We start from the raw sequence: 459,454 nt of genomic DNA on the forward strand, positions 1-459,454 counted from the left end.
TGACCGTGGCCAGCCTTGATGAGTTCGTGCAACGCGAAAAGTTCACGGGTTCCCGCGAACACTCGGCGGAGGAGGTGGCCGCGGTGCGTCAGATGCGTGCGGAGTTGCGCACCATCTGGACGGCTGATGAGGACACGGCCGTGGCCATGGTCAACTCGTTGCTGGACCGTGCCCGCGCCTTGCCACAACTGCTCAAGCACGACGAGTGGGACTGGCACCTACACGCAACGGCACCCGCAGCACCCCTGGCCCAACGCATGGGGGTGGAGGCCGCCATGGCCCTAGTGGACGTGATCCGAGCCAAGGAACTGGACCGGCTGAAGGTGTGTGCCGCCGACGACTGCCGTGCGGTGCTGATAGATCTCTCCAAGAACCGCTCGCGGCGGTATTGCGACACCGGCAACTGCGGCAACCGGGCCCACGTGGCCGCGTACAGGCGTCGTCAATCAGCCAAGAAGTAACTCGAACGGGCAGTAGTTGTTGATGTTGGACGCCAACATCAACAACTACTGCCCGTTCGAATTCGAGGAAAAGCTACTTCATGGTTCCTGCGGAAACCGACCCCTGCAGCTGGCGTTGGAAGATGACGTACACGATCAGCACCGGCACCACCACGATGATGGCGGCCGCGAACAGCGCACCGAAGTCCACCGCGTACCCCATCTGGCCGGCGAAAGCCGCGATTCCCTGAGAGAGCACCCAGTTTTCATTCTTGGTATTGATGGCGACGGGAATCAGGTATTGGTTCCACAGCCCTAGGAAGTTGAAGATAAGTACCGAGGCGAGCCCGGGCCTGGCCATCGGCAACATGACCTGGAAGAACGTGCGCCACTCACCGGCACCATCAATTTGTGCCGCTTCCGCAATCTCACTCGGGAGCGCCTTGAAGAAGGAGAACAGGAAGAACACCGTGAACGGCAGCGCGAACGCCACGTAGACAATGATCAGACCGGGCAAGGTATTGAGCAACCCCATGTTTTTCAGTATGAAGAACAAGGGCACGATGGCCAAGAAGACAGGGAAAGTCAGGCCCGCGAGCATCAAGTAGTAGATGGTGCGGGAACCGGGGAATACGTAGCGGGCTAGGACGTAGGCACACATGGCACCCAGCACCATGACAATCACCAGCGCGCAACCGACCACGATCACAGTGTTCAGGAAGTAGTTGCCAATGCCGGCTGTGTTCCAAGCATTGATGTAATTTTGGAACTGCCAGACATCGGGGAAGGAGAATGGCGAAGCAAAGATCTCCTTGGTGGTCTTGAACGACGACAGCAACGTCCAGGCCAAAGGAATCAGAACCAGCAGGGACCACAAGGCCAGCATGGTGTGGGAGACACCGGCGACAACCTTGTCAGCCTTGGCCTCTTGAGGCTTGCGCTCCACATGCCCAAGGGCATTTGATGATTTCTTTGAGAGTTTAAGTGACATTAGTTGGACACATCCTTGCTGCCGCCGGTGAGACGATTCACCAGGAAGACGAGCGCCGAGAAAATCAAAGTGATGACGGCCAGGACAACGCCCATGGCACACGCCAGGCCGAACTGGCTCTTGGAGAACGCCGTGGTGAACAGCTTCTGCGCCATGACTAGGGTTGTATTGTCCGGGCCACCCGTGGAGTTAAGGACTGACATGTAGACAAACGCGTCCAGGGCCAAGATGCCCATGTATACGTAGGCGGTCTGGATGTTGTCACGAATCAGCGGAATGGTGATGGTGATGGCCGTGCGGAAACGGCCGGCACCGTCAATGCGTGCGGCTTCAAAGGTCTCGGCGGGGATACCCTTGATGGCTGCGATAAACAAGATCATGTAGAAGCCCACGAAGCCCCAGACGATGACGACCATGGAGGCGACCATGGCGGTGCGCGGATCACCCAGCCATGGGAAGTCCTTGAACCCGTCAAAGCCCAAACCCGCTAGGAGTCCGTTAAGCAACCCGGAGCTGGGATCGTAGATCTGCGCCCAAATGATGCCGATGACGACGGCGGGGATGACGTAGGGGAAGAAGGAGACGATCCGGTAGAACCCCGCGCCCTTTAGGCCCTTGATTTGACCCCGGCTACTGCCACCAATGGTCACCAGTGTGGCAAGTATCAGGCTCAATATGACCGTGATGACGGGCAGGAAGATGGCCAGGATGATGCTGTTGCGGACCGAGATCATGAAGATGTCATCGTTGAAGAGCTTGACATAGTTATCGAAGCCAATAAACGGCATGTTGTTGTCGAAGCCGCTCCAGCTGGTCATCGAGTAGTACACCGCCTGGACAAACGGCGAAATCACGAAGACCAGATAGATCACCAACGGCAGTCCCAAAAAGACTGCCATGAAGCTGACCTTATCGAATGTCAGTTTTTTCCGGCGCCGCCGGGCAGCGGCTGGAACGCCGCTGCCCGACTGCACATGGTTTGCTACTTGAGTCACTTCACTTCAATCTTTTTAACTGTGCTGTCATTCGCGACCTTGTCGGTAATGGCCTGCAGCGCCTTGGTTAGGCCCGCAGTGTCGAGCTCACCGGCGAGGAAGGAGTTCCACGGCACCAGCATGTCCGGGTTCATGCCGTACAGGTCGATGAAGTTCCAAGTGAAAGCTTCCTTTCCGGCCTTGTCTAGCATTGCCGTCTGGGAAACTAGTGCTGTGGAGCCAAAGCCGTCAGCCGGGACAGTGCCCTTGACAACTGTCGGGGCCAGCTTGGTCTTGGCGAAGTTGGTGGCAGCCTCTTTGGAGAGCATGATGCGCAGCAATTCCTTGCCCGCGGCAGCATTTGCACCCTTGGAGGGGACGATGAACGGCTCGCCAGCGGCGGACCGCACAATGTATTGGGCGATCTTAGGGCTGCTCGTGACAACAGGAATAGGCGCGCCGGTCATCTTGAAGTCGGCCTTGGTCTGGTCCTTCATTTCGTTTTCAATCCAAGAACCAGACGGGTACAGCAGGGCGTCCTGGTTGTTGGACCACTGCGCCTGGGCAGCCGTGAACTTGGTACCGGAGCCGCCGGGCTTCATGTAGCCCGCCTTGATGATCTTCTCCAGTGCACCGAAGACGGACTGCACGGCCGGCTGTGACCAGGAGTCGGGTTTGAGATTTTCCAGGGAGATGCGCACCGCGTCGCCACCTTCCTTGATGGCCGACTCGATGGCCATGGTTTGGTAGTACGTGGCAGCTTCCTTGCCCCAGAGGAAGAGGTACTTGCCCTGCTCCTTGGCCTTGGCGCCAAGCGCCAGCGCCTCGTCCCACGTGGTGGGAACCTTCCAGCCGTTGGCGTCAAAAAGGCTCTGGGAGTACCACATGGCGTAGACGGTCAGCACGTAGTTGATGGCGGCAACCTTGTCGCCAAAGGTGCCCGGCGCCAACACGCCGTCGTACAGGGTGTCGGCGATCTTCTTACCCTCGAGGTTGTTCGCCTCGGTGACGGATTTGAGATCCTCAAGCTGGTCAAGGATGGCGGCAAAGCCGATGGACTTGGCACCGGAGTTGTCGATGAGGTCAGGCGGGTTGCCACCGACAAAGCGAGGCTGCAGTTCCTGTGCAATGTCCGTAGAGGGGCTGATCTTGACGGTGACGTCGGGGAAGTTCTTGCTAAAGATGGCACCGGCGAAGTCGACGTAGTCAATTCCGTAGCCACCCTTGAAGATGACAGCGTCAAGGGCGCCGGTCTTGGCCACACCGAACGGGTTGGTGGCGGTGACTTCCCCGCCGGCTGCGGAGCTTGCTGAGGTTCCGGAGCCGCCTGCGCAGGAAGCGAGGGCTCCGCCCATGGGGACGAGCACGGCGGTGGCCAGAGCGCCGCGGAGGAATCCACGACGCTGCAGCGGCTTGTTCTGAATACTCATTATAGGTACTGCCTTCCGTTGATGGTACGAACGCTTGTAAAGGAACTGCTTTGTACTTTTTGTACACTTACTGCATTTCACTGCAATTCATGTGGCTTTCCTCACGCGCTGTAGCGATCTTCTTCTACGTAGCTGTTGGAATCACGCCTCACGCCTGAGCCGGCCAGCATATTGGCCCACCAAAGCGGTATTGTGTTCGTCCCCGCCCGGGATGTTTGCTGAAATGTAGATGGGCGGTTTCTTCCCCGCACGGACCAGGCATTGGACGGTTTCAATCGTCAACAGCTGCGCTATGTACGCCGCTGTGATCGAAGAGACCGCACCAACTCCTCCTCCGCCGGAAACTTCTAGGGTCGTATCGCCATAAGGCGCCCTGTTATCGATAACAATATCGGCAATCTCACTGAGACGCATCCCACTTGGGTGCTTTGTTTCGACAGCATTTGTGTGCTCGAGGCTCGTGACGGCAATGACTTTGTGCCCGCGCGCCTTGGCAATAAGCGCCAAACCAACGATCGAGCCGTTGACACCGGAATTTGAGGCGATGAGAAATATGTCGCGAGGATCCACCAACGAGAGCTCGAACAGCTCCTGCGCGATGCCGGTTTCGCGTTCCAGTACCGAACCCTCCAGCGAGTCCAGCGCGGACACCTCCCGCATCCCGTGCAGCACCAGATCCCGCAAGGCGATCTTGCTGGTGGGGATCAGTCCGCCTGCCCGGCCGGCGATCTCCATGGCAAAGGCTTCGGAGTGCCCGGTCCCGAACGCTTGGATGACGCCACCGTTGTTCAAGGAGTCGGCTAAAGCGCCGGCTGCCTCATCGAGTCCGCCGCCGGCAGCCCATTGGGTCAAGGCGTCCAGGCGGGTGGAAACCTCCAGGCTGAAGGCAATGATGGAGTCAGACATTTTTGCGGCCCCTTCCGTCGTTGCGGGGCGGGCGCCGATTGCCCAATTCCAACCGTGCCGCCCGGGTTGGGCGGCGGTGCGGGGAAACGGCCATGGCCGAAGCCGCCAGTTTGGAAGTGGTCTGGGTAAAGTTCACTTGGGCCACCAGAAGGTAGAGCAAGTCAAGAACCAGCAATTGCACGTGCTTGGCAGAAAGGTCATCCGGCTGCAGGAACTGCTCATGCACGGAGGTGATGATGGCGGCGTCGGCACCTTCGGCAAGCGGTGACCCCGGGTTGTTGCTCAGCGCTACCGTCAGAGCCCCAGCCTCGCCAGCTTCGCGCAGCATCTGGATGGTCTCCTCGGTGCGCCCGGTGTTGGAGATACCGATGGCCACAGAGTTTGAGTCCTGAATGGCAGCGCTTGTGAGTCCCGCATGGACCTCTGACCAGTGATGAGCGTTGACGCCGATGCGGTACAGGCGCGACTGCATTTCCTTCGCCATGACCGCACTGCCGCCGATGCCGTAGATATCCACATGAGTGCTCATGGCAATACGGCGGGCGATCCTATTCATGAGGGACAGGTCCATGACGGCGGCCGTCTCTTCAAGCGAGCGTGTGTGGGCGTTGACAAGGGTGCTGAGTACATCACGGGCGGAATCATCTGGTCCGAATGCGCGGCCTATGTCCGCCTTCCACGACTCACGGGCGTCGCTGCGGCCCATGTCGGAGGCGATGCTCACCCGGAACGGCACATATCCGGCGTAGCCAAGCAATCGGCAAAAACGGGTGACAGTGGCCGGGGAAGTCTTGGTTTGCTCGGCAAGTTCCATGATGGAGAATTCCAGGGGGGCCTGCGGATGTTCTAAAAGAAACGTCCCGATCTTGGCCATCGCCGTTGGCATATCAGGTAGTTTTGCCTGAATGCGGTTCACGACGCCAGCAGCGCTCACTGCTACGGGGGATGGCGCGAACGATGACATGTGAAAATCCGTTTCTTTTAATTGGCTACACAATGAAAACTATTATCATCCCCGATGTAAGTCAAGTCACACTCACGACACAGAATGATAACGATGCGAAATTACCTTGCGATTGACGCTGGCGGAACTTCCACGCGAGCAGTGCTTTTGACCTCGTCCGGGCGGTGTCTGGGATACGGCACCGCGGGCGGCGGGAACCCCGTTTCCAGGGGTTTTGAGGGTGCCATGGAGGCGCTTTTGAACGCGTCGAAGATTGCCCTTGGTTCTACCTTGCAACCGTTCACCACGGTGACCGTCGGCATGGCGGGCGCTTCCCTTGATTTACCGGCAGATTTGTTTCAGCAGCGGTTCCGGGTGCTGGGTCTCACAGGAAAGGTGATGATTGAATCTGATTTATTGGCAGCTTTTTATTCCGGAAACTATCAAGATGATGGTTATGTGTTGATAGCCGGTACGGGAGCTGTGGCGGCTCGCGTCGTCGGTGGCCAGCTCAGTGCCGTGGCCGATGGGACCGGCTGGCTCCTTGGCGACAACGGCTCTGGTTTTTGGCTTGGCCATGAAGTCATCCGTGCCGTTGCGGCGGCCCTGGATGGCCGGGGAGTGCCCACTTCCCTGACCGAACTGGTACTGACGGACCTGGGGATCAGCCAGGATGTGACCTCCCGAACCCAAGGGCGCATCAGCGCGCAGCAACAGCTGATAGTCAAGACCTATGAGCTGCGCCCTATTGAACTTTCGCGCTTTGCGCCATTGGTCTTTGCTGTGCCGCAAGACGCCGTTGCACGGGAGATCATCGCCCGCTGCGCAGCCGCCCTGGCGCAGACCCTGGCTGCGGTGGTGGAGGCGTCCGTGTCAGGTCCGCTCATCTTTGGTGGCAGCGTCCTCACCAAGGGAGGCGCCGTGGGGGCGGCCGTGCGTGAGCGGCTGGGGCGGGCGGGGATATCCACTGGGCCCATCAGCAACCCGTTAGAATCGGAGCCGACTTTAGTTGCCGACGGTGTGGTGGGTGCGGCAGTTCTTGCTCTCAAACGCAATGGTGAAACAGTGGACGCGGCCGTGTTTGAGCGCATAACAACGAGCCTGGCAACACTGCGCAACAACTGATTCAGGCTAGGTGGAGATTCTCAGCCCGCGGTGGGATCACCGTCGTCGCTCTGATTGTCATGTCCCTGATTGTCCGCCTTATGGGCCTCGGCAGCGTCCTTTTTGGCGTCCGCCAAACGGTCCGAGGACTTACGGTTCACCCCTGACCCTTCGCTGAGGTAAGCGGGGTTTTCCTTATGTCCCATGACGAGCAAGGAGGCGATGAGCAGTGTGGCAATGAAGGCGATGCCAAAGGCGATGCCACCTAGGTCCCAGCGCAGCCCGTGCATGGTGCCGCCGGCCGAAACCACCAGCGTGACAAGGCCCGCCACTGCCCCCAGTGCGAAGGAAAAGCTCAGGGGGAACTTGATGGAGTTGCCCGAGTTCGGGTTCTTGGACTCTTCATTGCCCACTGTTTGGTCCTTTGCTTGATTGTCACTGGCGCCACGAAATTCTACGGTCAGTAGAATTCTTCAACCCAGTTTACTTTTCTTTTGTCGTCCGGGAATCATGGCGCACTGTGAGGGCTGACAACAGCCACAACGCCCCGCTCATCAACGCCCCGCCACCACTGACGCCCAGGAGCGCATGCGGTCCTGCGGCGATGAAGAACGGAAGCAGCAAACCGGTGCCGATACCCAGAACACCGGAGATCAGCCAGTCGCTGCGCAGGGAGGACTTGACGGAAGAATCCTTGTTGCGGTGGTGCAGTGCCGCAAAGATTTCCGCGGCGCCCATGAGCGCCAGCGCCACGCCGCCCAGCCAGGCCGCCACGACGGTGCTTACGGCAATGAAGACAACCACCCCGCTTACGGCCAGGACACCCGCGGCACCGAGTAGTACCAGCCTTTTCACGTCGTCGCGAGGCAATGCCAGCCGCCGCACAAACCAGTAGTGCGATGCCGCCAGGACCAGGAGGTACCAGGCGAAGTTCAGGCACAGCCCCAAGGTGCTCGGGGTGCCCCAAAACACGGTGATGATGCCAAAGAGCAGCGTGATCATCGAGCGGAAGAGCACCGGCTGCCACAAGGGGGCTGTGACGGTTCTTGTGCTGGTGGCGTTGGCGTTGGCGTCTTGGGGTGCGGCTGTTTGACTCACCCTTCAAGTCTAGCCGGGCCCCGCACCGTCGCGGACCCCGGGGATGCCTACGCGCATCCAGCGTCCGGTGCGGGCACGCAATCCCAGTGTCAGTGCGCGTGCCGCCATGTAGCCCAGGCTAAAGGCAGCCCATAACCACGCGAGTGCCGCCGGGCTGTCCCCCACGGAGGAATCATCGATCCAGAACAGCAGCGGGAGGTACACCGCCAGGTTTGCGAGCCCGGCCAGCGCCAGGTACCGGACGTCGCCGGCGCCGATGAGGACGCCGTCGAGCACAAACACATAGCCAGCCAGCGGCTGACCTATCGCCATGACCAGCAGCGCCGCGCCGAGCGCTTGGTGCACACCCACGTCGTTGGTGAAAATCCAGCCCACTCCACCGGCCACCGCCCACAGGCCCAGGCCGGTCAGCACACCGAAGCCCAGGCCCCAGCTAGTCATGGTCCGGGTCAAAAGCCTCACACTTGCAACATTTCCTGCGCCTAGTTCCTTGCCAATAAGTGCTTGGGCCGCGATGGCCAAGGCATCGAGAGCGAAGGCGAGGAAGGTGAAAAGCGTCATGGCGAGTTGGTGTGCGGCCAGGTTGACGGGGCCCTGGGCCGTGACCACCAGCACGGTGGCCAGGATGGCAACCCGCAGGGAAAGGGTGCGGATCATCAGCCAACTGCCCACGCGGGAGACTGTGCGGATGCCAGCCCAGTCAGGGCGCAGGCCCACTCCTTCGGCACGGGAGGCCCGGACCACGATCACCAGGTAGACCGCGGCCATGCCCCACTGGGCCAGGACGGTGCCAAGTGCGGCCCCGGCCACCGACATCCCCAGCCCGTACACCAGCGCGAAATTCAGCACGATGTTAACGGTAAAACCGGCGCCTGCAACAGCCAGCGGTGTGCGCGTGTCCTGCAAACCGCGCAACACGCCCATGGCCGCAAGCACCAACAGCATGGCGGGGATCCCGGCAAGGCTGACCATCAGATATTCGTGGGCGAAGCCAAGCACGTCACCGCCGGCGCCCATGGCCGAGAGCAGCGGGCCGGCGCTGAGCCACCCGGCCGCAAGCAGCACCAGACCAAGGCCCAGGGCCAGCCACAGCCCGTCCCGGCCCACGGCCAGCGCTTCGGCACGGCGTCCAGCTCCCAGCAGCCGTGCCACGGCCGGGGTGGTGGAATACGCCAGGAACACCATGAGCCCCACCACTGTCTGCAGCACCGTCGCGGCAAGGCCCACGCCGGCCAGCTGCACTACGCCAAGATGGCCCACAATGGCCGAATCCGCCAGCAGAAACAACGGCTCGGCGATGAGCGCACCAAATGCCGGCACGGCAAGGTGGAGGATCTGCCGGGACGTTGAGCGTCGCGGCGAGGTTTCAGGCATGGCTCCACAGTATCGGCCCACTGTTGGTCACCAGCGCGGCCATGACCGCTCCCAGGCCCACCAGCACTTGCTGGACAGCTGCCCGCTCCAGCGCCTCGGGGCGGGTCAGGACGTCGATGTAGCGGCCCAATGCCGGCTCCCGCAGCGGGATGCACACCAGTCGCGGGAAGTGCTCTGCGCTGACCGTGTACCGTGGCATCAAGGAAATACAGCGTCCGCTCTCCACCACCGAGGCCGCCACGAAGAACTCGTTGATGCGGTGGGCTACGTCCACCTCCTCCCCTGCCAGTGTGCCGATCATTTCAATGGCGCCCTCCAGCGGGAAGCCCTCCCGCACGGAAACCCACCGTTCGCCGCGCAGATCTACCGGGCCCAACGAAGCCCGTCCGGCCAGCCTATGCCCGGCGCCTACGGCAATGTCGAGAGGCTCAAAGGCCAAAGTGGTGACGGCCACGGTGTCGGGCCAGGCAGGGCTATTGGGCAAACGGTGGCCGATGACCACGTCGTAGTCGGCCGTCAGTGCAACAAACTCGTCCTGGGCCACATCCTGGTCATACAGGCGTAAGGAGGTGCCGGCGTCGTCCGCCAGCCGTGCCTCCAACGGGCCAAAGAACGCTAGCCCTGCACTGTGGAAGGCGGCCACTCTGACGGGTTCGCCCACGCTGTCCTTGAAGGAGTCCACGGCGGCGTCCGCCCGTGCCAGCGCCACTTCAACCTCTACGGTGGCCCGGCACAGCGCCAGCCCTGCCGGGGTCAGCGCTGTGCGGCGGCCCAATTTGTAGGTCAGGGGCGTGCCAGCCTTGCGTTGGAGTGCCGAGAGCTGTTGGGACACGGACGACGCCGTGACGTGCAGTGCCAGCGCGGCCGCGGCAATGCTTCCCCTCGCCTGCACCTCGCGCAGTGCCCTCAACTGACCGATTTCCATAAGTTCAAACTAATGCATCACGTACATAAATAACAGCTAGTAATAACGGGATCCGGCCATCATCATTGAACTGTGACTAATTTGCGAACCCGCTTCGGCGTTGACATCGCCCTGCTTGCCGTTGCCGTGGTGTGGGGCGGCAGCTATTTGGTGGCGAAAGAGCTCACCACCACCGCGTCGGTGCCGGCCGTGCTGGGATGGCGGTTCCTGGTGGCATCGTTGGCGCTATCGGTGCTGTGGGCCTGGCGGGTTCGCCGGTTCCCGGGGCGGGCTGAACTGATGGTCGGTGTGGTGCTGGGGCTTACGCAGGCCGCCGTGTTGTTCTTGGAGACCTTTGGTGTGGCATTGACAAGTGCCAGCAATGCCGGGCTGCTCATCGCCTTGACCGTCATCTTCACGCCATTGCTGGACGCCGTAGCGGCCCGGCGCTGGCTGCCGCGCAGCTTCTTTGTGGCCGCCGCGGTGTGTGTTGTGGGTGTGGCACTACTGGTTTCCGGCGACGGATTCCGGGCACCCAACGCCGGGGACCTGCTTATGCTCGCCGCCGCGGGCGTCCGCTCCGGCCACGTGACCCTGCTGGGATCGTTGACGCGAAACAAACCCTTCAGTTCCATCACCGTGACGCTCATCCAGTCCGCGTTGTGCGCCGTATGGGGAATCGCGGCCGACCCGCTGGGGATGGTCCGTGCCGCGGGCGCGTTTGGCCCGTCCGGCTGGCTGGGCGTACTCTACCTGGGGCTGGCTGCCAGCGTGTTCGCGTTCCTGGTTCAGCTGTGGGCCGTACGGCGCACCTCGGCCTCCCGCGCCAGCCTGCTCATGGGGACCGAACCTGTGTGGGCCGTTATGGTCGGGGTGTTCTTTGCCGGCGAGGTGCTTGGTTGGCTTGGCGCCCTGGGCGCCCTGCTGATTGTGGCGGGCTGCTACGCCGGGCAGCGGATCGAGGCGAGGTTCCGGGCACGGTTGGCACCTGACCCCGTCCCGCAACCTGGCCCCGCGCCCGTGCACGAGCCCGGCGTCGAGCCCGTGCACGCGCCCTAGATTTGCCGCGCCCTAGTAGCTGTCGCCGCCTCCGCCGTCGTTGGCCATGTTGGCGAAACGTGAATAGTGGCCCTGGAATCCGACCGTAATGGTCTTGGTGGGACCGTTACGGTGCTTGGCCACAATCACGTCAGCCTCACCGGCACGGGCCGACTCCTTGTCGTACATGTCCTCGCGGTGGAGCAAGATGACCATGTCGGCGTCCTGCTCGATCGATCCGGATTCACGCAGGTCGGAGACCATCGGCTTCTTGTCTGTGCGCTGCTCGGATCCACGGTTCAGCTGTGACAAGGCCACCACAGGAACCTGCAACTCCTTGGCCAAGAGTTTCAGGGCACGGGAGAATTCGGAAACTTCCTGCTGTCGCGACTCCACCTTCTTGCCGGAGGACATCAGCTGCAAGTAGTCAAGGATGACAAGTTTGAGGTTGTGCTGCTGCTTCAGGCGCCGGCACTTGGCACGGATCTCCATCAAGGACATGTTGGGGGAATCATCAATGAACAGCGGGGCGTCATTCATCTTGCCCATGGTGGTGGCGATTTTTGACCATTGGTCGTCCTTGACAGTTCCCTTGCGGAGGTCCTGCAAGCTGATAGTGGCCTCGGCGGAGAGCAGGCGCATGGCCAGCTCGTTCCGGCCCATTTCCAGGGAAAAGACAACGGTTGCCATATTGTGTGTGATGGCGGCGGATCTGGCCCAGTCAAGTGCGAACGTTGAATTATGCGTAGGAATGAAAGAGCGTCCAGCCAGATACAGATGGCTGCTGTGGGCGATTTGGATGCACCTCACCGGCACAGAGTCAACAGCGCGTACCGATTTGATGAAGCGCTGGTTACGCTTGGGCGTGGCCCGAGCGTCCGGTTCCTTGTGCAACAGTTGCTTACGGGTCAGCCCAAAGACAACATCGTTGGTAGCGAATGTGATCGTGTAACAGGTCGAGGACTGCTCAGTGTGCCCGTTAACCCGCTTTTGAGACCATCCGGTCCGGTAACCGAGGCTATGGATGAGTTCCCGTGCGCCCTGGGCCAATGCCAGGCTCGTGACAGCAAACTGGACACAGCCGCTTGAGGTGACCGTGCCTTTGGTGTCCAGCAGGCCAGCCAGAACGTCCCGCCTCTGGGCAACACTTGCCCGGAGGTAAGCATCAGGAATGTGCTTGTTGCCCAGGAGTGAGTTGGAGCGCAGAACTGCTTGGAGCGAGCCATGATCCGTATCGTTCAGTTGGTAACCCTCAGCGGAGATGCGCATGAAGACTTCGTCATCGGCATTCCTCACCCGTGCCGAAGCGGACGCGCCGTCACTGAGCCAGGCCCCGAGCATGTAGGGCCCAATGGGCAGGTCGGCCACAGGGAGATCCAACGCGGCCGCATTCCGGACGGAATGGTTTAGCCGGTCGTCCTGTGTGTTGCACCGCAGGGTATCGGCGATTTGGGCGGTGGTTCGCACCTCCGCCATGATTTGTGGGTGGTCACCAGCTTGCGCCGACTTCTGAGATGACCGGGTGTCAGTGAGCCACTGGTGCTCGGCGTCGGCAATCAGAATGCTGCCGTCATCAAAAGTCACCTCAAAACAGGGCCTCTCGAGCATGACCTCGGTGGCGGCAACCACTGTGGTGGGTGTGCCGTCGGCGGCCAGGACGGCGTCGCCAACGTTTACCTCCCCCATGGTCGTCCAACCAGTAGGGGTAGGGAGCGCCGTGTCAAGGGCGAGCGCCTTGCCAACGGCCGGCCTGGCGGCGATGACAATCATCTGGCCGGGGTGCAAACCGTTGGTCAGCTCATCAAATTCGTAGAATCCTGTGGGCACCCCCGTCATGCCTTCGCCCTTGTGGCCGGATGCCTCGATTTCATCCACGGTGGACTCCATGACGTCCTTGAGGATGACATAGTCCTCGGTGGTCCGGCGCTCGGCGACAGCAAAAATCTCAGCCTGGGCGGCGTTGACGACGTCCTCAACCTCACCGTCCTGGGCGTACCCCATCTGGACGATCTTGGTGCCGGCCGTGACCAGTCGGCGCAATACGGCACGTTCGGCCACGATCTCGGCGTAGAACCCGGCGTTGGCCGCCGTGGGAACTGACTGTATGAGTTGGTGAAGGTAGGCCGCCCCGCCAACCTTGGCGATTTCACCGCGCTTGGTCAGTTCATCGGCCACCGTGACGGCGTCGGCTGGTTCGCCACGGCCGTATAGGTCCAAGATGGCCTCGTAGACGCTTTCATGGGACGGACGGTAGAAGTCGTTTCCGCGCAAGACTTCCACCACGTCGGCAATGGCGTCTTTGGAGAGCATCATGCCGCCCAAGACGCTTTGCTCGGCTACAAGGTCCTGCGGGGGTGTCCGGGCAAAGTCCGGCTCCCTGGAGGATCCAGACTTGTCCATTGCTGGAGCACTCATGTTGTGGTGCCTTCTTTCGCACTGCGGCTCTGGCACTCTACGAAACCGTGTCGATTCCGTCAGAGTGCTCCTTCCCTTTCTGGCAGGCGCCACTGACAGTATTGCCGTTCGCAAAGGGGATCTTTTGCAACGTTAGACGTTCTGTGGACAACTGCCAACCCCGCCATCCACACCTCCTGTGGATAACTTGTGCATAAAGCGCCATGGCTTGTGCACAGGATGGGGACAAGTATGTGGATAAGCCTTGATATTCGTCACTATCAGGCCCCTGACCTGCACAAACACTGTCAACGCCCTGTGGAGAAAAACTAATTCAGAGCGCGTCGCGGCCCTCCACCCGCCCATTGACATCCCCCATAATCGGCTATAGGCGTGTCGATATCCACAGACTTATGCCCGCCTGTGAATGATGCGCCTCCCGTGCAGGCCGCTGAACTGCGCATATGCATCCACCGGCATGTTCGGCGCCGGCAACCAACCGCCATTCTGGTGCGCACCAGAATGGCGTCTTGACATGGGGACAGCAGTGCATGCCCACAAAACATCGCCGAGCAACGTAGATGTCCACGATTTTTAGGCGACGCTTAACGCCAGCGATTTGTGCAGCGCGAGCTGATCCGTGTGGGCCACAAGCACCTGACCACCACGGATGCGCAGTCCACGCAAGCAGTCCCCGCAATCTGGCAAAAGCTAGTTAAAGCCGAGAGGCCCGGCCCCCGTAAACGGGAACCGGGCTTCTCGTGAAGCGGTTTACAGGCTACTTGCCTGCAACCACGTTCAAGGTGACAACAGCGGTGACGTCTTCGTACAGACGCACGTTTGCCTTGAACGTGCCAACCGACTTGATGTGGGTGGGCAGTTCAATCTTGCGCTTGTCGATGTTGCCGAGACCGGCAGCAGCAACAGCCTTTGCAACATCGTCAGTCTTGACGGTGCCGAAGAGGCGTCCGGTCTCGCCGGCCTTGACGGTCAGCTTGACCGGCTTGGCGGAGAGAGCAGCAGCCTGGGCCTGAGCAGCTTCGATGGAAGCGTGCTCGTGGGCGGCGCGGGCAGCCTTGATCAACTCAACCTGCTTCTCGCCACCCTTGGACCAGGTGAGGGCGAAACCGCGCGGCAGAAGATAGTTACGTGCGTAACCGTTCTTCACCTCGACGATGTCACCTGAGGTACCGAGACCGGTAACTTCGTGGGTCAAAATGAGCTTTGCCATGTTTATTTATCTCCCTTAACCGCGGCCAGCGCCGGAGTAGGGCAGCAATGCAACTTCGCGGGCATTCTTGATTGCCTGGGCGATTTTGCGCTGCTCCTGAACCGTGACACCCGTGACACGACGTGCACGGATTTTTCCACGGTCAGAGATGAATTTGCGCAGCAATGCTACGTCCTTGTAGTCGATGACGGTGATGTCAGCGGCCTTCAAGGGATTGGACTTTGGTTTGGGCTTACGGAGTTCAGCCTTAGCCATCGTGGAGCTCCTTAGTATTCGTGGAGCCCGTGGATATTAATCCGCGGGATGGTGTGCGTGCGGCGGTTGCCGCACAGTTTTTTGTAGAGAGCTTTTAGAAGGGAGGCTCGGAGTTATCCGGGCCCGCACCCCAACCGGATGATCCGCCACCGGGCGTGGCCCAGGGATCGGATGCCGGGGCAGCTTGCTGCTGCTGGCCACCATTGCCGCCGAAGTTTCCTCCGCCGGAACTGGAGCCAAAGCCGCCTTGGCCTCCGCCAGCGTTGCCGCCACCGAAGTTACCGCCCTGGCCGCCGTTGCCGCCACCGAAGTTACCGCCACCCTGACCGCCGGAGCGCTGGGTGCGGTTGACTTTGGCATTGGCGTAGCGCAGCGAGGGGCCGATCTCGTCGACCTCAAGCTCCATGACGGTGCGCTTTTCGCCTTCTTTGGTGTCGTAGGTCCGCGACTTCAGCCGGCCCGAAACGATCACGCGGGTACCCTTTGTCAGGGACTCGGCAACGTTCTCGGCCGCTTCACGCCAGATCGACGCGCGGAGGAACAGCGTTTCGCCGTCCTTCCACTCGTTTGACTGACGGTCTAAGGTCCGCGGAGTCGACGCAATGGTGAAGTTCGCTACTGCTGAACCGCTCGGGGTAAACCGAAGTTCCGGGTCACTGGTGAGATTACCAATGACCGTGATAGTGGTTTCGCCTGCCATCTGCTCCTGCTTCCTGCTTGGGTGTTTTCCTACGGGAGAAAAAGTAAAAAGAAGTGGACCGAAATTACTCGGCTACTACTTTCTGCTCTTCCGGACGGGTGATCTTGGTGCGCAAGATAGTCTCATTGAGGCTCAACTGGCGGTCAAGTTCCTGAGCGGTAGCAGGAGCAGCAGTGAAGTTCACTACGGCGTAGATACCTTCAGCCTTCTTCTGGATCTCGTACGCCAGACGGCGACGGCCCCAGATGTCAACCTTTTCGATGGTTCCACCATCGTTGGTGATGACATTAAGGAACTTCTGAAGCGACGACTCTACGGTACGCTCATCGACATCGGGGTCGATGATTACCATCAATTCGTAAGGACGCATATGTGAACCCACCTCCTCTGGGCTAGGCGGTTACGGTCTTTCCGTAACAGGAGGTTCATTTGCGGTGTCCATGGACTGGCGCAACACACTCAGGGAGTGGTCGCGGTGCCAGCACAGACTTATCTATCTTACAGGACGTACGACGCCGGGCGCTCACCCTGTGCGGAACTCTCACCACACGCGTCGCTTTCCCTCATACCCGCGGGTTCCCCGCACACCTGTTGCTGGCCAACGGCAGGTGTGCGGGGAACCCGCGGGTATGCCGCAACGCTAGATGATGACGTTCAGCGCCGCCTCGTTGCAGGAGGCCTCCGTCATGGCAATTTGGGAGGTGTGCAGGAAGTTCTCGTTCTCCAGGCCCCTGTCGTAGAGGGAATGCTCGCCGTCTTTCGTGGCATGCCACAGGTATACGGCGGCCCCGGCCAGCGGCATGCAGCCTTTGCTGTTATGAGGCGATGTTTTGTCGGACCACGCCGGAGGCCGCCAACACATCAGGGCCGTTGGAGCCTTCGGCGGGGTAGAGTCCGGCCGTTTCCTCCTGTGTGTCGGTGCCATTGGCCGCGCATTCGGCACTGGCCCGGGTGAGTCCTGTGGTCGCTACCGAGGTTCTCGCCGTAGCACTGGGCGTGGCCGCCGCCGTCGACGGACTGGCCGTGGTGGTGGGGCTGGCGGCGGGTCAACAGCGTGCCAGGGTCAAATTCAATCCCGCGGTCATGGTCAGGGTGAGGTGTCTTTGTTCTACGGGCCACTTCCCTAGTGCCCCATAAGAGTGGGCTGTGTACCGCCTGTACGGATTTTAGGGATTGCCCGGTGCCGCCCCCGCAGAGAATGACAGCACCGGGCGCGTCGCAACCACCAAGGATGCAACCGTGGGATGATCACATCCATGGAAAGCACACGCTCCCGACGAGCCCGGCACCGCCGGCTCCGCATGGTCTCGATGATCGTGGGAGGCGTTCTGGGAGTGGTGTTTGCCGGAGTTCTTGGTGCCTGGTTCTATGCCCCGGCGGTGGGGTGGAGCGTTGCGGCACTCATCTACAACCTGTCTGTCTGGCGGACCATCGCGCCCATGGACAATATCCGCACGTCCCGCCACGCTAAGGAAGAGGACCCTGGCCGGAGCACCTCGGACCTGCTGATCCTGTTGGCGGCGTTGGGCTCACTTGCCGCCGTGGTGGTTGTCATGATCGGCAGCCAACACGTGAACGGCGTGGGAAAGTTCCTGCTCGCCCTTCTGGCCCTGACATGTACGGCCATGTCGTGGCTGCTTGTCCACACCCTTTTCACCCTGCGCTACGCCGAGATCTACTACACCGACGAGGCAGGCGGCATCGACTTCAACCAGGACGAACTCCCCCAGTACACGGACATTGCCTACATGGCCTTCAGTATCGGCATGACCTACCAGGTCTCCGACACCAACATCACCACGCGGGAGATGCGCTCGGCCGCCCTGCGCCACAGCCTGCTCGCGTTCGTGTTCGGCACGGGCATCCTGGCCACCACCATCAACGTGGTGGTGAGTCTGGTCGCCTAGCACCAAGGGCTCACACGGCGGTGCCGAAGAACGTCTGCACAATGCGTGCCAGGTGGAAGGGGTCATCCACGCCGCACAGCTCCCGCGCCGAATGCATCGACAGCAGCGGTGTCCCTACATCGACGGTCCGGATGCCCAGCCGTGTGGCCGTCAGCGGGCCTATCGTGGAGCCGCAGGGAACATCGTTGTTGGAGACAAACTCCTGGTACGGCGCACCCGTCTCATGGCACAGATTAGCCCAGATAGCAGCCCCCGTCCCGTCCGTGGCATAGCGCTGGTTCGCGTTGATCTTCAGCAGCGGGCCCCCGTTGAGCACGGGCAGGTTCGCCGGGTCGTGGCGGTCGGAATAGTTCGGGTGCACGGCGTGGCCGGCGTCCGCTGACACGCAGAAGGAGTTGGCGAAGGCACGACGCCGTTCACTCACTGTGGCGCCCAAGCCGTCGGATACCCGGGTCAAGATGTCTTCAAGGATTGGCCCGCACGCCCCGGAGCGCGACCCCGAACCGATCTCCTCATGGTCAAAGGCTGCCAGGACCGGAATGACCGGGCTACCGGTGTCGGCTTTCTCGAGCAGGGCCACGAGTCCGGCGTGCACGGAGGTCAGGTTGTCCATCCGGCCGGCCGCAAAAAACTCATTGCCGGCACCAAACACCTGGCCCGACTGGGTGTCGGCCACCACTATGTCGTAGCCGCCAATGGTGGTTGCGTCCACCCCTGCCCGATCGGCCAAAAGCCCCAGCAGGTCTTCCTTCCCTGGATGGCCCTGGCCCCAGACCGGGTTCATCTGCGCCTGCTTGCCCAGTTTCAGGCCATCGTTGGCGGCCCTGTCAAGGTGGATGGCCAGCTGGGGGAAACGCAGCAGCGGCCCGGTGGCCACCAGCGATTGTGTGCCATCGAGGTCCACCAGGCGGCCGGCGAATTGCAGCTCCCGGTCTAGCCAGGAGTTCAGCAGCGGCCCGCCGTACACTTCAACGCCGGCCTGCAACCAGCCGAACCTGCCGGTGGTGGGCTTGGGCTTGAGCTTGAAGGAGGGGGAGTCCGTATGGGCGCCTAAAATGTTGAACCCCGTGGTGGCGCTTGCCGATTCCGGCGTGATCCACGCGATGATGGCCCCGTCGCGGATCACAAAGTGCTTGCCGTGCGCCGGCCATTCCTGCGTTTCCAACAGCTGGGTGAAGCCTGCCGCGCTGAGCCGGCGGCCGGCCTCGTGGGCGGCGTGGAAACTCGACGGGGAAGCGTCGATGAAGTCACGGAGATCCAGGATGTGCTCAACAGAAGTCATACCCCGATTCAACCATCATCGCCGGGTTCCCGCTGGCGGTGCAGTCAGTAGTCGGGGTTGCTGGGCGTGACCAGGCCAGTTTCGTAGGCGTAAACCACCACCTGAACACGGTCGCGAAGGTGCAGTTTCGTCAGGATCCGTCGCACATGTGTCTTGACCGTCGCCTCGGAAAGAAACAGTTGGTGGGCGATTTCGGCATTGGAAAGCCCCTGCGAGATGGCCTGCGCCACCTGAAGCTCCCGCGGTGTCAGGTCCTCAAGCAGCGGGTCGCGCGGCACGGCTGGCCGCAGCGGCTGGGAACGGACAAAGTTCTCCAGCAACAGTTGTGTGATGCGGGGCGCAACCACGGCGTCACCGCTGGCCACCACGCGCACGGCGCTGACCAGCTCCTCCGGTGCCACGTCCTTGAGCATGAACGCGCTGGCCCCGGCCTGGAGCCCGGCCAGGGCGTATTCATCCAGGTCGAAGGTGGTCAGGATGATGACCCTGGCCTCGGAGGCGGAGGCGCTGATCCTGCCGGTGGCTTCAATCCCGTCCATCAGCGGCATTCGCACGTCCATGAGGACCACATCCGGTTTCAGGCGTTCGACGGCGGCCAGGGCCTCGATCCCGTTGGCGGACTCCCCCACCACGGTGAGGTCGTCCTCGCCTTCCAGGATCAGTCTGAACCCCATGCGCAGCAACGGCTGGTCATCCACGAGCAGAACCTTGATGTTTTCCTCGGTCAAAATACTCTCCCCCGGGTGCTCATTCATTGGACTTACAGTCATTGGTTCATTCACGCCCCGCGGCCGGGTGCAACATTACATTGACCGTCCACCCACCGTGGGTGCCGGGCCCGGCGTCGACAGTTCCGGCATAAATTCCAGCACGCTCCCGCATGCCCATAATCCCCTGCCCCGAGCCCATCGACGCCTCCGTCCCTTGTGCCGGATCAATGGTGCCGTGCCCGTCGTCGGAGATCCGCACGGTCACCACACCGTGGTCCGGATCGTGGCCGATAACCACCTGCACACGGGACACCGCCGTCGCATAGCGCAGCACATTGGTCAGCGATTCCTGCACAATCCTGTAGATGGTCAGGGCCAGCGTAGGATCCGGGGGTAGCAGCGGCCCCGAATGGGTGACCACCAGCGGCAACCCCGCCTGTCGGAATCCCTCCATCAGCGCGCTCAGGTCCGTGTGGTCAGGCTGCGGTGCACGCGAATCGTCCTGGCCGTTGTCCTCACGCAACACCCCCAGCACCCGCCGCATGTCAGCCAGCGCCGTCCGCCCAGTCTGCGAGAGCCGGCCCAGAACCTCCACGGCCTTGTGCGGATCGCGCTTGACCACGACGGCGGCGCCGTCGGCCAGGGCCACCATCACGGTGAGCGAGTGGGCCACCACGTCGTGCATCTCCCTAGCGATCCTGTTCCGTTCGGCAACGGAAGCCAACTGTGCGTTGCGTATGGCCCACTGCCGCAGTTCCGCCTCATGCTCACGGCCGCGGCGTACCGACGCGCCAATCCCGACGGCGATCACATTGGATAGCAGTATGACGATGGCCGTGATGATGGAGGTTTCACCGGCGGTGGGCCCGTAGGTGCTGAGCAATTCCTCGGGGAACTGGTAAAAGAGCAGGGTGTAGGCGAGCAAGGGAATCGAGGCGATGGCGCCCACGACGAAGCTGAAGACTGTCCCGTACCGAACGCCCACCGCGTAGAGGGCAAACCACAGACCAGTGCCAATGTTGCTGGCGGTAGGGACCAGGGCAATGTTGATGATTTCAAAGACAGCGATGACGGCTAGGACGGCCAGCGGCCTGTCGCGGCGAAACATGAGCACACCGGCGGATGCCAGGACCAGCACGGTGTGCGATGCGAAATTGGTCTCGGGATCGGAACTGAGCAAGGTCCCTGAGGCGACCACCAGATAGGCCAGCACCACCGCCACGTCCATGAGACGGGGATGGTGATAGAAATAGTTTCTGAGAACGCCGCGGCGGCGGGCCGAAAATTCATCGGCCCGCCGCCCGGCGGAGGGTATTTCGGCGGGGTCCGCGGCCGTTCGTTCCGCGGCCCCCGCCTGATCATGGGTGCGCATCAGTGCGAGCCTAGAAGGCGCCGTCGTGCACGGGCCCACAGACGCTCTTAGACGTCACGGGTCTTGAGGGAGATGATGGCAGGGACGGCAAGGACAACGATCCAGCCAAGGAAGATCATGCCGCCGGCGAAGGGGCTGATGAATGCCGCCTTGTCACCGATCTCGAGCATGCGCCCACCGGCCACGCTGGGCGTGTACTGGCCCACGTACTTCCAGAAGTCTCCCGGGACCAGGCCAAGGAGCTGGGTGGCGATTTCCAAAAGGAAAAACAGTCCAACCAAGACGATGATGCCGCCGGCGGAGCTTCGGATCAACGTGCCCAGGGAAAGTCCGGCCACAGCCACACCTGCCACATACACGCCGCCCATGAGGATGCTGTAGAGCACACCGTCCATGTGCAATGACATGGTGATCCCGTAGTTGCTCATGATCGGGATGGAGATCAAAAACGTCACAAGCGCTGCCACCAGTGTCAGCATGTAGGAGACAACCACCAACACAATGGCCTTGGCAAAGAACACGGGTAGCCGCTTGGGAACCGCTGTCAAAGTGGAACGGATCATGCCGGTGCCAAATTCTGAGGAGATCAGCAAAACGGCCAAGGCACCCAGGATCAGCACCCCCAATTGGATTCCGGCGATGGGGGTGCCGTAGATGTTCAGCCCTTCAGCGTTGCCGGCTGCAATGGCCTGATCGATTGTCATCTTCGGCGCACTGCTGGGATCGGCACCAGGCACAACGCGCCCGGAATTACCGAATTCCATCATCGAATCGATGATGGTGCCGCGCAGCCATGCGGCCATGGTCCCCACACCCACCACCGCCAGGAAGGAAAAGGCCAGCAGGAGCTGAGTGGAACGCAGGGAACGGAACTTGATCCATTCGCTGCGCAAAACGCCGGTGAAGGACAACCCGGTTCCGCTGCTGGCAGCGGGAGGTGCGGGGATCGTCGTCGTGCTCATCTTCAGTGTCCCTTCGTGGCAGCCGACGCTGCGGCGTCGGCTGCAGCTGGCGAATCTTCGGTGAATTCTTGCGATTGGTACTCCACCGAATCCTTGGTGAGGTCGAAGTACGCTTCTTCCAAGGAGTTGGACAGCGGCGTCAGCTCGTACACCAGGACCTGGTTCTCCATGGCTAGTGCGCCGATCTGGCGCGAATCCAGGCCGGTCACCTCCAGGGTTTCATTTTCGGGGCATTCCACAGTGACCCCGGCGCCGGCGAGCAGCGCGCTCAGGCGCGTCACCTCACTGGTGCGGATTCGGGTCTTTTTTTGTTGGCCGCCGGCCAAGATGGTGGCGATGGGGGCGTCGGCGATGATCTTTCCCCGACCAATCACAATCAAGTGGTCCGCGGTTTGTGCCATCTCGCTCATGAGGTGCGAGGACAGGAAAATTGTCTTGCCCTGCCCGGCCAGGTGTTTGGCCAGGTTTCGCACCCAGAGCACACCCTCCGGGTCCAGTCCGTTGACCGGCTCGTCAAGGATCAGGGTCTGGGGGTCGCCCAGCAGGGCCGAGGCGATACCCAGGCGTTGCCCCATGCCCAGGGAGAAGCCGCCAGCCTTCTTCTTGGCGACGGCGGCCAGCCCGGTCATGTCGATGACCTCGTTGACGCGCTTGGTGGGGATGTTGTGTGTAGCGGCCATGGCCAGCAGGTGGTTGTAGGCGCTGCGAGAGGTATGCACGGCCTTCGCATCCAGCAGGGCGCCCACCTGGTGGAGGGGATCCTTGTGGTCAGCGTAGCGTTTGCCGTTCACAGTGACTGTGCCTGCCGTGGGCTTGTCCAGCCCGACAATCATGCGCATGGTGGTCGACTTGCCAGCACCGTTGGGCCCCAAGAAGCCTGTGACCAGCCCGGGGTTGACGGTGAACGTGACACCTCCGACAGCTATCTTGGCACCGTAGTGCTTGGCCAGGTTTACTGCCTCAATCATGGGAGATCCTCGTGTGATGGTTCTGCGGCTGCGTCTACTTTTAACTACCGTACGCAAAACTCGCGTGGTTTTCTTCCATCTCAGGGATGAATCAGGGCCTTTTAGGGGTCGTCCCTTTGGATGACGGGTTGGCCGGCGGCAGTGCGCGCCTACTCGTAAGATAGGCGGATGAACACCCTCGTCAGGCCACACAGGATCTCCCAGCGCACCCTGTGGGCCGTTTCACTTCCGGCGCTGGCTGTCCTGCTCGCTGGGGCCCTCACGGTGCGACTCTCCCACAACGTCCCCATCTTCCAGGGCCTGGACAACAGTTGGTACCAGCTCATGCTCGCCTCGCGGACGCCGGGGCTCACTTTGGCGAACCGGTTGTTGGACTTCCTAGGCAACGCCGGGATGGTCATCTACAGTGTGCTGCTGTTCCTGGTGTTGCTGTTCCGGCACCGGCGCCTGGCGTTCTTTACCGCCGGGGCCAATCTCGGGGCACTGGGCCTGACCCATCTGATTAAGTTTCTGGTGGCCAGGCCCCGCCCCCTGGACCGTCTTGTCAGCGTTGACTCCGGTTCATACCCTTCCGGGCATGTCAGTGCCACGGTGGCCGCTATGGTGGCAACGGCCATCGTCCTGGGGAAACTGTGGATGTGGATCAGCGGTGCCATTCTCAGTGTCGCCATGATGTACAGCCGAACCTATCTGGGCGCCCACTGGCTCTCCGACACCTTTGCCGGGGCAATTCTGGGCGTGGGTGTCACCTTGTTGCTGTGGGCTGCGGTGCAGGATAAATGCCTTCAGCGGTATGCAGTTTTGCGCTAGCGGGACGCGTCCGACACCCAGGGGCGTGGTGGCGGTGCACCGGGCCCGGAGGTTCGTCCGGGCCCGGATTGTTACAGCCGTCAGGCCTTGTCGCCGTAGCGGTAGAACCCTTCGCCCGTGGCGACGCCCATCTTGCCCTTGTCGATGTAGTTTTCCTTCATCCATACGGCAATCTCGCGGTCCTTCGCGGTCCCGTGGGAGAGGATGTTGTAGGCGGTGGACAGGCCTACGACGTCGTAGATCTGGAACGGTCCCATCGGGGCCCCGGTGCCGATCCGCCATACCTTGTCCACGTCTTCGGGGCTCGCGTAACCGAACGCAGCCAGTTCGGCGGCTGCGTTGAGGAACGGCACCAGCAGAGAGTTCAGGACATAGCCGGCCTTTTCCTTGTGTACCTCAATGGGCACCATCCCGATGTTGGCGGCGAAGCTCACCACGGCTTGGAACACCTGCGGATCGGTGTCAGCGGTGCCCATGACCTCGGCGGTGTTGAACTTCCAGACTTGGTTGGCGAAGTGGAGGGCAAGGAATTTTTCCGGCCGTCCGGTGAAGTCCTTCATATCGCTTGGCAGGAGGGTTGAGGAGTTGCTGGCAAAGATGGTCTTTTCGGGGGCCAGGACGGCCAGTTGCTCGTAGGTGGCGCGTTTGATGTCCAGGACCTCGGGGATGGCTTCGATGACCAGGTCCGCATCCTTGACTGCGTCGGCGAGGTCTGCGGAGCAGGTGATGCGGGCCAGCGCTTCGGCTGCCTTGGCTTCAGTGCCCCCCGGTACTTCCTTTGCATAGATGCCGGCCAGCCCGGATAGGCGCTGTTGTGCCTTCTCAAGGATTTCCTCGCTGATGTCATAGACCGTGACGGCAAACCCGTGGAATGCGGTCTGGAACGCGATTTGTGAGCCCAATACTCCACTGCCCAGGACGGTCACGTTCTGAATGTCAATGCTCATTTTTGTCTTCTTCCATTTTTTATGGTTTGGGCAGTACCTGCACCCAACGGTTCGGCCGCAGATGGCGCGGCCACGCTCAGGGCTAGAAACCCTTGAACAATCTGCGCAATTTGTTCGTACAGGTCCGTGCCCGGATCACTGCCCGGATGGGCTCCCGTGGCTGGCTGAACGAGCGTCAGGTGGAGGACGGCGAATACGCTGCGGGCAGCACGGTCCGCGGCTACCTGGTACGCGTCCCCCTGTTGCAACGATGCCAGTAAAATGCCAGCGATGTGGCCCTCAAGGTTGGAGACCAAGGACAGGCCCTCTGCCCTGTGTATATGCTCCGGAGCCCCAAAGAGGAGTTCGCGCTGGTAGATGGCCATGTTGGGCGCATTGCGTGAAGCGGCAGTGACAATCGGCCCGATAAGTGCGCAGACCTGTGCGAGCGGGCTGGCGGCGCTTCCCACCTCGCGGCACCCCTGCTCAATGGCGCGGCGGAATTCGGCATTGAAGACCATCAGAAGCAGCTGGCCTTTTGTTGGTGCGTACCGGAACAAAGTCCCTGTGGCGACGTCCGCACGGTCCGAGATTTCCTGGGTCGTAGCGCCGTCGAAGCCACGCTCGTCAAACAGGGCGGCAGCTGCAGCGAGAATCCGGGACCGCTTCTGGAGCATATTCCGCTCGCGACGGCCCATCTTGGCGGCCGACCCTGCGGCTGCTTCAGACGGCTCCACCGCAGGTGCCAGCACTTGGTCCTGCCCGGGAACCGGGCTGTGGGTTCGTGGCACTGCCACCGCCTCCTAAGTGAGTGTGTTCATTAATGAGTCTACTCATTAAAAGCTAATGCACAAGGGAACGCTCTGCAGGATTGTCAGACGGAGTTCACAAGTTGTGAATGCAAGTAGTAATATTCGGGGCAAGAGTAGTGGCCTCACCGTGGTCAGGTGGCTGTGGCGCCCAGGTGTTCACTGGCGGGCAGCGGCCGCGCCGCTGGGACTGTCAGGATTGAGGCCACAATGGCGACGGCGATAGCCAGCAGCGCCCAACGGATGGTGATGTGGTCCCCGAGGAAGCCAAGCAACGGCGGGCCAGCCAGGAACGCCACGTAACCGATGGTGGAGACCACCGAAACCCTGGCGGCAGCACGGGCGGGATCATCAGCGGCGGCGGACATGCCCATCGGGAAGCCCATGGCCGCGCCGGCACCCCAGAGCACCGCGCCCAGCCCGGCCACCACCATGTTGGGGGCAAGGACAAAGAGGATCAACCCTGCAAGGGCGGCGCCGAGGCTGAAGTACAGCACGGGCACCCGTCCATAGCTGTCAATGAAGCTCCCGCCAAAGAACCTGAACAGGGTCATGGAGGCCACGAACACGGCAAACATGACGGCCCCGGCGGCTTCCGTGGCACCCAGCCCGTCCACGGTGGCTTTGGCAATCCAGTCGTTCGCTGCGCCTTCCGTCAGCGCGGCACCCAGAACCACCAGCCCCACCAGCAAGGTTCGCTTTTCGGTCCACGCACTGCGGCTCTTGGCAAGGCTAGCTTGGGGGCCCTGCTTGCGAGCCTGCGCCGCTGGGGCTTCGGGCAGGAACAAGCGTGGCACAAACAGCATCGCCGCGCTGACTAAGACAACAATGGCGCCCAAGTGCAAGGACATGCTCACATTCACGGCCGACAGTCCGGCGCCCACCAGGGCGCCAATGAGCGCACCACCGCTGAAGCCGGCATGAAATTGCGGCATGATGGTCCTGCCCAAGTGGCGTTCCACGGCGGCACCCTCAATGTTCTGGGCAACATCCCAGAGGCCGATGCCCACACCAAAGAAGACCAGCCCCAGCGCCGTCAACGGAACCGACGCCTGGGCCAAGGCGATCGAGACGAGCAGCCCGCCCGCGGCGGCGGTGAAACCGCCCGTCCGCACCGTCCTCGACGTGCCGATCCTAGCCACCACGGAACCTGCCAGGGGCAGTGCCACCACCGATCCGACCGCGATGGTCAGCAAAAGCATGCCCATCTCGCCGGCACTGAGGTCCAGAATCCGGGTGACGGCCGGGATGCGGGCCGCCCAGCTGGCAAACACAAACCCGTTGATGGCGAAAATGGCGAAGGTGGCAATGGCCGCACGGCTGACCGTTTGCTGGTTCATGGCGGGAGGCTCTTCACTGATGGAGGGAGCGAGAATGTTAGGTCCACTCTAACGGCGGCCGCTCGCCCGTGTACCTCCATGACTTTCTCGCCGAGGTAGACGGAGCGTGGCGAGTCCGCCGTTTCGCAGCGTCCTCCTCGGCAGCTTTCCGTCTGTCTCAGCAAAGGCTAGGTTGCCTCAGAACAGCTACCGGGCGCGTTCGACCCGTTTTTCATCCCACACCGGTTCCTCGGACTCGTAAACCTTGCCATCGGAGCCGAACACCAGGAACCTGTCAAAGGAGCGGGCAAACCAGCGGTCGTGCGTGACGGCAAGGACGGTGCCCTCGAAGGAATCGATGGCCTTCTCCAACGCCTCGGCGGAGTGCAGGTCGAGGTTGTCGGTCGGCTCATCGAGCAGCAACAACGTGGCGCCGGAGAGTTCCAGGAGCAGAATCTGAAACCGTGCCTGCTGTCCACCGGAGAGGGAATCGTATTTTTGCTCCGAGCTGGAGGCGAGGCCGTACCGGTCCAGCACGCTGGCGGCGGCTTCGCGGCCCAACCCGGAGCGGTGCTCATCCCCACGGTGCAGGATATCCAGCAAGGTGCGGGTCAAAAGATCGGGACGCGCGTGGGTCTGGGCGAAGAAGCCCGGACGGATCCGGGCACCCAGCTTCGCCGATCCTTCGTGTGGAACGGGGGCTATTTCGACGTCGGACACCGGCTCATGCTCTTTGTCCGGGTCTGAGCCGCCCGCCGCCAAAAGACGGAGAAAATGCGATTTTCCGGAGCCGTTGGAGCCCAAGACGCCCACCCGGTCGCCAAACCAAATCTCGGTGGTGAACGGCTTCATGAGCCCGGTGAGTTCCAGCTTGGTGGCCACCACCGCGCGCTTGGCTGTGCGCCCGCCCTTCAAACGCATCTTCACGTTTTGTTCGATGGGCAGCGCCTCCGGCGGGCCTTTTTCCAGGAATTGCGCCAGGCGGGACTGGGCAGCCTGGTAACGGTTCGCCATATCGGAGCGGAACGCGGCCTTGGTCTTGTACATGATGACAAGTTCCTTAAGCTTGACGTGCTCCTCGTCCCAGCGCTTGCGCAACTCCTCAAAACGAGCGTTGCGGTCCTCACGGGCCTTCACATAGGACTCAAAGCCGCCACCGTGCGTCCAGCTGGAGGCGCCGTTGATGCCCGGCTCCAAGGTGACGATCCTGTCCGCGGCATTGGCCAGCAGCTCACGGTCGTGGCTGACGAACAGCACCGACTTGTCCGAGGCAGCCATCTTGGCCTCGAGCCAACGCTTTCCCGGCACGTCAAGGTAGTTATCCGGCTCATCGAGCAGCAGCAGCTCGTCCGGGCCGGAGAACAGCGCCTCCAGGACCAGGCGCTTTTGCTCGCCCCCGCTCAACGTCGCGGCCTTGCGGTACTGGGCCGTGTAAAAGTCCATACCCATGGCCGCCATGGTGACTTCGTCCCAGGTGGTTTCCATCTCGTAGCCGCCCACGTCACCCCAGTCGGCAATGGCTTGGGCGTAGGCCATCTGGCTCGGTTCGTCATCGCGCTCTAGCATGGCAAGTTCCGCGGTGTCAACCGCATTGCCGGCGGCTGCAATGGTCGCAGAAGACACGGACAACAGCAGGTCGCGCACGGTGCTCTCATCGCGCACCTGGCCCACAAACTGGCGCATCACGCCCATACTGCCCGAACGCGAAACAGCACCCTCATCGGCCTTGATATCCTGGCAGATGATGCGCAGAAGGGTCGTCTTGCCGGTGCCGTTGGGCCCGATCAAGGCTGTCTTGGTGCCGTCGGAGACGCGGAAGTTCACCCCGTTCAGCAGCTGCCGGCCGTCGGAGAGAAAATAGTCAATGTTTGCAACGTCAATATGTCCCACACCGTAATTCTGCCATCCTCTGCGCTCTCTGCCGAACGGTCGACGGCGACCCCCCGTGAACACAGCAGGTGGGTGGGCCCGCGTCTGTGAGGGGCCCGTTGCGAGCTTGCGTGTAACGCGAGCAGGTGGGGAAAACCCCACCCCACACTCACCGGCTGGCATGATGGTGCCAGGACTCCGCCGCGGCAAGGATTGATACATGACCCACACAGTTGCACCCATTGCGCCGAAGTCCTGGCTGATCACCCGCCCAGCCACCTGGCGCCAGATCGGAAGCGATCTGGCCTATATCCTGCCCGGGTTCTTTGTTTCACTTGCCTCGTTCACGGCACTTGTCACCTTGTTCACGCTGGGAATCTCCACACTTGTCATCTGGGTGGGCCTTCCCGTCCTGGTGGCGTGCCTGGCCGCAGCCCGCTGGTTTGCCGACGTCAACCGGGCGGCGCTCCGGCGCTGGGCCGGGGACATCCCTCCTGTCCACTAAAGGCAGCCACACAAATATTCCATTAGCGGAATGTTCAAGAACCTCGCGGATCCGCAGCTGTGGAAGGACTTCATCCACGGTGTCCTAGTCTCCTTCGCCTACCGCACAGCGTCCTTCAGCATTTCGCTCTCTATCCTGGCTGCGGCGTTTGGCGGCGTCACGCAATGGTTCTGGATGAGGTTCCTGCCCGCAGACAACACGACCCTGGCCGAACTCATTGGGCTGGACACCTTCCTTGGAGTCAGCCCAAACACGGCCGAGTCCATCTTCGGACTGGTCTACGGCGTCGTACTTCTGGTTCTTCTGCCCTTCATCACCCGCGGCCTCGCCGTCGCCGATGCCGCAACCTCCCGCGCTCTGCTCACCAACGAAAACGCCGCCCTGCGTGCCCGAAGCGCGGAGCTGGCCGCCAGCCGCGCCCAGGTGGTCTCGGAGGAAGCCAGCACACTTCGCAAAATTGAGAGGGACCTGCACGACGGCCCGCAGCAGCGCCTCATCCGCCTGCAAATGGATGTTGAGGCTGCACAGCGGCACCTGGTGAAAAACCCTGCGGCCGCACGCGAGCTGATGGACGGCGCCTTGGAGCAAAGCCGCGAGGCCCTGGCCGAGTTGCGTCAGCTGTCCCGGGGAATCGCTCCTCCCCTGCTTGCCGACCGGGGCCTGCGCGCCGCCACGGAGTCGCTGGCGGCAAGGTCAACAGTCCCCGTCGTGGTCACCGGGAACCTTGGACACGGTCACCGGATCGCTGAGGGCGCAGAGAATGCCGCCTACTTTGTTCTCTCGGAAGGGCTGGCCAACATCTCCAAGCATTCGGGGGCCACCAGCGCGTCAATCATGGTCCAGACAAGTCCCGGCGAGCTGTTCATTGAAGTGCTCGACGACGGCCGCGGCGGCGCCCACCTCGGCAAGGGCCACGGGCTGTCAGGTTTGCTGGACAGGCTCGCCGGGGTCGACGGCTCCTTGGAAATTACCAGTCCGAACGGTGGACCCACCGCCCTGCGCGTGAACATCCCGCTGTAGTGCATGACCTTCGGGCACCCGCGCCCTGGGCTCATGCGCCCGCCCAGCCGCGCACCGGGCGCTACGCTGGGTCCATGCGCGTCGTATTGGCTGAAGATTCTGTATTGCTCCGTGAGGGCCTTGTCCGCCTGCTGGAAGAAACTGGCGCGCAGGTGTGTGCGGCTGTTGGCGACGGACCCTCGCTAATGGCGGCGGTGGCCCACCATGTTCCTGACCTGCTCATCACCGACGTGCGCATGCCGCCGTCGCACCGGGATGAAGGGCTCAAGGGCGCTCTTGAAGTCCGCCGACGGTTCCCGTCCATCGCGGTTCTGGTGCTCTCCCAATATGTGGAGCTGAGCTACGCCACGGAATTGCTGGCTGGGGCCACTGCCGGGGGTGGCGTTGGCTACTTGTTGAAGGACAGGGTGGCTCGCTTTGAGGATTTCACCGACGCCATCGAGCGAGTGTCGGCGGGCTCCACCGTTATTGATCCCGAGGTGGTCAGCGCACTGCTGGCCAAGCGCAGCGTCGCTGACCCGGTCGACTCCCTCAGCCCCCGCGAGTCCGAGGTCCTGGCGCTGATGGCCCAGGGGCTGACCAACGCTGGTGTTGCCAAGACGCTGGTGGTCAGCGGTGGTGCCGTAGAAAAGCACATCAGTTCCATCTTTACCAAGCTTGGGCTGCACCCGAGCGGGGACGATCACCGCCGTGTCTTGGCCGTTCTAAGCTACCTGCAGTACCGTACGTCCTAGCCGCCAAGCAGCAACCTCACGGGGCTGGCGAGGATGTTGCCGTGGAACTCGCACTCCCGGGACCTGCCGTATCCGTCACGGTAGAAGTCTGGACCGGGGCTGTTGGATCCGGCACTGGTTCCGGCGTTGCCGGAGTGCTCGGGCTCGGCGACGGCGTCGGGCTGGGCGACGGCGTCGGCGTTGCCGGAGTGCTCGGCGTCGGGCTCGGCGTCGGGCTCGGGCTGGGCGACGGCGTTGCCGGAGTGCTCGGCGTCGGGCTCGGGCTCGGGCTGGGGGTTGCGCTGGTGGACTCCTTGGCGCCGGCTTCGTCGGCCGCAGCCTTGTCTTTCGCCGCCTGCTCATCCAGGGCCGCAAAACCTGGCATGGTGAAGTAGCTGGATGAGTTGCTGGTTGCTGACGGGGCATGCAAAATAGTGCCAACGGACGGGTTGAGGGCACTGATCATCAGGCCGTTGCCAATATAGATGCCTATGTGTGCCCAGTGGTTGGGTCCGTCAGGGTTTTGAACCACCAGGTCGCCGGGTTGGGGATTGTTGGTTTCAACCATGGGCCGCCATTGTTCCGTGCGCGGTAAACCAACCCCTGCCTGGGCGTAAGCCCACTGGACAAAACCCGAGCAGTCCCAACCATTCGCAAAACTCGTGCCGCCCCAAACGTAGTCGTGTCCCAGACCCTCATAGGCCGCTTCAAGGATGGCTTTGCGCACCTTTGAAATCAGGTCCGCGGAAAATTCCGGAATGTCACCGCGCATGGCGGTAACTGAACGTCCCAGGTGGGGAGTGTCGCCGTGGGGATCGGTCAGGTCAATGATCTGCGGGGGCGCTGGCTTGGTCGCGGATATCCCCAGGTTGGCGAACGAGATTCTCAAGCCCTGGCCAGATGCTGTCAGGGGGACAAAACCGGCGGGAACGGCAGGAGCGCTGCCTGAAATTAACGTGCCCTTATGTGCGGCTGCAGCGGTGTCAGCAACAGAGGTGCCCGCATAGCCGGCACCGACAAAGCCCCCGGAGGCCAGCAATGTGCAGGCAATAGCAAGACTCAGTTGGTAGTTACGCTGATTGCCTTGCGAAGTCGACACTAAGAGATCATCCGGCTTTCTTGCACTCGGTAGGACGAGCATACGCCGCGATCTGAGAATCGAACAGGGGTTCCTGGCAGCGGCGATGACCGGCTGGCAATCACCCGCCCGTGCGAATAATCCGCCGTTGGCTGGCCACGGCAATCGCCGCCGTCCGGTTGTCCACCCCCAACTTGTCGTAGATGTGTACCAAGTGGGTTTTGACGGTGGCTTCGGAGATGAAGAGCTGCTTGGAGATCGCCTTGTTGCTCATGCCGGTGGCCAGCAACTCCAGGAGTTCCACTTCCCGGGCGGAAAGCACGGGGGCCGGGTTGCGGATTCGCCCCAGAAGTCGGGCCGCAACTTCCGGCGCCAAGGCCGTTTGGCCGGCTGCGGCCGACTGGACGGCGGCGCGAATCTGCTCCGGCGGGGCGTCTTTGAGCATATACCCACTGGCCCCGGCTTCCACGGCCGCCAAAATATCGGCGTCGGTGTCATAGGTAGTCAGGATCAACACCGGTGGTGGTGACGGCATCGCCTTGATGGCCTTCGTAGCAGTGACGCCATCCATTCCGGCCCCCATCTGCAGGTCCATGAGCACCACATCCAGCGGCGCCCCCAACGTATGCAGCCGCTGAATTTCTTTCAGGGCTGCGCCCCCCTCGGGCGCCTCGGCCACCACCGTGAATCCCTCGAATTCGCTGAGCATGGCGCGCAGGCCGGCCCGCACCACCGGGTGGTCGTCCACAAGCAAGATCCGTATTTCCTTCATGCCGTGCCCCCTTTTTCATCAGTCATCTGACCTCCCAATGGAAGCCTAACCGCCACCACTGTCCCTTCGCCCGGGGCCGATTCAATCTCCAGGGTGCCGTTTTGGGCACTGACCCGCTCAGCCAGGGACTTCAGTCCAAACCCGCTCCCGTCAGATCTGGTGGCCACAGCGTTCGCCAGCGATTCAGGGTCAAATCCCCGACCGTCGTCGTATACGTCAAGGGCCACCTCCGTGCCCAGATACGCCAGGCTGACGACGGCGACACCCGCCTTTGCGTGCAGCCAGACATTCGCCAGGCTCGCCTGCGCGGCACGCAGCAAGGTGACATGGTAGGGCTGCGGCAGTTCGGCAGGTTCCCCGTCAAGACGGAAAGTACACACAAGGTTCACCCCCCGGGCGGCCGCCTCCAACTGTGTCTTTTCGCAGAGGCGGCGCAAGCTTTCCACTAGCGAGGTTCCCGCCAACGCCGGAGGAGTCAGCCCCCGCACAAAGTTCCGGGCCTCGGCCAGATTCTCCGACGACGTTGCCTCAATCATCACGATGGACTCCTTGGTGGAGTCCATATCCCCCGATTCCAAGGATCGCACCGCTGCCCGGGCCACCAAAATGATGGAGGAAAAACCCTGGGCGAGGGTGTCGTGGATTTCGCGGGCAAGGCGTGCCCGCTCAGCCAAAACGCCTGCCTCGTGTTGGGTGGCGGCCAGCTCGGTGCGGGTACGGCGCAGCTCGTCGGCGGCCCTGCGCTGATTCTCGCCTTCCACATAAAGCAGCCTGTACGCCTTGGAGGTGACGATGGCAAAGGCCACCCCAAAGACCGGGCCAAGGACCACCGGCAACGGCGGCACGGCGGCACCGGTGGCCAACCACTGTGCCACGATCACCCCGGCCGTCATGATCACAACGGCGACGATGCCAGCCCAGCGCGGCAGTAGGTGCAGGTGCAAAAAGAACAAGGGGAACACCATCCAGGAAAATTCCACCGACCACACCATGAGCACCGCCCATAGCGCTGTCACCAGGGCCAGCCACACATACGCATAGCGGAGCGGATCCTTGACCAGGGCGCCCGTGGAGAAGCGCTTTTCCGCCACGGTTCCCAGCAGATACACCACGGCCAGCACCAGGGCGAGGGCCAGGAACACGTAGCGGCCACCGCGATCAAGGTGGCTGGTTAGCACTCGGGTTATGGCCACGGCCAACAAAATGGCAAAACCAACGTGCAACGTCACCCGCAAAAATCGCAAGATGGCGTCACTGGTCACTGGCGGGGCATCCACGGCAGGCATCTCACAATCCTAGGCGCAGCGCCCGCATGCGCCTATCAACCAAAAGGTTGATCGAGCAATCAACCCTTGATCCCCCTCGGATCATCCATCCCTGCGATGGAAGCGGAGGGGTTCAAGGGGAAAGTAGAAGTAAGGCAAGTAGACCTGCCCCCCAGGGCCATATGAAAGAAGTTCGCACATGTTTCTCGCAATCCGAGACATCCGCTTTGCCAAGGGCCGTTTTGCCCTGATGGGTGCCGTCGTGGCGCTGATCAGCCTTTTGTTGGTGATGCTTTCGGGCCTGACTGCCGGGCTGGGCAACCAGTCGACCTCAGCCATCGCTGACTTGGGCAAAAGCGTGTCATCACCGGCCAGCCAGCTGGTCTTTGGAGCACCCGGCTCCAACGATCCCAAGGTGTCCTTCACCGAAAGCCAGGTCACCCAGAAGCAGACCGACACCTGGGCCGCAACGCCCGGCGTTGCCTCGGCCGTGCCGTTGGGTGTCAGCCAGACCCGTTTCCAGGGTGCAGGCGATACCAAGGGCACCACCAATGTTGCCGTGTTCGGCGTTGGTGCCGGCGGCGAGGCTGCCGGCATCACGCCGTCGCCCGTCACGGACGGGACTGTGGTCATTGGCGAAACTGTTGCCAAGGACCTCAAACTGGCGGTGGGCGACGCCGTCACCATGGGCGGCACCACCTTGAAGATCAGTGCCGTGGTGGCCGATCAGTGGTACTCCCACTCCTCAGTGGTCTGGACCACACTGCCCACCTGGACCGCGATGTCTCACCTCAGTGATCCGTTGCAGGTGGCCACGGTGGTTGCCGTGACGTACGACGCCGGAGTAAACGTTGACGCCGACGCCGCCAATGCTGCGGCTGGCACCGTAAGCACCACCCGCAGCGGTTCCTTTGCCGGTTTGGGCGGCTACAAGAGCGAAAACGGTTCGTTGATGATGATGCAGGCGTTCTTGTATGGGATCTCCGCGCTGGTGATCGTCGCCTTCTTGACCGTATGGACGGTCCAGCGCACCCGTGACATCGCCGTGCTGAAGGCCATGGGCGCTTCCTCCTCCTACTTACTCAAGGATGCTTTGACGCAGGCAGCCATCGTGCTGCTGGCCGGCGCCGTCTCCGGTGGCCTGGTGGGCGTGATTGGCGGCTTCTTCGCCGCTCAGGCCGCCCCGTTCCTGGTCACCCCGGCAACCACCATCTTGCCGGTGGTAGGCATTGTGGCCCTGGGCCTGGCTGGCGCCGCCCTGGCAGTCCGCAAGGTCACCCGCGTCGACGCCCTGATTGCCCTCGGCGGCAACTAGCCAGCGTAGGTCGAGCCTGGCGAGACCACCACCCTAGCCCCTTTTTGCTTCTGAATCTAAGGAAACCCCATGTCTGCACAGAATTCCTCTCCATCCCTCAGCCTTCTCAACGTCACCCTCGATTACCCTGATGGCGAGGGGACCATCACGGCACTGGACGCCGTGAACATGAACGTGCACGCCGGTGAAATCATCTCCTTGATTGGCCCGTCAGGATCGGGCAAGTCGAGCCTGCTCGCCGTTGCCGCCACGCTGGTCAAACCGACCAGTGGACTGATCTTCATCGATGGAATTGACACGCAAGGGCTCGGTGACAAGGAGCTGACTGCCCTGCGTCGCGACAAGGTGGGCATCATTTTCCAGCAGCCAAACCTGCTTGCTTCCCTCACGGCGGCCGAGCAGCTGATCATCAGCGATCACCTGCGCGGAAAGTCCTTGCGCGCTGCTGAAGCCAGGGCAGCCGAGCTGCTCGACGTCGTCGGGCTGGCCGACTGCGCCAAGAAGCGCCCCCACCAGCTTTCCGGTGGCCAGCGCCAGCGTGTCAACATCGCCCGGGCCTTGATGGGTGACCCCAAGGTGTTGCTGGTGGATGAGCCGACGGCGGCGCTGGACCACGAGCGCAGCGAGTCGATCGTGCGACTGCTGCGCAAGGTCACTGACGAGTTCTCCGTAGCCACTGTCATGGTCACCCACGACACCGAATTCGTGCCGCTGACCGATGCTGTCGCCACCATGCGCGACGGCGTGATGACGGCGGCTGTTCCCGCTATGCAATAACATGGGGGAAACCTCATTCTTGAGTCACTTGAAACGGAGCCACCTTCTCATGAAACGCGTCCTCGCCCTTGCTGGCAGCCTTCTCCTTGCCCTGACCATCTCCTCCTGTGGCGCTGCATCAGGTCCTGTCGGTACTTGGGGCGACGGCTACAACACTGACAAGCAGCCCTACTTGGAGATGGCCCTAGCCGCCGAGCAGGACAACGACCAGGCCGGTTATGTCACGGGCAGTGATGGGTGTAACCGGATCCAGGGGCAGTGGATGATGGCTGGCGGCGAGCTCACGTTCCCGCAGTTTGGGTCCACCCAGATGGCCTGTGAAGGCGTCGACACGTGGCTGTCCAAGGCCAAGGGTGCAACCCTGAGCGGGGATACCTTGACCATCACCGACGCCAACGGCGCAGTGATCGGCAAGCTGGATCGCCGAAACTAAATCACACGTCCAAGTCTCCGTTGAGGGGGCAGATCACCCCCGCACAGCGGGCGGTGATCTGCCCCCTCAACGGAGGGTGATCTGCCCCCTCAACGGTTTTAGCGGGTGTCGTCTCGTTCGCCACCCGCTACCCGCCACTGTTGGTGCCGCCAGGATCCTGGCGTTCGGCGGGCCAGAGTATCTCAACCCAGGACTTTGCCGTCGCCGTACTCGACGAGCCGGAAGGGCCCCGGCAGCTGCGGGAACGCTACACAGTGGCCAACTAGGAGGAGGCAGGTCCAAGGTGCGGGGCTGGCAGGCCAAAAGTGTGGCGCAAGGCAGACCGAGCCGCGAACCAGCCACCCATGCCATGCACGGCGGGGCCCGGAGGTGTCGCCGCGGAACCTAGATAAAGCCCCGGGGCAGGTGTCCGCCAGGGCTCCCGGGCTACCACGGGACGCTTGATTAATTGTTCCAGGGTCACTGCGCCGGAGCTGATGTCCCCGTCAATGTAGTTGGGGTTGTGCATGCCAACGTCTTCCGCCGTAGAAGTGTGAGTCTCCAGGATCAGCTCCCTGAATCCCGGAGCAAAGCGCTCCACCTGCGCGATGACCGCCTTGCTCCTGTCCCGGGTGGAGCCCGCCGGGACATGGGTGTAGGCCCAGAGTGTGTGCTGCCCGGCCGGTGCCCGGCTGGAATCCAGCACGCCCGGTTGCGAGGCCAGGACGTAGGGGGCCTCGGGATACCCGCCCGCGAGGACCTGGTTTTCCGCTTGGGCGATGGCCTCGCGGGACCCGCCAAGGTGCACGGTGGGGGCTCGGCGCAGCTCTTTATGGGTCCATGGCACCGGCCCGGACAGGGCAAAGTCAACCTTGCACACTCCGGCCCCGTACTTGAAGGATTCCAGTTTGCGTATATAACGATCCGGCAATTCATCCGTGCCGAGCCGGGCCAGGGCACGTGGGGTCAGGTCGCAAATGATGGCGCGGGCCCCGGTTTCGGCACGTAGTGCGGCAATGCTGGTGACAGGTGAATCCAGCACAATGGCGCCTCCGTGCTCCATCAGGTCCGCCGCCATGGCTTCCGCAATGGCCTGCGAACCGCCTCGGGGAACCGGCCAGCCGCCGCCATGCGCCAGGGCCCCCAGCAGGAGTCCGGCCCCTGAGGCGGCCACGCTTGGCAGCCGAGTAATGGCGTGGGCGGCAACGCCGGTAAGCATGGCCGGGGCCATCTGCTCGCGGAAGCGGAGTTTCCACGCCGGTGTGCCCTGTTCCAAGGCGCGCAGTCCGTAACTGACAGCGGCCAGCGGGTCCCGCGGGAACCTGACAAGGTTGTTTTGGGTGAAGTCGATGACACCGTCGATCCGGTCCAGCAACGGTTCCATCAGGGAACGCCAGGCACGTCCGTCCACGCCCAGGGCCTCCACTGTGTGGTCGAGGTCGCGGTAGGCGATCCCGGCCCTACCGCCGTCGAGCGGGTGGCCGTAGGAAATTTCAGGCACCAGCAGCTCAATGCGGTCAGCAAGCCCAAAAGCACGGAAGAACGGCGAGGCCAGTGCCATGGGATGCACGGCCGAACAAACGTCATGCCGGAATCCGGGCAGCGTCAGTTCGGCGGTGCGCGTGCCACCCCCTGCGCTGCCCGCCGCCTCGTGGACCACCACGGACAAACCGGCTCTCGCCATGGTCAGCGCTGCCGCCAAACCATTGGGTCCCGAACCCACCACCGCCACGTCAACCATGCGTGGGCTGTTCCCGTGTGGACTCCGTGGCGGCGTCCACGATCGTGGTCCCGTGGCTTGGCCGCAGCGCGCCAAGCTGGGGATCGTCCACACCGGCGCGTCGGATCACATCATGTTCCGGGTGCAGCATGTCCCGAATCGTCAGGCCAATGATGGTGCAGGTGGCGATGGCGCTGAGCGCCGCCGCCAAGATGAAGTAGGGCGTGTCAATGGCGTGTGTATCGGCAATATTGCCCAAGTGCTTGCTTTGAAACAGCATCAACGCAATGAAGTGTGTCACGAGCGCCGCCTGCCACAGCAACACCGCGCGCCAACGTGGCAATGCCAAAGCAAGCAAGGGCAGCAGCCAGATGGCGTCCCCCGGCTGCGAGAATTTCCCAACAACCATCAAGCCCGCCACCGCCACCACGGCCAGTGAGGCTACCCGCGGCCGGCGCGGCGTGTAAAGCCCCAACACCACCACGGCCAGCACCAACAACACCACAAGGATCCCGGCCAGAGCATTCACGGCATCCAGGGTCATGGGCGGCACGCCGATGCGGCCGGCAATCAAGTTGTAGCCGCCATAGAGGGAGGAATCCGTGGGGGGCTCAGCCATGATCTGTGCCAGGTAACCACCCCATGCAGACGGATTGATAATCAGGATCGGGGTGAGGACCAGCAGCCATGCAATGCCCGCTGCGAGGAGCGCTTCAACTGCTGGCAGTATGGTTCGGGTCCGGACGCCAAGGACCACCAGGACCAGCAGGATCAGCAGCGCGTACGGTGCCACCATGGCCGCAAACCCCAGGAATAGCCCGGCCACAATGGTACGACGCCGGGCAAAGGAGTAAATGCCTAGGCTCACCAACCCGGCAGCCCAGAAGTCCCAACTGACATAGGCGGTCAGCAGGAGCAACGGACTGGCGGCCACTAACGCCGCATCCCACGGACGCCGGGCGGCAGTTCTTGCCACCACCACAACGGTGAGGATCCATACAGCGGCAATCAATGCCGCGTTGATGTCAAAGAAGGCCAACTGCTGAAGTGTCTGTGCACCCACCGCGCGGGCCATCCAGGCTGTGACGCCGGCAATCATGCCCGTCAGAGGGGGGTAGTCAAAGGTGGAGCCGGGGCTGAAGAAGGGGAAGAGTGTGCCGAGTTTGTTCTCTGCCAGGGAGTTGGGGAATACTGACCAGCACACGGTGGAGTACTGATCAGGGGTGGTCCAGCCGGTTTGGCGGCAATGGAACTTGGCCATCACGGCAATGATCCCCGAAACGGCGGCCATCAGAATCAGTACCCGTTCCACCGAGAAGAACCCTGGATCAGTTCGCCCAGGGGCGGTCCGCCAGCCCAAGGGGCCGCCAATGGGTTCGGTCATGGTCCGCAGCAACGGATCGCTGCGCGACGGCACAACAATTTGGTGCCTGTGGTGGTGCCTCGAGGCAACTGACTCCCGCATGTTACGAGCCTACCGGCTGATCCCGGCACTCCATGGATTGGGTCCGATAACTGACACCCGGGCGGTCGCCTTCAGTGTGCAGGCGAAAATGAAACAGCCCGCGCTGTGCAGCGCGGGCAGTTCACCGTTGGCGGTGGCACCTGCAGTGGGGACACCGTGTTGGGGGCCTGGGTTCTGTGAATGAGTAATGATCATCCTCTGGCCTCCTTTCGCATTGACTTTCACGTTGGACAAGGAGGATTTAGCGAATGTTGAACAGATCGACTCGCATGATTTGCTCCTGTGTCCGGCTCCGCATCTCATCGAACTTCTGCTGGTTCACCGGCGCGAAGAACACCCTTCTCAGTGACGTCGCCCTGACCGGCCAGGATGATTCTGATTTCACTTTTTCACCCCCTTCCATTCTATTGAAAATTGATAAACTTTTCCTATTTTTGGCGCGACAAATAAGGCCATTGTTTCCCTGCGGATTTGGAGCATTATGAGAGCACAAAAAGGCGCGAGTGATTTTGTGCATAGGTGTCTGGGCTACCGAAGAGTCGGCACAAATTCCGTGCCGAACTGATGATTACTTCGAGATTGCCTTAGCTGACAGGCGTGGCGATGGACAATAACCTTGTGCGGTTATGATGCCTTGCCGACGTGCCAAGCGGAGGCCTGACGGATCTCGTTGACTCTGGACTTGATAGCTGTAAACATCATGGCCTCCCTTCGGTTTGCACGCGAACATCCCGAGGGAATTCATCGGGACTAATTAATAACGTACAGCATGAATTGGGTTGTTGACCAGTTCAACGAAAATATTAATTGACATTTATTGAATCGGGAGACAATGAGGGCCGTTCCCCAAGGTTGGGAACGGCCCTCATTGTCGTTGCCGCTGGCATCTGGAACCTGCCGCGCCAATTGTCTTTTACAGTCCCCACTGCTCCACTGCCGGTGTCTTCTTGTCCCAGCCGAGCATGCAAACCTTTGCCGTGCCCAGCAGGAAGTGACGTCCCTGGCTGGCTTCCAGGCCCAGCCAACGTGCGGTCAGGATGCGCAGGAAGTGCCCGTGTGCCACCAGAAGCACGTTGGCGGCCATGCTGCCGTCGGGCTGGGGTGCGCGAACCCGTGCCACGATGGCGTCGGCACGTGCGGCCACCTGCTCCAGCGTTTCCCCGTTCGGCACGCCGTCGTCCCAGATCAAGTAACCGGGGTTGTTGTCCCGCACGTCGGCGCTGTTGATGCCTTCATAGTCGCCGTAGTCCCACTCCACCGCGTTGGGTTCCACCTGGGCTTCGGGATAGCCTGCCAGTTCTGCGGTCCGGCGTGCGCGTTGTAGGGGTGAGGTGAGTGCCAGGTCAAAGGTTGTGCCGAACAGGGCAGCACGCGCGGACCGGGCCTGTTCCTCACCCAGCTCCGTCAGCGGCAGGTCAGTCAGCCCCGTGTACTGGCCACTTCGAGACCATTCAGTTTCGCCATGGCGCAGCAGCCACAAATGCGGGCCCCCGGGAACAGGAATGTGGGTCAGCGGTGTTGAGCCTGCGAGTGCGTGGTTCATATGGTGGTCCTATTCGTCGGCTGCATCTTTCGGGCGTGTTCGATTAATATTCTTGCACTGCCGCATCCTCGCCAGCCTCCGGCGCGGGCACGGACTCGGGCTGCTGCGACCACCACTGGCGCAGTGCGGCCTCAGCCGCCGCCGCATCGAGCGGGCCTTGTTCCATGCGCTGTTCGAGCATGTACTTGTAGGCACGGCCTACCACCGGACCAGGTGACAGGTTCAGCATAGCCATAATGGCCTGGCCGTCAAGATCGGGGCGGATCGAGTCAAGCTCTTCCCGCTCCGCTAATGACGCGATGCGCGCCTCAAGGTCGTCATAGGCAAAGGACAGCCTGTCGGCCTTGCGCTGGTTGCGGGTGGTGACGTCGGAGCGGGTCAGCAGGTGCAGGCGCTCCAGGAGGGGCCCGGCGTCGGTCACGTAGCGGCGCACGGCCGAGTCGCTCCACCCGGCCTCCCCGTAGCCGTAGAAGCGCATGTGCAGTTCCACCAGGCGAGAGACCGCCTTGATGGAATCGTTGTCGAACCTCAGGGCCTTCATCCGTTTGGCTGTGAGCTTCGCCCCGGCCAGGTCGTGGTGGCGGAAACTCACGGCCCCGCCCGGTTCAAAACGGCGGGTCTTGGGCTTGCCGACGTCGTGCATCAGCGCGGCAAATCGCAGCACAAAGTCGGGGCCGGGCACCGGGCCATCCGGGCCACTCTCCAACTGCGCAGCCTGCTCTAGGACTTGCAAGGAGTGCTGGTAGACGTCTTTGTGTCGGTGGTGTTCGTCGGTTTCCAACTGCAAGGCTGGTACCTCCGGCAGCACCAACTCGGCCAGCCCGGTCTCCACCAGAATGTCGATGCCGGCGCGGGGGTGGGCGCCGCAGATCAGTTTCACCAACTCGTCACGGACCCGTTCGGCGGAGATGATGCTGATGCGCTCGGCCATGTCGGTCATGGCGGCGCGGACGTCGGGGTGGACGTCAAAGCCCAGTTGTGAGGCGAAACGGGCTGCACGCATCATGCGCAGCGGGTCGTCCGAGAATGACTGCTGCGGGGTGCCGGGGGTCCGCAGCAGACCCGCGGCGAGGTCCACGGCCCCGCCGTATGGGTCCACCAGCTCCAGGCTGGGCAGCCGCAGGGCCATGGCGTTGACACTGAAATCACGGCGCTGCAGATCGTCCTCGAGTGAGGCCCCGAAGGCAACCTCGGGCTTGCGCGACTCAGGATCGTAGGCTTCGGCCCTGTACGTGGTCACCTCAATGAGGAGCACGTCCAAGTTGTGGTTGCGCTTGCGGAAGCCGATGGTGCCAAAGGCGCGGCCCATCTCCCAATGCGAGTCCGCCCATTTTTTCCCAACACTGAGAATCTCATCCGGGGTGGCATTGGTGGTGAAGTCCAGGTCGGGGGAAATTCTGCCGAGGTAGAGGTCACGCACAGGGCCGCCCACCAGGGACAGCTCATAACCAGCGTCGGCAAAGAGTTGCCCCAATTCAAGGACTATCGGGTCTAAATTCGAGGTATCTGGCACCATTTCCATAGTCCCTTAAGGATGCCAGACTTTTTTGCGCACCCGCCTCCACCACTGTCCAGCTGTCTGACGCCGCCAACAAACAGCTCATCCGACCTGTCATCATCTGCTACCAAAGATAGCTAGAGTGGACTCCATGGTCCACCCTGTACCGCGCGCGCCGAAGAGGAGTCCACTGCCATCGTCAGTGGGCAGCACCACAGCGCCCGTGGTACAAACCACCCCTAGTCAGCTACCCACGGTGGAGGAAATCTCCGCCGGCGGCGTTGTGGTGGAAATGCGCGACGGCGAGCTGCAGGTTGCAATCATTGCCCGCATCAACCGCGGTGGTCGCCTGGAGTGGTGCCTACCCAAGGGCCACCCGGAGGGCGTGGAGACATACGCCGAAGCCGCCGTGCGGGAAATCGAGGAAGAGACCGGCATCGCCGGGGCCATCTTGGCGCCCTTGGGCAGCATCGACTACTGGTTCACTGTCAGCGGCCACCGCGTCCACAAAACCGTGCATCACTTCTTGCTGCGCGCCACCGGCGGATTCTTGACCATTGAAAATGATCCCGACCACGAGGCAGTGGACGTTGCCTGGATTCCCATCACCGAGCTGGGACGCAAACTGTCCTTCCCCAATGAGCGCCGCATCACCGATCTAGCCAAAGATCTGTTGCCGGAGTACTTATAGTCCGCAAGGGCCTTCAGCCGGGGATCAGGATTGCAGTGAGATGATGGGGAACGATATGTCTAATGAACCAAGGGCGCGAATCCCCGCCAAACCCGACTTCCCGCCGTCGTACACCTCTTCGCTGGTGTCCTCCGGCGAACCGCTAACCGCATCCCCACCCACCGGTGCGCTGCCCGCGGTGGCCGCCGCGCAGACGCAGGCGCAGACAGTACGCTCCAGCGCCAGCATGGCTGTTGGCACGCTGGTATCGCGCATTCTGGGGTTCGTCAAGGCCATTGTGCTGGGCATCGCGGTGGCCGGGACCACCGCGGGCAATATCTTTGAGAGCTCCAACTACCTGCCAAACCTGATCTTCATGCTGGTGGCCGGTGGCGTCTTCAATGCCGTTTTGATTCCGCAGATCGTCAAGGCGAGCAAACAGCCGGACAGGGGCACAGATTTCATTTCCCGGCTGTTGACGCTGGGAATTGTGGGCCTGTTCACCCTGACAGCCCTGGTGGTAATACTGGTGACCCCCATCACCTCGCTGACCACCGCCTATTCGGGCAAAGACCTGGAGCTGGCCATCACTTTCGGGCTGTTCCTGCTTCCCCAAATCTTCTTTTATGGGCTGTACTCGCTGCTGGGGCAGGTACTCAACGCTCACAACGCTTTCAAGGCCTACGCTTGGGCCCCCGTACTGAACAACGTGGTGGCCATTGCGGGGCTGCTCATGTTCATTGCGGTGGCGGGCAGTTCCGCCACCACCGAGCATACGGTGGACAACTGGACGTCCGGACAAAGCTGGATTTTGGCGGGGACGGCGACACTGGGCATCGTGGTCCAGTCGGTGATTCTGCTGGTTCCCGTCCACCGCCTGGGCCTGAAGCTGCGCCCACGCTTTGACTGGCGAGACACAGGCTTAGGTGCCACCGCCAGGATCGCCGGTTGGGTGATGGGCACCATGGTCATTGGCAACCTGAGCTTCATAGTTATCTTGCGCATCGCCACCATCCCCATTGCCAGCATGACCGGCGGCGGTGCCGACGCGGACTCCGTCATTCCCGGCCCCTATGCACTCAACCGCGCCGTTGAGTTGTACATCATGCCGCACTCCATCATCGCGCTGTCGATCGCCACCGTCATGTTCACGGCCATGGCCCGGGCTGCCGCCGCGCATGACTTTTCCAAGCTTCGCTCCTCACTGTCCGGGGCCTTGCGCACCACGGGTGTGGCCACGGTGTTTGCCGGTGTCGCCCTGTTAGTACTATCGGGCCCCTTCGGCATGCTCTTTGGCGGCAACAAGGAATTTGCCGGACGGCAGATCGCAATCGTGCTGGCCATCCTGGCTATCGGGGCGCCCTTTTATAGCATCAACTTCATTTTGAACCGCGTGTTTTATGCGCAGGAAAACGCCAAAACACCCTTTCTTATCCAGTGCATCATGGTGGTCATCGGTTTGGGGACCGCCTTGCTGGCCGCGCTTCTGCCACCGCCGCTGATCATTTACGGGATCGCTGCCAGTTACACCATCAGCAACCTTTTGGGGCCCCTGGTCAGTCACCTGTTCTTGCGCGCAAGGTTGGGCGACTATGGCGGCGGATTGATCTTGCGCGCCCACATGCGCTTCCTGGCGGCGGCCCTGGTATCCGGGCTGGTGGGCGAGCTGGCCCTGAGTTTCTTTGGCGGTTCCGATCCCGGCGGATTCATGTGGCATTCCATCACGGCTGCCGCGGCGACACTCGCCGTGGTGGGGACGGTCATGGCCGTGGTTTACGTGATCATGCTGAAGGTTTTGCGTGTGCGCGAACTTGACGACATCACCGCCCCACTGCTTTCAAAAGTGAGGTCACGGCTTTCACGCAGTAAGTAGCCCATCACCGTTTCACTCGTGCAGTTCAGTGTAAACTCCTGTTTCTTCAGCTGCGTCCTATAGAATCATTGAGATTATGGCTGAGTTCATTGGTTTCAGTATCAGCCATCCCAAAAGTTACAAGGAGGACTTGGTGCCACAAGCAATCGACGTGGGCTCCATCCTTGGTGGCCGCTACAAAGTGACCGGCCGAATCCTGGCCTCCGCCGAGGACGACATCATTTTGGACGGCCTCGACCAGGTTCTAAACCGACCGGTCAGTATACTCGTTTCTGCTGTGGAAAACTCGGGAAATCTAACCCAAAGTGCGCGTGAAGTTGCCACTGGTGAACGCATGTCCGCCGTGTCCATTTTGGATCTGGGCACCCAGGACGGATCCACCTATCTGATCGCGTCCAGAACTTCCCCGGCAGACCTCCTCGACCTGGTGGTTCCCACCGAGCTCGCGGACGAAGACGTCTACCGCGAACCATTTTTCACCGACACCTTGGGCACAGAAATCTTCGGCTCGGCGCGTGACGACGCACCCAAGGGTGGGCCCTACGTCTACGAGGACAACACCCCCCTGACACCGGCACACCAGTACCCTGCCGTCCTTCCCATGCCGGCGACCCCGCCGCCAGCAGCCCTCCCCGCGGCCACCGCAGCCCACGCAGCGACCCCGGCAGCCGCCGTCGTGCCACCCAAGGACGCCGCCCCAAAGGTGACCTTGTGGAGCGAGGACGACTACGGCTTCATCAATGACGACCACAACGCCGCAACCAGCCAGGGACGTAAGGGTGGCACATTTCCCGCCGAGGTCCTCGCGGCTAGCGGCGACTTTGACCCTGCCGAAGACTTCGACGAGGACGACGAAAATGCCCCGCGGACCGGAGGCCGCTGGCTCACGGGCATCATCGTCGCGGTTTTGGTGGTGGGCGCCCTGGTGTTTGCCGTCTCACACATTGGCTCGCTGATAAACGGCGGAAACCTCGCCGGTGACACCAGCCCAGCCACCCAATCCCAGTCTCAGACCACCGCTGGCGCGGAAACCTCCAGCGTTCCACCGGTGGCCCCCGTGGTGCCCCCTGTCGTTGTTGGCACCACCGACGTCACCACCTATGTTGCCGGGGCTGCACGTTATGGCGATCAATTCATCCCGCGCCTAAAGGATGCTACCGACGGCAACAAGGGCACATACTGGCCCACCGTTGAATTCTCCAACGACTCCTTCGCCGGTGTCACTGACAGCATCGACCTTGCCATTGAATTGCAAGCCGAAGCCACCATTGACTCGGTGACCATTAACCAAATTGGCGGTTCCGGTGGGCAATTCAACGTCCTCACCAACAGCGCACCTTCGCTTGATGGTGCCACGAAGATTGGCAGCGGCTCCTTTAGTGCACCTGACTTCACCTTGAAAGCAGCCCCGGGAGTGAAGGCCAAATACGTGATTATCAGCTTCACGCAATTGCCTAAGCTGCAACCTTTTGTGACCTACCCCTACGGTATGAAGATCGCGGAAATCAGTATCAAGTAGCCGCAGCCGCCCCCTTATGCGGCTCAGTGGCCTTGTTACCGGTCTGCACGGAATAACCTGATCCACAATTGGGTTATGAACTAACGAATACCCACGGCCATGGCTGCCTTGGTTGAAACGATGAAGGAAGAGGAACACTTACCCGTGACCACGCAAGCTACCCCCGCCAGCGATGTCCGCGACGTTATCATCGTCGGCTCCGGCCCCGCGGGCTACACGGCCGCCATCTACACCGCCCGGGCAGACCTCAAGCCGCTCATGATCGCCGGGTCCGTCACAGCTGGTGGCGAATTGATGAACACCACTGATGTGGAGAACTACCCAGGTTTCCCCGACGGCATCATGGGTCCGGACCTGATGGAGAACTTCGGCAAGCAGGCCGAGCGTTTCGGCACCGAGGTCATGTACGACGACGTTGCTTCCCTTTCGCTTTCGGGTGCGGTCAAGACCGTAACCTTGGCAGACGGCCAGGAGTTCAAGGCACGCACCGTCATCATCTCCACAGGCTCCGCCTACCGCGAGCTTGGCGTTGAGGGCGAGAAGCGCCTGGTTGGCCACGGCGTAAGCTCGTGCGCCACCTGCGACGGTTTCTTCTTCAAGGGCCACAACATCGCCGTCATAGGCGGCGGAGACTCCGCCATGGAGGAGGCCATCTTCCTGACCAAGTTCGCCGAGTCAGTCACCGTCGTGCATCGCCGCGACACGTTACGCGCCTCCAAAATTATGGCCACCCGCGCACTGAACCACCCCAAGATCAAGTTTGTGTGGAATTCCGAGGTGGTGGGAATTGACGGTGACGCCAAGGTGACGGGTATCCGCCTGAACAACCTGGTCACGGGCGAGAAGAGTGATCTTACCGTCACCGGCGTTTTCGTTGCCATCGGCAACGATCCCCGCGTTGACTTGGTCAAGGATGTCTTGGATCTGACGGACGCTGGGACCATTGCAGTCTCGGCTCGCTCTTCCAAAACCTCTATCCCTGGCGTATTCGCCGCCGGCGACGTCATTGACCCCACGTATCGCCAGGCCATCACCGCGTCCGGTTCAGGCTGTGTTGCTGCACTGGATGTGGAGCACTATCTCGCCGAGCTGGATTCCTAAGAGAAAGTAGTCTGAGAATGAGCAATGCAAAAAATACTACCGATGCCACCTTCGCCGACGACGTCCTCAATGCGGAAATGCCCGTCATTGTCGACTTCTGGGCAGAGTGGTGCGGTCCTTGCCGTAAAATCGGTCCCATCCTTGACGAGATCTCTGTTGAGTACGCCGACAAGGTCCAGGTCATCAAGGTCGACGTTGATGCCAACCCGGCCATTTCAGCCAAGTATGGAATCACCTCCATTCCGGCCGTATACCTCTTCCAAGGTGGCGAGGTCAAGAGCACAGTCATTGGTGCCCGACCCAAGCAATACATTGAAAAAGAGTTTGCCGAGTACTTGAAGTAATTATTGCCTGATAGTTAAATGGGTGTGGGCCGGACGATATCCGGCCCACACCCATTTGGGCCAATCCGTCCAGTTCTCCCAGATTGATCCTAAGCACCAAAAGTGGAGGCCTGGCCCGGTGGTCCAGCCGGTCGAGGCCCGTGTTTCACGTGGAACATGAAACCGTCCTAGGAGAGCGTCTTCGCCATTGTGATAGAAGTTGGCAGGTAGCCCAGAGAATCATAGAGGGTCCGGGCCACCGTATTGAACCCGAATACGTGCAGCCCGAGTTCCTTCCCGCCGCGACGCTTCGCTTCCGCCTCGGCCAGCAGCATGGCCGCCCTTCCGAAACCCTGGCCCCGGTGTTGGGAATGGACGCCGATGTCCCACACCCACCAGGCACCGTCCCGGGCCGTCGATTCCGGACCTATCCACAGGAACCCCACAACCTCACCATCAGCGACAAGCTCATTGACCAGATGCCCTTCCGCGGGTTCACCGTCAGGGAAATACTTGGCATTGTCTGCCGCAGAATTCGCGCGGGCCAGTTCCGCAGATTCGCCCGATCTCATCCGGTCCTGTGCATAGTCCTCCAAGCACCACAGGAGCCAGTCCTGAAGTTGCTCGGCTGTCATCGGGCGAAGGCTAAGAGTCATGGATGTAAGTCTTCCACAATCACCGTTCAGAGTCTTAGGATCCACCTACTTCAACTCCATGGCCAGAACGGCAAACACAGCCTGGGACCCGCCAGAGCGATTCGACGGCCACGAACCGTTCCAGCGACTCGAACCCCGGCGCGTACTACCTCAGTACCCTGGACCTTTTGTGGGCTGCATTTTGCTCCCGCAGCCTGGCCACCTGATCGGGTTCAGTGTAGTCGGGTCCGCAGATCATGCGCAGCTACTCCCGTCCGCGGACCTTGAGTCCGGGCTGGATCAGCCGATTGCCGTCGGGGGTGAGTTTTGCAAATGGTTTGACCAACATCCCCTCCCCTCCGGCAGCTGTAAGGTCCAGCCACCGTTGTGTTCCCCTTTCAAGCGCCGCTGGCTCGCTCAGGTCGACGCTCAAGGATTGTGTCCTGCGGATCCGCTTCGGTTCAGCCCCTCCCAGTCGATCCAGAACCTTGAGGTGCCAGGGATGATCACTTCCGGTGTTTGTTCGCCCCCTTCCGATGCCTGAGTCTGGAAAGGGGCCAGCTGGACACTATCTAGGCCATTGGAGGGCGCACTGTACCGTCGATACGCGGCCACATAGTCTTCGGCATCCCGCGTCAGCACGACCACGGTCAGGAACCCCATGTGCTTCTCCTCGCAGATGACGTGCTCCACCCCTTCGGCCCGGTAGGCGGCATACGCTTCCCCGGGATGCTCCAAATATCCGACTTCCTTCGTTGCCCCCGCAGGGCTCATGGTTGGTGTCAGGTATGGCATCCACCGCGGATCTGCCCCCGACCTGCTCATGACATCCTCAACCTTGAGCATGCCGGGTGCCCGTTCCTGCACCGTGGGCTTTGTCGCGGCCACTGGTTTCATCAGGGCAAACCAGACTCTTTCTGCCGGTACCACCACCACTTCCCGTGCCGGATAGCGAAGGGCCGTCAGCTTGCGTCCAAAGACGACGCCCGTGTCAAGACACATGCCCCGTTACCTTTTTAGTAGCCCCTTAAAGAGTAAGAATTGGGGTTGTTGGCCTGTCGGTCCCGGCAGGATTAAATCCCCCCGTCATTGATGATCAGGGGGGTGTTGCCGCCGGGATCCGATAGGCGCCAGTGGATCGCTAATGGGGGCCGGACCAGCACAGCGAACCACCGTGTAGGTCAGCCGTAACGAAAGATGTCGAGCCTTGCCGCCGCAGGACAAGCCAACGAAGGTTTCACAGGACACTATTTCTGGGAGGTTTGCGTTGATCAAGAACCATGACGAAGTCGATATCTTCATTGGTGTTGATGTGGGCAAAAGCAATCACCACGCGGTCGCTATCGACCGAAAAGGCAAGAAACTCCTCGACCGGGCCCTGCACCAGGACGAGGCCAAACTCCGTGCCATCATCAAGTCCGTAGGAGGCAAGGGCGCGGTGTTGCTGGTCGTGGATCAGCCTTTGACCATTGCTGCGCTGCGGGTCGCTGTGGCCCAGGCTGAGGGAATCTTGGTTGGCTATATTCCGGGTTTGGCGATGCGTCGCATCGCGGACCTGCATCCCTGAGAAGCCAAGAACGATGCCCAGGATGCGGCCATTATTGCTGAAGCAGCCCGGTCTCTGCCGCATACGCTGCGTTCGATTGTCCTCGCCGATGAACAAGCCGCTGAACACTCCATTCTGTGCGGTTTTGACGACGATCTGGCCAAGCAGGCCCCCGCGACCTCGAACCGGATCCGAGGCCTACTGACTCAAGTTCACCCAGCCCTGGAACGTGTCATCGGCACGCACCTGAATCACCCTGCCATGGCCGAGTTACTGATCAAATACCCAACCCCGGAAAAGCTGCGCAAGGCCGGGCAACCCCCCGTGGCGACACTGCTCGCCAAGTACGCGCCACGAGCAGGAAACCGTTGGGCCGCCGATGTTTTTTCGCCTTGGGCGAGCAGACCGTCGTCGTCGCCGGAACCGGTGCTGCAGGCATTGTTCTGCCCCTACTCGCCGCAATGCTCAAGCAACTGCGCACCGCTAGGGATGAGCTCCTGACCCAGGTTGAAGCGCTCGTGGAGGCCCACCCTCTTCACCTCGTCCTGACCTCCATGCCCGCGGTCGGCGTCAGGACAAAAGCACGCATCATCACCGAGGTTTCGGTCAAGGAATTCCAGACTGCCGGCCACCTCGCTTCCTACGCCGGGCTGGCACCGGTGACCTGGCGATCGGGCACTTCGATCCGTGGCGACCACCTCTCCAAGAAGGGCAATAAGTCCCTGAAGCGGGCGTTCTTCCTCTCCGCGTTCGCGGCACTGAAAGACCCACTCTCCCGGGCCTACTACGACAGGAAACGAGCCGAGGGAAAACGCCACAACCAAGCCCTAATCGCCCTCGCCCGACGCCGCTGCGACGTGCTCTTCGCGATGCTCCCCAACGGCGCCCTCTACGACGTCCCGACCACCAAAATTACATAACCACTCAAAGAAAGCAGCTACCGGACACACCCCGGCAGCCACTACTCCATGCCCAAAAATACCTCGACAATATTTTTGAAGAAGAACCGCCAAAACCCTTGACGAAAAACATAGGGCCACCCCTTACCCATTCCGCCTCCAGGTGGGCGAATGTCCATAGAGAACTGTTGCCTTTCCCCTGTAGTCTTCGGCCCACGGTAGCCGCACCGGCAGGCCGTAACCCATAGTGACCTTCTTCACCTTCAACGCACATACCAGCTTGTCCTCATGGTCTCCGGGCACGGCGTATGCGTGTGCGTGTGCGTTGCCGCCCAGGCCCGTCACCAGCCGCAGTACGCCGGGACTGTCCAGGCCGCGATCCACCAGGTCACCAACAAATGTGGCCCTGCATCCCATCGGGTGCGACGCGTCCACGGCTCGCACCCGACAATGGTGTAGCGAGAGTGTCCAGCAAGCTGGAACGGTCCCCCAGGCAGCCGTGGACGTCCCCAATCATGCCAAACGGACCGGTAGCTGCAGTGAAGTCGTTGAGAAGCGGTTCCCGTCTGAATCTGTCCTCCGCAATCTCTGACTCACTGATGATGACGTGGATTTTTTTGGAATCCCTCCCTGCGCAGGGACTTGAGCGAGCGCCGTAGTCGGTCCAGTTGCCGGCGACTGACACGCTCATCCAGCCGCCTGTCTACCCTCTGGCCGTTCCGCGCCAGGCCAGCCTTACAGGTAGGTCGAGCACCACGGCGACAGTGAGCACATCATGGTCCCGTGCCAGTTTGACCAGGGCCCGCCTGGCATCAGCTTGCGCGTTGGTGGTGTCTATGTACCCGCTCCGCTCGCCCCCACAAGCACTAGGAGGCAAAACTTCGGGATGCCAAGTTCCGCCAAAGTTAGATCCACCTGAAAGTTGCAAGTTCGGTGGTTTTCACCCACGGGCCGAAATGCCACTGTGCATCCGTAGCCGCTCAAAGCGGTGGTCTGGATGTTGCATGGCACCGGCGGGCAACTGCGGGTACAACGGGTTGCATTCCACGTTGGGGGTGGTGATAATGACAGCTCCCGGTCTGGCGTGCCCAAAGATATTGCCCAGCAGAACCGGCAAACGCTAGGGTTCTAGGTGTTCGATCACTTCCATCAGGACCACCGCTTTGTTTCCGGCTCTCCTAGCGTCAATGTAGGTAGCTGAGCTGTGGATCAGGCGTAGCCGTTCGCGTTGGCGGTCACCAGGCTCGTCCATGCGCAGCGTCTCCGCTGCCCGGAATTGGCTCTGTCGGATACGTCAGCGCCAATGATCTCCGTGAACCGGGGCTCAGCTACCAGCCGCTGCGTGAGTGTTCCGTCCCCGCAGCCAAGATCCACCACGCGTTAGCCCTGTACATCATGCTGTCCCGCCATAACCCTCTCCGCACACAGTCTGTGGAACGGGGCGGGAATCTTCCCGCAAACCTCTGTGGGGCGGGAGGTATGTCACCAGTGGCCTGCCCCTTCCGGATCGTTCCTGCCCGGTTGAGCAGTTGGGAGGCGACCTCGACCATCCCCCGCTGGTGGGCCAGATACTTGTTCATGAGAATTTCTCCGTCTGGGTACCCTCCCAGCCATCCTTAACCGGCCCTCAGTAACTTGCCGACTTCGTCGTCGCCAACCCAATAGTGTTTGGAATCGTCCATGACCGGAAGAAGTCCATAGATTTGGCGCACCGCATCTTGCAGGCGCAGCTTAGCGGCAAGTTCAACTTTGAAGTAGCTATATTCATCCAGTCCGGGAACGCTGGATCAAGGCGATGCCCTGATACCACGCGCCCGCCGAGCGGAGCAAAGAGCCGCGTGGCCATCTCCTCGCCTCCCTTGACCGGGACGGGTTTCGACCTGGCGGTCAGATCCATGGCCGACACCGCGAGATCAGGCCGCTTTTCACACCACTCGTTCATGGCCGTGCGAGACAGCTGCCCCGGGGCCACCGCCGCCATGGAGGATGACGTTAAGGTCGGTCGTTCACATATTCGTCCAGGGAGGCAGCATCAGCTTTCTGACTCCGGGGTAGAACACATGGACCTGCCAGACGCTTGCCTCAATTGTCTGGACCGTGGCCGGGTGCTTCCGGAGCAGGTACCCAAGGTCCGTCGCGTCGGGCCATGTGTAGGTCTTGGTCACGAGCAATGAGTCCCCCAAGGCCGAATACTCCTCCGTTGCGCCAACCCTAACTCTATCCCCGGCTGGTGGCAGTCCCCCCAGCGACGCCAGCATTCAGGTAATCAGGTGCGCACCTCATGATGTGGGAAATGCTCGCGAAAACTCGTTCCACGGCCGTGTGCCTGGTTGCTATGGACCCCATGATAATGTTCGATCCCCAGACCTCCCTGGGCTTTCGTGCTCACTGGTGCTGAAGCGTGTATGACAGGCTTCGCCGGTATCCAAAAATGCGGCGCCACGGTTTCGCAGGATGCTGACAATTTCTGGTGGTCTTCTTGTTTCACGTGAAACAGCATCCAGCAGTTTGGTCCGGCGTTGCGCTCAAGGATTTGCGCCATGCAGCTTCACGACCTGCATCCCCATGCCACATTCGACGGTCTCGGCGACGCATGGTGGTCAGTTGAACCAGATGACCATGTCTGCTCCCTACACATGAGCGATCGACTGCCGCTGGCTCAATGCATCAGTAGATTCTCCAATGTCAATAGTGATTCGCGCGCTTTGACCTCGTTAGGGGCGGGGCGCGGCTGACAAGAGCACTCACGACGTGGTTGCGGACGCCTGCGGCCTGCTCTAGTCTGCTAGTCATCCTACTTCCGGCGCCGACCAGAGCCTATGCCCTAATGATCTGGCATCTTCATCCGCGACAGCGTCCTCCCCGAACTCACGTCCACAGGCCACGGGTACTTCCTGCCGGGTCTGGGCATTAGTCCTTCTGCGGTCTTTGAATCCCGAGGACTCGGCGGTATGAGCTAGCCGGGTGCATGGGTTGAATTGCCGAAGGTCCTCTCATTCCCAACCGAGTCCTCTGCCAAGGGCAGTGAAAAGCATGACTGGGCTTATCGAATGTCGCCCGCCGCCGCCGGAAGCTGTTCTGCGGGAAGTACGCATCGGCTGCTTGTCCACTATTCGACCCGAGAGTGCCCTTGCACAATTTCCTTACCGCAAGCCGGTAGTCAACCTTCTTGTATGAGAAATTTTCACTTGCGCCTGCGTCGGATTCACGCCGCTGATGAACGAACGCTCCAGCTCGCCGCAGCTTTCCGGCCGATGTGGGTGCTGCATAGGCGGGCTACCGCGGAACCTACTTCTTGGCCCGGGAGCATAAATTAATGCATCACGCCACGCCCCAGAGGCTTCCTGCAATCGTGAATATTCGGTTGCAGGCGGACTAGGAGCGCGAAGGCAGGTATTCGCATGGACTCCGGGTGAGGTCCGGACTCCTGCACCCACCAGGTCCGGTAGTGCGCCCATGGACTGTATCTGGTTCTGAAATACCTATATGTCCAGCGGTGACGTAGGCATCTACGTGCTGGTATGAGGGTCAGTCGATAGATGTTCTCCGCGCACGGTTTAGCGGCGTTGTTTCACGTGAAACGTAGTATGGTAGCCGTCACTCATCCGTAGAAGCCGAAAAAAGGAGCTGGGGTCCAGTTGCCCCTGCAAGCCACGAGTTGATCTCGAGTGGGGTCCGGGCTCCCTGCACGTCCAGTAGGCCATGAGGGGGCCCCTGATCCCGCTATGGCTATGGCTATGGCTATGACTATGACTATGACCCACTCTGAACTCACCGTGTGGCGCTCCCGGTGCTGGCGTGCCCGTCATTTAGTGTGCTCGACGAAAGGTATCACCTCCCAACAATATTTTCCGTAAAAAGATGTTCGGAGAGTCCAAATTCTCGCCACGGATTGAGCTTCACGCAATCCGGAACGTAGGCGTCACCGCGACTACTGCCCCGTATTTCTGGGTAACAGTACCAACATAGCCTCTGCCGAACTATTGCTGGGAAAAGTTCGCCCCTAGGTCCCCAGCCCGCCGGCTGGTCATAGGCGAGTGACTGTCATCATTCCGCCGAGGCACGACGGGCCACGCGTCGCAGCTGTGGGCCCGGAGCTGCTTAACGGATAAATGCTGGTCTCTAGTAACGATTCCCCTCAGTCATTCATCCACCGACTTTCCGAGAACTATCTGGTGACTCCCCGTGCGTAATCGTCACTCGATGGCCCGGCGGTCAAGGGCCTGGCGCTCTGCCATAGCCAACCTGTTCAGAATCATGAATGACCAATCCACCAAGATGTTTCACGTGAAACCCGATTCTGTACGAGGAAAAGAATAATGTTGTCGAAATCAGGGAAACGGCCGCAGAATTGCCCCGAACTTCGTATCGCCCTTCACAATATTTTTTTGTTTAGAATCGCTCTCAGAGAATCAAACAGAATCAATTTGGTCAGCAGAAAAGGTCGTGTTGTTTCACGTGAAACAACACGACCCTTCGGCGAAAGGACTTCTAGTTGGAACCGGGGGCGAGGACATCCATGATCCGGTTCAGGTCCTCAACAGAGGCAAACTCAATGCTCACCTTGCCCTTTCGCGCGCCCAGAGAAATCTTAACATTCGTGTCAAGGCGATCAGACAAGGAGCTGGCCAGAAAGTCAAGGCGCTCATGCCGGGGGCTCGGTTTGGTACTCCGGTCCTTCTGCGCATCAGCCGGGACCTGGTAAAGCTGAACCGCCTCTTCCGTTGCCCGCACGGACATTCCCTCGGAAACGATCTTTTGTGCCAAAAGCTCCATGGCGTCAGTCCCAGGCAAGCCCAATAGCGCCCTAGCGTGACCTGCCGAGAGTACCCCCGCAGCCACCCGACGCTGAACCACAGGCGGCAACTTCAGCAGTCGAAGCGTGTTGGAGACCTGGGGCCTGGAGCGCCCAATCTTGTCTGCCAGCTGCTCGTGTGTGGTTCCGAAGTCCTCAAGGAGCTGTTGGTATGCTGCAGCCTCCTCCAAGGGATTCAGTTGGCTACGATGAAGGTTTTCAAGCAGTGCATCACGGAGTAGATTGTCATCGCTTGTTTCGCGAACGATAACGGGAATGGTTTCCAGGCCGGCGGCTTGGGACGCACGCCAACGGCGTTCACCCATGACCAATTCATAGGGCTGGTCACCCTTTTCAGTCGACTTGCGGACTACAATCGGCTGGAGAATGCCGATTTCCTTGACGGAATGTACCAGTTCTGCCATGTCGTCTTCATCGAAGACCGTCCTAGGCTGCTTTCGGTTGGGGTGGATTTCCCCTACGGGCAGCTCCATGAACCGTGCACCGGGAACCTCTACAAGCTCAATCGCAGCCGGCTCAGGGACTTTTTTAGTCTCCCGCGCAGTGCCTGCAGTTTTCCGGCCTTTGGGTTCCGGAAAGAAGAGATCTACTGGACGGGTCGGCTGTGATGAGGAACCCGAATCATCCGAGGATGAATTGGGTATCAAAGCACCTAAGCCGCGACCAAGGCCTCTACGCTTTTCGGTCATTGACATGTCCTCCATTGAATGAGCCCCTCAAAGTGCGAGCCAGATGAAATTCTTAGTTTGGGTGGAATCCAGGATGGCATTCCCATACTTGCATTCTAGCGTTCAGCCAGTTCCGCTGCGGCTTCCAAGTAGGACAACGCGCCGGTGGACGAAGGATCGTAAGTCATGACCGTTTGTTGGTAACTGGGAGCCTCCGAGATCCGCACTGAGCGCGGAATCAGGGCCTTCAGAACCTGCTTAGGGAAATGTTCCCGCACGTCCGCAGCTACATGGGCGGCCAGATTTGTGCGTCCGTCGTACATCGTCAACAGAATCGTCGACACCACCAAGTCAGAGTTGAGATGCTTTTGGATCATTTCAATGTTTTTCAACAATTGACTCAGACCCTCCAGTGCGTAGTACTCGCACTGAATGGGAATCATCACCTCGTTGGCAGCGACGAAGGCGTTGACAGTCAACAGTCCTAGGCTCGGAGGGCAGTCGATAAAGATGAAATCAAGGCGCTGTTCCCCATTTTCCTCACGATACTTCGTGTACTGATCGATGGCCCGCCGCAAGCGCTGCTCCCGAGCGACGAGGGAAACCAGCTCAATCTCGGCTCCAGCCAAATGAATGGTTGCCGGTGCACAATACAGGTTGTCAATGTCAGGACACAAAGCCACCACATCGGACATGGCAAAATCATTGATCAGGACATCGTAAATGCTGTCGATCTCGGCATGGTGCGGGACACCCAGTGCCGTTGAAGCATTGCCCTGGGGGTCAATATCAATAACGAGCACCTGAAGACCAGCTGATGCCAACGCGGCTGCGATATTAACAGTAGTGGTGGTCTTGCCAACGCCACCCTTTTGATTCGCCACTGTGAGGATACGGGTTCGCTTCGGACGAGGCAGTTTCCGGCCAAGGAGTCGCTCTCGCCGCTTTGTTTCGCTAACCAATTGGCTCGCTATGGGACTGCTGTCATCAAAGTCGTTGTCGAATGCCGAAATTCCACCAGGGTTTGTTTCACGTGAAACAAGATCTCCGTCCGAAGACTCAACCGTTTTAAGTTGATTTTTCAGTCGCGTCGCAACCTGCGTCCCGTTCCCGACTGAAGGTGAATCAGATCGTGCCGACCCCAACGACATAAACGGTGGGATCCGTTGCGAAGCTGCTTCGCTGTTGGTCACGCTGACACTCTCACTTTCATTTGGCTGTGTATGCCAGTCACTAGCCTACCGGTTCTCTTACACGGCATCGAGGATCAGCGCCGGGCTACCTTGATACGCACTACAGTGGTTGGTTCTTCCAGGATGTCGGCGCCTGCAAGTACTACCTCTGTCTGGACGCCACCGAGCTTTTTGATGGTTTTCGCAGCTTTGGTGACCTCCTCGCCAGCGCTACGCCCCTTGATGGCCAGCAGCACGCCCTTCCCGCCAAGTAAGGGGATGGTCAACTGTGCCAGGCTGTCCAATGCGGACACGGCCCTTGCTGTGACAACAGTGCATTCGACCTTGCCAATGGCCGCCTCGGCCCGGGCGCGGAGGATCCCCACATTGCCAAGACCAAGATCCATGACAACCTCTTCAAGCCAGGTCACTCGACGTTCAAGGGGTTCGATGAGAGTCACATACAGGTCAGGGCGGGCAATGGCCAGGCACAGCCCGGGTAGCCCAGCGCCACTGCCAACATCGGCGACTTTAGCTCCGTCGGCTATCAACTCAGCGACGACGGCACAGTTCAGGACGTGACGGCTCCACAGGCGAGGAACCTCGCGTGGACCAATCAACCCACGCTCAATCCCCGATGTGGCCAAGTGCTCCACATACCGTTTAGCCAGGTCTCGACGATCACCAAAAATCCGCTCAGCGGCAATGGCTTCTTCGACAGTTAGCTCTACCACAACAAGTGTCCCCTCGCGAGCGGTCCCGCCCACTTGCCTCATGGCACGCGAGCGGGACCGTCAATTTTGACTCTAATTTTTACGTTATGAAGCGGTGACGACGATGTGGCGGCTGGCGCCTTCGCCTTCAGATTCTGATTCCAAGCCAAGTTCGGCAATGGTGTCGTGAACAATCTTGCGTTCGTAGGCGCCCATGGGCTCCAATGCTACGGACACGCTGCCAGCTTTGATCGCAGCAGCTGCGTCCTTGGCAATCTGAGCTAGCTCGACGTTGCGCCGATCGCGGTAGCCATCGATGTCCAGGACCAAACGGGAGCGGTTCTCGGTTGCCGACAGTACACTCAGACGGGTCAGTTCTTGGAGTGCATCCAAAACTTCACCGTCCTGGCCTACCAGTGCTTTCAATGAAACGACTTCTTCATCGGCGACGATGGAAATGTAAGTGCGCCCATTGCGCACCTCGATATCAATGTCACCATCGATATCGGCGATGTCCAACAGTTCTTCCAGATAATCCGCAGCGATATCGCCCTCTTCTTCGAGGCGGTTTGCACCTGAGGCGTCGTCCTGGTCAACCAGAACCGGATCAACGTTGTCCTGCTCGGCACCAGCCCGGACAGCATTGTCCTGGTCAACAGTTTGTTCGGGAACAATCCCAGTTTCAGCAGGCATTATTTCTTCTTCCTGTTTTTACGTTGTGGCTGGCTCCGTTGGCGCTTGGCCTCAGGAATCTCTTCGATCTCTTCTTCGACCTTCTTCTTCGAAACTCCCAACAGCGGCAAACCCTTGGCTTCGCGACGTTTCTGGTATTCCTTGTAGGCGGGTGATCCTGGGGTGGGCATGCGGCGGATGACGAAGAACTGCTGACCCATGGTCCAAATGTTGGTTGTGGTCCAGTAGATCAAGACACCGATGGGGAAGTTCACGCCACCAATACCGAAGACCAGCGGCAGCACATAGAGCATCATCTTCTGCTGCTTCATGAAGGGACCCTGCATGGCTTCTTCAGACATGTTCTTGGACATGATCTGCTTCTGCGTGATGAACTGCGACGCTATCATCGCAATAATCATGACAATGGAGAGCACCACAACGGATACGTTGAGGTCACCACCTTGCAGTTGCGGCAGGAATGCCGCCGAGAGGGGAGCACCGAAAAGGGTTGCTTCATCAAACTGAGCAACCTGGGCGTGGCTCATGGCTCCAATGCCTATGCCGCTGCCATTTGCCTTGGCAACGCCGGAGAGAACCTGGAACAAGGAGAAGAAGAAAGGCATCTGGATCAGCATTGGCAGGCAGGCGGAGAACGGGTTGGTGCCGTGCTCCTTGTACAGGGCCATCTGCTCCTGCCCCATCGCCTGGCGGGAGAGCTGATCTGTTTTGCCCTTGTATTTAGCCTGCAGCTTCTTCATATCCGGCTGCAGTGCCTGCATGCCACGCTGGGCTTTGATCTGTTTGACGAAAACCGGAATCAACGCGGCGCGGATCACCAACACCAGACCGATGATGGACAACGTCCAGGCAAGGCCTGAGGCAGCATCCATCCCCAAGAAGGTCAGCCCGTCATGGAACGTCACCATGATCCATGACACTAGCCATTTGAAAGGGAACAGAATTGTATCGAAGAAGCCCATATTTCTTTATCTATCTCCTGAAGCCGCCGGGCGACTTTGTGTATCCGCCTGAGCTGCCAGAAAGAAGTCTGGGTGGTTCAGTTGGACAATGAACGGAACCTTGGAGGGATCATCCCAGTTGACATGTGCCGGCGCCGGGACCGGATCGATGCCGCCGGAATTCCAAGGATGGCAACGCACAATGCGACGTGCCGCATACCAGCTGCCTTTTACTGCACCGTGGACGGTGACGGCCTCCAGGGCATATGCCGAACAGGACGGAAAAAACCGGCACACCTGACCATAAATGGGTGAGATGAATCGCCGGTACAGTTTCAAGACAACTATCAGAATATTTTGCGGAAGATGCCACAAGAACCGTCCGACGACGGTCGGGCGGCTCAAAGCGCGACTCTCAAGCTTCGCTTGGGTCACGTTCATCATCTCCTTTCGACACAGCGGCCTTCATAACTGCCAGTGCTGGGGTGTCCCGTTGGCGATTTCCCGCCGACGGTTCCGCCACCTCCACCCGTATACGGGGGGAAACCTTGGAAAAAGCTCGTTGGTAGTCGTTGACAAGTTCGCCCCAAGTGGCGCCGGCTGCAGCGGGCAGGGCCCTAACTACAACATTGACACCATATGGATGGCTGCGAATTGTCTCGACAACTATTTCACGCAGTCTTCTCTTAACGAGATTGCGCGTCACAGCGTTCCCAACAGTCTTCGCCACAATGAACCCAACCTGGCTGGGGTCATCCGGAGAAGTGGACACCACATATAACACTAAGTTCCGGCGTCCATGTCGGACGCCGGAACGTACAGTATGTGAGAAGTCAGCGGAGGTCCGCATTCTATTTCTGGTGGCTAGCACCCTGCGATCAACTGCTACTTCTGTAAGGCTCGACGTATCGTCAAGCAGTTATTGGTTTAGGCCGACAGTTCGATGCGACCCTTGCCACGGCGTGCGGCCAAAATGGCACGACCGGCGCGGGTACGCATACGGAGGCGGAAGCCGTGCTTCTTGGCACGACGGCGGTTGTTCGGCTGAAAAGTCCGCTTGCTCACGGTAGTTACTCCAAGACAATCAAAGATGCGCCTTGCCCGAAGCTAACAAGGAAGAAAGGGGCCGACGCTAAGTATATGGATGCCTGCTTTTCACCTCTTGATAACAAGAGGTATGCGCAAGAGCGCAAAGTAGACACATGGGACTTCACAACGTTAGGTCATGGCGGCCCGCCGAGTCAAACTGCGGTAGTCCGGAATCAGGCCCCCGCAGGGGAAAATACCAACGATCCTCCCTCCCCACTGCCCATCGGTCCTGTGCATGGAATAGTGGATAAGCCGTGGATAAACTGTGTCCCAAGGCATCAAATCGGCACTCATCTGTGACATTTATCCACAAGCCAATTTCCTCGCTATCTTCTGGCGTTTTGATCCTTTAGGCTAGGCCAGTAGCAAGTTATCCACGGGTTGTGAATAACTCTGTGGATGGCGGATGTTGATACATCCTTCCCACATTCGGGCAACGCCTTGAAATGTAAGGCAAGTCACGCGCAGAAGAGCGCGCAAATACGAGATTCCGGTTCGACTACGATCGCCGGAGTAAAGGGGAGAAGTCGATGGGCACTGAGGGGATCAATACCGAGGAGATCAACGATGTTGGTAGTTCCTGGCGCAGAGTCATCCGAATTTTGGAACAGGACGAACGAGTCTCTCCACGGCAGCGAGGTTTTGTTGTCCTCACTCAGCCACAGGGCCTCATTGGCAACACGCTTTTGGTTGCTGTACCCAACGAACTGACGCGTGAGGTTCTGCAAACCCAGCTCAATACTGCTCTGGTTGAAGCTCTCAGACAGGTATTTCCGGCGGAAATCAGCTGCGCATTCAGCGTCAACGCCGATCTAGTCCCCACCCGCAAGGAAGAAGTTGCAGCTCCAGAACAGGTTCCGGTGCGTGCTGACCGCAATGACCGCGTTGAACGCATAGAACGTTCGGAACGAATCGACATTGCTTCCAAACCGTCACCGATGCTGCCCAGTACGTCCCAAGAATTTGGTCGGTTGAATCCAAAGTATGTTTTTGACTCCTTTGTCATCGGGTCCTCGAACCGCTTTGCCCATGCAGCGGCAGTAGCCGTTGCCGAGGCGCCGGCCAAGGCTTATAACCCGTTGTTCATCTACGGCGACTCCGGTTTGGGAAAAACACATCTGCTGCACGCCATTGGCCACTATGCGCGCCGACTCTACAACGGAATCCGGGTTCGCTACGTGAACTCCGAAGAGTTCACCAACGATTTCATCAACTCCATTCGTGACGATGAGGGGGCCAGCTTCAAGCAGCTCTACCGCAATGTAGACATCCTCCTCATTGATGACATCCAGTTCCTAGCCAACAAAGATGCCACCCAGGAAGAGTTCTTCCACACCTTCAACGCCTTGCACAACCACAACAAGCAGGTAGTCATCACCTCAGATCTGCCTCCCAAAAGGTTGCAAGGATTTGAGGAACGCATGAGATCACGTTTTGAGTGGGGCTTGCTCACCGATGTGCAGCCACCCGAGCTGGAAACCCGCATCGCCATCTTGCGAAAGAAGGCGATCGGTGAGGGTCTATCAGCGCCGGACGATGCCCTTGAATACATTGCCTCAAAGATCTCAACGAACATCCGTGAACTTGAAGGTGCTTTGATCAGGGTCACCGCCTTCGCAAGCTTGAACCGGCAGCCGGTGGATGTGGGCCTGGCCGAGATGGTTTTGAAGGACCTGATCACCGACGACGGCGCCCAAGAGATCACTTCAACGGCGATCCTTGGACAAACGGCAGCGTACTTCAACATCTCCTTGGAAGAGTTGTGCAGCAAGTCACGCACCCGAACCCTGGTCACTGCGCGGCAAATTGCCATGTATCTGTGCCGGGAGCTGACCGACATGTCACTGCCCAAGATCGGGCAGGAATTTGGTGGCAGGGACCACACCACGGTCATGCACGCGGACCGGAAAATCAGAGAACTTATGGCTGAACGGCGCGCCATCTACAACCAGGTGACCGAGCTGACCAACAAGATCAAGCAGCAACAGCGAGAAGGATAAGCCGCGCAGCGGGTAAAAAAATTTGCTAATTAACAGGTGTGGATAAGTCTGTGGATACTTAAGTGCACAACCCACCTTCGCCTGCGGATAACTACACACTAGTATGTGGATCGCCAAAATGCCTCAAAAAGTTCTCCACCGCTCCCCACAGCCCAATGCGCGACAGCCTCACATATTGTGCACAGGGCAGATCGGCGGGATCACGCGAACGACACCGGTTATCCACAGTATCCACAGGACTTATTAACACTACGAATCCCAATAAATCTGCATTTCAAACAACATTTTCTTCTACACCGATTCCCGTCCCTTCCAAGCGAATGACAATGTTCGAATCGCCGTCGCAAAGGGCTAAGCTGTCTCAAAGCATGTAATTCCACAACGAATCAATGAGCCCTGTCTTAGCTTCAAAAGCTCCGCCAGGCGACAAACACTTTTCGCACGATGAAAGGCGGCACCCTTCCGTGAAGTTCCGAGTCGAACGAGATGTTCTGACCGAAGCAGTCAGCTGGGCCGCACGCTCCTTGTCGCCCCGACCTCCAGTGCCTGTCCTTTCAGGCCTTTTGCTCAAAGCCGAAGCCGGCACACTCAGCCTGGCCAGCTTTGACTACGAGATTTCTGCACGCCTGCAAATCCCGGCTGACATCACCGAAGAGGGCACCATCCTGGTTTCGGGAAGGTTGCTGGCGGATATTTGCCGCAGCCTTCCCTCAGCGCCGGTTGACATCGAAACCGATGGCTCCAAAGTCACGTTGACCTGCCGCAGCAGCCGTTTCCACCTGGCCACCATGCCTGTTAACGACTACCCGGAACTGCCGGCCCTGCCGGATGTGAGCGGGACCGTCGACGGCGAAGCCTTCGCCCAGGCAGTTGCCCAGGTCATCATTGCTTCCAGCAAAGATGACACCTTGCCCATTCTCACAGGCGTAAAAATGGAAATCGAAGGTGACCTGATAACGCTTCTTGCCACGGACAGGTACCGTCTGGCCCTGCGGGAAATCAGGTGGAACCCCACGTCTCCAGGCATCTCCACAGGTGCTTTGGTAAAAGCAAAAACCTTGAGCGAAGTGGCCAAGACTCTAGGTGGTTCCGGGAACATCAACATCGCCTTGTCAGAAAACAGCGAACTGATTGGATTTGAGAGCGGCGGGCGCCGCACAACCTCACTCCTGGTGGATGGCGATTATCCCAAAATTCGTTCCTTGTTCCCGGACAACACACCCATCTACGCCACCGTGGAAACTCACGCACTGGCGGAGGCTGTACGCCGCGTTTCCCTCGTAGCGGAGCGAAATACACCAGTAAGGTTGATGTTCACCGACGGTCAACTCACCCTTGATGCAGGAACGGGTGAAGACGCCCAGGCCTCTGAGAACCTCGAAGCGACACTGGTTGGCGAAGAAATCACTGTCGCGTTCAACCCGCACTATCTCAGCGAGGGTTTGAACGCGTTTGACAGCAAATATGTCAGGTTTTCCTTCACCTCAGCACCAAAACCGGCCATGTTGACGGCCCAGGACGACCTCAATGGCGAGAATCGTGATGATTACCGCTACTTGGTTATGCCAGTAAGGCTTCCCAACCAGTAACGTTAATGCCAGATGGTGAACATAACTCAAGAAAAGAGAACCGCCGTGCACATCGGACTTGTCGGACTTGGAAAAATGGGCTTCAATATGCGGGAACGCCTTCGCGCAGCCAACATTGAAGTCACCGGTTTTGACAGCAATCCTGATGTTAGCGACGTTACTTCTCTCGCGGAACTTGTTTCATCACTGCAGGCACCTCGGCTGATCTGGGTCATGGTTCCCTCCGGGGACATCACCAACTCCGTGATCACCGAGCTTTCAGAACACTTGGACGCAGGAGATCTGATCATTGACGGCGGAAATTCGCGGTTCACTGAGGATCAAAAGCACGGTGCTTTGCTGGCTGAGAAGAACATTGGTTTCATGGATGTAGGGGTCTCAGGCGGGGTGTGGGGCCTGAAAAATGGTTACGGACTGATGGCTGGCGGGTCAACTGAAAATGTCGCTTGGGCCATGCCGATTCTGGATGTTTTGCGTCCTGAGGGAGACCGCGCAGACAGCTTTGTCCATGTGGGAGACATCGGTGCCGGGCACTACGCAAAAATGGTGCACAACGGTATCGAGTATGGACTGATGCAGGCGTACGCCGAAGGGTATGAGCTGCTGGCCAAAAAGGACATTATTGAGGATTTGCCAGGCGTATTCCGGGCTTGGCAAAAGGGGACTGTGGTTCGTTCCTGGCTCCTGGATTTGATGGTCAAGGCCTTGGATGAGGATCCGGGCCTGGAATCCATAGACGACTATGTCGAGGATTCAGGTGAAGGCCGTTGGACGGTGGAAGAAGCCATAGCCAACGCTGTCCCTGCCCCTGCCATCACGGCCGCACTGTTCGCACGTTTCTCCTCCCGCGAAGACAACTCCCCTGCCATGAAAATGGTGTCGGCTTTGCGACACCAGTTCGGCGGACACGCCACCAAACCCTCCGGTTCCTAACCCAAAATTCCTCCACGAAGAAGAAAAGTCGGCAGTAAAAGTGTTTCTTGAGCATCTTTCCCTCACCGACTTCCGCAGTTATCAACAGGTCGATCTGGCGCTCTCCCCTGGGGTGACGGTTCTGGTGGGGTCCAATGGTTTGGGTAAGACCAACCTGGTGGAGGCCATCGGCTATTTGTCCACACTTTCCTCCCACCGAGTCAGCTCGGATGCACCGCTGCTGCGGTTTGGTGCCGACCGGGCCTTGGTGCGTGCCCAACTTGTGAGGGGCGTTCAAAAAGTGATGGTGGAAGTTGAAATTAACGCCTCCCGCGCAAATAGGGCCCGAATCAATCGGGCCAATCCCGTCCGGGCCAGGGATGTTTTGGGGATCTGCCGCAGTGTCCTTTTTGCCCCCGAAGATCTGGCCCTCGTTAAAGGTGATCCCTCCAGTCGGCGTCGTTTTTTGGATGATTTGTTAGTGGTGATGCTGCCTAAACATGCCGCTACGCGCTCGGACTATGACAAGGTACTCAGGCAGCGAAACGCCTTGTTGAAGTCGGCCCGGGCCCAGCATTTTTCCAGGAACGGTGTCAGTGAGGGGCATCTCGCCACGTTGGATGTGTGGGACGCGCATCTGGCCGCGGCGGCGGCCCTTCTGCTGTCTGCCAGGTTAGAGCTGCTGAACCGTTTGCGACCCCATATGGCTGAGGCTTATGCCCAGCTGACAGATGGATCGAAACTTCTCCGGGCAATTTATCGCAGCAGCATAGATGATGATCCAGTGAAGGCAACGGATGCGTACGACGCCGTTCCTTCAGAGAAGCAGGAGGCCCCCTTTGCGCTCGAGAGCCGGGAACCGGCGGACCTTTCGCTGTGCAGCGTGGAAGAACTGAAGGAGAAGTTCATTCTCGCTTTGCAGTCGTCGCGAACTCGCGAGTTGGAGCGTGGCATGTCCTTGGTGGGGCCACACCGGGATGAAGTGGAATTGTTGTTGGGCGTGGCACCGGCACGAGGCTACGCCTCACATGGTGAGTCCTGGTCGGTTGCCTTGGCCTTGCGTCTGGCATCGTTTTATGTGCTCAGCGAAGACACTCACATCGCCAACAACCAACCCATCTTGATCCTCGACGACGTATTTGCGGAGTTGGATTCCCAGCGGCGGCGCAAATTGGCGCTGATGGTCCGCAACGCCGAACAAGTACTGGTTACAGCCGCCGTGGGTGAAGACATTCCCCCTGAGCTCTCCGGCGCTCAGGTACAGGTCATTCCAGGTGGTGTGGTTGCCAATGGTGGGTGAGAAGCCAGTGGGTGAGGCCGGAAACCACGACACCACGGGTCGTAAGAGTCGCCGCGCAGCGGCGGCTGTGGACCATGTCACCGAGGTGGATGCCCCCCAAGCGGCCTTGAACAGAATGCGAACCATAGCCAAGAGCCGTGGCGAACTACGGATTCCCCGCAGCAGATTGGGGGAAAAGTCCACCCCCAGGGGAAAACGAGTTCCTTTTTTGGATGTCAAGGACGGCGGGCGGGACCCCTTAGGACTGGGTAATGTGGTGAGTCGACTGGTATCGGACCGGGGATGGAGTTCACCACTGGCAGTGGGATCTGTCATGGCACAGTGGGACACCTTGGTGGGTGCTGACATATCAGCCCACTGTCAACCGGAAAGTTTTGAAGTCACCACCTTGCATGTGCGTTGTGATTCCACCAGTTGGGCAACCCAGCTGCGGCTGCTTTCTTCGTCCCTGCTAGCTAAGTTTGATGCGGAACTCGGTGCAGGCGTCGTGACCAAGATATTAGTCTTGGGACCCACTGCCCCAAGCTGGCGCAAGGGCTTCCGCAATGTCAAGGGTCGCGGGCCTAGGGACACATACGGATGAGAAGTACGGGTACCTGAAAGAAATTGCCACCGCCGCTGCAGGGCGATTGAAACCCCTCTCGGCGTACATCCCCTCAGCAGGTGAGGGACGATTGCCTTCTAAGCGGCTTTTCTCGCGTCTCAGAGCAGGTTCAGGCGGAGTTTCGGGCTGCCGCAAGGTAGAATCAGGAGTAGGATCGTCTCCCCGCGGCGTCACGGCACGTTTCGTCGTCACCTCGGGTAGCGGTAATCAACAGCCTTCCAAGGATGAGCAAGATGCGCGGGACTTACGGTATCCGTGGCAAATCCTGTCGGTGGCAATCGAGAGAACTATAAAGGGGTCGAACGCGCCTGTGACTACGAATAATCCAGAGAACCCGGGGAATGCGATAATTCCTGAGCAAGACAGCTCGGATTCCGGCGCGATCAGTGCGGACCTCGTCCTCCCGGCTGCTAAAATCCCGGCCAATGAGAGCCACTACGACGCCAGTGATATCACGGTGCTGGAAGGCCTCGAGGCTGTCCGGAAACGTCCAGGGATGTACATCGGTTCCACTGGCCCCCGCGGTTTGCATCACTTGGTCTATGAAGTGGTGGACAACTCCGTTGATGAAGCTCTCGCCGGATACTGTGATCACATTGAGATCACGTTGACAGCCGAAGGCGGTGTCAGGGTGGTTGACAATGGCCGTGGCATTCCAGTGGATATTCACCCAACGGAGGGCAAGCCAACCGTTGAGGTTGTTATGACTATTTTGCACGCCGGCGGAAAATTCGGCGGCAGTGGCTACGCCGTGTCCGGTGGTTTGCATGGTGTCGGCATTTCCGTGGTGAATGCGCTCTCCCGCCGTGTTGACACCGAGATTCGCCGTCAGGGATCCGTGTGGCGGATGAAGTTTGCCGACGGAGGCAAGCCGCAAGGTACTTTGGTCAAGGGTGAAGACACCACCGATACCGGCACCACGCAGACGTTCTATCCGGACCCCGAAATTTTTGAGTCCGTCGAGTTTGATTTTGAAACACTCCGTGCCAGGTTCCAGCAGATGGCCTTCCTGAACAAGGGCTTGAAGATCACTCTCACCGATGATCGTGTGGTCGAGCCAGTAACGGATGAAGACCCGGATCTTGACGCCATTCCTGAAGGAAAAGACGTAGTCACCGGTAAGCGTGAAGTAATTTACCAGTATATGGACGGCCTCCTTGACTACGTCAAGCACCTGAATTCGTCCAAGAAGTATGAGCCTGTTCATGAGGATGTCATCGCCTTTGAAACAGAAGATACCACTCGCAACATGGCGGTAGAACTTGCTCTGCAGTGGACCACGTCTTTCTCCGAAAGTGTTCACACCTACGCAAACACCATCAACACGCATGAAGGCGGAACCCACGAAGAGGGATTCCGTGCCGCCATGACGTCGCTGATCAACCGCTACGCGCGCGAGAAAAACATCATCAAGGAAAAAGATGACAATCTCACGGGGGATGACATCCGAGAAGGCCTCACGGCCGTCATTTCCGTGAAGCTGACCAACCCTCAGTTTGAGGGGCAGACCAAGACCAAATTGGGCAACTCCGAGGTCAAGGGATTCGTTCAGCGCGTTGTCACCGATGGTTTGGGGGACTGGCTGGAACGTAATCCTGGACCTGCCCGCGACGTGATTCGCAAGTCCATTCAGGCTTCCCAAGCACGCCTGGCAGCACGCAAGGCGCGCGAAAATACCCGACGCAAGGGGCTGCTGGAATCCGGGGGCATGCCCGGAAAGCTCAAAGATTGCCAGTCCAAGGATCCGGCACTGTCGGAGATTTACATTGTGGAGGGTGACTCTGCAGGCGGCTCCGCCGTCCGTGGGCGCAACCCAACCACGCAGGCCATCTTGCCTCTGCGAGGGAAAATCCTCAATGTGGAGCGCGCCCGCCTTGACCGGGCCCTGGGAAATGCCGAAGTTCAGGCCATGATCACGGCATTCGGGGCAGGCATTGGCGAGGACTTCGACGTGGAGAAGGCCCGTTACCACAAAATTGTGTTGATGGCTGATGCTGATGTTGACGGCCAGCACATCACCACCTTGTTGCTGACCTTGCTGTTCCGCTACATGCGTCCGTTGATTGAAAATGGATATGTGTATTTGGCCCAGCCGCCGTTGTACCGGATTAAGTGGTCGAATGCGCCGCACGACTACGTCTACAGCGACAAGGAACGTGATGCTGCGTTGGCCTCGGGAGCAGCCGCGGGCCGGCGTATCCCTAAGGACAATGGCATCCAGCGCTACAAGGGTCTCGGAGAGATGGACTACTCGGAATTGTGGGATACCACCATGGACCCTGCACACCGCACCTTGCTTCAAGTAACCATGGACGACGCCGCCGAAGTCGACCAAGTTTTCTCCATCCTGATGGGTGAAGACGTTGAATCACGACGTAACTTCATTCAGCAAAACGCCAAGGATGTCAGGTTCCTCGACATCTAGCTAGGGCAAGACTTAGCCCACTAGTTATAGAACTTGTCAGACATATATTGCGAATGGAATACACAAGATTATGAGCGACGAAACACCTCAGAATCCCTCAGAACCGACCGTGGATGCCGCGGGAAATGACGTTCTTGAAGGAAATGTAATGCATGACAAGGTTGAGCGAATTGATCTCCAGGAGGAGATGAAGCGCTCTTATCTCGACTACGCCATGGCTGTCATCGTGGGGCGCGCCCTCCCTGACGTCCGGGACGGGCTCAAACCTGTGCACCGCCGGGTACTTTACGCCATGTTCGACGGAGGCTACCGCCCGGAGCGCTCGTTTAATAAGTGTGCGCGCGTTGTAGGTGAGGTTATGGGCCAATACCACCCGCACGGCGACAGTTCCATCTACGATGCTCTGGTGCGCCTAATTCAGGATTGGACCATGCGGTACCCCCTTGCGCTGGGGCAGGGCAACTTTGGCTCACCGGGCAACGACGGCGCTGCTGCACCGCGTTATACCGAAACTAAAATGGCACCCCTTGCCATGGAAATGGTCAGGGACATCGACGAGGAAACCGTCGATTTTCAGGACAACTATGACGGCAAGAACCAAGAGCCCACCATTTTGCCTGCAAGGTTCCCGAACCTTTTGGTCAACGGATCCTCAGGTATCGCCGTGGGAATGGCCACTAATATTCCCCCGCACAACCTCCGCGAAGTGGCTGAAGGAGTCCAATGGTACCTGGCTAACCCCACCGTTGGGCGTGAAGAACTCCTTGATGCCTTGATCGAACGCGTCAAGGGTCCTGATTTCCCCACCGGTGCACAAATTCTTGGACGCAAGGGAATTGAAGATGCCTACCGCACCGGCCGTGGATCCATCACCATGCGCGCGGTGGTCAACGTTGAGGAAATTCAGGGTCGTACCTGTCTGGTAGTTACCGAACTGCCGTTCCAAGCGAACCCTGACAACCTCGCCATCAAGATCGCCGATCTGGTCAAGGACGGCAAAATTTCCGGTATTGCCGACCTTCGCGACGAGACCTCGGGCCGCACGGGCCAGCGCCTTGTCGTCGTACTCAAGCGCGACGCGGTGGCGAAGGTTGTTTTGAACAACCTGTACAAGCACACCCAACTGCAGGAAAACTTCAGTGCCAATATGTTGGCCATCGTTGACGGTGTCCCGCGTACACTTCCGTTGGATGCGTTTATTCGCCACTGGGTAACCCATCAGATGGACGTTATTGTCCGCCGCACCAGGTTCCGCCTGCGCAAGGCAGAAGAAGAAGCTCACATTCAGCGGGCACTGTTGAAGGCACTGGATGCCCTTGACGAAGTCATTGCCTTGATCCGACGTTCTTCCACCACTGAGGAAGCACGCGACGGCTTGATTGCGTTGCTGGAGATCGACGAAATCCAAGCCAAGGCCATCTTGGACATGCAGTTGCGTCGTTTGGCTGCCTTGGAACACCAGAAGATCACGGACCGCCACAACGTGCTGGAAACCATGATCACCGAATTCAACCGGATTCTGGCCGACCCCGAAATTCAGCGTGGCATTGTCAGTGATGAACTGGCCGAAATCACGGCCCGTTTTGGTGATGACCGCCGTACCGAGATCATGATGGGCTACGACCCCAACATGAGCATGGAAGATCTCATTCCTGAAGAGGAAATGGTCGTTACCATCACCCGCGGTGGCTACGTCAAGCGCACACGTAGCGACAACTACCGCACGCAACACCGCGGCGGCAAGGGTGTCAAGGGTGCGTCGTTGCGCGGCGACGACGTCGTGGAGCACTTCTTTGTGACCACCACACACCACTGGCTTCTGTTCTTCACGAACCTGGGCCGGGTATACCGGGCCAAGGCCTACGAGCTAGCCGAGGCCGGGCGTGACGCCAAGGGCCAGCACGTAGCCAACTTGCTAGCTTTCCAGCCGGATGAGAAAATCGCCCAAGTCATGGATCTCAAGGACTACCAGCAGTCTCCGTTCTTGATTTTGGCAACTAAAAACGGGTTGGTGAAGAAAACCCGGCTGGAGGACTATGACACCAACCGCTCCGCCGGTGTTATCGCCATCAATCTACGCGACGGGGACGAGTTGGTCTCCGCGCAGCTCGTTTCCGAAACTGATGATCTGTTGCTTGTCTCCCGTAAGGGCCAGTCAATCCGGTTCACCGCAACAAATGAGGCGTTGCGACCCATGGGCCGGGCCACCTCAGGTGTTACGGGTATGAAGTTCCGTGACTATGACGAATTGTTGTCGGCCAACGTGGTGACCGAGGATTCCTTTGTCTTCATTGTGACCGAGGGTGGCTACGCCAAGCGCACAGCGGTAGATGAATACCGCTTGCAGGGCCGGGGTGGCTTGGGAATCAAGGTCGCCAAGCTTGTAGAAGACAGAGGTGACCTGGTTGGAGCCTTGATCGTGCAAGAAGACGATGAGGTTCTGGTGGTCATGAGCGGTGGCAAGATCGTGCGCTCCGACGTCTCCGAGGTTCCCGCAAAGGGCCGCGATACGATGGGCGTCATCTTTGCCAAGCCGGACAAAAATGACCGCATTATCGAGGTGGCACGCAACAGTGAACGCGGACTCGAACAAGACGACGAACTGGGCGAGGATGACGAATCGCTAGCTGCTGCCGAAGGCACTGAATCAATTGCCGACAGCAACCCCGAAGCGAACGTTCAGCTTGATGAAGTACCGTTAAGCGACCCTGACGCAACAAATGGAGGTACCGATTGAGCACGAATAACCCAAATCAGCGGCCGGGTACCGCCCCTAGGGTAAGTGCCCCGGCCCGTCCACCACAGCGCCCAGGTGCCGCCCCAAGTTCACCGGCGGCCGCTGCGGCCAAGCGTCCTGCCCAGGGCCAGTCTGCGCCTGCTGCGGCCAAGCGTCCGGTTCCAACGCGTCCACCCTTGGTCAAGCCGGCACCTAAGGCCAAGGCCCGCCGGGCACGCCTATTGGTGAGCAAAGTTGAACCGTGGTCAGTGCTTAAGATGGCCTTCCTGCTCTCGGTCGCTTTGGGCATCATCACAGTGGTTGCCTCCATCGTGTTGTGGTCAGTGCTGGATGTCATTGGACTGTTCGACAAGGTCAACTCGCTCATGACGGATATCCAAGGTTCTGAAGGCGGTGCGGCCTTTGACATCATGAGCTTTGCCTCGCTGGGCCAGGTGGCGTCTTACGCAACGATCATCGCCGTCGTCAATGTTGTGCTTTTGACCACATTGTCAATGCTGTCGGCGGTGCTCTACAACATCTCGGCCACCTTGGTTGGTGGCATCGGTGTGACACTTACCGACGATTAGAGACGGCCAAAATTCCGCGAATCGGCGGGTTCAATCATTGACTGGACCCGCCGATTTGTGACTTTGGGAAGGTGTGAGGTAAAGTTTTGTCTCGGCCCGGTGAGGGTTGATGAGGGCGCATAGCTCAGGCGGTTAGAGCGCTTCGCTGATAACGAAGAGGTCCCAGGTTCAAGTCCTGGTGCGCCCACGGAACCAGAAGGTTCTTATCGAAGGTAAGGTGTGCAGTGAAGAAGTTGTTGATCTTGATCGCAGCTCTGAGTGCAGGAATCTTTGTAAATAAGAAGCTTCAGGAATCCAAACTTGCGAAGGCAAGCTGGAGCAAGGCGACAGATACTGTCAAATAGCTTCGGAATTACTGAACCACCCTATGGGGGCATGGCGCAATTGGTAGCGCACCTGCTTTGCAAGCAGGGGGTTCGGGGTTCGAGTCCCCGTGCCTCCACCATAGGAATCACCCCAGTCCCTTGGACTGGGGTGAAGTTCTTTAAGTGAGTTCCCGCGCATAGTTCCTTCGAACACGGCGCCGTCACCTAATGTTGAACGGTGATAGTGATCCTGGCCGTAATAGGCATCCTAGGTGTTTCAGCGTCCGGGCCCATCATGGCCGCGACGGCCGCATCCGCACTGACCATCGCTTTTTGGCGCAACGCCATCGGTGCCTCGGTCATGGGAACGCATGTTTTGATCTCCAACAGGGCGGCCCTGAAAAATCTGACCCGCACCGAACTGAAGTTCTCAGCCATCGCGGCGGCAGCGCTGGCTCTGCACTTCGCATGTTTCGTCACTTCCTTGAAGCTGACGAGCGTTGCTGCCGCCACCGCCCTGGTTTGTCTTCAGGCAGCTTGGATAGCACTTTTCCAGTGGGTCCGTGGCCGGCGCCCACACAGGAGCATCATGTTGGGCCTTGCTGTCGCGCTGACCGGCGTCGTCGTCATAACAGGCTTTGACATGGGGGTGTCCCCGGAAGCGCTACTGGGTGACGCACTGGCCTTGGCCGGAGGCGCCCTTGCGGCCGTCTACACCCTGGCTGGCTCTAAGGCCCGCAAGAGCATGTCAACAACCTTGTACTCAAGCATTTGCTACGGCATCGCCTCAGTCATCCTGCTCGCCATGTGTCTGTTCTTTGACCAACAACTGCTCAACCTACCGACTGAGGCGTGGTGGGGGATTCTGGGTGTCACCGTCGCGGCCCAAATTTTTGGACACACCATCTTCAATTATTTGCTCGCCACCATCTCGCCCCTGGTGGTTTCCATGATGATCTTGCTCGAAATCCCTGGAGCCGCAGTACTTGCCGCGATCTTCTTGCGCGAGCAACTGCCCGCAGGCACCTATAGTGGGCTGGCCCTGATCATTGCCGGGCTCGCCGTTGTGGTGCTGCACCAGGGCCGGGGCGGATTCAGGCCGGTAAAATCCGGGGACCAGCCCCACCTACCAGCCCAATAGTCCGACGGCACCATTTTCGCTCGCGCGATTTAGCGGGAACCTGGCCCACGTGCGCCAGCCCAACGGCTACCCAAGCCGCCACTAACGGTTGTGGGGCCCGGATCCACTGATCCGGGCCCCACAGTTGCTTCCCTGGCCTATGGCCCAACGGTTACTTGTTGGGGGCCTTCGGCTTGGGCTTGGCATCAGAGGCTGCATCGGCCACAGCGTCTTGAACAATGTTCTTGGCATCGCTGACGGTGTCCTTCACGGCGTCCGCGGCAGCGCCGACAGCATTAACGACTTCCTCCTGCACATGCTTGGCAGTGTCCTTCGCCGATGCGGCAACTTCCTCCACCTTGACTTTCGCAGTGTCAGCAAGGTCGTCGGCATCCTGTGCGACGGCGTCGTCCGCGGGAACCGGGGCAGGAACCGTAGGCGCGTTGGCAGCAGCCGGGGACGGTGCCACGGGAGCGGGTGTCTTCCACGGATCCGCAACCGGCTTGGAGGCCCTCCAGACAGCAACGCCAGCTGCAGATGCCGCAACAATGACACCAACCACAATCCAGCCCTTGCCGCCCTTCTTTTGGCTGCGTTTGAGTTCCGTCGCAGCCTTCTTGGCAGCGTCAGCGGCGGCCTTCCGAGCCTTGGCGACAGCTTTTTTGTTGCCCGTCACCTTGGTCACGACGACGTCGACGTGGTCAGCGGTTCGTGAGTTCTCCAGCGCGCTTCCAACGGCCTGGGCAGCGTCACCGAGCTTGGCGGAGAGAAGCGGTATGTACTCGCCCACCACCTTGTCTTTAGCATGCGTGATGGCGGGGCCAGCCTTGTCCAAGGCGTCCTGCACGTGCGGGGTGGTCTCGTCAAAGGCATCGGAGATCTTCGGAGCCAACTTTTCCAAGCCTTCCTGAATCTTCGGCGTGACGGCAGCAACGCCGTCGGCCGTGAATTGCGCTGCCTTGCGAATACTGTCCTGAACCACCGGAGAAGCGCTTTCAAAGCCCTTTTCAATCCGTGGTGCAACCCAGTCCCAGGCAGCCTCCACCCGGGGTGTTGTCCACTCCATGGCACTTTCTACACGGGGGCTTGCCCACTCAAGAGCGTTGTCAACTCCCGAGCTCAGGGACTCTTCCAGACCTTGGGTAAAGCGGTCTACTTTCTTCACGTTCATCCTCCAAGTATTGGCGACTTCCTTGCTCAGCCTACGTCCTTAGCTTAGGACACTGCCATCATTGCCAGTTCGCCCGGCGCGGAATCTTAGTACTCGTCCAGAAATTTTCCAGTTAGGCGTGGCAGAATAACGCCATGACTGCTATCCCAACCGCAAAAGCAACTATCAACACAAGCCTTGGCGACATTGAGGTTAACCTCTTCGGTAACCATGCGCCCAAGACCGTAGCCAACTTCGTTGGTCTTGCCACCGGTGAGATCGAGTGGACCAACCCGGCCACAGGTGAGAAGACCAGCGCCCCCTTGTACAACGGCACCATCTTCCACCGCATCATCAAAGACTTCATGATCCAGGGTGGAGATCCCCTAGGCCGTGGAACTGGCGGCCCGGGCTTCCAATTCGACGATGAAATCAGCCCCGACCTGAACTTCAACGATCCCTATAAGTTCGCCATGGCCAACGCTGGCCTCCAGGGCGGGCGCGGCACCAACGGCTCACAGTTCTTCATCACGACGGTGAACACCAGCTGGCTCCAGGGCAAGCACACCATCTTCGGCGACGTGACGAACGCAGATTCCAAGGCAGTGGTTGAAGCCATCCAGGCCGTTTCAACGGGCCCCGGCGACAAGCCACGTGAAGACGTTGTCATCAACTCCATCACGGTGGAGCAGCTCTAAATCTCCGTTTGAGACGGGCTCGGCCAACGGGGTCTCGACAGGTTCGGCCAACACTGGCCGGGCTCGTCGAGACCTTTTTCAATCACCCATAGGATTTATTCGATGAGTTCTGAGTTCCCCAGTGACAATGCCTCCGTCGGCGCGCCCGTTTGCCCCCGCCACCCAGACAGGGTCTCCTATGTGAGCTGTCAGCGTTGCGGCCGGCCAGCGTGCCCTGAGTGCCAGCGCAGCGCGGCTGTTGGAATTCAGTGCGTGGATTGTGTCAGGGAATCAGCCAGGGCCACACCGTCACGGCGAACCATTTTTGGCGGAGTTTTCCGGGCAGGCCGCCCAATGGTTACCATCACCATGATGGCCATCTGTGTTGCGATGTTTGTCCTGGATTGGGTAATTCCCAAAGACTTTATCTTTCAAACATTTGCCTATGCTCCGTTCTTGACCGAGTCGGAGCCGTGGCGCATGATCACCTCCGCATTCTTGCATTCAACTGACATCTTGCATATCGCGTTCAACATGTACGCACTTTGGATTTTGGGCAATGCACTTGAGCCAGCCTTTGGCAGGCTCCGGTTTACGGCCATCTACCTCATCAGCGCCCTTGCCGGTTCCGTAGGTGTGCTCCTGCTGTCGCCGATAGACACCCCCGTAGTGGGAGCTTCTGGCGCAGTCTTCGGGCTGTTTGGGGCATTGTTCGTTGTACAGAAGAAGCGTGGCGGCGATGTCCGTCAAATTGTTGTGCTGCTACTGATCAATGCAGCGCTGGGCTTCATCATCCCCAATATTTCATGGCAGGCACACCTTGGCGGCCTGATTGGTGGTGCCCTGTGTGCAGTTGTCATCGCCTTTGTGCCCCCGTCCCTCAAGGACAAACGCAACCTTGTCCAATGGGGTGGGATGGGCGCCGTCGTGCTGCTTCTTGTGGGCCTGACTATCTACAAGGTCTCCACGTTCCCCACGTTTATCATCGGCTGAGACCCGGTCCAGACGCTATGGCTTGATTTTCAGGTAGTCGCCGGCATAGTGGACCAAGGGTGACAGACCCGGGTGCCAGAGAACCTCTGTGCCCATGCTGAGGACCCTTCCCACAACGATCAAGTGTGTGGCTTCTTCGTGGACGCTGGTGGATTCCAGCTCAAAATAGGCCAGCCCACCATCCATCACGGCACTGTCCGTCACTGGCCCGCGCCGAAAAGGTATTTGGCTCAGTAGACCCTCCACAGGTGTGCCAGGACTTGCCAACCAGTCAGCCGTCCGTCGTTGGTCTGCGCTCAAAAGCGTCAGAGCCCACTTACCGGCACCCACCACTGCCTGGGCGATCCTGGATTCCGCATAGAGGCTGACCAAGAGTGTCGGAGGGTCATAGGACACTGAAAGAAACGCGCTCACAGTGGCGGCGTAGTCCCGGCCCTTCCACACAGTAGTGACGATCCCCACGCCTGCGGCCTGCTCGGCACTGAACCTGCGGTATTCATCGATGTCGTCCTGAGTCGGTGCCTGTGGGGAAAGTACGTGTGCTTGGAGGGTTTCGCTGGATTCCATGCCTTCATCGTCGCACGTTCGTACGGTTGTCCACAGGACTATCCACATCTGGGCATAACTTACAGGCATGTAGTTCTAGTAGTTTCAAATTCGTCGTACATCCAGTTGTCCACAAAGATATACACACTGGGTATAAGTTACACACATGTAATTCCACAGCTGTGGATTACTTTGAGCCGGTAAATTTGTATCGCCCACGCCGGGAATCACCAAAAGTTGTCCACTACTGTGGATAACTTTGTGAACAACTAGCTGAAGTGCCACTTTCGAAGACCGCCTGTGGATAGTTCGAATAAGTTGTCAACGGGCGTGGATAAGTTCGACACAGCTTGTGGAAAGATACCCACACTGTGGACAACTTTGGGGATAACGTGTGAACAAAGGTCTTCCAGGGTCCTGTAGGATCCCAAGCTATTTGACACTTAACCCAATTTCGTGACACCTGCGTGTCACTTGCTCCAATTTGGTGACACCGGGCAGATACTTGTGCCATGGCCGGTATCGCGGGTCACGACGTTCAGATTCAGTACCTCTCTTTCGACAGAGGCACGGTCAGAGTGCGGCTCGATGACGTTGATGCAGATGCTGTCATTCATGTAGGATCCCAAGCTATTTGACACTTAACCCAATTTCGTGACACCTGCGTGTCACTTGCTCCAATTTGGTGACACCGGGCAGATACTTGTGCCATGGCCGGTATCGCGGGTCACGACGTTCAGATTCAGTACCTCTCTTTCGACAGAGGCACGGTCAGAGTGCGGCTCGATGACGTTGATGCAGATGCTGTCATTCACGGGCTTCCCGTTAGAAAACCTCCCACTTATAAGGGCCAGAGGAATTATCCTGGCTTGTTTTGGTCGGCAACGACTGGTTCCTTTTTGATCTACGAAAGCCTGCTTGAGCTCGACTATCTGTGGTTGGCAGACTTCGATACACAGGTTGACTGGATGGCCACGCAACCGTTCGAGCTATCAGGGCACTTTGGCGGTCGGGATCATCGTCATGTTCCTGACGTCATGCTCCGTTCGAAGCGTGGGCGAATTCGCATCATCGATGTGAAGCCACAATCTCGTCTGGAAGATCCTGAAACTGTGGCCGTTTTTGGCTGGACCGGGGATGTCTGTGCGAGGCGTGGTTGGGACTACGAAGTGTGGTCGGGAGCGTCGGAGACCGTGCTCAGGAACATCAAGCTTTTGGCCTGTGGGCGACTTTCGATGCAGCTTGATCGACGGACAGCGCAGCAGGTGATCGAAGCATGTCCGGATCGGCTGGCTTTTGGTGCGGTCGTCAAGGTGGCGTGCACGTCGCAGGTTGGCGAGCTGGACGTGCGGCCGGTCATTCTTCATCTGCTGTGGCGGGGCATACTCACCGTTGATATGGAATCACCCATTACCGACGGATCACTCCTGAGCTTCAACGAAGGAGCACTCAGTGAGCTCAACCTTTGATGTGACAGTGGGGGCCTTGGTCTGGCTTGATGGCTCAATGTGGTCCGTGCACGAGATCTCGAACGGGTCTGTTTTAGTCGCACAGGAGCATCGGATCAGGCGTGTCGCCACTTCGGTTTTAGCGAGAGCGCATGCAGAGATGAGCCCTGTGGATCTATGGGGTGCCATAGACTCCGTGCCGCTTTCTCTCTCTCGCCTGTCACCATCGAAGCTCAAGAAGCTCAAGCTGGTTGAAATCTACCTCTTAGAAATCATCGAGGATGCTAATGACTCCACGACTCAGAAGGAGCGTATTCGGATCGTTGCCGAGCGAGAAGGGATTAGCTTTCGAACGGTTACACGGAGGCTGGCTGATTACCGAGCTGCGGGGCTAGCTGGCCTGGTGGATAGCTCATCCACGCGGAAGTACATCTCAAGCATTGATCCTCGTTGGGATCAAGCCTGCCTGAAGGTACTTTCGGAGCTCGTCTATGAATCCACGCCGACAAAAAAGGCCGTGCTGAGGCGCACACAGAACCTGCTTGATGCTCAATATGGTCCAGGAATTGTCGATATTCCTAGTGATTCTGCTGCAAGCCGGCGCCTCGATGAGTTGGCGAAGGGGCGGCAGGCGTTTGGTCAGGGGAAGGCACGGCGGTCGATTGCTGAGCGGCCGCAGGGGATGTATGGGCGGTTGCGGGCGCAGTATCCGGGTGAGTATGTGTTGATGGATTCCACGCCGTTGGATGTTTTCGCGTTGGAGGAGGGTACTGGGCGGTGGGTTTCGGTTGAGCTGACGGTAGCGATTGATTTGTTCAGCCGGTGCATTGTGGGGTTGCGGTTGGCGCCGATTTCTACGGATGCTCGCGATATTGCCGATGTGTTGTACCAGGTGGTCGCCCCGCCGGAGGAGGATTCTGAGGGGTTCCCGTATCACGGGGTCCTACGCAATTTGGTCATTGGTACTGGGGAGGATCATGCCCCGTTGGGGGCTGTTCCGGGGACGATTGTTGTTGATCATGGCAAGGCTTATCTCTCTGATCATGTGCGGGGTGCTTGCTTGCGGATCGGGATCAATATTCAGCCGGCCACACCGCATAAGCCAACGGATAAGCCTGCCGTTGAGCGGTTCTTCAGAACCTTGCGGCAGTCGTTCTTGGAGCATTTGCCGGGATATAAGGGCCCGGATGTTCACTCTCGTGGCGACAACGTGGAGAACAAGGCCGTCTACTATGTGACCGAGTTGGAAAACATGATCCGCCAGTGGGTCACGACGGTCTATCACCGGAGTTCCCATGCTGGACTGTGTATCCCTGAGGTGCCAGGTATTTTGCTGTCCCCGGTGGAGATGTTTGAAGCTGGGTTGGCTAAGACGGGGCATTTACGGTTGCCAGCTTCGGAGGATCTGGTTTTCGATTTTCTGGCTGTTCATTGGCGCTCGATCCAGCACTACGGGGTCGAAATCAAAGGTCAGCGTTATGACGCGACAGTGCTGAACAAGTACAGGAACCTGAAATCGAAGGAACGTGGGGCCAATGCTGGGAAGTGGCCGTTCTTTTACGACACCCATGATGTGAGGTACGTGTATTTCAAGGATCCTGATGAGCATCGTTGGCACCGTCTGGACTGGGAGCACACACCCATGTTGGATGCCCCGTTTTCCCAGAAGGCAGCGGAGTATGCACGCGAGGTGGCCAGGCGGGAGAACCGGCATGTGAATCCGGAACAGGCAGTCTTTGAACTGTTAGAGAAGTGGCGATCGAAGGAGATCCTTTCTCGCAGTGAAACGAATCTTTCCAAACGGCTCTCAGCTAAGAAACACCAGGGATTGCAGAATAAGTCCAAACCAGATGTGGATCCGGCCCTTGCAGAGGCTACCGCCGTTGACGAGGGCGAGGTGAAGCCGGTTACCAGGGCGTCGCGGAAAGTTCGGGATGAGAAGGCTGAGGAGCGTAATAGCCGGGTCTTTGACGTTTTCGCTGAGTACTACGAAGACCAGCCTGACAGGGAGTTGGAGGTCTTTGAATGAGCCAGAACCAATGGATTCGGTGGTTGCAGCGTAATGGTCCCCACCCGTACCGGCTGGGCAGTAAATCGGGCTGGTTCGCTTTTGTTGATGCTGTGAAGCGTGATCCTTTGGAGCGGTTGGATCTGCCGGCGCTGAGGGCCTTGGATGAGGAAGCGTTGGAGGATTACAACGAGTGTCGGATGGTGTGGAATTCCAATATCCCTACGGTGCGAACCCAGCAGCTTGAACACGCGTTTTCGTTGATGAATCAGGTGATGGCCTCGAATCGGCGTGATGGAGACAGACTCAAGGGCGGCGTTGCGATTGATTCTCCGCCGGGTTTGGGTAAGACCACGATTGCTGCCAGCTATGGGAAGAGTTTTCATCGTGCGCAGATTCGCCGTTATGGGCCGCGGACCACGGACGGTAGCCAGCGGATCCCGGTGGTGTTTGTTTCCTTGACGGCTAATAGCACGTTGAAGGCGTTGAACTCTCGCATCGTTGAGTTCTACGGTCACCCGGCCCTGAATAAGGTGACGGCAACGAAATTGACGTCTCTGGCGGTGGAGATGGTGGTGCGCTGTGAAACGGCAGTGATCATTGTTGATGATCTTCACTTTGTGGATTTCAACCACCGTACTGGAACGGAGATCAGCAACCATCTGAAGTGGTTGGCTAACGAACTGCCGGTGACGTTCATTTATACCGGGGTGGGGTTGGCGGAGAAGAGCTTCTTCAGTGAGGGGCTCTATGGAGAGTCCGCCGCTCTGGCTCAGACTGCCCGCCGAACCACGGTGTGCCCGATCCAACCCTTCTCACTCACAACTGATACCGGCTCCCAAGCCTGGACAGCAATGCTGCAGCTTTTGGAGAGCAGCCTGAATCTCGGTGCACCACGGGCGGGGATGCTCGTTGATCAGGCCGACCTGATCTTTGAGCGGACGCAGGGCCATATTGCCTCGCTGGCCTCACTAGTGGAGAGGTGTGCACAGTTGGCCATCGCCACGGGTGAAGAGAGTATTTCGGAGAAAATTCTGGCCATGGCTGTCACCGACAGCGCGGCAAGTAATGCCTACGCAGCCTCTTGATGACGACCATTCCCTGACCATCGTGGATCAGTCCGTATCTGTGTCTGATCCGGTGGGTGATTCCTTGTGGCCGCTGCAGCCCACAACCGTTCCGGGGGAAACTTTGCCGAGCTGGTTACGGGCCATGGCAAGGGTCTACCGGATCGACACCAAAACCATGGTCCACCTGTTGGGACTACCCATCAGGCGCCAAAACTATCGAACAATGCATAATGCAGCCCAACACTTCGCTCAGAATGTTGCAAATACCAGTGGATGCCGGATCGAGGAGTTTGAGCGGATGGCGGCCGGATGGCAACTGCCAGCACTGCAACGGTTTACCGCAGAAACCACAGCAACAATAGTCGCCGCCGTGAATGGCAGCTCATATTGTCCGCTGTGTTTGAAGGACAACGGCGGCCGGTGGGTGACTGACTGGCTCAACCCGCTCTACACGTACTGTCCCGAGCACGCTGTTCGTTTGGAGAAGCTGTGTCCGAACTGCCAATCCCGGCCGTTTCATGGCATTGACTGGCTGTGGGACAACAGAGATGGCTGGCAATGCTGCAAAACCAACGTAGCCACCCCTTATGGTGACGTTGTGAAGACCCGAGTGTGTGGCTTTGATCTTCGCCAGGCAGAACCCAGCGGGGACACGACGGCGGAGCGGCTCTTCGCCCAAGATCACTTGAAATGGGTCCTTGATTCAGTCCTGGTCGGCCACCAGGAAATTCCCATGTGCGGAACCCTCCTGAAACCTCGTGAGGCCTGCACACTGTTTCTGGGGCTGATTGCTCACGGCAAGGGGATCAAGACCAGTAAGTCTGGATATCAGGCAACTCCACGCACGCCCGAAGCAGTGGCGGAGGCATCCCGAATCCTGTGCGCGGATACTCAGCGTGAAGCCCAACTGGAATTGGCCGCTCTTGGCAGAAAGGCAAGCATTAGCCTGACTGTTCCCACCCTTGCGGGCAACTGGCTTCAGCTGAACACCGACACAATCAGTCCGGCCAAGACAGTCCCTGGACAGGCCGCTCGTGACGTCGAACGGAGTCCGTGGGAAGTGTGGGACCAAGAAGCGATGCTTCCACGTATCCATTTCCATGAACGGAACCTTCCCGCCGAGATCTGGCCCAGCGCCTTGGAAGGCATCCACAGCAAACATCTCTATACGACCAAGATCGCGATCTCAGTGGCATTGGTCCGAGCCATCCATCAGACAGATTGGTCCAGAGCGGCCAGCCGCTTGGGACTCCAATACAAAGACCACAGCAAGATCACCAGAAACGTCAGAAAGAACGATCTAGTTGGTGAAGTAAACCGCCAGGTCTACCGGATCAAGCCATTCCTCGAAGCACTCAACGACGACGAGCTCTTGATTGACTACGGCCGGCGCCGCAAGGAACTCCTCAACCCAGAACCACTGATGAAAACCCTCACCAAATATTGGCATGACAACGTTGGAACCAGCGCTGACCTTCCTGCTCTAACCTGCAGGTTCTGGGCTTTGTACACGGGCGGCGATATACGGTTCGTTCCCGCACTCTACAGCCGCATAGCCATGAGTCAGACGGAGACCGCGATGTGGATGAGCGACCAAGACTATCGACGAACCGTCCAGTACCACTTCAACCTCCTCGCCAAGGAAATCCTCCACAACCGCGGGATCAATGAACCCGTCATCTGGCGCCCACAAATCCGCAATGGCGATCATGCGGAATGACCTTCAGTCGGTACATTGACGGCAGGAGCGTTTATCTTGAACTATCCGCAATTATCAAGAATTCGAGATAAAGAAGGGGGCACCGCTGTCTCCATGTGGGTATCTGTCAACGTTGTCCCGTATGAGGAACGTTCACTGGGACGGGCCGGTCATAATTCGAAGGTTTGGTCGTTGCAGTTGATATTCATAGGGTGACTGCGCAGTGCATGGCGAACTCGACCACGGTGATTTGTTCCTAGCATTCGTGGCTGTTTGATTGCTTTCCTGCGGACCGTAAAGGCCGTTGCGCCGGGGTGGGTTGCCTCGCCGTGACCGCCCCGGTCATCAAACGCCACGAGTCATGATTCCCGTCGGGTTATGCTGTGCATGCATCCGAGATTTGGAAGATGCCTGTTGCGGCTTACGCCGATACTTGGGGGTTCGTATGGAATTGGATTGGGTCGACAAGTCACAGAAGTCCGGACGGCAGGCGATTCCTGTTGCACTTGCCGTGTTGGTAGGGTTCTGTGGGATCGGATTACCGCTCACAGATGCAATGTACGTGCCCGCCTTCATAGCCGCAATTGTTTTCGCCGTCGCGACTCCATTGACTTTGCTGGTGGCGGCGCCCAGAGGACTGTTTAAAAAGAACAGGGCATTTCGTTGGCTGTCCATTGTCTGCGCATTCTTTGCGGCATGTGTTTTTGTGACAAGTGGATTTTTGATGTCATACGGGAGCCCTGCGGGGGCAACTGCTGATATTGGTGGCTTTGGGATGTGGTTGCTGTCGACGATAGCTCTAGTGACAATCACCAGTTGTGCGGTCAGAGTTTGGCGAGTGGAGTATGCGCAAGTACCGACAACGTTGCGTAGCATTCAGCGGCAGGAGCGGCGGGAACGTCGGGCAAAACACAGCTAGATACTCAGGTGGTGCCAACCAGCTTCGGCATGGCTTTGGCCAGCCTATGAATCCGTCCGGAAGCGGAACGCTCTATGGGACGCCGGCGCGTTTGAGTCGTTCCGGTGCCTGACAGGTGAGCGCATCCAGTGCGACCGGTGGGGATTGGAAGAGACTTTCACCGCGGGCGTTATGCAGTGCAGGCCACAGGCTCGCGGCCCAGGCAACCTCTCGCTCTTCCTGGGTAAACTGCCTACTACGCGCCTGCTGGTAAGAGTCAATGAATTTCTCCGAGCTTTCGATGGTTGCCAGCGTGGGGATGGCGGTGCTGGCGAAGGCGCCGGATGCTGCACCGACAATAGCCGCTTCCGGGAGGGCGACGAGGCTGTCCCAGTCGTGGACCGCCCATGGGAGCTCCTCGTGCCAGCGAAGATTTTGACTCTCCCAGTCACCGTGCCCCACAACTAGGGGTAAAACTCCTTGTGCAAGTCGTTGCGATACGGAACGGGCAATAGCTTGCACGTGTTCAGGTACGAGGTCTTGGTCCATGCCTTCTACTATTGGATTTGGTGGCCACAGGCCGCCCGTTGGAGGATTCCAGTGCATCCACGGCGGCGGTGCGCCAAGCCCGGTTGGGGACTGCGATTCAAGAATCTCCATCAGGCCCGCCAAGAGTTTGGCAGACCGGGCGGCAAAGGAAACCTCTCCACCGGAGTGCATTTCACCGCCAGGCAGCCATGTCTCAGCACTGACCACTAAACCCGGTTCGAGGAACTCGGCTCCGGTCAATGGCCGGGCGCACGGGAAACCAGCATCCGCTGCAACGCTCTGAATTTGAAGGCATCGACTGATCCTGTCGGCGGAATCAGACCGGACTTTGACGGCAACAGTGCCTTGCTCGTCGGAGTCGTAACGGAACTGATGAGACATTTGACCGCCAGCTTCGGCATGCAACGATGTGAGGGAACCGTGGCCAAGCACGCGAAAACACCACGCCTCAACTTCAACGGACATTGATCTCGACACCACCGCTCGGTTCTACAAACAGGGACCCTGCGGCTAGTTCCACCATTGGCCATGACTCACTGGTGCGGCAGCATCCACCGTGCCGCATGCGGACCCCCCTTCACCGGACACTATAAGCGTTTGCCCATGCCCATGCCCGGGCCGCAGATTGGTGAATAGTCGAAACCTTGGCAGGTCCCAAAGTTCTTGCTATTGCTGGGCCGATCGCAGGGTGCCATCGTCCTGGTACAGCCAACGAGGTGTGTCGTCACTGATCACGTAAGAAGTGCCATCATTCAGCGGCGGCTGAAACTCTCCCATATCGTTCACCACGAGTGTCCGTCCAGATCGGACAATTGATGAGCCGGTCGCGAACATCAACTGACCAGAGTCCGCTACGTGGGGGAGGCCATCAATCCGACCTGTGACATCGAGGGTGCCGAAGACCTCCGCAGGGCCATTGAGCCGACCAGAAAGATGAACATGTGCGCCGCCTTCAACCGTTAGGCGTCCGTTCATTTGTCCAGAAAGATGTAGGTGTGCACCCGAACGGACAACACCGCCTCCGTTGGCTTGTCCACTGAAGTGCAGGTCATCGGTCACATCGAGAAGGGCGCTGAGCTGCCGTGTGTCATTCATACGTAGAGCATACGTGGCGCCAGGAGAATCCCCTTCTGATAGCCGTGCAGCCCTGTTTCTCTATCGGAATCACCGTGTTCACCTGTCCCGTAAGCCGGTCCTCCACCGGAGCGTGTGCAGACGACTCCGGAAATCTTCGAAACAACGTGGTTCCGCAGGTGTCACATTCGCGTATACCCCGCCCGACTTAATGCCCGGTGAGCACCCCTTATACGGGACAGTGTTTTGAGCGTCTCTGGTCGGCCGTAGGAAAGTGTCACGAAATTGAGAATTTCTGTGATCTGGGCCCAGGCGTCGTCGCAGGTCAGCGCGTTTCGCTGGTGACAGCCAGCTCGGGATCCTACACTGTTGTAGGTTCTCACGCCGACTGTCAGTGTTCTCAGATTCGTGTCACCAATCATTGGGTTGATTGTGAGCGTTAGTAAGATTGAGAATCCCCGGCGAGCCAAGCTCTGTGCGTCCCGTAGAGGGAAAGATGTTTGGGATACCTGAGCGTCGAGTTGGGCTGCGGTGCAGATTGCGCGTGCCTTACTTCATTTCTTCAACTCGCGCAGGAACTCGCGGAGGTCGTCGATGAGAAGTGAGGGTTCTTCGAGGGCGGCGAAGTGACCGCCGCGGTCTTCGATGTCCTTCCAGCGGACAATCGTGTTTGTTTGGCTCGATTGTGATCGAATGCCGACGTCGTGGGCGAATTGGATCGCCGCGGTGGGCACTCCGGAGTTTGTTGGTGTGGCGCCCCAAGAGCTTTGGGCGTAGCCGACGTAGGCGGATGAGCCTCCGCTGGAGGTGAACCAGTACAGGGACGCGTTCGCCAGGATCCAGTCACGTCCGAGGATCTGATCGGGCAGGGTCTCGAATGGCAGGGTCCAGGCATGGAACTTGTCCAGCATCCATGCCAACTGAGCAGCCGGTGAATCGGACAGGGCGACGCCGACGAGGCCGGGCCGGGTGGACTGGATGGCAATGTAGCCGTATTCCTCCTTAATGAACTTGCCGATGCGCGCCAGCCTGTCTTGGTCGAGCGGGCTCATTGCGGCGCGGGCGTCCTCGCCCATGTCGTCTGGGAAGCTGAGCGCTCCGTTGACCTGCACGCCGATCACGTGCTCGGGTGCGACGCGGGCAACTTCAGGGGAGATGGTGGCCCCAAGGTCGCCGCCCTGGACCGCGAAGCGATGGTAGCCGAGGCGGTCCATCAGTTCGACCCATGTCGCAGCGATGCGTGCCGTGTTCCAGCCAGCGCTGGACAGCGGGGTGGAGAACCCGAATCCCGGCAGTGAAGGGATGACCAGGTGCATGGCATCTGCCCTGTCGCCGCCGTGGGATTCCGGGTCGGTGAGCGGGCCGATGAGGTGAAGGAAGTCGAGGAACGAGCCGGGCCAGCCATGCGTGAGGAGCACCGGGGTCGCTTCCGGTACCGCAGAGCGAACGTGCGCAAAGTGGATTTGTTGGCCGTCGATGATTGTCGTGAACTGGGGGATCGTGTTCAGGCGCGCTTCGAAGGCACACCAATCGAAATCCTCCGCCCAGGCGGTGACGAGCCCGTGGAGGTATGCACTGGGGACGCCCGTGTCCCAATCATCGCCAGGCAGCGGCGCCGGAAATCGGGTAGATCGGAGTCGGGCGGCTAGATCCTCGAGCTCTGCTTGCGGGATGGCGATGAGGAAAGGAGTGATGGTGGTCTCGTCTGTAGTGGTCATGAGAACACTCTTACAGGCATAGCTGACAGCTTTTGTCCTCTTTCTGCGCGATGATGGATATATGTGGGATACCGCCGGACGACTGCTGAGACTGCTGGCGCTCCTACAACGACGATGCGACTGGAACGCCAATCAACTTGCTGAAGAGCTTGAAGTGACGCCACGCACTGTGCGGCGGGACATCGGCCGACTGCGCGATCTCGGCTACCCCGTCGCGGCCGTATTGGGTGCCGGCGGGGGTTATCAACTCGAGGTAGGGGCGACATTACCGCCCCTCATGTTCGACACCGACGAGGCCGTCGCCGTATTGGTCTCCCTCCGGGATACGGTGTCCCACTCGGACGCCGCAACGATCGAAGGCGCCCTAAGCGCATTCGACAAACTCCACAGAGTCATGCCTCCCCGATTACATCCCGTCGTTGACGCGTTCCTGGACCACACCAGCAGTCTGGACTTGGGGACAGGGATCGAAGCAACAACGAATCCGGTCAACATCACAACGCTCGTGCTCCTCGCGCGCGCCTGCCGCGAACGCCGAAAAATCGCATGTACCTACCGGCGCTACTCCGGCGAGACGGGAAACCGGCAGCTCGAACCGCTACATCTAGTGCACTCGATGAGCCACTGGTACCTCATCGCCTACAGTATCGAGGCGGACGGATGGCGCACCTTCCGCGTTGACCGGCTCAGCGGAGCAGAGATCACGAACAAACCCAGCTATCCGCGGGACCCTCCGGCTGCCAACCTGCACGAATATGTGACAGCTCAACTAGCAAAAGGCTGGCGGCAGGTCACCGGGACCGTTCGGGTACACGCCCCCAGCGACATCGTCGCCCCGTGGATCAAACCAACATGGGGGACGGTCGCCAAGGAAACTCCTGAAACGTGCATTGTGAACGCCGGCGCCGAAAGCTATACGGCAATGGCCAGATGGCTGCTGCTTATCGGCGCCCGCCTCACTGTTCTGGAACCAGCTGAACTCCGCGCCGCATTCACTGATCTCGCAGAAGACATCGCCCACATCGCCGCTGACGACCCAGCCTGGGAACGCGTCACATGACGAACGCTGATCGGACGCACATCGCGTCCCCGCTGTTGACCTCTTCTACACTTCGGTGAACGCCAAGACGTAACGCAGACACTCTCCTGGATGCAGTGTCAGGATTAAGTCTTGGTCGAAAACGTGGAGGGGTTCGTAACCGACGACTCTTGCTTTTTCACTGTCAACAATTTCAGGCTCGGAGGAAAGGGTCTGACCGATTTTTTGGATGATACTTGTCCCAATTTCGTGTCACCAGCCCGGTGTGTTCATCGACTCGGGCACGCGCTCCGTGATTGCTGCGATCTGATTGTGGCGATGGCATGATGGATCGATGAATCCTGTATCAGATGAACACTTGGACTCCGTATTGATAGGTGGTCGCGAGGAGCGCCCAATCGTCATCATGGAATACGACGCTGACTGGCCTTCTCGATTTGATGCCCTTGCATTGACCCTCAAGGTAGCCATTGCGGATGTCGCCCTGTCGGTCGAGCACATTGGATCGACGTCGGTCCCAGGTTTGGCAGCCAAGCCGATTATCGATATTTTGGTGACGGTTGAAGACGTTGCGAATGAAGATTCCTACTTAGGCAAGCTTGAAGCTGCGGGTTTCGTGCTCCGTGTTCGGGAAGCCGGCCACCGCATGATGAGAACCCCGCAGAAAGATGTTCACGTTCACGTGTTCTCTGCTGGTTCCCCTGAAATTTCCAACTATCTGGACATACGTGATTGGCTTCGCGTGGACGACAAGGACCGCTCCCTCTACGCAATGACGAAGAGGAATCTTGCGCAGCAAAGGTGGGCGGACATGAACTACTACGCGGAAGCGAAGACGGCTGTCATCTCGGAGATTCTCGCCCGCGCCCGCTTGTGGCGCGAAGGTAGGAAAGTGACAGGAAATTGAGAATTTTTTCGAAGATCTGAAGTTCAGCATCATTGAAGGTCAGCACGGGTTGCCGATGACATGTACGGCGCCCCGGTCCCCTTGCCGCATCCGAGACGGGGCAACGCTTGGGGACGCAGAGTGTTTGAAACCTTGGTGGCGCACATCCGAAGCGCGGCCCCAGAGACTCTTTACATCATTCTGATGGCCGATCCTCCGTGCAGACGATTGCCTGAGCAGGCCAGATTCGCCCCATTCCATCCTTCACGCAGCATGGAATTGGCCTAGATGGGATCCTGATAGGGCACAGGAGCCTCGTAGACGAGCCGACGGGTTCAATCACCACTTGCTGGCGTCAGGCTGGAAACGCTGGATCGAGAGAGAAACGCAGAGATCTGAATTGAACCTGGAAAACAATCCGGAAGGGCCCGATGAATATGAGGCCAGGGACGTCCCGAAATTGTTTGCAACTGCGCCACAGGAGCTTGGCTCATCAAGTGAACGGTGACAATTCATCGTCTGGCTGGCCGGCAGGGATCCTTCAAGTGCGGAATCCACATTGAGTCCTTGGCGAATCGGACCCTCCACTGCGGATGGGAGGACAATGACGGCCAAAGCTAGGAACGCGCAGTGCCCTGTTCTAGCACTGCGGACCGGGCTAGACTAAAAAGGACACCCAACACAGGTATCGGCCGCCACACGGGCAGCTGGAAACACGGTATGGAAAGTGGGACCGAACGATGTCCGGACAACATGCAAGCGACCAACCAGCCGACAAAAAAGGCAGCAAGCCCAGCGCCAGTGAACAACCAGAGGACCGCGGACGGTATGTCGAGGGGTCCTATGGAAAGGCGGGCGTTGAACCTGGTCACGTGGCGGGTTCCGAAGAGGGCAGCTACGTCGAGGGCGACTACGGAGACGCAGGAACTGAGGATGCAAAGTCAGACGGTGCCGCGGGACGGATGGTGGAGGCTGATTACGGCACTGCCGGCGAAGTCCCGGGACATGCTGAAAACGACCCGAAAGGTGAGTACATCACCGGGGACTACGGGGATGCCGAGAGCGCGCATCCAGAAAGTTAGAGCGAAGGAGCCCTTAGCTGCGCCACCGGGTGGTCATCATGAAACCGGACAGGGCAATGCCAAAACCAATACCAATATTCCAGTTTTTGATATCAGGGATGGGGAATTTGCCGTCCGAAATATAGTAGGTGATGATCCAAAAAAGGCCCAGCAGCATCAAGGTAACCATGACAGGCAGGAACCATGGTGCGTTGGGTTTCTGCGCCTTCGAAGACGGTGTCATCGCCGGGCCCTTGGTGGGACGGCGGCGCGATTTTGACTCAGGCACGTAGAGCTCCTTGGCTTCTCGAACGGCGCAATGGCTGTTGATGGTGCGGAAAGACAGCAATTCACAACCGGTGATACTGCCGGGTGAATTATTCCAGCGTAGTGAACTGCCGGTATTGTTGAGTGTAATTCTAGCTGTAAATAGAACAGCCGTGGATTGCACGGACTCCCCCGACGCACTGAAGGAGAATCTCTCGCGTGGTCAGATCGCACGAGCACGTTGATTCGGCAGTGGGTGTAGATGATTTGATCTCCGGAAACAGTGCTGTCAGGACGCGAATGGCCGGACGACGGCGCCGCGAAAAGGCCCAACGCCCCAAACAGGGTTTGTGGCGGACCTTGATACAAGTCATTGGTGAACTGCTGATTACCTGTGGCGTTATTTTGCTGCTTTTTGTGGTGTGGGAACTGTGGTGGACCAACATCGATGCCAACAATGCCCAGCAGCGGGCCGTCTCACAATTCGCCCAGGACTTTCAGGGCCCCCTGATCCCCCAGCCACCGGGCACGCCGGCGGACTTTGGCTCCCCGGTGGTTATGGACGCGCCAACCGCAGACGGAACTGTCTTCGGTGTGGTTTACATTCCTCGCTTTGGATCGAGCTACAGCCGCCCCCTCGTTGAAGGCACTACACAGGCACAGCTGGACACCCTCGGTCTTGGCCGTTACGGGGCGACGTCCATGCCAGGGGCCGTGGGCAACTTTGCCGTTGCCGGGCACAGGCAAACCCACGGGGCCGTACTGGACTCGATCCACACCTTGGTTCCGGGGGACAAGATTTATGTCCAAACCAAAGACGGCTACTACACCTACGTGTTCCGCAACAACCAGATTGTGATGCCCAGCCAGGGGAACGTGCTGTTGCCGGTCCCCACGCAAAAGGGCGCTGAGCCCGTAGAACGGTTCATGACCATGACAAGCTGCAATCCACGATTTGGCGCCGAGGAACGCATAATCGCCTACTCGGTGATGGACTCCTGGCAGCCGGCCAGTGCCGGTCCACCCGCGGCCATTGCCGCCCAAGTTGCCGCAAACGCGAAAGGCTAATCATGTACGGATGGGTATTCCGCCACCTTCCTGGACCATTGTGGTTCCGCATTCTCACCTCTCTGCTGTTCCTGACCGCAGCCGTCATAGTCCTTATGCAGTTTGTTTTCCCCTGGCTCTCACAATTTAACCCGCTCACTGATTCCACGATTGGTGGTAGTTCCTAATCATGAACACACGCATTTTGGTGATTGATAATTACGACAGTTTTGTCTACACCTTGGTGGGCTACCTTCAGCAACTAGGCGCCCAGACCACAGTTGTCAGGAACGACGACGTGACCTTGGCTGAAGCTGTGGAGCTTGCCGACGCGCGGGACGGTGTGTTGATTTCTCCCGGGCCGGGTACCCCCGCCGAAGCCGGAATCTGCATCGACCTGATCAAGTGGTGCGGTGCGAATGCTAAACCCATGTTCGGTGTATGTCTGGGCCACCAGGCCCTCGCTGAAGCCTACGGTGGGGTGGTGACCCATGCGGAGCAGCTCATGCATGGAAAGACCAGCGAAGTTTTCCACCAAGGCAGCAATGTCTTCTCAGGGCTGTCCAGTCCCGTCACAGCCACCCGCTACCACTCGCTGGCCGCGGTGCGAGAAACCATTCCCGAGACGTTGGAAATTACAGCTGAAACGGCCGACGGCGTCATCATGGGCTTGGCGCACAAGACCGCACCATTGTGCGGAGTCCAGTTCCACCCAGAGTCGGTCCTGACCCACGGTGGATACCAGATGGTGGGCAATTGGTTGGAATCGGTGGGGTTGGCGGGAGCCTGTGCGCAAGGAGCCAGACTGAGTCCCCTCATTAGCAGCTGAGACTTGGTACAACACAAAGGAACCACCCCCTTTGGGGGTGGTTCCTTTGAGCTGGTTTCAGCCCTTTGGTGCTGGCGATTTGCTGGGAGCCTTTGAAGTGGGTGTTGGTGTGGGCGTTGGTTCAGGTGGTGGCGGTTCGGGCGCCTTCGCCAACGTGACGGTGATAGTGGTTCTTTGCGGTACTGATGTGCCCGCCGGCTCCGACTGCCCCGTCACCATGCCAGGTGCCACTGCGGAGTTTACGGATTCCACGAAGACCACCTGGAGGAACGGCGATGCATTCTTGAGCGCGTCCTGCACCGCCTGCCGGACTTGCGAAGGATCCGTCGTCAAGTCAAAGAGGGACGGGACGGGAACTTGTCCGGTCGAGATTTTCAAGGTGACCTCGGTTCCCACAGCAACGCTCTGTCCAGGCGGTGGATCGGTGGTGACGACGAGCCCAGATTGAATCTGTGGGTCATCGACTCGCAGATTCGGCTTGAACTTCAAGTCCAGGGCGCTCAGCATAGACCTGACCTCAGACTCGGTCCGACCGGGAAGATCGGCAGGGATCGTCACTTCGGATGAGCCCTTGGAAACCACCACTGCAACCGCGGAGTGTTCGTTGACAAGTGTAAGTGCCGCGGGATCGGTGCGGATTACATTCCCCGAGGGCACTGTGTTTGAGAATTCAGTGCTCAGGACGGGATCAAGCCCCAGGTCCTCGAGTTTGGTCACGGCAGCAGCTTGACTCAGGCCCGCCAGCGAAGGAATGCTGTGCTGTATTGGTGGTGCGGGCTTGGCGTTGACAAGGTTGTAAGCGATGATGCCGCCACCGGCCAGTATGATCGCCAGGAAGATAAAAAGCGTTGTTATCCAGGCCTGACGCCGGCGTTTGACAGCAAGCCCGGGTTCCTTAGAAACCTCCGGGTCAAGGTCGCCGTCGTGGTCGGTTGTCAACGCTCCCCCGGCGAGAACTTTCGCCATGGCACGGGTGGAGGGCCCGTCGTCGTACAGTTCGTGAACAGGGACCTTGGCGACAGACACGGCCGCGGCGGGCACCGTGGCCAAGAGATCCGTTGCGAGCGAAACAGCAGGTGCCGCCAGGGTCACCCCGGTCCGGGCCGCCCGCAAGGCACGGCGGAAGGAAGCGGCATCCTGGAAACGGTCCTGGCGGGTCTTTTGCAAGGCGCGCAGCAGAACGCTGTCCAGCGCAGGAGAAATCATGGGATTGAACGTGCTGGGTGCTGGCGGCACCTCGCGTACGTGCTGGTAGGCCACAGAAACGGGAGACTCTCCCGTGAAGGGCGGCCGGCCGGCCAACATTTCATAGAACAAGCATGCGGCCGAGTACAGGTCGCTGCGGGCGTCAACGGTTTCCCCGCGTGCCTGCTCAGGCGAGAGGTACTGGGCGGTACCCATCACTGTCTGGGTCTGCGTCATGGTGGCCGCGGAATCTGAAATGGTGCGGGCTATGCCAAAGTCCATGACCTTGACGGCCCCCAGATGGCCGTCAGAGTCCTCCGTAACCATAACATTGGCAGGCTTGATGTCCCGGTGCACAATGCCGGAGCGGTGACTGTACTCAAGCGCTGAGAGCACACCTAAGGTGAAATCGATGGCCTGGTCAATGCTGATGGCATTGGCCCTGACGAGATCGCGCAGTGTTTTGCCCCGCACGTATTCCATCACGATGTACGGCAACGTGGAGCCATCTTGCAACGGATCACCTGTGGAGTGCTCGCCGGTGTCGTACACCGCAACGATGGAGGGGTGATTGAGGCCGGCAACCGCTTGGGCCTCCCGCTTGAAGCGGGCTTGAAGCTGTGAATCCCGTGCGACGTCGCCGCGCAGGACCTTGATGGCTACAATTCGGCCCAAGAGGGTATCCGTGGCCTGATAGACGTCGGCCATGCCGCCGCGGCCCAACAATCCACCTACCTCATACCGTCCATTGAGGACGCGCGGAACACTCATGTGAGTCGGTGTCCTTTCATTCTGGTGCGAAGTTGAGTTGATGCTGGGCTGGGGCGGGGTGGAAAGAAACTACGGTGCCTTGGGAGCTGGCCCGGTGGAAACGTAGTAGCTTACGACTGATCCCTTCGGGGCCTGTGTGCCGGCAGTGGGGTTGGTACGAATGACCACTCCCTTCTCGACGGACTCGGAAGTTTCATCCACCCGGGCAGGGATGAAACCGGCGGCGACCAGGGCAGCGTCATAGGTATTGCCCTGCTGGCCTGCTGATGATGGCACAGTCGCCACGGCAGGCGGCGTTGTGGGCTGGGGACCCTTTGAAACGGTGACCGTTACAGGAGTCCCCACGGGAACCGTCCCAACGGGACTGACCTCGATGACCCTACCCTCCGCGACTGTGGGGCTGTATGCATCGACACGCGATACCAACAATCCGTTGTCGCTGAGCAACCCCTCGACGAAGGCATAGGTTTGTCCGTTGACCTGGTTGGGGTTGATCGTGAAGGTGGAAGGTGCCGATGACGTCGTCGGAGTTTGTGACTGGGTGGGCGTCTGCGACGGCGTGGTTTCCGTGGGTGTGGAACTTTGCGACGTTGTGACCGACTTGGTGACGGACGGGGCTGGCTTGGAATCAAAGACGCCCCAGCTTTGCAGCAACAGCGCACCCAGAGCAAAGACCAACAGGGCAATCAGGGCGACGAGAGGCCACGTCCATGGGCTGCGGCCTCGCTTGGCGGGTTCGTCAGGAGGGCCCTCCACTATGTCTTCATCGAGGTCATCCTCCTGTCCCCAGGCCCGCTCGGCGCTGAGGGCCTCGGCGCGTGTGCGTGACTCGGCAGAATACCCGCCCACGACTGCATCACTCACGGTAGGCAGTGCGGTGGTGTTTGGCTCGGATATATTGCCCACCACCGACGTGGGGGCGGTGGCGTTGATATCCACGGGAGCCGTGATGGGACCCGTGCTCGATTCAAACAACAGCATGCCCGGAACTGCGACGTGGGCGGTCTTGATATCGCCTGCACGGATTGCTTCCGCAGCTTCGGCAAGCTTCAGGGCATTCGCAGGCCGGTTGGCCGGGTCCTTGGCCAGCATCGACATCAACAAAGCACGCACAGGTGTGGGCAAGGTGTCAGGCAGCGGCGGCGGAGCATCATTGACCTGGGCCAGTGCAATGGCAATCTGTGACTCCCCGGAGAACGGCCGGTGGCCGGTGATGCACTCATAACCAATAACACCCAAGGCATATATGTCCGAGGAGCCGGTGGCGAGCTGGCCAGTGGCCTGCTCGGGTGCAAGGTACTGGGCCGTACCCATCACCTGGCCGGTCTGGGTTAGGGGCACTTGGTCAGCCAGGCGCGCAATGCCAAAGTCGGTGATTTTGACCCTGCCCTCGGGCGTGATCAGCAAGTTGCCGGGCTTGACGTCCCGGTGTACCAAGCCCTGGGCGTGTGCGACTGACAGGGCCCGTGCCGTCTGCGCGATCATGGACAGCGTCCAGTCGGCGGAGAGGACGTGCTCTCGCTCAATCAGGGTCGACAGCGGCTCGCCTGGAACGAGTTCCATCACCAGATAGGCGGAACCGTCCTCCTCACCATAGTCAAAGACGTTGGCGATGCCCACGTGGTTCAGTAGTGCCGTGTGCTTGGCCTCGGCACGGAAGCGTGCCCGGAAACCGGGATCGCCCGTGTATTCGTCCTTGAGAATCTTGATGGCTACGATACGGCCCAGGACCAGGTCCTGTGCCTTCCATACTTCACCCATGCCGCCGATCGCGATGCGTGAGGTGAGTTGGTATCTGCCGCCTAAGGTGATTCCTGAAGTAGGCCTCACTTGTTCAACACCGCCTTGAAGAGTTTGCTTGCGTTGGGACTTGTCAATTGTGCTCCGGTGGCCACATCGACCTTGGGCATAACGATCGACACCACCACCTGGGGGTCATTCGCGGGTGCGAATCCAGTAAACCATGAGTTATTCAAACCATCTCCAAGCTCTGCGGTTCCCGTTTTGCCGGCAACTTTTACACCGGGGATGCCCGCCTGTGAGGCGATGCCGTTGTCCACAACGCTGACCATCCAATCCTTTATTTGGGCGGCGATCTCCGGTGTGGTGGATTGCCGCAATTCTTCGGGGACCAAACTGGATACCGTTTTCAGATCTGGTGTCCGCACAGTCTGCACCATGTTGGGCTGCATTTGCTTGCCACCATTGGCAATGGCGGCCGTCATCATCGCGATCTGCAACGGTGAGGACAGAACGTTGAGCTGGCCAATGGCGCTTTGAGCCAAGGCGTCGTCGCTTAGCGGTCCCTTGCCTCCCGGGAATCGGCTGGTTACAACCTTGTCAGGGATTTTCGTGGAGTTGTCATTGAATCCGAACTTTTCCGCCTGCGCAGTAATGGCATCCTGCCCCAGATCCAGCGCGATACTGGCAAATGGTGTGTTACATGAGTTTTCCAGCGCAAACGTGAAGGTGGCTTCGGTCTGGGTGTAGCACTTGCCGTAGGCGTAATTCGGCAGAGCATAGCTGATGCCGGGGAAGGACATTTTGGCCGGATTGGGCAGCACGCTGTCCTTGTTGTACTTGCCGGATTCCAGGGCTGCTGCCGTGTCAATGAGCTTGAAGACCGATCCTGGCGCGTAGAGCTTCGTATAGGCCGAGGAACCGTAGAGATTGATGCCAGGAATCTGGCTCAATTCAGCTTGGGCCGCCCTTACCGAGCCTTCGTCATGGCTGGCCAACAAGTTGGTGTCGTAGGAGGGCTTGGAAACCATGGCAATAATGGCCCCAGTTTTCGGGTTCATGACCACGATCGAGCCAGCAACGCCGTCCGGGATCATGTCGTAGGCCATCTTCTGGATGTCCTTGTCAATGGTCAGTTCCACGGAGTAACCCTGGGGGACGGCACCGGTGAATGCCTGTGAAATCCGTTCAAAAAATGCGTCATTTGAGGTTCCGGCCAGTTCATCCTTCATGGCGAACTCAAGGCCGTACTGGCCCGCATACTTGCTGAAGAAACCAGTCAGCCCGGCATACAACAGAGGATCGTTGTATTTTCGTTGGTACTTGCAGTCCGTGTCCGTGGGTACTGATTCAGCAATTGGCTGCCCGTCAACCAGGATGGGACCGCGGTTGCTGCAAAATGTTTTCAGCAGCTGCCGCTGATTGTTGGGGTTCGCGTTGAGTGAATCTGCAGCGAAGAACTGCACGTACGAAATTGAGCCAAAAAGGAGTGCAAACAACGCGATGGCAACTATCCAGGAATTACGGATGGCCTGATTCATAGTGTGGGCACCTCCTTTTGCTGTTCATTCATGGAATTCGGAGAGAGATCCAAGGGCCGCCGGGCAGCGTCCGAGATTCGCAGGATCAGTGCCACAATGATCCAGTTGGCAAGCAAGGACGAGCCGCCGGCGGCGAGGAAGGGTGTGGTGAGGCCGGTGAGCGGAATGAGGCGGGTGACGCCCCCGATGATCACGAAGCACTGGAGTGCAAAGGAAAAGGCTAGTCCCACGGCTAAAAGCTTGCCGAAGGCATCACGCGTGCCAAGCGCTGCGCGGAATCCGCGGGCTACCAGCAGCGCGTAGAGGCAGAGCACAGCGAACAAGCCCACCAGGCCCAGTTCCTCGCCGATAGCTGCAATGATCATGTCGCTATTGGCGAGCGGCACTATCTCAGGGGAGCCCTGCCCGAACCCGGTGCCGAGCAATCCCCCGTTGGCCATGCCAAAGAGACCCTGAACCACTTGGAAGCTGTCGCCCCCAATGTATTCGGGATTGAAAGCGTAGAGCCATCCGTCGATGCGTCGGTTTACGTGCGGAAAGATCTGGTACGCCGCAAAGCCACCCACGACCATCAGGGCCAGCCCGATGAGGATCCAGCTGATACGGCTGGTGGCCACATAGATCATGACCATGAACAGGCCAAAGAACAGCACTGACGAGCCAAGATCGCGCTGAAAGACCAGAACGCCCACACTTGCCAGCCAGGCAACGATCATGGGGGCAAGATCGCGGGTTCGTGGAAGCTGCAACGGCCCAATCTTCTTGCCGGCCAGCAAGATTAGATCCCGATTAGATGAAAGATAACCCGCGAAGAATATAGCAAGAGTGATCTTGGCGATTTCGCCGGGCTGGAAGGTAAACGGTCCCAACCTAATCCAGACTGTGGCTCCGTTGACGTCGCCTGCGGAGATGCCAGGAATCAAGGGGAGCAGGAGTAGGATCACCGAGGCCAGCAAGGAGATGTAGGTGTAGCGGCGCAGGATTCGATGGTCCTTGAGAATCCAAATCACGGCGATCGCGGCTGCCACGGCCAGTGTTGTCCACAGCCACTGGCGGGGTCCAGCCGAGTCGCCCTTGGTGATGTCCAGGCGATGGATGACCGCGAGCCCGATTCCGTTCAAGGCAACCACAACGGGTAATATGACCGGATCGGCATATTTTGCTCGAAAGCGCAATGTGATGTGAACGGCCAATGACAAGACCGTCAGTACTGTCGACTGTGTGTAAAAGTCGTTGTCAAAGGTGCGTCCGAGGTTCAAGTTGACCAGCGCATTGGCCATGATGCCCACAGCCAGGGCCAGAAGCAAAAGGAGTAGCTCAGTATTGCGGCGCGGTTTGGCAACTGTTGCGAGCTGGCTCATCGGCCACCTCCGGGTGTGCATGTTGGTGTGGCCGACGGAGCATTCGTTGTCGGCGGCGGCGAAGCGGTGGCAGCCACAGCAGGGCTGGGTGGAACCGCGGATTCGGATGGGGGAGCCGAGGAGGTACCCGAAGGTGCAGTCGCCGAGTCGCTGGGCTCACATGGTGGCATGCTGGAACCGGTGCCAAGCTGCAGGTCGCTGATAATTTGCTCGGCACCACTCAATGATGATGTTGGCATTGTCTGTTTCACCAACTGTTGTGAATAGTTCGGCAACGATGAAACGGTGACACCGGTTTCGCGCTGCAAGGAGGAGAGGGAGATGGGACCAAGGTTCTGGGAGACTCCCTTAAAAATAGCAACGTTGCCATTGGATACGCCAACATAGTACTGCGTCTGGGTCCAGGCGTACGCGACCCAGCCAGCGGCAACTATGGAGATGACAACTAGGGCGCCCACAATGGCCACCACCAACGGACGGAAGCGTACTCGCGGAAGAGACACCTCGTTTTCCTCGAGGACCGCTGCCGCGTCGGCCGGTTTGTGCGTCAGGAGCTGGGCTGCGCGCACGGTGGATGCGGCGCGGGCAAGCTGCGGGATCTTTCCTTCCTCGTTCGCCGTCAGTGCTGCGCCCACCAGTTCATGAGGGCGTAATGACAGTTCGTGGCGGACCGCGGCTGCCCGTATGTGTGCGTCCAACTCGCCCGGGGCATCATCCTCCGTCTGCGGGCGAGAGCCTTCCACAATCATTCGGTCGGCGCCCTGGCCGTCGGATGGCTCTGTGACGGAGGGTTTCGTGCCTGTGTCTGCATCTGTGCTGGTGTCGGTGACCGGAACGACGTCGGCAGCAGGCACCTTCTGCGACGGCGCCCGACCCGCGTCGACAGTCTCCTTGTGCCCTTCTTGGTTCCGGGAGGAAAGAAGGGAGAGCTCCTGATCGTCCGGTTCCAAATCATCAGCGCGTGTACTATCTCCGGAGTGAATTTGGGTAGAAACCGTTTCCAGTGCTGCGGTGGATGTGTCATCTGGGGTGGATTCGACGACGTCAAAAACCACCACCGTGACATTGTCAGGTGATCCGGCGGCAAGCGTCAGCTCAATGAGTGTGTCCGCCGCTGTTGCCAGGTTCTTGGTGTGCCGAACGACTTCTTCGATCATCTCGTGGCGGACAAAATTTAGTCCGTCCGAGCACAGTAGCCAGCGTTCACCTATCTCGGTGTCAAAATACGTCAAATCCAGTTCAGGGGAAGCGTCGACGTCGCCCAGGACGCGCATGAGTACGTTTTTGTGAGGGTGGACCTCGGCCTCTGCCTCGGTCATCCGACCCTCATCAATCATCCGCTGCACGAACGTGTGGTCGGTGCTCATCTGGGCGAAGACGCCGTCCTTGAGACGATAAGCGCGCGAATCACCGATGTGCGCATAGGCTAGCCGATCCCCGGATAGCAACAGGGCTGTCACGGTGGTACCCATGCCCGCCAGCTTGGGATCTACATGAACCAGCTCGGACAAAAGTGAGTTGGCGCTCTGGATTTCATCGGCCAGGTGGGTGCCGGCGTCGTCCTTGTATCCGTCATGGTCAAGGTGGATCAGATCAAGCACCGTTGATGCGCTAGCCACATCTCCACCGGCATGACCGCCCATGCCGTCGGCAACAACTGCCAGATACTGGCCAACGTAGGCAGAATCGTCATTCTTTGCTCGGACGAGGCCGACATTTGATCTCGCTGCGTAGCGGAGAATCAAGGGGTGTTCGGGCATACTTAGGCCCTCAATTCGATAACCGTTTTACCGATCCGAACCGGAACACCAAGTTCCACGGGCAATGCACGAGTTAGTTGGGTGCCGCCAAGATATGTGCCGTTCGTGGAACCGAGGTCTTCGATGAACCAGCGGGTTCCTTGTGGAAACAAACGCGCGTGACGTCCTGAAGCATAGTCGTCCTCAAGCACCAGGGTGGCCTCCTGTGCCCTGCCCAGCAAAATGGGGGTTCCCGTAAGTTCTAATGTGGTGCCGCTGAGGGGGCCCTCGGTGACAACGAGTTGGCGGGCCGCCGCTTTGGCGGGGGGAGCCGCCTGAACAAGTTCCGGATGTTTGCGGGCTTGGCGCGCGGTGGGGGCGCCAACTTTGGCTTTCTGGCCAATTACGAGGTCACGGCGCATGGCGGCAACAACGCTGAACACCATGACCCATATCAGGATCAGGAAGCCGAAGCGCAAAATAGTGACGGTCAGGCTGAGATCGTTCATGGGCGGGACCCGTTTCTTGCCGGCAAAATGCGGAAAGTGATTTGAGTGCGGCCCATGGTGATGGTGGAGCCATCAGTGAGTGAGGCACTGCCGTTGACACGGTGTCCGTCGACATAGCTGCCGTTGGTGGAGCCAAGGTCGACGGCGGTACTCACGCCTTCCCTTGTTCGGATCTCGAGATGCTTGCGGGAGACTCCCGTGTCATCGATGAGGATGTCCGCCTCTGAGGAACGGCCCAAGATGATGGAGCTGGAGTTCAGGGAATACCGCTGCCCATCGATATCCAGGACTGGTTGCCCGTCTACGGGGCTGGAGGCTGGAGGCTGGCGTTTGTAAACAGGGGCTGGTGGCTGTCCGGGCGCACGGCCGGGGGCGGCGGGCGGCCTGACGGGGCTATGGGAGGGCTGCTGCGTTCCGGCGTTGAGCCGGGCGGCAGAGTTTTCCTTCTCGGTGGCGGAGGCGATCTCAAATTGGCCCGCACGGAGTTCGCCCTGGTGGTTGAAGGCCACACGGACAGGGCCCTGAAGCACATACCCTTGGCTGCGCGCATGGTTAATGACCACATCGCACAGTTCCTCGGCAAGAGTGACGCCCCATGAGCGGGCGCGTTCAAAGTCTGAGTCGCCAAGTTGAATATTGAAAACGTTGGGCGCCAAGGTGCGTCCGGCATCCAATGTCATCGCCTTGTCATCGAGCTCGCGTCGCAGCGCACTGGCCATCTCAACCGGCTGCAAAGACTTGGACCCGCGGGAGAAGGCGCCACGAACTGCCTTTTCAATGCCCTTTTCAACGTTGTCAAACAATCCCATAAGTTCTCCTCTCACTGGCTTCTGCTCTCTGCACTGGCCGCTGTGCATGCGCGCCGCAATGCTCACTAAACGTGGTGCCCGCACCCTTAGTCGCTGACCTATAACAAGCTAGGGGCTGACCTAAAACCAGCGTTATCTGTTAGCTGCCCGGCCCGCGGGCAACACTCCACTTGGTCGATACTACTGGGCAAGACTTGGAATAACCTCACTGCGACAAGGAATTGGGGCGGATTTCATACCCAAGTAGGGGGTCACTCCCAAGGCAAAAAGTAACATGGCAACCGCGTGTTCCCGGCCCAGTACAGCCAAATTGGGTAGCCTCAAAGGTGCTCCGGGCCAACCGCCGGAAGGGCCGTTTAGGTAATTCGGCAAAGTGTCCTATATGCTTGATCTCGCTGTTCCACTGATTTTTGAAAGAGAAAAAGTGGACTGTTCGAAAACGCGCGAGTGGCGGAACGGCAGACGCGCTGGCTTCAGGTGCCAGTGTCCGAAAGGGCGTGGGGGTTCAAATCCCCCCTCGCGCACGTTTTTGAATACCCCGGCGGAACCATGGTTCCGCCGGGGTATTTTGTTTTTACCACCGTGTTTCCGCGGCTTCAGCTCCCTTCCAGATGAGTCTTGGCCACTGGTCGGCTCCTGCGATGAAGGCGTCAGTGATGGTCAAATGGCGTCCTGGCGCAAATACAATTTTTGCGAACTTCGGACTGTTAATAGGCTCCGCTTTATTAAAGGACCCGGCGAGGACAAGAAATTACATGTATGCACCCAAGCTGGCGGCGGTGTCAAGCCGTCTTAGCAACATCGTCGTTGAGTAGCTTGGTGAATACTTCTCGTGGTGTGAGGAATCCCAGGACGGCGCGGGGCCGGTCGTTGAGCTCATCAGCGATGGAGTCCAGGTAGGGCTGATGACTGGTCAGCTCGATGCCCTTGGGCAGGTACTCCCTGATCAGCCCATTGGTGTTCTCGTTCGATGGCCTCTCCCACGGCGAGTGGGGATGTGCGAAATAGACGGGAAGGTCCGTGGCCAGTGTCAGTTGTGCGTGGCGGGCCATCTCGGTGCCTTGATCCCACGTCAGGGAACCACGCATCAGGGCCGGCAGGTCATTGACCCGGTTGATCAGCACGTCGGCGAGGCCGTCGGCCTTCTTGCCTTCAGGCAGGCCCAGCATGATCAAGAACCTGCTGTGCCTCTCGACCAGGGTTGCGATAGCACTCTTGCCGCCCTTGCCGACCACCAAGTCCCCTTCCCACGCACCTGGAACACGGCGATCTGCTGCTTCCTCTGGACGGTCGTCGATGCTGACCATGCCAATGATCCGTCCACCTGTGCGTTCACCCAGCGGCTTCACTGATTTTCGTTTGGTGCGCTTGGATTGCAGCAGGATTCCGGACTTGGCAAGCTCGCCCTTGGGCAGGGCGTAGATCCAGCGGTAGATCGCCTCGTGGGAGACGGTGCGGCCTTCGGCGTCGGGTGATTTCGTCATGGTCTCAACGCTGTCGTCTGTGGCTTCCAAACGCAAACGACCGGCGATCTGCCGCGGCGTCCTAGACCTGGCCAGATCAGCCTTCACCCGGGCGGCAAGGACCGGATCCGTCTCGATCTTCCGTGCCTGCGGCCGGCTACGCCGACGCTCAGCAGCACAGTCCGCACTCACCGGACGATACCCGCGGGTCTTCGTCGAATTCCTGTGGCGTTCCCGCCAAATGATCGTGTGGTCACGGCCAAGATCCGCACCGATCTGACGATCAGACTTGCCAGCCAGAATGCCTACGGCGATGTCCGCCCGATCCGAAAACGACAATCGCCTACGCCCCACCAGCAACTCCTCTACTCAACCAACTTGTTGCTTCGACGGTATGACACCGCCGGCGACTCCTTCAGTCTCACCAACTGGGCGGAGCGCAGAGAGTAAAAGCGCAGAGAGTAAACAAGAACAGCTCGGAAACTAAAGGCCCGCGAAGATTCAACCACTCTGGCAGGACGCCAATTAGGGTGGAAGCATGAAGAACTACTTGATACGCATTGGCGTTCAGCTAGGCCCTCCGCGGTGGCGTTCATCCTCGCAGCGCTCATCCTGCCAGGGTTCCATCTACGGTTCGCAGGTTTCCTGACCGCGGTGATTGTCTTCACCATCGCGCAAAGCCTTGCGACAGGCATCGTTGGGAGGATGGCTGAGAAGCACATTCCTGCCATTAGCGCTGCTGCCTCCCTCATCTCCACCTTCCTTGCCTTGCTGATTGCCAACAGCTTTGGAGGGGGTACCTCGATTCGTACGTTCGTGGCATGGGTGCTGGCGACCGTAATTGTGTGGGCTGTAACGGCTGCGGGCGCCGCCTTCCTTCCCCGACTCCGACTCAAGAGGGCGGCACAGTAGACACAGGTAAACGGGTGTTGGCTGGTTTGCTTTGTGGTTGAAAGGTGTGTATTGTTTTTCGAGTTGCCTTGGTTGTTTGGGGCAGGGATTCGTAGGGTTTTGGACTGTTTTTTGGTTCTTGATCTGTGGGTTTGTTGGGTTTGTTCGTTGTTTAGCGGATTTGCTTTATGGATTCTTTGCGGGTAAGCTTGAAAAGTTGCTCCGGCACTGATCGTCATGGTTCTTCTGCTTGTTTGCAGGGTTTTTGTGGGGTGTTGGCTGGGTGTGGTTGTTGTTTGAGAACTCAATAGTGTGCCAAGTTTTATTGATACCAATTTATTGTATTGAATTGGTTATTTGACTGTTTGTTGCCGCCCCTGTGGTGACGGCAGTCTTTAGCTGGTTTCGAATTTAGTGCACATGGCTGTAACCTTTTTCCGGTTTGGTTGTGTGTGTCTGTTTGTTTTATTAACGGAGAGTTTGATCCTGGCTCAGGATGAACGCTGGCGGCGTGCTTAACACATGCAAGTCGAACGATGAACCTCACTTGTGGGGGGATTAGTGGCGAACGGGTGAGTAACACGTGAGTAACCTGCCCTTAACTCTGGGATAAGCCTGGGAAACTGGGTCTAATACTGGATATTGACTTTTCCTCGCATGGGGTTTTGTTGAAAGCTTTAGTGGTTTTGGATGGACTCGCGGCCTATCAGCTTGTTGGTGAGGTAATGGCTCACCAAGGCGACGACGGGTAGCCGGCCTGAGAGGGTGACCGGCCACACTGGGACTGAGACACGGCCCAGACTCCTACGGGAGGCAGCAGTGGGGAATATTGCACAATGGGCGAAAGCCTGATGCAGCGACGCCGCGTGAGGGATGACGGCCTTCGGGTTGTAAACCTCTTTCAGTAGGGAACAAGGCTACACGTTGTGTGGTTGAGGGTACTTGCAGAAGAAGCACCGGCTAACTACGTGCCAGCAGCCGCGGTAATACGTAGGGTGCAAGCGTTATCCGGAATTATTGGGCGTAAAGAGCTCGTAGGCGGTTTGTCGCGTCTGCCGTGAAAGTCCGGGGCTCAACCCCGGATCTGCGGTGGGTACGGGCAGACTAGAGTGATGTAGGGGAGACTGGAATTCCTGGTGTAGCGGTGAAATGCGCAGATATCAGGAGGAACACCGATGGCGAAGGCAGGTCTCTGGGCATTAACTGACGCTGAGGAGCGAAAGCATGGGGAGCGAACAGGATTAGATACCCTGGTAGTCCATGCCGTAAACGTTGGGCACTAGGTGTGGGGGACATTCCACGTTTTCCGCGCCGTAGCTAACGCATTAAGTGCCCCGCCTGGGGAGTACGGCCGCAAGGCTAAAACTCAAAGGAATTGACGGGGGCCCGCACAAGCGGCGGAGCATGCGGATTAATTCGATGCAACGCGAAGAACCTTACCAAGGCTTGACATGAACTGGAAACGCTTGGAAACAAGTGCCCCGCTTGCGGTCGGTTTACAGGTGGTGCATGGTTGTCGTCAGCTCGTGTCGTGAGATGTTGGGTTAAGTCCCGCAACGAGCGCAACCCTCGTTCTATGTTGCCAGCACGTTATGGTGGGGACTCATAGGAGACTGCCGGGGTCAACTCGGAGGAAGGTGAGGACGACGTCAAATCATCATGCCCCTTATGTCTTGGGCTTCACGCATGCTACAATGGCCGGTACAATGGGTTGCGATACTGTGAGGTTGAGCTAATCCCAAAAAGCCGGTCTCAGTTCGGATTGGGGTCTGCAACTCGACCCCATGAAGTCGGAGTCGCTAGTAATCGCAGATCAGCAACGCTGCGGTGAATACGTTCCCGGGCCTTGTACACACCGCCCGTCAAGTCACGAAAGTTGGTAACACCCGAAGCCGGTGGCCTAACCCCCTTGTGGGGAGGGAGCTGTCGAAGGTGGGACTGGCGATTGGGACTAAGTCGTAACAAGGTAGCCGTACCGGAAGGTGCGGCTGGATCACCTCCTTTCTAAGGAGCACCGAGTGCCACGAGGTAGCCCGCATGGGTTGTGTTGGTGGTATGAGGAGTAAAGACTTACTGCGAGAACGTTTGTTTCTCGGTAGGTTGCTCAAGGGTGGAATATCAATAAAGTAGCTGATGATCGGCAATTGGTGACCTGGTTCTAGTACAACGATTCCTTCGGGGATGGTGGGGAAAGAGCTGTATGGGTTGGTAGTTGCGTGGGTTGTTATGTGTTTGGCACACTGTTGGGTCCTGAGGCAACAACGATTCCTTCGCTCCTGTTTGGGGGTGGGGGGTGTTGTTTTGTTTCTGGTTTCCCGCACACAACCAACCGCTAGGCGGTGCTGGTTTGCGTGACTGCTCTTTGGGGGTGGTTCGTGATCGGTGTCTTGGTGGGATGGTGTGTGGTGGGGTTGTTGTTTGAGAACTACATAGTGAACGCGAGCATCTTTATAAAGAAGCAATTTCTTTGAGATAATTGAACCTGGATCTGATGCTGTTACATCCTTTGGGGTGTGGTGGTGTTGGTTTTCATGGTTCTCTCGATAATATGTAAGTGTTTTTTGACTATTTTGTGTGGTCAAGTTTTTAAGGGCACACGGTGGATGCCTTGGCATTAGGAGCCGAAGAAGGACGTAGGAATCTGCGATAAGCCTCGGGGAGTTGATAACCGAACTTTGATCCGAGGGTGTCCGAATGGGGGAACCCCGTTACCCGTCGTAAGGCGAGGTGATGACCTGCACCTGAATATATAGGGTGTGTGGAGGGAACGTGGGGAAGTGAAACATCTCAGTACCCACAGGAAGAGAAAACAATAGTGATTCCGTTAGTAGTGGCGAGCGAACGCGGAACAGGCTAAACCGTGCCATGTGTGATAGCCGGCGGGCGTTGCATGGTCGGGGTTGAGGGACTCACCGTTACGAATCTGCCGGTTCGTTGAGGGGAATGGTGCATGTATAGGTGAACGGTTTTGAATGGCCGACCGTAGAGGGTGAGAGTCCCGTAACTGAAATGCAGTGCACTCCCTGGAGAGTATCCCAAGTAGCACGGGGCCCGAGAAATCCCGTGTGAATCTGTCAGGACCACCTGATAAGCCTAAATACTACCTAATGACCGATAGCGGACAAGTACCGTGAGGGAAAGGTGAAAAGTACCCCGGGAGGGGAGTGAAATAGTACCTGAAACCGTGTGCTTACAATCCGTTAGAGCCACCGAGCCCACTTGTGGGTTGTTGTTGTGGTGATGGCGTGCCTTTTGAAGAATGAGCCTGCGAGTTAGTGTTACGTCGCGAGGTTAACCCGTGTGGGGAAGCCGTAGCGAAAGCGAGTCTGAATAGGGCGTTGCAGTGGCGTGATCTAGACCCGAAGCGAAGTGATCTACCCATGGCCAGGTTGAAGCGTGTGTAAGAGCGCGTGGAGGACCGAACCCACTTCAGTTGAAAATGGAGGGGATGAGCTGTGGGTAGGGGTGAAAGGCCAATCAAACTTCGTGATAGCTGGTTCTCCCCGAAATGCATTTAGGTGCAGCGTTACGTGTTTCTTACTGGAGGTAGAGCTACTGGATGGCTAATGGGCCCTACAAGGTTACTGACGTCAGCCAAACTCCGAATGCCGGTAAGTGAGAGCGTAGCAGTGAGACTGTGGGGGATAAGCTTCATAGTCGAGAGGGAAACAGCCCAGACCACCAACTAAGGCCCCTAAGCGTGTGCTAAGTGGGAAAGGATGTGGGATTGCTTAGACAACCAGGAGGTTGGCTTAGAAGCAGCCATCCTTAAAAGAGTGCGTAATAGCTCACTGGTCAAGTGATTCCGCGCCGACAATGTAGCGGGGCTCAAGTACACCGCCGAAGTTGTGGATTTCAAACAGTACCCAAGCAGATCAGGACTTGTCTTGTACCTGTTCAGGGGTTTGGAGTGGTAGGGGAGCGTCGTGTGGGCATTGAAGCCGCAGTGTGAACTAGCGGTGGAGCCCACACGAGTGAGAATGCAGGCATGAGTAGCGAAAGACGGGTGAGAAACCCGTCCGCCGAATGATCAAGGGTTCCAGGGTCAAGCTAATCTGCCCTGGGTAAGTCGGGACCTAAGGCGAGGCCGACAGGCGTAGTCGATGGACAACGGGTTGATATTCCCGTACCGGTGAAGAACCGCCCATATTGAACTGATGATACTAACCACCCAATCTTTTTAGTGAGTGCCTTCGGGCCAGGCTAGAAGGGGAGCGTGGGACCTGAATCAGGGAGGTAAACGTATTAACAGGTGTGACGCAGGAAGGTAGCCGAGCCGGGCGATGGTAGTCCCGGTCTAAGGATGTAGGGAACGTGATAGGCAAATCCGTCACGTAGTCTTCAATGACACTCTTGAGATCTGATGGGACCCCCCTTAGGGGGAATTCGGTGATCCTATGCTGCCTAGAAAAGCATCGACGTGAGGTTCCAACTGCCCGTACCCCAAACCGACACAGGTGATCAGGTAGAGAATACTAAGGCGATCGAGAGAATTATGGTTAAGGAACTCGGCAAAATGCCCCCGTAACTTCGGGAGAAGGGGGGCCTGCCTCGTGAAGGACACTAGCTGTCCGTGAGCGGGTGTGGGCCGCAGAGACCAGGGGGAAGCGACTGTTTACTAAAAACACAGGTCCGTGCGAAGTCGCAAGACGATGTATACGGACTGACTCCTGCCCGGTGCTGGAAGGTTAAGAGGACCGGTTAGCACGTAAGTGCGAAGCTGAGAATTTAAGCCCCAGTAAACGGCGGTGGTAACTATAACCATCCTAAGGTAGCGAAATTCCTTGTCGGGTAAGTTCCGACCTGCACGAATGGAGTAACGACTTCCCCGCTGTCTCAACCATAAACTCGGCGAAATTGCAGTACGAGTAAAGATGCTCGTTACGCGCAGCAGGACGGAAAGACCCCGAGACCTTTACTATAGTTTGGTATTGGTGTTCGGAGTGGCTTGTGTAGGATAGGTGGGAGACTGTGAAGTTCCAACGCTAGTTGGAATGGAGTCATCGTTGAAATACCACTCTGGTCACTTTGGACATCTAACTTCGGCCCGTAATCCGGGTCAGGGACAGTGCCTGATGGGTAGTTTAACTGGGGCGGTTGCCTCCTAAAGAGTAACGGAGGCGCCCAAAGGTTCCCTCAGCCTGGTTGGCAATCAGGTTTCGAGTGTAAGTGCACAAGGGAGCTTGACTGTGAGAGGGACACCTCGAGCAGGGACGAAAGTCGGGACTAGTGATCCGGCGGCACATTGTGGAATGGCCGTCGCTCAACGGATAAAAGGTACCTCGGGGATAACAGGCTGATCTTGCCCAAGAGTCCATATCGACGGCATGGTTTGGCACCTCGATGTCGGCTCGTCGCATCCTGGGGCTGGAGTAGGTCCCAAGGGTTGGGCTGTTCGCCCATTAAAGCGGTACGCGAGCTGGGTTTAGAACGTCGTGAGACAGTTCGGTCCCTATCCGCTGCGCGCGCAGGAAATTTGAGAAGGGCTGTCCTTAGTACGAGAGGACCGGGACGGACGAACCTCTGGTGTGTCAGTTGTACTGCCAAGTGCATCGCTGATTAGCTACGTTCGGATGGGATAACCGCTGAAAGCATCTAAGCGGGAAGCTCGCTTCGAGATGAGATTTCCATACACGATAAGTGTGAGAGGCCCCCAGCTAGACCACTGGGTTGATAGGCCGGACGTGGAAGCGAGGACTAAAGACTCGTGAAGCTGACCGGTACTAATAGGCCGATAACTTACACCACACAAACACTCCCATACAGGGTGCGAATAAATCAAAAGCTATTCACACCCCACAAGAGTAACAAAGCATGCTCGCGTTCACTATGTGGTTCCCAAACAACAAACCCAACGTTCGTTGTTAACACGGGAACAAAACAACACAAGAAACCCTTGTGACTAACCCCACCACCAGTGCGGGCACATCACAACCAGGAATCTTGTATAATAGAATAACTGATTGATCCACACAACACCCAACAAACCACCCAACCAGATACCTGGTCCTGGGAATAAAGTTACGGTGGTCATAGCGTGGGGGAAACGCCCGGTCCCATTCCGAACCCGGAAGCTAAGACCCACAGCGCCGATGGTACTGCATTCGACAGGATGTGGGAGAGTAGGACACCGCCGGACAAACAGTAAAAAGGTCGAGGCCCCACACCACACGGTGCGGGGCCTCCCTCATTTAACCAACCACCACCACCAACCACCACCAACCAACCACCACCAACCACGACCAGCCTCCCCACCAAGAAGCCACACCCCTTTAAACACCCCCACAACCAGAAACCCCAAACAACTAGAAACCCCAAACAACTACAGACCCCAAGACAGCCACACCAAGACGGTTGGCGCTGATGGGTGGCCTTGACGAGGTGGTGGTACGGTGCGGGGTGAAGGACGTGGCCGGCGGCGTCCGGATTCCGTCATCGCGGGCCTGCGAAGATTTGTTGTGCCTGGCGGTCGCAGGGATCCCAGAAGTCGCCTTCGCGTTACGGTTGATGCTATTGCGGCTCTTCGTGGTTGGTGGGGGTTTGAGTTCTTGATTTAGCTCTATGCAAAGGGCCCGTGGCCCTGCTGGGATGAGTGTTATCTACGCATTCAACCTGAAGAGGACCACGAGCCTTGAACGAGCCTACCTTCATGGCAGCCGACGCTGCCACTACTCTTTTCAATCTGCCTGACTACCGCGTCATCTCGACGACAAGCACGGCTGATGGTTGCCGCCAGGTCATGGTGGAAAGCGAACAGCCACCTGGGTGTCCTAGCTGTGGTGTGGTCGCTTCACGGCGGAAGGAACGTCGCTTCCAGCGGATCCGCGACATCGAGATCGGCGGCAAGATTGAGGTGTTGTGGCGAAAGTACCGTTGGTACTGCCAAGAACTAGAGTGCCAGAGGCTCTCTTTTTTATCGACGACCCAAGTCCCTGCTAGGGCGCGCTCGACGGGTAGGCTCAGGGATCATTTGGTGGATGCGGTGATTCGCTCTGGCCGGGCCATGTCAGAAACCGCTGCAGGGTTCGCGTTGTCGTGGTGGATGGTCAGGGCAGCAGTGAGTGAAGCCTGCATACTCAAGCTCCCGAACGTCGATGCACTGAGGCCAAGAATGTTGGGTATTAATGAGCACCGCTTCCGGTCTGTGCGCTACTTCAAAGACCCAGCCGCCAAGGCCTGTGCGCCCGTATCCTAAATTGAGACAGTGTTTAGGAGAATTTGTTTCATGTCTAGTCGTCGTAAGTTCAGTCCGGAGTTCAAGGCCGAGGCTGTTGAGTTGGTGATTTCCTCGGGCCGTCCGATCGTGCAGGTGGCGAAGGAAATCGGCATCAGTGATGGATCGCTGGGGAACTGGGTGAGGGAGTGGAAGGAAGAGCATCCCGAGGCCGGTTCCAAGGATCCTGGCCCGGTGGAATGGGCGAAGTACAAGGCGTTGCAGGCCGAGAATGCAGAGCTGAAGCGGGAGATCGAATTTCTGGGAAAAGTCAGTGCCTTCTTCGCCGCGAAGCAACGATAGACGACTATTATGCGTTTATTTGGCAGGAGAAGGCACACTACAAGATTGACTGGATGTGCCAGCAATTGAAGGTTCCCAGGTCTTCGTATTACCGCTGGACCAAGCCGCAGGAACCGACCCCGACCCAGTTGCGCAAAGAGCAGCTGACCAAGGACGTGTGCCGGGTATACAAGCGGGAGAAGGGCATGGCCGGGAGGGACCAGATCACCACGATCCTGGGCCACGAGGGCATCCCGGTGGCCGCCGCAACGGTCGGGACGATCATGAACAAGCAGGGCATGCGGGCGGTTCGTATGCAGGCGTGGAAGAAAACCACTGTCGTTGACCCGGCAGCCCGTACCGAACACATCAAGAACCACATGCTCGATGCCGACGGCAAGCGGGACTTCACGTCCACGGTGCCGGGAACGAAGCTGGTCGGGGACATCACGTACCTGAAAACAGACTCAGGCTGGCTGTATCTGGCCACCGTCATCGATCTGGCAACCCGGATGGTCGTGGGCTGGGCGATGGCCTCGCACATGCGCACAGAGCTGATCATTGACGCCCTCAAAATGGCCCGGGATCACGGCCGGCTGCACCCGGACGGAGCTATTTTCAATAGCGACCGGGGAAGCCAGTACACCTCCGGCGACTTCCAGAAATGGTGTGCCGGGAACAAGGTCACGCAGTCGATGGGCGAGGTCGGGGTGTGCTGGGACAACGCGGTCGCCGAGTCGTTCTTCTCGCACTTGAAGACAGAGATGTACCACCACCACAATTTTCCGAATCACATGGCGGCACGGACCGCGGTCATGGAATACATAGAGTCCTGGTACAACCGGCGCCGGCCCCATGCCTACAACCAGGGCCTGCCACCGGCACGTGCCTTAGCGGAATACGAAGTTCAGATCGAACAAGCAGCAGCGTAAGAAGAAAAATCAATCAAACTGTCTCAGAAACTTGACGGGCGCACTGGACGCGCTTTGAACCGTGGATGAGTACCATCGTGGATCTTGATACCGGTCAAGTCCTTGGTGTTGTTGATGGTCGTGACCACACCGGTATTGGTGCGTGGCTGATCCAACGCCCCTTGGAAGGGCGCCTAGGAATTCACGTTGTAGCAATTGATCCCTCGGCGGCGTTTCGGAAGGCGTTGCGGATGTGGCTGCCCCGCACAGCTGTCTCGGTCGAGCACTTCCACCTTGTCTCCCTAGCGGATCAAGCCCTGACCGAGGTCCGTCAACAACTCTCCCATCCGGTGCATGGCCGACGAGGACGGTCAGCGGCTCCGGCCTGGGGGCATCGGATGCTGCTCCTACGAGCGGGTGAGACCCTCTCAGAGAATGCCCGGGCACGGTTGGAGAACGTCTTCGCCACGGACGATCCGAGACGGGACACTCAAAGCAGCGTGGGAAGTGAAAGAACAAGTCAGGACGCTGCTGCGAACCGGTTCCTTAGAAGACGCCGAGCTGGCCAAAGACCGCCTCGAAGAGTTGGTGCAAGCATCGAAGCAACCGGAGACGACCAGGCTTTGGCGGACCATTTGCCGGTGGTGGAAAGAAATCGAGGTCCTCATCGTCACCGGCGCTACCACCGGAAAAGTCGAAGCGAACAACACCTGTATCAAGCACATCAAACGCGCGGCACGTGGCTACCGCAACCCCAACAACTACACATCAGTTATTCTCTTGAGAAGTGCCGCCCGAACGACGGCATGACACTCACCCGGGAATCCGAATCCCCACGAACCACCAAGAGCCACTATTGCCCGTAGCAGTAGCAGTAGCAGTAGCAGTAGCAGTAGCAGCTGCGGCGGTGGTCGGCGGGGGGAGACTTCCTGGATGTGTGCTGGCGTGTTTGGGGCTCCCAGCTGGTTGTGTCGTATGTTGCCATGGGTTCACGTGGCCGTGTTGCTCTGCCAGGGGCGCCGGCCCGTCTTGGGGCCCGTGTGCGGGTATTTTGACAGAGAAGGTGGGGGCGATCGGTGTGGCTGCCGGGGAGGGTGTTGGCTGGTTTGCTTTGTGGTTGAAAGGTGTGTATTGTTTTTCGAGTTGCCTTGGTTGTTTGGGGCAGGGATTCGTAGGGTTTTGGACTGTTTTTGGGTTCTTGATCTGTGGGTTTGTTGGGTTTGTTCGTTGTTTAGCGGATTTGCTTTATGGATTCTTTGCGGGTAAGCTTGAAAAGTTGCTCCGGCACTGATCGTCATGGTTCTTCTGCTTGTTTGCAGGGTTTTTGTGGGGTGTTGGCTGGGTGTGGTTGTTGTTTGAGAACTCAATAGTGTGCCAAGTTTTATTGATACCAATTTATTGTATTGAATTGGTTATTTGACTGTTTGTTGCCGCCCCTGTGGTGACGGCAGTCTTTAGCTGGTTTCGAATTTAGTGCACATGGCTGTAACCTTTTTCCGGTTTGGTTGTGTGTGTCTGTTTGTTTTATTAACGGAGAGTTTGATCCTGGCTCAGGATGAACGCTGGCGGCGTGCTTAACACATGCAAGTCGAACGATGAACCTCACTTGTGGGGGATTAGTGGCGAACGGGTGAGTAACACGTGAGTAACCTGCCCTTAACTCTGGGATAAGCCTGGGAAACTGGGTCTAATACTGGATATTGACTTTTCCTCGCATGGGGTTTTGTTGAAAGCTTTAGTGGTTTTGGATGGACTCGCGGCCTATCAGCTTGTTGGTGAGGTAATGGCTCACCAAGGCGACGACGGGTAGCCGGCCTGAGAGGGTGACCGGCCACACTGGGACTGAGACACGGCCCAGACTCCTACGGGAGGCAGCAGTGGGGAATATTGCACAATGGGCGAAAGCCTGATGCAGCGACGCCGCGTGAGGGATGACGGCCTTCGGGTTGTAAACCTCTTTCAGTAGGGAACAAGGCTACACGTTGTGTGGTTGAGGGTACTTGCAGAAGAAGCACCGGCTAACTACGTGCCAGCAGCCGCGGTAATACGTAGGGTGCAAGCGTTATCCGGAATTATTGGGCGTAAAGAGCTCGTAGGCGGTTTGTCGCGTCTGCCGTGAAAGTCCGGGGCTCAACCCCGGATCTGCGGTGGGTACGGGCAGACTAGAGTGATGTAGGGGAGACTGGAATTCCTGGTGTAGCGGTGAAATGCGCAGATATCAGGAGGAACACCGATGGCGAAGGCAGGTCTCTGGGCATTAACTGACGCTGAGGAGCGAAAGCATGGGGAGCGAACAGGATTAGATACCCTGGTAGTCCATGCCGTAAACGTTGGGCACTAGGTGTGGGGGACATTCCACGTTTTCCGCGCCGTAGCTAACGCATTAAGTGCCCCGCCTGGGGAGTACGGCCGCAAGGCTAAAACTCAAAGGAATTGACGGGGGCCCGCACAAGCGGCGGAGCATGCGGATTAATTCGATGCAACGCGAAGAACCTTACCAAGGCTTGACATGAACTGGAAACGCTTGGAAACAAGTGCCCCGCTTGCGGTCGGTTTACAGGTGGTGCATGGTTGTCGTCAGCTCGTGTCGTGAGATGTTGGGTTAAGTCCCGCAACGAGCGCAACCCTCGTTCTATGTTGCCAGCACGTTATGGTGGGGACTCATAGGAGACTGCCGGGGTCAACTCGGAGGAAGGTGAGGACGACGTCAAATCATCATGCCCCTTATGTCTTGGGCTTCACGCATGCTACAATGGCCGGTACAATGGGTTGCGATACTGTGAGGTGGAGCTAATCCCAAAAAGCCGGTCTCAGTTCGGATTGGGGTCTGCAACTCGACCCCATGAAGTCGGAGTCGCTAGTAATCGCAGATCAGCAACGCTGCGGTGAATACGTTCCCGGGCCTTGTACACACCGCCCGTCAAGTCACGAAAGTTGGTAACACCCGAAGCCGGTGGCCTAACCCCCTTGTGGGGAGGGAGCTGTCGAAGGTGGGACTGGCGATTGGGACTAAGTCGTAACAAGGTAGCCGTACCGGAAGGTGCGGCTGGATCACCTCCTTTCTAAGGAGCACCGAGTGCCACGAGGTAGCCCGCATGGGTTGTGTTGGTGGTATGAGGAGTAAAGACTTACTGCGAGAACGTTTGTTTCTCGGTAGGTTGCTCAAGGGTGGAATATCAATAAAGTAGCTGATGATCGGCAATTGGTGACCTGGTTCTAGTACAACGATTCCTTCGGGGATGGTGGGGAAAGAGCTGTATGGGTTGGTAGTTGCGTGGGTTGTTATGTGTTTGGCACACTGTTGGGTCCTGAGGCAACAACGATTCCTTCGCTCCTGTTTGGGGGTGGGGGGTGTTGTTTTGTTTCTGGTTTCCCGCACACAACCAACCGCTAGGCGGTGCTGGTTTGCGTGACTGCTCTTTGGGGGTGGTTCGTGATCGGTGTCTTGGTGGGATGGTGTGTGGTGGGGTTGTTGTTTGAGAACTACATAGTGAACGCGAGCATCTTTATAAAGAAGCAATTTCTTTGAGATAATTGAACCTGGATCTGATGCTGTTACATCCTTTGGGGTGTGGTGGTGTTGGTTTTCATGGTTCTCTCGATAATATGTAAGTGTTTTTTGACTATTTTGTGTGGTCAAGTTTTTAAGGGCACACGGTGGATGCCTTGGCATTAGGAGCCGAAGAAGGACGTAGGAATCTGCGATAAGCCTCGGGGAGTTGATAACCGAACTTTGATCCGAGGGTGTCCGAATGGGGGAACCCCGTTACCCGTCGTAAGGCGAGGTGATGACCTGCACCTGAATATATAGGGTGTGTGGAGGGAACGTGGGGAAGTGAAACATCTCAGTACCCACAGGAAGAGAAAACAATAGTGATTCCGTTAGTAGTGGCGAGCGAACGCGGAACAGGCTAAACCGTGCCATGTGTGATAGCCGGCGGGCGTTGCATGGTCGGGGTTGAGGGACTCACCGTTACGAATCTGCCGGTTCGTTGAGGGGAATGGTGCATGTATAGGTGAACGGTTTTGAATGGCCGACCGTAGAGGGTGAGAGTCCCGTAACTGAAATGCAGTGCACTCCCTGGAGAGTATCCCAAGTAGCACGGGGCCCGAGAAATCCCGTGTGAATCTGTCAGGACCACCTGATAAGCCTAAATACTACCTAATGACCGATAGCGGACAAGTACCGTGAGGGAAAGGTGAAAAGTACCCCGGGAGGGGAGTGAAATAGTACCTGAAACCGTGTGCTTACAATCCGTTAGAGCCACCGAGCCCACTTGTGGGTTGTTGTTGTGGTGATGGCGTGCCTTTTGAAGAATGAGCCTGCGAGTTAGTGTTACGTCGCGAGGTTAACCCGTGTGGGGAAGCCGTAGCGAAAGCGAGTCTGAATAGGGCGTTGCAGTGGCGTGATCTAGACCCGAAGCGAAGTGATCTACCCATGGCCAGGTTGAAGCGTGTGTAAGAGCGCGTGGAGGACCGAACCCACTTCAGTTGAAAATGGAGGGGATGAGCTGTGGGTAGGGGTGAAAGGCCAATCAAACTTCGTGATAGCTGGTTCTCCCCGAAATGCATTTAGGTGCAGCGTTACGTGTTTCTTACTGGAGGTAGAGCTACTGGATGGCTAATGGGCCCTACAAGGTTACTGACGTCAGCCAAACTCCGAATGCCGGTAAGTGAGAGCGTAGCAGTGAGACTGTGGGGGATAAGCTTCATAGTCGAGAGGGAAACAGCCCAGACCACCAACTAAGGCCCCTAAGCGTGTGCTAAGTGGGAAAGGATGTGGGATTGCTTAGACAACCAGGAGGTTGGCTTAGAAGCAGCCATCCTTAAAAGAGTGCGTAATAGCTCACTGGTCAAGTGATTCCGCGCCGACAATGTAGCGGGGCTCAAGTACACCGCCGAAGTTGTGGATTTCAAACAGTACCCAAGCAGATCAGGACTTGTCTTGTACCTGTTCAGGGGTTTGGAGTGGTAGGGGAGCGTCGTGTGGGCATTGAAGCCGCAGTGTGAACTAGCGGTGGAGCCCACACGAGTGAGAATGCAGGCATGAGTAGCGAAAGACGGGTGAGAAACCCGTCCGCCGAATGATCAAGGGTTCCAGGGTCAAGCTAATCTGCCCTGGGTAAGTCGGGACCTAAGGCGAGGCCGACAGGCGTAGTCGATGGACAACGGGTTGATATTCCCGTACCGGTGAAGAACCGCCCATATTGAACTGATGATACTAACCACCCAATCTTTTTAGTGAGTGCCTTCGGGCCAGGCTAGAAGGGGAGCGTGGGACCTGAATCAGGGAGGTAAACGTATTAACAGGTGTGACGCAGGAAGGTAGCCGAGCCGGGCGATGGTAGTCCCGGTCTAAGGATGTAGGGAACGTGATAGGCAAATCCGTCACGTAGTCTTCAATGACACTCTTGAGATCTGATGGGACCCCCCTTAGGGGGAATTCGGTGATCCTATGCTGCCTAGAAAAGCATCGACGTGAGGTTCCAACTGCCCGTACCCCAAACCGACACAGGTGATCAGGTAGAGAATACTAAGGCGATCGAGAGAATTATGGTTAAGGAACTCGGCAAAATGCCCCCGTAACTTCGGGAGAAGGGGGGCCTGCCTCGTGAAGGACACTAGCTGTCCGTGAGCGGGTGTGGGCCGCAGAGACCAGGGGGAAGCGACTGTTTACTAAAAACACAGGTCCGTGCGAAGTCGCAAGACGATGTATACGGACTGACTCCTGCCCGGTGCTGGAAGGTTAAGAGGACCGGTTAGCACGTAAGTGCGAAGCTGAGAATTTAAGCCCCAGTAAACGGCGGTGGTAACTATAACCATCCTAAGGTAGCGAAATTCCTTGTCGGGTAAGTTCCGACCTGCACGAATGGAGTAACGACTTCCCCGCTGTCTCAACCATAAACTCGGCGAAATTGCAGTACGAGTAAAGATGCTCGTTACGCGCAGCAGGACGGAAAGACCCCGAGACCTTTACTATAGTTTGGTATTGGTGTTCGGAGTGGCTTGTGTAGGATAGGTGGGAGACTGTGAAGTTCCAACGCTAGTTGGAATGGAGTCATCGTTGAAATACCACTCTGGTCACTTTGGACATCTAACTTCGGCCCGTAATCCGGGTCAGGGACAGTGCCTGATGGGTAGTTTAACTGGGGCGGTTGCCTCCTAAAGAGTAACGGAGGCGCCCAAAGGTTCCCTCAGCCTGGTTGGCAATCAGGTTTCGAGTGTAAGTGCACAAGGGAGCTTGACTGTGAGAGGGACACCTCGAGCAGGGACGAAAGTCGGGACTAGTGATCCGGCGGCACATTGTGGAATGGCCGTCGCTCAACGGATAAAAGGTACCTCGGGGATAACAGGCTGATCTTGCCCAAGAGTCCATATCGACGGCATGGTTTGGCACCTCGATGTCGGCTCGTCGCATCCTGGGGCTGGAGTAGGTCCCAAGGGTTGGGCTGTTCGCCCATTAAAGCGGTACGCGAGCTGGGTTTAGAACGTCGTGAGACAGTTCGGTCCCTATCCGCTGCGCGCGCAGGAAATTTGAGAAGGGCTGTCCTTAGTACGAGAGGACCGGGACGGACGAACCTCTGGTGTGTCAGTTGTACTGCCAAGTGCATCGCTGATTAGCTACGTTCGGATGGGATAACCGCTGAAAGCATCTAAGCGGGAAGCTCGCTTCGAGATGAGATTTCCATACACGATAAGTGTGAGAGGCCCCCAGCTAGACCACTGGGTTGATAGGCCGGACGTGGAAGCGAGGACTAAAGACTCGTGAAGCTGACCGGTACTAATAGGCCGATAACTTACACCACACAAACACTCCCATACAGGGTGCGAATAAATCAAAAGCTATTCACACCCCACAAGAGTAACAAAGCATGCTCGCGTTCACTATGTGGTTCCCAAACAACAAACCCAACGTTCGTTGTTAACACGGGAACAAAACAACACAAGAAACCCTTGTGACTAACCCCACCACCAGTGCGGGCACATCACAACCAGGAATCTTGTATAATAGAATAACTGATTGATCCACACAACACCCAACAAACCACCCAACCAGATACCTGGTCCTGGGAATAAAGTTACGGTGGTCATAGCGTGGGGGAAACGCCCGGTCCCATTCCGAACCCGGAAGCTAAGACCCACAGCGCCGATGGTACTGCATTCGACAGGATGTGGGAGAGTAGGACACCGCCGGACAAACAGTAAAAAGGTCGAGGCCCCACACCACACGGTGCGGGGCCTCCCTCATTTAACCAACCACCACCACCAACCACCACCAACCAACCACCACCAACCACGACCAGCCTCCCCACCAAGAGGCCACACCCCTTTAAACACCCCCACAACCAGAAACCCCAAACAACTAGAAACCCCAAACAACTACAGACCCCAAGACAGCCACACCAAGACGGTTGGCGCTGATGGGTGGCCTTGACGAGGTGGTGCTAGCGCAAAATGATGGCGGTGGCAGTGGCAGGGGAACGTCCTGTGGAGACAAAACCTGAGACGTTGGCTTGCGGGTGCTTGATAATATCGGTGACCGAGCCAAGGTGCTTGGAAAGGTCAACCTTGTCCTCGGGGGCGGCCAGGAGCAGTTGGAAACCAAACTCCTGCAAGGCGTTGATTCCGGCACCGGCGTACTCAGAGTTGGCTTGAATGAAGGCCTCGTCGATCATCACGGTTCCGTAGGTGCTGTATCCCTGGGTGTCGATCCCAAGTTGGTAGGCCAACGCGGCACCCATGATGAAAGAGGTGAAGCGTTGGCCTTCCCCTCCCGACAGGGTGCCCGGCTCCAAGCCAAGCTCCACCTCACCGTTGGGGCGGTGTTCATTGCAGCTGATGGTCACATGCTGGCGGACATCCAATACGGTGTCCGCCCAGTGCTGGCGTGAAGTGTCGCTGAGGGCATCTACCAGACGCTCCAACTGCAGGTAGCTGCTGGCGATGGTTTCCTCGCTGGCCGTCGTATAAGCGTTGCCTAGGGCCTCTTTGAGCTCGGTGCGGAAGCTGCGGGCCTCATCGGGGATGGCTGTCTTAACCTCAAGCCGTAGCCGGCTGCCCTTTTCAAAGGGCACGTCCTCCAAAATCTGGTTCAGGGGCAGGATACGCTCTTCAATCCCACGGCGTTCCTCCTCCAAAAGCTGCAGCAAGTCTGAGAAACGCTCATAGGAGCGGTTGTTGAAGTACTCACGGAATTCGACTTGCCGCTGCGGGAGCCCATCAGCCAGGATGCGCTCATGCAGTGCCTCGTAGGCCTCTACGGCCTCCGCGCCCGTGCCGTGGCTAGCGCTGACCACGGGCCCGAACTCGCGGGCAAAGGCCCGGAACGTCTCGCTGAGTGCTGCTTCCGTGCGGAATACCCGTTCCTTGACAGTGGCCAGGCGTTCGCCCAGATCAACTGTTGCTGTAGTGAATACCTTCTCCAGCTCATCCAACGATGTGGGCCAGGTGTCAAGGAGGTAGGGGTCGAATTCACTGCGGGCCCAGTCGGCTGCCGGATTCTGTGCTGCCTCCCCGGACAGCCGCTCCCCTGAGGAATGTGCCGTGGTGAGTTCGGAGTCTATGCGGGACAGATCGTGTTGCAGGATTGCCAGTTTTCCGACACAGGCCTCCAGCTCGGCCTTCGCGGCAGTCAGAGACGCACGGATCTGTGCCAACGTGGCGCTGCTCTCGATGGTGGCTTGCAAGGATGCCTGCAAGGAGGTCAAGGCCGCTGAGAGGGAACCACTATCAAGTTCCTCAAAGGGGCGCTGATCCCTAGAAACCCGAAGCAAGGCTTCAAGGCGGCCCGTCAGAGCATCCTTGGCGTGGCTGCGCTGGTCCGCAAGAGCTGTGGCGCTTTGGTAGGCAGCGGCCAGTTCTGCGGCTTGTGCCTCCAACTGCGCAATCTTCTCCACATTGTTGAAACCGAGCAAGTAGTCGCTGGGGCTGACTGACCGGGTGTCGCGCTCATAGGTGGCGGCGTTGACCTTCAACGTGCCAGCCATGGAGATGGCCCTATTGTGAGCGTGAAGTTCGCTATCGCTTTCCACGCAGCGGAAGCCGAAGTCGCGGGTAATTTTCGCGCGGAGCCAGTCGCCGGCGTCGGAAGTCTGGAATTCCAGTTTGGTGACCAGGTCGTGGGGCCCAGCACTTTGGGCCGGAATATGGGTTCCGATGTTGATCCAGCGCAGCTTGCCATGGTCGTCGAGGGAGTTGATGGCGCCCGTGACAGCCTTGATATCCTCATCGCGTACCAGCAGTGTGGTGGCCAGCGAACGCAGGACCTTCTCCGTTGCGGGACGCCAAGAGCTGTGTTCACTGGCGATGTCCACCAATTCGCCGGCGAACGGCATCAGTGCCGGATCCAGCCCGGTCGTGGCGCAGATGGCGCGGCGGGCTGCGGCGTTGCGTCCATCGATGTTACTGCCGCGTCGCTGGTACGAGGCGATCTCCGCACGTAGTTTCTTCTCGTCCACCTTCGTGTTGATACTGGCCGCCACGGCCTCGTACTCGCGAGTGCGGGCGGCCTCGGTCTCTGCCTGCTGGTGCTCGACGCCGTCCGCTGCCTCCAAGCGTGCCGCTGCGAGTCCCTGGGCGCTCCAGTTGTAGTCCAGACCGGCCGCATCGAGTTCATCGCGTACCGACGTCTCGCGCCGCAGGCGCTCCTCCAGCTCACGTTTGGCAGTACGAATGTCCTTCTCTAGGCCGTCGATGGCCCGGCCCCCATGGTTGGCGTGGTGCTCCTCCAGCGACGACAACGACTCAGAAAGCGTTTCCTTGGCCGCGGTCGCAGCCTCGATCTGCATGGCTTTTTCGGCATGTTGCCCAGCCAGGGACACAGCCTTTGCGGCCAAGAGTTCAGCCTGGAACTGCTGGCGCAACAAGGGTAGTTGAACATTTTTTAGCTCAGCTGTACGGGCGTGGTTTGCCTTGAATTCGCGCAGTTTTCTGTGAAGTTCCGGGACAGGAGCCAATGCGTCACGCTGGCCGCGGGCGTCCTGCAATTGGCGGTAAATCCCGCGCAGGTGACTAAAATCCTCCACTGCTGATTTGGCTGCTGCGAGGGTGCCGGGAATGTCCAACACCTCGTAGCGGAAGAACCTATTGACTCCCTTGTCCAGGCCCTTGCCATTTTGCAGGGTGCGCAACAAACTAAACGCCTTGTCATTGTCGATGCCCAGCCGGCGGCGGAAACGTTCGGCAAAAGTCCTGTGCACGTCGAACGCCTCAGCGCCGGGCAGCGCCGCATGGAGCGAGGACGGTGAGAAGCGGCGGCTGCCATGGTTTTCCAGCGCTTCGGTATCCAAGGGCTTGTCGTGGATGATGTAGTGTTTCCCCACCTGACCCTCCAATCCGTTGGCTGGAAGGTCAAAGAGTGCGGCAATGCTCACCTGTCGGCCCAGACCGTCCTCAAACACCAAGGCGGTGGCCGACCAGGTGGCACTCGGGCGTTGGTATACGGTGCCCTCGGCATTTTTGATCTTTCGTCCACGCATGTAGCTGAAGGTGGTGCGGCGGTCTTTGCGGTTGGACGCCTCGTGCGCGGACTCGTTGAGTCGCGGTGCCGCGTAAAAGATGTGTTGGATGCCGTCAAAAAGGGTGGATTTTCCCACGCCCGGGTGGCCGGTGAGTAAGGTGCCGGCCCTGTCGACATACATGGAGTGCCGGCCGTGGAAGGTGCCCCAGTTGATGATTTGGATCTGGCTGAGCCGGTACTGGCCGGGGTTGAGTTCTTCGCCGATCGGCAAGGTCACTGCAATGCTCATTTAGAGGTTCTCCTCAGGGGCTGTGGCAGCGACGTCGTGGCCGGTTCCCAGCTCAAGTGTGTCGTCGTCGGGGCTGCTGTCCAACGCCGCCAGATAGGCAGGAATTTGCTCGATCGAATCAAAGGGCAAGGCCAATGCTAGGGCGTTGCTGACCCGGTATTCGCCTCCCAGCTCGGTGGGGAGCAGTAACTTCAACGCCAGCAATCGCGCCAGCGAGGAATCGGTTTGTTCATCCAAACGTTTGTCATCCACTGCTCCGGGTTGGCGGTGTTCGGCCAGGAGTTCCCGGGCACCCGAGCGGGTGATGGTGACATCGTTGCCAGTGCTGGCGTGGCGGTCCAACAACACGCGCAGACGTAATGCCAGCAGCGTTTCCTCCCGCCGCAGGGGTTTGCGTGCAACGATCGGCTGGGTGTGGACGGCCTCGATTTCCGCCGGTGTCAACATGGCAATCTTGCGGTCGGCATCGATGGTGAGCAACAAGAAGATCTCGGATAGATACTGCTGTAACGAGGCGCGGTGGGTTTGGATGGTTGTCCACAAGTGGGCGTCGACTGTGCCGTCAATATAGGGCCCACGCAGCAGCCGGACTAGTGCCTGGCGGATTTCCAGCGGGAACGCACCGGTGTCCCCGGTAAACAAGGCCCTTTCGGCACGGTACGCGTCGGTGCCGCCAGACAGTGATGGTTCTGGCACGCCGTCGTATGTGTCTGGCTCGGGGAAGTGGGTCATGGCGCGGTGTCCTTCGTGAACGTGATCAGTGGAACAAGGGCGGTGCGTTCCGTGCCGTCGATTTGGGTGAAGCGGAGGGTCTGGGTGTGCTCCGGGTCAACCGACTCATCGGCGCCACGGGCGGCCAGAATCAGGCCCCTGATGGTGTTGATGTGGCGCAGTTCCGGCGGGAGTTCGGCGTACACCTCGCTGAGCGTGGCCGTGCCCTTGCGGGTGGCGCGGGTGCGGGCGACAGCTGCGTGCACAGCTGCCATGTCGGCTTGTGGGGTGACGGGGGTGCGGTGGATGTCGGCGCCGCTCAGGGTTGGTGGTGCCGCTAGCCTGGGCGGTGGAATGTGATCGTCAGGGTCGAAGATGCCCAATCCTGCCAGTGTTTCCAAGGCGGGGGCGAACAGCAGCGGGGCGACAACGGGTGTGCGAGGACGCAGCGCTGCCGCCGCCACGGCTTGTTCGGCGGCGTGGATAGCCTTGCGCAACAAGATGGAGTCCTTGAACTCATCAGAGCTGACGTAGCTGTGCAGGCTCTCGGACAGCCGGCCATAAATGGTGTGAACGTCGGCTGCCTGGCGGCGCATCTCCTTGACCAGTGTGGCGAAGTTGGCCCGCTCCTCACTGCTGAGTTGTTCGGTGAAGTCGCGTTCGAGGACCTCGTTGACGGACTGACGGAAGCGGGCCTGCTGCGCGGGGTCGTTCAAGAACTCGGTGAAACCCTGGAAGGTCTCGCCCTCGGCGGTGTTGCGCAGCGCTTTGTCGCCCTCAAGCACCTGACCCACTGCCACGCCCTTCGTCACGGAGGACTCCATGATTTCCTGACGGATAGTGTGCAGCATCTGCTCGACGCCGTCGCGCATGCGTTTGAAATCGGCGGGCAGGCTGGCTGCAAGGTCAAGGACGCTCCGGGTTGCGGCGACCGCTGAGTCGTCGGACAGGACGGCAGGGTTGTGCCCGGACTTCAGTGCCTCGATTTCGCTGCGCCGCGCGGCAATTTCGGCCTCCAGCGCGGAGATCCGACTCTCGGGGTTGGGGTCTGTCTGGAACGAAAGCGTCTCAATGCTTGTCAGCAAGGTGTTCAGTCGTGAACTGTTCAGGTTGGTGCGCTCCACCGTGAACGTCTCAAGGAATGCCAGCACCCGGGCCGTGGCGGCCGTGGGCTCATACATGAACCGGCCATCGACCATGGGGCGTGCCAAGAACTGGCTGCGAACCCACGAATCGGCGTAGTTGGAGGCCTGCCAGGCGTCGTTCAGGCTCAGGTTTTCATACCGGAGCTCCTTCATGAAGGCTGCCAGATCGGCGTGAAACTCCTCCAGCGCGACCCGCTGCCGGGAAGGGGTGAACTCTGTCCGCAGGAAGGCCACAGTCCACGGTGCGGACTGCATCAGCTTCCAGGCGGGTGAGTGCCGCAACTGTTTTTGCGCACGCCACTGGTCAACGGCATTGTCAGTGGGGCGCATGGATGACTTTCTTAAACTGGGCAGGGCCAAAACGGGAAATTTGGTGGTTTTCCCATTTTAAGGCATAGCAGGGGAGCCGGGCACCGTAGCCTGCTTTGGCTAACGGCTACAGAGCCCGATGAACGCGCCCAGCTCGGCCATGCCCGCCGGTTTGGACGGCATAAAGTTCGTCAACTCGGGAGAACGGATGATGACTGCCCGCCACTGGCCGCGGGAGATGGCCACATTGATGCGGTTGCGGTTCAGCAAGAACTCCATCCCACGAGGCGCCCCGGAAGGATCGGCGCACGCCATGCTCACGATCACCACGGGCGCCTCCTGGCCCTGGAACTTGTCCACTGTGCCGACACGAACCTCCGCAAGCCCTGCCTCATCCAGAACTCCCCGCACCAGGTGAACTTGGGCGTTGTACGCGGCAACGACCAGGAAATCCGCCTGGCCCAACGGTCGCGGCAACTCATCTTGGCCCGGTGTCCAACCCAGCCCAAGATGTTCCCGGATCTGGCGGACAATCTCCGCTGCCTCCTCGGGGGAGGACTGCACATTGTCCCGATCGCTCCCGGCGGACTGTGGTACCCGGACCGCTTCCACACCGGCGGGCTTGCCTTCCAAATGGCGCCGGGAAGCCGCCGGCGCAGATTCGAGTTTGCCCTCGTAGCTGAGCCGCGACACAGCACCGCACAGTTCGGGGTGCATGCGCCACGAGTCAGCCAAGAAGTAGCCCTTGTCCTCGGGCAGTGTTGCGTGGCCCCTCGATAGCCAACCCAACGCTGACTCGTCCACAGGAACCGGGTGCGATCCCTGCGTGACCTGCGGCAATTGCTGGGGGTCACCCAGCAACAACAGCCGCTTGGCTGACTGCGCCACGGCCAGCGTGTTGGCCAGCGAGTATTGCCCGGCCTCGTCAATGACCAGTAAATCCAGCGAACCGGCCGGCACGTTCGAGCCCGTCATGGTCCAGGCTGTTCCGCCAATCAGCGCACCTTCGGGACCATTAAGCAGACCGGCAAATTGTTTGTCATCGGTGATCGTCCACGGCACGTCATGAGGTGTGGCGAGTTTCTTGGCAACCCGTTTCGGATCGACGCCGGCCTTTTCGACGGCGGCGCGCAGCATGTTCTCCACCACGGCATGCGACTGGCCCACCACGCCAATTTTCCAGCCCCGTGCCATTAGTTTGGCAATGACATGGGAGCCGACATGGGTCTTGCCGGTGCCGGGCGGTCCCTGCACCGCAAGGTAGGAATAGTCCAGATCCAGCACTGCGTCCGTGATGGCGCCAATGTAGTCGGCTTGGAGGTTACCTTCGCTGTCATGATTGACGACGACGGCCGGCAGGCTTGTGCCGATGGCCAACCGGGGCGTGGCCCGGAGCAGAATCTCCAAGCCCGGGTGCCGGGGCAGATGCGGCAGATTGCTGCCCACAGTGTTCGCCAACGCAGCCAGCGCCGCCCGGATGCTGGCTGTTGGCACCGGTTTGTTGGGTGTCAATGCCATGGGCAGCTGGGTATAGGCAGGCACCTTGGTGGTGGACTTTTCACTCACGAGGAGAGTTGTGAGTTCCGGCGTGGTTGGCTCGGAAGCGTCCTCGAGAACAGTGATATTGAACAAGCCGTCGCGTTTTCCAGGATCGGTAAAGTTCTCGCCCATGCCTTCCGGAAGGGGGGCGTCAAACATCCCAAACCACTGGGTTCCGGGCCGGAAGTCGGACCCCTCAGTTGCTACCCCTGTCAGCCGGAGCGTGCGGGTCTCGGTTCTGGCCCGAGTCGTGGCTTTGGCCCAGTCCTCAAGCACCTCGGCGTACTGAATGTGAAGGATGTTGCGTTCCTCCGGCCAGGACTGTGCTGGGGTGTCGAGCCTGTCAAAGTGTCCCCACCAGAACTGCTTGTCCTCACGCTGGTGATAGCTGGCGGCGGCAGCCACCATCTCGATAGCGGTCTCGTCCGCGGAGAACTTGCGGTCCTTTTGCCCGCGTAGGTTATCAATGAATGCCTGAAGCTTAAGCTCGTCCTCAGTGCGCTCGTACGTGTTTTCCGCCGGCTCGGTGCCCTCCAGCTTTTGTTGTTTGCCACTGCCCTGCGTCCACTCCCCAACCACGGTTGCGGCACCGATCTCAAGCAGCCAGTCCCGCAGGCGCAAGGTGGAAAGGCAGTCGTACTCGTTGTAGGCGGAAATTGACGCTAACGTCTCCCGCGCCTTGGTGGCGCTGCCCGCATCCCCGGCCAGTCCGGCGTCGTGCGCGGCGCAGTAGTCAGCATAAGCAACCACGGAGGCGCCGGCATTCGTCACATCCCCCACACGTCCGGTGGGCATGTAAAACGGCTCCAGCTTCTTGATCGAGTACGAGGCCTCGGAGATGCGCACCGACTGCCGGACGGTGTCCAGCAGGTCCACGAGGAGCCCGGAACGTAGCCAGCTGTCCACAATGTCCTCACCCACGCCGTGGAACACCGACAGGTTGCGCAGGGCAGACTTCTCGTAGGGTGCGTAATGGTAGACGTGCATGTCGGGGTGTTCGGCCCGGCGTTTTTCCACGTAGGCCAGGAAGCCCAGGAAAGCGGCACGTTCCTCCACGAGGGAATGCGCCCAAAAAGGGATGAACACTTCCTTGGTGCCGGAAGCCGCGCCGGGAATGGGGGCCTCAATGGACCCGAAAAGGTACTCGATACCCCACTTTTCCGTCACCGGATCCTGCCAGAGGGGATCACCCTCAAAGTCGAAAAAGATGTCGCCGTCGCTGGGCGCGGGCAGGCGGCTGACGCTGTCCCGCAGCACCTTATAGCTCACCTGGTGCGTGTCGGGTTCTTCGCCGGCCACGGCCGTGCCGTCCACCGCATCCTTGCCCAGTTGCATGCGGGCCTGGTCGCGCAGCCTCGCCAACGGGCCACTCGCCGTTGCCGTTGGCATGGTGGCGAGGTCCTCGACTGTGGCGATGCCCTGCGCCAAAAGTTTGCGGCGCACGGATCCGCTCATGCCATTGACCAGTAACAGGTCCTGGTTCAGGTGGATCTGCTCGGTGCAGTAGTCGCAGCGGCCGCAATAGCGCACGCCCTCCTGCATCCACGTGATCTGTTCCGGTTGGGCGCGGTGCCCGGCTGTCATGGCCAGAAAATTCTCCCGGCGCTCGCGAAAGACGGGCAGCAGATCCGGCATGGGATGCTCACTCAAGCTGCGGTCGCCCAGCATCAGCGTGGTCACCGGGGCGACGGCGATGCCGTATTTCCCCAGCTGGTCCCCGTACGCGGCCAGCTGCAACAGGGCGCTGACCCGGGCGTGGCGGGCCAGTTTGGTGTCCCACACGGCGTACGAACCGTCCGGCTCCTTGACCAGAAAATCCGCGAAGCCCAGGAGGGAACCGTCAAAGAAGGTGGCCTGGAAGACGACGTCGGCCCCGGCCCGCAACGCCGCCAAGGTCTCTTCCCGCTTGGCCTCAAGTCCAGCCCAGGTGAGCGGGCCCCGGCCCACTGCTTTGACACCCCGGCCCGTGACAGGATCCCACGTCCCGTGTTGGGTAACGAGCTCCGCCAGGATCTTGTGTTCAAAGGCGTCCCCCAGTTTAGAGGCCCGCTGGAGCATGGCGTCCTCGGGGAAGTCTGGCTTGTCTGCCCTGCCCAGCTTCGTATCCAGGATTCGCAGGCTCTTGTATTGGCACTCGCTGGCAACCACCAAATCGGAGGCGGAAAAGATCAGCGGCGCGTCGCCACCTGCGGGGGAGTCAAGCAAAAACATGTCGTGCCTTCCAGCGGGAGGTTGCAGTCACTTGAATCTAGCAAGGGCCACAGACATTTTTGTGGTTCACCCGGCCCACCGGACAACCGCTGCAGTGGCATGATAGGAGTGCAGACCCGAATTTCGACACGTTCAAACCCACGGAGTTCTCATGCCCACGTTCAGCTACACCACGGCCCTTCCCTTTCCACGGGCTGAGGTTTTCGGATGGTTTACCCGGCCCGGCGCCCTGGTCAGGCTTACGCCGTCGTTCTTTGGAAAGGTCCTGGCGGAGCCCAGCCACGGCATCAACCCGGGCTCGACGGCGGCCATTGGGGTGGGTGCGCCCGGCGGGCTGGGCATGTGGCTGGGTGCAGCGGCGGGCACAGTCGCCGGCATGCTTCCGCAGGCACTGGCGGGCCTGCGGTCCCTCCGGCCCGAACTGCGGTGGGATGCCCTCCACACGGAGCTGCTGCCCGGGGAACAGTTCACCGACGTGATGACCAACGGGCCGCTGACCAGCTGGACGCACCAGCACACCTTCGCCGACGGGCGCGTCCAAGGAAGTACGCTCATGACTGACACCGTCAGTTACGAGCTGCCCTCCGTGGCCGCGGGGCACTGGGCGCGGCAGCAATTTGAGGCCGAACTGACCCGAATGTTTGCCTTCCGTGAAAGGCAGCTCCTGGGGGACCTGGCTTTCCATGCGGCCCACGCAGAGAACGGCGGGGAGCCTGGCACCATCGCCGTGACGGGGGCCTCCGGGCTGGTGGGCACGCAGTTGTGTGCCCTGCTGGAAGGGGGTGGGCACACTGTTGTGAAGCTGGTGCGCCGGGCGCCGCGCAGTGGCTCGGAAATATTTTGGGACCCCGCCGCCGGGACGTTGGATGCGGCTTCGCTGGCCGGCTGCGACACAGTGGTCCACCTTGCCGGACACACGATTGGCGGCCGGTTCACCACACAGACCAAGGACGCCATCTATCGCAGCCGCGTCTTGGGTACCCGGCTGCTGGCTGAAAAGCTGGCGTTGCTGGCCGACGACGGACGGCACAGGGCCTTAGTTTCCGGCTCAGCCGTGGGCTACTACGGGGCGTCACCGCACGGCGCCGCCGGGAGCCGCGGAAATTCCCAGGCCCTGCTTGAGTCCGATCCCGCGGGCACGGACTTTTTAGCACAAGTGAGCAGCGACTGGGAGGCGGCGTGCCGCCCCGCGGCCGACGCGGGCCTACGGGTGGCCAATATCCGTACGGGAATAGTGCTTTCTGCCGCCGGAGGCGTCCTGCAACGGCTGCTTCCCCTCTACCTGGCCGGTGTGGGTGGGCCCCTGGGCAGGGAGCAGTGGCAGAGCTGGATCGGCATTGACGACATTGCCGGGATCTTTGCCCACGCGGCACTGACCCCCGCCGTGGAGGGGCCGGTCAATGCCGTGGCCCCGCACCCGGTTACTGCCGAACAGTTCGCCCACACTTTGGGGGCCGTGCTGCACCGGCCCGCGCGCGTGAAGGTGCCTGCCTTGGGTCCTACCCTGCTGTTGGGGAAGCAAGGTGCCGCCGAGCTGGCCTTAGCTAGTCAAAGGGTGTCCTGCGCCAAGGTGGTGGCCAGCGGCTACGAGTTCAGGCATGAGTCACTTGAAACGGCCCTGCGGCACATTCTGGGCGCTTGACGGCTACTTTATGCACCACACTGGGCGCGAGCCCTGCGCACGTGGACAAGATGCGCCGAACCAGCAGCAGGTCCGGAGCACAAAGAAAGTAGACCGCCCGGATCAGGTCGCGGGGTCCTGGTGTGGGGCGGCAAGGTGCGCGGCATCTTGCGCCGCCCTGAACGCCCGCACGGCCAGGTACACGATGGGGACCAGCACTACCAGCGCAACAATGTTGACCCAGCGGAAACCGCCGATGGCCAGCACCGGACCGGCCACGGCCGCCATGCCTGCGGCGCCAAAGTTCATCATCATGTCGCTGGCGCCCTGCAACGGCACTCGAATCTCCTGAGGGGCTGAGGCGCTGAGCAGTGACGAGCCGCCGATCAGGCAGGCGGACCAACCCAGGCCCAAGGTGGTGAGCGCGATCGACATGAACAAGGGGTCGCTGCTGTCCGAGACCACCGCGCCGAGGATGATCGCTGCCAGGAAGATGGCACAACCGGTCAGGACCACCCGCAGCGCGCCGATCTTGTCCACGAGCCAGCCAAACACTGGGCTTGCCGCGTACATCCCCACAATGTGCAAGCTGATCACCACGCCGATGATCTCCAGCGAATGCCCGTGCGCGTTCATGGACACCGGCGTCATCACCATGACGCCCACCATGATCATGTGCCCGCCGGTCACCGCGGCCAGCGCCGCCAGCGCGAGCGGGTTCCGTACAGCAATGCGCAGCGCGGCCCAGGCTCCGTGCCCCTTGACCTTTTTGGGCGCCTGGGGAGGGACGGCGACGGCACCGGGCTCACCGGCGTCGTCCTTCTCCGCCGGGGCTGGCTTCTTGGGTGCGCCCAGGAAGAAAGTGGAGATCACCAGCGCGGCCGTGAGGAATGCGACGAGGGAGAAGATGAACGGGCCCGAGAGTGGCACCAGCTCGAGTTGTACACCCAGCAGGCGGCCGGGTTCGGAGAGGTTGGGACCAGCCACCGAACCGATGGTGGTGGCCCAGATGACGATCGCCATGGCCCGGCCGGCCTTTTCCGGGGCCACGCCATCCACCGCCGCGTACCGGGCCTGAAGACCCGATGCACTGGCGGCGCCAAAGAACAGCATGCCCACCGCCATCAACCAGAACTGGCCAAGGCTCGCGGAGAGCAGGACCAGCACCGCGCCGAGAGCGCCCAGCGCAAACCCGGTGCTCAACGCCCAGCGGCGCCCCGCACGGACGGCGAGGTTGGCCAGCGGCACGGCCACCAGCCCGGCACCCAAGGTGGAGGCTGTCTGCACAAAACCGGAGGCCGCCGTCGTACCGGCCAATTGAGCGGCCAGAATCCCGCCCACAGAGATGCCCGACGCCACGCCCACACCCGAGAGCAGCTGGCCAATCACCAGCACCAACTGATTCCGGCGGTGGCGTGAATGCTCGGCTGAGGGCTCGTGGGTTTGCAGGGCTACGGGGATGCTCATGGTCTCCTTGCGGCGAAGGCGGAGCCGCGGATGGGGCTGGGGGCGTTGTGGTTTGGTTTAATCACAGCCATAGACCAGTGTGACAGAAGAGCGGCACGCCGTGACAGAGACGTCCAAAACCAACCAGACCAGTACGGAGTAAATTTTTTGCCGCCATCATGGCCGGTGAATTGCGGGCCGGGCCCCTAGGAAAGGGCCTTGGCCGCCGCAGTGACGACGGCAGTAGTCAGCAGGTCCAACGCCGTCGACTGGATCTTCCAACGCTGCCAATACAGCCCAATGCTGGAGATGTGGCCTGGCATCAACTCCACTAGGTCACCGGAGCTCAGCCCGGCGCGGCAATGAACCGCCGGCATGAGCCCCCAACCCAGCCCCAGCTGGACGGCCGCAGAGAATTGAATGGTGTCGGGGATGTAGTGCTGCGGTCCCGTGAGCGGTGAGGCGCTCACTTCCGTGAAGAAGTTGCTTTGCAGCGTGTCGCTGCGGTCGAACTGCACAGCCGGTGCAGTGGCCAAAAGCTCGGGGGAGAATCCTCCCGGGAACCAACGGCGCATGAAGGCAGTCGATGCAACGGGGCGGTAGTTCATGGCCCCAAGTGGAACCGAGGTGCACCCCTGCACGGGATCGGGTGTGGCGGTGACCGCCGCCATGGCCTCGCCGGAGCGCAGCAGGCCGGCCGAATGCTGTTCGTCCTCGCGCAGGACCTCAAACCTTAGCCCGGCGTCAGGGGGGACCAGCGCCAGTGCCGCCATGAACCAGGTGGCCAGAGAATCGGCGTTGACCGCTACGGCAATGGCGGTCCCGGTTGTTCCGCTCAGCCCCAGCTCCGCCGCGGCATCGGCCTGAAGTTGGCGCTGCTGCCTGGCCAGCTTGTGCACTACGACGCCTGCGGTAGTTGCGGCAACCGGGGTGGTGCGTTGCAACAGGACCTGGCCGGCGGCCTGCTCCATGGCCTTGATCCGCTGGGAAACCGCCGATCCGGTGACATGCAATTGCTGAGCGGCTGCGTCGAAGGTGCCGCATTCAAGCACGGCCAGAAAGGTGCGAAGCTGGTCGGTCTGAAAAGTCATCATTAGCATCCCTTAGGCATCTGAAAAATCATTAGCTGTACTGGCCATCGCCATTTTAGTAGCTTCAATACTTGTGACACCACTGGAAATCCTCTCGACCACAGCCACCGGCCTCGGTGCCGGGCTGGCGCTCATCATCGCCATCGGCGCCCAAAACGCGTTTGTGCTGCGCCAGGGACTTCGCGGCGAACATGTGGGGCTGGTGGTGCTGGTGTGCATGCTCAGCGATATAGTCCTGATTGCCGCAGGCATCTTCGGCATTGGTGAGGTGGTGCAGGCCGTGCCCGCAGTGGTGGTGGTCATCCGACTGGCGGGAGCGGCCTTCCTGCTCAGCTACGCGGCTCTGGCGACCAAACGGGCTTTCCGCCCGGGGGCCCTGAATGCCAGTGCGCAGCAGGGATCACTGAACCGCAAGGTGGTCCTGGCGACTGTGCTGACACTGACCTGGCTGAACCCACACGTGTACCTGGACACCGTGCTGTTGCTGGGTACCCTGGCCAACCAACACGGCGATCTGCGCTGGTGGTTTGGTGCCGGCGCGGCGATGGGAAGCGTCATCTGGTTCAGTGCCCTGGGATTCGGGGCCAAGCTCCTGCGGCCAGTGTTCGCCAAGCCCGGTGCGTGGCGGGTGTTGGACGGGCTGATCGCCGTGGTGATGGTTGTTCTCGGCGTGAAAATGGCGCTTGGAATCTAGAGGAAGTCCATCTCCACCCGCAGGAACGCCTCCGCGGAAGCGATCGAAGCGGCAAAGGCCTCCTCCTCCGTGGGCGAGGTCCGCGGGGTGCGTGTGAACCACTCGTGGCTGTTCATACGCACCTTGCTGAACCCGGAGTCGGGAGGGGCATAGAACACGGCAAAACGTTGCACCGGCCATTCGGGGCCCGTCTCAATGGCCACCAGCAACGCTGCGTTGAGTGCTGGATTGAACCATTGGGCTATGGGGCGGCGGCGGTCGTGGTCGAAGAGACCCGCGGCATACCGCGACGCGGATTGCGGCCCCATCTCGGCACACAGCCGCTCCCACCACAACGGCAGAATCTCGCTGTCGTGGCGAATCCATAGAGCCGGAATCACGGGTTGCTCATCGTGTGCGCCCATATTTCAATACTAGCGATGAGTTGCTTTTCATGTCACTGCTATTCACACCCCACACCATCCCCGTCGCCGTCGAACTTGGACTGGAATCCCGGCTGGCCGGCCCGGATGGGGGCGGCGCCTGCCGCTCGGACGGCGGCACAGTTCTTGTAGAAGACCTCAGCGCCGGGAGCGGGAACATGGGCTGGCACGAGGGCCGGTGCGGGTGCCACGGGCGGGGCTGCGGTTTCTGCGGCGGGGGCGCCCGCACTGGTGGGCACCCCAACGTCCGCGCAGCTACTCAGAACCGTGGCCATGGCGTCGTGCTCGGCCGCGGTGACCCACAAGCTGTAGGTGGCCTTGACGGATATTTGCCGGGCCACATAGTCGCAGCGGTACGATTTATTCGGCGGCAACCAAGTGGCGGCGTCGCCGTCGCTCTTTTGCTGGTTGGCAGGACCGTCGACCGCCAACAGGTTCAGCGGATCGTTGGCAAACGCGGTGCGCTGTTGCACGGTGAGCTGCTGGGCGCCCTTCTGCCAGGCGTCGCTGAGCGCCACAACATGGTCAATTTGCACGGCGGAGCTGGTGTCTGCCCCACGCACGAAGGATATGGTGGCGGCCGTGTAGGGGTCTGCCAGCACGCCGGTGAGAACAGTGCACTCCCACGTGCCCGGCTTGAACGTCTTGGCACTGAGATCCCGGTTCAGCATGTCATTGCGCGTATCGCAGCCGTTCTTGTCCACATCCGCCCACGCCTGGCCAAATTCCGTGCGGGCGTATCCGGTCTTCGGTGCCCGGCCCTTGACGGGGAGTGTGGCCAGGACATCCAGGGCCTTGGCGGCGAACTCCGGCTCGGTGTTGCCGGCCAAGTCCGCGCCGCCGGCATCGGGCGCGTGATCGCCGTCCATGGGGGTGGGGTCATCCTGTGCGGGGGAGGCCGCCGCTGTCTCGGTCGTCATGGACGAGGCCGGGGCGCCCGCAGGTGCTGACACGCCACCGCACGCCGTGGTCACCAGCAAAACGGTGGCAAGCACCGTGCCCATGATGAAATCGGTGGCCCGGAGGGGTTCGGTGGTACGAATCTTGCTCACGGCAGCGCTCTTTCGTGGCCAGCTGCGCGGAGCGCAGAAATGAGGGGGGTGAGAGGCAACCTTATCCCGTGGACCGGGTGGGGGTCTCGACGAGCTGGACCACAGGGGGCCGTCAACGTGGCAGAAGTGCCAGGATGCTCCCCAAGATTTCCTCCCCGGCCAGGACACCACGCACGGAGGTGAGGTGAAGATGCGCGGCCAGGTAGCCGGCGTCGTGCATCTCGCCATGCAGGGGACGGAAGGCAATGTCGGCGTTGGCCAGCATGTCCTGATCCAGGAGCGAGTCGCCGGCAGCAATGACGGTGCCAGCGCCCGTGCGGCGAACCACCTCGGCCAGGGCGTCGGTCTTGTTGACGGGCACCGGCACGCAATACAGTTTCCGCCCCTGCACGGACACTGTCCAACCGGTGGCGGCACACATGGCCCTCAAGTCCGCCAGGAACGCCTCGGGCATGGCTGCCCGGTCGACGACGGCGTAGGCGAAGAGGTCCTCGGCCCGGCGCAAACGCAGGATCCAACCGGCAAAGTCGGTGTTGGAAAGATACGCCTCAATGGTCTCCAGGGGGGTGCACTCTGCCGCGATCCGCTCCGTCAGGTGACCGTGCCAATGAGGGTCGCGCACGCCGTGGTGCACCAGCACCCCGCCATTTGAGGTGATGGCGTATTCGGGTACGGGGCCGGGAAGCTGCACGCGATCGTACTGGGCCTGCGTGCGCGTGGTGACGGGGACAAATGTCGAGGACGCCATGACGCCAAGCAGGAGGCTCTCGGCCGTGCGGGTCATGTAGGAGAGGGGCGCGCCGTCGTAAACCTCGGCCACCACCATGGGAGGGGCATCCTTGTCCTCACCGTCGAGCCACAGCGCATTTTTGGAGTAGATCAGCGTCCTGTCGAGATCGCATGCCACCACCACCGGTCCGGTGAGTGCGGCCGCTTCAATGACGGGCGTTTCAAGAATTTGGGCCTCACGCATGGTGCACCGCCTTGCCATCGGCGCCCACGGCGCTCTTGTCGAACAGTGGATTGATCAGCCCGACGCAGCTGTACGGCAGCCCCGGCACCTCTTCCACCGGCACGCCGCGTTGTTGCGCCAGCAGCAGCACGTGGGCCACATCAGCCCGGGCGCCAGGGTTCACCAGCACCTTCCAGGGCACCCGGCGCAGCAGTACACGGGTGGTCTCGCCCACGCCGGGCTTGACCAGGTTCACGTTGTTGATGCCGTACTCGGAGCTGATGGCTTCAACTGCCTGCCAGCCCACCCAGCTGGGCGTCCTGTCCGCGTCCGCCACGTCCGCAAGCTCCGCCGCAACGGCGCCGCGCACGCCGGAGAACTGGGACGAGATGGCGTCCAAGAAATCGCCGGAGACGTCGCTGGGCGCCAATTCGGCATAGAACTTGGCCCCGTGGAAATCGTTCGGGCCAATGTGCTCGGTGTTGAAGACGGTGCGCGAGACAAGTCCGGAAACTGTGGAGTTCAGGCAGGCGGACGGGATCAGGTAGTCCTGGCGCGTGCCGTAGAGCTCGACGCAGTGGCCGGGATCGGCCAGCACGGCAAGATCGGCGGGGAAGCGCACGCCGTCGCTGGCTTCAAAGGAATCAAGGGCTGCGGCAAGCTCCTTTGAAATGGCGCCCTTGCCCGTCCAGCCGTCAACAAACAGGATCCGGGCCGGGTCAAAGTTTGCCGCCAAATACCGCAGCGCCGTTTGGTCAAGGCCCACGCCGCGCACAATGCTCATGGTGAAATGTGGGGCGTCGATCCCGTGGACTGCCTGCGCCCAGCGGCGCATCAGAATCCCGATGGGCGTACCAGCCCTGGCCAGGGACACCAACACCGGGCTGTTGTTCCTGGCGGCCAGAGCCAGCTCCGTCACCACGCCTACCGCTGTGGCAATGCGCCCGCCCGATCGCTGAACCGCGTCCTGGTACAGTGCTTGGTATTCGGGGCTGGGGGTGTATTCCACCGGCAGAGATTCGGCATAGTTCGCCGCACCGGACTGGATGGCGTGTTCGCGTTCCGCGGTGGGCGCCTCCAGAGTCAAATGGCTCAAATCCTTCAACAACCACGTGACCTCATCCGGGGCGTAGGAGCCAAACTCCGGCCCGGTCAAGGGGACGGGAAGTGGTGCCGGGCTCATGGGATTTCCTCTGCGCTGGGTTGGGGTGTGGGGTAATCTGCTGGCAGGAGCACGACGACGACGTGATCGGCCGCCGCCTGCAGCGCAGGTGCCAGCCCCGGGAGGTCAGGGGCCGTGCCGCGCATGACGGCGTCGGTGTCCGTTCCTGGTTCCGGGAACACCACGATGGTTCCCGGGCGCCTGCCGGTGCCCGTGAGATTGTAGGCAAACCGGATCCCGGGCCCGTCGGCCGTCAGGTCGTGGCTGGCAAAGGTGAGTGCCCCGGCAATGGCGTAATCGTCCCTGTCGATCGGGACGATGGGGGAGCGGGTGGTGGTGGAGAACCGTACTCCGGCGTCCGGGCGCAGGGTGTCCAGTTCGGCAGCGATGGCCAACGGCACGAACATGTTCTCCTCGGTTCCCACCACAACCACCGGGCCATGCGTTCCTCGCTGGCGCAGATGGTCGGACACGGCACCGGCCACGGTGGCAACGGTTTCCTGCGGTGGCGGGGCAGCATTGCCAAAGCGGTCGCTGCGGATGGGGATAATGTCCGCCGCTGTGAATTCCAGCAGTGACAGGTGACCGGACCGTGCTGTTTGCGCGGCAGGGGCAGAGTCCTGCGGCAGAGAGTCGATCAGCTCCGCGGCCCTGTCCAGGATGTCGCTGCCTAGTTCTATGGAGCCGGTCCCCAGGGCCACCACTGAAATCCGGCAGTCCAGCTCCGCGGCTAGGGCGTCAAAGCGCTCGCGGTCCGGTGCCGAGCGCAGGTCGATCAGCGCGGCCACCACATAGGTGGAGTGCGGCACCAGGGCGTGCAACTCGCGGATGGTGTTGATGACCGTGGAGCCGGTGCTGAGTTCGTCATCGACCAGGATGACCGGGCCGTTTCCGTCCAGCCAGTGCGGGTCCGTTGGCACCAAACGGTGGGAGGTGGCGTGCGAATGACCCTCCTGAAACCCGGCAGCCTGGGCAAGCCCCGGGGTGGCGTGCCGGGTCGAGTGTATGTAGTAGGCGCCCAGGGCGTTGGCCACGAGCCGGCCAAGACCCGTTGCAGTTTCGGCGTAGCCAATCACGACCGCCTCCGGCACGGGGGTGCGTAGTCCCGCCACCAGCGGGGTCAGGGCGCCAAGGGCGTCGGGCCGTAGACCCGCTAAGGTGCCCGGTGTCAGCAGTGCCGCGAGCTGCGCTGCTGCCTGTTGCAGGGGAGGGTAGTCCCCCAGCGGCGGTGTGGTGGTGCTCGGGGACTGCCCTGCGCCGGCCAGTGCCTGCGCCACGAGGGCGCCCAGCAATTCCCCGGCGGCAATAACCAAGGCGGGTTCGGTGGGGATGTGCTTGGCCAAGACCTGCGACACCAGCAAGTGGGCGCGCTTGGGGTTTCGGCGCAGGGCCAGACCTACCAGGTCCGCCACGGCCACGGTGCTCGCCGGATCGGAGTGGATGCGGACATCAAGGCCGGAGGCGAGAAAGCCGCCGCTCCACGGCGCAGAAGGGCGCCCGCTCATGCCATGCTCGCTTCGAGGAGGTCCACAAAGGTGACGTCATCGGCCGCCACACCAAAGGCCTGAGCCCGCAGCAAGATACGTTGCGCCCAGGCCTGGTGAGGTTTCATCTCGTTCATCTTGTTGCGGTACGGGGATGCGGCGGCGCCCCCGCCCACGTTCCCGGCAATTACCGTCGCGTCAAGAAATTCCTCGTGGCTGACAACGCTCATGGCGTGTACTAGGGCAACGTGGGTGGGGTGGATGACTGTTTTGCCCAGCAGGCCGTTGGCCAGGTCCAGCTCGATCTCGCGGATCAACGTGTCCAGGTTCGCCGTCATGATCCTGGTGCGTAGTTCCCGTTCCGACGCGCCCATGAACGGGGTCAGGCGCAGCTGCGGGCGCAGCACCCGTTCGGTGTTGGCATAGTGCTCCCAGACGGGTCCGGAGATCACGAAGCCGCTGTCGGGGCGGCCCAGGACATTGACAATATCGCCAATGACGGTGGCCACCACGTTGACGTCGTAAATGGTCAGATCGCGGGAGCGGCGCAGGCCAAAGGCGCTGGACATGTCGGTGGCGCCGATCCGCACCGACAGGATATCCTCACGGTTGGCGCTCAGGAGTTCATGGATGTGTGTCAGGGCCGCGGCCCGGGTTTCCAGGTGGATGACGGCCGGCGATTCCAGGATGGGCATGATCCGCAGGTGGCGGCCCGGTGCATGGCCCGCCACGCGGCGCCCATCCAGGCCCTGCTCGGCCTGCGCCGTGTGCAGTGCCTCGAGGAAAGTCGCTCCCGTCCCTGTTTCGTTGTCGAACTTGGGGATCACAAAACCGGTCAGTACCGCCAGGCTGGCCCCGGCCCGGCGGGAGAGGGCCAGCAGCTGGTCGGCGGTGCGCACGCGCACAAACAGCATGGGCAGGTCCCCGTCGTGTTCAGCCAGACGAGCCAGCGCCGCAATCACATTGCCCTCGGCTGCCGGCACATCGGCGTCGGGGATGGAGTCTTCAAGGCACAGCACCATGGACGCGCAGCCCAGATCGCGTTGTCGCAGCACATCCTTGACCAGGTCTGCGCGGTTCGCCGGCGTGTACAAGGTGCCACCCAGGGCAACTGCCAGCAGCCCCGGATCGCTGTCGGCAGTGAGCTCTTGCGGGGCCCGGAAAAACAGCCGGGTCAGCTGGGAGGGTGTCAGGTACCGGAAGTGTCGCATGTGCCCTTTCGCACTATTTTTGAGGAACTCAGGTGCCGTGCTGTGGTGAGTACGGAAGGCGGCCTTACTAGCGGCGATAAGAGGAGGTCGGTGCCTTGTGTGTCATAGTGAAGTCAAACTCCTGCCAGATCTGCTGGTCGGTCCAACTATGCGGAACCGGTTCGGCTCGCAGCTCCAGCACATTGCCGATGCGCAGGGCCAGCATCAGGATCTGGGTGCCGTCGGCTGGCGGGGGCAGTGCCACCTGCGCCCCGCTGAAGATTTGCACGCCCATGGGGTGGGTGCCGCGGTTGATGAAAATGGCCCGGCGCAGCTGGCGGATGTGGCGCAGCGTCACCAAGGCATTTTTGCCATCGTAGCCCGCCAGGGGCCGGTTTCCCGTGGTCATCAGGGGGCTCCCGGCGGTATGGCCGTCGACGTCGGCGCCCCCTGTCACGCGCCGGACGCTCTCCCACGCCATGGCGGTGCTGCCGCTGACCACCATGGTGCCCACCGCCGATTCCAGCGCCGTCAGCCGCAGCACCCGCTCCTTCAGGTTCAGTTCAAAAATATCCCGGATGCCCGGGGCCGCAAACAGCAGCGCCACTTCATGGTCCATGACCTGGGCAGCCTCGCGCAGTGCCGCGAGTTTGAGTGCCCGCGGGCTGGTGGAAGACGCCGGGGCGTTCCGTCCCAGCACCAGCCCACCGGAACGCTGGGGTGCTGCTTGCGGGGTGGGCATCGCCGGGGAGTGGACGGGCGGTAGTGCCGCCGGGCGGCTAAGATTCAACCCCCCGGAAAACGGTGGCACCTTGGCGCTCTGGGGCACGGCGGGAGCCGGCGCTGTACGCCCGGGCTTGATCCGGCGTCGCAAATACGGCAGATCGGTGCGGGGGGAGGAGGTGTTGACCATGGCTTAGAGGCTGATTCCGAAGTCCTTGGCCACGCCGGCCAGGCCGGTGGTGTAGCCCTGACCCAAGGCGCGGAACTTCCATTCGGTGCGGTGTCTGTAGAGCTCGCCGAAGATCAGGGCCGTGACGGAGTCCATGTTGGTGGCGGGGATCTCGAAGCGCAGAATTTCCCGGTTCTCGGCCGTGGAGAGGCGGATATGGGAATTACGCACCGCAGCAAAGGTACCCTTGCCACGCACATCCGGGTCGACGTAGACAAAGAACACGATCTTGGCGATGTCCTCCGGGACCCGTGAGAGGTCAACGTCAATCTGTTCCTGGTCTTCCTCACCGGCGAAGGTGACCGAGGCGTCGGCGCTGACCAGCTGGTTGAAAAACACCAGGTGGTCGTTGGAGGCGGCCACGCCGTTGGCGTCGCACATGACCGCGAAGGGCACCAGTTCAGCGCTTGGGCCGTGGCTGGGGATCGATTCCCAGCCCAGGCCCACCACCACATGGTCCAGTCCGGGGTTTTCAACTGTCAGGGCCGCGTTAGCCCCGGCTACTAGTGTTGCCACGACTGGCCTTCCAAACGCAATGGGTCCCTTTCAACGGGTACATGGGGTGCAGGGCGGTGCTCAAGTTGCAAGGCGGCGTCTTGGCCGGCAAACTTATCTGCCAAGAAACGCCCGTGGGTGGAGAGCTCCTCGACGGCGCCGATGCGGATCTGGTTGAGCAGATCCGCCAGCGTCTGCTCCAAGGTTGCCAATTGTTCGGCAAACATGAAGGTCGCCTTGGATTCCTCGTCGTGGTGCGCCGGGGGCAGGGCCAGGTAGGCCTGCAACGGGGTGGGCACGTAGGAGCAGATCATGGCGTTGAGCAACACACGCTGCTCGGTGGAACAGCCGCGGATGCTGATGTCGGCCACGGCCTCGCGCATCAGGTCACCCAAATGGCGCAGCTGTGAGGTCAACAGCGGTGGCAGGTGGCTGCCGGAGCGTCGCACGGCAGCGCGGAGCGCATCCACTGCTGCACCCATTTCGGCGATCTCCGCCGCCACCGGGTCTAACGCGACGGCGGGCGGCACCTGGGGTGCCTGCCCGCCTCCGAAGAGACCACCTACAAAACGGCCAATCATGTGCTTACCTTTGCTTCGTTGAAAGTACTTCCTAGGCTACTCCCGCTCGGACTGGCGTGAGCGCTCAAGGTACGGCTTGGCCTTGGCCAGCCCGTCCTCCAGCGCGTGCACTGTGCCTTCCATGTTCTTGGCCGCGGTGGCGCGGAACGTGTCGATTGCATCCATGGTGGCAAAGACGTTGTCGAAAGCCTTCTGCAAGGTCTCGACGCTGACGCCGGAGCTGGAAGCCTGCTGGTGGATGCGGACAGTTTGGTCCTTCAACATTTCACTGGTCTTCAAGATCATGTTGTTGGTGGTGGTATTGATGGCGTCGATCTGATCCAGCACCATCTTCTGGTTCGCCAGCGCTTGGGCCACAATGACTGCGGTGCGCAGGGCCGAAATGGTGGTGGTGCGGGCGCGGTCCACGCCCTTGATCAGCTCGACGTTGTTCTTGCGGATCAGGTCCATGGCCAGGTAGCCCTGTACGGACACGGCCAGCTGGGTCAGGATGTCCTGGTGGCGCTGGCGGATCGGGAATAGCACGTCGGCTTCAAGCTTCTGCGCCTGCTCGATCTGCCCGGAGGCGCGGGTTGCATCAATCTTCTCCACGCAGGCGGCGTCCAGAGCCTTGGCGAACACGGCGTACTCGCTCAGGCTCTGCATGGTCTCCCAGAGCTTGACCTTTTCGCCGGCCAGCGAGGCATTGTCCTTGAGGAGTTCGTCCTGGCCGGCCATGAGCGACTTGATGATGGCGTCAAGCTGAGTCTGTGCGGACTCGTACTTCTGGAAGTACTTGGCCATCTTGTTGCCGCCCGGGATGAAACCAAGGATTTTGCGGCCAACACTGAGGTCGGCGTTGTTGGGGGTCAGGTCCTCTACGGTGGTGCGCAGGTCATTGAGGGTGCCGGCAACCTGGGCCTGGGCACCGTTGCCGCTCTTCTTTGCCCCCGCCATGGACGTGGTGGAGCGCTCCAACATACGACTGGACGCGTCCGAGGACGAGGTCATTTCGGTGCCAGCCAGCTTGGAGATGCCGTCCACCTTTTCGGTGAACTCCGGGCTGCGGGCATCAAAGTTGGCAATCTCGGCGATGTATTCCTGCGCCTGGCGGTTGATCTCCACCTGGCGCTCGGCCGGGACCGGAACCATGCCCGGGGCCTGCTCCGGCTCAACGATACCGGGGGCGTCGGGGGCCTTCAGGACCAGTGAGGTTTCGGCTTCGGTGGGAGGAGTCAGCGGAGAGGTCATGTGTTTATCCAGATTCGTTAGCGGTGGATACCGTGCGGTGATGGTGGGGAGGAATTGGGGACTAGCCCAGTGGGACGCCGAAGTCAGTGGCGATTCCTGCCAGCCCGGTGGCGTAGCCCTGGCCGACGGCCTTGAACTTCCATTCGGCGCCGTTGCGGTAAATCTCGGCGAACAGCATGGACGTTTCCGGGGCCGCGTCCTCGCTCAAGTCGAAGCGCACGATCTCGGTGTCGTTACTGGCGTTGACTACACGGCAGTATGCGCCGCGGACCTGACCAAAGTTCTGTCGGCGTTCCTCGGCCTTGTCGATCGAGACGACGATGACAACACGGTCGACGTCGGCAGCGATCTTGGTGAGGTCGATGGCGATTTGTTCGTCGTCACCGGCGCCTTCACCCGAGCGATTGTCACCCTTGTGGACCACTGAGCCGTCCTTGGCTGAGGGCTGGTTGTAGAAGATGAAGTCGTCGCCGGAACGGACCTTGCCGTTTGTACCCAGCAGCAAGGCCGAGGCATCCAGGTCGAAGGCCTCGCCTGTTGTGGTGCGCGGATCCCAGCCCAAACCAACCAGCGCCTGTGCAAGGCCTGGATCGGTTTTGGTCAGTGAGAGGTTATTACCTTTTTCAAGCGTCAATCCAGCCATGAAGTCTTATCCTTCGTTTCGATTGTTCTCAAGCGTACCCGCGACGAGTTCGCGGCGGGAGGGGGGAACTAGTCCAGGGCAATCCCAAAATCGGTGGCGATACCGTGCAGGCCGGCGGCGTACCCCTGACCCACGGCGCGGAACTTCCATTCGGCGCCACTTCGGTAGATCTCCGCAAAGATCATGGTGGTTTCCGACGCGGCGTCCTCGGAGAGGTCGTAGCGGACAATTTCGGTGTCGGTGTCCTGGTTGACCACACGGCAGAACGCGTCGCGGACCTGGCCGAAGTTTTGGCGGCGGGCATCTGCCTGGTCGATGGAAACCACAATGATGACCCGGTCGATGTCGGCCGAGACCGCATTGAGGTTGATCAGGATCTGCTCGTCGTCGCCGTCGCCCTCGCCGGTACGGTTATCGCCCTGATGGACTACCGAACCGTCCTTGGCCTCAAGCTGGTTGTAAAAGATGAAGTCGTCATTGGAACGGACCTTGCCGTTCTTGCCAATCAGGAGTGCGGAAGCATCCAGATCGAAGGCTTCCCCGCTGGTGGTGCGGGGGTCCCACCCTAACCCGATCATGGCCTTGCTCAAACCGGGATCGGCCTTGGTCAGGGAAAGGTTGCTGCCTTTGGACAGTGTCAAAGATGCCATGGTGTTGTACTCCTTCGCTGGTTGCTGATGTTCGGGGAACAGTTAGAGGGCGTTGGCGGCCGGGGCTACTAGGTCCATGGCGGTGCGGCCGTTGGCGCGCTCCCCAATGGCCTTGAATGACCAACCGGAACCCTCACGGGACACCTTGGCCATGATCATGGCGGTGTGGGTGCCTGCGTCGGTAAGCTGGAAACGGGCCACCTCAGGCGAACCGGCGGTGGAATCGTCCACCAGGCGGCAGAAGGCGTTTTCCACTTGATCGAACGTCTGGCGGCTGTAGCTGCTGATGACAAACACAATCTGCTCCACGGCCGGGGAGACCTTGCCCAGGTCAACGTGGATCACCTCGTCGTCACCGTCGCCCTCACCTGTCAGGTTGTCTCCGGCGTGCTGAGCGGATCCGTCCTTACTTGCGAGCTGGTTGAAGAACACCACGTCCAGGGCCTTGCCGTCCTTGCCAAAGAAGATGGCTGAGGCGTCAAGGTCGATGTCGGCGGCTTTCTTCATGCCGAACAGTCCGCGCTTGACGGGGGCTGCGGTGTCCCAGCCCAACCCCATGCGCACCCGGGTGAGGGCGGCGCCGTCGGTCTTCTTCAGTGAAAGTGCTTGGCCCTTTTGCAAGCTAAGTCCCATAATGAATTACTCCTCTAGAAAAATTGCTCGAATTTAGTTGGAAAGATGGTGTTCTTTAGCCGTTTCTTCAACGGCTTTCTTCTTATTGCGCAGAAGCGAGGAGCCGAATGAGGCTCCAATGAAAACGACACCGATGACGCCGGTGATTACTTCGTTGATTTCTACACTAATGGTGAGCAGCAAAATAATGGAAAGGGCGCCAATGGCCCAGTGCGCACCGTGGTCAAGGTATTCGAACTCGTCAAGGGTTCCTTCACGGACCAGGAAGACCGTCAGCGAACGCACGAAGATGGCACCAATCAAGCCCAGGCCCAGGGCGATCAGGATGGGGTCCGAGGTGATGGCAAAGGCGCCAATGACGCCGTCGAAGGAGAAAGACGCGTCAATGACTTCCAGATAAAGGAAGAGCATAAACGCTGCCTTTCCCACTGCCGCCCCCACACCTTTACTCGACTTCTTAGGTTTCTGATCCTCGTCCGCGCCAGGGATTGTGAAAAGATCGCCCAAGCCATTGACCAGCAGATAGGTGACCATGCCCAAAATACCGGCAATCAAAACGTCAGCTTCCTTGCCGGGACGGACCATGGAGGCGGAGACCACCAGCAGGATCAGGCCAATCGACAAGGAGGCCCCGTGCAATCTGCCGATGAATGCCAGCGGCTTCTCCAAGAAGCTGATCCAGCGAAGTTCACGTTCCTCAAACATGAAGTCAAGGAACAGCATCAGTAGAAAAATCCCGCCAAAGGCGGCTATTTGGGGGTGTGCCTCATGGAGCAGGTAGGCGTAGGAACCGGGCTCGTGGATGCCGCCCTTCTCCAAGGCAAGCGAAACGGCCTGAACCGGGTTCAGGTTTGCCGTGACGCCCACTATCAACAGTGGGAAGGCAATACGCATGCCCAGGACGGCGATCAGAATGCCGACCGTGAGGAAGATTGTCTGCCAAAAGGCGCTCAACTTTTCCAGAATGCGGGCGTTGACCACGGCGTTGTCAAAGCTGAGGCTGATTTCGAGCGCACCGAGGATGGCGCAGAGTATGAGAGCTTCAACGCCGCCGTAGAAGAACGCGACCATGAGCGCCACGGCAGTGATCGCGAACGACCACCCAAATGTCTTCATGAACACGCGGCGACTAGCTCCTCGAGAGTGCCCGGTCTTGGACGGGCGGGTTTTGTAGCGGGCTTCGTTGCCAGCCGATCGACCCTACGGTCCAAAGACTGTGAAGCTTTTATCAATTATCTCCGCTTGGCCGCCTAATTCCTAATGGATTGGCGGAAACAGAGCTGGGAAAACCCTGATGATTTGCCGCAGGTATGGGGTGGGTCAGCCGCAGACTGGCGACCATGGCCAGTGGACTGCATCCCGGCTGCGGGCGCTGAATCGGTGGGCGGCAGATGCTGTGGAAGCCGGGCTGATGGTCCCCTGCCAGGAAGGCTTGGAGCGGATCGCAGCGGCTAAGGTCGCCGAGCACGTTGGCCTTAAACCGCCGGTGGTCCTTGCCTGGGCGGCAACCTTGAATTGGTTGATGGGCCAGGCTGCATTTGGTGTCGCGGAGCCACACCTTCAACTCCCTGACAACCTCTGGGTTCCTGCTGGAATGGACCTGGTCGTTGAAGACCTGGACAAGCCAGCGAAGGTGCCGGCACTGAAAGAGGCGCAGACACCGGCGTCGAGCAAGCTGCCCAACTGGGAGTCCGCTGCCCGGGAACAGGTGCTCCAGGCCATCACGCGTTACACGAAGCCGCTGCACGAACTCAAGGCTCGTGACGCTAATGAAGGTGATACCCGCCTGGTTGTCACCGACATCCTCTGTGAGGGCCTGGACTATGACAAGTTCAGGGACCTGACCACCGAATACATGGTTCGGCAGGACTTTTGCCAACTATGGCGTGCGGATCGATAAGCAACTGGTGGCCTTCATTGAGGTGAAACGGATCAGCCAGAAACTCAACGAGCGGCACCTGCGGCAAGTGCAGATGTACTCGGTCAATGAGGGCATTGAATGGATGGTCCTCACCAACGGTGCCGTGTGGCAGGCCCATCACCTCACGGGCGGGCTGCCTGTGATTGTCAACATGGCCTTCGAGATTGACCTGCTGGGCCCGGCGCCGCTGGAGGAGAAAGCGGAGCTGATGTTCCTGATCCACCGCGAGGCGCTGAAACGCCGGCGCATCGACGAATTGTGGAAGCACAGTGCTGCCACCGAGCCCAAGGCCCTGTTGGAGCTCATTCTCTCCGACACCATGCTGGAACAGATTCGCAAGGAAGTGAAGCGACGTACGGGCATTACCACCACGCCCGAGGCTCTGGGTGAGGTCATTCGCACCGAGATCGTGGACCCGAAACTCCTGGCCAAGGTCTATAAGTCCTCTCGGTAAGTCCTCAAGGAAAGCAACGGAGGTGGACCGGCCATAGACTGGCGACCATGACGAGCGCGCTGATCACCTTGCCCAAAGCCGAGCTGCACTTGCACATTGAAGGCACACTGGAACCGGAACTGATCCTGGAACTGGCGGCCCGCAACGGCATCACCTTGCCCTTCCCCACGCTGGGGGAGCTACGGGAACAGTACGAATTTGCCGACCTTCAGTCCTTCTTGAACCTGTACTACGCCAACATGGCCGTCCTGGTCACGGCCGAAGACTTTGCCGACATGACCCGTGCCTATCTGAGCCGAGCCAAGGATTCCGGCGTGCGGCACGCCGAAATCATGTTTGACCCGCAGGCGCACCTGTTCCGCGGTGTTGAACTGGCGACGGCGGTCACCGGCATAGCGGAGGCGCTCGCCTCCAGCGAGGCAGAGTTTGGCATCAGCACCGGGCTGATCGCTGCATTCCTGCGCGATGCGCCCGAAGCCTCCGCCTTGGAAGTCTTGGAAGAATTGCTGGCGATGGGCGCGCCCATCATCGGCATTGGCCTTGACTCCGCAGAAGTGGGGAATCCGCCGTCGAAGTTTGTCCGCCTATATAAACGTGCACGCGCCGCCGGCCTGCGCCTGGTGGCCCACGCAGGCGAGGAAGGCCCGGCCAGCTATGTGTGGGACGCGCTGGATCTGCTCGGAGCGCAGCGGATCGACCATGGCATTCGCAGTGTTGAGGACGCCGTGCTGGTCAAGCGGCTGGCCAAGGAGCAGATTCCGTTGACGGTGTGCCCGCTCTCCAATGTGCGTCTGCGTGCCGTGGACACGCTGGCCGCGCACCCCGTGGTGCACATGCTCGCCACGGGGCTGAATGTGTGTATCAATTCCGATGACCCTGCCTACTTTGGTGGCTACCTGGGCAGCAATTTTCAGGCCCTGGTGGCAGAGTTTGACTTCGATGCCGACACTTTGGCGACGTTGGCGGGGAACTCCATCCGCTCCTCCTTTGCCACGCCTGCGCGTAAGTCGGAGTTGCTGGCCGAACTTGCCGTATGGCGGGCCCACCAAGACTGAGCCACTCGCCAGAACGGGGCCAACCCGCGAGAACGGTGGGTCTAGGTCCCGTTCTCGCGGGTTGGCCCCGTTCTCGCCCCTTACGCCCGGGCGAACAGGACCCCGGCGGCATTCATGGCCGGGCCGGCCTGCTCAGCCAGCAGGAACGCGCCGAGCCCGCACATGATGATGCCGCTGGCCAGGCTGATCCCCCGCGCCGCATTGGGACGGGAACGCAGGAGTTTGCGTGAACCGGCGGCGACCACCGTATAGATGATCGCCGCCGAGGCCACGAATGACATTCCCAGGATGGCCGACTGCAGCGGCACTGGGAACTCGGCATGCGGGCGGATGAACTGCGGCGTCAGGGCCAGGAACAGCAGCATGCCCTTGGGGTTGATGCTGCTAACCCCAAAACCGTTCAGGAACGCGCCGAGGGGAGATCCGGCGTCGCCCGTGGAGCCGGAGGCGTCAGTGGTGAAGCCGGCGCCGCGCCACGACTTCACTGTTGAGACGCCCAGCCACAACAGGTACAAAGCGCCGGCCACCGTCAGCCACAACAGCAGGGCAGGTACGGCGGCCATGAGTGCGGCGATTCCGGCGGCGAGCAAGATGGTGTGCAGCACGTACCCGCTGCACAGTCCTGCAATGGCCGGTGCGAAGCTGCGTTCGCGCAATCCAGCCGATATGGAATAGGCCCAGTCCGGCCCCGGCGTGCAGGTCAAGGTGACGGCGACGATGAGGAATCCGATGAGTGCCTGCGGATCCATGATGCTCCTGAAATGGAAGTGATGATGCAAGCAAGCTTAGGGAAATTGTTGCCACAAGTGCTTACTATTTACTGCTCCAAACGGGTCGATTGAGATAGAATCAGTAAGTGATTGATGTCATTGACAGAGAAATTTTGCGCAGGCTCCAAAGCGATGGGCGGATGACTGCCACGGCGCTCGCCGCCGAGGTGGGTCTGACGGTGGCCCCGTGTCACCGCCGCATGAAGGATTTGGAGACCGACGGCGTGATTAGCGGCTACCGGGCGGTTATTGACCCGGCGAAGGTGGGCCTGGGCTTTGAGGCGATCGTGTTCGTTACGCTCTCCCAGGTGGACCGGGCCACCTTGGATAAGTTCGAGGCCATGGTCAAGGCCACCGTGCACATCACCAGCGCCCAGCGGCTCTTCGGAGACCCCGACTACATTTTGAAAGTTGTGGCCGAGGATCTCTCTGCCTACCAACAGTTCTTCGACAATGAGCTGACCGTCCTTCCCGGCGTGCAACGCGTCAGCTCCACCCTGGTCATGAAGAATCTCAAGGGAGAATCGGGACTGCCGCTGTAATCTCCGCGCTAATCGGTGTGGTCAGTCCACATGCGTCACTTTTTGCCCTACAGTGGGATTCATGAAAATTGCACTCTTCGCCACGTGCATCGTGGACGCCATGTATCCGCGCACGGCACGCGCCACGGTCACCATCTTGGAGCGGCTGGGGCACGAGGTCATCTTCCCGGCCGGGCAGGCTTGCTGCGGTCAGATGCACGTGAACTCCGGATATTTCAAGGAGGCCCTGCCCGTGGTGGCGAACCATGTGGCGGCCTTTGATACCGATGACTACGACGTCGCCGTGGCACCTTCGGGCTCCTGCGTCGCCAGTGTGAAGCACCAGCATGAACTGGTGGCACGGCGCTGCGGCGACGCCGCGCTGGAAGCTCGGGCCGCCGTCGTCGGCGCCAAGACCTACGAACTCTCCCAACTCCTCACCGACGTCCTGGGTGTCACCAACGCGGCGGAGCAGCTGGGCTCGTACTTCCCGCACAAAGTCACCTACCACCCCAGCTGCCATGGCATGCGACTGCTCAAGCTGGGGGACAGGCAGCTAAACCTGCTCTCGAGCGTGGCAGGCATCGAGATGGTGGAGCTGCCCGAGGCGGAGCAGTGCTGCGGCTTTGGCGGCACCTTCTCCATGAAGAACGCCGACGTCTCCAGTGCCATGAACGCCGATAAGGCAGCGAACATCTGCGGCACCGGCGCCGAACTGTGCTCGGGCGGCGACGCCAGCTGCCTGCTGCACATTGGCGGCGGGCTGTCCCGGCAAGGCAGCCACGTGGGCACCTTGCACTTCGCGGAGATCCTGGCCTGCACACTAGATCGCCCGGCGACCGTCCTGGGCGAGGTCCAGCTGGCAGGGGGCAAGCGATGAGCAACACGTTCCTGGGCATGCCCTCGCTTCCGGTTTTTGGCAGCGGCAACCTCAACGCCACCGAACCATTTCCGAAGGCTGCGCGCCGGGAACTGGCCAACACGCAGCTGCGCGCGAACCTGGGACACGCTACCGCCACCATCAGGGACAAGCGCCTGAAAGTGGTGGCTGAGCTTCCCGACTGGGAGGACATGCGCGATTCCGGCAGTGCCATCAAGGACGCCACCATGGCAAACCTTCCGGCCCTGCTGGAGCAGTTTGAGGCCAACTTCACGGTCCGCGGCGGCGTCATCCACTGGGCCCGTGACGCGCAGGAAGCCAACGAGATTGTCACGGCCCTGATCCAAGCAACGGGTGAAAGCGAAGTGGTCAAGGTCAAGTCCATGGCCACCCAGGAGATCGGCCTGAACGAATACCTTCAGGAACAAGGGATCGCTGCGTATGAAACGGATCTGGCCGAGCTCATTGTGCAACTCGACCACGACAAGCCCAGCCACATCCTGGTCCCCGCCATCCACAAGAACCGCAGCCAGATCCGGGAGATCTTCCTGCGTGAGATGGTCGACGTCGACCCCGGCCTCAGTGATGACCCGGCACGGCTGGCGGAGGCCGCCCGCAAGCACTTGCGCAAGAAGTTCCTCTCCGCCAAGGTGGCCGTCTCCGGCGCCAACTTTGGCTTGGCGGAGACCGGCACGCTGACGGTGGTGGAATCCGAGGGCAACGGACGCATGTGCCTGACCCTCCCAGAAACCCTCATCACCGTCATGGGCATCGAGAAGCTGCTGCCGTCCTTCACGGATCTGGAGGTGTTCATGCAACTGCTCCCGCGTTCCTCCACGGGCGAGCGGATGAACCCTTACACCTCCCTGTGGACCGGTGTCACCCCAGGAGACGGCCCGCAAAACGTGCACCTAGTCATGCTCGATAACGGGCGCACCGCAGCCCTCGCCGATAAGATGGGCCGCACGGCGCTGAACTGTATCCGCTGCTCCGCCTGCATGAACGTGTGCCCGGTCTACGAGCGCACCGGCGGCCACGCCTACGGCTCCACTTACCCGGGCCCCATCGGGGCGATCTTGTCACCGCTCATGACGGGCATCACGAGCGAAGAGAACAACTCGCTGCCCTACGCCTCGTCGTTGTGTGGTGCCTGCTACGACGCCTGCCCCGTGAAAATCAACATCCCCGAAGTTCTGGTCCACCTGCGCGGCGAGGACGTCGACTCCACACGGGGCAAGGTCAAGGTGCCCACCCAGATGGACCTGATGATGAAGGGTGCCCAGTGGGCGTTTTCCTCCGGCTCGCACCTGAACCTGCTGGAAAAGGGCCTGCCGCTGGGCAAGCTCGTGGCCGGCCGGAACAAGGTCATCAAGAAACTGCCCGGGATCGCCGCCGGCTGGACCCAATCCCGAGACATTCCCGCCCCGCCCAGCCAGTCATTCCGCCAGTGGTGGGCCAAGGAACACAAGCCAGGTAGCGCTGTCGGCCCCGGCACCACCACCGAAGGGGAACAGGCATGAGCGCCCGCGACGAGGTAATGAACCGGATCAAATCCGCCCTGCGGGACGCCCCCGTGGCGCCCGAGATCCCACGCAACTACCGCAGAGATTCGCACATGGGCGCGGGCCAGCGACTGGACCTGCTGGTGGACAGGCTGGTTGACTACAAGGCCAATGTGTTCGTGGTGCCGGCCGCGGACGCTTCCGCCAAGCTCGCGGAACTGCTGGCGGGATCTTCCTCCATCGTGGTCCCGCATGGACTGCCGGAGTCCTGGCTTGCCGCCGTGAAGAACGACGCCGGGACCGTGAGACTCCAGGTTGACTCGCCTGAGCGTCGCCTCACGGTGGAGGAGTTGGACGCCGTGGATGCGGTGGTGACGGCGGCCGCCGTCGCGGTGGCAGAGACGGGGACCATCATGCTCGACGGCAGCCCGTCGCAAGGTCGGCGCGTCATCTCCCTCGTTCCCGACAGACACATCTGCCTGTTGCTGGCGCAGGACATCGTGGAGGTGCTACCCGAGGCAATTGCGCGTCTGGAGCCCACCTCGCCGCAAACGTGGATCAGCGGCCCCAGCGCCACGAGCGACATTGAGCTGGAACGGGTCGAGGGCGTCCACGGCCCGCGCACCCTGGACGTGGTGATCCTGAACTGATGGCGAGCCCGGTGATTGAGCTTGCCGAAATCACCAGCAACCCAGGCTCTACCGGCGGGGTCTCGACAGGCCCGACCGGCGGTGGAATCATGGCACCCATGAGGTCTGCAGAGTTGTTCAGTGACGCATTTGGCCGGATTGATGACATCGTGCCCCGGGTCCTGAAAGGACTGGACGCGCAGGCGCTGAACTGGCGCCCCTTTGGGAGCGGCAATTCCATCGCCTGGCTGGTGTGGCACCTGTGCCGCGCCCAGGATGAGCAGCTGGCTGCTGTTGCCGGAGCGGAGTCCGTGTGGAAAGCTGGCGGATATGCCGCACGGTTTGGCTTGGCCCTGGATCCTTCGGACACCGGCTACGGACACAACTCCGAACAGGTCTCCGCAGTGCATTTTGACTCCACCGAGCTGCTTCTCGAATATCACCACGGCGTTCTGGCGCAAAGTCTCGAGTATGTCCGGGGGCTTCAGGACACCGATCTGGACAGGATTGTGGACCACCACTGGGACCCGGTCGTCACACTCGGCGTGCGCCTGGTCAGCATCCTCGACGACTGCGTCCAGCACGGCGGGCAGGCCGCGTACGTCAAGGGCCTGCACGTGGGCTGAAAGCCAGACGGGAGGCCGTTGTGGTGATCCGCCGCCGGCCGGCCAGAGGCGAATCACCACAACGGCCCCCCGGCCCCCCGGGCGCCCGGGGGCGTGTGCACCTACACCCGGACTGCCTCCCGGGCCACCGGCGTCGTCTCGGGTACCGATGCCCGGCCCGGGACAAAGGCGGCCAGGAGTCCGGCGAGGGCTGCGGCCCCGACGGCGATGGCGAAAGTGACCCGGAAAGCATCGAACGTGGGGACGGAGACCGGACCCACGGGCATGGTCATCGACGCCAGGACGACGCTGAGGACCGCGGCCGAGGTGGAGGTGCCGATGGCGCGCATCAGGGAGTTCAAGCCGTTTGCCGCGCCAGTTTCGGTGATTGGCACGGCGCCCATGATGAGTGCGGGCATGGCGGCAAAAGCGAGACCAATGCCGGCGCTGATCACCATCGAGGACAGCATGACCTGCCACACCTGTGCGTTCAAGAACAAGACCAGAACATAGCCGGCACAGATGACAATGGCGCCGGTGATGAGTGTGGTTTTGGGTCCCTTGCGGGCCGAGAGTCTGGCTGAGACCGGAGAGAGGGCCATCATGACTAGGCCGCCCGGGGCCAGGGCCAGCCCCGTCATGAGCATCGACTGGCCCAATCCGTAGCCCGTGGCTGACGGGGCCATGAGCAGCTGTGGGAACACCAGCGACATTCCGTACATGGCGAAGCCGATCATGATCGAGGCCATGTTGGTGAACAGAACCTGCGGCCGTACCGAAACCCGCAGGTCCACGAGGGGGGCGGTGATGCGCAGTTCGTAGGCGCCCCACGCCAGCAGGGTGATGATGGAGAAGCCGAAGAGGCCGATGGTGGACAGGCTTCCCCAGCCCCAGTCGCTGCCCTTGGTGATCGGGATCAGCAGTGCCGATAGTCCAACGGCCAGTCCCAGGGCGCCAGCGAGGTCGAACTTGGCGGGCGTGCGAACCGTGGATTCGGGCAGGACTAACCAGACTAGGGCCAGGCAGGCTGCGCCCAAGGCGGCTGCCGCCCAAAACAGCATGTGCCAATCGGAGCTTTGTGCGATGAAAGCGGCCAGCGGCAAGCCGACAGCGCCGCCGACACCCATGGTTGCGCTCATCGTGGCGACGGCCGCCCCGACCCTTTGGGGCGGCAAAAGATCACGCATGATGCTGATGCCCAGCGGGATGGCGCCCATGGCCAGCCCCTGAAGAGCGCGGCCGGTGACCATGATGGCCAGGGAATCCGTCAGGGCGCAGAGCACCGAGCCCATCACCATGGCCAGAAGGCTGATGATGAGGATCCGGCGCTTGCCGAACATGTCACCGAGGCGCCCGCCAATGGGGGTTACCACTGCACCGGCGAGCAGGGTTGCCGTGATGGCCCAGGAGGCGTTGGCGGAGGTGGTGTTGAGCATGGTGGGCAGGCCCGGGATGAGTGGAATGATCAGCGTTTGCATGAGCGAGACAACGATCCCGCAAAATGCCAGTGTGGCGACGACGACCTGGGGTGCTGGGTTGCGGTGGGGATTGATAATGCTGGGCACTGGGCTCCTGTTTGTCTAACAACGACTTGAATATGTATGATGCAATCAATATGTATTGTACATAAAGATGCGGGTGGAAATACGTGCTACACGAAAATTCTGTGCTGGAGCGGATGGAATACGAGCTCATGCTCTTCTCCCGGTACTACCTCCGGCCGCAACACGGCGCAGAAGGCCTACTGGATAGATCCGCCTTCGTCTTGTTGAGCCGGCTGGAAAATGTGCCCCCCATGACGTTGAAGGAGCTTGCTGCGACGCTGCGCCTGGACGGCTCCACGGTGCACAGGCAGGTGGCGGCGCTGCTGCGCCCGGAACTGCTGGCGTACGCAGCCCACAACGGCGGTGAACTCGCCCGGCGCGTCACGCCGACGGCAGCCGGACGGGCAGCCTTGGAGCAGACCAGAGACACCTATGCCCAAGGCATTGACCGGGTCATCTTTGAGTGGTCTGCGGCCAAGCGTGCACAGTTTGTAGGGCTTCTCCAAGACTTCAACCAAAGCGTTGAGGAACTCGAAGGAAGTCCCTGGCCGCGCAGCTAGCGTGCACCCGGAGGGTGCCAGTGTGAGGCCTCTTACATATTCTTCGTTCCACGCCTAGACTGACGGCACCCCAGTGTCCGCCTTGGAGCGCTTGCGCTCCGGCAGCATCGGCTGTCCTACACCGCAGATGATGGGGTTGTTTTCTTGTTGCACTGGAAGGTGCCAGTAGGCGCCTTCTGAACTAACTGGGAAGGAATCACATCCATGTCAGGAAATAAGGCCGTTGCCTACAAGGGACCCGGAGTCGTCGAGGTCATCGACATCGACTACCCGACGTTTGAACTGAAGGACGGGCCGGGCGTCAACCCGGCCAATGTGGGGCGAAAAGTGCCCCATGGCGTCATCTTGCGCACCGTCGCCACCAACATCTGCGGATCCGATCAGCACATGGTGCGAGGACGCACCACAGCGCCGTCGGACCTGGTCCTGGGCCATGAGATCACCGGTGAGGTTGTTGAGGTTGGACCCGATGTTGAATTCATCAAGGTGGGGGACATCTGCTCGGTGCCCTTCAACATCTCCTGTGGCCGTTGCCGCAATTGCAAGGAACGCAAAACCGGCATCTGCCTGAACGTCAACCCGGACAGGCCAGGCAGCGCCTACGGGTACGTTGACATGGGTGGCTGGGTTGGTGGCCAGGCCGAATACGTCCTGGTGCCCTACGCGGATTGGAATTTGCTGAAATTCCCCGACAGGGACCAGGCGCTGGAGAAGATGCTGGATTTGACCATGCTCTCGGACATCTTCCCCACCGGCTTCCATGGCGCAGTGACGGCCGGGGTCACGGTTGGTTCCACCGTCTACATTGCAGGTGCCGGCCCGGTGGGCCTGGCAGCCGCGACCAGCGCACACCTGCTGGGCGCCGCCGTCGTGATTGTCGGAGACATGAACGCCGAACGTCTGGCAGCGGCCCGCGCGTTTGGTTGCGAAACCATCGACCTTTCCGAGGGTGAGCCGGGCGGGCAGATTGAGCAGCTGCTCGGTGTTCCCGAGGTCGACTGCGCTGTCGATGCCGTAGGTTTCGAGGCGAAGGGGCACGGCCACGGTGCCGGGGAGGCGCCAGCAACGGTGCTGAACTCGCTCATGGACATCACGGCCGCCGGCGGTGCCTTGGGCATTCCCGGCCTGTACGTCACCGGGGATCCGGGCGGCATCGATGCGGCCGCACAGAAGGGCGCCTTGAGCTTGAGCCTGGGCACCGGCTGGGCCAAGTCGCTGTCCTTCACCACCGGGCAGTGCCCCGTGATGAAGTACAACCGTGGCTTGATGATGGCGATCCTGCACGACAAGGTCTCCATCGCCAAAAACGTCAACGCCAAGGCGATCTCCTTGCTCGATGCCCCGCGCGGTTATGCGGAGTTCGACGCCGGTGCGGCTACGAAGTATGTGCTGAACCCCAACGGCTACCTGGGCTAGCCACCGGGTCTCGACGGGCTCGACCACCGGTGGTCGAGCCCGTCGAGACCCGGGCCTATCCCGCTGGTGTCAGGGGCGCCCGTAGCGGCCAATCGCCGGTTTCGAGGATGACCTGGGCGCAGGATCCGCTTTGGCTGTTTAGTAACAGCGGCGCAGCCAGGTTCACGGTGCTTTGTACCCCCGGGTTCACCACCACCAGTACCGTCACGCCAGCGGCATCGGTCCCGATGGAGGACAGCTCGGTGTCGTCCAGCTGGGGTGTGTAATGAGGCAGATGCGTGGCGGCGTCCACGAGGTACAGGCGTGCGCTGCCATCGTTGGCCGTGAGCGAAAAAAGCCCCGTGGCATCTGCAATGGCCGCCAGTGTGAACTTCACCGCTGGTTCCAGGCCCGGCGGCGGTGCCACAAAGAGCAGTTGTGCTGGAACCGGCAACTCCACAACGCTCATCGCAGGAAGTCCATCAGCGTTGGCTGGAGCACCTTGGCCGTGACGCTCAGGGCGGCCTGGTAGGCCAGCTCCTGGGTTTTGACATCGAGAATGGCCCGGCCCAAATCTAGGTCCTCAATACTTGAGCGTTGATTTTCCAGGTCCACGGCGGTGTTGACGTTGGTTGCTTGCGCCCGCAGCAACTGGGCGTGGCGGGTGCCCAGCTCGGCGCGTCCGTCAATGGCCCTGTTGACGGCCGTGTCCATGGCACCTAGCTGCCCTGCTACGTCGCCGCCAGGGGCGCGCAGTGCATCAGCAATCTTGGAAAGTAGCTCAAACACCGGATCTCCGTCGGTAGTGCCAAAAATCGCGGCGCCGTCGGCGTCTACACGAACGGCTGCGCCGGAACTGATGCGGCGTTCAACTGTGCTGTCTGGATTGCCCGTGTAGGCGAGCGGATCGCCCGTGTACGCGACACCCTGGTTGGTGTTGCCAGCGAAGATGCTTCGGCCCAAATATTGGGTGTTGGCTTGGGTGAGGAGTTCGGCCCGGATGGACTCAAGCTCGGTGGCGATGGCCTCGCGCCCAGCCTGGGTGGTGGCACCGTTGGACCCTTGCAGGACAAGGTCCTTAGCCTTCTGCAGCAAAGTGGTGACACCGGCCATGGCGCTGTCGGCGGCGGCAAGCCAGTTGGTGCCGTCGGCAATATTGCGGGCATACTGTGCCGAGGCCGCTTGCTGTGCTCGGACTGCCAGGGAGTCAGCTGCCGCCGCCGGGTTGTCGGAGATGTTGGGGAATTTTTTCAGATCCAGTGCAGACTGCTGGGCCTGCGCCAGCTTGGCTGAGCTGGACTCCAGATTCCTGTGGGCTGCCGCGGCCATGGTTTGCATGGTGACTCGTCCCATCATGGTCAGCGTCCCACCCTTCCTGTCTGGTTGATAAGGACGTCCAGCGCCTCGTCAATGGCTGTCATGACCCGGCTGGCTGCCTGGTAGGCGTGCTGGTAGGAGAGCAAGTTCACGTTCTCTTCGTCAATATCCACCGAAGCATTGGATTGCTGGGCTGCCATGGCATTGGTGAGTGAGGTCCCGGCAGCCACGTCCTGTTGCAGGGCGACGCGCACGGCAGTGCCCGTGGTCAGGACGGTCTCGGTCCACTTGGCATCCGGCGAATCCTTGGCCAAGCCGATCCTGGAGATCTCATCCGCCATGGAGCCGTCCAAGGCGTTGTTTGCACTGCCTGAGGTGGCAATGTCCGCAGCACTCTTGGCCAGCACCGTCAGACTCAGGGCGGCCCGGGGCCCGGCGGTAATAGCGAAAAACGGGTCGCCCAGGGTCCCGTCCGCCTTGAACGCTTTGGTGTGGAGGGTGTTGACCTGGTTGGCCAGGGACTCCGCCAGCCGGTCGTATTCGGCGGCTGTCTCGGCAATCACACCGCCGGTTTTTTGGTCGTTGGCCCGGCCGAGGACGGACAGGGTGCCGGCCAACTGGCCGCCGTCGAGGTCCACGGCCATGCCAGGGCGGCGTTCCCACTCGAGCTGGACGCTGCCCGGGCCCGACATGGTGGTGGGGCCGCCAACCTTGAGCGTGTTCACTTGTTTGCCGGAAACCAGGACGTTGCCGCCCACCAGAATCTCGTTCCCACCATTGGGCAGCTCACGCACGGTGCCACCGGTCAGCTGTGAAAGCTTGGCGGTCAAGGTGTTGCGCTGGTCGATCAGTTCGTTGCCGGGGTGACCGGTGGCTGCTGTGGCACGTATCTGGTCGTTGAGGGAGGCTACCTGCGCCGCGGTGGCGTTCACTTCCTGCACCAGCATGTCCGCCCGGCCCCGCGTCTGCGACCACTGGGTGTCCAGGGCCCGGTATCCCTCGGCAATGTTCTGGGCCAAGGAGTTGGCGTTCCCCAACAAGTTGGCCGTGGCAGCGATGTCGCCCGCATGGTTGGAGATGTCACCCCATGCGGCCCAAAAGCTTTGCAGCTGGCCGGAGATGGCCCCGGTGCCTGGCTCTTTCATGCGGTCTTGGATGTCAGTCAGCGCATCAACACGGGCGTTGGTGTAGCCGGCGCTGGAGAATGCAGTCCGCACACGTGCGTCAAGGAAAGTGTCCCCCAGCCGGGAAATGCCGCTGACACCAACGCCCTGCCCGGGCTTGAGGCCCACGTTGAACAATGAACCAGTGGCAGGCATGCCGATGGCGGAAAGTTCGGCGCGCTGGCGGGTGTAGCCGGAAGTGTTCACGTTGGTCAGATTTTGGCCCACGACGTTCAGCCCGGTCCTGGCGGCGTTCAAGCCGGACAAGGCCGTGTTCAGGCCACTAAAAGTACTCACAATATCCTCAACAATTTAGACGCTTTTATCCAAGAACCGCGTGCCCGGCTCCGTGCTGGTGTTCCCCAGATGGTCATAAGTTCGCGCATCCGCGGCCACGGCGGCCATGGTCTCCTGCGCGGAACGCAGTCCTTCCCGCAGAAATTGCAAATTGGTGTCGCGCAAGGTGCGAACCTGCTCCACCTGCGCCGTCATCGCGGCAAAGTGGGAGCCAAGGATCTCTGCCCACGGCCCCGCACCACCCGCAGCGCTGAGGTCTTGCAAACTGGCATCCTCCGGCAGGCCCCACTGAAGGGCGACGGCGGCGGCGATCGCGATGCGCTCAAGCGAGGCGGCGCGCAGGCGTGTCATCACATGTTCAACTTCCCGCGTTGCGTGATCCAGCCAGCGGGACTTGCCTGACGCCAACACAAGATGTTCTTCCTCGAGCTTAAAAACTAAAAGGTCCAGTAATTCTCGTTCGCGCCACAACGCGGCGCTCAATTCCTGAGGGCCCATGAGTAGGTCCTTTCACTGGGCCGACGGGGTTTCAAATTCTACTATCGGCATGGACGGCTGATCCGTAATGTGTCAAGTTTCCATTGTCCCAGCTAAGGGGGTATTGGCACAGTCACGGCCCATGGGTGGACTGTACATAGTACAAATGTTGCCAATTTGATATACGTAATTACTTATAAGGACTACTTAGATTGCGCTTTTTCACCTAAGGTGACAGAGTCACCTGCTTCAGTCGCGGGTGAAACACACTGGGGGGTGTCCATATCGACTATTGAAGTCATGTGTTGGCAAGGGGGGCTTTACCGTTGAATCGCGAAGAACGCGACTATCTCGTTGTGCAAAATTTACCTCTCGTGGGGTACTTGGTCTCAGAAATTTGCATGCGTGCCAGTCATTTGTCCCGCCCCGACCTTGCGCAGGTGGGGGCCGTGGCGCTCATCCAGTGCGCGGAGTCTTTTGATGCCAGCCTGGGTGTGCCTTTTGGCGCCTATGCCCGACGCCGGATCAAGGGTGCGTTCGCTGACGAGTTGCGCCGTGAAGATTGGGCTACCCGAGGTGCCCGCTCCCGTATGAGCGAGCTTGCCCTGATGCAAGAAACCCTCTCCGGCGCCCTGGGCCGGGTGCCTTCCACCGACGAGCTGGCCGGGGCGCTCGGTGTTGAGCGTGCAGCGGTTGAGGCCTCGCAACTGGACGCGGCCCGAAGCGTCACGCCACTGACCGACGTGATCACCGATCTGGTGGCAGCCACCTCACAAACGCCCGAGGAGTTAGTGCTCCAAAATGAGCACGAGGCGTTCCTGGGGGAGGCTGTAGCCGCATTGCCGCAGCGAATGCAGTACATCGTGGAGCAAATCTACTACCGGGACAGAACAGTGAAGGAACTGGCAGAAGAGCTTGGCTCAAGCCATTCGGCCGTGTCCCAGCAGCGAGCCGAAGCCATGCGCCTCCTGCGTGACGGCATTGAGCGGCACTATCTGGCCACCGCGGATGCCCGCTCACAACCGCACGCCCGGATCGCTGCGTCCCGCCGCGAAGATTATCTTGCGGATCTGGGGTCAAGGACGCTGGGTGGGGCCACCCGCCTACTAGGCCAGGCGGCCTTTGGTGGCACGGCAAAGTCTGTGCTGGCCCTGGGCTGAGCTACCGGTTTTAGGCGATATTTATGCGGTGGGAAATATTTCTTGCCACCAAGTTGCTAACCGGCGGGGGTGTAGTGCCGACAGTGGGGTTTAGCTGCCCATGGATGGGCGGCGGTTCACTACCCACTTTTCACGGAGGACTTACTCATGGGCATGCAAGTCAACACCAACATCGCGGCGAACAACGCGTACCGCAACCTCAGCAACACCCAGAACGACCTTTCCAAGTCGCTGGAGAAGCTTTCCAGCGGTTTGCGCATCAACCGTGCAGCCGACGACGCCGCCGGCTTGGCCATCTCCGAGGGCTTGAAGGCCCAGGTCAATGGCAACACCGTTGCTGCCCGCAATGCCCAGGACGGCATCTCGGTCATCCAGACCGCTGAAGGCGCCCTGACCGAAGTTCACACCATCCTGCAGCGCATGCGCGACCTGGGTGTCCAGGCTGGCAACGATTCCAACAACGTTGATTCACGCAAGGCCATCACCACCGAGGCTGCGGCGCTGACAGCGGAGCTGACCCGTATCTCCACGGCCACCAATTTCAATGGCATCAAGCTCCTTGACTCCACGGCAGGCACCGCAGGTGTCATGTCCTTCCAGGTAGGCGCAGGAGCCGGAGCTGACAACCAGATCAAGGTTGACCTGACAGGGGCAAACGTTGCCACCGTTGCCACGGCTGCTGGCGCCCTGCTGTTCGATTCCGCGACAAACGCAGCCGCGGCTGTCACAGGCCTAGACGCGCAGATCACGGCCGTATCGTCGGCCCGTGCGGATCTTGGTGCATCGCAGAACCGTATGGAGTCAGCCGGCCGCTCGCTGGCAGTCTCCAAGGAAAACCTGTCCGCAGCTGCTTCACGCATCACGGATACCGACATGGCAGAGGAAATGGTCAAGTTCACCCGCGCGAACATCCTCTCCCAGGCAGGCACGGCCATGCTGGCCCAGGCCAACCAGTCCAACCAGGGCGTCCTGAAGCTCTTGGGCTAAACCGAAACACCACGCCGGACACTAAACCCGCCGGCACCCGACTGCGGGCGGCCGTGACAGCCTGAAATGACTGTCACGGCCGCCCACGGTGCAGTCACGGCATGAGGCTCCGGGCCGCAACACGGACCACACAAAAGTTACCGCCGGACAGGACAACTGCCGGTAGAGACGCGGAGAGGATATCCCCATGGGCATGGGAATCGACGGATTAACCTCAGGGCTGGACACCACAGCCATCATCAACGCGTTGATGGGTGCCGAAGCCATCCCGCAGACGTTGATGAAGAAGACCGTCGCCAACGACACTTACCTCCTCACCGCGCTGCAGGCACTTAACACCAAATTTGCCAGCCTGTTCACACAGGCAGCGGCGTTGGCGAAGCCGGACGGCCTGGCCATGTACCAGGCCAGCTCTTCATCGCCGGCCATCACCGTCACAGCTGCCGCCGGTGCCCGGCCCATCGCCCTGGATGTGAACGTCACCCAATTGGCGCAAGCCCACGCAGTGGTCACCGCCCCGCAAACCGCCTGGCCCACCAGCCCCGCAGTGCTCACCTTCGTCAAGACCGACGGCACCAAGGTGGAGGTGAACGCTGACTCCGACTCACTGGATGCGATCGCCTTCGCCGTCAACAAGTCCGACGCGGGCGTCTCCGCCGTCAAGGTGGCCTCCGGCACTGACGCCTCCGGAGCCGCGCTTTACCGGCTGCAATTCACCGCCACGGAGACAGGTGCTGCCGGTGCGTTCAAGGTCTATCAGGGCAGTGCTGCCGAGGTCGACGCCGGCACGGCCCCATCCCTGACGGCTGCCCCGGGTGCCGCCGTGCTGCGCACTGGCCAGGACGCCCAAGTCACGTTGTGGGCAGGTACTGCCGCAGAACAAACAATTTCCTCGAAATCCAACACCTTCACGGCGATTTCCCCCGGAATCGACATCACCGTCAACCAGCTGACCACCACCCCCGCCGTGGTAAGCGTCATCCGCGACACCGCACAGGTCACCGCCGCGGCGAAGGACCTGACGGCCAACGTCAACATTATCCTCGGCTCCATCTTCACCCAGTCCACCGTTTCGGGTGGCGGGGCTGCGGGAAGTGCTGTCACCTCCGGCCTGTTCACCAGCAACAGCACCACGGCGGCAGCCAAGGACAGGCTCTTCACCGCCGTCGTGTCCCCGGTCAACGGAAAGTCACTTTCCACCATCGGGATCAACTCCACGAAAAACGGTGACCTGGTCTTTGATGAGAAGGTGTTCGCCGCGGCCTACGCGAAGGAACCGGCCCTGGTGGAAAGCACGCTGGCTGCCATCTCCCAACGGGTGGCCGACGCGGCCAAGGCCGTCTCGGATCCCCGCGATGGCACGCTGTCCCAGAGCGTCAAAGGCAAGCAGACTGTCATCAACGACCTCAACGCCCAAATTCTCAAGTGGGATGACAGGCTGGCCCAGCGCCGCGGTGCACTGCAGTCCATCTACACGAATCTGGAAGTCCAATTGGGCAAGATGCAGTCACAACAAAACTGGCTGACCTCGCAAATCGGTTCCCTTGATGCCGGAAGCAGCAAAAAGTAAGTGAATACCATCCCCCACGCCAACCGTTCACTGAACGCGTACCAGCGTGAAGCTGTTATGTCGGCGTCTCCTGCACGCCTGCTGGTGATGCTCTATGACAGGCTCTTGCTTGACCTGGCCAGGGCCCAGACGGCCCAGCAAAGCGAATCCTGGGAGGTGGCACGGGAGAACCTGCTGCACGCCCAGGACATCATTGGAGAACTGGCGGGATCCCTTAACGTGGACGCGTGGGATGGGGCACAGAACCTGCTTGGCATTTACAACTACACGGGCACAGCCCTGATGAACGCCAACATCTACCGCAATGTAGAACTGACCCGCGAATGCATCACCATCCTTGAGCCGCTGCGCCAGTCCTGGCACGATGCCGCCGCGCAACCGCTGGCATCCGCACCGATCGGCCACTTGGGGACGCTGGCGTGAACGCCTGGCAAGCCTGGGAACGCGCACTGGAGCAATTGCAGCGCGACGCCCACCACGCTATCGAGCAGGCAACGAGCCGCACTTTCGCGGACGCGGCAGGCGGCGCCCACCTGGCGTGGAGCCCGCCGGAGAGCCTTGGCGAGCTGCCTGCCGGGCTTGCCGCCCGGGCCACGGCGTTGCTGGCCTTGCAAGAGCGGGCGGCGACGCTGATCGCTGCCTCCCGCACCGACGTCGAACAGGAAATCCACGCGCTCACCGTGACACGCACGCCGGTCAGGTCCGTGTACGTGGACGTCACCGGATAAGTACCGGCCGGCGTCGGCGGATCAGTTGCCGCTAGCCCCTTACGAAACCACGCACCTTGCCGATAAGTATGTAGGAGCACGGATTGCTCACCCCTTAGGCCATGGATAGGCCCCGTTTTTACGTACGTCAAGGAAGAGCACAGTGCTGGATTCCGTGGTCACCGTAGCGCTGACGAGTGCGCTGAACTCGTTGTCGGAACGTCAAAGGGCGATCGCCAACAACATCGCCAACATCAACACTCCTGGCTACACGGCCAAGCGCGTCATGTTTGAAGACGCCCTGGCCGCCTCAGTGAAGGCAGGCGACGGCGACGTGAAGGCCACCACCTTGCGCTCGCTTGAACCGACACAGCTCAACGGAAACAACGTGAACCTGGACACCGAAACACTCTCCAACGTTGAGACCACCCTGCGCTACCAATTCGCTGCCCAGGCAGTCAACGGCGAGTTCACATCCATGCGCACAGCGTTGAAGACGCAGTAATGGCCGACGCAATTGGCATTGCCTCCACGGCGCTGACCGTCCACCGGAAATGGTTGGACGCGGTCTCGGACAACCTGGCCAACATCAACACCGCCACCCCCACCAGCGGCGAAGCGTTCCGGGCCCGCTACGTGGTGGCCCAGGCCGGCGAAGGGAACTCCGGGGTGTACGTCGCCGGCGCAGCGTTTGGCGATGCTGAAGGCCGGATGGTGTACGAACCGGACCACCCGCTGGCCGATGAACAAGGCTACGTGCGGTACCCGGACATCGACCTGGGTTCGCAGATGAGTTCACTGATCATGGCCCAGCGCGGCTACCAAGCCAATGCCGGTGTTGTAGACCGGGCGAAGACCATGTACGAAGCAGGACTCCAGATTGGAAAATAGCCCATGAGTTTCGCCCCCATCGCCGGAGTCCAGGCGACGACGCCCACAGCTTTTTTGCCCGCCACGGAAGCCTCCGCCGGTGCCACGAACGGGAACGGGTTCGGGCTGGCCTTGACGGGTGCCCTGGACAATGCGCAGGCGCTGTCCAGCGAATCGAAAACCCTCGCCGTCCAGGCAGTGACAGGGAACCTCGATGACATCCACAACGCCACCATCGCCTCAACCCGCGCCCAGGTGACCTTGGAGCTGGTTGCCACGGTGCGCAACAAGGGCGTCGACGCATTTAACGAGATTATGAGGATGCAGGCCTGATGCCTCCCGTCATCACCAAGTTCATGGGCCGGGCCTCCGGGACCCTCAAGGGTTTCAGCATGGCCCAGCGCACCCTTGCCGTCATTGGTATTGCCGTGCTGGTGCTGGGCACGGTGGCCCTGGCGTCTTGGCTGAGCAAACCTACGTACTCCCCCCTGTTCTCTGGGGTTGCCGCGGCAGACGCCAGCGCCATTGTGGCCCAGCTCAAGACGGACAACGTCCCCTACCAGCTGAGCAACGGCGGCTCCACCATCTTGGTGCCCGACGCCAACGTCTATGAGGAACGGCTCAAGTCCGCCTCTGCCGGCCTGCCCGCCGCCACCACGGGCGGCTACTCCCTCCTGGACACCATGGGGGTGACGTCCTCGGAATTCCAGCAGAATGTCACTTACAAGCGGGCCATGGAAGGTGAACTGGCCAAGACCATCATGGCCATGAAGGGCGTGCAAAACGCCTCAGTGAAACTGGCCATACCGGAAAAGACCGTTTTCACCTCCACCAAATCCGATCCCACGGCCTCGGTTTTTGTTGAAACCGGCGGTTCGGCTGCCATGTCAGCGGGCCAGATCGAAGCAGTGGTGCACCTTGTCTCCTCCGCCGTGGACGGGCTGACCCCGGCCAACGTGTCGGTGGTGGACGCGAAGGGCACTGTTTTGTCGGCCGCCGGCAGTGCCGCAGCAGGCGGGGCTGACAAGCAGCGGACGGAGTATGAAAACCGGGTGGGTGCGGCCGTCCAGTCCATGCTTGACCGGGTGGTGGGGCCGGGAAAATCCACTGTCTCGCTGACAGCTGCGATGGATGAATCCTCCTCCCAGGTCCTCAAGGAGTCCTTCGTGGCCCCGGAGGGTGCCCCCGCCCTGAACGAGTCCTCTGAATCCATCAAGTCCACCTCCGGCACGGGTGCCGGGGCGGGCGTCCTTGGTCCGGATAACATTGCAGTCCCCAACGGGGCGGCGACCGGGGGTAACTCCGAGTCCACAAACGTGACCAAGAACAATGCCGTGGACAAGACCACCGCCAACACCAGTATCCCGGCCGGGACCTTGCAAAAGCAGTCGCTGGCGGTTGCCGTGGACACCGATGCTGCCAAGGCCGTGGACGCTGCCACGCTCACTGACATGGTGGTTGCCGCGGCAGGAATTGACCGTGCCCGGGGTGACGTGGTGACGCTTAAGGTCATGCCGTTCTCCACGGCAACAGCCGATGAAGCCAAATCGGCGCTGGATGCCGCCAAGGCCGACGCGAATGCTGCGGCCACGGCCAAGACCTGGCAGACCATCCTCTACGCCGCGCTGGCGGTCCTGCTGCTCCTGCTGATCCTGGTCCTGTACGCCCGCAAAAATCGGCGCCAGGTGCGTGAACTGGTTGATTTGGGTGAGCGGACCGAAACGGCGAACCAGCTGAATGCCCTGTCCATGGTGAACGGGCTGGAGACGACGGCGCTGCCGAGAATCCCGGAGCCCGTGGCACTTCCCGCCGTGGAAAACACCGACACCGACACCAAACGTGCCTCCATTAATGCCCTGGCCCTGGCGGATCCTGGCAAGGCTGCGGTATTGATGCGCACGCTCATGGATGATGGGCGGCAGGCATGAGGGACACGCTGGTACTTACCGGAGCACAAAAAGTGGCTGCCATCTTGATGCAACTCTCCCCCCAGGGTGCGGCAGCAGTCATGGGCCACCTCAACGACGAAGAGGCTGAGACTGTGGCCTCGGAAATCGTGCGCATGCGCCGTGTCCAGCCGGAGGTGGCCGACGCCGTCATTGAGGAAATTCACGAGCTTGCCATCAGCGGGCGCACCACGGCGACCGGTGGCAGGGAGTTTGCCGCTGGCTTGCTGGAAGCCTCCTTTGGCAGCGAACGGGCAGCGGGATTCATGGAACGACTGGCCACCGACATGGCCGGGAAACGGTTTGAGTTCCTCGACGACGCCGGCCCCACTCAGGTGGTCTCCTTGCTGGAAGGTGAGCTGCCGCAAACCATCGCGCTGGTGTTGGCCCATTTGGGTTCGCAAAGCGCGTCGGCGGCCCTCTCGGCCATGCCGGCAGCCATCCGGGCGGAGGTTGCACAGGCCATCGCCACCATGGGCCCGGCCCATCCAGACGCCGTGGATATTGTGGCGGAAACCCTCAAGCAACGCGCCGTGGCCATGGTGGCACCCCGCGGCAGGCGTGCAGCCATTGGCGGCGTGCAGCCGTTGGTGGAGATCATCAACCGCGCCGACAGCGCCACCGAAAAGGCGCTCATGGAGGATCTGGACGCCCGGGACCCGGGCCTCGCGGCAGAACTGCGCTCGAAAATGCTCTCCCTGGCTGATTTGGTCAGATTCGCCAACCACGACATCCAAAAGGTACTCCGCGGCATTGACCCCACCACGTTGGCCAAGGCCATGCAGGGCATGCCCGCCCCCGTTGAGGAGGCCGTCCGGGCTAACATCTCCGAGCGCAACCGTGAACTGTTGGAATCCGAGATCGAGATCCTAGGGCAGGTCCGTGCCGTTGACGTGGAACTTGCGCAGTCGGAGATTGTACGTGCCATCAGGGCATTGTTTGCGGCCGGAGAGATCACGGTCCTAGAGGACGAGGCCACCCGTGGCCACTAACTCCACGGCCACCGCCGCGACCCCTTTGGTCTTCCCTGCCGTACACGGCCCCTCAGGGGCGGCCGTGCGCCAGGAGCGCCAGCGTGGGTACACCGAGGGCCATACCGCCGGGTACACGGCCGGAATGCGCCGGGCCACCGAGGAAGCGGGGCGCCTGCAGCTGCTCCAAAACAGTGAACATGTGGCCCTGCTTGCGGAGTTGCGCGCCGCCAACGCAGCAAAAATCGCGGCCCTGACCGTGTGCACAGAGTCAGTCGCAGCCACAGCGACCCCCGTGCTTGCCGACGTTGAACAAACCCTCTTTGATGCCGCGCTGGCACTGGCTCAGGCAATTCTGGGACAGGAACTGAACGACGCAGGAACCTCCTCCCGTGCGGCACTCACCCGAGCACTGGCCGGGGGAGGGGACGTACCGCCGCTGCGGGTGCGGATGAATCCGCATGACGTGGTGGCATTACAAAGCCAGCCCGACGGGTTGGTGGCGGGCGGGATTGACATTGTCGGCGACCCCGCCATGGCGCCCGGGGATGCCGTCGCGGACTTTCCCGACGGTTTCCTGGACGCCAGCATCGCGTCCGCGCTGGAACGTGCCCGCCAAGCGCTGCAGGAGTCGCGGACGTGACCGGGAACAGCCGCGGTGGCGCTCCCGCGATTTTTGCCCACCCACGGTCCCTGACAGGCCAGGGGGCGGGGCGTTTCGCCGCTGCCTTGCGTGCTGCGGCACCGCAGCGTGTGGGAGTGGTTTCCTCAGTGGTGGGGCTCAGCGCTGAAGTGCGCGGTTTGCGCTGCGCCGTAGGGGACCTGGTGTGCCTGAGCGGGCGGACACCCGGTGCCCGGCCTATCGACGCCGAGGTTGTCGCCGTGGGGTGGGACACCGTTAAGATCATGCCGCTGGGCCCCCTGGCCGGGCTGGCCCAAGGCGATTTGGTCCATGCCAAGACCGATCCGGTGCTGGTCCCCACAGGCCGGGGCCTGCTGGGCCGGGTGTTGGACGGGCTGGGCCGCCCCATCGACGGCTTGGGACCCCTGCCGGCCAACATTGGCGTGCCCGTGGCCAACTCGGCACCGAACTCAATGGAACGTGCACGCATCAGCACCCCCCTGAGCACCGGCGTGCGTGTCATGGATACGCTGACAACGGTTGGGCGGGGGCAGCGGATGGGCTTGTTTGCCGGTTCAGGTGTGGGCAAGTCGTCGCTGCTGTCCATGATTGCCCGCGGCACCGAAGCCGACGTCTCGGTGATCGCTTTGGTGGGCGAGCGCGGGCGCGAGGTGCGTGAATTCCTCGAAGACGACCTGGGTCCTGAAGGCCTGGCCCGATCCATTGTGGTGGTGGCCACCAGCGACGAGCCGGCACTTGTCAGGCTGCGGGCAGCATTCACGGCTACCCGGATCGCCGAGTCCTTCCGCGACGCCGGCGCCGACGTCATGTTGATGATGGACTCGCTCACCCGCGTGGCCATGGCCCAGCGTGAAATCGGGCTCTCCGTAGGCGAGCCGCCGGCGACACGCGGCTACCCGCCGTCGACCTTTTCGGTCCTGGCCCGGCTGCTGGAACGCGCCGGCACGGACAAGATCGGCTCGGTCACCGGCATGTACACGGTCCTGGTGGACGGCGATGACCACAATGAGCCCATTGCGGATGCCGTGCGCTCGATCCTGGACGGGCACATTGTGCTGGATCGAAAGCTGGCCGTCGCCGGCCACTTTCCCTCCATTGACGCCCTCGCGTCCATCTCCCGGGTGGCCTCGAAGGTGTGCACTGCGGAGCAGAAGCACGACGCCGCAACCTTGCGCCGGGTCATGGCGGCCCGCCGGGCGGCGCAGGACTTGATAGACGTGGGCGCGTATCAAGGCGGCTCAAACCCGTTGGTGGATGCCGCGCTGGCCCACTCAGGCGCCATAGACGGGTTCCTGCAGCAAAACCTTGACCACCAGGTGCCCGGCGAGCTGGCATGGAACGATCTGCACTCACTCGTCACCTCGTTTGGAGGGCTTCAATGACCAAGGCATTCAGGCTGGGCGGCTTGCTGCGCTACCGCCGGCTGCAAGAAGACCAAGCCTCCGCAGGCCTGGCCCGCGCCAACGCCACCCGCCGCACCCATGCCCAGCGCATGGCGGCCGTCCGGGGTGAACTCTCCGACAGCGATGCCGACGTCAGCTCAGCAACCGCACTTAAAGCCGCCGCTGCGTCGCGGGCCGCGTCCCGGAGCCTGTTGCTGGAGCTACAGACGCTCGGTGCCGTCATTGACGCCGATGCGCACTGTGCGCAGGCGGCCCTGGTCAAGGCGAAAATGGCTGCCAGTGCGCTGGAAAAACTCTCGGAGAAACATGACAAGGACTGTGAGGATGCCGCATTGGTTGATGAACAAAAGTTCCTGGATGAGCTGGCCCTCACCCGCCGGGCAGGCCGGGCATGACCGCCGTGGGTGCAGGCACTTTGCTTGCTGCCGTGGCCCCTGCCCGCCGTGCGAGCGGAGGCGACCACGGCCAGGAGAGGACAGGCTTTTCCGACAGCCTGCAGGGCGCGGTTGACGCGGGCCTCGGTGACGGGGGTGCCGTGCAGCAAGCGCCGGCAGCAGCCGACCCTGGACTCTTCGGAGCAGAAGGAAGTCACGCGCACGGCGCCGAGCAGCTAGCGTCGTGGCCCGTAAACCACGCCATCCCGACAGGGCTGACGGGAATTGCTGCTCCGTTCACCACCGTGACCGGAACACCTGACGCCGCGCTGAGCGCCGAAGCGTCAGATAATGCTGCGCTTGTCGCTGCAACGGCTGTAGGAGCGATCAGCGACGCAGGGCCGGCGACTCCGGCTGCTCCGGCTGCGGCCACTGATGCAGCAAAAGCACCTGCAGCTGCTGTGGCGAATGCGCCGGTAGCGGCCGCACCCATATCAGCCGCAGGACCCGCAGCAGTCCCTGGCAGCACTGTCCCTGGCGCCGACGTGGCCAGCCCGGACTCAACCAGCCCTAGCCCAACCGGCACCGTCTTGACCAGTGCAGCCTTGACCAGTGCAGCCTTGACCAGTGCAGCCTTGACCAGTGCAGTGCCGAATGGGGCGCCGGGAGCAGCCGGGCCAGCGCCCGGAGCAGCATCTGCGCCGGCGACAGCCAGCCCACCCGTCCAGGTGGTGCCGGCAGATGGTGAAGCGTCCACCGGTGCCACGCAGGTGGAGGGTTCGGATCCAGTGCCGCGCGACGGCGTCGTACCTCCCAAAACGGCGGACGGTGCAGCAGGCCAGCTTGGCACCACCACCAACCCCGCCGTGGTGGCACCCAGCCCGGCGGGCGTGCCCACACCGCCCCAGCAGGTACCGCCAACAGCTGCCGCGGCGGTTGTGAACCAGCCGGGACATCCGCCCCTGGCCGAGCAGTTGAGCCGGCCCATCTTTGCGCTGGCCACGGGACAAAATGGCGGCCAGATCATGACGGTGCAGGTGGTGCCGGATTCGCTGGGGCCGGTGACGGTGCGGGCGCACATGGCCGCAGACGGCATCCGGATTGAACTCCTCGCCGCAACAGACCTCGGCAGAGACGGCCTGCGGCTGATCATGGCAGACCTCAAACGAGATCTGTCCGGGCAGGGGATCACGTCCTCGCTGAGCCTGAACCCGGAGCTGGGGGGTGGGGCCGGAGGATCCGGGCAAGCCTTCCGGGGCAATGCCGGCGCTCCCACCGGCACCTGGAACCAGGGGTCCGGAGCCGAAACGGCAGGTGAGGCGCCGCCGTCGTCCGCACCGGCCAACAGGACTTTAAGTACCATCTCACTGGACATCACGGTCTAGACAGGAGCGCCACCATCACCATCGACCCCCTCGCCGGGCCCCCCAGGGCAAACGGTATCTATAGCAACACTCCTGCACGGGCACCGAAACAGGAGATGGACTCGGAAGTGTTCATGAACTTGTTGGTGGCTCAGCTGCGCAACCAGGACCCGTCCTCACCCATGGACACGAACCAGATGATCAGCCAAACCACCCAGTTAGCCACCATGGAAAAGCTCACCAGCATGGACAAGGTCGCCATCGAGAACTTCTCGCTGCAGATGCGCATGTCGGCGGCCGCGTTGATTGGACAGACCGTCTCGTGGCTGGACAAGGACGGTACCACCACCAAGAGTGGCGTTGCCGAATCCGTCTCCTTCGCCTCCGGTGTTCCCGTGGTGAAGGTGGGCGAGATGAACATTCCCCTGGACCAAATTTCCGGCGTCACAGCACCTCAAATTAATATTCCCCAACCGGCATAGAAGGGCTCCACCATGCTTCGCTCACTGTATTCAGGTATTTCCGGCCTCCGCGCCCACCAGACCATGCTTGATGTCACCGGCAACAACATTGCCAACGTCAACACGGCCGGGTTCAAGGGTTCCTCGGTGCAGTTCCAGGACACCCTTTCCCAGATTTCCCGCCCGGGCTCGCCCGCGCAGGAACGCACCGGCGGAACGAACGCCGCCCAAGTGGGCCTGGGCGTCCAGGTGTCGGCCATCTCCACCAACTTCTCCCAGGGCTCGGCCCAGGCCACCGGCCGGGCCACGGACATGATGATCTCCGGAGACGGCTTCTTCATCACCTCCAAGGGCGGCCAGCAGTCCTACGCCCGCGCCGGAGCCTTTGACTTTGACTCCCGCGGCCGCTTGGTTTCCCCCGACGGGGCGCTGCTTCAGGGGTGGGTTGCCAACAACGGCGCGGTCAGCACCGGTGGCGCGCTGGGTGATATCCGCATCTCCAAGGACATGGTGGCGCCCCCTAAAGCCAGCACCAATGCCGTTCTTGGCGGCAATCTGCCCGCCGATGCCAAGGACGGCATCATGGTGGTTCGTGATGTGCAGGTCTACGACGCCACGGGTGCAGCACGCCAGCTGTCCATGACCTTCACCAAGACAGCCGCAGGCTGGAATGCTGATGCCGCCGATGACAAGGGCGCCACCACCGCCACCTTGGCGTTGACCTTTGTTGACGGCAAGCTCACCAGCGGCAGCACCCTGGGGCCGGTGGGCGGTGTCACAGTGGACTTGAGCGCGCTGACAGGCAATGCCGGGGACACCACCGCCGCCGTGAAAAGCCAGGACGGCAACGCCGCAGGAACCCTGGAATCCTTCAGCATGGGCACCGACGGAACGTTGACAGGAACCTTCTCCAACGGCGAAAACATGGTGATTGGGCAGGTTGCCCTGGCCAACTTCACCAACCCAGGGGGCCTGGAAAAAATTGGTTCCTCCAGCTACCGGGCAACGGCATCCTCCGGTGCAGCAACCATAGGCATCGGCGGGCGGGGCGGGCTGGGCGAGCTCACCAGCGGATACATAGAAATGTCCAACGTTGACCTGTCCCAGGAATTCACCAACCTGATTGTTGCTCAGCGTGGTTTCCAGGCCAACGCTCGCATCATCACCACCTCCGATGAGGTCCTGCAGGAACTGACGCAGCTCAAACGCTAGCCGGCCCCCACCCCACCACTCCTAACGGATGGGGTGGGGTGGTCGACAGTGAGTGGCAGTACGTGGTTGACACCATGCGAACTGCGAAAAAGGATGCGTCGATGATAGTAGTGACCCGCCTTGACGGCCGGCACTTTGCGGTGAATCCGGACCTGATTGAACGCATCTTCGAGTCCCCTGACACAACCCTCGTCATGGCCGACGGGGCGCGGTTCATTGTCACCGAAGCCATGGTGGAGGTCATTGAAAAGATTGCCCACTTCCGTGCCCGCGTCATCTCCATCGCCTACAACGACGATGACGAGGGCGCCACAACGCGCACGTCACCACGCCTGAGCATCATTCATCCCACCGGGCCAGCCGGTGGCGCAACCACGGGCGGGCACTGACACATGGATCCGGCAACAATTATCGGCCTAGTGATCGCTTTCGGGTCACTGGTGGCAATGATCAATCTCGAAGGGTCAACGGTAAGCAGCGTTATCCTGATCCCGCCGATGCTCCTAGTGTTCGTCGGCACCATCGCCGTGGGCATGGCAGGGTCCACGTTCAAGGATTTCATCTTCTCGTTCAAATCCCTGCCCAGGGCCTTCCTGTCCAAGCCTGCCTCGCCGGGGGGCAGTATTGACACAGTGGTCCAACTGGCCGACAAGGCGCGCCGCCAGGGACTGCTTTCCTTGGAGGAAGACGCGGCCAACACCAAGGACGAGTTCCTGCGCGACGCCCTGCAGAACATTGCCGACGGCACCGACGGCGACGAGCTTCGGGACATGCTCGACGACGCCATTGATACCAAGATTAAATCCGATGGTATCGCCTCCAAGTTCTTTGCGACACTGGGCGGCTATGCCCCCACCGTGGGCATCATCGGAACGGTTGTTTCCCTGACCCATGTGCTGGAGAACCTCTCAGACCCCGCCACGCTGGGCCCCATGATTGCCAGCGCCTTCGTCGCCACCCTGTGGGGCCTGCTCTCAGCAAACTTCATCTGGCTGCCTATCGGTTCGCGACTGGCCCGGCTCTCCGAGCTGGAGGTGGAACGGATGACCTTGGTGATGGAGGGAGTCCTGGCCGTCCAGGCCGGTTCCCAGCCCACACTGCTGCGTGAACGGCTCCTGGCGATGGTGCCCAAACACCACAGGGTACCGCAGAAGAAGTCGAGCAAGAACGTCAATATCGATCCCGACGAGCAGATGAAGTCGGCCGCGTGAGTAGTGGTAGGGGACGGGGCCGAAAACGCCGGGGAGCGCCCGCCCAGTCCCACCCCGATGAACGGTGGATGGCCTCCTATATGGACATGGTCACCGTGCTGATGTGCATGTTCATAGTGCTCTTTGCCATGTCCTCGGTGGACAATGAAAAGTTTGTCCAACTCCGGGACTCCCTGGCCACCGGCTTTGGCCAAGTGGACGTTGGCAAGATCGACACGGCAAAAGGGGTGGTTGTTGCTCCGGTCGACGTCGGCAAGGAAGGCACCATGACGCAGGACTACATGTCCTTGGCGTTGGCCGAGGTAGACAAGCTGAGCGCCCTGCGGGAGGACATGCACACGCGGCTGACAAGCGCCGGGCTGGACGGCAACGTTCAATTCGACATTGACCAGCGCGGGCTGAGCGTGAAACTCATGGGCTCGCAGACGTTCTTCTTCCCTGACAGCCCGACTCTGTCAGAGACCGCGGTAAAGGTCCTCACGACCGTGGCGCCGGTACTGGAAAGCGCCCACCTGGAACTATCCGTTGAGGGGCATGCTGCCAACGCCATCACCAACTATCCTTCGGTGTGGGAGCTCTCCTCCGAACGCGCCGTCGGGGTTCTGCGTTTCTTGGTGGAGCAGTGCCGTATCCCTGCGGGGAGCATCGGGGCCGTGGGCTATGGTTCGGCACGCCAGGTCAACGACGACTCCACGGAGGCGCTGCGGGAACTCAATAGACGGGTGGACATCGTGGTGCTCTCTAGCCAGAGTGAGGGAGTTCGGGAGCTAATTCCTGAAGCGTTGAAAGAAAAAGCTGCGCATCCCTAACGAGGGGGCTCTGGGTGCCGATAGTGCCATGAGTGCCAGCCTTCCAACATAACCCCGCCGCTACTGCAGCCGCGATGGGGCGTGCCGTGGAACTTTATGATTTCTCCCGGCCGGCCACCCTGGTCAGGGAGCACGCCCGCAGGCTCGAAGGGGTGTTCGAAACTTTTGCCCGACAATGGGCAACGCAGCTGACGTCGCGTCTGCGGATCAACTCGACTGTCACCTCAGGCAACGTCACCACGATGACGTACAACGACTATGCCGGTTCCCTCCCCGAAGAGACACTCATGGTGCTCGTTGCGCTGGACGGGCATGAAGCCAGGGGTGTGATGCAGTTCCCCGTGAACGCCGCCCTGTCCTGGGTGTCACGCATGCTCGGAAGCACCGGCACCCAGGCGCCGAGCTTCCGTAAACTGACTGAGATTGAGCAGGCGCTCATCCGACGGCTGGCAGAAGACGCTCTGGAAGACCTGGGGTATTCATTTGGCCCGCTGTTAAGCGCGCGGATGCGGGTGACGGGCATGCATTTCAATTCCCGCACCGCCCAGGCCACGGCCACCGACACGTCGATGGTGGTTGCCCCGTTCACAGTGCGCAGCGGCGCGGAGGAGTGGCAGGCCACAGTGGCACTGCCCGCGCAGCTTGTGCTGTCCCAACTGGTCGAGCAGGATCCTGCCGGTGACACGGGCGCTGCAGCATTGTTGCTGCGAGGCCAAGTGTCCCAAGTGCCGGTTGAGGTGGCGGTGGAGCTGGTAGCCACCCCAGTGACAGCCACAGCGATCTTGCACCTGGCAGTCGGGGATGTCTTAGCGATCCCGCACCCGGTCGGGAAGCCTTTTAGCGTGACACTGAACGGGAAAGCGGTGGCCCGCGCGGTGGGGGTCGCCCACGGTTCTCGGCAGGGCGCACAAATAGTTTCAATTGAGGAGAACGTTTCGTGACAACCACGCTGACACAACAGGCCATCGCCGCGGACGCCTTGGCGGCTTTGCTGCCCGCATCCACGCCTCTGGAAGCCACCCCGTGGCCAGTTACGGCCGGTGAGATCCCTGCCTCCGGCATGTCAACACTGAGCGTTGACTACCTTGGTGCGGTCTCCGCCGAACTAGCCATCACCCTGCCGTCCTCCAGCGAGAGGGCAATTCGGGAGGCGGGGGGCCCGGGGGCCATCTCCGCTGCGGACATCCTGCGCCCGGCGCTGGAAGCCGCGGCACAAACTCTTGGCTCAGGGGTTCTCGGCGATGTTGGAGAAGGCGCCTCCGCCGCACTTTTCAGTGACCCTGAAACAAACGTCTTCCGCCTGACGGAGCCCGGAAACTCGGTGGCTTTTGCCTGGTTCGCGATCCGCCTTCGCAGCAACGGGACGCGTCCGGCCACCGCCGCGGCGACGGTCAGTGCCCAGAACATGGGTCGCATCCATGATGTGGAAATGGCACTGTCGGTGGTCATTGGCCACACCCGGATGACCGTGGCCAACGTCCTGGGTCTTGAACCGGGCGACGTGGTGGACCTGGACAGGGCCGCAGGTGCCCCCGCAGACATCCTACTCAATGGGCGGCTGATAGGACACGGCGAAATTGTTGTTGTGGACCAGGAGTATGGCATCCGTGTCACCAAGATTCTGGATGCAGCGGAGACGGTCGGCTAAGTGGACACCTTCCTGCTTGTCCTGCGGGTGGGGCTTGCCCTGGCAGTGGTGATGCTGCTGTTGTGGATGGCCCAAAAACGGTTTGCCAAGGGAAATAACGGCGCCGCCGGTGTGCAGCTGGAGGTGGTCAGCCGGCGCAATGTGGGCCAAAAAGCCTCGGTGGTGATGGTTGACGCCGACGGCCAACGGTTCCTTCTCGGCGTGACCGAGCACAACGTCAACGTCCTGCACAGCGCTCCCGCGCCCGTTCCCGAACCGGTGTTTTCCCACGCACTCAACCAAGCAGGAACGTTCGACGGGCTGGTGGCGCCCAGCAGTGACAAGCGCCCCCGCTCAGACCCCAACGCTCTTTCCGGCTCAATCTTGTCCCCCAAAACCTGGCAGCAGGCATGGGATGCGGTGCGCAAGGGCATTAGTCCGTGAGCTACGATTCGGTAACCCTGCGACGCTGGGGCCGTGCGGCACTGATGCTCGGGCTGCTGCTGGGTGCCTTGGTGGCGTTCCAACTGCTCTTTACCTCATCAGCGCAGGCACTCACGGTGATGGCACCGGGGGACCCTGTGCAGCCGACACCGCCGACACCGCCCACCGATGCCGGTACCGGCGGAATAAACCTTTCCATCAACGGGCTCAACGGCGAACCCAGCTCGGCAATCGTGACGCTGATCGCCATCACCTTGTTGTCGGTGGCGCCGGCCCTGCTGTTGATGATGACCTCTTTCACCAAGATCTTCGTGGTCCTGGCGATGACACGGAACGCTTTGGGCCTTCCCTCGATCCCGCCCAACCAGGTTTTGGCCGGGCTGGCGCTCTTCTTGTCCTTGTTCATCATGTCTCCGGTGCTGATGGAGATCAACAACACCGCCATCCAGCCCTATCTCAACGGCAGCCTGGACGTCAGCGGCGCCTTCAACGTGGCCGGCGGTCCGCTGCGCCACTTCATGCTGCCCCAGACCCGCGAAGAAGACATTGCGCTGATGACCCGGTCGGCAGGTCGGGAGAACCCGGAAAGCCCTGACGCAGTACCCATGCTGACACTAATTCCGGCGTTTATGATCTCCGAACTGCGCAGTGCCTTCATCATCGGTTTCGTCATTTTTGTTCCCTTCCTGATCATCGACATCGTTGTGGCCTCCGCCCTGATGTCCATGGGCATGATGATGCTCCCGCCGGTGATGATCTCCTTGCCGTTCAAGATCTTGTTGTTTGTCCTGGTTGACGGCTGGGGCTTGATCATCACAGCCCTAGTACAAAGTTATGGCGGTGTCACGTGAATACCTCAGAGGTCTTGAACATCGCCGTCCAGGCCCTGTGGGTCGCGGCGAAACTCTGTGCCCCCATCTTGTTGACGGCCCTGGTGATTGGCTTTGCCATCTCCTTGCTGCAATCCATCACCCAGGTTCAGGAAGCAACACTGTCCTTTGTTCCCAAGGCGGTTGGCGTTGCGCTGGCACTGCTGATTTCAGGGCATTGGATGATCACCGAGATCGTCACGTTCACTCATGACCTCTTCGATAAGATCCCCATCCTTCTGAGGGGTTGAGCGGTGAACATTCCCATCGAGCTGGGATGGTTGGAGGCAACCATGCTGGCCGCAGTGCGGATGACGGCGTTCATCGTCATTGCGCCACCGTTTTCCTACAACGCCATCCCGTTGCGAATCAAGGGCATGCTGGCGTTGGGCCTGGCCCTGGCCATGTCGGCTCGCCTGCCAGCCACGGGGGCTGTGAGCGAGACCGGCACCTTCCTTGTGGCCCTGATATTGGAAATGGTCACCGGTGCAGCGCTGGGCTTTTTGGTCTACCTGGTCTTCGCGGCGGTCCAGACAGCGGGCGCCATGATCGACACTTTTGGCGGCTTTGCCATGGCGCAGGCCTTCGACCCACAATCCATGGTCAACGGCGCCCAATTCACCAAACTCTTCCAGATGACTGCGCTGGCGCTGTTGTTCGCCTCGGACGGCTACCAGCTGATCATTGGCGGACTGGTCCGCTCCTTTGACGCCATCCCCGTAGGTGCCGGGTTTGACCTGGCACATCCGGCCCAAGTCATCGCCACGGCCACTACGGGGATGTTCCTGGCTGCGGTGCAAATCGCCGGGCCGCTGCTGGTGGTGTTGTTTCTGGCCGACGCCGGACTGGGCCTGCTGACGAGGGTGGCTCCGGCGCTCAACGCCTTCGCCATGGGCTTTCCCTTAAAGATCATGCTCACACTTGCCCTGGGGGGCATGCTCGTACTGGGTCTTGGCCATGTGGTTCCTGGCATGGTTGACACGGTCCTGAACTATTTGGCGAAGGCAGGCGCACGTGGCTGATCCAACAGGGGAGAGAACCGAAAAGGCCACCGACAAGCGGATGAAGGAGGTCCGGGAAAAGGGTCAACTGACCCGATCCCAGGACTTGACGGCCTGGGTGGGCGTGGGCGCGGCAGTGGTGATGTTCCCGGGGGTAATTGCACGTACCGTCGACGCGTTGGCCGACCAGATGTTCACGGCAGTGGCCATAACAGCGCACCCGGACCCCAAGCTCGCCCTCCAAGCCCTGGAAGCGGGGTTGGGCGCGCTGGCAGGCATCCTAGGCCCCATGCTCTTGATCGTGGCGGCGGCCGTGATCGCCGCGGCGGCCATCCAGGGCGGCATCCGGTTTAAGAAGTTCGCCCCCAAATTTGAGCAGTTCGATCTGTTAAAAGGGCTCAAGAACGTGGTGGGCACCCAGGCACTGTGGAACGGGGTGAAGGCCCTGCTGAAAACCGCAGTGGTGGGCTTGGTCCTCTACGCTGTCATCCAGGGCATGGTCCCGGTCCTGCTCCAGGCTGGGGGCCTGCAAATATCGGATCTGTTGGCGGCTGCAGGGCGCGGCGTCATTTCTCTGGTCCAGTTTGCCGTGGCCGCCGGCATGCTGCTGGCCGTGGCGGACGTGTTTGTCATCGCCCGGCGCAACCGCAAGAAAACCCGCATGACCAAAAAAGAGGTCACCGATGAACACAAGTCAAGTGACGGCGATCCCATGATCAAGTCAGCCCGGCGGCAACGCCAGCTCGCCATGGCCCGCAACCGCATGATGAGCGCGGTGGGGACGGCCGACGTCGTCCTCATCAACCCCACGCATGTGGCGGTGGCGCTGCGGTACGAGCCGGGGAAGTCGGCGCCCCGTGTGGTGGCCAAGGGTGCGGACAGGGTGGCCACCCGTATCCGGGCCGAGGCCGAGGCCAAGAAGGTGCCCCTGGTCAAGGACATCCCACTGGCTAGGGCGCTCCACGGCTCCTGCGAGCTGGGCGCCGAAATCCCCGTGGAGCTGTACAACCAGGTGGCGGCGGTGCTTGCGTTCGTGATGGCCCTGAAGAAACGCGGGGCCACGGCGGGCACCCACCAGATCCTGCCCGCCGGTTCTTCCGTCCCTGCCTCCTTGATCCCCAAGCCCTTGATCGCCACGACCGAAGGAATACCCGCGTGAACCGCAACGTCTCGAAGCTGGCCATTCCCATGGGGGTGGTGGGAATTGTGCTGCTCCTGGTGGTCCCCATTCCGGCCATGCTGCTGGACATCCTGATTATCATCAACATCGTCTTCGCCCTGCTGGTGTTGATGAACAGCATGTTCGTGAAGAAGCCGCTGGACTTCTCGGTGTTTCCGTCCTTGCTGCTCGTGGCCACGTTGTTCCGGCTTGGCCTGAACGTTGCCTCCACCCGCCTGGTGCTGGGGCACGCCCATGCCGGTCAGGTGATTCAGGCGTTTGGTGAGGTGACGGTTGGCGGGAACCTGATCATTGGCGGGGTGATCTTTTTGATCCTGGTTGTCATCCAGTTTGTGGTGGTGACCAAGGGTGCCGAACGTGTGGCCGAGGTGGGTGCCCGTTTCACGCTTGACGCCATGCCAGGCAAGCAGATGGCCATTGACGCAGACTTGAACGCCGGGTTGATCACCGATGTCGAGGCCAAGGAACGGCGCGTGGAGGTCTCGGCGGAAGCCGATTTCTACGGTGCCATGGACGGCGCCTCCAAGTTCGTCAAGGGTGACGCCATTGTGGGGATCATCATTATCATCATCAACCTGGTGGGTGGTATCGGGATCGGGATGCTCCAACGTGGCATGGACTTTGCCGACGCCGTGAACACCTACTCCCTGCTGTCGGTTGGTGACGGCTTGGTGTCCCAGATCCCGGCCCTGTTGATGGCCGTGGCCACCGGCATGATCGTCACCCGCGCCAACGCCTCCTCCGACATGGGCACGACGGCGGCGCAGCAGCTGACGCAGTCACGCCCGGCCATGATGGTGGCCGGGACCGCAGCCATCATCATGGCGGTCATCCCCGGCATGCCGGCATTCTTCTTCCTGGCCGTGGGAGCCTTGCTGCTGTTCCTGGGGCAAAGGGTGAAAGCGGCGCAGACAGCGGCAGCCAAGGCCGCAACCCTTGAGGCGATCTCGGCCGCGCCGCAGACTGAAACCACCGACGACATCATGGCGGCGATGCGGGTGCAGCCACTGGAAATCCAGCTTTCCACCGACCTGGTGGACCTGGTATCCGGTTCTGCCGACGATCTACTGGCACGCATCAGGGCCTTGCGGCACAAGGTGGCCATGGAAATGGGTGTGGTGGTGCCCCCGGTTCGCACCCGCGACCACGTTGAACTGCCGGAGGCCACGTATGTGATCAGGATTGCCGGCGTGGAGGCAGGACGCGGCAACGCCCCGGCCGGAAGGGTCCTGGCGCTCGGTGACCAGCTTGCCGGGCTTCCTGGCACCCCCACAGTGGAACCGGTGTTTGGGCTGGCCGGAAAGTGGATCCCGGCGGAGATGCGGCACAGTGCCGAAATGTCCGGTGCCACAGTGATCGACAGGGTCTCCGTGGTCATCACACACCTCTCAGCGATTGTCACGGCAAACGCCGCACGCCTGCTCAGCCGTGAAGACGTGCGGGTCTTGACCGAGGGGGTCAAGGAAGTATCGCCGTCGATCGTTGAGGAATTGATCCCCGGGATACTCTCCCTCGGCGAGGTGCAGCGCGTGTTGCAGGGACTGCTGGGTGAGCAGGTGCCCATCAACGACCTTCCCCGCATTTACGAGTCCCTGTCGCTGCAGGCGAAAAAGAGCACCGACCCCGAGGGCCTGATCGAGGCTGCCCGCTCGGCCCTGGGGCCTGTTATCGCCGACAAATATATTGAAGGCGGCTCGCTGGCTGTGCTGATGATTGACCCCGGCCTGGAACAATCCTTGCTGGAAGGCCTGCGCCCCTCGGAGCTGGGCTCGCAGATAGTGCTTGACCCGTCCCGGCTCGAGGCGTTCCTGACCTCCGTGACCGAAACCAACTCTCTCGCCGAACAAGCCGGCCGCAATGCCGTCCTGGTGTGCGCCCCGGCGCTTCGGCCGGCCATTTGGCGGCTCGTGTCCGGGCGTATAAAGGGGCTTCCGGTGGTGTCCTACACAGAGGCGACAGCAGGAAACCCCACCATAGACACGGTGGGGGTGGTGCGCGTTGTCCAGTCAATTTCAGCTTAGGGGCCACAGCATGGAAAGCCTGCGCTGGCAGTTGTTCGAGAGCTACGGCGCCAGAGCCCGCATCATCCGAGCCGAACGTATCCAAACGGGGGGCCTATTTGGCATCGGCGCCACCACGTCCTATGAGGTGACCGTCCAGGTAGACGGCGGAAAGTCACCGAAAGCTGACCCACCCACCCGCAGGGGAACTGCCCGCAACCGGGCGTCCCGCGGCAGGGAAACGCTACGAAGTGGTTTGGCCCATCTCTTGGCCGACGCCGACGACGGCGATCGCGCAATCGCATCCACACCCACCCTGGTCTCCACCCAGAAACCGGACTTTGACCTGGTGCTTGAAAGGGTGAGCGAAACCATGGGCGCCGCGCCTGCTGCCGGTGCAACACCGGCCACGGCCATGGAGCCCGCGCCGGTCGTGGAACCGGGCGACCGTGCCGTGGAACAGGGGGACCTGGCCGGCGTTCCGGCCTTATCGGGACGGGCAGGAGACCTGGTGGTCCTGGTGGGCGTCCGCGACCACCCACTACTCACGGCCTGGACCATGGCCCAGTCCCTTCCTGACGGGGCCGTCATTCGGACGGCAGGGGACCACCGTCAAGAAGGTGTGGACCACCTCATTATTGACGGAAACGAGATCACGAAGGTTCAGGCGTTGGCCGCCATTGAGGGCAAGCCACTGCTGGTCGCCTTTAGTGTTGGGCAGCGCCGCTCCTCCAACGCGGCCATCCTGTCCTCAGTGCGGGCCGATCAGTTGTGGCTGGTAGTGGATGCTACCCACAAGGCGGCTGATACGCAGGACTGGGTCCGGCAGGCGTCTTGGTTCTCCGTTCCCACCGCTGTGGCCGTGTTGGGTTCCACGCAGACCACCACCCCGGAAACCGTCAACGAGCTGGGTTACCCCGTGGGCTGGGTTGACGGCTACCCGGCAACAGCGCCCCTGCTCTAAGATTGAGCCGATCAGCACATCCATGGAAGGAAAATCATGCTGGTATTGACACGCAAGATTGGCGAGAAGATCGTCATAGGCAACAACATCACCATCACCATTCTTGACGGCGGGCGCGGTGACGGTGTCCGCATCGGCATCGACGCGCCCCGGGATGTGAGCATCCATCGCAGCGAAGTGGTGGAAGCCGTCTCAACGAGCAACTTGGAAGCCGTCCAGGCGGCGGATGCGACGGATCAAGGTGACGCCACGCCCGAACAGCTCATCATTGCGGCGCTGGGATTGGGGCCCAGCTAAAGTCCATGCAGGAATCGGTGCCCACCGTGAAAGTGGTGTTGGCGCCGCCCACGTCCCCGCGGCGCTATTTTTCCCAGGGAGCCTTGAGCGGGAAGTACTTTTGCAAAAAGTCTGTGACGCGGGCCAGACGTTCCTCAGGGCCTACTTCCGGGGAACTGCCGTCATTGAGGCACAGGAAGTCGGCATTGCGCTTGAGCAGGATCCGTTCCAGTGACGCCAGCCCTTTCTCAGTGGTCGTGTCGACGTAAACGCCTTTGCCGTTCGCGTGCATGACGGCCCGGCCAGTGAATAAAGCGTAGTAATGGTAGAGCGAATTTGTCACGGAAATGTTTGTTGCCGCGCGGAACCGGCTGGCTGCCGTGGCGGCAAACTCCGCCGGGAAGGTGGCCTCCAGTTCTCTCATGACCGATTTGCGGAAAGGTGCTGCGGAGTGCTCCAAATGGCGCGTTGTGAAGCGGCCAAAATTGTCCCAGAGCAGACGCCTGTTCACCCGCGCCGAATTCTCAAAACCGCTCCTTTCCGCCGAGCCCTCGCCCAGACCGATCCGGTTGGGCGAGAGCATGAACCGGGTGATGCCGCCGGGAGAGAAAAACATGGCCGGTGCGAGCGGCCTGCCGAAGAACATGTCGTCATTGGAATATAGATAGTGTTCTGCCAGGCCGGGGATGTGGTGCAGTTGGGATTCCACCGACATGGAATTGTGTGTCGGCAGGACCGATGGATCGGTGAAGTGCTCGGTGCTGCGGACCAGACGGACGCGGGGGTGGTCTGCCAGCCATTGCGGTGCGGGGGAGTCCGTGGCGATGAAGATCTGGCGAATCCAGGGAGCGAACATATATATAGAGCGAAGGGCATATTTCAGCTCATCAATTTGTCTGAACCGCGACTCGTGGCGGTCGCCCTCACCCAGGACGGCGCCGACCTCCTGCTCCCGGCGGGCGCGCTGGTATTCCGGGGAGCTGCCATCCACCCAGCTGAACACAATATCCACCGGGAAGTGGATGTCAAAGGCGTGCTCAGCAAACATGTCCTCGATGGTGGGCCACGTCAGTCCGTGTAGTTCCACCGTTCCGCGCCGTGCCTCGGCGGATGCGATGCTGCGCCGGGTGAGGGAGTTTTCAACCGGGAGCGAGATCTGGCCGTTCTTGAACGTCCATAACTCAAGCTGAACCCCTGTTGCGCCGCCATAGTAGAGCCCGCCCCCCGGTTCCAGGCGGGGCCTGAAAAGTCGCAGGATGCGGGTCTTCTTGGCGGCGGCCAGCTCGCCGTCGGCCACCAGCACCGTCGGCTTCTTCTTCATGTCAATGCTGCGGGCATAAAACGGTTCGGTAGCAAAGGCGCGGACCAGCGCATTCTTCAGGGCATGCCTGTAGGCGTGGTCAATGGCCAGCACGGGGCGTTCGTCATTGCCGCGCACCAGCAAATACGGGATGGCGTACGTGTCCAGGGCGACACGGACAGCGAGCAGGTCCGCCACCATGGCTTGCTGGTGGGTCAGCGTTTCATTGACAAGCGCCAGCCGCGCCTTGTGGACGACGACGTCGCCCCGTTCCAGAAGTCGGGTCGCCGCGGGCGAGTGAAGAGAGGGCAATGCTGGCTCCTGTCGCTGGCGTGCTGGCGTGCAGGCTCGTGTGCCAGCAACTCCTGCGAGCTTACCGCGCAGGGACCTGGCCAAGCCGGAACAGTGCGTTGGGGTCGTACTTGCCTGCCAGCTCGGTCAACCTGTCCAGCACCTGTGGCGTATAGCTGGAGGTGAATCCTTCCGGCCCCTGAGCCGCGGAGAAATTCGGTAAGGTTCCGCCGAATTGCCACGCGTTCATGGCCGTGTGCAGCCCCGTGGCGTGCTCGGCGACGGCGGGCAACTCCGGCGGCGCGGCCACGCCCACCGTGTGCATACCAAACGCGGCGTCGCGGTGGCACAGGGCGCTGGCCACGTCCGGCTCCTGGGACAGGGCACCGCCAAGCTGCCTGATTTCCACAGCCAGTTGTGGCGAACCGGTTCCGGGCCCTGCCGCCTGCAGGAGTGCCTCGACGGTGTCGGTGGAAAAGTCCGTCAACAAGGCAGACCTCTCCGTGGCGGGGAGCGGATCCTCCGGGTCCGAATGCACCATGCCGATCATGGACGAGGGCATCATCGCAACGGCGTCGATCAGTGGCACCCCGGCCGAGCGCATCGGCGCCAGCCAACGGGCGCCGTCGTCCTCGCTGCCGGTAAACACAAATCGGAGCGCTACGGTGAACTTTCCGGCCAGCGGCTCGGGAACACCGGGCATGGGAGGAAGCTGCATGAGCGCCAGCGACGTGGTGGCTTCCGCCGGCAGCGTGGGACACCACTGGGCCCAGGCCCTCGTCACGGCGTCGACGTGGCCCGTGTCAAAGAAGAGCGCACCAGCATAAATGTACGGCAGCTGGAGAAGATCGAACTCGGTGGCGGTGATAATGCCCAGCGATGACTTTCCGCCGCGCAGACCCCAAAAGAGCTCTGGTTCGCTCTCCGCCGTGACGCGTCGGAGGCGGCCGTCGCCGGTGACCGCGTCAAAGGCACGCACCCTATCCGACGCCGCACCAAAGGTCCGCACCATCGGCCCTATCCCACCGCCGCTGGTGTAGCCTGCCACGCTGACATTGGGCGCTAAACCACACAGTCCTGCCAATCCGTGGGCTGCGGTGGCGGCCAGCACGGTTTTCCAGGTGACGCCCGCGCCGGTGCGGGCCCAGCCTTCCGGGTTGATGGTGCATTCTTCAAGTGCCCGGGTATGGATCAGCAGCGCGCCGTCGTGGTCGCTGGCTATGCCATGACCGGTGGCTTGGACGGCAACGAGGAGCCCGTTCGCGGCCGCGAAAAGCACAGCTTCCGCAACGTCCTGGGCCGTTGAAACCGCGACGACGGCTGCCGGGCTGGTGCGGACGGCAACGTTCCACGGTGTGGCCAGCTCAGCAAAGCCGGGTTCGCCCGGCTCGAAAACGCTGCCGCTCACGTGGCGGCGTAAGGTCTCCAAAGGAACGGGCGAGGACGCAGATCTGCTGGGGGGTGTCCATGAAACTCTCCGTAAAGGTGGTGCCAGGCCTGACAGGGGATGAGGCTGAGAGCGAGTTGATAGTAAGCGTGGCACAAACTATGGAACCGGACCAGAGAACGCAGCAGGAATTTCTTGTACGGCCCGGAGGGGGCAGTTACTGCCGGCGACGCCGGAAGAAAAGTGCCACGGCGATCCCTGCCAGCCAGAAATCCTTTGCCATGGCCGTGCCCGCCGGTGTAGGTAGGATTCCATCCTCCTTGGTCATGCCGGGGGACTTTAGATACGTTGCCACGAGCCCTCCGGAAAACATGCCCAGAACCAGTCCGGCCAGTCGGGTGGGAACGAAGGGAAGCAGGATCAGGGTCCCTATCCCGATCTCGGACGCGCTCAAAAGCTTGCCGAATTTGTCTGGCTCCAACGTCCCCGCCGGGGGGATGACACGGGCGGCTGCGGCTTGAAGTCCGGCAGCGTGCTCCTGCTCCAGATGTAGTTTGCCGATCCCCGAGTTGAGAATGAAGGCCCCCGAAACCAGCCGAAGTGCCGCGTTGCCAATACTGAAACCCATGATGTATCCCTTCTTCTGCGAACACGTAGCGTAAGACTTCAGCCTAGGGTTCTGGCCTCCCGGTGGCTAGTGTCCTCTTCCGCAGTCAACTGAAATTCTGCAAGGAAGTGTACAAGAGAATCAACGGGCACAAATTGAGCCAAACGGATCAAGTTGACGCCAAAAGGTCATGCTTGGCAAAAGATACTACCGAGAAGGTGCCGCATGGGGAACCCTCGGGAGGGTAGAAGACCTCCCGTCTGGGAGTAGACCAAAGGAGATATCATGCAAGCAAGAGCATTGCTGGTAACCGGGGTGGTCGTAGCGGCCATGTTGGTTCCAGTAACGGCGGCGTCGGCCGTCGATGACGTCAACACCAACAAATTGCGCAAGTCGGTAACCGTGAGCGGAATCCTTGCGCACGAACGCGTACTTCAGCGCATTGCCAACAACAATGGCGGAACACGAGCCTCGGGGACTCCCGGCTATGCGGCGTCCGCCGACTACGTCAAGAAGCAGCTAAAAGTGGCCGGCTACAAGGTCACCGAGCAGACGTTCGAGTTCCCGTTCTACCAAGAAGTCACCCCGGCGACGCTAAGTCAGCTCTCGCCGACGCCAACTCCCTACGAGAGTGCATCCTTGCAGTACTCAGGCAGTGGATCCGTGACTGGCACAGTGGTTCCCACCACCAACGTCGTGATTCCCGCAACCCAGACACCCAGTTCGGCGTCCGGGTGCGCAGTGGCGGACTTTGTCCCCGCTTCCGCCACTGCCCCACAGGTGGCACTCATTCAGCGCGGCACCTGCAACTTTGCCGACAAGGTCGCCAACGCCATCGCGGCCGGGTATGACGCGGCAGTGATCTTCAACGAGGGCAACCCGGGGCGGACGGAGCTTCTTAGCGGTGTCACGCTCGGCGGCCCGGTGTCCATACCCGTGGTGGGCGTCAGCTACGCGGACGGAGAGGCGTTGTACGCCGCAACACTTCTCGGCCCGGTGAGCGTTGCCGTCGGCACCGACATCATCAATGAAACGCGCACCACCACAAACATCATCGCAGATTCGCCGAAAGGTAACCCCGAGAAGGCAATGGTGGTCGGTGCTCACTTGGATTCCGTGCTCGAAGGGCCAGGGATCAACGACAACGGCAGCGGCACGAGCGTGATTCTCGAGACCGCCATCCAGATGCAGAACCTGAAAATCAAGCCGCGCCAGCAAGTGCGTTTCGCCTTCTGGGGCGCCGAAGAGACTGGTTTGCTGGGCTCCACTCACTATGTGAACAGCCTCAGTGACGGGCAGCTCTCCACTATCTATGCCAACCTGAATTTCGACATGCTCGGATCGCCCAACTACGTGCGATTCGTCTATGACGGTGATGGCTCCGCCGATCCCAACGGTCTGGCAGGCCCTCCAGGATCAGCCCAGATTGAATCGGTCTTCAATGACTACTTCGCAGCGCAGGGACTGGCGAGTGCTCCGACGGCGTTCGACGGACGCTCGGACTACGGGCCCTTTATCGCCGCGGGCATCCCGGCTGGTGGGCTTTTCAGTGGAGCCGAAGGTCTCAAAACCGCCGAGGAGGCACTCAACCATGGGGGAACTGCTGGTGCTCCCTACGATGCGTGCTATCACCAGGAGTGCGACAACGCAAGCAATCTGAGCACGGCAGCGTTGAACGAGCTCGGTGACGCTGCGGCACACGCCGTGATGACCCTGGCCACCAGTAAGTCCGGGTTCTTCGAGGACGGCAGCAGGAGGGCTTCGCGCCCCGAAATCTCCGTGGACGACTTCGTTTACTGGGGTAGCGGACTCATCCGCTGACCAATGCCATGGATCCGGTCTGTCACTGCCTTGGCGGACCGGATCCATGCTGGATGTCCGGGCAGGATCCCCACGCGCAAGCTTTTGCCCTTAAACAAGTGTTGTAGCCAGTCCGGCGATCAAGGCCGCAAGCCCGAGTGAAAATGCCGCATCTGCATCGTTAAGCTGCCCGGCGTTGCTTCGATGGGCGACGGCGGAGCTGAACGCGGGTGCCGTTGCTCCGAGTTCACCGGGGGCAAAGATGTCGCTTGGGGCGTTGACGTCGTAGGCCGAGCCGAAAATGAAGGACTCCAACGCCACTATGGCGTCGATAATGCGTGCACTGCGCCAACCCGCCCGCAGGAACCCTTCCGTCACGGCCTCATACATGAGGAGGGTCTGGGGCGCATTCGTCACAGGCAGCAGGGCAATAACGGGTATCAATGGCAGGTGCGAGGAAAAGACGTCCCGGTAGGAGTGCGCCCATTTACTCACTGCCTGATCCCATGGCTGGTCTAGGAACGCCGAAACATCCACGCGGGCCATGAGCGAGTCCTCTACCAGCCGGAGCAATTCCTGCTTGGAGCGTACATGGTTGTACAAGGCGGACGGGGCAACATTCAACGATTTGGCCAGCTTTGACATGGTTAACGCCTTGTAGCCGTCACGGCTCACTAGCTTCAGTGCCGCCCGGGTGATTTGGGCAGGGCCAAGCAAGGCCAGCGGTGGCCGGCCAGCCCGGCGTCGTCCTGCCTTAGCCTTTGCGGCTTTCACCGGCACTGCCTTCAATGGCACTAAACCCTGACTCACGGCACCCTTCCTTGGTACGTTGCACGCTGGCCGGCGAAAATATTCCGGCTCCTGTCTTTACCAAACGAGTGGCGTCCGTTACAGTCTATTCTAAATGAACGTCATTCATTTAGTGAACCAGATCACCGTGAGGTTCACAAGAGAGGGAAATATGCACAACATCGAGCGCGACGTCGTCATTATCGGCGCCGGACCATCAGGGATGACAGCAGCCCACGAGCTCAAGAAATCCGGCCTCAGCGTCGCCGTCATCGAGGCCCGCGACAGGGTAGGCGGGCGCACCTGGTCTGACACCATCGACGGCGCATGGCTGGAAATCGGTGGCCAGTGGGTCTCCCCGGACCAGACGGCACTCATTGGTCTGCTTGATGAACTGGGCCTGGACACGTATTCGCGCTACCGCGACGGCGAGAGCATCTATGTGGCCCCCGACGGCACCCGCACCCGCTACACCGGCGAAATGTTCCCGGTCTCGGCGGAAACCGAAGCGGCCATGAACAAGCTGATCGACACCCTCGACGCGCTCGCAGCCCAGATGGACCCGGAAAAGCCATGGGAGCACCCGGCGGCCCGCGAACTGGACATCATCTCCTTCCACCACTGGCTGCGCACCCAGTCCACCGACGAGGAGGCCTGCAACAACATCGGCCTGTTCATCGCCGGCGGCATGCTCACCAAGCCGGCCCACGCCTTCTCCGCCTTGCAGGCAGTGTTCATGGCTTCCTCGGCAGGATCCTTCAGCAACCTGGTGGATGACAACTTCATCCTCGACAAGCGCGTGATTGGCGGCATGCAGGGCGTGTCGCTGAAACTGGCCGAAAAGTTGGGCGCCGATGTCATCCTCAATTCCCCCGCCCGCACCGTCCGTTGGAGCGAGGTCGACGGGGACTACCGTGTCACGGTGGTCAGTGACAACGCCACCGTCACCGCCAAGCGCGTGGTCATGGCCGTCCCGCCAAACCTTTACAGCCGGGTCTCCTTCGACCCGCCACTGCCGCGCCGCCAGCACCAGATGCACCAGCACCAGTCCCTGGGCCTGGTCATTAAGGTCCACGCCGTCTACGAGACCCCGTTCTGGCGCAAGGATGGCTTGTCCGGCACCGGCTTCAGCGCATCCTCACTGGTCCAGGAGGTCTACGACAACACCAACCACGAGGATCCCCGCGGCACGTTGGTGGGCTTTGTCTCCGACGAAAAGGCCGACTACGCCTTCACCCTCACCGCCGAACAGCGCAAAAAGGAAATCACCGCGTCCTTGGCGCAATTCCTGGGGGCCGAAGCGGCCGAGCCGGTGGTCTACTACGAATCCGACTGGGGCTCGGAGGAATGGACCCGCGGTGCGTACGCATCCAGCTACGACCTGGGTGGCCTGCACCGCTACGGCCCGGATCAGCTCACCCCCGTGGGCCCCATCCACTGGTCGTGTTCTGACCTCGCAGCCGAGGGCTACCAGCACGTTGACGGGGCAGTGCGCATGGGCCAGTTCACCGCGGCAAAGTTGCTCGCAGAACTGAAGTAACCCTGGTGGCCGAGCCTGCCGAGCCCCCGGACTCGGCCACCGTTCAACATTTAGTGACAACGACGTCCTAGGAGGACCCTTATGCGTTATGTAGTGGGATATACGGCCAACGCCCGTGGCGGCGATGCCGTCAATTTGGCAGTGGCTTTGGCGCGCAGACAGGGTGCTTCATTGGACCTGGTTATGGTGATGCCCCAGGATTCGCCCTACAACGGCATTTACCCGCCGGTGGCTGGTTTTGAGAGCATTCTGGAACGGCAGGTCTCACAGTGGCTCGATGAGGGCCTGGCCCTGATCCCGGACGATGTTAGTGCGACGGCGCACATTCACCGGGGCGATTCCGAGGCTGAGGCGCTCATTGAGGCGGCCGTTGAGCTGGGGGCGGCGCTCCTTATCATCGGGGCCAGCAGCACCGGCTTGTTCAAGCGATTCTCCATCGGTTCGGTGGCCAGCGCCTTGTTGCACGCTTCCACGCTGCCGGTGGTCCTAGCACCGTCGGGATACAGCCGCACCGAACCCATCACTCGTTTGACGTGTGCTGTGGGAACGCGGGCGGGCGCCGAGGATGTGCTGCGCACCGGTATTGCCATGGCCAGGCGCCGGTCGCTGCCGTTGCGCGTGGTTTCCCTGGTGGCCGAGGGCGCCGACGACGCCGAGGTCACAGTTGCGCAGGCCACCACCCATCTGCGCGAAGTTGCCGAGGTCAGCCAGGGCGTGGACGTGAGTGCCCTGGACAAGCTCGAGATCGACGTCGTGGTGGGGCGCGGACGCAGCATTGAAGAGGCCGTTGACCACCTCGACTGGGACGACGGGGAAATCCTGCTCATCGGGTCCAGCCGACTGGCGCAAAACAACTCCATTTTCCTCGGCGCCACAGCAAACAGGATATTGCGTGCCTTGCCGGTCCCCATGATCGTGGTGCCGCGCAATTACGTCCTCCAGTCCCAGGAACTTTTCCACACGACCCAGGTCCCCCTTGTTGAGACCGCGGCACCAACTGAGGTGAACAAATGACTACGTCCGAGACAGTGAGAAACGCCGCCGGTGATCATGGCCTGAGCGAAAAGGGTCTGAAAGCCGGATCGGTGGGGCTAATTGGCGCCGTCGTCATCGGTATCTCCTGCATCGCCCCCGCCTACACGCTTACGGCGGCGCTGGGGCCCACCGTCTCCGAAGTCGGCGTGCACCTGCCAGCCATCTTCCTGGTCGGATTCATCCCGATGCTGCTGGTGGCCCTGGGGTACCGCGAGCTGAACAACGCCATGCCCGACGCCGGCACCTCCTTCACCTGGGCCACACGCGCCTTTGGTCCGTGGATGGGCTGGATGGGTGGCTGGGGCCTGATCGCCGCGACTATCATTGTGCTCTCCAACTTGGCAGCGGTCGCCGTCGACTTCTTTTACCTGATGCTGGCGCAGATCTTCTCCAACCCCGAGCTGGCGGACCTGACCACGGTGCTGCCGCTGAACATCGCCACGACCTTGGTGTTCATTGCCGGGGCCTGCTGGATTTCCTATCGCGGCATGGAAACCACCAAGTCATTCCAGTACATCCTGGTGGCATTCCAGCTGCTGGTGCTGGGCTGGTTTGCAATCGCCGCCTTCGCCCATGTGTCCAATGGGACGGCCTTTGACGCCACCACCATCCAGGCCGACTGGTTTAACCCGTTCGCCGTCGAATCCTTCTCCCAGTTCGCCGCGGGCGTGTCCTTGTCGATCTTCATCTTCTGGGGCTGGGATGTGACCTTGACGATGAACGAGGAAACGAAGAACCCGAAAAAGACGCCCGGGCGCGCAGCCACCGTCACTGTTGTGGTGATTGTGATCATCTACATGGTGGTCTCGCTGGCCACGCTGTCCTTTGCCGGTATTGGCACCACCGGTTTGGGGGCCGGGAACCCGGAGAACCAGGGCAGCATCTTCGCCGTGCTGGCCGGTCCCGTCATGGGACCGTTCGCGATCCTGATGTCGCTGGCCATCCTGAGCTCGTCGGCGGCATCGTTGCAGTCAACGTTTGTCTCCCCGGCCCGGACGCTGCTGTCCATGGGCCACTACCAGGCCTTGCCGAAGAGCTTCAGCAAGATCAGCCCCACCCACAAGTCCCCGAGCTACGCCACAATCGCCGCAGCCATTGCCGCTGCAGCGTTCTACGTGATCACCCGGGTCCTGTCCGAGAACGCCCTGTGGGACACCATCACGGCCCTAGGCATGATGATCTGCTTCTACTACGGCATCACGGCGTTGGCGTGTGTTTGGTACTTCCGGGCGCAGGCATTCCACGGGGTGCGGGACTTCCTGTTCAAGTTCCTGGCCCCGCTGGTGGGTGGCGTGATTTTGCTGGTCATGTTCTTCAAGACCGCCTATGACTCCATGGACCCGGACTATGGCTCGGGATCGAACATTGCTGGGCTTGGCCTGGTCTTCATCCTGGGTGCCGGGGTGATCCTGCTCGGGGCCGTGTTGATGTTCGTCATGTACTGGCGTCACCCGGAGTTCTTCAAGGGCAAGGTGCTCAGCCGCGCCAGCCAGCCCTACAATCCCTGACCCAGCAAACATGGCCGATCCGGACCCGGTCCAAGAGGAAATGACACCGATCCCGCTTTCTGATCCCGGAATTCCGGGATCAGAAAGCGGGATCGGTGTCATTTTTGCAAGGGCTGTCTTGTGGAATCAGCCAGTGCTTAGCTCTTGGGGCGGCGCGCGGCTTCCCGTTCCTTGGCCAGCTTGGCCTCGGCGCGGGCCTTGGCGTGAACGGTGCGTTCCTCAACCAGCCACGCGGGGGGAGCCTGCAACAGCTCGGTGATCTGCGCCGTCGTCAGCGCCTCGGTGACGTCGGAACGGTTCAAACCGCCAATGGAGATATTCAGTTTCTGGGCAATGACGGCGCGGGGGTGCGGGCCATTGCGGCGCAGATCGGCCAGCCACTCCGGGGGAGTCTCCTGCAAAACCTTGAATTCCTCCCGGCTAAGCGCGTTTTCCTGGAACTCTGCGGGGGCTGCGGGCAGGTAAATGCCCAGCTTCTTGGCCGCGGTGGCAGACTTCATGGCTTGGGGGGACGGTCTAAGGCTCATCCCTCAAGGATACCGGTGATGGCGGGGTGCGTTAGGGTAAATAGGTGTCTGAACCCCGTGAACTTACAGTGACCTTTATCCCGGGCGTGACTCCCGGAAAGTGGATCCACCGCTGGGAGGACCGGATGCGGCAGGTTCCTTTGGTGGTGAACCCCGTTTCCGAAGCCCACCAGCTCGACGCCGTGCGCGCCGGGGAATCGGATTTGGCCTTTGTGCGCCTGCCCGTGGACAAGGCCGGGTTGAACGTGATTCCGCTGTACACGGAACTTTCCGTGGTGGTGGCCCCCAAGGACCACCCCATCGCCGCCTTTGAGGAAATTGACGTCGCCGAACTTGCCGACGAATACCTGCTGGCCAACCCCGACGACTTCCCCGCATGGCGTGATATTTCCACGCAGGTCAAGGACGGGACGCTTAAGCCGCTGCCGCCCATGGCGTCTGTGGAGGAAGCGCTGGACCTGGTGGAAGCCGGGCTGGGCATCGTGATCCTGCCCATGTCCGTGGCCCGCCACTTCAACCGCAAGGCACTGCGCGCCCGCGTGGTCACGGGTGTGCCGGAATCCGGGATTGGCCTCGCCTGGCTGTTCTCCGAGACGCCGCTGCCGGACGACTTTGACGCCGTCATCGAGGAATTCATTGGCGTGGTCCGCGGACGTGGCAAGAACAGTTCTCGCCAGCCGTCGGTACAGGCTAAACAGGACGCCGCACCAAAGAAGGGCGCCAAGGCCCCGGCCAAAGGAGGGGCTCCGGCGCGCGGTGGTGCCGCCAAGGGCAAGGGCGGCGCCAGCAAGGGTGGCGGAGCAAACCTTCGTGGCGGTGGCCGCCCCGGTGGCAAGGGCCGTTCGCAAAAACGCGGCCGCTGAGACTTCCGCCCACGCTGTCAGGGGCCGGGCGCGTCCTCTTGCGGCTCAGTGAGTGACTCCCGCGCCGCAACAGTTGCCGCTGTCATCTCCGCCAGGAAACGCTGCACCACGGCTAGTTCCTCGGGCAAATAATGCTTCAGTGGCTCGCTCATCGCGATGGCCAGCGGGGAAAAGAGTTGGCGCCCCACAGTGCGGGCGTGATCGGTCATGGCGAGCTGGATCTTGCGGCGGTCCGTTTCGCTGCGCTTTCTGTTGACGTGCCCCGTTTTCTCAAGGCGGTCAACCAGTGCCGTGGTGGCCGGTGAACTCAGGTTCAAGGCATCCCCGAGTTTGCCCGGGGTCATGGCGTTGTCGGCCAGATCGGGGCGAATGAGAAATCCCAAGGCATTCAGATCGGTCCTGTGCAGACCGTGCAAATACGCCGCACGTTCCACATACCTATCCGATTCCAAAGAAAATTCCCGCATGGACACCAAGAGCTGACCGTAGGGATTGCTTGCTTTCATACTCTCTATCTTCCGCCATGTTGGGACACAAAGAGCCAGAAAGAAAACTCCACTATCGAATCTCTCCATCATCGAAGTAATATGATGGCATGGATCTTATGAATTGGAAGCCCAAACGTTGGCTCAGAATTTTCCTTCCTGCTGTGTTGATCATCATCTGGCTGGCAGTTGCCGGCTTGGGAGGACCTACGTTTGGCAAGATCTCCGACGTCTCGACCAATGACCAGGCCGCCTTTTTGCCCGCAAGTGCGCAGTCGACAGCTGTTCAGGACTGGCAGTCCAAGTTTGTGGACAGCACCAGCATTCCAGCAGTAGTGGTGCTGACATCCCCGCAGGCCCTGACGCAGGAGCAGCTAGCTGAAGTTGCGGGACTCTTTGAGAAACTTGGTGCCGTCGGTGGCGTGCAAAAGCCAGTGGCGCCCCAGACAACCACCATCGCCGGGCCCATCCCCTCCAGCGACAAACTGGCGGTCGAGTTCCTGGTCCCCGTCGCCGACGTGGGCAACGTCAAGACCGTTGTGGGTGAGTTGCGGGCGGTGATTGCCGCCAATCTGCCCGCCGGCATGAGCTCGTATGTGACGGGCCCTGCCGGGCTGACCGCTGACCTGGTTAGCGCCTTTTCTGGAATAGATGGCATCCTCTTGCTGGTGGCGCTGCTGGCAGTGTTTGTGATTTTGCTGGTGGTGTACCGGTCCGTGGTGCTGCCGATCTTGGTATTGCTGACCTCCGTGGTGGCCTTGTGCGGGGCAATAGTGGTGGTCTACTACCTGGCCAAAGGGGACGTCATCAAGCTCAATGGCCAAAGTCAGGGCATCCTGTCCATCCTGGTGATTGGCGCAGCCACCGACTACTCGCTGCTGTTGGTGGCCCGGTTCCGTGAGTCCCTTCATGAGGTGCAATCGAAGTGGACCGCTCTGGGCCGGGCGTTCAAGGGCGCCTGGGAGCCCATCGTCGCATCGGGCGGGACAGTCATCTTGGCCCTGCTATGCCTGCTGTTCTCCGACCTGAATTCCAACCGCAGCCTGGGTCCCATCGCCGCCATCGGCATTTTCTTCTCCCTGCTGGCCGCATTGACGTTCTTGCCCGCATTGCTTCTCGCGTTCGGCCGTGGAGCTTTCTGGCCATTTCTACCCAAAGTTGGGCACCAGCACAAGCACAAGCACACCAGCCCGGTCACCGTCGACGGTTTAGCTGCCACCTCCGAGGGCGACGTCGCCCGTGGACTGGCAGGAATTGGTGGTCTCTGGCGCCGGGTTGGCCTGTTGATTGCCCGCAGGCCCCGGGCGACCTGGGTCCTGACGCTGGTCCTGTTACTCGCAGCCGGAACAGGAATCTTCCAATTGCAGGCCAACGGCGTCTCTCAAACACAGGTCATCCTTGGGCCGAGCAACGCCGTGGACGGACAGAAGGCGCTGGCCGCGCATTTTGATGCCGGCAGCGGAAGCCCTGTGGTGATCATCGCGGACCAAGGCAAGCAGGCCCAGGTGGCGGACGCCGTCGGAAAGGTCAAGGGCATTGCCGCCGTCAATGTCTACACAGGTGGCGGCCGGCCGGATGCCGCTGCGGCGCCGGTGGTCAGGGACGGGCGCGTGCTGATCAACGCAACGCTGGCTGACCAGGCCGATTCCGACGCGGCCGAGCAGGTAGTGCAGGATTTGCGCGCGCAACTGCCCGCCGTCGATTCCGGTGTGCTTGTGGGCGGCGTCAGTGCCATTGCCCTTGATACCAATGTCACCGCTCAGCGCGACCTGGTGAAGATTGTCCCGCTGGTGCTGGTGGTGATCTTGCTGGTCCTGATGCTCTTGCTGCGCTCGATCGTGGCACCGCTGGTCCTAATCGGCTCGGTGGTGCTCTCCTATGGCGCCGCCATGGGTATTTCGGCGATTGTTTTCAACCATGTATTCGGCTTCCCCGGAGCGGATGCCACGGTGCCCCTATTTGGCTTTGTTTTCCTCGTGGCTCTCGGCGTGGATTACAACATTTTCCTTATGACCCGTGTGCGCGAGGAAGCCAAGATTATGGGGACCCGGGCCGGCGTGCTGCGTGGTCTTGGCAAAACCGGCAGCGTGATTACCTCGGCAGGTGTGGTGCTGGCGGCTACCTTTGCGGCACTGGGGGTTATTCCGCTGCTATTTTTGGCTCAACTGGCCTTCATCGTTGCCTTCGGCGTGCTGCTGGACACCGTGGCGGTGCGTTCGCTGCTGGTCCCGGCGCTCTCCTACGATATCGGCCGGCACCTGTGGTGGCCCTCCCAACTGGGCCGTGAGCGGAAGGAAGTGGAATCATAGTGGCATGAGCTCCTATGACGCTGTCACCACCAGTTCCATGCCTATGCCGACGGCGGAGAACCCCCGGGTTCCCCGTCTGGCAAACGTTCCGGCGTTTACCGAGTACATGAGCAAGGGGTGGGATTCCCCCGACCGGACCCCGCCCGTGGTTGCCGGTGCGGCTGCTGCAGCGGGGGCGCACCGCGCACGGATCTCAGAGGTCTTCCGCGGCCAGACCCTAATTGTTGGCGCAGGCACCGCGCCGGTGCGCAGCCATGACACCTACTATGACTTCCGCCCGGATTCGGACTTTTACTGGCTGAGCGGTGCCGCCATCGACGGGGCCGTCCTGGTCATGACGCCGTCTGCTTCCGGCCATGACGCCACTTTGTACATCCCGGCACCGTTCTACGCTGACAACCCCGAATTCTTCACCAACGCCGCCCACGGTGAAATGTGGGTGGGTGCCGCGCCCGATTTCCCCGACTGGGCAGCCGCGCTCTCCCTCGTGGTCAAGCCCCTGGGCGAGCTCGACGGCGGTGTGATCGCCGCGATGCGGGCAGGCTCCGCCACGCTGGGTGCCGGCAAGTTGCCCGCGGGGCTGGTTTCGCGCCACGGGATCGACGCCGGCATCGCCCTGGGCCGCGAGCTGTCCACGCTGCGCATGGTGAAGGACGATTGGGAGATCGCCCAGCTCCGCGAGGCCGTGGACCACACGATCGACGGCTTTGCAGCCGTGGTCCGCGAGGTTCCCACCGCCATCAGGAAGGGTGGTGAACGCTGGCTGCAGGGCACCTTTGACCGGCATGCCAGGACCTACGGAAACGGCGTTGGCTACGCCACCATTGTGGGCAGCGGCAAGCATGCCCCCACCCTCCACTGGGTGCGCTGCGACGGCCCGGTCCTCGAGGACAAGGTCCTGTTACTGGACATGGGCGTGGAGACGAGAAGTTTTTACACCGCCGATGTGACCCGTACCTTCCCCGGGTCGGGCACCTTCAGCCCCATCCAGCGCCAGGTGCACGACCTGGTGGAGAAGTCCCACAGGGCGGGCCTGGCCCAGGTGGGCCCGGGCAAGTTTTTTGCCGATTTTCATGAGGCCTGCATGGAGGTCATCGCCAACGGCTTGAATGACTGGGGCCTGCTTCCTGTCTCCGTCGACGAGGCGCTGTCCCCGAATGGCCAGCACCACCGCCGCTACCTCGTGTGCGGGGTGGGCCACCACCTGGGTCTGGACTGCCACGACTGCGGCCAGTCCAGCTACGAAAGCTACCAGGGCGCCCCCATGGTGCCCGGCATGGTCCTCACCGTGGAGCCGGGCCTGTACTTTCACGATAACGATCTCACGGTGCCTCCGGAATTGCGCGGCATCGGCGTGCGTCTCGAGGACGACATCGTGGTGACGGCCACCGGATCGGACGTCATCTCCGACGCGCTGCCCTTGGACGCGTCCGGCATTGAGGCCTGGATGAAGATGGCCATCGCGAGGTAGGGGCTCGGTATTCACGGCGAAGGAAGTAAATGTTTCGCTAGGGTCTCGATTGGCACCGGCGGGGGAAATACTGTTGACAGGCCCACCGTGACATGTCATATTTTACTGACATACGAAGTGTGACCTATCTGACAGCGGTTGATGCAAAAGGTTCCCCACGGTGCGTTGCGTATTGCTATTTGTCACGTCAAAGGAGATGCAGGCAATGAAACTTCGAATTCCCAAAGTAGTGACCATCGCCGCGGTTGCGGCAACCATTCTGGCCACCACGGGGTGCGGCGGTATTCTGGGCGGCAACGACACCAAGACCTCCGATTCCGGCCCCATCAAGATCGCGGCCGTCATCCCGCTCTCCGGCTCCAGTGCCCCCACCGGCGTGTACATGAAGAACGGCATGCAGATGGCAGTTGATGAGATCAACGCCAAGGGCGGCGTGCTTGGCCGCCAGCTCCAGTTCGACGCCGAAGATGAGGCCTGTGATCCCACCCAGGCCGCGGCAGCCGCCAACAAGGCCGTGTCCAACGGTGCCGTGATCTCCGTGGGCGGCTACTGCTCCGGTGCCACCTTGCCGACCCTGCCCATCTTCTCGAAGGCCAACATTCCCATGATCATCCCGGCAGCTAACTCGCAGGAGCTGGTGAACCAGAAACTGCCCAACGTGTTCCTGATCAACGGCACCGGCACCCAGCAAGCCGCGGCGGCCGTAAAGTTCATGATCAAAGATGGCGTGAAGAGCGTGGCCCTTGTTGATGACAACACCAGCTATTCCAAGGACATCGCCGCCCAGACCAAGAAGGACCTGGAGGCCGACGGCGGAGTGAAGGTTGCGCTGGCCACCTCGGTTACGGCTGGGGAAAGCGACTACTCCTCGGTGGTCCACGACATCATGGGCGCCAACCCGGACATGCTGTACTGGACCGGCTATTACCAAGAAGGCGGGCTGATCATCAACCAGCTGAAGGCTGCCGGATACAAGGGCAAGATAATGGTGGCTGACGGCAGTGTTGACGCCTCCCTGATCGAGATTTCCGGAGGCACCAACGCTGACGGCGTGTTTGCCACCATGACCCAGACACCGGACACCATCAAGGGTGCCGAGACCTGGATCGCCGACTACACCAAGAAGTTCGGCAGCGCCCCCGGACCGTACTCAACCCAGTCCTACGACGCTGTTCGCGTGGCAGCCGAGGCCATCACCAAGGCAGGCAGCACCGACGGCACCAAGGTCATTGCGGCACTGGAGGGCATTGACGGTTTCCAGCTGTTCTCGGGCCCGTTGAAGTTCACGCCGGAACACACACTCACCAACGGCGGCTTCCAGATCCTGGTGGTCAAGGGCGGGAAGTTTGTGCTCCAAGACACCCTGAGCTGAGGCAAGTCTCGCCCCACGCCCCGTCTCGCGCGGCGTGGGACCGGCGCTTCAGGCTTGGCAGCTGGCGGGCCCGTGCCCGCCAGCCGAGCCTTTCTTTAGCAATCTGTACGACTCTTGAGTCAAGGCGGGACGGCATGACACAGCTAATCTGGAACGGCCTCTTTGTGGGTTCGTTTTACGCACTGATCGCCTTGGGCTATTCCATGGTTTATGGCATCATCAAACTCCTCAACTTCGCCCATGGTGACATTTACATGCTGGGCGCCTTCATCGGCTTCGCCACCCTAAGCTCCTTCGGGGTCATCCCGGCGTCCATGTCCATCACAGCACTGCTGATAGTGCTGCTGCTGACCATGATCATCACCGGCGGCATAGGCGTCGGCATTGAACGCCTGGCCTACCGGCCACTGCGCAACTCGCCGCGACTCGCGGTCCTGATCACCGCCGTCGGCGCCTCCTTCACCCTGGAATATGGTGTGAGCGCCATCGCCGGGCCCAACCCCAAGGTGTTCCCGGTACGCCTGCAAGGCGAGACCTTCGACGTCCTGGGCGCACGGATCTCGGCCCCCCAGATCGTGCTCATGGCCATAGCCATCCTGCTCATGCTGGGGCTGAACTCCTACATCCAGCGCACCTCCATGGGGCGGGCCATGCGCGCCATTGCCCTGGATTCCAAGGGATCGCTGCTGATGGGTATCAACGTCAACAAGGTCATCACCTGGACCTTCTTCATCGGCTCCGCGCTTGCCGGGGCGGCCGGTGTCATGGCGGGGGCCTACTACGGCAAGATCGACTTCCTTATGGGCTTCATCATTGGCCTGAAGGCCTTCACGGCCGCCGTCATTGGCGGCATCGGAAACATCAAGGGCGCCATGCTGGGCGGGTTGCTGCTGGGTCTGCTTGAAGCGTTTGGCTCACAGTGGCTCGGCGGGGAATGGCGGGATGTCTTCACCTTTGCCGTACTCATCGCGTTCCTGACGTTGAAACCAACAGGTCTGCTGGGCGAACGTGTAACGGAGCGTGTTTAGAAATGAGCGAGAACGTAGATACTTCCACGGCCCCGCGCCGGATCGGCAAGCCGGCAAGCCGATTCTCGGCCCTGTTTGAAAGCAAGCAACTGGGCTGGGCCGCTTTCGGCATCGCCGTGGTCTTCCCGTTCATCCTGGCCAGCAACTACGCCATGAACATTGCCACCACCGCAGTGATCTTTGTGTTGCTGGCCTCCGGGTTGAACATTGTGGTGGGCTACTGCGGCCTCCTGGACCTGGGCTATATCGCCTTCATGGCGGTGGGGGCATATACCGCCGGCATCGTGTCCAAGGCGTGGGAGCTACCCATCCTCTTCACCATCCCGGCCGTGCTGGTCATGACCATCCTGGCCGGACTCATCATCGGCGCCCCCACACTGCGGCTGCGCAGTGACTATCTGGCCATCGTGACCCTCGGCTTTGGGGAGATCATCCGGCTGACGGCCAACAACCTGACCATCACCGGTGGTCCCTCCGGAATCTATGGCATTCCCGGCATACACCTGTTCGGCATGAACCTCTCCAACCCCGTGCCGTTCTACTACTTTTGCGTGGTGTTCGTCAGCCTGTTGGTCCTGGGCTCCGCGCGCCTGGGCAAATCCCGGCTGGGACGCGCGTGGCGTTTTGTCCGTGAGGACGAGGACGCCGCCGAGGCCATGGGCATCCACACCTACAAGGTGAAGCTGGCGGCCTACATCTTTGGTGCCATTTGGGGAGGACTTGGAGGCATGCTCTTTGCCGCACATCTCTCGGCGATCTCACCACAGAGTTTCGTGTTCTTGCAGTCCGCACTTGTGCTGATGGCCGTGGTTCTGGGCGGCATGGGCAACACCCGCGGCGTGGTGGTGGGAGCGGTTGTCATCTCGCTGCTGCCGGAGTTCCTGCGAGACATGGGCAACCTGCGGTACGTGATCTTTGGCGTCGTACTGATCCTGGTCATGGTGCTGCGGCCCCAAGGGTTCTGGCCTGCCCGTGCCTTTGAAGTGGAAAAGAGCGACGACGAAGAAGGGCCAGGCGGCGGCACCAAAGGCACCCGCCGGGACCGCCGGAAAACCGCGTCAGCAAACTCGGCGACAGGAGAAAACGCATGAGCCCGCTGCTGGAAGTCAAAGATCTACAGATCGCCTTTGGCGGGGTGAAAGCCGTCAACGGGCTCTCCTTCACCGCGGACGCAGGCGAGATCGTCTCGGTGATTGGACCCAACGGGGCGGGGAAGACCAGCGCCTTCAACTGCATCACCGGCTTCTACAAGCCCGTCAGCGGCACCGTCAAGGTCGACGGGCAGGACATCACGGGCAAGCGCCCTGCGGTCATCGCAGCAACGGGAGTCACCCGCACCTTCCAAAACCTGCGCCTGTTTCCGGATCTGACAGTGCTGGACAATGTGCGCGGTGGCATGCACCTCTACGGTGGCCAGAACTTTGTCGACGCATTATTCCACACCCCCCGCTACCGCAAGAGTGAGGCGTTCTACACCGAGGAGGCACACCGCTGGCTGGACTTTGTGGGCTACAAGGGCGGGCGGGGCATCCCCGTGAGAAACCTGGCTTACGGCCAGCAACGGCAGGTGGAGATGGCGCGGGCCATGGCGCGCAAGGCCAAACTTGTGCTGCTGGATGAGCCAGGTGCCGGGCTGAACCACTCGGAGAAACGTGATCTGCTGGAACTGTGCCGCAAGATCCGGGACCTGGGGGCCGCCGTCGTGCTGATTGAGCATGACATGAGCGTTGTCATGGAAGTCAGCGAACGGGTGGTGGTGATGAACTTTGGCAAGGAGATCGCCGACGGCACGCCGGCCCAGGTGAAGATCAACCCGGCCGTCATCGAGGCGTATCTGGGCAAGGACGACGACGCTGAGCCGCCAACGCGCAGCGCCACCTCCGTGGAGGATGCCGAAGCGGCGGCAAACGCCGCAGCCAATGCGCAGTTCGAGGGAGGCGAATCCTGATGTCAATGCTCGAATTTGACAACGTGGAGGTGTATTACGGCAAGATCCAGGCGCTGCGCGGCATCAGCGTCCGTGTTGAAGAGGGCGAGATCGTGGCCTTGCTGGGCAACAACGGGGCGGGGAAAACCACCACGCTTTCGGCTGCGTCGGCCATCGTGAAGACACACTCCGGGCGAATCAGTTTTGCCGGTACCGACATCACCCGCGCCAAGCCGTGGGACGTGGTGGGCGACGGCCTGATCCACGTGCCGGAGGGGCGGCGGATCTTCTCCACCCTTTCGGTCCTGGAAAACCTGCAACTGGGCGGGTATTTGGTCAAGGACAAGGCGGCGGTGGCCAAGCGGCTCAAGGACGTCTTCGAGCTGTTGCCCTTGCTGGCGCAACGAAGGAGCCAGCAGGGCGGCACTCTCTCAGGCGGCGAGCAGCAGATGCTGGCCATTGGCCGGGCCCTGATTGCCGGGCCCAAGATGCTCATGCTCGACGAGCCGTCCATGGGGTTGGCACCGCTGATCGTGGCCCAGGTCATGCAAGTCATCAAGGAAGTCAACGCCAATGGCACCACCGTGTTGCTCGTGGAGCAGAATGCGCGGGCGGCGCTGAAGATCACCAGCCGCGGCTACGTCATCGAAAACGGTCTCACCACCATGACAGGCACCGGGCCCGAGCTCTTGGCGGATTCACGCATTGTTGAGGCGTATCTTGGCGCTTGACCCCGGGCAGATGAAGGGTCTGCGCATGAAGGCGGCGCAGTGGAAAATTTCAACCGTTGACTACCACACGGCGGGGGAGCCGTTCCGGATAGTGCCGGCACTGCCGTTTCCCATCGAGGGGGACACGGTGCTGGCCCGACGGCAGAACGCCATGGAGGGCCCCGCCGACACCCTGCGCCAGATGCTGGTCAACGAGCCGCGCGGACACGCAGACATGTACGGCGGCTTCATTGTCCCGCCCAACGATTCAGGGGCCCACTTGGGGGTGTTGTTTTGGCACAAGGACGGGTTTTCCACGGCGTGCGGCCACGGCACCATCGCCCTAGGTGCCTGGGCTGTGCGCAGCGGCATGGTACCGGCCCCCGACGACGGCGACACCGACGTGGTCATCGACGTCCCGTCGGGCCGGGTGAAGGCACGGGTGCACACCGAGGACGGACGCATCACCGCGGTGGCGTTCCGCAATGTGCCCTCATTCGTGGCGGTGCGGAACGTGGAAGTTACTACACCGGATTTCGGCACCCTGCGCATTGACGTGTTGTGGGGCGGGGCGCTGTACGCGTCACTGCCGGCGCGGGCGGCAGGGCTGGATATCACGCCGTCGAACCTCAACCGGCTCATTGAGGCTGGGCGGCAAATCAAGGCGGCGCTGGCCGGGCACCCTGCCGCGCAGCACCCCACGGAGACTCGTTTGGACGGCATTTACGGAACCATTTTTCATGAGGATGTTCACGCGGGCGGCGGGCTGGTGCACACCGGGGACCTGGCCCAGCGCAACGTCACGATCTTTGCCGACGGGCAAGTTGACCGCTCACCGTGCGGTTCCGGGACCGCCGCCCGAGTGGCTTCCCTAGCTGCCTCTGGACAGCTCGCGGATGGGCAGGTGCTGGATCACTTCTCCATCATTGACTCCCACTTCACGGCCACGGTGGCGCAGGCCAGTGACGCTGGGGTGATAGTCGATGTCACCTCCAACGCCTTTCCCGTGGGCGAAAGTACCTTCACTCTGGCGGACGACGACGAACTGGGCCTGGGATTCGTGCTGCGGTGAGTGGGGCCCGCGCCTGAGGCCTGTCACGGTTTGTCTCGGAGAGCGTGGGGGATTCGCTGTGGCGGCGTGAAAGCTGGGAAGATTGAGCCATGAGCGATCCGAGTTACACCATTCCTGGCCTGTATGTGAGCGATTTTCGTGTGAGCGTGCCATTGGACTGGTTTGATGAGAGCAACGCCACCACCATTTCGGTTTTCGCGCGCGAGCTTGTTGACCCGGCGCGGCGCCATGAGAAGCTCCCTGTCATGGTCTTCTTGCAGGGCGGCCCCGGAGGTAAGGCCCCGCGTCCCCTGGGCGCCACGGGCTGGATTGGCCAGGCGCTGAAGACCCACCGCGTGGTGCTCCTTGACCAGCGCGGCACGGGCCGCAGCACCCGGGTGGACGCCCGGACCATGGGGCAATTCCCCGACGCGGGAGCGGGTGCGGACTATCTCTCGCATTTCCGGGCCGACTCGATAGTGGCCGACGCCGAACACATCCGAAAGACCCGTTTTGGTGGCCAGCGCTGGTCAACTCTGGGGCAAAGCTATGGCGGCTTCCTGACCCTGACGTACCTTTCACGTGCCCCCGAAGCGCTCACTGCCTGCTATGTGACCGGCGGCCTGGCGAGCGTGCGGCCCGACGCCTCCGAGGTCTACAGGCGCACCTTCCCGCGCACGGCAGCGAAGAACCGCCAGTTTTACGCCCGCTACCCGAAGGATGAGGTCCTGGTTGCCCGCTTGGCCGACCACCTTGGTGCCAATGATGTCAGGCTGCCCGACGGCGACAGGCTCACGGTCCGCCGCCTGCAGACCCTGGGCATCGACTTTGGCATGAAGCCGGGGTTTGAGCGCATGCACTGGCTCCTTGACGAGGCCTTCAGCGACGACGGCGAACACCTCACCGATGGATTCCTGGCCGAGGTGCTGGCCCGCACCTGCTTTGCCGGCAACCCGCTTTTTGCGGCACTGCAGGAGAGTATCTACTCCCACGGTTCCAATGGCCCCACAGCTTGGGCGGCCCAGCGCGAGCTGGCGAACCACCCGGAATTTGCCGACACGGCCCGGCCTCTGATGTTCACCGGGGAGATGATGTTCCCTTGGATGTTTGAGGAGATCCGGCTGTTGCGTCCCTTTGCTGGTGCCGTCAATGAGTTGGCCAGCCGCGAGACGAGCACGCAGCTCTATGACCTGGACAGGCTTGCCGCCAACCAAGTGCCGCTTGCCGCAGCCGTCTATTATGACGACATGTATGTCGACTCCGGACTCCAGCTGGACACCGCTGCAGCGGTGGGGAACGTGCACGCCTGGGTCACGAACGAATTTGAACACGATGGCATTGGCAACGACAAGGTTTTCGCCTACCTGCGCAACACCCTTCACGAGCTGGGCGGGGGAATTGCGTAGTGGACGACACGTCAAGCGGTAGGTCCGCCGCCCAGCACCATGTGGCCCCTGGCCCGATTTCCTTGAAGCCGTCACGGCAGAACCACTCGGGTGCGCATGCGTAGTCCGTGGCGGAACCTCTCGCTCGCCGGCACCCTCAAGGCCGGCGTCTCACCGATGCCGGCCTGGGTGTCCTTTGCCATTGCCTTGATCGTCACAGTGTCGGCCGTCGATGACGTACGGCTGTTCTTTGTGAAATATCAGGACGGGAACTTTCCCTGGTGGATGCTGGCAGGAACAGTAAGCTACTGGGCGCTGTGGATGGCTCTAGCCTTCAGGCCCCACCTTGCCGTCATTCCACTTTTGGCGTTGCTGGTAACCATGTATCCCAACACTCAACCCAGTGGTGGATTACTGCTAATTTTCGCGGCGTTGCCCATTGCCGCGTATCGCGTGTCCACCCGCTCTCTCATTGCCATGGTGGGAGGGTTTCTAGCTTGGCAGCTCGCCTGGGTACTTGGTGTTTCGGATCTGACCCCAGCAGCGCTGTGGGGTTACATTCCATTTACTTTGTTGCTTGTTGCTCCCGGACTCGTTGTGAAACTTCTGCGGAAAAGGGCGATCCAGGCCGAGGTGGCACAAAAGGCGGCCGAAGAAACTGCCGCACGGGCAGCCCTCGAGCAGCGCACGGAGCTTGCCAGGGAGCTTCATGACGTGGTCACCCACGGGCTGACGATGATTGCCGTCCAGGCAAATCTTGGCAAGATCGCTAAGGACGGACCGGCAAAGGAGCAGTCCCTGGACGAGGTTGGGATCATGGCCAGAAACTCCCTCGATGACCTGCGCCGCCTCCTGCGCGCCATGCGCACTGAAGACCTCCCCGCTGTGCCACGGCAGTCCGGGGTGATTGCTGTCCCTACGAGTCCGGCGACCATCGATTTAGCGCTCAGTGTTGCCGAAACCCAAAAGCGGCTCAACAGTCTGGGGGTCCTCACCCTGGTCAAGACGTCCGGGGACCTAGGCCGCACCCCCAACGGACTCCGGTCCACCGTGCTGCGGATCCTGCAGGAAAGCGCCACCAATATTGCCAAGCACACAGGACACAGCAGCGAATGCCACATTTCCCTGGACGTGCAAGAGGATCAGCTTGAACTGGTGGTGCGCAATCGTATGACGCCCGGCAAGCCGCGCCTGCCCGTTTCCGGTACCGGCTTGGTGGGGCTGCGCGAACGGGCCACCCGGTTGGGTGGGACCCTTGAAACTGGCCCGGTGGAGGGCTGGTGGAGCGTCCGAGCCGTACTGCCGTTCCAGGGGCCCCAAAAACTACACTAAGGAATCTTGCCAAAGAGCTTCCAAGGTTGGGCCAAATGGACAATTATAGCCGAATCGCGGCGTTTTTCATGGTCCAATCGGGTTGACGTACCGTTGATGCATTGCCAAGGGAAGCGGAGCAAACGTAGCTTCATAAGTATGAGGGTGAGGCATGCTCCCGTCCGGTCCGGTCGTCAGAGCGTGCTCCCAGTAGCTCAAGGAGAACATCATGAATGCAAAACGCTCAAGCGGCATCTGGCCCGACGGCACCAGCGCCACACCCGCACGCTGAGAGCCGGTGTCCGGGGTTCCCCGGTCCGGATGTCAACAGTGTGTGAAGCGCTTACGTAGAATGTGAGCATGAATGTGAGCGCGGAAACCGCAGAGGCACTCGACGCCGAGACCATTGAAGTGGTCATTGTCGATGACGAAAAATTTGTTCGGGGCGCCTTGCGGACATATCTATCCCAAACGTCAGACGTGGTGGTGGTGGGCGAAGGCGAGAACGGCCTCGATGCCATCCGCTTGGTGCGCGAGCTTCATCCGCAGGTCATCCTGATAGACATTCAAATGCCCGGCATGGATGGCATAACCGCCATCGGGCACCTCGTGGAGGAATTTCCGGAGATCCGGATCCTGGTGGTCACCGGCCACGTTGAGGATGGGCACCTGAAGTCCGCGCTGATGGCAGGCGCCAGCGGCTATGTGGTCAAGGACGCGGAGCCGGAAAGAATCATTGCAGCCGTCCGGGAAGTACATGCCGGGGAATGCCCCATCGACCCGGCCGTCACCCACCTGCTGGTCGCCGACGTCCGCAAGAGCCGCCCCGCCAAATCGGAGCACCCGGAGATTGAACTCTCGGAACGGGAGGAAGGTGTGCTGAAACTTCTTTGCGAAGGCAAGAGCAACAGCGAAATCGCCTCGGCCCTCTACCTTTCCGAATCCACCGTCAAGTACCACCTGGTCCGTTTGGGCCGGAAGTTCTCAGCCAGGGACCGCCTGCAGCTTGTCATTTCTGCGCTGCGTTCGGGCGCTGTCGCCTAAGGGAAAGACACTAATCCCAGGGCTAGTGGAGAAGACTATCCAAAAGGACAGGTGAACAAAGGTGCTTTAGCCGTATCCGGGTAGGGTTCAGGGACCTATGCTAAGGAACGTCCCTGCTCCGGCGGCTGTGACCGCCCACCGTGAAAGGCTCTTCCATGAAAACTCGCATCACTTCCTTGAGTATTGCAGCTATCCTCACCGCCGGCTTGGTCATGGCACCCGGCGTGGCCATGGCAGCCACTACCACGACTCCTGTTGCTTCCACTTCCGCAAGCAATTCGCTCATGATGGGCGGCGTGGCCTCCACTTACGGCATGTGGTTTATTCCTTGCGACCTTGGCTTCGTGAAGTGGTGCTAACACTGGGTTGAGACCTGCGTAAAATAGGCAACAAAAACGCTGGTGGAATGTGACATTGCACTGCTAGGGTGGGTGTGTAATAGGATGGTGGCGGTGTTGCCAGTGCCCAAGGGGCGGCAGCAAAAACCGCTGTCCCCGGGCAACTGACCCTTTGTAAGGGGAGCACCATGACAAGCCGCACCCACCCTTGGCAGGGCATCCACGTTGCCACCGCCCTTCCGTTCAACGACGACGGTAGCGTCGACCATCTCGGTTTTGGCAACCATGTGGCGTGGCTGGCAGCCAATGGCTGCGACGGCGTGTGCCCCAACGGCTCCCTGGGGGAGTACCAGACCTTGACCCCGGAGGAACGGGCCAAGGTGGTGGAAACCGCAGTGGCCGCCTCTCCCGAAGGCTTCACCGTCATGCCCGGTGTTGCGGCCTATGGTGCCGACGAATCCCGCCGCTGGGCCGAACAAGCCCGTGACGCAGGCGCAGCTTCTGTCCTGGCACTGCCGCCGAACACCTTCAAGGCAGATGAGGAAACGGTGGTTGCACACTACCGTGAGGTGGCGAAGGCCGGCTTGCCCGTAGTCGCCTACAACAACCCGTACGACACCAAGGTGGACTTGTCTGCGGCCCTGCTGGCACGCCTGCACGCCGAGGGCCTGATTGTGGCCGTAAAGGAATTCACCGGTGACGTGCGCCGCGCCTACGAGATTGCCGAGCTGGCCCCCGAATTGGACCTGCTGGTTGGCTCCGACGACGTCCTGCTGGAACTCGGCATCGCAGGCGCCGTGGGTTGGATTGCCGGCTATCCCAATGCGATCCCGCAAAGCACGGTGAGACTGTACGAGCTGGTCACCAGCGGCAAGGCAGAAGACATCACCACAGCACTTCCCATCTACCGTGATCTGCACTCCCTGCTGCGTTGGGATTCCAAGACCGAGTTTGTCCAGGCGATCAAGCTCTCAATGGACATTGCCGGGCGCAAGGGCGGCGCCTGCCGCCAGCCGCGCAGCCCGCTCCCTGCGGATACGGCAGCCCGCATCACCGCCGACACCGAGGCCGTGCTGGCCAAGGGCTACAGGTAAAGGGCGCGCCATGCGATCCAAGAGGGTTTTTCACGCCGTCGACTCCCACACGGAGGGCATGCCCACGCGCGTCATCATCGGCGGGATGGGCACCATCCCCGGCGCCACCATGGCTGAACGGCGCCAATGGTTTATCGAGAACAGCGACGACGTGCGGACCTTGCTGATGTGCGAACCTCGTGGGCACGCCTCCATGAGCGGGGCCATCCTGCAACCACCCACCCGCCCCGACGCCGACTACGGCGTGCTGTTCATTGAAGTCTCCGGACTGCTGCCCATGTGCGGCCACGGCACCATCGGCGTGGCCACGGTGCTGGTGGAAACCGGCATGGTGCCCGTGGTGGAACCAGTGACCACCATCCGGCTCGACACTCCTGCCGGGCTAGTCGTGGCCGAGGTGGCGGTGGAAAACGGTGCGGCCAAGAAGGTGACTATCCGCAATGTGCCATCGTTCTCGCTGGCCCTGGACCAAACCGTGGAAGTCGATGGTTTTGGTGAGGTTCACTATGACATGGCCTTCGGCGGCAACTTTTACGCCGTCGTCGAACTCTCCGAACTGGGCCTGCCGTTTGAGCGTGCGGCGAAGGACCGCCTGCTCGACGCCGGTCTGAAGATCATGGACGCCATCAACAACCACAACTCCCCGGTGCACCCGGAACGGGCCGACATCAACGGCTGTCACCATGTGTATCTCAAGGCTCCCGGCTCCACGGCCAAGCATTCACGCCACGCCATGGCCATCTACCCCGGATGGTTTGACAGGTCCCCGTGCGGCACCGGGACCAGCGCCCGGATGGCACAATTGCACGCACGCGGGGAACTGGCCCTGAACGCCGACTTTGTGAACGAAAGCTACATTGGCACTCAGTTCATCGGCCGGCTGGTGGAAGAAACCACCGTGGGCGGGCTACCTGCCGTGGTGCCGACCATCAGCGGACGCGCCTGGATCACCGGCACGGCCCAGTACCATCTGGACCCGGATGACCCCTTCCCTGCAGGGTTCGCGCTGTGAATGAGCTGACGCTGACCGACGTCGAGCAGGACATGCTCGACGGCGGGCGCGGTCCCGGGGTGGCCATGGCCATGCGCATGGTGGTGGCGCTGGCACGCGTGCTCGGCGCGCAGCAACTGCTTCCCATCACCAACGCGCACATTGACAGCTGCCTCTACCACGGCCAGGCCGGGCTCGACTTCGCCCAGAAACTGGCCGATCTTGGTGCAACCGTGTCCGTGCCCACCACGCTGAACACCAGCTCCCTGGACCTGTTGCACCCCGGACTCGTCAGGTTGCCGCCCGAGGACGCCGTGCCCGCCCGTGCGCTCATGGACGCCTACCGTGCCCTGGGTGCCCGCGCCACGTGGACGTGCGCCCCCTACCAAAGCACGGAGCGGCCAGCGTTCGGGGAGGACATAGCGTGGGCTGAGTCGAACGCCATCGTCTTTGCCAACTCGGTTCTGGGTGCCCGCACCGAACGCTATGGCGACTTCATCGACATCTGCGCCGCCATCACCGGCCGCGTCCCGCACGCGGGCCTGCACCTGCCCGAGCGCCGTAACCCCACCGTGGAGTTGGACTGTTCGGCGCTGTCCTTGGCCATGCTGGGGCACGAGGCCGTGTGGGCGGCGTTGGGGGATGTGGTGGGGCGGCAGTCAGGTACCGGGATTCCCCTGCTGACGGGGATCGACCCCTCAGTGGTGGACGAAGACAAACTCAAAGCACTGGGGGCCACGGCAGCCTCCTCCGGGGGTGTGGCTCTGTTCCATGTGGCGGGCGTGACCCCCGAGGCGCGCTCAGCCGGCAACGATCCTGCCTGGACCGGCTTGCCGACGGTGGCCATTACCGCCGAGATGTTGCGTGGTGCCCGTGACGAACTTTCCAGTGGCGCCGACTTTTCCCTTCCGCTGGACGCTGTGGCCCTGGGAACCCCGCACTTTTCGCTGCGGGAATTTGAAAAACTCGCCGTGGCACTGGAAGGCACAGTCCCATTCCATCCAGGGTGCACGGTGTGGATCAACACCTCCCGGGAAGTGCTGGCCCAGGCGCAGGAGGCCGGCTTCGTCCAGGCAGCACAGGATCGTGGCGCCAAAATCGTCGTCGACACCTGCACTTACATCACACCCATCCTGAGACCGGAGGAGCGAACCGTCATGACGCCGTCGGGCAAATGGGCCTGGTATGCGCCAATGAATATTGGTGTGGACGTGGTGTTTGGCACCCTGCATGAATGCCTGTCCTCCGCCCGTACCGGAAAGGTGGTCCGCGATGAGCGCCAATGGAGCTGAACGTGCCCTGTCCGGAACAACGCTGTGTGCCGGGGAGGCGTCCGGGACGTTGCTGGTGCTGGCCGAGCCGCTGTCTTTCTGGGGTGGCACCGACCGGAAAACCGGCATGATCATTGACACCCACCACCCGCAGCATGGCATCTCGATGGCGGGGTGCGTGCTGCTGATGGACGCCTCACGGGGTTCCAGTTCCTCCTCCTCGGTGCTGGCCGAACAGCTCCGCGCCGGTGTGGGGCCGGCGGCGATCCTGCTCACGGCCCGTGACGCCATCGTGGCCCTGGGTGCCTTGGCGGCCGCCGAGCTTTATGACACGCATATGCCAATTGTGTTGCTCGACGCCGCTGCGGCCACCGCGCTGCGCCGCAATGCTGAGCTGGGCGATTATAGTGCGGGTGTACTAAAATCATTCGCGCGCCATATTTCGGTGCGTGCCGATGCGGACGGGCGTGCCGACGTTGTGCTGGCTTACCCCACTGATCACACCCACTGATCACACTCACTGACAAAGGATCGCCATGACCCTGCCTTACATTGACGCTGCAGCCCTGACTGCCTTGCTGCCCCCGGCTGTTGCGGTTGCCGCACTCGAGGAGGCCTTGCAGGCAGGCCTGGATCCCGAACTTGACTCGCCCAGGATATTCGCGCCGCTGGATGCCGGTGAGTTCTTGCTTATGCCGGCGCAGTCGGCGAAGTATGCCGGCGTCAAGGTGGCCACCGTGGCGCCGGGCAATCCCGCCAAGGGTCATCCAAAGATTCAAGGTACCTACCTTTTGCTCGACAAGGGCACCTTGACGCCACTGGCAGTCATGGACGGGGCTGAGCTCACACTGATTCGAACGCCCGCCGTGACAACCTTGGCGCTGAAGCACCTCTTGGCATTGCGAGGTGCGCAGTCAGCCGGAACCGCTGTGGTCTTTGGATCCTCGCTGCAAGCCGATCGCCACATTGCCGCGCTGCAGGAGGTCTGCGGCATTGACTCGCTGATCATCGTCGGACGAAGCCCCGAGACTGCCGCAGCCTTGGCAAAGAAGTGGGCCGAGCGGGGACTGACTGCCCGCGTCGGCGACGTTTCGGACGTGGCCGTTGCGGACGTTGTGGTGTGTGCCAGCTCGTCGGCCACCCCACTTTTTAATGGTGAGCTCGTGGCTGCCCATGCGGTGGTGGCCGCGATTGGTTCCCATGGTCTGGACGCGCGGGAGATTGACCCTGAGCTGGCACGGCGGGCCGAGGTGGTGGTGGAAGGACGTGGCTCCGCGCTGCGTGAGGCCGGCGATTTGATTCCAGCCCGATCCGCTGAACAGTGGCAGGAGCGGGGGTTGGCGACTCTCTCGGACCTGGTCAATGGACGGTTCGCCCCGGAGCCTAACAAGCCGTTGTTGTATACGGGAGTGGGAATGTCCTGGGAGGACATCGTCGCCGCCGGACGGGCGTTTGAGCTGTTTGCGGCAACAGCTCTTCCGATCGACTAAAATACCATATTGTAGTGGGACGCCTGTTCCGCACTTAGTGTTCTAACGGGGGTTGGAGGCGTCATGAGTTCACTTGAACTATCTCATTTGACCGTGGTCAAGAAGAACGTCAGCCTGCGTGAAACCGTGACGCTGGCCCTGCGTGCCGCCGTCATTTCCGGGGAGATGAAGCCAGGGGAAGTCTACTCCGCGCCCACTCTGGGTAAACGCTTCGGGGTCTCACCAACGCCGGTCCGCGAAGCCATGCTTGACCTGGTCAAGGAAGGCCTGGTTGTCTCCTTGCCCAACAAGGGCTTTCGCGTCACCGAAGTCTCCGACGACGACCTGGATGAGATCACGGCCCTGCGCCTGTTGATAGAGCCTCCCACTGTTCGGCTGGTGACACCGCTGATTGACGACGCCGGGCTGGCCAGGTTGCGTGAGATGGCGGCTGCGATCGTGAACTTTGCCGGGGAGGGCGATCTGATCGCCTATACCGAGGCCGACCGCCAATTCCATATTGCCGTGCTTGAGTACAGCGGCAACAAACGCCTGCTGTCCTTGATCTCCGAACTGCGCTCACACACCCGCCTGCTGGGGCTGGCACCGCTGGCCGCCTCAGGCAAGCTGCGCGAGATGGCCGTAGAGCACATTGAATTGGTGGACTTGATGGCTGCAGGAAAAGCCGATGAAGCACAGGAACTGATGACGCAGCACATCGGCCACGTCCGGGGGGAATGGGCGCAACACTAACCGGCGGATCTCGACGGGCTCGATCAACGGTGGTTGAGCTTGTCGAGACCCCTATTGCCCCGTTGTAATATGTGACATACTACTGATTATGGATCTTCCCCGATTCGCAGACGTTGTGGTCATTGGTGCCGGTGCCGTGGGTGCCGCGTGCGCATATTTTGCCGCGCAGGCAGGGCTTGGCGTGGCTGTTGTTGACCGCAGCTCTATTGCCGGCGGTACTTCAAGCGCCTGCGAAGGCAACATTCTTCTCTCGGACAAGGAAGCTGGCCCGGAGCTCGCACTCGCCCAATATTCCCAAGGATTGTGGCGCGGTGAGCTTGCCGAGTTTGGCCACCTGTGGGAGTTTGAGTCCAAGGGTGGTCTGGTGGTCTCCGCCAGGCCCGGGACCCAAGCCAACTTGACGCTGTTGGCGGCCCGGCAGCGCGATGCCGGGATCGACGTCGAACTGGTGGACACCGCGGGCCTCACGGACTACGAGCCACATTTGGCCAGCGGGATGGCTGGTGGCGCTTTTTACGCCCAGGACGCCCAGGTCCAGCCCATGCTCGCTGCCGCGCACCTGCTCCGTCTGGCCCGCGGACTGGGCGCCACCGTCCACACCAACACGCGCGTCACAGCTTTTCTGCGCCACGGTGACCACGTCACGGGCGTGGTCACCAGCAAGGGAACCATCGCGGCCGCGGCCGTTGTCAACGCGGCCGGTACGTGGGGCGCGGCCCTTGCCGGGCTGGCCCACGTCAGCGTCCCGGTGTTGCCGCGCAAGGGCTACGTCATGGTGACTGAGCCGCTCCCGGAACTAGTGCGGCACAAGGTGTATGCGGCCGAGTACGTGGACAATGTGGCAAGTTCCGACGCCGGCCTGCAAACCTCCCCCGTCGTCGAGGGGACCCGCGGGGGAACCATCCTGATTGGCTCGAGCCGCGAACGCATTGGCTTTGACAAGTCCGTCAACCCGCTGGTCCTGGCCGAGATGGCAGGCAAGGCCATTGCCCTCTTCCCCTTCCTGGCGGACGTTTTGGCGCTCCGCAGCTACTCGGGCTTCCGCCCCTACTGCCCGGACCACCTGCCCGTCATCGGCCCCGATCCCCGGGCACCCGGGCTGTGGCACGCTTGCGGGCATGAAGGTGCCGGGATCGGGCTCTCGGTGGGCACGGGCGCGCTGATAGCTGCCTCGCTGACGGGGTCCGCCCCGGCCCTGGACCTGGTCCCTTTTGCCCCGGAACGTTTTGACTCCCTGCGACAGGAGGCCCATGCCTGAGATCCAGCTTTCACTTGACGGAGCGCCCCTGACGGCCCGCCCCGGCCAAACAGTGGGCGCAGCCCTCAGTGATGCGGGCATCACTTCGTGGCGGACAACACGCAACGCGCGGCGTCCCCGGGGCTTGTTTTGTGGCATCGGTGTCTGCTTCGATTGCCTTTTGACGGTCGACGGCGCCCCCAACCAGCGCGCCTGCCTCACCCCTGCGCGGGACGGCATGGCCCTGGACACCGGATGTGCGCAACAGGCAGCATCCTCGCAAGATGGTTCGCAAGATGGTTCGCAAGATGGTTCGCAAGACGATGCGCGTGACGGGGGAGCGGCATGAACTTTGACGTGGCAGTGGTGGGGGCCGGCCCGGCGGGGTTGGCGGCGGCAGTCCACGCCGCAGATTCGGGGCTTTCGGTGGTCCTGATCGACGCAGGCACGCAACCGGGCGGGCAGTTTTGGCGTCATCCCGATGAGGCGGCCGCCGAAGACCCCGTTGAGGGGGCACATCACCACGACTGGAAGCGGTTCGTAGACCTTCGGGCACGCCTGTACGCCCACGAGGCTACTGGCATCATCACGTATTTGCGTAACACCCAGGTGTGGCTCATTGAGCACGGCACCGCAACAACAGTCCTGCGCCTGACGCCCACAGTGGCGGTGGACGGCCACGGCCCCGGGCTGGCCACCCCGGGAATGGTCGCCGCACGCCACGTGATCCTGTGCCCCGGCGGTTATGACAGGCAACTTCCGGTTCCGGGCTGGGACCTGCCCGGCGTCATGGCAGCTGGCGGTGTCCAGGCGCTTCTGAAGGGCAACCGTTCGGCGGCAGGAAGCGTCGCCGTCGTCGGTGGGACAGGGCCATTCCTGCTCCCTGTGGCCACCGGTCTTGCCTCAGCGGGTGTGAAGGTGGCCGCGATTTGTGAGGCCAACAGCCCCACCGGCTGGTTGAAGAATCTGCGCGGTGCCGTCCAGGCGCCCGGGAAAGTGCCTGAGGGGGTGGAATATGCCGCGGTTCTGGCCAGGCACCGGATTCCCTACCGCGTACGTACCGCCATCACCGCGATCCACGGCACCGACAAAGTGGCGGCGGTGACCATCGCCAAACTGGCGGCCGACGGTTCCGTGCTGCCCGGGACCGGCCGGCGCGTGCCGTGCGACCTCGTGGCGCTGGGCTGGGGCTTCACGGCCCAGCTGGAACTGGTGCTCGCAGCTGGCGCGGAGACCGCCGTCGACGTGGACGGCTCTCTGATCGCCGTGGTCGACGAACGCTTGCGGAGCACGGCCTCGGGCGTGAGTGTTGCGGGCGAGGCCACCGGGGTGGGCGGGGCAGCCATGGCCGTGGTGGAAGGCGAATTGGCCGCCCTATGCGTCGCTGCCGAGGACGGGCTGGCCAGCGCCGGCAGTGCAGCCGTGGGTGCGCGGATTGCTACCCTGCAGCGCAAGCGTGTCAGGTTGCGAGCGTTCGCCGTGGCGATGCACCGCGCCAATCCCGTCCCCGCCCGCTGGCAAGAATGGCTGACGGAGGACACCGTGGTGTGCCGCTGCGAGGAAGTGACGTACGGGGCCCTGTGTAACGCCCATACGGAGCTCGGCGCGCAGGACGCCCGCAGCATGAAATCCTTGGCCCGCCCCGGCATGGGATGGTGCCAGGGGCGTGTGTGCGGCTATGCCACAGCGTCCATTGCGGGCCACTTTGCCGGGCGTCCGACGTCGGCCGATGACTTGCGCTCCATGGCGAAGCGAACGCTCGCCGCACCCGTGACCTTGGGCCAGCTCGCCGCCCTGACCCCCAATATCCTCAGCAACCCCGACGAAGGACTGTGACCATGACCGTGCTCCCCAATACCTCCACCACCGCCAGCGAGCTTGAAGGCATGCTGGCCGCCGCAGAGACCGCCGCCACCGACTGGGCGCAGCGCCCGGCAGCCGGGCGGGCGGACGCCCTTGTGGCGGTCGCCGAGGCACTTGACGCCGCCGCGGACCAGCTGGTTCCCGTGGCGCAGGAGGAGACCAACCTGCCCCCTGCCCGGCTGAACGGGGAGCTGAAGCGGACCACGTTCCAGTTGCGGCTCTTCGCCGAAATGCTCCTGGACGGCGGCTACCTGGACGCCCGCATCGACCATGGCGACCCCGCCTGGCCCATGGGCGCCCGCCCCGACATCCGCCGGGTCCTTGAGCCGCTGGGACCTGTTGTGGTGTTTGCTGCCAGCAACTTCCCCTTTGCCTTCAGTGTCATGGGCGGTGACACGTGTTCGGCGCTCGCCGCCGGGTGCTCCGTTGTTGTCAAGGTGCACTCCGGGCACCCACGGCTGTCGGCCGCCGTCGGGCGAATTGCCGGTGAGGCCCTGCGTGGGGCAGGCGCCCCCGACGGCTTGCTGGCGCTGGTCTACGGCACCCAGGCCGGCCGGGACGCGCTGCTTGATCCGCGGATCAAGGCCGGCGCGTTTACGGGGTCGATCTCCGGTGGCCGGGCCCTGTTTGACCTAGCAAATTCGCGTCCCGAACCGATCCCGTTTTACGGGGAATTGGGCAGTGTGAACCCCGTGTTTGTCACGGAGGCCGCAGCCGCCGCCCGTGGTTCGGAGATCGTTTCCGAGTTTGTGGGGTCCTACACCCTGGGCGCAGGCCAGTTCTGCACCAAGCCGGGCATTTTGTTGGTGCCGGAGGCATCCTCGATGGTTCAGGAACTTTCCGCGACGGACCGCCCGGCGCCGGCCAAGCTGCTCAACGAGCGGATCCAGTCCGGCTACACCAGCTCGCTTGAGGGGTTGTTGAAGCACGACGCCGTGGACTCCCTGGGCGGGACCGAGGACATTCTGGCGTTCCCGCCCGCCCCGGCCCTGAACATCACCACGGCCTCGGCCCTTTTGGCCGATCCCGAGGGCCTGATCACCGAGTGCTTTGGCCCGTCGGCGCTGGTTGCCACCTACCAGTCCGAGGAGGAACTGCTCGCCGTGGCACGCGTCCTCGACGGCCAGCTGACAGCCACCATCCAGGGCGAGGACACGGACGCCGTGGCGCCCGAGCTGGTGCGTGTACTGGCCGGGAAGGCCGGACGGGTGCTCTGGAACCAGTGGCCCACAGGGGTTTCGGTCACGTACGCCCAGCAGCACGGCGGACCATACCCGGCCACCACGGCACCCACGTCCACCTCGGTGGGTACCGCGAGTATCTCCCGCTTCCTGCGCCCGGTGGCGTACCAGGGCCTGCCGGCGCACCTGCTGCCCGGCGCCCTGCGCGATGAGAACCCGTTGGGCGTCCCCCAACGTGTGAACGGTGCACTCTCTATCTGAGCCGGTCAACCCCGTCTACCAGGCGCCGGGCTGGTTTTTCGTAGGCGACGTCAACGAGGCCTATGGCCGCCGGCGGCCATAGGCCTCGAATTCGCCGAGAAAATGCTGGCCAAGCGCGAGGATCTCGACAGGCTCGATCACCGGGCGCTTCGATCACCGGAGCCTCAATCGCCGCGGGTTAGAAGCCGGAGGCCTTGCGGTAGCGCTGCATCTGCTGGTGGCGGCGCTGCAGGCTGTCGCGGCGGGGGGTTTGCTCCAGGGCGGGGTCCTCGGCCGTGAGGTCGATGTGCCGTTGACCAAACTGCCACAGCAGCAGGTCATCGAGGAGCCTGTCGGGGCCGGGCGAGTACCTGTGGTCCAGCGCCTTACGCACATTGGAGATGATGGCCGGCTGCAACAGGGCGGCCAGGTCGATGGTTTTGGTGAGCCCGTGCGCGGCCACCAGCTCCGCAGCCCAGCCCCAGTCGTCGTCGGCCTTCCTGTCAACGTGCGGCAGAAGTGTCTGCCACACAGCCTTGATCCTGTTCGGCGTCAGGGAAACCTTGCCCTCGCCGTCGGCGTCCCAAAAACTTGTGACGGTCTCATACCTGTCGTGTAGCTCAGAAAATGCCTGCTCCACGGTTTCCAGCATGGCTGCCGTGGCGGTGAACTGCCTGTCAAAGAAGGGGCTCCAGGCGCGGGGGTCCTGGGCCTTGAAACGGATGTCGTGCTCAATCTCGCTCCAGGCGTGCGCAAAGACGGTGCGAATCTGCAACTCAAACATGTAACTGCCATTAGCTTTTGCTTCGGGGTCCAGCACCTCCTGGTAGGCGCGCACAACGTCGTTTTGGATGCTGCGCAGGATCAGGTGCCGGCTGGAATAGCCGTAGGTTCCCGATTCGATGGAGCCGATGTCCTTTTCCCGATCGCCGCGGCAGTCGAAAATGTTCCGGCGTCGCTTGATCAGGTTCGCCGCCTGCGCGTTCTCGCCGGGCAGGGTGGTGATGACACGCACACCCACCATGTCGGTCAGGTTGCGCAGCGGCTCCGGAAATTGCAGGGCCGGCGGCGCATCAGGCTCCGGGGCCACCATGCGTGAGGCCTTTTCCCGGAAGGACTCGACGGTCTTGGTGCGGCTGGTGACAAAGAGCGGCTTGTCCTCCGCGTCGTCCATGACCTCGCGGACCAGCGACTCCATCTCCGCAGTGATCCGTTCCAGCTTCGGCCGGGCGCGTTCGAACGCGGCGACGGAGGCAAGGACGGATGGACGCAACGAATCGTCGAGGCGCTCCCAATGGCTACTCATGGTCTCGAGCCTAAACGCCACGGCCCTGCCTGCGCCAGCGACGCACCCAACCGTCGCCTAGTGTTCTTTTTGTGGGTCCGTCTTTGGATGGACGTAGGCTGTTGCCATGCTGACGGTAATCGGTGAGACATTGATCGACGAAGTGGTGCGCCCAGGCCAGGCGGCGCTCCCGCATGTGGGTGGAAGCCCCATGAACGTGGCGGTGGGGCTGGCGCGGTTGGGGCACCCCGTGCAGTTCCTTGGCCGATTTGGCCGCGACGCCTACGGCGACATGGTGGCCGGGCACCTGCGCGAGAATGACGTGCTGGTCCCGGTGGCCCCCGACGCGCACCCCACCTCCATCGCCCGTGCGGTGCTGGATGAGGACGGCGCTGCCAGCTACGAATTTTCGCTCCTCTGGGAGCTGCCCAAGGTTGCCCCAACCGCCGACGGTGCCCCGAACTTCATGCTCGCCGCCACCACGGTGCTGCACACCGGGTCCATCGCCACCATGCTGGCACCGGGAGCGGATCAGGTGTTTGCGGCCGTGCTCCAAGCCCACCCGGCGGCCACCATCAGCTACGACCCCAACTGCCGACCCAGCATCATCACCGATGCGGGCTACGCCCGGAAGCAGGCGGAAAAATTCGTCAAGCTGGCCGACGTCGTCAAGGCCTCCGACGAGGATCTCGCCTGGCTGTACCCGGGAGTTGACGTGCTGGAGTCGGCCCGCACCTGGCTGGCTTCCGGCGGAGAGGAAGGCCCCGCCGTCGTGGTGGTCACCCGGGGCGCGGACGGGCCGTGGGCGGTCTGCGCCGCTGGGGAAGCCCACTGCGCCGTGCCGCCCACCAAGGTGGTGGACACCGTGGGGGCAGGGGATTCGTTCATGGCCGCCCTGTTGTCGGCCGTGGTTGAGCGCGAACTTGACGGCGCCCAACGCCGCACCGCACTCCGCGCCATCAGCTGCGAACAGCTGGAAGAACTGCTCCGCTACGCCGCCCGCGCGGCCGCCATCACCGTTTCCCGGGCCGGCGCCAATCCGCCCACCCGCGCCGAACTATTGAAAGGCTGAGACCATGTACGACTACGATCCTTATGCATTCCTCACCCCTGTCCCGAGCTTCACGCTCACCAGCACCTCCCTGGCCGACGGCACCACCATGCCGATTGCGCAGCTCAACGCCGGAGGCCATCGGGGCGGGCTGGACCTTTCCCCGCAACTGTCGTGGCAGGGCTTCCCGGCCGGCACTCACAGTTTTGCCGTCACCATGTTTGACCCCGACGCGCCCACCGCATCCGGTTTTTGGCATTGGGCGGTGGCCAATGTCCCGGTGTCGGTGACGGACCTGGCTGAAGGTGCCGGCGATGCCCGCGACTCCGCCGGCCTGCCCTCCGGTGCGCTGACCTTGAAGAACGACGGCGGATACCCCGGATACATGGGCGCGGCCCCTCCCGCAGGGCACGGGCCGCATAGGTACATGGTGGTGGTGCACGCCGTGGACGTTCACACCCTGGAGCTGCCCTCAGGGGCGACGCCCGCCGTCCTGGGCTTCAACCTCCACTTCCACACCCTGGCCCGCGCCCGCCTGACGGGTATCTTCGAGGTGTAGCCCTTTTATGCGCCGCGGCCGTGGTGGGCATGGCGCACAACAGAACAGTTCAGCGAAGTTCGATAGCCTTGGGTATGCGCTTAATTGCTAGTGACATTGACGGAACCATTCTGGGCCACGACGGCACCATCACTCAGCGGACCATTGAAGCGTTCGCGGCCGCGGCGGAAGCCGGGGTTGAGATCGTGTTCGTCACGGGCCGCCCGCCACGCTGGCTTGACCCGATCCGGGAACAGATCGGCCACACAGGCACCGTAATCTGCTCTAATGGTGCCGCCACCTACAGCCTGGAAACAGAATCGGTGGTCTCCTCCCACGTGCTGTCCTGGGACACAGTGACAGCGGTCAAGCAGCGTGTTGAATCGCTTGCCCCGCACTCACACTTCGCGCTGGAGTCACTGACAGGCCTGCACGTCGAGGAAGGCTTCCTGACGCCGAACCGGGTCTCCGACGCTGAGCACTACGCGCCGGTGGCCCTGACCCCGGACATGGCCGACGGCGGTATTGTGAAAATGTTGGCGGTCCTGCACACAGGCAACGCCGACGAATTCCTGCATCTGGTGCGCCCAGCCATCGGCAAGCTGATAGCAGTGACGCATTCGGCACCCGAGCTGGCCCTATTGGAAATGGGCCCCGTGGGTGTCAACAAGGCCGTCACGCTCGCCGAATATGCCGCAACTAAGGGCATCGGCGCCGCGGACGTGGTGGCCTTCGGCGATATGCCTAACGACATTGAAATGCTCGGCTGGGCCGGGGCCGGCTATGCCATGGCGAGTGGGCACCCCTCCGCCTTGGCTGCAGCCCGGTTGACGGCGCCGCGCTTCGAGGACGACGGCGTGGCCCAAGTGATCGAGGCCCGCCTGGCCGCGCTCCACCTGGCCTAGGCGGCGGCCGTGAAGGTACCCAAGCCGTATCTGGAGTCGCCGGAGCCGCTGGCCATCGCGCACCGCGGATTCTCCTTAGCCGGGCTGGAGAACTCGCTGGTTGCGTTCCAGGCGGCGCTCGCGCAGGGCTATCAATACGTTGAAACCGACATCAACACCACCGCCGACGGTGTGACCCTGGTGTTCCATGACCCCTCCTTGGAGAGGGCCACGGACCAGCGCGGGCTGATAGCGGAACTACCATACGCCGTCGTCCGTAACTCACTGATCGGCGGGCAGGAGCCCATCCCCACGCTGCGCGAATTCTTTGCGGCCCTGCCCGACGCCCGGTTCAACATCGACGTCAAGGACGCGGGCTCGGTGGCCACGCTGGCGGAACTCATTGAGGAACTGGGCCTGCACGAGAGGGTCTGTGTGGCGTCGTTCTCGGATAAGCGCAGGCGCCAGGTGCTGGCGAAGCTGAGCAAGCCGGTGGCGAGCTCGCCGGGGCTGAACCTGACGGTGGCCTATGTGCTGCTGGGACCCTGGCTGCCGGCGCGGCTGATGCGTGCCCTCCTTCGGGACGTGGACGTGCTGCAGATTCCACGCAATTTTGGGAGGCTGAAGCTGGTGTCGCGGCGTTCCGTGGCTCGCGCCCACCGGCTGGGGCTGAAACTGCACGTTTGGACCATCAACGATCCGGCGCAGATGAACGAACTCTTTGACCTGGGTGTGGACGGCGTCATGACCGACAGGGCCGATCTGCTGGCCGGGGTCATGCGGGCGCGCGGCTACTGGCCCACGCCGTAACATGGGCCGCGGACTGGCAGGATAGAAGCATGCGAATTTTGATTGCACCGGACAAGTTCAAGGGCACCCTGACCGGCGTCCAGGCAGCCGCCGCCATGAGTGAGGGGGCCCTGCGTGTCTACCCCGAGGCTGTTGTGACGATGCTGCCCGTGGCCGACGGCGGTGAAGGCACCTTGGAGGCGGCCGTCGCGGCAGGCTTTACGGAACGGTTCAACACAGTGGTGGGGCCCATCATCAAGCCCGCCGGTGCCGTGTGGGGGATCCACCGGCAGACTCGCGTGGCCGTCATTGAGACGGCGCAGGCCAGCGGCTACCTGCTGTGCGAGCCCACGGTGGAAAACTCGTTGCGCGCCCATTCCTACGGATCCGGCCAGCTGATTGTTGCCGCCTTGGAGGCCGGCGCCACCGAAATCATCGTCGGCCTGGGCGGATCGGCCATGACCGACGCCGGATCCGGCGCCCTGCGCGCACTGGGCCTGAAATTACTGGACGGCCAGGGGCACCTGGTGCCGCTGGGTGGCGGATCCCTGCTCGATGTGGCCGCGATCGACGCCTCCGGCCTGGACCCGCGCCTGGCCGGCGTGAAAATCCGGATGGCCGTGGACGTGGACAACCCGCTGTACGGCTACAACGGCGCAGCCCATGTCTTCTCCGCCCAAAAGGGTGCCGACGACGACGCTGTCCAAAAGCTCGACGCCGGGCTTCGCCACCTTGCCTCGCTGGTCAGGGAAGCCACCGGCGTGGACGTCGACGTTGCCGGAGCCGGCGCTGCCGGAGGGTTCCCAGCCTTGTTCCTGGCTTACGCCGGCGCCACCATTGAGCGTGGCTTTGACCTGGTGGCCGAGATGATCGGCTTGGACGAGGCCTTGGCTGACACAGATCTGGTCATTACCGGCGAAGGGTCCATGGATGAGCAGTCACTGTCTGGGAAGGCGCCCATCGGCGTGGCCGACGCCGCCCACGCGAGGGGACTACCCGTCGTCGTGGTGGCCGGACGGATCACCGTGACACCGCAGGAACTGGCCAAACATGGCGTGGTGGCAGCCGTCAGTGCCACGGATGTGGCCGGATCGCCCGAGGCCGCCCTGGCCGACGCCGCCCGCTACACGATCCGCGCCACCTCGGAGGCCCTCAACGGCATCTAGCCCCGAACTGCCAGCGGAACAAGTCGACGAGGGATTGCCGGTGTCCACGGCCAGGCTATCCGAGACCTAGTGTGCTGCGGGTTCGGCTTCGACTTCCACTTCCAGCGGGTCGGTGGCGGTGCCGCGCCACTTCGCCAGGGCGTTCATGCCGTGGTAGATGATCAGTGCTGCGGCGGTGCCCAGGGCGATGCCGGCGAACTGCAGGTTGCCGATGGTCCAGGTGAAGTCGGCGACGCCGATGATCAGGGCGACGGCGGCAGTGGTCAGGTTGATGTTGTTGGAGAAGTTGACCTTGTTCTGGACCCAGATGCGCACACCCAGGACGCCGATCATGCCGTACAGCAGCGTGGCAGCGCCACCCAGCACGCCCACGGGAACGGTGGCAATCAATTCGCCGAATTTGGGCGAGAAGCTCAGCAGCAGCGCAGCCACACCGGCAACAAAGTAGGCGGCGGTGGAGTACACCTTGGTGGCAGCCATCACGCCGATGTTTTCGGCATAGGTGGTGGTGCCGGAACCGCCACCGAAGCCTGCCAGGGTGGTGGCCACGCCGTCGGCGATCAAGGCGCGTCCGGCGTACGGGTCAAGGTTCTCGCCGGTCATCAGGGCCACGGATTTTACGTGGCCAATGTTCTCGGCCACCAGCACCAGCACCACGGGGATGAACAGGCCCAGGACGGCAAAGTGGAAAGTGGGTGTCTGGAAGTGGGGGAGCCCTATCCAGCCGGCCTCGTGGATCTTGGAAAAGTCCACTTCGCTGCGCAGGACCGCCACAAGGTAGCCGAGCACCACGCCCACCAGAATGGCCAGACGTCCCAGGATTCCGCGGAACAAGACACTGACCAAAATGATGACACCGAGGGTGATCACCGCGGTCACGGGAGCCAACTTGAAATTGTTCCACGCGGACGGGGCCAGGTTCAGGCCGATCAACGCCACAATGGTGCCGGTGACCGGTGCAGGCATGAGCCGGTTGATCCAGGAGGCGCCAAACTTTTGCACCACCATGCCAATGACGGCCAGTGTCACACCGGCTACCACCACCCCGCCCAAGGCGCCGGACACGCCAAACTGCTGCTGTGACGCCATGATCGGGGCAATGAAGGCAAAGCTGGAACCGAGGTAGCTGGGCACGCGGCCGCGCGTCAGGATCAGGAAGAAGATGGTGCCGATGCCGGAGAAGAACAATGTTGTGGCCGGCGGCATGCCAGTGATCAGGGGGACCAGGAAGGTGGCGCCGAACATGGCGACCACGTGCTGCAGGCCAATGCCGATGGTGCGCGGCCAGCTCAAGCGCTCGTCCGGCGACACCACTTGTCCTGGCGCAATGGTCTTACCGTCTCCGTGAACGCTCCATTTTGTGCCCAACAAACTCATAGTGTGCCTTTCCGCTCTCGTGCCATCATCGGCTGCTCTCCGCGCAGCAGCGCGTGACCACCGATAAGAATAGCGGCAATTGGGGCCGCTGGCCGCGCAGAATCCTTTTTGCACAGTGTTCTTCTCAAGAGGGCGCCGCGGCCACCATGGCCGCTAGGATCGCAGTAGGGGCGGTCATTTCCCAGCGAACTGCCCCGCTTTCTTTGACTCAGAGAAGGAGCACCGTATGTGTCGACTTTTTGGGCTGCATGCCGGCGTGGACCCCGTCAAGGCGACGTTTTGGCTCCTGGCGGCACCGGACAGCCTGTCAGTGCAAAGCAGGCGTGAACCCGATGGCACCGGGATAGGGGTGTTTAACGAAGATGGCGCACCGGTGGTGTTCAAGCAGGCGCTGGCCGCCTACGACGACGCGGCTTTCGCCACCGAGGCGCGTGAACTGAAAAGCAACACCTTCGTGGCCCACGTCCGGTATGCCACCACTGGCGCCCACACCGAGGCGAACACGCATCCCTTTGAGCAGGACGGCCGGCTCTTCGCCCACAACGGGGCCTTGGGGGAATTGGAGAAGCTCGATGCCAGGCTGGCCGAGCTGGGTGGCGCGGACCTTGTCCTGGGCCAGACGGACAGTGAACGGATGTTCTCCTTGATCACCGTGGAAACCAGGCGCTGCGGCGGCGATCTGCAGGCGGGAATTGCCGCGGCACTGGGCTGGATTGCCGAGAACCTTCCCGTCTACAGCCTGAATTTGATCATCGCCACGGCGAGTGAGCTGTGGGCGCTGCGGTACCCGGAAACACACGAGCTCTACGTCCTGGAGCGGGCGCCCGGCGGGTATTGGCGAGGCCAGCCGCTGAAGGCCGACAGCGCCAGGATCAACGCACACAGCCAGGCCCTGGACAGCCAAAGCGCCGTTGTCATCGCCACCGAACCCATGGACGAGGACCCCGGCTGGCGGCTTATGGAACCCGGAGAGCTGCTCCGTGTTTGCGCCGGCCTCCGCCCGCAAATAAGTCGGCCGTTGTCACAGGATCCGGTGCGGCCCCTGGTGTTGCCTGACGCGGGGCCGGCAGCAGCGTCCGGGCTTTAGACCTGCTGGGGGTGATGGTCGGGGTTCACCTGCAGTACGACGCCGAGGAGGTCGTTGAGTGCGTGCGCCAAGGCCGGATGTGCTAGTTCATACCGGGACCGGCGGCCCTCCGGCACGGCAACTGCCAGCCCGCATTCGCGCAAGCAGGAGAGGTGATTGGAGATGCTTTGTCGGGAAACGTTGAACTTTTCGGCCAGATCGGCGGGGTAGGCGGGGGCGCTGGCCAGTTCCATGAGGATTTGCGCCCGGGTGGGGTCCGAGATGGCGTAGCCAAAACGGGCCAGCACTGCCGCGTTGCTAATGGGCTTCATTCTCAATATAATACATGATTTGCTGGATTCATCAAACGATGTACTATTGAGTCATGTCAGGACATGATCACTCACACGGCCATTCGCACGCCGGAGCACCAGGGGAAAGTCATCAGGGTCGTATTTCCCTAGCCTTGGGAATCACTGTGGCCGTCTTTGTCTTCCAAGTCATCGGCTCCATTCTTACCGGTTCGCTGGCGCTGCTCTTTGACTCCGCCCATGTACTCACCGACGCCGGCGGGCTGGCCATGGCACTGTTGGCGGCGCGGCTGATGATCCGGCCGCCCACCAGCAAACGCACCTGGGGGTTCGCCCGGGCGGAAGTCCTGGCCGCCACGGCGCAAGCGGCAGTGCTGCTCGCCGTCGGACTTATTGTCCTGGTTGAAGGCGTGCAGAGGCTCTTCAACCCCACCGAGATCGCCTCGAACCAGATGATCATCTTTGGTGCCATCGGCCTGCTGGGCAACGTCATCTCCATGTTTGTCCTGATGGGCGGGCGCAGCAAGAACTTCAATATGCGCGCGGCGTTCCTGGAGGTTGTCAACGACGCCCTCGGCTCCGTGGCGGTCATTCTGGCGGCCGTGGTGATTTCGCTGACCGGCTGGATGCAGGCAGACGCCGTGGTGGCCATGCTCATTGGAGCCCTGATCCTGCCGCGTACCTTGAAGCTGCTGCTGGAGACCATCCACGTCCTGCTGGAATCGACGCCGTCGGGCCTGGACCTTGACGAGGTCCGCAAGCACATCCTGGCCCTTGACCACGTGCGCAGCTTACACGACCTCCACGCCAGCCAGATTGCCACGGGCCTGCCCGTGCTGTCGGCCCACGTGGTGGTGGCCGACGAGTGCTTTTACGACGGCCACGCACCGCAGATGCTCGACGCCCTCCAAACATGCGTCGCCGGGCACTTCCAGGTCAGCATCGAGCACTCCACCTTCCAATTGGAGCCAACCGGCCACGCCAAGCACGAGCTGGGCAGCCACAACTAACGCAGGCGTCCAGCGCTTTCGCCGGTCCCGGGCCGGATTGGAGCCGGTTAGGAGATGACGCCGTCGACGAGGGCCTTCGCCTCGGCCTGGACCTGGGCGAGGTGATCTGCGCCTTTGAAAGACTCGGCGTAGATCTTGTACACGTCCTCGGTGCCGGAGGGGCGGGCCGCGAACCAGGCGTTCTCCGTGGTGACCTTCAGCCCGCCAATGGCGGCGCCGTTACCGGGGGCCTGCGTCAGCTTGGCGGTGATGGGCTCGCCAGCCAACACGGTGGCGGTGACGTCGGCCGCTGAGAGCTTACCCAGCGCGGTTTTTTGCTCGCGGGTGGCGGCCGCGTCGATGCGGGCGTACGACGGCGCCCCAAAGCGGGCGGTCAGCTCACCGTAGTGGGCCGAGGGGGACTTCCCGGTGACGGCCGTGATTTCGGAGGCCAGCAGGGCCAGCAGGATGCCGTCCTTGTCGGTGGTCCAGACGGAGCCGTCCTTCTTCACGAAGGAGGCACCTGCCGATTCCTCCCCACCAAACACGCCCTCGCCGGAGAGCAGCCCGGGGACAAACCACTTGAAGCCGACGGGCACCTCAACGAGCTGGCGGCCAAGGTCGGCAGCAACCCGGTCGATGATGGAGGAGGACACCAGCGTCTTGCCGACGCTGGCGGTTGCGGGCCACTGTGAACGGTGCGTGTAGAGGTACTGGATGGCCACGGCCAGGTAGTGGTTGGGGTTCATCAGCCCCGCATCTGGGGTGACGATGCCGTGGCGGTCGGCGTCGGCGTCGTTGCCGGTGGCAATGTCGTAGGGGGCACCAGCCGAGAGCTTGTTGATCAACGACGCCATAGCGAAGGGAGAGGAGCAGTCCATGCGGATCTTCTCATCCCAGTCCAGGGTCATGAAGGACCACTGCGGGTCCACCGTGGGGTTGACCACCGTCAGGTCCAGGTTGTGGCGTTCGCCAATCTCGCCCCAGTAGTCCACCGACGCGCCACCCATGGGATCGGCGCCGATGCGGACTCCTGCCGCACGGATGGCGTCAAGGTCCAGCACCGACGGGAGATCGTCAACATAGCTGGAAAGGAAATCGAACTTTCCCGTCGTGGCGGCGTGAAGCGCCTGTGCCAAGGGCATGCGGCGGACCCCGCGGAGCCCGCTTTCCAGCAGTTCGTTGGCCCGGTTGGCGATCCAACCGGTCGCGTCGGAGTCCGCCGGGCCACCGTGCGGGGGGTTGTACTTGAAGCCGCCGTCGCCGGGCGGATTGTGTGACGGGGTCACCACAATGCCGTCTGCCAGCCCGTCCGTGCGGCCCTTGTTGTGCGTGAGGATGGCGTGCGAGAGCGCCGGTGTGGGCGTGTAACCATGCCGGGCGTCGATGAGAACCTCGACGCCGTTGCCGGCCAACACTTCCAGGGCAGTGTTTTGTGCTGGCTCACTCAGGGCGTGGGTGTCCTTGCCCATAAACAGTGGGCCGGTGATGCCCTGGCCGTTGCGGTACTCCACGATGGCCTGGGTGATGGCGGCGATATGAGCGTCATTAAAGGAAGACTTTAAGGATGTGCCCCGGTGCCCGGATGTGCCAAAGGCCACGCGCTGGCCCAGATCACTAAGATCCGGTTGAAAGTCGTAGTAGGCGTCCAACAGTGCAGTCAGGTCGACGAGGTCTTGGGGAAGGGCAACAGTGCCCGCGCGGCTAGCCATGCCACCAGCATGACAGAGGGGCACGGTTGCGCGCACTGTTTTATCACAGTGTGGACGTTTTGGCGGTGGATGAATGCCGCAAGGTTCGAATGCTCGACTACGATGGAAGCCAAGTTTCCCGCAACCATTTGGACACTCCCGTGGAGGGTCATAACCTGCGCACCGCGCAGCACGCGTTAGGAGTCGACTATGTCGAACCAGCCAGAGCAACAACCGTATCCAGGCATGCCTCAGGACTACACCCCGCCCGGCTACATGACAGCTCCCGGGCCGCCATTTGCCGCGCCCACGTACTACCAGGGCGGACTCGGCTATGTGGATAACACCAGCGGTCCCCGCAGCCTGAGCCTGGCCAGCATGATCATCGGGCTATCATCGCTTTTTGTTGTGGGCTGGTTCATCGTCCCGCAGATTATCGGCATCATCCTGGGGCACATTGGCCTGAGCAAGGAAAGCCCCCAAGGCAAGCCGTTCTCCATCACGGGCCTGGTCACCAACTACCTGGCGCTCCTGGTCTACGGCGGCCTCTACTTTTTCTTCATCGTCGTCTTCGCAGCCTTGGGCGCCGACTCCTCTAGCCCTTCCTCGCAGACCTACACCTGGCTGCAGTCCGGCCTGTAGGCAACGTCGCAACCGGGGCGTTAGCGAACGGCGGCACCTTCCCTGACGCAGAAGCGAAAGGGAAGATGCCGCCGTCGTGCGTTGAGAAGCAGCCTTACATGATGCCGGCCATCAGCTTCTTGATGGGCTTCTGGACCAGCAGCAACAGCACACCGAAAGCAATCGAGACCAGGCCGACCACCAGGAAGTACGGGGTCTCATTGGCGGGGTTGTACCAGCCCGCCAAAACACCCGACATGGCCGTGCCCAGGGACACGGACAGGAAGAACAAGGCAACCATCTGGGTCTGGAACGCGGCCGGGGCCAGCTTCGTAGCCAGCGACAGGCCAACCGGGGAGAGCAGCAGCTCGGCGACCGTGAACAGCAGCAAGATCAAGACCATGGCCATCAGCGGAACCGAAACCATGCCGGCGAACGGGATGAAGGTCAGGTATGCCAAGCCCATGACCATCAGGGCGACGGCGAACTTGACGGGGGTGCCGGGCTGGCGGTCACCCCACTTGGTCCACAGCGCGGCAAACACACCGGCCAGGATGATGATGAAGATCGGGTTGATCGAGCTGACCCAGCTCGGCGGCATTTCCCAGCCGAACACCACGCGGTCAAGACGCTTGTCGGCGTACAGTGCCACCACGGTGAACTGCTGCTGGAAAAGCGACCAGAACACGGCGCTGGCCAGGAACAACGGCATGAACGAGTACACGCGACTGCGCTCCACCGTGCTCAGGGACTTGTTGGCAAGGATAACGGCGAAGTAGGCGATCGTGGCCAGGATGACAACGGCGACGATGATCCACTTCAGGTTCTCTGCCGTGATCAGCTTCAGGGCAACGGCCGCAACAATCACGGCGACGGCGGCGGCGGCCAACAGGCCAACCTTGAGATAATCTGCCTTCGGCAGAGGATTGGCGACGTGCTGTGCGGTGGCCGGCAGGTTCTTGCGGGTCAAGGAGTACTGGGTCAAGCCCAACGCCATGCCGACTGCGGCGGCGGCAAAGCCAATGTGGAAGCCATAAGTGACCTGCAGCCAGCCGGTGGCCAGCGGGCCGATGAGCCCACCGATGTTGATGCCCATGTAGAAGATGGAGAAGCCGGCGTCGCGGCGGTTGTCGTCCTTGGCGTACAAGGACCCCACCAGGGAAGTGGCATTGGCCTTCAAACCGCCGGAGCCGACACCGATCAGGATCAAGCCGACGGTCAGGCCGATCGCACCGGGCAGGAAGGCCAGGGACAGATGCCCGGCCATGATCAAGATGGCGCTATAGAACAGGACACGCTCGGAGCCCATGAGTCGGTCGGCAACCCAGGCACCCAAAATGGTGGAGAGGTATACGCCGCCGCCGTAGGCGCCGACGATCCCAAGGGCGGTGCCCTCGTCAATGCCGAGACCGCCTTGGGTGACCGTGTAGTACATGTAGTACGCAAGGATGCCCTGCATGCCATAGAAGGAGAACCGTTCCCACAGCTCCACGCTGAAGAGGTTGAGCAGCATTTTCGGCTGGCCAAAGAACGATGTATCGAGGGGTTTTTGCTCGGCCGCAATTGTGCTGGACTGGCTGTCTTTTGAACTCACGTGATCAATTTTCGCATTATGACGGCCGTACGTCACATTTGCCGGTTGGGTCGGGCACTGGTGCCGGGCCCAACCGGCGCTACCCTTAACGGAAGTACATCTTGATTTGTAGGAGAAAATAGCATGTCAGACATCATGAACGTCACCGTTTCCGAACTTGCCGAGGACGCCGTAATTCTGGATGTTCGGGAAGATTACGAGTGGGAGGCCGGGCATATTGCCGGGGCTTTGCACATCCCGTTGGAGCAGTTGCCGGCTCGACTCGAGGAACTGGACCCCGACGTGGACGTTAACGTCATCTGCCGCACCGGTGGACGCTCCTTCCGGGCCGCCACGTGGTTGAGTGAAAACGGCTACTCCGCGTTCAACGTCATTGGCGGCATGGGGGCCTGGTTTGAGGCGGAGAAGCCTATGACGAATGAGAACGGCGAAACCCCGCGCGTCCTCTAAAACCAGCCGTCCCTACCCCTAGACAGGTCCCCATGACTTCCGCGCCCGGCCCTTCCTCCCTGCCCTACACCTTCCTTGGGCCGGAGGGGACATTTACTGAGTCCGCGCTTTTGCAGGTTCCGGGGGCGGGCGCAGCCAAGCGGGTTCCCTCAAGCAATGCTGCTTCCGCACTGGCGATGGTGCGCTCGGGCCAGGCGTTTGCTGCCATGCTGCCAATTGAAAACTCCATTGAGGGCGGGGTGCCAGCCACCTTGGACGCCATTTCAGCCGGCACCCAATTGCGGATCCTGCACGAAGTGGTGGTGCCGGTCAGTTTTGTCCTGGTGGCGCGGGCCGGCGTAGCGCTCGCGGACATCACGGCCGTGGGCACGCATCCGCATGCGTGGGCGCAAACCCGTGACTGGTTTGGCGAACACCTGCCCCATGCTATCCATGTTCCAGCGAATTCGACGGCGGCTGCGGCCCATGAGCTGCTAGCTGGTGGGAGTGCCTTCCAGGGCGCAGTGTGCGCCCCGTTGGTTGCCGAGCAGACGGGGCTGACCATCCTGGCCGCCGGCATTGAGGACAATGTGGGGGCCGTAACCCGCTTTGTGCTGGTGGGCCTGCCGGGAACGTTGCCAGAACCTACGGGTGCGGACAAGACGACACTTGCCATTCCGCTGCCCAAGGACCATCCGGGCGCCCTGATGGCCATCCTGGAACAATTCGCCAGCCGCGGCGTCAACCTGAGCAGGATCGAATCCCGGCCCACCGGCAAGTACCTTGGCCACTATGTTTTTAGTGTGGACGTGGACGGTCACATCCATGACGCCCGCGTCGCCGATGCCCTGCGGGGGCTGCACCGGGTCAGCCCGGACATGCTCTTTTTGGGTTCCTACCCGCGCGCGGACAAGCAGCCGCCACTGATCCGCGCCTATAACTCCGATACGGCCTTTGCCGAGTCCGGCCTTTGGGTTGACGGGTTGCTTGGCCTAGGACCCGTCTGAGTCCAGCCGGTGGGAAGGCAGTCGCCACGATTCTTGGAACCGGGATCCTATGGTTCTTCTTTGCGGGGCTCCGGACGCCTATGCTGTGACTATCCGCAAGATACGGCGTGCTGCAAACAGTGTGGGCAGTACTTAGAAACCGGGTGAGTCAGAGATGGAACGGCAAGGATCCAAGGACAGCAGCGACGAAGGCACCATCGTCAACCCGCACCATGACGAGGGCCGTGACACATCGGTGGGGGACGAAGGTGACGAGGCCAACGAACTCCGCTTTGACGAAGAGCAACGCCTGATCAACGAGCAATCCCTGCGCCCGGAAACGGACTGATCGAAACGGACTGAGCACCAACGCTTAAAACGCCAACGTTAAAGCGCCGGGTGGTTGGGCGCGGCCACCCGCACCAGAACAGCTTTCGGCTCAACACTGATCTTGACCACAGTGGCGGCCCCCGAAGGGTCTCCATCCACCTGCGTCTCCACGGGCAGCACGGTGCGGATTACCAGTTTTTGTGACCGGTAGAAGTCGATGACGGGCAAGCGGTTATTGTGTTGAAACACCACTTTCCCGGCCATTGCAATCCAACCAAGTGCACTGCGGGGGCTCACCACCACCACGTCCAGGACGCCGTCGTCAATGAGCGCGTCGGGGACAAAATCGATCCCTCCGGGCAGCAGCCCGCAATTGGCGAACAGCACTGAACGGACCTTGCGCTGCTGGGCGGGCTGGTCGTCCATGACGATGCTGATCTTCTTCCGCCGCCCTATCATGTGCCGCAGTCCGGCCTCGCTATAAGCCAGCCAGCCCACTGAATCCTTCAGCTTGGCTTTGGTGTCATTCATGATCTCGGCGTCCAAGCCGAGCCCGGCAATCACCATGAAGGACTGCTTGGACACGGACCCGGTGATCTCGTCCTCGAGCTCCATCAGCCCGGCGTCGATGTGGCGCTGATGCCCAAACAAGGCAATTTCGACGTTCGCGGCGATGTCGGTGACGTCCAGTTCCAGGTTCCGTGCCAGCAGATTGCCGGTGCCCAGCGGAATGATCGCCACCGGCACCTCGGTGTGGCGCAGGATCTGGGCCACGGCGCGTACTGTGCCGTCACCGCCGCCCACAACTACGACGTCGGCCCTGACCTCAAGCGCACGCGTCGCCATGGCGAAACCCGGGTCCTCCGCCGTGGTCGCCAGGAATGTTGGCTCCGGCCAACCAGCCAGCGACGTGGAACGCAGCAACAAGGTTTTGGCCGCGTCAACCCCATTTTTGGTTGGGTTGTAAATGAAAACAACCTTCTGCGCGGCCACGTGGATCTTGTGTGGGGAGTCGGCCACAGCACTGCGTGTATGTTTTTGGGCGAGCTTGCGAACACCCAGCCAACTGAATCCGACAGCGAGCAGGAAAACGATCACAATGATGGCGATAAGGGCTTGAGTTGGCATGATTCTCTAACCATACCGGTGGAGACACTTTTGATTGGTTAGGCTTAGGGAGTGATCGATGTAAGAGACCTCTGCGAAAATCCAGAAAAATACCGCGCCAGCCAAAGTGCTCGCGGGGCCCAACCCTCGGTGGTGGACGCCGTCATTGCCGCTGACGCCGCCAGGAAATCCGCCATTAGCTCCTTTGAAGCGTTGCGTGCGGCACAAAACGCCTTCGGCAAGAAGGTGGCGCAGGCCAAGGGCGAGCAGAAACAGGCACTGCTGGCCGAGGTGAAGGAGCTTGCCGCGCAGGTGAAGGCTGCCTCCGCGGCCTCCGATGCCGCCAGCGCCGAACAGGACGCCCTGGTTCGTAGCATGCCCAACTTGATCTCCGACGGCGTCCCGGCAGGCGGCGAGGACGACTACATTGTGCTCAAGACCGTAGGCACACCCCGAGAATTCCCCCACTTCACCCCGAAGGACCACCTGGAAATCGGTGAACTGATCGGTGCCATCGACATGGAGCGTGGCGCCAAGGTCTCAGGTTCACGCTTTTACTTCCTCAAGGGCGTTGGCGCCCGCCTGGAAATGGCGCTGCTCCAGCTGGCCATGGACCAGGCCATCGAGGCCGGCTTCACCCCCATGATCACCCCCACCCTGGTGCTGCCCGAAACCATGGCCGGTACGGGCTTTGATGTGGAGCATGACGCCGAGATTTACCGTTTGGCCGACGACGACCTGTACCTGGTGGGCACCTCCGAGGTGGCCCTGGCCGGCTACCACGGCAACGAAATCATCAACGTCAACGAGCCCGTCCGCTACGCCGGCTGGTCCTCCTGCTACCGCCGCGAGGCCGGTTCGCACGGCAAGGACACCCGCGGGATCATCCGCGTCCACCAGTTCAACAAAGTAGAAATGTTTGTTTACACCAGCGTTGAAAAGGCTACCGAAGAGCACCAACGACTGCTGGCGTGGGAAGAGGAAATGCTCGCCAAGGTGGAGCTGCCGTACCGTGTCATCGACACTGCCGCCGGCGACCTGGGCGTCTCGGCCGCCCGCAAGTTCGACTGCGAGGCCTGGGTTCCCACGCAAGATGCCTACCGCGAGCTGACCTCCACCTCCAACTGCACCAGCTACCAGGCCCGCCGCCTGAACATTCGCGAGCGGATGACCAACGATGACGGCACCAAGGCTGGCACCCGTTCGGTGGCCACCCTTAATGGGACCTTGGCCACCACCCGCTGGATTGTGGCCATCCTGGAGCACCACCAGAACGCCGACGGCTCGGTCAATGTTCCCGTGGCGTTGCGCAAGTATCTGGGTGGCATGGAAGTGTTCCCCGTCCTGTAATTTCCGCTGCGCCAAGTGAACGCCGGGTAAATACACAGACTGTGCACACAACTGTGAATATTTACTTGGCGTTCATGGTTTTAACAGCCAGAATTTGTGGTGGTCCTAGACCAATCTGTTTGACTGGAGACATGACAATGACAGTAAATAATGCAATTCCCGGCATCGATGACCGGATAAGCGAAAAAACCAACTACCTGGTGGCTTTGGATGTGGACGGAACCCTGGTGGACCACGACGGCCTCATGACCGACGGTGTCCGCCACAGCGCCCGGGCCGTCCTCGAGGCCGGTCACGAGGTCATTATTGCCACGGGCCGATCCGTCGGCGCAGTGCTTCCGGTCCTGACACAAATTGGGATGATGCGCGGCTACGCCGTGTGCTCCAACGGCGGCGTGACACTGCGACTTGATCCAGCCCTCGAGCTTGGATATGAGGTCATCGACCGCGTGACGTTCAGCCCCAGGATCGCCTTGACCACCTTGCGTGAGAAAGTCCCCGGCGCCCGTTTCGCTGTGGAAGACGCCAGCGGCAACTTCCTCTCCACCTCCCGCTTCCAGGACGCCAGCTTCGGCATCGAGGCCCGCGGCGTGGACTTCCACCACCTGCTCGACGTTGAGGCCGTCAGGGTTGTGGTGAACAGTGCCGAAGCCAGCACCGACGAGTTCGCCCGCGCCATTGCCCAGGCCGGGCTCCACGGTGTCACCTACGCCGTCGGCTGGAGCGCGTGGCTGGACATTGCCGCCGCTGGAGTCACCAAGGCCACGGCGCTGGAGAAATTGCGCGCGCAGTTGGGCATCCACCAGTCCCTGACGGTGGCTGTGGGTGATGGCAGCAACGACATCGACATGCTCCGCTGGGCGGGCCGTGGCGTGGCCATGGGCCAGGCGGAGCAGGATGTGAAGTCCGTTGCCAATGAGATCACCGGCTCCGTGTACGACGACGGAGCTGCCGCCGTCCTACGTGGCCTGCTGTAGTCCCCACTTCCCGGCGTTATACCGCGTCCTGTCGTGTAAAAAAGCCGTCACGTAGGTAGAAGAAGAAGACGGACGATCGGTGACCTACCGAGGTGGCCGGCACGGCGGCCGACCAGTCCGCAAACATTCTCAAGAGCCACATCAAGCTAGCGTCCGAGCAATTCGTGGAATCTGGGATGAGCAAGTCGGACACCGAAGCCATGTTCGCACAGATCGCCGACCTGGTCGCTGATTCATCGTATTGGAGACTGCAGAGCCGGGGGCTCGCCGTGTTCGTTGGGCCCGGCTTCCATCTGGCGGTGCGGATCCCACTCGAAGTGAGCGAGTTCGCATTGGTCGCCGACCATTTCCAGGTTCTGCCCTTGGTCCCCATCTTGGAGAGCGATGGCAAGTGCTACTGGGAACGATCCCCGAGTCTTTCGATGCGGTGATCGGTGAGCTTCCCGAACAATGACTGCAGGCTCGCGCAATCGGTGGCGGGGAAGCGGCCTTCTGCGGTCAGGGTGGGTCTGGTGAGACGGAGACCATGCTCACCGAGAAGTTCGTTCACGCCGTTGGTCAGGCAGTCGGAAATGAACTCGGAACCGCTCGGTCACAACCACTCTTTCTCGCCTCTGTTGCGCAGTACCTGCCGATCTTTCGCGACGCCACCCCTATCCCGCACTCCATGGCCAAGTAATCGCGGGAAATCCTGAATATAGACTGCCGGATGAGTTGCGTTCGGCAGCTTGGAAGTTGTTGCATGAGAGCGATGCAGCTCGCGATTCTGCAGAGCGTGAGCGCGCCCTATCATTGGTTCACAATGGCAAGGGCGGGTTGGATGCTGCTGAAATCGCGCGGGCAGCGGAAGAAGGTCGAGTCGATTCCCTGTACCTGCCACGTGAAACGAAACGGCTGACTTCATCAACCGTGCGTGAGTTGGCGAACCGAGCTGTCCTCTCGACCGTGCGAACATCCGGCACCTTGCGAACGCTGGGCGAATGGGACCGTGACGACGAGATAATCGCCAGCCTGCGGCACTGAGAAGGAGCCGGGAAAACTCTCGGAACGCGTGCCGCCACCCACTTCGTGGCCTTCCTGTGGTGGCGCACGATGCGTCACAGGACCACGATGCCGAAAACCGCGGTGAGGGCCACTCCCGCCACATAGAGGATGGAACCCACGGATGCGGCTTCCTGCTGGGAGCCGAGCGGGATGAAGCCAAAGCGGAGGTCTGACATGGTGGTTCCGGTCAGGATAAGGGCCAGGAACGAGGTGATGCCGCTCATCGAATCCCACAGTGCGTGCAGCAGTGACATCACAACGCAGGTGAGGATAATGCTGAAGCGGAAGCGATAGCGATTGTGGCCGCGGGCGACGGCGAATAGGGCAGCGCCGAAGATGGCCGTCCACATGATATGGCCCACGGGCGGCAGGATGGCACGCAAGGTCACCGCGGTGACCCAAACCGTGAGTCCCCAGAGCACAAGGCCCCTCAGGAAAGCTTTCCACCACCACCGTGCTTCTTGTGGTGGGCCGTGGGCACCGGCTCGTCAGCCAGGATACTCATTGTTGATGCTCCCGTCGTTCCGGGCCCGGTTCCGTGGCGGCCGTTATTGACTCAGGCGTGGCCCCGGTACAGGGCGTTCGTCGCTGCCTTATCAATACTGACATGGTGTTTGCGCACGATTTCGGAGCCTCCGCCATTAATGGCGTCCAGCAGTGCGTTGAGCGGGATCAATGGAAAGAGGACTGTTCGCAAGAACATGAGCCACCCGTTGCGCCAGAACCCGGGCCTGGCGCCGTCCCGGAGCTTCACCAAACGGGTTCCGGCGATCAGTGTGCCCAAGGTGTTGCCGCCGGCGCAGCAGAAGCCGTAGATCCAAGGAACTAGGAACCACACCACGATGCCCAAAAAGATGCCGGCCCCAATGCTGCCGGTGTCTTTAGCAGAACTGGCTGCAACGGCAAGGACGGGAACAAGAACCAATGCGAAGTCCACCGCCCAGGCGGCAATGATTCGGCTGTCTTTTGCACGCACCCCCCAGCTTCCGTTGAGAAACGGGGCAGTGCGGTTTCCGCTCCAAGCCCCAATGCTGGACTGGACGGTTGGGATTGGCTGATGTTGCGCGGATTCAGTCACTGGAGCCCCTTTTCCACAAGTTCGGCAATGGCGTCGTGGGCCGTTGCTGCTGCCACGCATGTCAGGTCCACGTACACGGACTCTCCGTCCACACGGGAGGTCAGGGACACTAAGTGGTCCGGTTTTGAATACAGCGTGTAGTTGGCGAACGTGGCCTCATCCAGGCTCACGCCCGTGATGGAGGTGACGCCCAATGCGCCGTCAAGGACGGGGCCGGCATGCTGCTCGAAGTCATCCAGTGCGAAAGTGATGGCTTCCCCGTCGGCTGACTCCAGCTTGGCGGCGTTGGCCAGTTCCATGACGCGCGCGGGAAAATCGGACCGGGCAGCCAGCATGAAGGTGTGGGCGCCAGCCGCGTCAACGAGTTCTTCAAGAACCACATGGCCGTGAATGTAGCCATAGAACCATACCGGTCCCGTGTCCTTTTGCAGTTCGGCGGTAACGATTCGTTCGCCTGTTCGTCGCAGCGCCATGATGCCGGTGATTTCTTCGTTGGCGGCGAGTCCGCTTGGTTGCATGTCCTCGCCGGTTACCAGAGGGAAGGCCGCCCCGCTGGTCAAGAGGCTCCGCAGGGCCACGTTGCAGGCAAGTTCCTTTTGTTCGATGTGCTCATCCAGCCAGGGCAGGGCGGTCATCTGATCCCGGTTGAGGCCATCCAAGGCGACAAGGGCTTCATCGGTAAGGATGGGCAGTTGGACCTCGAGGTCTACAACGCGCGCCAAGACAGCTTGGGCGCAGTCATAGTCCCGCTGGGTCCACGTGATTTCGTGCTGTTCCATCATGCGAAAAGACCTCCGAGACTCTTGACGGGGTTGGAAAGGAAGTTCTTAGCACCGTTCACGGCGCCACCCACTACGTTACCAACCGAGGATGCGGCACTATCCCATGCCTTGCCGGCCTTTTCTCCAACCCATTTCCCGGCAGCCTTGCCCCAACTGCTGTCCGCAATCATGTTGCCAAGGGCCCAGCCGCCGGCAACAACACCTACACCGACAAGTACCGCGATCCCTACCGGATTGGCCACGGCACCAACTGCGATCAAGATGGAACCGGCTGCGCCGACAACGCCCAGCCCTCCTGCTATGCGGTCACCAACGCCACGCCACCCGTCATGGTCGGGGCTGACTATGTCGTGGATTCCACCAATAATTCCTACCGGAGCAAGGAGAGGCCCGGCAAACCGTCCGAAGGCACTTATCAACTTGCCGCTCTTGCCCAGGATCTCTCCGGCCGCCCCAAGCTTGCCGAACAGCCCGCCTTCAGACTGAAAAGTCTTGAACGCGTTGTAGGCGTTGCCGAACTGTTTCCACTGTTTGTTGGCGAGGAATTTGGCGTTGTCCTTGAGGTTTCCCATAAAGTTCTTCACGCCGAGACCAACACCCAGGGCCTTCGCGCCCAATCCGAGGTTGTCGAGGGTCTTGTCCCATACGCTGGGCCCCGAACCCGATCCGCCCGGCATACTTAGGCCAGTCGCCGAACTTGCGGTTTCCTGTTCTTGGGCGTTTTTGCGCAGCATGTTTGCTGCCTCTTGCAAGGACCGGGACGTGGCAGCAATCGTGGGGCGGTGTGAGGCGTTCCAGGTCTGCCGGAAACGGTCGGCGTCTGGGCCTTTCCAACCTCGGGGCTGATTCACCACACTTGAAAGGGTTTGGGCCTGCTGCAGCAACGCATGCGAGGCCTTGTCCATGGTCTTGGCGAAGTCCCGGAGATCTGCAATGTCAGAGCCTAAGAATCCGCCCATGGTGGTCCTTTCAAGAATGCGGTCCAGCCGGGGCTGGCGCCCTGCCAGCAGAGTGGAGGGGCCGTGAAGTCAACAGCCACCAGTCTATTCTCGGGTCTGGCGTGACCGCTATGGGCAGGACTATCCATGCCAGATATAAAGGTGTGGACCGCACTGTGCCGTCAAGCACCCGTCCCCGCTTTTCGCACCCGATGGAACGGGTGCGGAAAGCGGGGACGGGTGCTGGTGAAAGGTATGTCAGTGCTTAGTGGCCTCAAAACGCTTGATGGACGCTTCCAGCTCGGCTTCTGCAGCGGCACGGTCGGCCCAGCCCTCGGCCTTGACCCACTTGCCCGGCTCCAGGTCCTTGTAACGAGTGAAGAAGTGCTCGATCTCCTTGACCAGGTACTCGTCCACGTCGGAGATTTCCTGGATGTGATCGTAACGCTTGTCGTCAACAACACACAGAACCTTGGCGTCGCCACCGGACTCATCGGTCATGTTGAACACGGCGATGGGGCGGGCATCGACAACCACACCGGGGTGCAGATCGTAGTCCTGGAGCATGACCAAGGCGTCCAGGGGATCGCCGTCTTCGCCCAAGGTGTCATCGAAGAAGCCATAGTGCGTGGGGTACGTCATGGATGTGAACAAAACGCGGTCCAGGCGGACGCGGCCGGTCTCGTGGTCAACCTCGTATTTGACGCGTGATCCGCGGGGGATCTCAATGGTAACGTCGTGCTTCATCTGATGCTCCTCATGGGTGGGGCGCGCCGCCCGACAAGGCCTTGCGCGCAAAATCCGTCTAGTATGAGGATATAGGCGCATGTGTTGCGCTAAAAACCCACCCGCGTCATCCGTTGCGGGAGATGACCTGCCCCAGAGCGTTTAATCCGCCGGGCCCCGCCGCGTAAGGAACCACCAGCACTATGGGACGCACGTCGAAAGTTGTGACGAGCGGGTTGCTCATATTGGCCCTTGCCGCGGTCACTGTCCCTACCGGGATGCATCTGGCGCCGGCCCTGCTGCCCAAGGACCCGGCCGCAGTGGCCATCACGCCCGCAGCGCAGCTCCCACCGGCAACCCTGAGCGATCTGACCGGGATTTCCACGCTTCCCGGGAACGCGCCACTGCCCGATTCGACAGCGCTGACCGCATCCCTTGACAACGTGTTAAGTGCCGACGGCGTGGGCCAGTTCAGCGCCTCTGTCACGGATGCGGTGACGGGAACCTCCCTGTACTCGCGTGATGGCGGGGACCCCAGAATCCCGGCGTCGAACCTGAAATTGTTGACAGCCGCGGCGTCGCTGAAGTCACTGGGTGGCACCACCCGCATGACCACCTCCGTGATGCGCGGGGCAACCCCAAATTCTCTGGTCCTGCGCGCAGGCGGGGACGCCATGTTGAGTACCGGCGCCAGCGAACCGTCAGCAGTCATGGGCCACGCCGGCCTGGCCACCCTGGCCAAGGACACCGCCGGGGCTCTGGCCCATGACGGCGCCAGCGGTCCCGTCACTCTCAGCATTGACGACACCCTCTTCACCGGACCCGCCTTGAATCCGAAATGGGCCGAAGGCGATGTCGCAGCCGGTGAGATCGCCCCGATCTACCCCATGGCCCTGTACGCCGGACGGACGGGCCCTTCCGTGAAGACCGGACCGCGTCCGGAAGATTCCGCAGTGGCCGTGACAGAAGCTTTTGCCACCGCACTGGAGGCGGCAGGTGTTTCCACCACCGGTCAGATCGTCCGGGCCAAAGCGCCGGACGGCACCGCGTTGGCTTCCGTCAGTTCGGCGACAGTGGCCGAGCAGGTGCAATACTTCCTGGTGGAATCGGATAACTATGTTGCCGAGGTCCTGGCACGTCTAGTGGGTGCCAAAGAACAGCACGACGCCAGCAACGCAGGGGCCACAAAGGCCATCAAGGAAGTCCTGACGGGGTTGGGCCTGCCAATGGAGGGCATCGTCATGGCCGACAACTGCGGTTTGGCGGTGGGCAATTTGGTCAGCGCCCGGCAGTTGGTGCAAACGGTGGACCTGATGCTGAAGGCGTCCGGAACGGACGTGGGTCAGGGCCTGGTCGGCCTGCCGATCGCCGGGTTGAGCGGCACATTGGGGGCCCGCTTCTCCGAGGGTGCCGGCCTGGATGCGGCCGGGCTGGTCCGCGCCAAGACCGGGACGCTAAACGAGGTTTCAACCCTCTCCGGCTATGTGATCAACGCCCAGGGCCGGGTGCTGGCCTTTTCGATCATGGGCAATGGCCTATCCGCCGGTCCCGCCTCGGCAACCCCTATTCTTGACACGGCCGCCACCATCCTCGCCAAGAGCTGAAACGCGGACGGCGATGGCCGGGTTGTGGTGAGGGATACTGCCAGCAAAATATGATCTGATGGTCACTATGAGCCCGCAAAGCAGTGCCCCTGGCCCTTCAGTAACTCCGGTCAGCATGGTGAACTGGGAGCTGGCGGCGAAAACCGCAGCCGCACTTGCCCCGGCCGGACCGGCCCTGAGCGGGCGGGAAATTTCTAGTGCTGTGGAAAACTTGCGGCTCATGGCCGAGAAGTCAGTTCCTCATGTCCATGAGATCAGTAAACTTCAGGCGGCCCGGGACCTGCGGGACTCCGAGGTGCTGGTGGTCGACAGGGCGTCGTGGGCCAAGGCCAACACCCAAAGCTTTGCCGTCATGATGGACCCCGTCATGCGTGCCATTGCAGCCAAACAAGCCGAAAGCAACAAGGGCGCCAACAAGACTGCCAGTGCGGGAGCGGCCAACCTCAGCGCAACTGTTACTGGCGCGCAACTGGGCACTGCCCTGGCCTTCCTCTCCAGCAAGGTCTTGGGCCAGTACGACCCCTTCGCCGCACTGGCAGGCCCCACAGCCACGCCCGGGGGCCGGTTGCTTCTCGTGGCGCCAAACATCATCACGGTTGAACGCGATTTGAAGGTGGAACCTGCAGATTTCCGCCTCTGGGTGTGCCTGCACGAACAAACCCACAGGGTGCAATTTGCTGCCGCCCCGTGGCTGCGTCATCACATGCTCGCCGAGATAGAGAAGCTGGGTGGGCTGCTGGTGGGAGATTCCGAGAACCTTGGTGAACGCCTGTTGCAGGCCGCCAAGCAGATGGGCGCCAAAAAGGGCATCGCTTCAACAGAAAAGACCCCCAGCCGCGGCGGTGTGCTGGACTTGTTGCAAGACCCGGCCCAGAAGGCAGCACTCTCCCATGTCACAGCTGTCATGAGCCTGCTGGAGGGTCATGCCAATGTGGTCATGGACGGAGTTGATGCGCGGATTGTTCCCTCCGTGCGCACCATTCGCCAGCGCTTCAACAATCGCGGCAAGGATCGTGGCGTCCTGGAAAAGTTCATCCGAAACTTGCTGGGCCTGGATGCAAAGATGCGCCAATACAGCGATGGGGCAAAATTTGTGCGAGAAACAGTGTCCATGGTTGGCATGGACGGGTTCAACCAGGTGTGGACGCAAGAGCAGAACCTGCCCACGGAGCCGGAAATTCACCATGCCCGCTTGTGGGTCGAACGGATGGGCCTGTAACACGTGAGCGCTCAAATGCCAGCCCAGAATTTGCCTGCCCGGAACGCCCAGCAGCAACGCCCCCGAGGCCGGCTCGACCCGACGGTGGGCAAGGCCCGCACCATGGTGGGGGCGCTGCTGGGATTGACCACCACCGGCAAACACCGCCCTGTCCAGGACCCGCCTCTGGTATTGGTGGGGTGTAGCGGCGGCCCGGACTCGCTGGCTTTGGCGGCGGTAGCGGCGTTCTTTGCCAGCCGCGGCGAGATTCGTGTGGGGGCGGTGGTGGTTGACCACCAGATGCAGCCAGGTAGTGCCGAGGTCGCCGAAAACACGGCTGAGACGTTGCGTGCTTTGGGCTTGGACCCTGTTCAGGTGCGCACTGTGGAGTTGGCGCACGACGGCGTTGGCCCGGAAGCAGCCGCCCGCGCCGCCCGCTTTGCTGCCCTTGACGTGGCGGCTCGAGAGCTTGGCGCCCAAACAGTGTTGTTAGGTCACACCCTTGACGACCAGGCGGAATCGGTGCTGCTGGGCTTGGCCCGCGGCTCGGGAACCAAATCGTTGGCCGGAATGCGCCCGCGCCGCGGCCGCTATGCCCGACCGTTCCTGGGGCTTCGCCGCTCTGAGACATTGGCCATATGTGAGGCGCTGGACCTGGACCCATGGCACGACCCGGCCAACACGGACCAGGCGTATTTGCGGGTCCGTGTCCGGCACAATGTGTTGCCTTTTCTGAGTGCAGAACTTGGTCCGGGGATCACTGAGTCGTTGGCCCGGTCGGCGACGATCCTGGGCCACGACGCGGACTTCCTCGACGAATTGGCGCAGGCAGAATTTGATCGGATCGCCGAGATATGCCCCGGCACGCAAGCGCTTCCCGCTGAGGTGCGGCTGCCCGAGGATGCGCTGCGGCGCTTGGCTCCGGCCCTGAAGATGCGAGTGTTGGCGCGGGCCGTCGTCGTACTTGGCGGGTACCAGCCCAGTTATGAAAGGCTGGTTTCGGCGCAAGAATTATTAGAACGCAAGGGCTCCGCCGGGCCGGTGCAAATGGCGGGAAAAGTCAGTGCTTACCGAATTTCGCGGAGCCAAAGCGTTCCCCAAGACGGGCCGGGCTATGGGAAGCTTGTCCTTAGGCGCGGCGACACAGCGTTGCACCTGCACTAAATCAGCACCAGCGCAGTCAAAAAAACCTTCACAATCAGGAGTCATTGGTGGATTCACAAGACGTCCAATCCGACCTCAAGCACGTTCTTTACACCAAAGAACAAATCCAAACACGGGTGGCCGAGCTGGCTGCACAGATCGACGCGGACTATGAGGGCCGCGACGTCCTGCTGGTCGGCGTGCTCAAGGGTGCCGTCATGATCATGGCCGACCTTTCCCGCGCCCTGCACAGCCACGTCACCATGGACTGGATGGCGGTGTCCTCCTACGGGTCCGGCACGCAGTCCTCCGGCGTGGTGCGCATTCTGAAGGACCTGGAAACGGACCTTATGGGCAAGCATGTGCTCATCGTTGAGGACATCATCGACTCCGGCCTGACCCTCTCCTGGCTGAAGGCGAACCTGATCTCTCGAGGCCCTGCCTCGGTGGAAATCTGCACCTTGTTGCGCAAGCCGGCCGCCGCCAAGGTTGAGATCGACGTTAAGTACGTCGGTTATGAGATCCCCAGCGAATTCGTTGTCGGCTACGGCCTGGACTTTGCCGAGAGGTACCGCAACCTGGACTTCATCGGCACCCTGGCACCGCACATTTACGAATAAGCCCTAGCTGTTGAGCGCCCGCTCCCCGTGGTTTCGGCAGGGTCAACCAACAATGGTTGATCCAGCCGAAATCTGGGGGTGGGCGCATTTCCTTAGCTACCGCGCAGAAAACCGTTCCGCCCTCAGGGAACTATTTGCGGTTCCCGTGCGTGTTCTTCTAGGAACGGTGTAAAGCTAGTAGCGCGGACATGTGTCCGCGCAGGTGGCAGTGCCACGGATGTGATGTAAAAATATTGGTTGAGCGGGAGGGACGGGGCCTGGCCCCGAACACATGAAAGTCAAAAAACTCGTCAAGGGTCCATTCATCTGGATCATTGTGGTGGTTGTGCTCATTGGTGCGGCCTTGGCCACACTGGCCGGCGGCGGCCCAACCCAGATCCAAACCTCCGAGGGCTTGACCCTGCTCCAGGGCGACAAAGTGGCCTCCGCGAAGGTCTTCGGTTCCGAAGGCCGCGTCGACATGGTCCTGAAGGACGCTTACACGAGTGAATCCGGAACCAAGGCCGGCACGGACGTACAGTTTTACTATGGCGGCTACCGCGCCACCACCTTGCCGGACATTATCGACAACGCCAAGCTGAAGTCCTTTGACGACCAGCCGGCGTCGAACAACTTTTGGTCCAGCATGCTTTCACTGCTGATCCCGTTCGTGCTCATCGGGCTGATCTTCTGGTTCCTGTTCTCGCGCATGCAGGGCGGCGGCTCCAAGGTCATGCAATTTGGCAAATCCAAGGCCAAGCTCATCACCAAGGACCACCCGCAGGTCACCTTTGCTGATGTTGCCGGTGCCGACGAGGCCGTGGAAGAACTCCACGAGATCAAGGACTTCCTGCAGAACCCCGCCAAGTTCACCGCCGTGGGCGCCAAGATCCCCAAGGGCGTGCTGCTGTACGGCCCTCCGGGCACTGGCAAGACCTTGCTGGCCCGCGCCGTCGCCGGCGAGTCCGGCGTGCCGTTCTACTCCATCTCCGGTTCCGACTTCGTGGAGATGTTCGTCGGTGTGGGTGCTTCACGTGTCCGCGACCTCTTTGAACAGGCCAAGACTAACTCCCCGGCCATCATCTTCGTTGACGAGATCGACGCCGTTGGCCGCCACCGCGGCGCAGGCATCGGCGGCGGCAACGACGAACGCGAGCAGACCCTGAACCAGCTGCTGGTGGAAATGGACGGCTTCGACGTCAAGACGAACGTCATCTTGATTGCCGCCACCAACCGCCCGGACGTGCTGGACCCGGCGCTGCTGCGCCCTGGCCGCTTTGACCGCCAGATCCCCGTGGAGGCCCCCGACCGTTTGGGGCGCGAGCAAATCCTGCGGGTGCACGCCAAGGGCAAGCCCATGGCCCCCGGCGTCGACCTGAACGCCGTGGCGAAGAAGACGCCCGGCTACACGGGCGCCGACCTGGCCAACGTGCTTAACGAGGCTGCCCTGCTGACGGCCCGTTCCAACGCCCAGCTCATCGACGACCGGGCCCTGGACGAGTCCATTGACCGCGTCATGGCCGGCCCGCAGAAGCGCACCCGCGTCATGAAGGAGTTGGAACGCAAGATCACCGCGTACCACGAGGGCGGCCACGCCCTGGTGGCCGCGGCCATGCACAACACGGCACCCGTCACCAAGATCACCATCTTGCCCCGCGGCCGTGCACTCGGCTACACCATGGTGGTCCCCGAGGATGACAAATACTCGATCACTCGCAACGAACTGCTGGACCAGATGGCGTACGCCATGGGCGGGCGCGTCGCCGAGGAAATCGTTTTCCACGACCCCTCCACAGGCGCCTCGAACGACATTGAAAAGGCCACCGGGACTGCCCGGGCCATGGTCACCCAGTACGGCATGAGCGAGCGTATCGGCGCCGTTAAACTCGGCGCGGCAGGCGGCGAACCATTCCTTGGCGCCAGTGCCGGCCACGATAGGGACTATTCCGAATCGGTGGCGGCGATTGTCGATCAGGAAGTGCGCAAGCTGATCGAACAGGCCCACGACGACGCCTACGAGGTGCTCATTGAGAACCGCGACATCCTTGACCGTCTGGCCCTGGAATTGTTGGAACGCGAAACCTTGAACCAGAAGGAAATTGCTGAGATCTTCCACGATCTGCGCAAGCCGGCCGAGCGCAAGGTGTGGCTGTCCAAGGACACCCGCCCGGTTTCAGATGTGCCACCCGTGATCACGGCGAAGGAGCGTCGCGACGCCCTGGCTGCCGGTGCGGCGGCCCCGGAGACGGTGTCCCCCCGGGACCAGCTAGCCAGTGCGCACATCGACGGTGAAGTTGATGCGCCGTCCAACGCTCCGGGCATCGACCTGGGCAAGGACGACACCCCGCAACTGCCGGGACAGTAGTAATCGGCGATAGGATCACATCCGTGACTGATTACAACGAGGGACAAGAGTCCGTGCAGGGCGGCACCACCGGTGCCGCCCTGCCAGGCGACAAACACCCCGTGGACCTGCCTCGCATTGAGGCAGCTGTTCGGGAGATTCTGCTGGCCATCGGGGAGGACCCCGAACGCAGCGGCTTGCTGGAGACCCCCAAACGTGTGGCCAAAGCTTATGCGGAGGTGTTCTCCGGCATCCATCAAGACCCGGCGGGGATCTTGGGCACCACCTTTGACATTGCGCACCAGGAAATGGTGCTCGTGAAGGACATCCCGTTCTACTCCACCTGCGAACACCATTTGGTGCCGTTCCACGGCAGCGCCCATGTGGGCTACATCCCGGGCGCGGACGGCAGGGTTACCGGGCTGAGCAAATTGGCCCGTCTGGTGGACCTATTCGCCAAACGCCCACAAGTGCAAGAACGCCTGACCACCCAGATCGCCGACGCCCTCGTGGAACACCTCAAACCAGCAGGTGCAATCGTCGTCGTCGAATGTGAACACATGTGCATGTCCATGCGTGGCGTGCGTAAACCAGGGGCCAAGACCGTCACCAGTGCGGTGCGCGGTTCGCTTCATGAGCCCGCAACCCGGGCCGAAGCCATGAGCTTGATTCTCGGAAGGTAAGAAACACACAATGGATTCCCTCGCAGCCGCACCCGGAACCGGGCCGGCAACAACACCGCTGCCAGTTCTTCGGGCCAGGACCGCTTTCGCGTCGTATGCCAGCTTGCCCACCAACCGCGCCGTGGTCATGGGGATCTTGAACTGTACCCCCGATTCCTTCAGCGATGGGGGCGAGTACAACTCCGTCGACACCGCCATCGCGCACGGTCTGCGCATGTACTACGGCGGAGCTGACATCATTGACGTCGGTGGCGAGTCAACCCGCCCCGGCGCGCAAGAAGTTGACGAGTTGGAGGAACAGCGGCGCATCCTGCCGGTCATCCAGACACTGGCCAAGGCTGGCGCGCTGGTAAGTGTGGACACCCGCCACGCCTCCACCGCCGCCTTAGCGCTGGACGCAGGCGCCGGACTGATCAATGACGTTTCCGGCAACAATGTGCACCCCGACATGATCGCCTTGATCGCCGAACGTGAGGTCCCGTACGTGCTCATGCACAGTCGCGGGGACTCCCGCTCGATGGATTCACTGACCCAATACACTGACGTCGTGGACGACGTGGTGCGGGAACTGGGCGAACTCCGTGAGCGTTTTTACGCCGCCGGTGTCAAGCCGGAGCAGCTCATCCTGGACCCGGGTATCGGCTTCTCCAAGAACGCCGAGCAGAACTGGGAATTGCTGGCCAACCTTGATGCGGTGGTTTCTATGGGCAATAGGGTGCTGGTCGGCACCTCGCGCAAACGCTTCTTGGGCTCACTGCTCACCACGGCCGGCAAGGCTGCGGCGCCGAAGGAGCGTGACGACGCGACATCAGCGACCACCGCCCTTGCCGCGGCGCAAGGTATCTGGGGTGTTCGCGTGCACGACGTCGGCGCCAGCCTGGACGCTGCCAAGGTCGCCGCCCGCCAGTTGTTGGGAAAGCAAAATCGTTCAGCACGGTTGGCTGCCGCTGGCCAGGACACGCAGTGAACCCTGCTGACACCATCACCCTCTCCGGGATCACCGCCATTGGCTACCATGGCGTTTTTGACTTTGAAAAACGCGACGGCCAACCCTTTGTGGTGGACGCGGTGATGCACGCGGACCTCGGTGCGGCCGCTGCAACGGATGACCTGGCCAAGACAGCCCACTATGGAGACGTGGCAGACACCATCGTGGCGCTAATACGTGGCGACGCCCACGCCCTGATCGAGACCCTCGCGGTGCGCATCGCCGAGGCGATCCTGGCCGGATTCCCCGTCGTGTCCGCCGTCGAAGTGACGGTGCACAAGCCCAAGGCGCCCATCCAGGTGCCCTTTGGAGACGTGAGTATCAAGGTCTTCCGTAGCAGGGCCGCTGGGAGCGGTGCGTGAGCGCCACCCGCCCGCTCACGCGCGCCATCCTGGCCCTGGGCAGCAACCTCGGTGAGCGGCGTGGCACACTGTCGGCCGCCGTCGGCGATCTGGTGGACCGCCCGGAAGTCCGCCTGGTGGATGTTTCCCCTGTGGTCTCCACTACGGCTGTGGGAGGGCCGCCGGGACAGCCGGACTTTTTGAACATGGTCATTGCGGTGGACACCTCCTTTGACCCGTATGAACTTTTAGCGCATTGCCAGAGCGTTGAGTTGGCACATCATCGGGTTCGTGAGGTCCGCTGGGCGGCACGGACCCTGGATGTCGATGTCATCAGCTATGGGGACGTTGTCAGCGAAGACCCCGTGTTGACCCTGCCGCATCCGCGTGCAGCCCAGCGGGCCTTTGTGCTGTATCCGTGGGCGCTGATGGACCCGCAAGCAGTCCTTTCCGGTCACCTGGTCTCTGAACTGGCGGCCGCAGCACCGGATATGCGCGGGATCGTGCATGCGGAGCTTGTGTCCTTGGAACCGGAAGACCCGCAAGGCTAGGTCCTTGCTCCGACGCATCTAGACCATCGAATATCGCGGCGCCCGGTAGAAAAAACGGCTACGGTTGAGCCAGTAGTCCCAACGCATTTTGGTGAGGCAAAAACATGAAGAGCACAATGCGGACCATCCGGCCTGCATGGTTGATTGTGGTAACCGTCGTCCTGGCCGTGCTTGGTTGGGTTGGCACGGTGCTTTCCTCTCGCGCCAGCATGGCCTTGCCAGTTTTGCCCCTGAGCTCGCTGATCACCATGGGATTGATCGTGGTGGTGTGCTGGATCCTTGGGCTCAAGGTCCGCCGCTGGCGCGACGGGAAACGGGACAAGGAGCTGGACCCGTTGCTGGCAGCGCGGACAGTGGTCCTGGCCCAGGCCTGTGCGTACGCCGGCGCGGTTTTGTTCGGCTGGCATTTGGGCATCTTGTTGAACCAGGTTCCCACCATCTCGATGCGCGCTGACCTTGGTATCGTCTGGCAACTGTTGGCCATGATGGCTGGTGGCTTGTGCATGGTTGCCACGGGTGTTGTGGTGGAGCGGTTTTGCAAACTTCCCCCCGACGACACCGAGCTGGGTGCCGAGCCCAAGGAGAAGCGCGAAACGCATGGGAAGGAAGGGTATGCCTAAAACCATGAAAGGCACCGTCACTTCCATTGACCCCAGTGACGTGAGGTTTTTGCAGGTCTCTGACAAGCTCATTCCCGCCCGCCTCATTGAGCGCGGACTGGGCGGGCTGGTGTTCCTCGCCATTGGCGCGCTCCCGCTTGTCCTGCGGCTTACAGGGGTGTGGGGTACTTACCCGGCCTGGCTGGCCTGGGGCGTCCCTGCCGTGGTTTTGCTGATTGTGCTGTGGGTGCTGTTACTGGTGCCCCGCCAAGTGCGGGCCATTGGCTATGCCGAACGTAATGAGGACCTGCTGATCCGTCACGGCATCATGTTCCACCGCGTCATGGTGGTCCCCTATGGCCGGATGCAATACGTGGATGTCACCATGGGCCCGCTGGAACGCATGCTCGGCCTGAGCAGCATTCACCTGCACACGGCCTCGCCCGGCACCAATGCCATAATCTTTGGGCTGCCTGCCGCGGAGGCTTCCCGGCTGCGCGAGCAGCTTTCCGCCCGCGGTGAGGCGAAACTGGCCGGGCTGTGAGCGGGCAACAACCACACCCCCGGAAGACCGAGCACTTGGTAGAGGGGCGGTTTCACACCGACGGCGAGGAAACGTGGCACCGGGTCCACCCTGTCTCGCCCCTGGTTCGCAGCTGGGTCGCCATCGCGGCAGTGCTGTTCATCTTTGGCCGGAACACCCTCGATTCTCTGTTCACCACCGGGTCAAATGGTCCTGTTTTGAGCAACGCTCCCGCAGCGCTCATCCTCGCGGTAGTGGTTGTGGTGGTGGCGATTTTTGGTTTCAGCTTCTTCCTGTCTTGGCGCTTCACCCGCTACCAGGTCACCGACCAGCACGTCCACATCAACTCCGGGGTGATCTTCCGCCAGCAACGCCGTGCTCGGATAGACAGGGTCCAGGCGATCGACGTCGTGCAGCCCCTGCTGGCACGTGCATTCGGGCTCGCCGAGCTGAAATTTGATGTGGCCGACGGCGGGAAGTCGGCCATGAGACTGTCTTTCCTCAAACTGGATGAGGCCAAACGGTTGCGTGCGGCCATCCTGGCCCGGGCGTCAGGGGCCGTCATTGACCCCGACGCCCCGTCGACTGTTGCGGAGGCACCGGAGACAGCTATCTTGGCGCTCTCACCAGGACGGATTATCGGCTCGGTGATGTTCGGCAGCCTTACGGTTGCCACTGCCCTAACATTGGCTCCCATTGTTGCCCTGGCCATATGGTTCAAGGAAACCAGTCTCCTTTTCGCTGGCTTCCCGATCCTTCTTGGCTTTGTTGCCGCCTATTGGAAAGCCATCACCGGCGACTTTAACTTCAGGGTGGCGCTCTCACCCGACGGAGTTCGCCTGCATTATGGCATGTTGGAAACCCGGGCGCAAACTATCCCGCCCGGGCGGGTGCAGGCCGTTGGTATCAGCCAGGGCCCGCTGTGGCGGCCCTTTGGTTGGTACCGGGTCCATGTCAACGTGGCCGGTTACGGTCACGAGAACTCGGAGCACGGCTCACGGACAGTCCTGCTACCTGCCGGGACCATCGATGAAGTGATGGCCGTCCTTGGGCTGGTGTTCCCGGATCCCGGGGTTGAGAACCCCTTTGAGGTCTTTACCGCCGGTCTGCGCGGACCCGCCACGGAGCACGGCTTTGTCCACTCGCCACGGTCCGCGCGCTGGATCGACCCCCTCACGTGGAGGTACAACGCGTTCCGGGCCACCGAAACGGCGTTGTTGTGCCGCCACGGGATCATCTTCCGCCGCCTTCAGGTGGTCCCGCACGAGCGCACCCAATCCATCAGCCTGCGCCAGGGCCCCCTCATGGCAGTACTCGGGTTGGTCGATTTCGAGCTCCACTCCACAGTGGGCCCCATCCGGCCAGTGGTGCGCCACATGGCCCTGGCTAACGGCCGCCAACTTTTCGACGAACAAGCGGCCCGGGCCGCAACCGCCCGCCGCCTCCACTCGTCCGAGCGCTGGCTTGCCCCGGCGGTGGTCGAGCCCCCGGTGGTCGAGCTTATGCAGGCCCCTTATCCGAAGAACAACTTTCAGGAGCAACATCGTGGCGATTAAGCCTGGACGCCTCGGCGTTGGAATTATTGGTGCAGGGAAGGTCGGGGCCGTGTTGGGGGCCGCCTTGCGGGCGGCAGGGCACGCCGTCGTCGGCGTTTCAGCTGTTTCTCAGGCGTCACTGGACCGTGCCGAATTGCTGCTACCCGGAGTTCCGGTTCTAGAGATCCCGGACATAGTGGATCGCTCCGAGTTGGTATTGCTGGCGGTCCCTGACGACGCGCTGCCGGATCTGGTGGCCGGTCTGGCGAAAACTGGGGCCTGGCAAACGGGCCAGCTGGTGGCGCACACCTCCGGACGGTACGGCGTGTCTGTCCTGGCCCCTGTGAAGGCCGCCGGCGGTATTGTCTTGGCACTGCATCCTGCCATGACGTTCACCGGGATGAGCCTGGATCTGACCCGCCTGGTGGATTGCACGTTCGGCATCACAGCAGAAGCCGCCATGCTGCCCATCGCACAAGCGTTGGTGGTGGAGATGGGGGCCGAGCCGGTGGTCATCGCCGAGGCTGACCGTGTCCTCTACCATGCGGCCCTGGCCCATTCGGCCAACCACCTGGTCACTATCGTGGCGCAGGCCGCGCAGATCCTCGGTGACATCGGAGTGGAGTCACCCAACCAGGTTCTGGGCCCGCTGCTGCGGGCCGCCCTGGAAAACGCCCTGGCCGGGGGGGAATCGGCACTGACGGGTCCTGTGGCGCGTGGCGACGCCGGAACAGTGCAGGCCCACACCCAGGCGCTGCGCGAACATGCCTTGGATACTGGCTCCGCGGACATCGTGGAAGCTTATTTGGCACTGTCTGCGGCGACGGCGGCGCGTGCTGCACGGCGCGGAAAACTGTCCGCCGAGGCGTACCTGGGCATTCAGGCCGCCCTCTCCGAGGACGACGGCCACGCCGCAGATTCGCCCGAAAACTGAACCTGACAGCACGGAATCCGCGAACTGCCCAAATCCATAAGTAGAAAGTAGCGATTGAGCATGAGCATCACAGTGGTTTCTACCATTGCAGAACTGAAGGCCTTGAGCGCCGACTTGTTGGCTCGAGACGTACGGGGTGAGGCGTCTGGGCGCACCCCCGGCACGTTGGGATTGGTGCCCACCATGGGTGCCCTGCACAGAGGGCACGCGGAACTGGCCAAAACGGCGCTCGGAGAAAACGCTGTCGTGGTGGTAAGCGTGTTTGTCAATCCGTTGCAATTTGGTGACGCCACGGATTTGGCTCGTTACCCGCGCACCACCGAGGCGGACCTGGCGCTTCTTGACGAGGCCGGCGTGGACATCATGTTCGCCCCGTCGGCGCAGGAGATGTACCCGGGTGGTGAGCCTGGCGTTCGGGTCACGGCAGGAGAACTCGGCGAGCTGTATGAGGGTGCCTCAAGGCCCGGGCACTTTGACGGTGCCTTGACGGTGGTGGCGAAACTCTTGCACGTTGGCCGTCCGGACACGGGGCTTGCCCCCGCGGGCCAGGATGGCCGGCACGCCTACAGGGCGTATTTTGGCCAGAAGGACGCACAGCAGCTGGCCCTGGTGCGGCGCATGGTGGCTGACCTGAACTTTCCGGTGGACATTGTGGCCGTGCCTACCGTCCGTGACGAGGATGGCCTGGCCTTGTCCAGCCGCAACCGCTTCCTCTCGGGGGAGGAGCGCGACTCCGCCCTGGTGCTTTCCCGTGCGCTGCGCCTGCTGAAACGGCGTGCACTTGCGCACGAACCCCTCGACATCGCCTCCGTCGAGGCCCTGGTCCACAGTGCACCCGGGGTGGACCTGGACTATTTGGAAGTGGTGCATCCGCAGACACTGGCCGTCCGGGCCGAGAACTGCCAGGACACCCCTTTCACCGGCCAGGCGCTGGCACTCATCGCCGCAAAGGTGGGCCCGGTCAGGCTCATCGACAACCAGCCCCTGGGGTAGCCGCGACTTCGCAGTTCGCGCCCTAAAGATCGGCTTTAAGGGCTCGAGCTGCGAGGTCACGACTTTACAACTGCGCGGCCACCTGTGCAACGGAGGGGTATGCGGCCTGCGTGCCCCTCTTCGTGGCTGCCAGGGCGGCCGCGACGGATGCGTAGCGGGCGGCCTCAGCGAGTGTGTCGCCGGCGGCCAGACGTGCGGCCACGGCTCCGGTGAAGGCATCGCCAGCTCCCGTGGTGTCCACTGCGTCGACCTTGGTTGGTGCAATGCGGACTACGGGCTCGGCAAAGTTCGTGGAATCGAGCACCACCGAACCATGGGCGCCCAGTGTGAGCAGAACCTGCGACAGGCCGTGACGGGCAAATTCTTCAAGCACATCATGCCAGGCAATGGCCGGTGAGTCGCTGACGGGCAGCTGAAAACCGCCCAGGAACTGGGAACCCTCGTGCGCATTGACCAGCAGGACATCGGTCAAAAGCGCCAATGCGTCCGGAACCGGTGCGTACGGGGAGAGGTTCAACAACACGGTTGCTCCGGTGTCGTGCCCGGCCTGCGCGGCAGCCTGCACCGTGTCCAGCGGGACTTCCAGGCACAGGCAGACAACGCCGGCACCAGTGAACAGGGCCGGGACCATGGCGGCAGGGGAGAGTGTCCCGTTGGCGCCTGCGGAGATGATGATGGAGTTTTCGCCGCTGTCCTCCACGGAGATGACGGCAACACCCGTGGGCTCGGTAACGCGCCGGACGTGACTGACGTCAACCCCGGCCCCGCCGGTGGAGGCCACCAGCATGTCGCCGTTGGGGTCCTGGCCCACGGCACCGAGCAAGGTTACGTCCCCGCCGAGTCTGGCCGCAGCCACGGCCTGGTTGGCACTCTTGCCGCCGGGGTTTACAGCAAATCCGTGGCCGTGAAGGGTTTCCCCGGGCAGCGGAAGCCGATCACAATAGATGGTCAGGTCGGCGTTGAGTGAACCCGCTACCACAATGCGGGCCGCGGTCATGGTGCTACCTCCGCATCAACGGGCTTGGGCACCAGCAGCGAAGCGGCGAATGCTGCAGCCGTGATGGCCAGGGCCACGATGACCACCGTCAGGTAGGAGCCGTGCGCGCACAAGGGTGCTGTGGCCACCAAAATGGCCGGCAGCACCAGGAAGCTTAGTCCGGCACCTAGGTTGAAGGCGCCGGCGTTCATGCCGGGCAGGAAGCCGGGGTTGCCAGCGGGGGACAGGACCACGCCGAGGCCGTTGAGCATGATGTTCACGGTACCGGCATACATGATGCCCAGCAAGACCGTGCCGGCGATCATCCACGGCAGGCTGTGCAGACCCAGGAAGCCGATGATGGCGAGGGCGGCAATGCTGCCCAGCAAGCCGATCCGCAGCATCTTGGTGTAGCCGAGCACGGGGGCCAGGCGTCCGGTGATGGGGCCAAAGACCCAGCCAAGCAGAGCGTACGGGGTCAGGATGAGCAGGCTCATCTGGGTGGCGCCAATCCCGAAACCGGGGTCGGACGCCTGGACGAACGCCGGCACAATGCCGTTGATGACGGCGAAGATACCTGTCATGGTCAAGGTGGTGGTCAGCAGTGGGGCCCAGGTGGCGCGCTGGCGCAGGTGCACGGTTTCCACCATGGGGTGTGAGGAACGTTTTTCCACTGCCCAGAAAGCCATGAAGGCGGCGACGGCGACAACGGCCAGGGCCACGGATGTCACCAGCGGACCTGTCGTGATGCCGCCCACCAGCTTGGTGGCCTCGTTCAAGGCCGTCAGCAAGGCACCAACGGCGACGACGATGAAGAACACGCCCAGCCAGTCCATCCTGGTGCCCTCGCCGGGCCTGGATTCCCCGGCCAGGAACACGATCAGCAAGGTCGCGACGGCGGCAATGACAACCATGAGCCAGAAGATACTGCGGAAACCGAAGTGTTCGGCAAAGTAGCCGCCTACGAAGGAGTCAATGCCGGCAATGCCACCATTGACGGCGGTGATCAGGCCCATGAGTGCCCCGTACTTCTTGGGGTCTTTCACGGCGGAACGGAGCATGATCAGGGCAAGTGGAACCGTGGGTCCACTGACGCCCTGGATGATGCGGCCCACGAACAGCCACGTGATGTCAGGTGCCATGGCGGAGATGATGGAGCCGACGGCCATCATGACCATCATGCCGAGCAGGACCTTCTTGCGGCCCACGATGTCGCTCAGGCGCGGCAGGAACAGTGAGAAGACGGCGGCGGCCGTGAAGAACCAGGTCTGCGAGAGTCCAATTGCGGCCTGGCTGGCGTTGAGTTCCTCGCCCATGGTGACCAGGGCAGGGCTGAGCATGGAGGCATTGAGCTGGAAGGCCACGCAGGCCGCGAGCAGTGCAACCATCAAGGCAGTGATGTTACCGGGCTTGCTGAGTATCCCGGGCTTGGCAGTTGCGGTGCTCATGCGTCAACTTCGCCAATGCGGACGAGTGCGTCGGTGACCATGTTCCAGAACTTTGCGTGGTCCAGCGTCACGGCGACGGAGGTCTTGCAATCGGCGGGGGCGGGCGCACGGAAATCGGCCACTGTCATGCCGAGGGTCAGGGTGCCGGTGAGCTCAATGTCCACGGGCACCTTCTGGGTGGTCATGACGCTCGGGTCGATAACGTAGGCGACGGCGCAGGGGTCGTGGACCGGCGGGTAGTCGAAACCCTGGGCGTCCTTGTACGTCTTGGTGAAGAACTCCATGAGTTCCATGACAAACTTGGCCGGCTTGGTGCCGACTGCCTCGATCGCGGCCACAACGTCGGGGGTGGCGAGTGCCTGATGGGTGAGATCCAGGCCCACCATGACCACTTCCCACCCGGCGTTGAACACGATGTGAGCGGCTTCCGGGTCGATCTTGATGTTAAATTCGGCCACCGGGCTCCAGTTGCCCACGTGGTAGCCGCCACCCATGAGGACAACTTCCTTCACGCGTTGAACAATGCGCGGTTCCTTGCGAGCCGCCATGGCGATGTTGGTCAGCCCCGCGGTGGGGACCAAGGTGATGGTGCCCGGCTCGTGGGCCATGACCAGTTCAATGATGAGGTCGACGGCGTGGCGCCGGTCCAGCTCGATCGTGGACTTGGGCTGGGTCGGGCCATCCATGCCGCTTTCGCCGTGGATGTCGGGGGCGGTTTCAATGTTCCGCACCAGGGGCCGGTCGCAGCCGGCGGCAAACGGGACACCGGTGATGCCGGCGATGGTGCCGACAGCAAGGGCATTGCGGGTGACTTTTTCCAGTGTCTGGTTGCCCACCACTGTGGTGACGGCCAGGAGCTCGATGTTGGGGTTGCCATATGCCAGCAGCAGGGCCACGGCGTCGTCGTGGCCGGGGTCGCAATCCAGGATGATCTTCCGGGGTGCGGTGGCCGTCCCGGGCTTGTTGCCGGCGGGGTTGTTCAATGCCGTGTTCACTTTTTCTCCACGTCTTTGGGGGCCGAACTGAGTGGCCGGGGTGAGTACAGCCAAGTTTGGCATCCGTCCAAGCATTACGTCAAGCGCTTAACGTGACTTTCGTCAAGCGCTTGACCCATTGCGGCGGCGGTAATCCGTCCCGCACCCGCTACTATCGATGCATGCGCCCGGTCACAGATCCCCCTTATACCATCCCTGGTGCCGGCGTGGGACGCGCCACGGCTGCCATGGTCGCCGCCCGGGCAGGGGTCTCAACAGCTACGGTTTCCTTGGTAACGAACGGCAAGACGGCCGGGCGGGTGTCCGCGGAGAACATCGCTAAGGTCCAAGAAGCGGTGGCCGAGCTCGGATACGTGGTTGACGGCTTGGGCAGCTCCCTGGCCAAGGGCCGCAGCAACATTGTGATCCTGGTGGCCCCTGACGTCTCCAACCCGTTCTTCGCCAACGTCATTGCCGGTGTCCGCGAGGCTATCGGGGAAGCGTATCAACTGCTACTCTCGGTCACCGACGCAGGGCTAACACCATCGCCGGCCGATGTGCGGAACCTGCTCTCCCTACGCCCGGCAGGTCTGCTCGTGGATGCTCCCAGCGCCCAGTTCCTGGCCGAGTTGCCGTCCGCCGGACCCATGGTGCTGATGGATGCGGCAGGGGTCGCCAGCGACGCCCCGTCGGTGAACTTTGATGTGGCCCAAGGTGCCGGAATGTTGGCGGACCATCTGGCCTCGCTTGGCCACCGCACTGTCGCCTACATTGACAGCGTGACGGGCACCGAAACGTTCCGCGTTCGCAGGGAGGCCTTCTACCGTGGCGCCCGCGTCCACGGCATCAGTGTGGCGGCGGACGTGGCCACCACCATTGACATGGGCGCCAGTGCGCTTGCCTTTGCCCAGGCGTGGCCCGGCTGGGCAGCCCAAGGGGTCACCGCCGTCGTCTGCTGCACTGATACCCACGCCTATGGGGTGCTGCAGGAAGCACGCGTGGCCCGGTTGGGGGTGCCCCAACAATTGGCTGTGACAGGATTCGACGACCTTCCCTTTTCGCAGACTTCCAACCCGGGGCTCACCACAGTGCACCTGCCCGCCAACGAACTGGGACGGGCGGCCGGGCAGCAGCTGCTGCGGCTGCTGGCCGGGGAAACGATTCCGGTACCCGGGCTGATGCTTGAGAGCACATTGGTGGTCCGCGGCTCCACTGTTACCGCAAGCTAAAGAGTGATCAACGGGCCAAACCCGCACACCCAAAGCCGCCACGGAGGGTTCATTCAGATTCACCAACTAAACTATTTAACTGTGAGTGCAGAAAACAATGTGACCCCAGAGCCCAGTGACGCTTCCGAGCAGATGCGTGTCCGGATGGAAAAGCGTGCCAAGCTGCTGGAGCGAGGTGAACAGGCCTACCCGGTTGGTGTCGAGCGGACCCACACCCTTGAAGAAATCCGGGAAAAATACCCGGAACTGGAAGCTGATTCGGCCACGGGGGAAGCTGTGGGCGTCACCGGCCGCGTCGTGTTTGTGCGCAACACCGGCAAGCTGTGCTTCGCCACCTTGCAATCAGGTGCCGGCACCCGCCTGCAGGTCATGCTCTCGCTAGCCAATATCGGCGAGACATCACTGGCGGACTGGAAAGCGCTCGTGGACCTTGGTGACCACGTCTTTGTACGCGGTGAAGTCATCAGCTCCCGCCGCGGAGAGCTCTCCATCCTGGCCGACGCATGGCAAATGGCGTCGAAGGCGTTGCGCCCCCTGCCCGTACTGCACGCCGACCTCTCCGAGGAGATGCGGGTGCGCCAACGCTACGTTGACTTGATCGTTCGCGACGACGCCCGCGAGCAGGTGCGAACCCGCTCCGCCATTGTCAAGGCCATTCGCGACACCCTCCACGGCGAGGATTACATTGAGCTGGAAACCCCCATTTTGCAGCTCATGCACGGTGGAGCCGCAGCCCGGCCATTCCGAACACACCTGAACGCCTTTGACCAGCCAATGACATTGCGTATTGCCATTGAGCTATATCTCAAGCGTGCCGTGGTTGGCGGCATGGATAAAGTCTTCGAAGTGGGGCGCATATTCCGCAATGAGGGCGTTGACTCCACGCACAGCCCCGAATTCACGATGCTTGAGGCCTACGAGGCTTACGGTGACCAATTCACCATGGCAAAGACCATGCAGCGAATCATTTTGGCTGCCGCCGATGCCGTCGGCTCGCGCACCATTGAAACTGATCGAGGCCCCATTAGCCTCGACGGTGAATGGCCTTGGTTGCCTGTTTATCAGGGGCTAAGCGACATGGTTGGACAGGAAATCACCCCGGATACAACTGCCACCGAATTGCATGCCATCGCGGCAAAGCATGAGGTTAAAATTGACCCGGCCTGGGATAGCGAGAAATTGGTTGTTGAATTGTTTGGCGAAATTGTTGAGCCAACGCTGATCCAGCCCACCTTCGTTTGCGACTATCCGCCGTCAGCGCAGCCGTTGGCCCGGCAACACCGGAGCAAGCCCAATCTCATTGAAGCCTGGGACCTCGTCATTGACGGTCGGGAGACTGGCACCGCCTTCTCGGAGCTGATCGACCCTGTTATCCAGCGCGACCGCCTCACGCAGCAGTCCCTGGCCGCCGCGGCGGGCGATCCCGAGGCCATGCAGTTGGATGAAGATTTCCTGCGCGCCCTGGAATACGGGGCACCGCCCATGGGTGGGCTTGGATTGGGCGTGGACCGCTTGGTGATGCTCTTTACAGGTGTTGGAATCCGTGAGGCCATCCTCTTTCCTTTGATGAAACCCGAGTAGAAGCGGCGCGAATATGGAATATGTTGCAGTTATCCTCCCGTCTTTAGGTGTTGGAGTTCTTTTCTACTTCGCCATGAAGGCAATATTCAATGCCGATCGTTCAGAACGGGACGCGTTGGCGCAGGCCGAACGCGAGTCGGAAAGCAATGGCGAACTTCCGTCAAAGTAAGATCTCATAACTAATTCTTTGACTTGAGTGTTTTTTCGAACCATAATTTATGATGAAGCAAACGAGCTCCAATCAAATGTGAGGCGATTAATCCCCATGGCACAGAAGATTCATGTCACCCTAGTTGACGACATTGACCAGAGTCCCGCAGATGAAAACATCACATTCGGCCTGGATGGGATCAATTACGAGATTGACCTTTCCGCCGACCATGCTGCAGCATTGCGTGAGGCATTGGCGAAGTTCATTGCTGCAGGACGACGTGCAGGCGGCCGGGCGGTGCGCGGAAGGGGACCCGCCGCTCCGAAGGCCAAGAGCGATGTAAGCGAAATTCGCCAGTGGGCGAAGCAGAACGGTTACGAAGTTCACGAACGCGGCCGCATTCAAGCTGAAATTCGTGAAGCGTACTACGCGGCCCAGGGCTGAAAACGGCGTAAATAGCAGGCACTGAGACTAGTACGACGGCGAGATCACAGCATCAAGTGATCTCGCCGTCGTACTTAAACTCCAGGGAAGCGGGCAACAAGATATTTCCCCTGTGGCGAACAAGCCCCCATGATCGCCTCGCACTGCGTAGCATCAAAGTACGCAGTAAAAGGAGTGTGGCGAAATGTTTGAGCGATTTACTGATCGAGCCCGACGTGTTGTTGTGCTGGCCCAAGAAGAGGCCCGCATGCTCAACCACAATTACATTGGCACGGAGCACATTCTGCTCGGCCTCATCCATGAGGGTGAAGGTGTTGCCGCCAAGGCCCTGGAGTCCTTGAACATTTCGCTGGACGGTGTCCGTGAACAGGTCCAGGAGATTATTGGGCAGGGACAGCAGGCACCCAGCGGGCACATCCCGTTCACCCCGCGCGCCAAGAAGGTTCTTGAACTTTCTTTGCGTGAGGCCCTGCAACTGGGCCATAACTACATTGGTACCGAGCACATCCTGCTTGGGCTGATTCGTGAGGGTGAGGGCGTTGCCGCGCAGGTGCTGGTGAAGCTTGGAGCCGATCTGGGCCGTGTGCGCCAGCAGGTCATCCAGCTGCTCTCCGGCTACCAGGGCAAGGAGCCGGTTGCCAGTGGCGGCGGCCAGCCTGAAGGCCAGCCCGCTGGCTCAGTGGTCCTTGACCAGTTTGGTCGAAACCTGACCCAGGCTGCCCGGGAAAACAAGCTTGACCCTGTCATTGGGCGCGAGCATGAGATGGAACGCGTCATGCAAATCCTCTCGCGCCGCACCAAGAACAACCCTGTTCTGATCGGTGAACCCGGTGTGGGTAAGACCGCCGTCGTTGAGGGCCTGGCGCAAGCCATCGTCCGTGGAGACGTGCCGGAAACCATCAAGGACAAGCAGCTGTACACCCTTGACTTGGGTTCCCTAGTGGCAGGCTCGCGGTACCGAGGTGACTTCGAGGAGCGCCTGAAAAAGGTGCTCAAGGAAATCCGCACCCGTGGTGACATCATCTTGTTCATCGATGAGATTCACACGCTGGTGGGTGCCGGTGCCGCCGAAGGCGCCATCGACGCAGCCTCCATCCTTAAGCCGATGCTGGCCCGCGGCGAGCTACAGACCATCGGTGCCACCACCTTGGATGAGTACCGCAAGCACATTGAGAAGGACGCTGCACTTGAGCGCCGCTTCCAGCCGATCCAGGTGCCCGAACCCAGCGTTCCGCTGACCATTGAAATCCTCAAGGGTCTGCGTGACCGCTATGAGGCCCACCACCGCGTGTCCATCACCGACGGCGCCCTGACGGCGGCGGCCACCTTGGCCGACCGTTACATCAGCGACAGGTTCCTGCCTGACAAGGCTATCGACTTGATCGATGAGGCCGGTGCCCGCCTGCGTATCCGCCGCATGACCGCACCCCCAGAGCTCAAGGCGATGGACACCGAAATTGCGGCTGTGAAAAAGCGCAAGGAAGACGCCATCGACGCCCAAGACTTTGAGGGTGCCGCGGCCTTGCGCGATGACGAGCAGAAACTCATCACCGCCCGGGCAGAGAAGGAGCGCCTGTGGAAGTCCGGTGGACTCGATGACATCTCCGAGGTCGATGAGGATCTCATCGCCGAGGTTCTGGCTAACTCCACGGGCATCCCGGTGTTCAAGCTGACCGAAGCCGAGTCCACGCGTCTGCTGAAGATGGAAGACGAGCTGCACAGGCGCGTCATCGGCCAGAATGAGGCCATCAAATCCATCTCGCAGGCCATTCGCCGGACCCGTTCAGGACTCAAGGATCCCAAGCGCCCCGGTGGCTCGTTCATCTTCGCCGGTCCCACAGGCGTTGGTAAGACCGAGCTGGCCAAGGCTCTTGCCGAGTTCTTGTTCGGTGACGAAGACGCCCTGATCACCCTTGACATGTCCGAGTACTCGGAGAAGCACACGGTTTCACGACTGTTCGGTGCCCCTCCCGGCTACGTTGGCTACGAAGAGGGTGGGCAGCTGACCGAGAAGGTTCGGCGCCGTCCGTTCTCCGTGGTTTTGTTCGATGAGGTTGAAAAGGCGCACGCCGACTTGTTCAACTCCTTGCTGCAGATCCTCGAAGACGGCCGTTTGACTGACAGCCAGGGCCGGGTGGTTGACTTCAAGAACACCATCATCATCATGACCACCAACCTGGGTACCCGCGACATCTCCAAGTCAGTGGCCACGGGCTTCCAATCCGGTGGCGACACGCAAACCGGCTACAACCGGATGCGAGCTAGGGTCACCGAGGAGCTCAAGCAGCACTTCCGCCCCGAGTTCTTGAACCGTGTGGACGATGTTGTGGTGTTCCCGCAGCTGACCCAGGACGAGATCATCGAGATTGTCGACCTGATGGTTGCACGCTTGGAGAGCCGTTTGGCTGACAAGGGAATGGGCATCGAGCTCACCCCCGCGGCCAAGGTCCTGCTCGCCACACGTGGCTACGACCCGGCCATGGGTGCCCGGCCGCTGCGCCGCACCATCCAGCGTGAGATTGAGGATCACCTCTCCGAGAAGATCCTCTTCGGCGAACTCAAGGACGGCGACATCGTGGCGGTGGATGTTGAGGGCGAAGGCGACGAAGCGAAGTTCACCTTCGTGGGCACGGCCAAACCGCACATCCCGGACGCCATCGCGGCCTCCGCGTAGGAAACACATGGCCCAGTAGAGGGTCTCGACGGGCTCGACCACCGGTGGTCGAGCCCGTCGCACTTTAACCCCTGACTGCGTGCGCCCCTAGTCACGGCGGCCAGTGGCCCCTAGATTTGAGGCTGTGGGCAACCATGGAGAGCATGCTCAGAACCGTATTAGCGCTGATGTGCTCAAAACACGCCGGACGGCTCGACCGCGGCCGGGAAACCGAACGGACAATGTTCTTCAGCGACGCGGTCTTTGCCATCGCCATGACGTTGCTGGCCCTGGACCTGAGACTTTCGGATCTGCCTGCGGACATCACGGTGCGAGGGTTCGAGTCGGTACTCGTTGACCGGGTGCCGGCCCTAGCCGCCTTTGCCCTCAGCTTTGTTCTGGTGGGGTGGACCTGGATCAATCACCACCGCCGTTTCAACGCCATCGTCTCCTATGACAACAGGCTCCAGGTCATCAACTTGCTCATCTTGTTCTTCGTGGTGTTCTTGCCGGGGCCCACCACCATACTCTTTGCGGACGTGCCGTCCACGCCGTAGCCACCGGTCATTTATGCCCTGACCATCGCCGATCTGAACCTGAGTGTCGGCTGGCTGTGGAGGTACGCGCGAAAGGCCTCCCTTTTGGCGGACTGGGTGGATGAACCACTGTTCGGGCTTGTTGCAGGCGGGACTTTGCCCATCTGGGTGGTGTTCCTGGCCTCGATCCCCATAGCCTTCATCAATCCCACGTGGGCCATGTACTTTTGGATTCTACTGTGGCCGGTCTCAGCCATCCACGGCCGGTTGCGGATGCGAGGCTTTGTCCGGGCGGTGATGGCACGCCTTGAGGCCGAGGACCGGGCGTAGGGTCCTGACCCCGGCGTGTCTATAGACTGAAACCGTGACTTCAGCGCTAACAATCCGTCCCGCCCGCACCTCAGACGTCTATGCCATCAAGGACTTGGTGGCGCCCTTGGCACAGCAACGAATCTTGATCTCCAAAGAGTCGGTCACCTATTTTGAGGCGATACAGGAGTTCTTGATCGCCGAGCACGACGGCGAAACTGTTGGCTGTGGTGCCCTACACGTCATGTGGGAGGACCTGGCGGAGATCCGGACCCTGGCCAGCGCCGACGTCTGGCGCGGGCAGGGCGTGGGCCATGCGCTGGTGGAACGGCTGCTGGAGAAAGCCCGCGAACTGGGTGTGAGCCGCGTTTTTTGCTTGACGTTCGAGGTTGACTTCTTCACCCGCCACGGCTTTGAGGTCATGGCGGACCAGGGCGCCGTGGACCCCGCTGTCTACTCCGAGTTGCTGCGCTCCGCCGATGAAGGTGTGGCTGAGTTTCTAGACCTGGCGCGGGTCAAGCCGAACACGCTCGGTAACACCCGGATGATCCGCCAGCTCTAAGCGAATTGGCGGGAAATGGCCTATCAACCGCGAACGCGGCCGGGTAGTGTTCGTAAGGAAAGGCGAGGGGTGACCCCCGCCTCTATTTATCCGCTGTGCTATTTGGAGGGTTCCGTCATGAAAAAACTCATCAATGATCCCAAGTTAGTTGTTGACGAATCGATGGAAGGGTTCGGACTGGCGCATGCCAGTCATGTCACCATCCACCCCGATCCGCTTTTTGTCACCCGCAAGGGCGCCCCAAGGCCTGGCAAGGTTGGTTTGGTGTCCGGGGGAGGCAGCGGGCATGAGCCCCTCCACGCCGGCTATGTGGGCTTCGGCATGCTGGACGCAGCCGTCCCCGGCGCCGTGTTCACCTCACCAACCCCCGACGCGATCATTCCGGCCACACTCGCCGCGAACTCAGGGGCCGGCGTCGTGCACATTGTGAAAAACTACACCGGCGATGTGCTGAACTTTGAGACGGCAGCCGAGATGGCCGAGGCTGAAGGCGTTGAGGTTCGCACCGTTCTGGTCAACGACGATGTCGCCGTGGAGGATTCGCTCTACACGGCCGGTCGGCGCGGAGTTGCTGGCACGGTGTTGGTGGAAAAGATTGCCGGGGCCGCGGCCGAGCGCGGTGACGGGCTCGACGCCGTTGCAGCCATCGGCCAGCGCGTGAACGACAACGTGCGCAGCATGGGCGTTGCCTTGGCAGCCTGCACCGTCCCACACGCCGGCGTGCCAAGCTTTGAGCTGGGCGAAGACGAGATTGAAATTGGTATTGGGATCCATGGCGAACCGGGACGGCACCGCATCGCCATGGAGAACGCCGACGGCATTACCGACAGGCTGCTGGAGCCGATCCTGGCCGACCTCAAACCGGCGGCCGGGGACAAGGTCTTGCTGTTCGTGAACGGGATGGGAGGCACACCTGCCAGCGAACTGTACATTGTGTACCGGCACGCAGTGAAGGTTCTCCAAGCCGCGGGACTGGTGGTCGAACGATCCCTGGTAGGCAACTACATCACGGCGCTGGAAATGCAGGGCTGCTCCATCTCGGTGCTGCGCCTCGACGAGGAAATGACGGAGCTGTGGGACGCCCCCGTCAACACACCTGCCTTGCGATGGGGGATGTGAGCATGGGCCAAACACTCGATGCGTCCTGGGCGATTGACTGGTTGCGGCGCAGCGCGGCAGTCATCGCTGAGAACCGTATGATGCTCATTGAGCTCGACCGAAAAATCGGCGACGGTGACCACGGCGAAAACATGGACCGCGGCTTCCAAGCCATTTTGCTTAAGCTGGACGAGGGTGAACCGGAAACCCCCGGGGCTGTCTTCAAGCTGGCCGCGATGACCCTGATGTCCAAGGTCGGCGGCGCGGCCGGGCCCCTGTACGGCACTGCGTTCCTGCGCGCGGCCACAGCAGCCGGTGAGCAGCGCGGTCTGGACTCGGAGCTTCTGGCAGCAGCCCTGGCCGCAGCACGCGACGGGGTGGTGGCCCGCGGCAAGGCCGCGGTGGGTGAGAAGACCATGATTGATGCGTGGACACCTGCCGTTGACGCGGCTGCAGCCGCTGCCGCACGTGGGGCCGGACCCGCCGAACTCCTGGACGCGGCCGCATCGGCTGCCAGGGCCGGGGCGGTTTCCACCGAGCCCCTCATTGCCCGCAAGGGCCGGGCCAGCTACCTGGGGGAGCGTGCCATCGGGCACCGAGACCCAGGGGCTGAGTCATCGGCCCTGCTCTTGCGTGCCGCCGCTGAAGCCGCAGCCGCATCCCAGGCTTCCGGGATCGGCACATGAGCGTTGGGCTGGTTATCGTCTCGCACAGTGCCCAACTGGCGGCGGGGGTCGTGGAACTTGCGGCACAGATGGCAAAGGAGGTCACCTTAGTGGCCGCCGGCGGAATGGATGACGGCGGCATCGGGACGTCGCTGGAAAAAGTCATGGAGGCGCTGGAGCGGGCCGACACGGGCGACGGTGTGCTGGTGCTGACCGACCTCGGATCCGCCGTTATGACCGCAGAATCGGCGCTGGAGTTCCTTGGCAATCCGGAGAATATCCGCCTAGCAAATGCCGCGCTCGTGGAAGGTGCCGTTGCGGCGGCCGTCACGGCGCAGGGCGGAGCGCCCCTGGCCGCGGTGCAACACGCCGCTGAGACGGCCCTGACCCCCGGCGCCGCGACCGCCCTGGAACTGGGTAGCGTCCCAGGCGCACTGTCGGGGCAGGGCCCGATGCCGGCAGGGCCCGCCGCAGGGCCCGCCGCAGGGCCCGCCGCCGAGCCCGGTACCGTGACCGCCCAACTGACGCTGATCAACCCGATGGGCCTGCACGCCAGGCCTGCCGCCGTGCTGGCGGGTGAGCTTGGCGCCATGGACGTTGAGATTGAGATCAACGGTGTGGACGGGCAGTCGGTCATGATGCTGATGGCACTCGGCGCGGGGCAGGGCACCGAGCTTGCCGTGTCGGCCACAGGTCCCGACGCCCAACGGGCAGTGGAGCTGGTGCGCAGCAAAGTGGAGGCCGGCTTCGGCGAAATCTGACGCCCGCTACGCGGGATGAGGGGTTGGTGCCCGCTAGTGCGGCAGGTGGTAGCCGTCGTCAGAGAGTTGGGCCAGCCCGTCCGCGAGCAGACCGGCCAGGGCCCGCTCCAGTTGGGGCGCCTGCGTGTTGAGGTCGTGCAGCTTGCCCAACGCCGTGGCAACCTCGGCCGGGTGGGCCAGCGGCGCCGTAGTGGCGAGCTCGGTGTCGGAGGCCCACAGCAGGTCGGCATGGATCGGGGCGTCGGCGGCCCGCAAAACAGCCATTACAGCGCCGCGGACCTGCCTGTCGGTTCCAGCCCAAGGCTGGCCCTTGGGCATATAGGTGGGTTCCGGCTGGCCGGCGGCAATCCAGGCGCACTCCGTCCGGACGGGGCAGAGCCCGCACTTGGGGCTGCGGGCAGTACACACCAGGGCCCCGAGTTCCATGACGGCGGCGTTCCACTCCACCGACTCGGCAGGATCATGCGGTAGGAGATCCGCAGCCAGCTTCATTTCCGCGGCCGTCAGCGTCGGCGCCGGCAGTGCCTGGCCTATGACGAGGCGGGCGTGAACCCTGCGGATGTTGGTGTCCACCACCGTCTCGCGCCGGCCAAAGGCAAAAGCGGCTACGGCCGCAGCCGTGTAGGTCCCAATGCCAGGGAGAGTTAAAAGTGCCTCGAAGGTGTCCGGTACCTCGCCGTCGTGCTGCTCCACGATCATCGCAGCGGCCGCGTGCACGCGCAGGGCCCGTCGCGGATAGCCCAGCCGTCCCCACGCACGCAGGATTTCGCCCTGGGATTCCGCGGCAAAGCTGGCAGGCGTTGGCCAGCGGGACATCCACTGCTCCCAGACCGGCTGCACACGCACCACGGGCGTCTGTTGCAGCATGATCTCGCTGACGAGGACTCCCCAGGCCGAACAACCGCCGCGCCACGGCAAGTCACGGGCCGATTCGCGGAACCACGCCCGCACTTGCTGATGCACAGCAACTCCTCCTAGCAGTGTTTTCTTCGCACGGGCAGTTCTACTGTAGCCCGGATCACCGGGCGGCTCGGCGGCGTGGTTGGTCGTGGCGGCGGCGGGCGTTCGCTACTCTGGAATGGTGGTGACATCAGGAAAAAAGGGGCAGCGCAAGGGTTCGCGCCAGCTTGCCTCGATACCTGGGGTGTCCGCCAAGGTTTACCGGCGACGCCGGACTGTAGTTAGCATTTTGGCCCTCCTTATTGTGGTGGTTTTGGCCATCACAGGTTTTGCACTTTTTTCCCTGCTCAGCCCTTCCAACGGGAGCGCCGGAGATCTTGCAACGATACCGAGCGCGGACAGCACCGCCGAAACTGCCGTCCCGGCAGCAAAGCCGGATACGCCGGCGTCGGCCGTGTGCAATGAGGCCGGTATCAAGGTCAGCGGCTTGGTGGACAAGACTTCCTTCGCGGCGGACGAGAACCCGAAACTGACATTGCGGGTCACCAACACCGGCGAGGCTCCGTGCGACATCAACGTCGGCACCAGCCAGATGGAATTCAAGATCACCAGCGGAAATGACAGCATCTTCAACTCCAAGGATTGCCAGGCGGATCCCACAGACTTGGTCAAAAACCTGAAGCCGGGTGCCTCGGAGACGGCTAATTTCACGTGGAAGCGCAACCGCAGTGCTCAAGGGTGTGCAAGTGTTGCGGCCATGCCCGGCGGCGGCGGGGCAACCTACGTGTTCGTGGCCACCCTGGGGAAGTGGGCCAGTGATAAGGTCATCTTCCAACTCCAATAGGACAGGCCCCTATTTAGAGGAACCGGTCCAGAAGGCTTGCCTCGGCAATCCGGGACAGCCCCTCACGCACCGTGCGGGCACGTAGTTCGCCAATCCCGTCAACCACCATGAGTTCATCAATGGTGGCAGCCATGAGGTCCTGCAGGCCACCAAAGTGGTCAACGAGGCGCCCGGCGACCGCGCGGGGAACTGCCTTGAGTTCTGAAACGAGCCGGTAGCCACGCGGTTGGATAATATTCTCCAGGGCATCATTCCCGGCCGGGAGCCCCACAGCGCCGGCAATCAGGTTCAAATCGATCAGGTCGGCCTGGTCGATTTCCTGCAGGGCCGCCACCGCGGCATCAACATCGGTAACGAGCGGGTCCGTGTAATCGCGGATCACCATGTCGGCGCCGGAACCGCGCGTTGCCGAAAGTTCATCCAGCTGCAGGGAGAGCAGGCGACCGTCCACGCCCAGCTCCAGCACGTACTGGGCGATCTCCTCGGAGATCCGGCGCACCATCTCGTGGCGCTGCAACGTCACGGCCACATCGCGGACCGTGACCATCGCCTCGATTTCCAGTGCCGAAAGGGAGCTTGTCACCTGGTCCAGGCGTGCACGGTAACGCTCCAAGGTGGCCAGGGCCTGGTTGGCGCGAGCCAACACCTTCTCCGAGCCTTCAAGCACGTACCGCAGACCATCCACATAGAGGGCAATAATTTGCATCGACTGGCTGACGGAAACAACGGGGACACCCGTTTGAATGGCGACGCGCTCGGCCGTGCGGTGGCGCGTGCCCGATTCCTGGGTTTCAATGCTGGGATCCGGAACCAGCTGCACGGCGGCCCGTAAAATCTTGGTGACGTCCTTGTCGCAGACGATGGCACCGTCCATCTTGGCCAGTTCACGCAGGCGGGTGGGCGCAAAATCGATGCCGATCTCAAAGCCGCCCGAGCAAAGGCTCTCCATGGTCTTGTCCATACCAAGGACAATCAACGCCCCGGTGCGTCCGCGAAGAATACGCTCCAGCCCGTCACGCAACGGGGTTCCCGGTGCAACACGGGCAAGAGTGGCCTTGAGGGCATCTTCGGGGGTGCGAAGCATTGACGAGTCCTTCTTTTCAAGCGCGGGTATCCGCACAAGTCACAGTCCCCATATTAGTGGGAACTTGCCCCTAATACGCGCCGTTGCAGCCTTTAACCGGGAGGACCAGGCCGGATGTCAAGGAAATTGATGCCACGCGGGTGTTTGGGCGGAAAATTCTACTGGTTGTGGACGGTTGGGAGCCGGACCTGGGACCTGGATCTCAACGCGCCAGATCACTTGTCTCCGGGTTAGCCGTGCAGTAGCAGTTCAGTGGCCTCGGCAACGTGTTCAATCTGCTTCACCGTGAAGTTTGGCGGAATGTCCCCCGGCCCGGCGGGGCTCTTGGGCACTAGGGCGTGGGTGAATCCCAGTCGGTAGGCTTCCTGGATCCGCTGGTTGATGCCGGCTACCGGACGCACCTCACCGGCCAGCCCCACCTCCCCGAAGGCCACCATCTTCTGGTGGACGGCCCTGTTCGTCTTGGCCGAAACTATGGCCAGGGCAACGGCGAGGTCCATGGCCGGTTCGCTCAGCCGGGCCCCGCCCACAGTGGCAACATAGCTGTCATCAGCATCCAGGCGGACCCCTGCACGTTGTTGCAGCACCGCAAGCAGCATGCCCACGCGGGTGGAGTCGAGTCCGCTGACAGTGCGCCTCGGTGAGGACCCCACAGCGGGGGTCAGCAGTGACTGGACCTCGGCCAGCAGAGGGCGGCGGCCCTCCATAGTGACGGTGATGCAGGTCCCGGACACGGGCGAGCTGGTGCGCGAGATGAACAAGCCGCTGGGATCGGCCAGGCCCTCGATGCCGTTGTCGGTGAGGTCGAAGCAACCCACCTCATCGGTCTGCCCATACCTGTTTTTCACGGCCCGCAACAGACGCAGGCGCGAGTGGCGTTCGCCGTCGAACTGGCAGACCACATCCACCAGATGCTCCAGAAGGCGGGGGCCGGCAATGGAACCATCCTTGGTCACATGGCCCACTAGAAGTGTCGTCATGTTCAGCCGCTTGGCTGCAGCGATCAGCGAGGCGGCAACCTCGCGGACCTGGGACACGCCACCGGCCGCACCATCCACCATGGCACTGCTAAACGTTTGCACAGAATCAACAATCAGTAGGGCAGGCTGGACAGCTTCCACCTGACCCAACGCCGTGCCGAGATCCGTCTCGGCCCCCAGATACAGCGTGTCCGCAACGGCGCCAATCCGTTCAGCGCGCAGTTTCACCTGGGCCGCAGACTCTTCCCCTGTTAGGTAGAGGACCTTCTGTGGTTCCCTGCCGTGGTCATTGCGGGCAAACTTCGCGGCCACATCCAACAACAAGGTGGACTTGCCCACCCCGGGTTCGCCTGCGAGCAAGATGACCGCCCCGGGAACCATACCCCCACCCAGGACACGGTCGAGTTCGGGCACGCCGGTCAGGTTGTGGGCCGCTTTGGAGGCGTCCACCTCGGAGATGAGCTGCGCCGGACGCACCACCGTTGTGGCGGCGGTGGTGCGCACCACCACGGTGCCGACCTCCTCAAGGGTCCCCCAGGCCTGGCACTCCCCGCACCGGCCAACCCACTTCACTGCCATCCAGCCGCATTCGGCGCAGCGAAAGTTTTGCCCAGCGTTGGCCTTAGCCGTTTTTGTTGCCATGGTTCAACCCTAGCGCCGGGCACTGACAAGGATGAACCCACCGTACCCGCCTGTGGAGAACAGCTTGGGGCGGCCTACAGTTTGGGCAGCAGCGCCCTGGCGTCCGCCGGGTCCATGCTCGCCACTTCCAGCAGGTCCACCATGAGCGTGCGGAATAGGAGCACCAGTGCCTCACCCTCCATCCGCGTGATTTCCAGCTTGCTGGGGTGCAGGCGGATGGCGATGTCCGCCAGCGAGTCACGGGCGTGGCTCAGTGTGGTCCGGGGATTGGTGTCGGCCACGGCGGCACCGAGTTCTTCCACGGCCGATGCACATTCGCTGATCGCCTCGGCTAGATTCAGGGTTCCGACGTCGGAGAGCGCAGCATTGTTAATTACGCTGGTCAGCCGTCGCGCCAGCACCCGGCTCGATCGCATGGCATAGTCAAGGCGTTCCATGACCTTGGCCAGAGCCTCAACCTCCTGAAGATGGCGTCGGTAAAGGGGGGAAAGTGTGGCAATTTCGACTGAGCCATGCAAGCCCTGGCGCATCGCATCGATGCGGGGCTGTTGGCTGCGGGCCCGTACCAGTGCGTGCCAGGCCGTGGTGGAGTCGTTGTAGGAAAGGGCCGACGCGCATTCGCGCAGCACCAAAGCCAGTTCGCCGAGCATGAGTTTCACATCGTCTTTGGGGGCGCGGCGCGGATCTCGGGGAACCAGCAGGGTGACCGCCAGGGCAAAACACCCCCCGACGATGGCGTCGATGCTGCGGGTGAACGGCCCGCCTGCCGGGATGGGTAGCAAAACCACCAGCAGGGACTGCAACGCCAGCTGGGTGGTGAAAATGGCGCCGGAATCTAGGAAGCGGGCCAGCAGCACCGACAGGAAAACGACCAGGGCCGCCTGCCAGATGCCTGCTCCGAGCCAGTGCAGCAAAGTGTCCCCGAGAGCGATGCCAATGGTGCAGCCAAGGCCCACTTCAAGAACCCTGCGCAGCCGGGGGTCCCGCGAAAACCCCAGGGCGATGATGGCGCTTGTTGCCGCGAACAGCGGCCCCTGATGGCCCAGCACCAGCATAGAAAAGTAGTAGGCACCTACCGAGCAAAGAGTGATTAGCAGGGCAGGGACCAGGGAGTTGTAGCTTCGTCGCAGCCCCAGCCGGGCACGGCGCTTGAGGAACCTCACGCTCGCGACGTCCCGGACTGACTCTGGCATGGGATAAGTCTATGTGCCGGTGCCCGGGGCCAGACCCCGGGCACCGGTCCCGTCAGTTTGCGGCGTCAAATCCCCTTAGTTGGTTCGGTACCGTGGCACCGGCCCTCACTTCTCCGGCACTCACCCGCTGCTCTTGCATCTCGACCTGGATGATCCCGCCCAGTGAGGATACATCGGTTACGGAGGCGCGCTGTCCAGTGGTGTATTCCAAGTTCGTCAGGGCCTGAAGGCCCGTCAGATTTGACACAGGGCTGTCTTCGAAGCTCTGCGTGGACAGGTGGGTCGCCCTAGACCCTCCGATACCCACCCTCTAGGGGCAGGAAGGTTACGCAACGGTTCGAAGCTGCTGATCTGGGTTTCGCCGAGTGAAACATATGCCAATGCCGACATACCGGCATGCCAGCAACGGAGGCCAAAGACGTGGTTGGTGCATTGCCTAATCACCAGTTTCGTAAGATTCCGAAAAGCGGCCAGCGGCGCAAGTGAGCTAAACGCTCCTCCGAACAAGTACAGTCGCTCCAACTTGTCTGCGTGCTCGAGGCCCGTGAGATCGCCAACGGTGTCGCAGCTGAGAACCAAAATCGAACTGATCCCCCTACCGTGAGAATGCCAGCCGGCTGCAGTCTCAAGACGTCCCGCAAACACGCCGCAAGTACTGCATCAAGCACAACCGCGTCAGTGTCGACCGCGAAGGCCGGGGTTGCAGCACCAGTGACGCCCAGCATTGCGGCGAGAGTGATGCCGATGCCCCCAATTACCGCCTGTTGATCTTGCGCACCTCATCACGGCATTCCGCAAATCTTAGTAAAACGTATTTATCAGTTCAGGGGTACGGGCCTAGGTGTCCGCTGAGCCTGTCCCAATCGTGGGCCGGTGATTCCTACTTACACACGCCTGCCCGCATGGCGATGTGAGCGACGTCGTACTCAAAAACCAAGAATCCCCGCGGCGTTAACCTTCCGTTCACTTAGGGCGGGTCGTTGCTTCATCTGGTGGTCGTAACTTCTAAAGGGTAAGGAATCCCAAGACACCCATCGAAGAGGTAAATCACGTGAAGGCACTTCACATTGGCCGCGTGGCCGCAGTTCTCACCGTCGGCGCACTCGCCCTGACCGCCTGCGGAACTGACAACGTTGTGACCCCCGGCAACGGCGGCACGTCCTCCGCCCCGGCAGGCCCCACGGTCACCGGAACCCTTACCGGTACCGGCGCCAGCTCCATCTCCGCCGCCATGGACGCCTGGAAGGCCGGATTCGAGTCCGCCAACTCCGGCGCCAAGATCCAGTACTCACCTGAAGGCTCTGGAGCCGGACGCAAAGCCTTGATCGCAGGAGCCGTGCAATTTGCCGGCTCCGACGCTTACCTCAAGGATGACGAGCTCGCCTCCGCCAAGGAAAAGTGCGGGCCCGACGGCGCCGTCAACGTTCCCTGGTACATCTCACCGATCGCCGTGGCCTTCAACGTGCCCGGTGTGAAGGACCTCAAGCTCGACGCCGACACCATCGCCAAGATCTTCCGCGGTGACATCAAGAACTGGAACGACGCAGCCATCAAGGCCGCCAACCCGTCGGCGACACTGCCGGATCTGGCAATTACCCCCGTGCACCGCTCGGACAACTCAGGCACTACAGAGAACTTCACCGACTACTTAGCAGCCGCAGCTTCCACCGTGTGGACGGATAAGAAGTCAGGCGACTGGCCCGCAGCCCTGCCCGGCGAAAACGCCAAGGGCACCTCCGGTGTGGTCAAGACCGTCACCGAAACCGCCGGCGCCATCACCTACGCCGACGACTCCGCCGTCACCGACGCACTGGGCAAGGCTGAGCTGAAGGTTGGCGATAGCTTCGTCCCTGTCACCGCCGAGGGTGCAGCCAAGGCCGTTGACGCCGCCAAGGTGGTTGAGGGCCGCGGCCCGAACGACTTGTCCCTGAAACTGGACCGTACCACCACGGTGGCTGGCGCCTACCCGGCCGTCCTGGTCTCTTACGGAGTGTTCTGCGCCCATTACCCGGACGCCGCCACCACTGACCTGGTCAAGTCTTTCGGCACCTTCGTGCTCAGCACCGAAGGTCAGAAGCAGGCAGCCGACGCAGCCAAGAGCGCCCCGCTCTCCGCTGCGCTCGCCGCCAAGGCCAAGGCCTCGATCGACTCCATCAGCGTCGCCAAGTAAAGCCGAACAAAAGGTATCAAATTGTCCACCACCAAGCTCGCGCACAAGGCGAAAACAGGGCGGGCCGGAACAGGCCGCACCGGAGATAAAGTGTTCTCCGGTGCGGCACTGGGCGCCGGTGCGCTGATTGTGGCCGTGCTGTTCGCCGTCGCACTTTTTCTGGTAGTGCAGGCACTGCCCACGTTTAGTGCACCGGCAGCGGACATCACCGGGGGGAAGGGGTTCTTGCCCTATATCTTCCCGATCGTCGTCGGCACGCTCATCGCCGCCGCCATCGCCTTGCTCATTGCCACACCCGTTGGTATTGCCGTGGCCTTGTTCATCTCCCATTACGCCCCGCGCCAGCTGGCTCGCGGCCTGGGCTATGTGGTGGACCTTCTAGCCGCCATCCCGTCCGTTGTTTACGGCGCCTGGGGTGCAAGCTACCTTGCCTCCCAGTTGAAAGTCCCGTATGCGTGGCTTGCCGAGAACCTCGGCTGGATCCCCATTTTTGCAGGACCCGCCTCAAGTACGGGAAAGACCATCCTGACCGCCGGCATCGTGCTGGCCGTCATGGTCTTGCCCATCATTGCCTCTCTGACCCGGGAAATTTTCTTGCAGGCCCCTATGCTGCACCAGGAAGCGGCGCTGGCATTGGGTGCAACCCGCTGGGAAATGATCCGTATGGCCGTGTTGCCCTTTGCCCGCGGCGGCATTATCAGCGCCGTCATGCTGGGTTTGGGCCGCGCCCTCGGGGAAACCATGGCCGTGGCACTCGTGCTTTCCTCCGGACCGATGATCGCCTCTCTGGTCCGCTCCGGAAACCAGACCATCGCAGCCGAGATCGCCCTGAACTTCCCGGAAGCGTTCGGCCTTCGCATGCATGAACTTATTGCCGCCGGCCTGGTGCTGTTCCTGATCACCCTGGCCGTGAACATGGTGGCCCGCTGGATCATCAACCGCCACAAAGAATTCTCGGGAGCCAACTGATGGCCACGCTCATGACCGAACGCAAGCGCTCCGCCCTGACCCGCGGCCGCCTCCCCAAGTACACGCCCTACGCCATCGCCGCCAGCGCTGTCATCATCGCAGCAGCCCTGATGGCCCTGGTCGGGTTCAACGTTTTTGGCTGGGCAGTCCTCTCCGCCGTGTTGTTCGCGGTGGGCAACGTCGGCAGCTCCGCCATTGTGGAGGGCCGCCGCAAGGCCACCGACAAACTCGCCACCTCGCTGGTGGTTGGCGCGTTCCTGCTTGCCCTTCTACCGCTGATCTCCGTTATTTGGACGGTTTTGGTCAACGGAATCCCGGGCCTGATGACCCCCGGATTCCTGGGATCGTCCATGAACGGGGTCACCGGCGCGGTGGACAACGCCTCGGTCAAGGACGGCACAACGGCGGTGGGCGGGGTCTACCACGCACTCGTGGGCTCGGTGCTGATCACTCTCTGGGCCACACTGATCTCCGTGCCCATCGGTCTGCTGACCGCCATCTACCTGGTGGAATACAGCGCCGGGAACAAGTTCTCCAAGGTCATCACCTTCCTGGTGGACGTCATGACCGGCATCCCCTCCATTGTGGCCGGCTTGTTTGCCGCAGCCTTCTTCGCCATGATCTTGGGCCCGGGCACCAAGACCGGGTTCGTGGCCGCCGTCGCCCTCTCCGTGTTGATGATCCCGGTGGTGGTGCGCTCCAGCGAGGAAATGCTCAAGATTGTCCCCAACGAGCTGCGCGAGGCCGCCTACGCCCTGGGTGTACGCAAGTGGCGGACCATCATGAAGGTGGTCATTCCGACGGCGATCTCCGGCATCGCCTCCGGGGTCACCTTGGCGATTGCCCGGGTTATCGGGGAAACCGCGCCACTGCTGGTCACGGCCGGATTCGCGACGACGATCAACACGAATGTGTTTGCCGGCTGGATGTCTTCGCTGCCCACCTTCATCTACACGCAGATTATGACCCCGACCTCGCCGTCGAACCCGGATCCGTCCAACCAACGCGCTTGGGCGGCCGCGCTCCTGCTGATCATCTTGGTCATGCTCCTGAACCTCGGCGCCCGCCTAGTGGCCCGCATATTTGCGCCCAAAACCGGCCGCTAACTTTTAGAAACGGAACCTCATTACTATGTCTAAACGCATCGACGTCAGCGACCTCAACGTCTATTATGGCGATTTCCTGGCCGTAGAAGATGTCAACATCACCCTTGACGCCAAGTCCGTCACCGCTTTCATTGGCCCCTCCGGTTGTGGCAAGTCCACGTTCCTGCGCACCTTGAACCGCATGCACGAGGTCATCCCCGGCGCCCGGGTTGAGGGCAAGGTGTTGCTGGACGGGGATAACCTGTATGCCGACGGCGTCGATCCCGTGACGGTCCGCAGCCAGATCGGCATGGTGTTCCAGCGGCCCAACCCGTTCCCCACCATGAGTATTCGCGACAACGTCCTGGCCGGGGTGAAGCTGAACAGCCGCCGCATGCCCAAGTCCGACGCCGACGATCTGGTGGAGAAGTCCCTGCGGGGCGCCAACTTGTGGAAAGAGGTCAAGGACCGTCTGGAGAAGCCTGGCTCAGGGCTGTCCGGTGGACAGCAGCAACGCCTGTGCATCGCCCGCGCCATCGCCGTCTCACCGGACGTGATCCTGATGGACGAGCCATGTTCGGCACTTGACCCAATCTCCACGCTCGCCATTGAGGACCTCATCAACGAGCTCAAGGACGAATACACCGTGGTAATCGTGACGCACAATATGCAGCAGGCCGCCCGCGTCTCCGACAAAACTGCGTTCTTCAACATCGCCGGAACCGGCAAGCCCGGCAAACTGATTGAGTTTGCCGAGACCACCACCATCTTCAACAACCCGGGGCAGAAGTCCACTGAGGACTATGTCTCCGGCCGTTTCGGCTAACCAAACCGCGCGGGGACTTCCGCCATGCGCAGGGCTGGACGGGCCGGGCTGCGCAGCTCGATCAGTGGCGCAGCCCGGGGAGGCTGGCTCTGCGCATAACGGAGCGATTCTTGCCACTGTTACAGCGGCTCGAAACAACTGTGCCCGCGAGTGGCGGCACACCTAGGCTGGGTTCATGACTTCACTTCCCGCTGTTCGCGGCGCCCACCTCGTCGGATCCATCAACCAGCCCACCGCGGCAGACACCCTGGCGATTGTTGCGGAAAACCTCGGTGGCTACGTGGCGCGCATACCCGACGGCGAGGTGGGCGAACGCTACCACTGGATCCTGTTCCAGGGCACCCGGTTCGAGGCCGTTGCCGGACTGAGCCGCGTGCCGGGGGAGCCCTTCATGATTGCCGGCTTCGACCTGCGCAAGATTGTCCTTGACGGTACCGTGCCCGCCGCCGAGCTGAAGTTTGGACCGCTGGGCTACGCCGAGGCGGCCCTTGCCAGCTACCAGGACTTCAAAGCCCTCCGCGACGCCGGCGCCATCGCCGAAGGCACCCGCTTCCAGGTGGCCATTCCGTCGCCGCTGGCGCCGCTGGGCTCCTACCTTGTTGCCTCAGACCAGGCCGCCGTCTACCCGGCCTACGCCGTCGCCATGGAGCGCGAGATTGCAGAAATCTCCGCCGGCATTCCGGCCCAGGACCTGGCCATCCAGATCGATCTGGCCGTCGAGTTCAGCCACATCGAAAAAGTTTCCGTGGGTGGCAACACGCCCGACTGCTGGTACGTGGAGGGCGCTGACCCCACCACGGAGGAGATCATCGACGCCGCAACGTCATTGGCTGCCCCAGTGGCCGCCGCCGTTCCGGAGGACGTGCAATTCGGCGTCCACCTTTGCTACGGCGACGTCGCAGAGAAGCACTTCGCGGAGCCCGCCGACGCCGCCAACCTGACGGCCGTCGCCAACGCCCTGTCCGCGAAGGTTTCCCGCCCAATTGAATTCCTGCACCTGCCGGTGCCGATAGAGCGCGACGACGCAGCCTACTTCGCGCCGCTGGCCAACCTTGCGCTCCACCCGGAAACGGAACTGTTCCTGGGTTTGGTGCATCACGAGGACGGCACAGAGGGCGCGGCCCGCCGGATCGCCGGCGCCCGCCCGGCCCTAGCGGCGGCGGGCCTCACCGAATTCGGGATCGCCACCGAGTGCGGCTTCGGGCGTGGCCCGGCCGATCGCACGGCGCCCCTGCTGCGCCTACACGCAGATATCATCCAGGCGGCCAAAGCCTAGGCCAGGGGGGAAAGCGCCAGGAAGAACAGCGCCCCTAAAAATGCGCAGGCAAAGGGGGTCGCCACCCACGCGCCGACAATGCGAAGCATGACGTGCCTGTTGGTGCCGGAAAAGCGCTGATTGGCGCCTGCCCCGGCAATGGCGGAGGTGACCGTGTGGGTGGTGGACAGGGGCAGCGTCAGACCGATTGCACCCACGAACAGCAGGCCCGCACCCACCATCTGGGCCACAAAGCCGCGCATGGGATCCACTCTGACCAGCCGGTGGCCCATGGTGTAGGAGATGCGCCAACCGCCAAAGAGTGTTCCCGCCGTCAGGAACGCTGCCGTGAAGATGGGCACCCACAGCGGCACCTCCCCGGCCCCGCGCACCCCGGCAGCCGCAAGCGCAAACAAGAGCACCGCCGTCGTCCGCTGGCCATCTTGCAAGCCGTGCCCAAAGGCAACCGCGGCACCGGCCACCGACTGCATCTGGCGGGCGCGCCGGTTCACCTGGTGGGGGGCTGTGTTGCGGGCCGCCCACACCGCGGGGTACACGGCCAGGAACCCCAGCGCATAGGCGACGATAGGGGACAGTAGCAGGGGCAGTACCACCAAGGCCAGGAGTGTGGTGTTGATCCCCTCCAACGGCGTGTGCCCCAGCAACAGTGAGCCCAGGGACGCTCCCACCAGCCCGCTGATCAGAGCGTGCGTGGACGACGAAGGATAGCCGCGCCACCACTGGTACACGCCCCAAAGACAGGCTCCGGCCAGCCCTGCCAGTAACAGGATCAGGCCATTGCGTCCAGGCGGGACGGTGAAAAGCCTGTCAGCGAAAGTGACCGCCAAGACCACGCTGATCAGCGCCCCGAGACAGTTGAAAAGGCCCGCCAGTAGCACCGCGATGGTGGGGGTCAGTGCCCGGGTACGCACCGACAGTGCGACGGCGGAGGAGACGTCGCGGAAACCGTTCAGGAACGCGAAAATCGCCGCCGCGACGATCACGGCCCCGAGCAGGAACGGCACCAAGCTCAGGATTCCTTGACGATAATGCTGCCCACTTGCGTGGCAACGGCACGCATCTGCTTGCTGGCGGCAGCAAATTGGTCCGCCAGCATGCGGTACTTGGCAAAACTAGTGGGGCTGTGGTTTTCCAGCAGTTCAGCAATCAGGATCCGGTGGGTGTGATCTGCCCGTTTCGCCAGGCGCAGAACCTCCAGCCAGTAGTCCTCCAACGAGTCCAGGTCATTCAGCGCTTTCATGGCGGCGGCGGTGAGCTCCACTTGGCGGGACAATATTTCCAGCTGGTCAACCGCGCGTTTGGGGACCCGGTCCAGACCATACAGTTCTATCAACTCGGCGGCGCCCGTCAGGAGCTCACTGGATTCGTTGAGCAGCCGGCCTAGGGCGTAGAGGTCTTCGCGGGGGAGTGGGTTGATGAAGCTGGTACGCATGGTGGTCAGCAGCGTGGCGAAGTCGGCGGTGGAGGCGCCCTCGTGCTGGCGCATGGTCTCAGCCAAGTCCGGGAAGTCGGCGCGTCCTGCGCCCAAAAGCTCTGCCAGGGTGTGGGTCCCGGCCAGTAGCTGGCCGGCCATCCTGGCCAAGGCGTCCAGCCCTGCCGTTTCGTGGGGGAAGAATCTCAGCTTCACGTTGGGACCTTTGCGTATGGCAGGCTTTTCGGGCATAAAAGTGGTGCCGAACCGGGAGCGCCTCACGGCGTTAGGCCGCTCAAAGCGGCTAGAAAATGGAGCCCGGGGGTTCCGCAGTTCGACACCACTTTTAGTGTTCTACGTTGCGCCTCTGCTGTCAACCGGAGATCGAGGAAACTGCACCGATGGGAGGGGATTGCATCGGTGGCGAAGATTACTTAAAGGGGTGAGTCGCTAGTCCAGGTCGCCCTTGCGCCATGAGGCGGCAGCGCCTTCAAGGTCCTCAGCCGTGCGCACCAGCTGGTGCGCCTTCTTCGTCAGTTGGGCAGCATGCTCCGGATGCATCTTTTCACGGTCATTGGCAATGGTGGCCTGACCTAACGCCAAAACCCGGCAAAAGGCGGCCGACCGTTCTAGCGCAACGTCAAAGTCGCCGTCGAACGCGCCAGACAAAATGGCGTCAGCCACGGTGCTGATCTCTTGCGCACCCGGCGGCTCGGCTACGCCGGCGACAGCGTTGGCCACCTGCGCCCGGTGCTGTCCGGCCCGGAAAAACACGCTGATTCCCTCGGGATCCTGCAGCGTTGCCGCACGCAGGGCATAGAGGCGCCACAGGGCACCAGGAAGGGATCGGGCCGGACTGGCCGCCCACATCTCGGCAATGGCGTCCAGGCCCTGCTTGTCAGCAAGCTTGACCAGTCGCTTGGTGATCTCCGGATCGGTGCTTTCCCTTCCGCCAGAGACCAGTGCCCGGGCAGCCAGATGGGCGGCCTCGGAGACCCGCGCCGGATCTGTGCCGCCCGCGAACGGTTCAAAGTCGGCCGGCGCAAAAGGCAGGGGCTTGTGGGGTCGGGGAGCACGTGGGGCTGGTACTTGGTTCATGAGTCGACATTACCCCCGCTACCCGGCAGGGTCGAGAGAGCGGGCACTTCGCACCCGGCAGTCACGGCCGTGCCAGCGGGCCCGCTTGAATCCGGGCTTGAGTCCGGGCTGGAATTGCATTTGTACACACGCCGTGAGGTAGTCTAATGTCCGACAAGTTTTCCAGGGATGGCAACATCCTTGCAAAAACTTCTCGCACGGTCGGGCCTTTAGCTCAGTTGGTAGAGCATCGGACTTTTAATCCGTGGGTCGCGGGTTCGAGCCCCGCAGGGCCCACCTGACCAAGCCGCAGGTCAGAGCCACTTTTAGTGGTTTCTGACCTGCGGCTCTTTTTGTTTCAGTGGAAATTTTGGTGATTTGGAGTTCCCCGGTGAACGCCGCATCTGCGTGCTTACCGTCGACTTATCCTGAAGTGTCGATATATTAGGCTGACAGCCGGGTACCGCATAGGCAATCAACCTTCCGCCGCGTCGACGATTCAGGCTGGACTCCCGGCCCACCGTTTCGTATCGGTTTCCAAGAATGCGCCCCAGAGAGAGCAACGATGGCCAAGTCTAATTTGCAGCCTGATGAGTACGTGGTCTTGAAGAGCTAAGGGGTGCTTCACGGCGGCGTGATGGCCACTTACACTGATGAGCTAGTTCTCAGCAGTCAGAACATCATCCTGATTTCCAAGGGCATGTTGGGAAACACGAAGGGAATCGAGTATTTCGAGCTGAACACCATCAAGAACATTGGTGGGAAGCCTCAAGCGATTGCTTCCGGTCCAAAATTGGACGTCTACTTTCTTAAGGGACAGGATTCTTTCGGATTCAAAACCAGGCGGGAAGCCAAAGCGTGGGCCAATTCCATCTCCAAATTGTTGAATGCAAACCCTGAGGAGTCCGGTACCGCCCGGGACAGGGCGATTCCCGGGGCGGCGTACGTGGCAGACACCCTGAGAAACACTCTTGGCACTTTCAAGGACACCTTCAGGCGAAAATAAGGAGATCCCAAGCCTGGGATTGTTGTACGGAAAGTACTCAATTCTGCGCGAGCCGCACCGGCCTGGGCTGAACCCCGTCAGTACCCCCGTGAAGAGTCCTCCAGCACTGATGCAGAGTTCAGGGCCGAGATGAACTCGTCCGAGGTGGTCGGCGTGGAGAACATGGGGTAGTCGAACTTGACCGCCGACTCTCCCTCTTCCACGCTCGTGGCGGCCACGGCGTCGGTCAGGGTCACCACGTTGTAGCCGCGTTCGTACGCGGTGCGCATGGTTGATTCCACGCAGCAGTTGGTCAGGAACCCTGCCAGCACCACCGTCTTGATGCCCTTGGCACGCAAAATAAAGTCGAGGTTCGTGCTGCCGAAGGCATCCAGTCCGCGCTTGCCTTCAATGATGATCTCGGATTCCCCAGGGGCAAACCGGGCCATGATCTCGGTCCCCCACGCACCCTGTACAAAGGCCGTGGCGTCAACCACGCCCTTGAGGATGCCGTAAGGGTGTTTGGCGATCTCGTTGTACCCGGGCGCAAAGCTGATGGGGGAGTGGATGACAGTGGCGCCGGCGGCGCGGGCGGCAACTAGCACCTTCTCCGCGTTGTCTAAGGTGCTATTGGCGTCCATGGAGGCCTTGACTGCGCCGTGCAAGACGCCACCTTCGGAGGTAAAATCGTTTTGGAATTCAATGAAAACGACAGCTGTTGAATCGGTGTCCACGGCATTGCTCCTTAGTTTGGGGGGAAAGATCCCAGATAGCGCTGAATCTACCGCTGCCGGGGGAACATTGATAGGGCGCCAAAGTGGCAAGATGGTTCCATGACAACAAAAGCGCCCGCCCTTGCCCTGACCATCGCCGGATCCGAAGCGACCGGTGGTGCCGGCGCCCAGGCGGACCTCAAGACGTTCCAGGAACTGGGCGTCTTCGGCATCGTGAACCTGACCTGCATTGTCTCCTTTGATCCGAAGGACAATTGGAACCACCGCTTCGTGCCCTTGGACCAGCAGGTCATCGCCGACCAGCTCGAGGCGACGACGGCGGCCTACGGCGCAGCGTCCGGCGCACCCACCGTCCTTGAGACGGTGAAGATCGGCATGTTGGGCAGCCCCGCCACCATCACCACCGTGGAAACTGCGCTCAAAGTCGCCGGGTTCAAGAATGTGGTCCTTGACCCCGTGTTGATCTGCAAGGGTCAGGAGCCGGGCCACGCATTGGACACCGATGCGGCATTGAAGGCCCAGATCCTGCCGTTGGCCACCTTCGTGACACCCAACCACTTTGAAGCTGAATCCCTCTCTGGCATGAGCATCAACAACCTCGAGGACCTCAAGGCCGCAGCACGCAAGATCCACGAGATCAGCGGCGCCGCCGTGCTCGCCAAGGGCGGGGTGAGGCTGGAAGGCGCCAACGCCGTCGACGTCTTCTTTGACGGGGAAACCCTGGAGGTCCTCAGCGCCCCCAAGGTGGGCGACGTGGCCGTTTCCGGGGCCGGCTGCTCCCTGGCCGCGGCCGTGACGGCCGAACTGGCCAAGGGTGCCACCCCGCTGGAGGCGGCGCGTACCGCCAAGGCCTTCGTCACCGAGGGCATCAAGAACCGGGTGAGCTCCGGCGCCCCGTTCACCGCGCTGTGGCAGGGCGGGGCCGGCTCCTAACCATCCCCTCTAAATTTCCGAGTGGGGCACTGTTGCCAGCACTGCGCCGTTGTGCCAAGCTCGCTTTATGAGTGAGAATCCAGCTGCCCAAAGTGATGCCTTCGACGCCGATGTGAGCATGACACGCAATGACGGCCGTCACCGCTACGAGCTGCACGAGGCGGACAAATTGGCCGTGGTCATCGTGTTCCAGGATTTGCCCGGCCACGTTGACCTCATCCACACGGAAACGCAGGACGGGTTCGCAGGCCGCGGCCTGGCGAAGGTCCTGGTCAGGTATGCGCTGGATGACGTGGTGGCCTCGGGCAAGCGCATCATCCCGCATTGCTCTTATGTTGCAAGGTTCGTGGAAAAACACCCGGACCTTTACACCCAGTACACCGACCAGCCGGGCGGCGTGTAGGTGGCGCTTCCGGTCGCGTTGATCACCGGTGCCACGTCCGGCTTGGGAGCCGAGTTCGCCCAGCAGTTGGCCCGCAGCCAGCATGACTTGGTCCTGGTGGCCCGCACGGTTGCCAAACTGGAGGCCAAGGCGGTGCGGCTGCGCACGGAATTTGGCATCCACGTTGAGGTCCTGCCGGCGGACTTGTTGACGGACGACGGCGTCGCCTCCGTCAGTGCCCGGCTGGCGGACCGTGAGCGGCCGGTCTCCGTGCTGGTGAACAATGCCGGTTTCAGCTTCGTCACGGCGTTTGAGGACAGCACGGTGGAGGCCGAAACGGAGCACCTGCGGATCCTGGCACTGACGCCCATGCAGCTGACCCACGCCGTCTTGGACGGCATGTTGGAGCGCCGGGAGGGGCGGATCGTCAATGTTTCCAGCGTCTCGGCGTTCATCCCGCGCGGGAGCTACGGTGCGGCCAAGGCGTGGCTGACAAGCTTTAGCCGCTCAGCCAACCTGCGCTACGGCCCCCGAGGGGTCCAGGTGACTGCCGTGTGCCCGGGGTTCGTGCACACGGAGTTCCACCAACGCATGGGGGCGAACATGAGTGGCATCCCGAAGTGGATGTGGCTGAATCCGGACCAGGTGGTCCGGGAGGGCTTGGCCGCCAACGCCGCCGGCAAGAGTGTCTCCATCCCGTCCCGGAGGTATGCCACCCTGATTGCCCTGAGCAAGCTGGTGCCGGACAAGCTCGCCGCAGCGGTTGGCAATCGCGGCCGATAACGGTTAGTGCGGCCCTCCGTCAGCGGGTCGTCAGGATTGCTCCCCGCACCGTATGGATCGCGTCAAGAACCCGTCCAGCGCCCGCTTGCAGTGGTCCCATGGAAGAAGAAGCAGGACGGTCATCCGGGCCGACTGCCGTTCTTCGAGGGAGTGAGCTCAGCATGGAAGTTGGCGAAGAGTTGGTGCCGGCGGGCGCGGTATGTAGTTCAGGGGCGGTGGCGCACGGCGGCTTTGTGGCCGTGGACGACGGCGGGGAATTCTCCTTCTTCCCGTCCTCGGAGGCGCTGCTGGCTGACTTTGAATACACGGCCCAGGCCATCTGCATTGTGGGCCGCGACGGCTCCGGATTCAGGTTGCTGCTGGACACCGACCGCCATCTTGCCATGGGCACCTCGCTGGGTCCGGTGGACTTTTCCTGGTTGCGCCAAGCCTGGTTGAAGGCCCAGCGGCACAACCCGGGCGAGTATCCGTTGCGGCGCTTCTACCCTGCGGGCAGGGAAACGCTACTGGCGTGCATGTTTGAGACGTTGTACCTGGAACATGCCATGGAACCGGTCCAGTGGAACTTTACGGTGGACGGGAAACAAACCCATCCCGTGTCGCTGGAGGACATCGACGGTAGCCTCACAAACCGGCGCGTGTTGGAACGCGCTAGGGTGCAGGATCCCTTCGGCCACTTGTACCGGCCTGTCCGCGTCCCCGGACATGCCGTGAACGGGCGCAGCCATCACGGGAAGGTCACCATTTTTGTGGAGATCCCCGCAATGGCTGCGCCGCCGTCGAACATGCCATGACAGCCATGGGTCGGCTGCTCCTAGCTAGGCGTCGACCTGTTCCGGTCTGCCCACCGTGACGGGGATTCCGCTGCCAGGGGTTGCCGGCTCGTAGCTGTCGTCGAATGGCAGGTGGTCCATGTCCAGGAAGGGGTTCTCATCCTGGGTGGAGACCAGGTCCCGGGCCTCCGCCGCGGTGTCCACGCTGGGCATCGATCCGGGTAGCGGGCGCTGCGCCGATTCCCGCAGGAAGTAGATCGCCACCGCGCCAATGGCCGAGGTCAGCATCAGGTAGTACGCCGGCATCATGTCATTGCCTGTCACCGTGATCAGGATCTTGATAATGAACGGCGTGGTGCCGCCAAAGATAGCCACCGAGAAGTTGTAGGAAATGCCCATCCCGCCATAGCGGCTGGAGGTCGGGAACAGGGCCGGCAAGGCCGAAGCCAGGTTGGCCACGTAGAACGTGACAGGGAAGGCAATCAGCGCCAGCCCCAACATGGTGGACCAGATCTCGCCGAAGCCGATCAGCATGAACGCGGGCAGGGCCAGCACCACGGTGCTGATGGAGCCAACCCACAGCACCGGGCGGCGCCCAATCTTGTCGGAGAGCCTGCCGGTGAGGGGGATGCACAGTGCCATGATGACCAGCACGGGGATGGTCAGCAAGGTTCCATGCAGGGGATCGTAGCCCTTGGACTCCGTCAGATAGGTGGGCATATAGGAGGTGAGCGCGTAGCCAACGGTGTTGGCCGCGGCCACCAGCACCATGGCTAGCACGATCTGGCGCCAATACACCCGGACCAACGTGATGGGACCGTTCGAGGTGTCCTCGTCGGAGGAAACTGCAGACTTCGCCGCGGCTTCCTGGGCATCCAGGGTGGCCTGGAACTGAGGCGATTCCTCGATCTTGTTGCGGAAGTAGATGGCGATGAGCCCCAGGGGACCGGCCACAAGGAAGGGGATGCGCCAGCCCCAGTCCTCCATGGTCGCCTGGCCCAGTGTCATTTGTAGCACTGAGACGGTGGCGGCGCCTAGGGCGAAGCCGATGTAACTGCCCATGTCCAAGAAACTTGCGAAGAACCCGCGGCGCTTGTCCGGGGCGTATTCGCTGACAAACGTCGTGGCACCGGCGTATTCGCCACCTGTGGAGAATCCCTGGACCAGCTTGAGCAGGACCAGCAGGGCAGCAGCCCAAATGCCGATCTGTGCATAGCCGGGCAACAGGCCCACGGCGAACGTCGATGCCGCCATGATCAGCAGCGTGGTTGCCAGCACTTTTTGCCGGCCGATCTTATCTCCGAGCCAACCAAAGACCACTCCGCCAAGCGGGCGGGCCAGGAAGGTTGCCGCGAACGTTCCCAGAAGAAATAGGGTTTGTACCGATTTGTCAGCTTCCGGCAAGAAGACTGGCCCCATGGTGGTGATGAGGTAGCCGAAAACGCCGACGTCGTACCATTCCATGGTGTTGCCGACGACAGTGCCGCCTATGGCTTTTTTGAGCATGGGCTGGTTGACTACATTGATGTCGTCCACGGCCAGCCGCCGTCTTTTAAGTGGGGGCAAACGGGGCATTTTTCCCCTGGCCTGCAATCGTCCTGCGGTGTCCTTAACACTTATTTCCGGTTGAATCATGCTTCGGTCTTTGGGCATTTGTACATCCCCTTTTGGAGGTCATTTGCTTGCGACTTTCTGCTGCATCGCTACGGGCAGACTATAAATTCTATCAGATCAGCAAATTCGAGCCCATCTGCAGACTGTATTCGGGCCTATTTGCAGACTGTTATGACACGCAAAAAACCCTTGAAAAGGTTCGGTTTTCGCGACCCTCAAGGGCTTTTTGGTACATCTGAACTAAATACTTGTGCGCAGCCCTTCTAGCTGTTCTGTCCGACGAGCTGTTGTCCTGCAGAAGCCGCAACGGGTGCCCTGACTGCCCAGCGTTTGAGGGCGACTACTGTCAGCGCAGTGATGACCGTGCCGACGGCGATGGCAGTGATGAACACGCCGATGTTGCCGATGGCGAAGAACACAAAGATCCCACCATGGGGGGCCTGCGAGGTGACACCTGCGGCCATACAGATGGCACCAGTGAAGGCGCCGCCCAGCATGGATGCGGGGATGACACGCAGGGGGTCGGCCGCTGCAAAGGGGATGGCGCCTTCGGTGATGAAGGAGGCGCCCAGCAGCCAGGCGGCTTTGCCGTTTTCGCGCTCGGCAAGGGAGAAGCGCTTCCTGTCGATTACGGTGGCCAGGGCCATGGCAAGGGGCGGGACCATTCCGGCGGCCATTACGGCTGCCATGATTTCCCATGGTGCGTGGTTGAGCGCCGAGCCTGCGCCAAGCCCTGCCACGGCGAAGGCGTAGGCCACCTTGTTGACGGGGCCGCCCAAGTCAAAGCACATCATCAGGCCAAGGACAACGCCCAGCACGACGGCGGAGGCCCCGGACATTCCCGTCAGCCAATGGTTCAGGCCATTGGAAAGCGCCGCGATGGGTCCGCCTAAGAACAAGAGCATTGCGCCGGAGGCGATGATGGAACCCAAAAGTGGAATGATGACCACTGGCATGAGGCCGCGCAGCCAGCGTGGCACCTTCCAGCTGCCAATCCAGTATGCGGCCAGACCGGCGAGCAGCCCGCCCACCAGCCCGCCCAGGAAACCTGCGCCCATGAAGACGGCGATGGCGCCAGCCGTGAAGCCGGGGGCGATACCGGGGCGGTCGGCGATGCCGAACGCGATGTAGCCGGCAAGCGCCGGGACCAGGAAGCCCATGGAGAGGTTTCCGATGGTAAATGCCACCGCGCCCAGGTACAGTCCTAGGTTGCCGCCGTCGGGCAGATTCAGCAAGGTGTTGTGGGTGAGGATGTCTGCCGCTGTGGTGCCCAGGGCGATGCCGTAGCCGCCCAGCAGGAAGCCCAGTGCAATCAGCAAGCCGCCGCCAGCCACGAACGGGATCATATAGCTGACACCAGTGAGTAGGACCTTTTTGATCTTGGTGCCCAGATGCTCGCTGGCCGTGTCCTGGTTGTGCTCGGCAGCCTCCTCGGCGCCAAAGTGGGCAACCTTGCGGGCGTGCGGATCGGTGGCCGCTGCGAGGGCCTCCTGGATCATCTTGGCTGGCTCGTCGATGCCGCGTTTCACGGGGGAACTGACCAGCGGCATGCCAGCAAAGCGGTCCTTGCCGCGCACGTCCACATCCACGGCAAAGATCACGGCGTCGGCAGCGGCAATGACGGCCGGGTCCAAGGGGGTGAGCGCCCCGGAACCCTGGGTCTCCACCTGCAGGTCAACGCCTGCCTCCTGCGCCGCCTGCACCAAGGAGTCGGCGGCCATGTAGGTGTGGGCGATCCCCGTAGGGCACGCCGTCACGGCGACCAAGCGCAGCGGGTGGGGTGAAGCCGAGCCGGCTTCACCCCACCCGGATTGGGCGCCGGGCGCTGCGGCGTTCGCCGTGGCCGGACTTGGAGTATCGGCTAATGCTCCGTCGACCAGGGTGACGATTTTTTCCGGCGTTGCCGCTGCACGCAGGGCGGCCGTGAAGTCCTTCTTGATTAGGGAACGGGCCAGTTTGGAAAGGAGCTTGAGGTGCTCGTTGTCAGCACCGGCGGGGGCCGCGATGAAGAAGATGATGTCCGCGGGGCCGTCCTTGGCGCCAAAGTCGACGGCCGGGTCCAGCCGGGCCATGGCCAGGGTGGGCTCCAAGACAGCCGCGGAGCGGCAATGTGGGATGGCGATGCCTCCTGGCACGCCAGTGGACGTCTTTTGCTCACGGGCTAGGGCGTCTGCGTAGAGGCCCTCAACGCCGGTGGCGCGGCCCTGCACGGCAATGATGGTGGCGAGGTGGTGGATCACGGAGGCGGCGTCGGTGCCGAGGTTGGCATCAAGGACTACCAGGTCCGTGGTGATGAGGGTTGTCATGTCAGCTTTCCTTATCGGGAGCCAGTGCCGTCACTTCGACGGCGGAGGGGTTGGTTTGGTGTAGGGCAGGAACCAGGGTTCCGGGGAGGGAAGCGGCGGCTGCCCCATGGGCCACTGCTTGCTTTAGGCAGGCTTCGGGGCCATCGCCGCGAAGTGTGCTCAACAAATATCCGGCCAGGGCGCTGTCGCCCGCGCCGACGGTACTCTTAGCAGCAATGACCGGCGCCTTGGCCAGCCATCTGCCGGCCGTTGAAACCAGCACGGCACCCTTGGCGCCAAGGGTGGCCAGCACGGCGCCAACTCCCTGGTCAACCAGGGACTGTGCCGCGCTCGCAGCCAGTGCCGGATCGGCTTCCAGGGACGCGCCGTCGCCCATCCCGCTCAGTTCCGCCAGTTCTTCGGCGTTGGGCTTGAGCAGATCCGGTGCACCGGCCACGGTGGCGGCTAGGGGAGTGCCCGAGGAATCTACCGCAATCCGGGGGGCCGCGGCGCCGTAGCGTGTGCGGACAGCGGAGATCACCTGGGCGTAGAAGTCGGCGGGCGCCCCCGGCGGGAGAGAGCCCGCCAGCACCAGCCAGGAGGCGCCGTCGGACTTGGCGACGGCCAGCTCAAGTAGGCCGACAAGCTGCGCGGCGGACAGGGTGGGGCCGGGCTCGTTGACCTTGGTGGTGGTCCCGTCGGGCTCAGTGATGGCCACGTTGCTGCGCAGGGTCGCACCGATGGGGAGGGAGAGGTGGGGGATGCTCTCCAGCTCAAGGGCCCGAACGACGGCGTCGCTGGGATCCCCGGGAAGCAGGGCCAGCGCGTCAAACTCGGATGCGGCAAGGGCCCGCACAATGTTCACACCCTTGCCGCCGGGGTGCTCGGAGGCGGCCACGGCGCGCTGGACCTCCCCGCGCTCAAGCGGGCCGGCCAGCGCAATGGTCAGGTCCAGACTGGGGTTTGGGGTCAGCGTGAGAATCATGCGAGCACCACCTCGACTCCGGCAGCCGTCAGGGCCGCGGCAAGGTCCGGGCTTGGTTCGGTGGTGGTGATCAAGGTGTCGACCTCCTCGAGGGTGGCAAAGCGAACAAGGGTTTCAGCTCCGAGCTTGGAAGCGTCCGCCAGGATGACCACCTGGCGGGCTGCGCGGACCATCGCGGTTTTCGTAGCCGCTTCCACAGGGTCCGGGGTACTCAGGCCAAACTCGGAATGGATCCCGTTGGTGCCGATGAAGGCGATGTCCGGGCGCAGTCCGCTGAGTTGTTCCGTAGCGCGGGCCCCCACCACGGCGCTTGTAAGGCCGCGGACGCGGCCGCCCAGGATGTCGATCAACAGCTGCGTGTTCTCGCTCAGGGAGCTGGCGATGGGTAGCGAGTTGGTGATGGCTAGCAGTTCGTTTCCTTGGCTGGCAGGGGCCCAAGTGAGCAATTGCGCGGCGAGTGCCCCCGTGGTGGTCCCCGAGTCCAGCAGGATGGAAACCGTCTGCGTTTGGGGGATCAAGGCCATGGCTGCCAAGGCAATCCGCGCCTTTTCATCCAGCCGTTGTGTTTGGCGAACGCTGAGGCTGGGTTCGGAGCGGCTGAGCCGGTCTAGTGCCACCGCGCCGCCGTGGACTCGGCGCAGGATGCGCTCATCTTCCAGGGTGGCCAGGTCGCGGCGGACGGTTTCCTGGGTAATTGAAAACAAATCCGCTAGGTCGTTGACAGCCACACGGCCCTTTACGCCGACGAGTTCGGCGATGCGCCGGTGCCGTTCCTCCGCAAACATACTGTTCCCTTGGTCGATAGTCATCGCGTGATTGACATCACATGATGTTGTTTTAGATGACTTTATCTGTGTTTATCTGCGTTTGTCAAGAGCTATCAACCCAAGGACAAACACAAACACAAACACAGACTCAGATTTCTGCGGCGACACCGAAAACGGGTTATTTTGCGTCATTTCGCCGAAAACGGCGCCAGCCCGCGAGAGCGGGGTATCTTGTCGGTGCGTTCGCGAGTTGCCCCCGTTTTCACGGCGGGGGGGATGCCCGTGGGCGTGCGTAGTCTTGAGCCATGGAAACTGTGCTCTGGTCCAGGCCCGACGGCGAGCGGGCCGGCACGCCGCTGCTGCTGATGCTGCATGGCTACGGCTCGAATGAAACCCGCATGGGGGAGTTGTTCGCGCGGATGCCCAACGGGTTCACCTGTGCTGCGCCCCGGGCGCCGCTGAAAATGGACGGCGACTACGGCTGGTTCCTGCTGGACTACTTCCTGGCCAATGACTTTGCCGAGGTGGTGGGCACGGCCTCAACCCTGCTGGCGTGGCTGGACACCGCCACCGCCAGGCACCGGTTCAGTTCGGTGTCGGTGCTCGGCTTTTCCCAGGGCATGGCCTTGGCCACCACGTTGCTGCGCCTGCGCCCCGAGGCGTTCACGGCAGGGGTGGGGCTCTCCGGGTTCGTGCTGCACAATGAGTTGCTAGGTGCCATGGAACCAATCAGCAGCAAAATCCCGTTCTACTGGGCCAGGGACACTGCAGACTTCGTCATCAATCCCGACGCCACCGCGTTCACTGCTGAATGGCTGCGGTCCAACACTGATGTGAGCGAGGCCCACTACCGGGGGCTGGGCCACGCCATCGGTGCGGCGGAACTCAGCGATGTGGCAGCGTTCCTGACCGGGCACGTACCGGGTTCCTTCGTGCCTCGGACGTAGAAACGGAGGGGCTATGAGTCATCCAAAAGGTTGATGGATGCCGCCGTGCCCGACTTTAAACTGAAGGCAAAGGCCTGTTCACGGCCCATCAGCAAAGGACTCCACATGAAGAAGCTCTTTTATTCAGCGTTCGCCTACATGGTCATCGGCGTTCTTTCCGGCCTGTTTTACCGCGAATTCACCAAGGGCAAGGATTTTCACGGCTTCACCCAGCTTTCAGTTGTCCACACCCACCTGCTGACCCTCGGGTTCATAGTGCTGTTGATCGTGTTAATCCTAGAAAAGCTGTTCACACTCTCCAAATCCCGTCTGTTCAACTGGTTCTTCTGGACCTACAACGTGGGCTTGGTCCTGACCGCGGCCATCATGGTGTGGCACGGCATCCTTCAAGTCGACGGCGTCACCGAGGTTTCCGGCGCCATCCCCGGAATCGCGGGTCTGGGACACATCCTGCTTTCCGTCGGCATGGTGCTGCTGTTCATGGCCCTGCGTACCCGCCTGTTTGGGACCGCCGTCAAGCACGACGACGGCACGCCCGCCACGATCGCGCGGTAACCTCCCAGCCGCGTACGGGCTGCGAAATCGGTTCGCCCCGCTCTGGCCGTTGGAAAGCATGGGAGTTGCTGCAAGAATTGGCAGTTAGCCTTGAGGTACAGATACGGCAGGAGAGTTGATGGCACGCAAGGATCTAAAAAATGTTGGGCTGGCGCCCGGGACCGGCTTTGCCAAGAAGGACGGGCGGGCCAATCAGGCGGTGCAAATTGCTGCCGGGGCGGCCTTTGACGAACGTGGCCGGCCCAAGCCAGTAGTTCACGGCGTGCTACTCAAGGCCGTGGAGGTCCAGCGCCCGCTGGTGCTGGCAAATTTGCGGCGGCTGCGCAGGCGCCATCCGCACGCCACCGCTTTCGAACTGGGCCAGAGGCTGGAGCGGGACTATTTGTCCGGCGTCGGAACCGGGGGCGCGGCGATTGGCGCCACCGCCATCATTCCCGGCATCGGCACCGTCGTCGCCCTGTCGATTTCCGCGGCGGCCACCGTGGTGTTTTTGGAGGCGACTGCCCTATACGCCCAATCCATTGCCGAATTGCACGGTGTCCGGTTGCAGGACCCAGAGGCCGCCCAGGTCACCGTCATGGCCGTCATCTTAGGTGATGAAGGCATCGCGATGTTGCAGGGGCTGACCGGCCACGCGCTGGGCAACGGTACAACGCCCCTGCAAACGTGGGGCAAAACTGCGGGCAAGAGCATGCCGCTGGCGGCCCTCAGAAGCATTGCCGGCCCCATGCAAAAGAAGTTCCTGCGCAAGGTGGCAACTAGGGGCAGTGCCTCCGTCGTGGGCAAAGCCCTGCCGTTTGGCATTGGCGCAGCAGTTGGCGGGGTGGGCAACTACATGATGGGCCGGGCCGTGATCGCCTCGGCCAGCAGGGCCTTCGGACCGGCACCCATGATGATTCCAGCGGAGCTTCTGGCAGAACTCGACACTCCGCGCAAACCAAAGACGCTCCAAGCCCCGAAACTGGCGAAGCAGAAGAAAGCGGTTCGTCGAGGCTAGTGGAACACCAGCGTTGCGATCGTGAAGATGGCAAGCCCGGCCAAGGAACCTACCACCGTGCCGTTGATGCGGATGAATTGCAGGTCCTTGCCTACCTGAAGCTCGATCTTCTGGCTTGTCTCCGCAGCATCCCAGCGTTCAACAGTGTCGGTGATGAGCGAGGTGATCTCGTGCTTATAGGTGCCCACCAGGTAGGCGGCGGCGTTGGCGATCCACTGGTTGGCCTTGGCCGCCAGCTCTGGGTCGGTGACAAGCTTGGTGCCGAAATCCTGCACGGCGGCGGCAAACTTGCGGCGCAGTTCCGAGTCCGGGTCCTCCACGGCCTGGCTGAGCGCCGATTTGACTGCAGCCCAGGCGCTTCCGGCTAGTTCACGAACCTCGGGGTCGCCAAGGACCTGGCCTTTGATGGACTCCGCCTTGGCGATCATGGCCGGATCGTGCTGCAACTCCTGAGCCAGCTCCTTGAGATATTCATCGAGCTTGCGACGGACCTCGTGATGCGGGTCGTTCTGCACGGCACGGGCAAACTTGTAAAATTCGGTGTAGATCTTGTCCCCGACCAGGCCGTCGACAAATTGCGGCACCCAGCCCGGGGAACGTTGTGAGACAAGCCCGCTGATGGTTTCGTGGTTGGCTTGGATCCAGGTCGTGGAGCGGTCAACGAGCAGGTCCACAAGGGCGTGGTGGTGGCCGTCGGCAAAGATCCGCTCGGCCAGCTTTCCGATGGGCGGGCCCCACGGCGGATCAACCACATGCTTGCGCACCAGGGATTCGATCACGTCCTGGACGTCGTCGTCGTTGAGGACTGCCATGGCGCCGCGCAGCACGGCCGCACCCTCGGTGGCCACGCGGTGGGCGCTTTCAGGCTTGGCCAGCCACGCCCCCGCCTTCTGGGCGATCTCGGTGGTGGCTAGTTTCTGGGACACAACGGCTTCGGAAAGAAAGTTACTTTCCACAAACTCGGCCAGGGAGGCACCAATCTCATCCTTGCGGTTAGGGATGATGGCCGTGTGGGGGATTTTCAATCCCATGGGGTGTTTGAACAGGGCGGTGACGGCAAACCAGTCGGCAAGGGCGCCCACCATGCCGCCCTCGGCAGCCGCACGGACGTAGGCAAGCCACGGGTACCGCGGCGCGAACGCGAACGCGAAGCAAAAGACAACCGCCATGAAAAGCAGCAACCCCAGCGCAATGTTCTTCATGCGCCGCAGCGCCGCCGCCTTTTCGACGTCGGAATTTGATGAGGCTGCGGTACCAGCCGGGCCAAGTAGTTCTGTCTGCGCCATAACGTAAGCGTAGCGTGGTGCCATGAGCGTAAAAGTCTTCGCCCACCGTGGCGCTAGTGCGTACTTTGCCGAACACACCCGGGCCGCCTATTTACAGGCCCTGGCCGACGGCGCCGATGGGGTCGAGTGCGACCTGCACCTGAGCGCGGATGGGGAGCTGGTGCTGCTTCACGACGACGACGTTGACAGGACCTCCAACGGTACCGGCTTCGTTTCGGCGCTGACGCTTGCCCAACTGCGGGCTTTGGATTTCAGCTCCTGGAAGGGTGCGGTGATCCCGCCTCTGTTCGGCGGAACAGCGGAGCAACTGCTCACGTTGGATGAATTGCTGGAGATTCTCGCCCAGGCGGGACGGTCCGTGGACCTCGCCATCGAGTTTAAGTATGGGGCTGTCTTTGACACACGGTTGGTGGACGCCACCCTTGAAAGGTTGCGGCTCCACGGGTGGTCACCGGAGCAGTCAATGGCGGGGGCCGTGCGGGTTTCCTTCATGAGTTTCCACCCGAAGGCGCTGAAGTACCTGGCCCAAAAAGTCCCTGCACAGTTCCTTTGCCAGTTGCTGGAGGAGGTTAAGGACGTTCAGGAAACACTCGGCGGCGCCCCTGGCGGCGCTCCCACCACGGCGTCCCTGCTGCGCCGGGCCATGGCGGAAGGGGAAAGGCTGGTGGATTCCGGCGTCGCCAGCATCGCCGGACCTGGTGTGGACTACCTGTACGCCCATCCGGAGAACGCCGCGCGCTGGCTTGGCGCCGGGCGTAGCTTCCGGGTCTGGACGGTGGACACCGAGGAGAACTTGGCCCTGTGCCAAGCGCTTGGTGTCACCGAGGTGACAAGCAACAGGCCCGCTGAAATTAGGGCGTTGTTGGACCGTATTTCGCACTGATCCAGTCCCGGTGTGGTTGCATGGAGTCATGGCATCCCGTATTGAGGACTATGCACTGCTGTCGGATCTGCACACCGGTGCGCTGATTGGCTGCGACGGCAGCCTTGACTGGCTGTGCTTTCCACGCTTCGACTCGCCGTCGGTCTTCACCGCCCTCCTTGGCACCGAACGCAACGGCCGGTGGCTCATGGCCCCCGCCGATCCAGGCGCCCGCATTCTTAGCAGGTCATACCGCGGCAGTACTTTTGTGCTGGAAACGGTGTGGGAAACCGGCTCGGGCACGGTGAAGGTTGTCGAGTTCATGCCTGTGGGGGAACGATGCTCAACCTTGGTACGGCGCATCGTGGGTGTTACCGGCAGTGTGGACATGGCTCAGGAAATTATCATCCGGCCCGGTTACGGCAAGGTCTTGCCTTGGGTTCGGAGGGTGAAGGACGCCGCCGGCACCCACGCCATTGTGGCAGTTGCCGGACCGGATGCCATCGTGCTGCGCGGGGACCAGTTGCCTCAGGCGATCGACCACAAGCACGGGGGAACCTTTACGGTTGAAGCCGGTGACACCGTTGACCAGGAACTGAGCTGGTATGCCTCGCACAGGCCCATTCCAGCCCCCCTCGACATTGACACTGAACTGGCAGCGACGGTGGCGTATTGGGAAGACTGGGCCTCCCAATGCAGCCGGGATGGCAAGTATGCGCCCATGGTGGAACGCTCGCTGTTGGTGCTGCGCGCGCTGACTCACGACGACACCGGCGGCATCGTGGCGGCGCCCACCACGTCGCTGCCGGAGGATTTTGGTGGCGCACGCAACTGGGACTACAGGTATTGCTGGCTGCGTGATGCGGCCTTGACGCTTGAGGCCATGCTCACGCACGGTTACGAAAATGAGGCGTTGAAATGGCGGAACTGGCTGCTTCGCGCCGTTGCCGGGGACCCCGAGGACCTGCAGATCGTCTATGGGCTGAGCGGTGAACGCGAGCTGACCGAAGGCGTTCTGGAACACCTTCGGGGGTATGAGGGCTCCCTTCCTGTCCGGATCGGCAATGGGGCAGTGGGCCAATACCAGGCGGACGTGGTGGGCGAGGTGATGGTGGCCCTGGAGAAGCTGCGGCTGGCCGGCGGGAAGGAAGACCATTTCTCCTGGCCTTTGCAGTTGGCCATGCTGAAGTTTGTGGAACGCCATTTGACGCAAAAGGATCACGGCATTTGGGAGATGCGCGGGGATGTGCAGTACTTTACACATTCGCGTGTGATGATGTGGGCCGCGTTTGACTGCGGCGTCCGGGCCGTCCGGAACCACAAGCTGAAGGGGCGGGCGGCGCACTGGGAAAAGATCCGGGACAGGCTCCGAACTGAAATTCTTGCGCACGGCTTCAACAAGGAACGCAACACGTTCACACAAACGTACGGCGGCACCGCCACCGATGCGTCCTTGCTGGTCATTCCGCAGGTGGGATTCGTGGCCTATGACTCCCCCGAAATGATGGGGACGGTGGCAGCCATGGAAGCGGAGCTGGTGGACAGCCACGGGCTGATTCTGCGCTACCAGAGCGCCTCGGGGCTTGACGGCTTGTCGCCGGGCGAGCACCCCTTCTTGGCCTGCTCCTTCTGGCTTGTGGAACAGTACGCCCACACCGGGCGTCGCGAGGAGGCGGTTGCCTTGATGGACAAGCTGACAGGGCTTGCCAACGATTTGGGTCTGCTCAGTGAGGAATATTCCATGGAGGATGCCCGAATGGTAGGAAACTATCCGCAGGCGTTCTCCCATCTGGCACTCGTGCGGGCAGCTGATGCCCTGCACGGCACTGAGGCGTTGAGCCTGTCAGCCGAAGCTGCCGGCGCCGAAGCTGCCGACGCCGAGCGGGCGGAGGCGTCTTCAACGCTGCCCCAGCCGCATGAAAGTATGGGGACATGAACCCGAAAACAGTAAGCGTTATTGGCCTGGCCGTGTTGATGGGGGCCAGTGCCGTCAACCATGTGCGTAACCCCAGGTTTTACTACGCCGTGGTTCCGCCGTCCCTGTGCACCGACAAGGGTGGGGGGTTTGGTGTGATGACCCGCCGCCAGTGGGTGCTGGCCTCAGCCGTGCCGGAGGTGCTGGGCGCCGTCGGGCTGCTGGTCCCGGCAACTCGCAAGGCTGCGGCAACCGCCACGGCGCTGATGTTCGCAGGGTTTACAGCGGGCCACGTGTCGGCCCTGCGCCGCGCCTTCGGGCCCAATGGGACGCCTCAGGCCAGGCGGGTGCACGTGCTGCGCCTGCCGTTGCAGCTTCCCCTCGTCGCGTGGGCATGGAGCGCACGCAAGGCATGAGATTGCAGGACTCACCGGCGGCCAAGATCGGCGCCTCGATCGCCATTGCCACAGGCCTGTACGGGGTGTCCTTCGGTGCGCTGTCAGTCGCCTCCGGGCTGACCTTTTGGCAGACCATGGTGCTGAGCCTGCTGCTCTTTAGTGGCGGTTCGCAGTTCGCCTTCATTGGCGTGATCGCCGGTGGCGGCTCGGGCGTGGCAGCCATGAGCGCTTCTGCATTGCTGGGCATTCGCAACGGCGTCTACGGCATGCAACTGAACGCACTCCTACGTCCCACCGGCTGGCGGCGTTTTGCCGCTGCCCACTTGACCATTGACGAATCCACTGCCACAGCCACGGGCCAGAGCGACCCCGCCGAACAAAAGCGCGGCTTCTGGGTGTCCGGAGTCGGAATTTTTGTTTTCTGGAACATCATGACTGCGGTGGGTGCCTACATCGGCGACGCTCTCGGAGATCCCAAACAGTGGGGCCTGGATGGGGCCGCCGTGGCAGCCTTCCTGGGCTTGCTGTGGCCACGCATCAAGGCATTCCAGCCGGCCGCGATCGCCGTCGCGTGCGCCGTGGTGACACTGCTGGCCATGCCTTTGGTGCCGCCGGGTGTGCCCATCCTGGTGGCGGCAGTGGTGGCAGGGCTGATCGGCTGGTTCCGGCACAATCCCGATCCCGGCCACGACGGCCACGGCCTGGAGGCCGACATTGAACCGTATCCGGACGACGCCGGTACGCACCTTCCGCGGACACCTCACGGCGGCGGGCGCCAAGGGGAAGGGGAACGCTCATGAGCCTTTGGTTGTGGTTGTTGGTGTCAGTGGTGCTGGCTTACGCCACAAAACTCTTGGGGTATTTGGTTCCGGCTAGGGTGCTGGCGAATCCGCGGATGTCACACGTGGCAGGAACCCTGACCATCGGGCTGCTGGCCTCACTCACGGTGGTAAATGCGGCAGCCAGTGGCACCGCCGTCGTACTGGATGCCAGGATTGGCGCCCTGGTGGCGGCAGCGATTGCACTCTGGCTCAAGGCACCATTTTTGGTGGTGGTCCTGGTCGGTGCCGCTGCCGCCGCCGGGCTGCGGCTACTGGGTTGGCCCTGATCCGTACGGGTTCTGCTTGGGGTCCTGGGTGTTGGGATCCTGCGGCTGACCGTAAGCCTGCTGGGCAGGCACCTGCGCGGCATACGTCGGCGCACCGTACTGCTGGGTTGCGCCGGGCTGGCCCGGGAACTGCTGGCCGTAATGCTGGGCGTACATCTTCTGCTCGGCGCTCATGTAAGACGGGCCACGGTACTGTGCTTCGCCGTAGGAGAGCATGCTGGCAAATACCACCGGGATGAAGACCAGTCCAACAGTATAGGCGGCGTCCTTGCCGAACGACTTGGAGATGTCGTTGAGCGTGCAAACGGCCCAGTAGATTCCGGCGTAGGGAATGAACTGAAGCCAGAAGTGGGATTCCGGGCGGCCGGCAATCTTGACCAACATCCACTGGCTGTAGAACGGCACAAAGGCCTTCCACTTGGCGTGGCCCGCTTTTTTGAAAACGCCGGCCCACATGATCCCGGTGACCACAAAGGCCACGGCGATCATCAGGAAGTAAAAGAAAAGCAGACCGATGATCAGGCGGGCGGTGTAGGCCGGGTCCGTAGTGGTGTCACTGTAGTAGTAGTAGTCATCCGCCGTGGGGCGGGGAAGCGCAAGTAGGGAGGCAATCATAGTTGAACCCTATAGTGATGGATTGCCCAGGAACAATGGGCACAAGTGCCCATTATGTGGTGATGCGAGGCGACAGGATCGATAATGGAATCCAGACGACCCCCTAAGGAGAACCCCATGATTGTGGCATTTTCAGTGGCGCCCAGCGGCACCCCCAGCGACATTGCCGCGGGAACAAGCGACGACGCCTCCGTGCACACGGCGGTGGCCGCGGCAGTGAAAGTGGTGCGGGACTCGGGCCTGCCCAACCGCACCAGCTCCATGTTCACCGAGATTGAGGGCGACTGGGACGAGGTCATGGACGTTATCAAGCGCGCCACCGAGGCCGTGGGACATTACGGTTCACGAGTGTCCCTGGTCCTCAAAGCAGACATTCGGCCCGGGCACACAGGCGAGATCGACGGGAAGATCGAACGCCTGGAAGGCGCGCTGGAATCACTGGGGGAGTAGCCGGCGGCGCCCATTATTTCTCCACAACCGGGCCTGTTGGCGACGGCCAATCAGGCTTACGCTAAGACCATGGGTGAACACCAGAGCCGGCCCGGCTGGACCGAAGTGGCGCCCAACGCGGGCAAGCTGCTGATGCTGCTGGCCCGAATTCAGGGCGCCCGGCGGGTGCTGGAGATTGGCACACTGGCTGGCTTCAGCGCCCTTTGGTTGGCCAGAGGCCTGCCCACCCTCCTGGGCGGTGAGACCTACGACTTTGTCTTCATCGACGCGGACAAGGGCAACAATGTGAACTATCTGAAGTGGGCGCTGAAACTATCCCGGCCCGGCAGCGGCATCGTCATGGACAACGTCATTTGGGAAGGGACCATCCTTTCGCCGGAGCGCGATCCCGACGCCGCTGCCATCCGGGCCACCCTGGAGTTCATGGGAGCCAGCGATTCGCTGGACGCCACCGCCGTCCAAACGGCCGGTTCCAAGGGCTGGGACGGGTTTGCGATCGCCGTCGTGCTCTAACCACTGGACTACTCTGGGACAGTGACTATTTCGCTGCGCCCCGCCGCCCTTGACGACGCCGAAGTGATTCCCGTCCCGGTGATGTGGAGATTTTCCGTCAAGCCCTGTCCGCTGGGAGTATTCCCGCTCTGGCATACGACGACGGCGGCCTTGTCGGCTGTGCCGGGCGGGCGCTGCTTGACGCCGTCTCCGGAAGGAGCAGGCCTCCGGCCTCTGGTGCTGCAGGAAAATCCCCGAGCCCAGGCGTTCTCTGCCAGGAACGGCTTCGCCTTTGATGGCACCCACAAGGTGATGAATGAGGAATGGCACCGCCTTCCCGAGGTCCGCATGGTCCGCGCGGCGGTGGGTGCCTGATGGGGCGCCAACGCCCGTCCAAGAGTGCGGCACCCGAACCGGATGCCGCCGTCAAGGGTCCCGTGGCCGGGAAGTACCAGACCGACACAGGGATGGCCGAGCTGGTCCCCGATGGGGACAACCCCAATGGCTGGCTACTCCTGCTCAACGGGGTGCAAAGTTCCCACGTTGACCTGGCCGACCCGCTGCGCCTGGACTTTGAATACATGCGCTGGATCATGGCACTGGTGGCGGACCGGTGGGGGGCCGGGGAGAAGCTGCGCACTCTCAGCCTCGGCGGCGCCGCGTGTTCCATGCCCCGCTACCTGGTGGCGGCGTACCCGAATTCCCGCAACGTTGTGGTGGAGATCGACGGAAAGCTGGCCAACTTGGTCCGTGACTGGTTTGAGCTGCCCCGCGCCCCCTTGCTGAAGATCAGGGTCGGCGAGGCGCGCGAGGTGACCGAAACGCTTACGGAAGCCAGCCGGGACCTGGTCATTCGCGACGTCTTTTCCGGCGCGAAGACACCGCACGCGCTGACCACTGCGGAGTTCACTGAGGCGACCAAAAAAGTCCTGGCCGTGGACGGCGTCTATGTCCTGAACTGTGGTGATTCGCCAGCCTTGGCAACGGCCCGGCGCGAGGCAGCCACGATTGCCGCGGCCTTCACCTACACGGCGATCATTGCCGACCCGCCCATGCTCAAGGGCCGCCGATCGGGCAACATCATCATCGCCGGCAGTGACGCACCCCTGGGCGTGGGCGGGGGCCTGCCCCGCGCGCTCCTGGGCGGCGCCATGCCAGCACAGCTCTGGGATGATGCCAAGGTTCGCCAATTCGGCCAAAGCGCCCTGATCCTCACCGACGCGGAATAGCAGCCTCCCTCTCAACCACGGCGGCAGGTGCGCTTTCATCGACCAGAACTGCCCGGCGTCGTCCATCACCGCGCACCCACAGCCGAAACGCCAGCACCAGTAGCACCAGCCAGGCTCCGCCAACCCACAGGGCTACGCGGGTGTCGGGGAACGCACCTAAAAGCACCACGATGGCGGCCATGAACACCACCGTCAGGGCTGAGCCAGCGGGCCATAGCGGGACCGGGAAGGCTGAGGGGCTCAGGGAGTCTCGGGCGATTTCACGCTTCATGGCAATGTGCGAGACCAGGATCATCACCCACACCCAGACCGTGGCGAACGTGGCGATCGAGGCGATGACCAAGAACACCTCTTCGGGCATGAGTGCGTTGAGCACCACGCCCACCAGCAGCACACCCGTCATCATCATCACCGTCATCCAGGGCACACCAGCACGTGAAATCTTGCCGAACACGGCTGGGGCATGGCCCTGCTGGGACAGGCCGAAAAGGATGCGGCCCGCCCCGAAAATATCGCTGTTGACCGCCGACAAGGCGGCGGTGATGACCACGGCATTCAGGATGTGACCGGCCGCGGGGATGCCCAGGGAGGAGAAGATCTGCACAAAGGGGCTGGTCTGCCCGGTGATCGAATTCCACGGCACCAGACTCATGAGCACGCCGATGGTCAGCACGTAAAACAGCAGGATCCTTACGGGCACCGTGTTCACGGCCTGCGGGATGGACTTGGCCGGGTTGGCGGCCTCCCCGGCCGTCACCCCGATGGTCTCGATCCCGCCGAAGGCAAACATGACCACGGCGAACGCCGCCAGCAACCCGCCCCAGCCGTTGGGCAGGAAGCCGCCGTTTGAAACCAGGTTTCCCAGGCCGGGTGCGGTTTGTGCGGCTTCCATGTGGAAACCAAACGCGATGATGATCACCCCGCCGGCGATCATAGCGATGATGGCCGCCACCTTGATCAGCGAGAACCAGAACTCAAGCTCACCAAAGACCTTGACGCTGAGCAGGTTCAGGGCAGCAAGGAAAAAGATGATGGCCAGCACCCAGACCCAGCGGGGGACGTCGTGGAACCAGAAACCCATGTAGATGCTGAACGCCGTGACGTCAGCGATGGCGACAATGGCCATTTCAAAAACATAAGTCCAGCCGGTGATGAACCCCGCCAGCGGACCCAGGTAGCGGCCGGCGTACTGGCCGAAGGAACCCGAGACGGGGTGGCGGACCGCCATCTCGCCCAGCGCCCGCATCACCATGAATACGGCGGCGCCGGCAACGATGTACGCCAACAGTACGGCCGGGCCGGCCTTCTGGATGGCAGTGGCTGAGCCGTAGAACAAGCCGGTGCCGATGGCGGACCCCAGGGCCATGAACCGGATGTGGCGGGCGTTGAGTCCACGAGTGAGGGAGAAGCCTGCGGTCTGCATGGAAAAAACCTTTGGGGTTGGGGCTTGGCGGTCCAGGAGTGAGCTCCAGCACATCACGCCCCAGGATGCGGTGATGGCCCTCACTAACCATTGCTGTCTTGGTTTGGGGATCGGCCAAAGACAGCCCTAATCTGGGATTGGAGACTCCATTATTCTACAATGGTGTCGAGGTATCTGTGACTTCGGTAAGGGTGGAGACTGCAGACTTGTCGATGTGCCATCTAGTGAGGGAGTCATGACGAACACGGAACGGGTACCATCCAAGGTTCCGGCGGCGGACAATACCTTGCGGATTCTGAAACTTCTTTCGGCCAAGCGAGGCCCCCTGGCGGCCTCCACCATCGCCACCTCGCTGGGTCTGCCCCGCTCCAGCGTCTACCACCTGCTGGGAGTCATGGAAGCTAGTGGATTTGTCATGCACCTGCATGAGGAGCAGCGCTACGGGCTGGGCATTGCCGCGTTTGAGCTCAGCAGCGCCTATTCGCGTCAGGAGCCGCTGTCTCGCCTGGGCCGCCCCCTGCTGGCGTCGCTGGTGGACAAGATTGGTGAGAGCTCCCACCTGGCCGTGCTGCACGGGCGCGATGTGTTGTACATCGTGGAGGAGCGCGCCAAGCACCGCCCGTCCCTAGTGACCGAAGTCGGCGTCCGCCTTCCCAGCCACCTCACCGCGAGCGGGCGGGCCATTTTGGCGGCACTTCCCAAGTCGCAGGTCCGGGCCCTGTACCCCAACGCCGCGGCGTTCTCCTCCCGCACCGAGGTGGCCGAGCCCATCGGCAAATACTCGACCCTGTCAGCCCATCTTGATCAGGTCCGCCAGCGCGGCTACTCGACCGAACACGGTGAGGTCACCGACGGTTTTGGCTCCGTGGCTGCCGCAGTGAGGGACCACTTGGGCTGGCCCGTGGCCGCCGTAGCCGTTACGTTTTTGGAGGACAAGGTGCCGGTTTCCCAATGGCCTGCCCTCGCCCAACGCGTCACCAAGGTGGCAGACGAGCTGTCGCTGCGCATTTACGGCCGCCGCGAAGGGTAGTTGCCGGCGTTCCGGGGGCCGTTGTGGTGATCCGCCCATGGCCGGCCTCCGGCGCATCACCACAACGCCCCCCGGACTGGGGCGGCATGTCCAGTGCGGCGGCGGATCACCACAACAACCCCGCGTCCCGCCGCTGCGGCGAGTCTGAAATCCCGGACACATTGCTTGAGAAGTGGCAGATTTCCGCACCGCAAAGCGGAATAGTGGCAACCAAGCCCTCCCGCAACGCAAAGGATCCACCATGACCACCGTCGTACTCTCTTCCTCAGGCGTCACACCAGAGGACGTCATCGCCGTGGCCCGCCACGACGCGAAGGTAACCATCAGTGCAGAAGCGCTGGCCGGCGTCGAGCGCGTGCGGGCGCACATTGAAAAGCTGGCGCACTCCGACACCCCGGCCTATGGCATCTCCACGGGCTTCGGCGCCCTGGCCAACCGGCACATTCACGAGGACATGCGCACGCAATTGCAGAAATCGCTCATCCGCAGCCACTCCGCCGGCATGGGTCCGGCCGTGGAACGCGAGGTGGTGCGCGCCCTGATGTTCCTACGCGCCAAGACCCTCGCTTCGGGACGAACCGGCGTGCGGCCCGTCGTCGTGGCGACCATGGTCGAGGTGCTCAACGCCGGCATCACCCCCGTGGTCCGCGAATTCGGCTCGCTTGGCTGCTCCGGGGACCTCGCGCCGCTCTCGCATTGCGCCCTGGTGCTCATGGGCGAAGGCGAGGCCACCGGGCCTGACGGCACGCACTTTGGCGGCAAGGGGGAGCGGCCGGTTGCCGAACTGCTCGCCGAGGCCGGCATTACGCCGATCGAGCTCGCGGAGAAAGAGGGCCTGGCCCTGGTCAACGGCACCGACGGCATGCTCGGCATGCTCTTGATGGCCATCGCCGACCTGCGCCTGCTGCTCACGACCGCGGACATCACCGCCGCGCTGAGTGTCGAGGGTCTGCTGGGCACCGACCAGGTATTCGTGCCGGAGCTGCACATGGACCTGCGTCCGCACCCCGGCCAGGCACTCAGTGCAGATAATATGTTGCGTGTGCTCGCCAACTCGCCGATTGTGGCCTCCCACCGCGTGGGCGACTCCCGTGTGCAGGACGCGTACTCGCTGCGTTGCGCCCCGCAGGTGGCCGGCGCCGCGCGTGACACCGTGGACCATGCGCTGATGGTCGCCACCCGCGAGCTCGCCGCCTCGATCGACAACCCCGTGGTGCTGCCCGACGGCCGGGTCTCCTCCAACGGCAACTTCCACGGTGCCCCGGTGGCGTATGTGCTGGACTTTTTGGCGATCGTCGCAGCCGACGTCGCATCGATCGCCGAGCGCCGCACCGACCGCATGCTTGACCCCGCCCGAAGCCACGGACTGCCCGCCTTCCTGGCCGGGGACCCCGGCGTTGACTCCGGGCTCATGATCGCCCAGTACACGCAGGCCGGGCTCGTCTCCGACTCCAAGCGCCTGGCCGTCCCCGCCTCCGTTGACTCCATCCCCAGCTCCGCCATGCAGGAGGACCACGTCTCCATGGGCTGGCATGCCGCCCGCAAGCTGCGCCGCTCCGTGGAAAACCTGCGCCGCGTGCTCGCTATCGAGCTCGTCACGGCCACCCGAGCCATCGACATGCGCACGGAAATGTCCGACGGCGAACTTGTCCCGGGGCCTGCCGGTGCGGCCGTGATTGAGGTGCTTCGGGCGACGGTGCCGGGCCCGGGGGCCGACCGCTTTCTGTCCCCTGAGCTGGAGGAGGCTGACCGCCTGGTGGGTTCCGGGGCCATCCGTGCAGCCGCAGAGAAGGCCACCGGCCCGCTGAACTAAGCAGCACGGTGGCCGTCCTGCTCCGGAGCCGCCGTCGGTCATTGCCATGCGAGCACTACCGGGTGTTTAATGTTGGGTACCTCGAAATTCAAATGTATGTTCGATTGGGATGCCTTCGTGAAACTCTTCCGCCTGGCCGTCCGCCACGCAAAACCATATTGGGTATGGGTTGTGGCCGTCCTTGTGTTGCAGCTGATCTCCACCATCGCCGCGCTGTACCTGCCCAGCCTGAACGCCCAGATCATTGACCAAGGCATCTCCAAGGGCGACACCGACTTCATCTGGTCAACCGGCATGACCATGATCATTGTCTGCTTCATCCAGGTGGCTGCGGCGATCGGTGGCATATATTTTGGCGCCCGCGCGGCCATGGCCATCGGCCGGGATCTGCGCCGCGAGGTGTATTACCGGGTCAACGCCCTCGGCGCCCTGGATGTGAGCCGCTTCGGCACGGCCACGCTGATTACCCGCAACACCAATGACGTCCAGCAGGTGCAGATGCTGGTGCTGATGGCGCTGAACTTCATGGTCTCAACGCCCATCATGTGCATAGGCGGGATCGTCATGGCCCTGCGCGAAGACGTGGGGCTGTCCTGGCTGCTTTGGGTGTCTGTGCCACTGCTGTTCATCGTGGTGGGATTCCTCGTGGTGAAGCTGCTGCCGCTGTTCCGCGAAATGCAGGACCGAATCGACACCGTCAACGGGGTCTTACGCGAGCAGATCACCGGCATCAGGGTCATCCGCGCCTTTGTCCGCGAGAAGTTCGAGTCCGAGCGCTACCGTGAAGCCAACCTGAATCTGACCCGTGTCTCCGTTCGGGTGGGCAACTCGTTCGTGCTCATGTTCCCGGCCATCATGATGATCCTGCATCTGGCCACCGCCGCCGTACTTTGGTTTGGCGGGCACCGGGTCGACGCCGGGCAAATGCAGATCGGCTCGCTCACAGCATTCCTGCAGTACCTCCTGCAGATCCTTGTCGCCGTCATGATGGGTGTCTTCATGGTCATGATGATCCCGCGAGCCGCGATCTCCGCCGAGCGACTCGATGACGTCCTCACCGCAGAGCCCAGCCTCGCCGTACCAACGCACCGGGAACTGCCGGTGAGCCACGCAGTCGAATTTTCAGCCGTTTCCTTCGGATATCCCGGTGCCGAGCGCCCCGTCCTGAACAACGTCAGCTTCACCGCCGAGGCGGGAAAGACGACGGCGATCGTTGGCTCCACCGGTTCCGGCAAGTCGACGCTGCTGAACCTCATACCGCGCCTGTTTGATCCGCTGGACGGTTCCGTGCGCATTGGCGGTGTCGATGTCAGCGAGCTCAGCCGAAAGCAGATGGCAGGCCTCGTGGGTCTGGTCCCGCAGAAGCCGTACCTGTTCTCCGGCACGGTGGCCTCGAACCTGAAGTTTGGCCGGCCCGACGCGGACGACGACGATCTGTGGCATGCGCTGACCGTGGCACAGGCCAAGGACTTTGTGGAAGAAAAGCCCAAAAAGTTGGCCACGCCCATCGCCCAGGGCGGCACCAACGTCTCCGGCGGGCAACGGCAGCGGCTGTGCATTGCCCGTGCGCTCGCAGCCCGTCCGCGGATCTACCTCTTCGACGATTCCTTCTCGGCGCTCGATGTTGCCACCGACCAGCGGCTGCGCGAATCCCTGCATGGCGCCACCACCGGGGCCACGGTCATCATCGTGGCCCAACGTATCTCCACCATTCGGGAGGCCGACCACATTATCGTGCTCGACGGCGGCGAAATAGTCGGCACAGGGACCCACGACCAACTCCTTGCGAGCAACGAAACCTACCGTGAAATTGTGCAATCGCAGCTGAGCATTGAGGGGGTGGCCTGATGGCGCGCAAGGACAAGGGCGCGAAGTCCTCACTGCAGGCGCCGGAGATCGACGCCATTGAAGAGGAACTCATCCCCGAGTACAAGCCCAGCGAGGCTGACGGCGACATGTTTGGCGGGACGCCAGCAAAGAAGGCAGAGCACTTCTGGCCGTCGGTGCAGCGGCTCGTGGGGCTGCTGCGCCCGGAACGGGGCATGTTCTCGGTGGTCATTGCCCTCGTGTCGGCCTCGGTGGTGTTGACCGTGATTGCCCCGAAGGTCCTGGGGCAGGCCATGGATGTCATCTTCAACGGCGTGATTGGTTCACAGCTGCCGGCCGGGGTCCCGCTGGAGTCGATCATCGCGGGCATGCGGGCAGAGGGCAACAACCAAATGGCCTATATGCTCGCCAAGACCAACCTGGCGCCCGGTGCCGGCATCGACTTTGCCCAGCTCAGCCAGCTCATCATCTTTGTGCTGGCACTGTACATGGTGGCCTCAACGCTGATGTGGCTGCAGGGCTACCTGCTCAACGCCCTCGTCATGCGCGTGGTGTTCCGCCTGCGCGAGGACATTGAACGAAAGCTCAACCGGCTTCCGTTAGGGTACTTCGACACCCGCCAGCGCGGGGATCTGATGTCGCGGGTGACGAACGACGTCGATAATATCCAGTCCGCCCTGCAGCAGGGGTTCTCGCAGCTGGTGCAATCCGCACTGACGGTTCTTGGCATTGGCATCATGATGTTCATCGTGTCGTGGCAGTTGGCGTTGATCGCACTTATTGCGCTGCCGCTGTCGGCCATCATCGCCGGGGTGATCGGCACGCGCTCGCAGAAGCTGTTCGCCGCGCAGTGGAAGCACACAGGCTCTCTCAACGGGCACATTGAGGAGACGTTCTCCGGGCTTGAACTGGTCCGCGCCTACGGCCGCGATTCGGAAATGCTGGCCGAATTTGACGAGCGCAACGAGCACCTGTTCAAGGCCTCTTTCGGGGCACAGTTTGTCTCCGGAATGATCATGCCCGCCATGCAGTTCGTCTCCTACCTCTCCTACGTGCTGGTCGCCGTCGTGGGCGGCCTCCGTGTGGCAACCGGGGGGATGACGCTCGGCGACGCCACCGCGTTCATCCAGTACTCGCGCGAGTTCTCTCAGCCCATTGGCGAGATGGCCGGCATTGCCAACCTGATCCAGTCCGGCGTGGCCTCGGCGGAGCGGACCTTTGAGATTCTCGACGCGCAAGAGCAGGAAGCGGAGGAGGATTCCGAGCTCCTGCCCGGGCGGACGGACGGGCATGTGCGCTTTGAGAACGTCTCGTTCAGCTACTCGCCGGACATGCCACTGATCCGCGACGTTTCCTTCACGGTAGAGCCGGGGCAGACGGTGGCGATCGTGGGCCCCACGGGCGCAGGCAAGACCACGCTGGTCAACTTGGTCATGCGCTTCTACGAGCTCACCGGCGGGCGGATCATGCTCGACGGCGTGGACACCCGCGAGCTGTCCCGCGAGCAGGTGCGCGCCCAGGTGGGCATGGTGCTCCAGGATGCGTGGTTGTTTGAGGGCACCATCCGGGAGAACATCCGCTACGGGCGCCTGGACGCCACGGACGAGGAGATAGTTGCCGCGGCCGAAGCTACCATGGTGGACAGGTTTGTCCGAAAGTTGCCCGACGGCTACGACACCGTCATTGACGCCGACGGCGGCACCGTCTCCGCCGGGGAACGCCAGTTGCTCACGATCGCCCGGGCGTTCATCGCCCAGCCGTCGCTGCTGATCCTGGACGAGGCCACGTCCTCGGTTGACACCCGTACCGAGCTGCTGGTCCAACACGCCATGGCTGCGCTGCGCACGGACCGGACCTCCTTCGTCATTGCGCACCGGCTCTCCACTATCCGCGACGCCCACACCATCTTGGTCATGGCGGACGGCGACATTGTCGAACAAGGCAACCATACGCAGTTGCTGGCCCGACGCGGCGCCTATTACGCGCTGTATATGACCCAATTCCAGGGCGGGCACGAACTGGAGGGCGAGGTCGCCGCCGAGTTGCACTAACCAGCGGGCAACGGGCAATTCGAAACTTAGGTATTGGCAAAACCTAACGAATCCTGCCAATACAGTTAAACTAACAAGATTACCCTTGACCGTGCTCATGTCCTGGCGCTATTGTCAATTCTAATAGCTGGCGGAAGAATTTTCGCACCGCCATGAAAATAATTATCCCGCCTCTGACGAAGGGATTTTTGGTGAGTAGTGTCGGTTTGTTGTACGTCGGTGCCGTCCTTTTCATTAATGGGCTCATGCTCCTGGGGAAAATTCCGGGAAAATCGGCCGCCGTTCTGAACTTTTTCGTCGGAGCCATGCAGATTGTCTTTCCGACCATCATCTTAGCCCAAGCAAACGGCGATCCAGCCGTTATTCTAGGCGCTTCCGGCCTTTACCTCTTTGGGTTCACGTACCTGTATGTAGGTTTCAACCAAGTGTTTGAACTGTCGGGCGAAGGGTTAGGCTGGTTCTCACTCTTTGTCGCCATCACCGCAGTGGTGATGGGAATTGTGCAATTTACGCAGACCAACGATCCGGTGTTTGGTGTTATCTGGTTTGTATGGGCTATTTTGTGGACACTCTTCTTCCTTTTGCTGGGCCTGGGTATGCAATCCTTGAATGATTTCACTGGGTGGTTTACCATCTTCGTGGCCTTTTTGACGGGAACCATTCCAGCATTGATGTTGTTGACTGGAAATTATGTGAGCACGGCCCGAGAAGCAATCTGGCTGGTGGTATTGGCTGCCGTCGCTATAGGTGCTTCATTTGCCTTGTCCACAAAATACCGTGCATCCCAGCCAATTACGGTGTGATAGGAAAAACAATGCCCCTCTATGCCTTTCGCTGCCCTAACGGAACCGAATTTGAGTCGAGCTTTGCCATGGCAGAAGTGCCGGATGCGGCGCCGTGCCCCGACTGCAACGCGCCGGCGCGTCGACAGATGAGTTCCGCGCGCCTGTCGATTGCCAATAGCGCCGAGTTCAAGCTCATCGATGCCACCAAGCGCAGCGCCCACGAACCACAACTTGTCTCTGGCCGAACCGGTGCGTCGAAGAAGGCCACCCGCTACACGGGCAATCCGCTGCACCAAAAGCTTCCCCGCCCTTAGCTGGTGCGGGGAATCAATGTATTCCCACAAATTGAACGTCGTCAAAGGAGAAACACCATGCCAGAAGTGATCTTCCGCCTCGATTCGAACAAGAAGTTCAAAGATCAGGAAACTCTCGGCCACAACCGATGGCACCCTGAGATCCCACCCGTTGCCACCGTCAAACCCGGTGATGTTTTCCGGGTGGATTGCCGCGAGTGGTTTGATGGGGCAATCAAGAATGATGACTCCGCCCAGGATATTCTTCAGGCACCCTTGCTGACGGTGCACACCTTGTCCGGACCCTTTGGTGTGGAAGGTGCCAGACCCGGTGACCTGTTGGTGGTGGACATTCTTGATGTGGGTCCCATTCCGCAGGAAGATTCCGGTCCGCTTGCCGGGCAGGGCTGGGGCTATACGGGCATTTTCGCCAAAAACAATGGCGGTAGTTTTTTGACGGACCAGTTCCCCGATGCCTACAAAGCCATTTGGGATTTTACCGGCCAAGTTGCCACCTCCCGGCACGTACCTGGGGTTGCTTTTGAGGGCCTCATCCACCCAGGATTGATGGGCACCGCGCCCTCGGCTGCGCTGCTGGCAAAGTGGAACAAGCGTGAAGGTGATTTGATTGCCACCGATCCGCTTAGGGTCCCGCCGCTGGCACTGCCGCCTGAAGCGGAGCACGCGGTTCTTGGGGGGCTTCCTGCCGATCAATGGGCGCGGGTTGGCTCCGAGGCCGCACGAACAGCCCCGCCTCGGGAAAACGGCGGAAACCAGGACATCAAGAACCTCTCCAAAGGCACCCGCATCTTTTACCCCGTGTTTGTTGACGGCGCCAACTTCTCCGTCGGAGATCTACACTTCTCCCAGGGCGACGGTGAGATCACCTTCTGCGGCGGCATCGAAATGGGCGGATTCATTGATCTGCGGGTCGACATCATCCGCGGGGGCATGGAAACGTACGGTGTGAGCGAGAACGCCATCTTTATGCCAGGCCGGGTGGAGCCACAGTTCAGTGAGTGGCTGGCGTTCTCGGGAACCTCCGTGACTCTTGATGGCGAGCAGCGCTACCTTGATTCGCATCTGTCCTACCAGCGCGCCTGCCTGCACGCGATCGACTATCTGGCCAAGTTCGGTTACGCGCCGGAGCAGGCTTACCTGCTCCTTGGTGCGGCGCCGGTGGAGGGCCGGCTCTCCGGCGTGGTGGACATCCCGAACTCGTGTTCAACGATCTACTTGCCGACGGCGATGTTTGATTTTGATATCCGACCGTCAGCCAGTGGCCCGCACCAGATCGATCCAGGGATAGGGGCGCCGCGGGCCGATAATGCTTGAGGAACCTCTAACGTACGGTGCTTGCGGGCACCTACCGCAGCAGCGTGTCGATGAGCCGGGCCGCCACTTTGGCGGTCCGGCCGTCGACGTCAAACGCCGGGTTCAGCTCAGCCACGTCAAAGTGGAACAGCTTTCCGCTTGCGGCGACCTGCCGGCACACGGCGGCGATGACCGGCAACGGCACCCCATATGCAGCGGGGGCGCTTACCCCGGGTGCCACGGCGGCGGGGAGCACGTCCAGGTCGATCGTGAGGTACGCAATGTCCACGGTCTCCAGGAACGCTTGCACAAAACCGGCCGTCCGCTCCGGCGAGCAGTCTTCATCCAGCAGATACTTCACATCCAACTTATGGGCAGTGTCGAACAGGGCCCGGGTGTTATTGGGTTCGCTGATGCCGACGACGGCGTAATTGAGTGCGCGGTCCGCGGCGGCTTCGGCGTGGGCCATCTGTAGAAACGGCGTCCCGGAGCTGGGGGCGGGGGCGTCACGTAAGTCAAAGTGGGCGTCAAGGTTCAGCACGCCAAGCCGGGCGCCGTTCGCCACGGCGGCCGTGCCTGCCACGCCCAGGTAGCTGGCGAAGGCAGTCTCGTGTCCTCCGCCCAAGACGAAGGTGAGGTATCCGGCGTCGAGCAGGGAGGAAAGTGCGGCACCGGCGCGAGCCTGCCCGTCCTCCAACAAGTCGCCGGAAACCACAACGTCGCCCACATCGGTGACCGCCCGGGAGCCGTGAAAGGCCAGGGAGCCAAGGGCGGCCCGGATGGCGGTGGGGGCCGCTGCGGCACCCACCCTGCCCTTGTTGCGCAATACCCCCGCGTCGGAGGCAAAGCCGAGCATGGCAGCCTGGACTGGCGCTTCGGGGCTGGAATCATTCACCCCGACCGCCGGGGTACCCACAGCCTGCCACCACCGCCGGTGAGCCGGCCCGTCGCCGTCGTTCCTTCCGGTCCAGGGCTGGGCGGGGGCGTCAACGGCAAGCTGCGTAAAGTCCATGCCCCCAGCAAACCGCACTGCACCCGCGAATGCCAGCCCGAGTGCCAGCATGTGTCCGGGGTCGCAGATTTCACTCTGGGGGGACTGGCCGCGCCCATTCCAGCTCCGTTGCGCAAGCCTCCACGCCACTTCTTCCGCGAGAACGGGGCCAACCTGCGAGAACGGGGGAACTTTCCCCCGTTCTCGCAGGTTGCCCCCGTTCCCGGTGAATTCAGGCGCAGGGAGAACGGATTGCCAGTCCGCCAGATGGTGATCTCCGGATACGGCGCGATCACTGCATCCCAGCCAATCCGCCGCAATGAAAACAGAACCGGCCCGCAGAACATGTCCGGCCCCACCTTTCGGAGGTTTCGGACATGCCCTGCGGGCCGGCGGAAAGCGTCGGACTATTTAACCCCGAACAACTCTTCGATGGGGCCGATGCCGAAGAACACCAGGAATGCGGCCGCAACAACCCACATCAGGGGATGGACTTCCTTGGCACGGCCCTGGAACAGGCGGATCAGCACAAAGGCGATGAAGCCGGCGCCCAGGCCGTTGGCGATCGAGTATGTGAAGGGCATGAGCGTGAACGTCAGGAATGCCGGGATACCGATACCCCAGTCGGACCAGTCGATCTTGCCCACCTGGGAGACCATCATGAAACCAACCACGACGAGGGCGGGCGCTACGGCTTCGAAGGGGACAAGCTTGATCAGCGGTGTGACGAACATGGCCAGCAACAACAGCAGGCCCGTGACGATCGAGGCCAGGCCCGTGCGGGCGCCCTCGCCGATGCCGGCGCCGGATTCGACGTAAATCTGGTTAGAGGAAGCCGAGGCGCCACCGCCGGCGATCGCACCGAAGGCGTCAACGAGCAGGACACGGTCAACGTTGGGGATGGTGCCGTCCTCGCGCAGGGAGCCTGCTTCGGCGGCCAGGCCCACCATGGTGCCCATGGCGTCAAAGAAGATGCTGAGCAAGATCACAAACGCCAGCAGTACCGCGGCCAGTGCGCCCAACTTGCTGAAGGCGCCAAAGATGTTCACCTGGCCCAGGAGGGACAAGTCGGGCATGGACCATTCCGAGAGCTGCGGGGAAACCAGCGACCAGCCCAACGGGTTGTGGGTTGTGCCGTCAAAGGAAGGCCCGATCTTCAGGGTCAATTCCAAAATGTTCGCCAGGATGGTGGAGACCACAATACCGATCAGGATGGCGCCCTTGACCTTGCGCACCACCAAGCCGATGGTCAGCACCAGACCCACAACGAACACCAGCGTGGGCCAGCCCATGAGCTTGCCGTCGAAGCCCAGACCAACGGGAACCGTGGTGCCGGCGACGTCGGGGATCCGGCGGACAAAGCCGGCATTGACCAGACCGATGAGCGCGATGAACATGCCAATGCCCACCACGATGGCGATCTTGAGCCCCTCGGGGACGGCCTTGAACACGGCGGTGCGGAAGCCCGTGAGTACCAGTATGAACATGGTAATACCGGACAGGACCACCAGGCCCATCACGTCCGGCCAAGTCAGACCCGGGTTGGAGGCGACCGTGACGGCCACAAAGGCGTTGACGCCCAGGCCGGCGGCGAGGGCGAAGGGGTGCTTGGCCCAGGCTCCCATCAGGATCGTCAGGATTCCGGCCACAAACGCCGTGACCGCGGCAACGCGTTCCAAGCCCAAGACGTCGCCGGAGGAGTCCGGGCCACCGAGAATCAACGGGTTCAACACCACGATGTAGCTCATCGCGAAGAAGGTGGCGAAGCCGCCACGGATTTCACGCGAATAGTTTGAGCCACGCTCGGTGATCATGAAATATTTGTCGACCGCTGACAGCCGGACGTCCGATTTGGTAGCCATAGATGAGCCCTCCGGGCGAAGTGAAAAGAAATTAAGTCAACCGAAGAAATAATAGCTGGTAATGAGGTGGCGCATGATCGTCATGACGGGGTGGGTTTTTGTTGATTGTGACCTTCGACGGCGGGTCCTCCTTGGGGGATGGGGCGCCCTTGTGCCCCGAGTTTTCTCGGAGAACTCCCATCTGTCCGGGTTATGGTGGGGTGCTGATCTTCACCAATCTAAGGAACTCAAGCCGTGAAAAGCCCTTTCCAACGCCGGGTCAATGAGACGAACATGACAACCGCCAGGGGACTGCACGTTCTGTGGCGTGCCATGGCCGCAGCCGCCGTTGTGCTTGTGGCGCTGCTGGGAGTCTCCGGGCCGGCCCTGGCCCATGACGTACTCGAGGGTACGGCGCCTGCCGACGGCTCCTCCGTTTCCACTGTGCCGGCGAAGGTCACCATCATCTTGTCGAACACCCCTGCCAGCATAGGTTCGCAAATCAATGTGGTGGATGAAAGCGGGACCAACTGGTCTGCTGGTGCCGTGACCGTTCTGGACAATGTTGCCTCGCAACAGCTCAAGCCAGGTGCGCCGGCCGGAAAATACGCAGTGCAATGGCGTCTTGTCTCCTCCGACGGCCACCCCATCGAGGGGCAGTTCACCTTCACCGCGCTTGCGCCCTCCGCTGGCACCGGCGCCGTGGAAAACAGTAGTGGCCCGTCCGCCGTGGCCGGCCCAGTGCAAGCCGTCCAGGAACCCAGCCCTGCCGCCGCCGAGAAAGCTCCGGACAGCAGTGCCGTGCCGTGGAGCGTGTTTGGCCTGGTCGGCGTCCTGATTGTGGTGGTTATAGCCATGGTGGTCGTGGCGAAGCGCCGCCTGGGTGCTGCAGACTAGCCGAACCGCTCAGGCGGGGATGAGAACAGCAATGGAGTTGCGGGCGGCCATGCGGGCTGAGATGGAGGCCCCTGCCCGTTTGGCCTGGTGCAGAATTTCATGTGTTGTGGGAACCACCAGATCTCCCACGCCCACCAGATACAAACCGAGTGAATGCATCACGGATGCGAGCTCATGGCTGGTGCTGAGACCCACGCTGTGCAGGACCCGGCGCAATTGATTCAAGGCACCACGGGTGAAGACCACGCTGTGGGCGCTCAGTGTGCCGTCGGCCGTGAGAACGGTCCATTGGTGTTCTGTGGGGGCGTCGGTGCCGAGCCGGTTCAGCTGCAGCGGACTAGTCCCCGGGCGGATGTCCAGCTCGTGGCGGAGTGCGTAGTGCTCCAAGAGTCGCAGGATGTTGGTTCGCTCGCTCAGGGCATCCAGGCTGATGCCGCCGGTGTTGGGTGCGGGGGAGCCCGGGCCCGAGGGTCGGAAGCTGTCCACCACAATGGCGTCAATGCCTTGGCGGTTCAGTTCGGCCGCAACGGCCAATCCTGAAAAGCCGGACCCAATGACAATGGTCGTCGTGGTTTCTGCAAGAGCCGGGGTAACCATGGGCGCGGGTGGTCGCGGAGCAGCCTTCACTAGCAAAATGCCTCCTTGAACGGTAGGAGAACTTCGGGGCGGTGCGGCCGGGAGCGTGGCTGCGCCGTGGTGCGAATTAAGAGAGTACCCGATCCAAATATGTGTTCCTGAACACGCGTTTGGGATCAGCAACATTGTGAACCCTATCGAACAAATTCAGCTCTGGGTAGAGGGCGAGAAAGTCATTCGACTGGAGAAAATGCCACTTGCCCCAGTGCGGACGGCCCCCGTGGGCACGGAAGATTTCTTCGGCCGCGTGGAAGTAGTCAAAGGGATCGATTTTTACGTGCTGGTGGATGGCGATGTAGCCGGTTTCCCGGCCGTGGGCAGTGGACAGGGGAATGTCATCGCCTGCGGCGCACCGCACCTCGACCGGGAAGGAAATGGTGAATCCGCGCTGCTTGATCATGACGTCGAGCTCAGCCAGGACGGCCGGAATTTCCAGCAACGGCACGGCATACTCCATTTCCCGGAAACGCACTGTGCGTTCGGTGGCGAACACACGGTGGGAGAGGTCGGCAAACTCCCTGTTGCCGGTGAGTTGCGACGCCATGGTGTTGACCCGCGGTATGACGGAGGGGACCTTGGCCGTTACTTGGCATAAGGCGGAAAAGAGTTTATTGGACACCAGCACGTCATCCACCAAATGGGCTCTGGCGGAAAGTGGCCTCACTCCAGCGGGGCCCTGTCCCAGTGGGTACCTCGTGTTGCTTTTGGTCAATGCCGTTGAGGTATGCGGAAACCAGTAGAACTCAAAGTGGTCCGTGCTGCGCTGGCGCTCCAGCAGGCTCTCCATCACCTGTGCCAGCGGCTCGGGGCGTTCCACTGCGTGCAACGTGAATGCCGGCACGCACTGCAGCGTCACCGAGACAATAATTCCCAACGCGCCCAATCCCACACGGGCGGCGGAAAAGAGTTCCGCATTTTCTGCGGCTGAACAATGCACCACCTCACCGGTGCCAATGACCAAGGTCAACCCCACCACTTGGGTGGCAATGCCGCCAAACGCCAAACCAGTGCCGTGGGTGCCTGTGGAAATGGCGCCGGAGATTGATTGCCTGTCAATGTCGCCCATATTCGTCAGGGCCAGCCCGTAAGGCGCCAACAGGGCCGGAATATTATGGAGCCGGGTGCCCCCGGCGAGGGTGACCTGCAGTGCTTCCCTGTCCACGCCTTGCAGCCCGCTCAGTCCGTCGAGGCGGAGCTGCACGCCACTGGTCAGGGCAATGTCGGTAAAACTGTGCCCCGCCCCCACTGCCTTGACGGTGGTTTTCGCCAACGGGCTCCCCGAATCCGCGGCCGCGCCAACCACAGCAGAAATTTCCTGCACGGTGGAAGGATGCAGCACCTGCGACGGGTAGCAGCGCTGATCACCTGCCCAATTGCACCACTCACTCATATGAACGCTTTCCCTTCGCCTCGATACGTGGGCGCACCGCCCACTATGTGCCCGCCGTCGAGCACCACAAGGGCATCCACGTGCTCGCAGACCTCGCCTGACTTGGCGTGCCGGAACCACACCTTGTCCCCGATGCGCAGCCGCGCCGCGGCTGGCCCGCGCAGGGGCGTCTGGACTTCACCGGCGCCCTCGGTGCCTACCATCGCCAGCCCCGGCGGGTAGACGGGGGCAGGGGACCTGTCAGGCCCAGCCGGGCCGGAGGCGATCCAACCGCCACCGAGCACTGTAACAATGTCCGGGGCAGGGCGCCGCACCACCTGCGCGGCAAAGCCCACCGCGTGCGCCGGCTTGAAACGGGAGTATCCGTCAAAAAGTGTTGGTCCAAACAATCCGGATCCTGCGGCCAACTCAGTGACGGAGGGGTCCTGGGTGGTCAATTCGAGGCTTCCGGTGCCGCCTCCGTTGACGAATTCAAGCTCAACGATGTTCGTCACCGCCGCAACCACATTGCCCCGGCGTTCAGTAACCTCCGCCATGGAGGACCGCTGGATTTGCTTCAGGACCGCGGATTTGGCCAGATCGGCCACGCGGTTTCCGGTATGCGGGGTGTCCTGCAGGCCGGCAATTTGGGCTTCATACGCCATGAGCCCCACCAGCTGGAAAAGTTGCTGGCCCCCCAGCCTTCGCGATGCGATGTCCAGTGTCATGCCGATGGCGTCGGCACCGCTGCGCAGAGGGGAACGGCGTACCCCAATGTGACCGACGTCCCGGCCGCCCACGCGGGGCCGCCACGAGGCGTCCAGGTCAAGGGCAAGTCGGATCGGGGCGACAGGCGCCGCCTGCGCCAAGACGCCCGCCATCCAGTCCAGCTGTTCAGCGGAATCCACCATCAAGGTCACCCGGGAGCAGGCCCGGGGGTCGGCTGCCAAAGCGCGCAAAGCCGGTCCATTCGCCGTCGGATAGGCCACCACAATGTCGGTGAATGCGTCATCTGATGCCAGCCACAAGGCCTCCGGCAGCGTGAACGCAAGGATCCCGGCATAACCATCCTGAGCCAGCACGGCTCGCAAAACGTCCCGGCTGCGGATGGATTTGCTGGCGACGCGAATGGGCTTTCCTCCCGCACGGCGAAGCAGTGAGCCGGCGTTGAAGGAGAGCGCTGGCAGGTGCAAAACGGCCACGGGCGCGGACATTTCGGCGCAGGCAACCCCGGCCAGTCGCCACATTTCAGCTCCTGCGGTACCGCCGTCCGGCCCGCCGGCCCCTCCCGCGACGCTGCTTTCTCCCGCTCGGCCGCGGCTGATTTCCGGCTGTAAAAGATGCATCATTGACGCCCACTTTGACTTGGTGACGATTCTCACACCACTTTGCCACAGGTTACTGGCCGGTAGGGCTTTTGACGCAGATATGACGGACGAACACACCGTCGAGTGCTGTTCGACTTGACGCGGGCCAGCCTACGGACAATAGTCGGAAGTAGACGTCACGATGGGGAGGCGGACTGTTTTCCCACCCGGCGGCACTTCGACGACGAGGAGCCCAGCATGAGCAATCCACAGGAAAATCCCACGGTTGCCCAGCCAGAGCCAATCCCTGCCCCCACCGGAATTGTGGTGGGAATTGACGGTTCCGAGCAAAGTAATTGCGCCCTGATTTGGGCCGCCCGAGAAGCCAAATTACGCAAGTCGCAGCTGCACCTGGTGACCGCCTACACCGTCCCAATTTTCGCCGCCTCGGGGCTTGACGGCGGGTACGCCACAGTGGACGACGACGTCATTCGCCAGGGCGCCGAGGCCGTCCTTCGCGAGGCCGCGGGGAAAGTGGCCGATCTTCAGGTGGACCTCGACGCCAGGGTGGAAAACGGCGACGCCGCCGGGGTCTTGCTGGAACTCAGTGAAACGGCGGAGCTCTTGGTGTTTGGCACCCGCGGACGGGGCGGCTTCATGGGACGGCTGTTGGGCAGTGTCAGCTCTGCATTGCCGGCCCACGCCAAGTGCCCCACCGTGACAATCCCCTTGAGCTGCGCCGCGCGGCTAGGGGAGGGGAAAGTCGATGAAGAGCCAGCCCCCGAGGTTGAAAACATTGTCACGGTCGGTGTGGATGGCTCGGGCCAAGCACTGTATGCGGTGCTGGTAGCGGCCGAACAAGCCGAACGTTACGGGGCCACTTTGCGCGTCATCTGCGCCGTCAAGCCTTATACGGGGTCACTTTCATGGATACCGGCGCCGGTAGACAGGGATGCGCTTTTCGCCGAGATTCAGCTGCAGCTTGACGCCGGGGAAAAATGGTTGAGCAGCCACTTCCCGACACTGCCCATCGAGGTCCAACTGGTTGAGGGATCGGCCGTGGACGTCTTGGTGAAGGCCAGTGAAACATCCGAGCTGTTGGTGATGGGGACCAAGGGCCGTGGCGGTTTTGCCGGGATGATGCTCGGTTCGACCACTGACGGCGTGCGCCACCATACCAAGGGTCCTGTCATGGTGGTGCGGAACCATGAAGACCCGCGCCTAGAGGACCGCTCAGGTTTTGGCCCGCTGCTCCAAGCCTAACGGCCCAATCAACGCTTACCTCAGTGCATAGATATGGCGGACAAACTTCACGTTTGTCCGCCATATCTATGCACTGAATGAAACCAAAATGCTGCCCTAGTAGCGGGCCACATAGGGGTAGACCACATTGGTCATCGACGCAATCGAATAGACGCCGACGGGGTAGCCCGTGAAGAGCGCCTGCACAGCCTGGCCGTTGCCGATGTAGATGGCGATGTGGCCGAAGTTGCCGTTTCCGTCAGAGTCGAACACCACCAGGTCCCCGTACTGTGCCTGTGAGAGCGGCACGCGAGTCGGGGCTGCCCAATACTGGTCCGTTCCGGTGCGGGGAACTGGGACCCCTGCCGCCTGGAAGGCCTTCCAGACCAGTCCCGAGCAGTCGAAGGCGTTGGGTCCGGTGCCACCCCACAGGTACGACTTGCCCTGCTGGGCCATGGCGTAGCTGACCATGGCGTTGATGTAGGAGCCCGCCGGCGGAGGCGTGACGGGCTGCGGAGTGACAACAGGCGGTGCCACCACGGGCGGATCCGGCGTGACAACAGGCGGCGCAACGGGCGGATCCGGCTGTGTTACCGGCGGAGGCGGAGGCTGAACCGGCTGGTTTCCATTTCCCTGACCGGGGGTGGGTGGGCGTACGGGGGCTGGCACGTTGGCGGAGTTCTTGATCTGCGCCGTCAGTGCTTCCTCCTGAGCCTTCTTGGTCAAGGCGTCCACGCGGGCGCCTTCCAATTCCACTGTGGTGTTGTGCAAAGCGGCCAATTGCTTCAGCGCTGCATCGCGCTGGGCGGAGTTCTCTTTGACCACGGCTGCTTGCTGATCTGTGGCGGATACGGCAGCCGACTTGGAGTCCTCGGCAGCCTTGGCGGCCTTGTCGGCGGCCGCTTGGGCGTCCTGGGCCTGCGCCTGCAACGCTGCTGAGGTGGCAGCCGAGGCTTCGGCCGAGGCGAAAGTGGCTGACCTGTTGGCTGTCAGGGCCATCAGGGTTGAGGCCTGGTAGATGGCGTCGTCGGCGTTGGAGCTGACCAGGAAGGTTTGTACGTCCAGGTTCATGCCGCCGGATTTGTAGAGATTTCCCGCAAGCTGGGCCAGATCGGTCTTGGCGCTCTTGTATTCCTTGGCGGCAACATCGGCCTTGGCTTTGGCTGTTTCAGCAGCTGCGCGGCGCAGGCCCAGGGCGGTCAGGGCGTCAGAGTAGGTGTTATTGGCACGCATGGCGGCCATGTTGGTGCCTTGGAGACGGTCATTCGCGGAGCTGAGGATCGCATCAATTTTCGCCGACTCAGCGGCCGTGGCCGCCTCAGACAGCTTGGCCTTGGCGATGTCGTTGTCGCTGGGAATGGCCGGGTTCATTGGGGCGAAGGGGGCTGAACCCCACGACTTTGACACCACAGGGCTGCTTTGAGCAGCTGCCTGGGCTGGTGACAGCACGGCGGTGGTCGCCAACGCCACACAGGCGATGGCCGTGGTTCCACGAATCAAGAAGCGCAAACTCATAGTCCAGAGACCTCACTGAAGATCGGTAGGTAAATGCCTGCGGATCAGGGCAGTATTGCCCGATCATTTCCCCCGGGCGCATTTCCACAGCAATGCTGACATTACGGGCACGGTGTTCGCTTTGGCAACACCAGTAACAGCAGCCACATAAACAACACCGGTGTCATTCATCCGGGCTATCCCCAACCCAATTCGTGCAGGCGCTCGTCGCCGATACCAAAGTGGTGAGCTATCTCGTGCACCACGGTGACAGTGATCTGGTGGATAACCTGCTCGCGGGATGAGCAAATCTCCAAAATGGGCCGGCGGTAGATGGTGATGCGATCCGGGAGGGAACCGTGTTCCCACCCGGAGTCTCGTTCCGTCAGCGGAGTTCCCTCATAGAGGCCCAATAGCAAGGTGTGATGGTTCTCCTCTGGCCCTGGCACGTAACCGTCGTCGACAAAAATAGCAACGTTGTTCATCTCCGCCACGATGTCCGCCGGCATGCGCGCAAGGGCCGCCCTGACGGCGTCGTCAAAGTCAGACTCGCTCATGCGGAACGGCCCAAACGATGGGATGGAAGCCAACGGGTTGGTGGTCATGTCCTTAACCATAGTGAGGCAGGCTCGTAAAACGATTTGGGGCGCCAGCGCACCTGCGGCCTCCATGAGGGGCCGGGTACCCGTCTGGGCCGCGCGCCCCTGAACTCGTTTTGTGTTCTGAGGAAATAAGCCCTATAGTTTTTGGAGTCCACTTCGGACAGCACGAAGGCAACTTCAACGCTGATTCTAAGTGACGATGCCCCCATCGTCTAGCGGCCTAGGACACCGCCCTTTCACGGCGGCGGCACGGGTTCGAATCCCGTTGGGGGTACGAGCGAGTAATGGTAAATCGGGTCAAAAAAACCTGATAAAGTATTACTCGTGAATTTCGCTTGAAAGAGTGGAAGTTGTGATAGCAGTAAATTTGTAAGGCCCTGTAGCGCAGTTGGTTAGCGCGCCGCCCTGTCACGGCGGAGGTCGCGGGTTCGAGTCCCGTCAGGGTCGCTTTGGTTTCCCAATAATATGTTGGGGGATCTGGTGACAAAAGCATTGTCAGTTCACCAAGGCAAGGCTCTGTAGCTCAGTTGGTAGAGCGTTCGACTGAAAATCGAAAGGTCACCGGATCGACGCCGGTCGGAGCCACCACACAAAGAACCCCTTAGAAATAAGGGGTTCTTTGCTTTAACAAAACCACGGGACCTATGTGATGTTCATCATGGCCCGATGTTGCTGGAAAGATTGCCAGTCGTCGACGGCGTTGCCCCTTATCTTTTCGGTGCATAGGCTTACCGTAAAAGAAACAGAAAGGGCGCGATTATGGACGGGCACACCCAGTCTTCAAAAACACCAGATCCCACCGGCGGCAATTTCGCCCAGGGCCGCACGGTCATCTCGGACACGGCCGTGGCCAAGGTGGTTGGGGTTGCTGCACGAGGTGTAGCGGGAGTGCACGCCTTGGGCTCCGGGGCGTCACGATCAATCGGCGCCATTCGGGACGTCGTGGGGGCCACAGACCTCACCCAAGGCATTCGGGTTGAAGTCGGTGAATCCCAGGTAGCCGTCGACATTGTCCTCATGGCCGAATATGGCTATCCATTGCAGGATCTGGCGAACACCGTCAGGGCCGCCATCTATGCGGCAGTGGAGGACCTGGTGGGTCGCAGTGTCATCGAGGTGAACATTGAAATCACCGATGTTTATATCCCCTCCGCGGACGCCGACAAGGTCCCCCGCCCCCGCCTGACTGAACGGTTGAACGCCGCCAAGCCACCAGCATCCACCGATCTAGAGGACCAGCCGTGAATCTGACAGTAGTGTGCGCAGCCTTTGGCGCCTTCCTTGCATTTATGGGCTTCCAATTTGGCTTTTGGGGCTTCCTTATCGGGGCCATCTTCATCGCCGTGGGTGCGTTTGTGGGCCGGGCCGCCGGCGGGAAACTTGATTGGCGTGGTGTCGTTGACGCCCTGACAGGCCGGCGTTCCTCGTCGTGAGTGAAGCTGGTCGTGAAACGTCAGCAGGGATGGTCGGGCGCGAGCTCTCCGGGCATAACCGGATCAGCACACAGGCGTTGACGTCCGTGGCGCGCGCGGCAACCGCTGAGATTTTCGATGTGGCTCCGGCTGCGGTGCGCGTGAGCTGGACGGACGACGCCGGGGCGCTGGCCTTGTCGTTGTCCTCGCCGATCAGTGCGCCCTCACTGGCTGCTGTACGAGCCAGTCTTGATCACCTGGAGCGCACGGGAGGCAGCATCGTGGCCAGGGCAACGGCAGCCAAGGCCAGCATCCTGAACCAGGTGGAACACCTCACGGGATCCCAGCTCAGCCGCGTGGACATCAGAATTTCCGGTATCCATTCCTCCGATCGAGGAAGGGTCTCATGAGGGATATCACAGCGGTTATCCTCAAACGGGAATCCCGGTCCTCCCGGGCTCGCATATCCATTGTGGCAGCCATTCTTGTGGCCTTGTTGGCCCTGTATGGACTCCTTGAAGCCATGCTGCGTGTTCTGGGACAGCCGGCATGGTTGATTGAGCCGCTCACGGCAGCCGAGCGCCTTTCCCGGCTTCCTGAAGGTATCCTCCCCGCGATGCTGCTCGCGATCGGTGTGTTGATCTTCCTGGTTGGCTTTGTCTTCTTTGCCAACGCCGTTGTGCCCGGGCGCCGTGCCCGCCATGTGATCCCCGATCCACGGGTCGCGGTGGTTGTTGACGATGAAGTTATTGCCTCCGCGCTGGCCAAGCGGGCAAGACTTGCCGCGGGCGTCACCCGGGAACAAGTCATGGTGGTGGTCTCGGCCCGGACCGTCCAGGTCAATGTTCGACCCACCTCAGGCATTCTGTTGGACGAGGTCCAGATCCAAGCAGCAGTGAAAGCCGAGCTGGACGCCATGGCGTTGGAGCCAACTCCGTCCGTCAGGGTGCACTTGGCAAATTCCGGGGTGATCGGGGTATGAACGGTACACCGAGAGGAATAAACAGGTTCTTGCTGGCGGTTCTGGGCCTGGGGTTCATGGTGGTAGGTGCCGGGCTTGTTGCCGTGGCCGCGGTTCCCTCCGCAGCCCGTTGGTGGCAGGACTTTGCTGGCCCGCTGGTGCTAGACCTTAGCGACTTTGCCACCCGAACACACCTGATGCCGGACACCGGCAGTTGGGTGTGGTTGATGGTCGCGGCAGCCCTGCTGCTTGTGGTGATTGTCATGGTGACGTGGATAGCCAATCAAGGCAAGGGCCGCACCGGCATCCTGTTCACAGCCGCAGGCAGCAAGGACGACGACGGTGCCGCCGGACGTGTCGTCATCAGCTGCGCTGTGGCTGAGCAGGCGCTGAAAAGGGCATTGCTGGAGCGCAGTGATCTACTGGGCGTCTCCGTGACGAGCTTTGACTTCCGCAACCAGGCATCTCTGCGTGTGCGGGTACTGCCCCGTCAGGGGGTTGCCCCGCACCTTGTGGCGGCAGAGGTCGCTGCAATCGTCGAGGCCATGGACGCGCTGGTGGGTGTGCAGGTGCCAGTCCTGCTCAGCATCGGCTCTGGAGCCAGGTCACGGTTCACCAAAGCCGAAAGAGTCCGTTAGTCTTTTCCCATCATCGCCCTTGAGCGCACGCAGCCCGGGGGTTCGCGCTTTGAGAACAAGGAGACGAACATGAGTGAGAACAACATGGACAAGGGCACCGCGGCAGCGGCAGAGCCCGTGAGTAAGGCGAAGGACTTCGCGGGGGACGCTGCGGAAAAAGCCAAGGATTTCGCGGGGGACGCTGCGGAAAAAGCGAAGGATTTCGCGGGGGACGCTGCGGAAAAAGCGAAGGATTTCGCGGGGGACGCTGCGGAAAAAGCGAAGGACTTCGCGGGGGACGCCGGCGAGAACATCAAGGAATTCAGCGAGGACGCAGTGGAGAATGTCAAGGAATTCACCGAGGAAGCAGTGGAAAATATGAAGGGGTTTGGCGCCAAGGTCGCCAGCCTTTTCAAGCACGAGAAATAGCTCTTCGCAACCCCTTCAAGGGTGGGTGTGTCCAACCAAATGGGCACACCCACCTTTTGTTTGTTTAACGCCAGCACTGTACCTGACGCGAAAAAACGGCGTGATTGAGTCGATGGGCAATGTCATCACGATTCGATGTAAGCGCTTGCATTCTGCCCCACGGATGCCTACAGTGATCAGCATCACTCCGTGGAGGTGCGCAAGGTTCGTGCTTCCACTGGCCTTTACACATTTTTCAATGACGAGAAAGTACGTGGGATGAGACACTCAAAGAAGATTGCACCTCTGGCAATTGTGTCGGTGCTCGCCATGGTCCTGGCGGCCTGCAGCAGCGGTACCAGCGGCGGTGGCGCCGCCGCATCAAACTTGGATGCCCGTGGCCCCATCACCTATGTGCAAGGTAAAGACAATTCAAATGTGATCCGCCCGCTGGTGGATAAGTGGAACGCTGCGCACCCGAACGAAAAAGTCACGTTCAAGGAGCAGTCGGACAACGCCGACCAGCAGCATGACGACCTGGTTCAGCACTTCCAGGCGAAGACCGGGGACTATGACGTAGCCAGCGTTGATGTCATCTGGACGGCCGAATTTGCCGCGCAGGGATGGCTGGAGCCGCTAAAGGACTCGATGACCATTGACACCGCAGGGTTCCTGCCCGCCACGGTTGCCACCGGCACCTACAAGGATGTCCTGTACGCGGCGCCGCAGACCTCCGACGGTGGCTTGCTCTACTACCGCAAGGACCTGGTGCCCACCCCGCCCACGACCTGGGACGAGATGATGGGTATGTGCTCCATCGCCAAGGCTAATAACATTGACTGCTATGCCGGCCAGTTCGCCCAATATGAGGGGCTGACCGTGAACGTTGCCGAGGCCATCAACACCGCTGGCGGTACTGTGGTGGACAAGGACGGCAAGCCCACAGTAGACACCCCGCAGGCAAAAGCAGGGCTGAACAACCTGGCCCAGGCCTACAAGGATGGGAACATCCCCAAGCAGGCGGTCACCTACCAGGAAGAGCAGGGCCGGCAGTCGTTTGAGGCCGGCAAGCTGATGTTTCTGCGCAACTGGCCCTACGTGTACAACCTCGCCAAGACTGACGGCTCCTCGACGGTGAAGGACACCTTCGGGATCGCTCCCCTTCCCGGCAAGGACGGCCCCGGCGCCTCCTCGCTGGGCGGTCACAACCTGGCCATCAATGCCACCTCCAAGTACAAGGCCACGGCCAAGGACTTCCTGACATTCATGACCAGCGCTGAGACCGAGAAGTTCTACGCGACCCAGGGATCGCTGGCACCGGTCCGCGCAGACCTGTACGCCGACGCCGATCTGGTCAAACAACTGCCGTACCTGCCGGTGTTGCTGACGTCCATCAAGAACGCGGTGCCGCGCCCTGTCACACCCTTCTACCCGGCCGTGACCCAAGCCATCCAGCAAAACAGCTTCGCAGCCATCAACGGTTCAAAATCCGTGGACCAGGCGATGACTGACATGCAAAACGCCATCTCAACCGCAGTGTCAAAGTAGCTACACATCCTTGCGTGCGGCGGTTTGCAGGGCATTTTTAGGCCCTGCAAACCGCGGCAGCGCCACCGCTGACGGCGTCACCGCCCCCTGATGACTCGTGCATCAATTGGAAAAAGGAAATCAGTATGTCAACACACGTCGAACCTGATGCGTTGCCTGGCAGAAATGCATCCCGCAGGGGAGGCGACAACAAGGGCGGTAAAGAGGTCGGTGCGGACCGCAAGGTAAAAACTCAAGGACGGGCGGCAGCACTGCTGGTAGCCCCTACCTTGATCGTGCTGGCGGTCGTCATTTTGTACCCGGTCATCAATGCCATTGTCATGTCCTTCCAGCAGGACCAGGGCTTGGACGCGGCAACCGGCCTGTTTGTCTCCGGTGGCTTCGCCGGATTCGCCAACTACGCTCACTGGCTTCTTCAGCAATGCCCTACCCCGTCCGGAACCGGCACCTGCCCTCCCGGTACATTGGGCGCCCAGTTCTGGAGTGCCACAGGCGTCACTTTCTTCTTTACCGTTGTCACAGTCTTCTTTGAAACCATTCTGGGGTTCTGGATGGCAGTGATCATGGCCCGCACCTTCCGCGGACGCAGCGTGTTGCGTGCCGCCGTCCTGGTTCCATGGGCCATCCCTACCGCAGTAACCGCCAAGTTGTGGTTCTTTATCTTCGCCTTTGACGGGATCGTAAACACCTTGTTTCATTCGTCGATTTTGTGGACGGGAAGCCAGGGGCCGGCCAGGGCCGCGATCATCATCGCCGACGTTTGGAAGACCACGCCGTTCATGGCCTTGCTGATCTTGGCAGGGCTGCAAATGATCCCTGCAGAAGTGTATGAGGCGGCCAAGGTCGACGGCGCATCAGCCTGGCAGCGGTTCCGGCTCATCACCCTTCCCTTGGTCAAGCCGGCCCTCATGGTGGCCATCTTGTTCCGGGTCCTTGACGCGCTGCGCATGTACGACCTGCCCGCCATCATGACAGGTGGCGCCAACGGCACGACCACACTGTCTATTTTGGTGGTGGACCAGATCCGGGTTGGCTTTAATTCCGCAGCGGCCCTCTCCACCATCACCTTCTTGATTATTTTCATTGTCGCGTTCATCTTCGTGCGGTTCCTCGGGGCGAACGCCGTCGATTCAGCCAGCGGCAGAGCGAAGGAGAAGCTGAAATGAGCACAGTAGCCACCCCTGTTAGTTCCCGGACCGTCGCTGCAAAGTCGGTGGCGCGCACCCGGGAAAACTGGGCCACCACCCGCACCTATGTCAGTGCCGCTCTTATTGTCATCTGGTGCCTGCTGCCGTTCTACTGGATGATTGTCACGGCGTTCCGGGATGTAGGCTACACCTTCGACTCCACGCCTTTCTTTACTCATGTCACCTGGGACAACTTCACGACGGCCTTCTCGGCGGAACTCGGCAATCATCTGGGCCGCGCCCTAGCGAACTCGCTGTTCATCTCAAGCGTCACCACAGTCGTGGCGCTACTGTTCGGTGTTTTTGCCGCCTACGCGCTGGCGCGCCTGAATTTTCGTGGGAAGTTCCTGGTACTGGGTGTGGTTCTCGGCGCCTCCATGTTCCCTGGGGTGGCGATTGTGACGCCGTTGTTCCAGCTGTTCGGCGACATTGGTTGGATCGGCAGCTACCAGGCAATGATCATTCCGAACATCTCGTTTGTGCTCCCGCTGACGGTGTACACCCTGACATCCTTCTTTCGGGAAATGCCTTGGGAGCTGGAGGAGTCAGCCCGCATTGACGGCTGCACCCAGGCGCAGGCCTTCCGGAAAATCATCATGCCGCTGGCGGCCCCGGCGGTTTTCACCACCGCCATTTTGGCTTTTATCGCTTCGTGGAACGAGTACCTGATCGCTAGTATCCTCTCCAACGACGCCACACAAACCGTCACTGTGGCAATAGCACGCTTTGCTGGCTCACAGCCACATCAGGAGCCGTACACGGCTGTCATGGCGGCGGGCACGGTCGTCACCATACCGCTGGTCATTCTTGTGCTCGTGTTCCAACGGAAGATTGTCGCCGGGCTCACCGCCGGGGCGGTGAAGTGACGGTGCGGCGTCCGGGGGCAGCTGGCGAAAGGGAACCGGTGGACTGCGGCACCAGGACCGGCGGGCTGCACATTCCAACCAGCCGGCAAAAGAGTGGGGAGGATTTTGACATCATCATCGGCTTCCTCGGGTTCTGGGCCGTGGTTGTGTTTGGCGTGACCGTGTGGAACGAGCTCACCGGCGGTCCGGCGCTCATTTGGGCCATGGGTCTGTTGGCCGTTTGCCTGTTGCTGTGGGGTATGATTCGACTTCGAGCCAAGCTCCCGGCGCGACGCGGAAGGCGAGAAAACTAAGCACGAGCACCTCCTGCTGGGGCGCTACCGTGTCTGTGCAACGTCAGTGGCCGCCACTGCGGGTGGCCCTGGAAGCACCAAAGCATCGGATCAGGGAGAGCCACCATGGGTGTAAGCATTGTTGATGTGGCGGCACAGGCAAACGTGTCCACTGCCACCGTCTCCCGGGCGCTTCGGGGATTGCCGCGAGTCAGCGAGTCCACCCGTGCCAAGGTGCTGGCAACCGCGCAGTCACTGGGGTACGTGGCCTCACCATCGGCAAGTGGCCTTGCCAGCGGGCGGACCCGAACCGTGGGTGTGCTGGTCCCGTTCCTTGACCGTTGGTACTTTGGGCACGTCATCGAGGGCATGGACCAGGTGCTCCGGGACAACGGATACAACCTGCTGCTCTTTAGCCTGGGAGGATACCGGCACGGCAAGATGCGCCGCTTCACCGAGAGCATGGTGCGCAAACAAATCGACGCCCTCGTGGTGCTCACGCTTGGACTCTCCGCGGAGGAGTTGCGCCAGCTTCACCGCACGGATATCCCGCTCCTGTCCGTGGGTGGACCCGTTGAAGGGTGCAGCGGCGTGTACATTGACGACGGTGCCGCAGCAACGGCCGCCGTGGAACATCTGATTGCCCTGGGCCACCGGCGCATCGGATACCTGCGGGCAGGTATCCAGGATGAAAAGAACTTCGAGGTTCCCGCTTTGCGCACCATCGCATTCGAGACGGCTCTGGCTAAGGCCGGCCTGGAACTGCGTCCCGCATGGTGCATGGTGGGTGACTTCACAGTGGCAGAAGGGCAGCGGGCCGCCGCCAGGATTTTCGACGCACCCGGGGAACAGCCCACGGCCATTTTTTCCGGTTCGGACGAGATGGCGCTGGGCCTGATCTTTGAAGCACAGCGGCGCGGCATCCGCATTCCCGCCCAACTCTCCGTGGTGGGCATCGACGACCACGAGTTTTCAGCCTCTGCCGGGCTGACCACAGTTGGCCAAAAACCGTTGGAACACGGCAAGACAGCAGCCGGAATGCTATTGGCCGAACTTGGTGGAACCCCGCATTCGCTGCGCGAAACTTTGATGCCGTTTGAGCTGATGGTCAGGGACACGACGGCACCGCCGCCCCGTTGAGCTAGGGAGGACGTGGGGCCTAGTTGGCCCTGGCCAGTGATCTGACGGGGGTCCACCGCCTGGCCAGCCTCTGGTAAGCCGCGGCGGCGCCCGTCAGGTCACCGTCGGCCAGGCATTGCAAGCCGGCGTGGACGTCGGCCGGTGACTCATCCGGGTGCACCCGGTTGGCCACGGGTCCGTAGTCAAGCTCCACCACGCCTGCGTCACTGAAGCCATCCAACCAACCGTGCAGTTCGTCAAGCTCCTCAAACAAGTCCAGCTCGGGTGCCATTTCGGCCAACATTTTCAAGGTTCGCCCGGCGCGCCCCACGGCAACGGGAACGGGAACCTGGATCCGCACCGTCAGCACCCTGCCATTGGCTTCGATAACTTCCATGCGGTCGTTGGCGTACACGAGCGTGAACCAGCTAAAGGGGATGCCCCACGTGGAGGTGCGGGTTTGCAAGGCAGTGCCCTGGCCGGAGGCGGCCGCCAATCGTTCCAGGTTGCGGTCCCATTCGACGTCGGGAACCACAAGTTTCGCCAGCTGGGCCATCGGCCCCGACAGCAACTCAGCCGTGGCGGCCAGCGATCGAGTCACCACCTGGTTGGGGGCGTACAGCAACGGACCGCCGTCGACCATCGAGAAAACCCGCACCCGGTCAACGTTCGTGGTGGGGACGGGATTGGCGGTGCTGCGGCTGACACGACCCAATGAATCCGCCAGTTCTTGGGCATCAACACTCACCGGGTTATGTTCGGGGTCCAGGCGGCTTTGCAGGTAGCGCATTTCCTCTGCGGTGTATGACTCCTGGGGCAAATAGACTCGCAGGCTGGACACAAACGGCAGTTGCACACCCCCTAAATACAACCCGCTGTGCATGGTCAGTCCAGCTCCACGATCACCGGGGCGTGGTCCGAGGCGCCCTTGCCCTTGCGTTCCTCACGGTCAATCTGCGCGCCGGAGACGCGTGCAGCAAGTGCCGGCGACGCGAGTGTAAAGTCGATCCGCATGCCCTCCTTCTTGGGGAAACGCAACTGCGTATAGTCCCAGTAGGTGTATACTCCAGGGCCCGGCAGTAAAGGACGAACGACGTCGGCGAAACCTGCCGCTTCGAAGGCGGCAAACGCTGCGCGCTCGGGCCCGCTGACGTGGGTGAGACCGTTCTCGAGAAAAAAGTCGATGTCCCAGACGTCGTCGTCCTGCGGGGCGATGTTCCAGTCACCCATCAGCGCTATCTGGGCGTTGGGATCCTGCGCAAGCCAGCTGCTTGCCTGATTCTTGAGCTCGTCGAGCCACTGCAACTTGTAGGGCATGTGTTCGTCGTCCAAGGCGCGGCCGTTGGGCACGTACAGGCTCCAAATGCGCACACCGTTGCAGGTGGCTCCAATGGCGCGCGCTTCCTGGACCGGGTCTTTGCCGCCCTTGCCAAACGCGGGTTGGCCGGCGAAAGTTCGCTCCACGTCCTCCAGGCCAACGCGGGAGGCGATGGCGACGCCATTCCACTGGCTGAAACCAAAGTGCGCCACCTCGTAGCCGTTGTTTTCAAACAGCTCCCACGGAAAGTTCTCGTCCTTGCACTTGGTTTCTTGGATGGCCAGCACATCCGCGTCGGTGCGGCGCAGCCAGTCCTCCACACGGTCAGCACGGGCACGCAGCGAGTTCACATTCCAGGTAGCAATCTTCACCAGTCCAAGCTATCAAGTTAACCCGGCGATGGCCCGGATTGGCTTTCTTCTTGGGCCCGACGGCGCATCCGGGGTTCGTGGGACGGCGGCACAATGGTGGGCCAACACACATGCTTTGGCACTCCGCGGCACAATTAAGTTGCCTAAGGTTACAATGCCATAACGCCTCCCTGAGACCGCCATGGTAGGCAGGTGGCGGGCCGAGAGCAGTCTTTGGGGTGCCGAAATGACGACAATTACGCTGGTAGCGAAAGTGTCTTTGTTAGCGTTGGGGTGAACCAGTACACCGACAAGCCTGCGGGCAACTGAGTCAAACGTTTACAACGGTCTCCTCATCGGAGGCCTGCGAATGCCTGACCCAGCCAGACACAGGCCGTCCAACTGGCGGTTGGGATAGCTTCCCGTTGTTCGTCCATCAGGACGGAACCGTCTTTCCTTGCTGCTCCGGCCGGAGCGTGCGGGGAAGCGAAGAGTTTGACGCGTAACAACGCCTGCAGCACGAGATCACTAATTGCGGCGCAGAAACTTGCGAAGACCATGTGAACGTCCATGCCTTCGTGGCGGAGCGCTGCGTAGATGGGTACTACGTGTCCGAAGCACCACACAATGCAAGCAAACAAGAATCAAGCACTCAGGACGGCACCGGGACGGACATCGCCCTCAGCGCGCACAATGTCTACAAAGTTTTCGGCAAACGACCTGCCGAAGTCATCAAACGACTCAAGGCGGGCAAGACGCGTGAGGACCTCTCAGCGCTGGGCACCGCTGCCGTCATCGACGCCAGTTTTGATGTCAAAAAGGGCGAAATTTTCGTGGTCATGGGACTTTCCGGCTCCGGAAAATCCACCCTGATCCGCACGCTCAACGGACTGTGGGCACCCTCGGAGGGATCCGTCGTCGTCGGTGGCACCGATATTTCAAAGATCAGCGATAAGGAATTGCGCCGCGTCCGCCAGGAGAAAATCTCCATGGTGTTCCAGCACTTTGCCCTCATGCCGCACCGCACCGTGGCTGAAAATGCTGCGTACGCACTGGAGGTTCAGGGTGTGGCCAAAGCTGAACGCCTGGCCCGTGCCGAAAAGATTCTCGCCCTCGTGGGCCTTGAAGGCTGGGGTGCCAAGTACCCCGGCGAGCTCTCCGGCGGCATGCAGCAGCGCGTGGGTCTGGCCCGTGCACTGTGCGCCGAGACTGACATCTTGCTGATGGATGAGGCGTTCTCCGCGCTGGATCCGTTGATCCGCCGCGAAATGCAGGAACAGCTGGTGCTGCTGCAATCCGAGCTGGAAAAGACCATCATCTTCATCACCCACGACCTCAATGAGGCCATGTTCCTGGGCGATCGGATCGCGGTCATGCGTGACGGGGAGATCGTGCAGATCGGCACTCCGGATGAGATCCTCACCAGCCCGGCCAACGACTATGTTGCCCAGTTCGTCCAGGATGTGGACAGGACCCGTGTGCTCACCGCCGGCGGCGTCATGGAACCTGCGCTGGCCGTGGTCAACCTCTCCGGCGGGCCCCGCAACGCCTTGCGCACCATGCGCGATTTGCAGGTGTCGGCCGCGTTCGTCGTCGACCGGCGCCGCAACTACCTGGGCACCGTCCGTGACCGTGACGTCATGAAGCAGGTCGAGGCGCACAGCTCCGACCTGAACTCCGTGATCCGTAACGGCATTGAGCCCGTCAGCCCCGACACTTCGCTGAATGACGTTTTTGGCCGGGCCGTTGAGAGTCCCATCCCCCTGCCCGTCGTGGACGACGACGGCCGCCTCGTGGGGGCCCTGCCGAGAGTCACGCTCCTGGCCGCACTGGGCAACGTACCCTCAACCACGGGGGAGTTCCCCGCGGTTGACGTGGCTGTGGCGCCCATCCCTGAACAAGATGTCACCGCCGCGCTGGCGCTGACCGAAGGAGATGCATAGTGGAACCGAATTTTAGGCTCCCTCTGGGCGAATGGGTCGAAGTCGGCCTTGACTGGCTGATCACCACCCTGGACAGTGTTTTCGTGTTCATCCGGGCGTTCTTTGTGGGCGCCTACGACGGCCTTGACTGGCTGCTGACGGCACCGCCGTACTGGGTCATCATCGTGGTCTTTGCAGCCATTGCCTGGTGGGCGAGCAGCTGGAAGATGGGCGTTGGCACAGCGGTGGGTTTCGCGGTCATTGCCGGCGTCAACCAGTGGGAAAATGCCATGCACTCATTTGCGCTGGTGGTGATTGCCACGGTTGTGGCCTTGATTATCAGCATCCCGCTGGGAATCTGGGCGGCCAGCTCGAACCGGGCATCGTCCGTCATCAAGCCCATTCTGGACTTCCTGCAGACCATGCCGGCCATGGTGTATCTGATCCCGGCGCTGGCCATGTTCCGTGTGGGCGTGGTGCCGGGCATCATTGCCACCATCATCTTTGCCATGGCTCCGGGCGTCCGTTTCACCGAACTGGGCATCCGCGGCGTTGACAAGGAAGTGGTTGAGGCGGGGCACGCCTTCGGTTCCAGCCCCGCCCGCATCCTCTACCAAATCCAGCTTCCGCTGGCCCGGCCCACCATTATGGCCGGTGTTAACCAGGTCATCATGCTCTCTCTGTCCATGGTCGTCATCGCCGGCATGGTTGGGGCACCGGGACTCGGTGGGGAGATTGTTTTGGCGCTGAGTCGCATTGATGCCGGGCTAGGTTTTGAAGCCGGCATCGCCGTCGTCGTCTTGGCGGTCTTCCTAGACCGTGTGACGGCCAGCTTTGGTACCAATTCCACCAGCAGGGTTGGCAAGAACAGCTAAGCGGCCCAAGGTAACCGGAACGAACGAAAAGTTTTACAAACCAATCGCGGCGGCCATGAATTCTGGGCTGCCAATGAAAGGAATGAATCATGAAGAAGAATTTTATGGGATTTGCTGCCATTGCAGCAACGCTGGCCCTGGGCTTGAGCGCCTGCGGCGGCTCCGGAAACGCGGCCACTGTGGAGAACGGTGACAAGAAGGACGTCACCATTGCCGTGTTCAACGGCTGGGATGAGGGCATTGCCGCATCCGAGCTGTGGAAGGTGATTTTGGATGAGAAGGGCTACGACGTCGAGCTTCAAAACGCCGACGTGGCCCCCGTATTCTCGGGCCTGTCCACGGGTGACTACGACTTCACGCTGGACACCTGGCTGCCGGTAACGCACAAGACCATGATGGACCAGTACGGTGACAAGATCGCCGAACTGGGACAGTGGAACTCTGAAGCATCACTGACCATTGCCGTCAACGAAGATGCCCCCATTGATTCACTTGACGAACTGGCTGCAAATGCCGACAAGTTCTCCAACAAAATCATCGGCATTGAGCCCGGTGCCGGCCTGACGGAAGCCACCACCAATCAGGTCATCCCCGGCTACGGCCTGGAGAAGATGGACTACGTCACCTCATCCACGCCGGCCATGCTCTCCGAGCTGAAGACGGCCACCACCAAGGGTGAGAACATTGTTGTCACCCTGTGGCGTCCGCACTGGGCTTATGACGCGTTCCCCATCAAGGACCTGAAAGACCCGAAGGGCGCCTTGGGCAAGGCTGAAGGCATCTACGGCTACTCACGTCTTGCCTTCGACACCGACTACCCCGTGCTTGATGGCTGGTTGAAGGACTTCAAGATGGAGTCCAACAAGCTGTACTCACTGGAAAACGCCATGTTTGGCGGCGACAAGGTCGACGATTACACCGACGTTGTGAAGAAGTGGATCGGCGAGAACCAGGAATACGTGGACTCCCTGACCAAGTAGCACCCACACGCTATCGCAGCAATGGATGGTTTTTTGGAAACGCTCTCGCACCTGGTGTGAACTGCTCCCTGAAAGTTGGACTGAATAATTCAGTACCTTACTTTCGGGGAGTTTTTCATGCGTCCACATAGTTCATTGACAGCCGAGCAGCGGCTAGCTGCCGTCGATCTGTTTGAGGAAGGGTTTGGGTATCGCGCGGTATCCTCAAAGCTGGGAGTCAGCGCGTCGGCTATTTGCAAGTTGGAGAGTCGGTTCAAGATCTGGGGTAGAGCAGCATTGGAAATCAAACCAACTAGGCAGGTGTATTCCTTTGAGTTCAAGCTGGCGATTGTTCGCCAATATCTTGACGGTGAGGGGACGCGGCAGGACCTCGCCCGGATGCATCAACTCAGTTCTCTAGACCTCTTGCGAGCATGGATCCGCGCCTATCGGGACTTTGGTGAGGAGGGCCTGCGCTCCAAGGCCAAGGGCCGGCCCAAGTCTGTGACTAGGACCCCCTCGGTCGAAGTCAGTGAGTTGGAGAAGCTACGCCGCGAGAACGAGCGTCTGGCGGCTGAGAACGCCTACCTAAAAAAAGTACGGGCCTTGAGGAACCAACCACGGCGCTGAAAGTCAGCGCCGTGATTGCCCTCAAGGCATCCCATTCCCTGCCCCTTTTGCTCCAAGCAGCGGGGTTGCCTCGTTCCACGTTCTTCCACCGCCAAGCGGCCCTGCAGACCCCTGACCGGCACGCTGAGCTTCGAGCCCAGATCCACGAGGCTTTCATCCAAGCTAAGGGCCGCTACGGCCACCGGCGCATCCACGCGGTCCTGAAGCGCCAAGGCTGGCAGGTCGCACGCAAGACCGTGCTGAAGCTGATGCGTGAGGAGAACCTGGTCTGTAAGGTCCGTACCCGAAGCAAATATTCCTCTTACAAGGGCAAGGTCGGCAAGATCGCCGACAACCTTTTGAAACGAGAATTCGATACCGATGCGCCAAACACCAAATGGGTGACCGACGTGACCGAGTTCAAGATCGCCGAGCGCAAGGTCTACCTCTCACCGGTGCTAGATCTGTTCGACCGCTCGATCGTTTCCTACTCGGTTTCCGAGTCGCCGACCGTTGCCTTCACCACCGAATCACTCATCGAAGCGATCGGCACCCTGGCGCCGGGCGAGGCCCCGATGGTGCATTCAGACCAAGGATTTCAGTATCAACACTCCAGCTGGCAGAAGCTCCTCAGCGACGCCAAGATGGCCCAATCCATGTCGCGCAAGGGCAACTGTTTAGATAACTCGGTGATGGAAAACTTCTTCGGACACCTGAAGGAAGAGATGTTCCATCGCCAAAAATTCACCGGCATCGACGGGTTCCGCACGGAGCTGGACGACTATATCCACTGGTACAACAATGACCGCATCTCGTTAACGCTGCAGTGCCTGAGTCCGATGGAATATCGGGCTCAGGCACTGGCCGCGTAGACTTTTATTTACCGAGTCCAACTTTCGGGGCCCAGTTCAGTGCGAGAGCGTTTCCTTTTTTATGGCCAGTGCTGCGAGGGCGTCTACCGGGGAGGGGCGGGGAACTCGGAATCCAGGTACTCTCGGCCCAGGCCTGTTGGAAGCGGCGCACCCGGCACTGAAGCGTTGCCGTGGCGGGCTTCCTCGTTGGCACGGAGCTCCACACGCCGGATCTTCCCGGAAATGGTCTTGGGCAGTTCGGCGAATTCCAGTCGGCGGATCCGCTTGTACGCTGGCAAGTGCTCACGGCAAAACGCAAAAATCTCCCCGGCCAGGTCCTCGCTGGGTGTATAGGCTGCCGCCAGCACGACATACGCCTTCGGCACGTTCAGGCGAAGCTCGTCGGGGGAGGGGACCACCGCCGCCTCGGCAACTGCCGGGTGCTCAATCAGCACGCTTTCAAGTTCGAACGGCGAGAGCCGGTAGTCGGAGGATTTGAAGACGTCGTCGCTACGCCCAATATAGGTCAGGATGCCGTTCTCGTCCCGGCTGGCCACGTCTCCCGTATGGTAGTAGCCGCCACGGAACGCCTCCGCTGTCTTAGCCGGGTCACCAAAATAGCCCTTGGTGAGCCCCACGGGACGGGGGTCCAGGCGGAGGCAGAGTTCGCCGTCGTTGCTTTCCTCCCCACTGAGCAGGTCCACGAGCACCACGTCGTAACCGGGCAAAGGGCGTCCCATGGAGCCGATCTTGATGGGCTGGCCGGGCGTGTTGGCCACCTGGACGGTGGTCTCCGTCTGTCCGAATCCGTCGCGGATTAGCTGGCCCCAGGCTCGCTCCACCTGGTCGATCACCTCGGCGTTGAGCGGCTCGCCGGCGGACACAACCTTGCTGGGCGGGTTTTTGAGCAAGGTGAGGTCGGCCTGGATGAGCATGCGCCACACAGTGGGCGGGGCGCAGAAGCTGGTGACGTGTTCGGCGTCCATTTGCGCCATGAGGGCCTTGGCGTCGAATCGGGTGTAGTTGTAAACGAAGACGCAGGCCTCGGCGATCCACGGGGTGAAGACGTTGGACCAGGCATGTTTGGCCCAGCCCGGCGAAGCCACGTTGAGGTGGACGTCGCCAGGTTCCAGCCCGAGCCAGAACATGGTGGACAGGTGGCCCACCGGGTAGGAGGTGTGCGTGTGCTCCACCAGCTTTGCCTTGGACGTGGTGCCGGAGGTGAAGTACAGCAGCAGGGTCTCATCGGCCAGGGTGGGCGCGTCCGGTGTGAAGTCCTCCGCAGCCTGGGCCGTGTCCGTATATTCCAGGACCGGCCGGTCGGTCTCCGCGGCTTCCGAGCCGATGCTGACCAGGGTGTAGTGGCCCGGAACTTCGGCGAACTTGGACATGTCCTGTGCCCGCGCTGCCACCCACTGGGCCTGGCCTCGCTCCACTCGGTCACTTAGGTCCGCCGGGCCCATCATGGTGGTGGTGGGGATCATGACGACGCCGAGCTTGATGCAGGCGAGCATCAGCTCCCACAGCTCCACCTGGTTGCCGAGCATGATCACCATGTGCTCGCCACGGCGGATGCCTTGGTCTCGGAGCCAGTTAGCCACTTGGTTGGACCGGACAGAGAGCTCCTTGAAGCTGCGTCGCGTGGCGGTGCCGTCCTGCTCTACGATCACCAGGGCTGGGTTGCCGCCGGTGGCCGGGTCCGCGGCGAGCGCATCAATCCAGTCAAGGGCGAAATTGAATTCTGTGAACGCAGGCCACGTGAATTCTTTCTGGGCACGGGCGTTGTCCAGACGCATTTCCAAGAGCTTGTTGCGTGCTGCACGGAACTCTTCAGTGACGTTCATGGTGTTCATCTTTCGCCCCTCGTTGCCACAATGCCGTGCCCGGATTTTGGGCCCACGTCTACTGTGCAATATACGCTCAGCGGCGGGGCTGCGGGACTAACGCCACCATGTGTCCAGCAGGGACACGGGGACGGTGCGCTTGTGCCGGGTAGCCAGGAATCGGCGTTCAATGGCGGCCGCGGCGGCCTCGGGGATGGTCTTTCCCTCAAGGTAGTCGTCGATTTGCTCGTAGCTGATGCCGAGTTCTTCCTCGTCGGTGCGGCCGGGCTTGCCATCGAGCAGGTCGGCGGTAGGCACCTTGTTGTAGAGCTGTTCGGGGGCGCCCAACTCTTTCAACAGGGCACGGTTTTGGCGCTTGTTGAGGGTGAACAGCGGCAGGATGTCGGCTCCGCCGTCGCCAAATTTCGTGAAGAACCCGGTCACTGACTCTGCGGCGTGGTCCGTGCCGATGACCAGAAGGTTCTCGTGGCCGGCAAGCGCGTACTGGGCGATCATGCGGCTGCGCGCCTTGATGTTGCCCTTGTTGAAATCGCTGACGTCCGCCATGGCCGTCTTGGCGAATTCTGCTTCAAAACCATCCACAGCAGGTGCGATGTTGAAAGTCTGCGCCGACTTGGCCCCGATGAAGTCCATGGCAGCTTGGGCGTCGCCCTCATCGTGCTGGACACCGTAGGGAAGGCGGACGGCGATGAAGTTGGCCTCAACGCCGTCGTTCGCTAGATCCTCAACGGCAAGCTGGGCCATCCGGCCGGCCAGGGTGGAATCAAGCCCGCCGCTGATGCCCAGCACAAAGCCCTTGGTCCGGGTTGCTTTCAGGTAGTCCTTCATGAAAGTCACGCGGCGGGTGATTTCCGCAGCGGGGTCAATGTGGGCCTGAACGCCAAGTTCGGCAATAATCTGTACCTGTAATTCGCGCATGGGCTAAGCGTAGCGGCCTCGACGGCGACCCGTGAGCTATGGCGGCTTAGCGACCCGCCAAGCCGCCATAGCTCACGGGTCGCCAGTGCATCATCAGGCGTGAGGGTGTTCCGCTAAGCTACCGGTCTGGAATTTCCGGGTGAGCGCGTCCCCAGATAACGGAAGATTCCTCGACGGACTGTTCTACGATCTTGGCCATCGCCATATGCGCTCCATCGCTGTCGCGATGCTGGATTGCCGTCGCCACGTCTACGTGGAACTGGAGCGCCTCAAGATTGGGGGTGTGAGGCATCAGGCCATGCTCCGTTCGTCCCACCAATATTTCCGTGACCAAGGAGTTGAGTTGCGCGAACATGGCGTTTCCTGACGCCTTGAGGATAAGTGAATGAAACTGGATGTCCATTTCCAGAAAGTCCTCGACGCGGCCGCTTTGGGCGGCGGCCCACATCTGGGCCGACAAACTGACCAAGTCACTTGCCATACCCAGGGTTGCCTGCCGTGCCGCAAGCCTGGCAGCATGTGGCTCGATTGCCACGCGCAGTTCACTGAGGCTTTTTAACTGCTCCAAGCGTTGATCCGAAGCTAGGCGCCATCGAATCACGCACGGATCAAACAGATTCCACTCGCTTTCCGGCTGAACAACGGTTCCCAACCGGCGTTTTGAGGCCACTAGCCCCATGGACGAGAGCACCCTTATGACTTCGCGAACCACTGAACGGGACACCCCGTAGCGTTCTTCGAGGTCGGCCATGTGGATCAAGCTCTGGGGTGGGAACTCCTTCGTCACCACGGCAAGTCCAAGCTTTTCCACCAGCGCAGAGTGGAGGTCCTCGCCGCTCGTGGACGGTAACGGCCCCGAACGACGACTGGAGGTCGTGGGATGGGTTGAAAGTGCCTGGCCCACCAAGGGAGTCGTCATGAGGAAAGTGTATCTGTCGTATCTATCAAGATGTGACCTTGATTATGTAGACCTTATGTGGCTAGTATCACTAATAAGACAGATTTATTCCCGAACTTCCAGGGATGTCTATTTTTTCTCTTCCACTTCAATCGCAAAGGAAGTCGTAATGAAGCGACGCTCTCTACTTCAGCTGATGGCTGTTGCATCCCTCGTTCCGTTCGGTGTTACTGCCTGTGGTTCCGGCAGTGATGCTGCTGCATCCGGAACTGTCCGCGTCACGCTGGCCAACCATGTGTGGACCGAAGGTATCAAGGCGGCCATTCCAGAGTTCGAGAAGGAAAGCGGGCTCAAGGTTGAGCTGACACAGCTTGGTGAAGACCAGCTCTCCGACCAGTACAACGTCAAGCTCAACGCTGGCAGCGACGAAATCGACGTCATGATGTACCGTCCCCTGCAGGAGGGGAAATCATTTGCGCAGAACACCTACCTGGCAGATCTGACGGGGCATGTGACGTCCAATGCAAGCTGGGGCTGGGACGACTACCAGGCCGGGCCTAAGACCGCCAGCACTTTTGATGGGAAAGTGGTTGGGGTTCCGATCATCACTGAGCGCGAAGTGCTCTACTACCGCAAGGACCTGCTTGAAGCAGCCGGCATCCAAGTGCCCAAGACCATGGAGGAGCTGGAATCTGCAGCAAAGGCCATCTCCGAAGCCAATGACGGCGTTGCCGGGTTTGTGGCACGAACGAACAAGTCGGCTGCCGTGACCCAGTTCTCAAGCTTCTTGTACAGCTTCGGTGGTGACTTCATGGATTCCTCCGGAAAGTCCGCAGTTTCATCCGACGCTGCCAAGAAAGCCTATGCCTACTATGGTGGTCTGATCCACAACTACGGTCCGGAAAATGTCAGTACGGACATGAGCTGGCCCGAAGCGATGGCCATCTTCACTCAGGGAAACGCGGCGTTCTACACCGAAGCGGATTCCCTGTACAAGAACGCAACAGATCCCAGCAAGTCCAAGGTCTCAGACAAGGTTGGGTTTGCACCCATTCCTGCCGGACCCGCAGGATCCAAACCGTACAACATTCCGTCGTGGGGCCTGGCAATCAACTCGGCGTCCGCGAATCAGGAGAATGCGTGGAAGTTCATTGAATGGGCAACCACCAAGGAGCGGACACTCGCCGCCCAGAAGGCAGGAGTTCCCGGTCCACGCGCATCGGTTTGGGCTGATCCTGATGGAACATCGACCTACCCGAAAGACCTCGCGGCAGCGATTGCAGTAAGTGCGAAGAACGGTGTTGGGCATGACAGACCCCTCGTCGTAACGGTGGGCAAGGCCCGTGAAATCGTGGGTGGCCCGATCGTCACAGCCATCACAGGTGGCGATTCCGGCGCAGCAGCAGATGAAGCGAATACGGCCTTCGGGAAGTTCCTGGAATCCGACGGCAAATAACTTCAAGGGGGCGGTAGCACTTGACTGCTGCCGCCCCCGTACCCCCTGAACTTGGCGCGCAGAAAAACAACCGTGCGCCAACCTTCCGCACCCAACTCCTTAGGTGAACCATGTCTGTTTCCACAAGCCCCAAGATCGTTGTTAGGGGAACAAAGAAGCCACAATCTTTCTCTGACTGGGCCAACAAGCATCGAAAATGGTTGTTTGCCGCCCCCGCAATGATCTTTGTCGGACTTCTAATAATCTTCCCCCTCGTGTGGACTATCTACCTGAGCTTGACCGACTCACACGGCTCGGTGCGCGCGCCGTCCCAGTTCATTGGTTTTGCCAACTATATGGAGGTACTTTCGGACACTGAACGCTTCTGGCCTGCAGCCGGACGCACCGCCTACTTCACCATCACTGCCTTGGCGGTGGAGGTGGTTCTTGGAATGATCATCGCGCTACTGCTTTGGCGGCCCTTTCGCGGAGAAAAGTGGGTGCGCGTCGCGATCCTCTTGCCACTGGTAGCGACGCCAGTGGCTGTCGGCATGATGTGGCGCCTCATCTTTGACCCGAATATGGGATTTGCCAACCAAATGCTTGGGTGGATTGGCATTCCGGCCCAGCCCTGGCTCTCCGGCCAGTCAACGGCGCTTCCCACCACAATTTTTATGGACATCTGGCAGTGGACGCCAATGGTTGTGCTGATCATGCTCGCCGGGCTGACCTCACTCTCGGACGAGCCGGACGAGGCTGCGCGAATGGATGGCGCCAACGCTTGGCAGCGATTCTTCTTTGTAACTCTGCCACTGATGATGCCGACGGTGATTGTTGCAATACTCCTGCGAAGCATCGACGCGCTGAAGACGTTTGACATTCTTTACGCCACGAAGGGCAAGGGCGGCGGTTCGTTTCACGAAGTCGAAACATTGAACATCTATGCCTATGGGCTCAGCTTTGACTACAACGAGTACGGGTTGTCCTCTGCGGTGCTCATGATCTTCTTTTTCATCATTATTGGCGTCATGTGGATACTGACTCGACGCAAGAAAGGCATCAAGTAGATGTCCAACAAACTCAGCACCCTTAACCATGAACCACCGATGACCAGACGGAATCCTGCCCTGGCAAAGCGCAAACCGTTCGGCGTCCGCATTTACAAGAACTTTCGTTTTGCTGCTTTGGCGCTCGTCGTGCTCTGTCTGCTCGCCCCGCTCGCCTGGCTAGTCGCGTCTTCTTTGAAGACAAACGTGGATATCTACGACGCGTCCAAGACGTTCTTCTTTGTGCCGACGTTGGAAAACTATGCCAATGTCTTGACGCGAAACAACTACTTCGTCTTCATCTTTAACAGTTTTTGGGTTGCGTCCGCATCCACCGTCTTGTCGTTGATTTTGGGTGTTCCTGCCGCGTATGCCATGAGTCGCTTCACCATGCACCGTTCGGCGCTGGTTGTTCTCATGGCGAGGGTTATTCCGGGAATCTCGTTGTTGGTCCCTTGGTACTACGTGTTCTCAAATATGAAGATGGTTGGTGGGTTCGGTGTCTTGATCCTCAGCCACATGTTCGTAGCGCTGCCGTTGATCGTTTACATCATGATGAGCTATTTTGACTCGATGCCTCTGGAGCTTGAAGAATCCGCCCAGGTTGACGGGTTAACGCCAATCGGCGCATTTCAAAGGATAACCCTGCCGTTGTCGGTGGGAGGTATGGCCACTGCCGGGATCTTGTCGTTCATTTTTTCGTGGAACAACTTCATGTTTGCATTGGTTCTTTCAGGATCCAAGACCAAAACGCTTCCAGTGGCCATCTTTGACTTCGTCTCCTACGCCAGCATCGACTGGGGCGGGCTCATGGCAGCGGCTACCGTCGTGACAATACCCATCATGATCATTGCGTTGTTCACACAAAAGTACATTGTCTCCGGCATGACCGCCGGGGCTACCAAAGGATAGGCGCCGTTCGTGACCCACATAGTTAAGATTGAAACTTTCCTGGTGCCGCCCCGCTGGCTGTTCGTCCGCATTGAGACGGCCAGCGGAATCGTCGGCTGGGGTGAAGCGACCTGTGAAGGTCGGAGTGAAACTGTCCGAACGGCTGTGGACCAGCTTTCCGAGATTCTGATGGGCCAGGATGCGCTCAGGATCGAAGATCACTGGCAGGTCATGACGAAAGGATCATTTTACAGGGGTGGGCCAATACTCTCTAGTGCCGTTTCGGGACTTGACCAGGCTTTGTGGGACATAGCTGGCAAACACTTCGAAACCCCGGTCCACCAGCTTCTAGGAGGCCCCGTGAGGGACCGAATTAGGGCCTATGGGTGGGTGGGTGGTGACGAACCCAACGAGGTTGCAGAGTCCATCCAAGCACAGATGGATGTTGGGCTGACAGCCGTGAAGATGAACGCCAGTGGCAGGATGAGCCCGCTGGGTTCAGTTGCGGAAATCGATGGCGTTATCAGGCGCGTGGCGGCGGCCCGTGAGGTACTGGGTGACCACCGCGACGTTGCGGTTGATTTCCATGGGAGGTTCTCCTTGGCGAATGCCCGAAAAGTGGCGCCGCTGCTGGAACCCTACCGCCCGTTCTTCATCGAAGAGCCGGTTGTTCCCGAGAACACTCACCTATTGCAGCAGTTCACCTCCTCGACCACCATTCCGGTCGCGACGGGCGAGAGACTTTACAGCCGGCAGGAGTTTTTGCCCGCGTTGCAGGCCGGAATTGCTGTGGCGCAACCTGATCTGTCCCACGCGGGAGGCATCACGGAAGTGCGCAAGATCGCCGCACTTGCCGAAGTTTATGATGTTCAGCTTGCGCCCCACTGCCCGCTTGGACCGATTGCTTTGGCGGCCTGCCTGCAAGTTGGATTTGCAACCTCGAATTACCTCATCCAGGAGCAAAGCATTGGCATCCATTACAACAAGGGGGCAGAAGTGCTCGACTACGTGGTGGACACGAGCCCATTAAAGTTTGTTGATGGAAATTTCGAACGGCTGACCGGGCCAGGGCTCGGCATTGAGGTCGATGAAGCCGCAGTCCGGGAAGCAGACAAGCGCGGGCATGCTTGGCGCGGCCCCGTCTGGCGGCATTCCGACGGATCATTTGCGGAATGGTGAGTAAAACAATGCAGACACCCGAAGAATTCGTTATTGGAGTTCAAGAGTCCAAATTGATCGCAATCGTTCGCGGCACCAGTGGAAAATTTGCGGCAGCGGCAGCGTTGGCGCTCATGGAAGAAGGGTTCCGTTATGTTGAGGTCGCTCTGACAACTCCGGATGCTACCTCTGCGATCGCAGAAATCCGAGCCAATGCGCCGCCAGGTTCACTGGTCGGGGCCGGAACAGTCCTGACGGTGGGAAATGTCAAAGACGTCATTGCGGCCGGGGCCCAGTTTATCGTTACCCCCGCCATTTGTGAATCCGTTCGTGAAGGTGCCCGCCAAGACATACCCGTGGTGGCGGGGGCCCTAACTCCAAGCGAAGTCCACGCAGGCATGAGCCAAGGCGCCACCTTGATCAAGCTTTTCCCGGCATCATTGGGTGGCCCCAACTACCTCAAGGCGCTCCGTGACCCGTTCCCCACCGTGCCATTCATCGCCGTGGGCGGCGTCGGATTGACGGAAGCACAATCATATTGGAACCTCGGAGCCCTCGCCGTCGGACCCGGAGGGCCACTGGTCGGCAACGCAGCCTCCTCAGGCGGCGACCTCGTCCCGCTGCGGCAACGAGCCCGTGACTACCTTGCCCTGGCGAGACGATTCCAGGAAGCGAGCGCACGCCCGTGACAACGGTAGATCTATTGACTTTTGGCGAAGCCATGGTCTCTCTTCGCAGTAACGGTCCGTTGGCACAAGGCGGGACATTGACAACGCACATGGCAGGCAGTGAGGCCAATGTTGCCATTGCCCTGTCGCGATTGGGACACACTGCAAGATGGGTAGGGCGGGTTGGTGAGGATCCCCATGGGGAATTTATTCAACGCCAGCTCCGGGCGGAATCCGTTGACGAGTGGGTCACTGTGGATCCTGATCGATCCACTGGCGTCATGTTTCTTGAAAAAAGAACAGCCGACATCAGCAGAGCGCTCTACTACCGGCAAGGGTCGGCGGGTTCGGAGGTGGGCTTCATCGATGTGGGACCGGCCTTGGAGTCATCGGCAAGGCTACTGCACCTGACCGGAATCACCCCTGCCCTGTCCCCCCGCTCCCGAGAAGCCTTTGAGCGAGCTGCTGCTGGCGCAGAAGCTCATGGCATGGTGCTCTCCTTGGACGTGAATTACCGAAACAAGCTGTGGTCCCGCAGGGAAGCCACACAGGTGCTGTCGGCGGCGGCCCGTCATGCGAAAATCGTGGTCGCCTCTGACGACGAGTTATGCCTGCTCTCCTCTCGCCCGACCGGGCCCGAACATCCCGCAAACATCCCAGCCGTTGCTGCGGAACTGTTGGCGCTTGGTGTGGAAGAGGTGGTGGTGAAGCTTGGTTCTGACGGCGCCGAGGTCTACACAGCGTCAGGCAAGTTCCGAGTGGATGCAGTACCAGTCAATGCTGTCGACACTGTTGGTGCCGGGGATGCTTTCACGGCCGGGTATCTCTCAGCATTCCTTGATGGGGTGCCGGTCGTGGAGAGGCTCCGTCGCGGCAACCTCATGGGCGGCTTCGCCGTTAGCACCCTTGGTGACTGGGAGGGGCTGCCGAAGAGGGCAGAACTGGACCTACTCAGCGCTCAAGCAATTGGAAGTACCCAACGTTAACCTGATGTGAGCATGCGCTCCATCTATTCCCGTCATGGAAGGAATTCCTCGTGAAAATCATTTCTGCTGAAGTATTTGTGACCAGCCCGAGCCGTAACTTCGTGACGTTGAAGGTCACTACCGATGAAGGTGTTGTCGGTATTGGCGATGCCACCCTGAATGGCCGCGAGCTGGCCGTTGCCGCGTATTTGAAGGAACACGTGGCCCAGCTGCTCATCGGCCGGGACCCGCACCGCATCGAGGACACGTGGCAGTTCATTTACCGCAGCTCCTACTGGCGCCGCGGCCCGGTCACCATGGCCGCCATCGCCGCCGTGGACATGGCATTGTGGGACATCAAGGGCAAGATCGCGGGCCTGCCCGTCTACCAGCTGCTCGGTGGCGCCTCGCGTAACGGCCTGCGCGCTTATGGCCATGCCTCCGGTGCCGACATCCCCCAGCTCTTTGACTCGGTCCGCGAACACTTGGAGCTTGGTTATAAGTCCATCCGCATCCAGACTGCGATCCCCGGTATCAAGGCCGTCTACGGGGTGGCCGCCCAGGCTCAGGCCTCGGGGGAACGTTACGACTACGAACCCGCCGGCCGCGGGAACTACCCGCAGGAAGAGGATTGGGACACCCGCGCGTATCTGCGCCACCTGCCCACCGTCTTCGAGGCGGTCCGGAACGAGTTCGGCCCGGAAATTCCACTGCTGCACGATGGCCACCACCGCATGACCCCGATCCAAGCCGCCAAACTGGGCAAGTCTTTGGAGCCCTACGACCTGTACTGGCTTGAAGACTGCACCCCGGCGGAAAACCAGGAGGGACTGCGTCTGGTCCGCCAGCACACCACCACCCCGTTGGCGATTGGTGAGGTGTTCAACACGGTCTTTGATTTCCAGACCCTGATCAAGGAACAACTCATCGACTATGTTCGGGCCGCCTCGACCCACTTCGGTGGCATCTCGGCGCTAAAGAAGGTCATGGACTATGCGGCCCAGTACCAGATCAAGTCCGGTTTCCACGGGCCCACCGATATTTCACCGATCGGCTTCGCCGCGCAGTTGCATGTGGGTTTGGCCATCCACAACTACGGAATTCAGGAGTACATGCAGCACTCGGATGCCACGAACGAGGTCTTCGAGCAGTCCATGACGTTCAAGGACGGCTACCTGCACCCCGGCGACGCCCCCGGCATCGGGGTGGAATTCAACGAGGAAGCCGCCGCGGCCTACCCGTATCAGCAGGCCTACCTGCCCTACAACCGCCTGGTCGACGGAACAGTCCACGACTGGTAGACGGCGACCCGTGAGCTATGGCGGCTTAGCGACCCGCCAAGCCGCCATAGCTCACGGGTCGCCAGTGCATCATCAGGCGTGAGGGTGTTCCGCAGCGCCACTAGAATGGGTGTCATGACTCAGACTCTCGCTGCCGACCGCGCCCGCCTGCTCGAACTCGTCAAGGAATTGGCCGTTGTCCATGGCAAAGTGATCCTCTCCTCCGGTAAGGAAGCCGACTACTACATCGATCTACGCCGCATCACGCTCCACCACGAGGCTTCCCGCCTTGCCGGTCGCGTCATGTTGGCCATGTTGGACGACGCCGGCATCGAGTTTGAGACGGCTGGCGGGCTGACCATGGGTGCAGATCCTGTGGGTACGGCGCTCATGCACGCAGCCGGCGACGCCGGCCGCACCATCGACGCCTTCGTGGTCCGCAAGGCCCAGAAGTCCTATGGTATGGGCCGCCAGGTGGAGGGCCCCAGCGTTGACGGGCGCAACGTCGTCGTGCTCGAAGACACCTCCACAACAGGCGGGAGTGCGCTGGCAGCGGTGGAAGGCGTGCGCAAGGCCGGGGGAAACATTAAGGCCGTTGCGGTGATCGTGGACCGCGACACCGGCGCCAAGGAGCGCATTGAAGCCGAAGCCGGGGTCCCGTACCTGTTCGTGTTCGGCAAGGACGAGCTCGGCCTGAACTAGGCCGCACCGCTATGGCAAAACTTTACTTCCGTTACGGTGCGATGAATTCGGGCAAGTCTACGGGTTTGTTGCAGGTGGCGTACAACTATGAGGAGCGCGGCCAACGGGTTTTGCTCGCCAAGCCGGGCATCGACACCAAAGGCGCCGGCGAGGTGGTCTCACGGCTGGGCATGACTCGCGCCGTCGACTTCCTGATTCAGCCCCTTGACGACGCCCGGGCCGTGTTTGCCGCCCACGCCGCAGGAGATGATCCCGATGCGCTGCTGGAACATGTGGATGTGGCGCCCGTGGGCTGCTTGCTCATTGACGAGGCCCAGTTCCTGACACCTGCCCAGGTGGACGGGCTGTTTAAGATCGCCGTCCTGGACCGCGTGCCCGTCATCGCCTACGGCATCCGCACGGACTTCCGCACCCGCGCGTTCCCCGGTGCGGCCCGGCTTCTGGAGATCGCGCACGCCCTGGAGGAATTGAAGACCATCTGCCGGTGCGGGCGCAAGGCAATCTTCAACACGCGCCGGGTCGGCGGGAAGATAGTGTTCGACGGCGATCAGGTCGCCATCGACGGCGACGAGGTCCGTTACGAGTCCTTGTGCGGCACCTGCTACCTGGAAGCATCCGGCGGACAGCTGCGCTCCTAACGATTCGAGCGGGTATGAGTGGCCGATGCCGGGCTGAAACATCCGCCACAAGGGCCCGCTCGGTTCCGGACGCGATGGGCAGCGCTGCCCATCGCCGTATGCCGCCTTAGTGGGTAGCCTCGTTGGAGAGACGCCGCAAGAATGCTGCGCTAAACAGGAGTTCGTTTAATGTCAATGCAGCCGCCGTGGCCCGGTCAATCCGGTGAAAATCCGCCACAATTAGCCCCGCAGCAGCCCGGACCCCGGCCCTACGGCCAACCCTACTTCGCTGTTCCCGGTGGCACGCCGCCAGCCCCGAAGAAGAGTTCCGCACTGCCGTGGATTCTCGGTGGCGTCGCCGTCGTGGTGTTCGTGGTCATCGCCGTCGTTCTAGTTCTGTTCCTCGCCCAATGGGCCAAGCCAGGAACGCCGGTACCGGAAGCCCAAGAAGAGCGGACGCAGGAGACCACGCTCTCCGCGACCACGGCGGCCACCTTCAGCTACCCGGCCAGCTGGGTGGAAACCGGCAAAAACGTCACCTCCATCGAAAGTGATGGAAGCTCGCCGGCAGAACGCCTGGTATTGGCGGACGGCAGCAAAGACACCGCCGTGCTCGCCGTGTACGCGGCGTCGGGCAAGCCACAGGGGGACGTCACCACAGAGAAGATCCACGATGCCATTGACATGGGCCTTCAGGGGCAGCTGGATGCGTCCCCACAAAAGCTGGTTGACATGCGCAGCACGTCCGGGTTCGGCTGCACGGACACCTTCAACTACACGGAGGAGCCGGCCATTGTGGACCGCGTGGGCCTGTACGGGTACGGCTACGGCTATACCTGCAATTCCTATCGTGGCCCCATCCAAGGAGAATACGTGGTGGCTTACGACACCACGGGCGTGGTGCACAGGCTGACGGTTGAAGCGCTGGCGGCACAATGGGCAGCAAACGCCCCAACGCTGCAGGCGATCATCCCCTCACTGACGCCGGCTGGCTGAAAGCCGCCACAAGCCCCAACGGAAACGCCTTAGATGTGCGGGATCAAATCGGCCACCGAGTTCAGCGCCTGGTCGGGGCGGAACGGGAAGGCGTCAATGTCCTCGGGTTGGGTGATGCCGGTAAACACCAGCACTGTATGCAGGCCGGCCTCCATGCCCGCAACGATGTCTGTGTCCATCCGGTCACCGATCATGGCCGTGGTCTCCGAGTGGGCCTGGATCCGGTTCATGGCGGAGCGGAACATCATGGGGTTCGGCTTGCCCACAACGTACGGCTCCCGTCCCGTGGCCTTGGTGATCAGGGCGGCCACGGCGCCTGTGGCAGGCAGCGGGCCCTCCTTGGAAGGCCCCGTTGCGTCGGGGTTGGTGGCGATGAATCGTGCGCCGTTGCCAATCAGCCGGATGGCCTGGGTGATCGCCTCGAAGGAATAGTTGCGGGTTTCACCCAACACCACATAGTCGGGATTCTGGTCGGTGAGGATAAAGCCGGCCTCGTGCAACGCCGTCGTCAATCCTGCCTCGCCAATGACAAAGGCGCGCCCGTGCGGCATCTGGGACTTAAGGAACTGGGCGGTTGCCAGGGCCGAGGTCCACAGGTTCTCCTCCGGGATTTCCAGGCCCGAGGCCCGCAACCGGGCGGCGAGGTCGCGCGGGGTGAAGATGGAATTGTTCGTCAGGACCAAAAAGCGTTTGGAGGTGTCAACCCAGCGCTGGATCAGGTCGGCCGCGCCGGGAACTGCCTTGTTCTCATGGACCAGTACACCGTCCATGTCGGTGAGCCAGCATTCGATGTCGGCGGGTTCACGGTTTTGCACCTTGCTCATGGTTCCTCCTGGTGGCATGAAATATCTAGGACCAGTCTTGCAGATGCGCCCGGGGACACGGGAATGGGGTGTGGAGGACAAGGGCTAAAGTTAACCGGTGAGTACTCCGCGCGCCATCCCTTGCCCCGATCCTGCCGCCACGTCAGAGCTGCCCGAATATGTTCAAACCCAGCATGAGGTCGGTGTGGGGCCGTGGGAAGGCGAACTGCCCGAAGGCGATCACTGGGATCCGGAGCTGTTGGCAGACGGGGACCGGCGCAATGTGCTGGATCAGTACCGGTACTGGAGCATGGATGCGATCATTGCCGAGCTGGACACCCGCCGGCACGACTTCCACATCGCCATCGAAAACTGGCAACACGACATGAACATCGGTACCGTGGTCCGCACCGCCAACGCGTTCCTGGCCAAGGAAGTGCACATCATCGGACGACGGCGGTGGAACAAGCGTGGGGCCATGGTCACCGACCGCTATCAGCACGTTCGCCACCACCCCACGGTCGAGGACTTTGTGGCATGGGCGCAGGGCGAAGGGCTGGCCATCATCGGCATCGACATCTTCCCAGACTCGGAAAAGCTGGAAACCTACGAGCTGCCGCGCAACTGTGTGCTGGTGTTCGGTCAGGAAGGCCCCGGCCTGAGCGAAGAAGTCCACGCAGCCGCCCAGACCACGCTGTCCATTGAGCAATTTGGCTCCACACGTTCCATCAACGCCGCCTCCGCAGCCGGCATCGCCATGCACGCCTGGGTCCGCCGCCACGTATTCAACCAACATGTGAACTAGCCACGGCGGGCTCGGGCACCTGCGCCGGTGCCCGCCGTCGCGTCGAGGACGTCCACTCGCTGGGCGTTGGCTTCATCTTCTTCGACACTGTGAGCGCAATCGCTAAGATGGACAGTAGCCACGCGGGAGGCGGGCACAAGTGCCAGCCTCTTTGTACCGTTTCGCCTCAAGGAGCTCTCAATGCCCATTGCAACACCGGAAAAATATGCCGAAATGATCGACCGCGCCAAGGCTGGCGGCTTCGCCTACCCGGCGGTCAACGTAACCTCCTCGCAGACGCTTAACGCCACCCTGCAGGGCTTCGCCGATGCCGGCACCGATGGCATCATCCAGGTTTCCACCGGAGGCGCGGCCTACTGGTCCGGCGCTCGCGTCAAGGACATGGTTGCCGGTTCCTTGGGCTTCGCAGCGTTTGCCCGCGAAGTTGCGAAAAAGTACCCCATCAACGTGGCACTTCACACCGACCACTGCCCCAAGGACAAGCTGGACGGTTTTGTAGTGCCCCTGTTGGAAGCCTCAGAGGCTGAGGTCAAGGCCGGCCGCGACCCGATCTTCAACTCCCACATGTGGGACGGCTCCGCCGAGACCCTTGAAGAAAACCTCCGCATTGGCCGCGAACTACTGGCCCGCACGCACGCCGCAAAGATGATCCTTGAAGTCGAGATCGGTGCCGTTGGTGGCGAGGAAGACGGCGTGGAGAACGCCATCAACGACAAGTTGTACTCGACCATCGCCGACGGCCTGGCCACGGTTGAGGCCTTGGGCTCCGGCGAGCACGGCCGCTACATCACCGCCCTGACTTTCGGCAACGTGCACGGGGTCTACAAGGCTGGTAACGTCAAGCTGCGCCCGGAGATCCTCAAGGAAATCCAGGCCGCCGTTGGTGTCAAGATCGGCAAGGAAAACCCGTTCGATTTGGTCTTCCACGGCGGATCCGGCTCCTCCGACCAGGAAATCGCCGACGCGGTTGCCTACGGTGTCATCAAGATGAACATCGACACTGACACGCAGTACGCGTACACCCGCCCGGTGGTTGATCACATGTTCACCAACTACGCAGGTGTACTGAAGGTCGACGGGGACGTGGGCAACAAGAAGCTGTACGACCCCCGCGTCTGGGGTGCCTCGGCCGAAAAGGGCCTGGCCGCACGTGTTGTGGAGGCTGCCTCGCAGCTTGGCTCCGCAGGCAAGACGAACAAGTAAATGTCTGACGAGTTCCGCAGGAACCTCCTGGGGCCTGAGCCAACACTGCTCCCTGTTGAAGAGGAAATTCAGGCGCGTCTAGATGCCGGGGATGAGGCCGTTGACCTAGCTGCCGCAAACCCGACTTCCTCCCTGGTGTGGGCCATCCTGGCCGACGAAGCGTATGCGGAGGGCCGCACCATTGAGTCCTACGCCTACGCGCGCACCGGCTACCACCGCGGCCTGGACTCCCTGCGCCGCAACGGCTGGCGCGGCACCGGACCGGTTCCTTACACGCACGAGGGCAACCGTGGGTTCCTGCGGGCCCTGTACGCGCTGGGCCGTGCGGCTGGTGCCATCGGCGAGTCCGACGAAGCCGAGCGCATTGGGAAGTTCCTGAACGACTCCGATCCGTTAGCCCAGGCTGCGATCGAGGCCGCGCTCTAGTCATAGCGTTGGTTCAACGGGAAATGACACCGATCCCGCTTTCTGACACCGAGATATCGGCATCAGAAAGCGGGATCGGTGTCATTTTTTCATCCAGCACAGAGCTGAAGGACTGCGAAGCGTGCAGGGTCAGTTGCGGACCATGCTCAACTTCCACAGCTCCGGACCGTTTTCCACATAGTCCACAGCAAATTTGCCTGCTGAGCGCTGCTCCAACTGGGCCAGAAGCGGCAGCGGGTTGTGGTTGGCGATCAGCAAGATGCCCCGGCCGGAGGTGAGGCCTTCGAGTGCGCCGAAGATGGTGGCGTGGCGGATGGCATGCGGGATCACTCGCGTGTCCAGCTCGGATAGGCCCGGCTCGTCGTGGTCGCCACATGCACACCCTCCCGTGGCCGGGCCGCCCCCAACGGCAGCAGCCACCGGCTCCGGCAAGATTCCGGCCAATGTGAGCGCAGGATTTTGGGCCAGTGCCGGCACCAGCACTGCGGTGGCTTGGTCCAGGAACGTGGTGGCGGCTTCTTGCAGGCGCGCCCCCGCGTGGACCATCTGGGCCGGCGAATCCTGCTGCTCGAGCGCCTTGGTGGCGTCGCCAAGACGGGCAAGGTGTCCGGCCGCCAGGGTTGCCAGGACGGCGTCTGCCCCACCCGCGGCCTTGGAAAAGGCGGCAGCTAAGGGCAGCAATTCCTTCTCTGCAAAGTCCACCAGTGCGCTTTGGTCGTTTCCGGCGAGCTCGCCAACAACCGGACTGCTTGCCGCAGAGCGCAAATTCGCGGCCAGGGTCCCGAGCGTTCCGCCCGCCTCGGCCAAACGGCTTTTGACCTCGTCAAGGGCAGCGGCTTCGGCGGAGGAGGAGGCAAGTACCAAGTCGTTCACGGCAATTTTCCTTTTCATGCGGAGGGTGAATGGAGATTGTGGGTTTATATTACTACACTATATTCCGTGGAAAATAATAAGTTGGAATTGCCGCAGTTGGGCCCCAAAGCGGGTGGCGCGGAGCCCGTCGCGGCGATCTCTAAAGCCCGTGCTGCCGTTCTGGAACGGCTAAGAGCCGCCGACGGCGCGCTGAGCGTTGAAAAGTTGGCCGCTGGAACCGGCCAACACACCAATACGGTTCGGGAGCATTTGGAGGCCCTCGTTGTCGCTGGTTTCGCTGCCTGCACGACGGCGCCAAGTACCGGGCGCGGCCGGCCCGCCAAACTGTATTCGGCCACCCTGGGCGAGGTGCGGCCCACAGGTTATGCCGCACTGGCGGCCGCGCTGGCCAGCCACATTGCCGCGACAAGCAAGGACCCGGCGGGTGCAGGCGACCTGGCCGGACGGCAATGGGCCCATGCAATGACGCTGCCAGGGAGCGTGCAAGCGCACGTACCGGACGCGGCAGGGGCGCACCAGGCCAGGCGCCGTGTTCTCAGCGCGTTGCAAGATGCCGGCTTCGGCGTCCAAGGCGATGCTGATGCCACCGAGCTGACCTTGACGACCTGTCCCATCCTTGCCGCTGCCCGGGAAAACCCGAAGGTGGTGTGCGCCGTGCACCTCGGCCTGGTCAAGGGCTTGCTGGAAGGCAGCGGCATCTTAGAAAACGACGTTGAGTTGGTGCCTTTCTCCGGACCCGGAAAATGCTCACTTCACCTGCCGGCAGTGCCAACCCCGTGAGCGGGCGCGAAATTACCGCACGCCAGGCCGGCAGGGGACGCCAGCCCAGCATGGTGCGGCCAGATAGGTTACGGCCAGGGAAATCCGGCGGCAGGAACGCACGCGACCGCCGCACCAAGGCGTTCCTGCGCAAACCTGTGTTCAGGATGTTATTTCTGCTACCAGCCGGGGCCGCCCTGCTGGTGGGCCTGAACGCCGGGCTGCAACTCCTCGGAGCAGACGCCCCCGTCAAGCTGGAGCGGTTCCCGGAAATCCATGGCATGTTACTTGTCCTGAGCTTTGTGGGCACCGTGATTGCCCTTGAGCGCAGCGTCGCCTTGGGCAAGGCCGCCGGATATGCCTCCCCGGCATTGCTGGGCGCAGCGGGGCTGCTCATGATCTCCCCGCTGCCCTTGTGGATCGGGAAGGTGGCGCTGCTGGCCGGGACAGTCGCCATGGTGCTGGTCTACATCCCACTGTGGCGGCGCCAGTGCGAGAACGTAGTGTTGATCCAAATCCTGGGCGGGGTCACCGCAGTGGGTGCTGCGGCGCTGTGGCTGAGAATTCCCAGCATTGCCGTGCTGCTGCCGTTCCTGGTCAGCTTTGTGGTGCTGACTATTGCCGGGGAACGGCTGGAACTGGCCAGGATCGGCATCTCCAGCCGCAAGGCCGAGCCGCTGCTGACAGCCCTGGCATTTGCCCTGACGGCGGCAGCGGCGGCCACGCTGCTGTGGCCTGCCATCGGCTACCCGCTCTTTGGGCTGGCGCTGTTGACCATGGTGGGCTGGCTTGTGGGGTTTGACGCGGCCCGCAAGACCATCCGCTCGGACGGACTTCCGCGGTACATTGCTGCCTGCCTACTGGCGGGTTATGGCTGGCTGGCGGTTGCCGGCGTCGTACTGGCACTACAGGAGAGCCCCCTGACGGGAGCCTCCTACGACGTGGTGGTCCACTCGGTATTCCTGGGCTTCACCATCTCGATGATCATGGCCCACGCACCCGTCATTTTACCGGCGGTGCTGCGCAAACCGCTGCCGTACACCGAACTGTTTTGGGTCCCGGCCGTTCTGCTGCACGGGTCGTTGCTGCTCCGGCTGGGCATGGGCGACGCCGCCGGAGTCCATGGCGCCTGGGTCGCCGGCGGCGTGCTCAACGTGACCGCGATTTTACTGTTTGCCATCATGGCCGTCTACCAGGCCACCCGTCCACCGAAAGTCACACAGTGAACATCAACCTGAGAGCGCCCGGCACCAGCCCGCCCGGCCTGAGCCGTGCCGGCTGGCACTTGCGCGCCAACGCGCCAGCCATCTTCTGGCTCGTGGCGCTCGTGGTGGTGGTGCTCATCCACCGCAACATCCCGGCGTCGGGCTGGCTCATGGTGCACCTGCTGTTGCTGGGTGCGGTGACCAACTCAATTTTGGTGTGGAGCTGGCACTTTGCCCAGGCGCTGCTGCGCGGCCCCAATCCGGGTTCGCGCGGCATGGTGGCCAGGCTGGTGCTGCTGAACGTGGGAGTGCTGGCTGTGGTCGCGTCCATGGTGGCGGGGATTTGGTTGCTGACGTTACTGGGCAGCGTCCTGGTGGGTGCGGTGGTCGCGGCGCACGCCGTGGTGCTAGGCGTTCGTGCGCGCAAAGCCCTGCCATCCCGCTTCGGCGCCACAGTTTGGTACTACGTGGCGGCCTGCCTGCTGCTGCCGGTGGGCGCTGGGGTGGGGGCCTCGCTCGCCGCCGGGCTGACGGGCGAGGTGCACGCCCGTCTGCTGCTGGTCCACGTCGCGGTCAACGTCCTGGGTTTTGTGGGCCTGACGGTGTTGGGCACGTTGATGACGCTGCTGCCCACCATGTTGCACACACGCTTGGCCGACGGCGCCGAAGCAGTGGCGCGCCACGGTGCAGTCCCGCTGTGGGCGGGCGTGCTGGTGACCAGTGCCGGTGCCGCGGCGGGGGTGATGTTCCTGTGCACCCTGGGTTTGCTGGTGTACCTGGGCGGTGTGTTGTATATCTGCCTGCCCCTGGCGAAGGTGGTCAGGGCCAAAGCGCCCACCACCTTTGCCCCGTTGTCCGCGTTGGCCGCCCTGGCCTGGCTGCTTGTCTCGCTCGCGTGGCTGGTGGTGTTGACCCTCACCTCAGGGGGGTGGGAGGGCTTGCACCGCGGGCTTGAGACGGTGGCCCCCGTACTGGCGGCAGGATTTGCCGCACAGGTGCTGGGCGCTGCGCTGACCTATCTGGTGCCGGTGGTGATGGGTGGGGGCCCCTCCGCCATGAAGGGCCGTGTGGCCATCTTGGACAAGGCGGCCGTGTTCCGGGTGGCACTGACCAACCTGGCACTGCTGGTATCGCTGCTGCCGGTGCCCAGTCTGGTCCGGGTCGGCACCACGTTCCTGGTGCTGGCCGGGCTGGCCTGGTTCCTGCCGCTGCTAGCTATGGCATTGCTGAAAAAACCCGCCGTTCCTGGTACCGGTGCGACGCCGGGCGCCACGGTGCCCGCCGTTGCTTCGGCCCCGGCCCCGGCCCCGGCCGCCCATGACCTCGCCCCGGGAAGAAGGTGGGGGATGGCGGCGACCGGACTGGCCGTCGTCGTGCTGGTCATGGTGGCTGGCATCGTCGCGGACCCTTCGGCGCTGCCGGGGCTGAATCAGGCTGGCTCGCAATCAGCCCTGCAAGCCACCGGGCAGACCACCACCGTGGAGATGACCATGAAGGACATGCGCTTCCACCCGGACAAGGTGGAGGTTCCGGTGGGCAACAAGCTGGTCATCAACGTGGTCAACGAGGACTCCATGGTGCACGATCTTGTCACCGCGAGTGGGGCAGAATCCGGCCGGCTGTATCCGGGGGAGAAGGCCACCGTGAATGCGGGCGTGATCGGGACCTCAGAGGATGGCTGGTGCAGCATTGCCGGGCACAAACAGCAGGGCATGGTGTTCACCATTGTGTCCACCGGAGGGCCCGCATCGGCGCCAACGGCCACGCCACCGGGGGGCATGCCGGGGATGGATCACGGCACAACCAACCCCTCGGGTGCGCCCAGCGCCGCCTCCCTACTGGACTTCATGAGGGCGCCGGCGGCGGGTTTCACCGCGCACGACGCCGTGCTGCCAGCACTTAGCCCCGCCGTCCTCACCGGGACCGTTCATGAGCTCACCATGAAAGTATCCGAGGCCGAACGGGAGGTGGCGGCGGGGGTCACGCAGAAACTGTGGATGTTCAACGGTACCGCCCCCGGCCCCACGTTGCGCGGAAAAGTGGGCGACAAGTTCGTGATCACGCTCAGCAATGACGGTTCCCTGGGCCATTCGATTGACTTCCACGCCGGCGCACTGGCACCCGATGGGCCCATGCGGACCATCAATCCCGGCGAGACGCTGACGTATTCGTTCACGGCCACCCGCACCGGGATCTGGATGTATCACTGCAGCACCATGCCCATGAGCTTGCACATTGCCAACGGCATGTTTGGTGCCGTGATCATTGATCCGCCCAACTTGCCGCCCGTGGACAAGGAGTACGTCCTCATCCAGTCGGAGCTGTACCTGGGGTCGCAGGGCGGTGTCGCGGACTTGGCGAAGATCCAGGCGGAGAAGCCGGACGCCGTCGTGTTCAACGGCTACGCCAACCAGTACAAGTTCAGCCCGCTGCCGGCGACGGTTGGCGAGCGGGTACGGATTTGGGTGCTCGACGCCGGACCCAACCGGGCGTCGTCATTCCATGTGGTGGGCGGCCAGTTCAGCACGGTTTGGAGTGAGGGCCGGTACCTGTTGGACGGCTCGGACCCCGCAGCCGGTGCCCAGGCGTTGGCTCTTGCCCCGGCGCAGGGCGGTTTTGTGGAGTTGAGCTTCCCCGAGGCCGGCAGCTACCCGTTTATCTCGCACAGCATGGTCGACGCCGAACGCGGTGCCGCCGGAGTGTTCGAGATCGGCAACTAGCCGATTCGCCCGCTCCGGTCCCTCCGTGGGCCCGGAGAGCGGCGAAAATCACGCATCAGGGGTATTTTCTGCTGCTTTCCGTGCGTTGATTGATGGGGGAGGTGGGGATTTTCCGTGCCGCCGCGGCCACAAAGAACGCTCCCACCAGGCCGATGAACAAGAACATGGCAGCTGCCAGGACGGACGCGCTGACGGCCTGTGCAAAGCCGTCGGAGAGCGCGCTGACCGCTGCCGGCCCGGCGTCGCCCAATGGACCGTGGGAGCCCTGCTGTGCGAATTGGGGGACCACGCCGCCAGCTGAGCTGCTCAGTTGCTTGGCCAGGGTGTCAACCTGGTTGGCGGGCACGCCCGGCACGTCGGCCAGTAGTCCGCTTGCCCGGTTCACGGCGTAGTGCGCCAGCACGCTGCCCATGATGGCGGACCCCAAGGCCGCGCCCAGCTGCCGCACGGTACTTTGGGTGGCCGAACCTTGCCCGGAAACAGCCACGGGGATGTCGGCCAGAACCGTCCCCGTCAATTGTGCCGAGGCCAGGCCAAGGCCCAGGCCATAAATCACAAGGAGCGCTGCAATGAGCCAGACGGATGTTGATGAGGTGATTACCAGGCCAAGGACAAGCAGTCCCGCTGCCTCTAGCGCCAAACCGATGATCACAACATTGGGCGGTCCCATCCGCACGGCCAGTTGCCGGGCCGACGCGCCGGAGAAGAAGGCGCCAAGTGCCATCGCCGCGAGCACGAACCCTGCGTTGAGCGTTCCCAGCCCCAAAATGTTGATCAGATACAGCGGCAGGACCAGGAGCAGGCCGAATTCGCCGATGGCCACCATGGCCGCCACGGAGTTGCCCCAGGAAAAGGTCCGCACCTTGAACAGGCTCAGATCTAAAATGGCTGAGCGGTTAAGCCGGGCCCGTCGCATTTCCCACACGATAAATGCCAAGAGCAGGACGATACTTGCGGCGAGGGTGATCGGAACTGCTGAGATGGTGGCGTCGGCCGGCCAGCTGATGGGGCCCAGGCTCAGGGCACCCTTGGCCGACCACCACCCCAGTGTGGGGCCCTCGATCAGGGCGAACACGAATAAGCCGAAGCCTCCGGCGCTAAGTAGCAGGCCCAGGAAGTCCAGCCCTGCCTTGTCGTTGGGGGAGCGTGTTTCAGGAACAAACAGCACAGCGCCCACCAACACTGCCAGACCTAGGGGGATGTTCACGATGAAGATCCACTGCCAGGAAAATGACGAGGTCAGCCAGCCGCCCAACAGAGGGCCAATGGCCGCCATGCCGGAGATGACTGCGCCCCAGATGGCGAACGCCGTGGTCCGGTCCTTGCCAAAAAAGGTGGAGTTAACGCTGGACAGTGTCGAGGGCAGCACGGCTGCGCCGCCCACACCCTGTAGGACGCGGCTGAGGATCAAGCCGGTGGCGTCGTGCGAGAGGGCAGCGAAGATGCTGCCGGCCATGAACAGGACCACGCCGATCATGAACAGGTTGCGGCGCCCGAACCTGTCGCCGAGGCGTCCGCTGGTCAGCAACAACGCCGCGAGGACCACCGAGTAGAGGCTGTTGACCCACTGGGCCTCGTTCAGGTCAAGATGGAGGTCGTTGATGATGGTGGGCAGGGAGACGCCCACAATGGTGCCGTCGATGACGATCATGGACAGGCCGGCCGCCAAGACACCCAGCCCGGCCCACTTGTTCGGGGACGGTTTGCCTACCGATTTGTGGTTCGCTAGTTCGTACATGATCCCAAGCTACGCCTGCAGGTTCGCTGACCCATCAACCATCTGGTTGATTAGCGCTTCGCGTCCGGTGGCATGCTGGTGGTCAAGCCTGGCGAGATCGACTTCGACAGGCTCGACCGCCGGGAGATTAGTCCCAGATGTTGTCTCCGCGCAGTGAAGCGTCGGCGCCACCGTCGGTGTAGATGGTCTGGCCCGTCGTGTGGGTGTTCTCTTCGCTGGTCAGCCACGCCAGCAGGCGGGCAATCACAACGGACTCGGAATGTCCGTTCAACGGCATCGGGACGTTGGAATCAACCATTTTGCGGCCTTCCTCGGTTGCCAGTAGCTTTTCGGTCATGGCCGAAACGACGGTGCCCGGTGCCACGGCGTTCAACGGGATGCCGGCGCCGGCCCAGCGCGGGGTGATGGATTCCCGGCGCACCCAGCGGCTCAGTGCGCGCTTGCTGGAGGGATAGTTCAAGTAGCCTTCGGCCGGACCCTTCTCGGCGAGGGCTGCCCCGATGGTTACCGCGGCCGCCTCATCTCCAAGGAGCAGTGCATCGACGAGTTCGGGGGAATTCGGTTGAAGCGATGCCATGGAACTGACGACGGCAGCACGCGGGCTTGCGCTCTTAGCCAGGGTGGGGGCCAGGTGCTCGAGGAATTCGGTGACACCGAAGTAGTTCACCTTGACGGTCAGCGGGATGGGGGCGGAGATGCCTGCGCAGGCGATGACGGCGTCCACGTTTCCCTTGGCCAGTTCCACGGCCTTGGCCGCGGCCGTGGCGCGTCCCTCGGAAGTGCTGAGGTCAGCTTCGACGTCAGCACCCCTCAGATCGACGCCGATGACCGTTTCACCGCGGTCGCGGAGCAGGGCTGCGGTGGCTGCGCCAATCCCGGAACCTGCCCCGGTGACGATGTACGTGCGGGGGGAGGAAGTGTTGCTGGTAGTCATTGTTTTGCTCCTTTGACGTGGTCCCGGCCTTCTGGGCCGGGCGTGGTTGTGGTGGTGCGGAGGTGCTTGGAGAAGTCGATGGTGGATGTCTCGAATTTTTGCAGCAGGCGGACCAGTGCGCCGCGGTCCGGCTCTGACCAGCCAGTAAGTAATTCATCGACGAGGCCGTCCCCGGCCCGGACGAAGGCGTTGGCCACACGTTTTCCGGCAGGAGTGAGCTTGATGAGCTGGGCCCTGGCATCGGCGGGATCGGCGATACGTTCGGCTAGTCCAGCCGCGGTTAGACGGAGCGTAATTTTGCTAATGTTGGACGCCCCGGTCACCATGCGGTTCGCCAACTGCGAGGGGCGTTGCGGCCCATCCGCAGACAGCACGGTAATGGTGGTGATGGCCGCGGAATCAAGCTCCACGCCTTCCCTTGCCACGACAGAAGTGAGGAAGTCCGGTGCCGTCCATTGCCCAATGATTCGGGTCAGCGAAGCCATGAGGGCGTCCTGGTAGTGGCTTTCTTTAGGCACTGGTGCCGCCGTCCACCGGCAAGATGACACCGGTAACAAAGCTTGCCTCATCCGAGAGCAGCCAGCTGACAGCGTTGGCGATCTCTTCAGGCTGGCCCAGGCGCTTCAGAGGGACCTCGGCCGTATACCCGGCTTTGGCCTGTGCAGGCAGGGACGCCAGCGCCGCGGTTTCGATGGCGCCCGGGGCGACGGCGTTGACCCGGATTCCGTGCTCTGCATTTTCCAGCGCCACACTTCGGGTCAGGCTGACAACCCCGTGCTTGGCTGCTCCGTACGGGGTCAGCTGCGGAGTGGCCGAAAGGCCCGCAACGGAAGCGATGTTGACTACTGCGCCGCCACCGTGGGTGCGGAAGTGGGCGATCTGGGCTTTCAGTGCCAAGAAGGTGCCGCGGAGCGTGACGTTCATGACCCGGTCCCAGTCGGTGTCGGCAACTTCCTCCACGCGTTGGGGCATGGCGCCGATGCCGGCGTTGTTCACGGCTAGATCAAGGCTGCCAAAGGTGTCCAGCGCGAAGGCGGTCAAGGCGGCAACATCGGCGGACTGGCTGACGTCCGCGTGCATGTACGCTGCCTTGCCGCCAGCTGCCGTAATGAGCCCAACGGTTTCAGCGCCGGCGGCGTCGTTGATGTCAGAGACCACGACGGCGGCACCCTCGGTGGCGAGCCGGAGTGCAATGGCGCGGCCAATCCCGGCGCCTGCGGCTGTGACGAGGGCGGTCTTGTGATTGAAGAGCATGGGTTCTCCTGGCTATTCGGCTGTGCAAGGAAGACGCATTTTTTTGTGTCTTCAAGACAGCTTATCCCTTTTGGTCCCGGGAAGACAGTGAGGGGGGTGTGGCGGTGATCTCTGCGCAAGCGCATTGGAAGGTACCCGCAAAGGGGGCTGGGGGTCCCGTCGTCGTTTGTCCCGCAAAGTCAATGTGCGTGTGCTGGGGCATTCCGGTAAACTTAGGACGCAAGCCCCCCTTGATCACTCGCAGGCGCCAGCTTTGCTGGAGAAGGCAAGTGGTATCCAAGGGGTATTTTCGTGTCCGGACGGTGTACGGCGGAACAACCGCTGAATAATGCAGCGACGGCTCAACTTTTTGAGCAAGGGGGAGGATCCCATGCCAGCAATCGTGATTGTCGGCGCCCAGTGGGGCGACGAGGGCAAGGGCAAGGCTACTGATTTACTAGGTGGTCTTGTCGACTATGTGGTGAAGCCAAATGGCGGTAACAACGCCGGTCACACCGTTGTCGTAGGCGGTGAGAAGTATGAGCTCAAGCTCCTTCCCGCAGGTATTTTGAGCCCCAACGCAACACCCATCATCGGCAATGGTTGCGTGGTGAACCTGGAAGCCCTGTTTGAGGAAATCGCCGGCCTGGAGGCTCGCGGTGCCGACACGTCCAAGCTGCGCATCTCCGCCAACGCCCACCTGGTGGCCCCGTACCACCAGGTGCTGGACAAGGTGACCGAGCGTTTCCTGGGCAGCCGCGCCATCGGCACTACAGGCCGTGGCATTGGCCCGGCCTACATGGACAAGGTGGCCCGCCTGGGCATCCGCGTCCAGGACGTCTTTGACGAGTCCATCCTGCGCCAAAAAGTGGAGGGTTCGCTGAAGCAAAAGAACGAGCTTCTGGTGAAGGTGTACAACCGCCGAGCCGTTGAGGTGGACGAGGTGGTGGAGTACTTCCTGAGCTTCGCCGAGCGTCTGCGCCCCTTGGTCATCGACGCAACCTATGTGTTGAATCAGGCCCTGGATCGCGGGGAAGTGGTGCTCATGGAAGGCGGTCAGGCCACGTTCCTGGACGTTGACCACGGTACCTACCCGTTCGTCACCTCCTCCAACCCGACCGCAGGTGGCGCGTCGGTGGGTTCGGGCATCGGCCCCACCCGCATCACCCGCGCCGTGGGCATCATCAAGGCCTACACCACGCGCGTTGGCGCCGGCCCGTTCCCCACCGAGCTTTTCGACGACATGGGCATCTACCTGCAGAAAACCGGTGGCGAGTTCGGCGTGAACACCGGCCGTCCCCGCCGCTGTGGCTGGTACGACGCCGTCTTGGCCCGCCATGCTTCCCGCGTCAACGGCTTCACGGACTACTTCGTCACCAAGCTGGACGTACTTACCGGCATCGAGCAGATCCCGGTGTGCGTGGCCTACGACGTGGACGGTGTCCGGCATGACGAAATGCCCATGACGCAGACCGAATTCCACCACGCGAAGCCGATTTTCGAGTACTTCCCGGGCTGGACCGAGGATATCACCACGGCCCGAACCATGGAGGACCTGCCGGAGAACGCGCGCAACTATGTGCTGGCACTAGAAGCGATGTCAGGCACCCGCCTCTCCGCCATTGGTGTTGGCCCGGCGCGCGATCAGACGATCGTGCGTTACGACCTGATCAACGACTAGTCGCCACTTGCTGGCCCAGTAAATAAGAGGCAGGGGCGACGACGGAACGCAAGTTCCGCCGTCGCCCCTGCCTTTTTACTGTGGCAAAGAGACTAGGCTTGGTGATATCGATACCCACAGTTTGAGGGAGTTGCAATGAAGGTCAGCGTTGGACAATTCAACCCGGGCGGCGATGTCACGGATAACCTGGCGGTCATGCGCAGGCTGGCTATTTCAGCGCAGCAAGACGGCGGGCGGCTCATAGTTTTTCCCGAGGAATCCATGTTTTCCGTGGGGCGGGTGGCCGGCGATTTTTCCGCCGCAGTTGAGCTCCAATGGACAACATTTGTGCAGGGTGTCAGCCATATTGCCGCCGATGCCGGCATCGCCGTGATTGCCGGAGGCTACGAATCCAGTGGCGAGGACAGGCCCTACAACACGGTGGTGGCAGTCGATGAGGAAGGCGCCATCCTTGGCACCTATCGGAAACTGCACCTTTATGACGCGTTCTCCTATCAAGAGTCGCGGCGCATCAAACCTGGCGACAACGGGATGACCCTGGTGGATATTGGCGGGTTCAAGGTGGGAATCATGACCTGTTACGACATCCGCTTTCCGGAGCTGGCAAGGGCGCTAGCATTGGCCGGTGCAGATCTGATCTGCGTGGCGGCTGCGTGGTTTAAGGGAGATCACAAGGTGGATCATTGGGAGACTTTGCTGAAGGCACGGGCCATTGAGAACACGGTGTGGATTGCGGCGGCGGGCACCTCCAGCGATCACTGCATCGGCCACTCGGCCATCATTGACCCCATGGGAGTTCCCCAGGATTTCCTCGCCGATGAGGCCGAAGGTGTTGCCACCACCGCTGTCACTCACAAACGCATTGAGGAAGTGCGTGAGTTTTTGCCGGTGCTGCGCAACCGCCGCTTTGAAGAGAATTTGGTGGTATCGCCGGCGAGGTGATCCTTCCCATTGACGGGTTGCCGTGCGGTGATTAGTGTCAGGACTAAGGGTAGGAGAAAGTCATGAACGACTCCAAGATCTGGGCAGCGCTTGAACCGATGTTCCCGTCGGCTTTGGAAGAGATTCCACTGGACGGGAATTGGCTGAAGCCGCCGTATGCCGACGATCCAGAAGGTCGCGCTATCATCTGCAACGACGGTGACTTTCAATATGTTGTGGTGGATCGCAAGAGCAGCTCCGTGCTGTACGTCTGTGAAGATGACGAATCAGTGATCGCCTCCTCGTTGGAGATGTTTGTGTCCATCGTTGCCGCGTGGCGGACCATTGACAACGACACGGCCGGGCCTGTTGACGACGAGGACTTTTCCGAGGTCAAAAAGTCCTTCGAATCCCAGCTTAGGGCGATCGACCCGGCAGCCGCCGGCCCCAACGAATTTTGGTCCCTGTACACGGAGGAACTGACCAGCGAGGACTACGTCGAGGTTGAAGACTCTGACGAGGACGATGATGAGGACCTTTTTGTGGAGACGGAAGAGATTCGCGCGGACGCATAGCCGGGACGCCTAGCCGGGACGGATAGGCTTGCGGCATGGCACATGTAAACGATCCCGCACTGATCAAGGCACTCCTGACAACCCCGGGGCGCTGGGCAGTGGTGGGCCTTTCCAACAATCCTTTGCGCCCCGCCGTCGGCGTCTCCCTATTTTTGCAGCAGCACCTCGGTCAGGAAATCATCCCCGTGAGCTTGAAGGGCGATGACGTTCACGGAGCCAAGGGTTACACGGAATTGGCTCAGATTCCCGGTCGCATCGACGTTGTTGACTGCTTTGTCAACTCCACTAAGGTGGGCGCCGTGGTGGATGATGCCATCGCCGTGGGCGCCCGTGCCATCTGGCTACAACTGGGTGTCATTGACGAGGCTGCGGCACAGCGGGCAGCGGATGCTGGCATGGGCGTCGTCATGGATACCTGTCCCAAGATCGAAGCCGCTATTCTAGGTTTATAGAACGCACTTGCCACCCTGCTAGAAGGATCCCATGCCGCGCCATCTCGACACCAACATGTCCGTGCCCCGGTGGATAATCCTTTCCCTAACGGCAGTTGTTTTGATCGCGATAGGGCTGGGAGTGTGGTGGTTTGCCACATCAAGCACGACGTCGGCTGGCACCGACACGCCATCCCCACCACCGGCGTCGGCTGGGAAAACTGACAGCCCGAGTACCCCGAGTACCCCGGCGACACCGCCGGTAAGCGCCACGCCAACCGCCACGCCGACCCCGGTGCTGAACCCGCTGACGGGGCGGGTGGATACTTTGGATGGGCTGGTGCCGGACTACGTTTTGCCGCCCATCGAAAACGGCATGGTCCCCGTTCTGACCAAGGTTCCCACCGAGCAAAAGGTGGTGTTCCTGACCATCGACGACGGTGCCGTTAAGCGCGACTCGGACTTGGCCCTGCTGGAACAGCACGGCATCAAGGCCTCACTTTTTCTGGCCAATACCTTCATCGCCAACGATCCTGGTTTTTACAAGAAGTACACCGGGGCTGGCCACTTGATTGAGAACCACACCATGTCCCACAGCCTGGGTTTCCTCAAGCTCAGTTACGCTGCACAAAAAGCGGAGATTTGTGCCATGGCCGACTTTGAAGAAAAGCAATACGGCCGCCGTCCGGTCTTCTTCCGGCCCCCGGGCGGCCCGTACAGCCAGGCAACACGGCAGGCCGTCGCCGACTGTGGCATGAAAGCGATTGTGGATTGGGAGGCCAAGGCCAACGCTGGCGGAATGGACTACCAGGTAGGTGCCTCGCTACGCCCGGGGGATATTGTGCTGATGCACTTCCGGCCGGAATTCCCGGCGGACCTGGATGCCTTCCTTGCCGCGCAAAAGGCTGCCGGGTTGAAAGTTGTGCTGCTCGAGGACTATCTGGGCACCAAGTAAGGCAAAATCGGGCCCCGAAAGGTAGCGTTGGTGTCATGACTTCGATCGTGTACAACACTGCGACCACGCTCAACGGCTTCCTTGCCGATGAAAGGAACTCGCTAGCCTGGCTCTTTGCCGTGGACAATGCAGGCGCCCCGGACATGGCGGCGTTCATGGCACGGATTGGTGTCTTCGTTGAGGGCTCCACAACCTACGAGTGGGTCCTCAAGGAAGAGAACCTTGTGGCGGAGCCGCACAAGTGGCAGCAGTTCTACGGGAACCGGCCCACCTTTGTTTTCACCTCCCGCCAGTTATCAATTCCTGAGGGGGCCGATGTCCGGTTCGTCAGTGGTTCAATCGCACACACACTGCCGGCAATACTGGCCGCTGCAGGGGAGAAAGACGTGTGGCTGGTAGGCGGAGGCGAACTTGTTGGCTCATTCCTGGACGTCGGGGCAGTGGATGAGATTGTCCTCAGCGTGGCCCCGGCAGCACTATCGCAGGGGGCGCCGTTGCTGCCGCGGACCATCGGATCCGAACGGCTCACTCTGGACAGTGCCGTAAAATGTGGACAATTCGCGCAACTGACGTATTCGATCAAGAAATGATCCTGACGGCTGAATCGCTACGGGCCGCTGCGCTTACCTTGCCCGGTAGCTATGAGGACTTTCCCTTCGGCCCGGAAACCTCGGTTTTCAAGGTCAAAGCCCCCAGTGGTGACGGTTCCAACAGGATTGGCAAGGTGTTCGCCTTGGGGGATCTGAGCCGGCCAACGCTATCCATCAGCCTCAAGTGTGATCCCATCCTCGCCGCGCAATTGCGGACCGCCAATCCCGGCGTCATACCCGGCTACCACCTGAACAAGCAGCACTGGAACACAGTTGACTGTGCCCTCGTAGAAGGGGGCACGGTCTTGGACATGCTCGAGGACTCCTATGACCTGGTGGTCTCCGGGCTACCTAAAAAACTACAAATTGCCTTGAAATGGAGTGCTGATGTGGACAAAGACTGACAAGGGTGCGCTGAACTATCCGCAGTTGGGACTGACCCGGCTGCTGGCGCTGGAGGCCACAGGATCTGGTATCTGGCCCTACGGCTTTGGACACGTGGACACGCAAATCCGGGTTTCTACCGGTGATGCTGCATTTAGGAAGTTGACCGAAGGCATCATGACCTGGCAGATCCAGCGCCGTTCAGGGCTGCGGGTTTCGGCACCCCCACGTGCCGTTGTGGGCGCCCGGGTTACCAGCGGTTTTGGTGTCGGAAAGCTGCGCCTGCCGATCCCCTGCGAGGTGGTGTGGGCGCTTGAACCCACCGTCGTGGTGCGCGCCGACGGAACCGAGGCGGAGCTTTCCGGGTTCGGCTACGGCACCCTGCCCGGCCACCCCGCACTGGGTGAGGAGGCCTTTTTGGCCATGAAGACTTCCGACGGCGGCGTGTACTTTCGCCTTCTGGCCTTCAGCAAGCCCGCGGGTCTGGTCTTCAAGCTGGGATCTCCGGTGACACGCCTGACCCAGCGGAACGTAACCAAGTCTTACTTGCACGCTGCACGTTCTCTGGCCGCCTAGACAACTAAGTACCAAAAAACGTACACGTTCAGCCAATAATGGATGAAAGTGTACGTTTTTTGGTACTTGTCGCCAAGGTGTCAGCCGAAGTACTTCGGCAGTGTTCCCTCATGTGCAACGCGGAGTTCCTCCAGCGGGGCGCTGAACTGACCCTGCAGATCCAGGGCGCCGCCGGCCGCGTCAACCACACCGATGCGGGCCACCGGGAAGCGGCGGGCCGTGCACATGTCGTTGAAGCGGACTTCTTCGCTGCGGGGCACGGACACAATGGCCCGGCCCTGAGTTTCGGAGAACAGCAGGGTGAAGGTGTCGACGCCGTCTCGTGCGGCAACCTCGTCAAGGGCCACACGGGCACCGGTGTTGAAGCGCAACGCCGACTCCACCAAAGACGCAGCCAAGCCGCCCTCCGAGAGGTCATGTGCAGAGTCGATCATGCCGTCGCGGGAGGCGTTGATCAGGATTTCGCCCAATTCACGCTCGCGTTGCAGGTCAACCTTGGGCGGTAGGCCACCCAAGTGGCCGCGCATGTTGGCCCATTCGGAACCATCCATCTCGGCGGTCGTGGTACCGAGCAGATAGATGGCCTGGCCATCTTCCTGCCAGCCCGATGGTGTGCGGCGGGCGACGTCGTCGAACTTGCCCAGCACGGCAACCACGGGGGTGGGGTGGATGGGGGTGGACCCGGTCTGGTTGTACAGAGAGACGTTGCCGCCGGTGACCGGGATACCCAGCACCATGCAGGCGTCGGAGAGTCCGCGGATCGATTCGGCCAGCTGCCACATGACCTCAGGATCCTCGGGAGAGCCGAAGTTCAGGCAGTCGCTGACGGCCATGGGCACGGCGCCGGAGGTGGCCACGTTGCGGTACGCCTCAGACAGTGCCAACTGTGCACCGTGGTACGGGTCAAGGAAGGTGTAGCGGCCGTTGGCGTCGGTGGCCAGGGCCACACCCAAACCGGTTTCCTCGTCGACACGGATCACGCCGGAGTCGTCCGGGAACGCCATGGCGGTGTTGCCGCCGACGTAGCGGTCGTACTGGTTGGTGATCCAGTCCTTGGAGCACATGTTCGGTGAGGCGATGAGTTCCAGCACAGCGGCCTTCAATCCAGCCGCCGTTGCGGGGCGGCCACCGTCTTGGACAGAGCCGGTGAACGTGTCGGCCTGCAGGGCATCCTGCCATTCCGGGCGTGCGTAGGGGCGGTCGTAGACTGGCCCGTCGTGTGCCACGGTGCGCGGGTCGACGTCGACAATAACTTCGCCGTCCCACTTGATGATCAGGCGGCCGGTGTCGGTGACCTCGCCCAGCCAGGAGTACTCCACAGCCCACTTGTCCATGACAGCCTCAAAGGCTGCAACGTTGGCGGGGGAGACCACAGCCATCATGCGTTCCTGCGACTCGGACATGAGGATTTCGCCCGGGGTCAGGGTGGGATCGCGCAACAGTACGGAGGTCAACTCGACTTCCATGCCGCCGTCGCCGTTGGAGGCCAGCTCGGAGGTGGCGCAGGAAATACCTGCGGCCCCCAAGTCCTGGATGCCTTCAACCAAGGAGCCTTTGAACAGTTCCAGGCAGCACTCGATGAGTACCTTCTCTGCGAAGGGGTCTCCCACCTGGACGGCGGGGCGCTTGGACGGCTTGGAGTCGTCGAAGGACTCCGAGGACAGGATAGAAGCCCCGCCAATGCCGTCTCCGCCGGTCCGTGCACCGAACAAGACCACCTTGTTGCCCTTGCCGGAGGCGTTGGCTAACCGGATGTCCTCGTGGCGCATGACGCCCACTGCGAGGGCGTTCACCAGCGGGTTGCCCTGGTAGACGGAGTCGAAGACCATTTCGCCGCCGATGTTCGGCAGGCCCAGCGAGTTGCCGTAGCCGCCGATCCCGGCGACAGCGCCGTGCATGATGCGGGCGGTGTCGGGGTGGTCGATGGCGCCAAAGCGCAGCGGATCCATCACGGCCACAGGGCGGGCGCCCATGGAGATGATGTCGCGGACAATGCCGCCGATGCCGGTAGCGGCACCCTGGTACGGCTCCACCATGGTGGGGGAGTTGTGGGACTCAATCTTGAACGTGACAGCCCAGCCGTCGCCCAAGTTGGTGACACCGGCATTTTCACCGATGCCCACGAGCAGGTCCTTCTTCATCTCCTCGGTAACCTTCTCGCCAAACTGGCGCAGATGGTTCTTGGAAGACTTGTAGGAGCAGTGTTCGCTCCACATGACCGAGTACATGGCCAGTTCCGCGGCGGTAGGGCGGCGGCCCAAAACCTTCACGACGTCGTCGAACTCATTTTGCTTCAGGCCAAGCTCGGCCCAGGGCAGTTCAACCGCGGGGGTTGCGGCGGCGTTTTCAACGGTGTCGATGTTGAACTTCTTCACGGGCCCTGTGGCCTCGGTGGGGCGCGAGATCTCACTCATTTATTTGTCTCCCAGAAGCGTGTTCAAAACTGAGGTGAAGAAACCCAGACCGTCGGTGCCCGTGTGGCTGGGGCCGTAGCCGGCCTCCACTGCGTGCTCGGGGTGCGGCATCAGGCCCACCACATTGCCGGCGGCGTTGGAAATCCCGGCAATGTCGCGGCGGGAGCCGTTCGGGTTGAGCCCGACGTACCGGAACACGACCAAGTTTTCGGCCTCAAGAGCGTCGAGGGTCTTCTCGTCGGCAATGTACTGGCCATCCTGGTTCTTCAACGGGATGGTGATTTCGGTGCCGGGCGCGTAGGCGTTGGTCCACGCGGTGGTGTTGTTTTCCACGCGCAGCACCTGGTCGCGGCACAGGAACTTCAGGTGGTCGTTCTTGATCATGGAACCGGGTAGAAGGTGAGCCTCGGTGAGGATCTGGAAGCCATTGCAAATACCCAAAACGGGCAGCTTGGCAGCCGAGTTTGCGGCGTCGACAATGCTGGACATCAGCGGCGCAAAGCGGGAGATGGCGCCGGCACGCAGGTAGTCGCCGTAGGAGAATCCGCCGGGGATGATGACGGCGTCCACGTCGCCCAGGCTGGAGTCGCCATGCCAAAGTTCGACGGCGGTGGCACCGGAGGCGCGCACGGCACGGGCCGCGTCGCGGTCGTCAAGGGTCCCGGGGAAGGTGACAACGCCGATGCGGGCTCCTGCCAAACGGGAATCAATTGGGGCCAGGGTGGCCCCGCCAATCAAGGGGGTTTCGCTCATGACTAGTCCGCCACAACTTCCACGTTGACCACATCTTCGATCACCGGGTTGGAGAGCATGGTCGCTGCTGCTTCGCGGGCCTGGGCCAGGATTTCCTCGGTCACCTCGCCGTCAACGGTCAGTTCAAAGCGCTTGCCTTGGCGGACGGCGGAGAACGCGGTGAATCCCAAGCGGGGCAGGGCGCCAACGATGGCTTTCCCCTGGGGGTCAAGGATTTCGGGCTTGAGCATGACGTCGACAACGATCCGGGGCATCCGGTGACTCCTGATTTAAACGAGGGTGGCCACGGATTGCCGTCTTACGCCGTTTTCAGGATCAGGCTAGGGACCTGAAAACCGTTAAAAAGATGCGCTCCGCGAGCTTGCCATCCCATTCTACGCAGTGAATGCAAGGTGCAGGAATTCGCGTGGCGCACATCTCCTATGCGGGTGTCTGGGATGGCTTGGGGTTCCCAGAGACCAGCGCGTCAACAGCCACGCGAAGCCGTTCCCGCAGCACCGCCGATTCCGCGGCAAAGCCCCGCTGGAATTGGACATAGTCGGCCTTGCCTGCGGCCGTCTCAATCCGGATCGGCGGGTACCCCCACTCGGCCAGGTCATAGGGGGAGGCCCGCATGTCCATGTCCCGGACCCGCCAAGACAACTCAAAGCAGTCCATGACCAGTTCGCTGGGCAGCGCCGGGGAAAGTTTGTACGCCCACTTGTACAGGTCCATGTTCGCGTGCAGGCACCCGGGCTGCTCCATGTCTCGCTGGTTCTCCCGCGTGGGCGTCAGCTCGTTGAGGCCGGTGGCCTGCGGCGTGTAAAAGCGGTACGCGTCAAAGTGCGTGCAACGGATCTTGTTATCCTCCACCACGGCGTCCGTGCCGTTGGTGCCGAGCCGCAATTCCAGATACTCGTGCCGGACCTCGTTGGACTGCTGTTTGTACACCATGGCCCACTCGTGCAGCCCAAAGCAGCCAAATTGTGCGGGCCTGGCGGCCGTCCGACCAAGGATGATCTGGGCAAAGTCAACGGCGTCCTTGCGCTGTTCCAGGAACTTTTCCAGATCAAGCACGACGGCGGGACCCTCCGCCGTCTGCCCGCTCGCGGCCCGCTCGGCGTCGTTTGCGGGGCGGTAGAACTTCCAGCCGAGCCGATCGGCGGCGGCGTCGCCGTGCAAGACTGTGCCCGCACCGGGGTGCCATCGCCGCAGCTGGCCCGGCTTTTGGGTGTAATACGTGAACAGGAAATCTTCCACGGGGTGCTTTTGCCCGGACGACCTGCGGGCCAAATATGGCACGGCGTAGCGGTCAACACGTTTCTGGTGTGCCGCCGCCCGGGCCTGCCACGTGGCATGGTCCAAGTGCTGGTGGGGTGTGGCGGCGGCGGTCATGGGATCAATTATCCGGCACTAACTGCTTGGGCGTTTACTTAGGGGCCTCAGCATGGGTGGCGGCGTCGATCAGCGTCATCATGCTGTGGTGCAGGGTAAGGGCTGAATCGCGATCCAAGCCCAGTCGCGCCATCATGGTGCCGGGAACGTTCAGGGCCTTTGCCCGGAGCTCAACTCCGGCGGGGGTCAGGTCAACGGCCAAGGCGCGTTCGTCGCTGGCGCTGCGGTGCCGGGTCACGTAGCCAAGAGCCTCAAGGCGTTTGAGCAGCGGGGAAAGGGTTGCCGATTCCAGCAACAGTGCCGTGCTGATGTCCTTGACCTTGCGGGGGGCCTGCTCCCACAAGGCCAGCATGACCAGATATTGCGGGTGGGTCAGCTGCAGCTCCGCCAGTACAGGCTTGTAAGCGGCGATGACACTGCGCGAGGCCACGCTGAGGCCAAAGCAGAGCTGGCGTTCCAGCAAGAGGTCATTGTCGAGGGCAGTCACAGGGAAACTCCTACACAAGAGTGGGTCACACAAACAATTAGTTAGTGCACTAACATAGAGGCTACTATGAATTTATTGCCACCGAGAAGATACTAGGAAAACTCCATGTCTGACGAGCGTTTTGTTCACCGGCTCATGCGCTTTACCGGCCATTTGCGAGCCATTCTTGGTCCGGCCAACAGCAGCCCGTTGGATCATGAGATGACAGCCGAGAACAAGGCCCTGTTGACGGCGCAACAGGCGGTCACGAACCAGTGGGCCACGGTGACGCGGGCTGACGGAACCACCTACCTGGTCCCCAAGGACGCGAACGACCAGTCCCTGCGGTAGCCAGACTGATTACATTTCCGCGGGCCTTTGTGGCCCCCGCGGCGTAAGATGGGGAAAAGAACTTCACGCGATTCCCGGTATAAACCGGTATAAAGAGGTGTTGATGATGGCAAACGATGAAAAATTCGTCAACAAGTTCATGCATGCCACCGACCATCTTCGCAAGGTCTTTGGACCGGCCGATCAAGGCGATATGGATTCCCCGGTGGTGCATCGCCATGACGCGATTGAAGACGAAAGCGAAGAACAGCTCTCGCAAATCGAGGAACATACCGACTCGGGCGGGCACCACTACGCCGTCAAGAAAACAGACCAGACGGGGGCTTAGGGAATAAAAGAGAAGCGGTGATCGAGCACCAGGCTCGATCACCGCTTCTTTGTGTCGCAATGTGCGGGGGTTACCGCTGCTTGAAGACCGTGTTCTGCCATTCCTTGTGGATATCAGTGTCGTGGGAGATGAGCACGTGCTTGACGTTGGTGTATTCCTCGAATGAGTAGGAACTCATGTCCTTGCCGAAACCGGAGGACTTGAAACCGCCGTGTGGCATCTCCGAAACAATCGGAATGTGCTCGTTTATCCACACACAGCCGGCTTCAATTTCAGCGCCGGCACGCATGGCCAGGTGCACGTTGCTGGTCCACGCCGAGGCGGCAAGCCCGAAGGCGGAATCGTTGGCCAAGGCAATCGCCTGGTCCTCCGTCTCGAAGGGCAGCACAACAAGAACCGGGCCAAAAATTTCATCCTGCACAATTTCACTGTCCTGGGCGGCACCCACGATCAGTGTTGGGCGGTAGAAGGCCCCGGCCAGATCCGGTGCACCACCACCGGTCAGGACCGTGGCACCAGCGGCCACCGCACGGTCAACCATCGAGGCGACCTTGGTGCGGTGGGCTTGTGAGATTAGCGATCCCATGTCGGTGTCTTCCAACAAGGGGTCACCCACCACCATAGTTTCCATGAGGGCGGCGACCCTGGCGGTGAATGCCCCAAAGAGCGAGGAGTGCACATAGGCGCGGGTTGCCGCAGTGCAGTCTTGGCCTGCGTTGATGGTGGATCCAGCCACTGCCCCATGGGCCGCGGCTTCCACATCGGCATCCTGGAAGACAATCAAGGGCGCTTTCCCGCCAAGCTCAAGGTGGACACGCTTGCCGGATTCGGCAGCCATCGCCATGACCCTGCGGCCCACGGCCGTGGAGCCGGTGAAGGAGCTCATCTTCACCAGGGGGTGCCTGACCAGTGCCTCGCCCACTTCCTGACCGGAACCAACCACCACGTTGATGACACCGTCAGGGAGGCCCGCTTCAGAGGCGATTTGAGCAAAGAGCAAGGAGGTGCCGGGGGTGAGTTCGCTGGGTTTGAGGACAATGGTGTTTCCGGCGGCAATGGCCGGCAGGACCTTCCAGGCCGCCATCTGCAACGGATAGTTCCATGGGGCGATGGAACCGATGACCCCAATGGCTTCGCGCCGGACCATGGAGGTGGACTTTCCTGCATAGTCACCTGCGGCAAGGCCCTGGAGATGACGGGCCGCACCGGCAAAGAAATTCACATTGTCAATGGTCCCCGGTATGTCAAATCCGCTGGACAGGCGCGCTGTCTTTCCAGTTTGGGCGGTCTCCATCGCGGCAAGCTCATCCGCGCGGGCGGTCAGCGCAACCGCAAAATTCAGCAGATGCTCCGACCTTTCGCCCGGTGTCAGGCTGGACCATGCGGGGAAGGCAGAGGCGGCCGCCTGCACTGCGTCGTTGAGGTCCCGGATGCTTGCGTAGTCGACCTCTTCCGCTATTGCTCCGGTGGCGGGATTCACCCGCGGAAACGATCCGCCCGTGCCGGTCCTGTAGGAACCGTTGATGAATTGGTGCCCATGGCTAAAGGCTGTCATGACTGGGTTCCTTCACTGGGTGTGCGCCCCGAAGGGCAACTGGGTGTGACATAGACCTTGCGCAAGGTCTCGGTGATGGTCCATGCGGTCTTCATGCCTTCGCTCAGTCGCATCAAGGTTCCCGGGCCCAGCTCAACGCGCTTCTCTGCCAGGCTACCAAAGGGCTCGATGACCACGTGGCCGCGGCCGGCAGTGACGACGAATATCTCGTCGGCCTCGACGTCGAACATGGTTCCTGTGCTCATCTCCCAGACCCCAAAATCGATGCCGCCCAGGGAACCGAGGCCCACAGCACCGGTGGTCGGATGGCCGCCGCCGTCCTGCTCCAGCGGAACAGGTTCATGCAAGAGTCCCAGCACTACGACGTCGACTATTTTTCCGCCGGCTAAATCTGGTGATGATGCGGGGCTTTCATGCCCGGTAGATGCACTCATGAGTCAAACCCCATTCCAACTGCGTCCATCGTCTTCAGGAAGAGTCCACGCTTTCCCTGATTCCGGTCGGACCTGGCCAATTCGCTGGTCATCATCTTGACCCCGGCCCAGGCCCCGGGCTCCGGAGGGAACGGGAGGGGCTTCTTCTTGACCATTTCCAGTTCGGTGCGCTGGGTACTCTTGCCCGACAGCAGGTCCAGGAGCACATTGGCTGCGAATCGCGTTGCCCCCACACCTAGTCCGGTGAACCCGGCCGTGTAGGCCACCCGACCGCCATGGGAGCTGTCGAAGAAGGAGAAGAATCGGCTGCAGGAATCGACGGCACCACCCCAGGCGTGGGAGAACTTCATGCCCTGCAGTTGCGGGAATGTGAAGTAAAAGTGGGCTACGAGCTTCCTGAACGTTTCCGGGTTCTGGTCATATTCCGGCTTGACCTTACCGCCGTAGTAGTACTCCGCGTCGTATCCGCCAAAGAGTATGCGCACGGCGCCGGTGGCGTCCCGGGTCGTACGGTAGTAGTGGAAGCGGTTGTTCAGATCCGCCAGGCCCTGCCGGTCCTCCCAGCCAAGGGAGAGGAATTGTTCCTCGGTGAGCGGCTCGGTCATCACTGCGTAGTCGTAAACCGGGATGGTGAACAGCCGATGGCGCTTGAGAAGGGAAGGAAACACATTCGTGGCCAGCGCCACACGGTCTGCTTTGATCGAGCCGGCGGTGGTGCCGACAATGATGTGGCCCTTGGCGTCCTGAAGTGTTGTGGCATGGGTGTGCTCAAAAATCCGGACGCCCTTTTCCAGGCAAACGCGGCGCAGTCCCCACGCCAGCTTGGCGGGGTTGAGCATGGCTGTTCCTGCACGATCCCAAAGCGCGGCCTGATATACCGGAGAGTGGACGCTGGCCTGAGCTTCCTCGCGGTTCAGGAAGACCAGCTCCGGGTAGCGTGCGGCTTCCTCCTGCAACCACTTGACCTGGTGTTCCTCGGTGGCCAGTTTCAGCACGCCGGAGGGGGTGTACTCGCAATCGATGTTGTAACGTTCCACCGTGGCAGCCAGCTCGCGCAGATTTTCCAGGCCCAGCTCGCGTAGCAGGTCATTTTCCTCTGGCAGGTGCTGACGCCCGTTGGACTCACCATGCACCAATGAGGCCTCGCAGAACCCCCCATTGCGGCCCGATGCGGCCCAGCCGATACTCTGGCTTTCCACCAGTATGACGGACCGATGCGGGTCGCGTTCCTTCGCCATCAACGCCGTCCACAGCCCGGAGTATCCGCCTCCCACGACCAGTAGCTCGGTTTCGACCTGACCCTCCAATGCTGGCAGGGCCTGGGGCCGGTCGAGATCATCCAACCAGTAGGGGACGGTGCTGGCCCCTTGTAGGGCTGCGTCGAGGACGGAGGCTTCGTAGGCTTCTGCCACGTTTTCATAGATGCTCATGTTGTTCTTTCATTTTTGTCACTCACGGTGCGGACGGATGTGTTGCCAGGGCCGTCCGCACCGTCTGTAAGGATTTCAGCTGTGTGGCTGGTGTTCCGACCCGCTTATTTCAATTGGTGCGGCAGCGGGCGCCGCACCAAGGTTGATCATCGCCACACCGGCGGCCGTCAGCAGGATTCCTGCAATTTGTACCGCGGTGAGGCGCTCGGAAAACAAGGCGACCCCAATAAGGGCGATGGCAACCGTTCCTGCCGCCGACCAAATCGCATAAGCCATGCTCAGTGGCACGTATTTGAGTACCAGACTGAGAAGGTAGAAAGAGACGACATAACCAAGAACCGTGCCGATGCTGGCCCAGGGTTTGGTAAAACCGGCGGACACCTTCAATAGCGTTGTGGCCACGATTTCGGCTGCGATTGCCGCGGCGAGCAGGAACCAGTGCATCAGTGTTTCCCTTTGCCCCGGGTCCTAGACATCCGCTGAATCACGTTCGGCCGCTTTACGTGCGTCGCTCTTCTTGACGAAAACCCAAATCACGACACCCGCGGCGAGCACGCCCAGTGCAATGGCCAGTTCCTTGAATCCTCCGTACCCGGTGACGGAGAAACCGGTTGCGCCGACAATCAGGATCAGCACCATGAACCCGGTCAGGGCGATCGACAGTGGGACGAAGAAGGAAGGGAGCCTAATGGGGCGGGTGGCGTTTGGGCGGTCCTTGCGCAGCACGAAGAAGCCGGAGACTGCAAAGATATGGGTGAGGATGTAGCCGAGGTTGCCGGTCACGATGATGGCCAGCGGCGATTGCAGAACCACCAGCACCACAATGTTCAGCACCAACATCACATTTAGCGCACGCAGCGGGACGCCGCGCTTGTTCAACTTACCCACGGAGCGGATGGTGATGCCGGACTTGCCCATGTTGAACAACACGCGGGATGCGTCTGCCACAGAGGTGGTCATGATCAGCAGCAGCGAGGCGATCAGGCACAAGACCATGATGTCCGACGCCCCACCCACCAATGAACCAAAGCTTGCCACGAAGAATGTTGCAGGGTTTTCCGCGATGGCGGCCTCGCCGGCATAGCCGCCGAGGGTGATGGGGATGAGGAAGAAGACGCCCAGGCAGAAGAGCACTGCGGCCTTGATGGCCTTGGTGGTGTCCTTGACCGAGTCCTTGTATTCCGGTGCAAAGGTGGCACACACCTCAATGCCGAAAGTGGTCCAAGCCATGATGTAGAGCCAAACCAGGGCCTTGTGCAGTCCGGCCATGCCGTGCAGGTTCCAAGTCAGCTCCGCGGGTGCCCAGTCACTGCTGAACAGCGGCAGGACGATGAACGCGAAGAGCGGAATCATCAGGATCCCGGCCGTGATGTAGACAAAAGCCATGGTCATGCGCACGCCAATGATGTTGATCAGGTACATGAACAAGATCACGCCAATCCCAATGACAATCGGCAGACTCAACGAGATGGGGCCCACGTGGACCACCCAGGTTGAATCGGGGAACCACTGGGCCTGGATCAGTGCACCGGTGATGGCGCCGTAAGTGGCTAGGTTGGTTCCCCACGGGAACCAATAGCCCACACTGGCCAGTGGCGCCACCCAGGGCGCACGCTTCTTCCAAGCTTCCGCGGCGTAGTGGGTGATACCGCCGGAGGATTCCGGGAACATGGTTGCCAGCTCCGTGTAAATCCAGTTCACGCCCATGGCGAGCAGCATGGAGACGGCCCAGAGGAATGCCGCACCCCAACCGCCAAGGTCCGCAATCGAGGCGCCTAGTGTTGCAATGAGCGCCGCCGGCATGGTCATCGACATGGCGAACCCGTCGAACCATCGCATCTTTTTGGGTAATTGTTCCGTGCTCTCGGGGAGCGTCAACTGCTCAGACATTCATGCCTCTCCAAATCGGTGATCGTTGTTAGGACAAGTAGTAGACTGTCAAGTTTGTTGAGAAAGTCAATAGATGAGCTCATATTTGTATTTAGAACAAGAAATCTAAGAAAAATGGTGTTGACGTTAATGATAACCCAGCTATAGTGATCTACATCATCATCGGACGATTTCATCTTGAAAGGTTTTTTGATTCCATGACTGTTGTAACGGTGCCCACACGCACACAGTTATTCATTGCCGGAGAGTATTCAGATGGAAGCGGGCAGGAAAGCTATGACGTCACCAGCCCGTCCACCGGAGAATTCATCGCCTCTATCCCAGTCCCCACCGAAGCGGACCTGGACCTGGCTGTAGCAAAGGCCCACGAAGCCAAGGGTTCCTGGCAGAAGTTGGGCGTCTTCAAGCGCGCAGAAATCTGCCACAAGATCGCGGATGCGCTGGAGGCCCGAGTCGACGAGCTTGCCCGTATTCAGTCCACCGAGCAGGGCAAGCCGCTGGCTGAGTCGATAGCCGACGTCAAGGAGGCCGCGCAGCTCTTCCACCTGCACGCCGAAGATGCCATCCGTCTCAATGGCGAAACCATCCCCTCTTCCGACACGGACAAGCGCATGTTCACTTTCCGTGCCGCAGTTGGTGTCTGGGGCATCATTACGCCCTGGAACTTCCCCTTGCTCATGTTCGCGGAGTTCGTTGCTCCCGGTCTGGCCACGGGCAACGCCCACGTTGTAAAGCCCCCGGCAAACACGGCACTCACCGTCCTGGCCGCCATGGAGTGTCTCGTTGAGGCGGGCCTGCCTGCCGGGCTCGTCTCCATCCTTCCCGGCGAAGGCGACTTCGGTGCCAAGCTGGTTTCCCATGATGGCATTGACGCCATCGGTTTCATCGGCTCCTCCGCCACGGCGGCGAAGATCCAGAAGACTGCAGGTCTGAAGCGGTCCATCATGGAGTGCTCCGGCAACGGCCCCGTGGTGGTACTAGCCGACGCCGACCTCAAACGCGCTGCCAAGGCCGCAGTTGATGGCACCTACTTCTGCGCCGGCCAGGTCTGCTGCGCCACCGAGCGCGTCATTGTTCACAAAGACATTCACGAAGCGTTCGTCAAGGAGGTCCTGGAATACGCCAAGGCCACCGTCAAACTGGGTGACCCCTTCGCCGAGAGCACCAACCTTGGCCCGTTGAACAATGAGCTTGTTGCCGTCAAAATGGACGCCCATATGGCGGACGCCCGCGAACGCGGTCTGGACATCCTCATGGGCGGCCAGCGCAGTCCGGATTTCCCCACGAACCTCTACTACGAATTCACTGTTGTAGACAACGTGAGCGAAGAGAGTCTGCTGGGCCGCGAAGAGTCCTTCGGCCCCGTGCTGCCAATCATTGTTGGTCAGGATGACGACGATATCCTACGCATCGCCAATGCTGATTCCCTGGGGCTGCAGGGTGCCGTCTTCACCCAGAGCATGAAGGCTGCCTACCGCTTTATGGAGGAGTTGGAGGTTGGCCAGGTTGTGGTTAACGATTCCAACGGCTGGTGGGATATCAACATGCCGTTCGGCGGGGCTGGCGGCAAGGGCACCGGGTGGGGCCGCATCGGCGGCGTCCACACCCTGCTCGATATGACCGACCTCCGCACGGGTGTTATTCACCTCAGCTAAGGTAGTAAATAGGTCTCCGGCTGTGGCGATACGGAAGTATCTCCACAGCCGGACCCACTTAAAATTAAGAGTCGGCAGTGCCGGGCCAGCCACCGACCAGGTGGCTGCGTCCACCATCGATGTGATCGGCACTGGCAGACGTTGCACAGAAGGAATCCGATGACCGAACTCGATGACATTGACCGCCAGCTCATTGCTGCACTACAGCTCAATGGCCGTAAATCCTTCAAGGAGATAGCTGAGGAAACAGGCATTCCCGCATCATCTGTTCGCTACCGTGTGCAGCGTCTGGAGGAATCGGGGACGCTTCAGATCGTGGGAATCGCCAACCCGCTCTCAATCGGCTTTGACCGCCTGGCCTTGATCGGCGTGCGCTGCGCACCGGGGATGGCAAGAAGTGTCTGCAAGGACCTGGCCGCGCTAACCGAGTCCAGCTACGTGGTATTGACCACGGGCACCTACGACGTCATGGTGGAGGTCGTGTGCCGGGACCTGGCACACTACACGGAACTGCTCTATGACCGCCTGCAACTTATCGACGGCGTCAGCGTCACCGAGACCTTCTTCGTTCTCGAAGCGCACAAACTGGCTTACGGCTGGGGTGTGGGAACCGCCCCCGCCCCAGGGACGGTCCACACCACCATCCAGTAGCCGGCGCCTATCGCCCGGTGCCGCCGTACACAGTTGCCTCGGCGTCGCCGTCGAGCCCGAAAGCCTGATGGACGGCGCGAACAGCCACGTCCAAGAGGTCTGCGCGCGTGACCACCGAGATGCGGATCTCGGAGGTGGAGATCAAGTCAATGTTCACCCCGGCGTCGGAAAGCGCCTGGAAGAAACGGTAGGAAACACCCGGGTTGGAGCGCATGCCGGCGCCTATGAGCGAGAGCTTGCCGATCTTGTCATCGTAGATCAGGTCCTCGAAGCCAACCTCGGCCTGCTGGGATCGCAGGGCGTCCAAGGCGTCTTCACCCTCGACCATGGGCAGCGTGAAGGAGATGTCGGTCTTCCCGGAACCCTTCGTGGAGATGTTCTGCACAATCATGTCAATATTGGAATGTGCGCCGGCAATGATGCCAAAGATCATCGCAGCCTTGCCGGGGATGTCCGGCACACCAACAACTGTCACTTTTGCTTCGGATCGGTCGTGGGCCACGCCGGAGATTATTGGCTGCTCCAAGGCAACTCCCTCTGAGATCTTGATTTTGTCGTCCGGACTGGGCAAAACCCAGGTCCCTTCATTGTCGCTAAACGAGGACCGCACATGGATGGGCAGGCCAAACCGGCGGGCGTACTCCACACAGCGCAAGTGTAGGATCTTGGCGCCGGAAGCAGCCATCTCCAACATTTCTTCACTGGAGATCTTGCTGATCTTTTGGGCGTTGGGGACAACCCGGGGATCGGCAGTGTAGATACCGTCAACATCGGTGTAAATCTCGCACACATCGGCGTTCAGCGCCGCAGCCAGGGCAACAGCTGTGGTGTCGGAGCCGCCGCGGCCCATGGTGGTGATCTCATGCGTGGTGCGGCTCATGCCCTGAAAACCGGCCACGATGGCGACTTTGCCTTTGTCCAGGGCGGTGCGTACACGGTGCGGGTCCACATCGATGATCCGCGCTTTTCCGTGGATGCCGTCGGTGATCATGCCGGCCTGGCTGCCGGTGAAGGATTGGGCCACACCGCCTAGGGCGCTGATGGCCATGGCCAGCAGGGCCATGGAAATTCGTTCACCGGCTGTCATGAGCATATCCAGCTCGCGGGCCGGCGGGTGCTCGGAAACCTGTGCAGCCAGATCCAACAGTTCGTCGGTGGTGTCTCCCATGGCGGATACCACCACGACCACCTCGTGGCCGTCATTTTGTGTTTGAACCACGCGGCGGGCAACACGAAGAATGCCCGCGGCATTCGACACGGAGGATCCGCCATATTTTTGGACGATCAAGCTCATGGGTGCACACTCATCGGCTAACCTAACGCAACATCTGGAGATGACTTTTGAGAATTTTCGCTGCCGTTCGCGCGGACCGCCACGGCGGGCGCACCTGTGCGGCATCATCAGCGCGGAAGGCAGTTGAGGCAAGTTTAGCCCGGAGCCTCTCCCAAGATGGAATTCTGGCGTCCACATGACGGACACTTCCGCCGTCGGGCTTCAGGGGAAAGATCCGACGCCGGATGAGGACTTTCGCGTCCGGCCCGCCATAGGCTGTTCCCAAGTCCGCGATTGCGGCCCATAGGGGAGGGAATCCATGACCGAGCACCAACCACCCAGCCAGGACCCACCAGCGAACCGTGGCGGCCCGCCGGCGGCCGTGCCGCGGCGCAATGATGGTGGCGCCGGGGCTCCGCCGGAACCATTCACGGGGCTGTCCGCCACCGGGCTGTCTCGCAGCTTTGGTGCGGTGCACGCCGTCGTACGGATGGATTTACACGCACCAGCCGGCCAGGTCACAGCCCTCATTGGGCCCAATGGTTCCGGCAAGACCACGCTGCTATTGATGCTGGCCTCGTTGCTGGCCCCAGATACCGGCAGCATCAGTGTGATGGGCGTTGACCCGGTGAAAAATCCGGCCGCGGCCAGGGCAAAAATTGGCTGGATGCCAGACACCTTGGGTGTCTGGGAGGCGCTGACAGCCCGGGAAATTCTTTCGACTTTGGCCAGGTTCTATCATTTGCCGAAGGCCGCTATTCCGGGGCGCGTCACCGAGTTGCTGGAACGGGTGAAGCTGACCGATCTGGCCGACCAGAAGGCAAGGGTGCTCTCGCGTGGGCAGCAGCAACGACTCAGTTTGGCTCGGGCCCTCATTCACGATCCCGAGGTCCTGCTGCTGGATGAGCCAGCGTCCGGACTTGACCCGGGATCGCGGATTGCCTTGCGCGGCATCCTGCGTGAGCTTGCTGCAGAGGGTAAGGCCATTGTGGTGTCCTCGCACGTTCTGGCGGAGCTTGATGAGATCGCGGACGGCGCAGTGTTCGTTAACAAGGGGCAGAGCGTGTTGACGCAGTCTGTGGCGCAAGCCGTTGGCCAGAGCCGCAAGTACTCCATTGCTGCGTTGGATGCGGCAGATCTGGCTTCGGGCCTTGCCGCCTTGAGAGTGCCATATACGGAAGGTGTCGGCCGGGGCCCCTCCGTTAACGTCAACGTTGGTTCCACGCTCGAAGCAAGCAAACTCTTGCGTGAACTGATTACCGCCGGTGTGGCGGTGCACGACTTTGGCCCCGCCGCGGGCGCCTTGGAAGAGACCTATATGAGCATGGAGAGTGAACAGCCATGACCGCACTGGCGAACAATCCCGCACCGCCTTCCGGGCCGCGACCTGGCGTGCAAGGTAGATTTAGTCGCTACGTTGACGGTATCCGCGCAGTGGTTGGAATGGAGCTGCGCCAGCGGCTGCGCTCCCGAGGCTGGTACATCATGCTGGCCATCTGGTTTGGGCTCATCTGGTTGGTCACGGCTCTGACCTGGATGAGCTGGAAGGCGCAGGAACAGTCCCGCCTGTCGTGGGAACCCGGGTTTGTGGGCACTGGCCCGGGAACGCTGATTTTTGAGATAGTCATGGCCTTTGTGCTGCTGTTTGGTCTACTGGTGGCCCCCGCCTTCTCAGCCAACGCCATCAGCGGGGACCGCTCTGCCGGGACCCTGGCCATCATGCAGGTGACACTGCTGCGCTCCGGTCAACTCCTCTGGGGCAAGTTCATCGCCTCCTGGATTGTCGCCCTGGCCTTCCTTGCGGCGAGTGCACCGGCCCTGATTTACGGGATCGCCCAGGGCGGTTTGGGTGCGGGCTACATCCTGGTTGCCTTGCTCATGCTGGGCATTGAATTGGGGGTGGCTTGTGCCCTGGGAGTGGGTATTTCTGCGGTCGTCAACCGGCCACTGTTCTCCATTGTGGTCACCTATCTAGTGGTTGCAGTGTTGACTTTTGGCACGCTGATCGCTTTTGGCCTGGGGGCCTCGGTCAGCAACGGCACTGTGCAGGCCAACCAGGTCCACTACAAGACTACGGGCGTGGGTGGGGATCCCGGGGACTACCCGGTCCCACCCGCCAAGGACATTACGGACGAAAACGCCGAGTACGCCTGCTACGGCCCGCTGCAAAGCAGGCCGGTGACGCGTACTGAACCGGTGGCATGGCTGCTGGCTATGAATCCCTTTATGGTGGTTGCAGATTCCATTCCCTACCCGGACAGGAAAACCCAGGAACGGACCTACTCCTCGACGGGCCTATTTGAGACCATCAGCCAGGCCGCCCGCCAAGCGCAGGCTGGCCCCGACGCAACGTACCAGTGCGCCGGGGGCAAGGTTGCGCCGTCGCAGATTGAGCAAAATCTGCCGCTCTGGCCGCTCGGGCTGGGACTACAACTGCTGGTGTCGGCCGGAATCCTGGCCCTAGGCTGGCGGGACCTGCGCACACCGGCCGGAAAATTACCCAAGGGAACTCGCGTGGCGTAGCGGTGGGTTGCCCTGAAACGCCGAGAACGGGGTCAAGCCGCGAGAACGGTGGGTTAAACCACCGTTCTCGCGGCTTGACCCCGTTCTCGGTGAGGCTGGGGCGGTGCGCTACTTAGGAGACGGTCACCGCGGTCCGCGGGGCGCGCATCAGGACCACATCTTCGGGCACCTTGCGGATGGCGCCCTTGTCGGCGCTGGTGGCCATGGCGGCGTAGGCCTTCAACGCGGCGGAGACCTCGCGCTGGCGGCCCACAGGCTGGTAGCCGGTGGTGGACTCGAGCAGCTCGCGCCGCTCATCCAGCTCCACCGGGTCCACCAAAAGTTCCATGGAACGGTTGGGGATGTCGATGCGGATGATGTCACCGTTCCGCACCAGGGCGATGGTGCCCCCGGCTGCTGCCTCGGGGGAGACGTGTCCGATCGACAGGCCTGAGGTACCTCCGGAGAAGCGCCCGTCCGTGATCAGTGCGCAGACCTTGCCCAGCTTCAGGCCCTTTAGGAAGGACGTGGGGTAGAGCATTTCCTGCATGCCGGGGCCGCCGCGCGGGCCTTCGTAACGGATGACCACCACGTCGCCGGCCTTGACGCTCTTGGACAGGATCTTCTCCACCGCCTCGTCCTGGGATTCGCAGACCACGGCCGGGCCCTGGAACGTCCAAATGGACTCGTCCACGCCGGCGGTTTTCACGACGGCGCCGTCGGGGGCGATGTTGCCGCGTAACACGGCAAGGCCGCCGTCCTTGGAGAAGGAGTGTTCAACGTCGCGCAGGCAGCCTTCGGCGGAGTCGGTGTCCAGCGAGGTCCACTCGGCCGACTGTGAGAAGGCGGTGGAGGAACGCTGTCCGCCCGGGGCCGCAGTCCACAGGGCCTGCGCCGCCTCGGTGGCCTTGCCGCCGCGGATATCCCAGTCGTCCAGCCAGCCGGTGAGGTCCCTGGAGTGGACCGAGTTGACGTTGGTGTGCAGCAGCCCACCGCGGTTCAGCTCGCCCAGCAGTGCGGGGATGCCGCCGGCACGGTGCACATCCTCCATGTAGAACGTCTTGTCGCCGGCCACGTTCGGGGCCACCTTGGCCAGGCACGGCACCACGCGCGACTTGGCGTCAATGTCGTCCAGGTCGTACTTCAGACCGGCCTCTTGTGCCGCGGCGAGCAGGTGCAAGATGGTGTTCGTGGAGCCGCCCATGGCGATGTCCAAGGCCATGGCGTTGTCGAACGCCTCAAAGCTGGCGATCGAGCGCGGCAGCACCGATTCGTCGTCATCCTCGTAGTAGCGCTTGGCGATCTCCACGGCGGTGGCGCCGGCGCGCTCGTACAGCTCCTTGCGCGCGGTGTGCGTTGCCAGCAGTGAGCCGTTACCCGGCAGGGACAGGCCGATAGCCTCGGTCAGGCAGTTCATCGAGTTGGCCGTGAACATGCCGGAGCAGGAGCCGCAGGTGGGGCAGGCGTTCGCCTCGATCAGGTCGATGTCGGCGTCGGAGATCGAATCATCGACGGCGTCGGAAATGGCGTTGACCAAATCCAGTGTGCGGATGGAACCGTCGGTCATGGTGACGCGGCCAGCTTCCATGGGCCCGCCGGAAACAAAGACGGTGGGGATGTTCAGGCGCAGCGCGGCCATGAGCATGCCGGGGGTGATCTTGTCGCAGTTCGAGATGCACACCAGCACGTCGGCGCAGTGGGCGTTGACCATATACTCGACGGAATCGGCAATCAGGTCGCGCGAGGGCAGCGAATACAGCATGCCGCCGTGGCCCATGGCGATGCCGTCGTCCACGGCGATCGTGTTGAATTCGCGGGCCACTGCACCGGCGGCGTGGATGGCGTCGGAGACAATGCGGCCAACCGGGGCGAGGTGTGTGTGGCCCGGGACGAACTCGGTGAAGGAATTGGCGACGGCGACGATCGGCTTTCCAATGTCGGCCTGGGCAACGCCGGAGGCCATCATGAGGGCGCGGGCGCCAGCCATGTTGCGGCCGTGGGTGACTGTGCGTGAACGTAAGGGAGGCATGAAAACAGTTAACCAGCTGGGAGGCAGCTGAGGAAGACGGTCTCACTACTAGTAGTGACAGTGCTAGTTTTGATGGCATGAATGAAGAGCGACGGCGTGAGCTGGGCCAGTTTCTCCGCGGACGCCGCGCGGGGCTGATCCGGGCGGATCAGGGCCTGCCCCCCATCGGACGCAGCCGCGTCCTGGGGTTGCGGAGGGAGGAGGTCGCCGCCTTCGCGGCGGTGAGCGTCACCTGGTACACCTGGTTGGAGCAGGGGCGTGACATCAACGCCTCCCGTCAGGTGCTCGAGTCCATCGGGCGAGTGTTGCGCCTGAGCCCCGCCGAACAGTCCTATGTGCTGGCATTGGGCGGCCATGCGGCCGTCCCGGCGGCGGACATGGCCGCTATTGGTGCAGCTCCGGCGCACCTGCAGGCCCTGCTGGAGGCTTGGGACTTTCCGGCGTTTGCCGTGGCACCTGACTGGGGGATTGCCGGCTGGAACAACGCCTACGCCTGCCTATATTCGCGCATTGCAGCCATCGACCCCACGGAGCGGAACCTGCTGTGGCTGATTTTCACCGATCCGGCGCTACGCGAGATGCTGCCGGACTGGGAGGAGACTAGCCGGCATTTTGTGGCCGAGTTCCGGGCCGAGGCGGGCCCGCGACTCGGTTCGGACGCGCACAAGGCACTGGTGGCCAGACTGTCCGAAGCCAGCGCGGAGTTCGCCAGGATTTGGGCTGATCGCGATGTGGAGGGTTTTGCCTCCCGGCAGCGGGTATTTGTGCACCCGAAGGTGGGAGAGCTGGTTTTTGAACACCACAGACTGGTGCCCTCGGACGCCCCGGGGCTGCACTTTGTGCTCTACTTGCCCACGCCGGGCACGCCCACCAGGGAACGGCTGGCAGAACTGGCGCCGGAAACGCCCTGATCGTCCTAAACGGCTGACCCCGCCCCGAACCCCGCCCCGAACGTACAGTAGTTGTTGATGTTGCCACGGCACATCAACAACTACTGTACGTTCGATTTTTACGTCAGGGCGTTGCGGCGGCCCTCAAAGGCGCGACCCAGGGTGACCTCGTCGGCGTATTCCAAGTCGCCTCCGACCGGCAGGCCGGAAGCCAGACGGGTCACAGTTATGCCAATGGTTTTCAGCATCCGGGACAGGTAGGTGGCTGTCGCCTCGCCCTCGAGGTTGGGGTCTGTGGCGATAATGATCTCCTGGATTTGACTGTCGTTCAAGCGGGTGAGTAGTTCGCGGATGCGCAGCTGGTCCGGGCCGATCCCGGCGATCGGGTTGATGGCTCCTCCCAGCACGTGGTATCGGCCCCGGAAGGCGCGGGTGCGTTCCACAGCCAGCACGTCCTTGGACTCCTCGACGACGCAAATGACCGTGGGGTCGCGGCGGTCGTCGCGGCAGATGTTGCACAGTTCCATCTCGGTGACGTTGCCGCAGACCGTGCAGAACTTCACACGTTCCTTCACCGTGATGATGGCGCGAACCAGCCGCTGCATGTCCTCGGTGTCGGCTTCCAGAATGTGGAAGGCGAGCCGCTGGGCGGACTTGGGACCGATTCCCGGCAGGCGTCCCAGCTCGTCAATGAGCTCCTGAACTGCTCCCTCGTACACAATGGCTCATCTCTGTTGGTTCTAAAAGTAATGGAAAATCGCCCGGTTGCAGGCGTTAGTTGCTGCCGTTGAGCGGGCGTTCCTCGATCAGGGCCCCGCCCAAAATGCGCTCCACGGCGGCTTGACCCACCACACCGGATTCCTCGATGGTGACATCGTCGGGGCTCGGGACGTCCTGTACATAAGGGGTGTCGGCGGCCCTCAACGGCGCCTGCACCCGTCCGGCCTGGGCTTCGGGGCTGTTGGACAGGCGCTGGTACATGCTCATTTTCGCGCCACCGTCACCGTCACCGGGGGTTGCCGGCTGGGCGGTGTCAATGCTCGACGCCGGTTCAACCGACACCGCTGGCTCCGCTTTTTGCTTGGGCGCACTAGTCGTGGTTCCGCTGGTGACCACTGGCACTATCTCCGGCAGTGGCGCAGGGCTGGGGGCTTCAACGGCCGGAGCCTGGCTGGAGTGCCCCGAGGGCGAATCTGCCGGCTGGGCCCAATCCGGCGCGTTGGAGGGAGCCCCCCAACCCGGATCTGCCACACGGTTGCGTGAGGCACCTCCCAAGGAGACGCCCCAGTCCTGCGGTGCGTCCTGGGTGCTTTCCTGCCCGCTTCCGGACTGCTGGGCTTGCTGGGCCAAGAGTTGGCTACGTCGCGGGGTGGCCGTTTCAGCGGCAACCGGCGCGCTTTGGGCTGCGGGTTCCACCGGAATGTCCCACCCCGTGGTCCACGCTGAAATGGGGGATACCATGGGCCGGTACGGGGCAGCTTCCGGCACAGCTTCGGGGGTTTGGATCGCTACCTGCGTAGCGTCGGGAGCCGCCGGGGCGTGCCGCAGTTCTGGTTCGGGTACCCAGTCGTCGTGGGGAGGTTCCTCATCCCAGGACGGTTCTTCCGGGATGGGGCCGGACCACTCCGACGCCGGGATGGTGCGGCGGGCGGCTGCTTCGGAGGCGACAGGTGAACTGATGGCATCGTCGGCCGTGGGTTCCCTAACAGGGGAAGGAACCGCTACCACTAGAGCTGCATTTGGAGCCGCTACCACTGGAACGGTGGCTGGAGCTGGAGTGCCTTCAGGACCGATGAACCCCTGGGCTTTGGCCGGCTCTCCTATGGATGGCACTCCTGCGGGATGGCCCGGCCCAGGACTGGGTGGGCGGGAGTCAGCCAGTCCTTTTGGGTTTGGCTCAGCGCTCGTTCCGGTTGACGGTGCGTCGCCGGTAATCGGGTCAAGCTGGCAGCTGATGCCCAAAGTTGCGTGGATGGCCTGGCGAAGGTTGTCCGCATGGCCGCCATTTTCAAAAGCCTGGATAAGTGCAGTGGTGGGCAGGGCAACGCGCAGGGCCTGGCCGTCGAATGCGCGGGGCACCACATTTTGGTTCACCATGGCCCATGACACCTTGCGGATGTTGCTCAAGTTGCCAAGAATTTCAGGCCATGCGCGGCGAATCACTTCGATCCCTGAGGAACCGGCGCCTGCCTGCGGCGTTTGAGACTGTGGTGCTGGTGCTGGTGCTGGTGCTGGTGCCGGAGCCTGAGGTGCTGATGCAGGGGGCTGTGAGGGTTGCTCTCGCTGGGCTTGCGGTGCCTGTTCGGCGGTGGCCTGTTCAGCGTTGGACTGTTCGGCGTTGGACTGTTCGGCCGTGGACGGCTGGGCGGGCGGGTCCAACTCGGTTGCCGCAGATGGCACGGGCGCAACTGTGGGCAGATCGTCCCACGTGGGGACGGGGCCCGCTTCCTCCAGGTGGCGGCTGGCCACTTGCGCTCCCGCTGTTTCCTTGGCCTTGGCCAGCTGGGCGCGCACTGCCGCCAGCCCACCACCCTGGGCAACGGGGGCAGCGCTGGTGGGGAACGACGTCGGACTCGCGGCGGTCGGTGCTGGCGCCACGGGCATTGCAGTAGACGTAGGTGCTTGCGTCAGAGCAGCGGAAGTGACGCCGTAGTTCAGGCGACGCTCCATGGCATCGAGCCGCGCGGCCAGGCCCCGGGCTGAGGCGTCGGCACCGGGCAGCAACAGGCGTGCGCCCAATAGTTCCAGGTGCAGCCGAGGGGAAGTGGCCCCTGTCATCTCGTTGAACGCAGAGTTGGTGACATCTGCCGCGCGCGAAAGTTCGGCGGCGCCGAGCTGGGCTGCCTGCGTCTGCATGCGGGCGATGAGTTCATCTGGGGTCCCGCGCAAAATGGCGTGTGCGCTTTCCGGCATGGCGTGGACAATGATGAGGTCTCGGAAACGTTCCAGCAGGTCTTCGACAAAGCGCCGGGGGTCATGTCCTGTCTGGATGACCCGGTCCACTGACTTGAAGACCGTGGCGGAGTCGGCCGCGGCCAGGGCCTCCACGACGTCGTCGAGCAGTGAGGCGTGCGTGTAGCCAAGAAGGTCTACTGCAAGTTCGTAGTCCAGGCCCGCAGCACCGGCTCCGGCCATGAGCTGGTCCAAGACCGACAGCGAGTCACGAACCGAGCCACCGCCAGCGCGGATCACCAGGGAAAGGACGCCGGGAGCGACCGGCACATTCTCCATTGTGCACAACTGTGCCAAATAAGCCATGAGTGGTTCGGGCGGCACCAGACGGAAAGGGTAGTGGTGGGTGCGCGAACGGATGGTGCCAATGACCTTGTCAGGCTCCGTGGTGGCAAAGATGAACTTGATATGCTCCGGCGGCTCCTCAACAATTTTCAGCAGCGCATTGAAGCCGGCGGACGTGACCATGTGGGCCTCGTCGATAATGAAGATTTTGTAGCGGTCCCTGATGGGGGCAAAAGTGGCGCGTTCGCGCAGATCGCGCGCATCGTCAACACCGCCATGGCTGGCAGCGTCAATCTCAATGACATCCAGTGAGCCGGGGCCGCCGCGGGCGAGCTCAACGCAGCTGTCGCAGCTTCCACAAGGATGGGAAGTGGGGCCTTTGGCGCAGTTCAGGCAGCGGGCTAAAATGCGTGCCGAGGTGGTCTTACCGCAGCCGCGGGGGCCGGAAAAAAGATAGGCGTGGTTGACTCGGTTCTTATCCAGGGCTGCCATCAAGGGGGCGGTGACATGCTCCTGGCCGATCACGTCCGCAAACGAATCGGGGCGGTATCGGCGATAAAGGGCTGTTGGTGCGCTCACAAGTAAAACCCTATCTAATCCGCCTGACAAAATGCCGGACAATGCCGCAGAGTGGGCAAATCTGGGGAAAAGTAAAGACCCCCCATGCACCCGCCAGAGCCCGCTTACCCTTGCTACCTTCCGGTCCTGGGGGAGTTCACAGGGTGACGCCACATGAGGGGCCGTCAAACAGCTTACCTGACTGGGAGGGGAGGGGCGAATTGGGTGTGGCCGGGATGCGCCATATCAATTTCTGCGCTGCGGTGGTACGTTCGCCACAGAGGGGCACTCCTGACACTAATAACAGGGGTCCCGGACGGCTTTGCCCCCAAGCTTGCCCGAGACCTGAGGAATTGAGGACTGTTATGTACTACGGACTCTTTCAATGGGTATTCATGGTGCTTGCCTTTGTCTTTGGAATTTCGGCGTTGCTGCGCCTTGAAGTGTTTTCCACGCACAGCACCCAACGCACGCACCGACATTCCGGACAACAAGCGCTGCTGTGGATGGCTTCGGTAGCTTGCGCCCTGGTCGGTTTTGTCATGGCCGTCCTGGCGGTACGAGAAGGAATGAGATAGTCCCGTCCATTGTCCGTTTGGATGATAGTTTCAATTCAATACTCTTATGCGGCCGGAATTTGGCGTGCTTTAAATCACAGGCGCATGGCAATGTTGTAAAATTGGAAGTTATATACGTTGCGGAGGGAGTGCCGCGGCGTATATGTGGGTGAGGTCCCTTTGGGGCTGGTCCACTTCTAGAAGGTCTGCCTTCCGATGGACCGAAGCGGAAAATGAGGGTAGTTGGGCTTGAACGGGGTCCCGCTGCCCTCGTTTTTTGCGCTTCCGGGGGTGCTGGATGCACGATTCGTGACTTCGGCACTTTGTCAGGTACTCTTGAACCTGCCGTGTTCACCACGGCAAGCTGGAGGATTCGCCTAGCGGCCTATGGCGCACGCCTGGAACGCGTGTTGGGTTAACGCCCTCGGGGGTTCAAATCCCCCATCCTCCGCCAGCAATAAAGCGGTCCCGAATGGCAGAAATGCCGTTAGGGGCCGCTTTTATTTTGCCCTGCGACATCGGCACAGGGCGCAGGTCTAGACTTTCACTGTGACTACTCAGACTCTTAACATCGTTCCCATTGCCCTCAATGACGGCACCACCTCCACGCTTGCAGCTCTGGCCAACAAGGCCGTGCTGGTGGTCAACGTCGCCTCGGAGTGTGGCTTCACCCCGCAGTACGAAGCCCTCGAGGCGCTCTATGAAAACTACCGCGGACGCGGACTGGAAATCCTGGGGATGCCCTGCAACCAGTTTGGCGGGCAAGAGCCCGGAACAAACGAGGAGATCGGTGAATTTTGCCGCAAGAACTTTGGTGTCACCTTCCCCCTGGCAGCGAAGGCGGACGTCAACGGGGACAGCGCACACCCGCTGTTCAGAGCCCTGACAAACCAAGGGGAGGAGCCGGTTAAATGGAACTTTGAGAAATTCCTCGTCAAGGCCGACGGTACCTTGCTAGCCCGCTTCCCCTCAGCTGTTGCACCCGATGCCCCTGAACTGCTGGCGGCCGTTGAATTAGCTCTGGCTTGACGACTGAGGCGCCCTCAGTCCGTGACGGCGTCGAGCCAGGCGCGCAGGAACGCGGCCCCGGCGTCGTCGTGGATGATTTCTTCGCCCAAGCCAAGGTCGACAGAGGTGAGCACCGCATATGGTTTGGTCGGTACGCCGTCGGCCGGGCGGACATCCACATGCTTGACCAAGTGGTCGTTGTAGTGCAGCCAATCAGCCATGGCGTAGTCGGTGCGGGAATCGCCCATGGTACGCCAGGCTGCGGGCACAATGCCCTGCGCGGCGAGCAATTCCACGGCTCGACTGGCACCCAAATCCTTGCCCAGGCGGATGGACTCAATGTCGGTGGAGATGATGGTGGGATCCACCCGGAAGTCGATGTTGCCCGCCTCATCGGGGCTCTCGTGTCCCAGACGAATAGCCCCCAACCCATGTTGGAACAACAGTTTCATGGCGGCCCCATCAAAGTCCTGCTGTTCGATCAGATAGTCGGCGTTCTCAACACTGACGTGCTGTTCCACCGACACCATCGCCCGCTTGGTCTCGTCAAAAAACATGTGATCGGCGTAGCTGGAGGCCACAAGTGAGCGGACCTGGTCGCCGTAGGCTGCGGGTACGGCCAAATCTTTGTCCACATGGATAGTTCCCGGGCCGTCGGCGGTGAAACTGAACCAGACGGCGCCCTTCTCGCAAATGGCATTGACCACTGCTCCATGCGGGAGGCCGGCGGCGATCATCGGCGCCATGACTTGTTCGGCGATGAACGTGTCGGAGCGGCCGGTGTTGAATACCACGGGAATGCCTGCTGACACCAGCGAATTCAGATCGGCGATGATGCCGGCGTCGACACTGCGGGTGACCGGGCTGGCGATGGGGCCATCCACGTCAAGCAAGAGGGCCAATGGCGGAGTTTGGATAGTCATGAACCCATGATCCCAGTTTTTGGCACCCAGTGCCCATGGCCCGTCCCGAAATGAGCCAAGTGTAACCTTTTGGCAACACGCGGGGCGGCTCGCCTGCGGGACAGTTCCCATCCGGGCATGTTGTCCCTAGTCTGAGGGGGTGATCTTCAAAGCAGTCGGCGACAAGCGACCCTACCCGGACCATGGCCACGTGACGCCCAAGGACTGGGCTGCCGTTGCACCACGTCAAGTGCGTCTGGCGGAACTGGTGACCACCAAGGCGCAGCTGGATCTAGAGGCCTTGCTGGCGGAGGACTCCACCTTTTTTGGCGACTTGTTTCCACACGTTGTCCAGTGGCGCGGGACGCTGTACCTGGAAGACGGCCTGCACCGGGCGGTGCGTACCGCCTTGCACCAGCGCACCATCCTCCACGCCCGTGTGTTGGTGATAGATGACTGAGGGGCCTCAGGACGACGACGTCCTGCTCACCGCCCGCCAAGCACGTAAGGCTGAGCGTGAGGCCGTTCGCCAGGCCAAGGACCTCGCCTATGAGGAGCGTCTGGCCCGCAAGAGATCCAAGGACGGGCAGTTTTGGCACGGGCGTCACATCATTGATGCCGATGGGTTGGCGGAGGCCTTTCCGGAACCGGAAACCCCCGAATATGCCCCTGGAACCGTGCGCCGGCGCATCACGCACGGGGTCACCCTGGTGCTATTGTTGGCCGCCGTAGTGGCCGCAGTGGTGCTTGTGGGGATGGTTCAGCGAGGCGAACTGGAGCTAAAATTTGCCTTTTCCAAGCCCACGGCCCCAGCACTCACCTGCCCGGCACTCACCCTCGACTACCCTGCAAATACCACCGTGAGCGTCAATGTTTTGAACGCCGGTAGCTCTGAGGGGATGGCCGGGGCGGTTGCCGCTGAACTTGGGAAACGTGGTTTTCAGGTCCTGTCCGTAGAAAATGGGCAGACCGAGCAGCGGGCCCCCGCGGTGGTGGTGTCGGGTTCGGCCGGGTACGCAGGCGCCTTCAACCTCCAGCGCAACGTTGTCGGGGCGGAATATGTTCAGGATGACCGCACGGACGCAAGCGTCGATTTCGTCGTGACCGGGGAATACAAGGGGCTGATAGATTCAGAGAAGGTTGATCAGACGCCCGGAGTCCTCTCCTGCCCGAGGATGAGCCCGCCACCGGTGGACCCGTCAACGGTGCCGCCCGCCCCGGACGGCCCAGCGGTTTCCCCGGCAAACTAGTGGATGGCTTTAGCAGACGGTGACGGGCCGCCCATCGTCGTCGAAGGCCGCACCGACGCCCGCCTGGATGAAGCGCACCGCCGCGGCGATCCGGTCCTCATCAGGTGTTGTTGAACTGCCTCTGGACGCACTGGCCGTCAGCGAGCCGTGGATCAGCTGTGCAAGGCCCTCGATATCGGAAGCAGGCAGGTACCCCTGGTCTATGCCGTCGCGTAGGATGTCGGCCAGCAGATGGTTCAGCTCGCCGACGTGGACGCCAAGTTTGGCGAAAGATTCGCGTGAAAGCACCGAACTCATGGCAGGTCCGGGCGGCAGGTGGCGGCGGGTGAGGTCCTCCAGCTGGGCCCGAACGTACAAGGTGAGCCTGTCCACCGGGTTCTCCAGCCCGGCCAGCCTGGTCTTCAGCTCGGTGACGAAGCGGCCGGTTTCATCCAGTGCGTAAGCCACCAGAAGCTGTTCGAGGTCGGCAAAGTAGTTGTAAACGGCGGTGCGGCCAACGCCGGCGGTCCTGGCGACATCCGTCATCGTGAGCCCGGGTAGACCGTGGCTAAACAAGAGTTCGCCGAAGGCGTTGAGGATTTTGCGCTGCGTCTGCTCGCGCTGCGCCGCGTTCGTGGGGGCGGCTATTCGTGGCATATCGACATTTTAGCGTCAATTCGTCAGTAAAAGTATTTCACCGTATCACCGGGCAATGGCCGCGCGCCTGATGGCCAGGACCCGGACGACGGCGGCACTAACCTCCGGCTCAAACGGCAGCTCCGCCGTGGTCAGGACGGAGGCGTCCAGCGCCTTGTCGATGCACTTGGCCACGAGACGCTCGGGCAGGTGCAGGGAGCGCCCAAAGCGGAGCCAGTCGTTGCGCCGCAAACCTGTGCGGCTCCCGGCACGGCCGCCGAGGGGCAGGGCCATACCGGGGTCCCGGGAAGGATCCCCGTCGGTCAGCTCGGTGAGAATGCCGCCTGGCACACCAGCCGCGAAGCCCTGCTCGATCTCCGCTGCCAGTGTGCACTGCAGGTCGTAGGCCGGGGCAACAAAGTACTCGCCCGTGGGTTGTTGGACCACGGAGATGTTCTTGGCATGCAGATTGCCGTTGCCGGTCAGCCACGCAAACATGAACTGTAAGAACACATTCCTGGCGGCCAGTACCTGTGCCGCGCACATCCCGACCACGGCCGTGGCAACGGCCTCCGTGGGAATGCCATATTTCCGGGCCGGGGGTAGGCCAAGTAGCTGGGCGCCATCCTCGAGCGCCAGGCGTCCGCTGGGGGACCGGTCAAAACGTGAGACAAGCAGCGCGGCCTGCCCGGCGCCGTCGTGCACTAAGCGGGCGTTGGCGACAGGGATGTCCAGCTTCCTGGCCTTGGTGAGCAGCAGGAACTCGGTCTGGACTTGGCGGGCGTGGCTGCCGTCGTTGAACTTCAAGATATACGCCCGCGACGGGTCCTTGTCATGGACATAAGAGGCGGTGACCTTGTCCTGCATTCCGGGCAATGCCGAACTGTCAACGGGGCCCGGTATCGCGGCAAAGTCGGAAAACCGGATACGGCCCATGGTCTTGGTGACGTTCAACAGCGGCTGTACCGGCTCCGGCTGCACCCCGGAGGGCATGATCTGCACATCGCCCACAGGGTTGGCGCCGGCCGCCAGCAGAAGTGAAAACTCGTCGGCGATGGTGGTTTTCACGGCCCATCGCAACTTGGCCAGGCGCTCGCCCTCAGGCAGCAGCCCGGCAAAGAACGCCGGGACGTTGCCGTGGCTGAGCGTCACAGGGACGTCGAGGGCCGGCAGGGTGGAGGCGATGGCGGGGCCACCGGAACTCAGGTAGCTGGGCAGGTAGGAGAAGACAACGCCGGTGTGGGCATGACGGATCAGGGACGCCGCCGCACGCCCCTTCTTGTAGACCACGGCGTGGTGGATCCTTTTGGCATCCTCGGGATTCTTCACGGTCGCTGAACGCTCACGCTCAGGCTCAGTCCCAATGCGTTCACCACAGCGTTCACGATGTCCAGGCGCACGGTTTCGCGCCCGTTCTCCAGATCGCTGAGCACCCGGGTGGAGATGTCCGCGAGGTCGGCCGCCTCACTTTGGGTCAGGTTCAGCTCGCGCCGGCGCGCTCGCAGTGTGGCGCCAAGTTGGGCTGCATCCATTGTCGTGTTCCAGCCTTTCAGTGTGGTGGGGCCCAGGGAGGTGGGCGGTGGGGGGCAGGGGCCTCGGGGAGATGCTCCCATCATAAGATGCGGGCCACGAATTTGTGCACGATCATGCTGAACATCCCTGTCCGGCACACCGGGGCCCTGCGCCCGGCGCCGTGGACCTAGACCGTGGCCCTATGGCCAGCGAGCACGGGCTCAAACCGCGAGCACGGGCTCAACCCGCGAACGCACGCTCAACATACACCGTCCTGGCGGGTTGGCACCGTTTTCGGTGCGAGAACGTACTTCATGCCGCAAGGGAACCCCGTTGTGCGCTGAAAACTGCCAGAATTCTCCGCCTCACCTCCGCAGGATTCGACAAGTCCTTCCATTCAAGGCGCACAAATCGCCAGCCTGCTTCAATGAGCCGCTTTTCACGTTTGCGTTCGGCAAGAATCACTTCGGCGGTCGGTTTAAAGTCGAAGTACTTGTAGTCACCGTCAAACTCAACAATGAGCCTCTGCTCCGTCCACACAAAGTCCGGTCGGTACACCCGCCCTTCTACAAGCAGTTCCACTTGTAGTTCGGGCTGTGGGATGTCCATTCCCGCAATGATCAATCTGGTACGGGATTCACCGGGCGACTCACTCCTGCCGTCGAGGGCTCTCAGCACGCGTCGGGCCTTGCGGACGCCACGGCGTCCGACCATATCATTGACCATGGCCCACATGACCTCGCTTCTGGCACCCTTTCGCAGAGCGTGGTCGCCGATGATCACTGCCTCGGCGAACCCGCCAATCCGGGCACAATCCACAACGGTCCGTTCCAACGTCGTTACATGAACCAACTGGCCGTTGCGCAGGCGCATGGAACGGACATCGCCGACTGCAAGTGCCTCGTGGTGGCCGACCACGTCCGTCGGTGTGGACGTCCCGGACGCGGATGATCTCGCGGACACATGCACCTGGGGGCCACAACGCCAGATGAACAGTCCGTGCAACCGGGCCGCGCTGAAGTGCGAATATGTGGGCGTCCCCCGCACGGTAACGAGGTGGGCGAGCAGCCGCAGCCTGTCCTGCTCCCAAGGTTTCAGCGCCCGCCACGTTTGGGCTTGGACGTAGGCGCCCTTGCGAAGCCGGAACACGTGGCCATGTTTCAGTGCCGAAGCAATGGTGCGGTCCCCGAGGCCAGCGTCCATCAGCTGGGCGGTGGTCGCCAATGGCGCGCCCGCCGGCCAGGCCTGAGCCAATCGTTGCGTTGGTGTCTGCTGTCCCATGGGTTGAGTCTTGCCGGTGCTGGTGGTAGTCACAAGACGTGCCTCCCCAGGCTGTGGATAACTTTGTGCGCCCGCTCCGATGGCGAAAACGGGGCCAACTCGCGAACGCCCCGCCAAGATACACCGTTCTGGCGGGTTGGCCCCGATCTCGGCGCAACAGCGCGGGTTGGTCCCGATCTCCGCGCCTGATATGGCTCTTAGGTCACCGCGAGCCGCTCCCGAAAATCGGGGGTGTCCCACAAACGGTTCTCGAGAATGTCGAACAGGGCGTCCACGGCATCCCACACATCCGTGAAGCCCACGTAGAGCGGGGTGATGCCGAAGCGCAGCACATGGGGTTCGCGGTAGTCGCCAATGATGCCGCGGGAAATGAGGGCCGCCATGACGGCGTAGCCCTCCGGATGCTTGTAGCTGACGTGGCTGCCGCGGCGTTCATGGTCCAACGGTGTGATCAGCTCCAACGGGTGATCCCCGAGCCGGGCGTCGACCAGGGCATTGAACAGGTCAGTCAGGGCCAGCGACTTCGCGCGCAGTTCCGCCATGGGAACCTCCAGGCTCACATCCAGGCCGCACTCGACCAGCGCCATGGACAGTATGGGCTGGGTGCCGCACAGGAACCGGCCAATCCCGGAGATCGGTTCGTAAGCATCTTCCATGGCAAACGGGCGTGCGTGCCCCCACCAGCCTGAGAGGGGCTGCCAGAAACGGTCTTGGTGGCTCGGGTTGACCCAGATGAAGGCCGGGGAGCCGGGACCGCCATTGAGGTATTTGTAGGTGCAGCCCACGGCGAAATCCGCCCCTGCACCCGTCAGGTCCACCGGAACCGCACCGGCAGCATGGGCGAGGTCCCAGATCACCAGGGCCCCGCCGCCGTGCACCAAGGACGAGGTGGTGGTCATGTCCCACATGGCACCGGTGCGGTAGTTGACATGGGACAGCGCGACGACGGCCACGTCAGCCCCCAGCGCGGCCTCCAGAGGGAGTTCGTCGTCGATCAGGCGGACTGAATAGCCTTGGTTGAGGAAATCCACGATGCCCTCGGCCATGTAAATGTCCGTGGGAAAGTTGTCGCGCTCGGTGACAATGACCTTCCGCAGAGGATCGCTCACCTGCTGGATGCGCAGTGCCGCGGCCAGCGTCTTGAACAGGTTCAGTGAGGTGGTGTCGGTGATGACCACCTCGCCGGGCCCGGCCCCAATCAAGGGAGCCAGCTTGTCCCCGAGCCGGGCCGGAAGGTCAAACCAGCCCGCAGTGTTCCAGCTGCGAATCAGCCCCGTGCCCCACTCCTGCTCCAACACCCGGGTGGCCGTGGCCATTGAGGTGCGGGGCCGGGCACCCAGCGAGTTCCCGTCAAGGTAGATGACGCCCTCCGGCAACAGAAACTCGTCCCTGAACCGGCGCAACGGATCGGCGGCGTCCGCGGCTTGGCAGGTTTCTCGGGTGGTGGGAAGAGTTGATTCCATGAGGCGTCCTTGCCGTGGGTGTGACGTGGGTGTGAAGGGTGTGCAGGCCAATGCCCAATCTATGGCCGCACTTGTGCCGGGTCAAGGACATTAGATGAGTGTGGGCCGTGGAGATGGCTAGGGTTGTGCAGTGACCAATTTTGTTGTGAAGAAGCCATGGACCGGGCGCATTGGCGCACTGCTGGGAATCATGGTCCTGGCCTTGAGCCTGCGCACCGCAGTCTCAGTGGTGCCGCCGCTGCTCGGTGAACTGCGCGGCGAGCTGGGGTTTGACGCCTCCACGATCGGCCTGCTCGCCATGCTCCCGCCCCTAGTTTTCGCCATTTTTGGTCTGCTGACTCCAGCCCTGGTCCGCCGTTTCGGCTTGGAAAAGGTGCTGGTGGCGGCCGTGGTACTGGCCGTTGCCGGACAACTTTTACGGGCCGGCAGCGGTGCCGTGTGGCCGTTTTTGGGACTCTCCGCCGTGGTTATGGCCGGCTATGGCATTGGCAATGTGGTGCTGCCGCCGCTGGTGAAAAAATACTTCCCCGATAGGGTGGGGGTGGTGACGGCCGGGTATGTGACGCTGCTGGCGGTGGGCACCGCGCTCAGCCCACAGCTGGCAGTCCCGGTTGCCGGGCTCACGAACTGGCGGGTGTCCATCGGCTTGTGGTCCATGGTCAGCCTGGTGGTGTTGCTGCCGTGGGCCATGCAGGCGTGGCGGGATCGCCGTGACAGACTGGTCCTCGCTGGGGCGGACGACGCCGGACTCTCACCCTCTGCTGGTGGTGACGGTACCGTTTCAGCTGTTCCGAAACTGCTGCCTTGGCGCTCTCCTGTGGCGTGGGGCCTGGCTATTTTCCTGGCAGGAAACTCGGCCCAAACGTACGTGTATTTCACCTGGCTGCCGCCTTACCTGTCAGGGCACGGCCTGGACGCAGCAACCGCCGGTTCGGCGTTGGCCTATTTCGCCATTTTGGGGTTGCCGGTGAGTTTGTTGGTGCCGCTGTGGATTCCACGCATGAAAAATCCTATCTTCGCGATCTTGCTCTTTGCGGCGTGCTGGGCGACGGGGCACCTGGGACTGTACCTTTCGCCGTCGGATGGGACCTGGCTGTGGGTGACATTTTCAGGCCTGGGCCAGGGCACCTTTGCCACGGCACTGCTGATGGTGAACCTGCGCTCGCGAACAACCCACGGTTCGGCGGTGTTGTCCGGTTTTAGCCAAGGTGTGGGGTACGCCTTTGCCGGGGTGGCGCCGCTGTTCTTCGGCACCATCCGCGACGCCACAGGATCCTGGACCGCGTCCTTTGCCATGCTGGGAGTTTGCCTGGTCGTCATGTTGGCGGGCGCCGTGATGATCAACCCGAAACGGTACATCGAAGACTCTGCGGTTGTTGCCGTGGCACCTGGCGGAGCCCGTGCTGGCGGTGCGGCTTCTTAGAAGCTTGAGGAACTGCCGGAACCGGAGAAGCTGCCACCGCCGGCGCCGTAGCCGGTGCTGCTGCCACTGGAAGAGGCGGAACTTCGGGCGGATTCGACGCTGGTCCTGGCGCTGGAATAAGCATGGTCAAAGGTGCTGACAGAGTAAAAGACGTTCATCCCGTAGACGGTGCCAAGTATATTGGGGCGGCCATAGCCGGTGGAGTAGTTACGCTGGTCGGTGATGGTGCGCCGCATTTTCTCCGCCTCGGAATTAGTCTTGGCGTACTCTCCGATCAAGTCATCGGAATGGCTACTGAGCAGTTGTCCCAACCCCGCCCGGGTTTCCTTGAGCAGGTCCAGTGCCGACTCGGGCTGGAGCCTGCCTGTTTGGATCTGTGAGGCCCAGAGCTGCAGATTGTCCTGTGTCTGGACCCCGAATGAACCCAGCGCGGCCGCACTGCTCAGACCGCGGGCTTCAGAGCGGTTCAAGAGCTCGGGCAAACGGTCCAAGTCGTCGCGGAGCGGGCGGACCTGACGGTCCCAGGCGGCCTCCCAGCCGGAGAACTTGTTCAGCAGCGTGTTGGTGTCGGCAATGACGTCATCCAGGCCGTCAAGTTCTATTGCGGCGTCGGCGTAGGAGCTGACAATTTTGACGTTCTTGCCCTGGGAAAGTTCCCGCTGGGAGAAGGCGTGCACCTGCTGGTTCAAAACCCCGGCCCGGGCGTAGCCGGTGCTGAAATTGCGGTACTTTTCCAATACCTGGAGCCCATACGTGGAATGCACGGGAATGGTATTGGCGTTCAGCTCGGTCACGTCCAGATCCAGGCTGACATTGGCGAAACTGGCGTCACCGGCCTTCATCAACTCCTCCGCCTTGGACCGGTTGCGTTTCCGAAGGACAAGCCACGTACCCAAGCCCACCAGCGCTGCCCCGCCGGCAATCGAGGCGGTGACGATGAACCCCGGTGAAAGATACCAGGGGCGGTTGATCAGGGCCGCGCCTTTTCTGACGCCGGCGATGGTCCCGTCTGTCCACTGTGCCTGGCCAAAGAGCGACTTGGTGGCATCCTGGATCTTGGCTTGGTCCCCAGCTGAGACCTTGAGGTCCTCGCCCATGTAGGTGCCGACCTTGCGGGCAGTGGGGTCCAAGGCGAAGATGAATAGCCCGTCAGCCCACTTTTGCCCGTCGCTGCTGAGCCATTCGGGATGCAAATCGCGTGCAAGCTCAAGAACCGATGCGTTCAATACATCGCTGCCGGCGACACCGTCGATGGTGACGACGGCAACTTTGGTGGGCTGGCGGAAGTTGATCCCGGCAATCGCTGGCAGCAGCTGCGGCTGGTACAGCACGCCAGCAGCATCTTCGACCACGATGTCGGTAGGTGCGCTTGCCAAGGCAGCCGGTGCCACACCCAACAAGGTCAGCAATGCCACTGCCATAACGGCCAAGATCTTCTTCATTTTCCCCAGTTTCCTCCCAAATGCTTCATAGCTACTCTACCGAATGGAGTATTCTGCGGATATTGATGACGGCGGCGCGTTGGCCTGGCCTTTTGGATGAAGGCCGGGTCTGAACTGTGTGGTGAGTCAGGGTAAGCGTTCCAGGACGAAGTCCCAGCGCAGCAGTTCTTGTTCAAGGCGCAGCCCCGGCCGGTACGTGCCGGCCTGTAGTTGCGCATAGAGGGCGCTCTCCGCCGGTGACAGATGATTTAGCATGGCGTGCGTTGGTGCGTCTTCACGGCCCCAAAAATCCTGGTGTGAGAGCAGGGTTTGTTCATCCATCAGGATGCTGCGCACATGGGGATGGTGGGACCGCAGCTGGTCCAGGATGCCGAAGCCATGGGTGTCGATGTCGCCCCAGTACAACACTTCCTTGGTGCCCAGCCATGCCGCCTCGCGGAGCGCTAGGAAGCCGTACCCGCCACCAAACACGGCCAGGGTGCGGGGTGCCGGTGGCAGGGCCAGGAAATTGACCAGGTTCTCCGTGGTGATGATCGTGTCCGCATCCACCTCCAGTGCGGCGAACGCGGTAGCCGTCATCTCCACGTCTGCCATGCCCGGGACCGGTGACAGGGAGGGGTCCAAATACCGGATCCGGACCCGTTCGGGTGCGGCCAGAAAACCGTGCCTGCGCGCATAGTTCTTCCCGGCCAGGGGCCGGTCCGGCACCAACACTGCCAGCATCCCGTCGATGAGCCGGCGGTGTGTTTCCACGAACTTTGTGTGGACGCCGGGCAGGGAAAGTTGCCGCAAGTAGATGCCCGGGGCCGGGTTGGCGGCGAGCCAGACCGCCACCCGGGCTGCCGTCAAAGCGACCTCGCCGTGCTTGAGTAACTCTAAAGGCCGGCGCAGGGACCAAGCCAGGAGCCCGGCGTCGAGCTCGGCGATGCGGCCAGCCAGCACGCTAAATCTGGCCGCCTCACGGCCCATTCCCAGGAACGCGATCTCGTCCGCGGCAGTGCCAAACACGGCGGCGGAGGGCAGTGTGTTGGCACCAATCGTGTTTGCCCCCACCGAGACGTACTCCAGCGAACAGCCCCGCGGTGCCGGCTCCCACGCATGCGCCCACGCCGCCGCCAGAGCGTAGTCGGTGCGCAACGCGGTGGCGCTGGGATATTTCAGGGCACGACGCCGGGGATACAGTCCCATGGGCAGGGCCGCCTCGCGCAGTAGCTCCCCACTGTTCCAGGACCGGAGCGAGGCGGCACGAATATCCGCCGGGGTGGTCCAATCTGGCGGTTTAGCTACCACGCTTGTCCCGTTCTGCCCGGTATTCGTGAATGGTCATATTGCGCAGCTGAGAATCGTCGCCGGCCTCGTTGGCCACAAAGCCCACATTGGCCACAAACGGTTCAATGACGTGGATCTTTTGCAACGGCGTCACAATGAGCAGCTGGAGTTTCAGCCGTTTGAACAATTCCAGCCCGTATTTGGCCGAATCGTCCGAGCCCCGCCCGAACGCCTCGTCAATGACCACGAAGCGGAAGGAACGTTGGTTGCCCGGGCCTGCCGCAATCCCAAACTGAAACGCCAACGCGGCCGCCAAAATAGTGTAGGCCAGCTTTTCCTTTTGCCCGCCGGACTTCCCACCGGAATCGGTGAAATGCTCGTGTTCCTCACCGGTTTCCGTCCATTTTTCCGAGGCTGAGAACGTGAACCAGTTGCGCACGTCAGTAACCTTTGCCGTCCAGCGCTCGTCCAGGCTGGTTCGCCCTTCGCGGCCCCGGAAACGTTCCACGAGCGCCTCAACCTGCAGGAACTTTTGCTCGGAATACTGTTCCTGCGCGCCGATGGATCCCTCGGAGCAGGCCCTCAGCTCGGTGCCAAACTCACGCACCTCGGGATCAGAGGTTGGCTGCGGTTCCAGCTGAATGTGCCGTCCCGGGTTGTATTCAATCCGGGCCAGGGACTCATTGATTTCACCAATGCGGGAGACGATGTCCTGCTTGCGGGCGTCCAGGAACGCGTTGAAAGCCACGATCTCATGGATGGTGTTTTGCGTCAGAGATTCCTTGAAGCGTTCGGCAAAGCGGGGGAGGTCGTTATCCACCAGCTGGCCCAGGATCTTGTTGAACTCCCCGGCGGACTCCAGGGACGCATCAAGCTCAGTGGTCTCGGACGGGTATTTGTTGCAGAAATCGGACATAAACCGGATGGTGGTCTCCGCTGCCCGGATCACCTGCCTGTTCAGGGCGTCGATGCTGGCAGTAAGTTTGTCCCGCACCTTGCTTTCAATCTTGGAGGTGTTCTTGTAGGTGAGGGTCTCCGACTCGAGTGCCGCCTGGGCGAGCCTGCCCACCTCAGCCAGCAGTCCGGCGTCGGACGTCAAAGGCGCCTCGGCAAGGGAATCCCGGCAATCCGCGATCTGCTCCGTGATGCCCTGGATGCTGTTTTTGGTGGCGCCGATGCGCTCGGCCAGGTTGCTGAGTTTCTTGCTGGCCTTGTCCAGCCGCGCCTTGGTTGCGGTTTCGCGCTCGGTGAGTTCGCGCAGGATGTCGCTGGATGACTCCAGAACGGCCTTCTCCTGGGCCAGGTTTTCCATGGTGCGCACCGTGGTCCGCCAGTCCAGCCCGGCAAAACTTCCAACGGCGGTCACCGTGCCGATGTGCTGTTGCTGGCGGCCCAGGTTGCCCAACTGGGCGTCGATCCGGCCCAGCCCGTCGGCAGCCGTGCGGACCTGTCCCTCTGCCTGGTCCAAGGCGGAGCGCAGCCGGGCAATCTTGTCGTGGTTGTCCCAGCCCAGCACATACGTGGAGCGGTCCGTGAGCGCCTTGCGGTCGTCCTTTTCGTGGCGTCCGCCGCCGCCCTTGAGCTGGCCGTTGATGGTGAGCGCCTTCGGATAACGGCGGAATTCATCCATGGCTTCGCAGCATTGGTGGTCAAAGCGGTGGCCCAGCTCATCCAGCAGGAATTCACGCAACGGTGTTCCCGGCTTGATGTTCAGTTTTGCGGCCAAGGTGCCTGCGGAGGCTGTGCGCGGGGAGGAAATGTCGGGAACCTTCAGATACACCAGCCGGGCGCGCAAGTTGTTGGAGTCAACCCAGTTGCTGACCGCGGCGTAGTGCTTGCCGGTCACTAAAAGGGACAGGGCGAAGCCGTGGAGTGTGCGTTCCGCGGCGCCTTCCCAGGCTGCCTCGGAATCGCGGACCTTGAGCAGCTCGCCGGCAAAGGGCAGCTCCGCCTCGGTGATGCCTGTTCCGTCGCAGAGCCTTTGCCGCAGTGAGATCAGCCAGCCGGGCAGCAGGTTTTGCCGGTTCAGCAGGCTTTTCAGCTCTTCTTTGTACTCTGCCGCCTGCTCCGTGGCCTCGGAGCGCTGGCGGTCAAGGGCCGTGCGCTGTTCCTGAAGTTCCGCATTGGCCTCGGCCAGGTGCTTCTCCACCCCGGGCAGTGCTGCGGCGTTGGCGTCAAAGACCACCTGGTCTTCGGGCTCGAACAGGCCCAGAACCTTGGCTGCTTCAGAGTATGAGCTGTAGCGGCCGCGCTGGGCGCCGGACTCGATGGATAGCCGGGCCAGCTCGCCTTCAATGGCGGCAATCCGGCCGCCGCCGCTGTTGCGGATGTCATCTCGCAGGTCCGCCAGCTCGAGGTTGAGCCGTCCAACCTCCGCAGTCATGGCGGTCTGCTGTTCCTCCACCTTGGCGCTGGCGCGTTCCAATTCCAACAGGTGGGCTTCGCTGAGTTCCAGCTTGCGGGTGGTGAACCAGGGGGAAAGCTGCTCGCGTTGCTGGTGCGCATTCTCGTAGTCAACGGTTAGCGAGGCGTGACGGGCGGCGTTGTCCCGGACAGGTTCCAGCATGCGGATCTGGTCTTTGGCGCGCAATACGGCGTCGTGGGCCTTTTTCAGGTCCTCAAAGTGGTGGAGCAGGTTTTTGATGCGGGTTTCAACATCGTCCTCCTCCAGCATGTTGGTGCGCACAAAGTGGGTGATGTTTTCCACCTGCTTCATGGACACAGTGCGGTGGAACAGGTCCATGGCCTGGGAGGAGCCGATGCCGAAGTGGCGCTTGAACGAGGCCCCATACTTTTCAAACACGTCAAAGATGGCCGTGCCGTCGTTGCGCAGCCGCCGCTTCAGCTTCGCAATGTCCGCGCCAAAGTCGGAGAAGTCGCCCTTGATGGACTGCTCCCCCTCCGCGATGGAGTAGAAGCGGGTGGGCTGACCGGCTTCCTGCGTGGCCCACAGCGTAATGGCCAGCGTGACCGTCTTGTCCAGGGTGGCATTGTGGAAAACGCCCAGCACCACCGAATATGTGCCGGGACCGCGTAGTGCCACGGGCCGGGAGGTGTCGCCAATGCCGCTGCGGGCGCTCTTGTGGAAGCCGCGCACGTATGACATCAGGCTGCGTTCCTTCTTCTGCGCACCCGCAGCCTTGTTGTACTCAATCTTGTTGGCCGGCAGCAGCAGCGTGGTGATGGCATCCACCACCGTCGACTTCCCGGAACCGATGTCGCCCGTCAACAGGCTGTTCTCGCCGTCGAGCCGGAACGTGCGCACATCCTTGTTGAACGTGCCCCAGTTCAGCAGCTCCAGACGGTGCAGCCGGAATCCCGGGCGGGTGCCGGCGTCGTCAATGGTCAGGTCGTCGAGGCTGAAGAGGCCCGCCTGTGCCTGCGTGCTCATGCCGTGGCCGCCTTTGCTGTTTTGGATGACTTACCTGATGAAGGTCCGACGGCGGATCCGTCACCGTCCAGAGTTGCCCGGTAGTCGGCGAGGCGGGCATCGAATTCCTCGAGCCACTGGGCGTCAACGTAGGCCTTCAGGATGCGGGCCACCTCATAGGTGTCGTCCTGGCCGCGGAGTTTGCGCAGGAAGCCCAGCTCGGTGACCTTTTTGATGTTGCTGGCAAGCTGGTCAAGGATGCGGGCCTCGTTGCTGGATTCGGGGAGGAACACGGAGACCATGTCACCAATCTGTCCGGAGGTCATGATGAGGCGGGTTTCGCTGTTTTGCTGGTCAAATTCGGCCAGCCGGGCGCGCAGCAGGGCCAGTAGGAGGCTGACGTGGAAGGTGAGCTGGCGCCGGGGTATGAGGCGGGGGAGGCCGGCGTCGGCGTCGGGGTTGGAGCGCAGGAACGCGTACCCTTCGGCGTCGTCGAGGACCAGTTCCAGGCCCAAAACTGCCACGTAATCACGGGTTTGGGCGGAGAGTTCCATGAGCCGCTGCCACAGCCGCTCATCACCGTCGCGGTACACGACGCCCTTGAACAGCTTGGTGACAACCAGCGGCAGCCCGTCAGGCGTTCTGCTGGCCGGTTCCTGGAGTTCACCGCATTCTTCGAGGGAGATGGTGGTCATGACGGCCTCACAAAGATGATTTTTTCGACGGTGGCTTCGCGGAGGCTGCCATCGGGTAGCGTCCAGGAAAGGGTCTGTTCCGTGTCCGGGTCAATGACTGCGGACGTGGATTCTGTGGCGAGCTGGAAGTAGCTGACGATCTCGGCCAGGCCCTGGCTGAGCGGGTAGGCGTCGGTGACGTCCGCGAGTGTGGCCTGTTCGGCGTCCGCGAGGACAGCGTCAATGTTGGCTTCGAGCCTTTGCTGGTCAACATAGAACTGGTCAAAGAGCGCCTTGGCGTCCACGTCGAGGTCTTCGGCGACGCTGACGGCGTCGTCGATGGCCACCTGCCGGCTGGGCTCGTAGAGGGGCCGCTCGAAAGGCAGCGCGACGGGCACGTCGTGGCCGGTGAGCTCGGCAAACACTCCGGTGGGCGGGGTGGCGCGGACTGCGACGGCGCCGGATTCGATGTTGCGGATCAGCGCCATGATGCGCTTGTTTTCAAGGAACACCTTGTCGTCGAGCAGGCGCCGGATTTGGGCCGAGAGTTGGCGCACCGTGGACTGGGTTTGCTCGACGGCGGGCAGCCAGTCCTTCTGCATCGAGGTGATCGAGTTCAGGCCGTCCTGCGTGGCGAGGGCCTGGATTTGGGTGGCGCGCTCCAGCAGTTCGTGCAGTTCGGAGCGCAGCTGCGGGGACATGAGGTAGTCCCAAAAACCCTGAAAGGTGCGGCCCTGCAAGGAACCGCTGATGTCCTGTTGGGAGGAGAAGATGGATTCCAGGAGGTCGCCCTGGCCGCCCTCCCACATGGAAATTTGCTCGCGGAGGTTGCGGTCCAGCCTGCGGAAGTTCGTCTCCACCTCCCGGAAGTCGGAGAGCAGGTCCTTGGCCTGGGTGGTGAGCTGGTGGAAATGGTCCACGGCTTCCGGGCCTGTCATGACCGGGATGGTTCCTGAACGGATCTGCTCCATTTGGACGTCGATGTCATCGCGTTGGCGCTGCAATTCAGCCAGCCTTGCCTCGGGGTCTGTTTCCGAGCCGTGGACCAGGGCCTTCAAAAGGTTGAAGATGCTGGATAGGCGTGACTGGGTGGGTACAAAGTCGCGGCCCCGTAAGGACTCGACCCATCGAATGACGTCCTCGGTGGCGGCGGTGAGGTCGTAGACGGGCTCATCCCGGTTTTCAGCGTAGAACTTTCGCAGCCAGGCCTTGTCCGGTTCGGCCCAGTCGTCAAGGTACTCGCCGGCCGTCCGCGGGAACCTGTCCTCTCCGAGGGAGTCCCGCAGGCTGAACAGGACATCGTCAAGGACGTCAATGAGATCCTGGCGGCCCAGGTTCCGCTGGTTGGGGTCGGTGAAGGCTGTCATGAAAAACGTCAGGGCCAGGGGTGCGTTTTGGGCGCGGAGCAGGGACCATCCGGCGTGGTTCTCACGCAGGGAATTGATCGAAAAGTAGTCCATGCTGGCGCTCCGTTGTGCTGCGGTTGCTTATAGGTCAATCGTAGGCGCGGGGTCTGACAAACGTTCATTGTTGCCCAAATCCCAGAGGTATATTGCGTGGCACGTCAGACTCTTGCGCCCCGGTTAAATTGCGGCCGTAGCGGCCCCGGCCGAGTGCCACGCCTCAAGGAGTCGCACATCGCCGGACACGAGCACCGCTGATTGGTCCGTTGCAATGAGCAGGCTGGCAGCACAGTGCGGCCCATCATGGCCGCGGAGTCTGAAGCGGCCTGCAGCACCCGCGCCGCCGCATCAGTGATGCGTCGGGTTCGACGATGTCGATCCGGCTCATGGCGGTGGCCCTGAGCAACCGCGAATTCGTCTCTTCGCACGCCCGCTTCACTGGTGTGGGGGAGGCCCATACAGGAGCGGAGGCAGTGGCGCTCATCGAAAAGCTCGGGCCCGACGTCATCCTGCTGGACTTCTACCTGCCCGACTTCACCGGGCTGGAGGTGCTCACGCGCCTCAGCATGAACCTCAGTAGCCAGCTCGAGGTAATTGCAGTCACGGCTGCCCGGGATCTGGATAGCGTACGCGCTGCCCGGGCCAAAGGTGTTAGGCACTACCTGGTCAAGCCGTTCATGGCCTCCGCCTTGTTCGAACGACTCGACGAGGTCGCACGGCAATATGACACTGTCCGCAGGACGTCCCGGGGCAGGCTCCTGGACCAGCAAAGCGTGGACGTCATCATCGCCAGCACCGGTGAACGTCATGTGCCCCCGCCCAAAGGGCTCTCCGAAGTCACGCTCCAGCGAGTCCACCTTGCCCTCCAGTCCGCGGGAACAGGTGTCTGTGCCACCGAGCTGGCCGAACTGGTGGGAATGTCGCGCGTGGCGGCCAGGCGCTATCTGGAACACCTCGTGGATGCGGGCAGGGCAACCCTCACCCCTCGCTATGGCGGGGCCGGGCGCCCCGAAAACCGGTATAGGAGTGCCCCGGAAAAACCGTGAACAGGCAGGAGTACGGTTGCGGGGCACGTGCCTGTCCAGGTGAGCCAGCACACGCCAAAACGGGCGTGGCGGTGGGAACCGGCCATCCGGCGTCGGGCATGAAGACAAGGAAAAACGGGGGCTGGTGACAGGGCTTGGGGGCCCGCTCAGCCCAGTAAATACCGGGCCGGAATTGGCGATCCCTTTCATTTGCCGGGGCGGTGGTAAAATCGCACATAAGTACGCACACAATTTTTTTAGTGATGCTGGATCCGCCTTGAGGCCGACCGCGTTGCGCAATAAATAGGCAGTGCATCATCGCCAAACCGGCGCCACCTGCCGCAACTATATAGAGAACGGACCCCATGAGAAGAACCGCCCGCCAGACCCCGCCCGCCCTTGCCGAAGGGGCAATGCGCATCGTCGCCCTCGGAGGTTTGGGGGAGATCGGCCGCAACATGACCGTCTTCGAATTTGCAGGAAAGCTGTTGATCGTTGACTGCGGGGTGCTCTTCCCTGAGGAGCACCATCCCGGCGTGGACTTGATCCTGCCTGATTTCTCCTACCTGAAGGACCGTTGGCAGGACGTTGTGGGCCTGGTGCTCACTCACGGGCACGAGGACCACATCGGCGGCGTGCCGTACCTGCTCAAGCACCGCGCCGACATCCCCGTCATTTCCGCCAAGCTGACCCTGGCCTTCCTCAAGACCAAACTTGAAGAACACCGGATCAAGGGCAAACTGATCCAGGTCAAGGAAGGGGACCGTCGCAAGTACGGCCCGTTCGACGTCGAATTCCTGGCCGTCAACCACTCCATCCCCGACGGCCTGGCCGTTGCCATCCGTACCCCTGCCGGCTTGGTGTTGGAAACCGGCGACTTCAAGATGGACCAGTTCCCGCTGGACAAGCGCATCACCGACCTGGCCGGCTTTGCCCGGCTGGGCGAGGAAGGCGTGGACCTGTTCATGCCCGACTCCACCAACGCCGAGGTCCCCGGCTTCCTGGCCGCCGAGGCCGACCTGATCCCGGCCATCGACCAGGTCATGCGCACGGCCCCGCGCCGCGTGGTGGTTTCCAGCTTCGCCAGCCACGTGCACCGCATCCAGCAGATCATCGATTCCGCGCACAAGTACAACCGCAAGATCGCGTTTGTGGGCCGCTCCATGGTCCGCAACATGACCACTGCCCGCGAACTTGGCTACTTGAAGATTCCGCGCGGCATGCTGGTCGACGCCAAGGAACTGGCCAAGATGGACGCCACCAAGGCCGTCCTGATCTGCACAGGTTCGCAGGGCGAGCCCATGGCAGCCCTGGCACGGATGGCCAACGGAGACCACCAGATCAACCTGACCGAGGGCGACACCGTCCTGCTGGCCAGCTCCATGGTGCCCGGCAACGAGTCCTCGATTTACCGTCTCATCAACGACCTGACCAAGCAGGGCGCCAATGTGATTCACAAGGGCAACGCGAAGGTCCACGTCTCCGGGCACGCCAGCGCCGGCGAACTGGTCTACTGCTACAATCTGGTGCGCCCCAAGAACGTCATGCCGGTGCACGGCGAATACCGCCACCTGAAGGCGAACGCGGCACTGGCCGTACGCACCGGCGTCGACCCGAAGAACGCGTTCATCGTTGACGACGGCACGGCGCTGGACCTCAAGGACGGCGTCGTCAAGATTAGCGGTTCCGTCCCCGCCGCCTACGTGTACGTGGAGAACATGGTTGCCGGTGCGGCCACCGAGGAGTCCTTGCAGGACCGGATCCGCCTGGCCCAGGACGGCGCCGTCACGGTGTTGCTGATCGTCAATCCCGACACCGGCAAGATCGAAGAGGACCCGGAGTACTTTGCGGTGGGCTTCAACCTCACCGACAAGGACATCGAGAAGGCCACTGGCATCGTGGAAAAGACGGTTGCCGGGCTCCGCGGTGAAAAGACCGGCCACGGCGCCGAAAAGGCCATTGCCGACGCCCTGCTGCGCTGGTCGGACCGCGCCCTGCGACGCAAGCCGGTTTACACGGTCATCATCGTAGAAGCGTAAACAGCACTGCTTTAGCAAAGGCCCGGAGGGTGTCCCTTTTCCGTCAAGGATTTCAGGGGCACCGTCCGGGCCTTTGCTGTCAACCGCGCGTCGGCTGGCGTCGGCTGCGACGATCAGGCGATGGGGCGGAGCTGGACCACGGTTGCCTCAGCCTCGGCAGATTCCACCAGGCCGTTGTCCCGCAACCATTCGATGGCCCTGACTTTCATGATCGCGTCATGGAATTCGTTCCAATCGGTTTGCTCCTGCGGGAATTGGTGCAGCGCGTCCTTGAAATGCCGGAATGGTTTGCTGCGGTCGATTGACCGGGCGAGTTCGGCCCGGCAATGCGGGTCCTTCACGCTGAAAATGAACGCCTCCATGTCCCCGAAGACCTCGAAGGAATCAATGGCCTCGATGCGGACGCCGCCGCGATCCTCGATGTCCCAGCCTTCGGCGTCGGCTTCGTCTGCAGCTTCTTCGCCCCACAGTTGAATCCGGCCGGTGGCAGGGTCCATCCAGAAGAAGGTGTCGTAGTCCATGAAATGGTTTTCCAGTGCCATTGCCAGGCTCGTAAGATCTACATCACTTATATGCAACACGGCACGGCCTTCCGACATGGGCCCTGGGGGTTATAAAACGACCCATAACTACCATGGTTCTCCCTGCAACTGATTAGGGCAAGAGACGGGGGCGGAACTGGGCTGTGAAAGTTCCACTCGCGTTTTGGTGGTCCCCTGCTGAAGAGCCATCCGGTCCTAGTCGACGCCGTTCCAGCACGAAAAACCGTTGAGGGGGCAGATCACCACACCAATTAGGGTGGTGATCTGCCCCCTCAACGGCGGCGGGGCGCTACTTCATGCCGCCGTTGCGGATGCCAGGTTGGGTGTAGGTCCTGGCCAGGACCGCTAGTGCCAGTGCGGCAACCAATAGACCGAAGTCACGCAGGGCCACGTCGTAGAACCCCGAGTATGTGAGCAGGTTGACGATGATCCCCGCCAACCAGAGTGCCACGACAAACGCTGCATACCTCGGGCGGAGCGCCACCATGATTGCCGTCGCGATCTCCACCACGCCAATGATGAGCATCATGGTGTGGGCGCTGAACGGGGAAATACCCAGCAACCACGGTGCAAGGTAGTTTTCCCAGTTGGCGAGGACGTTGAAAAACTTGTCCAAGCCCATGATCGTGGGGATTGCAATGAAGCCAATCCACAGCATCAGGAATGCCCCATAAGCTGGCTCGGCCTTGGTGCGCTGCAGCGCGTGGCTGGCGAGACCGGTGGACGGTGCGGGAACTGAACTGGTAGCCATGACTTCTCCATCTAAAAACGTAAATTATGTTTTTAGAATGCGCCTGTTTCGCAACCATGTCAATGGGCCGTCACAAGTTGCTTGTCCGGTCCGCTTTATTGACTAGGCGCTATTTGGCGCTGAACTCCCCGGTGACGGCGGCCAGAGTGCCGGTGTCCACGTCCTGGGACGGGCCGTGGAGGTAGCGCCCCAGCGAATCATCCATGGCGTTGAGCCAGCGAGTGTGGTGCTTGGTGGCCATGGTGCCGGTGACCACGGAGCGGTGGACCATGTCCCGGTAGCCCAGGATGTCGGTTTCCTTGTGGCTCATCCAGTCTTTGAACAGCTGCGACACCGAGTCAAGGTCGAACGGCGGGTAGTCGGTGGCGGCGATGAGCTCACGCAGGTAGTCCGACTGGAAATCCGCCTCGGCGTTGTGGTCCGGCAGCGCGCTCTGGCGCTCGAGCCAGAGCTGGATGTCCGCCTCACGCTCGGCCAGCGACGGCAGCTCAATCGCGCCGATCATGACGTCGCGGGCGTACCAGGCCTGCGCGTCGAACATGTTGAAGGTGTAGTACTGGTCCTGCGCGCCAAGGTAGAACAGATTGGTGTTCTGCTGCCACACCACGCCCTTGTAGAGATTGGCCGGATACAGCACGTTCTTGGATTTCAGCGTCAACTCGCTGGGCAGGAACGGGTACTTGTGCTGGTACCCGGTGCATAGTACGACGGCGTCAAACTCGCCCTGGGTGCCGTCCGAGAAATGCGCAGTGCGGCCCTTAAAATGGGTGACGAGTGGGCGCTCAACGGTGTTTTCGGGCCAGTCAAAGCCCATGGGGGCGGTGCGGTAGCTGAAGGTGACCGATGCCGCGCCCATCTTGTGGGCCTGCATGCCAATGTCCTCGGCGGAGTAGCTGCTGCCGATCATGAGTAGGTTCTTTGCGGCGAACCGCTCGGCGCCGCGGAAGTCGTGGGCGTGCAGGACCTCGCCGGGGAAGGAGTTGATGCCCTTGAACTCGGGGACCTCAGGGATGGAGAAGTGGCCCGTGGACACGACGAGCTTGTCAAAGACGTGGTCGGTGGTGGTGCCGTTCGCCAAGTTCTCCACGGTCAACGTGAACTCTTCGGTTTCGGCGTTGTAGCTGGTGTGCCGGGCCACGGTGTTGAACTGAACATACTTGCGGACGTCGGACTTTTCGACGCGGCCCTTGATGTAGTCAAAGAGGACCTCGCGCGGGGGGAAGGAGGAGATGGCGCGGCCAAAGTGCTCGTCGAAGGAGTAGTCGGAGAATTCCAGGCATTCCTTGGGGCCGTTGGACCACAGGTGACGGTACATGCTGGAGTGCACCGGCTCGCCGTGCTCATCCAGGCCCGTTCGCCAGCTGCTGTTCCACTGCCCGCCCCAGTCGCCCTGCTTCTCAAAGCACATGATCTCCGGGATGTCAGCACCTTTTTTGCGCGCTGATTCAAATGCCCGCAGTTGTGCCATGCCACTGGGGCCCGCACCAATGATTCCGACTCGCAATGTCATGCTTTTCTCCTCATTCATTGGATCGATTTCAGCCGTCGCATATGACGCTTCAAATCCACACTCCGGAAAACGTCGGTGGCCTCAGGCGGCGCATCCGTGGCGGAGCTACAAAGCGCACGATGCGCGGCGGCAGTTCAAACTGCGGCAGTGGTGCAAGCAGCGGAGGCTGCCCGGGGCCCATGGAATCAATCCCGCCCAGGTTAAATGGCGGGAGAAACGGCCCTAATCTTGGTGGCCGAAAAGGCAATCACCAAGGATCTGAAGATGGTTTGCTGCCGATCCAATGAGGCAGCGCACCTGTTACCCATTGCAACATTTTAGGAATATTAAGTCAAAGTCATCCAATAGATAAGGAAATCTAACTCATTGACCTCGTGGAAATGATACGGGGGCCATTGTGGTGATTCGCCCCTGGTCGGCCAGCGGCGAATCACCACAACGGCCCCCGAGAGGTGCCAAGGGGCTAGAGTACGGTGACCTTGCCCTCGCGGACGTCCCAACGGGTGTCGAGATGGACGTTTTCCAGCAGGCGCCTGTCGTGGGAGACCAGCAGAAGCGTCCCTTCGTAGCCGCCCAGCGCCTCCTCGAGCTGCTCGATGGCAGGCAGGTCCAGATGGTTGGTGGGTTCATCCAGGACCAGGACGTTCACGCCGCGTGCCTGCAGCAGGGCCAGCGACGCGCGAGTACGTTCGCCGGGGGAGAGGCTGCCCACCGGACTCGTTACTTGGTCTGCCTTGAGCCCGAACTTGGCCAGGAGCGTGCGCACCTCGGCCTGGTTCAGCTCGGGCACCAGGTCCTCGAACGCGGTGCCCAGCGGGGTGTCCTCCGGGAACTGGCTGCGTGCCTGGTCGATCTCGCCCAGAGCCACGTTGGCGCCCAGGGAGGCAACGCCGTCGTCCGGTTCCTGGCGGCCCAGGAGCAGGCGCAACAAGGTGGACTTGCCAGCACCGTTGGGGCCGGTGATGCCGATCCGTTCTCCGGCGTTGACCTGGACGGAGACCGGGCCCAGGGTGAAACCGTCGTGGCGGACCGTGGCCTGGTTAAGAGTGGCTACAACGGTGCTGGAGCGCGGGGCGGCACCGATGCTGAACTGCAGTGCCCACTCCTTGCGCGGTTCCTGAACCTCATCGAGGCGGGCGATCCGGGATTCCATCTGGCGCACCTTTTGGGCCTGCTTCTCGGAGGACTCGGTGGCTGCCCTGCGCCGGATCTTATCATTGTCCGGGCTCTTCTTCATGGCATTGCGCACGCCCTGTGAGCTCCATTCGCGCTGCGTGCGGGCCCGCCCCACCAGGTCCGCTTTCTTATCCGCGAACTCGTCGTAGGCCTCGCGGGCGTGACGCTTGGCGATGGCACGCTCCTCCAGGAACGCGTCGTAGCCGCCGTCGTACACGGCCACCTTGTTCTGGGCCAGGTCCAACTCCGCTACTTTGGTGATGCAGCGGGCCAGGAACTCGCGGTCGTGGGAGACGAGCACGACGCCGCCGCGCAGCCCCTTCACGAACTCCTCGAGCCGGGCCAGGCCCGCCAGATCTAGGTCGTTGGTGGGCTCATCCAGCAGCACGATGTCGAATCGGCTCAGTAAAAGTGCGGCCAAGGCGACGCGGGCCGCCTGGCCGCCGGAAAGCCCCGTCATGACGGCGTCGGGGTCCACATCCAGACCCAATTCGTCCAGCGTGGCCGGGATCCGCTCGTCCAGGTCTGCGGCGCCGCACGCCAGCCAGTGGTCCAGGGCGTTGGCGTAGAGGTCATCGTCCTCGGCATTGCCGGAGCCCAGCGCCTCTGCGGAGGACTCCATGGCTTCGGTGGCCTCGCTGCACCCAGTGCGCCGGCCAATGTAGGCGGCGATGCTCTCGCCCTCAATGCGCTCATGCTCCTGGGGAAGCCAGCCGATGAAGGCGTCCTGCGGGGCCGTTCTGACGGTGCCGGCCTGAGGTGTGTCGGCCCCAGCCAGCAGCCGCAGGAGGGTGGACTTGCCCGCCCCGTTGGCGCCGACGACGCCCACCACGTCGCCCGGGGCGACGGTGAGATTGAGGTTGCTGAACAAGGTGCGATGGGCGTGGCCGCCGGAGAGGTCCTTGGCCACAAGTGTTGCGCTCATAACTCAATCTTAAGGAATGTTTGACACGGCCATTTACCGTGGCCGTTCACGGCGGGCTTGCCGCGGACAAGCCCGCATGCGCTCTGGCCGGTCGGGCGGCAACCCTCATCCCCGTCGTGGGGTGCCCCAGGCGAGGATTCGACACTCGTTCGGCCTTGGGCTGTGCTGGTGTAAGTATGGCGTGGCGCCCTGCCCTCGCTGACGACGCCGGACAGCTGCCGGCCTGGTGGGGGACGACGTGGCCGCGAGCCCGGTCGAGGGCGCGCCGGGGGGCATCACCAGAGGCGCCGAAGGCGACCTTGACGTGCGCGGCCTTTTTGGCCTTGATAAGTGAATTCGCCTAGGATTTAGCGCAATCAGGCTCAATGTCAGCATTTTCGGCCCCCGAGAGCCAAAGAACGCTATGAGGAACTGGCCCGCACGGTGGAGTCGCGATGCCCCGCACTCGAGGATCTAGCAAATTGAATCGACCGGACTGGGTGGCAGGGATATCAGCCGAGACTGGCGCTGAGCTGGCGTTCGACGCCGGCGTCAAGCTGGGCCAGTAACTCTTTTTCAATCCCGGCCATGTCAAAGGTGCCGGTGAAGATCGGGGTGCCCGGCTCAAGCGCGGTGCCGTTGGCCAGCGCCCCGGCATCGACGCCGTCGAACCCCAAGCGCTCCACGAACTCAAGCACTATGGCGCGGGTGGTGTTGTGATCCGAGGCCACCGCCAGGGCGCGGCGGTCGGGGGAGCCGGTCGGGCGGGCGTCGAGCTCAAGCTCGTGGTAGCCAATGTGGTTCAACGACTTAGCCAGAAGTGCCCCGGGGAGGTGGGCCAGGACCATTTCCGAGCTCGACGGCGCATCCTCCAGCTCGGGCATCTCACCATTGGTGTCGCGCCAGTAGTTCATGGTGTCCACCACGTGCTTGCCAGCCAGGGCCGCCGGGTCCAGGCTGCGGAACTTGTGCAACGGGACCGAGAGCACGATCAAATCCGACTCGGCCGTGACCTGGGCGGCGGAGGCGGCAACGGCGCCCGGGGCCATGACCGAAATGATCAAGTCAATGTTCTTAGGGTCCCCCGATGCCGCGATCAGGACGCGGTAGCCTGCCAGTAGTGCCTGGCGTGCCAGGCCGGTCCCCACCTTTCCCGCGCCGAGGATGCCCAGGGTCTGTGTCAGTGCAGTCATGCCGTGAAACTCCATCCATATACGTTGTTATACAGACGATCTTACTCTCATATGATCTGCTGTAAAGCGCAGTGGTGCGTTAGTATGGATGCCATGAGCAATAGCACTGACGTCAAGGGCAGCACCCAGGAGGATTTTGGGTGGACGCTGGGCGTCTTGGTGCGCAACTACCAAAACGCCTCAACCGCAGCCATGGGTGGACTTCCGCATGGGGCCCGCGGGTACCAGGTGCTTGTTGCCGTGGTGGGAGGGGAGTTGCCCAACCAACTGGCGCTCGCCCAGCACCTGGGTATCGACCGCACCGTCATGACTTACTTGATTGACGACTTCGTGCAGGCCGGCCTGGTGGAACGCCAGCTCAGCCCGGTGGACCGCCGCGCCCGCATCGTGGCGGCGACGGACGAAGGCAAGTCCGCGCTGACAGATTTGCAGCGTCGTGTAGCCGAAATCGAAGACGTGGTGCTGGCGGCCCTGGAACCGGCCGAGCGAGAGGTCTTCAGGACCTTGCTGCGCCGCATTGCCTGCCACACCCCCGACGCCAGCGAGAATGGCCTGGGCGCATGCGAGGCCGTTGAGCGGATGCTCGGCTCTGCCGGCAACTAGTTCATGGCCCGCTGTGGCGGGCGCCGGCGGATCGTGTGCGGGTGCCTAGCCGTCCGTCCCCGAGCCAAGGGACAGCCAGTTCTCCCTGCTCGCCAGCGCGGCGGCGTCGGCGTCGCCCATCCCGGCCAGCCGGATGATCTCCGCATGGGCTGTGACCGAATGGCGGGCCGAATGCAAGCTGAAGCGCTGGCGTTCCACCCGCCGCAGCACCGGCAGCGCCGAATCCAGGACCTCGGGAATCATCGCATTGCCGCAGCGCCCAATGAAGACTGAATGAAAGTCGTCGTCTGCAGCCAAGGCGGCGTCCACGTCGTCGTCATCCAGGGCGGCGGAAAACCGGGTGTTTGCGGCCGTCAGTGCGGCCAGGTCCGGGGCACCCAAGGCTGGCACGGCTAGGCGGGTGGCAAGCTCGTGCATGGCGGCCACCACCTGCTGGGCGTTCACCGTGGATCCCGGGTCGAGCGGTGCCACCGTGGTGGCGCGACCGGGTGTGGCGATGATGAGCCCGGCCCGCTCCAGGCGCAGCAGGGCCTCCCGGATGGGCGTCCGGCTCACTCCCAGCCAGGCCTCGAGCTCGGGGTCCTTCAGGCGTTCGCCGGGGGCCAGGGTGCCGTTGACAATGGCGTCCCGGATGGAGTGGTACACGTCCTCACGGAGCAGTGACCGTTTGTGGATTCCTTGGGGAAGGGGAGTGGGCATGCAACATAGAATATATCGCTCGCGGGGGGAAATGGCGCGAAAGCACGAAATCCCTTGACAAACCAGCCTTTCAGTATGCAATATATTGCATATGCTGGTCATAGGTTGTTCCGGTGCGGTCCGGAACAGTGCTAGGCCGGCTAACGGCCATCCCCCACGGCCATCCCCCACGGCCCCGCACACGAGAAGCCCCACCCGAGAAGGATGTCCACCATGGCAATTTCAGACTTTGAGCGTTACCCGCTGACCTTTGGCCCCAGCCCCATCCATGACCTGCCCCGGCTGAGCGCGCACCTGGGCGGGGCAAAGATCTGGGCCAAGCGTGAGGACGTCAACAGCGGACTGGCCTTCGGCGGCAACAAGACCCGCAAGCTGGAATACATTGTCCCGGATGCCATCGCCCAGGGCGCCGACACCCTAGTCTCCATCGGCGGGTACCAGTCGAACCACACCCGCCAGGTGGCCGCCGTCGCCGCCAAGCTGGGCATGAAGGCCCGTCTGGTGCAGGAGAACTGGGTGGACTGTCCGGACCCGCTCTCCGACCGGGTGGGCAACATCCTGCTCTCGCGCATCATGGGAGCCAAGGTCAGCCTTGATCCGGCCGGCTTTGACATCGGCATCCGCAGCAGCTGGGAGCAGGCCATCAAGGAGGTTGAGGACGCCGGCGGTAAGCCGTACCCCATCCCCGCTGGCGCCTCCGAACACCACCTGGGTGGGCTCGGCTTCGCCAACTGGGCCTACGAGGTGGAGCAGCAGGAAAAGACGCTGGGCGTCTTTTTCGACACCATCGTCGTCTGCACTGTCACCGGGTCTACGCACGCGGGCATGATCGCCGGGTTTGCCGGACAGGACCGCACGCGCCGCGTGATCGGCATCGACGCCTCCGCCACCATTGAGAAAACCCGCGCGCAGGTGGCCAGGATAGCGCGTCACACCGCGGCGCTGATCGGCCTGGGCCGGGAGCTGCGCGACGACGAAATCACCGTGCTGGAAGGCTGGGCCGGGGACTACTACGGCACCCCGGTGAAATCCACCATGGACGCAATCCGCCTCACCGGCTCCCTCGAGGGCATGATCATCGACCCCGTCTACGAGGGTAAGTCCATGGCCGGGCTGATCGACCTCGTCAAGAGCCGTGACATCCCGGCCACCAGCAACGTCCTGTACGCGCACTTAGGCGGGCAGTTGGCCCTGAACGCCTACAGCGGGCTGTTCCGCTAGACCCGCACGACGCCAGCACTTAGGTCAGTAAGAGAATCCCGCCTAGGTGCCGACGCGGTGCCTTCTGGCACCCTACAGCTCCCGGGCCGCAGCCTCTCCGGCCTCCAGTTTGGCTAACTTGAGCTCATAGCGCTTTTGCCGGTGTGTCTCCGTCGCCAGCTCGATCCAGTAGGCGCACTCTCTGGCGCCATCAAAACTGGCCACCACCGCGCGGATGAAACGGTTGCTTGGCGGGCCGCCATGCGAATTTCCAGCTGACCCATGTGCGCCGACTGGGGCTTGCGGAAAATGAGGGACACCGAGGGTACCAACCAGAGGAAGTATCCCAGCAGGGAGTCGAAGAGCTTCTCATTCTGCGCGGCAGCGGCGGCCAGGGGGCTTGCGACCGTCAAGACCACGATCACGATCAGCATCACCGCGTAGCCAAGCCCCACGCCGGGGTGCGGGTTGCTCCTGTACAGCGAAATCGCTGTCGCGATTAGGGTAGCCACGATCACTGCGATGGCGACCAGGGTCACCGCGGATCCCAGCAGCTGAAGGGCAGGGAAGCCGCTGAAAGGGATCAGCGTGGCCAGGGTGAAAATCAGGCCGGAGCCGGCCCACCACGTTGCGCGCCTAACCGCTTTTCGCGGCGACACCCGCATCCGGTTCCGTACTGAGACGCCCCACATCCGGTTCCGTACTGAGACGCCCCACATCCGCACCCACCGGCGGGTGTGCAGGCGCATGGAGGTGGCCAGGTGGAACTCGTCGATCTCGCGCTGGGCGGCAGCGTCGCGTTGGCGGACCACCGAGAAGATCACCAGCATCACTCATAGCAGTGCCAGGAAGAACTTGGCGCCCGAATCCGGGTCCGACGGCAGGAAGAACACATTGTGCAGGGCCATCCACATGGTGGCCGCCGCGGCAATCCCCACCAGGAACGTCAGTAGTTCCAGCAACTCATCCAGGGCCATGGCCTGGGGATCGTTGGCGATGCCGAGGGGGTTGCGCTCGCTGAAGACCAGGGCCACCAAGATGGTGACGGTGGCGCCAATAATCCAGCCGTTGGCATCGATCCCAAAGTCGAAGGTGGCGGGGCTGGTGATCGGGGCCAGTAAGCGCTCGGTGAACCGGCCCCACACAACGTTCAGGTCACCGAACGAGCCCATGATGCTCGCGTCCAAGGGGTGGTGGATCTGCAGGATCAACAAGCACATCATCCGCCCGAGGAGCAGCAGCGTTAAGATCCGACGGCGCTGTTCGCGTTTTCCCGGTGGAACCAGGCGAAATACGCCATGTTGTGTTCATGTGATTCAGCCACCAAAACCCCAACGCCGGTACCCGTCCGAGCCGATCCTATCCGACCCCGCCCAACCGGCAGCGGGCCCAACCGGGTCTGCCCTTCCTGTGGGGCAGCGCTGTGGGCTACGCTTGGTGATTGTGAGGTAGAGAACAGCAGTCCCTAGTCACCCGTTGATCGCGCCGACTTCGTTGCGCCGCTTGATCACCTTGGACCCGCCTGCAACCCACCATTTTCCAGGAGGCCCCCCGTGCGCTCATTTCCCTACCCCCAAGTCGGCAGCCCAGACCTGCGTTCCCCGTCCCGCTTCCTGTGGTGGCTTGCCAAAGCCCAGCGGACCACGTTGCTCCTGGGCATCACGTACGGCTCCCTCTGGACACTGTCCCAGGGGCTGATCCCGTATGTCCTGGGACAAGCCGTCGACTTCGGGATCGTGGCCGGGAACTTTGGCGCCCTCTTGGCATGGGTGGGCCTATTGCTGGCCCTGACCGTCATCCAGGCGGTGACTTCCACCCTGCGGCACCGGGCAGCCATCAGCAACTGGATGCAGGCCGCCTACCGGTGCTCGCAGCTGGTGGGTTACAAAGTCACCCGCAGCGGCGACGCCCTGCCACAAAGGTTCTCCACTGGCGAGGTGGTCTCCACCTCGGCCTCCGACGCCATGCGCATCGGCGAGATCTTTGACGTCTCCGCACGGCTCGCTGGCTCGGTGGTGGGCTACCTGCTGGTGACCTTCTTGGTGTTTCAGACTTCATGGCAATTGGGGCTGGTGGTGCTCGTCGGCGTCCCGCTCTGCGGTGCCATGCTGCTGTTCGTGATCCGCCCCCTGCAAAAACGGCAGAAGGAACAGCGCGACGCCGCCGGCAAGATGACGGCGCTGGGTGCCGACACGGTGGCGGGCCTGCGAGTGCTGCGCGGCATTGGCGGCGAGAACATCTTCGTGGAACGGTACCGGGAGCGCTCGCGGGAAACGCAGCTCGCCGGCAACAAGGTGGCGTATTCGCTGGCCGACCTCGACGCCGCCCAGGTGCTTGTGGTGGGTGTCTTCAGTGTCGCGTTCACCTGGATCGGCGCCTTGCAGGCCCTGGCCGGCCAGATCGAAACCGGCCAGCTCGTGGCCCTGTACGGGTACGCCGTCTTCCTGGTCTCGCCCATCCGCAACGCCTCCGACGCCGTCTCCCGCTTTATCCGCGCCAATGTGGGTGCCCGTCGGATCATCGATGTCCTGGACACGCCCTCTGCCGTGCACGACGGCGGCCCCACCGTTGACGGGCCCGCCTCGCCCAGCGTGCTGGTGGACAGCAGCAGCGGTGCCCTGATCCTGCCTGGCCTGCTCACCGGTGTCGTCTCAGCGGACCCCGCAGCGTCCGCGGCCCTAGCCCGACGCCTGGGCCGTTTTGAGGATGCCGTGCTGCGGCAGGCACAGGTGCTGTGGGGTGGGGCCGCTCTGCACTGCATCCCCCTCGGTGAAGTACGGGAACGCATTGTGGTTTCCGACGCCGAGCCGCAGCTTTTCACCGGCACCCTGCGTGAGGAGCTGGACCCGGCGGGGAGGCACAGCGACGCGGACATCATGGCCGCCCTTGACGTGGCCAGTGCTGGCGATGTTTTTGATGGGCTAGAACACGGCCTCGACGACGAGGTTACCGAGAAGGGCCGCGGGTTCTCCGGCGGCCAGCGCCAGCGATTGGTGCTGGCCCGGGCTGTCCTGACGGGGGCCGAGGTGCTGGTGCTCATTGAGCCTACAAGCGCCGTGGACGCCCACACGGAATCCCGGATTGCCGCCGCGCTGCGAACCGAGCGAAGCGAGGCGGCCAACACCACCGTGGTGGTGACGGCCAGCCCGCTCATGCTCGGCGCCATGGACACCGTGCTCTTCCTGGGCAGCGACGGGCTGCTCACCGAGGGAACCCACCGCGAACTCCTGGCGACGGTTGCGGACTACCGCACCGTGGTGATTCGCGGTGCGGGCATGGACGCTCACGCAAGCAACGGCTCCACGCAAAACAAGCGCAACGAAAATTCGATCAGTGAGGGGCAGTGCTAATGGCGGCGAACAAGCTTCCCGTGGCCGATTCGGCCCAGGTTAAGGCCGAGGGCGCCCGGCTCCTGCGCCAACACCGCACGCCGCTCATCGCGGTGGTGGGGCTGTACGTCCTGGCCGCTGTCGCGGGGCTGGCCGGCCCTTTCCTGTTGGGCCGCCTTGTCGATGCCATCAGTCACGGCACCACCGCCTTCTTCGTCACCGAGGTGGCGCTGGTGTTGGCGGGCTTTGTTGCGGTGCAGACGTTCTTGTCCCGCTGGGCCATGCGCAAGGGGATGGTGCTCGGAGAGAAGGTCTTCGCCCAGCTGCGTGAGGAGTTCATGGACCAGGTGACCTCGCTGCCGCTGTCCACCGTGGAAAAGGCGGGCACCGGCGACCTGATCTCACGCACCACCAATGACGTTGACGCGGTCTCCTACACGGTCAGGTTCGGCGTGCCGCAGGTGCTGGTCTCGGTGGCCGCCATTGCGCTGACAGTGGCCGCGGCAGTGTTCACCAGCCCGTTGCTGGCGCTTGCCTTGTTGGTGGGGGCGCCCATGCTGATCCCGGTCACCCGCTGGTACCTTAGGCGCGCCACCCCCGGCTACCTGAGTGAACGGGAAAGTTACGCCGTTCTCAATGGAGCCATCACCGAGACCGTTGAGGGCGCCCGCACCGTTGACGCCCTGAGCCTTGGCCCGCACCGCCGCCGCCGGATAGACGATGCCCTGCGCAACTGCTTTGAACGGGAGAGGTACACGCTGGGCCTGCGCACGGTGCTGTTCCCGGTGGCCGAATTCTCCTTCTGGCTTCCCGTGGCCGCCGTTCTGCTGTGGGGTGGCTGGCTCGCCTCCCACGGCGCGGTCAGTGCCGGCATGGTGGCCACCGTGGCTTTGTATGCCATGCAGCTGATCGACCCCGTGGACACGCTGATCATGTGGATTGATGAGATCCAGGTGGGGGCCTCCTCGCTGGCCCGGATCGTGGGGATCCGCAATGTGGCCGGGGACAGGACCGCCACCGACACCCAGCCGGTGGATGAATCCCTGGTGGTGGATGGCGTCCGGTACGCCTACCGGGAGGGGCATGAGGTGTTGCATGGGATTGATCTGACACTGGTGCAGGGGGAGCGGCTGGCCGTGGTCGGCCCCTCCGGTGCCGGGAAGTCCACCCTGGGCCGTCTCATTGCCGGAATCCACCCGCCCACCCACGGTTCGGTGACAGTGGGCGGGGTGCCGCTGGTGGAACGGCCCTTGGATGAGCTGCACCGCGAGGTGGCCCTGGTGACGCAGGAGCACCACGTTTTTGTCGGGACTCTGGCGGACAACCTGCGCCTGGGTAAGGAGTGTGCCACCGACGTCGAGCTTGAAAAGGCCCTGGCCGACGTCGGATCCCTGGCCTGGGTGCGCGCGCTGCCCCAGGGTCTGGCAACGGAGGTGGGCTCGGGTGGCCACACCCTGACGCCGGGGCAGGCCCAGGAATTGGCGCTTGCCCGCCTGGTGCTGGCCGATCCACACACGCTGGTGCTGGATGAGGCGACGTCGCTGATCGACCCGGCCGCGGCCCGCGAGCTGGAGTTTTCCCTCAGCGCGGTGTTGGAGGGGCGGACGGTGGTGGCCATTGCACACAGGCTGCATACCGCGCACGACGCCGACCGGGTGGCCGTGGTGGAAGGCGGCCGGATCTGCGAGCTTGGGTCCCACGAGGAGTTGCTGGCCAAGGGTGGCGCGTATGCGGCTCTCTGGAATTCCTGGCGGCGGGACACCTAGGCGCAGTACCTGTTCCGAGCCCGGAAATGGGCGTAACGTTCAGAGCAGGGGGCGCGTTGGGCCGGATGGTCCGGTGCGTAGGGACTGAATGCACTAGGAGTTCACCATGCCTGACAAACAGCCACACCACCACGAACACAAGAAGTTGGACAAGGGTCACGCCATCAAGGCCAAACGGGCGGAGAAGAAGGCCAGGGGATCCGCCGACGAGTCGGTCGATCCTGTTGCGCATATCAAAAAGCGCTAGCAGGTTCATCTATATGCAAATATATGGAATTGCCGATCTTCGGGCAGGGTTGTGCTTGGCATGAAGCGAATTGGATTTCTGTCCTTCGGGCACTACGGTACCGGCCGCGGCTCCAAAACCAACACTGCGGCCGACGCCCTCCACCAGGCCATCGACCTGGCCGTAGCAGCGGAGGAGCTGGGCATTGACGGCGCCTTCTTCCGGGTGCACCACTTCGCCCGGCAACAGGGCGCACCATTCCCGCTCATGGCCGCCATCGCCGCCCGCACCAGCCGGATAGAAATCGGCACCGGCGTGATCGACATGCGCTATGAGAATCCGCTCTATATGGCCGAGCAGGCGGCGGCGACCGACCTGATCAGCGACGGACGGCTGCAACTGGGCGTCAGCCGCGGTTCACCGGAGCCCGCCGCGAATGGTGCCGCCGATTTTGGCTACCACCCCGAAGACGGGGAATCCGTTGCCGACATGGCCCGGCGCCACACGGCCACGTTCCGCAACGCGATCGCCGGTGCGGGAGTGGCCGAGCCCGCCCCGCACGCCTATATGGGCGGGGAACGGTTGCTACGCATCGAGCCGCAATCCCCGGGTCTGGCACAGCGCATTTGGTGGGGAGCCGGCTCCCGCAGTACAGCCGTGTGGGCTGCCCGGCAAGGCATGAACCTAATGAGCTCAACGCTGCTCACCGAGGACACAGGCGTGCCCTTTGATCAGCTCCAGGCCGAGCAGATTCTGCTCTTCCGGGATGAGTGGGCCAAGGCCGGGCACGCCTTCACACCCCGGGTATCGGTGAGCCGCAGCGTCATCCCCGTCGTGGATGATGAGGACCGGATGTACTTCGGGCTACGCTCGCAGGCCGAGAACAAAGACCAGGTGGGCATGATTGACGGGCTGCTATCCCGCTTTGGCAAGAGCTATATGGGAGACCCGGCCGACATCGCCGGCGACTTGGCCGCCGATGAGGCCGTGCAGGCGGCCGACACCTTGATGCTGACGGTTCCGAACCAGCTGGGTGTTGCTTACTGTACAAAGATGCTGGAAAACATTGCCAAGTACATCGCCCCGGCCATCGGCTGGACTCCGGCAACGGCGTAAGCCAGCAGTCCCGGCAGGCTCTCGTGCCGCCGTCGTGCATTGGAGGACGACGGCGGCAGCCAGAATCCATGCCCGGAGAGGATCAGTCCTCGCCGCGCAACCTGTCCATGTCGCGGCGGTCCTTCTTGGTGGGTCGGCCGGTGCCCCGGTCGCGCTGCGGCAGTCCCAGTGCCGGCAGCAGTGGGCGCGGTGGGGTGTGGTCGGTGAAGCAGTGCGAGGCCGCCTCCGCACCCACCCGCTTGTTGATCAGGCGGCGTACTTCCAGAATGCGGTCGTAACCGGGCTGGCGGACTCGGATGGTGTCGCCCGGAACCACGATGTGGGAGGCCTTGGCATTGACGTCGTTGAGCTTCACATGACCGGCGCGGCAGGCAGCCGTGGCCGCCGAACGCGTCTTGTAGGCCCGGATGGACCACAACCAGGCGTCGATGCGGACCGAGGCGGGGGCAGCTTTTGGAATGCTCATGATGGATTCCACTCTAGTGCCGCCATCAGGACGCGCCGCCATCCACCACCGGCGCTGAGAACGGGGCCAACTCGCGGCGACGGGGTATCTTGTCGGTGCGTTCGCGGGTTGGCCCCGGTTTGGCGGATCGGGTCCCGGTAAGATCAGGCCTGGTTGCTGAACGCGGCGTCGAAGGAGAGTGCGGACGGGGCGAAGTTGAACTTCTTCAGGGCCGCCAACGCTTCAGGCGCCCCCTGCAGCCGGTCCATGCCGGCGTCCTCCCATTCGATGGAGATGGGGCCGTCATAGCCGATGGAGGTCAAGGCACGGAAGGATGACTCCCAGGGCACGTCGCCGCGACCCGCCGAGACGAAGTCCCAGCCGCGGCGGGGATCACCCCACGGCAGGTGGGAGCCCATGACGGTGTTCCGGCCCGTGGGGCGCAGCTTCGTATCCTTGCAATCCACATGGTAGATCCGGTCCTTGAAGTCCCAGATGAAGGAGACCGGGTCGATCCCCTGCCACATGAAGTGTGACGGGTCCCAGTTCAGCCCAAACGCGGGCCGGTGCCCGATCGCCTCCAGGGTCCGCACCGTGGTCCAGTAGTCGTAGGCGATCTCGGAAGGGTGCACCTCGTGGGCAAAGCGCACACCGCATTCGTCAAAGACGTCCAAAATGGGGTTCCACCGGTCGGCGAAGTCCTGGTAGCCGGCGTCGATCACCGATTCCGGGACCGGCGGGAACATGGCCACGTACTGCCAGATCGAGGAGCCGGTAAACCCCACAACGGTCTTTACCCCCAGGGCCTGGGCCAGGCGTGCGGTCAGTTTCATCTCCTCGGCGGCGCGCTGGCGCACACCTTCGGGGTCGCCGTCGCCCCACACCTTGGTGCCGACAATCCCCTGGTGGCGGAAGTCGATGGGGTCATCGCACACGGCCTGGCCCTTGAGATGGTTGGAGATGGCCCATACCTTCAGGCCGTACCGCTCAAGCATGGCCAACTTGCCGGCAACGTATCCGGGCTCATCCCACCGCCACGGGTCCAAGTGGTCCCCGGAGCAGGCGATTTCCAGTCCGTCATAGCCCCATCCTGCGGCAAAGCGGGCCACGTCTTCAAGTGGGAGATCGGCCCACTGGCCGGTGAACAAGGTGTACGGGCGGGTCATGAAAAGCTCCTGGAAGAATCGGCGGTTTCGGCAAGCTCAACCACCGGGATGGTGGCGCAGCTGGCTGCGGAGGACGCTTCGATGGCGGCCAGCACGTTTTGCACGCTCAAGCCCTCCTCGAACGACGGCGAAGGGTCCGTGCCGTTGGCAATGTCCAGCAGGAAGTCGCGGACCTGGTGGGTGAAGCTGTGCTCCCAGCCAATCACATGGCCCTGCGGCCACCAGCCGGAAATGTACGGGTGCTCGGGTTCGGTGACCAGGATCCTCCTGAAACCCTGCAGTTCCACAGGGTCCGTGCCGTCCAGGAAGTACAGCTCGTTCGGGCTCTCTAGGTTGAAGGTCAGAGACCCGGCCGTGCCATAGATTTCCATCCGCAGGGCATTTTTTTGCCCCAACGCCACGCGGGAAACATCCACGCTGGCCACCGCGCCCCGCGAGAGGGAGAGCGTAGCCCAGGCGGCGTCGTCGACCGTGACAGGCTCCGGCCCATGGGGGCCGGCACGCTCGGTGACGAAGGTGTGCAACCGCCCGGAAACCTCCGAGACGGTGTCGTTGAGCAAGTATTGGACCTGGTCAATGGCATGCGAGGCAATGTCTCCCAGCGCCCCGGATCCCGCTGTTTCCTTGCGCAGCCGCCATGCCATCGGCGCGTTCTCATCGGCCAGCCAGTCTTGCAGGTACGACGCGCGGGCCTGACGGATGGTGCCTAGCTTGCCGTCGGCGATGAGCTGCCGGGCGAAGGCCAGCGCCGGAATGCGGCGGTAGGTGAAGCCCACCATGGAGCGCACCCCTTTGACACGGGCCTTCTGGGCGGCTGCCACCATGGCCTTCCCTTCCTCCACAGTGTTTGCCAGCGGCTTCTCCACGAGCACGTGCTTGCCGGCGGCCAACGCGGCAATGGCGATCTCCGCGTGCAGCCAGCCGGGAGCACAGATGTCGACGATGTCGATGTCTTCCCGGGCAATGACCTCCCGCCAATCCGTGGCCGATTCACTCCAGCCGTACTTGCTTGCCGCGGCGGCGACGGCGTCGGCATCCCTGCCCACCAGCACCTTCTGTTCAAAGGCGGGCACGTCAAAGTGGTTTGCCACGGTGCGCCACGCGTGGGAGTGCGCCTTGCCCATGAAGGCGTAGCCAATGGCGGCCACACCCAACGGGCGGTGCGGTGCGAGGGTTTGGGAGGAGGTCATCTGAGGGGTTCCTAGAGGGTTGCTTTGGTGGGATTCCAGTCAACGGGCAACGCCGGGGACTGGGGGGCTGTGCTGTCGACGCTGACAAATTCGCCGCTGTCGACGGATTCTGCGATCGAGACCATGGCGTCGAGCACGTGATAGGCGAGTTCACCCGGCGCGCGGTGGGGGACGTCGGCCCGGATGGAGCGTGCCATATCCAGCACGCCCATGCCACGGCCATTGGCCGGGCCGCGCGCTTGGACGGTGCCCCAATCGTCTTCGCCGCGTTTGCACAGCATGATATCGCCGTCGAAGTTGTTCGGATCCGGCAGCGAAAGAGTGCCCTCGGTCCCGGTGATTTCAACAAAGCCCATCCGCGCCTTGGGGGACTCGAAACTGAAGACGCTGTGCGAGGAGGCGCCGGATTCAAACAGGGCCAGCGCGCTGACATGGGTGGGGACCTCGACGTCGAACACCTCGCCTGCCTTGGGGCCCGAACCGATGGTGCGGGTGGGGAAGGCGGTGGAGCCGACGGCGGCCACCTTGGCGATGGGCCCGAAAGTCTGGATCAGCGCCGTCAGATAGTAGGGGGCCATGTCGAACAGCGGCCCGGCACCTTCCTGGAACAGGAAGGCGGGGTTCGGGTGCCAGGATTCCGGTCCGGGGGACTGGAACATGGTCAGGGCAGTCAACGGTGTGCCGATTTCACCGGCGTCGATCAGGCGGCGTGCCGTCTGCAGTCCGGCACCGAGGAAGGTGTCCGGTGCGCAACCGAGCCGCACACCGGCAGCTTGTGCTTCTTTTAGCAGACCCAGGCCGCTTTTACGGTCAAGGGAGAACGGCTTTTCCGTCCACACATGCTTGCCCGCCCGCACCGCTGCCGTGGCAACTTCCACATGCGCGGCGGGGATGGTCAGGTTGACCACAATCTCGACGTCCGGGTGGTTCAGGGCCACGTCCACTCCGCCGGAAATTGCGATCCCATATTCGGCGGCACGTGCGGCGGCCGCCTCCTCAAAGAGGTCTGCCACCACCAGTACCAACAAGTCAGGGAACGTGGTCAGGTTGTCCAGGTATTGCTTGCTGATGTTGCCCGCGCCAATGATGGCGACGCCAACGGGTCCGGTCTTGGCCATAGGATCAGGCCTTTCCGGCGTTCAGGAAGGCAAGGCTCTCAGCAATGCCATCGAAGATGTCGCCGGCGTAGTCGTCAAACTCCACCACGCCGACCTCCAAAGACTTGGCAGCGCCAATGACGTCCCAGATGGGGACCTCACCCTGACCGGCGGGGAGCTGTGCCTTGGTGTCGTTGTTGAGGGGGCCGTCCTTGATATGGATGTACTTCACGCGTTCGCCCAGACTGGTGAGGATATCCACGGCGTTCGCACCGCCCACGGAGACCCAGTAGGTGTCGACCTCCAGCACCAGCTCCGGATCCAGCAGGGTTTCAAAGTACTCAAGCGCCGTGGTGCCGTTGATCTTGGACTCCAGCTCCCAGGCGTGGTTATGGTATCCGACGCGGATGCCGTACCCGGCACCTTTCTTGGCTGCGGCGTTCAAGCCGGCGGCGGTCTCTTGGATGTCTTCTTCGGTTTGCCATTGTTCGGCCGGGATGTACGGGTCAATAACCGTGGTGATACCCAGCTTGTTGGCCGCGGCAAAGATCTCATCCTGGTCGGCGCTGAGCAAGGGTGCATGGCCCGACGGTGCTGTGATGCCGTGTCGCGTGAACGCCGCGGCAAGGGCATCTGCGGTGGCCACAAAGTTGTAGGGCTCCACCTTGGTGAAGCCAAGCTCTGCCACACGGGCCATGGTGCCGGCCAGGTCTTCCTCGAGGGGCTTGCGAACAGAGTACAACTGCAGCGAATACGTCATTGGGTTCTCCTCGCGAGCTTGGATAGGTGTTCAACTCCAAGCTAAAGGAACTTTTGACGACGGTCAAGCAAAAGTTGGCACAGAAACGAATAACTATCGGATTGTGACAGATAGAAGCCCATGTGTTATTTATTGTGGATGCAACAGAGTCCAGTTTTGTCCCTGCCCGGGAACGCCTCTCCGAGCACTGGTGAGGGTACCGAGGCCTTTGGTCAGCCTTTTGCCCGCTCGCGTGCTGGTGATGTCTTTCAACTTCTGCGTGACGGCCGGGCGCGGACCCGTGCGGAACTTGCCGAGATCACCGGTCTGGCCCGTTCCACGGTGGCCGCCCGGATTGACGCGCTGAGCGCCGCGGGGCTGATCGGCCCGGCAGGTGAGGCCGTCTCCTCTGGGGGGCGTCCGCCGTCCCGCTTTGCTTTCCAGCCCTCCGCCCGGGTCATTTTGGCCGTCGATGTCGGCGCCACGCACGTCCTGATTGGCCTTCTTGACCTCAGCGGCACGGTGCTGAGTGAACGGCGCGAGTCCATTGATATCTCCGCCGGCCCCACGCCTGTGCTGGATTCTGTGTTGGAGCTCTGTGGCCAGCTCTTTTCGCAGGCAGGGCGCCACGAACGGGAACTGGTGGGTATCGGAATAGGCCTGCCGGGGCCCGTAGAACACTCCACCGGGAAGCCGGCCAGCCCTCCCATCATGCCCGGCTGGGACGGTTTCGATGTCCCAGGTTATGTTCAAAAACGCTTCTCCGTGGACGTCCTGGTGGATAACGATGTCAACATCATGGCCCTCGGGGAACGCGCCGCTTTCTGGCCCAACGCCGGGAATTTGCTGTTCATCAAGGTGGCTACGGGCATTGGCGCAGGCATCATCAGTGGCGGGCTGTTGCAGCGCGGCGCCGATGGCACCGCGGGCGATATTGGCCATGTTCGGGTTCCAAGGGGTTCTGAGGTGATGTGCCGTTGTGGGAACTTCGGCTGCCTTGAGGCAATGGCTTCCGGACCTGCCGTGGCCGCGGCGTTGGCGGCCAGCGGGGTGCCCGCCAAAACCGGTGAGGACGTGCTGGATTTAGCCCGGCGCGGAAACCTGGCGGCCATTGCGGCCATGCGGCAGGCCGGCCGGGATATCGGCGACGTTTTGGCGGCGTGCGTGAACCTGCTCAACCCCTCCGTCATTGTCATTGGCGGCGGCCTGTCCTGCGCAGGCGAGTACCTGATGGCGGGGGTGCGCGAGATTGTGTATCAGCGTTCCCTGCCGCTGGCCACTGCCCAGCTGCGGATTGTGCAGTCGATGGCGGCCGACCACGCAGGTGTCCTGGGCGCCGGGCGTATGGTGATTGACCACGTCCTGGCCCCCGCCAGCGTGGAGCACCTGGTTCAGCGACAGCAGTAGGGGCATCCCGTGGCCAAGGTGACGATCGCCGGTCTGGCGCAACGGTTGGGGATCTCCAAGGCCTCGGTTTCCTACGCCCTCAACGGCAGGGCCGGCGTTGGCCCAGACACGCGCGAACGCGTCCTGGCTTTGGCGCAGGAGCTTGGCTGGTACCCCAGTTCCAGCGCCCGCGCCTTGTCGCAGGCCCGCAGTGAAACCATCGGGATTGTACTATTGCGTGATCCGGAGCATGTTGGTTCGGAGCCCTTCTACATGAGCGTCTTGGCCGGCATTGAGGCCGTCCTGAGTTCCCGAGAGCTGAACCTGATGCTGCGCATTGTGGCGCCCGACGGCGGCGGGGCACCGATTGTGGGCGGCGCGGATGTGAAGCCTTTAGCCGGGCCTCCTGCCGGGCGCCGGGACCTGGCTGTGTACCGGCGCTGGGCGGGCGAGAGCCGGGTGGACGGCGTCCTTTTGTTTGACGAAGTGCGCAGCGATCCCCGCGGCCCCCTGCTGGGAAGTCTTGGGTTGCCGTATGTGCAGGTGGGTGGATCCGCCGCCTCTGGCGCCCGTGGCGGATCCACCACCGTGGACCAGTCCATGGATGCAGCCACCGTAACTGATGCGCTTCACAGCCTGGGGCACCGGCATTTCGCCTACGTTTCAGGCCCACCGGATCTGGCCCATGAGGACCTGCGTAGTGCCTCGCTCGCGGCCCACGCGCGCAGGCTGGGGATGACGCTGGTCACGAGCGCCTCGGACTACACGGCACCCGACGGGGAAGCGGCCACCATTGCCGTCATGGCCGGGGTTGCGCCCGGTTCGGAGGGCTTTCCCACCGCCATCGTCTATGGGAACGACCTTATGGCTATGGGTGGCCTGGCAGCGTTGCAGCGGTTGGGGATTCCGGTCCCGGCGCAGGTGTCCGTGGTCAGTTGGGATGACTCGATCATGTGCCAGTTCAGTTCCCCTCCGGTGGCGGCCATGGCACGCAATGTGACCGAACTTGGGCGTCAGTCGGCGTTGTTGCTCTTGAATATCATCGATGGACACGCCGCGACTAACCGGGCGATGCCCGCAGGTGTTCTACAGCACCGTTCAAGCCTGGGTGCCGCGCGTCCCTAGCGCTGACGCTCTCGACCGAACCCGTCCCCACAAGGGAGATTAACCGGTTCAGTTTCTTGGCTCACATGACGCAACATGTCAGCAGCACCGTAATTTCAGCACTTTTCGCCCTGGATTCCCTACAACTCGGCTACTGGCGGCGATCGCTTCTCTGATCTGCTTGTTTGAACATCATAAGATTCAAAAGATTTGTTTACTTTTGATTGACGGTCGGCATAAGTTCGTCTAGGTTTGGTCTCAAGTCCTGCAACGGGTTTTCCCCACGCCGTGACCAACAAGTTTTCTCCGGATTCTCTCCATAGACAAGGAAGTCAAAGAAGTGAAAATTCGTACTTTTGCCGCAGCAGCGGCGATCGCGGCACTTGCGATCACAGCGACGGGCTGCAGTGGCGGCACGAACAGCGGCTCCTCCGATTCTGGTGGAAAGACGCTCACCTACTGGGCCAGCAATCAAGGCACCAGCTTGGACAATGACAAGGAAGTCCTCACCCCGCAGCTGAAGAAGTTTGAGGATGAGACCGGCATCAAGGTCAATTTGGAGGTCATCGGCTGGAACGATCTTCAGACACGCATCCAGACGGCCGTCACGTCGGGTCAGGCGCCTGATGTTTTGAACATCGGCAACACCTGGGCAGCTTCCCTGCAGTCCACCGGGGCCTTCATGCCCTTTGACTCAGCCGCCTTTGACGCCATTGGGGGCAAGGACAAGTTCGTCAAGACAGCCATGGACACCGGCGGTGTTCCCGGCCAGGATCCCACCTCAGTTCCGCTGTACGGACTGGCCTACGGTCTGTACTACAACAAGGCCATGTTCAGCGAAGCCGGCCTGACGCCGCCCACCACGTGGGAGGAAATGGTGGCCGATGCCAAGAAGCTGACCACCGGGGACAAATACGGTTTCTCACTCGCCGCCGGCAGCTACACGGAAAATTCACACTTTGCCTTTATCAACGCAGCCCAGAACGGCGCAGAGTTCTTTGGCGCGGATGGAAAACCCACCTTCACCTCCGCCGGAATCGTCGACGGCATCTCCCGCTATCTTGATTTGATGCAGACCGACAAGGTCGTCAACCCGGCCAACGCACAGTATGACAACGGCACCCAGGCCATCAACGACTTTGCCAATGGCAAGGTTGGCATGGTCCTGAGCCAGAACAACGCCGACAGCTCCATCGCCTCCCAGGGCATGAAGAACGACGCCTACGGCGTGGTCGCCTTCCCGGCGCCCACGGGTGGCAAGGATGTGGCCACCATGGTGGCTGGCATCAACATGTCCATCTTCAAGAACACCAAGAACAAAGACGCGGCCCTGCAGTTTGTGAAGTTCATGACCAGCGAGGCCACGCAGGGAGTCCTGGACAAGTCCTTTGCCGCGCTCCCGGTGCTCAATGGGGTCAAACCGAGCTTCACCGACAATGCCGAGGAAGCCAAGACCTTTGCGGACATCTACGCCAACAAGTCCAAGCCGTTGCCGCTTGTAGCTGCCGAGGACCAGTTTGAAAGCACAGTGGGCAAGGCCATGAACCAGATGTTCGCCAAGGTGGCCTCCGGTGGCACCGTCTCCAAGTCAGACATCAAGGCCGCGCTGACCACCGCCCAGCAGGCAGTCGAAGCAGCCGGATAGTCCACACGCCCTCCCATGCTCGGCTCGCAAGCGAGACGAGCATGGGAGGGCGTGTGGGCCCAATCGCCTCGGGCGTGTGGGCCCAACTAGACAAGGAAGGGGCGGGCCGCAACGCCCGGTCCGCCACTTCCCACATCGAGTCTTCCAACGAAAGGTGCGTGTCCGCAGTGTCTGCTTCCACCGCCGTAAAAAAATCCGGTGCCGCTGCTGGCGCCCCCGGCGGCAAGGCCCGTAAGGCCCGCCGTAAAGGCTGGTGGCTGCCCTACGCGCTGCTTGCCCCGGCAGTCATCTTTGAGCTCGTCATCCACGTCATTCCCATGGTGACGGGGATCTGGATGAGTTTCCTCAAACTCACCAAGATGTTCATTGCCAACTGGGGAAACGCGCCATTTATTGGACTCAAGAATTACGCTGTGGCCCTCGATTTCAATTCCGCCGTGGGCATGGGGCTGCTCAAGTCGTTCGGCATCACCGTGGCCTTCACCATCATCGTGGTGGGACTCTCCTGGGGGTTCGGCATGGCGGCCGCCATTGCACTGCAAAAGGCCTTCCGTGGCAGGGCGGTATTCCGCACCTTGTTTCTTATCCCTTACGCCCTGCCCATGTACGCGGGCGTCATCGCGTGGAAGTTCATGCTGCAAAAGGATAGTGGCGCACTGAACCACCTCCTCTTTGACAACCTTGGACTACCGGGGGACAAGCCGTTCTGGCTGATTGGCGACAACGCGTTCGCCGCCGTCGTCGTCGTCGCCATCTGGCGTCTGTGGCCCTTCGCCTTCTTGATGCTGATGGCTGGCCTGCAATCCATTCCCACTGACGTCTACGAGGCCTCAGCAGTGGATGGGGCCAAGCCGCTTCGCCAGTGGTGGGCCATCACGTTGCCCATGCTGCGCCCCATCAACATGGTCCTGGTCCTTGTCATGTTCCTGTGGACCTTCAACGACTTCAACACCCCCTTCGTCCTCTTTGGCGGCTCACAGCCCCCGGCAGGCGACCTGATCTCCTTCCACATTTACAATGCGTCATTCTTGACCTGGAACTTTGGCTCAGGTGCTGCCATGTCGGTGCTGCTCCTGTTGTTCCTGCTGGTGGTCAGCGGAATCTACCTTCTCTTCATGAACCGGAGGAAAGACAATGCATGAAACGACCGGCGCCAAAGTTTTTAGAATCGTCACCATCACGCTGCTGAGCATCTTCACCATCATCCCCATCTACGTCATGGTGATCTCTGGTATGAAGCCCCTGCAAGATGTTCAAAACGAATTTTCGTGGTGGCCCAGCACGTTGACACTGCAACCGTACGTGGACATGTGGCAGACCGTGCCGCTGGCCAGCTACTTCATGAATTCCGTCATCGTCTCTACCGTGGCCACTGTCCTCTCGCTGATCATTGCGATTTTCGCCTCCTACGCCATCTCGCGGTACAAGTTCCGCGGCCGCTCAGTTTTTTCCGGCACCGTGCTGTCCACCCAGATGCTGCCGGGCGTCTTGTTCCTGCTGCCCCTGTTCCTGATCTTCGTCAACATCAACACAAACTTTGGGATTCAGCTGGTGGGCACCCGCACCGGCCTGATCATCACCTACCTGACGTTCTCGCTGCCATTCTCCATCTGGATGCTGGCCGGCTACTTCGACGGCATCCCGCGCGAACTCGACGAGGCCGCCAAGGTTGATGGTTGCGGCCCCATGCGGGCACTGATCCGGGTGATCTTGCCCGCTGCCCGGCCAGGACTGGTGGCCGTCGCCATCTACAGCTTCATGACCAGTTGGGGTGAAGTCTTGTTCGCATCCGTCATGACCACCGACGCCAACCGCACCCTCGCCGTGGGATTGCAGCTGTACTCGACGCAGACCAACGTGTACTGGAACCAGATTATGGCCGCCTCCGTGGTGGTCAGTATCCCCATCGTCATAGGGTTCTTGCTCCTGCAAAAGAACTTCGTGGCGGGGCTGACCGCCGGTGCCGTGAAATAACGGTGCCATAGCTCACCGGTCACGGCATAGCGTGGGCCCAGATTAGGGCTGGGCGCCCAAGATCGGGGTCTTGGTAGTAATGGGGACGGATTGATCGCTAAGCCCTGCGAGGGCGCGAGGTAGCGTGGTGATATGTCGACTGATCAATATTTGACTGATGAGCAAGCGGTGGTGTTCGGGCGGTTCGTAGGCGACCCATCTCAGGCGGAGCTGGAGCAGTTCTTCTATCTCGACGCGGCTGACATGGAAGGGATTGCTGAGCGCCGCGGTGAGCATAATCGGCTCGGTTTTGCGCTTCAGGTTGGGACAGTACGGTTCTTGGGCGCTTTCCTGTCGGATCCGCTGGATGTTCCGTGGTCCGTGGTGGAATATTTGGCGGCACAGCTGGGAATCAATGATCCGTCGGTGATCAAGCGGTACCCCGAGCGCGTTGCGACTCCGAACACTCATGCGCGGGAGATCCGCCGCCTCTATGGCTACGGGGACTTTACCGGAGCTGTGGTCGAGGATCTGAGCGAGTTCGTTTACTCGCGTGCCTGGACGCATGGTGAGGGGCCGAAGGCGTTGTTCGCCCATGCGGTGGCCTGGTTGCGTCGGAAACGGGTACTCCTTCCTGGCGTGACGAGACTGCTGAAGTCGGTTCAGGCTGCTCGTGAACGTGCAGTATCGGAGCTGTACGAGCGACTGGCTGGGCAGCAATGGTCGCGGATCCTGGGTTGCCGGGACGTTTGCTTGGATTGCTGGCCGTTGATGAGGGTGCCCGTGGATCCAGGTTAGAAGTGTTACGTGCAGGGCCTGTGAGGTTGTCCGGGCCTGCCTTGAACAGGGCCCTGACGCGGGTCGAGCAAGTCAGTGCCCTGGGGATTGGCGCGGTGGAGACTTCAGGAATGCCGGCATCCCGGTTACGGGCGCTGACACGGTATGGGGTGGAAGCAAAGGCGCAGTCGCTGCGCCGACTGGCGGAACCGCGCCGCACGGCCACGTTGGTTGCGACAGTGGAAGCGTTGTCAGTGGCGGCGGTCGATGATGCGTTGGACTTATTCGATGCACTGATGGCGTCGAAGGTATTGGGCCCCTCGAAGAGGGCGGCGGTAGCGGCACGGTTGGAGACACCGCCGGAACTGGAGAAGGCCTCGGCTGTTCTTGCCCGTGTCGGCCGTGAATTGGTTTCTCTGCTGGAGGAAGCGGGCGAGCAAGTGGATGTAGCGAGGGTATGGGCCCGGCTGGAGAAGGTCGCCGCAAGGGATCAGATCACGCAGTACGCCGACACGGTCGGTGCTCTGATCCCGGACGCCTCGGGACTGGAGGGCGCGATGCGTGTGCAGGTGGTCCGCCGATACCGGACGGTTGCCCCGTTTCTGGGGTTGTTGGCTACCGTGTTGCCGCTGCGGGCAACGGTTATAGGACAGCCTGTGCTTGATGCTCTGTCTGGATTGGAAGCCCTGCGTGGTCGCCGTCAGCTTCACAAGGACGACGTTACCGAGGCCTTGGTGCCGGCTGCCTGGCGCGCGGCGGTGTTCGGTCGCGAGGGGGTAGAAGTTGACCGCGAAGCATGGGTTCTGTGCGTGTTGGAGCAGCTACGCGTTTGCCTGCGCCGTCGGGACGTGTTCGCCACACCATCGACCCGGTGGGGCGACCCACGCGCCCAGCTGCTCGACGGTGAGCAGTGGGAACAGGTACGCGATCGGGCGCTGACCAGCTTGGGTCTGGAAGGGCCAGCTGCTGAACACCTGAACGATCGTGTTGAGGTACTGGATTCGGCATGGAGGCGCTTGACGGCAAGCCTGGAGGAAGCGGGCCCGAACGGTTCAGTACGGGTGGAACCCTCAAGTACGGACGGGCGCACACGTTTGAAGGTTGACCGTCTGGATGCCTTGGAGATCCCGGACTCACTGCGGGAACTCCGTGGCCAGGTCGCCTCGATGCTGCCACGGGTGGATCTTCCCGAGCTGCTGCTGGAGGTTCATTCCTGGACCGGGTTCCTCGACGCCTACACCCACATCGGGCAGTCCAAGGCCCGCATGGATGATCTGCCGCGTTCGGTTGCGGCGTTGCTGGTCGCAGAGGCCTGCAACGTTGGCTTGACACCCGTGGTTGCCGAGGGGCACCCGTCTCTGACGCGCGCCCGGCTCGGACACGTAGACGCCAACTACCTGCGCAGCGAGACCCACGCGGCCGCGAATGCGGTCCTGATCAAGGCCCAAGGCGAGATCCCTGTCGCCCAGGCGTGGGGCGGTGGCCTGTTGGCCTCCATCGATGGTCTGCGGTTCGTGGTCCCGGTACGCACGATCAACGCTGCCCCGAACCCGAAGTATTTCGGCCAAGGACGCGGGCTAACGTGGTTCAACGCGGTCAACGATCAGGTGGCCGGCATCGGAGCCACTGTCGTGCCCGGCACCGTGCGTGATTCGCTCTACGTGCTGGACACGATACTGAACCTCGACGGCGGTCTCCGACCGGAAACGATCACCTCGGACACGGCTTCCTACTCCGATATGGTTTTCGGGATCTTCGCCCTTCTGGGCTACCGGTTCTCGCCACGGATCGCCAATCTCTCCGACCAGCGTCTCTGGCGCGCAACCCCGCGTGGCACCGAGGACGCTGATTACGGGTCACTGAACGATGTCGCCCGGAACCGGGTCAACTTAGCCAGGATCCTCGCACACTGGGATGACATGACCCGCGTCGCTGCGTCTCTGGCGACAGGGACGGTGCGCGCCTACGACTTGTTACGCATGCTCTCGCGTGATGGCAGCCCGTCCCCACTGGGTGCTGCGATCACCGAATATGGGCGCATGGACAAGACCATCCACCTGCTCGCCCTCATCGACCCACTCGAGGAAACTTACCGGCGAACGACCCATACGCAGCAGACCGTTCAGGAATCACGCCACCGCCTGGCACGGGCGATCTTCCACGGGCGGCGCGGGCAGATCTACCAGCGCTACCGTGAAGGCCAGGAAGACCAGCTCGGTGCACTCGGCCTGGTCCTGAACGCCATCGTGCTCTGGAACACCCGCGATACCGATGCCTCCATCAATACACTGCGCGAGGCCGGCAACCTCGTGGACGACGCCGATATCGCCCGGCTATCCCCGCTCGGCGATCAACACATCAACATGCTCGGCCGCTACGCCTTCACCACCACCACACCAAGCGGGCTCCGCCCCCTGCGTATCTCTCCTGATAGTGCTGACTGAACCATAGGTAGCGGGGTCTGATACTGGAATGGACCAACGCTGCTCTGAACGTAACCAGTCCCGCAAGGGGGGCCAACCCTCTGCGGGAAAGTGTTACTGCTTCACTAGGGCTGCGATTTGGCGTCACTCGCGAGCTTTGATTTGGCGATTCGCTGACGGCTTTTGGTGGGAGTTCGATGGAGGGGCGCCCTCACGACCAGCGGGGCTTGGGGGTGCGAGGTTGTGTTCGTTACAGTGCTCTATTCCGTGGGAGGGCAATGGCCCCCACGAGTGCGGCGACGAAGAGCCCGCTGGCGACGATGAACGCCGCCTGGTAGCCCCCGATCAGGTCTGTAGGATCCATCTTAGAACCGTGGATCGCCGTGGTGTAGATCGTGTTGAGCAGAGCGACACCTAGTGCGCCGCCAAGTTGTTGGGCTGTGTTGAGGATGGCGCTGGCGATTCCCGTGTCCTCGGCCGCGATCCCGTTGAGGGCCGCGGTGTTCATCGGCACGAACACGAGGCCGAGACCGACGCCCATGAGAACCTCTGGAACGAGGGTGCCGCCTCCCCAGCCAAGAGATCCGTCGATGGTTGTTAGTAACAGAAGGCCAGCGGTCGAGAGCACCATGCCGCTGATGATCAGCGGGCGTGGGCCAGTGCGCGGCAGCAGTCTAGACGCGATTTGTGCGACGATGATGAGGCTGACCGAGAATGGCAGAATCGATAGTCCGGCTTGGAAAGGCGTATAGCCGAGGTTGAGTTGCAGGTAGTAGGTCAGGAAGAAGAACATGCCGAACATGCCTGCACCGATCAGGAAAGCGATCAGGAACGCGATGCCTCTGGTGCGGTCCCCCATAATACGCAGGGGGAGCATTGGCGCTGCGCTTTTGGTCTGCCACCAGAGGAAGAGCGCCAGGAGCGTGACGGAACCGATAAGCAGTATCATCGTGCTCGGAGCCGTCCAGCCGCCGTTTGAATCCGCGGCCAGCGTGAATCCGGCGACGAGTCCGACCGAACCTGCCGTGGCGAGCACGGCACCGAGGGCATCGAACCGGCGGTTCTTAGCGTGCACACGACTTTCTTGAATAGCGGGCAGAGCGGCTATCGCCGTGAAAGCCGCGATGGGCACATTGACGTACAGGCACCAGCGCCAATCGAAGTATTCCGTGAGAAACCCGCCCAGGAGCAGGCCGATCGCTCCTCCGGTTCCTTGAACAGAGGCATACACGCCGAAAGCTTTTGCCCGTTCGCGCCCGTCAGTAAAGGTAACGGCGAGCAGTGCAAGTCCTGCCGGGGCGAGAAAGGCAGCGAACACGCCCTGGAGCGCACGCGATGTGAAGAGAACCTCGCCACTCCACACGGCCCCGCCCAGGGCTGAGGCAAGTGCGAAACCGATGAGTCCAATGATCATGACGCGCTTGCGCCCGAAGGTATCGGCGATGCGGCCACCGAGCAGCAGCAGTCCGCCGAAGGTAAGGGCATAGGCCGTGAGGGCCCAGTGACGATTCGCGTCGGTGATGCCAAGAGCGTTTTGTGCCTGAGGTAAGGCAATGTTCATGATCGAGGCGTCGAGAACGACCATGAGGGTAGCGAGTGAGATCACCCCCAGGGCGATCCAACGTCGCGGATCGGGCCGGTCGATGCGGGTGGTTATCGCTGTGAGGGGCGTCGGGTTCACTGTTTTCCTTGGATTGGTAGGACGGGGTGGTGCTCTGGCTGCGCGGTCACGTTATGCGCCGAACAGCAATAATGTTCTCGAGCACGGTTGCGGTTTCGCCGTCAGGTCCCGCTGCGAGGCGGGAAGAAACTGCTGTTTCAATAGAGGTCCAGCTCTGGTCTAGTTCCAGGGTCGCCAGCGTCTCCTGCGGAGTGGGGAAAACTTGGCCATGCTGGTTCCAAGACCAAGGCGCCACGGATGCGTGGTCAACGATCAGCAGTAGGCCCGACGGTGATACGAGGTCCGCCATTCGGTGCAGTACTGCCGCGCGGTCGATTTCTAGCGGGGTGTGGAAGTAGCTTGCTGTGACGAGATCGAAGGTGCCCGTAGGTGTTTCTAGACCTAAGTCAGTGACGATGGCCGTGACTCGCCCGCTAAGGTTTGCCTCGTAGGCACGCGCTGTGGTCCTGGCGACGGCGGTCGCTGACACATCGACTGCGGTGACGTGCCATCCCTGTCCCGCCAACCACAGGGCGTCTGCGCCATGTCCGCATCCAAGGTCAAGAGCCCTTCCTGGCATGCCCGCTTCCGAAGCGACGACACGTTTGAGTGCGGCATTCGGGTTCGGGGCCCAGCTAGCATCCATCCCCGCGTAGTGTGTCTCCCAAAAGTCCTTGGAAGGACTATGGTCACTCATTCGTTCACCTCGGCCATGGCAGTGACTGCTACTTGGATGTCTTCGAGGATGAGCTCGTGGTTGAGCATGCCACCGGCGAGAGCGCCAGCGCCGATGGTTACGGACACGCCGGCGTTCGCATCGACCACGTTACCGACGGCCCACACACCTGGCACGCTGGTGCGCCCGGCCGCATCAACTGTGGCAAAAGAGCCCCACGGGAACTCGGTACGGTCCGCACCGAGTTTACGAAGTGGTTCGTCGCGAGGTGCGAAGCGGGGTGCTGTGAAAATCGCATCGAGAGAAATATGCGCTCCGCTGGTAAGCTCCACCCCGGTGAGCTGTCCATTGGATGAAAGGACGCGGGCGACTGCACCACTGACGACCTCGATGCCGCGTGCTGCCAGTCCGGACCCAGCCTCGACTGTGGGAACGCCAACTTCGTTTTCCAAGTAAACGATCTGCGGTGACCACTGTCGGAGCAGTTGGGCTTGAAAGGTACTACCAGGGCCGGTGGCGAGGATGCCGATCCGGCCGTCACCGACTTCGTAACCATCGCAGTACGGGCAGACCGCTACCCCGCTGCCCCATAGTTCGCCCAGGCCTTCGATCTCGGGAAGCTGATCCTCAAGGCCTGTAGCGATGATCAGGGCACGGGCAGTGAACGTCTCACCATCACTGCACTCGACTGAAAATCCGCCATTGACAGCCGTAGTCGCAACCACTGCGCCCGAGCGCACGACTCCGCCATAGCGTGCGACCTCCTCACGGCCTTCGGCGAGCAACTGCAGCGGTGGTTTTCCATCGTGCCCCAAGACAGCGTGCATGTGACTCGAGACGCGATTGCGGGGACTGCTGGAATCGATGACAAGCACGCGTCGCCGCGCCCGGACCAGTGTAAGAGCAGCGCTCAGCCCGCCGCTGCCGCCGCCAATAATTATGACTTCCCAATTTTCGTTGTTCATTTATCTATCCTGACCGGCACTGGCATATACTGCAATACAACTTGCAGTATCCGCAAAACGGAGGTTGATATGGCCGAGGACGTTGAACGCATCATGACCGGGATCGCACCCACGTTGCGAGACCTTCGGACCAAACGCAGAATCAGCTTGACCGAGGTGGCCGGACACCTCAATGTCAGCGTGAGCACCATGTCACGCCTAGAGTCGGGTGAGAGGGCTCCCACTCTTGATCTACTCATCCCGCTCGCTCGCCTCTACGGAGTCGCCCTCGATGACATCGTGAAGGCACCGCCCACGGGAGATCCTCGAATCCGTCCGCACCCCGTAAAGCGCCACGGAATGATCTACATCCCCCTCACGAAATCCGGGGGCCCAATGCAAGCCTTCAAAATGATCCTTCCCGGTGGCAAGCATCCAGCAGCAACCGCACAAACGCACGACGGCTATGAATGGTTGTACGTCCTCTCCGGCACCCTTGACCTGCAATTAGGAAACACCCACACCGCGATGGACGTCGGAGAAGCAGCAGAGTTCGACACAAGAACACCCCACCTCATCTCCAGCGCCAATGAACAACCAGTCGAACTCCTCGGCCTGTTCAGTCCTCAAGGAGAACGAATCCACATCACGGGACCATGAGGCTTCGGCTCACCTTGCCCCGACTCGGGGCGTGACAACAGCGCATCGCTAGACGTCTCGCATCACTAATGTCATTTTCAGGACTCGGCTGCACACGCTCCCACGGAATTCCGGGGGTTGTGCAGACGACTCTTGACATTAAAATTTCAGAAGTGCCCTGCACGAAACGGCGTTCTGCTCAATAGTCCCCTGCACGAAACGTGTCTTTTCAGCCCTGGGGCATCGTGGAGGATCGGTACGAAAGTTTGCGCTCAGGAATTATGAGGGGTCGCCTGCTCGTTTGATGGCACGGTAGACGGTGGAACGGGCTACGCCGAAAAGTTCGGCAATCTCAACGGTGGTGTGTGTTCCCGCCCGGTGAACAGAGACCAGGTGTGTTTCCTGTGCCTTGGAGAGCTTGGGCTGTTTTCCCCGCAGCTTGCCCTTTGCCTTGGCGACGGCCATGCCCTCACGGGTTCGCGCACGGATCAGGTCTGCCTCAAATTCGGCCACCATGGCCAGAACATTGAAAAGGAGCCTGCCCACGGGATCGGTGGGGTCATGGACGGAACCACCGATACTGAGCTTGACCTCGCGACGGGTGAGTTCATCAACGATGTCCTTTGCATCGCGCAGCGACCGGGCCAGACGGTCGAGCTTGGTCACCACGAGGGTATCCCCGCCCCGGCAGGCTGCCAGTGCTTGCCCAAGCCCAGGACGGGCCCTGTTGGCACCGGTGAGGCCCTGGTCGGTGAAAGTTTGCTCCTGTGACACCCCCAGGGCAAGCAAGGCATTCTTTTGGGCGGTGAGGTCTTGGTCATTGGTGGATACGCGCGCGTATCCAATCAGGAGTCCAGTCATGGTTTTTGAGTGTATCGTTTAGCCCCCCATCACCGGGCATTAAGTCGGGCACCTTATCCGGGAATCTGGCTGCTGCGGAACAACGCTGTTTCGAAAATTTCCAGAACTCGTCTGCACACGCCCCGGTGAGGGACCGGCTTGCGGGACGAATCTCGCTATCTATATGGGACACCCAATGAGGAACGGTATGGCTCTTGGCGAGATCAAGGTTTGGCGGAATTGGATTCGCTGTTCTCGCTGCCAGCGACTCACCGGCTCTGTTGGCGAATGGACACTTCGGCTACGCTAATTGCCATGCAACCCTTACCACCGCACGAGGCCACTGCTGATATGGACTTGAGTCTTCGAGCCACGTGGCGGGACCAGTATCGCTTAGGGATTTTTGGGCTCACGACACTGCTGATCGTACTGACAGGGTGCACCAGCCCTCAACCCGCCCCAGTCACATCCCAACCTGTCAGCTCGGCCTCATCGTCACCCATCCGAGTTGCCGCCTTGCCAGAGGCCAAAACGACCGTTGACTGTGCCATGTCTCGTCCCCAAAAGGACTCTTTCCCAATCCAAGCGGACGATCTGGCGCTTGGCCCCTTGTTGTATCCAGGAATCCTCGATGGGTATAATTCACCGCGCTCGGATGCGGTGGATGGGATCACCTTTGCCAAGATCGGGACTCACCTCTCGCCAGATGCGACAGTGACAGTATCCATAACCCCGGAAGCAAGTAGCTGGGCCAGTATCGTCACTGAAAACGGTCCGCCAGCCGGCTACCTGTCCGTGACGTACAAAAGCTGCCCCTCCTCCCAGCATGCCGCGGGCTCCTGGTGGGTCGGCGGATTCGCACTCAGGAACGAAACTTCTGGATGCTTACCCCTCAACGCGCAGGTTGAAGGAGAAACTTCTATCCGCAGGGTCACCATTTCCTTCTGGGATAAGACGTGCGGCTCATAGTTCCACCGACGGACTGTTCCGCCTGCCGTTCCTGATGCGAGACATTACCTTTCGGTGCATTTACTCGGTTAGGGCCTGAGCGCATGCGGGACTGGATGTGTTGAGATTTTTATCTAGCGGAAGTGTTTTTCACTAAGCAGGTATTAGACCATCGAGGCAAGCGCGTCGAGGGTCAGTTGGGTGTCGCATCGTTCTTCGACGTGGTCGCTGTGGGTGGCTATGAGGATTGCGGCTCCCTTGTCGGCCATATGGCGCAGGGTGGTGATGACCATTTCTGTGTTGCCCTCATCGAGGGCACCGGTGGGCTCATCAGCCAAGATTAGACCCGGTTTCTTGACTAGGAGCCGGGCGAGAGCGACTCGCTGTTGCTCGCCGCCGCTGAGCTCGTAGACTCGGTCTTTTGCCCGGCCGTCGAGTCCCACATGCTCAAGTGCCTGCTGGTATATGGCCTGTTGTTGTGCTCGGTTGAGGCCGCGCAGTTGTCCGCCTGCCACAGCGAGGTTGGCTTGAATGCTGGCATTGTCAATGAGGGCATAGTTCTGAAAGAGGTATCCGAGGGTGTCTCGTCGGAAGATCCGGCGCTGCCCGGCTCTGAATGCAGTGGCGTCGGCGCCGTCGACGAGGATCTTCCCTGCTGTGAGGGGTTCCAACAGGCCTAGGCAGTTCAAAAGCGTGGACTTGCCAGAGCCACTGGGGCCACGGATGGCCATCATTTCCCCGTTATTGACGGTCAGTTCCAATCCCTCCCAGAGGGTGCGTTGACCAATGGCTTTGGTCAGGCCGTGTGCTGTGATCATGTGATGGCTCCTTTAGGCGTCCGCTGAATGTGAGCGAATGAGCGAGGTCTTGTAGCCGCGCAGGGCGAGCAGGGTGAAAGTGATGCTGACAAGGGCGATACCGGCAGCGATGGCGGGCGCCCACTCCATGAGAGCAGGGATATCCACTGGCACCGGCGCTCCTCCGTCTGCAATCTTCTTCGCAAGTGCCCCGGCGTGCCTGGCGGGGATACTCAGTCCGTAGAGAACGAGGCCGATGCCGGCAACGGCCTCAACCGTGAGAAGGACCTTGTTCACCCGCCACGATCGCCAGCCATGAATAAAACTGGTGAAGATCCTTTGGGCGTTTTTACGGGTGTAAATGATCGCTACGCCTAGGGATGTGACCATCAGAACGGCGATGGCGGCAATGGTGCTGAAGAGGTGGTTTCGGAGCGCGGATGCGTCTTTTTGAAAGACGATGCTGGCATCGAGTGCTGCTGGATGAAAGCCGGTCACGAAGGCTGGCGCCCCTGCCGTGTCGGCTCCGGAGATGATACGTGCAGGGTCTGTAAATAGCATCGCGCCACTCATCGCGTAGGCATAGTAGTCAGGTTCCGTGATCCAACCGCCACCGGAGGGGATGGTTACCAGGACGGCGCCGGGAACTTCGGTATCGGCGAGGATGCCGCTGTTTGAACCGAAGGCGTTGATGGCCTGGTTGTTGGCTATCATCACGGTTTCTGTAAACGGACGGTCCGCACCAATGGCACCGGCGATCACCGCGGTAATTTCGGTGAGTTCTCCTTGGAGTGTTTCGGGTACCAGCAGCCGGACCGTGTTCGAGGGCTGTATCCGTTGTCCTTGGGCATCCAGGATCGTTTCGCGCTCAAGGTAGCTGGAATTGACGAATACGACGGGTGGCCCCGGGGCTGGGGCGACCTTGCTATTTGGATCGTAGGGACGCATTTCCGCAAATGGTCTCATGAAGGCCAGAACCGCTTGGCCGTCGGCGTCGGCCTGCTTGGCAACGTGGGCGAAGGTTGCTGACTGCTGTGCGAATTCTTCCATTGACAAGTAGCTGGCGAATTGGAGTTGGTTGAGGTCGCTATTGGAGGCCCACACAGCTTTGCTCGCTTGCTGGCCCAGCACCTGACCGCCCAGGGCGAGCGTTGCTGAGAGAATACCCACCGCCAATAGTGACGCGGCAATTCGTACCGTATAGATCGAGACAAAGATGGACTTACTCGGTATGAGCCCCTTGACGGCCGCAATGAGAGGAACCCTCCCGGCCAACACCAGCACTGCCGTATGAGTCAGCAGTGCTGTCAGTGCCAGAGTAGCGGCCACCAGCAGTGCAACCATCCCGAACTGGGCAAGCTGATGAAGCGAGTTATAAACAAACAAGCCGATGGCAGTCAGCAAGGCAACCCCCACGTACAGGGGTAGTGCGAATCGTCCCAAGGCAAGCAAGTCCCGGCTCAAAACTTCAGCGAAGGAACTGCCTTGCAGCCGCTGGATGGCATAGCTTCTGGCATTGAGGATCACCCCAGCTCCGGAGCTCACCACAACAATCAAAGCTAGAATCAGGAAACTTGCGCCAAGGCCGGAGGTGGCCAGGAACCATTGAAACACTTCCCCAGGACTGGCAGTGGTTGAAGTGACGTCAAGCCCCATCGCTTCCAGCCCCACCGTCAGCGCGTGTTCCACATCTGCGGTATTGGCTCCAAAGAGAACATATCGGCCGCGAACATCCATCGAGGCGATCTTTTCCCAAGGAAGCACCGTGGTCGTCATGGAACGCGCAAAATCCGGGTAGCCCTTCGCCAGCCATGTC

Annotated in this window: 429 protein-coding genes, 8 tRNA genes, 6 rRNA genes, 1 other RNA gene and 5 pseudogenes (2 of these 449 cut by a window edge); 264 read left to right on the top strand and 185 right to left on the bottom strand. The window is 61.6% G+C overall.

Annotated features, from left to right (window positions below; translation table 11 throughout):
• On the top strand, positions 1–461 hold the 3' portion of the coding sequence (locus AOC05_RS15160) for a CGNR zinc finger domain-containing protein (protein ID WP_062007996.1). 112 nt of this gene lie to the left of the window's left edge; the window shows 461 of its 573 coding nt (coding positions 113–573); the start codon falls outside the window, past its left edge; its stop codon occupies positions 459–461.
• 73 nt (positions 462–534) lie between these two features.
• Here AOC05_RS15160 and AOC05_RS15165 read toward each other — a convergent pair whose 3' ends face one another.
• From AOC05_RS15165 to AOC05_RS15185, 5 genes are all read right to left on the bottom strand, one after another.
• Positions 535–1,326 (bottom strand): carbohydrate ABC transporter permease, encoded by a 792-nt coding sequence (locus AOC05_RS15165; RefSeq protein WP_230085704.1) that lies wholly within the window; start codon positions 1,324–1,326, stop codon positions 535–537.
• Between the two features lie 104 nt (positions 1,327–1,430).
• Positions 1,431–2,330 (bottom strand): carbohydrate ABC transporter permease, encoded by a 900-nt coding sequence (locus AOC05_RS15170; RefSeq protein WP_082358210.1) that lies wholly within the window; start codon positions 2,328–2,330, stop codon positions 1,431–1,433.
• Positions 2,331–2,422: 92 nt separating this feature from the next.
• Positions 2,423–3,835, bottom strand: coding sequence for an N-acetylglucosamine/diacetylchitobiose ABC transporter substrate-binding protein (ngcE, locus tag AOC05_RS15175; protein ID WP_062008004.1), 1,413 nt, complete (start codon positions 3,833–3,835; stop codon positions 2,423–2,425).
• Positions 3,836–3,976: 141 nt separating this feature from the next.
• Positions 3,977–4,741, bottom strand: coding sequence for a sugar isomerase domain-containing protein (locus tag AOC05_RS15180; protein ID WP_062008006.1), 765 nt, complete (start codon positions 4,739–4,741; stop codon positions 3,977–3,979).
• Positions 4,734–5,705 (bottom strand): MurR/RpiR family transcriptional regulator, encoded by a 972-nt coding sequence (locus tag AOC05_RS15185; protein WP_062008009.1) that lies wholly within the window; start codon positions 5,703–5,705, stop codon positions 4,734–4,736. Before AOC05_RS15185 ends, AOC05_RS15180 begins: the two co-directional genes overlap by 8 nt.
• Before the next feature lie 93 nt (positions 5,706–5,798).
• Here AOC05_RS15185 and AOC05_RS15190 point away from each other — a divergent pair, with 93 nt between their 5' ends.
• Entirely contained in the window at positions 5,799–6,809 is a 1,011-nt protein-coding gene (locus AOC05_RS15190) for an N-acetylglucosamine kinase (protein ID WP_062008011.1), read from the top strand.
• A gap of 20 nt (positions 6,810–6,829) precedes the next feature.
• Here the strand turns inward: AOC05_RS15190 and AOC05_RS19845 are convergent, their stop codons facing one another.
• The 4 genes from AOC05_RS19845 to AOC05_RS15210 form a co-directional block, all read right to left on the bottom strand.
• Positions 6,830–7,201 carry a hypothetical protein gene (locus AOC05_RS19845; protein ID WP_062008013.1) on the bottom strand — a complete coding sequence of 124 codons (372 nt, stop codon included), beginning with the start codon at positions 7,199–7,201 and terminating at the stop codon, positions 6,830–6,832.
• Between the two features lie 70 nt (positions 7,202–7,271).
• Complete coding sequence (locus tag AOC05_RS15200) at positions 7,272–7,886, bottom strand: DUF308 domain-containing protein (protein ID WP_062008015.1); 615 nt, start codon at positions 7,884–7,886, stop codon at positions 7,272–7,274.
• A 9-nt stretch (positions 7,887–7,895) separates the two neighbouring features.
• Entirely contained in the window at positions 7,896–9,260 is a 1,365-nt protein-coding gene (locus AOC05_RS15205) for an MATE family efflux transporter (protein ID WP_062008017.1), read from the bottom strand.
• Positions 9,253–10,185 carry a LysR family transcriptional regulator gene (locus AOC05_RS15210; protein WP_062008019.1) on the bottom strand — a complete coding sequence of 311 codons (933 nt, stop codon included), beginning with the start codon at positions 10,183–10,185 and terminating at the stop codon, positions 9,253–9,255. The genes AOC05_RS15205 and AOC05_RS15210 overlap by 8 nt, the downstream gene beginning before the upstream one ends.
• A gap of 72 nt (positions 10,186–10,257) precedes the next feature.
• On the opposite strand from AOC05_RS15210, the gene AOC05_RS15215 reads away from it, so the two are divergent.
• Complete coding sequence (locus tag AOC05_RS15215; RefSeq protein ID WP_062008020.1) at positions 10,258–11,223, top strand: DMT family transporter; 966 nt, start codon at positions 10,258–10,260, stop codon at positions 11,221–11,223.
• Positions 11,224–11,235: 12 nt separating this feature from the next.
• Here the strand turns inward: AOC05_RS15215 and dnaB are convergent, their stop codons facing one another.
• From dnaB to AOC05_RS19540, 6 genes are all read right to left on the bottom strand, one after another.
• The gene (dnaB, locus tag AOC05_RS15220) at positions 11,236–13,617 is read right to left on the bottom strand and encodes a replicative DNA helicase (RefSeq protein WP_062008022.1); all 2,382 of its coding nucleotides are present in this window, start codon (positions 13,615–13,617) and stop codon (positions 11,236–11,238) included.
• A gap of 757 nt (positions 13,618–14,374) precedes the next feature.
• Positions 14,375–14,827: a 50S ribosomal protein L9 gene (gene rplI, locus AOC05_RS15225; protein WP_062008024.1), complete on the bottom strand. Its 453-nt coding sequence runs from the start codon at positions 14,825–14,827 to the stop codon at positions 14,375–14,377.
• 15 nt (positions 14,828–14,842) lie between these two features.
• Positions 14,843–15,082, bottom strand: a complete 240-nt coding sequence (rpsR, locus tag AOC05_RS15230; RefSeq protein ID WP_003800144.1) for a 30S ribosomal protein S18 — start codon at positions 15,080–15,082, stop codon at positions 14,843–14,845.
• Between the two features lie 94 nt (positions 15,083–15,176).
• Complete coding sequence (locus AOC05_RS15235; RefSeq protein ID WP_062008026.1) at positions 15,177–15,782, bottom strand: single-stranded DNA-binding protein; 606 nt, start codon at positions 15,780–15,782, stop codon at positions 15,177–15,179.
• Positions 15,783–15,846: 64 nt separating this feature from the next.
• The gene (rpsF, locus tag AOC05_RS15240) at positions 15,847–16,152 is read right to left on the bottom strand and encodes a 30S ribosomal protein S6 (protein ID WP_062008028.1); all 306 of its coding nucleotides are present in this window, start codon (positions 16,150–16,152) and stop codon (positions 15,847–15,849) included.
• 270 nt (positions 16,153–16,422) lie between these two features.
• The gene (locus AOC05_RS19540) at positions 16,423–16,584 is read right to left on the bottom strand and encodes a hypothetical protein (protein ID WP_154606379.1); all 162 of its coding nucleotides are present in this window, start codon (positions 16,582–16,584) and stop codon (positions 16,423–16,425) included.
• Positions 16,585–17,038: 454 nt separating this feature from the next.
• Here AOC05_RS19540 and AOC05_RS15245 point away from each other — a divergent pair, with 454 nt between their 5' ends.
• Complete coding sequence (locus AOC05_RS15245; protein ID WP_230085383.1) at positions 17,039–17,689, top strand: DUF1345 domain-containing protein; 651 nt, start codon at positions 17,039–17,041, stop codon at positions 17,687–17,689.
• 10 nt (positions 17,690–17,699) lie between these two features.
• Here the strand turns inward: AOC05_RS15245 and AOC05_RS15250 are convergent, their stop codons facing one another.
• Genes AOC05_RS15250 through AOC05_RS15270 form a run of 5 tightly spaced genes read right to left on the bottom strand, consistent with a single transcriptional unit; the run spans position 17,700 to position 22,983 of the window.
• Positions 17,700–18,971 carry a M18 family aminopeptidase gene (locus AOC05_RS15250; protein WP_062008030.1) on the bottom strand — a complete coding sequence of 424 codons (1,272 nt, stop codon included), beginning with the start codon at positions 18,969–18,971 and terminating at the stop codon, positions 17,700–17,702.
• A 44-nt stretch (positions 18,972–19,015) separates the two neighbouring features.
• Positions 19,016–19,741 carry a response regulator gene (locus tag AOC05_RS15255; protein WP_230085384.1) on the bottom strand — a complete coding sequence of 242 codons (726 nt, stop codon included), beginning with the start codon at positions 19,739–19,741 and terminating at the stop codon, positions 19,016–19,018.
• A gap of 4 nt (positions 19,742–19,745) precedes the next feature.
• Entirely contained in the window at positions 19,746–21,053 is a 1,308-nt protein-coding gene (locus tag AOC05_RS15260; protein WP_230085385.1) for a sensor histidine kinase, read from the bottom strand.
• Positions 21,054–21,100: 47 nt separating this feature from the next.
• Positions 21,101–22,015: an ABC transporter permease gene (locus AOC05_RS15265; RefSeq protein ID WP_062008032.1), complete on the bottom strand. Its 915-nt coding sequence runs from the start codon at positions 22,013–22,015 to the stop codon at positions 21,101–21,103.
• A 2-nt stretch (positions 22,016–22,017) separates the two neighbouring features.
• Positions 22,018–22,983: an ABC transporter ATP-binding protein gene (locus AOC05_RS15270; RefSeq protein WP_062008034.1), complete on the bottom strand. Its 966-nt coding sequence runs from the start codon at positions 22,981–22,983 to the stop codon at positions 22,018–22,020.
• Between the two features lie 168 nt (positions 22,984–23,151).
• Between AOC05_RS15270 and AOC05_RS15275 the strand changes: the two genes are divergently transcribed.
• The gene (locus AOC05_RS15275; protein WP_062008036.1) at positions 23,152–23,793 is read left to right on the top strand and encodes a phosphatase PAP2 family protein; all 642 of its coding nucleotides are present in this window, start codon (positions 23,152–23,154) and stop codon (positions 23,791–23,793) included.
• 80 nt (positions 23,794–23,873) lie between these two features.
• Here the strand turns inward: AOC05_RS15275 and AOC05_RS15280 are convergent, their stop codons facing one another.
• From AOC05_RS15280 to AOC05_RS15295, 4 genes are all read right to left on the bottom strand, one after another.
• Complete coding sequence (locus tag AOC05_RS15280; protein ID WP_062008038.1) at positions 23,874–24,740, bottom strand: 3-hydroxyacyl-CoA dehydrogenase; 867 nt, start codon at positions 24,738–24,740, stop codon at positions 23,874–23,876.
• Complete coding sequence (locus tag AOC05_RS15285) at positions 24,737–25,510, bottom strand: TetR/AcrR family transcriptional regulator (protein ID WP_197277838.1); 774 nt, start codon at positions 25,508–25,510, stop codon at positions 24,737–24,739. Before AOC05_RS15285 ends, AOC05_RS15280 begins: the two co-directional genes overlap by 4 nt.
• A 152-nt stretch (positions 25,511–25,662) precedes the next feature.
• Positions 25,663–26,868, bottom strand: a complete 1,206-nt coding sequence (locus tag AOC05_RS15290) for an MFS transporter (protein ID WP_062008043.1) — start codon at positions 26,866–26,868, stop codon at positions 25,663–25,665.
• Positions 26,869–27,054: 186 nt separating this feature from the next.
• Positions 27,055–28,737, bottom strand: a complete 1,683-nt coding sequence (locus AOC05_RS15295) for an ABC-F family ATP-binding cassette domain-containing protein (RefSeq protein WP_062008045.1) — start codon at positions 28,735–28,737, stop codon at positions 27,055–27,057.
• 199 nt (positions 28,738–28,936) lie between these two features.
• Here AOC05_RS15295 and AOC05_RS20250 point away from each other — a divergent pair.
• The 3 genes and pseudogenes from AOC05_RS20250 to AOC05_RS15310 form a co-directional block, all read left to right on the top strand.
• Positions 28,937–29,524: pseudogene (locus tag AOC05_RS20250) on the top strand (sensor domain-containing protein); the annotation flags it as partial.
• A gap of 204 nt (positions 29,525–29,728) precedes the next feature.
• On the top strand, positions 29,729–30,241 hold the full coding sequence (locus AOC05_RS20255; protein ID WP_231687235.1) for a sensor histidine kinase: 513 nt from the start codon (positions 29,729–29,731) through the stop codon (positions 30,239–30,241).
• Between the two features lie 74 nt (positions 30,242–30,315).
• A complete protein-coding gene (locus tag AOC05_RS15310; protein WP_062009884.1) occupies positions 30,316–30,975 on the top strand; it encodes a response regulator transcription factor in 660 nt (219 codons plus the stop codon).
• Between the two features lie 16 nt (positions 30,976–30,991).
• Here AOC05_RS15310 and AOC05_RS19850 read toward each other — a convergent pair whose 3' ends face one another.
• From AOC05_RS19850 to AOC05_RS15325, 3 genes are all read right to left on the bottom strand, one after another.
• On the bottom strand, positions 30,992–32,053 hold the full coding sequence (locus AOC05_RS19850) for a C40 family peptidase (protein WP_062008051.1): 1,062 nt from the start codon (positions 32,051–32,053) through the stop codon (positions 30,992–30,994).
• 100 nt (positions 32,054–32,153) lie between these two features.
• Positions 32,154–32,804 (bottom strand): response regulator, encoded by a 651-nt coding sequence (locus AOC05_RS15320; RefSeq protein WP_062008053.1) that lies wholly within the window; start codon positions 32,802–32,804, stop codon positions 32,154–32,156.
• Positions 32,801–34,090, bottom strand: coding sequence for a sensor histidine kinase (locus AOC05_RS15325; RefSeq protein WP_062008055.1), 1,290 nt, complete (start codon positions 34,088–34,090; stop codon positions 32,801–32,803). Before AOC05_RS15325 ends, AOC05_RS15320 begins: the two co-directional genes overlap by 4 nt.
• Positions 34,091–34,268: 178 nt before the next feature.
• On the opposite strand from AOC05_RS15325, the gene AOC05_RS15330 reads away from it, so the two are divergent.
• From AOC05_RS15330 to AOC05_RS15340, 3 genes are all read left to right on the top strand, one after another.
• The gene (locus tag AOC05_RS15330) at positions 34,269–35,384 is read left to right on the top strand and encodes an ABC transporter permease (protein ID WP_062008057.1); all 1,116 of its coding nucleotides are present in this window, start codon (positions 34,269–34,271) and stop codon (positions 35,382–35,384) included.
• Positions 35,385–35,453: 69 nt separating this feature from the next.
• A complete protein-coding gene (locus AOC05_RS15335) occupies positions 35,454–36,161 on the top strand; it encodes an ABC transporter ATP-binding protein (protein ID WP_062008059.1) in 708 nt (235 codons plus the stop codon).
• A 49-nt stretch (positions 36,162–36,210) separates the two neighbouring features.
• Positions 36,211–36,594, top strand: coding sequence for an META domain-containing protein (locus tag AOC05_RS15340; RefSeq protein WP_062008061.1), 384 nt, complete (start codon positions 36,211–36,213; stop codon positions 36,592–36,594).
• A 262-nt stretch (positions 36,595–36,856) separates the two neighbouring features.
• On the opposite strand, the gene AOC05_RS15345 is transcribed toward AOC05_RS15340, so the two are convergent.
• From AOC05_RS15345 to AOC05_RS15365, 4 genes are all read right to left on the bottom strand, one after another.
• Positions 36,857–38,314: a phytoene desaturase family protein gene (locus AOC05_RS15345; RefSeq protein ID WP_062008063.1), complete on the bottom strand. Its 1,458-nt coding sequence runs from the start codon at positions 38,312–38,314 to the stop codon at positions 36,857–36,859.
• A complete protein-coding gene (locus AOC05_RS15350; protein WP_062008065.1) occupies positions 38,307–39,758 on the bottom strand; it encodes a hypothetical protein in 1,452 nt (483 codons plus the stop codon). The genes AOC05_RS15345 and AOC05_RS15350 overlap by 8 nt, the downstream gene beginning before the upstream one ends.
• A 913-nt stretch (positions 39,759–40,671) precedes the next feature.
• The gene (locus tag AOC05_RS15360; RefSeq protein WP_062008069.1) at positions 40,672–41,301 is read right to left on the bottom strand and encodes a histidine phosphatase family protein; all 630 of its coding nucleotides are present in this window, start codon (positions 41,299–41,301) and stop codon (positions 40,672–40,674) included.
• A gap of 43 nt (positions 41,302–41,344) precedes the next feature.
• A complete protein-coding gene (locus AOC05_RS15365; protein ID WP_062008072.1) occupies positions 41,345–42,823 on the bottom strand; it encodes a CCA tRNA nucleotidyltransferase in 1,479 nt (492 codons plus the stop codon).
• 127 nt (positions 42,824–42,950) lie between these two features.
• Between AOC05_RS15365 and AOC05_RS15370 the strand changes: the two genes are divergently transcribed.
• The 5 genes from AOC05_RS15370 (at position 42,951) to trxA (ending at position 48,306) form a co-directional block, all read left to right on the top strand.
• Positions 42,951–43,490, top strand: a complete 540-nt coding sequence (locus AOC05_RS15370) for an NUDIX hydrolase (protein WP_186759191.1) — start codon at positions 42,951–42,953, stop codon at positions 43,488–43,490.
• A 55-nt stretch (positions 43,491–43,545) separates the two neighbouring features.
• Positions 43,546–45,342: a murein biosynthesis integral membrane protein MurJ gene (gene murJ, locus AOC05_RS15375; RefSeq protein WP_157375005.1), complete on the top strand. Its 1,797-nt coding sequence runs from the start codon at positions 43,546–43,548 to the stop codon at positions 45,340–45,342.
• A 76-nt stretch (positions 45,343–45,418) separates the two neighbouring features.
• Positions 45,419–46,861, top strand: coding sequence for a hypothetical protein (locus AOC05_RS15380; RefSeq protein ID WP_062008075.1), 1,443 nt, complete (start codon positions 45,419–45,421; stop codon positions 46,859–46,861).
• A 120-nt stretch (positions 46,862–46,981) separates the two neighbouring features.
• Positions 46,982–47,962: a thioredoxin-disulfide reductase gene (gene trxB / locus AOC05_RS15385; protein WP_062009888.1), complete on the top strand. Its 981-nt coding sequence runs from the start codon at positions 46,982–46,984 to the stop codon at positions 47,960–47,962.
• Positions 47,963–47,979: 17 nt separating this feature from the next.
• Complete coding sequence (gene trxA / locus AOC05_RS15390) at positions 47,980–48,306, top strand: thioredoxin (RefSeq protein WP_062008077.1); 327 nt, start codon at positions 47,980–47,982, stop codon at positions 48,304–48,306.
• A 167-nt stretch (positions 48,307–48,473) separates the two neighbouring features.
• Here trxA and AOC05_RS15395 read toward each other — a convergent pair whose 3' ends face one another.
• The 3 genes from AOC05_RS15395 to AOC05_RS15400 form a co-directional block, all read right to left on the bottom strand.
• On the bottom strand, positions 48,474–48,941 hold the full coding sequence (locus AOC05_RS15395; protein WP_062008079.1) for a GNAT family N-acetyltransferase: 468 nt from the start codon (positions 48,939–48,941) through the stop codon (positions 48,474–48,476).
• 244 nt (positions 48,942–49,185) lie between these two features.
• Positions 49,186–49,458: a hypothetical protein gene (locus AOC05_RS19085; protein ID WP_082358022.1), complete on the bottom strand. Its 273-nt coding sequence runs from the start codon at positions 49,456–49,458 to the stop codon at positions 49,186–49,188.
• Positions 49,350–49,922, bottom strand: coding sequence for a hypothetical protein (locus tag AOC05_RS15400; protein WP_062008081.1), 573 nt, complete (start codon positions 49,920–49,922; stop codon positions 49,350–49,352). The genes AOC05_RS19085 and AOC05_RS15400 overlap by 109 nt, the downstream gene beginning before the upstream one ends.
• Before the next feature lie 265 nt (positions 49,923–50,187).
• Between AOC05_RS15400 and AOC05_RS19090 the strand changes: the two are divergent.
• Positions 50,188–51,386 (top strand): annotated as a pseudogene (locus AOC05_RS19090) (IS110 family transposase).
• Positions 51,387–51,509: 123 nt separating this feature from the next.
• Here the strand turns inward: AOC05_RS19090 and AOC05_RS15415 are convergent.
• The 12 genes and pseudogenes from AOC05_RS15415 to rpmH all read right to left on the bottom strand — a co-directional run bounded on the left by AOC05_RS15415 (position 51,510) and on the right by rpmH (position 61,433).
• A complete protein-coding gene (locus tag AOC05_RS15415) occupies positions 51,510–51,800 on the bottom strand; it encodes a hypothetical protein (protein WP_197277839.1) in 291 nt (96 codons plus the stop codon).
• A gap of 685 nt (positions 51,801–52,485) precedes the next feature.
• Complete coding sequence (locus AOC05_RS20440) at positions 52,486–52,617, bottom strand: hypothetical protein (RefSeq protein ID WP_257720348.1); 132 nt, start codon at positions 52,615–52,617, stop codon at positions 52,486–52,488.
• Between the two features lie 364 nt (positions 52,618–52,981).
• Positions 52,982–53,346 (bottom strand): annotated as a pseudogene (locus AOC05_RS20865) (hypothetical protein).
• A 25-nt stretch (positions 53,347–53,371) separates the two neighbouring features.
• Positions 53,372–53,623 (bottom strand): hypothetical protein, encoded by a 252-nt coding sequence (locus AOC05_RS20870; protein WP_062008092.1) that lies wholly within the window; start codon positions 53,621–53,623, stop codon positions 53,372–53,374.
• 2,233 nt (positions 53,624–55,856) lie between these two features.
• Positions 55,857–56,870 (bottom strand): ParB/RepB/Spo0J family partition protein, encoded by a 1,014-nt coding sequence (locus tag AOC05_RS15435; RefSeq protein ID WP_062008094.1) that lies wholly within the window; start codon positions 56,868–56,870, stop codon positions 55,857–55,859.
• A 95-nt stretch (positions 56,871–56,965) separates the two neighbouring features.
• Positions 56,966–58,042: a ParA family protein gene (locus tag AOC05_RS15440; protein WP_230085389.1), complete on the bottom strand. Its 1,077-nt coding sequence runs from the start codon at positions 58,040–58,042 to the stop codon at positions 56,966–56,968.
• Positions 58,043–58,116: 74 nt separating this feature from the next.
• Positions 58,117–58,755: a 16S rRNA (guanine(527)-N(7))-methyltransferase RsmG gene (gene rsmG / locus AOC05_RS15445; protein ID WP_062009890.1), complete on the bottom strand. Its 639-nt coding sequence runs from the start codon at positions 58,753–58,755 to the stop codon at positions 58,117–58,119.
• Between the two features lie 84 nt (positions 58,756–58,839).
• Entirely contained in the window at positions 58,840–59,427 is a 588-nt protein-coding gene (locus AOC05_RS15450) for a protein jag (RefSeq protein ID WP_062008098.1), read from the bottom strand.
• Positions 59,427–60,389, bottom strand: a complete 963-nt coding sequence (gene yidC / locus AOC05_RS15455) for a membrane protein insertase YidC (RefSeq protein ID WP_062008100.1) — start codon at positions 60,387–60,389, stop codon at positions 59,427–59,429. The genes AOC05_RS15450 and yidC overlap by 1 nt, the downstream gene beginning before the upstream one ends.
• A 6-nt stretch (positions 60,390–60,395) precedes the next feature.
• Positions 60,396–60,812, bottom strand: a complete 417-nt coding sequence (gene yidD / locus AOC05_RS15460) for a membrane protein insertion efficiency factor YidD (protein ID WP_062008102.1) — start codon at positions 60,810–60,812, stop codon at positions 60,396–60,398.
• Complete coding sequence (gene rnpA / locus AOC05_RS19095) at positions 60,784–61,218, bottom strand: ribonuclease P protein component (RefSeq protein ID WP_222440026.1); 435 nt, start codon at positions 61,216–61,218, stop codon at positions 60,784–60,786. The genes yidD and rnpA overlap by 29 nt, the downstream gene beginning before the upstream one ends.
• A gap of 77 nt (positions 61,219–61,295) precedes the next feature.
• Positions 61,296–61,433: a 50S ribosomal protein L34 gene (gene rpmH / locus AOC05_RS15465; protein ID WP_062008104.1), complete on the bottom strand. Its 138-nt coding sequence runs from the start codon at positions 61,431–61,433 to the stop codon at positions 61,296–61,298.
• A 554-nt stretch (positions 61,434–61,987) separates the two neighbouring features.
• On the opposite strand from rpmH, the gene dnaA reads away from it, so the two are divergent.
• From dnaA to AOC05_RS15520, 12 genes are all read left to right on the top strand, one after another.
• Complete coding sequence (gene dnaA, locus AOC05_RS15470; protein ID WP_062008106.1) at positions 61,988–63,457, top strand: chromosomal replication initiator protein DnaA; 1,470 nt, start codon at positions 61,988–61,990, stop codon at positions 63,455–63,457.
• 464 nt (positions 63,458–63,921) lie between these two features.
• Positions 63,922–65,046, top strand: a complete 1,125-nt coding sequence (gene dnaN / locus AOC05_RS15475) for a DNA polymerase III subunit beta (protein ID WP_062008108.1) — start codon at positions 63,922–63,924, stop codon at positions 65,044–65,046.
• 45 nt (positions 65,047–65,091) lie between these two features.
• Positions 65,092–65,979, top strand: coding sequence for a phosphogluconate dehydrogenase (NAD(+)-dependent, decarboxylating) (gene gnd / locus AOC05_RS15480; protein ID WP_062008111.1), 888 nt, complete (start codon positions 65,092–65,094; stop codon positions 65,977–65,979).
• 40 nt (positions 65,980–66,019) lie between these two features.
• Complete coding sequence (gene recF, locus AOC05_RS15485; RefSeq protein ID WP_062008113.1) at positions 66,020–67,258, top strand: DNA replication/repair protein RecF; 1,239 nt, start codon at positions 66,020–66,022, stop codon at positions 67,256–67,258.
• A gap of 67 nt (positions 67,259–67,325) precedes the next feature.
• Positions 67,326–67,841 (top strand): DUF721 domain-containing protein, encoded by a 516-nt coding sequence (locus AOC05_RS15490; RefSeq protein WP_062009893.1) that lies wholly within the window; start codon positions 67,326–67,328, stop codon positions 67,839–67,841.
• A gap of 403 nt (positions 67,842–68,244) precedes the next feature.
• Positions 68,245–70,287, top strand: coding sequence for a DNA topoisomerase (ATP-hydrolyzing) subunit B (gene gyrB, locus AOC05_RS15495; RefSeq protein WP_062009895.1), 2,043 nt, complete (start codon positions 68,245–68,247; stop codon positions 70,285–70,287).
• A 70-nt stretch (positions 70,288–70,357) separates the two neighbouring features.
• Entirely contained in the window at positions 70,358–73,024 is a 2,667-nt protein-coding gene (gene gyrA / locus AOC05_RS15500; protein WP_062008115.1) for a DNA gyrase subunit A, read from the top strand.
• Positions 73,021–73,593 (top strand): DUF3566 domain-containing protein, encoded by a 573-nt coding sequence (locus AOC05_RS15505; RefSeq protein WP_062008117.1) that lies wholly within the window; start codon positions 73,021–73,023, stop codon positions 73,591–73,593. The genes gyrA and AOC05_RS15505 overlap by 4 nt, the downstream gene beginning before the upstream one ends.
• A gap of 113 nt (positions 73,594–73,706) precedes the next feature.
• Positions 73,707–73,780 (top strand) — tRNA-Ile (locus AOC05_RS15510).
• A gap of 37 nt (positions 73,781–73,817) precedes the next feature.
• Positions 73,818–73,937: a DLW-39 family protein gene (locus tag AOC05_RS20875; protein ID WP_222440029.1), complete on the top strand. Its 120-nt coding sequence runs from the start codon at positions 73,818–73,820 to the stop codon at positions 73,935–73,937.
• Positions 73,938–73,962: 25 nt separating this feature from the next.
• Positions 73,963–74,038, top strand: a tRNA-Ala gene (locus AOC05_RS15515).
• Positions 74,039–74,136: 98 nt separating this feature from the next.
• Complete coding sequence (locus AOC05_RS15520; protein ID WP_062008119.1) at positions 74,137–75,039, top strand: DMT family transporter; 903 nt, start codon at positions 74,137–74,139, stop codon at positions 75,037–75,039.
• A 151-nt stretch (positions 75,040–75,190) separates the two neighbouring features.
• Here the strand turns inward: AOC05_RS15520 and AOC05_RS15525 are convergent, their stop codons facing one another.
• Entirely contained in the window at positions 75,191–76,183 is a 993-nt protein-coding gene (locus tag AOC05_RS15525; protein WP_197277840.1) for a hypothetical protein, read from the bottom strand.
• A 140-nt stretch (positions 76,184–76,323) separates the two neighbouring features.
• Here AOC05_RS15525 and AOC05_RS15530 point away from each other — a divergent pair, with 140 nt between their 5' ends.
• Positions 76,324–76,866 carry a peptidylprolyl isomerase gene (locus tag AOC05_RS15530; RefSeq protein ID WP_062008123.1) on the top strand — a complete coding sequence of 181 codons (543 nt, stop codon included), beginning with the start codon at positions 76,324–76,326 and terminating at the stop codon, positions 76,864–76,866.
• A 333-nt stretch (positions 76,867–77,199) separates the two neighbouring features.
• Positions 77,200–77,838 carry a rhomboid family intramembrane serine protease gene (locus AOC05_RS15535; protein WP_315899770.1) on the top strand — a complete coding sequence of 213 codons (639 nt, stop codon included), beginning with the start codon at positions 77,200–77,202 and terminating at the stop codon, positions 77,836–77,838.
• 15 nt (positions 77,839–77,853) lie between these two features.
• Here the strand turns inward: AOC05_RS15535 and AOC05_RS15540 are convergent, their stop codons facing one another.
• Positions 77,854–78,405 carry a flavin reductase family protein gene (locus AOC05_RS15540; protein ID WP_062008127.1) on the bottom strand — a complete coding sequence of 184 codons (552 nt, stop codon included), beginning with the start codon at positions 78,403–78,405 and terminating at the stop codon, positions 77,854–77,856.
• 689 nt (positions 78,406–79,094) lie between these two features.
• Here AOC05_RS15540 and AOC05_RS15545 point away from each other — a divergent pair.
• The 5 genes from AOC05_RS15545 (at position 79,095) to AOC05_RS19550 (ending at position 85,528) form a co-directional block, all read left to right on the top strand.
• Positions 79,095–79,853 (top strand): TnsA-like heteromeric transposase endonuclease subunit, encoded by a 759-nt coding sequence (locus AOC05_RS15545; RefSeq protein ID WP_062008129.1) that lies wholly within the window; start codon positions 79,095–79,097, stop codon positions 79,851–79,853.
• Positions 79,837–81,861, top strand: coding sequence for a helix-turn-helix domain-containing protein (locus AOC05_RS15550; RefSeq protein ID WP_231687129.1), 2,025 nt, complete (start codon positions 79,837–79,839; stop codon positions 81,859–81,861). Before AOC05_RS15545 ends, AOC05_RS15550 begins: the two co-directional genes overlap by 17 nt.
• On the top strand, positions 81,858–82,928 hold the full coding sequence (locus AOC05_RS15555; RefSeq protein ID WP_062008134.1) for a TniB family NTP-binding protein: 1,071 nt from the start codon (positions 81,858–81,860) through the stop codon (positions 82,926–82,928). The genes AOC05_RS15550 and AOC05_RS15555 overlap by 4 nt, the downstream gene beginning before the upstream one ends.
• Positions 82,929–82,968: 40 nt before the next feature.
• Positions 82,969–84,630 carry a TniQ family protein gene (locus AOC05_RS15560; RefSeq protein WP_197277841.1) on the top strand — a complete coding sequence of 554 codons (1,662 nt, stop codon included), beginning with the start codon at positions 82,969–82,971 and terminating at the stop codon, positions 84,628–84,630.
• Between the two features lie 424 nt (positions 84,631–85,054).
• Complete coding sequence (locus tag AOC05_RS19550; protein WP_157375008.1) at positions 85,055–85,528, top strand: hypothetical protein; 474 nt, start codon at positions 85,055–85,057, stop codon at positions 85,526–85,528.
• Between the two features lie 72 nt (positions 85,529–85,600).
• On the opposite strand, the gene AOC05_RS19100 is transcribed toward AOC05_RS19550, so the two are convergent.
• The 3 genes from AOC05_RS19100 to AOC05_RS15570 all read right to left on the bottom strand — a co-directional run bounded on the left by AOC05_RS19100 (position 85,601) and on the right by AOC05_RS15570 (position 88,848).
• On the bottom strand, positions 85,601–86,437 hold the full coding sequence (locus AOC05_RS19100; protein ID WP_082358024.1) for a phosphotransferase: 837 nt from the start codon (positions 86,435–86,437) through the stop codon (positions 85,601–85,603).
• A 285-nt stretch (positions 86,438–86,722) separates the two neighbouring features.
• Positions 86,723–87,151, bottom strand: coding sequence for a hypothetical protein (locus tag AOC05_RS19555; protein ID WP_157375009.1), 429 nt, complete (start codon positions 87,149–87,151; stop codon positions 86,723–86,725).
• 533 nt (positions 87,152–87,684) lie between these two features.
• Positions 87,685–88,848, bottom strand: coding sequence for an epoxide hydrolase family protein (locus AOC05_RS15570; RefSeq protein WP_062008139.1), 1,164 nt, complete (start codon positions 88,846–88,848; stop codon positions 87,685–87,687).
• A 61-nt stretch (positions 88,849–88,909) separates the two neighbouring features.
• Here AOC05_RS15570 and AOC05_RS15575 point away from each other — a divergent pair, with 61 nt between their 5' ends.
• From AOC05_RS15575 to AOC05_RS19855, 3 genes are all read left to right on the top strand, one after another.
• Complete coding sequence (locus AOC05_RS15575) at positions 88,910–89,908, top strand: helix-turn-helix transcriptional regulator (RefSeq protein ID WP_062008142.1); 999 nt, start codon at positions 88,910–88,912, stop codon at positions 89,906–89,908.
• A 313-nt stretch (positions 89,909–90,221) separates the two neighbouring features.
• Positions 90,222–90,794 (top strand): GrpB family protein, encoded by a 573-nt coding sequence (locus tag AOC05_RS15580; RefSeq protein WP_062008144.1) that lies wholly within the window; start codon positions 90,222–90,224, stop codon positions 90,792–90,794.
• A 719-nt stretch (positions 90,795–91,513) separates the two neighbouring features.
• Positions 91,514–91,855 carry a hypothetical protein gene (locus tag AOC05_RS19855; protein ID WP_062008146.1) on the top strand — a complete coding sequence of 114 codons (342 nt, stop codon included), beginning with the start codon at positions 91,514–91,516 and terminating at the stop codon, positions 91,853–91,855.
• A 13-nt stretch (positions 91,856–91,868) separates the two neighbouring features.
• Here the strand turns inward: AOC05_RS19855 and AOC05_RS15590 are convergent, their stop codons facing one another.
• The gene (locus tag AOC05_RS15590; RefSeq protein ID WP_062009896.1) at positions 91,869–92,123 is read right to left on the bottom strand and encodes a cell division protein CrgA; all 255 of its coding nucleotides are present in this window, start codon (positions 92,121–92,123) and stop codon (positions 91,869–91,871) included.
• Positions 92,124–92,401: 278 nt separating this feature from the next.
• On the opposite strand from AOC05_RS15590, the gene AOC05_RS15595 reads away from it, so the two are divergent.
• On the top strand, positions 92,402–93,169 hold the full coding sequence (locus AOC05_RS15595; RefSeq protein ID WP_062009898.1) for a class E sortase: 768 nt from the start codon (positions 92,402–92,404) through the stop codon (positions 93,167–93,169).
• A gap of 166 nt (positions 93,170–93,335) precedes the next feature.
• Positions 93,336–93,977: an anthranilate synthase component II gene (locus AOC05_RS15600; RefSeq protein WP_154604701.1), complete on the top strand. Its 642-nt coding sequence runs from the start codon at positions 93,336–93,338 to the stop codon at positions 93,975–93,977.
• Positions 93,978–94,034: 57 nt separating this feature from the next.
• On the opposite strand, the gene pknB is transcribed toward AOC05_RS15600, so the two are convergent.
• From pknB to AOC05_RS15635, 7 genes are all read right to left on the bottom strand, one after another.
• Positions 94,035–95,933 carry a Stk1 family PASTA domain-containing Ser/Thr kinase gene (pknB, locus tag AOC05_RS15605; protein WP_062008150.1) on the bottom strand — a complete coding sequence of 633 codons (1,899 nt, stop codon included), beginning with the start codon at positions 95,931–95,933 and terminating at the stop codon, positions 94,035–94,037.
• Positions 95,934–96,002: 69 nt separating this feature from the next.
• Positions 96,003–97,763 (bottom strand): protein kinase domain-containing protein, encoded by a 1,761-nt coding sequence (locus tag AOC05_RS15610; RefSeq protein ID WP_062008152.1) that lies wholly within the window; start codon positions 97,761–97,763, stop codon positions 96,003–96,005.
• Positions 97,760–99,214: a peptidoglycan D,D-transpeptidase FtsI family protein gene (locus tag AOC05_RS15615; RefSeq protein WP_062008154.1), complete on the bottom strand. Its 1,455-nt coding sequence runs from the start codon at positions 99,212–99,214 to the stop codon at positions 97,760–97,762. The genes AOC05_RS15610 and AOC05_RS15615 overlap by 4 nt, the downstream gene beginning before the upstream one ends.
• Entirely contained in the window at positions 99,211–100,575 is a 1,365-nt protein-coding gene (locus tag AOC05_RS15620) for an FtsW/RodA/SpoVE family cell cycle protein (RefSeq protein ID WP_062008156.1), read from the bottom strand. Before AOC05_RS15620 ends, AOC05_RS15615 begins: the two co-directional genes overlap by 4 nt.
• Positions 100,572–102,335 (bottom strand): PP2C family protein-serine/threonine phosphatase, encoded by a 1,764-nt coding sequence (locus AOC05_RS15625; protein WP_062008158.1) that lies wholly within the window; start codon positions 102,333–102,335, stop codon positions 100,572–100,574. The genes AOC05_RS15620 and AOC05_RS15625 overlap by 4 nt, the downstream gene beginning before the upstream one ends.
• 2 nt (positions 102,336–102,337) lie before the next feature.
• Entirely contained in the window at positions 102,338–102,823 is a 486-nt protein-coding gene (locus AOC05_RS15630) for an FHA domain-containing protein FhaB/FipA (RefSeq protein WP_062008160.1), read from the bottom strand.
• Positions 102,820–103,632 carry an FhaA domain-containing protein gene (locus AOC05_RS15635; RefSeq protein WP_062008162.1) on the bottom strand — a complete coding sequence of 271 codons (813 nt, stop codon included), beginning with the start codon at positions 103,630–103,632 and terminating at the stop codon, positions 102,820–102,822. The genes AOC05_RS15630 and AOC05_RS15635 overlap by 4 nt, the downstream gene beginning before the upstream one ends.
• Before the next feature lie 441 nt (positions 103,633–104,073).
• Between AOC05_RS15635 and AOC05_RS15640 the strand changes: the two genes are divergently transcribed.
• A tRNA-Leu gene (locus AOC05_RS15640) sits at positions 104,074–104,156 on the top strand.
• A 258-nt stretch (positions 104,157–104,414) separates the two neighbouring features.
• Here AOC05_RS15640 and AOC05_RS15645 read toward each other — a convergent pair.
• Positions 104,415–105,449, bottom strand: coding sequence for an IS30 family transposase (locus AOC05_RS15645; RefSeq protein ID WP_062004804.1), 1,035 nt, complete (start codon positions 105,447–105,449; stop codon positions 104,415–104,417).
• A 231-nt stretch (positions 105,450–105,680) separates the two neighbouring features.
• Between AOC05_RS15645 and AOC05_RS15650 the strand changes: the two genes are divergently transcribed.
• The 11 genes and pseudogenes from AOC05_RS15650 to rrf (AOC05_RS15705) all read left to right on the top strand — a co-directional run bounded on the left by AOC05_RS15650 (position 105,681) and on the right by rrf (AOC05_RS15705) (position 121,589).
• On the top strand, positions 105,681–106,007 hold the full coding sequence (locus tag AOC05_RS15650) for a hypothetical protein (protein ID WP_062008169.1): 327 nt from the start codon (positions 105,681–105,683) through the stop codon (positions 106,005–106,007).
• A gap of 447 nt (positions 106,008–106,454) precedes the next feature.
• Positions 106,455–107,990 (top strand): 16S ribosomal RNA (locus AOC05_RS15655).
• A 572-nt stretch (positions 107,991–108,562) separates the two neighbouring features.
• Positions 108,563–111,734 (top strand): 23S ribosomal RNA (locus tag AOC05_RS15660).
• Between the two features lie 274 nt (positions 111,735–112,008).
• A 5S ribosomal RNA gene (gene rrf, locus AOC05_RS15665) occupies positions 112,009–112,125 on the top strand.
• The 16S, 23S and 5S rRNA genes sit together here, the layout of an rRNA operon.
• A 510-nt stretch (positions 112,126–112,635) precedes the next feature.
• Entirely contained in the window at positions 112,636–113,181 is a 546-nt protein-coding gene (locus AOC05_RS15675) for a transposase family protein (RefSeq protein ID WP_082358025.1), read from the top strand.
• Positions 113,182–113,211: 30 nt separating this feature from the next.
• A protein-coding gene (locus tag AOC05_RS15685; protein WP_157374911.1) for an IS3 family transposase occupies positions 113,212–114,413 on the top strand; the annotation gives its coding sequence in 2 pieces (ribosomal slippage) (positions 113,212–113,464 and positions 113,464–114,413; 1,203 coding nt in all).
• A 65-nt stretch (positions 114,414–114,478) separates the two neighbouring features.
• Positions 114,479–114,805 (top strand): annotated as a pseudogene (locus AOC05_RS20360) (ISL3 family transposase); the annotation flags it as partial.
• Positions 114,806–114,899: 94 nt separating this feature from the next.
• Entirely contained in the window at positions 114,900–115,202 is a 303-nt protein-coding gene (locus AOC05_RS20365; RefSeq protein ID WP_062008176.1) for a transposase, read from the top strand.
• A 717-nt stretch (positions 115,203–115,919) separates the two neighbouring features.
• Positions 115,920–117,454: ribosomal RNA gene (locus AOC05_RS15695) — 16S ribosomal RNA — on the top strand.
• 572 nt (positions 117,455–118,026) lie between these two features.
• Positions 118,027–121,198: ribosomal RNA gene (locus tag AOC05_RS15700) — 23S ribosomal RNA — on the top strand.
• A gap of 274 nt (positions 121,199–121,472) precedes the next feature.
• Positions 121,473–121,589, top strand: a 5S ribosomal RNA gene (gene rrf / locus AOC05_RS15705).
• 248 nt (positions 121,590–121,837) lie between these two features.
• Here the strand turns inward: rrf (AOC05_RS15705) and AOC05_RS15710 are convergent.
• The 4 genes from AOC05_RS15710 to AOC05_RS15725 all read right to left on the bottom strand — a co-directional run bounded on the left by AOC05_RS15710 (position 121,838) and on the right by AOC05_RS15725 (position 131,055).
• On the bottom strand, positions 121,838–125,140 hold the full coding sequence (locus tag AOC05_RS15710; protein WP_062008178.1) for an ATP-binding protein: 3,303 nt from the start codon (positions 125,138–125,140) through the stop codon (positions 121,838–121,840).
• Positions 125,141–125,872: a DUF4194 domain-containing protein gene (locus tag AOC05_RS15715; protein ID WP_082358027.1), complete on the bottom strand. Its 732-nt coding sequence runs from the start codon at positions 125,870–125,872 to the stop codon at positions 125,141–125,143.
• Positions 125,869–127,326: a DUF3375 domain-containing protein gene (locus tag AOC05_RS15720; RefSeq protein ID WP_062008180.1), complete on the bottom strand. Its 1,458-nt coding sequence runs from the start codon at positions 127,324–127,326 to the stop codon at positions 125,869–125,871. The genes AOC05_RS15715 and AOC05_RS15720 overlap by 4 nt, the downstream gene beginning before the upstream one ends.
• A 99-nt stretch (positions 127,327–127,425) precedes the next feature.
• Complete coding sequence (locus AOC05_RS15725) at positions 127,426–131,055, bottom strand: bifunctional RecB family nuclease/DEAD/DEAH box helicase (protein WP_062008182.1); 3,630 nt, start codon at positions 131,053–131,055, stop codon at positions 127,426–127,428.
• A 151-nt stretch (positions 131,056–131,206) separates the two neighbouring features.
• Here AOC05_RS15725 and AOC05_RS15730 point away from each other — a divergent pair, with 151 nt between their 5' ends.
• Positions 131,207–132,697, top strand: coding sequence for a TIGR01777 family oxidoreductase (locus AOC05_RS15730; RefSeq protein WP_062008183.1), 1,491 nt, complete (start codon positions 131,207–131,209; stop codon positions 132,695–132,697).
• Positions 132,698–132,799: 102 nt separating this feature from the next.
• Here AOC05_RS15730 and AOC05_RS15735 read toward each other — a convergent pair whose 3' ends face one another.
• A complete protein-coding gene (locus AOC05_RS15735) occupies positions 132,800–134,143 on the bottom strand; it encodes an MFS transporter (RefSeq protein WP_062008185.1) in 1,344 nt (447 codons plus the stop codon).
• A 185-nt stretch (positions 134,144–134,328) separates the two neighbouring features.
• Positions 134,329–135,216 carry a LysR family transcriptional regulator ArgP gene (locus tag AOC05_RS15740; protein ID WP_197277842.1) on the bottom strand — a complete coding sequence of 296 codons (888 nt, stop codon included), beginning with the start codon at positions 135,214–135,216 and terminating at the stop codon, positions 134,329–134,331.
• A gap of 70 nt (positions 135,217–135,286) precedes the next feature.
• On the opposite strand from AOC05_RS15740, the gene AOC05_RS15745 reads away from it, so the two are divergent.
• A complete protein-coding gene (locus AOC05_RS15745) occupies positions 135,287–135,907 on the top strand; it encodes a LysE/ArgO family amino acid transporter (protein ID WP_062008187.1) in 621 nt (206 codons plus the stop codon).
• On the opposite strand, the gene AOC05_RS15750 is transcribed toward AOC05_RS15745, so the two are convergent.
• The 14 genes from AOC05_RS15750 to AOC05_RS15810 form a co-directional block, all read right to left on the bottom strand.
• Positions 135,904–136,311 (bottom strand): hypothetical protein, encoded by a 408-nt coding sequence (locus tag AOC05_RS15750; RefSeq protein WP_062008189.1) that lies wholly within the window; start codon positions 136,309–136,311, stop codon positions 135,904–135,906. The genes AOC05_RS15745 and AOC05_RS15750 overlap by 4 nt on opposite strands.
• Before the next feature lie 38 nt (positions 136,312–136,349).
• Positions 136,350–137,381, bottom strand: a complete 1,032-nt coding sequence (locus tag AOC05_RS15755) for a GmrSD restriction endonuclease domain-containing protein (RefSeq protein ID WP_062008191.1) — start codon at positions 137,379–137,381, stop codon at positions 136,350–136,352.
• 112 nt (positions 137,382–137,493) lie between these two features.
• Positions 137,494–138,354 carry a hypothetical protein gene (locus tag AOC05_RS15760; protein WP_062008193.1) on the bottom strand — a complete coding sequence of 287 codons (861 nt, stop codon included), beginning with the start codon at positions 138,352–138,354 and terminating at the stop codon, positions 137,494–137,496.
• Complete coding sequence (locus AOC05_RS19565) at positions 138,347–139,516, bottom strand: cysteine protease StiP family protein (RefSeq protein WP_157375011.1); 1,170 nt, start codon at positions 139,514–139,516, stop codon at positions 138,347–138,349. The genes AOC05_RS15760 and AOC05_RS19565 overlap by 8 nt, the downstream gene beginning before the upstream one ends.
• Entirely contained in the window at positions 139,513–141,000 is a 1,488-nt protein-coding gene (locus AOC05_RS19570; protein ID WP_154604714.1) for a phosphoribosyltransferase domain-containing protein, read from the bottom strand. Before AOC05_RS19570 ends, AOC05_RS19565 begins: the two co-directional genes overlap by 4 nt.
• Complete coding sequence (locus AOC05_RS15770) at positions 140,997–142,190, bottom strand: HpcH/HpaI aldolase/citrate lyase family protein (RefSeq protein ID WP_062008195.1); 1,194 nt, start codon at positions 142,188–142,190, stop codon at positions 140,997–140,999. Before AOC05_RS15770 ends, AOC05_RS19570 begins: the two co-directional genes overlap by 4 nt.
• Positions 142,191–142,257: 67 nt before the next feature.
• Positions 142,258–143,082, bottom strand: a complete 825-nt coding sequence (locus tag AOC05_RS15775; protein ID WP_062008197.1) for a hypothetical protein — start codon at positions 143,080–143,082, stop codon at positions 142,258–142,260.
• Positions 143,083–143,085: 3 nt separating this feature from the next.
• On the bottom strand, positions 143,086–143,637 hold the full coding sequence (locus AOC05_RS15780) for a TerD family protein (RefSeq protein WP_062008199.1): 552 nt from the start codon (positions 143,635–143,637) through the stop codon (positions 143,086–143,088).
• Positions 143,625–144,197, bottom strand: coding sequence for a hypothetical protein (locus AOC05_RS15785; protein WP_062008201.1), 573 nt, complete (start codon positions 144,195–144,197; stop codon positions 143,625–143,627). Before AOC05_RS15785 ends, AOC05_RS15780 begins: the two co-directional genes overlap by 13 nt.
• Positions 144,198–144,233: 36 nt before the next feature.
• A complete protein-coding gene (locus tag AOC05_RS15790) occupies positions 144,234–145,427 on the bottom strand; it encodes a toxic anion resistance protein (protein ID WP_062008203.1) in 1,194 nt (397 codons plus the stop codon).
• A 61-nt stretch (positions 145,428–145,488) separates the two neighbouring features.
• Positions 145,489–146,070, bottom strand: coding sequence for a TerD family protein (locus AOC05_RS15795; RefSeq protein WP_062008205.1), 582 nt, complete (start codon positions 146,068–146,070; stop codon positions 145,489–145,491).
• 68 nt (positions 146,071–146,138) lie between these two features.
• Positions 146,139–146,720: a TerD family protein gene (locus AOC05_RS15800; protein WP_062008207.1), complete on the bottom strand. Its 582-nt coding sequence runs from the start codon at positions 146,718–146,720 to the stop codon at positions 146,139–146,141.
• Between the two features lie 42 nt (positions 146,721–146,762).
• Entirely contained in the window at positions 146,763–147,353 is a 591-nt protein-coding gene (locus AOC05_RS15805) for a TerD family protein (RefSeq protein WP_062008209.1), read from the bottom strand.
• A 33-nt stretch (positions 147,354–147,386) separates the two neighbouring features.
• Positions 147,387–148,469 carry a DUF475 domain-containing protein gene (locus AOC05_RS15810; RefSeq protein WP_230085393.1) on the bottom strand — a complete coding sequence of 361 codons (1,083 nt, stop codon included), beginning with the start codon at positions 148,467–148,469 and terminating at the stop codon, positions 147,387–147,389.
• Positions 148,470–148,668: 199 nt separating this feature from the next.
• Here AOC05_RS15810 and AOC05_RS15815 point away from each other — a divergent pair, with 199 nt between their 5' ends.
• From AOC05_RS15815 to AOC05_RS15825, 3 genes are read left to right on the top strand one after another with little or no spacing between them, the layout of a single operon-like run.
• Positions 148,669–149,253 carry a hypothetical protein gene (locus tag AOC05_RS15815; protein WP_154604715.1) on the top strand — a complete coding sequence of 195 codons (585 nt, stop codon included), beginning with the start codon at positions 148,669–148,671 and terminating at the stop codon, positions 149,251–149,253.
• A gap of 7 nt (positions 149,254–149,260) precedes the next feature.
• On the top strand, positions 149,261–149,728 hold the full coding sequence (locus AOC05_RS15820) for a hypothetical protein (RefSeq protein ID WP_154604716.1): 468 nt from the start codon (positions 149,261–149,263) through the stop codon (positions 149,726–149,728).
• 47 nt (positions 149,729–149,775) lie between these two features.
• Positions 149,776–150,783, top strand: a complete 1,008-nt coding sequence (locus AOC05_RS15825; protein WP_062008217.1) for an adenosine deaminase — start codon at positions 149,776–149,778, stop codon at positions 150,781–150,783.
• An 80-nt stretch (positions 150,784–150,863) separates the two neighbouring features.
• Here AOC05_RS15825 and AOC05_RS15830 read toward each other — a convergent pair whose 3' ends face one another.
• Complete coding sequence (locus AOC05_RS15830) at positions 150,864–151,532, bottom strand: LysE family translocator (RefSeq protein WP_062008219.1); 669 nt, start codon at positions 151,530–151,532, stop codon at positions 150,864–150,866.
• Between the two features lie 107 nt (positions 151,533–151,639).
• Between AOC05_RS15830 and AOC05_RS15835 the strand changes: the two genes are divergently transcribed.
• From AOC05_RS15835 to AOC05_RS15855, 5 genes are all read left to right on the top strand, one after another.
• A complete protein-coding gene (locus AOC05_RS15835) occupies positions 151,640–152,095 on the top strand; it encodes an Lrp/AsnC family transcriptional regulator (RefSeq protein WP_082358029.1) in 456 nt (151 codons plus the stop codon).
• A 61-nt stretch (positions 152,096–152,156) separates the two neighbouring features.
• Positions 152,157–152,954: a (Fe-S)-binding protein gene (locus tag AOC05_RS15840; protein ID WP_062008221.1), complete on the top strand. Its 798-nt coding sequence runs from the start codon at positions 152,157–152,159 to the stop codon at positions 152,952–152,954.
• Positions 152,951–154,474 carry a LutB/LldF family L-lactate oxidation iron-sulfur protein gene (locus AOC05_RS15845; protein WP_062008223.1) on the top strand — a complete coding sequence of 508 codons (1,524 nt, stop codon included), beginning with the start codon at positions 152,951–152,953 and terminating at the stop codon, positions 154,472–154,474. Before AOC05_RS15840 ends, AOC05_RS15845 begins: the two co-directional genes overlap by 4 nt.
• Positions 154,471–155,106 carry a LutC/YkgG family protein gene (locus AOC05_RS15850; protein ID WP_062008225.1) on the top strand — a complete coding sequence of 212 codons (636 nt, stop codon included), beginning with the start codon at positions 154,471–154,473 and terminating at the stop codon, positions 155,104–155,106. The genes AOC05_RS15845 and AOC05_RS15850 overlap by 4 nt, the downstream gene beginning before the upstream one ends.
• Before the next feature lie 11 nt (positions 155,107–155,117).
• The gene (locus AOC05_RS15855) at positions 155,118–155,711 is read left to right on the top strand and encodes a mycothiol transferase (protein ID WP_315899800.1); all 594 of its coding nucleotides are present in this window, start codon (positions 155,118–155,120) and stop codon (positions 155,709–155,711) included.
• 101 nt (positions 155,712–155,812) lie between these two features.
• Here the strand turns inward: AOC05_RS15855 and AOC05_RS15860 are convergent, their stop codons facing one another.
• Positions 155,813–157,255 (bottom strand): MFS transporter, encoded by a 1,443-nt coding sequence (locus AOC05_RS15860; protein ID WP_230085394.1) that lies wholly within the window; start codon positions 157,253–157,255, stop codon positions 155,813–155,815.
• An 83-nt stretch (positions 157,256–157,338) separates the two neighbouring features.
• Between AOC05_RS15860 and AOC05_RS15865 the strand changes: the two genes are divergently transcribed.
• Entirely contained in the window at positions 157,339–157,794 is a 456-nt protein-coding gene (locus AOC05_RS15865) for a MarR family winged helix-turn-helix transcriptional regulator (protein WP_154604720.1), read from the top strand.
• A gap of 204 nt (positions 157,795–157,998) precedes the next feature.
• Entirely contained in the window at positions 157,999–159,210 is a 1,212-nt protein-coding gene (gene fdhA, locus AOC05_RS15870) for a formaldehyde dehydrogenase, glutathione-independent (protein ID WP_062008229.1), read from the top strand.
• 55 nt (positions 159,211–159,265) lie between these two features.
• Here fdhA and AOC05_RS15875 read toward each other — a convergent pair whose 3' ends face one another.
• Genes AOC05_RS15875 through AOC05_RS15890 form a run of 4 tightly spaced genes read right to left on the bottom strand, consistent with a single transcriptional unit; the run spans position 159,266 to position 162,464 of the window.
• Positions 159,266–159,658, bottom strand: a complete 393-nt coding sequence (locus AOC05_RS15875) for a flagellar assembly protein FliW (protein ID WP_062008231.1) — start codon at positions 159,656–159,658, stop codon at positions 159,266–159,268.
• Positions 159,655–160,545, bottom strand: coding sequence for a flagellin (locus AOC05_RS15880; protein WP_062008233.1), 891 nt, complete (start codon positions 160,543–160,545; stop codon positions 159,655–159,657). The genes AOC05_RS15875 and AOC05_RS15880 overlap by 4 nt, the downstream gene beginning before the upstream one ends.
• Before the next feature lie 2 nt (positions 160,546–160,547).
• Positions 160,548–161,966 (bottom strand): flagellar hook-associated protein FlgK, encoded by a 1,419-nt coding sequence (gene flgK / locus AOC05_RS15885; RefSeq protein WP_062008235.1) that lies wholly within the window; start codon positions 161,964–161,966, stop codon positions 160,548–160,550.
• Between the two features lie 15 nt (positions 161,967–161,981).
• Entirely contained in the window at positions 161,982–162,464 is a 483-nt protein-coding gene (locus AOC05_RS15890; RefSeq protein ID WP_062008237.1) for a flagellar protein FlgN, read from the bottom strand.
• A gap of 353 nt (positions 162,465–162,817) precedes the next feature.
• Here AOC05_RS15890 and AOC05_RS15895 point away from each other — a divergent pair, with 353 nt between their 5' ends.
• The 29 genes from AOC05_RS15895 (at position 162,818) to csrA (ending at position 186,513) form a co-directional block, all read left to right on the top strand.
• Positions 162,818–163,603: a sigma-70 family RNA polymerase sigma factor gene (locus AOC05_RS15895; RefSeq protein WP_230085618.1), complete on the top strand. Its 786-nt coding sequence runs from the start codon at positions 162,818–162,820 to the stop codon at positions 163,601–163,603.
• A 147-nt stretch (positions 163,604–163,750) separates the two neighbouring features.
• On the top strand, positions 163,751–164,590 hold the full coding sequence (locus tag AOC05_RS15900; RefSeq protein WP_062008241.1) for a flagellin: 840 nt from the start codon (positions 163,751–163,753) through the stop codon (positions 164,588–164,590).
• A gap of 187 nt (positions 164,591–164,777) precedes the next feature.
• Positions 164,778–166,160 carry a flagellar filament capping protein FliD gene (gene fliD, locus AOC05_RS15905; RefSeq protein WP_062008243.1) on the top strand — a complete coding sequence of 461 codons (1,383 nt, stop codon included), beginning with the start codon at positions 164,778–164,780 and terminating at the stop codon, positions 166,158–166,160.
• Complete coding sequence (fliS, locus tag AOC05_RS15910) at positions 166,161–166,583, top strand: flagellar export chaperone FliS (protein ID WP_062008245.1); 423 nt, start codon at positions 166,161–166,163, stop codon at positions 166,581–166,583.
• Complete coding sequence (locus tag AOC05_RS15915) at positions 166,580–166,888, top strand: hypothetical protein (protein WP_062008247.1); 309 nt, start codon at positions 166,580–166,582, stop codon at positions 166,886–166,888. Before fliS ends, AOC05_RS15915 begins: the two co-directional genes overlap by 4 nt.
• Before the next feature lie 142 nt (positions 166,889–167,030).
• Complete coding sequence (flgB, locus tag AOC05_RS15920; RefSeq protein WP_062008249.1) at positions 167,031–167,372, top strand: flagellar basal body rod protein FlgB; 342 nt, start codon at positions 167,031–167,033, stop codon at positions 167,370–167,372.
• Positions 167,372–167,758 (top strand): flagellar basal body rod protein FlgC, encoded by a 387-nt coding sequence (locus AOC05_RS15925; protein WP_062008251.1) that lies wholly within the window; start codon positions 167,372–167,374, stop codon positions 167,756–167,758. Before flgB ends, AOC05_RS15925 begins: the two co-directional genes overlap by 1 nt.
• Positions 167,759–167,761: 3 nt before the next feature.
• Positions 167,762–168,070: a flagellar hook-basal body complex protein FliE gene (locus AOC05_RS15930; protein ID WP_062008253.1), complete on the top strand. Its 309-nt coding sequence runs from the start codon at positions 167,762–167,764 to the stop codon at positions 168,068–168,070.
• Positions 168,070–169,665 carry a flagellar basal-body MS-ring/collar protein FliF gene (gene fliF, locus AOC05_RS15935; RefSeq protein ID WP_062008255.1) on the top strand — a complete coding sequence of 532 codons (1,596 nt, stop codon included), beginning with the start codon at positions 168,070–168,072 and terminating at the stop codon, positions 169,663–169,665. Before AOC05_RS15930 ends, fliF begins: the two co-directional genes overlap by 1 nt.
• Complete coding sequence (gene fliG, locus AOC05_RS15940; protein WP_062008257.1) at positions 169,662–170,675, top strand: flagellar motor switch protein FliG; 1,014 nt, start codon at positions 169,662–169,664, stop codon at positions 170,673–170,675. The genes fliF and fliG overlap by 4 nt, the downstream gene beginning before the upstream one ends.
• A complete protein-coding gene (locus AOC05_RS15945) occupies positions 170,665–171,297 on the top strand; it encodes a FliH/SctL family protein (RefSeq protein WP_062008259.1) in 633 nt (210 codons plus the stop codon). The genes fliG and AOC05_RS15945 overlap by 11 nt, the downstream gene beginning before the upstream one ends.
• 50 nt (positions 171,298–171,347) lie before the next feature.
• Positions 171,348–172,679 carry a FliI/YscN family ATPase gene (locus tag AOC05_RS15950; protein WP_062009909.1) on the top strand — a complete coding sequence of 444 codons (1,332 nt, stop codon included), beginning with the start codon at positions 171,348–171,350 and terminating at the stop codon, positions 172,677–172,679.
• Complete coding sequence (locus tag AOC05_RS15955) at positions 172,676–173,095, top strand: hypothetical protein (RefSeq protein WP_062008260.1); 420 nt, start codon at positions 172,676–172,678, stop codon at positions 173,093–173,095. The genes AOC05_RS15950 and AOC05_RS15955 overlap by 4 nt, the downstream gene beginning before the upstream one ends.
• Positions 173,092–174,459: a flagellar hook-length control protein FliK gene (locus tag AOC05_RS15960; RefSeq protein ID WP_062008262.1), complete on the top strand. Its 1,368-nt coding sequence runs from the start codon at positions 173,092–173,094 to the stop codon at positions 174,457–174,459. Before AOC05_RS15955 ends, AOC05_RS15960 begins: the two co-directional genes overlap by 4 nt.
• Positions 174,460–174,572: 113 nt before the next feature.
• On the top strand, positions 174,573–174,920 hold the full coding sequence (locus AOC05_RS15965) for a flagellar hook assembly protein FlgD (protein ID WP_230085396.1): 348 nt from the start codon (positions 174,573–174,575) through the stop codon (positions 174,918–174,920).
• A gap of 12 nt (positions 174,921–174,932) precedes the next feature.
• Positions 174,933–176,111 carry a flagellar hook protein FlgE gene (locus tag AOC05_RS15970; RefSeq protein ID WP_062008266.1) on the top strand — a complete coding sequence of 393 codons (1,179 nt, stop codon included), beginning with the start codon at positions 174,933–174,935 and terminating at the stop codon, positions 176,109–176,111.
• 74 nt (positions 176,112–176,185) lie between these two features.
• Complete coding sequence (locus AOC05_RS15975) at positions 176,186–176,500, top strand: flagellar FlbD family protein (RefSeq protein WP_335337599.1); 315 nt, start codon at positions 176,186–176,188, stop codon at positions 176,498–176,500.
• A 3-nt stretch (positions 176,501–176,503) separates the two neighbouring features.
• Positions 176,504–177,322 (top strand): motility protein A, encoded by an 819-nt coding sequence (locus AOC05_RS15980; RefSeq protein WP_062008268.1) that lies wholly within the window; start codon positions 176,504–176,506, stop codon positions 177,320–177,322.
• A 68-nt stretch (positions 177,323–177,390) separates the two neighbouring features.
• Positions 177,391–178,131, top strand: coding sequence for an OmpA/MotB family protein (locus tag AOC05_RS15985; protein WP_082358032.1), 741 nt, complete (start codon positions 177,391–177,393; stop codon positions 178,129–178,131).
• 86 nt (positions 178,132–178,217) lie between these two features.
• Complete coding sequence (locus AOC05_RS15990) at positions 178,218–179,072, top strand: flagellar motor switch protein FliM (RefSeq protein ID WP_230085399.1); 855 nt, start codon at positions 178,218–178,220, stop codon at positions 179,070–179,072.
• Positions 179,069–179,779, top strand: a complete 711-nt coding sequence (fliN, locus tag AOC05_RS15995; RefSeq protein ID WP_062008274.1) for a flagellar motor switch protein FliN — start codon at positions 179,069–179,071, stop codon at positions 179,777–179,779. The genes AOC05_RS15990 and fliN overlap by 4 nt, the downstream gene beginning before the upstream one ends.
• Positions 179,780–180,202 carry a FliO/MopB family protein gene (locus AOC05_RS16000; RefSeq protein ID WP_062008276.1) on the top strand — a complete coding sequence of 141 codons (423 nt, stop codon included), beginning with the start codon at positions 179,780–179,782 and terminating at the stop codon, positions 180,200–180,202.
• A gap of 44 nt (positions 180,203–180,246) precedes the next feature.
• Positions 180,247–181,053: a flagellar type III secretion system pore protein FliP gene (gene fliP / locus AOC05_RS16005; protein WP_082358230.1), complete on the top strand. Its 807-nt coding sequence runs from the start codon at positions 180,247–180,249 to the stop codon at positions 181,051–181,053.
• Positions 181,050–181,322 carry a flagellar biosynthesis protein FliQ gene (fliQ, locus tag AOC05_RS16010; protein ID WP_062008281.1) on the top strand — a complete coding sequence of 91 codons (273 nt, stop codon included), beginning with the start codon at positions 181,050–181,052 and terminating at the stop codon, positions 181,320–181,322. Before fliP ends, fliQ begins: the two co-directional genes overlap by 4 nt.
• A gap of 3 nt (positions 181,323–181,325) precedes the next feature.
• Complete coding sequence (locus AOC05_RS16015) at positions 181,326–182,093, top strand: flagellar biosynthetic protein FliR (RefSeq protein ID WP_062008283.1); 768 nt, start codon at positions 181,326–181,328, stop codon at positions 182,091–182,093.
• Positions 182,086–183,231 carry an EscU/YscU/HrcU family type III secretion system export apparatus switch protein gene (locus tag AOC05_RS16020; protein ID WP_082358033.1) on the top strand — a complete coding sequence of 382 codons (1,146 nt, stop codon included), beginning with the start codon at positions 182,086–182,088 and terminating at the stop codon, positions 183,229–183,231. Before AOC05_RS16015 ends, AOC05_RS16020 begins: the two co-directional genes overlap by 8 nt.
• A 29-nt stretch (positions 183,232–183,260) precedes the next feature.
• The gene (locus AOC05_RS16025; RefSeq protein ID WP_062009914.1) at positions 183,261–185,273 is read left to right on the top strand and encodes a flagellar biosynthesis protein FlhA; all 2,013 of its coding nucleotides are present in this window, start codon (positions 183,261–183,263) and stop codon (positions 185,271–185,273) included.
• A gap of 10 nt (positions 185,274–185,283) precedes the next feature.
• Entirely contained in the window at positions 185,284–186,216 is a 933-nt protein-coding gene (locus AOC05_RS16030) for a hypothetical protein (RefSeq protein WP_062008285.1), read from the top strand.
• Positions 186,217–186,252: 36 nt separating this feature from the next.
• Positions 186,253–186,513: a carbon storage regulator CsrA gene (gene csrA / locus AOC05_RS16035; protein WP_062008287.1), complete on the top strand. Its 261-nt coding sequence runs from the start codon at positions 186,253–186,255 to the stop codon at positions 186,511–186,513.
• A 64-nt stretch (positions 186,514–186,577) separates the two neighbouring features.
• On the opposite strand, the gene AOC05_RS16040 is transcribed toward csrA, so the two are convergent.
• From AOC05_RS16040 to AOC05_RS16050, 3 genes are all read right to left on the bottom strand, one after another.
• Positions 186,578–188,104, bottom strand: coding sequence for a stealth family protein (locus AOC05_RS16040; RefSeq protein WP_230085400.1), 1,527 nt, complete (start codon positions 188,102–188,104; stop codon positions 186,578–186,580).
• A 61-nt stretch (positions 188,105–188,165) separates the two neighbouring features.
• The gene (locus AOC05_RS16045; RefSeq protein WP_197277843.1) at positions 188,166–189,491 is read right to left on the bottom strand and encodes an FAD-binding oxidoreductase; all 1,326 of its coding nucleotides are present in this window, start codon (positions 189,489–189,491) and stop codon (positions 188,166–188,168) included.
• Between the two features lie 196 nt (positions 189,492–189,687).
• Positions 189,688–190,098 (bottom strand): hypothetical protein, encoded by a 411-nt coding sequence (locus tag AOC05_RS16050; protein WP_062008291.1) that lies wholly within the window; start codon positions 190,096–190,098, stop codon positions 189,688–189,690.
• Positions 190,099–190,362: 264 nt separating this feature from the next.
• Between AOC05_RS16050 and AOC05_RS16055 the strand changes: the two genes are divergently transcribed.
• Positions 190,363–191,898: a M20/M25/M40 family metallo-hydrolase gene (locus AOC05_RS16055; RefSeq protein ID WP_062008293.1), complete on the top strand. Its 1,536-nt coding sequence runs from the start codon at positions 190,363–190,365 to the stop codon at positions 191,896–191,898.
• Positions 191,899–191,988: 90 nt separating this feature from the next.
• On the opposite strand, the gene AOC05_RS16060 is transcribed toward AOC05_RS16055, so the two are convergent.
• Positions 191,989–192,687 carry a TetR/AcrR family transcriptional regulator gene (locus AOC05_RS16060; RefSeq protein ID WP_230085402.1) on the bottom strand — a complete coding sequence of 233 codons (699 nt, stop codon included), beginning with the start codon at positions 192,685–192,687 and terminating at the stop codon, positions 191,989–191,991.
• Between the two features lie 151 nt (positions 192,688–192,838).
• Between AOC05_RS16060 and AOC05_RS16065 the strand changes: the two genes are divergently transcribed.
• From AOC05_RS16065 to AOC05_RS16075, 3 genes are all read left to right on the top strand, one after another.
• Positions 192,839–194,206, top strand: coding sequence for a flavin monoamine oxidase family protein (locus AOC05_RS16065; RefSeq protein ID WP_062008295.1), 1,368 nt, complete (start codon positions 192,839–192,841; stop codon positions 194,204–194,206).
• Between the two features lie 81 nt (positions 194,207–194,287).
• Complete coding sequence (locus AOC05_RS16070) at positions 194,288–195,220, top strand: universal stress protein (protein ID WP_082358034.1); 933 nt, start codon at positions 194,288–194,290, stop codon at positions 195,218–195,220.
• Positions 195,217–196,749, top strand: coding sequence for an APC family permease (locus AOC05_RS16075; protein WP_062008297.1), 1,533 nt, complete (start codon positions 195,217–195,219; stop codon positions 196,747–196,749). Before AOC05_RS16070 ends, AOC05_RS16075 begins: the two co-directional genes overlap by 4 nt.
• 137 nt (positions 196,750–196,886) lie before the next feature.
• Here AOC05_RS16075 and AOC05_RS16080 read toward each other — a convergent pair whose 3' ends face one another.
• A complete protein-coding gene (locus AOC05_RS16080; protein WP_186759640.1) occupies positions 196,887–197,249 on the bottom strand; it encodes a DUF5997 family protein in 363 nt (120 codons plus the stop codon).
• A 71-nt stretch (positions 197,250–197,320) separates the two neighbouring features.
• Here AOC05_RS16080 and AOC05_RS16085 point away from each other — a divergent pair, with 71 nt between their 5' ends.
• Complete coding sequence (locus AOC05_RS16085; protein ID WP_062008301.1) at positions 197,321–198,139, top strand: substrate-binding domain-containing protein; 819 nt, start codon at positions 197,321–197,323, stop codon at positions 198,137–198,139.
• A 17-nt stretch (positions 198,140–198,156) separates the two neighbouring features.
• Here AOC05_RS16085 and AOC05_RS16090 read toward each other — a convergent pair whose 3' ends face one another.
• Positions 198,157–198,645 carry a MarR family winged helix-turn-helix transcriptional regulator gene (locus tag AOC05_RS16090; RefSeq protein ID WP_062008303.1) on the bottom strand — a complete coding sequence of 163 codons (489 nt, stop codon included), beginning with the start codon at positions 198,643–198,645 and terminating at the stop codon, positions 198,157–198,159.
• An 89-nt stretch (positions 198,646–198,734) separates the two neighbouring features.
• Between AOC05_RS16090 and AOC05_RS16095 the strand changes: the two genes are divergently transcribed.
• From AOC05_RS16095 to AOC05_RS16200, 22 genes are all read left to right on the top strand, one after another.
• Positions 198,735–200,933, top strand: a complete 2,199-nt coding sequence (locus tag AOC05_RS16095; RefSeq protein WP_062008305.1) for an MMPL family transporter — start codon at positions 198,735–198,737, stop codon at positions 200,931–200,933.
• A 4-nt stretch (positions 200,934–200,937) separates the two neighbouring features.
• The gene (locus AOC05_RS16100) at positions 200,938–202,404 is read left to right on the top strand and encodes an aminopeptidase P family protein (RefSeq protein WP_231687130.1); all 1,467 of its coding nucleotides are present in this window, start codon (positions 200,938–200,940) and stop codon (positions 202,402–202,404) included.
• Between the two features lie 205 nt (positions 202,405–202,609).
• Positions 202,610–203,776 (top strand): branched-chain amino acid ABC transporter substrate-binding protein, encoded by a 1,167-nt coding sequence (locus AOC05_RS16105; protein WP_062008307.1) that lies wholly within the window; start codon positions 202,610–202,612, stop codon positions 203,774–203,776.
• 134 nt (positions 203,777–203,910) lie between these two features.
• Positions 203,911–204,804 (top strand): branched-chain amino acid ABC transporter permease, encoded by an 894-nt coding sequence (locus AOC05_RS16110; protein ID WP_062008309.1) that lies wholly within the window; start codon positions 203,911–203,913, stop codon positions 204,802–204,804.
• A gap of 2 nt (positions 204,805–204,806) precedes the next feature.
• Positions 204,807–205,895 carry a branched-chain amino acid ABC transporter permease gene (locus AOC05_RS16115; RefSeq protein WP_082358036.1) on the top strand — a complete coding sequence of 363 codons (1,089 nt, stop codon included), beginning with the start codon at positions 204,807–204,809 and terminating at the stop codon, positions 205,893–205,895.
• A complete protein-coding gene (locus AOC05_RS16120) occupies positions 205,892–206,752 on the top strand; it encodes an ABC transporter ATP-binding protein (protein ID WP_082358037.1) in 861 nt (286 codons plus the stop codon). Before AOC05_RS16115 ends, AOC05_RS16120 begins: the two co-directional genes overlap by 4 nt.
• A gap of 5 nt (positions 206,753–206,757) precedes the next feature.
• Positions 206,758–207,462: an ABC transporter ATP-binding protein gene (locus AOC05_RS16125; RefSeq protein WP_062009924.1), complete on the top strand. Its 705-nt coding sequence runs from the start codon at positions 206,758–206,760 to the stop codon at positions 207,460–207,462.
• Complete coding sequence (locus AOC05_RS16130; RefSeq protein WP_230085404.1) at positions 207,452–208,513, top strand: proline racemase family protein; 1,062 nt, start codon at positions 207,452–207,454, stop codon at positions 208,511–208,513. The genes AOC05_RS16125 and AOC05_RS16130 overlap by 11 nt, the downstream gene beginning before the upstream one ends.
• An 89-nt stretch (positions 208,514–208,602) precedes the next feature.
• A complete protein-coding gene (locus AOC05_RS16135) occupies positions 208,603–209,898 on the top strand; it encodes an alpha/beta fold hydrolase (RefSeq protein ID WP_062008311.1) in 1,296 nt (431 codons plus the stop codon).
• A 96-nt stretch (positions 209,899–209,994) separates the two neighbouring features.
• Positions 209,995–211,209 carry a sensor histidine kinase gene (locus tag AOC05_RS16140; RefSeq protein WP_062008313.1) on the top strand — a complete coding sequence of 405 codons (1,215 nt, stop codon included), beginning with the start codon at positions 209,995–209,997 and terminating at the stop codon, positions 211,207–211,209.
• A 339-nt stretch (positions 211,210–211,548) separates the two neighbouring features.
• Positions 211,549–212,232, top strand: coding sequence for a response regulator (locus AOC05_RS16145; RefSeq protein WP_062008315.1), 684 nt, complete (start codon positions 211,549–211,551; stop codon positions 212,230–212,232).
• A 155-nt stretch (positions 212,233–212,387) separates the two neighbouring features.
• On the top strand, positions 212,388–212,591 hold the full coding sequence (locus AOC05_RS16150) for a hypothetical protein (RefSeq protein ID WP_157375014.1): 204 nt from the start codon (positions 212,388–212,390) through the stop codon (positions 212,589–212,591).
• 167 nt (positions 212,592–212,758) lie between these two features.
• Positions 212,759–213,664, top strand: coding sequence for a dihydrodipicolinate synthase family protein (locus AOC05_RS16155; RefSeq protein WP_062008319.1), 906 nt, complete (start codon positions 212,759–212,761; stop codon positions 213,662–213,664).
• Positions 213,665–213,674: 10 nt separating this feature from the next.
• On the top strand, positions 213,675–214,676 hold the full coding sequence (locus AOC05_RS16160; RefSeq protein ID WP_062008321.1) for a proline racemase family protein: 1,002 nt from the start codon (positions 213,675–213,677) through the stop codon (positions 214,674–214,676).
• Entirely contained in the window at positions 214,673–215,947 is a 1,275-nt protein-coding gene (locus tag AOC05_RS16165) for an aconitase X (RefSeq protein WP_197277844.1), read from the top strand. Before AOC05_RS16160 ends, AOC05_RS16165 begins: the two co-directional genes overlap by 4 nt.
• Positions 215,928–216,437 carry an aconitase X swivel domain-containing protein gene (locus AOC05_RS16170; RefSeq protein WP_082358038.1) on the top strand — a complete coding sequence of 170 codons (510 nt, stop codon included), beginning with the start codon at positions 215,928–215,930 and terminating at the stop codon, positions 216,435–216,437. Before AOC05_RS16165 ends, AOC05_RS16170 begins: the two co-directional genes overlap by 20 nt.
• A 25-nt stretch (positions 216,438–216,462) precedes the next feature.
• Positions 216,463–217,416, top strand: coding sequence for an ornithine cyclodeaminase family protein (locus tag AOC05_RS16175; protein ID WP_062008323.1), 954 nt, complete (start codon positions 216,463–216,465; stop codon positions 217,414–217,416).
• A 63-nt stretch (positions 217,417–217,479) separates the two neighbouring features.
• Positions 217,480–218,148: a GntR family transcriptional regulator gene (locus AOC05_RS16180; RefSeq protein ID WP_062008325.1), complete on the top strand. Its 669-nt coding sequence runs from the start codon at positions 217,480–217,482 to the stop codon at positions 218,146–218,148.
• A gap of 88 nt (positions 218,149–218,236) precedes the next feature.
• Positions 218,237–219,406 carry an NAD(P)/FAD-dependent oxidoreductase gene (locus AOC05_RS16185; RefSeq protein ID WP_062008327.1) on the top strand — a complete coding sequence of 390 codons (1,170 nt, stop codon included), beginning with the start codon at positions 218,237–218,239 and terminating at the stop codon, positions 219,404–219,406.
• A complete protein-coding gene (locus AOC05_RS16190; RefSeq protein WP_062008330.1) occupies positions 219,399–219,734 on the top strand; it encodes a (2Fe-2S)-binding protein in 336 nt (111 codons plus the stop codon). The genes AOC05_RS16185 and AOC05_RS16190 overlap by 8 nt, the downstream gene beginning before the upstream one ends.
• Positions 219,731–221,221: an FAD-dependent oxidoreductase gene (locus tag AOC05_RS16195; RefSeq protein WP_062008332.1), complete on the top strand. Its 1,491-nt coding sequence runs from the start codon at positions 219,731–219,733 to the stop codon at positions 221,219–221,221. Before AOC05_RS16190 ends, AOC05_RS16195 begins: the two co-directional genes overlap by 4 nt.
• 2 nt (positions 221,222–221,223) lie before the next feature.
• The gene (locus AOC05_RS16200; protein WP_062008334.1) at positions 221,224–222,690 is read left to right on the top strand and encodes an aldehyde dehydrogenase (NADP(+)); all 1,467 of its coding nucleotides are present in this window, start codon (positions 221,224–221,226) and stop codon (positions 222,688–222,690) included.
• Positions 222,691–222,868: 178 nt separating this feature from the next.
• Here AOC05_RS16200 and AOC05_RS16205 read toward each other — a convergent pair whose 3' ends face one another.
• Entirely contained in the window at positions 222,869–223,975 is a 1,107-nt protein-coding gene (locus tag AOC05_RS16205; RefSeq protein WP_062008336.1) for a GTP pyrophosphokinase, read from the bottom strand.
• Between the two features lie 106 nt (positions 223,976–224,081).
• Here AOC05_RS16205 and AOC05_RS16210 point away from each other — a divergent pair, with 106 nt between their 5' ends.
• From AOC05_RS16210 to AOC05_RS16230, 5 genes are all read left to right on the top strand, one after another.
• Positions 224,082–225,026: a carbohydrate kinase family protein gene (locus AOC05_RS16210; RefSeq protein ID WP_062008338.1), complete on the top strand. Its 945-nt coding sequence runs from the start codon at positions 224,082–224,084 to the stop codon at positions 225,024–225,026.
• 4 nt (positions 225,027–225,030) lie between these two features.
• The gene (locus AOC05_RS16215; protein ID WP_062008340.1) at positions 225,031–225,564 is read left to right on the top strand and encodes a YbhB/YbcL family Raf kinase inhibitor-like protein; all 534 of its coding nucleotides are present in this window, start codon (positions 225,031–225,033) and stop codon (positions 225,562–225,564) included.
• A gap of 74 nt (positions 225,565–225,638) precedes the next feature.
• Entirely contained in the window at positions 225,639–226,448 is an 810-nt protein-coding gene (locus tag AOC05_RS16220) for a Cof-type HAD-IIB family hydrolase (protein ID WP_062008342.1), read from the top strand.
• A gap of 9 nt (positions 226,449–226,457) precedes the next feature.
• Positions 226,458–227,237 (top strand): glycerophosphodiester phosphodiesterase, encoded by a 780-nt coding sequence (locus tag AOC05_RS16225; protein WP_062008345.1) that lies wholly within the window; start codon positions 226,458–226,460, stop codon positions 227,235–227,237.
• A 29-nt stretch (positions 227,238–227,266) separates the two neighbouring features.
• Positions 227,267–228,382: a glycerate kinase gene (locus AOC05_RS16230; RefSeq protein WP_062008347.1), complete on the top strand. Its 1,116-nt coding sequence runs from the start codon at positions 227,267–227,269 to the stop codon at positions 228,380–228,382.
• A gap of 66 nt (positions 228,383–228,448) precedes the next feature.
• Here the strand turns inward: AOC05_RS16230 and AOC05_RS16235 are convergent, their stop codons facing one another.
• Positions 228,449–229,759: a uracil-xanthine permease family protein gene (locus AOC05_RS16235; protein ID WP_062008349.1), complete on the bottom strand. Its 1,311-nt coding sequence runs from the start codon at positions 229,757–229,759 to the stop codon at positions 228,449–228,451.
• Positions 229,760–229,985: 226 nt separating this feature from the next.
• Here AOC05_RS16235 and AOC05_RS16240 point away from each other — a divergent pair, with 226 nt between their 5' ends.
• Complete coding sequence (locus AOC05_RS16240; RefSeq protein ID WP_062008350.1) at positions 229,986–230,846, top strand: class II glutamine amidotransferase; 861 nt, start codon at positions 229,986–229,988, stop codon at positions 230,844–230,846.
• Here AOC05_RS16240 and AOC05_RS16245 read toward each other — a convergent pair.
• Entirely contained in the window at positions 230,843–231,157 is a 315-nt protein-coding gene (locus AOC05_RS16245; protein WP_062008352.1) for an ArsR/SmtB family transcription factor, read from the bottom strand. The genes AOC05_RS16240 and AOC05_RS16245 overlap by 4 nt on opposite strands.
• Positions 231,158–231,210: 53 nt before the next feature.
• On the opposite strand from AOC05_RS16245, the gene AOC05_RS16250 reads away from it, so the two are divergent.
• Positions 231,211–232,146: a cation diffusion facilitator family transporter gene (locus tag AOC05_RS16250; protein WP_062008354.1), complete on the top strand. Its 936-nt coding sequence runs from the start codon at positions 231,211–231,213 to the stop codon at positions 232,144–232,146.
• Positions 232,147–232,193: 47 nt separating this feature from the next.
• Here AOC05_RS16250 and pgm read toward each other — a convergent pair whose 3' ends face one another.
• Positions 232,194–233,837, bottom strand: a complete 1,644-nt coding sequence (gene pgm, locus AOC05_RS16255) for a phosphoglucomutase (alpha-D-glucose-1,6-bisphosphate-dependent) (protein WP_062008356.1) — start codon at positions 233,835–233,837, stop codon at positions 232,194–232,196.
• Positions 233,838–234,026: 189 nt separating this feature from the next.
• Here pgm and AOC05_RS16260 point away from each other — a divergent pair, with 189 nt between their 5' ends.
• On the top strand, positions 234,027–234,458 hold the full coding sequence (locus AOC05_RS16260) for a hypothetical protein (protein ID WP_062008358.1): 432 nt from the start codon (positions 234,027–234,029) through the stop codon (positions 234,456–234,458).
• Between the two features lie 94 nt (positions 234,459–234,552).
• Here the strand turns inward: AOC05_RS16260 and AOC05_RS16265 are convergent, their stop codons facing one another.
• The gene (locus AOC05_RS16265; RefSeq protein ID WP_082358238.1) at positions 234,553–235,950 is read right to left on the bottom strand and encodes a peptide MFS transporter; all 1,398 of its coding nucleotides are present in this window, start codon (positions 235,948–235,950) and stop codon (positions 234,553–234,555) included.
• A 204-nt stretch (positions 235,951–236,154) separates the two neighbouring features.
• Between AOC05_RS16265 and AOC05_RS16270 the strand changes: the two genes are divergently transcribed.
• From AOC05_RS16270 to AOC05_RS19575, 3 genes are all read left to right on the top strand, one after another.
• Positions 236,155–236,481 carry a rhodanese-like domain-containing protein gene (locus AOC05_RS16270; protein ID WP_062008362.1) on the top strand — a complete coding sequence of 109 codons (327 nt, stop codon included), beginning with the start codon at positions 236,155–236,157 and terminating at the stop codon, positions 236,479–236,481.
• A gap of 32 nt (positions 236,482–236,513) precedes the next feature.
• Positions 236,514–237,467, top strand: coding sequence for a prephenate dehydratase (gene pheA / locus AOC05_RS16275; protein ID WP_062008364.1), 954 nt, complete (start codon positions 236,514–236,516; stop codon positions 237,465–237,467).
• A gap of 154 nt (positions 237,468–237,621) precedes the next feature.
• Positions 237,622–237,795: a hypothetical protein gene (locus AOC05_RS19575; RefSeq protein ID WP_154604746.1), complete on the top strand. Its 174-nt coding sequence runs from the start codon at positions 237,622–237,624 to the stop codon at positions 237,793–237,795.
• Between the two features lie 38 nt (positions 237,796–237,833).
• On the opposite strand, the gene AOC05_RS16280 is transcribed toward AOC05_RS19575, so the two are convergent.
• Positions 237,834–238,904, bottom strand: coding sequence for a diacylglycerol/lipid kinase family protein (locus tag AOC05_RS16280; protein ID WP_062008366.1), 1,071 nt, complete (start codon positions 238,902–238,904; stop codon positions 237,834–237,836).
• A gap of 51 nt (positions 238,905–238,955) precedes the next feature.
• Here AOC05_RS16280 and serS point away from each other — a divergent pair, with 51 nt between their 5' ends.
• From serS to AOC05_RS20880, 4 genes are all read left to right on the top strand, one after another.
• Positions 238,956–240,233, top strand: a complete 1,278-nt coding sequence (gene serS, locus AOC05_RS16285; protein ID WP_062008368.1) for a serine--tRNA ligase — start codon at positions 238,956–238,958, stop codon at positions 240,231–240,233.
• A 131-nt stretch (positions 240,234–240,364) separates the two neighbouring features.
• On the top strand, positions 240,365–241,210 hold the full coding sequence (locus AOC05_RS16290; RefSeq protein ID WP_062008370.1) for an HAD family hydrolase: 846 nt from the start codon (positions 240,365–240,367) through the stop codon (positions 241,208–241,210).
• A 176-nt stretch (positions 241,211–241,386) separates the two neighbouring features.
• Positions 241,387–241,641, top strand: coding sequence for a hypothetical protein (locus AOC05_RS16295; RefSeq protein ID WP_154604748.1), 255 nt, complete (start codon positions 241,387–241,389; stop codon positions 241,639–241,641).
• Positions 241,642–241,736: 95 nt separating this feature from the next.
• The gene (locus AOC05_RS20880; protein ID WP_420480369.1) at positions 241,737–241,889 is read left to right on the top strand and encodes a hypothetical protein; all 153 of its coding nucleotides are present in this window, start codon (positions 241,737–241,739) and stop codon (positions 241,887–241,889) included.
• 418 nt (positions 241,890–242,307) lie between these two features.
• On the opposite strand, the gene AOC05_RS16300 is transcribed toward AOC05_RS20880, so the two are convergent.
• The 5 genes from AOC05_RS16300 to AOC05_RS16320 all read right to left on the bottom strand — a co-directional run bounded on the left by AOC05_RS16300 (position 242,308) and on the right by AOC05_RS16320 (position 245,799).
• Positions 242,308–242,643 carry a PrsW family glutamic-type intramembrane protease gene (locus AOC05_RS16300; RefSeq protein WP_197277845.1) on the bottom strand — a complete coding sequence of 112 codons (336 nt, stop codon included), beginning with the start codon at positions 242,641–242,643 and terminating at the stop codon, positions 242,308–242,310.
• Between the two features lie 167 nt (positions 242,644–242,810).
• A complete protein-coding gene (locus tag AOC05_RS16305; protein ID WP_186759560.1) occupies positions 242,811–243,230 on the bottom strand; it encodes an RDD family protein in 420 nt (139 codons plus the stop codon).
• Positions 243,231–243,328: 98 nt separating this feature from the next.
• Complete coding sequence (locus AOC05_RS16310; RefSeq protein WP_062008379.1) at positions 243,329–244,114, bottom strand: hypothetical protein; 786 nt, start codon at positions 244,112–244,114, stop codon at positions 243,329–243,331.
• Positions 244,111–245,073, bottom strand: a complete 963-nt coding sequence (locus AOC05_RS16315) for a WXG100 family type VII secretion target (protein WP_062008381.1) — start codon at positions 245,071–245,073, stop codon at positions 244,111–244,113. Before AOC05_RS16315 ends, AOC05_RS16310 begins: the two co-directional genes overlap by 4 nt.
• 237 nt (positions 245,074–245,310) lie before the next feature.
• Positions 245,311–245,799, bottom strand: a complete 489-nt coding sequence (locus AOC05_RS16320) for an inorganic diphosphatase (protein WP_062008383.1) — start codon at positions 245,797–245,799, stop codon at positions 245,311–245,313.
• A gap of 182 nt (positions 245,800–245,981) precedes the next feature.
• Between AOC05_RS16320 and dacB the strand changes: the two genes are divergently transcribed.
• The 14 genes from dacB to panC all read left to right on the top strand — a co-directional run bounded on the left by dacB (position 245,982) and on the right by panC (position 259,813).
• Entirely contained in the window at positions 245,982–247,382 is a 1,401-nt protein-coding gene (gene dacB, locus AOC05_RS16325; RefSeq protein ID WP_062008386.1) for a D-alanyl-D-alanine carboxypeptidase/D-alanyl-D-alanine-endopeptidase, read from the top strand.
• A gap of 58 nt (positions 247,383–247,440) precedes the next feature.
• Entirely contained in the window at positions 247,441–248,601 is a 1,161-nt protein-coding gene (locus AOC05_RS16330) for a zinc-dependent metalloprotease (protein ID WP_062008388.1), read from the top strand.
• A gap of 15 nt (positions 248,602–248,616) precedes the next feature.
• Positions 248,617–249,744, top strand: a complete 1,128-nt coding sequence (gene tilS, locus AOC05_RS16335; RefSeq protein WP_062008391.1) for a tRNA lysidine(34) synthetase TilS — start codon at positions 248,617–248,619, stop codon at positions 249,742–249,744.
• Between the two features lie 47 nt (positions 249,745–249,791).
• On the top strand, positions 249,792–250,343 hold the full coding sequence (gene hpt / locus AOC05_RS16340; protein ID WP_062008393.1) for a hypoxanthine phosphoribosyltransferase: 552 nt from the start codon (positions 249,792–249,794) through the stop codon (positions 250,341–250,343).
• Positions 250,344–250,614: 271 nt separating this feature from the next.
• The gene (ftsH, locus tag AOC05_RS16345; protein WP_062008395.1) at positions 250,615–252,687 is read left to right on the top strand and encodes an ATP-dependent zinc metalloprotease FtsH; all 2,073 of its coding nucleotides are present in this window, start codon (positions 250,615–250,617) and stop codon (positions 252,685–252,687) included.
• A 53-nt stretch (positions 252,688–252,740) separates the two neighbouring features.
• Positions 252,741–253,349, top strand: coding sequence for a GTP cyclohydrolase I FolE (gene folE, locus AOC05_RS16350; protein WP_062009930.1), 609 nt, complete (start codon positions 252,741–252,743; stop codon positions 253,347–253,349).
• Between the two features lie 10 nt (positions 253,350–253,359).
• Entirely contained in the window at positions 253,360–254,316 is a 957-nt protein-coding gene (gene folP, locus AOC05_RS16355; protein WP_062008397.1) for a dihydropteroate synthase, read from the top strand.
• A complete protein-coding gene (folB, locus tag AOC05_RS16360; protein ID WP_062008399.1) occupies positions 254,313–254,699 on the top strand; it encodes a dihydroneopterin aldolase in 387 nt (128 codons plus the stop codon). Before folP ends, folB begins: the two co-directional genes overlap by 4 nt.
• A complete protein-coding gene (gene folK, locus AOC05_RS16365; RefSeq protein ID WP_062008401.1) occupies positions 254,696–255,229 on the top strand; it encodes a 2-amino-4-hydroxy-6-hydroxymethyldihydropteridine diphosphokinase in 534 nt (177 codons plus the stop codon). The genes folB and folK overlap by 4 nt, the downstream gene beginning before the upstream one ends.
• Positions 255,230–255,333: 104 nt before the next feature.
• A complete protein-coding gene (locus tag AOC05_RS16370) occupies positions 255,334–255,849 on the top strand; it encodes a DUF3180 domain-containing protein (protein ID WP_231687131.1) in 516 nt (171 codons plus the stop codon).
• The gene (locus AOC05_RS16375) at positions 255,842–256,372 is read left to right on the top strand and encodes a PH domain-containing protein (protein ID WP_230085408.1); all 531 of its coding nucleotides are present in this window, start codon (positions 255,842–255,844) and stop codon (positions 256,370–256,372) included. Before AOC05_RS16370 ends, AOC05_RS16375 begins: the two co-directional genes overlap by 8 nt.
• A gap of 35 nt (positions 256,373–256,407) precedes the next feature.
• Positions 256,408–257,907, top strand: a complete 1,500-nt coding sequence (locus AOC05_RS16380; RefSeq protein WP_231687132.1) for a PH domain-containing protein — start codon at positions 256,408–256,410, stop codon at positions 257,905–257,907.
• Positions 257,897–258,820 carry a Rossmann-like and DUF2520 domain-containing protein gene (locus AOC05_RS16385; protein ID WP_230085409.1) on the top strand — a complete coding sequence of 308 codons (924 nt, stop codon included), beginning with the start codon at positions 257,897–257,899 and terminating at the stop codon, positions 258,818–258,820. The genes AOC05_RS16380 and AOC05_RS16385 overlap by 11 nt, the downstream gene beginning before the upstream one ends.
• Positions 258,821–258,880: 60 nt before the next feature.
• A complete protein-coding gene (gene panC, locus AOC05_RS16390; RefSeq protein ID WP_062008405.1) occupies positions 258,881–259,813 on the top strand; it encodes a pantoate--beta-alanine ligase in 933 nt (310 codons plus the stop codon).
• 64 nt (positions 259,814–259,877) lie between these two features.
• Here panC and AOC05_RS16395 read toward each other — a convergent pair whose 3' ends face one another.
• Genes AOC05_RS16395 through AOC05_RS16405 form a run of 3 tightly spaced genes read right to left on the bottom strand, consistent with a single transcriptional unit; the run spans position 259,878 to position 263,232 of the window.
• On the bottom strand, positions 259,878–260,810 hold the full coding sequence (locus AOC05_RS16395; RefSeq protein WP_062008407.1) for a ribokinase: 933 nt from the start codon (positions 260,808–260,810) through the stop codon (positions 259,878–259,880).
• Entirely contained in the window at positions 260,807–262,237 is a 1,431-nt protein-coding gene (locus AOC05_RS16400; protein ID WP_062008409.1) for an MFS transporter, read from the bottom strand. Before AOC05_RS16400 ends, AOC05_RS16395 begins: the two co-directional genes overlap by 4 nt.
• Positions 262,234–263,232, bottom strand: coding sequence for a nucleoside hydrolase (locus AOC05_RS16405; RefSeq protein ID WP_231687133.1), 999 nt, complete (start codon positions 263,230–263,232; stop codon positions 262,234–262,236). The genes AOC05_RS16400 and AOC05_RS16405 overlap by 4 nt, the downstream gene beginning before the upstream one ends.
• 227 nt (positions 263,233–263,459) lie before the next feature.
• Between AOC05_RS16405 and AOC05_RS16410 the strand changes: the two genes are divergently transcribed.
• The 10 genes from AOC05_RS16410 to dhaM all read left to right on the top strand — a co-directional run bounded on the left by AOC05_RS16410 (position 263,460) and on the right by dhaM (position 273,200).
• Positions 263,460–264,440, top strand: coding sequence for a LacI family DNA-binding transcriptional regulator (locus AOC05_RS16410; RefSeq protein WP_062009938.1), 981 nt, complete (start codon positions 263,460–263,462; stop codon positions 264,438–264,440).
• A gap of 132 nt (positions 264,441–264,572) precedes the next feature.
• On the top strand, positions 264,573–266,021 hold the full coding sequence (lysS, locus tag AOC05_RS16415) for a lysine--tRNA ligase (protein WP_062008411.1): 1,449 nt from the start codon (positions 264,573–264,575) through the stop codon (positions 266,019–266,021).
• A gap of 265 nt (positions 266,022–266,286) precedes the next feature.
• Positions 266,287–266,616 carry a histone-like nucleoid-structuring protein Lsr2 gene (locus tag AOC05_RS16420; protein WP_062008413.1) on the top strand — a complete coding sequence of 110 codons (330 nt, stop codon included), beginning with the start codon at positions 266,287–266,289 and terminating at the stop codon, positions 266,614–266,616.
• A 184-nt stretch (positions 266,617–266,800) separates the two neighbouring features.
• Positions 266,801–269,290, top strand: a complete 2,490-nt coding sequence (locus AOC05_RS16425) for an ATP-dependent Clp protease ATP-binding subunit (RefSeq protein ID WP_062008423.1) — start codon at positions 266,801–266,803, stop codon at positions 269,288–269,290.
• Positions 269,291–269,433: 143 nt separating this feature from the next.
• Positions 269,434–269,826, top strand: a complete 393-nt coding sequence (locus AOC05_RS16430) for a TMEM175 family protein (RefSeq protein ID WP_197277846.1) — start codon at positions 269,434–269,436, stop codon at positions 269,824–269,826.
• 96 nt (positions 269,827–269,922) lie between these two features.
• Positions 269,923–270,135: a hypothetical protein gene (locus tag AOC05_RS16435; RefSeq protein WP_154604760.1), complete on the top strand. Its 213-nt coding sequence runs from the start codon at positions 269,923–269,925 to the stop codon at positions 270,133–270,135.
• A 34-nt stretch (positions 270,136–270,169) separates the two neighbouring features.
• Positions 270,170–270,676: an amino-acid N-acetyltransferase gene (locus AOC05_RS16440; RefSeq protein WP_062008429.1), complete on the top strand. Its 507-nt coding sequence runs from the start codon at positions 270,170–270,172 to the stop codon at positions 270,674–270,676.
• Between the two features lie 117 nt (positions 270,677–270,793).
• On the top strand, positions 270,794–271,795 hold the full coding sequence (gene dhaK, locus AOC05_RS16445) for a dihydroxyacetone kinase subunit DhaK (protein WP_062009940.1): 1,002 nt from the start codon (positions 270,794–270,796) through the stop codon (positions 271,793–271,795).
• A gap of 2 nt (positions 271,796–271,797) precedes the next feature.
• A complete protein-coding gene (gene dhaL, locus AOC05_RS16450; protein ID WP_062008430.1) occupies positions 271,798–272,460 on the top strand; it encodes a dihydroxyacetone kinase subunit DhaL in 663 nt (220 codons plus the stop codon).
• A complete protein-coding gene (dhaM, locus tag AOC05_RS16455; protein WP_062008432.1) occupies positions 272,457–273,200 on the top strand; it encodes a dihydroxyacetone kinase phosphoryl donor subunit DhaM in 744 nt (247 codons plus the stop codon). Before dhaL ends, dhaM begins: the two co-directional genes overlap by 4 nt.
• 33 nt (positions 273,201–273,233) lie before the next feature.
• On the opposite strand, the gene AOC05_RS16460 is transcribed toward dhaM, so the two are convergent.
• Positions 273,234–274,163, bottom strand: a complete 930-nt coding sequence (locus AOC05_RS16460) for an A/G-specific adenine glycosylase (RefSeq protein WP_315899807.1) — start codon at positions 274,161–274,163, stop codon at positions 273,234–273,236.
• Between the two features lie 121 nt (positions 274,164–274,284).
• Between AOC05_RS16460 and AOC05_RS16465 the strand changes: the two genes are divergently transcribed.
• Complete coding sequence (locus AOC05_RS16465; protein ID WP_420480370.1) at positions 274,285–274,944, top strand: hypothetical protein; 660 nt, start codon at positions 274,285–274,287, stop codon at positions 274,942–274,944.
• 13 nt (positions 274,945–274,957) lie between these two features.
• On the opposite strand, the gene disA is transcribed toward AOC05_RS16465, so the two are convergent.
• From disA to AOC05_RS19865, 4 genes are all read right to left on the bottom strand, one after another.
• Entirely contained in the window at positions 274,958–276,028 is a 1,071-nt protein-coding gene (gene disA, locus AOC05_RS16470) for a DNA integrity scanning diadenylate cyclase DisA (RefSeq protein ID WP_062008438.1), read from the bottom strand.
• Between the two features lie 230 nt (positions 276,029–276,258).
• Entirely contained in the window at positions 276,259–277,650 is a 1,392-nt protein-coding gene (gene radA / locus AOC05_RS16475) for a DNA repair protein RadA (RefSeq protein ID WP_062008440.1), read from the bottom strand.
• 74 nt (positions 277,651–277,724) lie between these two features.
• Positions 277,725–278,843 (bottom strand): FUSC family protein, encoded by a 1,119-nt coding sequence (locus AOC05_RS16480; RefSeq protein WP_062008442.1) that lies wholly within the window; start codon positions 278,841–278,843, stop codon positions 277,725–277,727.
• Between the two features lie 52 nt (positions 278,844–278,895).
• Entirely contained in the window at positions 278,896–279,090 is a 195-nt protein-coding gene (locus AOC05_RS19865; protein WP_154604763.1) for a hypothetical protein, read from the bottom strand.
• Positions 279,091–279,894: 804 nt separating this feature from the next.
• On the opposite strand from AOC05_RS19865, the gene pstS reads away from it, so the two are divergent.
• The 5 genes from pstS (at position 279,895) to AOC05_RS16510 (ending at position 285,169) form a co-directional block, all read left to right on the top strand.
• A complete protein-coding gene (pstS, locus tag AOC05_RS16490) occupies positions 279,895–281,013 on the top strand; it encodes a phosphate ABC transporter substrate-binding protein PstS (RefSeq protein WP_062008447.1) in 1,119 nt (372 codons plus the stop codon).
• 21 nt (positions 281,014–281,034) lie between these two features.
• On the top strand, positions 281,035–281,982 hold the full coding sequence (gene pstC, locus AOC05_RS16495; RefSeq protein WP_062008449.1) for a phosphate ABC transporter permease subunit PstC: 948 nt from the start codon (positions 281,035–281,037) through the stop codon (positions 281,980–281,982).
• Between the two features lie 11 nt (positions 281,983–281,993).
• Positions 281,994–283,088: a phosphate ABC transporter permease PstA gene (pstA, locus tag AOC05_RS16500; RefSeq protein ID WP_395939472.1), complete on the top strand. Its 1,095-nt coding sequence runs from the start codon at positions 281,994–281,996 to the stop codon at positions 283,086–283,088.
• A gap of 25 nt (positions 283,089–283,113) precedes the next feature.
• On the top strand, positions 283,114–283,893 hold the full coding sequence (gene pstB, locus AOC05_RS16505; RefSeq protein ID WP_062008453.1) for a phosphate ABC transporter ATP-binding protein PstB: 780 nt from the start codon (positions 283,114–283,116) through the stop codon (positions 283,891–283,893).
• Positions 283,894–284,068: 175 nt separating this feature from the next.
• Positions 284,069–285,169, top strand: a complete 1,101-nt coding sequence (locus AOC05_RS16510; RefSeq protein WP_062008455.1) for a hypothetical protein — start codon at positions 284,069–284,071, stop codon at positions 285,167–285,169.
• Here AOC05_RS16510 and AOC05_RS16515 read toward each other — a convergent pair.
• From AOC05_RS16515 to AOC05_RS16525, 3 genes are all read right to left on the bottom strand, one after another.
• Positions 285,166–286,176 carry an inorganic phosphate transporter gene (locus tag AOC05_RS16515; protein WP_062008457.1) on the bottom strand — a complete coding sequence of 337 codons (1,011 nt, stop codon included), beginning with the start codon at positions 286,174–286,176 and terminating at the stop codon, positions 285,166–285,168. The two genes, AOC05_RS16510 and AOC05_RS16515, sit on opposite strands and share 4 nt — an antisense overlap.
• Positions 286,177–286,178: 2 nt before the next feature.
• Positions 286,179–286,796 carry a DUF47 domain-containing protein gene (locus tag AOC05_RS16520; protein WP_062009942.1) on the bottom strand — a complete coding sequence of 206 codons (618 nt, stop codon included), beginning with the start codon at positions 286,794–286,796 and terminating at the stop codon, positions 286,179–286,181.
• Between the two features lie 234 nt (positions 286,797–287,030).
• The gene (locus tag AOC05_RS16525) at positions 287,031–287,678 is read right to left on the bottom strand and encodes a hypothetical protein (protein ID WP_062008459.1); all 648 of its coding nucleotides are present in this window, start codon (positions 287,676–287,678) and stop codon (positions 287,031–287,033) included.
• Positions 287,679–287,881: 203 nt separating this feature from the next.
• Here AOC05_RS16525 and AOC05_RS16530 point away from each other — a divergent pair.
• Positions 287,882–287,954: transfer RNA gene (locus AOC05_RS16530), tRNA-Lys, on the top strand.
• A gap of 340 nt (positions 287,955–288,294) precedes the next feature.
• Positions 288,295–288,663, top strand: coding sequence for a hypothetical protein (locus AOC05_RS16535; RefSeq protein ID WP_154604766.1), 369 nt, complete (start codon positions 288,295–288,297; stop codon positions 288,661–288,663).
• 77 nt (positions 288,664–288,740) lie between these two features.
• On the opposite strand, the gene AOC05_RS16540 is transcribed toward AOC05_RS16535, so the two are convergent.
• On the bottom strand, positions 288,741–289,376 hold the full coding sequence (locus AOC05_RS16540; protein ID WP_062008464.1) for a cysteine hydrolase: 636 nt from the start codon (positions 289,374–289,376) through the stop codon (positions 288,741–288,743).
• A gap of 99 nt (positions 289,377–289,475) precedes the next feature.
• Here AOC05_RS16540 and AOC05_RS16545 point away from each other — a divergent pair, with 99 nt between their 5' ends.
• From AOC05_RS16545 to AOC05_RS16560, 4 genes are all read left to right on the top strand, one after another.
• Positions 289,476–290,309: a hydroxymethylpyrimidine/phosphomethylpyrimidine kinase gene (locus tag AOC05_RS16545; RefSeq protein ID WP_062008466.1), complete on the top strand. Its 834-nt coding sequence runs from the start codon at positions 289,476–289,478 to the stop codon at positions 290,307–290,309.
• Positions 290,310–290,376: 67 nt separating this feature from the next.
• Complete coding sequence (locus AOC05_RS16550) at positions 290,377–290,712, top strand: GNAT family N-acetyltransferase (RefSeq protein WP_062008468.1); 336 nt, start codon at positions 290,377–290,379, stop codon at positions 290,710–290,712.
• Positions 290,713–291,474 (top strand): SDR family NAD(P)-dependent oxidoreductase, encoded by a 762-nt coding sequence (locus AOC05_RS16555; RefSeq protein WP_062008470.1) that lies wholly within the window; start codon positions 290,713–290,715, stop codon positions 291,472–291,474.
• A gap of 161 nt (positions 291,475–291,635) precedes the next feature.
• Positions 291,636–292,268 (top strand): hypothetical protein, encoded by a 633-nt coding sequence (locus AOC05_RS16560; RefSeq protein WP_062008472.1) that lies wholly within the window; start codon positions 291,636–291,638, stop codon positions 292,266–292,268.
• 24 nt (positions 292,269–292,292) lie between these two features.
• On the opposite strand, the gene AOC05_RS16565 is transcribed toward AOC05_RS16560, so the two are convergent.
• The 4 genes from AOC05_RS16565 to AOC05_RS16580 form a co-directional block, all read right to left on the bottom strand.
• Entirely contained in the window at positions 292,293–293,822 is a 1,530-nt protein-coding gene (locus AOC05_RS16565) for an MFS transporter (protein ID WP_230085411.1), read from the bottom strand.
• A gap of 302 nt (positions 293,823–294,124) precedes the next feature.
• Positions 294,125–296,167: a PTS fructose transporter subunit IIABC gene (locus tag AOC05_RS16570; protein ID WP_062008475.1), complete on the bottom strand. Its 2,043-nt coding sequence runs from the start codon at positions 296,165–296,167 to the stop codon at positions 294,125–294,127.
• A 1-nt stretch (position 296,168) separates the two neighbouring features.
• A complete protein-coding gene (locus AOC05_RS16575; RefSeq protein WP_062008477.1) occupies positions 296,169–297,131 on the bottom strand; it encodes a 1-phosphofructokinase family hexose kinase in 963 nt (320 codons plus the stop codon).
• A complete protein-coding gene (locus AOC05_RS16580; RefSeq protein ID WP_062008479.1) occupies positions 297,128–297,916 on the bottom strand; it encodes a DeoR/GlpR family DNA-binding transcription regulator in 789 nt (262 codons plus the stop codon). Before AOC05_RS16580 ends, AOC05_RS16575 begins: the two co-directional genes overlap by 4 nt.
• Positions 297,917–298,203: 287 nt before the next feature.
• On the opposite strand from AOC05_RS16580, the gene AOC05_RS16585 reads away from it, so the two are divergent.
• The 3 genes from AOC05_RS16585 (at position 298,204) to AOC05_RS16595 (ending at position 300,397) form a co-directional block, all read left to right on the top strand.
• Entirely contained in the window at positions 298,204–298,845 is a 642-nt protein-coding gene (locus AOC05_RS16585; protein ID WP_062008481.1) for an alpha/beta hydrolase, read from the top strand.
• A 105-nt stretch (positions 298,846–298,950) separates the two neighbouring features.
• Positions 298,951–299,400, top strand: a complete 450-nt coding sequence (locus AOC05_RS16590) for a DUF2871 domain-containing protein (protein WP_062009944.1) — start codon at positions 298,951–298,953, stop codon at positions 299,398–299,400.
• Between the two features lie 118 nt (positions 299,401–299,518).
• Positions 299,519–300,397 (top strand): hypothetical protein, encoded by an 879-nt coding sequence (locus AOC05_RS16595; protein WP_230085412.1) that lies wholly within the window; start codon positions 299,519–299,521, stop codon positions 300,395–300,397.
• Here the strand turns inward: AOC05_RS16595 and AOC05_RS16600 are convergent.
• A complete protein-coding gene (locus AOC05_RS16600) occupies positions 300,394–301,683 on the bottom strand; it encodes a DUF445 domain-containing protein (RefSeq protein ID WP_062008484.1) in 1,290 nt (429 codons plus the stop codon). The genes AOC05_RS16595 and AOC05_RS16600 overlap by 4 nt on opposite strands.
• A gap of 22 nt (positions 301,684–301,705) precedes the next feature.
• Here AOC05_RS16600 and AOC05_RS16605 point away from each other — a divergent pair, with 22 nt between their 5' ends.
• Genes AOC05_RS16605 through AOC05_RS16625 form a run of 5 tightly spaced genes read left to right on the top strand, consistent with a single transcriptional unit; the run spans position 301,706 to position 305,966 of the window.
• Positions 301,706–302,566 carry a glycerophosphodiester phosphodiesterase gene (locus tag AOC05_RS16605; RefSeq protein ID WP_062008486.1) on the top strand — a complete coding sequence of 287 codons (861 nt, stop codon included), beginning with the start codon at positions 301,706–301,708 and terminating at the stop codon, positions 302,564–302,566.
• Positions 302,567–302,594: 28 nt separating this feature from the next.
• The gene (locus tag AOC05_RS16610; RefSeq protein WP_082358044.1) at positions 302,595–304,481 is read left to right on the top strand and encodes a glycoside hydrolase family 15 protein; all 1,887 of its coding nucleotides are present in this window, start codon (positions 302,595–302,597) and stop codon (positions 304,479–304,481) included.
• On the top strand, positions 304,478–304,876 hold the full coding sequence (locus AOC05_RS16615; RefSeq protein ID WP_062008488.1) for a MauE/DoxX family redox-associated membrane protein: 399 nt from the start codon (positions 304,478–304,480) through the stop codon (positions 304,874–304,876). The genes AOC05_RS16610 and AOC05_RS16615 overlap by 4 nt, the downstream gene beginning before the upstream one ends.
• Positions 304,873–305,658: an AzlC family ABC transporter permease gene (locus AOC05_RS16620; RefSeq protein ID WP_062008490.1), complete on the top strand. Its 786-nt coding sequence runs from the start codon at positions 304,873–304,875 to the stop codon at positions 305,656–305,658. The genes AOC05_RS16615 and AOC05_RS16620 overlap by 4 nt, the downstream gene beginning before the upstream one ends.
• Positions 305,655–305,966, top strand: a complete 312-nt coding sequence (locus AOC05_RS16625; protein ID WP_062008493.1) for an AzlD domain-containing protein — start codon at positions 305,655–305,657, stop codon at positions 305,964–305,966. The genes AOC05_RS16620 and AOC05_RS16625 overlap by 4 nt, the downstream gene beginning before the upstream one ends.
• Here the strand turns inward: AOC05_RS16625 and AOC05_RS16630 are convergent.
• The gene (locus AOC05_RS16630; RefSeq protein ID WP_062008495.1) at positions 305,949–306,581 is read right to left on the bottom strand and encodes a DUF5684 domain-containing protein; all 633 of its coding nucleotides are present in this window, start codon (positions 306,579–306,581) and stop codon (positions 305,949–305,951) included. The genes AOC05_RS16625 and AOC05_RS16630 overlap by 18 nt on opposite strands.
• 117 nt (positions 306,582–306,698) lie before the next feature.
• Between AOC05_RS16630 and AOC05_RS16635 the strand changes: the two genes are divergently transcribed.
• The 4 genes from AOC05_RS16635 (at position 306,699) to AOC05_RS16645 (ending at position 308,752) form a co-directional block, all read left to right on the top strand.
• The gene (locus tag AOC05_RS16635; RefSeq protein ID WP_062008497.1) at positions 306,699–307,031 is read left to right on the top strand and encodes a thiamine-binding protein; all 333 of its coding nucleotides are present in this window, start codon (positions 306,699–306,701) and stop codon (positions 307,029–307,031) included.
• Positions 307,032–307,100: 69 nt separating this feature from the next.
• On the top strand, positions 307,101–307,544 hold the full coding sequence (locus AOC05_RS16640) for an O-methyltransferase (protein ID WP_062008499.1): 444 nt from the start codon (positions 307,101–307,103) through the stop codon (positions 307,542–307,544).
• Between the two features lie 21 nt (positions 307,545–307,565).
• Positions 307,566–307,898 carry a hypothetical protein gene (locus AOC05_RS19585; protein ID WP_154604774.1) on the top strand — a complete coding sequence of 111 codons (333 nt, stop codon included), beginning with the start codon at positions 307,566–307,568 and terminating at the stop codon, positions 307,896–307,898.
• Positions 307,898–308,752 (top strand): spermidine synthase, encoded by an 855-nt coding sequence (locus tag AOC05_RS16645; RefSeq protein ID WP_062008501.1) that lies wholly within the window; start codon positions 307,898–307,900, stop codon positions 308,750–308,752. Before AOC05_RS19585 ends, AOC05_RS16645 begins: the two co-directional genes overlap by 1 nt.
• Here the strand turns inward: AOC05_RS16645 and AOC05_RS16650 are convergent.
• Entirely contained in the window at positions 308,736–310,175 is a 1,440-nt protein-coding gene (locus AOC05_RS16650) for an amino acid permease (RefSeq protein WP_062008503.1), read from the bottom strand. The genes AOC05_RS16645 and AOC05_RS16650 overlap by 17 nt on opposite strands.
• 235 nt (positions 310,176–310,410) lie before the next feature.
• Here AOC05_RS16650 and AOC05_RS16655 point away from each other — a divergent pair, with 235 nt between their 5' ends.
• From AOC05_RS16655 to fmdA, 7 genes are all read left to right on the top strand, one after another.
• Entirely contained in the window at positions 310,411–311,205 is a 795-nt protein-coding gene (locus AOC05_RS16655) for an IclR family transcriptional regulator (RefSeq protein WP_062008505.1), read from the top strand.
• A gap of 241 nt (positions 311,206–311,446) precedes the next feature.
• On the top strand, positions 311,447–313,018 hold the full coding sequence (gene hutH / locus AOC05_RS16660) for a histidine ammonia-lyase (RefSeq protein WP_062008507.1): 1,572 nt from the start codon (positions 311,447–311,449) through the stop codon (positions 313,016–313,018).
• Between the two features lie 96 nt (positions 313,019–313,114).
• Positions 313,115–314,866: an ABC transporter ATP-binding protein gene (locus AOC05_RS16665; protein ID WP_197277847.1), complete on the top strand. Its 1,752-nt coding sequence runs from the start codon at positions 313,115–313,117 to the stop codon at positions 314,864–314,866.
• Positions 314,866–316,896, top strand: a complete 2,031-nt coding sequence (locus tag AOC05_RS16670) for an ABC transporter ATP-binding protein (RefSeq protein WP_062008509.1) — start codon at positions 314,866–314,868, stop codon at positions 316,894–316,896. The genes AOC05_RS16665 and AOC05_RS16670 overlap by 1 nt, the downstream gene beginning before the upstream one ends.
• Positions 316,897–317,048: 152 nt before the next feature.
• The gene (locus tag AOC05_RS16675; protein ID WP_222440153.1) at positions 317,049–317,699 is read left to right on the top strand and encodes an AmiS/UreI family transporter; all 651 of its coding nucleotides are present in this window, start codon (positions 317,049–317,051) and stop codon (positions 317,697–317,699) included.
• An 11-nt stretch (positions 317,700–317,710) separates the two neighbouring features.
• A complete protein-coding gene (locus AOC05_RS16680; RefSeq protein ID WP_062008512.1) occupies positions 317,711–317,995 on the top strand; it encodes an FmdB family zinc ribbon protein in 285 nt (94 codons plus the stop codon).
• A 57-nt stretch (positions 317,996–318,052) separates the two neighbouring features.
• Complete coding sequence (gene fmdA / locus AOC05_RS16685; protein WP_062008514.1) at positions 318,053–319,309, top strand: formamidase; 1,257 nt, start codon at positions 318,053–318,055, stop codon at positions 319,307–319,309.
• Positions 319,310–319,340: 31 nt separating this feature from the next.
• Here the strand turns inward: fmdA and hutG are convergent, their stop codons facing one another.
• Positions 319,341–320,300 carry a formimidoylglutamase gene (gene hutG / locus AOC05_RS16690; protein ID WP_062009949.1) on the bottom strand — a complete coding sequence of 320 codons (960 nt, stop codon included), beginning with the start codon at positions 320,298–320,300 and terminating at the stop codon, positions 319,341–319,343.
• Between the two features lie 386 nt (positions 320,301–320,686).
• Positions 320,687–322,141: an NCS2 family permease gene (locus AOC05_RS16695; protein ID WP_062008516.1), complete on the bottom strand. Its 1,455-nt coding sequence runs from the start codon at positions 322,139–322,141 to the stop codon at positions 320,687–320,689.
• Positions 322,142–322,375: 234 nt separating this feature from the next.
• On the opposite strand from AOC05_RS16695, the gene AOC05_RS16700 reads away from it, so the two are divergent.
• Positions 322,376–323,017, top strand: coding sequence for a copper resistance CopC family protein (locus tag AOC05_RS16700; protein ID WP_230085413.1), 642 nt, complete (start codon positions 322,376–322,378; stop codon positions 323,015–323,017).
• Positions 323,018–323,026: 9 nt separating this feature from the next.
• Here AOC05_RS16700 and AOC05_RS16705 read toward each other — a convergent pair whose 3' ends face one another.
• From AOC05_RS16705 to AOC05_RS16715, 3 genes are all read right to left on the bottom strand, one after another.
• Positions 323,027–323,614, bottom strand: coding sequence for an FAD-dependent monooxygenase (locus AOC05_RS16705; RefSeq protein ID WP_062008518.1), 588 nt, complete (start codon positions 323,612–323,614; stop codon positions 323,027–323,029).
• Between the two features lie 106 nt (positions 323,615–323,720).
• A complete protein-coding gene (locus AOC05_RS16710; RefSeq protein ID WP_062008520.1) occupies positions 323,721–325,043 on the bottom strand; it encodes a D-arabinono-1,4-lactone oxidase in 1,323 nt (440 codons plus the stop codon).
• Positions 325,040–326,371 (bottom strand): alanine racemase, encoded by a 1,332-nt coding sequence (locus tag AOC05_RS16715; RefSeq protein WP_197277848.1) that lies wholly within the window; start codon positions 326,369–326,371, stop codon positions 325,040–325,042. The genes AOC05_RS16710 and AOC05_RS16715 overlap by 4 nt, the downstream gene beginning before the upstream one ends.
• Before the next feature lie 216 nt (positions 326,372–326,587).
• Here AOC05_RS16715 and AOC05_RS16720 point away from each other — a divergent pair, with 216 nt between their 5' ends.
• Positions 326,588–327,592, top strand: a complete 1,005-nt coding sequence (locus tag AOC05_RS16720; RefSeq protein ID WP_062008524.1) for a universal stress protein — start codon at positions 326,588–326,590, stop codon at positions 327,590–327,592.
• A gap of 96 nt (positions 327,593–327,688) precedes the next feature.
• On the opposite strand, the gene AOC05_RS16725 is transcribed toward AOC05_RS16720, so the two are convergent.
• Positions 327,689–329,086, bottom strand: a complete 1,398-nt coding sequence (locus AOC05_RS16725; RefSeq protein WP_062008526.1) for a C40 family peptidase — start codon at positions 329,084–329,086, stop codon at positions 327,689–327,691.
• Positions 329,087–329,262: 176 nt separating this feature from the next.
• Positions 329,263–329,670 carry a metallopeptidase family protein gene (locus AOC05_RS16730; protein ID WP_230085415.1) on the bottom strand — a complete coding sequence of 136 codons (408 nt, stop codon included), beginning with the start codon at positions 329,668–329,670 and terminating at the stop codon, positions 329,263–329,265.
• Between the two features lie 198 nt (positions 329,671–329,868).
• Between AOC05_RS16730 and AOC05_RS16735 the strand changes: the two genes are divergently transcribed.
• From AOC05_RS16735 to AOC05_RS16800, 14 genes are all read left to right on the top strand, one after another.
• Positions 329,869–329,941 (top strand) — tRNA-Glu (locus tag AOC05_RS16735).
• 99 nt (positions 329,942–330,040) lie between these two features.
• A tRNA-Asp gene (locus tag AOC05_RS16740) sits at positions 330,041–330,114 on the top strand.
• Between the two features lie 65 nt (positions 330,115–330,179).
• A tRNA-Phe gene (locus AOC05_RS16745) sits at positions 330,180–330,255 on the top strand.
• A gap of 171 nt (positions 330,256–330,426) precedes the next feature.
• A complete protein-coding gene (locus AOC05_RS16750; RefSeq protein WP_082358045.1) occupies positions 330,427–330,912 on the top strand; it encodes an Asp23/Gls24 family envelope stress response protein in 486 nt (161 codons plus the stop codon).
• Positions 330,909–331,100: a hypothetical protein gene (locus AOC05_RS16755; protein WP_062008528.1), complete on the top strand. Its 192-nt coding sequence runs from the start codon at positions 330,909–330,911 to the stop codon at positions 331,098–331,100. The genes AOC05_RS16750 and AOC05_RS16755 overlap by 4 nt, the downstream gene beginning before the upstream one ends.
• On the top strand, positions 331,097–331,489 hold the full coding sequence (locus AOC05_RS16760; protein WP_395939473.1) for a hypothetical protein: 393 nt from the start codon (positions 331,097–331,099) through the stop codon (positions 331,487–331,489). Before AOC05_RS16755 ends, AOC05_RS16760 begins: the two co-directional genes overlap by 4 nt.
• A complete protein-coding gene (locus AOC05_RS16765) occupies positions 331,486–332,061 on the top strand; it encodes a DUF6286 domain-containing protein (protein WP_062008532.1) in 576 nt (191 codons plus the stop codon). The genes AOC05_RS16760 and AOC05_RS16765 overlap by 4 nt, the downstream gene beginning before the upstream one ends.
• On the top strand, positions 332,058–332,678 hold the full coding sequence (locus tag AOC05_RS16770; protein ID WP_062008534.1) for a hypothetical protein: 621 nt from the start codon (positions 332,058–332,060) through the stop codon (positions 332,676–332,678). The genes AOC05_RS16765 and AOC05_RS16770 overlap by 4 nt, the downstream gene beginning before the upstream one ends.
• Positions 332,679–332,747: 69 nt before the next feature.
• The gene (locus AOC05_RS16775) at positions 332,748–333,086 is read left to right on the top strand and encodes a hypothetical protein (RefSeq protein ID WP_062008536.1); all 339 of its coding nucleotides are present in this window, start codon (positions 332,748–332,750) and stop codon (positions 333,084–333,086) included.
• A gap of 258 nt (positions 333,087–333,344) precedes the next feature.
• Positions 333,345–334,613, top strand: a complete 1,269-nt coding sequence (locus tag AOC05_RS16780) for an ABC transporter substrate-binding protein (protein ID WP_062008538.1) — start codon at positions 333,345–333,347, stop codon at positions 334,611–334,613.
• Positions 334,614–334,738: 125 nt separating this feature from the next.
• Entirely contained in the window at positions 334,739–335,779 is a 1,041-nt protein-coding gene (locus tag AOC05_RS16785; RefSeq protein ID WP_062008540.1) for a carbohydrate ABC transporter permease, read from the top strand.
• Complete coding sequence (locus tag AOC05_RS16790; RefSeq protein WP_062008542.1) at positions 335,776–336,666, top strand: carbohydrate ABC transporter permease; 891 nt, start codon at positions 335,776–335,778, stop codon at positions 336,664–336,666. The genes AOC05_RS16785 and AOC05_RS16790 overlap by 4 nt, the downstream gene beginning before the upstream one ends.
• A 38-nt stretch (positions 336,667–336,704) precedes the next feature.
• A complete protein-coding gene (locus tag AOC05_RS16795) occupies positions 336,705–336,959 on the top strand; it encodes a hypothetical protein (RefSeq protein ID WP_062009955.1) in 255 nt (84 codons plus the stop codon).
• A 105-nt stretch (positions 336,960–337,064) separates the two neighbouring features.
• Positions 337,065–338,078, top strand: a complete 1,014-nt coding sequence (locus tag AOC05_RS16800; RefSeq protein ID WP_062008544.1) for a LacI family DNA-binding transcriptional regulator — start codon at positions 337,065–337,067, stop codon at positions 338,076–338,078.
• 19 nt (positions 338,079–338,097) lie between these two features.
• On the opposite strand, the gene AOC05_RS16805 is transcribed toward AOC05_RS16800, so the two are convergent.
• On the bottom strand, positions 338,098–338,913 hold the full coding sequence (locus tag AOC05_RS16805; protein ID WP_154604783.1) for a hypothetical protein: 816 nt from the start codon (positions 338,911–338,913) through the stop codon (positions 338,098–338,100).
• 29 nt (positions 338,914–338,942) lie between these two features.
• On the bottom strand, positions 338,943–339,746 hold the full coding sequence (locus AOC05_RS16810; RefSeq protein WP_062008548.1) for an exodeoxyribonuclease III: 804 nt from the start codon (positions 339,744–339,746) through the stop codon (positions 338,943–338,945).
• A 653-nt stretch (positions 339,747–340,399) separates the two neighbouring features.
• Here AOC05_RS16810 and AOC05_RS16820 point away from each other — a divergent pair.
• The 5 genes from AOC05_RS16820 (at position 340,400) to AOC05_RS19590 (ending at position 344,962) form a co-directional block, all read left to right on the top strand.
• Positions 340,400–341,668, top strand: coding sequence for a quaternary amine ABC transporter ATP-binding protein (locus AOC05_RS16820; RefSeq protein WP_062009957.1), 1,269 nt, complete (start codon positions 340,400–340,402; stop codon positions 341,666–341,668).
• The gene (locus tag AOC05_RS16825) at positions 341,668–342,522 is read left to right on the top strand and encodes an ABC transporter permease (protein ID WP_062008552.1); all 855 of its coding nucleotides are present in this window, start codon (positions 341,668–341,670) and stop codon (positions 342,520–342,522) included. The genes AOC05_RS16820 and AOC05_RS16825 overlap by 1 nt, the downstream gene beginning before the upstream one ends.
• A gap of 89 nt (positions 342,523–342,611) precedes the next feature.
• The gene (locus AOC05_RS16830; RefSeq protein WP_062008554.1) at positions 342,612–343,502 is read left to right on the top strand and encodes a glycine betaine ABC transporter substrate-binding protein; all 891 of its coding nucleotides are present in this window, start codon (positions 342,612–342,614) and stop codon (positions 343,500–343,502) included.
• Between the two features lie 117 nt (positions 343,503–343,619).
• Positions 343,620–344,111: a helix-turn-helix domain-containing protein gene (locus tag AOC05_RS20260; protein WP_062005577.1), complete on the top strand. Its 492-nt coding sequence runs from the start codon at positions 343,620–343,622 to the stop codon at positions 344,109–344,111.
• An 11-nt stretch (positions 344,112–344,122) separates the two neighbouring features.
• Positions 344,123–344,962, top strand: a complete 840-nt coding sequence (locus AOC05_RS19590; protein ID WP_231687134.1) for an IS3 family transposase — start codon at positions 344,123–344,125, stop codon at positions 344,960–344,962.
• 83 nt (positions 344,963–345,045) lie between these two features.
• Here the strand turns inward: AOC05_RS19590 and AOC05_RS16845 are convergent, their stop codons facing one another.
• The 3 genes from AOC05_RS16845 to AOC05_RS16855 form a co-directional block, all read right to left on the bottom strand.
• Positions 345,046–346,785, bottom strand: a complete 1,740-nt coding sequence (locus AOC05_RS16845; RefSeq protein ID WP_062008558.1) for an AMP-binding protein — start codon at positions 346,783–346,785, stop codon at positions 345,046–345,048.
• Between the two features lie 96 nt (positions 346,786–346,881).
• Positions 346,882–347,703, bottom strand: a complete 822-nt coding sequence (gene nadE / locus AOC05_RS16850) for an ammonia-dependent NAD(+) synthetase (protein ID WP_062008560.1) — start codon at positions 347,701–347,703, stop codon at positions 346,882–346,884.
• 118 nt (positions 347,704–347,821) lie between these two features.
• The gene (locus tag AOC05_RS16855; protein ID WP_082358046.1) at positions 347,822–348,622 is read right to left on the bottom strand and encodes a FadR/GntR family transcriptional regulator; all 801 of its coding nucleotides are present in this window, start codon (positions 348,620–348,622) and stop codon (positions 347,822–347,824) included.
• A 148-nt stretch (positions 348,623–348,770) separates the two neighbouring features.
• On the opposite strand from AOC05_RS16855, the gene AOC05_RS16860 reads away from it, so the two are divergent.
• The 10 genes from AOC05_RS16860 (at position 348,771) to AOC05_RS16905 (ending at position 358,359) form a co-directional block, all read left to right on the top strand.
• A complete protein-coding gene (locus AOC05_RS16860) occupies positions 348,771–350,057 on the top strand; it encodes an ABC transporter substrate-binding protein (protein WP_062008562.1) in 1,287 nt (428 codons plus the stop codon).
• A gap of 200 nt (positions 350,058–350,257) precedes the next feature.
• Positions 350,258–351,103: a carbohydrate ABC transporter permease gene (locus AOC05_RS16865; protein WP_231687135.1), complete on the top strand. Its 846-nt coding sequence runs from the start codon at positions 350,258–350,260 to the stop codon at positions 351,101–351,103.
• A 39-nt stretch (positions 351,104–351,142) separates the two neighbouring features.
• Positions 351,143–351,994 carry a carbohydrate ABC transporter permease gene (locus AOC05_RS16870; protein ID WP_062009961.1) on the top strand — a complete coding sequence of 284 codons (852 nt, stop codon included), beginning with the start codon at positions 351,143–351,145 and terminating at the stop codon, positions 351,992–351,994.
• A 9-nt stretch (positions 351,995–352,003) separates the two neighbouring features.
• Positions 352,004–353,152, top strand: coding sequence for a galactonate dehydratase (gene dgoD / locus AOC05_RS16875; RefSeq protein ID WP_062008566.1), 1,149 nt, complete (start codon positions 352,004–352,006; stop codon positions 353,150–353,152).
• A gap of 53 nt (positions 353,153–353,205) precedes the next feature.
• A complete protein-coding gene (locus AOC05_RS16880) occupies positions 353,206–353,820 on the top strand; it encodes a bifunctional 4-hydroxy-2-oxoglutarate aldolase/2-dehydro-3-deoxy-phosphogluconate aldolase (protein WP_231687136.1) in 615 nt (204 codons plus the stop codon).
• A gap of 32 nt (positions 353,821–353,852) precedes the next feature.
• Positions 353,853–354,785 carry a sugar kinase gene (locus AOC05_RS16885; protein WP_062009963.1) on the top strand — a complete coding sequence of 311 codons (933 nt, stop codon included), beginning with the start codon at positions 353,853–353,855 and terminating at the stop codon, positions 354,783–354,785.
• A gap of 50 nt (positions 354,786–354,835) precedes the next feature.
• A complete protein-coding gene (gene manD, locus AOC05_RS16890) occupies positions 354,836–356,065 on the top strand; it encodes a D-mannonate dehydratase ManD (protein WP_062007162.1) in 1,230 nt (409 codons plus the stop codon).
• Positions 356,066–356,179: 114 nt separating this feature from the next.
• The gene (pyrE, locus tag AOC05_RS16895) at positions 356,180–356,746 is read left to right on the top strand and encodes an orotate phosphoribosyltransferase (protein WP_062009965.1); all 567 of its coding nucleotides are present in this window, start codon (positions 356,180–356,182) and stop codon (positions 356,744–356,746) included.
• 11 nt (positions 356,747–356,757) lie between these two features.
• The gene (locus tag AOC05_RS16900) at positions 356,758–357,384 is read left to right on the top strand and encodes a thymidine kinase (RefSeq protein WP_062008570.1); all 627 of its coding nucleotides are present in this window, start codon (positions 356,758–356,760) and stop codon (positions 357,382–357,384) included.
• A gap of 168 nt (positions 357,385–357,552) precedes the next feature.
• Positions 357,553–358,359 (top strand): hypothetical protein, encoded by an 807-nt coding sequence (locus AOC05_RS16905; RefSeq protein WP_062008572.1) that lies wholly within the window; start codon positions 357,553–357,555, stop codon positions 358,357–358,359.
• Between the two features lie 29 nt (positions 358,360–358,388).
• Here AOC05_RS16905 and AOC05_RS16910 read toward each other — a convergent pair whose 3' ends face one another.
• Positions 358,389–359,183 (bottom strand): HAD-IIA family hydrolase, encoded by a 795-nt coding sequence (locus tag AOC05_RS16910; RefSeq protein ID WP_082358049.1) that lies wholly within the window; start codon positions 359,181–359,183, stop codon positions 358,389–358,391.
• A gap of 115 nt (positions 359,184–359,298) precedes the next feature.
• Here AOC05_RS16910 and AOC05_RS16915 point away from each other — a divergent pair, with 115 nt between their 5' ends.
• From AOC05_RS16915 to AOC05_RS16925, 3 genes are all read left to right on the top strand, one after another.
• Positions 359,299–359,967: a TrmH family RNA methyltransferase gene (locus AOC05_RS16915; protein ID WP_062009967.1), complete on the top strand. Its 669-nt coding sequence runs from the start codon at positions 359,299–359,301 to the stop codon at positions 359,965–359,967.
• Between the two features lie 180 nt (positions 359,968–360,147).
• Positions 360,148–361,170, top strand: coding sequence for a class II fructose-bisphosphate aldolase (fbaA, locus tag AOC05_RS16920; RefSeq protein WP_062008577.1), 1,023 nt, complete (start codon positions 360,148–360,150; stop codon positions 361,168–361,170).
• Positions 361,171–361,596: a DUF3151 domain-containing protein gene (locus AOC05_RS16925; protein ID WP_062008578.1), complete on the top strand. Its 426-nt coding sequence runs from the start codon at positions 361,171–361,173 to the stop codon at positions 361,594–361,596.
• A 129-nt stretch (positions 361,597–361,725) separates the two neighbouring features.
• Here AOC05_RS16925 and AOC05_RS20265 read toward each other — a convergent pair whose 3' ends face one another.
• Positions 361,726–362,469: a DUF2249 domain-containing protein gene (locus tag AOC05_RS20265; RefSeq protein WP_231687137.1), complete on the bottom strand. Its 744-nt coding sequence runs from the start codon at positions 362,467–362,469 to the stop codon at positions 361,726–361,728.
• Between the two features lie 66 nt (positions 362,470–362,535).
• Between AOC05_RS20265 and AOC05_RS16935 the strand changes: the two genes are divergently transcribed.
• The 3 genes from AOC05_RS16935 to AOC05_RS16945 are packed head-to-tail and all read left to right on the top strand — an operon-like array spanning position 362,536 to position 367,153.
• Entirely contained in the window at positions 362,536–363,249 is a 714-nt protein-coding gene (locus tag AOC05_RS16935) for a helix-turn-helix transcriptional regulator (RefSeq protein ID WP_062008580.1), read from the top strand.
• Complete coding sequence (locus AOC05_RS16940) at positions 363,213–364,454, top strand: M50 family metallopeptidase (protein WP_230085416.1); 1,242 nt, start codon at positions 363,213–363,215, stop codon at positions 364,452–364,454. The genes AOC05_RS16935 and AOC05_RS16940 overlap by 37 nt, the downstream gene beginning before the upstream one ends.
• Positions 364,451–367,153, top strand: a complete 2,703-nt coding sequence (locus AOC05_RS16945; RefSeq protein WP_231687138.1) for a multicopper oxidase domain-containing protein — start codon at positions 364,451–364,453, stop codon at positions 367,151–367,153. The genes AOC05_RS16940 and AOC05_RS16945 overlap by 4 nt, the downstream gene beginning before the upstream one ends.
• Positions 367,154–367,208: 55 nt before the next feature.
• Here AOC05_RS16945 and AOC05_RS16950 read toward each other — a convergent pair whose 3' ends face one another.
• From AOC05_RS16950 to AOC05_RS16965, 4 genes are all read right to left on the bottom strand, one after another.
• Complete coding sequence (locus tag AOC05_RS16950) at positions 367,209–368,891, bottom strand: DHA2 family efflux MFS transporter permease subunit (protein WP_062008582.1); 1,683 nt, start codon at positions 368,889–368,891, stop codon at positions 367,209–367,211.
• A 127-nt stretch (positions 368,892–369,018) separates the two neighbouring features.
• Positions 369,019–369,825: an SDR family oxidoreductase gene (locus tag AOC05_RS16955; RefSeq protein WP_062008584.1), complete on the bottom strand. Its 807-nt coding sequence runs from the start codon at positions 369,823–369,825 to the stop codon at positions 369,019–369,021.
• Positions 369,822–370,343, bottom strand: coding sequence for a MarR family winged helix-turn-helix transcriptional regulator (locus AOC05_RS16960; RefSeq protein ID WP_186760508.1), 522 nt, complete (start codon positions 370,341–370,343; stop codon positions 369,822–369,824). The genes AOC05_RS16955 and AOC05_RS16960 overlap by 4 nt, the downstream gene beginning before the upstream one ends.
• A complete protein-coding gene (locus AOC05_RS16965; RefSeq protein WP_062008588.1) occupies positions 370,336–371,079 on the bottom strand; it encodes an SDR family NAD(P)-dependent oxidoreductase in 744 nt (247 codons plus the stop codon). The genes AOC05_RS16960 and AOC05_RS16965 overlap by 8 nt, the downstream gene beginning before the upstream one ends.
• A 370-nt stretch (positions 371,080–371,449) precedes the next feature.
• On the opposite strand from AOC05_RS16965, the gene AOC05_RS16970 reads away from it, so the two are divergent.
• The 8 genes from AOC05_RS16970 (at position 371,450) to AOC05_RS17005 (ending at position 377,171) form a co-directional block, all read left to right on the top strand.
• Positions 371,450–372,739 carry an adenylosuccinate synthase gene (locus AOC05_RS16970; protein WP_062008589.1) on the top strand — a complete coding sequence of 430 codons (1,290 nt, stop codon included), beginning with the start codon at positions 371,450–371,452 and terminating at the stop codon, positions 372,737–372,739.
• A 135-nt stretch (positions 372,740–372,874) separates the two neighbouring features.
• Positions 372,875–373,681 (top strand): carbon-nitrogen hydrolase family protein, encoded by an 807-nt coding sequence (locus AOC05_RS16975; protein ID WP_062008590.1) that lies wholly within the window; start codon positions 372,875–372,877, stop codon positions 373,679–373,681.
• A gap of 62 nt (positions 373,682–373,743) precedes the next feature.
• Positions 373,744–374,235 (top strand): SUKH-4 family immunity protein, encoded by a 492-nt coding sequence (locus tag AOC05_RS16980; RefSeq protein WP_062008591.1) that lies wholly within the window; start codon positions 373,744–373,746, stop codon positions 374,233–374,235.
• A gap of 35 nt (positions 374,236–374,270) precedes the next feature.
• The gene (locus AOC05_RS16985; protein WP_062008593.1) at positions 374,271–374,687 is read left to right on the top strand and encodes a CoA-binding protein; all 417 of its coding nucleotides are present in this window, start codon (positions 374,271–374,273) and stop codon (positions 374,685–374,687) included.
• Between the two features lie 31 nt (positions 374,688–374,718).
• Complete coding sequence (locus AOC05_RS20270) at positions 374,719–375,621, top strand: polysaccharide deacetylase family protein (protein WP_062008595.1); 903 nt, start codon at positions 374,719–374,721, stop codon at positions 375,619–375,621.
• Between the two features lie 35 nt (positions 375,622–375,656).
• The gene (locus AOC05_RS16995) at positions 375,657–376,211 is read left to right on the top strand and encodes a dihydrofolate reductase family protein (RefSeq protein ID WP_062008597.1); all 555 of its coding nucleotides are present in this window, start codon (positions 375,657–375,659) and stop codon (positions 376,209–376,211) included.
• Positions 376,208–376,615 carry an MmcQ/YjbR family DNA-binding protein gene (locus AOC05_RS17000; RefSeq protein ID WP_062008599.1) on the top strand — a complete coding sequence of 136 codons (408 nt, stop codon included), beginning with the start codon at positions 376,208–376,210 and terminating at the stop codon, positions 376,613–376,615. The genes AOC05_RS16995 and AOC05_RS17000 overlap by 4 nt, the downstream gene beginning before the upstream one ends.
• Positions 376,599–377,171 (top strand): DUF1990 family protein, encoded by a 573-nt coding sequence (locus AOC05_RS17005; RefSeq protein WP_062008601.1) that lies wholly within the window; start codon positions 376,599–376,601, stop codon positions 377,169–377,171. The genes AOC05_RS17000 and AOC05_RS17005 overlap by 17 nt, the downstream gene beginning before the upstream one ends.
• A gap of 80 nt (positions 377,172–377,251) precedes the next feature.
• On the opposite strand, the gene purL is transcribed toward AOC05_RS17005, so the two are convergent.
• The 5 genes from purL to AOC05_RS17030 form a co-directional block, all read right to left on the bottom strand.
• Positions 377,252–379,585 carry a phosphoribosylformylglycinamidine synthase subunit PurL gene (gene purL / locus AOC05_RS17010; protein ID WP_062008604.1) on the bottom strand — a complete coding sequence of 778 codons (2,334 nt, stop codon included), beginning with the start codon at positions 379,583–379,585 and terminating at the stop codon, positions 377,252–377,254.
• Entirely contained in the window at positions 379,586–380,338 is a 753-nt protein-coding gene (gene purQ / locus AOC05_RS17015) for a phosphoribosylformylglycinamidine synthase subunit PurQ (protein WP_062008606.1), read from the bottom strand.
• 2 nt (positions 380,339–380,340) lie between these two features.
• Complete coding sequence (purS, locus tag AOC05_RS17020; RefSeq protein WP_062008608.1) at positions 380,341–380,592, bottom strand: phosphoribosylformylglycinamidine synthase subunit PurS; 252 nt, start codon at positions 380,590–380,592, stop codon at positions 380,341–380,343.
• A 166-nt stretch (positions 380,593–380,758) separates the two neighbouring features.
• Positions 380,759–381,712, bottom strand: a complete 954-nt coding sequence (locus AOC05_RS17025) for a hypothetical protein (RefSeq protein ID WP_062008610.1) — start codon at positions 381,710–381,712, stop codon at positions 380,759–380,761.
• Positions 381,713–381,746: 34 nt separating this feature from the next.
• A complete protein-coding gene (locus AOC05_RS17030) occupies positions 381,747–382,199 on the bottom strand; it encodes a MarR family winged helix-turn-helix transcriptional regulator (RefSeq protein WP_062008611.1) in 453 nt (150 codons plus the stop codon).
• Between the two features lie 105 nt (positions 382,200–382,304).
• Here AOC05_RS17030 and AOC05_RS17035 point away from each other — a divergent pair, with 105 nt between their 5' ends.
• Both AOC05_RS17035 and AOC05_RS17040 read left to right on the top strand, forming a co-directional pair.
• A complete protein-coding gene (locus AOC05_RS17035) occupies positions 382,305–382,529 on the top strand; it encodes a hypothetical protein (protein ID WP_062008613.1) in 225 nt (74 codons plus the stop codon).
• A gap of 103 nt (positions 382,530–382,632) precedes the next feature.
• Positions 382,633–382,857 carry a hypothetical protein gene (locus AOC05_RS17040; protein ID WP_395939506.1) on the top strand — a complete coding sequence of 75 codons (225 nt, stop codon included), beginning with the start codon at positions 382,633–382,635 and terminating at the stop codon, positions 382,855–382,857.
• A gap of 70 nt (positions 382,858–382,927) precedes the next feature.
• On the opposite strand, the gene AOC05_RS17045 is transcribed toward AOC05_RS17040, so the two are convergent.
• The 5 genes from AOC05_RS17045 to AOC05_RS17065 all read right to left on the bottom strand — a co-directional run bounded on the left by AOC05_RS17045 (position 382,928) and on the right by AOC05_RS17065 (position 388,166).
• A complete protein-coding gene (locus AOC05_RS17045; RefSeq protein ID WP_062008616.1) occupies positions 382,928–384,412 on the bottom strand; it encodes a gamma-aminobutyraldehyde dehydrogenase in 1,485 nt (494 codons plus the stop codon).
• Entirely contained in the window at positions 384,409–384,846 is a 438-nt protein-coding gene (locus AOC05_RS17050; RefSeq protein WP_082358051.1) for a cupin domain-containing protein, read from the bottom strand. The genes AOC05_RS17045 and AOC05_RS17050 overlap by 4 nt, the downstream gene beginning before the upstream one ends.
• A complete protein-coding gene (locus AOC05_RS17055) occupies positions 384,843–386,276 on the bottom strand; it encodes an NAD(P)/FAD-dependent oxidoreductase (protein WP_062008618.1) in 1,434 nt (477 codons plus the stop codon). Before AOC05_RS17055 ends, AOC05_RS17050 begins: the two co-directional genes overlap by 4 nt.
• 75 nt (positions 386,277–386,351) lie before the next feature.
• Complete coding sequence (locus tag AOC05_RS17060; protein ID WP_062008620.1) at positions 386,352–386,720, bottom strand: DMT family transporter; 369 nt, start codon at positions 386,718–386,720, stop codon at positions 386,352–386,354.
• A gap of 24 nt (positions 386,721–386,744) precedes the next feature.
• Positions 386,745–388,166: an APC family permease gene (locus AOC05_RS17065; RefSeq protein WP_062008628.1), complete on the bottom strand. Its 1,422-nt coding sequence runs from the start codon at positions 388,164–388,166 to the stop codon at positions 386,745–386,747.
• Between the two features lie 197 nt (positions 388,167–388,363).
• On the opposite strand from AOC05_RS17065, the gene AOC05_RS17070 reads away from it, so the two are divergent.
• On the top strand, positions 388,364–389,821 hold the full coding sequence (locus AOC05_RS17070; protein ID WP_062009979.1) for an aldehyde dehydrogenase family protein: 1,458 nt from the start codon (positions 388,364–388,366) through the stop codon (positions 389,819–389,821).
• 159 nt (positions 389,822–389,980) lie between these two features.
• Positions 389,981–390,472: an Lrp/AsnC family transcriptional regulator gene (locus AOC05_RS17075; RefSeq protein WP_062008630.1), complete on the top strand. Its 492-nt coding sequence runs from the start codon at positions 389,981–389,983 to the stop codon at positions 390,470–390,472.
• Between the two features lie 7 nt (positions 390,473–390,479).
• On the opposite strand, the gene AOC05_RS17080 is transcribed toward AOC05_RS17075, so the two are convergent.
• Complete coding sequence (locus tag AOC05_RS17080; RefSeq protein ID WP_082358052.1) at positions 390,480–391,766, bottom strand: aspartate kinase; 1,287 nt, start codon at positions 391,764–391,766, stop codon at positions 390,480–390,482.
• A gap of 298 nt (positions 391,767–392,064) precedes the next feature.
• Here AOC05_RS17080 and AOC05_RS17085 point away from each other — a divergent pair, with 298 nt between their 5' ends.
• Positions 392,065–393,090 (top strand): ABC transporter ATP-binding protein, encoded by a 1,026-nt coding sequence (locus tag AOC05_RS17085; RefSeq protein ID WP_082358053.1) that lies wholly within the window; start codon positions 392,065–392,067, stop codon positions 393,088–393,090.
• Positions 393,087–394,268 carry an ABC transporter permease gene (locus AOC05_RS17090; RefSeq protein ID WP_082358054.1) on the top strand — a complete coding sequence of 394 codons (1,182 nt, stop codon included), beginning with the start codon at positions 393,087–393,089 and terminating at the stop codon, positions 394,266–394,268. Before AOC05_RS17085 ends, AOC05_RS17090 begins: the two co-directional genes overlap by 4 nt.
• Before the next feature lie 112 nt (positions 394,269–394,380).
• Here AOC05_RS17090 and ilvD read toward each other — a convergent pair whose 3' ends face one another.
• Positions 394,381–396,276 (bottom strand): dihydroxy-acid dehydratase, encoded by a 1,896-nt coding sequence (ilvD, locus tag AOC05_RS17095; RefSeq protein WP_062008632.1) that lies wholly within the window; start codon positions 396,274–396,276, stop codon positions 394,381–394,383.
• 77 nt (positions 396,277–396,353) lie between these two features.
• Between ilvD and AOC05_RS17100 the strand changes: the two genes are divergently transcribed.
• Entirely contained in the window at positions 396,354–397,187 is an 834-nt protein-coding gene (locus tag AOC05_RS17100; protein WP_062008634.1) for a helix-turn-helix transcriptional regulator, read from the top strand.
• A 98-nt stretch (positions 397,188–397,285) separates the two neighbouring features.
• Here AOC05_RS17100 and recR read toward each other — a convergent pair whose 3' ends face one another.
• The 3 genes from recR to ffs form a co-directional block, all read right to left on the bottom strand.
• A complete protein-coding gene (gene recR / locus AOC05_RS17105; RefSeq protein WP_062008636.1) occupies positions 397,286–397,885 on the bottom strand; it encodes a recombination mediator RecR in 600 nt (199 codons plus the stop codon).
• A 55-nt stretch (positions 397,886–397,940) separates the two neighbouring features.
• Entirely contained in the window at positions 397,941–400,982 is a 3,042-nt protein-coding gene (locus tag AOC05_RS17110) for a DNA polymerase III subunit gamma and tau (RefSeq protein ID WP_082358055.1), read from the bottom strand.
• Between the two features lie 70 nt (positions 400,983–401,052).
• An RNA gene (gene ffs / locus AOC05_RS17115) (signal recognition particle sRNA small type) lies at positions 401,053–401,148 on the bottom strand.
• Between the two features lie 208 nt (positions 401,149–401,356).
• On the opposite strand from ffs, the gene AOC05_RS17120 reads away from it, so the two are divergent.
• The 3 genes from AOC05_RS17120 to AOC05_RS17130 all read left to right on the top strand — a co-directional run bounded on the left by AOC05_RS17120 (position 401,357) and on the right by AOC05_RS17130 (position 402,547).
• Positions 401,357–401,539 (top strand): hypothetical protein, encoded by a 183-nt coding sequence (locus AOC05_RS17120; RefSeq protein ID WP_197277849.1) that lies wholly within the window; start codon positions 401,357–401,359, stop codon positions 401,537–401,539.
• 345 nt (positions 401,540–401,884) lie between these two features.
• Positions 401,885–401,972: transfer RNA gene (locus AOC05_RS17125), tRNA-Ser, on the top strand.
• 95 nt (positions 401,973–402,067) lie between these two features.
• Positions 402,068–402,547 (top strand): glutathione peroxidase, encoded by a 480-nt coding sequence (locus AOC05_RS17130; protein WP_062008640.1) that lies wholly within the window; start codon positions 402,068–402,070, stop codon positions 402,545–402,547.
• Between the two features lie 14 nt (positions 402,548–402,561).
• On the opposite strand, the gene AOC05_RS17135 is transcribed toward AOC05_RS17130, so the two are convergent.
• The gene (locus AOC05_RS17135; protein WP_062008642.1) at positions 402,562–403,449 is read right to left on the bottom strand and encodes a hypothetical protein; all 888 of its coding nucleotides are present in this window, start codon (positions 403,447–403,449) and stop codon (positions 402,562–402,564) included.
• 139 nt (positions 403,450–403,588) lie between these two features.
• Between AOC05_RS17135 and AOC05_RS17140 the strand changes: the two genes are divergently transcribed.
• Together AOC05_RS17140 and AOC05_RS17145 are read left to right on the top strand one after the other, a co-directional pair.
• Positions 403,589–403,888 carry a type II toxin-antitoxin system VapB family antitoxin gene (locus AOC05_RS17140; protein ID WP_062008644.1) on the top strand — a complete coding sequence of 100 codons (300 nt, stop codon included), beginning with the start codon at positions 403,589–403,591 and terminating at the stop codon, positions 403,886–403,888.
• Positions 403,881–404,678, top strand: coding sequence for a LytR C-terminal domain-containing protein (locus AOC05_RS17145; RefSeq protein WP_062008646.1), 798 nt, complete (start codon positions 403,881–403,883; stop codon positions 404,676–404,678). The genes AOC05_RS17140 and AOC05_RS17145 overlap by 8 nt, the downstream gene beginning before the upstream one ends.
• Positions 404,679–404,687: 9 nt before the next feature.
• Here the strand turns inward: AOC05_RS17145 and AOC05_RS17150 are convergent, their stop codons facing one another.
• The 5 genes from AOC05_RS17150 to kynU all read right to left on the bottom strand — a co-directional run bounded on the left by AOC05_RS17150 (position 404,688) and on the right by kynU (position 409,549).
• The gene (locus AOC05_RS17150; protein WP_062008648.1) at positions 404,688–405,314 is read right to left on the bottom strand and encodes a TetR/AcrR family transcriptional regulator; all 627 of its coding nucleotides are present in this window, start codon (positions 405,312–405,314) and stop codon (positions 404,688–404,690) included.
• Between the two features lie 45 nt (positions 405,315–405,359).
• Positions 405,360–406,622, bottom strand: a complete 1,263-nt coding sequence (locus AOC05_RS17155) for a type II toxin-antitoxin system HipA family toxin (RefSeq protein WP_062008650.1) — start codon at positions 406,620–406,622, stop codon at positions 405,360–405,362.
• Positions 406,619–406,825: a helix-turn-helix domain-containing protein gene (locus AOC05_RS17160; RefSeq protein ID WP_062008652.1), complete on the bottom strand. Its 207-nt coding sequence runs from the start codon at positions 406,823–406,825 to the stop codon at positions 406,619–406,621. Before AOC05_RS17160 ends, AOC05_RS17155 begins: the two co-directional genes overlap by 4 nt.
• Before the next feature lie 292 nt (positions 406,826–407,117).
• Positions 407,118–408,119, bottom strand: coding sequence for a type IV toxin-antitoxin system AbiEi family antitoxin domain-containing protein (locus tag AOC05_RS17165; protein WP_062008654.1), 1,002 nt, complete (start codon positions 408,117–408,119; stop codon positions 407,118–407,120).
• A gap of 164 nt (positions 408,120–408,283) precedes the next feature.
• Positions 408,284–409,549 (bottom strand): kynureninase, encoded by a 1,266-nt coding sequence (gene kynU / locus AOC05_RS17170; protein WP_062008656.1) that lies wholly within the window; start codon positions 409,547–409,549, stop codon positions 408,284–408,286.
• A gap of 130 nt (positions 409,550–409,679) precedes the next feature.
• On the opposite strand from kynU, the gene AOC05_RS17175 reads away from it, so the two are divergent.
• Positions 409,680–410,972 carry a CynX/NimT family MFS transporter gene (locus AOC05_RS17175; protein ID WP_062008658.1) on the top strand — a complete coding sequence of 431 codons (1,293 nt, stop codon included), beginning with the start codon at positions 409,680–409,682 and terminating at the stop codon, positions 410,970–410,972.
• Here AOC05_RS17175 and AOC05_RS17180 read toward each other — a convergent pair.
• From AOC05_RS17180 to AOC05_RS17200, 5 genes are all read right to left on the bottom strand, one after another.
• Positions 410,969–412,414 carry a DUF5129 domain-containing protein gene (locus AOC05_RS17180; protein ID WP_230085420.1) on the bottom strand — a complete coding sequence of 482 codons (1,446 nt, stop codon included), beginning with the start codon at positions 412,412–412,414 and terminating at the stop codon, positions 410,969–410,971. The genes AOC05_RS17175 and AOC05_RS17180 overlap by 4 nt on opposite strands.
• Before the next feature lie 126 nt (positions 412,415–412,540).
• Positions 412,541–413,704: a Wadjet anti-phage system protein JetD domain-containing protein gene (locus AOC05_RS17185; RefSeq protein WP_082358056.1), complete on the bottom strand. Its 1,164-nt coding sequence runs from the start codon at positions 413,702–413,704 to the stop codon at positions 412,541–412,543.
• Positions 413,694–417,074 carry an ATP-binding protein gene (locus AOC05_RS17190; RefSeq protein WP_062008664.1) on the bottom strand — a complete coding sequence of 1,127 codons (3,381 nt, stop codon included), beginning with the start codon at positions 417,072–417,074 and terminating at the stop codon, positions 413,694–413,696. Before AOC05_RS17190 ends, AOC05_RS17185 begins: the two co-directional genes overlap by 11 nt.
• Positions 417,071–417,748, bottom strand: coding sequence for a DUF4194 domain-containing protein (locus AOC05_RS17195; protein ID WP_062008666.1), 678 nt, complete (start codon positions 417,746–417,748; stop codon positions 417,071–417,073). Before AOC05_RS17195 ends, AOC05_RS17190 begins: the two co-directional genes overlap by 4 nt.
• On the bottom strand, positions 417,745–419,187 hold the full coding sequence (locus AOC05_RS17200; RefSeq protein ID WP_062008668.1) for a DUF3375 domain-containing protein: 1,443 nt from the start codon (positions 419,185–419,187) through the stop codon (positions 417,745–417,747). The genes AOC05_RS17195 and AOC05_RS17200 overlap by 4 nt, the downstream gene beginning before the upstream one ends.
• A 314-nt stretch (positions 419,188–419,501) precedes the next feature.
• Here AOC05_RS17200 and AOC05_RS17205 point away from each other — a divergent pair, with 314 nt between their 5' ends.
• On the top strand, positions 419,502–420,176 hold the full coding sequence (locus AOC05_RS17205; protein ID WP_062008670.1) for a response regulator: 675 nt from the start codon (positions 419,502–419,504) through the stop codon (positions 420,174–420,176).
• Between the two features lie 344 nt (positions 420,177–420,520).
• On the top strand, positions 420,521–422,194 hold the full coding sequence (locus tag AOC05_RS17210) for a ribonuclease J (protein WP_062008672.1): 1,674 nt from the start codon (positions 420,521–420,523) through the stop codon (positions 422,192–422,194).
• 113 nt (positions 422,195–422,307) lie between these two features.
• On the opposite strand, the gene AOC05_RS17215 is transcribed toward AOC05_RS17210, so the two are convergent.
• From AOC05_RS17215 to AOC05_RS17235, 5 genes are all read right to left on the bottom strand, one after another.
• Entirely contained in the window at positions 422,308–422,736 is a 429-nt protein-coding gene (locus AOC05_RS17215; RefSeq protein WP_062008674.1) for a UPF0158 family protein, read from the bottom strand.
• 289 nt (positions 422,737–423,025) lie between these two features.
• Positions 423,026–423,487 (bottom strand): hypothetical protein, encoded by a 462-nt coding sequence (locus AOC05_RS17220; RefSeq protein ID WP_062008676.1) that lies wholly within the window; start codon positions 423,485–423,487, stop codon positions 423,026–423,028.
• A 109-nt stretch (positions 423,488–423,596) separates the two neighbouring features.
• Entirely contained in the window at positions 423,597–424,997 is a 1,401-nt protein-coding gene (locus AOC05_RS17225; protein ID WP_062009988.1) for an NAD(P)-binding domain-containing protein, read from the bottom strand.
• A 463-nt stretch (positions 424,998–425,460) separates the two neighbouring features.
• Positions 425,461–427,098, bottom strand: a complete 1,638-nt coding sequence (locus AOC05_RS17230; protein ID WP_062008678.1) for an ABC-F family ATP-binding cassette domain-containing protein — start codon at positions 427,096–427,098, stop codon at positions 425,461–425,463.
• Positions 427,099–427,589: 491 nt separating this feature from the next.
• The gene (locus AOC05_RS17235; RefSeq protein ID WP_062008680.1) at positions 427,590–428,270 is read right to left on the bottom strand and encodes an NADPH-dependent F420 reductase; all 681 of its coding nucleotides are present in this window, start codon (positions 428,268–428,270) and stop codon (positions 427,590–427,592) included.
• Between the two features lie 93 nt (positions 428,271–428,363).
• On the opposite strand from AOC05_RS17235, the gene AOC05_RS17240 reads away from it, so the two are divergent.
• Positions 428,364–428,873 (top strand): MarR family winged helix-turn-helix transcriptional regulator, encoded by a 510-nt coding sequence (locus AOC05_RS17240; protein ID WP_062008682.1) that lies wholly within the window; start codon positions 428,364–428,366, stop codon positions 428,871–428,873.
• Positions 428,874–428,918: 45 nt separating this feature from the next.
• Here AOC05_RS17240 and AOC05_RS17245 read toward each other — a convergent pair whose 3' ends face one another.
• Entirely contained in the window at positions 428,919–429,572 is a 654-nt protein-coding gene (locus AOC05_RS17245; protein WP_062008688.1) for a GntR family transcriptional regulator, read from the bottom strand.
• Between the two features lie 213 nt (positions 429,573–429,785).
• On the opposite strand from AOC05_RS17245, the gene AOC05_RS17250 reads away from it, so the two are divergent.
• Complete coding sequence (locus AOC05_RS17250; RefSeq protein WP_062008690.1) at positions 429,786–430,793, top strand: 1-aminocyclopropane-1-carboxylate deaminase; 1,008 nt, start codon at positions 429,786–429,788, stop codon at positions 430,791–430,793.
• Positions 430,794–430,906: 113 nt separating this feature from the next.
• On the opposite strand, the gene AOC05_RS17255 is transcribed toward AOC05_RS17250, so the two are convergent.
• Both AOC05_RS17255 and AOC05_RS17260 read right to left on the bottom strand, forming a co-directional pair.
• A complete protein-coding gene (locus AOC05_RS17255) occupies positions 430,907–431,602 on the bottom strand; it encodes a hypothetical protein (RefSeq protein WP_062008692.1) in 696 nt (231 codons plus the stop codon).
• Between the two features lie 3 nt (positions 431,603–431,605).
• Entirely contained in the window at positions 431,606–431,986 is a 381-nt protein-coding gene (locus AOC05_RS17260; RefSeq protein ID WP_062008694.1) for a hypothetical protein, read from the bottom strand.
• Between the two features lie 339 nt (positions 431,987–432,325).
• Between AOC05_RS17260 and AOC05_RS17265 the strand changes: the two genes are divergently transcribed.
• The 4 genes from AOC05_RS17265 to AOC05_RS17275 all read left to right on the top strand — a co-directional run bounded on the left by AOC05_RS17265 (position 432,326) and on the right by AOC05_RS17275 (position 437,209).
• Positions 432,326–434,122 (top strand): ABC transporter ATP-binding protein, encoded by a 1,797-nt coding sequence (locus AOC05_RS17265; protein WP_082358058.1) that lies wholly within the window; start codon positions 432,326–432,328, stop codon positions 434,120–434,122.
• Positions 434,122–435,867: an ABC transporter ATP-binding protein gene (locus AOC05_RS17270; RefSeq protein ID WP_062008696.1), complete on the top strand. Its 1,746-nt coding sequence runs from the start codon at positions 434,122–434,124 to the stop codon at positions 435,865–435,867. The genes AOC05_RS17265 and AOC05_RS17270 overlap by 1 nt, the downstream gene beginning before the upstream one ends.
• A gap of 106 nt (positions 435,868–435,973) precedes the next feature.
• The gene (locus AOC05_RS19875) at positions 435,974–436,114 is read left to right on the top strand and encodes a hypothetical protein (protein WP_186760491.1); all 141 of its coding nucleotides are present in this window, start codon (positions 435,974–435,976) and stop codon (positions 436,112–436,114) included.
• 60 nt (positions 436,115–436,174) lie between these two features.
• On the top strand, positions 436,175–437,209 hold the full coding sequence (locus tag AOC05_RS17275; protein WP_062008697.1) for an LLM class flavin-dependent oxidoreductase: 1,035 nt from the start codon (positions 436,175–436,177) through the stop codon (positions 437,207–437,209).
• An 82-nt stretch (positions 437,210–437,291) separates the two neighbouring features.
• On the opposite strand, the gene AOC05_RS17280 is transcribed toward AOC05_RS17275, so the two are convergent.
• The 5 genes from AOC05_RS17280 to AOC05_RS17300 all read right to left on the bottom strand — a co-directional run bounded on the left by AOC05_RS17280 (position 437,292) and on the right by AOC05_RS17300 (position 441,867).
• Positions 437,292–437,675, bottom strand: a complete 384-nt coding sequence (locus tag AOC05_RS17280; RefSeq protein ID WP_186760490.1) for an RNA-binding S4 domain-containing protein — start codon at positions 437,673–437,675, stop codon at positions 437,292–437,294.
• Between the two features lie 143 nt (positions 437,676–437,818).
• Complete coding sequence (locus tag AOC05_RS17285; RefSeq protein ID WP_062008699.1) at positions 437,819–438,820, bottom strand: sugar phosphate isomerase/epimerase family protein; 1,002 nt, start codon at positions 438,818–438,820, stop codon at positions 437,819–437,821.
• Positions 438,817–440,010 carry a Gfo/Idh/MocA family protein gene (locus AOC05_RS17290; RefSeq protein WP_062008701.1) on the bottom strand — a complete coding sequence of 398 codons (1,194 nt, stop codon included), beginning with the start codon at positions 440,008–440,010 and terminating at the stop codon, positions 438,817–438,819. Before AOC05_RS17290 ends, AOC05_RS17285 begins: the two co-directional genes overlap by 4 nt.
• A gap of 11 nt (positions 440,011–440,021) precedes the next feature.
• Entirely contained in the window at positions 440,022–441,128 is a 1,107-nt protein-coding gene (locus AOC05_RS17295) for a Gfo/Idh/MocA family protein (protein ID WP_062008703.1), read from the bottom strand.
• A 4-nt stretch (positions 441,129–441,132) separates the two neighbouring features.
• Entirely contained in the window at positions 441,133–441,867 is a 735-nt protein-coding gene (locus AOC05_RS17300; protein WP_062008705.1) for a sugar phosphate isomerase/epimerase family protein, read from the bottom strand.
• A gap of 138 nt (positions 441,868–442,005) precedes the next feature.
• Between AOC05_RS17300 and AOC05_RS17305 the strand changes: the two genes are divergently transcribed.
• The 6 genes and pseudogenes from AOC05_RS17305 (at position 442,006) to AOC05_RS17330 (ending at position 451,155) form a co-directional block, all read left to right on the top strand.
• Positions 442,006–443,253 carry an ROK family transcriptional regulator gene (locus tag AOC05_RS17305; protein WP_082358059.1) on the top strand — a complete coding sequence of 416 codons (1,248 nt, stop codon included), beginning with the start codon at positions 442,006–442,008 and terminating at the stop codon, positions 443,251–443,253.
• A gap of 9 nt (positions 443,254–443,262) precedes the next feature.
• Complete coding sequence (locus AOC05_RS17310; RefSeq protein WP_062008709.1) at positions 443,263–444,357, top strand: LacI family DNA-binding transcriptional regulator; 1,095 nt, start codon at positions 443,263–443,265, stop codon at positions 444,355–444,357.
• A gap of 319 nt (positions 444,358–444,676) precedes the next feature.
• Positions 444,677–445,981, top strand: a complete 1,305-nt coding sequence (locus tag AOC05_RS17315) for an ABC transporter substrate-binding protein (RefSeq protein WP_062008711.1) — start codon at positions 444,677–444,679, stop codon at positions 445,979–445,981.
• 158 nt (positions 445,982–446,139) lie between these two features.
• Positions 446,140–447,123 (top strand): carbohydrate ABC transporter permease, encoded by a 984-nt coding sequence (locus AOC05_RS17320; RefSeq protein WP_231687139.1) that lies wholly within the window; start codon positions 446,140–446,142, stop codon positions 447,121–447,123.
• On the top strand, positions 447,116–447,955 hold the full coding sequence (locus AOC05_RS17325; protein ID WP_062008713.1) for a carbohydrate ABC transporter permease: 840 nt from the start codon (positions 447,116–447,118) through the stop codon (positions 447,953–447,955). The genes AOC05_RS17320 and AOC05_RS17325 overlap by 8 nt, the downstream gene beginning before the upstream one ends.
• Before the next feature lie 132 nt (positions 447,956–448,087).
• Positions 448,088–451,155: pseudogene (locus AOC05_RS17330) on the top strand (Tn3 family transposase).
• Positions 451,156–451,384: 229 nt separating this feature from the next.
• Here the strand turns inward: AOC05_RS17330 and AOC05_RS17335 are convergent.
• From AOC05_RS17335 to AOC05_RS17345, 3 genes are read right to left on the bottom strand one after another with little or no spacing between them, the layout of a single operon-like run.
• Positions 451,385–452,815 carry an MFS transporter gene (locus tag AOC05_RS17335; RefSeq protein ID WP_062008715.1) on the bottom strand — a complete coding sequence of 477 codons (1,431 nt, stop codon included), beginning with the start codon at positions 452,813–452,815 and terminating at the stop codon, positions 451,385–451,387.
• Between the two features lie 46 nt (positions 452,816–452,861).
• Positions 452,862–453,491: a class I SAM-dependent methyltransferase gene (locus AOC05_RS17340; RefSeq protein ID WP_062008717.1), complete on the bottom strand. Its 630-nt coding sequence runs from the start codon at positions 453,489–453,491 to the stop codon at positions 452,862–452,864.
• The gene (locus AOC05_RS17345) at positions 453,488–454,435 is read right to left on the bottom strand and encodes an NAD(P)/FAD-dependent oxidoreductase (RefSeq protein ID WP_062008719.1); all 948 of its coding nucleotides are present in this window, start codon (positions 454,433–454,435) and stop codon (positions 453,488–453,490) included. The genes AOC05_RS17340 and AOC05_RS17345 overlap by 4 nt, the downstream gene beginning before the upstream one ends.
• A 69-nt stretch (positions 454,436–454,504) precedes the next feature.
• Here AOC05_RS17345 and AOC05_RS17350 point away from each other — a divergent pair, with 69 nt between their 5' ends.
• Complete coding sequence (locus AOC05_RS17350; protein ID WP_062008721.1) at positions 454,505–455,074, top strand: helix-turn-helix domain-containing protein; 570 nt, start codon at positions 454,505–454,507, stop codon at positions 455,072–455,074.
• A 258-nt stretch (positions 455,075–455,332) separates the two neighbouring features.
• Here AOC05_RS17350 and AOC05_RS17355 read toward each other — a convergent pair whose 3' ends face one another.
• From AOC05_RS17355 to AOC05_RS17365, 3 genes are all read right to left on the bottom strand, one after another.
• Positions 455,333–455,914 (bottom strand): recombinase family protein, encoded by a 582-nt coding sequence (locus tag AOC05_RS17355; RefSeq protein ID WP_062008723.1) that lies wholly within the window; start codon positions 455,912–455,914, stop codon positions 455,333–455,335.
• 1,091 nt (positions 455,915–457,005) lie between these two features.
• Entirely contained in the window at positions 457,006–457,659 is a 654-nt protein-coding gene (locus AOC05_RS17360; RefSeq protein ID WP_062008726.1) for an ABC transporter ATP-binding protein, read from the bottom strand.
• Between the two features lie 12 nt (positions 457,660–457,671).
• On the bottom strand, positions 457,672–459,454 hold the 3' portion of the coding sequence (locus AOC05_RS17365) for a hypothetical protein (protein WP_197277850.1). The gene runs 239 nt beyond the window's last position; 1,783 of the gene's 2,022 nt are visible here — the last part of the coding sequence; its start codon lies beyond the right edge, outside the window; its stop codon occupies positions 457,672–457,674.

Source organism: Arthrobacter alpinus (genome assembly GCF_001294625.1).
Taxonomy (GTDB): domain Bacteria; phylum Actinomycetota; class Actinomycetes; order Actinomycetales; family Micrococcaceae; genus Specibacter; species Specibacter alpinus_A.

Excerpts from the sequence above, each read along its gene's own strand:
- AOC05_RS17325 (WP_062008713.1), top strand. The coding sequence starts at position 447,116 with ATGCATGAAACGACCGGCGCCAAAGTTTTTAGAATCGTCACCATCACG.
- AOC05_RS16230 (WP_062008347.1), top strand. The coding sequence starts at position 227,267 with ATGCGAATTTTGATTGCACCGGACAAGTTCAAGGGCACCCTGACCGGC.
- AOC05_RS16180 (WP_062008325.1), top strand. The coding sequence starts at position 217,480 with ATGAGTTCACTTGAACTATCTCATTTGACCGTGGTCAAGAAGAACGTC.
- AOC05_RS16090 (WP_062008303.1), bottom strand. The coding sequence starts at position 198,645 with ATGAAAGCAAGCAATCCCTACGGTCAGCTCTTGGTGTCCATGCGGGAA.
- AOC05_RS15345 (WP_062008063.1), bottom strand. The coding sequence starts at position 38,314 with ATGGTTGACGTGGCGGTGGTGGGTTCGGGACCCAATGGTTTGGCGGCA.
- AOC05_RS16800 (WP_062008544.1), top strand. The coding sequence starts at position 337,065 with ATGGGTGTAAGCATTGTTGATGTGGCGGCACAGGCAAACGTGTCCACT.
- AOC05_RS17250 (WP_062008690.1), top strand. The coding sequence starts at position 429,786 with ATGGCAATTTCAGACTTTGAGCGTTACCCGCTGACCTTTGGCCCCAGC.
- AOC05_RS15310 (WP_062009884.1), top strand. The coding sequence starts at position 30,316 with ATGCGCGTCGTATTGGCTGAAGATTCTGTATTGCTCCGTGAGGGCCTT.
- AOC05_RS16750 (WP_082358045.1), top strand. The coding sequence starts at position 330,427 with ATGGACGGGCACACCCAGTCTTCAAAAACACCAGATCCCACCGGCGGC.
- AOC05_RS17100 (WP_062008634.1), top strand. The coding sequence starts at position 396,354 with ATGAATGAAGAGCGACGGCGTGAGCTGGGCCAGTTTCTCCGCGGACGC.
- AOC05_RS15265 (WP_062008032.1), bottom strand. The coding sequence starts at position 22,015 with ATGAGCACGACGACGATCCCCGCACCTCCCGCTGCCAGCAGCGGAACC.
- AOC05_RS17045 (WP_062008616.1), bottom strand. The coding sequence starts at position 384,412 with ATGACAGCCTTTAGCCATGGGCACCAATTCATCAACGGTTCCTACAGG.
- csrA (WP_062008287.1), top strand. The coding sequence starts at position 186,253 with ATGCTGGTATTGACACGCAAGATTGGCGAGAAGATCGTCATAGGCAAC.
- dacB (WP_062008386.1), top strand. The coding sequence starts at position 245,982 with ATGGGACGCACGTCGAAAGTTGTGACGAGCGGGTTGCTCATATTGGCC.
- AOC05_RS15620 (WP_062008156.1), bottom strand. The coding sequence starts at position 100,575 with ATGAGCCAGCTCGCAACAGTTGCCAAACCGCGCCGCAATACTGAGCTA.
- disA (WP_062008438.1), bottom strand. The coding sequence starts at position 276,028 with ATGCTTCGCACCCCCGAAGATGCCCTCAAGGCCACTCTTGCCCGTGTT.
- AOC05_RS16725 (WP_062008526.1), bottom strand. The coding sequence starts at position 329,086 with ATGAGTTTGCGCTTCTTGATTCGTGGAACCACGGCCATCGCCTGTGTG.
- AOC05_RS17290 (WP_062008701.1), bottom strand. The coding sequence starts at position 440,010 with ATGACCTCCTCCCAAACCCTCGCACCGCACCGCCCGTTGGGTGTGGCC.
- hutG (WP_062009949.1), bottom strand. The coding sequence starts at position 320,300 with ATGGACTTTACGCAGCTTGCCGTTGACGCCCCCGCCCAGCCCTGGACC.
- AOC05_RS16330 (WP_062008388.1), top strand. The coding sequence starts at position 247,441 with ATGGTCACTATGAGCCCGCAAAGCAGTGCCCCTGGCCCTTCAGTAACT.
- AOC05_RS15260 (WP_230085385.1), bottom strand. The coding sequence starts at position 21,053 with ATGCGCACCCATGATCAGGCGGGGGCCGCGGAACGAACGGCCGCGGAC.
- AOC05_RS16310 (WP_062008379.1), bottom strand. The coding sequence starts at position 244,114 with ATGATGGAACAGCACGAAATCACGTGGACCCAGCGGGACTATGACTGC.
- AOC05_RS16720 (WP_062008524.1), top strand. The coding sequence starts at position 326,588 with ATGAGCAATCCACAGGAAAATCCCACGGTTGCCCAGCCAGAGCCAATC.
- AOC05_RS16980 (WP_062008591.1), top strand. The coding sequence starts at position 373,744 with ATGAACGACTCCAAGATCTGGGCAGCGCTTGAACCGATGTTCCCGTCG.
- AOC05_RS16715 (WP_197277848.1), bottom strand. The coding sequence starts at position 326,371 with ATGATGCATCTTTTACAGCCGGAAATCAGCCGCGGCCGAGCGGGAGAA.
- AOC05_RS15370 (WP_186759191.1), top strand. The coding sequence starts at position 42,951 with ATGGTCCACCCTGTACCGCGCGCGCCGAAGAGGAGTCCACTGCCATCG.
- AOC05_RS16885 (WP_062009963.1), top strand. The coding sequence starts at position 353,853 with ATGGTCTCTCTTCGCAGTAACGGTCCGTTGGCACAAGGCGGGACATTG.
- AOC05_RS15170 (WP_082358210.1), bottom strand. The coding sequence starts at position 2,330 with ATGGCAGTCTTTTTGGGACTGCCGTTGGTGATCTATCTGGTCTTCGTG.
- AOC05_RS17005 (WP_062008601.1), top strand. The coding sequence starts at position 376,599 with ATGTGGACAAAGACTGACAAGGGTGCGCTGAACTATCCGCAGTTGGGA.
- AOC05_RS16770 (WP_062008534.1), top strand. The coding sequence starts at position 332,058 with ATGAACGGTACACCGAGAGGAATAAACAGGTTCTTGCTGGCGGTTCTG.
- AOC05_RS17300 (WP_062008705.1), bottom strand. The coding sequence starts at position 441,867 with ATGACGTATTCGCTGCAGTTGTACTCTGTTCGCAAGCCCCTCGAGGAA.
- AOC05_RS16240 (WP_062008350.1), top strand. The coding sequence starts at position 229,986 with ATGTGTCGACTTTTTGGGCTGCATGCCGGCGTGGACCCCGTCAAGGCG.
- AOC05_RS16200 (WP_062008334.1), top strand. The coding sequence starts at position 221,224 with ATGACCGTGCTCCCCAATACCTCCACCACCGCCAGCGAGCTTGAAGGC.
- AOC05_RS16050 (WP_062008291.1), bottom strand. The coding sequence starts at position 190,098 with ATGGGTTTCAGTATTGGCAACGCGGCACTTCGGCTGGTTTCGGGGGCC.
- AOC05_RS17345 (WP_062008719.1), bottom strand. The coding sequence starts at position 454,435 with ATGAACAACGAAAATTGGGAAGTCATAATTATTGGCGGCGGCAGCGGC.
- AOC05_RS16560 (WP_062008472.1), top strand. The coding sequence starts at position 291,636 with ATGGAAGTTGGCGAAGAGTTGGTGCCGGCGGGCGCGGTATGTAGTTCA.
- AOC05_RS16535 (WP_154604766.1), top strand. The coding sequence starts at position 288,295 with ATGGCCACTTACACTGATGAGCTAGTTCTCAGCAGTCAGAACATCATC.
- AOC05_RS15615 (WP_062008154.1), bottom strand. The coding sequence starts at position 99,214 with ATGAATCAGGCCATCCGTAATTCCTGGATAGTTGCCATCGCGTTGTTT.
- AOC05_RS15435 (WP_062008094.1), bottom strand. The coding sequence starts at position 56,870 with ATGACCGAAAAGCGTAGAGGCCTTGGTCGCGGCTTAGGTGCTTTGATA.
- AOC05_RS16785 (WP_062008540.1), top strand. The coding sequence starts at position 334,739 with ATGTCAACACACGTCGAACCTGATGCGTTGCCTGGCAGAAATGCATCC.
- AOC05_RS16025 (WP_062009914.1), top strand. The coding sequence starts at position 183,261 with ATGGGGGTGGTGGGAATTGTGCTGCTCCTGGTGGTCCCCATTCCGGCC.
- AOC05_RS16235 (WP_062008349.1), bottom strand. The coding sequence starts at position 229,759 with ATGAGTTTGTTGGGCACAAAATGGAGCGTTCACGGAGACGGTAAGACC.
- AOC05_RS16710 (WP_062008520.1), bottom strand. The coding sequence starts at position 325,043 with ATGAGTGAGTGGTGCAATTGGGCAGGTGATCAGCGCTGCTACCCGTCG.
- AOC05_RS20255 (WP_231687235.1), top strand. The coding sequence starts at position 29,729 with ATGGATGTTGAGGCTGCACAGCGGCACCTGGTGAAAAACCCTGCGGCC.
- AOC05_RS17180 (WP_230085420.1), bottom strand. The coding sequence starts at position 412,414 with ATGAAGAAGATCTTGGCCGTTATGGCAGTGGCATTGCTGACCTTGTTG.
- AOC05_RS16510 (WP_062008455.1), top strand. The coding sequence starts at position 284,069 with ATGACTTCACTTCCCGCTGTTCGCGGCGCCCACCTCGTCGGATCCATC.
- AOC05_RS15710 (WP_062008178.1), bottom strand. The coding sequence starts at position 125,140 with ATGAGCATTGCAGTGACCTTGCCGATCGGCGAAGAACTCAACCCCGGC.
- AOC05_RS20870 (WP_062008092.1), bottom strand. The coding sequence starts at position 53,623 with ATGCTGGCGTCGCTGGGGGGACTGCCACCAGCCGGGGATAGAGTTAGG.
- purL (WP_062008604.1), bottom strand. The coding sequence starts at position 379,585 with ATGAGTGAGATCTCGCGCCCCACCGAGGCCACAGGGCCCGTGAAGAAG.
- AOC05_RS15360 (WP_062008069.1), bottom strand. The coding sequence starts at position 41,301 with ATGAACCACGCACTCGCAGGCTCAACACCGCTGACCCACATTCCTGTT.
- AOC05_RS15980 (WP_062008268.1), top strand. The coding sequence starts at position 176,504 with ATGGATCCGGCAACAATTATCGGCCTAGTGATCGCTTTCGGGTCACTG.
- AOC05_RS16100 (WP_231687130.1), top strand. The coding sequence starts at position 200,938 with ATGAGCTCCTATGACGCTGTCACCACCAGTTCCATGCCTATGCCGACG.
- AOC05_RS15630 (WP_062008160.1), bottom strand. The coding sequence starts at position 102,823 with ATGAACGATCTCAGCCTGACCGTCACTATTTTGCGCTTCGGCTTCCTG.
- AOC05_RS17360 (WP_062008726.1), bottom strand. The coding sequence starts at position 457,659 with ATGATCACAGCACACGGCCTGACCAAAGCCATTGGTCAACGCACCCTC.
- AOC05_RS15760 (WP_062008193.1), bottom strand. The coding sequence starts at position 138,354 with ATGCGTGAGGCCCAAATTCTTGAAACGCCCGTCATTGAAGCGGCCGCA.
- AOC05_RS16775 (WP_062008536.1), top strand. The coding sequence starts at position 332,748 with ATGAGTGAGAACAACATGGACAAGGGCACCGCGGCAGCGGCAGAGCCC.
- AOC05_RS15290 (WP_062008043.1), bottom strand. The coding sequence starts at position 26,868 with ATGAACCAGCAAACGGTCAGCCGTGCGGCCATTGCCACCTTCGCCATT.
- AOC05_RS15735 (WP_062008185.1), bottom strand. The coding sequence starts at position 134,143 with ATGAGCATCCCCGTAGCCCTGCAAACCCACGAGCCCTCAGCCGAGCAT.
- AOC05_RS16315 (WP_062008381.1), bottom strand. The coding sequence starts at position 245,073 with ATGGGCGGATTCTTAGGCTCTGACATTGCAGATCTCCGGGACTTCGCC.
- AOC05_RS15900 (WP_062008241.1), top strand. The coding sequence starts at position 163,751 with ATGGGCATGCAAGTCAACACCAACATCGCGGCGAACAACGCGTACCGC.
- AOC05_RS15210 (WP_062008019.1), bottom strand. The coding sequence starts at position 10,185 with ATGGAAATCGGTCAGTTGAGGGCACTGCGCGAGGTGCAGGCGAGGGGA.
- purS (WP_062008608.1), bottom strand. The coding sequence starts at position 380,592 with ATGCCCCGGATCGTTGTCGACGTCATGCTCAAGCCCGAAATCCTTGAC.
- rpsR (WP_003800144.1), bottom strand. The coding sequence starts at position 15,082 with ATGGCTAAGGCTGAACTCCGTAAGCCCAAACCAAAGTCCAATCCCTTG.
- AOC05_RS15530 (WP_062008123.1), top strand. The coding sequence starts at position 76,324 with ATGACTGCTATCCCAACCGCAAAAGCAACTATCAACACAAGCCTTGGC.
- AOC05_RS17225 (WP_062009988.1), bottom strand. The coding sequence starts at position 424,997 with ATGACATTGCGAGTCGGAATCATTGGTGCGGGCCCCAGTGGCATGGCA.
- AOC05_RS15335 (WP_062008059.1), top strand. The coding sequence starts at position 35,454 with ATGTCTGCACAGAATTCCTCTCCATCCCTCAGCCTTCTCAACGTCACC.
- AOC05_RS15880 (WP_062008233.1), bottom strand. The coding sequence starts at position 160,545 with ATGATGGGACGAGTCACCATGCAAACCATGGCCGCGGCAGCCCACAGG.
- fliD (WP_062008243.1), top strand. The coding sequence starts at position 164,778 with ATGGGCATGGGAATCGACGGATTAACCTCAGGGCTGGACACCACAGCC.
- AOC05_RS16080 (WP_186759640.1), bottom strand. The coding sequence starts at position 197,249 with ATGAAGTCTGCCACCGCGGCCAAGAAGCTGGGCATTTACCTGCCCGCA.
- AOC05_RS16625 (WP_062008493.1), top strand. The coding sequence starts at position 305,655 with ATGAGCCTTTGGTTGTGGTTGTTGGTGTCAGTGGTGCTGGCTTACGCC.
- AOC05_RS16975 (WP_062008590.1), top strand. The coding sequence starts at position 372,875 with ATGAAGGTCAGCGTTGGACAATTCAACCCGGGCGGCGATGTCACGGAT.
- yidD (WP_062008102.1), bottom strand. The coding sequence starts at position 60,812 with ATGATGAACGTGACCCAAGCGAAGCTTGAGAGTCGCGCTTTGAGCCGC.
- AOC05_RS15235 (WP_062008026.1), bottom strand. The coding sequence starts at position 15,782 with ATGGCAGGCGAAACCACTATCACGGTCATTGGTAATCTCACCAGTGAC.
- AOC05_RS15190 (WP_062008011.1), top strand. The coding sequence starts at position 5,799 with ATGCGAAATTACCTTGCGATTGACGCTGGCGGAACTTCCACGCGAGCA.
- AOC05_RS15850 (WP_062008225.1), top strand. The coding sequence starts at position 154,471 with ATGAGCGCCCGCGACGAGGTAATGAACCGGATCAAATCCGCCCTGCGG.
- AOC05_RS15775 (WP_062008197.1), bottom strand. The coding sequence starts at position 143,082 with ATGGTCAACACCTCCTCCCCCCGCACCGATCTGCCGTATTTGCGACGC.
- AOC05_RS15715 (WP_082358027.1), bottom strand. The coding sequence starts at position 125,872 with ATGACCCACTTCCCCGAGCCAGACACATACGACGGCGTGCCAGAACCA.
- AOC05_RS16420 (WP_062008413.1), top strand. The coding sequence starts at position 266,287 with ATGGCACAGAAGATTCATGTCACCCTAGTTGACGACATTGACCAGAGT.
- AOC05_RS16270 (WP_062008362.1), top strand. The coding sequence starts at position 236,155 with ATGTCAGACATCATGAACGTCACCGTTTCCGAACTTGCCGAGGACGCC.
- AOC05_RS15165 (WP_230085704.1), bottom strand. The coding sequence starts at position 1,326 with ATGCTGGCCTTGTGGTCCCTGCTGGTTCTGATTCCTTTGGCCTGGACG.
- AOC05_RS19550 (WP_157375008.1), top strand. The coding sequence starts at position 85,055 with ATGGAATTGGATTGGGTCGACAAGTCACAGAAGTCCGGACGGCAGGCG.
- AOC05_RS15830 (WP_062008219.1), bottom strand. The coding sequence starts at position 151,532 with ATGGATCCGCAGGCACTCATCGGATTCCTCATCGTCGCCGTCACCTTG.
- AOC05_RS16900 (WP_062008570.1), top strand. The coding sequence starts at position 356,758 with ATGGCAAAACTTTACTTCCGTTACGGTGCGATGAATTCGGGCAAGTCT.
- AOC05_RS15875 (WP_062008231.1), bottom strand. The coding sequence starts at position 159,658 with ATGAGCGTTGTGGAGTTGCCGGTTCCAGCACAACTGCTCTTTGTGGCA.
- AOC05_RS16855 (WP_082358046.1), bottom strand. The coding sequence starts at position 348,622 with ATGACGACTCCCTTGGTGGGCCAGGCACTTTCAACCCATCCCACGACC.
- AOC05_RS17280 (WP_186760490.1), bottom strand. The coding sequence starts at position 437,675 with ATGAGCATTCCAAAAGCTGCCCCCGCCTCGGTCCGCATCGACGCCTGG.
- AOC05_RS16575 (WP_062008477.1), bottom strand. The coding sequence starts at position 297,131 with ATGATTCTCACGCTGACCCCAAACCCCAGTCTGGACCTGACCATTGCG.
- AOC05_RS17255 (WP_062008692.1), bottom strand. The coding sequence starts at position 431,602 with ATGCTGGTGATCTTCTCGGTGGTCCGCCAACGCGACGCTGCCGCCCAG.
- kynU (WP_062008656.1), bottom strand. The coding sequence starts at position 409,549 with ATGGAATCAACTCTTCCCACCACCCGAGAAACCTGCCAAGCCGCGGAC.
- AOC05_RS17065 (WP_062008628.1), bottom strand. The coding sequence starts at position 388,166 with ATGTCTGAGCAGTTGACGCTCCCCGAGAGCACGGAACAATTACCCAAA.
- nadE (WP_062008560.1), bottom strand. The coding sequence starts at position 347,703 with ATGCGCGAATTACAGGTACAGATTATTGCCGAACTTGGCGTTCAGGCC.
- AOC05_RS20880 (WP_420480369.1), top strand. The coding sequence starts at position 241,737 with ATGCTCACCGAGAAGTTCGTTCACGCCGTTGGTCAGGCAGTCGGAAAT.
- AOC05_RS19575 (WP_154604746.1), top strand. The coding sequence starts at position 237,622 with ATGGAACGGCAAGGATCCAAGGACAGCAGCGACGAAGGCACCATCGTC.
- AOC05_RS16780 (WP_062008538.1), top strand. The coding sequence starts at position 333,345 with ATGAGACACTCAAAGAAGATTGCACCTCTGGCAATTGTGTCGGTGCTC.
- AOC05_RS15570 (WP_062008139.1), bottom strand. The coding sequence starts at position 88,848 with ATGACCACTACAGACGAGACCACCATCACTCCTTTCCTCATCGCCATC.
- AOC05_RS16680 (WP_062008512.1), top strand. The coding sequence starts at position 317,711 with ATGCCCCTCTATGCCTTTCGCTGCCCTAACGGAACCGAATTTGAGTCG.
- AOC05_RS16655 (WP_062008505.1), top strand. The coding sequence starts at position 310,411 with ATGACGAACACGGAACGGGTACCATCCAAGGTTCCGGCGGCGGACAAT.
- AOC05_RS17240 (WP_062008682.1), top strand. The coding sequence starts at position 428,364 with ATGAGCAATAGCACTGACGTCAAGGGCAGCACCCAGGAGGATTTTGGG.
- AOC05_RS16105 (WP_062008307.1), top strand. The coding sequence starts at position 202,610 with ATGAAACTTCGAATTCCCAAAGTAGTGACCATCGCCGCGGTTGCGGCA.
- AOC05_RS16095 (WP_062008305.1), top strand. The coding sequence starts at position 198,735 with ATGGATCTTATGAATTGGAAGCCCAAACGTTGGCTCAGAATTTTCCTT.
- AOC05_RS16425 (WP_062008423.1), top strand. The coding sequence starts at position 266,801 with ATGTTTGAGCGATTTACTGATCGAGCCCGACGTGTTGTTGTGCTGGCC.
- AOC05_RS16985 (WP_062008593.1), top strand. The coding sequence starts at position 374,271 with ATGGCACATGTAAACGATCCCGCACTGATCAAGGCACTCCTGACAACC.
- AOC05_RS15245 (WP_230085383.1), top strand. The coding sequence starts at position 17,039 with ATGGAAAGCACACGCTCCCGACGAGCCCGGCACCGCCGGCTCCGCATG.
- AOC05_RS16215 (WP_062008340.1), top strand. The coding sequence starts at position 225,031 with ATGTACGACTACGATCCTTATGCATTCCTCACCCCTGTCCCGAGCTTC.
- AOC05_RS16190 (WP_062008330.1), top strand. The coding sequence starts at position 219,399 with ATGCCTGAGATCCAGCTTTCACTTGACGGAGCGCCCCTGACGGCCCGC.
- AOC05_RS17245 (WP_062008688.1), bottom strand. The coding sequence starts at position 429,572 with ATGCCCACTCCCCTTCCCCAAGGAATCCACAAACGGTCACTGCTCCGT.
- AOC05_RS16925 (WP_062008578.1), top strand. The coding sequence starts at position 361,171 with ATGTCTGACGAGTTCCGCAGGAACCTCCTGGGGCCTGAGCCAACACTG.
- AOC05_RS16125 (WP_062009924.1), top strand. The coding sequence starts at position 206,758 with ATGCTCGAATTTGACAACGTGGAGGTGTATTACGGCAAGATCCAGGCG.
- AOC05_RS19540 (WP_154606379.1), bottom strand. The coding sequence starts at position 16,584 with ATGCCGCTGGCCGGGGCCGCCGTATACCTGTGGCATGCCACGAAAGAC.
- AOC05_RS17200 (WP_062008668.1), bottom strand. The coding sequence starts at position 419,187 with ATGGACTACTTTTCGATCAATTCCCTGCGTGAGAACCACGCCGGATGG.
- AOC05_RS16845 (WP_062008558.1), bottom strand. The coding sequence starts at position 346,785 with ATGAACGTCACTGAAGAGTTCCGTGCAGCACGCAACAAGCTCTTGGAA.
- AOC05_RS17085 (WP_082358053.1), top strand. The coding sequence starts at position 392,065 with ATGACCGAGCACCAACCACCCAGCCAGGACCCACCAGCGAACCGTGGC.
- AOC05_RS16610 (WP_082358044.1), top strand. The coding sequence starts at position 302,595 with ATGGCATCCCGTATTGAGGACTATGCACTGCTGTCGGATCTGCACACC.
- AOC05_RS16570 (WP_062008475.1), bottom strand. The coding sequence starts at position 296,167 with ATGACAACCCTCATCACCACGGACCTGGTAGTCCTTGATGCCAACCTC.
- gyrA (WP_062008115.1), top strand. The coding sequence starts at position 70,358 with ATGAGCGACGAAACACCTCAGAATCCCTCAGAACCGACCGTGGATGCC.
- radA (WP_062008440.1), bottom strand. The coding sequence starts at position 277,650 with ATGGCAACAAAAACGGCTAAGGCCAACGCTGGGCAAAACTTTCGCTGC.
- AOC05_RS16370 (WP_231687131.1), top strand. The coding sequence starts at position 255,334 with ATGAAGAGCACAATGCGGACCATCCGGCCTGCATGGTTGATTGTGGTA.
- AOC05_RS17190 (WP_062008664.1), bottom strand. The coding sequence starts at position 417,074 with ATGAGCACGCAGGCACAGGCGGGCCTCTTCAGCCTCGACGACCTGACC.
- AOC05_RS15595 (WP_062009898.1), top strand. The coding sequence starts at position 92,402 with ATGGCCGGACGACGGCGCCGCGAAAAGGCCCAACGCCCCAAACAGGGT.
- AOC05_RS16670 (WP_062008509.1), top strand. The coding sequence starts at position 314,866 with ATGGCGCGCAAGGACAAGGGCGCGAAGTCCTCACTGCAGGCGCCGGAG.
- AOC05_RS19855 (WP_062008146.1), top strand. The coding sequence starts at position 91,514 with ATGTCCGGACAACATGCAAGCGACCAACCAGCCGACAAAAAAGGCAGC.
- AOC05_RS17135 (WP_062008642.1), bottom strand. The coding sequence starts at position 403,449 with ATGACTATCCAAACTCCGCCATTGGCCCTCTTGCTTGACGTGGATGGC.
- purQ (WP_062008606.1), bottom strand. The coding sequence starts at position 380,338 with ATGAGCGAAACCCCCTTGATTGGCGGGGCCACCCTGGCCCCAATTGAT.
- fdhA (WP_062008229.1), top strand. The coding sequence starts at position 157,999 with ATGTCAGGAAATAAGGCCGTTGCCTACAAGGGACCCGGAGTCGTCGAG.
- AOC05_RS15555 (WP_062008134.1), top strand. The coding sequence starts at position 81,858 with ATGAGCCAGAACCAATGGATTCGGTGGTTGCAGCGTAATGGTCCCCAC.
- AOC05_RS15180 (WP_062008006.1), bottom strand. The coding sequence starts at position 4,741 with ATGTCTGACTCCATCATTGCCTTCAGCCTGGAGGTTTCCACCCGCCTG.
- AOC05_RS16395 (WP_062008407.1), bottom strand. The coding sequence starts at position 260,810 with ATGACCGCGGCCCGCATTGTGGTAGCGGGTTCACTCAACGCCGACCTG.
- AOC05_RS16905 (WP_062008572.1), top strand. The coding sequence starts at position 357,553 with ATGTCAATGCAGCCGCCGTGGCCCGGTCAATCCGGTGAAAATCCGCCA.
- AOC05_RS15795 (WP_062008205.1), bottom strand. The coding sequence starts at position 146,070 with ATGGCTGGATTGACGCTTGAAAAAGGTAATAACCTCTCACTGACCAAA.
- pstA (WP_395939472.1), top strand. The coding sequence starts at position 281,994 with ATGACCGAACGCAAGCGCTCCGCCCTGACCCGCGGCCGCCTCCCCAAG.
- AOC05_RS17025 (WP_062008610.1), bottom strand. The coding sequence starts at position 381,712 with ATGACCGCCGCCGCCACACCCCACCAGCACTTGGACCATGCCACGTGG.
- AOC05_RS15840 (WP_062008221.1), top strand. The coding sequence starts at position 152,157 with ATGAAAATTGCACTCTTCGCCACGTGCATCGTGGACGCCATGTATCCG.
- AOC05_RS17145 (WP_062008646.1), top strand. The coding sequence starts at position 403,881 with ATGACTGAGGGGCCTCAGGACGACGACGTCCTGCTCACCGCCCGCCAA.
- lysS (WP_062008411.1), top strand. The coding sequence starts at position 264,573 with ATGCGTGTCCGGATGGAAAAGCGTGCCAAGCTGCTGGAGCGAGGTGAA.
- AOC05_RS15750 (WP_062008189.1), bottom strand. The coding sequence starts at position 136,311 with ATGGGCGCACACGATGAGCAACCCGTGATTCCGGCTCTATGGATTCGC.
- AOC05_RS15720 (WP_062008180.1), bottom strand. The coding sequence starts at position 127,326 with ATGCGCCCCACTGACAATGCCGTTGACCAGTGGCGTGCGCAAAAACAG.
- AOC05_RS17305 (WP_082358059.1), top strand. The coding sequence starts at position 442,006 with ATGCAACAGAGTCCAGTTTTGTCCCTGCCCGGGAACGCCTCTCCGAGC.
- AOC05_RS17350 (WP_062008721.1), top strand. The coding sequence starts at position 454,505 with ATGGCCGAGGACGTTGAACGCATCATGACCGGGATCGCACCCACGTTG.
- AOC05_RS16170 (WP_082358038.1), top strand. The coding sequence starts at position 215,928 with ATGAGCGCCAATGGAGCTGAACGTGCCCTGTCCGGAACAACGCTGTGT.
- AOC05_RS17000 (WP_062008599.1), top strand. The coding sequence starts at position 376,208 with ATGATCCTGACGGCTGAATCGCTACGGGCCGCTGCGCTTACCTTGCCC.
- AOC05_RS16950 (WP_062008582.1), bottom strand. The coding sequence starts at position 368,891 with ATGTACGAACTAGCGAACCACAAATCGGTAGGCAAACCGTCCCCGAAC.
- AOC05_RS16585 (WP_062008481.1), top strand. The coding sequence starts at position 298,204 with ATGGAAACTGTGCTCTGGTCCAGGCCCGACGGCGAGCGGGCCGGCACG.
- AOC05_RS15320 (WP_062008053.1), bottom strand. The coding sequence starts at position 32,804 with ATGAAGGAAATACGGATCTTGCTTGTGGACGACCACCCGGTGGTGCGG.
- AOC05_RS16375 (WP_230085408.1), top strand. The coding sequence starts at position 255,842 with ATGCCTAAAACCATGAAAGGCACCGTCACTTCCATTGACCCCAGTGAC.
- AOC05_RS15925 (WP_062008251.1), top strand. The coding sequence starts at position 167,372 with ATGGCCGACGCAATTGGCATTGCCTCCACGGCGCTGACCGTCCACCGG.
- AOC05_RS16645 (WP_062008501.1), top strand. The coding sequence starts at position 307,898 with ATGGGGCGCCAACGCCCGTCCAAGAGTGCGGCACCCGAACCGGATGCC.
- AOC05_RS16115 (WP_082358036.1), top strand. The coding sequence starts at position 204,807 with ATGAGCGAGAACGTAGATACTTCCACGGCCCCGCGCCGGATCGGCAAG.
- AOC05_RS16955 (WP_062008584.1), bottom strand. The coding sequence starts at position 369,825 with ATGACTACCAGCAACACTTCCTCCCCCCGCACGTACATCGTCACCGGG.
- AOC05_RS15890 (WP_062008237.1), bottom strand. The coding sequence starts at position 162,464 with ATGGGCCCTCAGGAATTGAGCGCCGCGTTGTGGCGCGAACGAGAATTA.
- AOC05_RS16290 (WP_062008370.1), top strand. The coding sequence starts at position 240,365 with ATGACAATGACAGTAAATAATGCAATTCCCGGCATCGATGACCGGATA.
- AOC05_RS16870 (WP_062009961.1), top strand. The coding sequence starts at position 351,143 with ATGACCAGACGGAATCCTGCCCTGGCAAAGCGCAAACCGTTCGGCGTC.
- AOC05_RS17275 (WP_062008697.1), top strand. The coding sequence starts at position 436,175 with ATGAAGCGAATTGGATTTCTGTCCTTCGGGCACTACGGTACCGGCCGC.
- AOC05_RS16765 (WP_062008532.1), top strand. The coding sequence starts at position 331,486 with ATGAGGGATATCACAGCGGTTATCCTCAAACGGGAATCCCGGTCCTCC.
- AOC05_RS17050 (WP_082358051.1), bottom strand. The coding sequence starts at position 384,846 with ATGAGTGCATCTACCGGGCATGAAAGCCCCGCATCATCACCAGATTTA.
- AOC05_RS16640 (WP_062008499.1), top strand. The coding sequence starts at position 307,101 with ATGGGTGAACACCAGAGCCGGCCCGGCTGGACCGAAGTGGCGCCCAAC.
- panC (WP_062008405.1), top strand. The coding sequence starts at position 258,881 with ATGAGCATCACAGTGGTTTCTACCATTGCAGAACTGAAGGCCTTGAGC.
- AOC05_RS17355 (WP_062008723.1), bottom strand. The coding sequence starts at position 455,914 with ATGACTGGACTCCTGATTGGATACGCGCGCGTATCCACCAATGACCAA.
- AOC05_RS15205 (WP_062008017.1), bottom strand. The coding sequence starts at position 9,260 with ATGCCTGAAACCTCGCCGCGACGCTCAACGTCCCGGCAGATCCTCCAC.
- AOC05_RS16480 (WP_062008442.1), bottom strand. The coding sequence starts at position 278,843 with ATGCCAGAGTCAGTCCGGGACGTCGCGAGCGTGAGGTTCCTCAAGCGC.
- AOC05_RS16120 (WP_082358037.1), top strand. The coding sequence starts at position 205,892 with ATGAGCCCGCTGCTGGAAGTCAAAGATCTACAGATCGCCTTTGGCGGG.
- AOC05_RS17340 (WP_062008717.1), bottom strand. The coding sequence starts at position 453,491 with ATGAGTGACCATAGTCCTTCCAAGGACTTTTGGGAGACACACTACGCG.
- AOC05_RS17150 (WP_062008648.1), bottom strand. The coding sequence starts at position 405,314 with ATGCCACGAATAGCCGCCCCCACGAACGCGGCGCAGCGCGAGCAGACG.
- AOC05_RS15325 (WP_062008055.1), bottom strand. The coding sequence starts at position 34,090 with ATGCCTGCCGTGGATGCCCCGCCAGTGACCAGTGACGCCATCTTGCGA.
- AOC05_RS15250 (WP_062008030.1), bottom strand. The coding sequence starts at position 18,971 with ATGACTTCTGTTGAGCACATCCTGGATCTCCGTGACTTCATCGACGCT.
- AOC05_RS16030 (WP_062008285.1), top strand. The coding sequence starts at position 185,284 with ATGGAAAGCCTGCGCTGGCAGTTGTTCGAGAGCTACGGCGCCAGAGCC.
- AOC05_RS15930 (WP_062008253.1), top strand. The coding sequence starts at position 167,762 with ATGAGTTTCGCCCCCATCGCCGGAGTCCAGGCGACGACGCCCACAGCT.
- trxB (WP_062009888.1), top strand. The coding sequence starts at position 46,982 with ATGAAGGAAGAGGAACACTTACCCGTGACCACGCAAGCTACCCCCGCC.
- AOC05_RS15730 (WP_062008183.1), top strand. The coding sequence starts at position 131,207 with ATGCCCACGTTCAGCTACACCACGGCCCTTCCCTTTCCACGGGCTGAG.
- AOC05_RS17210 (WP_062008672.1), top strand. The coding sequence starts at position 420,521 with ATGAGAAGAACCGCCCGCCAGACCCCGCCCGCCCTTGCCGAAGGGGCA.
- AOC05_RS16400 (WP_062008409.1), bottom strand. The coding sequence starts at position 262,237 with ATGAGCACCGCAACTGCCAAGCCCGGGATACTCAGCAAGCCCGGTAAC.
- AOC05_RS16620 (WP_062008490.1), top strand. The coding sequence starts at position 304,873 with ATGAGATTGCAGGACTCACCGGCGGCCAAGATCGGCGCCTCGATCGCC.
- AOC05_RS19565 (WP_157375011.1), bottom strand. The coding sequence starts at position 139,516 with ATGAGCCCGGCACCACTTCCCGTCCCCTTGACCGGGCCGGAGTTTGGC.
- AOC05_RS16635 (WP_062008497.1), top strand. The coding sequence starts at position 306,699 with ATGATTGTGGCATTTTCAGTGGCGCCCAGCGGCACCCCCAGCGACATT.
- AOC05_RS15770 (WP_062008195.1), bottom strand. The coding sequence starts at position 142,190 with ATGCGACACTTCCGGTACCTGACACCCTCCCAGCTGACCCGGCTGTTT.
- AOC05_RS15740 (WP_197277842.1), bottom strand. The coding sequence starts at position 135,216 with ATGATGACTTTTCAGACCGACCAGCTTCGCACCTTTCTGGCCGTGCTT.
- AOC05_RS16070 (WP_082358034.1), top strand. The coding sequence starts at position 194,288 with ATGCGTTATGTAGTGGGATATACGGCCAACGCCCGTGGCGGCGATGCC.
- fliG (WP_062008257.1), top strand. The coding sequence starts at position 169,662 with ATGAGGGACACGCTGGTACTTACCGGAGCACAAAAAGTGGCTGCCATC.
- dnaB (WP_062008022.1), bottom strand. The coding sequence starts at position 13,617 with ATGAGTGCTCCAGCAATGGACAAGTCTGGATCCTCCAGGGAGCCGGAC.
- pheA (WP_062008364.1), top strand. The coding sequence starts at position 236,514 with ATGACTTCCGCGCCCGGCCCTTCCTCCCTGCCCTACACCTTCCTTGGG.
- AOC05_RS17195 (WP_062008666.1), bottom strand. The coding sequence starts at position 417,748 with ATGACCACCATCTCCCTCGAAGAATGCGGTGAACTCCAGGAACCGGCC.
- AOC05_RS16525 (WP_062008459.1), bottom strand. The coding sequence starts at position 287,678 with ATGAACCAAGTACCAGCCCCACGTGCTCCCCGACCCCACAAGCCCCTG.
- AOC05_RS16790 (WP_062008542.1), top strand. The coding sequence starts at position 335,776 with ATGAGCACAGTAGCCACCCCTGTTAGTTCCCGGACCGTCGCTGCAAAG.
- AOC05_RS15625 (WP_062008158.1), bottom strand. The coding sequence starts at position 102,335 with ATGCCCGAACACCCCTTGATTCTCCGCTACGCAGCGAGATCAAATGTC.
- AOC05_RS15965 (WP_230085396.1), top strand. The coding sequence starts at position 174,573 with ATGAACTTGTTGGTGGCTCAGCTGCGCAACCAGGACCCGTCCTCACCC.
- AOC05_RS16615 (WP_062008488.1), top strand. The coding sequence starts at position 304,478 with ATGAACCCGAAAACAGTAAGCGTTATTGGCCTGGCCGTGTTGATGGGG.
- AOC05_RS16830 (WP_062008554.1), top strand. The coding sequence starts at position 342,612 with ATGAAGAAGAATTTTATGGGATTTGCTGCCATTGCAGCAACGCTGGCC.
- AOC05_RS16185 (WP_062008327.1), top strand. The coding sequence starts at position 218,237 with ATGGATCTTCCCCGATTCGCAGACGTTGTGGTCATTGGTGCCGGTGCC.
- AOC05_RS20260 (WP_062005577.1), top strand. The coding sequence starts at position 343,620 with ATGCGTCCACATAGTTCATTGACAGCCGAGCAGCGGCTAGCTGCCGTC.
- AOC05_RS16155 (WP_062008319.1), top strand. The coding sequence starts at position 212,759 with ATGACAAGCCGCACCCACCCTTGGCAGGGCATCCACGTTGCCACCGCC.
- AOC05_RS16940 (WP_230085416.1), top strand. The coding sequence starts at position 363,213 with ATGCTCACTTCACCTGCCGGCAGTGCCAACCCCGTGAGCGGGCGCGAA.
- pyrE (WP_062009965.1), top strand. The coding sequence starts at position 356,180 with ATGACTCAGACTCTCGCTGCCGACCGCGCCCGCCTGCTCGAACTCGTC.
- AOC05_RS20440 (WP_257720348.1), bottom strand. The coding sequence starts at position 52,617 with ATGGACGAGCCTGGTGACCGCCAACGCGAACGGCTACGCCTGATCCAC.
- rplI (WP_062008024.1), bottom strand. The coding sequence starts at position 14,827 with ATGGCAAAGCTCATTTTGACCCACGAAGTTACCGGTCTCGGTACCTCA.
- AOC05_RS15545 (WP_062008129.1), top strand. The coding sequence starts at position 79,095 with ATGGCCGGTATCGCGGGTCACGACGTTCAGATTCAGTACCTCTCTTTC.
- AOC05_RS16220 (WP_062008342.1), top strand. The coding sequence starts at position 225,639 with ATGCGCTTAATTGCTAGTGACATTGACGGAACCATTCTGGGCCACGAC.
- AOC05_RS16250 (WP_062008354.1), top strand. The coding sequence starts at position 231,211 with ATGTCAGGACATGATCACTCACACGGCCATTCGCACGCCGGAGCACCA.
- dhaL (WP_062008430.1), top strand. The coding sequence starts at position 271,798 with ATGGGCCAAACACTCGATGCGTCCTGGGCGATTGACTGGTTGCGGCGC.
- tilS (WP_062008391.1), top strand. The coding sequence starts at position 248,617 with ATGCCAGCCCAGAATTTGCCTGCCCGGAACGCCCAGCAGCAACGCCCC.
- AOC05_RS19875 (WP_186760491.1), top strand. The coding sequence starts at position 435,974 with ATGCCTGACAAACAGCCACACCACCACGAACACAAGAAGTTGGACAAG.
- AOC05_RS15255 (WP_230085384.1), bottom strand. The coding sequence starts at position 19,741 with ATGACTGTAAGTCCAATGAATGAGCACCCGGGGGAGAGTATTTTGACC.
- AOC05_RS16600 (WP_062008484.1), bottom strand. The coding sequence starts at position 301,683 with ATGGCGCAGACAGAACTACTTGGCCCGGCTGGTACCGCAGCCTCATCA.
- fbaA (WP_062008577.1), top strand. The coding sequence starts at position 360,148 with ATGCCCATTGCAACACCGGAAAAATATGCCGAAATGATCGACCGCGCC.
- AOC05_RS17070 (WP_062009979.1), top strand. The coding sequence starts at position 388,364 with ATGACTGTTGTAACGGTGCCCACACGCACACAGTTATTCATTGCCGGA.
- AOC05_RS17160 (WP_062008652.1), bottom strand. The coding sequence starts at position 406,825 with ATGGATGCAGCCCAACTTGGCGCCACACTGCGAGCGCGCCGGCGCGAG.
- AOC05_RS16280 (WP_062008366.1), bottom strand. The coding sequence starts at position 238,904 with ATGCCAACTCAAGCCCTTATCGCCATCATTGTGATCGTTTTCCTGCTC.
- AOC05_RS16545 (WP_062008466.1), top strand. The coding sequence starts at position 289,476 with ATGACAACAAAAGCGCCCGCCCTTGCCCTGACCATCGCCGGATCCGAA.
- AOC05_RS15790 (WP_062008203.1), bottom strand. The coding sequence starts at position 145,427 with ATGACCTCTCCGCTGACTCCTCCCACCGAAGCCGAAACCTCACTGGTC.
- AOC05_RS16160 (WP_062008321.1), top strand. The coding sequence starts at position 213,675 with ATGCGATCCAAGAGGGTTTTTCACGCCGTCGACTCCCACACGGAGGGC.
- pknB (WP_062008150.1), bottom strand. The coding sequence starts at position 95,933 with ATGAGTGTTCCGCGCGTCCTCAATGGACGGTATGAGGTAGGTGGATTG.
- AOC05_RS17035 (WP_062008613.1), top strand. The coding sequence starts at position 382,305 with ATGTCTGACGAGCGTTTTGTTCACCGGCTCATGCGCTTTACCGGCCAT.
- folP (WP_062008397.1), top strand. The coding sequence starts at position 253,360 with ATGGATTCCCTCGCAGCCGCACCCGGAACCGGGCCGGCAACAACACCG.
- AOC05_RS15955 (WP_062008260.1), top strand. The coding sequence starts at position 172,676 with ATGACCAAGGCATTCAGGCTGGGCGGCTTGCTGCGCTACCGCCGGCTG.
- AOC05_RS16430 (WP_197277846.1), top strand. The coding sequence starts at position 269,434 with ATGCTCAGAACCGTATTAGCGCTGATGTGCTCAAAACACGCCGGACGG.
- AOC05_RS20270 (WP_062008595.1), top strand. The coding sequence starts at position 374,719 with ATGCCGCGCCATCTCGACACCAACATGTCCGTGCCCCGGTGGATAATC.
- AOC05_RS16590 (WP_062009944.1), top strand. The coding sequence starts at position 298,951 with ATGAAGAAGCTCTTTTATTCAGCGTTCGCCTACATGGTCATCGGCGTT.
- AOC05_RS15535 (WP_315899770.1), top strand. The coding sequence starts at position 77,200 with ATGGTTACCATCACCATGATGGCCATCTGTGTTGCGATGTTTGTCCTG.
- AOC05_RS17295 (WP_062008703.1), bottom strand. The coding sequence starts at position 441,128 with ATGGCCAAGACCGGACCCGTTGGCGTCGCCATCATTGGCGCGGGCAAC.
- AOC05_RS17285 (WP_062008699.1), bottom strand. The coding sequence starts at position 438,820 with ATGACCCGCCCGTACACCTTGTTCACCGGCCAGTGGGCCGATCTCCCA.
- AOC05_RS16195 (WP_062008332.1), top strand. The coding sequence starts at position 219,731 with ATGAACTTTGACGTGGCAGTGGTGGGGGCCGGCCCGGCGGGGTTGGCG.
- murJ (WP_157375005.1), top strand. The coding sequence starts at position 43,546 with ATGTCTAATGAACCAAGGGCGCGAATCCCCGCCAAACCCGACTTCCCG.
- AOC05_RS16665 (WP_197277847.1), top strand. The coding sequence starts at position 313,115 with ATGTTCGATTGGGATGCCTTCGTGAAACTCTTCCGCCTGGCCGTCCGC.
- AOC05_RS16245 (WP_062008352.1), bottom strand. The coding sequence starts at position 231,157 with ATGAAGCCCATTAGCAACGCGGCAGTGCTGGCCCGTTTTGGCTACGCC.
- AOC05_RS15350 (WP_062008065.1), bottom strand. The coding sequence starts at position 39,758 with ATGCGGGAGTCAGTTGCCTCGAGGCACCACCACAGGCACCAAATTGTT.
- pstB (WP_062008453.1), top strand. The coding sequence starts at position 283,114 with ATGTCTAAACGCATCGACGTCAGCGACCTCAACGTCTATTATGGCGAT.
- AOC05_RS16730 (WP_230085415.1), bottom strand. The coding sequence starts at position 329,670 with ATGACCACCAACCCGTTGGCTTCCATCCCATCGTTTGGGCCGTTCCGC.
- AOC05_RS15960 (WP_062008262.1), top strand. The coding sequence starts at position 173,092 with ATGACCGCCGTGGGTGCAGGCACTTTGCTTGCTGCCGTGGCCCCTGCC.
- AOC05_RS16110 (WP_062008309.1), top strand. The coding sequence starts at position 203,911 with ATGACACAGCTAATCTGGAACGGCCTCTTTGTGGGTTCGTTTTACGCA.
- AOC05_RS15270 (WP_062008034.1), bottom strand. The coding sequence starts at position 22,983 with ATGATTGAGGCAGTAAACCTGGCCAAGCACTACGGTGCCAAGATAGCT.
- AOC05_RS16295 (WP_154604748.1), top strand. The coding sequence starts at position 241,387 with ATGAGCAAGTCGGACACCGAAGCCATGTTCGCACAGATCGCCGACCTG.
- hutH (WP_062008507.1), top strand. The coding sequence starts at position 311,447 with ATGACCACCGTCGTACTCTCTTCCTCAGGCGTCACACCAGAGGACGTC.
- AOC05_RS15395 (WP_062008079.1), bottom strand. The coding sequence starts at position 48,941 with ATGACTCTTAGCCTTCGCCCGATGACAGCCGAGCAACTTCAGGACTGG.
- AOC05_RS16695 (WP_062008516.1), bottom strand. The coding sequence starts at position 322,141 with ATGGCTACCAAATCGGACGTCCGGCTGTCAGCGGTCGACAAATATTTC.
- AOC05_RS16860 (WP_062008562.1), top strand. The coding sequence starts at position 348,771 with ATGAAGCGACGCTCTCTACTTCAGCTGATGGCTGTTGCATCCCTCGTT.
- AOC05_RS16605 (WP_062008486.1), top strand. The coding sequence starts at position 301,706 with ATGAGCGTAAAAGTCTTCGCCCACCGTGGCGCTAGTGCGTACTTTGCC.
- AOC05_RS16260 (WP_062008358.1), top strand. The coding sequence starts at position 234,027 with ATGTCGAACCAGCCAGAGCAACAACCGTATCCAGGCATGCCTCAGGAC.
- AOC05_RS15575 (WP_062008142.1), top strand. The coding sequence starts at position 88,910 with ATGTGGGATACCGCCGGACGACTGCTGAGACTGCTGGCGCTCCTACAA.
- AOC05_RS15985 (WP_082358032.1), top strand. The coding sequence starts at position 177,391 with ATGGCCTCCTATATGGACATGGTCACCGTGCTGATGTGCATGTTCATA.
- AOC05_RS16630 (WP_062008495.1), bottom strand. The coding sequence starts at position 306,581 with ATGATTGCCTCCCTACTTGCGCTTCCCCGCCCCACGGCGGATGACTAC.
- AOC05_RS17220 (WP_062008676.1), bottom strand. The coding sequence starts at position 423,487 with ATGGCTACCAGTTCAGTTCCCGCACCGTCCACCGGTCTCGCCAGCCAC.
- AOC05_RS16075 (WP_062008297.1), top strand. The coding sequence starts at position 195,217 with ATGACTACGTCCGAGACAGTGAGAAACGCCGCCGGTGATCATGGCCTG.
- AOC05_RS16175 (WP_062008323.1), top strand. The coding sequence starts at position 216,463 with ATGACCCTGCCTTACATTGACGCTGCAGCCCTGACTGCCTTGCTGCCC.
- AOC05_RS15365 (WP_062008072.1), bottom strand. The coding sequence starts at position 42,823 with ATGGAAATGGTGCCAGATACCTCGAATTTAGACCCGATAGTCCTTGAA.
- fliF (WP_062008255.1), top strand. The coding sequence starts at position 168,070 with ATGCCTCCCGTCATCACCAAGTTCATGGGCCGGGCCTCCGGGACCCTC.
- fliP (WP_082358230.1), top strand. The coding sequence starts at position 180,247 with ATGCTCGGGCTGCTGCTGGGTGCCTTGGTGGCGTTCCAACTGCTCTTT.
- rnpA (WP_222440026.1), bottom strand. The coding sequence starts at position 61,218 with ATGCGGACCTCCGCTGACTTCTCACATACTGTACGTTCCGGCGTCCGA.
- AOC05_RS17270 (WP_062008696.1), top strand. The coding sequence starts at position 434,122 with ATGGCGGCGAACAAGCTTCCCGTGGCCGATTCGGCCCAGGTTAAGGCC.
- AOC05_RS15635 (WP_062008162.1), bottom strand. The coding sequence starts at position 103,632 with ATGGGATTGTTTGACAACGTTGAAAAGGGCATTGAAAAGGCAGTTCGT.
- AOC05_RS15185 (WP_062008009.1), bottom strand. The coding sequence starts at position 5,705 with ATGTCATCGTTCGCGCCATCCCCCGTAGCAGTGAGCGCTGCTGGCGTC.
- AOC05_RS17040 (WP_395939506.1), top strand. The coding sequence starts at position 382,633 with ATGATGGCAAACGATGAAAAATTCGTCAACAAGTTCATGCATGCCACC.
- AOC05_RS17120 (WP_197277849.1), top strand. The coding sequence starts at position 401,357 with ATGGTGCTTGCCTTTGTCTTTGGAATTTCGGCGTTGCTGCGCCTTGAA.
- AOC05_RS17080 (WP_082358052.1), bottom strand. The coding sequence starts at position 391,766 with ATGAGCTTGATCGTCCAAAAATATGGCGGATCCTCCGTGTCGAATGCC.
- AOC05_RS16995 (WP_062008597.1), top strand. The coding sequence starts at position 375,657 with ATGACTTCGATCGTGTACAACACTGCGACCACGCTCAACGGCTTCCTT.
- trxA (WP_062008077.1), top strand. The coding sequence starts at position 47,980 with ATGAGCAATGCAAAAAATACTACCGATGCCACCTTCGCCGACGACGTC.
- AOC05_RS17060 (WP_062008620.1), bottom strand. The coding sequence starts at position 386,720 with ATGCACTGGTTCCTGCTCGCCGCGGCAATCGCAGCCGAAATCGTGGCC.
- dhaM (WP_062008432.1), top strand. The coding sequence starts at position 272,457 with ATGAGCGTTGGGCTGGTTATCGTCTCGCACAGTGCCCAACTGGCGGCG.
- AOC05_RS15825 (WP_062008217.1), top strand. The coding sequence starts at position 149,776 with ATGACGAGCGCGCTGATCACCTTGCCCAAAGCCGAGCTGCACTTGCAC.
- AOC05_RS16410 (WP_062009938.1), top strand. The coding sequence starts at position 263,460 with ATGGTCGCCGCCCGGGCAGGGGTCTCAACAGCTACGGTTTCCTTGGTA.
- AOC05_RS17230 (WP_062008678.1), bottom strand. The coding sequence starts at position 427,098 with ATGAGCGCAACACTTGTGGCCAAGGACCTCTCCGGCGGCCACGCCCAT.
- AOC05_RS15275 (WP_062008036.1), top strand. The coding sequence starts at position 23,152 with ATGAACACCCTCGTCAGGCCACACAGGATCTCCCAGCGCACCCTGTGG.
- AOC05_RS16550 (WP_062008468.1), top strand. The coding sequence starts at position 290,377 with ATGAGTGAGAATCCAGCTGCCCAAAGTGATGCCTTCGACGCCGATGTG.
- AOC05_RS16320 (WP_062008383.1), bottom strand. The coding sequence starts at position 245,799 with ATGAAGCACGACGTTACCATTGAGATCCCCCGCGGATCACGCGTCAAA.
- AOC05_RS16970 (WP_062008589.1), top strand. The coding sequence starts at position 371,450 with ATGCCAGCAATCGTGATTGTCGGCGCCCAGTGGGGCGACGAGGGCAAG.
- AOC05_RS17235 (WP_062008680.1), bottom strand. The coding sequence starts at position 428,270 with ATGACTGCACTGACACAGACCCTGGGCATCCTCGGCGCGGGAAAGGTG.
- AOC05_RS16055 (WP_062008293.1), top strand. The coding sequence starts at position 190,363 with ATGCAAGCAAGAGCATTGCTGGTAACCGGGGTGGTCGTAGCGGCCATG.
- AOC05_RS16910 (WP_082358049.1), bottom strand. The coding sequence starts at position 359,183 with ATGAGCAAGGTGCAAAACCGTGAACCCGCCGACATCGAATGCTGGCTC.
- AOC05_RS15340 (WP_062008061.1), top strand. The coding sequence starts at position 36,211 with ATGAAACGCGTCCTCGCCCTTGCTGGCAGCCTTCTCCTTGCCCTGACC.
- AOC05_RS19570 (WP_154604714.1), bottom strand. The coding sequence starts at position 141,000 with ATGAGCGGGCGCCCTTCTGCGCCGTGGAGCGGCGGCTTTCTCGCCTCC.
- AOC05_RS16650 (WP_062008503.1), bottom strand. The coding sequence starts at position 310,175 with ATGCAGACCGCAGGCTTCTCCCTCACTCGTGGACTCAACGCCCGCCAC.
- AOC05_RS15380 (WP_062008075.1), top strand. The coding sequence starts at position 45,419 with ATGGCTGAGTTCATTGGTTTCAGTATCAGCCATCCCAAAAGTTACAAG.
- AOC05_RS16150 (WP_157375014.1), top strand. The coding sequence starts at position 212,388 with ATGAAAACTCGCATCACTTCCTTGAGTATTGCAGCTATCCTCACCGCC.
- AOC05_RS16210 (WP_062008338.1), top strand. The coding sequence starts at position 224,082 with ATGCTGACGGTAATCGGTGAGACATTGATCGACGAAGTGGTGCGCCCA.
- AOC05_RS16565 (WP_230085411.1), bottom strand. The coding sequence starts at position 293,822 with ATGCCCCGTTTGCCCCCACTTAAAAGACGGCGGCTGGCCGTGGACGAC.
- AOC05_RS15975 (WP_335337599.1), top strand. The coding sequence starts at position 176,186 with ATGCGAACTGCGAAAAAGGATGCGTCGATGATAGTAGTGACCCGCCTT.
- ngcE (WP_062008004.1), bottom strand. The coding sequence starts at position 3,835 with ATGAGTATTCAGAACAAGCCGCTGCAGCGTCGTGGATTCCTCCGCGGC.
- AOC05_RS16705 (WP_062008518.1), bottom strand. The coding sequence starts at position 323,614 with ATGGTTACCCCGGCTCTTGCAGAAACCACGACGACCATTGTCATTGGG.
- dhaK (WP_062009940.1), top strand. The coding sequence starts at position 270,794 with ATGAAAAAACTCATCAATGATCCCAAGTTAGTTGTTGACGAATCGATG.
- AOC05_RS16145 (WP_062008315.1), top strand. The coding sequence starts at position 211,549 with ATGAATGTGAGCGCGGAAACCGCAGAGGCACTCGACGCCGAGACCATT.
- AOC05_RS16205 (WP_062008336.1), bottom strand. The coding sequence starts at position 223,975 with ATGAGTAGCCATTGGGAGCGCCTCGACGATTCGTTGCGTCCATCCGTC.
- yidC (WP_062008100.1), bottom strand. The coding sequence starts at position 60,389 with ATGGGCTTCTTCGATACAATTCTGTTCCCTTTCAAATGGCTAGTGTCA.
- AOC05_RS15845 (WP_062008223.1), top strand. The coding sequence starts at position 152,951 with ATGAGCAACACGTTCCTGGGCATGCCCTCGCTTCCGGTTTTTGGCAGC.
- ilvD (WP_062008632.1), bottom strand. The coding sequence starts at position 396,276 with ATGCCTCCCTTACGTTCACGCACAGTCACCCACGGCCGCAACATGGCT.
- AOC05_RS15330 (WP_062008057.1), top strand. The coding sequence starts at position 34,269 with ATGTTTCTCGCAATCCGAGACATCCGCTTTGCCAAGGGCCGTTTTGCC.
- AOC05_RS15280 (WP_062008038.1), bottom strand. The coding sequence starts at position 24,740 with ATGAGCATTGACATTCAGAACGTGACCGTCCTGGGCAGTGGAGTATTG.
- AOC05_RS16965 (WP_062008588.1), bottom strand. The coding sequence starts at position 371,079 with ATGCTCTTCAATCACAAGACCGCCCTCGTCACAGCCGCAGGCGCCGGG.
- AOC05_RS17055 (WP_062008618.1), bottom strand. The coding sequence starts at position 386,276 with ATGAGCATCTATGAAAACGTGGCAGAAGCCTACGAAGCCTCCGTCCTC.
- AOC05_RS16265 (WP_082358238.1), bottom strand. The coding sequence starts at position 235,950 with ATGCTGCTCAACCTCTTCAGCGTGGAGCTGTGGGAACGGTTCTCCTTC.
- AOC05_RS15810 (WP_230085393.1), bottom strand. The coding sequence starts at position 148,469 with ATGAAGACATTTGGGTGGTCGTTCGCGATCACTGCCGTGGCGCTCATG.
- ftsH (WP_062008395.1), top strand. The coding sequence starts at position 250,615 with ATGAAAGTCAAAAAACTCGTCAAGGGTCCATTCATCTGGATCATTGTG.
- AOC05_RS19555 (WP_157375009.1), bottom strand. The coding sequence starts at position 87,151 with ATGAATGACACACGGCAGCTCAGCGCCCTTCTCGATGTGACCGATGAC.
- AOC05_RS17205 (WP_062008670.1), top strand. The coding sequence starts at position 419,502 with ATGTCGATCCGGCTCATGGCGGTGGCCCTGAGCAACCGCGAATTCGTC.
- AOC05_RS15785 (WP_062008201.1), bottom strand. The coding sequence starts at position 144,197 with ATGATTGGCCGTTTTGTAGGTGGTCTCTTCGGAGGCGGGCAGGCACCC.
- AOC05_RS16580 (WP_062008479.1), bottom strand. The coding sequence starts at position 297,916 with ATGTTTGCGGAGGAACGGCACCGGCGCATCGCCGAACTCGTCGGCGTA.
- AOC05_RS15450 (WP_062008098.1), bottom strand. The coding sequence starts at position 59,427 with ATGCCTGCTGAAACTGGGATTGTTCCCGAACAAACTGTTGACCAGGAC.
- AOC05_RS15800 (WP_062008207.1), bottom strand. The coding sequence starts at position 146,720 with ATGGCATCTTTGACACTGTCCAAAGGCAGCAACCTTTCCCTGACCAAG.
- AOC05_RS15805 (WP_062008209.1), bottom strand. The coding sequence starts at position 147,353 with ATGGGACTTAGCTTGCAAAAGGGCCAAGCACTTTCACTGAAGAAGACC.
- AOC05_RS15540 (WP_062008127.1), bottom strand. The coding sequence starts at position 78,405 with ATGGAATCCAGCGAAACCCTCCAAGCACACGTACTTTCCCCACAGGCA.
- AOC05_RS17090 (WP_082358054.1), top strand. The coding sequence starts at position 393,087 with ATGACCGCACTGGCGAACAATCCCGCACCGCCTTCCGGGCCGCGACCT.
- AOC05_RS16140 (WP_062008313.1), top strand. The coding sequence starts at position 209,995 with ATGCGTAGTCCGTGGCGGAACCTCTCGCTCGCCGGCACCCTCAAGGCC.
- AOC05_RS15725 (WP_062008182.1), bottom strand. The coding sequence starts at position 131,055 with ATGTTTTTGCTTGACTCCCCCGCAGGTGGCGACGCGCCGCTGATCTTT.
- rpsF (WP_062008028.1), bottom strand. The coding sequence starts at position 16,152 with ATGCGTCCTTACGAATTGATGGTAATCATCGACCCCGATGTCGATGAG.
- AOC05_RS17215 (WP_062008674.1), bottom strand. The coding sequence starts at position 422,736 with ATGGCACTGGAAAACCATTTCATGGACTACGACACCTTCTTCTGGATG.
- pgm (WP_062008356.1), bottom strand. The coding sequence starts at position 233,837 with ATGGCTAGCCGCGCGGGCACTGTTGCCCTTCCCCAAGACCTCGTCGAC.
- AOC05_RS15675 (WP_082358025.1), top strand. The coding sequence starts at position 112,636 with ATGGCAGCCGACGCTGCCACTACTCTTTTCAATCTGCCTGACTACCGC.
- AOC05_RS15400 (WP_062008081.1), bottom strand. The coding sequence starts at position 49,922 with ATGTGTCTTGACACGGGCGTCGTCTTTGGACGCAAGCTGACGGCCCTT.
- AOC05_RS16675 (WP_222440153.1), top strand. The coding sequence starts at position 317,049 with ATGAAAATAATTATCCCGCCTCTGACGAAGGGATTTTTGGTGAGTAGT.
- dnaA (WP_062008106.1), top strand. The coding sequence starts at position 61,988 with ATGGGCACTGAGGGGATCAATACCGAGGAGATCAACGATGTTGGTAGT.
- AOC05_RS15580 (WP_062008144.1), top strand. The coding sequence starts at position 90,222 with ATGAATCCTGTATCAGATGAACACTTGGACTCCGTATTGATAGGTGGT.
- AOC05_RS16135 (WP_062008311.1), top strand. The coding sequence starts at position 208,603 with ATGAGCGATCCGAGTTACACCATTCCTGGCCTGTATGTGAGCGATTTT.
- AOC05_RS17075 (WP_062008630.1), top strand. The coding sequence starts at position 389,981 with ATGACCGAACTCGATGACATTGACCGCCAGCTCATTGCTGCACTACAG.
- AOC05_RS15970 (WP_062008266.1), top strand. The coding sequence starts at position 174,933 with ATGCTTCGCTCACTGTATTCAGGTATTTCCGGCCTCCGCGCCCACCAG.
- fmdA (WP_062008514.1), top strand. The coding sequence starts at position 318,053 with ATGCCAGAAGTGATCTTCCGCCTCGATTCGAACAAGAAGTTCAAAGAT.
- AOC05_RS19100 (WP_082358024.1), bottom strand. The coding sequence starts at position 86,437 with ATGTCTCATCAGTTCCGTTACGACTCCGACGAGCAAGGCACTGTTGCC.
- AOC05_RS16065 (WP_062008295.1), top strand. The coding sequence starts at position 192,839 with ATGCACAACATCGAGCGCGACGTCGTCATTATCGGCGCCGGACCATCA.
- AOC05_RS16595 (WP_230085412.1), top strand. The coding sequence starts at position 299,519 with ATGGCACGCAAGGATCTAAAAAATGTTGGGCTGGCGCCCGGGACCGGC.